Annotated in this window: 418 protein-coding genes, 2 tRNA genes and 6 pseudogenes (2 of these 426 cut by a window edge); 189 read left to right on the top strand and 237 right to left on the bottom strand. The window is 71.2% G+C overall.

The window, feature by feature from the left end; all coding sequences use genetic code 11:
* The 3 genes from MUY22_RS22075 to rsmD all read right to left on the bottom strand — a co-directional run.
* Window positions 1-341, bottom strand: the 5' portion of a protein-coding gene (locus MUY22_RS22075) for a ribonuclease domain-containing protein (RefSeq protein ID WP_247062152.1). 361 nt of this gene lie to the left of the window's left edge; the window shows 341 of its 702 coding nt (coding positions 1-341); it begins with the start codon at window positions 339-341; the stop codon falls past the left edge of the window.
* A 133-nt stretch (window positions 342-474) separates the two neighbouring features.
* Window positions 475-960, bottom strand: a complete 486-nt coding sequence (coaD, locus tag MUY22_RS22070) for a pantetheine-phosphate adenylyltransferase (protein ID WP_247062151.1) — start codon at window positions 958-960, stop codon at window positions 475-477.
* Window positions 961-1,002: 42 nt separating this feature from the next.
* Window positions 1,003-1,563, bottom strand: coding sequence for a 16S rRNA (guanine(966)-N(2))-methyltransferase RsmD (rsmD, locus tag MUY22_RS22065; RefSeq protein WP_247062150.1), 561 nt, complete (start codon window positions 1,561-1,563; stop codon window positions 1,003-1,005).
* 123 nt (window positions 1,564-1,686) lie between these two features.
* Here rsmD and MUY22_RS22060 point away from each other — a divergent pair, with 123 nt between their 5' ends.
* Window positions 1,687-3,804, top strand: coding sequence for an AAA family ATPase (locus tag MUY22_RS22060; protein WP_247062149.1), 2,118 nt, complete (start codon window positions 1,687-1,689; stop codon window positions 3,802-3,804).
* Window positions 3,805-4,392: 588 nt separating this feature from the next.
* Here MUY22_RS22060 and MUY22_RS22055 read toward each other — a convergent pair.
* The 3 genes from MUY22_RS22055 to MUY22_RS22045 all read right to left on the bottom strand — a co-directional run bounded on the left by MUY22_RS22055 (window position 4,393) and on the right by MUY22_RS22045 (window position 8,872).
* A complete protein-coding gene (locus MUY22_RS22055; protein ID WP_247064041.1) occupies window positions 4,393-8,127 on the bottom strand; it encodes a hypothetical protein in 3,735 nt (1,244 codons plus the stop codon).
* 93 nt (window positions 8,128-8,220) lie between these two features.
* Entirely contained in the window at window positions 8,221-8,661 is a 441-nt protein-coding gene (locus MUY22_RS22050; protein WP_247062148.1) for a Clp protease N-terminal domain-containing protein, read from the bottom strand.
* 7 nt (window positions 8,662-8,668) lie between these two features.
* On the bottom strand, window positions 8,669-8,872 hold the full coding sequence (locus tag MUY22_RS22045; protein WP_247062147.1) for a hypothetical protein: 204 nt from the start codon (window positions 8,870-8,872) through the stop codon (window positions 8,669-8,671).
* 57 nt (window positions 8,873-8,929) lie between these two features.
* On the opposite strand from MUY22_RS22045, the gene MUY22_RS22040 reads away from it, so the two are divergent.
* The 13 genes from MUY22_RS22040 (at window position 8,930) to MUY22_RS21980 (ending at window position 21,964) form a co-directional block, all read left to right on the top strand.
* Window positions 8,930-10,318, top strand: a complete 1,389-nt coding sequence (locus tag MUY22_RS22040) for an FAD-dependent monooxygenase (RefSeq protein WP_247062146.1) — start codon at window positions 8,930-8,932, stop codon at window positions 10,316-10,318.
* Window positions 10,319-10,344: 26 nt separating this feature from the next.
* Window positions 10,345-11,319, top strand: a complete 975-nt coding sequence (locus tag MUY22_RS22035; protein ID WP_247062145.1) for an LLM class flavin-dependent oxidoreductase — start codon at window positions 10,345-10,347, stop codon at window positions 11,317-11,319.
* Between the two features lie 479 nt (window positions 11,320-11,798).
* Window positions 11,799-12,593, top strand: a complete 795-nt coding sequence (locus tag MUY22_RS22030) for an ABC transporter permease (protein ID WP_247062143.1) — start codon at window positions 11,799-11,801, stop codon at window positions 12,591-12,593.
* Between the two features lie 2 nt (window positions 12,594-12,595).
* Window positions 12,596-13,453, top strand: coding sequence for an ABC transporter permease (locus tag MUY22_RS22025; protein ID WP_247062141.1), 858 nt, complete (start codon window positions 12,596-12,598; stop codon window positions 13,451-13,453).
* Complete coding sequence (locus tag MUY22_RS22020) at window positions 13,450-14,724, top strand: MCE family protein (RefSeq protein WP_247062140.1); 1,275 nt, start codon at window positions 13,450-13,452, stop codon at window positions 14,722-14,724. Before MUY22_RS22025 ends, MUY22_RS22020 begins: the two co-directional genes overlap by 4 nt.
* Window positions 14,721-15,725: an MCE family protein gene (locus MUY22_RS22015; protein ID WP_247062138.1), complete on the top strand. Its 1,005-nt coding sequence runs from the start codon at window positions 14,721-14,723 to the stop codon at window positions 15,723-15,725. The genes MUY22_RS22020 and MUY22_RS22015 overlap by 4 nt, the downstream gene beginning before the upstream one ends.
* Complete coding sequence (locus MUY22_RS22010) at window positions 15,722-16,714, top strand: MCE family protein (protein ID WP_247062136.1); 993 nt, start codon at window positions 15,722-15,724, stop codon at window positions 16,712-16,714. The genes MUY22_RS22015 and MUY22_RS22010 overlap by 4 nt, the downstream gene beginning before the upstream one ends.
* On the top strand, window positions 16,711-17,742 hold the full coding sequence (locus tag MUY22_RS22005; protein WP_247062134.1) for an MCE family protein: 1,032 nt from the start codon (window positions 16,711-16,713) through the stop codon (window positions 17,740-17,742). The genes MUY22_RS22010 and MUY22_RS22005 overlap by 4 nt, the downstream gene beginning before the upstream one ends.
* Window positions 17,739-18,818, top strand: a complete 1,080-nt coding sequence (locus tag MUY22_RS22000) for an MCE family protein (RefSeq protein WP_247062132.1) — start codon at window positions 17,739-17,741, stop codon at window positions 18,816-18,818. Before MUY22_RS22005 ends, MUY22_RS22000 begins: the two co-directional genes overlap by 4 nt.
* Window positions 18,818-20,026, top strand: coding sequence for an MCE family protein (locus MUY22_RS21995; RefSeq protein WP_247062129.1), 1,209 nt, complete (start codon window positions 18,818-18,820; stop codon window positions 20,024-20,026). Before MUY22_RS22000 ends, MUY22_RS21995 begins: the two co-directional genes overlap by 1 nt.
* A complete protein-coding gene (locus MUY22_RS21990) occupies window positions 20,014-20,514 on the top strand; it encodes a hypothetical protein (protein ID WP_247062127.1) in 501 nt (166 codons plus the stop codon). Before MUY22_RS21995 ends, MUY22_RS21990 begins: the two co-directional genes overlap by 13 nt.
* Complete coding sequence (locus MUY22_RS21985; protein WP_247062125.1) at window positions 20,514-21,239, top strand: hypothetical protein; 726 nt, start codon at window positions 20,514-20,516, stop codon at window positions 21,237-21,239. Before MUY22_RS21990 ends, MUY22_RS21985 begins: the two co-directional genes overlap by 1 nt.
* Before the next feature lie 80 nt (window positions 21,240-21,319).
* Window positions 21,320-21,964, top strand: a complete 645-nt coding sequence (locus tag MUY22_RS21980; protein ID WP_247062123.1) for a hypothetical protein — start codon at window positions 21,320-21,322, stop codon at window positions 21,962-21,964.
* Window positions 21,965-22,007: 43 nt separating this feature from the next.
* On the opposite strand, the gene MUY22_RS21975 is transcribed toward MUY22_RS21980, so the two are convergent.
* Window positions 22,008-22,880 (bottom strand): hypothetical protein, encoded by an 873-nt coding sequence (locus MUY22_RS21975; protein ID WP_247062116.1) that lies wholly within the window; start codon window positions 22,878-22,880, stop codon window positions 22,008-22,010.
* Window positions 22,881-23,319: 439 nt separating this feature from the next.
* On the opposite strand from MUY22_RS21975, the gene MUY22_RS21970 reads away from it, so the two are divergent.
* The 3 genes from MUY22_RS21970 to MUY22_RS21960 all read left to right on the top strand — a co-directional run bounded on the left by MUY22_RS21970 (window position 23,320) and on the right by MUY22_RS21960 (window position 26,045).
* The gene (locus MUY22_RS21970) at window positions 23,320-23,958 is read left to right on the top strand and encodes a DUF6801 domain-containing protein (RefSeq protein ID WP_247062115.1); all 639 of its coding nucleotides are present in this window, start codon (window positions 23,320-23,322) and stop codon (window positions 23,956-23,958) included.
* Between the two features lie 81 nt (window positions 23,959-24,039).
* A complete protein-coding gene (locus tag MUY22_RS21965; protein ID WP_247062113.1) occupies window positions 24,040-25,467 on the top strand; it encodes a DUF6801 domain-containing protein in 1,428 nt (475 codons plus the stop codon).
* A gap of 11 nt (window positions 25,468-25,478) precedes the next feature.
* The gene (locus MUY22_RS21960) at window positions 25,479-26,045 is read left to right on the top strand and encodes a hypothetical protein (protein ID WP_247062111.1); all 567 of its coding nucleotides are present in this window, start codon (window positions 25,479-25,481) and stop codon (window positions 26,043-26,045) included.
* 238 nt (window positions 26,046-26,283) lie between these two features.
* Here MUY22_RS21960 and MUY22_RS21955 read toward each other — a convergent pair whose 3' ends face one another.
* Window positions 26,284-27,561 (bottom strand): CdaR family transcriptional regulator, encoded by a 1,278-nt coding sequence (locus tag MUY22_RS21955; RefSeq protein WP_247062109.1) that lies wholly within the window; start codon window positions 27,559-27,561, stop codon window positions 26,284-26,286.
* Window positions 27,562-27,857: 296 nt separating this feature from the next.
* Between MUY22_RS21955 and MUY22_RS21950 the strand changes: the two genes are divergently transcribed.
* Window positions 27,858-28,556 (top strand): hypothetical protein, encoded by a 699-nt coding sequence (locus MUY22_RS21950; RefSeq protein WP_247062107.1) that lies wholly within the window; start codon window positions 27,858-27,860, stop codon window positions 28,554-28,556.
* Window positions 28,553-28,927, top strand: coding sequence for a GntR family transcriptional regulator (locus MUY22_RS21945; RefSeq protein WP_247062105.1), 375 nt, complete (start codon window positions 28,553-28,555; stop codon window positions 28,925-28,927). Before MUY22_RS21950 ends, MUY22_RS21945 begins: the two co-directional genes overlap by 4 nt.
* 48 nt (window positions 28,928-28,975) lie before the next feature.
* On the opposite strand, the gene MUY22_RS21940 is transcribed toward MUY22_RS21945, so the two are convergent.
* The 4 genes from MUY22_RS21940 to MUY22_RS21925 all read right to left on the bottom strand — a co-directional run bounded on the left by MUY22_RS21940 (window position 28,976) and on the right by MUY22_RS21925 (window position 36,591).
* Window positions 28,976-29,767, bottom strand: coding sequence for an arginase family protein (locus tag MUY22_RS21940; protein ID WP_247062103.1), 792 nt, complete (start codon window positions 29,765-29,767; stop codon window positions 28,976-28,978).
* Complete coding sequence (locus tag MUY22_RS21935; RefSeq protein WP_247062101.1) at window positions 29,764-33,141, bottom strand: pyruvate carboxylase; 3,378 nt, start codon at window positions 33,139-33,141, stop codon at window positions 29,764-29,766. Before MUY22_RS21935 ends, MUY22_RS21940 begins: the two co-directional genes overlap by 4 nt.
* A gap of 143 nt (window positions 33,142-33,284) precedes the next feature.
* Window positions 33,285-34,196 (bottom strand): S8 family peptidase, encoded by a 912-nt coding sequence (locus tag MUY22_RS21930; RefSeq protein ID WP_247062099.1) that lies wholly within the window; start codon window positions 34,194-34,196, stop codon window positions 33,285-33,287.
* 37 nt (window positions 34,197-34,233) lie between these two features.
* Entirely contained in the window at window positions 34,234-36,591 is a 2,358-nt protein-coding gene (locus tag MUY22_RS21925; protein ID WP_247062097.1) for a caspase family protein, read from the bottom strand.
* Between the two features lie 136 nt (window positions 36,592-36,727).
* On the opposite strand from MUY22_RS21925, the gene MUY22_RS21920 reads away from it, so the two are divergent.
* The gene (locus tag MUY22_RS21920) at window positions 36,728-37,339 is read left to right on the top strand and encodes a TetR/AcrR family transcriptional regulator (RefSeq protein WP_247062095.1); all 612 of its coding nucleotides are present in this window, start codon (window positions 36,728-36,730) and stop codon (window positions 37,337-37,339) included.
* Between the two features lie 30 nt (window positions 37,340-37,369).
* Here the strand turns inward: MUY22_RS21920 and recG are convergent, their stop codons facing one another.
* Window positions 37,370-39,523, bottom strand: a complete 2,154-nt coding sequence (gene recG / locus MUY22_RS21915) for an ATP-dependent DNA helicase RecG (RefSeq protein ID WP_247062093.1) — start codon at window positions 39,521-39,523, stop codon at window positions 37,370-37,372.
* 2 nt (window positions 39,524-39,525) lie between these two features.
* On the bottom strand, window positions 39,526-41,100 hold the full coding sequence (locus MUY22_RS21910) for a DAK2 domain-containing protein (RefSeq protein WP_247062091.1): 1,575 nt from the start codon (window positions 41,098-41,100) through the stop codon (window positions 39,526-39,528).
* Between the two features lie 134 nt (window positions 41,101-41,234).
* Between MUY22_RS21910 and rpmB the strand changes: the two genes are divergently transcribed.
* Window positions 41,235-41,426, top strand: a complete 192-nt coding sequence (gene rpmB / locus MUY22_RS21905) for a 50S ribosomal protein L28 (protein ID WP_247062089.1) — start codon at window positions 41,235-41,237, stop codon at window positions 41,424-41,426.
* A 149-nt stretch (window positions 41,427-41,575) separates the two neighbouring features.
* Here the strand turns inward: rpmB and MUY22_RS21900 are convergent, their stop codons facing one another.
* The 3 genes from MUY22_RS21900 to MUY22_RS21890 are packed head-to-tail and all read right to left on the bottom strand — an operon-like array spanning window position 41,576 to window position 43,642.
* Window positions 41,576-42,346, bottom strand: coding sequence for an alpha/beta fold hydrolase (locus MUY22_RS21900; protein WP_247062087.1), 771 nt, complete (start codon window positions 42,344-42,346; stop codon window positions 41,576-41,578).
* A 57-nt stretch (window positions 42,347-42,403) separates the two neighbouring features.
* The gene (locus MUY22_RS21895) at window positions 42,404-43,081 is read right to left on the bottom strand and encodes a uracil-DNA glycosylase (protein ID WP_247062086.1); all 678 of its coding nucleotides are present in this window, start codon (window positions 43,079-43,081) and stop codon (window positions 42,404-42,406) included.
* A 30-nt stretch (window positions 43,082-43,111) separates the two neighbouring features.
* Complete coding sequence (locus MUY22_RS21890) at window positions 43,112-43,642, bottom strand: gamma carbonic anhydrase family protein (protein WP_247062085.1); 531 nt, start codon at window positions 43,640-43,642, stop codon at window positions 43,112-43,114.
* A 92-nt stretch (window positions 43,643-43,734) separates the two neighbouring features.
* Here MUY22_RS21890 and MUY22_RS21885 point away from each other — a divergent pair, with 92 nt between their 5' ends.
* On the top strand, window positions 43,735-44,889 hold the full coding sequence (locus MUY22_RS21885) for a glycoside hydrolase family 27 protein (protein WP_247062084.1): 1,155 nt from the start codon (window positions 43,735-43,737) through the stop codon (window positions 44,887-44,889).
* Here the strand turns inward: MUY22_RS21885 and MUY22_RS21880 are convergent.
* Together MUY22_RS21880 and MUY22_RS21875 are read right to left on the bottom strand one after the other, a co-directional pair.
* Window positions 44,876-45,355 (bottom strand): GNAT family N-acetyltransferase, encoded by a 480-nt coding sequence (locus MUY22_RS21880; RefSeq protein ID WP_247062083.1) that lies wholly within the window; start codon window positions 45,353-45,355, stop codon window positions 44,876-44,878. The two genes, MUY22_RS21885 and MUY22_RS21880, sit on opposite strands and share 14 nt — an antisense overlap.
* A gap of 16 nt (window positions 45,356-45,371) precedes the next feature.
* The gene (locus MUY22_RS21875) at window positions 45,372-46,328 is read right to left on the bottom strand and encodes a thiamine-phosphate kinase (protein ID WP_247062082.1); all 957 of its coding nucleotides are present in this window, start codon (window positions 46,326-46,328) and stop codon (window positions 45,372-45,374) included.
* A 155-nt stretch (window positions 46,329-46,483) separates the two neighbouring features.
* Between MUY22_RS21875 and MUY22_RS21870 the strand changes: the two genes are divergently transcribed.
* Both MUY22_RS21870 and MUY22_RS21865 read left to right on the top strand, forming a co-directional pair.
* Window positions 46,484-46,717 carry an Lrp/AsnC family transcriptional regulator gene (locus MUY22_RS21870; protein WP_125306405.1) on the top strand — a complete coding sequence of 78 codons (234 nt, stop codon included), beginning with the start codon at window positions 46,484-46,486 and terminating at the stop codon, window positions 46,715-46,717.
* A gap of 19 nt (window positions 46,718-46,736) precedes the next feature.
* Window positions 46,737-47,273, top strand: a complete 537-nt coding sequence (locus MUY22_RS21865; protein ID WP_247062081.1) for a DUF3515 domain-containing protein — start codon at window positions 46,737-46,739, stop codon at window positions 47,271-47,273.
* A gap of 61 nt (window positions 47,274-47,334) precedes the next feature.
* On the opposite strand, the gene MUY22_RS21860 is transcribed toward MUY22_RS21865, so the two are convergent.
* On the bottom strand, window positions 47,335-48,429 hold the full coding sequence (locus MUY22_RS21860; protein WP_247062079.1) for a D-alanine--D-alanine ligase family protein: 1,095 nt from the start codon (window positions 48,427-48,429) through the stop codon (window positions 47,335-47,337).
* Between the two features lie 928 nt (window positions 48,430-49,357).
* A complete protein-coding gene (locus MUY22_RS21855; RefSeq protein ID WP_247062078.1) occupies window positions 49,358-50,728 on the bottom strand; it encodes a PLP-dependent aminotransferase family protein in 1,371 nt (456 codons plus the stop codon).
* Window positions 50,729-50,809: 81 nt separating this feature from the next.
* Here MUY22_RS21855 and MUY22_RS21850 point away from each other — a divergent pair, with 81 nt between their 5' ends.
* Both MUY22_RS21850 and MUY22_RS21845 read left to right on the top strand, forming a co-directional pair.
* Window positions 50,810-51,454: a pyridoxamine 5'-phosphate oxidase family protein gene (locus tag MUY22_RS21850; RefSeq protein ID WP_247062077.1), complete on the top strand. Its 645-nt coding sequence runs from the start codon at window positions 50,810-50,812 to the stop codon at window positions 51,452-51,454.
* A gap of 66 nt (window positions 51,455-51,520) precedes the next feature.
* Window positions 51,521-52,111 carry a dihydrofolate reductase family protein gene (locus MUY22_RS21845; protein ID WP_247062076.1) on the top strand — a complete coding sequence of 197 codons (591 nt, stop codon included), beginning with the start codon at window positions 51,521-51,523 and terminating at the stop codon, window positions 52,109-52,111.
* Here the strand turns inward: MUY22_RS21845 and MUY22_RS21840 are convergent.
* Entirely contained in the window at window positions 52,080-53,513 is a 1,434-nt protein-coding gene (locus MUY22_RS21840) for a cell wall metabolism sensor histidine kinase WalK (RefSeq protein ID WP_247062075.1), read from the bottom strand. The genes MUY22_RS21845 and MUY22_RS21840 overlap by 32 nt on opposite strands.
* Window positions 53,510-54,226, bottom strand: a complete 717-nt coding sequence (locus MUY22_RS21835) for a response regulator transcription factor (protein WP_247064039.1) — start codon at window positions 54,224-54,226, stop codon at window positions 53,510-53,512. Before MUY22_RS21835 ends, MUY22_RS21840 begins: the two co-directional genes overlap by 4 nt.
* A 148-nt stretch (window positions 54,227-54,374) precedes the next feature.
* On the opposite strand from MUY22_RS21835, the gene MUY22_RS21830 reads away from it, so the two are divergent.
* The 6 genes from MUY22_RS21830 to MUY22_RS21805 are packed head-to-tail and all read left to right on the top strand — an operon-like array spanning window position 54,375 to window position 59,199.
* A complete protein-coding gene (locus MUY22_RS21830; protein ID WP_247064037.1) occupies window positions 54,375-55,721 on the top strand; it encodes a ferric reductase-like transmembrane domain-containing protein in 1,347 nt (448 codons plus the stop codon).
* A 13-nt stretch (window positions 55,722-55,734) separates the two neighbouring features.
* On the top strand, window positions 55,735-56,247 hold the full coding sequence (locus MUY22_RS21825; protein WP_247062074.1) for an FMN-binding protein: 513 nt from the start codon (window positions 55,735-55,737) through the stop codon (window positions 56,245-56,247).
* Window positions 56,247-56,987 (top strand): FAD:protein FMN transferase, encoded by a 741-nt coding sequence (locus MUY22_RS21820; protein ID WP_247062073.1) that lies wholly within the window; start codon window positions 56,247-56,249, stop codon window positions 56,985-56,987. Before MUY22_RS21825 ends, MUY22_RS21820 begins: the two co-directional genes overlap by 1 nt.
* A gap of 42 nt (window positions 56,988-57,029) precedes the next feature.
* On the top strand, window positions 57,030-57,410 hold the full coding sequence (locus tag MUY22_RS21815) for a VOC family protein (protein WP_247062072.1): 381 nt from the start codon (window positions 57,030-57,032) through the stop codon (window positions 57,408-57,410).
* Window positions 57,407-58,225: a bifunctional 2-polyprenyl-6-hydroxyphenol methylase/3-demethylubiquinol 3-O-methyltransferase UbiG gene (locus MUY22_RS21810; protein ID WP_247062071.1), complete on the top strand. Its 819-nt coding sequence runs from the start codon at window positions 57,407-57,409 to the stop codon at window positions 58,223-58,225. The genes MUY22_RS21815 and MUY22_RS21810 overlap by 4 nt, the downstream gene beginning before the upstream one ends.
* A complete protein-coding gene (locus MUY22_RS21805) occupies window positions 58,222-59,199 on the top strand; it encodes an asparaginase (protein WP_247062069.1) in 978 nt (325 codons plus the stop codon). Before MUY22_RS21810 ends, MUY22_RS21805 begins: the two co-directional genes overlap by 4 nt.
* Before the next feature lie 131 nt (window positions 59,200-59,330).
* Here the strand turns inward: MUY22_RS21805 and MUY22_RS21800 are convergent, their stop codons facing one another.
* The 3 genes from MUY22_RS21800 to MUY22_RS21790 form a co-directional block, all read right to left on the bottom strand.
* Window positions 59,331-59,810 carry a cysteine dioxygenase family protein gene (locus tag MUY22_RS21800; RefSeq protein WP_247064035.1) on the bottom strand — a complete coding sequence of 160 codons (480 nt, stop codon included), beginning with the start codon at window positions 59,808-59,810 and terminating at the stop codon, window positions 59,331-59,333.
* A gap of 281 nt (window positions 59,811-60,091) precedes the next feature.
* Window positions 60,092-61,108, bottom strand: coding sequence for an NAD(P)H-dependent glycerol-3-phosphate dehydrogenase (locus MUY22_RS21795; RefSeq protein WP_247062067.1), 1,017 nt, complete (start codon window positions 61,106-61,108; stop codon window positions 60,092-60,094).
* Entirely contained in the window at window positions 61,108-61,812 is a 705-nt protein-coding gene (locus tag MUY22_RS21790; RefSeq protein WP_247062065.1) for a 1-acyl-sn-glycerol-3-phosphate acyltransferase, read from the bottom strand. The genes MUY22_RS21795 and MUY22_RS21790 overlap by 1 nt, the downstream gene beginning before the upstream one ends.
* 1,107 nt (window positions 61,813-62,919) lie before the next feature.
* Between MUY22_RS21790 and cofC the strand changes: the two genes are divergently transcribed.
* The 3 genes from cofC to MUY22_RS21775 are packed head-to-tail and all read left to right on the top strand — an operon-like array spanning window position 62,920 to window position 66,930.
* Window positions 62,920-63,552 (top strand): 2-phospho-L-lactate guanylyltransferase, encoded by a 633-nt coding sequence (gene cofC / locus MUY22_RS21785; RefSeq protein ID WP_247062063.1) that lies wholly within the window; start codon window positions 62,920-62,922, stop codon window positions 63,550-63,552.
* Between the two features lie 55 nt (window positions 63,553-63,607).
* The gene (locus tag MUY22_RS21780) at window positions 63,608-65,980 is read left to right on the top strand and encodes an RNA degradosome polyphosphate kinase (protein WP_247062061.1); all 2,373 of its coding nucleotides are present in this window, start codon (window positions 63,608-63,610) and stop codon (window positions 65,978-65,980) included.
* Window positions 65,977-66,930 (top strand): NUDIX hydrolase, encoded by a 954-nt coding sequence (locus tag MUY22_RS21775; RefSeq protein WP_247062059.1) that lies wholly within the window; start codon window positions 65,977-65,979, stop codon window positions 66,928-66,930. Before MUY22_RS21780 ends, MUY22_RS21775 begins: the two co-directional genes overlap by 4 nt.
* Window positions 66,931-67,141: 211 nt before the next feature.
* Here MUY22_RS21775 and MUY22_RS21770 read toward each other — a convergent pair whose 3' ends face one another.
* The 4 genes from MUY22_RS21770 to leuC form a co-directional block, all read right to left on the bottom strand.
* Window positions 67,142-69,880, bottom strand: coding sequence for a BTAD domain-containing putative transcriptional regulator (locus MUY22_RS21770; RefSeq protein WP_247062057.1), 2,739 nt, complete (start codon window positions 69,878-69,880; stop codon window positions 67,142-67,144).
* A 382-nt stretch (window positions 69,881-70,262) separates the two neighbouring features.
* Entirely contained in the window at window positions 70,263-70,988 is a 726-nt protein-coding gene (locus tag MUY22_RS21765) for an HU family DNA-binding protein (protein ID WP_247062056.1), read from the bottom strand.
* A gap of 250 nt (window positions 70,989-71,238) precedes the next feature.
* Complete coding sequence (leuD, locus tag MUY22_RS21760) at window positions 71,239-71,841, bottom strand: 3-isopropylmalate dehydratase small subunit (protein ID WP_247062055.1); 603 nt, start codon at window positions 71,839-71,841, stop codon at window positions 71,239-71,241.
* A 32-nt stretch (window positions 71,842-71,873) separates the two neighbouring features.
* Window positions 71,874-73,307, bottom strand: coding sequence for a 3-isopropylmalate dehydratase large subunit (leuC, locus tag MUY22_RS21755; RefSeq protein WP_247062054.1), 1,434 nt, complete (start codon window positions 73,305-73,307; stop codon window positions 71,874-71,876).
* Between the two features lie 146 nt (window positions 73,308-73,453).
* Between leuC and MUY22_RS21750 the strand changes: the two genes are divergently transcribed.
* Window positions 73,454-74,155 (top strand): IclR family transcriptional regulator, encoded by a 702-nt coding sequence (locus tag MUY22_RS21750; RefSeq protein WP_163046815.1) that lies wholly within the window; start codon window positions 73,454-73,456, stop codon window positions 74,153-74,155.
* Between the two features lie 91 nt (window positions 74,156-74,246).
* Here MUY22_RS21750 and MUY22_RS21745 read toward each other — a convergent pair whose 3' ends face one another.
* Window positions 74,247-74,561 (bottom strand): nuclear transport factor 2 family protein, encoded by a 315-nt coding sequence (locus MUY22_RS21745; RefSeq protein ID WP_247062053.1) that lies wholly within the window; start codon window positions 74,559-74,561, stop codon window positions 74,247-74,249.
* A 120-nt stretch (window positions 74,562-74,681) separates the two neighbouring features.
* Between MUY22_RS21745 and MUY22_RS21740 the strand changes: the two genes are divergently transcribed.
* Together MUY22_RS21740 and MUY22_RS21735 are read left to right on the top strand one after the other, a co-directional pair.
* Window positions 74,682-74,939, top strand: coding sequence for a hypothetical protein (locus MUY22_RS21740; protein WP_247062052.1), 258 nt, complete (start codon window positions 74,682-74,684; stop codon window positions 74,937-74,939).
* Window positions 74,940-75,000: 61 nt separating this feature from the next.
* Window positions 75,001-75,576, top strand: coding sequence for a hypothetical protein (locus MUY22_RS21735; RefSeq protein ID WP_247062051.1), 576 nt, complete (start codon window positions 75,001-75,003; stop codon window positions 75,574-75,576).
* 84 nt (window positions 75,577-75,660) lie between these two features.
* Here the strand turns inward: MUY22_RS21735 and MUY22_RS21730 are convergent, their stop codons facing one another.
* Window positions 75,661-77,712, bottom strand: coding sequence for a glycoside hydrolase family 3 C-terminal domain-containing protein (locus MUY22_RS21730; protein ID WP_247062050.1), 2,052 nt, complete (start codon window positions 77,710-77,712; stop codon window positions 75,661-75,663).
* A gap of 164 nt (window positions 77,713-77,876) precedes the next feature.
* Here MUY22_RS21730 and MUY22_RS21725 point away from each other — a divergent pair, with 164 nt between their 5' ends.
* Window positions 77,877-78,374, top strand: a complete 498-nt coding sequence (locus MUY22_RS21725) for a hypothetical protein (RefSeq protein WP_247062049.1) — start codon at window positions 77,877-77,879, stop codon at window positions 78,372-78,374.
* Between the two features lie 59 nt (window positions 78,375-78,433).
* Here the strand turns inward: MUY22_RS21725 and MUY22_RS21720 are convergent, their stop codons facing one another.
* The 4 genes from MUY22_RS21720 to MUY22_RS21705 are packed head-to-tail and all read right to left on the bottom strand — an operon-like array spanning window position 78,434 to window position 85,759.
* Window positions 78,434-79,414 carry a hypothetical protein gene (locus MUY22_RS21720; protein WP_247062047.1) on the bottom strand — a complete coding sequence of 327 codons (981 nt, stop codon included), beginning with the start codon at window positions 79,412-79,414 and terminating at the stop codon, window positions 78,434-78,436.
* Entirely contained in the window at window positions 79,411-82,812 is a 3,402-nt protein-coding gene (locus MUY22_RS21715) for an AAA family ATPase (RefSeq protein WP_247062046.1), read from the bottom strand. The genes MUY22_RS21720 and MUY22_RS21715 overlap by 4 nt, the downstream gene beginning before the upstream one ends.
* Before the next feature lies 1 nt (window position 82,813).
* Window positions 82,814-83,974 carry an exonuclease SbcCD subunit D gene (locus tag MUY22_RS21710; RefSeq protein ID WP_247062044.1) on the bottom strand — a complete coding sequence of 387 codons (1,161 nt, stop codon included), beginning with the start codon at window positions 83,972-83,974 and terminating at the stop codon, window positions 82,814-82,816.
* Window positions 83,975-84,013: 39 nt separating this feature from the next.
* Window positions 84,014-85,759 (bottom strand): ATP-binding protein, encoded by a 1,746-nt coding sequence (locus tag MUY22_RS21705; RefSeq protein ID WP_247062042.1) that lies wholly within the window; start codon window positions 85,757-85,759, stop codon window positions 84,014-84,016.
* A gap of 694 nt (window positions 85,760-86,453) precedes the next feature.
* On the opposite strand from MUY22_RS21705, the gene MUY22_RS21700 reads away from it, so the two are divergent.
* The 4 genes from MUY22_RS21700 to MUY22_RS21685 all read left to right on the top strand — a co-directional run bounded on the left by MUY22_RS21700 (window position 86,454) and on the right by MUY22_RS21685 (window position 93,634).
* A complete protein-coding gene (locus MUY22_RS21700; protein WP_247062040.1) occupies window positions 86,454-87,140 on the top strand; it encodes an HU family DNA-binding protein in 687 nt (228 codons plus the stop codon).
* A gap of 2,078 nt (window positions 87,141-89,218) precedes the next feature.
* The gene (locus MUY22_RS21695; protein ID WP_247062039.1) at window positions 89,219-89,407 is read left to right on the top strand and encodes a hypothetical protein; all 189 of its coding nucleotides are present in this window, start codon (window positions 89,219-89,221) and stop codon (window positions 89,405-89,407) included.
* 340 nt (window positions 89,408-89,747) lie between these two features.
* Window positions 89,748-90,788, top strand: coding sequence for a glycoside hydrolase family 43 protein (locus tag MUY22_RS21690; protein ID WP_247062037.1), 1,041 nt, complete (start codon window positions 89,748-89,750; stop codon window positions 90,786-90,788).
* A gap of 89 nt (window positions 90,789-90,877) precedes the next feature.
* The gene (locus MUY22_RS21685; protein WP_247062036.1) at window positions 90,878-93,634 is read left to right on the top strand and encodes a BTAD domain-containing putative transcriptional regulator; all 2,757 of its coding nucleotides are present in this window, start codon (window positions 90,878-90,880) and stop codon (window positions 93,632-93,634) included.
* Between the two features lie 46 nt (window positions 93,635-93,680).
* Here MUY22_RS21685 and MUY22_RS21680 read toward each other — a convergent pair whose 3' ends face one another.
* Together MUY22_RS21680 and MUY22_RS21675 are read right to left on the bottom strand one after the other, a co-directional pair.
* Window positions 93,681-94,163, bottom strand: a complete 483-nt coding sequence (locus MUY22_RS21680) for a hypothetical protein (protein WP_247062035.1) — start codon at window positions 94,161-94,163, stop codon at window positions 93,681-93,683.
* A 17-nt stretch (window positions 94,164-94,180) separates the two neighbouring features.
* A complete protein-coding gene (locus MUY22_RS21675) occupies window positions 94,181-94,555 on the bottom strand; it encodes a peptidase inhibitor family I36 protein (protein ID WP_247062034.1) in 375 nt (124 codons plus the stop codon).
* A 127-nt stretch (window positions 94,556-94,682) separates the two neighbouring features.
* Between MUY22_RS21675 and MUY22_RS21670 the strand changes: the two genes are divergently transcribed.
* The gene (locus MUY22_RS21670; protein ID WP_247062033.1) at window positions 94,683-96,047 is read left to right on the top strand and encodes a PLP-dependent aminotransferase family protein; all 1,365 of its coding nucleotides are present in this window, start codon (window positions 94,683-94,685) and stop codon (window positions 96,045-96,047) included.
* Here the strand turns inward: MUY22_RS21670 and MUY22_RS21665 are convergent.
* The 3 genes from MUY22_RS21665 to MUY22_RS21655 form a co-directional block, all read right to left on the bottom strand.
* The gene (locus tag MUY22_RS21665; RefSeq protein ID WP_247062032.1) at window positions 96,034-96,876 is read right to left on the bottom strand and encodes an NAD(P)-dependent oxidoreductase; all 843 of its coding nucleotides are present in this window, start codon (window positions 96,874-96,876) and stop codon (window positions 96,034-96,036) included. The two genes, MUY22_RS21670 and MUY22_RS21665, sit on opposite strands and share 14 nt — an antisense overlap.
* Window positions 96,873-97,256, bottom strand: coding sequence for a cupin domain-containing protein (locus MUY22_RS21660; protein ID WP_247062031.1), 384 nt, complete (start codon window positions 97,254-97,256; stop codon window positions 96,873-96,875). The genes MUY22_RS21665 and MUY22_RS21660 overlap by 4 nt, the downstream gene beginning before the upstream one ends.
* A gap of 69 nt (window positions 97,257-97,325) precedes the next feature.
* Window positions 97,326-98,279, bottom strand: coding sequence for a GlxA family transcriptional regulator (locus tag MUY22_RS21655; protein ID WP_247062030.1), 954 nt, complete (start codon window positions 98,277-98,279; stop codon window positions 97,326-97,328).
* A gap of 71 nt (window positions 98,280-98,350) precedes the next feature.
* Here MUY22_RS21655 and MUY22_RS21650 point away from each other — a divergent pair, with 71 nt between their 5' ends.
* A complete protein-coding gene (locus tag MUY22_RS21650) occupies window positions 98,351-99,070 on the top strand; it encodes an alpha/beta fold hydrolase (RefSeq protein WP_247062029.1) in 720 nt (239 codons plus the stop codon).
* On the opposite strand, the gene MUY22_RS21645 is transcribed toward MUY22_RS21650, so the two are convergent.
* Window positions 99,048-99,887 carry an oxidoreductase gene (locus tag MUY22_RS21645; RefSeq protein ID WP_247062028.1) on the bottom strand — a complete coding sequence of 280 codons (840 nt, stop codon included), beginning with the start codon at window positions 99,885-99,887 and terminating at the stop codon, window positions 99,048-99,050. The genes MUY22_RS21650 and MUY22_RS21645 overlap by 23 nt on opposite strands.
* 103 nt (window positions 99,888-99,990) lie before the next feature.
* Here MUY22_RS21645 and MUY22_RS21640 point away from each other — a divergent pair, with 103 nt between their 5' ends.
* Window positions 99,991-100,830: a helix-turn-helix transcriptional regulator gene (locus MUY22_RS21640; RefSeq protein WP_247062026.1), complete on the top strand. Its 840-nt coding sequence runs from the start codon at window positions 99,991-99,993 to the stop codon at window positions 100,828-100,830.
* On the opposite strand, the gene MUY22_RS21635 is transcribed toward MUY22_RS21640, so the two are convergent.
* The 4 genes from MUY22_RS21635 to MUY22_RS21620 form a co-directional block, all read right to left on the bottom strand.
* Entirely contained in the window at window positions 100,820-101,995 is a 1,176-nt protein-coding gene (locus MUY22_RS21635; protein WP_247062024.1) for a serine hydrolase, read from the bottom strand. The genes MUY22_RS21640 and MUY22_RS21635 overlap by 11 nt on opposite strands.
* Window positions 101,996-102,077: 82 nt before the next feature.
* The gene (locus MUY22_RS21630; RefSeq protein WP_247062023.1) at window positions 102,078-102,923 is read right to left on the bottom strand and encodes a polysaccharide deacetylase family protein; all 846 of its coding nucleotides are present in this window, start codon (window positions 102,921-102,923) and stop codon (window positions 102,078-102,080) included.
* Window positions 102,924-102,928: 5 nt separating this feature from the next.
* Window positions 102,929-103,543 carry an NAD(P)-dependent oxidoreductase gene (locus MUY22_RS21625; protein ID WP_247062021.1) on the bottom strand — a complete coding sequence of 205 codons (615 nt, stop codon included), beginning with the start codon at window positions 103,541-103,543 and terminating at the stop codon, window positions 102,929-102,931.
* An 11-nt stretch (window positions 103,544-103,554) separates the two neighbouring features.
* Window positions 103,555-104,364, bottom strand: a complete 810-nt coding sequence (locus tag MUY22_RS21620; protein ID WP_247062019.1) for an inositol monophosphatase family protein — start codon at window positions 104,362-104,364, stop codon at window positions 103,555-103,557.
* Between the two features lie 164 nt (window positions 104,365-104,528).
* On the opposite strand from MUY22_RS21620, the gene MUY22_RS21615 reads away from it, so the two are divergent.
* The 3 genes from MUY22_RS21615 to MUY22_RS21605 all read left to right on the top strand — a co-directional run bounded on the left by MUY22_RS21615 (window position 104,529) and on the right by MUY22_RS21605 (window position 107,888).
* Entirely contained in the window at window positions 104,529-104,942 is a 414-nt protein-coding gene (locus MUY22_RS21615) for a GtrA family protein (protein WP_247062018.1), read from the top strand.
* A 23-nt stretch (window positions 104,943-104,965) separates the two neighbouring features.
* Window positions 104,966-105,862, top strand: coding sequence for a LysR family transcriptional regulator (locus MUY22_RS21610; RefSeq protein WP_247062016.1), 897 nt, complete (start codon window positions 104,966-104,968; stop codon window positions 105,860-105,862).
* A gap of 370 nt (window positions 105,863-106,232) precedes the next feature.
* A complete protein-coding gene (locus tag MUY22_RS21605) occupies window positions 106,233-107,888 on the top strand; it encodes an alpha/beta hydrolase (protein WP_247062014.1) in 1,656 nt (551 codons plus the stop codon).
* Between the two features lie 43 nt (window positions 107,889-107,931).
* On the opposite strand, the gene MUY22_RS21600 is transcribed toward MUY22_RS21605, so the two are convergent.
* Window positions 107,932-108,672, bottom strand: a complete 741-nt coding sequence (locus MUY22_RS21600; protein WP_247062012.1) for an SDR family oxidoreductase — start codon at window positions 108,670-108,672, stop codon at window positions 107,932-107,934.
* A 98-nt stretch (window positions 108,673-108,770) separates the two neighbouring features.
* The gene (locus tag MUY22_RS21595) at window positions 108,771-109,526 is read right to left on the bottom strand and encodes an SDR family NAD(P)-dependent oxidoreductase (protein WP_247062010.1); all 756 of its coding nucleotides are present in this window, start codon (window positions 109,524-109,526) and stop codon (window positions 108,771-108,773) included.
* 91 nt (window positions 109,527-109,617) lie between these two features.
* Here MUY22_RS21595 and MUY22_RS21590 point away from each other — a divergent pair, with 91 nt between their 5' ends.
* Window positions 109,618-110,220, top strand: a complete 603-nt coding sequence (locus MUY22_RS21590; protein WP_247062008.1) for a TetR/AcrR family transcriptional regulator — start codon at window positions 109,618-109,620, stop codon at window positions 110,218-110,220.
* On the opposite strand, the gene MUY22_RS21585 is transcribed toward MUY22_RS21590, so the two are convergent.
* Both MUY22_RS21585 and MUY22_RS21580 read right to left on the bottom strand, forming a co-directional pair.
* Complete coding sequence (locus MUY22_RS21585) at window positions 110,217-111,017, bottom strand: helix-turn-helix domain-containing protein (protein ID WP_247062007.1); 801 nt, start codon at window positions 111,015-111,017, stop codon at window positions 110,217-110,219. The two genes, MUY22_RS21590 and MUY22_RS21585, sit on opposite strands and share 4 nt — an antisense overlap.
* Window positions 111,010-111,579: a carboxymuconolactone decarboxylase family protein gene (locus MUY22_RS21580; RefSeq protein WP_247062006.1), complete on the bottom strand. Its 570-nt coding sequence runs from the start codon at window positions 111,577-111,579 to the stop codon at window positions 111,010-111,012. Before MUY22_RS21580 ends, MUY22_RS21585 begins: the two co-directional genes overlap by 8 nt.
* Window positions 111,580-111,653: 74 nt before the next feature.
* Here MUY22_RS21580 and MUY22_RS21575 point away from each other — a divergent pair, with 74 nt between their 5' ends.
* Window positions 111,654-112,544, top strand: coding sequence for an alpha/beta fold hydrolase (locus MUY22_RS21575; RefSeq protein WP_247062005.1), 891 nt, complete (start codon window positions 111,654-111,656; stop codon window positions 112,542-112,544).
* Here the strand turns inward: MUY22_RS21575 and MUY22_RS21570 are convergent.
* A complete protein-coding gene (locus MUY22_RS21570) occupies window positions 112,541-113,167 on the bottom strand; it encodes a TetR/AcrR family transcriptional regulator (RefSeq protein WP_247062004.1) in 627 nt (208 codons plus the stop codon). The two genes, MUY22_RS21575 and MUY22_RS21570, sit on opposite strands and share 4 nt — an antisense overlap.
* A 126-nt stretch (window positions 113,168-113,293) precedes the next feature.
* Here MUY22_RS21570 and MUY22_RS21565 point away from each other — a divergent pair, with 126 nt between their 5' ends.
* The 5 genes from MUY22_RS21565 (at window position 113,294) to MUY22_RS21545 (ending at window position 118,265) form a co-directional block, all read left to right on the top strand.
* A complete protein-coding gene (locus tag MUY22_RS21565) occupies window positions 113,294-114,847 on the top strand; it encodes a long-chain fatty acid--CoA ligase (RefSeq protein ID WP_247062003.1) in 1,554 nt (517 codons plus the stop codon).
* Window positions 114,844-115,836: an LLM class flavin-dependent oxidoreductase gene (locus MUY22_RS21560; protein WP_247062002.1), complete on the top strand. Its 993-nt coding sequence runs from the start codon at window positions 114,844-114,846 to the stop codon at window positions 115,834-115,836. The genes MUY22_RS21565 and MUY22_RS21560 overlap by 4 nt, the downstream gene beginning before the upstream one ends.
* Before the next feature lie 12 nt (window positions 115,837-115,848).
* Entirely contained in the window at window positions 115,849-116,604 is a 756-nt protein-coding gene (locus MUY22_RS21555) for an SDR family NAD(P)-dependent oxidoreductase (RefSeq protein WP_247062000.1), read from the top strand.
* 675 nt (window positions 116,605-117,279) lie between these two features.
* Window positions 117,280-117,612, top strand: coding sequence for a MerR family transcriptional regulator (locus tag MUY22_RS21550; RefSeq protein WP_247061997.1), 333 nt, complete (start codon window positions 117,280-117,282; stop codon window positions 117,610-117,612).
* Window positions 117,613-117,776: 164 nt separating this feature from the next.
* Complete coding sequence (locus MUY22_RS21545; protein WP_247061995.1) at window positions 117,777-118,265, top strand: hypothetical protein; 489 nt, start codon at window positions 117,777-117,779, stop codon at window positions 118,263-118,265.
* Between the two features lie 273 nt (window positions 118,266-118,538).
* Here MUY22_RS21545 and MUY22_RS21540 read toward each other — a convergent pair whose 3' ends face one another.
* Both MUY22_RS21540 and MUY22_RS21535 read right to left on the bottom strand, forming a co-directional pair.
* Window positions 118,539-119,528 (bottom strand): amidohydrolase family protein, encoded by a 990-nt coding sequence (locus MUY22_RS21540; protein WP_247061993.1) that lies wholly within the window; start codon window positions 119,526-119,528, stop codon window positions 118,539-118,541.
* 10 nt (window positions 119,529-119,538) lie between these two features.
* Window positions 119,539-120,528: a PhnD/SsuA/transferrin family substrate-binding protein gene (locus MUY22_RS21535; RefSeq protein ID WP_247061991.1), complete on the bottom strand. Its 990-nt coding sequence runs from the start codon at window positions 120,526-120,528 to the stop codon at window positions 119,539-119,541.
* Window positions 120,529-120,643: 115 nt separating this feature from the next.
* Between MUY22_RS21535 and MUY22_RS21530 the strand changes: the two genes are divergently transcribed.
* Complete coding sequence (locus tag MUY22_RS21530) at window positions 120,644-121,285, top strand: TetR/AcrR family transcriptional regulator (protein WP_247061989.1); 642 nt, start codon at window positions 120,644-120,646, stop codon at window positions 121,283-121,285.
* Window positions 121,286-121,303: 18 nt separating this feature from the next.
* On the opposite strand, the gene MUY22_RS21525 is transcribed toward MUY22_RS21530, so the two are convergent.
* Window positions 121,304-121,795 (bottom strand): TetR/AcrR family transcriptional regulator, encoded by a 492-nt coding sequence (locus MUY22_RS21525; protein WP_247061987.1) that lies wholly within the window; start codon window positions 121,793-121,795, stop codon window positions 121,304-121,306.
* A 257-nt stretch (window positions 121,796-122,052) separates the two neighbouring features.
* Between MUY22_RS21525 and MUY22_RS21520 the strand changes: the two genes are divergently transcribed.
* The gene (locus tag MUY22_RS21520; protein ID WP_305879376.1) at window positions 122,053-123,369 is read left to right on the top strand and encodes a hypothetical protein; all 1,317 of its coding nucleotides are present in this window, start codon (window positions 122,053-122,055) and stop codon (window positions 123,367-123,369) included.
* 32 nt (window positions 123,370-123,401) lie between these two features.
* Complete coding sequence (locus MUY22_RS21515) at window positions 123,402-124,868, top strand: CHAP domain-containing protein (protein ID WP_247061986.1); 1,467 nt, start codon at window positions 123,402-123,404, stop codon at window positions 124,866-124,868.
* Between the two features lie 187 nt (window positions 124,869-125,055).
* On the opposite strand, the gene MUY22_RS21510 is transcribed toward MUY22_RS21515, so the two are convergent.
* Complete coding sequence (locus tag MUY22_RS21510) at window positions 125,056-127,968, bottom strand: helix-turn-helix transcriptional regulator (protein WP_247061984.1); 2,913 nt, start codon at window positions 127,966-127,968, stop codon at window positions 125,056-125,058.
* 488 nt (window positions 127,969-128,456) lie between these two features.
* On the opposite strand from MUY22_RS21510, the gene MUY22_RS21505 reads away from it, so the two are divergent.
* From MUY22_RS21505 to MUY22_RS21495, 3 genes are all read left to right on the top strand, one after another.
* On the top strand, window positions 128,457-128,666 hold the full coding sequence (locus MUY22_RS21505) for a hypothetical protein (protein ID WP_247061982.1): 210 nt from the start codon (window positions 128,457-128,459) through the stop codon (window positions 128,664-128,666).
* Between the two features lie 62 nt (window positions 128,667-128,728).
* Window positions 128,729-129,916, top strand: coding sequence for a hypothetical protein (locus tag MUY22_RS21500; protein WP_247061980.1), 1,188 nt, complete (start codon window positions 128,729-128,731; stop codon window positions 129,914-129,916).
* Between the two features lie 96 nt (window positions 129,917-130,012).
* Window positions 130,013-130,255, top strand: a complete 243-nt coding sequence (locus tag MUY22_RS21495) for a hypothetical protein (RefSeq protein ID WP_247061978.1) — start codon at window positions 130,013-130,015, stop codon at window positions 130,253-130,255.
* Between the two features lie 200 nt (window positions 130,256-130,455).
* Here MUY22_RS21495 and MUY22_RS21490 read toward each other — a convergent pair whose 3' ends face one another.
* The 4 genes from MUY22_RS21490 to MUY22_RS21475 form a co-directional block, all read right to left on the bottom strand.
* On the bottom strand, window positions 130,456-131,046 hold the full coding sequence (locus MUY22_RS21490; RefSeq protein ID WP_247061977.1) for a DivIVA domain-containing protein: 591 nt from the start codon (window positions 131,044-131,046) through the stop codon (window positions 130,456-130,458).
* 119 nt (window positions 131,047-131,165) lie between these two features.
* Entirely contained in the window at window positions 131,166-132,857 is a 1,692-nt protein-coding gene (locus tag MUY22_RS21485; RefSeq protein ID WP_247061976.1) for an alpha/beta hydrolase, read from the bottom strand.
* 176 nt (window positions 132,858-133,033) lie between these two features.
* Window positions 133,034-133,384 (bottom strand): hypothetical protein, encoded by a 351-nt coding sequence (locus MUY22_RS21480; protein WP_247061975.1) that lies wholly within the window; start codon window positions 133,382-133,384, stop codon window positions 133,034-133,036.
* A gap of 318 nt (window positions 133,385-133,702) precedes the next feature.
* Entirely contained in the window at window positions 133,703-134,080 is a 378-nt protein-coding gene (locus MUY22_RS21475) for a hypothetical protein (protein WP_247061974.1), read from the bottom strand.
* Between the two features lie 434 nt (window positions 134,081-134,514).
* Between MUY22_RS21475 and MUY22_RS21470 the strand changes: the two genes are divergently transcribed.
* From MUY22_RS21470 to MUY22_RS21430, 9 genes are read left to right on the top strand one after another with little or no spacing between them, the layout of a single operon-like run.
* Window positions 134,515-135,342 carry a hypothetical protein gene (locus tag MUY22_RS21470; protein ID WP_247061973.1) on the top strand — a complete coding sequence of 276 codons (828 nt, stop codon included), beginning with the start codon at window positions 134,515-134,517 and terminating at the stop codon, window positions 135,340-135,342.
* On the top strand, window positions 135,339-136,310 hold the full coding sequence (locus MUY22_RS21465) for a polysaccharide deacetylase family protein (protein WP_247061972.1): 972 nt from the start codon (window positions 135,339-135,341) through the stop codon (window positions 136,308-136,310). Before MUY22_RS21470 ends, MUY22_RS21465 begins: the two co-directional genes overlap by 4 nt.
* Window positions 136,307-137,554 carry an O-antigen ligase gene (locus MUY22_RS21460; protein WP_247061971.1) on the top strand — a complete coding sequence of 416 codons (1,248 nt, stop codon included), beginning with the start codon at window positions 136,307-136,309 and terminating at the stop codon, window positions 137,552-137,554. The genes MUY22_RS21465 and MUY22_RS21460 overlap by 4 nt, the downstream gene beginning before the upstream one ends.
* Window positions 137,529-138,599 carry a glycosyltransferase gene (locus tag MUY22_RS21455; protein ID WP_247061970.1) on the top strand — a complete coding sequence of 357 codons (1,071 nt, stop codon included), beginning with the start codon at window positions 137,529-137,531 and terminating at the stop codon, window positions 138,597-138,599. Before MUY22_RS21460 ends, MUY22_RS21455 begins: the two co-directional genes overlap by 26 nt.
* Complete coding sequence (locus MUY22_RS21450) at window positions 138,596-139,471, top strand: hypothetical protein (protein WP_247061969.1); 876 nt, start codon at window positions 138,596-138,598, stop codon at window positions 139,469-139,471. The genes MUY22_RS21455 and MUY22_RS21450 overlap by 4 nt, the downstream gene beginning before the upstream one ends.
* Window positions 139,472-139,521: 50 nt before the next feature.
* Complete coding sequence (locus tag MUY22_RS21445) at window positions 139,522-140,772, top strand: glycosyltransferase 87 family protein (RefSeq protein WP_247061968.1); 1,251 nt, start codon at window positions 139,522-139,524, stop codon at window positions 140,770-140,772.
* The gene (locus MUY22_RS21440) at window positions 140,769-142,205 is read left to right on the top strand and encodes an oligosaccharide flippase family protein (protein WP_247061967.1); all 1,437 of its coding nucleotides are present in this window, start codon (window positions 140,769-140,771) and stop codon (window positions 142,203-142,205) included. The genes MUY22_RS21445 and MUY22_RS21440 overlap by 4 nt, the downstream gene beginning before the upstream one ends.
* Window positions 142,202-143,311 carry a glycosyltransferase gene (locus MUY22_RS21435; RefSeq protein ID WP_247061966.1) on the top strand — a complete coding sequence of 370 codons (1,110 nt, stop codon included), beginning with the start codon at window positions 142,202-142,204 and terminating at the stop codon, window positions 143,309-143,311. The genes MUY22_RS21440 and MUY22_RS21435 overlap by 4 nt, the downstream gene beginning before the upstream one ends.
* Complete coding sequence (locus tag MUY22_RS21430) at window positions 143,308-144,423, top strand: glycosyltransferase family 4 protein (protein ID WP_247061965.1); 1,116 nt, start codon at window positions 143,308-143,310, stop codon at window positions 144,421-144,423. The genes MUY22_RS21435 and MUY22_RS21430 overlap by 4 nt, the downstream gene beginning before the upstream one ends.
* Here MUY22_RS21430 and MUY22_RS21425 read toward each other — a convergent pair.
* Together MUY22_RS21425 and MUY22_RS21420 are read right to left on the bottom strand one after the other, a co-directional pair.
* The gene (locus MUY22_RS21425) at window positions 144,410-145,726 is read right to left on the bottom strand and encodes a putative glycoside hydrolase family 15 protein (RefSeq protein ID WP_247061963.1); all 1,317 of its coding nucleotides are present in this window, start codon (window positions 145,724-145,726) and stop codon (window positions 144,410-144,412) included. The two genes, MUY22_RS21430 and MUY22_RS21425, sit on opposite strands and share 14 nt — an antisense overlap.
* A complete protein-coding gene (locus MUY22_RS21420; protein ID WP_247061962.1) occupies window positions 145,708-147,138 on the bottom strand; it encodes an exopolysaccharide biosynthesis polyprenyl glycosylphosphotransferase in 1,431 nt (476 codons plus the stop codon). The genes MUY22_RS21425 and MUY22_RS21420 overlap by 19 nt, the downstream gene beginning before the upstream one ends.
* 390 nt (window positions 147,139-147,528) lie before the next feature.
* Between MUY22_RS21420 and MUY22_RS21415 the strand changes: the two genes are divergently transcribed.
* Window positions 147,529-148,344, top strand: coding sequence for a glycosyltransferase (locus MUY22_RS21415; protein WP_247061961.1), 816 nt, complete (start codon window positions 147,529-147,531; stop codon window positions 148,342-148,344).
* Window positions 148,345-148,351: 7 nt separating this feature from the next.
* Entirely contained in the window at window positions 148,352-149,683 is a 1,332-nt protein-coding gene (locus MUY22_RS21410) for an NAD(P)/FAD-dependent oxidoreductase (RefSeq protein WP_247061960.1), read from the top strand.
* Here the strand turns inward: MUY22_RS21410 and wecB are convergent.
* Entirely contained in the window at window positions 149,638-150,792 is a 1,155-nt protein-coding gene (gene wecB, locus MUY22_RS21405; RefSeq protein ID WP_247061959.1) for a non-hydrolyzing UDP-N-acetylglucosamine 2-epimerase, read from the bottom strand. The two genes, MUY22_RS21410 and wecB, sit on opposite strands and share 46 nt — an antisense overlap.
* Before the next feature lie 162 nt (window positions 150,793-150,954).
* Here wecB and MUY22_RS21400 point away from each other — a divergent pair, with 162 nt between their 5' ends.
* The 5 genes from MUY22_RS21400 (at window position 150,955) to MUY22_RS21380 (ending at window position 155,388) form a co-directional block, all read left to right on the top strand.
* A complete protein-coding gene (locus MUY22_RS21400) occupies window positions 150,955-151,896 on the top strand; it encodes a lysyl oxidase family protein (RefSeq protein WP_247061958.1) in 942 nt (313 codons plus the stop codon).
* Between the two features lie 133 nt (window positions 151,897-152,029).
* On the top strand, window positions 152,030-152,245 hold the full coding sequence (locus MUY22_RS21395; protein ID WP_247061957.1) for a hypothetical protein: 216 nt from the start codon (window positions 152,030-152,032) through the stop codon (window positions 152,243-152,245).
* 254 nt (window positions 152,246-152,499) lie between these two features.
* The gene (locus MUY22_RS21390) at window positions 152,500-152,733 is read left to right on the top strand and encodes a phosphopantetheine-binding protein (protein WP_247061956.1); all 234 of its coding nucleotides are present in this window, start codon (window positions 152,500-152,502) and stop codon (window positions 152,731-152,733) included.
* Entirely contained in the window at window positions 152,730-153,977 is a 1,248-nt protein-coding gene (locus MUY22_RS21385) for a beta-ketoacyl synthase (RefSeq protein ID WP_247061955.1), read from the top strand. The genes MUY22_RS21390 and MUY22_RS21385 overlap by 4 nt, the downstream gene beginning before the upstream one ends.
* 37 nt (window positions 153,978-154,014) lie before the next feature.
* Complete coding sequence (locus tag MUY22_RS21380; protein WP_247061953.1) at window positions 154,015-155,388, top strand: alpha/beta fold hydrolase; 1,374 nt, start codon at window positions 154,015-154,017, stop codon at window positions 155,386-155,388.
* A gap of 24 nt (window positions 155,389-155,412) precedes the next feature.
* Here the strand turns inward: MUY22_RS21380 and MUY22_RS21375 are convergent, their stop codons facing one another.
* The 4 genes from MUY22_RS21375 to MUY22_RS21360 all read right to left on the bottom strand — a co-directional run bounded on the left by MUY22_RS21375 (window position 155,413) and on the right by MUY22_RS21360 (window position 159,138).
* A complete protein-coding gene (locus MUY22_RS21375; protein WP_247061951.1) occupies window positions 155,413-156,141 on the bottom strand; it encodes a GAF and ANTAR domain-containing protein in 729 nt (242 codons plus the stop codon).
* Window positions 156,142-156,546: 405 nt separating this feature from the next.
* Entirely contained in the window at window positions 156,547-157,170 is a 624-nt protein-coding gene (locus MUY22_RS21370; RefSeq protein ID WP_247061950.1) for an SGNH/GDSL hydrolase family protein, read from the bottom strand.
* Between the two features lie 243 nt (window positions 157,171-157,413).
* Entirely contained in the window at window positions 157,414-158,082 is a 669-nt protein-coding gene (locus MUY22_RS21365) for a hypothetical protein (RefSeq protein WP_247061949.1), read from the bottom strand.
* 114 nt (window positions 158,083-158,196) lie between these two features.
* Window positions 158,197-159,138, bottom strand: coding sequence for a glycoside hydrolase family 43 protein (locus MUY22_RS21360; RefSeq protein ID WP_247061948.1), 942 nt, complete (start codon window positions 159,136-159,138; stop codon window positions 158,197-158,199).
* 200 nt (window positions 159,139-159,338) lie between these two features.
* On the opposite strand from MUY22_RS21360, the gene MUY22_RS21355 reads away from it, so the two are divergent.
* The gene (locus MUY22_RS21355) at window positions 159,339-159,545 is read left to right on the top strand and encodes a hypothetical protein (protein ID WP_247061947.1); all 207 of its coding nucleotides are present in this window, start codon (window positions 159,339-159,341) and stop codon (window positions 159,543-159,545) included.
* A 387-nt stretch (window positions 159,546-159,932) separates the two neighbouring features.
* Here MUY22_RS21355 and MUY22_RS21350 read toward each other — a convergent pair whose 3' ends face one another.
* Both MUY22_RS21350 and MUY22_RS21345 read right to left on the bottom strand, forming a co-directional pair.
* Window positions 159,933-160,295: a hypothetical protein gene (locus tag MUY22_RS21350; protein WP_247061946.1), complete on the bottom strand. Its 363-nt coding sequence runs from the start codon at window positions 160,293-160,295 to the stop codon at window positions 159,933-159,935.
* Window positions 160,296-160,587: 292 nt separating this feature from the next.
* The gene (locus MUY22_RS21345) at window positions 160,588-160,929 is read right to left on the bottom strand and encodes a hypothetical protein (protein ID WP_247061945.1); all 342 of its coding nucleotides are present in this window, start codon (window positions 160,927-160,929) and stop codon (window positions 160,588-160,590) included.
* A 283-nt stretch (window positions 160,930-161,212) separates the two neighbouring features.
* On the opposite strand from MUY22_RS21345, the gene MUY22_RS21340 reads away from it, so the two are divergent.
* Window positions 161,213-161,566, top strand: a complete 354-nt coding sequence (locus MUY22_RS21340; RefSeq protein ID WP_247061944.1) for a WGxxGxxG family protein — start codon at window positions 161,213-161,215, stop codon at window positions 161,564-161,566.
* Between the two features lie 579 nt (window positions 161,567-162,145).
* Here MUY22_RS21340 and MUY22_RS21335 read toward each other — a convergent pair.
* A complete protein-coding gene (locus MUY22_RS21335; protein ID WP_247061943.1) occupies window positions 162,146-163,066 on the bottom strand; it encodes a hypothetical protein in 921 nt (306 codons plus the stop codon).
* Between the two features lie 250 nt (window positions 163,067-163,316).
* Between MUY22_RS21335 and MUY22_RS21330 the strand changes: the two genes are divergently transcribed.
* The 3 genes from MUY22_RS21330 (at window position 163,317) to MUY22_RS21320 (ending at window position 166,539) form a co-directional block, all read left to right on the top strand.
* Window positions 163,317-164,324, top strand: coding sequence for a polysaccharide deacetylase family protein (locus MUY22_RS21330; protein WP_247061941.1), 1,008 nt, complete (start codon window positions 163,317-163,319; stop codon window positions 164,322-164,324).
* Between the two features lie 127 nt (window positions 164,325-164,451).
* Window positions 164,452-165,264 carry a DUF3152 domain-containing protein gene (locus MUY22_RS21325; RefSeq protein ID WP_247061939.1) on the top strand — a complete coding sequence of 271 codons (813 nt, stop codon included), beginning with the start codon at window positions 164,452-164,454 and terminating at the stop codon, window positions 165,262-165,264.
* Between the two features lie 519 nt (window positions 165,265-165,783).
* A complete protein-coding gene (locus MUY22_RS21320) occupies window positions 165,784-166,539 on the top strand; it encodes a hypothetical protein (protein ID WP_247061937.1) in 756 nt (251 codons plus the stop codon).
* Window positions 166,540-166,604: 65 nt separating this feature from the next.
* On the opposite strand, the gene MUY22_RS21315 is transcribed toward MUY22_RS21320, so the two are convergent.
* Together MUY22_RS21315 and MUY22_RS21310 are read right to left on the bottom strand one after the other, a co-directional pair.
* On the bottom strand, window positions 166,605-166,955 hold the full coding sequence (locus MUY22_RS21315; RefSeq protein WP_247061935.1) for an STAS domain-containing protein: 351 nt from the start codon (window positions 166,953-166,955) through the stop codon (window positions 166,605-166,607).
* A 449-nt stretch (window positions 166,956-167,404) separates the two neighbouring features.
* Window positions 167,405-167,755, bottom strand: coding sequence for a hypothetical protein (locus MUY22_RS21310; RefSeq protein ID WP_247061933.1), 351 nt, complete (start codon window positions 167,753-167,755; stop codon window positions 167,405-167,407).
* A gap of 738 nt (window positions 167,756-168,493) precedes the next feature.
* On the opposite strand from MUY22_RS21310, the gene MUY22_RS21305 reads away from it, so the two are divergent.
* Window positions 168,494-168,967 (top strand): hypothetical protein, encoded by a 474-nt coding sequence (locus tag MUY22_RS21305; RefSeq protein ID WP_247061931.1) that lies wholly within the window; start codon window positions 168,494-168,496, stop codon window positions 168,965-168,967.
* A gap of 154 nt (window positions 168,968-169,121) precedes the next feature.
* The gene (locus tag MUY22_RS21300; RefSeq protein WP_247061929.1) at window positions 169,122-169,643 is read left to right on the top strand and encodes a hypothetical protein; all 522 of its coding nucleotides are present in this window, start codon (window positions 169,122-169,124) and stop codon (window positions 169,641-169,643) included.
* 417 nt (window positions 169,644-170,060) lie between these two features.
* On the opposite strand, the gene MUY22_RS49485 is transcribed toward MUY22_RS21300, so the two are convergent.
* The 7 genes from MUY22_RS49485 to gltX form a co-directional block, all read right to left on the bottom strand.
* Complete coding sequence (locus MUY22_RS49485; RefSeq protein ID WP_256475970.1) at window positions 170,061-170,189, bottom strand: hypothetical protein; 129 nt, start codon at window positions 170,187-170,189, stop codon at window positions 170,061-170,063.
* A gap of 286 nt (window positions 170,190-170,475) precedes the next feature.
* Complete coding sequence (locus tag MUY22_RS21295) at window positions 170,476-172,803, bottom strand: hypothetical protein (protein WP_247061928.1); 2,328 nt, start codon at window positions 172,801-172,803, stop codon at window positions 170,476-170,478.
* A gap of 74 nt (window positions 172,804-172,877) precedes the next feature.
* A complete protein-coding gene (locus tag MUY22_RS21290; RefSeq protein WP_247061927.1) occupies window positions 172,878-175,271 on the bottom strand; it encodes a hypothetical protein in 2,394 nt (797 codons plus the stop codon).
* 1,221 nt (window positions 175,272-176,492) lie between these two features.
* Window positions 176,493-176,568, bottom strand: a tRNA-Glu gene (locus MUY22_RS21285).
* 101 nt (window positions 176,569-176,669) lie between these two features.
* Window positions 176,670-176,741: transfer RNA gene (locus tag MUY22_RS21280), tRNA-Gln, on the bottom strand.
* Window positions 176,742-176,800: 59 nt separating this feature from the next.
* A complete protein-coding gene (locus MUY22_RS21275; protein ID WP_371827632.1) occupies window positions 176,801-177,625 on the bottom strand; it encodes an HAD family hydrolase in 825 nt (274 codons plus the stop codon).
* Between the two features lie 112 nt (window positions 177,626-177,737).
* A complete protein-coding gene (gltX, locus tag MUY22_RS21270; protein WP_247061926.1) occupies window positions 177,738-179,216 on the bottom strand; it encodes a glutamate--tRNA ligase in 1,479 nt (492 codons plus the stop codon).
* Window positions 179,217-179,321: 105 nt separating this feature from the next.
* Here gltX and MUY22_RS21265 point away from each other — a divergent pair, with 105 nt between their 5' ends.
* The gene (locus tag MUY22_RS21265; protein ID WP_247061925.1) at window positions 179,322-180,560 is read left to right on the top strand and encodes an FAD-dependent oxidoreductase; all 1,239 of its coding nucleotides are present in this window, start codon (window positions 179,322-179,324) and stop codon (window positions 180,558-180,560) included.
* 70 nt (window positions 180,561-180,630) lie between these two features.
* Here MUY22_RS21265 and MUY22_RS21260 read toward each other — a convergent pair whose 3' ends face one another.
* The 6 genes from MUY22_RS21260 to MUY22_RS21235 all read right to left on the bottom strand — a co-directional run bounded on the left by MUY22_RS21260 (window position 180,631) and on the right by MUY22_RS21235 (window position 191,311).
* Window positions 180,631-181,401, bottom strand: coding sequence for a fumarylacetoacetate hydrolase family protein (locus MUY22_RS21260; RefSeq protein WP_247061924.1), 771 nt, complete (start codon window positions 181,399-181,401; stop codon window positions 180,631-180,633).
* 5 nt (window positions 181,402-181,406) lie between these two features.
* Window positions 181,407-183,038, bottom strand: a complete 1,632-nt coding sequence (gene cimA / locus MUY22_RS21255; protein ID WP_247061923.1) for a citramalate synthase — start codon at window positions 183,036-183,038, stop codon at window positions 181,407-181,409.
* A 1,100-nt stretch (window positions 183,039-184,138) separates the two neighbouring features.
* A complete protein-coding gene (locus tag MUY22_RS21250) occupies window positions 184,139-185,176 on the bottom strand; it encodes a 3-isopropylmalate dehydrogenase (RefSeq protein ID WP_247061922.1) in 1,038 nt (345 codons plus the stop codon).
* 228 nt (window positions 185,177-185,404) lie between these two features.
* The gene (locus tag MUY22_RS21245; RefSeq protein ID WP_247061920.1) at window positions 185,405-188,767 is read right to left on the bottom strand and encodes a S8 family serine peptidase; all 3,363 of its coding nucleotides are present in this window, start codon (window positions 188,765-188,767) and stop codon (window positions 185,405-185,407) included.
* Window positions 188,768-189,014: 247 nt separating this feature from the next.
* A complete protein-coding gene (gene serA, locus MUY22_RS21240) occupies window positions 189,015-190,619 on the bottom strand; it encodes a phosphoglycerate dehydrogenase (protein ID WP_247061919.1) in 1,605 nt (534 codons plus the stop codon).
* Between the two features lie 128 nt (window positions 190,620-190,747).
* Window positions 190,748-191,311, bottom strand: coding sequence for a TetR/AcrR family transcriptional regulator (locus tag MUY22_RS21235; RefSeq protein WP_247061917.1), 564 nt, complete (start codon window positions 191,309-191,311; stop codon window positions 190,748-190,750).
* Window positions 191,312-191,397: 86 nt separating this feature from the next.
* On the opposite strand from MUY22_RS21235, the gene MUY22_RS21230 reads away from it, so the two are divergent.
* The 4 genes from MUY22_RS21230 to MUY22_RS21215 all read left to right on the top strand — a co-directional run bounded on the left by MUY22_RS21230 (window position 191,398) and on the right by MUY22_RS21215 (window position 195,784).
* A complete protein-coding gene (locus MUY22_RS21230) occupies window positions 191,398-192,297 on the top strand; it encodes a TIGR03620 family F420-dependent LLM class oxidoreductase (RefSeq protein WP_247061915.1) in 900 nt (299 codons plus the stop codon).
* On the top strand, window positions 192,294-193,121 hold the full coding sequence (locus tag MUY22_RS21225; protein ID WP_247061913.1) for a TIGR03620 family F420-dependent LLM class oxidoreductase: 828 nt from the start codon (window positions 192,294-192,296) through the stop codon (window positions 193,119-193,121). The genes MUY22_RS21230 and MUY22_RS21225 overlap by 4 nt, the downstream gene beginning before the upstream one ends.
* A gap of 385 nt (window positions 193,122-193,506) precedes the next feature.
* On the top strand, window positions 193,507-194,844 hold the full coding sequence (locus MUY22_RS21220) for an ankyrin repeat domain-containing protein (protein WP_247061911.1): 1,338 nt from the start codon (window positions 193,507-193,509) through the stop codon (window positions 194,842-194,844).
* 70 nt (window positions 194,845-194,914) lie between these two features.
* Window positions 194,915-195,784, top strand: a complete 870-nt coding sequence (locus MUY22_RS21215; RefSeq protein ID WP_247061909.1) for a nuclear transport factor 2 family protein — start codon at window positions 194,915-194,917, stop codon at window positions 195,782-195,784.
* Here the strand turns inward: MUY22_RS21215 and MUY22_RS21210 are convergent.
* The 4 genes from MUY22_RS21210 to MUY22_RS21195 form a co-directional block, all read right to left on the bottom strand.
* Window positions 195,781-196,047: a DUF397 domain-containing protein gene (locus MUY22_RS21210; RefSeq protein WP_247061908.1), complete on the bottom strand. Its 267-nt coding sequence runs from the start codon at window positions 196,045-196,047 to the stop codon at window positions 195,781-195,783. The two genes, MUY22_RS21215 and MUY22_RS21210, sit on opposite strands and share 4 nt — an antisense overlap.
* A gap of 119 nt (window positions 196,048-196,166) precedes the next feature.
* Entirely contained in the window at window positions 196,167-197,180 is a 1,014-nt protein-coding gene (gene ilvC / locus MUY22_RS21205) for a ketol-acid reductoisomerase (protein WP_247061907.1), read from the bottom strand.
* Window positions 197,181-197,213: 33 nt separating this feature from the next.
* On the bottom strand, window positions 197,214-197,720 hold the full coding sequence (gene ilvN, locus MUY22_RS21200; RefSeq protein ID WP_003080760.1) for an acetolactate synthase small subunit: 507 nt from the start codon (window positions 197,718-197,720) through the stop codon (window positions 197,214-197,216).
* Between the two features lies 1 nt (window position 197,721).
* The gene (locus tag MUY22_RS21195) at window positions 197,722-199,608 is read right to left on the bottom strand and encodes an acetolactate synthase large subunit (protein ID WP_371827631.1); all 1,887 of its coding nucleotides are present in this window, start codon (window positions 199,606-199,608) and stop codon (window positions 197,722-197,724) included.
* Window positions 199,609-199,944: 336 nt separating this feature from the next.
* Between MUY22_RS21195 and MUY22_RS21190 the strand changes: the two genes are divergently transcribed.
* Both MUY22_RS21190 and ilvD read left to right on the top strand, forming a co-directional pair.
* A complete protein-coding gene (locus MUY22_RS21190; RefSeq protein WP_247061906.1) occupies window positions 199,945-200,394 on the top strand; it encodes a PH domain-containing protein in 450 nt (149 codons plus the stop codon).
* 103 nt (window positions 200,395-200,497) lie between these two features.
* Window positions 200,498-202,342: a dihydroxy-acid dehydratase gene (ilvD, locus tag MUY22_RS21185; RefSeq protein ID WP_247061905.1), complete on the top strand. Its 1,845-nt coding sequence runs from the start codon at window positions 200,498-200,500 to the stop codon at window positions 202,340-202,342.
* Between the two features lie 166 nt (window positions 202,343-202,508).
* Here the strand turns inward: ilvD and MUY22_RS21180 are convergent, their stop codons facing one another.
* Window positions 202,509-203,087, bottom strand: coding sequence for a DoxX family protein (locus MUY22_RS21180; protein ID WP_247061904.1), 579 nt, complete (start codon window positions 203,085-203,087; stop codon window positions 202,509-202,511).
* A gap of 50 nt (window positions 203,088-203,137) precedes the next feature.
* The gene (locus tag MUY22_RS21175; protein ID WP_247061903.1) at window positions 203,138-204,046 is read right to left on the bottom strand and encodes a 2-hydroxyacid dehydrogenase; all 909 of its coding nucleotides are present in this window, start codon (window positions 204,044-204,046) and stop codon (window positions 203,138-203,140) included.
* Between the two features lie 65 nt (window positions 204,047-204,111).
* Between MUY22_RS21175 and MUY22_RS21170 the strand changes: the two genes are divergently transcribed.
* The gene (locus MUY22_RS21170) at window positions 204,112-205,320 is read left to right on the top strand and encodes a sorbosone dehydrogenase family protein (RefSeq protein ID WP_247061901.1); all 1,209 of its coding nucleotides are present in this window, start codon (window positions 204,112-204,114) and stop codon (window positions 205,318-205,320) included.
* Window positions 205,321-205,727: 407 nt separating this feature from the next.
* On the opposite strand, the gene MUY22_RS21165 is transcribed toward MUY22_RS21170, so the two are convergent.
* From MUY22_RS21165 to gatC, 8 genes are all read right to left on the bottom strand, one after another.
* On the bottom strand, window positions 205,728-206,867 hold the full coding sequence (locus MUY22_RS21165) for a Gfo/Idh/MocA family protein (protein ID WP_247061899.1): 1,140 nt from the start codon (window positions 206,865-206,867) through the stop codon (window positions 205,728-205,730).
* Between the two features lie 3 nt (window positions 206,868-206,870).
* Window positions 206,871-207,617 (bottom strand): cupin domain-containing protein, encoded by a 747-nt coding sequence (locus MUY22_RS21160; protein WP_247061897.1) that lies wholly within the window; start codon window positions 207,615-207,617, stop codon window positions 206,871-206,873.
* Window positions 207,618-207,626: 9 nt separating this feature from the next.
* A complete protein-coding gene (locus MUY22_RS21155; RefSeq protein ID WP_247061895.1) occupies window positions 207,627-208,544 on the bottom strand; it encodes a PmoA family protein in 918 nt (305 codons plus the stop codon).
* Window positions 208,541-209,650, bottom strand: coding sequence for a Gfo/Idh/MocA family protein (locus MUY22_RS21150; RefSeq protein WP_247061893.1), 1,110 nt, complete (start codon window positions 209,648-209,650; stop codon window positions 208,541-208,543). Before MUY22_RS21150 ends, MUY22_RS21155 begins: the two co-directional genes overlap by 4 nt.
* Before the next feature lie 489 nt (window positions 209,651-210,139).
* Entirely contained in the window at window positions 210,140-210,676 is a 537-nt protein-coding gene (locus MUY22_RS21145) for a hypothetical protein (RefSeq protein ID WP_247061891.1), read from the bottom strand.
* A gap of 8 nt (window positions 210,677-210,684) precedes the next feature.
* Window positions 210,685-212,190, bottom strand: a complete 1,506-nt coding sequence (gene gatB / locus MUY22_RS21140) for an Asp-tRNA(Asn)/Glu-tRNA(Gln) amidotransferase subunit GatB (protein ID WP_247061889.1) — start codon at window positions 212,188-212,190, stop codon at window positions 210,685-210,687.
* Window positions 212,187-213,704 carry an Asp-tRNA(Asn)/Glu-tRNA(Gln) amidotransferase subunit GatA gene (gatA, locus tag MUY22_RS21135; protein WP_247061887.1) on the bottom strand — a complete coding sequence of 506 codons (1,518 nt, stop codon included), beginning with the start codon at window positions 213,702-213,704 and terminating at the stop codon, window positions 212,187-212,189. Before gatA ends, gatB begins: the two co-directional genes overlap by 4 nt.
* Complete coding sequence (gene gatC / locus MUY22_RS21130; RefSeq protein ID WP_247061885.1) at window positions 213,701-214,000, bottom strand: Asp-tRNA(Asn)/Glu-tRNA(Gln) amidotransferase subunit GatC; 300 nt, start codon at window positions 213,998-214,000, stop codon at window positions 213,701-213,703. Before gatC ends, gatA begins: the two co-directional genes overlap by 4 nt.
* Before the next feature lie 236 nt (window positions 214,001-214,236).
* Here gatC and MUY22_RS21125 point away from each other — a divergent pair, with 236 nt between their 5' ends.
* Window positions 214,237-214,890, top strand: coding sequence for an amino acid-binding protein (locus MUY22_RS21125; RefSeq protein ID WP_247064029.1), 654 nt, complete (start codon window positions 214,237-214,239; stop codon window positions 214,888-214,890).
* A gap of 242 nt (window positions 214,891-215,132) precedes the next feature.
* Here MUY22_RS21125 and MUY22_RS21120 read toward each other — a convergent pair whose 3' ends face one another.
* From MUY22_RS21120 to MUY22_RS21105, 4 genes are all read right to left on the bottom strand, one after another.
* Window positions 215,133-215,627, bottom strand: a complete 495-nt coding sequence (locus MUY22_RS21120; protein ID WP_247061883.1) for a GNAT family N-acetyltransferase — start codon at window positions 215,625-215,627, stop codon at window positions 215,133-215,135.
* On the bottom strand, window positions 215,620-217,800 hold the full coding sequence (gene ligA / locus MUY22_RS21115) for an NAD-dependent DNA ligase LigA (protein WP_247061881.1): 2,181 nt from the start codon (window positions 217,798-217,800) through the stop codon (window positions 215,620-215,622). The genes MUY22_RS21120 and ligA overlap by 8 nt, the downstream gene beginning before the upstream one ends.
* An 11-nt stretch (window positions 217,801-217,811) precedes the next feature.
* Window positions 217,812-218,510: a hypothetical protein gene (locus MUY22_RS21110; protein WP_247061879.1), complete on the bottom strand. Its 699-nt coding sequence runs from the start codon at window positions 218,508-218,510 to the stop codon at window positions 217,812-217,814.
* Between the two features lie 84 nt (window positions 218,511-218,594).
* The gene (locus tag MUY22_RS21105) at window positions 218,595-219,632 is read right to left on the bottom strand and encodes a methionine synthase (protein WP_247061877.1); all 1,038 of its coding nucleotides are present in this window, start codon (window positions 219,630-219,632) and stop codon (window positions 218,595-218,597) included.
* 134 nt (window positions 219,633-219,766) lie between these two features.
* Here MUY22_RS21105 and MUY22_RS21100 point away from each other — a divergent pair, with 134 nt between their 5' ends.
* From MUY22_RS21100 to MUY22_RS21080, 5 genes are all read left to right on the top strand, one after another.
* Window positions 219,767-220,588 (top strand): phospholipid scramblase-related protein, encoded by an 822-nt coding sequence (locus MUY22_RS21100; protein WP_247061875.1) that lies wholly within the window; start codon window positions 219,767-219,769, stop codon window positions 220,586-220,588.
* Window positions 220,589-220,692: 104 nt separating this feature from the next.
* A complete protein-coding gene (locus MUY22_RS21095) occupies window positions 220,693-221,736 on the top strand; it encodes an MBL fold metallo-hydrolase (protein WP_247061873.1) in 1,044 nt (347 codons plus the stop codon).
* A 23-nt stretch (window positions 221,737-221,759) separates the two neighbouring features.
* Window positions 221,760-222,161 (top strand): GNAT family N-acetyltransferase, encoded by a 402-nt coding sequence (locus tag MUY22_RS21090; protein WP_247061871.1) that lies wholly within the window; start codon window positions 221,760-221,762, stop codon window positions 222,159-222,161.
* A gap of 10 nt (window positions 222,162-222,171) precedes the next feature.
* Entirely contained in the window at window positions 222,172-222,624 is a 453-nt protein-coding gene (locus MUY22_RS21085) for a GNAT family N-acetyltransferase (RefSeq protein ID WP_247061869.1), read from the top strand.
* 266 nt (window positions 222,625-222,890) lie between these two features.
* Complete coding sequence (locus MUY22_RS21080) at window positions 222,891-224,096, top strand: DUF222 domain-containing protein (RefSeq protein ID WP_247061867.1); 1,206 nt, start codon at window positions 222,891-222,893, stop codon at window positions 224,094-224,096.
* A 5-nt stretch (window positions 224,097-224,101) separates the two neighbouring features.
* Here MUY22_RS21080 and mnmA read toward each other — a convergent pair whose 3' ends face one another.
* From mnmA to MUY22_RS21060, 4 genes are all read right to left on the bottom strand, one after another.
* The gene (gene mnmA, locus MUY22_RS21075) at window positions 224,102-225,193 is read right to left on the bottom strand and encodes a tRNA 2-thiouridine(34) synthase MnmA (protein ID WP_247061865.1); all 1,092 of its coding nucleotides are present in this window, start codon (window positions 225,191-225,193) and stop codon (window positions 224,102-224,104) included.
* A gap of 4 nt (window positions 225,194-225,197) precedes the next feature.
* Complete coding sequence (locus tag MUY22_RS21070; protein ID WP_247061863.1) at window positions 225,198-226,394, bottom strand: cysteine desulfurase family protein; 1,197 nt, start codon at window positions 226,392-226,394, stop codon at window positions 225,198-225,200.
* A gap of 64 nt (window positions 226,395-226,458) precedes the next feature.
* Window positions 226,459-227,826 carry an MFS transporter gene (locus MUY22_RS21065; RefSeq protein WP_247061862.1) on the bottom strand — a complete coding sequence of 456 codons (1,368 nt, stop codon included), beginning with the start codon at window positions 227,824-227,826 and terminating at the stop codon, window positions 226,459-226,461.
* Between the two features lie 45 nt (window positions 227,827-227,871).
* Window positions 227,872-229,155, bottom strand: coding sequence for a response regulator transcription factor (locus tag MUY22_RS21060; protein WP_247061860.1), 1,284 nt, complete (start codon window positions 229,153-229,155; stop codon window positions 227,872-227,874).
* A gap of 157 nt (window positions 229,156-229,312) precedes the next feature.
* Between MUY22_RS21060 and MUY22_RS21055 the strand changes: the two genes are divergently transcribed.
* Window positions 229,313-230,215: an NADP-dependent oxidoreductase gene (locus MUY22_RS21055; RefSeq protein ID WP_247061858.1), complete on the top strand. Its 903-nt coding sequence runs from the start codon at window positions 229,313-229,315 to the stop codon at window positions 230,213-230,215.
* A 439-nt stretch (window positions 230,216-230,654) separates the two neighbouring features.
* Here the strand turns inward: MUY22_RS21055 and MUY22_RS21050 are convergent.
* From MUY22_RS21050 to MUY22_RS21035, 4 genes and pseudogenes are all read right to left on the bottom strand, one after another.
* A pseudogene (locus MUY22_RS21050) lies at window positions 230,655-231,536 on the bottom strand (lysophospholipid acyltransferase family protein); the annotation flags it as partial.
* On the bottom strand, window positions 231,533-232,315 hold the full coding sequence (locus tag MUY22_RS21045) for a GNAT family N-acetyltransferase (RefSeq protein WP_247061856.1): 783 nt from the start codon (window positions 232,313-232,315) through the stop codon (window positions 231,533-231,535). The pseudogene MUY22_RS21050 and the gene MUY22_RS21045, both read right to left, overlap by 4 nt.
* Window positions 232,316-232,473: 158 nt before the next feature.
* Entirely contained in the window at window positions 232,474-233,433 is a 960-nt protein-coding gene (locus MUY22_RS21040; protein ID WP_247061854.1) for an electron transfer flavoprotein subunit alpha/FixB family protein, read from the bottom strand.
* A gap of 26 nt (window positions 233,434-233,459) precedes the next feature.
* Window positions 233,460-234,245 carry an electron transfer flavoprotein subunit beta/FixA family protein gene (locus tag MUY22_RS21035; protein ID WP_247061852.1) on the bottom strand — a complete coding sequence of 262 codons (786 nt, stop codon included), beginning with the start codon at window positions 234,243-234,245 and terminating at the stop codon, window positions 233,460-233,462.
* Window positions 234,246-234,489: 244 nt separating this feature from the next.
* Here MUY22_RS21035 and MUY22_RS21030 point away from each other — a divergent pair, with 244 nt between their 5' ends.
* Window positions 234,490-235,335 carry a DegV family protein gene (locus MUY22_RS21030; RefSeq protein ID WP_247061850.1) on the top strand — a complete coding sequence of 282 codons (846 nt, stop codon included), beginning with the start codon at window positions 234,490-234,492 and terminating at the stop codon, window positions 235,333-235,335.
* Here MUY22_RS21030 and MUY22_RS21025 read toward each other — a convergent pair.
* Window positions 235,313-235,738, bottom strand: a complete 426-nt coding sequence (locus MUY22_RS21025; RefSeq protein WP_247061848.1) for a hypothetical protein — start codon at window positions 235,736-235,738, stop codon at window positions 235,313-235,315. The genes MUY22_RS21030 and MUY22_RS21025 overlap by 23 nt on opposite strands.
* A gap of 52 nt (window positions 235,739-235,790) precedes the next feature.
* On the opposite strand from MUY22_RS21025, the gene MUY22_RS21020 reads away from it, so the two are divergent.
* From MUY22_RS21020 to MUY22_RS21005, 4 genes are all read left to right on the top strand, one after another.
* Entirely contained in the window at window positions 235,791-236,564 is a 774-nt protein-coding gene (locus MUY22_RS21020; protein ID WP_247061846.1) for a class I SAM-dependent methyltransferase, read from the top strand.
* Entirely contained in the window at window positions 236,561-238,075 is a 1,515-nt protein-coding gene (locus tag MUY22_RS21015) for a glycoside hydrolase family 57 protein (RefSeq protein ID WP_247061844.1), read from the top strand. The genes MUY22_RS21020 and MUY22_RS21015 overlap by 4 nt, the downstream gene beginning before the upstream one ends.
* A gap of 14 nt (window positions 238,076-238,089) precedes the next feature.
* The gene (locus MUY22_RS21010; protein ID WP_247061842.1) at window positions 238,090-238,578 is read left to right on the top strand and encodes a glutathione peroxidase; all 489 of its coding nucleotides are present in this window, start codon (window positions 238,090-238,092) and stop codon (window positions 238,576-238,578) included.
* A gap of 215 nt (window positions 238,579-238,793) precedes the next feature.
* Window positions 238,794-239,024 (top strand): hypothetical protein, encoded by a 231-nt coding sequence (locus tag MUY22_RS21005; RefSeq protein ID WP_247061841.1) that lies wholly within the window; start codon window positions 238,794-238,796, stop codon window positions 239,022-239,024.
* Between the two features lie 46 nt (window positions 239,025-239,070).
* Here the strand turns inward: MUY22_RS21005 and MUY22_RS21000 are convergent, their stop codons facing one another.
* The gene (locus MUY22_RS21000; RefSeq protein ID WP_247061840.1) at window positions 239,071-240,300 is read right to left on the bottom strand and encodes a YbiU family protein; all 1,230 of its coding nucleotides are present in this window, start codon (window positions 240,298-240,300) and stop codon (window positions 239,071-239,073) included.
* Window positions 240,301-240,389: 89 nt separating this feature from the next.
* Between MUY22_RS21000 and MUY22_RS20995 the strand changes: the two genes are divergently transcribed.
* Window positions 240,390-241,508: an ROK family transcriptional regulator gene (locus tag MUY22_RS20995; protein ID WP_247061839.1), complete on the top strand. Its 1,119-nt coding sequence runs from the start codon at window positions 240,390-240,392 to the stop codon at window positions 241,506-241,508.
* A 512-nt stretch (window positions 241,509-242,020) separates the two neighbouring features.
* On the opposite strand, the gene MUY22_RS20990 is transcribed toward MUY22_RS20995, so the two are convergent.
* Complete coding sequence (locus tag MUY22_RS20990) at window positions 242,021-243,784, bottom strand: glycoside hydrolase family 2 protein (RefSeq protein WP_247061838.1); 1,764 nt, start codon at window positions 243,782-243,784, stop codon at window positions 242,021-242,023.
* 111 nt (window positions 243,785-243,895) lie between these two features.
* Between MUY22_RS20990 and MUY22_RS20985 the strand changes: the two genes are divergently transcribed.
* On the top strand, window positions 243,896-245,173 hold the full coding sequence (locus MUY22_RS20985) for a glycosyltransferase family 4 protein (protein WP_247061837.1): 1,278 nt from the start codon (window positions 243,896-243,898) through the stop codon (window positions 245,171-245,173).
* A gap of 12 nt (window positions 245,174-245,185) precedes the next feature.
* Here MUY22_RS20985 and MUY22_RS49480 read toward each other — a convergent pair whose 3' ends face one another.
* The 3 genes from MUY22_RS49480 to MUY22_RS20975 form a co-directional block, all read right to left on the bottom strand.
* The gene (locus MUY22_RS49480) at window positions 245,186-245,311 is read right to left on the bottom strand and encodes a hypothetical protein (protein ID WP_256475969.1); all 126 of its coding nucleotides are present in this window, start codon (window positions 245,309-245,311) and stop codon (window positions 245,186-245,188) included.
* 127 nt (window positions 245,312-245,438) lie between these two features.
* Window positions 245,439-246,218: a class I SAM-dependent methyltransferase gene (locus MUY22_RS20980; protein WP_247061835.1), complete on the bottom strand. Its 780-nt coding sequence runs from the start codon at window positions 246,216-246,218 to the stop codon at window positions 245,439-245,441.
* A 61-nt stretch (window positions 246,219-246,279) separates the two neighbouring features.
* Entirely contained in the window at window positions 246,280-246,738 is a 459-nt protein-coding gene (locus MUY22_RS20975; protein WP_247061834.1) for a nuclear transport factor 2 family protein, read from the bottom strand.
* A gap of 91 nt (window positions 246,739-246,829) precedes the next feature.
* Here MUY22_RS20975 and MUY22_RS20970 point away from each other — a divergent pair, with 91 nt between their 5' ends.
* Window positions 246,830-247,363, top strand: coding sequence for a TetR/AcrR family transcriptional regulator (locus MUY22_RS20970; protein ID WP_247061833.1), 534 nt, complete (start codon window positions 246,830-246,832; stop codon window positions 247,361-247,363).
* Window positions 247,364-247,477: 114 nt separating this feature from the next.
* On the opposite strand, the gene MUY22_RS20965 is transcribed toward MUY22_RS20970, so the two are convergent.
* The 4 genes and pseudogenes from MUY22_RS20965 to aceA all read right to left on the bottom strand — a co-directional run bounded on the left by MUY22_RS20965 (window position 247,478) and on the right by aceA (window position 251,201).
* Entirely contained in the window at window positions 247,478-247,672 is a 195-nt protein-coding gene (locus MUY22_RS20965; RefSeq protein WP_247061832.1) for a DUF899 family protein, read from the bottom strand.
* Between the two features lie 91 nt (window positions 247,673-247,763).
* Window positions 247,764-247,937: pseudogene (locus MUY22_RS49760) on the bottom strand (DUF899 family protein); the annotation flags it as partial.
* 249 nt (window positions 247,938-248,186) lie between these two features.
* On the bottom strand, window positions 248,187-249,833 hold the full coding sequence (aceB, locus tag MUY22_RS20960) for a malate synthase A (protein ID WP_247061831.1): 1,647 nt from the start codon (window positions 249,831-249,833) through the stop codon (window positions 248,187-248,189).
* 90 nt (window positions 249,834-249,923) lie between these two features.
* A complete protein-coding gene (gene aceA / locus MUY22_RS20955) occupies window positions 249,924-251,201 on the bottom strand; it encodes an isocitrate lyase (RefSeq protein ID WP_247061830.1) in 1,278 nt (425 codons plus the stop codon).
* 229 nt (window positions 251,202-251,430) lie between these two features.
* Between aceA and MUY22_RS20950 the strand changes: the two genes are divergently transcribed.
* From MUY22_RS20950 to MUY22_RS20940, 3 genes are read left to right on the top strand one after another with little or no spacing between them, the layout of a single operon-like run.
* Complete coding sequence (locus tag MUY22_RS20950) at window positions 251,431-252,855, top strand: short-chain fatty acyl-CoA regulator family protein (RefSeq protein WP_247061829.1); 1,425 nt, start codon at window positions 251,431-251,433, stop codon at window positions 252,853-252,855.
* Between the two features lie 43 nt (window positions 252,856-252,898).
* A complete protein-coding gene (gene ilvA / locus MUY22_RS20945; RefSeq protein WP_247061828.1) occupies window positions 252,899-254,155 on the top strand; it encodes a threonine ammonia-lyase IlvA in 1,257 nt (418 codons plus the stop codon).
* Window positions 254,156-254,176: 21 nt separating this feature from the next.
* Entirely contained in the window at window positions 254,177-254,746 is a 570-nt protein-coding gene (locus MUY22_RS20940) for an NADAR family protein (protein ID WP_247061826.1), read from the top strand.
* Between the two features lie 454 nt (window positions 254,747-255,200).
* Here MUY22_RS20940 and MUY22_RS20935 read toward each other — a convergent pair whose 3' ends face one another.
* Window positions 255,201-255,905, bottom strand: a complete 705-nt coding sequence (locus tag MUY22_RS20935; RefSeq protein ID WP_247061824.1) for a FadR/GntR family transcriptional regulator — start codon at window positions 255,903-255,905, stop codon at window positions 255,201-255,203.
* A gap of 76 nt (window positions 255,906-255,981) precedes the next feature.
* Between MUY22_RS20935 and MUY22_RS20930 the strand changes: the two genes are divergently transcribed.
* Together MUY22_RS20930 and MUY22_RS20925 are read left to right on the top strand one after the other, a co-directional pair.
* Entirely contained in the window at window positions 255,982-256,854 is an 873-nt protein-coding gene (locus tag MUY22_RS20930; RefSeq protein WP_247061823.1) for a carbon-nitrogen hydrolase family protein, read from the top strand.
* Window positions 256,851-258,176, top strand: coding sequence for an APC family permease (locus tag MUY22_RS20925; protein ID WP_247061822.1), 1,326 nt, complete (start codon window positions 256,851-256,853; stop codon window positions 258,174-258,176). The genes MUY22_RS20930 and MUY22_RS20925 overlap by 4 nt, the downstream gene beginning before the upstream one ends.
* On the opposite strand, the gene MUY22_RS20920 is transcribed toward MUY22_RS20925, so the two are convergent.
* Entirely contained in the window at window positions 258,177-258,554 is a 378-nt protein-coding gene (locus tag MUY22_RS20920; protein WP_247061821.1) for a DUF6234 family protein, read from the bottom strand.
* Window positions 258,555-258,597: 43 nt separating this feature from the next.
* Window positions 258,598-259,353: an acyltransferase gene (locus MUY22_RS20915; RefSeq protein WP_247061820.1), complete on the bottom strand. Its 756-nt coding sequence runs from the start codon at window positions 259,351-259,353 to the stop codon at window positions 258,598-258,600.
* A 52-nt stretch (window positions 259,354-259,405) separates the two neighbouring features.
* On the opposite strand from MUY22_RS20915, the gene MUY22_RS20910 reads away from it, so the two are divergent.
* Both MUY22_RS20910 and MUY22_RS20905 read left to right on the top strand, forming a co-directional pair.
* Window positions 259,406-260,368: a nucleoside hydrolase gene (locus MUY22_RS20910; RefSeq protein ID WP_247061819.1), complete on the top strand. Its 963-nt coding sequence runs from the start codon at window positions 259,406-259,408 to the stop codon at window positions 260,366-260,368.
* Window positions 260,369-260,379: 11 nt separating this feature from the next.
* Entirely contained in the window at window positions 260,380-261,513 is a 1,134-nt protein-coding gene (locus tag MUY22_RS20905; RefSeq protein WP_247064027.1) for a bifunctional lysozyme/C40 family peptidase, read from the top strand.
* 207 nt (window positions 261,514-261,720) lie between these two features.
* Here MUY22_RS20905 and MUY22_RS20900 read toward each other — a convergent pair whose 3' ends face one another.
* From MUY22_RS20900 to MUY22_RS20890, 3 genes are all read right to left on the bottom strand, one after another.
* On the bottom strand, window positions 261,721-262,944 hold the full coding sequence (locus tag MUY22_RS20900; protein WP_247061818.1) for a glycosyltransferase: 1,224 nt from the start codon (window positions 262,942-262,944) through the stop codon (window positions 261,721-261,723).
* Between the two features lie 139 nt (window positions 262,945-263,083).
* Window positions 263,084-263,905 carry a hydrolase gene (locus MUY22_RS20895; RefSeq protein WP_247061817.1) on the bottom strand — a complete coding sequence of 274 codons (822 nt, stop codon included), beginning with the start codon at window positions 263,903-263,905 and terminating at the stop codon, window positions 263,084-263,086.
* On the bottom strand, window positions 263,902-264,750 hold the full coding sequence (locus MUY22_RS20890; RefSeq protein WP_247061816.1) for an alpha/beta fold hydrolase: 849 nt from the start codon (window positions 264,748-264,750) through the stop codon (window positions 263,902-263,904). Before MUY22_RS20890 ends, MUY22_RS20895 begins: the two co-directional genes overlap by 4 nt.
* Window positions 264,751-264,848: 98 nt before the next feature.
* Between MUY22_RS20890 and MUY22_RS20885 the strand changes: the two genes are divergently transcribed.
* Genes MUY22_RS20885 through MUY22_RS20875 form a run of 3 tightly spaced genes read left to right on the top strand, consistent with a single transcriptional unit; the run spans window position 264,849 to window position 266,959 of the window.
* Complete coding sequence (locus MUY22_RS20885) at window positions 264,849-265,220, top strand: helix-turn-helix domain-containing protein (RefSeq protein ID WP_247061815.1); 372 nt, start codon at window positions 264,849-264,851, stop codon at window positions 265,218-265,220.
* 55 nt (window positions 265,221-265,275) lie between these two features.
* Window positions 265,276-266,415, top strand: a complete 1,140-nt coding sequence (locus MUY22_RS20880; protein WP_247061814.1) for a serine hydrolase — start codon at window positions 265,276-265,278, stop codon at window positions 266,413-266,415.
* A gap of 7 nt (window positions 266,416-266,422) precedes the next feature.
* On the top strand, window positions 266,423-266,959 hold the full coding sequence (locus tag MUY22_RS20875) for a hypothetical protein (protein WP_247061813.1): 537 nt from the start codon (window positions 266,423-266,425) through the stop codon (window positions 266,957-266,959).
* Between the two features lie 7 nt (window positions 266,960-266,966).
* Here MUY22_RS20875 and MUY22_RS20870 read toward each other — a convergent pair whose 3' ends face one another.
* Window positions 266,967-267,335, bottom strand: a complete 369-nt coding sequence (locus MUY22_RS20870) for a VOC family protein (protein ID WP_247061812.1) — start codon at window positions 267,333-267,335, stop codon at window positions 266,967-266,969.
* Window positions 267,336-267,421: 86 nt separating this feature from the next.
* Here MUY22_RS20870 and MUY22_RS20865 point away from each other — a divergent pair, with 86 nt between their 5' ends.
* Window positions 267,422-268,051, top strand: a complete 630-nt coding sequence (locus tag MUY22_RS20865; RefSeq protein WP_247061811.1) for a winged helix-turn-helix transcriptional regulator — start codon at window positions 267,422-267,424, stop codon at window positions 268,049-268,051.
* Between the two features lie 4 nt (window positions 268,052-268,055).
* Here the strand turns inward: MUY22_RS20865 and MUY22_RS20860 are convergent, their stop codons facing one another.
* Complete coding sequence (locus MUY22_RS20860) at window positions 268,056-268,907, bottom strand: SDR family oxidoreductase (RefSeq protein ID WP_247061810.1); 852 nt, start codon at window positions 268,905-268,907, stop codon at window positions 268,056-268,058.
* Window positions 268,908-268,984: 77 nt separating this feature from the next.
* On the opposite strand from MUY22_RS20860, the pseudogene MUY22_RS20855 reads away from it, so the two are divergent.
* Window positions 268,985-269,707, top strand: a pseudogene (locus MUY22_RS20855) (helix-turn-helix transcriptional regulator); the annotation flags it as partial.
* Window positions 269,708-269,718: 11 nt separating this feature from the next.
* Here the strand turns inward: MUY22_RS20855 and MUY22_RS20850 are convergent.
* Entirely contained in the window at window positions 269,719-270,900 is a 1,182-nt protein-coding gene (locus MUY22_RS20850; RefSeq protein WP_247061808.1) for an MFS transporter, read from the bottom strand.
* Between the two features lie 95 nt (window positions 270,901-270,995).
* Here MUY22_RS20850 and MUY22_RS20845 point away from each other — a divergent pair, with 95 nt between their 5' ends.
* The 3 genes from MUY22_RS20845 to MUY22_RS20835 all read left to right on the top strand — a co-directional run bounded on the left by MUY22_RS20845 (window position 270,996) and on the right by MUY22_RS20835 (window position 273,947).
* The gene (locus tag MUY22_RS20845) at window positions 270,996-271,817 is read left to right on the top strand and encodes a hypothetical protein (RefSeq protein ID WP_247061806.1); all 822 of its coding nucleotides are present in this window, start codon (window positions 270,996-270,998) and stop codon (window positions 271,815-271,817) included.
* 110 nt (window positions 271,818-271,927) lie between these two features.
* Window positions 271,928-272,503: a PadR family transcriptional regulator gene (locus MUY22_RS20840; protein WP_247061804.1), complete on the top strand. Its 576-nt coding sequence runs from the start codon at window positions 271,928-271,930 to the stop codon at window positions 272,501-272,503.
* 10 nt (window positions 272,504-272,513) lie between these two features.
* The gene (locus MUY22_RS20835) at window positions 272,514-273,947 is read left to right on the top strand and encodes an FAD-dependent monooxygenase (RefSeq protein ID WP_247061802.1); all 1,434 of its coding nucleotides are present in this window, start codon (window positions 272,514-272,516) and stop codon (window positions 273,945-273,947) included.
* A 69-nt stretch (window positions 273,948-274,016) separates the two neighbouring features.
* Here MUY22_RS20835 and MUY22_RS20830 read toward each other — a convergent pair whose 3' ends face one another.
* Window positions 274,017-274,535 carry a GNAT family N-acetyltransferase gene (locus tag MUY22_RS20830; RefSeq protein WP_247061800.1) on the bottom strand — a complete coding sequence of 173 codons (519 nt, stop codon included), beginning with the start codon at window positions 274,533-274,535 and terminating at the stop codon, window positions 274,017-274,019.
* Window positions 274,536-274,545: 10 nt separating this feature from the next.
* On the bottom strand, window positions 274,546-275,442 hold the full coding sequence (locus MUY22_RS20825) for a TetR/AcrR family transcriptional regulator C-terminal domain-containing protein (protein WP_247061798.1): 897 nt from the start codon (window positions 275,440-275,442) through the stop codon (window positions 274,546-274,548).
* A gap of 139 nt (window positions 275,443-275,581) precedes the next feature.
* Between MUY22_RS20825 and MUY22_RS20820 the strand changes: the two genes are divergently transcribed.
* Entirely contained in the window at window positions 275,582-276,286 is a 705-nt protein-coding gene (locus MUY22_RS20820; protein ID WP_247061796.1) for a DUF2306 domain-containing protein, read from the top strand.
* Window positions 276,287-276,434: 148 nt separating this feature from the next.
* Window positions 276,435-277,409 (top strand): chitinase, encoded by a 975-nt coding sequence (locus MUY22_RS20815; RefSeq protein ID WP_247061794.1) that lies wholly within the window; start codon window positions 276,435-276,437, stop codon window positions 277,407-277,409.
* A gap of 12 nt (window positions 277,410-277,421) precedes the next feature.
* Here MUY22_RS20815 and MUY22_RS20810 read toward each other — a convergent pair whose 3' ends face one another.
* The 7 genes from MUY22_RS20810 to MUY22_RS20780 form a co-directional block, all read right to left on the bottom strand.
* Window positions 277,422-278,252, bottom strand: coding sequence for a LysR family transcriptional regulator (locus MUY22_RS20810; RefSeq protein WP_256475999.1), 831 nt, complete (start codon window positions 278,250-278,252; stop codon window positions 277,422-277,424).
* A gap of 16 nt (window positions 278,253-278,268) precedes the next feature.
* Window positions 278,269-278,649 carry a DUF427 domain-containing protein gene (locus MUY22_RS20805; protein ID WP_247061792.1) on the bottom strand — a complete coding sequence of 127 codons (381 nt, stop codon included), beginning with the start codon at window positions 278,647-278,649 and terminating at the stop codon, window positions 278,269-278,271.
* Window positions 278,650-278,711: 62 nt separating this feature from the next.
* Window positions 278,712-279,476, bottom strand: coding sequence for an HAD family acid phosphatase (locus tag MUY22_RS20800; RefSeq protein ID WP_247061790.1), 765 nt, complete (start codon window positions 279,474-279,476; stop codon window positions 278,712-278,714).
* Between the two features lie 85 nt (window positions 279,477-279,561).
* Window positions 279,562-280,725 carry a class I SAM-dependent methyltransferase gene (locus MUY22_RS20795; RefSeq protein ID WP_247061788.1) on the bottom strand — a complete coding sequence of 388 codons (1,164 nt, stop codon included), beginning with the start codon at window positions 280,723-280,725 and terminating at the stop codon, window positions 279,562-279,564.
* A complete protein-coding gene (locus MUY22_RS20790; RefSeq protein WP_247061787.1) occupies window positions 280,726-281,691 on the bottom strand; it encodes a class I SAM-dependent methyltransferase in 966 nt (321 codons plus the stop codon).
* 4 nt (window positions 281,692-281,695) lie between these two features.
* On the bottom strand, window positions 281,696-282,475 hold the full coding sequence (locus tag MUY22_RS20785; protein WP_247061786.1) for an enoyl-CoA hydratase/isomerase family protein: 780 nt from the start codon (window positions 282,473-282,475) through the stop codon (window positions 281,696-281,698).
* A gap of 54 nt (window positions 282,476-282,529) precedes the next feature.
* Window positions 282,530-283,351 (bottom strand): ABC transporter ATP-binding protein, encoded by an 822-nt coding sequence (locus MUY22_RS20780; protein WP_247064023.1) that lies wholly within the window; start codon window positions 283,349-283,351, stop codon window positions 282,530-282,532.
* A 332-nt stretch (window positions 283,352-283,683) separates the two neighbouring features.
* On the opposite strand from MUY22_RS20780, the gene MUY22_RS20775 reads away from it, so the two are divergent.
* Complete coding sequence (locus tag MUY22_RS20775) at window positions 283,684-284,229, top strand: cysteine dioxygenase family protein (protein WP_247061785.1); 546 nt, start codon at window positions 283,684-283,686, stop codon at window positions 284,227-284,229.
* On the top strand, window positions 284,226-284,621 hold the full coding sequence (locus MUY22_RS20770; protein WP_247061784.1) for a rhodanese-like domain-containing protein: 396 nt from the start codon (window positions 284,226-284,228) through the stop codon (window positions 284,619-284,621). Before MUY22_RS20775 ends, MUY22_RS20770 begins: the two co-directional genes overlap by 4 nt.
* 4 nt (window positions 284,622-284,625) lie before the next feature.
* Here MUY22_RS20770 and MUY22_RS20765 read toward each other — a convergent pair whose 3' ends face one another.
* Complete coding sequence (locus tag MUY22_RS20765; RefSeq protein WP_247061783.1) at window positions 284,626-285,612, bottom strand: LLM class F420-dependent oxidoreductase; 987 nt, start codon at window positions 285,610-285,612, stop codon at window positions 284,626-284,628.
* Between the two features lie 170 nt (window positions 285,613-285,782).
* Window positions 285,783-288,311, bottom strand: a complete 2,529-nt coding sequence (gene glgP, locus MUY22_RS20760) for an alpha-glucan family phosphorylase (RefSeq protein ID WP_247061782.1) — start codon at window positions 288,309-288,311, stop codon at window positions 285,783-285,785.
* Between the two features lie 133 nt (window positions 288,312-288,444).
* On the opposite strand from glgP, the gene MUY22_RS20755 reads away from it, so the two are divergent.
* Window positions 288,445-289,878 carry a neutral zinc metallopeptidase gene (locus MUY22_RS20755; RefSeq protein ID WP_247061781.1) on the top strand — a complete coding sequence of 478 codons (1,434 nt, stop codon included), beginning with the start codon at window positions 288,445-288,447 and terminating at the stop codon, window positions 289,876-289,878.
* Between the two features lie 263 nt (window positions 289,879-290,141).
* Here MUY22_RS20755 and MUY22_RS20750 read toward each other — a convergent pair whose 3' ends face one another.
* Complete coding sequence (locus MUY22_RS20750) at window positions 290,142-291,113, bottom strand: tetratricopeptide repeat protein (RefSeq protein ID WP_247061779.1); 972 nt, start codon at window positions 291,111-291,113, stop codon at window positions 290,142-290,144.
* 91 nt (window positions 291,114-291,204) lie between these two features.
* On the opposite strand from MUY22_RS20750, the gene MUY22_RS20745 reads away from it, so the two are divergent.
* Window positions 291,205-291,612: a hypothetical protein gene (locus MUY22_RS20745; RefSeq protein ID WP_247061777.1), complete on the top strand. Its 408-nt coding sequence runs from the start codon at window positions 291,205-291,207 to the stop codon at window positions 291,610-291,612.
* Window positions 291,613-291,680: 68 nt separating this feature from the next.
* Here the strand turns inward: MUY22_RS20745 and MUY22_RS20740 are convergent.
* Window positions 291,681-291,860 (bottom strand): annotated as a pseudogene (locus tag MUY22_RS20740) (MTH1187 family thiamine-binding protein); the annotation flags it as partial.
* Between the two features lie 92 nt (window positions 291,861-291,952).
* On the bottom strand, window positions 291,953-292,210 hold the full coding sequence (locus tag MUY22_RS20735) for a hypothetical protein (protein WP_247061775.1): 258 nt from the start codon (window positions 292,208-292,210) through the stop codon (window positions 291,953-291,955).
* Window positions 292,211-292,287: 77 nt separating this feature from the next.
* On the opposite strand from MUY22_RS20735, the gene MUY22_RS20730 reads away from it, so the two are divergent.
* From MUY22_RS20730 to MUY22_RS20715, 4 genes are all read left to right on the top strand, one after another.
* Window positions 292,288-292,995, top strand: a complete 708-nt coding sequence (locus tag MUY22_RS20730; protein ID WP_247061774.1) for a helix-turn-helix domain-containing protein — start codon at window positions 292,288-292,290, stop codon at window positions 292,993-292,995.
* Window positions 292,996-293,177: 182 nt separating this feature from the next.
* The gene (locus MUY22_RS20725; protein ID WP_247061773.1) at window positions 293,178-293,450 is read left to right on the top strand and encodes a hypothetical protein; all 273 of its coding nucleotides are present in this window, start codon (window positions 293,178-293,180) and stop codon (window positions 293,448-293,450) included.
* A complete protein-coding gene (locus MUY22_RS20720; RefSeq protein ID WP_247061772.1) occupies window positions 293,447-294,031 on the top strand; it encodes a hypothetical protein in 585 nt (194 codons plus the stop codon). Before MUY22_RS20725 ends, MUY22_RS20720 begins: the two co-directional genes overlap by 4 nt.
* Window positions 294,028-294,177, top strand: coding sequence for a hypothetical protein (locus tag MUY22_RS20715; protein ID WP_247061771.1), 150 nt, complete (start codon window positions 294,028-294,030; stop codon window positions 294,175-294,177). The genes MUY22_RS20720 and MUY22_RS20715 overlap by 4 nt, the downstream gene beginning before the upstream one ends.
* Window positions 294,178-294,262: 85 nt before the next feature.
* On the opposite strand, the gene MUY22_RS20710 is transcribed toward MUY22_RS20715, so the two are convergent.
* The 27 genes from MUY22_RS20710 to MUY22_RS20580 all read right to left on the bottom strand — a co-directional run bounded on the left by MUY22_RS20710 (window position 294,263) and on the right by MUY22_RS20580 (window position 315,170).
* Window positions 294,263-294,742, bottom strand: a complete 480-nt coding sequence (locus tag MUY22_RS20710; RefSeq protein WP_247061770.1) for a hypothetical protein — start codon at window positions 294,740-294,742, stop codon at window positions 294,263-294,265.
* 8 nt (window positions 294,743-294,750) lie between these two features.
* Window positions 294,751-297,558: a hypothetical protein gene (locus MUY22_RS20705; RefSeq protein WP_247061769.1), complete on the bottom strand. Its 2,808-nt coding sequence runs from the start codon at window positions 297,556-297,558 to the stop codon at window positions 294,751-294,753.
* Window positions 297,558-299,411, bottom strand: a complete 1,854-nt coding sequence (locus tag MUY22_RS20700) for a hypothetical protein (RefSeq protein ID WP_247061767.1) — start codon at window positions 299,409-299,411, stop codon at window positions 297,558-297,560. Before MUY22_RS20700 ends, MUY22_RS20705 begins: the two co-directional genes overlap by 1 nt.
* A 121-nt stretch (window positions 299,412-299,532) precedes the next feature.
* On the bottom strand, window positions 299,533-299,976 hold the full coding sequence (locus MUY22_RS20695) for a hypothetical protein (protein ID WP_247061765.1): 444 nt from the start codon (window positions 299,974-299,976) through the stop codon (window positions 299,533-299,535).
* Window positions 299,977-299,980: 4 nt separating this feature from the next.
* Complete coding sequence (locus MUY22_RS20690) at window positions 299,981-300,391, bottom strand: hypothetical protein (protein ID WP_247061763.1); 411 nt, start codon at window positions 300,389-300,391, stop codon at window positions 299,981-299,983.
* Between the two features lie 3 nt (window positions 300,392-300,394).
* On the bottom strand, window positions 300,395-300,829 hold the full coding sequence (locus MUY22_RS20685) for a hypothetical protein (RefSeq protein WP_247061761.1): 435 nt from the start codon (window positions 300,827-300,829) through the stop codon (window positions 300,395-300,397).
* On the bottom strand, window positions 300,829-301,584 hold the full coding sequence (locus tag MUY22_RS20680) for a hypothetical protein (RefSeq protein WP_247061760.1): 756 nt from the start codon (window positions 301,582-301,584) through the stop codon (window positions 300,829-300,831). Before MUY22_RS20680 ends, MUY22_RS20685 begins: the two co-directional genes overlap by 1 nt.
* Window positions 301,581-302,021, bottom strand: coding sequence for a hypothetical protein (locus MUY22_RS20675; RefSeq protein WP_247061758.1), 441 nt, complete (start codon window positions 302,019-302,021; stop codon window positions 301,581-301,583). Before MUY22_RS20675 ends, MUY22_RS20680 begins: the two co-directional genes overlap by 4 nt.
* Window positions 302,018-302,383, bottom strand: a complete 366-nt coding sequence (locus tag MUY22_RS20670) for a hypothetical protein (RefSeq protein ID WP_247061756.1) — start codon at window positions 302,381-302,383, stop codon at window positions 302,018-302,020. Before MUY22_RS20670 ends, MUY22_RS20675 begins: the two co-directional genes overlap by 4 nt.
* Window positions 302,383-303,402 (bottom strand): hypothetical protein, encoded by a 1,020-nt coding sequence (locus MUY22_RS20665; protein WP_247061754.1) that lies wholly within the window; start codon window positions 303,400-303,402, stop codon window positions 302,383-302,385. The genes MUY22_RS20670 and MUY22_RS20665 overlap by 1 nt, the downstream gene beginning before the upstream one ends.
* A 95-nt stretch (window positions 303,403-303,497) precedes the next feature.
* On the bottom strand, window positions 303,498-303,677 hold the full coding sequence (locus MUY22_RS20660) for a hypothetical protein (protein ID WP_247061753.1): 180 nt from the start codon (window positions 303,675-303,677) through the stop codon (window positions 303,498-303,500).
* 4 nt (window positions 303,678-303,681) lie between these two features.
* The gene (locus MUY22_RS20655) at window positions 303,682-303,969 is read right to left on the bottom strand and encodes an SAP domain-containing protein (RefSeq protein ID WP_247061752.1); all 288 of its coding nucleotides are present in this window, start codon (window positions 303,967-303,969) and stop codon (window positions 303,682-303,684) included.
* On the bottom strand, window positions 303,969-304,409 hold the full coding sequence (locus MUY22_RS20650) for a hypothetical protein (RefSeq protein WP_247061751.1): 441 nt from the start codon (window positions 304,407-304,409) through the stop codon (window positions 303,969-303,971). Before MUY22_RS20650 ends, MUY22_RS20655 begins: the two co-directional genes overlap by 1 nt.
* Complete coding sequence (locus MUY22_RS20645; RefSeq protein ID WP_247061750.1) at window positions 304,406-304,834, bottom strand: hypothetical protein; 429 nt, start codon at window positions 304,832-304,834, stop codon at window positions 304,406-304,408. The genes MUY22_RS20650 and MUY22_RS20645 overlap by 4 nt, the downstream gene beginning before the upstream one ends.
* An 85-nt stretch (window positions 304,835-304,919) precedes the next feature.
* Window positions 304,920-306,275, bottom strand: a complete 1,356-nt coding sequence (locus tag MUY22_RS20640) for a phage major capsid protein (RefSeq protein WP_247061749.1) — start codon at window positions 306,273-306,275, stop codon at window positions 304,920-304,922.
* Entirely contained in the window at window positions 306,272-306,982 is a 711-nt protein-coding gene (locus MUY22_RS20635) for a head maturation protease, ClpP-related (protein WP_247061748.1), read from the bottom strand. The genes MUY22_RS20640 and MUY22_RS20635 overlap by 4 nt, the downstream gene beginning before the upstream one ends.
* The gene (locus MUY22_RS20630) at window positions 306,982-307,176 is read right to left on the bottom strand and encodes a hypothetical protein (protein ID WP_247061747.1); all 195 of its coding nucleotides are present in this window, start codon (window positions 307,174-307,176) and stop codon (window positions 306,982-306,984) included. The genes MUY22_RS20635 and MUY22_RS20630 overlap by 1 nt, the downstream gene beginning before the upstream one ends.
* Window positions 307,173-308,468, bottom strand: coding sequence for a phage portal protein (locus MUY22_RS20625; RefSeq protein WP_247061746.1), 1,296 nt, complete (start codon window positions 308,466-308,468; stop codon window positions 307,173-307,175). Before MUY22_RS20625 ends, MUY22_RS20630 begins: the two co-directional genes overlap by 4 nt.
* On the bottom strand, window positions 308,465-308,665 hold the full coding sequence (locus MUY22_RS20620; protein ID WP_247061744.1) for a hypothetical protein: 201 nt from the start codon (window positions 308,663-308,665) through the stop codon (window positions 308,465-308,467). Before MUY22_RS20620 ends, MUY22_RS20625 begins: the two co-directional genes overlap by 4 nt.
* 55 nt (window positions 308,666-308,720) lie before the next feature.
* Window positions 308,721-310,265, bottom strand: a complete 1,545-nt coding sequence (locus MUY22_RS20615) for a phage terminase large subunit (RefSeq protein ID WP_247061742.1) — start codon at window positions 310,263-310,265, stop codon at window positions 308,721-308,723.
* Window positions 310,262-310,681, bottom strand: a complete 420-nt coding sequence (locus tag MUY22_RS20610) for a hypothetical protein (RefSeq protein WP_247061740.1) — start codon at window positions 310,679-310,681, stop codon at window positions 310,262-310,264. Before MUY22_RS20610 ends, MUY22_RS20615 begins: the two co-directional genes overlap by 4 nt.
* Window positions 310,682-310,919: 238 nt before the next feature.
* The gene (locus MUY22_RS20605; protein ID WP_247061740.1) at window positions 310,920-311,339 is read right to left on the bottom strand and encodes a hypothetical protein; all 420 of its coding nucleotides are present in this window, start codon (window positions 311,337-311,339) and stop codon (window positions 310,920-310,922) included.
* Between the two features lie 508 nt (window positions 311,340-311,847).
* Window positions 311,848-313,911 (bottom strand): bifunctional DNA primase/polymerase, encoded by a 2,064-nt coding sequence (locus tag MUY22_RS20600; RefSeq protein WP_247061738.1) that lies wholly within the window; start codon window positions 313,909-313,911, stop codon window positions 311,848-311,850.
* Window positions 313,912-314,002: 91 nt separating this feature from the next.
* Window positions 314,003-314,239 carry a hypothetical protein gene (locus MUY22_RS20595; protein ID WP_247061736.1) on the bottom strand — a complete coding sequence of 79 codons (237 nt, stop codon included), beginning with the start codon at window positions 314,237-314,239 and terminating at the stop codon, window positions 314,003-314,005.
* Window positions 314,239-314,484, bottom strand: a complete 246-nt coding sequence (locus MUY22_RS20590; RefSeq protein WP_247061734.1) for a hypothetical protein — start codon at window positions 314,482-314,484, stop codon at window positions 314,239-314,241. The genes MUY22_RS20595 and MUY22_RS20590 overlap by 1 nt, the downstream gene beginning before the upstream one ends.
* Before the next feature lie 99 nt (window positions 314,485-314,583).
* Window positions 314,584-314,757: a hypothetical protein gene (locus tag MUY22_RS20585; protein ID WP_247061732.1), complete on the bottom strand. Its 174-nt coding sequence runs from the start codon at window positions 314,755-314,757 to the stop codon at window positions 314,584-314,586.
* Between the two features lie 98 nt (window positions 314,758-314,855).
* On the bottom strand, window positions 314,856-315,170 hold the full coding sequence (locus tag MUY22_RS20580; RefSeq protein ID WP_247061731.1) for a hypothetical protein: 315 nt from the start codon (window positions 315,168-315,170) through the stop codon (window positions 314,856-314,858).
* A gap of 175 nt (window positions 315,171-315,345) precedes the next feature.
* Between MUY22_RS20580 and MUY22_RS20575 the strand changes: the two genes are divergently transcribed.
* Window positions 315,346-316,827, top strand: coding sequence for a recombinase family protein (locus MUY22_RS20575; protein ID WP_247061730.1), 1,482 nt, complete (start codon window positions 315,346-315,348; stop codon window positions 316,825-316,827).
* 35 nt (window positions 316,828-316,862) lie between these two features.
* Here MUY22_RS20575 and MUY22_RS20570 read toward each other — a convergent pair.
* Window positions 316,863-316,997: pseudogene (locus tag MUY22_RS20570) on the bottom strand (MTH1187 family thiamine-binding protein); the annotation flags it as partial.
* Window positions 316,998-317,075: 78 nt separating this feature from the next.
* On the opposite strand from MUY22_RS20570, the gene MUY22_RS20565 reads away from it, so the two are divergent.
* The gene (locus MUY22_RS20565; protein ID WP_247061729.1) at window positions 317,076-317,576 is read left to right on the top strand and encodes a MarR family winged helix-turn-helix transcriptional regulator; all 501 of its coding nucleotides are present in this window, start codon (window positions 317,076-317,078) and stop codon (window positions 317,574-317,576) included.
* Between the two features lie 60 nt (window positions 317,577-317,636).
* Here the strand turns inward: MUY22_RS20565 and MUY22_RS20560 are convergent, their stop codons facing one another.
* From MUY22_RS20560 to MUY22_RS20550, 3 genes are all read right to left on the bottom strand, one after another.
* Window positions 317,637-318,002 carry a DUF3817 domain-containing protein gene (locus MUY22_RS20560; RefSeq protein ID WP_247061728.1) on the bottom strand — a complete coding sequence of 122 codons (366 nt, stop codon included), beginning with the start codon at window positions 318,000-318,002 and terminating at the stop codon, window positions 317,637-317,639.
* A gap of 227 nt (window positions 318,003-318,229) precedes the next feature.
* Window positions 318,230-320,617 carry a GH92 family glycosyl hydrolase gene (locus MUY22_RS20555; protein ID WP_247061727.1) on the bottom strand — a complete coding sequence of 796 codons (2,388 nt, stop codon included), beginning with the start codon at window positions 320,615-320,617 and terminating at the stop codon, window positions 318,230-318,232.
* Between the two features lie 88 nt (window positions 320,618-320,705).
* Window positions 320,706-323,990: a GH92 family glycosyl hydrolase gene (locus MUY22_RS20550; RefSeq protein ID WP_371827630.1), complete on the bottom strand. Its 3,285-nt coding sequence runs from the start codon at window positions 323,988-323,990 to the stop codon at window positions 320,706-320,708.
* A 305-nt stretch (window positions 323,991-324,295) separates the two neighbouring features.
* On the opposite strand from MUY22_RS20550, the gene MUY22_RS20545 reads away from it, so the two are divergent.
* From MUY22_RS20545 to MUY22_RS20490, 12 genes are all read left to right on the top strand, one after another.
* Window positions 324,296-325,279: a LacI family DNA-binding transcriptional regulator gene (locus MUY22_RS20545; RefSeq protein ID WP_247064021.1), complete on the top strand. Its 984-nt coding sequence runs from the start codon at window positions 324,296-324,298 to the stop codon at window positions 325,277-325,279.
* Entirely contained in the window at window positions 325,276-326,313 is a 1,038-nt protein-coding gene (locus MUY22_RS20540) for a class I mannose-6-phosphate isomerase (RefSeq protein ID WP_247061725.1), read from the top strand. The genes MUY22_RS20545 and MUY22_RS20540 overlap by 4 nt, the downstream gene beginning before the upstream one ends.
* Entirely contained in the window at window positions 326,310-327,074 is a 765-nt protein-coding gene (locus MUY22_RS20535) for an ATP-binding cassette domain-containing protein (protein WP_247061723.1), read from the top strand. The genes MUY22_RS20540 and MUY22_RS20535 overlap by 4 nt, the downstream gene beginning before the upstream one ends.
* A complete protein-coding gene (locus tag MUY22_RS20530; RefSeq protein ID WP_247061721.1) occupies window positions 327,071-328,114 on the top strand; it encodes an ABC transporter permease in 1,044 nt (347 codons plus the stop codon). Before MUY22_RS20535 ends, MUY22_RS20530 begins: the two co-directional genes overlap by 4 nt.
* Window positions 328,115-328,143: 29 nt before the next feature.
* The gene (locus tag MUY22_RS20525; RefSeq protein ID WP_247061719.1) at window positions 328,144-329,142 is read left to right on the top strand and encodes an ABC transporter substrate-binding protein; all 999 of its coding nucleotides are present in this window, start codon (window positions 328,144-328,146) and stop codon (window positions 329,140-329,142) included.
* Window positions 329,143-329,379: 237 nt separating this feature from the next.
* Window positions 329,380-330,030: a hypothetical protein gene (locus tag MUY22_RS20520; protein ID WP_247061717.1), complete on the top strand. Its 651-nt coding sequence runs from the start codon at window positions 329,380-329,382 to the stop codon at window positions 330,028-330,030.
* A gap of 58 nt (window positions 330,031-330,088) precedes the next feature.
* Window positions 330,089-331,144 carry a sensor histidine kinase gene (locus MUY22_RS20515; RefSeq protein ID WP_247061715.1) on the top strand — a complete coding sequence of 352 codons (1,056 nt, stop codon included), beginning with the start codon at window positions 330,089-330,091 and terminating at the stop codon, window positions 331,142-331,144.
* Window positions 331,141-331,896, top strand: coding sequence for a LytTR family DNA-binding domain-containing protein (locus MUY22_RS20510; protein ID WP_247061713.1), 756 nt, complete (start codon window positions 331,141-331,143; stop codon window positions 331,894-331,896). Before MUY22_RS20515 ends, MUY22_RS20510 begins: the two co-directional genes overlap by 4 nt.
* On the top strand, window positions 331,893-332,240 hold the full coding sequence (locus tag MUY22_RS20505) for a hypothetical protein (RefSeq protein ID WP_247061711.1): 348 nt from the start codon (window positions 331,893-331,895) through the stop codon (window positions 332,238-332,240). The genes MUY22_RS20510 and MUY22_RS20505 overlap by 4 nt, the downstream gene beginning before the upstream one ends.
* Window positions 332,240-333,964, top strand: coding sequence for a cation acetate symporter (locus tag MUY22_RS20500; protein ID WP_247061709.1), 1,725 nt, complete (start codon window positions 332,240-332,242; stop codon window positions 333,962-333,964). The genes MUY22_RS20505 and MUY22_RS20500 overlap by 1 nt, the downstream gene beginning before the upstream one ends.
* Before the next feature lie 69 nt (window positions 333,965-334,033).
* Window positions 334,034-334,396 (top strand): DUF485 domain-containing protein, encoded by a 363-nt coding sequence (locus MUY22_RS20495; protein ID WP_247061707.1) that lies wholly within the window; start codon window positions 334,034-334,036, stop codon window positions 334,394-334,396.
* Window positions 334,396-336,027: a cation acetate symporter gene (locus tag MUY22_RS20490; protein WP_247064019.1), complete on the top strand. Its 1,632-nt coding sequence runs from the start codon at window positions 334,396-334,398 to the stop codon at window positions 336,025-336,027. The genes MUY22_RS20495 and MUY22_RS20490 overlap by 1 nt, the downstream gene beginning before the upstream one ends.
* Before the next feature lie 73 nt (window positions 336,028-336,100).
* Here MUY22_RS20490 and MUY22_RS20485 read toward each other — a convergent pair whose 3' ends face one another.
* Both MUY22_RS20485 and MUY22_RS20480 read right to left on the bottom strand, forming a co-directional pair.
* Window positions 336,101-336,841, bottom strand: coding sequence for an isocitrate lyase/phosphoenolpyruvate mutase family protein (locus MUY22_RS20485; protein WP_247061706.1), 741 nt, complete (start codon window positions 336,839-336,841; stop codon window positions 336,101-336,103).
* The gene (locus MUY22_RS20480; protein ID WP_247061705.1) at window positions 336,838-337,299 is read right to left on the bottom strand and encodes a carboxymuconolactone decarboxylase family protein; all 462 of its coding nucleotides are present in this window, start codon (window positions 337,297-337,299) and stop codon (window positions 336,838-336,840) included. The genes MUY22_RS20485 and MUY22_RS20480 overlap by 4 nt, the downstream gene beginning before the upstream one ends.
* A 45-nt stretch (window positions 337,300-337,344) precedes the next feature.
* On the opposite strand from MUY22_RS20480, the gene MUY22_RS20475 reads away from it, so the two are divergent.
* A complete protein-coding gene (locus MUY22_RS20475; protein WP_247061704.1) occupies window positions 337,345-338,715 on the top strand; it encodes a PLP-dependent aminotransferase family protein in 1,371 nt (456 codons plus the stop codon).
* Between the two features lie 836 nt (window positions 338,716-339,551).
* On the opposite strand, the gene MUY22_RS20470 is transcribed toward MUY22_RS20475, so the two are convergent.
* On the bottom strand, window positions 339,552-340,280 hold the full coding sequence (locus MUY22_RS20470; protein ID WP_247061703.1) for a peptidylprolyl isomerase: 729 nt from the start codon (window positions 340,278-340,280) through the stop codon (window positions 339,552-339,554).
* Between MUY22_RS20470 and MUY22_RS20465 the strand changes: the two genes are divergently transcribed.
* Entirely contained in the window at window positions 340,261-341,028 is a 768-nt protein-coding gene (locus MUY22_RS20465; protein ID WP_247061702.1) for a hypothetical protein, read from the top strand. The two genes, MUY22_RS20470 and MUY22_RS20465, sit on opposite strands and share 20 nt — an antisense overlap.
* Window positions 341,029-341,084: 56 nt before the next feature.
* On the opposite strand, the gene meaB is transcribed toward MUY22_RS20465, so the two are convergent.
* Complete coding sequence (gene meaB / locus MUY22_RS20460) at window positions 341,085-342,050, bottom strand: methylmalonyl Co-A mutase-associated GTPase MeaB (protein WP_247061701.1); 966 nt, start codon at window positions 342,048-342,050, stop codon at window positions 341,085-341,087.
* Window positions 342,051-343,238: an acetyl-CoA C-acetyltransferase gene (locus MUY22_RS20455; protein WP_247061700.1), complete on the bottom strand. Its 1,188-nt coding sequence runs from the start codon at window positions 343,236-343,238 to the stop codon at window positions 342,051-342,053.
* A gap of 137 nt (window positions 343,239-343,375) precedes the next feature.
* Here MUY22_RS20455 and mce point away from each other — a divergent pair, with 137 nt between their 5' ends.
* Window positions 343,376-343,831 carry a methylmalonyl-CoA epimerase gene (mce, locus tag MUY22_RS20450; RefSeq protein ID WP_247061699.1) on the top strand — a complete coding sequence of 152 codons (456 nt, stop codon included), beginning with the start codon at window positions 343,376-343,378 and terminating at the stop codon, window positions 343,829-343,831.
* A gap of 423 nt (window positions 343,832-344,254) precedes the next feature.
* On the opposite strand, the gene MUY22_RS20445 is transcribed toward mce, so the two are convergent.
* Both MUY22_RS20445 and MUY22_RS20440 read right to left on the bottom strand, forming a co-directional pair.
* Window positions 344,255-344,872 (bottom strand): TetR/AcrR family transcriptional regulator, encoded by a 618-nt coding sequence (locus tag MUY22_RS20445; RefSeq protein ID WP_247061697.1) that lies wholly within the window; start codon window positions 344,870-344,872, stop codon window positions 344,255-344,257.
* Window positions 344,873-345,476: 604 nt separating this feature from the next.
* Window positions 345,477-345,727: pseudogene (locus MUY22_RS20440) on the bottom strand (SPW repeat protein).
* 309 nt (window positions 345,728-346,036) lie between these two features.
* Here MUY22_RS20440 and ccrA point away from each other — a divergent pair.
* The 4 genes from ccrA to MUY22_RS20420 all read left to right on the top strand — a co-directional run bounded on the left by ccrA (window position 346,037) and on the right by MUY22_RS20420 (window position 350,423).
* Window positions 346,037-347,377, top strand: coding sequence for a crotonyl-CoA carboxylase/reductase (ccrA, locus tag MUY22_RS20435; RefSeq protein ID WP_247061695.1), 1,341 nt, complete (start codon window positions 346,037-346,039; stop codon window positions 347,375-347,377).
* A 145-nt stretch (window positions 347,378-347,522) separates the two neighbouring features.
* A complete protein-coding gene (locus tag MUY22_RS20430) occupies window positions 347,523-348,746 on the top strand; it encodes a chromosome segregation protein (RefSeq protein ID WP_247061693.1) in 1,224 nt (407 codons plus the stop codon).
* A 92-nt stretch (window positions 348,747-348,838) separates the two neighbouring features.
* On the top strand, window positions 348,839-349,291 hold the full coding sequence (locus MUY22_RS20425; protein WP_247061691.1) for a universal stress protein: 453 nt from the start codon (window positions 348,839-348,841) through the stop codon (window positions 349,289-349,291).
* Between the two features lies 1 nt (window position 349,292).
* Window positions 349,293-350,423 carry an adenylate/guanylate cyclase domain-containing protein gene (locus MUY22_RS20420; protein WP_247061689.1) on the top strand — a complete coding sequence of 377 codons (1,131 nt, stop codon included), beginning with the start codon at window positions 349,293-349,295 and terminating at the stop codon, window positions 350,421-350,423.
* Window positions 350,424-350,571: 148 nt separating this feature from the next.
* Here the strand turns inward: MUY22_RS20420 and paaE are convergent, their stop codons facing one another.
* From paaE to paaZ, 6 genes are all read right to left on the bottom strand, one after another.
* Window positions 350,572-351,621 (bottom strand): 1,2-phenylacetyl-CoA epoxidase subunit PaaE, encoded by a 1,050-nt coding sequence (gene paaE, locus MUY22_RS20415; protein WP_247061687.1) that lies wholly within the window; start codon window positions 351,619-351,621, stop codon window positions 350,572-350,574.
* Window positions 351,622-352,110 (bottom strand): 1,2-phenylacetyl-CoA epoxidase subunit PaaD, encoded by a 489-nt coding sequence (gene paaD / locus MUY22_RS20410; RefSeq protein ID WP_247061684.1) that lies wholly within the window; start codon window positions 352,108-352,110, stop codon window positions 351,622-351,624.
* Window positions 352,104-352,961 carry a 1,2-phenylacetyl-CoA epoxidase subunit PaaC gene (gene paaC / locus MUY22_RS20405; RefSeq protein WP_247061682.1) on the bottom strand — a complete coding sequence of 286 codons (858 nt, stop codon included), beginning with the start codon at window positions 352,959-352,961 and terminating at the stop codon, window positions 352,104-352,106. Before paaC ends, paaD begins: the two co-directional genes overlap by 7 nt.
* Window positions 352,958-353,224 carry a 1,2-phenylacetyl-CoA epoxidase subunit PaaB gene (gene paaB / locus MUY22_RS20400; RefSeq protein WP_247064017.1) on the bottom strand — a complete coding sequence of 89 codons (267 nt, stop codon included), beginning with the start codon at window positions 353,222-353,224 and terminating at the stop codon, window positions 352,958-352,960. Before paaB ends, paaC begins: the two co-directional genes overlap by 4 nt.
* Window positions 353,225-353,310: 86 nt before the next feature.
* Window positions 353,311-354,240 carry a 1,2-phenylacetyl-CoA epoxidase subunit PaaA gene (gene paaA, locus MUY22_RS20395; protein ID WP_247061680.1) on the bottom strand — a complete coding sequence of 310 codons (930 nt, stop codon included), beginning with the start codon at window positions 354,238-354,240 and terminating at the stop codon, window positions 353,311-353,313.
* On the bottom strand, window positions 354,237-356,267 hold the full coding sequence (gene paaZ, locus MUY22_RS20390) for a phenylacetic acid degradation bifunctional protein PaaZ (protein ID WP_247061678.1): 2,031 nt from the start codon (window positions 356,265-356,267) through the stop codon (window positions 354,237-354,239). The genes paaA and paaZ overlap by 4 nt, the downstream gene beginning before the upstream one ends.
* Window positions 356,268-356,434: 167 nt before the next feature.
* Between paaZ and paaI the strand changes: the two genes are divergently transcribed.
* Genes paaI through MUY22_RS20375 form a run of 3 tightly spaced genes read left to right on the top strand, consistent with a single transcriptional unit; the run spans window position 356,435 to window position 358,712 of the window.
* A complete protein-coding gene (gene paaI, locus MUY22_RS20385) occupies window positions 356,435-356,851 on the top strand; it encodes a hydroxyphenylacetyl-CoA thioesterase PaaI (RefSeq protein ID WP_247061676.1) in 417 nt (138 codons plus the stop codon).
* Window positions 356,848-358,125, top strand: a complete 1,278-nt coding sequence (gene paaK, locus MUY22_RS20380) for a phenylacetate--CoA ligase PaaK (RefSeq protein WP_247061675.1) — start codon at window positions 356,848-356,850, stop codon at window positions 358,123-358,125. The genes paaI and paaK overlap by 4 nt, the downstream gene beginning before the upstream one ends.
* Entirely contained in the window at window positions 358,122-358,712 is a 591-nt protein-coding gene (locus tag MUY22_RS20375) for a TetR/AcrR family transcriptional regulator (RefSeq protein ID WP_247061674.1), read from the top strand. Before paaK ends, MUY22_RS20375 begins: the two co-directional genes overlap by 4 nt.
* Before the next feature lie 31 nt (window positions 358,713-358,743).
* Here the strand turns inward: MUY22_RS20375 and MUY22_RS20370 are convergent, their stop codons facing one another.
* Window positions 358,744-359,076 (bottom strand): hypothetical protein, encoded by a 333-nt coding sequence (locus MUY22_RS20370; RefSeq protein WP_247061673.1) that lies wholly within the window; start codon window positions 359,074-359,076, stop codon window positions 358,744-358,746.
* A gap of 185 nt (window positions 359,077-359,261) precedes the next feature.
* Here MUY22_RS20370 and MUY22_RS20365 point away from each other — a divergent pair, with 185 nt between their 5' ends.
* Window positions 359,262-359,930, top strand: a complete 669-nt coding sequence (locus MUY22_RS20365) for a TetR/AcrR family transcriptional regulator (protein ID WP_247061672.1) — start codon at window positions 359,262-359,264, stop codon at window positions 359,928-359,930.
* Here MUY22_RS20365 and MUY22_RS20360 read toward each other — a convergent pair.
* Window positions 359,851-360,906 carry an AraC family transcriptional regulator gene (locus MUY22_RS20360; RefSeq protein WP_247061671.1) on the bottom strand — a complete coding sequence of 352 codons (1,056 nt, stop codon included), beginning with the start codon at window positions 360,904-360,906 and terminating at the stop codon, window positions 359,851-359,853. The two genes, MUY22_RS20365 and MUY22_RS20360, sit on opposite strands and share 80 nt — an antisense overlap.
* A gap of 79 nt (window positions 360,907-360,985) precedes the next feature.
* Between MUY22_RS20360 and MUY22_RS20355 the strand changes: the two genes are divergently transcribed.
* From MUY22_RS20355 to MUY22_RS20345, 3 genes are all read left to right on the top strand, one after another.
* Complete coding sequence (locus tag MUY22_RS20355) at window positions 360,986-362,077, top strand: winged helix DNA-binding domain-containing protein (protein ID WP_247061669.1); 1,092 nt, start codon at window positions 360,986-360,988, stop codon at window positions 362,075-362,077.
* Window positions 362,078-362,159: 82 nt separating this feature from the next.
* Window positions 362,160-363,614 carry an NAD(P)/FAD-dependent oxidoreductase gene (locus MUY22_RS20350; RefSeq protein WP_247061667.1) on the top strand — a complete coding sequence of 485 codons (1,455 nt, stop codon included), beginning with the start codon at window positions 362,160-362,162 and terminating at the stop codon, window positions 363,612-363,614.
* The gene (locus MUY22_RS20345; RefSeq protein ID WP_247061665.1) at window positions 363,614-365,272 is read left to right on the top strand and encodes a GMC oxidoreductase; all 1,659 of its coding nucleotides are present in this window, start codon (window positions 363,614-363,616) and stop codon (window positions 365,270-365,272) included. The genes MUY22_RS20350 and MUY22_RS20345 overlap by 1 nt, the downstream gene beginning before the upstream one ends.
* A 94-nt stretch (window positions 365,273-365,366) precedes the next feature.
* Here MUY22_RS20345 and MUY22_RS20340 read toward each other — a convergent pair whose 3' ends face one another.
* Both MUY22_RS20340 and MUY22_RS20335 read right to left on the bottom strand, forming a co-directional pair.
* A complete protein-coding gene (locus MUY22_RS20340) occupies window positions 365,367-367,097 on the bottom strand; it encodes a BTAD domain-containing putative transcriptional regulator (RefSeq protein WP_247061663.1) in 1,731 nt (576 codons plus the stop codon).
* 186 nt (window positions 367,098-367,283) lie between these two features.
* Window positions 367,284-368,768 (bottom strand): chitinase, encoded by a 1,485-nt coding sequence (locus MUY22_RS20335; RefSeq protein WP_247061661.1) that lies wholly within the window; start codon window positions 368,766-368,768, stop codon window positions 367,284-367,286.
* Between the two features lie 151 nt (window positions 368,769-368,919).
* On the opposite strand from MUY22_RS20335, the gene MUY22_RS20330 reads away from it, so the two are divergent.
* Window positions 368,920-371,319, top strand: a complete 2,400-nt coding sequence (locus tag MUY22_RS20330; protein WP_247061659.1) for a Tex family protein — start codon at window positions 368,920-368,922, stop codon at window positions 371,317-371,319.
* Between the two features lie 88 nt (window positions 371,320-371,407).
* Here the strand turns inward: MUY22_RS20330 and MUY22_RS20325 are convergent, their stop codons facing one another.
* Complete coding sequence (locus tag MUY22_RS20325; RefSeq protein ID WP_247064531.1) at window positions 371,408-371,554, bottom strand: hypothetical protein; 147 nt, start codon at window positions 371,552-371,554, stop codon at window positions 371,408-371,410.
* On the opposite strand from MUY22_RS20325, the gene MUY22_RS20320 reads away from it, so the two are divergent.
* On the top strand, window positions 371,516-371,797 hold the full coding sequence (locus MUY22_RS20320) for a helix-turn-helix domain-containing protein (protein WP_247061658.1): 282 nt from the start codon (window positions 371,516-371,518) through the stop codon (window positions 371,795-371,797). The two genes, MUY22_RS20325 and MUY22_RS20320, sit on opposite strands and share 39 nt — an antisense overlap.
* On the opposite strand, the gene MUY22_RS20315 is transcribed toward MUY22_RS20320, so the two are convergent.
* The 4 genes from MUY22_RS20315 to MUY22_RS20300 are packed head-to-tail and all read right to left on the bottom strand — an operon-like array spanning window position 371,733 to window position 375,070.
* On the bottom strand, window positions 371,733-372,146 hold the full coding sequence (locus tag MUY22_RS20315; protein WP_247061657.1) for a hypothetical protein: 414 nt from the start codon (window positions 372,144-372,146) through the stop codon (window positions 371,733-371,735). The two genes, MUY22_RS20320 and MUY22_RS20315, sit on opposite strands and share 65 nt — an antisense overlap.
* A gap of 13 nt (window positions 372,147-372,159) precedes the next feature.
* Window positions 372,160-372,921: a 2-keto-4-pentenoate hydratase gene (locus MUY22_RS20310; protein WP_247061656.1), complete on the bottom strand. Its 762-nt coding sequence runs from the start codon at window positions 372,919-372,921 to the stop codon at window positions 372,160-372,162.
* A complete protein-coding gene (locus tag MUY22_RS20305; RefSeq protein ID WP_247061655.1) occupies window positions 372,918-373,367 on the bottom strand; it encodes a nitroreductase family deazaflavin-dependent oxidoreductase in 450 nt (149 codons plus the stop codon). The genes MUY22_RS20310 and MUY22_RS20305 overlap by 4 nt, the downstream gene beginning before the upstream one ends.
* Window positions 373,364-375,070: an acyl-CoA dehydrogenase gene (locus MUY22_RS20300; RefSeq protein ID WP_247061654.1), complete on the bottom strand. Its 1,707-nt coding sequence runs from the start codon at window positions 375,068-375,070 to the stop codon at window positions 373,364-373,366. Before MUY22_RS20300 ends, MUY22_RS20305 begins: the two co-directional genes overlap by 4 nt.
* Before the next feature lie 237 nt (window positions 375,071-375,307).
* Here MUY22_RS20300 and MUY22_RS20295 point away from each other — a divergent pair, with 237 nt between their 5' ends.
* Both MUY22_RS20295 and MUY22_RS20290 read left to right on the top strand, forming a co-directional pair.
* Window positions 375,308-376,906: a DEAD/DEAH box helicase gene (locus tag MUY22_RS20295; RefSeq protein WP_247061653.1), complete on the top strand. Its 1,599-nt coding sequence runs from the start codon at window positions 375,308-375,310 to the stop codon at window positions 376,904-376,906.
* A 737-nt stretch (window positions 376,907-377,643) separates the two neighbouring features.
* Window positions 377,644-378,015 carry a hypothetical protein gene (locus MUY22_RS20290; RefSeq protein WP_247061652.1) on the top strand — a complete coding sequence of 124 codons (372 nt, stop codon included), beginning with the start codon at window positions 377,644-377,646 and terminating at the stop codon, window positions 378,013-378,015.
* Here the strand turns inward: MUY22_RS20290 and MUY22_RS20285 are convergent.
* The 5 genes from MUY22_RS20285 to MUY22_RS20265 all read right to left on the bottom strand — a co-directional run bounded on the left by MUY22_RS20285 (window position 377,967) and on the right by MUY22_RS20265 (window position 382,028).
* Window positions 377,967-378,815 carry an SMP-30/gluconolactonase/LRE family protein gene (locus MUY22_RS20285; RefSeq protein ID WP_247061651.1) on the bottom strand — a complete coding sequence of 283 codons (849 nt, stop codon included), beginning with the start codon at window positions 378,813-378,815 and terminating at the stop codon, window positions 377,967-377,969. The two genes, MUY22_RS20290 and MUY22_RS20285, sit on opposite strands and share 49 nt — an antisense overlap.
* A complete protein-coding gene (locus tag MUY22_RS20280) occupies window positions 378,812-379,189 on the bottom strand; it encodes a DUF1761 domain-containing protein (protein ID WP_247061649.1) in 378 nt (125 codons plus the stop codon). The genes MUY22_RS20285 and MUY22_RS20280 overlap by 4 nt, the downstream gene beginning before the upstream one ends.
* Before the next feature lie 83 nt (window positions 379,190-379,272).
* Window positions 379,273-380,172 carry an ABC transporter permease gene (locus MUY22_RS20275; RefSeq protein WP_247061648.1) on the bottom strand — a complete coding sequence of 300 codons (900 nt, stop codon included), beginning with the start codon at window positions 380,170-380,172 and terminating at the stop codon, window positions 379,273-379,275.
* The gene (locus tag MUY22_RS20270; protein WP_247061646.1) at window positions 380,159-380,950 is read right to left on the bottom strand and encodes an ABC transporter ATP-binding protein; all 792 of its coding nucleotides are present in this window, start codon (window positions 380,948-380,950) and stop codon (window positions 380,159-380,161) included. Before MUY22_RS20270 ends, MUY22_RS20275 begins: the two co-directional genes overlap by 14 nt.
* Window positions 380,951-380,969: 19 nt before the next feature.
* On the bottom strand, window positions 380,970-382,028 hold the full coding sequence (locus MUY22_RS20265; protein WP_247064016.1) for an ABC transporter substrate-binding protein: 1,059 nt from the start codon (window positions 382,026-382,028) through the stop codon (window positions 380,970-380,972).
* 212 nt (window positions 382,029-382,240) lie between these two features.
* On the opposite strand from MUY22_RS20265, the gene MUY22_RS20260 reads away from it, so the two are divergent.
* Together MUY22_RS20260 and MUY22_RS20255 are read left to right on the top strand one after the other, a co-directional pair.
* The gene (locus tag MUY22_RS20260) at window positions 382,241-382,645 is read left to right on the top strand and encodes a hypothetical protein (RefSeq protein ID WP_247061645.1); all 405 of its coding nucleotides are present in this window, start codon (window positions 382,241-382,243) and stop codon (window positions 382,643-382,645) included.
* Entirely contained in the window at window positions 382,642-383,043 is a 402-nt protein-coding gene (locus tag MUY22_RS20255) for a hypothetical protein (RefSeq protein WP_247061644.1), read from the top strand. Before MUY22_RS20260 ends, MUY22_RS20255 begins: the two co-directional genes overlap by 4 nt.
* Window positions 383,044-383,099: 56 nt before the next feature.
* Here MUY22_RS20255 and MUY22_RS20250 read toward each other — a convergent pair whose 3' ends face one another.
* Genes MUY22_RS20250 through MUY22_RS20240 form a run of 3 tightly spaced genes read right to left on the bottom strand, consistent with a single transcriptional unit; the run spans window position 383,100 to window position 386,184 of the window.
* The gene (locus MUY22_RS20250) at window positions 383,100-384,095 is read right to left on the bottom strand and encodes an S-adenosylmethionine:tRNA ribosyltransferase-isomerase (RefSeq protein ID WP_247061643.1); all 996 of its coding nucleotides are present in this window, start codon (window positions 384,093-384,095) and stop codon (window positions 383,100-383,102) included.
* Entirely contained in the window at window positions 384,092-384,766 is a 675-nt protein-coding gene (locus MUY22_RS20245) for an SDR family NAD(P)-dependent oxidoreductase (RefSeq protein WP_247061641.1), read from the bottom strand. The genes MUY22_RS20250 and MUY22_RS20245 overlap by 4 nt, the downstream gene beginning before the upstream one ends.
* Before the next feature lie 44 nt (window positions 384,767-384,810).
* Window positions 384,811-386,184: a cytosine permease gene (locus tag MUY22_RS20240; protein ID WP_247061639.1), complete on the bottom strand. Its 1,374-nt coding sequence runs from the start codon at window positions 386,182-386,184 to the stop codon at window positions 384,811-384,813.
* A gap of 162 nt (window positions 386,185-386,346) precedes the next feature.
* Between MUY22_RS20240 and MUY22_RS20235 the strand changes: the two genes are divergently transcribed.
* Complete coding sequence (locus tag MUY22_RS20235) at window positions 386,347-387,879, top strand: sensor histidine kinase (protein ID WP_247064015.1); 1,533 nt, start codon at window positions 386,347-386,349, stop codon at window positions 387,877-387,879.
* Window positions 387,880-387,948: 69 nt separating this feature from the next.
* On the opposite strand, the gene MUY22_RS20230 is transcribed toward MUY22_RS20235, so the two are convergent.
* Both MUY22_RS20230 and MUY22_RS20225 read right to left on the bottom strand, forming a co-directional pair.
* Entirely contained in the window at window positions 387,949-389,913 is a 1,965-nt protein-coding gene (locus MUY22_RS20230; RefSeq protein WP_247061638.1) for a protease pro-enzyme activation domain-containing protein, read from the bottom strand.
* A 348-nt stretch (window positions 389,914-390,261) separates the two neighbouring features.
* Entirely contained in the window at window positions 390,262-391,410 is a 1,149-nt protein-coding gene (locus tag MUY22_RS20225; protein ID WP_247061637.1) for an ROK family transcriptional regulator, read from the bottom strand.
* 85 nt (window positions 391,411-391,495) lie between these two features.
* Here MUY22_RS20225 and MUY22_RS20220 point away from each other — a divergent pair, with 85 nt between their 5' ends.
* Window positions 391,496-392,767: a trehalase family glycosidase gene (locus MUY22_RS20220; RefSeq protein ID WP_247061636.1), complete on the top strand. Its 1,272-nt coding sequence runs from the start codon at window positions 391,496-391,498 to the stop codon at window positions 392,765-392,767.
* 331 nt (window positions 392,768-393,098) lie between these two features.
* On the opposite strand, the gene MUY22_RS20215 is transcribed toward MUY22_RS20220, so the two are convergent.
* From MUY22_RS20215 to MUY22_RS20205, 3 genes are read right to left on the bottom strand one after another with little or no spacing between them, the layout of a single operon-like run.
* The gene (locus tag MUY22_RS20215) at window positions 393,099-393,725 is read right to left on the bottom strand and encodes a TetR family transcriptional regulator (protein ID WP_247061635.1); all 627 of its coding nucleotides are present in this window, start codon (window positions 393,723-393,725) and stop codon (window positions 393,099-393,101) included.
* Between the two features lie 24 nt (window positions 393,726-393,749).
* The gene (locus tag MUY22_RS20210; RefSeq protein WP_247061634.1) at window positions 393,750-395,321 is read right to left on the bottom strand and encodes an alkaline phosphatase; all 1,572 of its coding nucleotides are present in this window, start codon (window positions 395,319-395,321) and stop codon (window positions 393,750-393,752) included.
* A 35-nt stretch (window positions 395,322-395,356) separates the two neighbouring features.
* Entirely contained in the window at window positions 395,357-395,959 is a 603-nt protein-coding gene (locus tag MUY22_RS20205) for a hypothetical protein (RefSeq protein ID WP_247061633.1), read from the bottom strand.
* 164 nt (window positions 395,960-396,123) lie between these two features.
* On the opposite strand from MUY22_RS20205, the gene MUY22_RS20200 reads away from it, so the two are divergent.
* From MUY22_RS20200 to MUY22_RS20190, 3 genes are all read left to right on the top strand, one after another.
* Window positions 396,124-399,057 (top strand): BTAD domain-containing putative transcriptional regulator, encoded by a 2,934-nt coding sequence (locus MUY22_RS20200; protein ID WP_247061632.1) that lies wholly within the window; start codon window positions 396,124-396,126, stop codon window positions 399,055-399,057.
* Between the two features lie 135 nt (window positions 399,058-399,192).
* Window positions 399,193-400,413, top strand: a complete 1,221-nt coding sequence (locus MUY22_RS20195; RefSeq protein ID WP_247061630.1) for a hypothetical protein — start codon at window positions 399,193-399,195, stop codon at window positions 400,411-400,413.
* Between the two features lie 241 nt (window positions 400,414-400,654).
* Complete coding sequence (locus tag MUY22_RS20190) at window positions 400,655-401,890, top strand: glycoside hydrolase family 88 protein (protein ID WP_247061628.1); 1,236 nt, start codon at window positions 400,655-400,657, stop codon at window positions 401,888-401,890.
* A 37-nt stretch (window positions 401,891-401,927) separates the two neighbouring features.
* Here MUY22_RS20190 and MUY22_RS20185 read toward each other — a convergent pair whose 3' ends face one another.
* Window positions 401,928-402,383 carry a DUF4396 domain-containing protein gene (locus tag MUY22_RS20185; RefSeq protein ID WP_247061626.1) on the bottom strand — a complete coding sequence of 152 codons (456 nt, stop codon included), beginning with the start codon at window positions 402,381-402,383 and terminating at the stop codon, window positions 401,928-401,930.
* Between the two features lie 294 nt (window positions 402,384-402,677).
* Between MUY22_RS20185 and MUY22_RS20180 the strand changes: the two genes are divergently transcribed.
* Window positions 402,678-403,694 carry an autoinducer 2 ABC transporter substrate-binding protein gene (locus tag MUY22_RS20180; RefSeq protein WP_247061625.1) on the top strand — a complete coding sequence of 339 codons (1,017 nt, stop codon included), beginning with the start codon at window positions 402,678-402,680 and terminating at the stop codon, window positions 403,692-403,694.
* 3 nt (window positions 403,695-403,697) lie between these two features.
* On the opposite strand, the gene MUY22_RS20175 is transcribed toward MUY22_RS20180, so the two are convergent.
* From MUY22_RS20175 to MUY22_RS20165, 3 genes are all read right to left on the bottom strand, one after another.
* Window positions 403,698-405,266, bottom strand: coding sequence for an esterase-like activity of phytase family protein (locus tag MUY22_RS20175; RefSeq protein WP_247061624.1), 1,569 nt, complete (start codon window positions 405,264-405,266; stop codon window positions 403,698-403,700).
* Between the two features lie 90 nt (window positions 405,267-405,356).
* The gene (locus MUY22_RS20170; protein WP_247061623.1) at window positions 405,357-406,721 is read right to left on the bottom strand and encodes a hypothetical protein; all 1,365 of its coding nucleotides are present in this window, start codon (window positions 406,719-406,721) and stop codon (window positions 405,357-405,359) included.
* On the bottom strand, window positions 406,718-407,482 hold the full coding sequence (locus tag MUY22_RS20165; RefSeq protein WP_247061622.1) for a DUF4239 domain-containing protein: 765 nt from the start codon (window positions 407,480-407,482) through the stop codon (window positions 406,718-406,720). The genes MUY22_RS20170 and MUY22_RS20165 overlap by 4 nt, the downstream gene beginning before the upstream one ends.
* A 483-nt stretch (window positions 407,483-407,965) precedes the next feature.
* On the opposite strand from MUY22_RS20165, the gene MUY22_RS20160 reads away from it, so the two are divergent.
* The 3 genes from MUY22_RS20160 (at window position 407,966) to MUY22_RS20150 (ending at window position 411,973) form a co-directional block, all read left to right on the top strand.
* Window positions 407,966-409,378: a family 2B encapsulin nanocompartment shell protein gene (locus MUY22_RS20160; RefSeq protein WP_247061621.1), complete on the top strand. Its 1,413-nt coding sequence runs from the start codon at window positions 407,966-407,968 to the stop codon at window positions 409,376-409,378.
* Window positions 409,379-409,556: 178 nt separating this feature from the next.
* Window positions 409,557-410,945, top strand: a complete 1,389-nt coding sequence (locus MUY22_RS20155) for a family 2B encapsulin nanocompartment shell protein (RefSeq protein ID WP_247061620.1) — start codon at window positions 409,557-409,559, stop codon at window positions 410,943-410,945.
* Window positions 410,945-411,973 carry a family 2 encapsulin nanocompartment cargo protein polyprenyl transferase gene (locus MUY22_RS20150; protein ID WP_247061619.1) on the top strand — a complete coding sequence of 343 codons (1,029 nt, stop codon included), beginning with the start codon at window positions 410,945-410,947 and terminating at the stop codon, window positions 411,971-411,973. Before MUY22_RS20155 ends, MUY22_RS20150 begins: the two co-directional genes overlap by 1 nt.
* A 108-nt stretch (window positions 411,974-412,081) precedes the next feature.
* Here the strand turns inward: MUY22_RS20150 and MUY22_RS20145 are convergent, their stop codons facing one another.
* Window positions 412,082-413,209 (bottom strand): CapA family protein, encoded by a 1,128-nt coding sequence (locus MUY22_RS20145; protein ID WP_247061617.1) that lies wholly within the window; start codon window positions 413,207-413,209, stop codon window positions 412,082-412,084.
* Between the two features lie 381 nt (window positions 413,210-413,590).
* On the opposite strand from MUY22_RS20145, the gene MUY22_RS20140 reads away from it, so the two are divergent.
* The 5 genes from MUY22_RS20140 (at window position 413,591) to MUY22_RS20120 (ending at window position 419,018) form a co-directional block, all read left to right on the top strand.
* The gene (locus tag MUY22_RS20140; RefSeq protein ID WP_371827629.1) at window positions 413,591-414,565 is read left to right on the top strand and encodes a substrate-binding domain-containing protein; all 975 of its coding nucleotides are present in this window, start codon (window positions 413,591-413,593) and stop codon (window positions 414,563-414,565) included.
* A gap of 69 nt (window positions 414,566-414,634) precedes the next feature.
* On the top strand, window positions 414,635-416,173 hold the full coding sequence (locus MUY22_RS20135) for a sugar ABC transporter ATP-binding protein (protein WP_247061613.1): 1,539 nt from the start codon (window positions 414,635-414,637) through the stop codon (window positions 416,171-416,173).
* Window positions 416,170-417,204, top strand: a complete 1,035-nt coding sequence (locus MUY22_RS20130; protein WP_247061612.1) for an ABC transporter permease — start codon at window positions 416,170-416,172, stop codon at window positions 417,202-417,204. Before MUY22_RS20135 ends, MUY22_RS20130 begins: the two co-directional genes overlap by 4 nt.
* Before the next feature lie 2 nt (window positions 417,205-417,206).
* Entirely contained in the window at window positions 417,207-417,863 is a 657-nt protein-coding gene (locus MUY22_RS20125) for a FadR/GntR family transcriptional regulator (protein WP_247061611.1), read from the top strand.
* A 72-nt stretch (window positions 417,864-417,935) separates the two neighbouring features.
* Window positions 417,936-419,018 carry a glycoside hydrolase family 88 protein gene (locus tag MUY22_RS20120; protein ID WP_247061610.1) on the top strand — a complete coding sequence of 361 codons (1,083 nt, stop codon included), beginning with the start codon at window positions 417,936-417,938 and terminating at the stop codon, window positions 419,016-419,018.
* 62 nt (window positions 419,019-419,080) lie between these two features.
* On the opposite strand, the gene MUY22_RS20115 is transcribed toward MUY22_RS20120, so the two are convergent.
* The 6 genes from MUY22_RS20115 to MUY22_RS20090 form a co-directional block, all read right to left on the bottom strand.
* Window positions 419,081-420,394 (bottom strand): DNA polymerase IV, encoded by a 1,314-nt coding sequence (locus tag MUY22_RS20115; protein ID WP_247061609.1) that lies wholly within the window; start codon window positions 420,392-420,394, stop codon window positions 419,081-419,083.
* 1 nt (window position 420,395) lies between these two features.
* Window positions 420,396-420,707, bottom strand: a complete 312-nt coding sequence (locus MUY22_RS20110) for a transcriptional regulator (protein WP_247061608.1) — start codon at window positions 420,705-420,707, stop codon at window positions 420,396-420,398.
* Window positions 420,704-421,330, bottom strand: a complete 627-nt coding sequence (locus MUY22_RS20105) for a hypothetical protein (protein ID WP_247061607.1) — start codon at window positions 421,328-421,330, stop codon at window positions 420,704-420,706. Before MUY22_RS20105 ends, MUY22_RS20110 begins: the two co-directional genes overlap by 4 nt.
* Before the next feature lie 51 nt (window positions 421,331-421,381).
* A complete protein-coding gene (locus tag MUY22_RS20100; RefSeq protein WP_247061606.1) occupies window positions 421,382-422,113 on the bottom strand; it encodes an ABC transporter permease in 732 nt (243 codons plus the stop codon).
* Complete coding sequence (locus MUY22_RS20095; RefSeq protein WP_247061605.1) at window positions 422,095-423,018, bottom strand: ABC transporter ATP-binding protein; 924 nt, start codon at window positions 423,016-423,018, stop codon at window positions 422,095-422,097. The genes MUY22_RS20100 and MUY22_RS20095 overlap by 19 nt, the downstream gene beginning before the upstream one ends.
* A 255-nt stretch (window positions 423,019-423,273) precedes the next feature.
* Window positions 423,274-424,848: an alpha/beta hydrolase gene (locus MUY22_RS20090; protein ID WP_247061603.1), complete on the bottom strand. Its 1,575-nt coding sequence runs from the start codon at window positions 424,846-424,848 to the stop codon at window positions 423,274-423,276.
* A gap of 272 nt (window positions 424,849-425,120) precedes the next feature.
* On the opposite strand from MUY22_RS20090, the gene MUY22_RS20085 reads away from it, so the two are divergent.
* A complete protein-coding gene (locus tag MUY22_RS20085) occupies window positions 425,121-426,293 on the top strand; it encodes a macrolide family glycosyltransferase (RefSeq protein WP_247061601.1) in 1,173 nt (390 codons plus the stop codon).
* 438 nt (window positions 426,294-426,731) lie between these two features.
* Here the strand turns inward: MUY22_RS20085 and MUY22_RS20080 are convergent, their stop codons facing one another.
* The 6 genes from MUY22_RS20080 to MUY22_RS20055 are packed head-to-tail and all read right to left on the bottom strand — an operon-like array spanning window position 426,732 to window position 432,563.
* On the bottom strand, window positions 426,732-427,811 hold the full coding sequence (locus MUY22_RS20080) for a caspase family protein (RefSeq protein WP_247061599.1): 1,080 nt from the start codon (window positions 427,809-427,811) through the stop codon (window positions 426,732-426,734).
* Window positions 427,812-427,815: 4 nt separating this feature from the next.
* The gene (locus MUY22_RS20075; RefSeq protein ID WP_247061597.1) at window positions 427,816-428,202 is read right to left on the bottom strand and encodes a hypothetical protein; all 387 of its coding nucleotides are present in this window, start codon (window positions 428,200-428,202) and stop codon (window positions 427,816-427,818) included.
* A gap of 52 nt (window positions 428,203-428,254) precedes the next feature.
* The gene (locus MUY22_RS20070) at window positions 428,255-429,973 is read right to left on the bottom strand and encodes an aminotransferase class V-fold PLP-dependent enzyme (RefSeq protein ID WP_247061596.1); all 1,719 of its coding nucleotides are present in this window, start codon (window positions 429,971-429,973) and stop codon (window positions 428,255-428,257) included.
* A complete protein-coding gene (locus MUY22_RS20065) occupies window positions 429,970-430,737 on the bottom strand; it encodes an amino acid ABC transporter ATP-binding protein (protein ID WP_305879375.1) in 768 nt (255 codons plus the stop codon). The genes MUY22_RS20070 and MUY22_RS20065 overlap by 4 nt, the downstream gene beginning before the upstream one ends.
* Complete coding sequence (locus MUY22_RS20060; protein ID WP_247061595.1) at window positions 430,730-431,623, bottom strand: amino acid ABC transporter permease; 894 nt, start codon at window positions 431,621-431,623, stop codon at window positions 430,730-430,732. The genes MUY22_RS20065 and MUY22_RS20060 overlap by 8 nt, the downstream gene beginning before the upstream one ends.
* Window positions 431,610-432,563 carry an ABC transporter substrate-binding protein gene (locus MUY22_RS20055; protein ID WP_247061594.1) on the bottom strand — a complete coding sequence of 318 codons (954 nt, stop codon included), beginning with the start codon at window positions 432,561-432,563 and terminating at the stop codon, window positions 431,610-431,612. Before MUY22_RS20055 ends, MUY22_RS20060 begins: the two co-directional genes overlap by 14 nt.
* A gap of 717 nt (window positions 432,564-433,280) precedes the next feature.
* Between MUY22_RS20055 and MUY22_RS20050 the strand changes: the two genes are divergently transcribed.
* Complete coding sequence (locus MUY22_RS20050) at window positions 433,281-434,264, top strand: Gfo/Idh/MocA family protein (protein WP_247061593.1); 984 nt, start codon at window positions 433,281-433,283, stop codon at window positions 434,262-434,264.
* Here MUY22_RS20050 and MUY22_RS20045 read toward each other — a convergent pair.
* Both MUY22_RS20045 and MUY22_RS20040 read right to left on the bottom strand, forming a co-directional pair.
* Window positions 434,225-434,806, bottom strand: a complete 582-nt coding sequence (locus tag MUY22_RS20045) for an NADAR family protein (RefSeq protein ID WP_247061592.1) — start codon at window positions 434,804-434,806, stop codon at window positions 434,225-434,227. The genes MUY22_RS20050 and MUY22_RS20045 overlap by 40 nt on opposite strands.
* 69 nt (window positions 434,807-434,875) lie before the next feature.
* Window positions 434,876-436,081 (bottom strand): glycosyl hydrolase family 8, encoded by a 1,206-nt coding sequence (locus MUY22_RS20040; protein ID WP_247061591.1) that lies wholly within the window; start codon window positions 436,079-436,081, stop codon window positions 434,876-434,878.
* A 157-nt stretch (window positions 436,082-436,238) separates the two neighbouring features.
* Between MUY22_RS20040 and MUY22_RS20035 the strand changes: the two genes are divergently transcribed.
* Entirely contained in the window at window positions 436,239-436,631 is a 393-nt protein-coding gene (locus MUY22_RS20035; protein WP_247061589.1) for a TIGR03618 family F420-dependent PPOX class oxidoreductase, read from the top strand.
* Here MUY22_RS20035 and MUY22_RS20030 read toward each other — a convergent pair.
* The 5 genes from MUY22_RS20030 to MUY22_RS20010 all read right to left on the bottom strand — a co-directional run bounded on the left by MUY22_RS20030 (window position 436,628) and on the right by MUY22_RS20010 (window position 442,905).
* Window positions 436,628-437,170 carry a TetR/AcrR family transcriptional regulator gene (locus MUY22_RS20030; RefSeq protein ID WP_247061587.1) on the bottom strand — a complete coding sequence of 181 codons (543 nt, stop codon included), beginning with the start codon at window positions 437,168-437,170 and terminating at the stop codon, window positions 436,628-436,630. The genes MUY22_RS20035 and MUY22_RS20030 overlap by 4 nt on opposite strands.
* Window positions 437,170-438,711, bottom strand: a complete 1,542-nt coding sequence (locus tag MUY22_RS20025; protein ID WP_247061585.1) for a long-chain-fatty-acid--CoA ligase — start codon at window positions 438,709-438,711, stop codon at window positions 437,170-437,172. Before MUY22_RS20025 ends, MUY22_RS20030 begins: the two co-directional genes overlap by 1 nt.
* A 125-nt stretch (window positions 438,712-438,836) precedes the next feature.
* Complete coding sequence (locus tag MUY22_RS20020; RefSeq protein ID WP_247061583.1) at window positions 438,837-440,039, bottom strand: GTPase; 1,203 nt, start codon at window positions 440,037-440,039, stop codon at window positions 438,837-438,839.
* Window positions 440,036-441,817: an isoniazid inducible protein IniA gene (locus tag MUY22_RS20015; protein WP_247061582.1), complete on the bottom strand. Its 1,782-nt coding sequence runs from the start codon at window positions 441,815-441,817 to the stop codon at window positions 440,036-440,038. The genes MUY22_RS20020 and MUY22_RS20015 overlap by 4 nt, the downstream gene beginning before the upstream one ends.
* A gap of 92 nt (window positions 441,818-441,909) precedes the next feature.
* Window positions 441,910-442,905 carry an IniB N-terminal domain-containing protein gene (locus tag MUY22_RS20010; protein ID WP_247061581.1) on the bottom strand — a complete coding sequence of 332 codons (996 nt, stop codon included), beginning with the start codon at window positions 442,903-442,905 and terminating at the stop codon, window positions 441,910-441,912.
* A gap of 300 nt (window positions 442,906-443,205) precedes the next feature.
* On the opposite strand from MUY22_RS20010, the gene MUY22_RS20005 reads away from it, so the two are divergent.
* Window positions 443,206-444,351 (top strand): molecular chaperone DnaK, encoded by a 1,146-nt coding sequence (locus tag MUY22_RS20005; protein ID WP_247061580.1) that lies wholly within the window; start codon window positions 443,206-443,208, stop codon window positions 444,349-444,351.
* A complete protein-coding gene (locus MUY22_RS20000; protein ID WP_247061579.1) occupies window positions 444,348-447,056 on the top strand; it encodes a helix-turn-helix transcriptional regulator in 2,709 nt (902 codons plus the stop codon). The genes MUY22_RS20005 and MUY22_RS20000 overlap by 4 nt, the downstream gene beginning before the upstream one ends.
* Window positions 447,057-447,079: 23 nt before the next feature.
* On the opposite strand, the gene MUY22_RS19995 is transcribed toward MUY22_RS20000, so the two are convergent.
* The 3 genes from MUY22_RS19995 to MUY22_RS19985 are packed head-to-tail and all read right to left on the bottom strand — an operon-like array spanning window position 447,080 to window position 449,034.
* A complete protein-coding gene (locus MUY22_RS19995) occupies window positions 447,080-447,823 on the bottom strand; it encodes a ferredoxin reductase (RefSeq protein WP_247061578.1) in 744 nt (247 codons plus the stop codon).
* On the bottom strand, window positions 447,793-448,392 hold the full coding sequence (locus MUY22_RS19990; RefSeq protein ID WP_247061577.1) for a sulfite oxidase-like oxidoreductase: 600 nt from the start codon (window positions 448,390-448,392) through the stop codon (window positions 447,793-447,795). The genes MUY22_RS19995 and MUY22_RS19990 overlap by 31 nt, the downstream gene beginning before the upstream one ends.
* 30 nt (window positions 448,393-448,422) lie before the next feature.
* Window positions 448,423-449,034, bottom strand: a complete 612-nt coding sequence (locus MUY22_RS19985) for a pentapeptide repeat-containing protein (protein WP_247061576.1) — start codon at window positions 449,032-449,034, stop codon at window positions 448,423-448,425.
* 44 nt (window positions 449,035-449,078) lie between these two features.
* On the opposite strand from MUY22_RS19985, the gene MUY22_RS19980 reads away from it, so the two are divergent.
* The 3 genes from MUY22_RS19980 to MUY22_RS19970 all read left to right on the top strand — a co-directional run bounded on the left by MUY22_RS19980 (window position 449,079) and on the right by MUY22_RS19970 (window position 451,835).
* Complete coding sequence (locus tag MUY22_RS19980; protein ID WP_247061575.1) at window positions 449,079-449,972, top strand: ornithine cyclodeaminase family protein; 894 nt, start codon at window positions 449,079-449,081, stop codon at window positions 449,970-449,972.
* A 495-nt stretch (window positions 449,973-450,467) separates the two neighbouring features.
* Window positions 450,468-450,722: a hypothetical protein gene (locus tag MUY22_RS19975; RefSeq protein WP_247061574.1), complete on the top strand. Its 255-nt coding sequence runs from the start codon at window positions 450,468-450,470 to the stop codon at window positions 450,720-450,722.
* 285 nt (window positions 450,723-451,007) lie between these two features.
* Window positions 451,008-451,835 carry a hypothetical protein gene (locus MUY22_RS19970; protein ID WP_247061573.1) on the top strand — a complete coding sequence of 276 codons (828 nt, stop codon included), beginning with the start codon at window positions 451,008-451,010 and terminating at the stop codon, window positions 451,833-451,835.
* A 105-nt stretch (window positions 451,836-451,940) separates the two neighbouring features.
* Here the strand turns inward: MUY22_RS19970 and MUY22_RS19965 are convergent, their stop codons facing one another.
* Window positions 451,941-452,038, bottom strand: partial view of a hypothetical protein gene (locus MUY22_RS19965; protein ID WP_247061572.1) — the 3' end only. The gene runs 469 nt beyond the window's last position; the window shows 98 of its 567 coding nt (coding positions 470-567); its start codon lies off the right edge, out of view; the stop codon is at window positions 451,941-451,943.

Raw genomic sequence — 452,038 nt, 5'->3', positions numbered from 1 at the left:
CGGCGCGTGCCGCGGTTGCTCGCGCCCGGGGTCGGCACCGTGTACTCGTGGTAGTAGCTCGTCGCGCAGGACGGCAGGATGCCCTCCCGGTTGTCGAACACGACGCCGTCGTTCTGCGGGTAGGGGAACGGCCCGCCCTTCTTGATGAGGTTGTAGGTCGTCGTGGCCTCGGCGGGCAGCGACGAGAGCGCCTTGTGCGTGAACCCGGCGAGGTTGCCGCACTGGTTCTGCGCCGCGACGGCGGGTGCGCTGGTGACCGCTTCGGCGGCGGTGACCCCGGTGAACAGCGTGGCCAGGAGCGCGAAGACAACCGCGACCAGGCGAGATCGGGAGTTGGTCATTTTCGGACCGTAACCCGATCGAGTGATCGTCAGAAGACGGGAATGTGAACTCCGCCGCTGCCGGCCCGAAGTCCCGACGTTCGTAGGGGGCCGATCGAGGGGAACCGGACGCGCGGGGCTCTCTTGTGGAGCGTCAGCGGCCGAGCGCGGGGAACTTCGCCGACAGCCGCTCGTAGACGATCTCGGGCACCAGGTGCTCGATGTCGCCGCCGAGGGCCGCGACCTCCTTGACCAGCGAGCTCGACACGAACCCGTACGCCGGGTTGTTCGCCATCAGCAGCGTCTCGACGCCGGTGAGCTCGCGGTTCATCTGCGCCATCTGCAGCTCGTAGTCGAAGTCGCTGACCGAGCGCAGGCCCTTGGCGATCGCCGCGATGTCGTTGTCGCGGCAGTAGTCGACCAGCAGGCCTTCCCACGAGTCGATCCGCACGTTCGGCAGCTTCGAGGTGATCTCGCGCAGCATCTCCAGGCGCTCTCCGAGTTCGAAGAGGCCCTTCTTGCTCTTGTTCACCCCCACCGCGACGACGACCTCGTCGAACAGCCTGCTCGCCCGCTCGATGATGTCGAGGTGCCCGTTGGTGGCCGGATCGTAGGAACCGGGACAGACCGCACGCCGCATGGCGCGGACGCTACCGTGCCCGCGCGCTCCACGCGGGGTGGTTCACACCACAGCCGCGAATTCCGCCCAATACACCGCGGTGTCGCCGTACTTCTTCGCGCGCGAGGGCTCGAAGCCGGCCGGCCAGTCCGGCTCGCCGTCACGCGCGGCGCGTTCGATCACGACCAGCGCGCTCTCGCCGAGCCAGCCGCCCTCGGCCAGCGCCGCGAGGACCTTGCCGAGGGCCGCGGCGTCCACGGCGTAGGGCGGGTCGGCGAGCACCAGGTCGTAGGCCCGCGGCGCCGGCGCGGCGACCACCGCCTCGACCTGGCCCGCGCGGACCGTGCCGCCCAGGCCCACCGTCGCGACGTTGCCGCGCAGGACGTCGACGGCGCGCCGGTCGGACTCGACGAACAGCGCGCCGGCGGCGCCGCGGGACAGCGCCTCCAGGCCGAGCGCGCCGGAGCCCGCGTAGAGGTCGAGCACGTGCGCGCCGTCCAGCTCGCCGGCCGTCCCGAGGGCGTTGAACAGGGCCTCCCGCACGCGTTCCGACGTCGGCCGGGTGCCCTTCGGGGGCACCTTCAGCCGCCGTCCGCCCGCCGTTCCGGCCACGATCCTGGTCACCCCCTGATTGTGCGGGGATGACACGGAGCACGGATGGCCGGGACATTGGTGAACCCGCCGGACGCAACGCGTAGAGTCGTTCTTCGCCCTCGGAGGCGATCCAGAGCTGTCAAGGAGCCATGCGTGTCGGAACCTCGGGTCAGACGGGCCGAGATCGCCATCGAACAAGCCCACGTCGATCACGTCTACACCCGTCTGGACGAACTGCGGACCCAGGCCGAGGCGATGCGCACCAAGGGCTACGAGCTCGGCCAGGGCGCGCAGCGCGAGGCGATCTTCGAGCAGGCGTCGATGCTGTTCGAGCGCGACATGATGGTGTACCACGCCAACCAGACGCTGCAGTCGCTCGACGCCGAGTACGAGGGCCTGGTCTTCGGCCGGCTCGACCTGCGCGAGGACGACGAACGCGTCTACGTCGGCCGGCTCGGCATCCGCGACGCGGAGTTCGACAACCTCGTCACGGACTGGCGCGCCCCGGCCGCGGCGGCGTTCTACCAGGCCACCGCCGAAGAGCCGATGGACGTCGTGCGCCGGCGGGTGATCCGCTGCTCCGGGCAGAACGTGCTGGACGTCGACGACGACGTGCTGATGGCCGACGCCGTGCCCGAGGACATGCAGATCGTCGGCGAGGGCGCGCTGATGGCCGCGCTGGGGCGCTCGCGCGGCGAGAAGATGCGCGACATCGTCGCGACCATCCAGAAGGAGCAGGACGAGGTCATCCGGGCGCCGTGGCGCGGCGTCACGGAGATCACCGGCGGGCCGGGCACCGGCAAGACCGCCGTCGCCCTGCACCGCGCCGCCTACCTGCTCTACCGCCACCGCCGTCAGCTCGGCGGGGCCGGCGTGCTCGTGATCGGGCCGTCCGGGGTGTTCACCAGCTACATCTCGCGCGTCCTCCCCTCGATGGGTGAGACGAACGTCGAGCTCCGCGCGCTCGGCGAGGTCCTCGACGGCCTGGAGGCGACGCGGCAGGACGCGGCGCCGCTGGCCGCGATCAAGGGCTCGCTGCGGATGCGGCGGGTGCTGCTGCGCGCGCTGCGCGACACACCGCCGGACGCGCCGGAGGAGATGCGGATCGTCTACCGCGGCGAGGTCCTCAAGCTGGACGCGCGCGAGCTGGAGAAGGTGCGCCGCAAGGCCCACACGCAGGGCGCGCCGCCCAACCGGTCGCGGATCCGGGCGGCGGAGATGCTGCTGGACGCGCTGGCGACGAAGGCCGAGGGGTACGCGAAGGCCGACGGCAAGCCGTTCGAGCGGGCCGACCTGGTCTCCGACCTCGGCGAGCGGATCGAGTTCCACCGCTTCCTGGTCGTGTGGTGGCCGGTGCTGTACCCGGCGCAGATCCTGAAGTGGCTGGGCGAGGAGAAGCGGCTGGCGGCGGCGGCGAAGGGCGTGCTGAACCGGCCGGAGATCTCGCTGCTGGCCGTGGACCTCGCGGACCGCTCGCGGGGCTGGTCGATCGCGGACGTCGCGCTGCTCGACGAGCTGCGGGTGCTGCTCGGGCCGCCGCCGAAGCGCAAGCGCCGTCAGGTGGTCGAGGGCGAGGTCGAGCGCGGCGGAGGCGGCACCACCCGGCCGGAGCACTACGACGAGTACTCGCACGTGGTCGTCGACGAGTCGCAGGACCTGTCGCCGATGCAGTGGCGGATGGTCGGGCGGCGCGGGAAGTACGCGAGCTGGACGGTCGTCGGCGACCCGGTGCAGAGCTCATGGCCGGACCCGGCGGAGGCGGCACAGGCCCGCGACCAGGCGTTCGGGGTCAAGACGACCCGGCGGCGGTTCACGCTGCGCACGAACTACCGGAACTCGGCCGAGATCTTCGACCTGGCGGCCAAGGTGGTGACCGGCCACGCGGAAGCGGGCGAGCTGCCGGTGGCGGTCCGCAAGACGGGCGTCGAACCGGACGTCCGCCCGGTCGAGCCGGCCGGCCTCGCGTCGGCGACCCAGGCCGCGGTGAAGGAGCTGCTCGGCGCGGTCGAGGGCACGGTCGGCGTGATCACGGCGATGGACCGCGTCCCGGAGGTCGCGGGCTGGCTGGCGGACCAGGCGGACGAGCGGCTGAAGGTCGTGGGCAGCCTGGATTCGAAGGGCCTGGAGTACGACGCGGTGGTCCTGGTCGAGCCGATCGACCTGGTCACGGAGTCGACGACCGGACGCCGGGTGCTGTACGTGGCGCTGACCCGCGCGACGCAGCAGCTGACCGTGCTGGCCTCGAACCCCGACTGGATCCCGGCGGGCTGAGCCGCTCGGTCTGGCGCTCCCGGGGAGCGGCGAGGTCTTGCCCGAGCGGACACGGCGAGGGCGGGAATGGCTCGCGTGGCCTGAAGCGGAACCCACGTGATCCGGGCCGGAACTCACGTGATCCGGGCCGGAACCCACGTGATCCGAGCCGGAACCCACGTGATCCGAGCCGGAACCCACGTGATCCGAGCCGGAACCCACGTGATCCGAGCCGGAACCCACGTGATCCGAGCCGGAACCCACGTGATCCGAGCCGGAACCCACGTGATCCGAGCCGGAACCCACGTGATCCGGGCCGGAACTCGCGTGATCACAGGCGGAACTCGCGTGATCCGGGGCGTGACTCGCTCCCACACGGGATCCCGGCGGGCTGAGCCGAGCCCGGGAAAGCTGAAGGGCTCCTTCGAGGGGCGGGAGGCAACTTCCCGTGCCCTTGAAGGAGCCCTTCAGACCCCCGGTGAGCGAAACGTTCGTGGGACGCGTCCGTCCGAGGGCATGTCTAGTCGATCCGGGTTGTTCGGTGTCCGCGATCGGCTACCGAACAACAACGCCGAACAACGTCGTTGCGCCGTTCAAGGGCAGCGCGGGTCAAGGACAGGGTGGCGCGTAGTCCAGGCCCGGCAGGCTCGCCGTCCACTCGTCCTGTGTGATGCGTGGGGCCGCGATCGCGCAGATCCGCTCGGCCGCGCGATCGGGATCCGTTTCCTGCACCCGGACCGTGCCGTCCGCGACGGCTCCGGCGAGCGTGTGACCGTCCGGGGCGTACCGCACGGCGTAGACGCGGTCGCGTTCCTCGGGCAGGACCGCGCGCGGCGCCGCCGTGCCGACGTCCCACAACCGGATCGTGCGGTCGTAGCCGCCGGAGGCGAGCGTGTGGCCGTCGCCGCTGAACGACACCGCCATGACGATGTCGGTGTGCCCGGTCAGCACCGCCGCCGGGCGCGCGGGGGCGACGTCCCACAGCCGGACCGTGCGGTCGGCGCTCGCCGTGGCGACGCGCTTGCCGTCGGGGCTGAAGGCGATCGAGAAGATCGTGTCCGTGTGCCCTTCGAGCTTCGCGAGCGGCTTCGGCGCGCGCGGCGCCGAGACGTCCCACAGCCGCGCCGTGTGGTCCCAGCCCGCGGTGGCCAGCGTCCGGCCGTCGGGGCTGAACGCGAGGGTGTGGACGTCGTCGGCGTGGCCTTCCAGCCGGGCGATCTCGACCGGGTGCGCGCGGTCGGCGAGGTCCCAGAGCCGCGCCGTGTGCCCTTCGCCCGCGGTGGCCAGGAGCCGGCCGTCCGGGCTGAACGCGACCGCGTCGATGTCGTCGCCCGGCCGCGAGAACACCACCGGCGGCCCGGGTTTCGCCGGGTCGGTGATGTCCCGCAACGTCATCGTGTGGTCCCAGCTGCCGGTGGCCAGCGTCCGGCCGTCGGGGCTGATCGCGACGCCGCAGACCGCGTCGCCGAAGCCGTCGATCGTGGCCAGCGGGCGCACCGTGCCCAGGTCGCGCAGCCGCACCGTCTTGTCGTAGCCGCCGGTGACGAGCAGGCCGCCGGGGCCGAAGTCCACGTCGCACGCCTTGTCCGTGTGCGCGGGGACGGCGGGCCCCGGCAGGTCCCAGAGCCGGGCGGTCTGGTCGTCGCTGGCCGTGGCCAGAGTTCTGCCGTCCCGGCTGAACACCGCCGAGCCGACGGCGCCGGTGTGCCCCGGCAGCGGCGCCGGCTCGCGCGGCCGCCGCGGGTCGGCGACGTCCCACAGCCGCGCCGTGCGGTCGAACCCGGTGGTCGCGAGGGTGCGCCCGTCGGGGGTGAACGCGACCGACCGCACGATCGCCTTGTGCGCGAGGAGCGCCGAAAGCTGCGCCGGCCGCGCCGGGTCCGTGACGTCCCACAGCCGCGCGCTCTGGTCGGCGCTCGCCGTCGCGAGCGTGTGACCGTCGGGGCTGAAGGCCACCGAGTGCACGACGTCGGTGTGCCCGGTCGCGACGCCGAGCGCGCGGCGGCCGGCGACGTCCCAGAGCCGCGCCGTCTCGTCCGCCGACGCCGAGGCGAGCAGCCGGCCGTCGGCGCTGAAGGCCAGGTTGTTGACGTACGACGTGTGCCCGGTCAGCTCCCCCACCTGCTTGCGGCTCGCCGTGTCGTACAGCCGGAGCGTGCCGTCGACGTCGCCGGTGGCCAGCAGCGGGCCGGCCGGGCTGAACGCGACCGCGTACGCCTTGCCCTCGTGGCGTTCCACGACGACGCCGGGCCCGGGCCGGTGCGGGTCGGTGACGTCCCAGACCCGGACGGTCCCGTCGAAGCCCGCGGTGGCGACGGTCCGGCCGTCGGCGGCGAAGGCGACGTTGTTGACGTTGCCGGTGTGTCCGCTCAGCCTGGCGAGCGGCGCCGGGTGGTGCGGGTCGCGGACGTCCCACAGCCGGGCCGTGCCGTCCCAGCTCGCGGTGGCCAGCACCTGCCCGTCCGGCCGCAGGGCGACGGTGTTGATCCGGCCGGTGTGCCCGGTGAGCCGCGTCGAATACGGCGTCGCGAACACGCCGAGGACGGCGCCGCGCGCGTCGGCGGCCGGGTCGAGGCGGTACGCGGCGAGCGCGAGCTGCGCGGCGAGCGCGGGGTTGGTGGCGCGCATGGCCAGCGCTTGGCCGGCGACCTTCTGCGCGAGCGCGCTGTTGCGCTGGCCGGTGGCGGTGGACTCGGCGCGCACCGCGTAGGCCGTCGCGCCGACGGCGAAGACCAGCAGCACGGCCAGGAGCGCGACCAGCTGACGCAACCGCCGCGTGCGACGGCGTTCCCGCTGCTGCTCGGCGTGCTCGACGGCGAGGCTGGCGTCGAGGAACCGCCGTTCCCGCTGGGACAGCACGGAGTCCTGGCGCGCGGCCCACTCCCGCGCGATCGCGAGCCGGGTGCCGCGGTAGAGCCAGCCGGGGTCGCGCTCGACCGACTCCCAGGCGTCGGTCGCCTCGGTGAGCTGCCGGTGCACGCGCAGGCCTTCGCGGTCTTCGGTGAGCCACTCGCGCAGCCGCGGCCAGCCGCGGATGAGGGCCTCGTGCGCGATGTCGATGCCGGTGTCGTCGAGGGTGACCAGCCGGGCCGCGGCCAGTTCGGCGAGGACGACGGCGGTGTCGTCGTCCTCGGTGTCGAGCTCGTCGCGGCTGAGCCGGCGCTTGGTGTCCTCGGTGCCCTCGCCGAGCGCGGTCATCCGGAGGAAGATCTGCCGCGCCAAGCGTTGCTGGCGCGCGGAGAGCGTGGCGAACGTGCCTTCGGACGTCTGCGCGACGGCCCGCTCGATGCCGCCGGTGGACTCGTAACCGGCCAGGGTGAGAGTCGTGCCGCGACGGCGTCGCCACGTTTCGAGCAGCGCGTGCGAGAGCAGTGGCAGCACGCCGGGCTGGCCGGTGGCGTCCGCGACCAGCCGCGAGACGAGCGCGTTCTCGACGCGGTAGCCGGCGTCGACGGCGGGGCGCGAGATCGCCTGCCGCAGCTCTTCGGTCGTCATCGGGCCGAGGAGGACCTGTGCGTCCTGCATGGCTTCGGCGAGGTCCGCGTGGCGCGCGCAGTGGGTGTAGAAGTCGGTGCGGATGCCGAGCACGACGCGGGTCCGGCTGCCGGGTTCGGTGGTCGCGGTGACCAGCGCGGCGAGGAACGCGGCGCGCTCGCCGGCGTCCTGGCAGAGCGTGAAGACCTCTTCGAACTGGTCGACGACCAGGACGACGTCTTCGTCTTCCTCGCGGACGAGCTGCCGGGCGGCGAGGCCGAGGTTGCGCGGGTGGGCGGTGAAGTCGTCGAGCAACGCGCCGGGTGCGACCCCGAGCGCGGCGGCGAACTCGACCGCGCACTCCTGCAGCGGCCGGGCGCCCGGGGTGAGCAGCACGAGGCGGCCGCGGACGGCGGGGAGGAGACCGGCGCGCAGCAGCGAGGACTTGCCCGAGCCGGACGCGCCGAGGACGGCGAGAAAACGCTGTCTCGAAAGGCGCGTCGTGAGCTTTTCGACCAGCCGTTCCCGGCCGAAGAACCGGCTCGCGTCGGCGGCGCCGAACGCGGCCAGGCCGACGTACGGCGGCGATTCCCCGGCTTCCGGCTCGGCCGGTGCATCGGCGCCGCTCCGGTCGTCCGCGACCTCGTGCCAGCGCTTTTCCCAGTCGCCGGGGGTGCCACCGCAGGCGCGGACGTAGGCCAGAGTCACGGCCAGGCTGGGGAGTTTCCGCCCGCCGGCGGCCTCGGAGAGCGTGCCGGCCGAGTAGTGCGCGCGCCGGCCGAGCTCGCGGTAGGTGGGATTCCCGGCGCTCTCGCGCAATCGCCGGAGATCGGCGGCGAAGTCGGTGAGCAGGTCGTCCCCGGGATCCAGCGGTCGCTCCGGACGCGGCACCCGTCCTCCTTTGCGGTTCCGGTGCGCCACACGGTATCCGGTCGGACATGACTCAGAGGGAAAAGGCGGATTTCACAATCGGCGCCGGACTTCCCGCTGGTCGACGCCGAGCGCGGCGAACAGGTCCGCGGCCGGATCCGGCGGGGTCACCGACAACAGCGCCCGCAGCAGCTCCACCGGATCCCGGCGCCGCGGCACGCCGCGGATCGCCTCGTTGACCACCGCCCGGGCGTTCGACGTCAGCGCTCCCGGCGTCAGCTTCGCGCGTCGCCGGGGGGCGGGTGCCGGGCGGAGGCCTTCGACGTCGATGCCCAGGGCCGTCAGGGCTTCGCGGTCCAGGCGGTCGAGGGCGGCGTGGGCCGCGGCCAGGTCGACGCCGAGGGCCTGCGCGCAGCCGGCGTTGTGGAGCAGGCCGAGCAGCAGGTGTTCGGTGCCGAGCCGGCGGTCGCCGCGGCGGCGGGACTCTTCGAGGGCCTCCGCGACGACCGAGGCGAACGGGCTCTTGGCGATCATCCGGCCCTCACTTCCCGTGCTTCGTGTGCACCGACTGCCGGGCCACGCCCAGGGCGTCGCCGATCTGCTCCCACGACCAGCCGCGGTCCCGGGCGTGCGCGACCGCCGCCGTCTCGACCTGCTCGGCCAGCCGGTGCAGCGCGCCGACGGCCCGCAGCGCGACCGCGGGGTCGGTTTCGGAAACCCGGCCCGAAAGCTCTTCCGCCTCCATGGCATGTCAGTCTAGCCTGACATCGGACGTCAGTTCAAACTGACAGAGGAGGCCATGATGGATGTCGCAGTGATCGGAGCGGGCCCGGTGGGCCTGATGCTGGCGGCGGAGCTGCGGCTCGGCGGGGTCGCGGCCTTGGTCCTCGACCGGCGGACCGTCCCGGACGAGCGGCCGCGCGCGAACGGCCTCGGCGGCCGGATCGTCGAGCAGCTCGACCATCGAGGGCTGTTCGAGAGATTCGCAGCCGAAGCGGCGTTCGCCGGGCCGTTCCCCGGGTTCCCATTCGGGCCGGTGCCGCTGGACTTCACGAAACTCGGCAGCCCGCCGCTGCGTGGGCTGATGCTGCAACAACCCCGGATGGAGGCGCTGCTCGCCGAACGCGCCACCGAACTCGGCGTCGAGATCCGGCGTGGGCACGAACTCGTGGACCTCCACACCGTTCGCGGCCCGGACGGCGAGTACCGGCTGGACGCGCAGTACGTCGTCGGCTGCGACGGCGCGCACAGCCGCGTCCGCGAGCTGGCCGGCATCGGGTTCCCCGGCACGACCGACGACGAGCTGCTGCGGTTCGGGCACTTCCGGACGGACCGGCCGTTCGACCTCTTCACCACGGCTCACGGCCTGCGCCGGGGCTGGAACCGCCGGCCGGGCGGGCGGGTGCTGGTGACGTCGCTGACGCCGGGCGTGGTGATCGCCGGCGTCCGGGAGGTGACGCCGGAACCGGCCGGCGAGCCGACGTTCGACGAGTTCCGCGAGAGCGTCCGGCGGGTACTCGGCGCCGACCTGCCGCTGGGCGAGCCGCTGTGGCTGTCGCGGACGGTCAGCTCGGCCCGGCTCGCCGAGCACTACCGGGCCGGCCGATTCCTGCTGGCCGGCGACGCCGCGCACCTCTTCCCGGCCGGCGGCTCGTCGCTGAACGTCGGGCTGCTGGACGCGGTCAACCTCGGCTGGAAGCTCGCCGCCGTCGTCCGCGGTGAGGCCGGTGACGGCCTGCTCGACAGCTACGGTTCCGAACGCCGTCCGGTGGCCGCGCGGACGTTGACCCAAACCCGCGTCCAGGCCCTGCTCGAACGGCTGACCGGCGAGGACGGCGACGCGCTGCGGACGCTCTTCGGCGAGCTGGCCGCGTTCGAGGAGCCGACGCGGCACCTCGCCGGGCTGCTGCGCGACGCCGACGACCTGCCGTACGTCCCCGATCTGGCGCTGACCGTCGACGGCGAGGCCACTCGGGTGGCGGAGATCATGCGGGCCGCCCGGACCGTACTATTCGACTTCGCGGACCGCGCCGACCTGCGGGAAGCCGCCGGATCGCGCGTGAAGATCGTCACAGCCACCTGCGCGGAGGCGATGTCGGACGCGCTTCTCGTGCGTCCGGACGGCGTCGTGGCGTGGAGCGGCGGTGATCCGGCGGCGTTGCGGGAAGTTATCGGGACACCGGGGCGTTGACCCCGGTTGTGAGCTCACTGCCTGATGTGCCGCTGTCCGTGCTCGATCTGTCCCCGGTGTCCGAGGGGATCAGCATCGGGGAGACGTTGCGCAACACCCTCGACCTCGCCCGCGCCACCGAGCGGCTGGGCTTCAACCGCTACTGGCTGGCCGAGCACCACAACATGCCCGGCATCGCCAGCTCGGCGACGGCGGTGCTGATCGGGCACGTCGCCGACGCGACCGAGCGCATCCGCGTCGGCTCCGGCGGGGTCATGCTGCCCAACCACGCGCCGCTGGTCGTCGCCGAGCAGTTCGGCACCCTGGAGGCGTTCCACCCGGGCCGCATCGACCTGGGCATCGGCCGCGCGCCGGGCACCGACCAGCGGACGGCGCTCGCGCTGCGCGGGCCGGGCGGGCTGTCGGCGGAGAACTTCCCGGAGCACCTGCAGGAGCTGATCGGCTACTTCACCCACTCGGAGGCCCGCGGGGTCAACGCCGCCGTCGCCGAGGGCAACCAGCCGCCGGTCTGGCTGCTGGGTTCGAGCGGCTTCAGCGCGCAGCTCGCCGGGCGGCTCGGGCTGCCGTTCTCCTTCGCGCACCACTTCGCCGCGGAGAACACGATCCCGGCGGTGCAGCTCTACCGCGACAACTTCCGGCCCGGTGCGCTCGACGAGCCGTACGTGATGCTCGGGACGTCCGTGGTCGCCGCCGAGACCGACGAGCGCGCCCAGTTCCTGGCCGGGCCGTCCGGCTTGACGTTCCTGAGCCTGCGCCGCGGCCGCCCGATCGCCATGCCGACGCCCGAGGAGGCGGCGGAGTACCCGTACACCGAGATGGACCGCGCGTTCCTCGCCGACCGCTTCGGCTCGAGCATCATCGGCTCGCCGGAGACGGTCCACAAGGGACTCCAGCAGCTCCTCGACGACACGGACGCCGACGAGCTGATGATCACGACGATGGTCCACGGCCACGCGGACCGCGTCCGGTCCTACGAGCTGGTCGCCGGCCTCAAGTCCTGACGGGCTTCCGGAACGCCGGCGCACGGCCGGCGTTCCGGACATCTCCGGCGAACAGGCGTACCGGAAGGGTCGCGTGGCTGGACGGGCGTCGTTCTTGCGCTTACCCTGCCGGGCAAACTTCCGGCAGGGTTGATGTGTCGTCCATTCGGGTAGACGTGCGTGCCGGGAATGGGCCGGACTGTGCAGGGGTGAACAGTGCGCGCGCCCGGAGCCGTGATTTCCTTTCCTCGGTTGACAACAAGATCCGGGCCGTTTGTCAGTAATCGACAAGAAATGCGCGGTTACCAGGCCGTGACCGCGTGATCATGCTCAAGTTCTTGTCTCCCAGCAGGGCCGTGGTTAGCGTACCGACCAGTAGGAAACGGCACGGTGACCCCCGAGACCGTGAATGGCCGACATGAGATAGCCCGTTCGGACCAGTTCATTTGCTCACCTCGGGTGTATTCGTCGTGCCCGCGAAACACTGGGGAGGCACTCGAATGGCCGAACGGACGACGACGACGTCGTTCCCCGGGGCCGCCGCACTGCGGCAGACCGGGCGGCTTTACGCGCTCGGCCTCGACGTCGTCCGGCTGACGTTCCGGCGTCCCTTCCAGACGCGCGAGCTGATCCAGCAGTTCTGGTTCATCGCGAGCGTCTCGATCCTGCCGACGGCCCTGGTGTCGATCCCGTTCGGCGCGGTCATCGCGCTGCACATCGGGTCCCTCACCACGCAGATCGGCGCACAGTCGTTCACCGGCGCGGCGAGCGTGCTGGCCATCATCCAGCAGGCCGCCCCGATCGTGACGGCGCTGCTCATCGCCGGCGCCGGCGGCAGCGCGATGTGCGCCGACCTGGGCTCGCGGACCATCCGCGAAGAGATCGACGCGATGGAGGTGCTCGGCGTCTCGCCGGTCCAGCGCCTGATCGTGCCGCGGGTGCTCGCCGCGATGGGCGTGGCGATCTTCCTCAACGGCATGGTGAGCGTGGTCGGCGTGCTCGGCGGCTACTTCTTCAACGTCGTCATGCAGCACGGCACCCCGGGCGCGTACCTGGCGAGCTTCTCCGCCCTCGCCCAGCTGCCCGACCTGTGGATCAGTGAGATCAAGGCGCTCATCTTCGGCTTCGTCGCCGGGGTCGTCGCCTCCTACCGCGGGCTCAACCCCAAGGGCGGGCCGAAGGGCGTCGGCGACGCGGTCAACCAGTCCGTGGTCATCACGTTCCTGCTGCTGTTCGTGCTGAACCTGGTGCTCACCACCGTCTACCTGCAACTCGTGCCGCCCAAGGGGAGCTGAACGTGACCACCACGGAAGTCCCCGCCACACGCGGCACGCGGGTGCGCGAAGCCGTCGACCGCCGGTTCGGGTTCCTCGACACCCTCGGCGACCAGATCCTGTTCTTCCTGCGCGCGATCGCCTGGATCCCGCGGGCGCTGCGCCGCTACCTGCGCGAAGTCGTCCGGCTGCTGGCCGAGGTCAGCTTCGGCAGCGGCGCGCTCGCCGTCATCGGCGGCACGATCGGCGTGATGATCGGGATGACCGTCGCCACCGGCACGGTCGTCGGGCTGCAGGGCTACTCCGCCCTCAACCAGGTCGGCACGTCGGCGTTCGCCGGGTTCGTCTCGGCCTACTTCAACACCCGCGAGATCGCGCCGCTCGTCTCCGGCCTCGCGCTGAGCGCCACCGTCGGCTGCGGGTTCACCGCGCAGCTCGGCGCGATGCGCATCTCCGAGGAGATCGACGCGCTCGAGGTCATGGGCATCCCGAGCGTCCCGTACCTGGTGACGACGCGCGTGATCGCCGGTTTCCTCGCCGTCATCCCGCTCTACGCGATCGGCCTGCTCTCGAGCTACCTCGCCTCGCGGCAGATCACCGTGTGGTTCTTCGGCCAGTCCGCGGGCACCTACGACCACTACTTCCTGCTGTTCCTGCCGCCCGGCGACGTGCTCTGGTCGTTCGGGAAGGTCCTGGTGTTCAGCGTCGTCGTGGTCCTGGCGCACTGTTACTACGGCTTCCGCGCGAGCGGCGGCCCGGCCGGCGTCGGCGTCGCCGTGGGCCGCGCGGTGCGCACCGCGATCGTCGCGATCAGCGTCCTCGACTTCTTCCTGTCCCTGGCCATCTGGGGCGCGACGACCACCGTGCAGGTGGCCGGATGAGACGCGATACCCGCCGGAAGGCCGGGGTCCGCACCGCCGGGGTGCTGTTCCTGGCCGTGATGGGCGTGCTGGTCACGCTGTCCATCAAGGTCTACGACAAGGACTTCGTCAGTACAGTGCCGGTGACGCTCAAGGCGAGCCGCATCGGCAACCAGCTCTCCCCCGGCGGCCAGGTCAAGGCCCGCGGCGTGCTGGTCGGCGAGATCCGCGACGTCAAGGCGACGCCGGAAGGCGCGGAGGTCGCGCTGGCCCTGGAGCCGGGCAAGGTCGACATGCTGCCCAAGGACGTCTCCGCGTTGCTGGTCCCGAAGACGCTGTTCGGCGAGCGGTACGTCCAGCTGTCCATCCCGGACGGCGACCAGGGCCCGCACCTGAGCGCGGGTGACGTCATCGCGCAGGACCGCTCGGCCAACGCGATCGAGCTGGAGCGGGTCTTCGACAACCTGCTGCCGCTGCTCAAGGCCGTCCAGCCGCAGAAGCTCGCGACGACGCTGACCGCGGTGTCGACGGCGCTGCAGGGCCGCGGCGAGCAGCTCGGGCAGACGATCGACACGGCCGCGAGCTACCTCAAGGAGTTCAACCCCAACCTGCCGCAGCTCACCTCGGACATCCGGGACCTGGCCACGGTTTCCCAGGTGTACGGCGACATCGCGCCCGATCTGCTCGACGCGCTCACCGCCTCCGCCGTCACGCTCAACACGGTCAAGGAGAAGCAGGCCGACCTGGCCGGGGTCTACCAGCAGGTGACGTCGTCGTCGCAGGAGATCACGACGTTCCTGCAGAACAACCACGACAACCTCATCTCCCTGGCCGCCGACAGCCGCGCGCCGCTGGAGATCGCCGCGAAGTACTCCCCCAGCTTCGCCTGCACCCTCGCTTCGCTGAACGCCCTGAGGGGATCCATGGACAAGGTGCTCGGCGCGGGCACGAACGAACCGGGCCTGCACGCCGAGGTCGCGGTGACCGCCGACAGCGGCAAGTACCTGCCCGGCAAGGACGACCCGCGCTTCACCGACGGCGGCGAGCCCCGCTGTTACCCCTCCGGCGTCGCCCCGACCGCCGGCACCGCCGCGGCCACCCCCGGTGCCACCGGCCACCCGCTGCTGCCCGGCGGTCAGGGTGACCTCGGCGTCGCGAACTCGCCGCAGGAACAGCAGCTGCTCGCCACGCTCGTCGCGCCGTCGATCGGCGTGCCGGACGCGCAGGTGCCCGGCTGGAGCAGCGTGCTCGTCGGCCCGCTCTACCGCGGCACGGAGGTGAAGCTCAAGTGAGGAACATCGCCTCCCCGCTGATCAAGAGCCTCGTCTTCATCGTCGTCACCGCGCTCGCCACAACGCTGCTGGCCATCTCCATCACGAACTCCGGCCTCGGCGGCTCGAAGCCGTACTCGGCGAAGTTCCTCGACGCCACCTCGCTCAACGTCGGCGACGACGTGCGCATCTCCGGCGTCCGGGTCGGTCAGGTCGAGTCACTCGACATCAGCGACCACAACCGGGCGCGGATCGGGTTCTCCCTCGACAGCGGCCGCCGGCTGCCCGCCGACGTCCACGCGGTCATCAAGTACCGCAACATGGTCGGGCAGCGCTATATCGCGCTGGAGCGCGGCACCACCGCGACGCGGGACCTGCTGCCCGAAGGCGGCGAGATCCCGCTGGACCGGACGACACCCGCGTTGGACCTCACCGACCTGTTCAACGGCTTCAAGCCGCTGTTCCAGGCCCTCTCGCCCAACGACGTCAACGAGCTCTCCGGCGAGATCGTCCAGGTGCTGCAGGGTGAAGGCGGCACCGTCGAGAGCCTGCTCGCCCACACCGGCTCGCTGACCACCACCCTCGCCGGGCGCGACCAGGTGATCGGCGAGGTGATCGGGAACCTCAACACGGTCCTGAAGACGGTCAACGGCAAGGGTGACGCGCTCGCGAACCTCGTCTCCACGCTGCGGCAGCTGGTGTCCGGGCTGGCCGGCGACCGCGCCGCGATCGGCGACGCCATCAGCGGCATCGGCGACCTCACCCAGTCGACCGCCGGGCTGTTCGAGCAGGCCCGCCCGCCGCTCAAGGCCAGCATCGCCGGCCTGCAGGGCGTCGCCGGGAACCTGGCCCAGAACCAGTCCGATGTGGACGCTTTCCTGACGAACCTGCCGGTCAAGTTCACCGAGATCGGCCGGGTCGCCTCCTACGGCTCGTGGATGAACTTCTTCCTCTGCCGCGCCACCCTGGAAACCACGCCCCAGCGCGGTGTCTACGTCCCGACGCCGAGGTGTGAGTCGTGAAGTCCTTCAAGGAGCGCAACCCGCTCGTCCTCGGTGTGCTCGGCAGCGTCGCGCTGGCCGCGCTGCTCACCGTCACGTTCAACTACGACAACCTGCCGATCGTCGGCGGCGGCACGACGTACGAGGCCGAGTTCTCCGAGGCGGCCGGCCTGCAGGCCGACGACGAGGTCCGGATCGCCGGCATCAAGGTCGGCGAGGTGCGCGACGTCGCGCTGGCCGACGACCACGTGCTCGTGTCGTTCCGGGTCAAGGACGCCTGGGTCGGCGACCGCACGTCCGTCCAGATCAAGATCAAGACGTTGCTGGGCCGCAAGTTCCTCGCGCTGGACCCGAGCGGCGACGCCGTGCAGAACCCGGACCAGGCGATCCCGCGCACCCGGACCGTCACGCCCTACGACGTCACCGATGCCTTCAACGGGCTCGCGAACACCGTCGGCTCGATCGACACCAAGCAGCTCGCGGACAGCTTCACGACGTTGTCGGACACCTTCCGCAACTCCCCCGAGCACGTCCGCAGCGCGCTCGACGGGCTGTCCCAGCTGTCGAAGACGGTGTCGAGCCGCGACAGCCAGATCTCCGAGCTGCTGGCCAACGCCCGGACGCTGACCACGACGCTGGCGAACTCGAACGACGACTTCGAGAAGCTGATCGACGACGGCAACCTGCTGCTCACCGAGCTGAACCGGCGCCGCGACGCGATCCACGACCTGCTCACCGGCTCGGCCCGGCTCGCCGACCAGCTCAGCGGGCTGGTGCAGGACAACACCGCGCAGCTCAAGCCCGCGCTGCAGGCGCTCAACCAGGTGACGGACCTGCTCAAGCGGCAGAACGACAACCTGACCAAGGGCCTGCAGCTGGCCGGGCCGTACTTCCGCGTCGTCACCAACACGACCGGCAACGGCCACTGGATCGACGCCTACCTCTGCGGCCTGCTGCCCGAGAACCACGACCCGTGCGTCCCGCCGAAGAACCCGGGAGGGACCAAGTGAGCGCGCTGACCACCACCAGGGCCGGGGTCCTGACCAGCCGGTTCATCGCCGCCGCCCTGCTGCTCGCGCTCGTCGTGACGGCCGCGTTGTGGTGGGTGTTCGCCGGCAGCGGCCAGCACCACGTCACGGCGTTCTTCTCCCGCGCGGTCGGCGTCTACCCCGGCTCCGACGTCCGCGTGCTCGGCGTCCGGATCGGCGAGGTCGACAAGGTCACCCCGCGCGGCGAGCAGGTGCAGGTCGACATGAGCGTCGACGGCTCGGTCGGCGTCGCCCAGGACACGACGGTCCTGGTGATCGCGCCCAGTGTCGTCGCCGACCGCTACGTCCAGTTCGCCAAGCCGGCCCGCGGCGGGCCGCGGCTGCCGGACGGCGCGTCGATCCCGGTGCAGCGCACGGCGACGCCGGTGGAGCTCGACCAGCTCTACGCCAGCCTCGACTCGCTCACCAAGGCCCTCGGCCCGAACGGCGCGAACTCCCAGGGCGCGCTGTCGGACCTGCTGAAGACCGGCGCGGCGAACCTGCAGGGCAACGGCCAGGCGTTCAACGACAGCGTCAAGAACTTCGCCCAGCTGGCCCGCACGCTGGCCGGCAACTCGGGCGACCTGTTCGGCACCGTCGACGAGCTCCAGCAGTTCACGACCATGCTCTCGACCAACGACCAGCAGGTCAGCAGCGTCAACCAGCAGCTCTCGCAGGTGTCGGGCACGCTGGCCGCCAACAGCGGCGAGCTGGCCCACGCCCTCGACGGCCTGGGCCGCGCGCTCGGCGACATCCAGGGGTTCATCCGCGACAACCGGGGCGCGCTCAAGGCCAACGTGGACAACCTGGTGACGACGACGCAGACGCTCGTCGAGCAGCGCGCCTCGCTGGCCGGCACGCTCGACGCCGTCCCGCTGGCCGTGACGAACGTGCTCAACGCGGTCGACCCGGACACCGGACGGCTGCTCGGCCGGGCGAACCTCGACTACTACCAGGAACTTCCGCTGCCGGTCACCGGCGACGTCTACACCAACGGGGGCGGACGATGAAGCGGGCCCTCGCCGCCGCGGCCGTCGGCTGCCTCCTGCTCACCGGCTGCTCGTCGGGTGAATTCAAGGGCGTCTACGACCTGCCGCTGCCCGGTGGCGCCGACGTCGGCGCCCACCCGTACGACGTGACCGTGCAGTTCGCCGACGTCCTCGACCTCGTGCCGCAGGCCGCGGTGAAGGTGGGCGACGTCCCGGTCGGGCGCGTCCGGGAGATCCGGCTCGGCACCGACGGCTGGACGGCCGAGACCGTGCTCGAGGTCAACGGCGACGTCGTGCTGCCCGCCAACGCCGTCGCGCGGCTGCGCCAGTCCAGCCTGCTGGGCGAGAAGTTCGTCGAGCTGGCGCCACCGGACGACACCACGGCCGCGCAGAGTGGCCCGCGGCTCGCGAACGGCGCCACGATCACCCTGGACCGCACCAACCGCAACCCCGAGTTCGAAGAGATCTTCGGCGCGTTGTCCCTGCTGCTCAACGGGGGCGGGATCGGGCAGCTGCAGACGATCAACCGCGAGCTGTCGAAGGTGATGGACGGCAACGAGGAGCAGATCCGCTCGTTCCTGGGCGGGGTCGACAGCCTGATGACCGACCTGGACGCGCACCGCTCCGACATCACCGAGGCGCTCGACGGCCTCAACCGCCTGTCGGCGACGCTGGCGAACCGGCACGAGCAGGTTTCCGGCGCGCTGACCGACCTGACGCCCGGCCTGCAGTCGCTGACCGAGCAGCGCACGCAGCTCGTCTCGATGCTGCAGTCGCTCGACCGGCTCTCGACGGTGGCCACCGACGTCGTCGACCGCAGCCGCGACGACCTGGTCGCCGACCTGCGCTCGCTCGCGCCGATCCTGCAGCAGCTGGCCAAGGCCGGGGACGACCTGCCGCAGTCGCTGCAGATGCTGCCGACGTTCCCGTTCCCCGACTCGGTGCTCCCCGCGGTGAAGGGCGACTACATCAACGTCTACACGTCGATGATCCCGGCGGCCGGCGTGCCGCTGCCGCCGCCCGGCCAGGGCGTCCCGCCCGGCCTGCCGACGCTCCCGCTGCCGAGCGGCGAAGCCCGCGTCTCCGGAGGCCGCTGATGCTGACGCGCAGAGTGCGGATCCAGGTGGTCCTGTTCGTCATCATCGCCCTGGCCACGACGGCGTTCGTGGGCGCGAACTACGCGGGTCTCGGCCGGTTGTTCGGCTCCGGCAGCTACACGGTCAAGCTGGAGCTGGCCGAAGGCGGCGGCCTGTTCACCAACGGCGAGGTGACCTACCGCGGCGTCGCCGTCGGCCGGGTCGGCGAGCTGCGGCTCACCACCACCGGCACCGAGGCCGACCTGCTCATCGACGACGGCGCCCCGCCGATCCCGGAGAACTCCCAGGCCGTGGTGGCGAACCGGTCCGCGGTCGGCGAGCAGTACGTCGACCTGCAGCCGCGCACGGCCGACCGGCCGTACCTGGCCCAGGGCTCGGTGATCCGGCGCGAGTCGACGACGCTGCCGCTGCCGGTGAACAACCTGCTGACGGACCTGGACTCCTTCACCGCGTCCGTGCCGACGCAGGACCTGCGCACGGTGGTGAACGAGCTCGACGACGCCCTGCGCGGCGCCGGCCCGGACCTGCAGACGCTGATGGACTCGGCGACGACGTTCACCCAGGAAGCGAGCACGCACCTGCCGCAGACGTCGAAGCTGATCGGCGACGGCGCGACCGTGCTGCGCACCCAGGTCGACTCCGCGGCCGAGTGGCGCTCGTTCAGCAGCAACGCCAAGGTGTTCGCCCAGCAGCTGGCGAACTCCGACGGCGACCTTCGGCGGCTGATCGCGACCGCGCCACCCGCGGCGTCGGAACTTTCGAGCCTCTTGAAGGAGAACGACCCGGGCCTGCCGATCCTGCTGGCCAACCTGCTGACGACGTCCCGGGTGTTCGCCACCCGCACCGACGCCGAGCAGCAGTTCCTGGTCAACACGCCCAAGGCCGTCGCGGCCGTCGGCTCGGCGCTGAACGACCGGGGCACCGCGCTGCGGATGGGGCTGGTGCTGAACTTCGACAACCCGCCGCCGTGCCGGCAGGGCTACGAGGACACCCCGCACCGGGCGAGCACCGACGTCTCGCCGCTGCCGTTCCGGACCGACGCGGCGTGCACGCTGCCCTACGGGAACGAGAGTTCGGTGCGCGGCACGCAGAACGCGCCGCACCCGGCCGTGCCGGCCCCGGCCGTGCCGGGCGGGCTGACCGGCCCGCTCGGGTTCGGCACCCAGGCGACGTCGACGAGCCTCGAGGAGATGCTGTGGCTGCGGTGAAGTACCTGCCCCTGGTGCTGGTGGCGGCGGCCGCGGTGTTCGCGGGCGCGTCGGGCTACGCGTGGTACTCGGCGTCGAACGACCCGGCCCTGACCTACGGCGCCGCCCGCGACGACGCCCTCTCCAGCGGCCGGACGCTGGTGACGGAGCTGAGCAGCCTGGACTACCACGACGTCGACGGCGGTCTCGGCCGCTGGCTGGCGGCGTCGACGGGCCCGCTGCACGACCAGCTGGCCCACACGGACGACACGACGAAGAAGACCCTCGCGGCGAACGCCACGGTGGCGACGGGCCGCGTCCTGGACGCGGCGTTGAGCGAGCTGGACGAGCACGCGGGCACAGCGAAGCTCCTGGCCTCGGTGGAGATCACGATGGCGAAGCAGGGAACGGCCCCGGCGGTCAAGCGCAACCGGTTCGCGGCGGCGCTGACGCGCACGCCGGACGGCTGGAAGCTGAGCGCGCTCGACCAGCTGCCGGTGGGTGCGTGATGAGCCGGACGGAAGAGATCACGGCGATCGAGGAAGCCGACGAGCGCGACCTCGTCGCCGAGCCCGAGCCCGACACCGCTACCGACGCTGTCGCCGTCGAGACCGAGACCGAGACCGAGACCGACGAGCCCGACGTCGTCCCCGAGGCAGCTGATGCGGACGAAGCGGACTCCACCGAAGCGGCACTTTCACGTGAAAGTGCCGCTTCGACCCGGCGGCCGGCCTGGCTGCGGCTGCCCGCGCTCCTGCTGGCCGCCGCTCTCCTGCTGACCGGGGCCGGCGTCTGGTTCACCCTCGAAGCGCGGTCCGCATCGGGGAACCCGGCCGCCGGCAACCTCGCCCTCACCGACGTCGGCGCCACCGCCGACGTCACCTCGGCCGTCACGCTCGCCATGAACCGGATCTTCTCCTATTCCTACGACAAGACCGACGTCACCGAGAAGGCCGCCGCGGCCGTGCTGCGCGGTGCCGCGAAGAATTCCTACGACAAGCTCTTCGCACAGGTTCGCGAGAAAGCGCCCCAGCAGAAACTCGTGCTCACTTCGCGTGTTTCGGCGATCGCCGTGCAGGATCTCCGGAATGGTCACGCGCGGTTACTCGTCTTTCTCGACCAATCAGCCGTACGGGCCGACAACAATGCGACCGACAGTGCCGCGGCCCAGCTTTCCGTGACCGCGGAACACACCGGCGACGGCTGGGTCGTCACCGAACTCGAACCGCGCTGAGTCCGTTCCACCGAATAGCGCACTTCACCGGTTCCGGAAGCGTCCGGAACCGGCCGGGAAAATCGCAAGGGAGAACAACTATGTCCGTGGCAACGCAGCTGAAGAGACTGGCTGTGCTCACGTCGGCGGCGGCCGTCGTGCTGACCGGGGTCGCCGTGACACCCGCGTCGGCCGACGTCATTCCCATCCCGGTGTCCTACAAGGTCACCGGCTCCACCACGGTCAAGAAGACCGGCAGCGCCTTGAAGCTCGGCCCGGGCAGCCTCAAGGGCAACCTGCTGATCGACGACCAGACCGGCTCGGTCGGCCTCAGCGCCGACCTGACCCTGCCGCCGGCGCAGGCCGACATCTCACTGCTGTCCGGGATCTTCCGGATCAAGGCGAAGGTGAAGGTCACGCCGCTCGGCCCGGCCACCGGCACGATCGCCGACGGCAACCTCGTCACCAAGGCCAAGGCCAGCATGGAGATCTACGACATCTGGGCCGGCCCGATCGTGCCGATCATCCCGCTGCCGACCGTGCCGGGCAGCTGCAAGACGAAGACCCCGCTCGACCTGACGCTGAGCGCGCAGGACATCGACATCACGGCGCCCGCGATCACCGTCAAGGGCACCTACACGATCCCCGAGTTCAACAACTGCTTCATCGCCGACATCGCGCTCGGCGCGCTGATTTCCGGGCCGGGCAACACGATTTCGCTCGACCTCGCCAACGACGCCACCTGATCCGGCCGCGGGTGGCGGGCTTCCGGGCCCGCCACCCGCTGGTTCAGCAGGCCGCGGTCGGGTCTTCCTTGAGCGCGAAGCTGTCGTTGTCCCCGGCGGACACGCCGAAAACCGGGCCGCACCAGATGAACGTCGACTCGCCGACGACGTTGGACCCCCAGCTCACCACCGTTCCGTCGGCTTTGTAGGCGACGTTGTGGTTGAACCCGGCGTCGACGCCCACGACGCCCGACTGGGCTTCCGGCGGCACCTCGGTCTGGTGCAGGCTGTCGCGGCCCCACGCGTAGACGCGGCCGCCCTTGAGCGCCAGGCTGTGGTTGAACCCGGCGGACACCGCCGTGACGCCGGACGTGAGCCCGGCCGGCACCGTCGTCTGGCCGTAGGTGTTGCTCCCCCAGGCCAGCACCCCGCCGTTCTTGATGGCCAGGTTGTGGTCGCCCCCGGCGGAAATCGCGGTGACGCCCGTCTGCGCGGCGGCCGGCACGTCGGTCCGCGTCCCCCAGCTCACCACCAGCCCGCCCTGCTTGAGGGCCAGGCTGTGCATGTTGGACGTCGAGATCGCGATGACGCCGCTGCTCACCGACGCGGGCAGGGTGGTCTGGCCGTACCAGTTGTTCCCCCAGGCCAGGACCTTGCCGCTCTTGAGGGCCAGTTCGTGCCCCCAGCCGGACGCGATCTGGCTGACCCCGGACGTCGCCGCCGCGGGGATCTGGTTGGCGCCCCAGTTGTTCGCGCCCCACGCGAGGACCGCGCCGCCCTTCAGCGCCAGCGCGGTCGTGCTGCCCGCCGACACCGCGGTGACCCCGGTCAGCGCGTCCGGCGGCGGGATCGTGACGTCGTAGTCCGGCTTGCCCCAGGCGAGCACGCCGCCCACGGTGGCCGCGTTCGCGGGCAGCGCGCACAGCGACGCCGCCATAACCGCGGACACCGTGAATACGGCTCCGCCGAGCGATAGCCGTCCACAACGGGAAGTACCGGGCACGGTAGCCTCATTTCTCCGGTTTCGTTATCCGGGATTGCCTCGGCAAGATCACAAATGGTAGACCGTTCGGCACAGCGGTTCGCCGCCGTGACCGCACTTTGTCACAATCCGCCAAATCCGCGACCGAGCCTACGCGGCGGGACACAAGAAATCGATACACCCGCACGGGCTCTCACCCACGCAAGGACGAAGTCTTGTTCCGTACTGAACTGGCGAGTAGCCTCGATTTCGGCAGATGGACCTCCACCTCGCACGCCGGTGAATCGCGTCCCGCCACCCGGGGCAATGGGGTCGGGTGAACGCGATGGGGGCACGGCGGCGAGAAATCGATCAGCCAAAGCCGAGACTGAACTGAATCAAAGGAGATGAAGCCATGTCCCGACTCAGCAGGCTGTCCGCCGGTATCGCCACCACCGCGACCGCCATCGGCGCCATCGCGGTGCTGACGGCCGGCGTCGCGTCGGCCGCGACGATCACCTACGCCGCCGGCGGCGCGGCGGGGCTCACCTACAACTGCACCTTCCCCGGTATCTCGCCGCAGCCGGTCGCGATCAAGGCGCAGCTCAACGCGCCCGACGTCGTCGTGCACGGCACCACCATCACCCCCACCGCCGTGGGTGGCACCGCCGCCATCAGCGCGACCGTGCACTCGCTGCTCACCGCGGTCGGTTACGACGGCATCCGCGGCACGGCGACCGTCCCGGTCACCGCGTCCTCGGGGACGCTGTCGTCCGGGTCGGCCAGCGGGCTGAACATCCCGCAGGTGATCTACCCGACCGGCGGGGGGATCACGGTGAACATCTCGCAGGTCGCGACGTCCAGCATCCCGAACTGGACCGCCCCGGCCGCCGCGGGTTCCGCCACCCTGTCGCTCACGAGCGGCCTGACGGCGAACCTGGAGTTCCACAAGAAGTCGACCAACACCTGGTCGCCGTGGACGATGAACTGCACCCTGAAGGTGACGAGCCCGGCGCAGAACCTCGCGTTCAGCCCGAGCATCACCGTCTCCTGACCGGACGTCCCGGTGCGGGCCCCCTCGACGGGTCCGCACCGGGACTTCCCGCCCCCGCTCGCGAACCACCCGAGGAACCCGATGCCCCGTCGAGTCCGGCCCCGCACCCTCACCGTTTCCGCGCTGGCGGCCGTCGGCCTGCTGTCGGCGGTGAACGGCGCGCTGACGGGAGTCGGCTCGGCCGCGCCCGCACCCGCGGTCCCGCCGGACACGAACGCGAAGACGTCGGTGACGGTGACCTGCCCCTTCGCCGATCCGCTCGGCGCGCGCAAGCTCACCGCCGAGACGGCGGCCACGCTGCCGGCGCAGGCGAAGACCGGGACGTCGGCGACGATCCGCGAGTTCGCCACGAAGCTCACCCTCCCCCGCGACGTCGCGCTCTCCTTCCTCCCGGCCGGGGCCACCGCCGGGTCGCTGCAGGGGAGCCTGAACGTCGACCTCGCCGTGCACCAGGGCGACCGCGCGGACAAGGTCCCGGTCCCCCTCACCGTGGCGGCCACCCCGCTGCCGGACACCGGGGACGTCACCCTGACCGCCGCCGGCGCCGTGCCGGAGATCGCGCTGAACACCGTCGGCGCCGTCACCTTCGACGTCACCGCGCCGACGCTCTCGCTGACGGCGGTGCCACCGGCCGGCACCGTGGCCACACAGCCGGCGGCGCTGATCGCGTGCACCCTCGATCCCGACCAGCAGACGACGCTGGGCAAGGTGCTGGTCCTCCCGCCGGTGAAGCCGGGGACAGCGGCGAAGAAGCCGGCCGCGGCCGCCGCCGAAGCCCCCGCTCCGGGCGATCCGCCGACCGAGGACGAGTTCGCGGTGCCGCTGAGCCTGGTCACGATCATGACGAGGTCGACGGTCAAGAAGCTCGGCGCGACCGTCACCGCCGACCCGTCGTTCCTGATCAACGGGCTGTTCATCCTCAACCTGAACGACGGCAGCTCGCGGGTGACCGGGTCGACCACCTTCAACCAGGCGACGACGTCGTTCCTCGGCTTCGGTTTCGTGCCGACGACCGCGACCGTGGAGTTCCTGCCGGTCGACTACCGCAACAGCAAGATCATCGAGGTCGCCGGGAACATCACGACCGACCCGGACACCGGGGCCACCTTCCTGAACACCACGCTGCAGGTGATGGCCCGGCTGAGCAACGCGAAGGTCAACGGCGTCCCGCTCGACCTCGGCCCCGACTGCGTGACGGCGGAGACGGTGACGCTCACCCTGAACGGCCCGTACGAGGCGTTCGGGGTCGGGCACATCCAGACGGACCCGGACAAGGGGTTCCGCCTCCCGGCGTTCACCGGCTGCGGCACCGGCGGGCAGGACCTGTCGCCGCTGCTCACCGGCATGAGCTCCGGCGACGGCAACCAGGCCTACGTGGACACCTACAACCTGGTGGTGTGCACGGATCCGGACAGCACCCAGTGCCCGCCCGGCTCCGACGGACCGCCGCCGGACGCGCTGAAGGCGGCCGCGAAGCACGCGGAGAAGGCCGTCAAGAAACCACACTGAGGGGGAAGCTCATGAGGGGGCTCGGAACGGCCGTCGTCGCGGCACTGCTCGTCGCCGGCGTGACGGCGGGAACCGCGAACGCGACCACGCTGGTGAAGACCGGCTCGCTGACCTACACCTGCCCGTTCCCGGGCATCACGCCCCAGCCGACGACGGTGGCCGCGGAACTGTCCGTCACCGATCCTCACCCAGGCCTGCCCTTCACGGTTTCGCCGTCCCTCCAGCAGACCTTCCCCGCCAGCGTGCGGACGCTGCTGAACGCGATCGGCTACGACGCCGTGCGCGGGTCGCTCAGCGCGGCGTTCTCCGTCACCAACGCGACACCGGCGGCCGGGGTGATCGCGGGCGGTTTCCCCGCTCAGCCGTTCACCACCGTCACCGTGACCGGCGCGCCGCAGACGTTCACCGCCGGCACGGCCGGTGCGGTCGGCTTCTCGCTGGGCGCGAGCGTGAGCGGGATCCTCGAGTTCCACAAGGCGTCCACCGGGGCGTGGACCCCCTGGACGTCGAACTGCACGCTCAAGGTCACCAGCCCGGCGCAGAACACGGCGTTCACGCCGAGCGTCCCGATCACCTGACCGGGAGGAAACCGGCACGTCCCCCGGGATCTCCGCGCCGACGCCGTCCGCGGTAGAGCATCATCACCTGACCGGAGCGACCCACTACCGCCAGTGTCGCGCGTCTGAGGTTCGTTGACGAGGTCCGGGCGATGCGCCCCAATGCTCCCGGAAACATCGCGACCCGGCTGGGAAGGTGAGCTTCAAGGGCGACCCTGGACTGGCCTCCTGGCCGTCAGGGGACTTGCGACGCGCGACGCTAGCTCGGCGTCCACTGTGGACGGATCGCGCCCGTGCGCGGGACCGGCAGCAGGTCGCTCACCGGGTAGCGCAGCGGCAGCGGGGCCGCGCCCGCGCGCAGTGCCAGCTCCATCTCGAACCGGGCTCCCGGGTCGCGCAGGCTGTCGCCGAAGGTCGCCTGGAGCTGGCGCATGCGGTAGCGGACCGTCTGGGGGTGGACGCCGAGGCGTTCCGCGATCTCCACGACGTTGCCCTGGCTGTCCAGCCAGGCCCGCAGCGTCTCCAGCAGCCGCTCCTGCTGCTTGCCCGTCATGTCCGCCAGCGGCGCGAACAGGCGGTGCCGCAACGTGCCGACCAGGCCCGTGTCGGAGTTGACCAGCAGCGTCGCCAGGTGCTCCTCGGCCCGCAGCACCGGGCGGGGCACCAGGACGCCGCGTTCGGTGAGCTGCAGCGCGTTCCGGGCCCAGCGCAGGGAGTCCGCGACCGAGGCCAGCGGCACGCACGGGCCGATCGAGAGGCGGCAGTCCGGGAGCGCCACCTGCAGCGTCGCCAGGCGGGCGCTGCCCAGCTGGCCGGGCACGACCAGCTTCGGGTCGGGGGTGTCGAGCTCGGCGAGGACGTCGGCGTCCAGGCCCGCGTGGCGGCGGGCCGGGGCGACGCCGTCGGCCGGGCAGACGGCCACCGGGGTCGCGTCGGTCGGGACCGTCCAGCCGATCAGCTGGGCCAGCTCGGCGATCGCCTTCGGGGACGCGGGCGGCGTCTCGAGGATCAGGTGCAGCAGCTTGCGGCGCCAGGTGTCGAGCGCGCCCGCCGTGCGCGCCTTCGCTTCCAGGTAGCCGTCGAGCGCGACGGAGGCGAGCTCGTCCATGAACGCCAGCATCGCGTCGGCCAGCTGGGACATCACCGCGGACGAGAGCCCGCTCCGCCGTCCGACGCGCATGATCCGCCGCCACGACACCCGCGCGCCGACCCGGTAGGCCGACTGCAGCGTGTCGAGGCTGCGGCCCTCGCGCATCTCGTTCTGGCCGAGGCGGTGGTGCACGTCGTGGGACTGTTCCTTCGACACCGTCGGGTCGGCGATCTGCGCGACGAACAGCGTGATCGCGTATTCGACGCCGGCGCGGATCGACTTGCCGTAGGGCCCGTCGAGCGGGCGGGCGTAGGCCGGGATGGTCGCGCGGATCTCGTCGACGATCTCGGCGGCGAGGCTGGCCAGCTCGGGCCGGAGGATGTCGGCGAGCTTGCGGGGCAGTGCCGCGGGTGGTGCCGGATGGTCGAATCCGCGCTCGACCGACATCGCAGCTCCTTTGCTCCGCCCCAGAGGCCCCGCTCCACGCGCGGCCGAGCACCCCGCGTCCGATGCGGGGTGACACCGGACACATCGAAAAACTAGCCCGGAACGTGTCACACCTTCGAAGGGAAACCGATTTCTTGTCATCTTCGTGACAAGTTCACGAGGACTCCATGCGCAACGCTGACAACTACCCCGCCGACTGCACCCGGATGTACGTACGAACGGACGAACTCCGCGCCCGTCGCGCACCCGGACACGGTCGCTTGTATCGTGTAGTTGATACAAGCGGGAGGTACGACATGGCGTGGGACAACATGCTCGCGGTCGGGCTCTTCATGGGCCTGGTCGGCCTGGTGATCCTGATCATCCTGTGGCCGAACGACAAGCGCGGGGCCCGCCTGCTCGTGCGCTGGGGGGTGCCGGACCCGGACGCCGCCGAGGTGGCCATCGCCGTCCGCTACCTCAAGCGGCGCCGGTTCTGGTACCCGTGGCTTTACCTGGGGCTCCCGCAGCTGTTCGGCAGCAATGACGGCAGCGCCGCGATCGTCGGCACCCTGCTGCTCGGCGGCCTGATCGCCGAGGTGCTCGCCCAGCGGCCCGCGCGCGGGCCGCAGCGGGAAGCCGTCCTCGTCCGGCGGACGCTGCGCGACGTCGTCCCCGTCTGGGCCCTGGTGCTCAGCGGGCTGGCGTCGGCGGGCGCGGTCGTCCACCTGATCCTGACCCGGCAGTGGCCGCTGCTGGCGGTCGCCGTGGGCACGACGGTGGCCTGCTGGGCGATCACCCTGCTGGCCGTGCGGCGCCCGCCGGCCGGGGAGCCGCGCGCCGACCTGGCGCTGCGCTGCCGCAGCGCCCGCGTCGCGATCGGGCTGGGCATCGGTACCTGCACGGCGATCGGCTGGACGCAGGGCAACCTCGGCTCGCTCCTGATCGTCGTGGTGGGCATCGCCGCGTTCCTGGCCGTCACCGCCCCGCTGAAGAGGCTCCCGGCTCTCGCGTGAAGATCGTCGTCGACACCGAGAACGGCCTGGCGCCCTGGCGGCAGGTGCACGACCAGATCATCCGCGCGGCCACGGCGGGCGCGCTCCCCGAGGGGACGCGCCTGCCGCCGATCCGCCAGCTGGCCCGTGACCTGGGCCTGGCGTCGGGCACGGTGGCCCGCGCGTACCGCGAGCTGGAGGCGGCGGGCTGGGTGGAGACGGCGCGGGCCCGCGGCACGGTCGTCACGATCCCTGCGGACCGCCCGGACCCCGCGGCCCTGCTCCTGGCCGCGGCCACCGACTACGCGACCCGGGCCCAGGACCTGGGCGCGAACCTCGACATCGCCCTCGACGCCGTCCGCAAGGCCTACCCCGGCGGCGAAGAGCCGTGAAGGCCTCCTTCCCGGCTCTTATGGCCGGGAAGGAGGCCTTCACGGCTTTCAGGGTCCGAGGAGGCGACCCAACGCGGCCAGAACCGGCTCGAGCACCTCGACCTCGCGCGCTGTCCCCACGCACTCGGTGACGCCCGCGCCGACGACGTCGTAAGCCGCCAAGGAGTCCAGGGCCGACACCAGCCGCGCGATCGTCCAGCCGTCCGGCTCGGGGTGGTTCAAGCCGCCGAACTCCGACGGGTCCAGCACATCCAGGTCCACGTGGACGTACAGCTTCTCCGCACCCGCCAACGCATCGACCGACGTGACCGCCAGCCCACGCGCAACCGCCGAACGCTCCTCCGGGTCGAACACCCGCGTCCCCAGCAGCACCGCGCGTCCCGGCTCCAGAGCCGGCGCCGCCGCGAACTCCGGGTCGCCCTCGCCGAGCAGCGACCGCAGCACCATCCCGTGGAACGCCCCCGACGGCGACGTCGCCGCCGTGTTCAGGTCCGCGTGCGCGTCGAACCACGCGACGCCCAGGCCCGGGCCGTACCGATACCGGGCGACGCCGATCGGGACCAGCTCGACGCCGCAGTCACCACCGATCGTCAGGACCGGGCCGCCCGGCGCTTCCAGCGCGGCCAGCTGCGCCGCGCGGTTGGGCCCGGTCAGCACGGCCCGCGACGCGATCCCACCGTCCACCGCGGACAGTTCCGGGGACTGCGGGACGTGGTGCACGGGCCGGCCGAGCACGTGCCCGGCCAGCTCCGCGAGGGCCACGCAGCCCCCGGGCAGGTCGCCCGCCCGAGGGCCCACCGCGCCCTGCCGCTGCGGTACGGCGTTGATCAGCGGGGTCACTCCAGGACGAGCAGGAGGTCGCCGCCCTCGACCTGCTGAACGGCGTTGATCGCACGGCGCGACACCTTGCCGCCCGCGGACGCCGTGATCGACGCCTCCATCTTCATCGCCTCGATCGTCGCGACCGTGGCGCCGGCCTCGACCGTGTCACCCTCGTTGACCTGCAGCGTGACCACGCCGGCGAACGGCGCCGCGACCTGCTTCGGGTTGCCCTTGTCCGCCTTCTCGGTCGCCGGGATGTCCGACGCGATCGAGGTGTCGCGGACCTGGATCGGGCGCAGCTGGCCGTTGAGCGTCGACATCACCGTGCGCAGGCCGCGCTCGTCGGCCTCGCCGATCGCCTCCAGCTCGATGAGCAGCCGCACGCCCGGCTCGAGGTCGACGGCGTACTCCTCCCCCGGGCGCAGGCCGTAGAAGAAGTCCTTGGTGGGCAGCACCGAGGTGTCGCCGTAGGCCTCGCGATGCGCCTCGAACTCCTTGGTGGGGCCGGGGAACAGCAGCCGGTTGAGCGTCCGGCGGGGGTTCTCCTCCAGGGCCTTGCGGTCCTCTTCGGACAGTTCCTGCACCGGCTTCGGGTCCGCGCGGCCTTCGAGGGCCTTGGTGCGGAACGGCTCCGGCCAGCCGCCCGGCGGGTCGCCGAGCTCGCCGCGCAGGAAGCCGATCACCGAGTCGGGGATGTCGAACTTGTTCGGCTCCGCCTCGAAGTCGGCCGGGGAGACGCCCGCGCCGACCAGGTGCAGCGCGAGGTCGCCGACGACCTTCGACGACGGCGTCACCTTCACCAGGTGCCCGAGGATCTTGTCGGCCGCCGCGTACATCGCCTCGATGTCCTCGAAGCGGTCGCCCAGGCCCAGCGCGATGGCCTGGGTGCGCAGGTTCGACAGCTGCCCGCCGGGGATCTCGTGGTGGTAGACGCGCCCGGTCGGCGAGGCCAGCCCGGCCTCGAACGGCGCGTAGATCTTGCGCACGCTCTCCCAGTACGGCTCCAGCTCGCCGATCGCGTCCAGGCTCAGCCCGGTGGTGCGGTCGGAGTGGTCGGTGGCCGCCACGATCGACGACAGCGACGGCTGCGACGTCGTGCCCGCCATCGACGACACCGCGCCGTCGACGGCGTCCGCGCCCGCGTTGATCGCCGCGAGGTAGGTGGCCAGCTGGCCGCCCGCGGTGTCGTGGGTGTGGATGTGCACCGGCAGGTCGAACTCCTTGCGCAGCGCGGTGACCAGCCGGGTCGCCGCGGGCGCGCGCAGCAGCCCGGCCATGTCCTTGATCGCCAGGACGTGCGCCCCGGCGCCGACGATCTGCTCGGCCAGCTTGAGGTAGTAGTCGAGCGTGTAGAGCTTCTCGCCCGGGTCCGACAGGTCCGAGGTGTAGCAGAGCGCCACCTCGGCGACGGCGGAGCCGGTCTCGCGCACGGCTTCGATGGCCGGGCGCATCTGCTCGACGTCGTTGAGCGCGTCGAAGATCCGGAAGATGTCGATGCCGGTCTTCGTGGCCTCCTGGACGAAGGCGTTGGTCACCTCGGTCGGGTACGGCGTGTACCCGACGGTGTTGCGCCCGCGCAGCAGCATCTGCAGGCAGATGTTGGGCACGGCCTCGCGCAGCGCGGCGAGCCGCTCCCACGGGTCCTCGGCGAGGAACCGCAGCGCGACGTCGTAGGTCGCGCCGCCCCAGCACTCCAGCGACAGCAGCTGCGGCACGGTGTTCGCGACGACCGGCGCCACCGCCAGCAGGTCCTTCGTGCGGACGCGGGTGGCGAGCAGCGACTGGTGCGCGTCGCGGAACGTCGTGTCGGTGACGCCGATGTGCGGCGACTTCCGCAGCCACTCCGCGAACCCGCCCGGACCCAGCTCGACGAGCTTCTGCTTCGAGCCGGCGGGCGGCTGCGCGTCCTTCGCGAGCTTCGGCAGCTTGAGCGTCGCGTCGGGCGTCTTCGGGCGCTCGCCGTGCGGCTTGTTGACCGTCTGGTCGGCGAGGTAGGTCAGCAGCCGCGTGCCGCGGTCGGCGGAGTGCCGCGCGGTGAGCAGGTGCGGCCGCTCCTCGATGAACGACGTCGTGACGCGCCCGGCGCGGAAGTCCGGGTCGTCGAGCACGGCCTGCAGGAACGGGATGTTCGTGGCCACGCCGCGGATCCGGAACTCGGCGACGGCGCGGCGCGCGCGGCCGACGGCGGTCTCGAAGTCGCGCCCGCGGCAGGTGAGCTTCACCAGGAGCGAGTCGAAGTGGGCGCTGATCTCGGTGCCGGAGAAGGCGGTGCCGCCGTCGAGCCGGATGCCGGAGCCGCCCGGCGAGCGGTAGGCGGAGATCATCCCGGTGTCCGGGCGGAAGCCGTTGGCCGGGTCTTCGGTGGTGATGCGGCACTGCAGCGCGGCGCCGCGCAGGTAGATCTTGTCCTGGCTCAGGCCCAGGTCGTCGAGGGTCTGGCCGGAGGCGATCCGCAGCTGCGACTGCACGAGGTCGACGTCGGTGACCTCTTCGGTGACCGTGTGCTCGACCTGGATGCGCGGGTTCATCTCGATGAAGACGTGGTTGCCCTGCTTGTCGAGCAGGAACTCGACGGTGCCGGCGTTGCGGTAGCCGATCTGCTTCGCGAACTTGACCGCGTCGGCGCAGATCCGGTCGCGCAGCTCGGGGTCGAGGTTCGGCGCCGGGGCCAGCTCGACGACCTTCTGGTGGCGCCGCTGCACCGAGCAGTCGCGCTCGTAGAGGTGGATGATGTTGCCCACGGCGTCGGCGAGGATCTGCACCTCGATGTGCCGCGGCTCCACGACGGCCTTCTCGAGGAACACCGTCGGGTCGCCGAAGGCGGACTCCGCCTCGCGCGCCGCGGCCTCGATGGACTCGCGCAGCTGGGCCGGCTCCAGGACGCGGCGCATGCCGCGCCCGCCACCACCAGCGACGGCCTTGACGAACACCGGGAAGCCCAGCTCGTCGGCCGCCGCGACCAGCGCGTCGATGTCGCTGGAGGGCTCGGACGAGCCGAGCACCGGGACGCCGGCCTCGCGCGCGGCCTTGACCGCGCGGGCCTTGTTGCCGGTGAGCTCGAGGATGTCGGCACTCGGGCCGACGAAGGTGATCCCCGCTTCCTCGCACGCGCGCGCGAGATCGGGGTTCTCCGACAGGAAGCCGTAACCCGGGTAGACGGCGTCGGCCCCGGCCTTCTTGGCCGCGGCGACGATCTCGTCGACCGAGAGGTAGGCGCGCACGGGGTGACCGGGCTCGCCGATCTCGTACGCCTCGTCGGCCTTCAGCCGGTGCAGCGAGTTGCGGTCTTCGTGGGGGAACACGGCAACCGTGCCGGCCCCCAGTTCGAAGCCGGCGCGGAACGCGCGGATCGCGATCTCACCGCGGTTGGCCACCAGCACCTTGCGGAACATGCCCGGTCCTTCCCGTTTGGATCGGTAGTCAGCGCACGTTACCCGGTTTTTCCCGCTGGGCGGGAGCTGCATACCAGGTGATGGACATCATGCGCGTGGAAAGATTGGCCGATCGGCGCTGGTGGCACCTCCCTGCCGGAGTCTCAGGGCGCCTGCGGCACGTAGAGCAGGCGGTTGGCCGTGCCCGCCGGGACGTCTTTCAGCGCGTCCGGCGTCGCGGCCTGCACCAGCGCCCGGTCCACCTGCGCGGGCGTCGAACCGGGGTGCTGGGCCAGGTAGATCGCCGCCGCGCCGGCCGCGAACGCCGCGGCCACCGACGTGCCCGACTCCGGGCCCGCGGTCGTGCCGCCCGCGATCGGGCTCGGGACGGCGACACCCGGCGCGTACAGGTCGACGTCCTGGCCGAAGTTGGACGCCTTGTCCGGGTGGTCCTGGTCGTCGACCGCCCCGACGGTCAGCGCCTCGGTCACCCGGCCCGGCGAGAAACCGCTCGCGTCCGCCGTCTCGCTGCCGGCCGGGACGGCGATCGGCAGCACCGTGGACAGCCGCTTCACGGCCGCGTCGAGCTGGTCGTTCGGGACGCCGCCGATGCCGAGGACGGCGACCGCGGGCTGCCGGGCGTTCTGCGCGACCCAGTCGAGCCCGGCGATGATCTGCTCGGTCGCGCCGCCGCCGTCCTTGTCGAGCACCCGCACCGGGACGATCTGCGCGCCCTTCGCGACGCCGTAGGCCTGGCCCGCGGCGATCCCGGCGAGCCGGGTGCCGTGGCCGTTCGTGTCGGTCGTGTCGGTGCCGCCGGCGAGGAAGTCCCGCCCCGGCGCGACGCGGCCCTGGAAGTCGGGGTGCTGCGCGTCGACGCCGCTGTCGATCACGTAGATCGTGACGCCCGCGGCGTCGTCGCCGTAGCGGTAGGCGTGGTCGAGCCCGGTGCGCTGGTCGATCCGGTCCAGCCCCCAGCTGGGCGGATCCTGCTGCACCCCACCGGCCGCGGCCGCCGGCGCCTGCCCGGCGAGCACGATGGCCACGGCCGCGAGAACACCCCGTCGTTTCCTCATGATCAGCGTGGTACCCGCGAGCCGGAGCAGCGACAACTCAGGGCTGTCGCCCGATCGGCTGATTCCGGCGCAGGCGGACGGCCAGGACGACGCTGTCGACCACCAGCAACGCGAGCCCCGCCACGGCAGCGGTCTGTCCCGCGTAGCTGAACGAGCTGTACTCCTCGACGGAGACGGACACCGGCGCCAGCACGCCGACCAGCCCGAGGGTCCCGGCGGCCAGGACGGCGCAGCCGGCCGCGGGCGGACGCAGGAAAGCCGCGAAGACCGGGAGCGCGACGACGAGCACCGCGCCGAGTACGAAGTAGGCCTGCGCCCGGCCGGCTTCGCTCTCGTCGTAGCTGATCAGCTCGCCGAGCTGGATGATCCAGCCGACCGCGACCGTCACCCCGAGCACGATCGCCACCCACGGCTCCCAGCCCCGGGCCCTGCCGAACCCGCCCCCGGCGTCGCGGCGCAGGGCCACCAGCGCGAACACCGCCGCGACCACGAGCGCGCCGTGTGCGAGCAGCTCGAAGACGTAACCGGCCCGCAGTTCGGTCGAGTCGCGTGCGGACAGGGTGACGAACTCGCCGAAGAAGCGCAGGAACCCGAACAGCCCGGCGAAGCCCACGCCGAGCAGGGCCGCGGGACCGATCAGGTGCCTGGTGCGCGGAGCGAGGGTGAGGATCCCGGCGACCAGCGCGCACCCCATCACGATGGCCGCGTAGTCCACCATGCCCGGCCGGTACTGGGCCAGGCTGTAGTCGTAGCGGTAGTCCAGGCTGAAGCCGGCGACCGCGAAGATCGCACCGCCGATGGCCAGGATCGCGGCGGCCCCGGCCACCGGATCCACGGTGCCGGGCGGGTTTCCGGCGGGCGTGGGCCGGTCCCGTGCCGCGGGTTCTTCGGGCCCGGCGACCGGCTCCGCTTCGGCCACCACCGGCTCCGGATCGGCGACGGTTTCCACCGCGACAGCGGGCTCGGCCACCACCTCCGGCCCGGGCTCGGCGCCCACCGCGGGCTCGGTCACCGGCCCGGGCGCTGCCCGGGGCCTCAGGTCGTCCACCAACGGCTCCGGCTCGGCCACCACGGGCTCCGGCTCGGCCACCACGCCGGCCACCGGCTCGGGCTCGGCCACCACTTCGGCCGCCACCCGTGACCCCGGCTCGGGCACCACCGCAGGCTCCGGGACCGTCTCGATCTCCACCGCGACGACCGTCTCGCCCGTGAGGCCGGTGACCACGACCTTCCCTCGTCGCACCCCCGATTCCCCGGCCGTCACCGACAGCTCCGCACCGCCGGCCGTCTCCACGATCCCGATCCACGCGTGCGACGCCTCGAACCGCACCTCCCGGGCCACCGGCGGCCCGGACGCCCGCACCGCCTCGATGACAACCGAACCCGGCGCCGCCGCAAGGCGCACCTCCGGCGGATCGACCCGGACCGCGGCCCGGCCGAGTGCCTCCTGCGCCGCCTCCGCGACGTGCTGGACGTCCGTCGACGACATCGCTTCGAGCGCCTCGAAGGCCCCCACCGCGACCTCGAGGTTCGCGCTCGTCAAGCGGCGGCGCAGTTCCGCCACCGCGCCCAGCCTGGTGAACGGGTTCTCCGCCGCGATCGCGGCGGCGAGGTCGGCCGGGACCGGGGACGGCTTGACGCGGCGGCGCCGGCTGCGGGCCAGGTACAGCTCGCCCTGCATCTCGATGTCGCGGCTCGGCGTCTGCTTCGGGTTGCGCTCGCGCACCCGGTCGAACAGGTACTCGTACAGCTCGCCCAGCGCGATCCAGCCGTCCTCGTCGCGGTCGGCCTCGCCCGTGCGCAGGCCCTCCACCAGCGCCGAGGTGAACACCGACGGCTGCGCGACCCCGCCCTCGGCCAGCCGGGCGCCCTCGAAGGCGTACTCGATGGAGTTCGACGCCGTGATCACCGCGCGGCCGCGGCCGCCCCGGAAGCTGTCCAGCACGTTCGCGTCCCCCGACGCGCGCACCGCGACGCCCTGGCCGAACGCGCCGCCGTAACAGCAGTCCAGCAGCAGCACGACACTGCGCGAACGGCTCTGCTTCAGGCACTGCTGGACGAAGTGCGCGGGCACCGCCGTCGAGCGGAGCCGGTCCGGGCGGGTGTTGCGGGCGGCGAAGAACAGCTGGCCCGAGTCGTCCTTCAAGCCGTGGCAGGAAAAGTGCAGCAGGAGAACGTCGTCGGGACGGCCCTCGGCGCAGAGGTCCTCGACCTCCGCCTGCACCACGTGCGCGGTTTCGTTGCGCACCACCCGGACTTCGAAGTCGCTGATCGCGCGGTCGGACAGCACACCGGCGAGGGCGTCCGCGTCCGCCGCGGGTGAGCCCAGCCGCTGCAACCCCGCGTTGTCGTACTCGCCGTTGGCCACGATCAGCGCGCGCCGCCGCCCCGCCATACCAGGCAGGAAACGCTCTCGGACCGGGCTACGGCAAGCAGCCGAACGGGCACACGTACCCCGCGGCAGTCCGGTGAATGGTTCCTGCCCTTTCGGGCGGGCATACTGGACGGCACTAACGCAACGGGAGTGGCACTTGGAGACCATCGGCACGCAGCGCCCGGGCGGCCGCACCGAGCGGACCCGCCGCGCCGCCCTCGACGCGACCCTGGAGCTGCTCGGCGAGCGCGGGTACGCGGAGCTGACGGTCGAGGCCGTGGCCGAACGCTCCGGCGTCCACAAGACGACGCTGTACCGCCGCTGGGAGTCCGCCGAAGGCCTGGTCGCGGCGGCGCTGCTGATGGGCACCGAGCAGGAGTGGGCCGCGCCGGACACCGGGTCCCTCGAAGGCGACCTGCGCGAGGTCAACCGGGAGCTGGTGCACTTCTTCACCGAGCCGGGCCTGCGCGAGCTGCCGATCGCGTCGATCTCGGCGGCGTTCCTCTCGACCCGCGCGGCGGACGCCCTGGAGGAGTTCTACGTCGACCGCCACGCGCGGTCGGCCCCGATCGTCGAGCGAGCCGTGGCCCGGGGCGAGGTTCCGGCCGGGACGGACGCCGTCGAGGTCGTGCGCGTCGCCTGCGGACCGGTCTTCTACCGCCTGTTCGTCTCCCGCGAAGGCGTCACGCCGCGGGACGCCGACGTCGCCGCGGCGGCAGCGGCGGCCGCCGCGAAAGCCGGGGTGTTCGTCACGGCAACGGACGGCTGATCGCGCGCGTGGCGGGCTGGACCACGGCGGTCACGACTTCTCCAGGTACTCCGCGCGTTCGACGTCGACGACGTCGGCGACCATCTGGGCCAGCCCGGGGAACTTCGAGATCGCCGGGTCCTTCTCGACGATCTCCTGCGCCCGCGCACGCGACTCCGCGATGACGTCCTCGTCCCGCAGCAGGGAAAGCAGCTTCAGCGTGGACCGCTTCCCGGACTGCGCGGCGCCGAGGATGTCACCCTCGCGGCGCAGCTCCAGATCGAGGCGGGACAGCTCGAACCCGTCCGTGGTCGACTCGACCGCCGCCAGCCGTTCGCGGGTCGTCGTGCCGTCGAGAGCCTCCGTGACCAGCAGGCACAGCCCCGGCACGCTGCCCCGGCCGACGCGGCCGCGCAGCTGGTGCAGCTGGCTGATCCCGAACCGGTCGGCGTCCATGATCACCATCGCCGTCGAGTTCGGCACGTTGACGCCGACCTCGATCACGGTGGTGGCCACGAGCACGTCCAGCTCCCCCGCGGCGAAGGCGCGCATCACGGCGTCCTTGTCGTCCGCGGGCATCCGGCCGTGCAGCACGGCGATGCGCAACCCCTTGAGCGGCCCCTCCACCAGCTGCGGCGCGATGTCGAGGACGGCGACCGGCGGCCGCTTGTCGCTCTTGTCCGACGGCGGCTCGTCGCCGATCCGCGGGCACACGATGTAGGCCTGGTGCCCCTTGGACACCTCTTCGGTGACGCGCTGCCAGACGCGGTCCATCCACGCCGGCTTCTCCGCCACCGGGACGACCGTCGTGCTGATCGGCGACCGGCCGACCGGCATCTCGCGCAGCGCGGAGATCTCCAGGTCGCCGTAGACGGTCATGGCGACCGTGCGCGGGATCGGCGTCGCGGTCATCACCAGCACGTGCGGGCTGGTGCCCTCGCTGCCGCGCGTGCGCAGGGCGTCGCGCTGCTCGACGCCGAAGCGGTGCTGCTCGTCGACGACGGCCAGGCCGAGGTCCGCGAACTGCACGGTCTCCTGGATGAGCGCGTGCGTGCCGACGATGATGCCCGCCTCGCCGCTCATGGCCTCCAGCAACGCTTTCTTGCGTTCCTTCGCGCCCATCGACCCGGTGAGCAGCGTGACGCGGGTGGCCTTCTCGGCCGCGCCCAGCTCGCCGGCCTGCGCGAGGTCGCCGAGCATCTCGCGCAGCGACCGCGCGTGCTGCGCGGCGAGCACCTCGGTCGGCGCCAGCAGCGCGGACTGCCGCCCGTTGTCGACCACCTGCAGCATCGCCCGCAGCGCCACGATCGTCTTGCCCGACCCGACCTCGCCCTGCAGCAGCCGGTTCATCGGGTGCTCGGTCGCCAGGTCGCCGGCGATCTCGTCGCCGATGCCGCGCTGGCCCGCGGTGAGGTCGAACGGGAGCCGCTTGTCGAAGGCGTCCATGATCCCGCCGTCGACGTGCGGGTTCGCCTTGGCCGGACGGGAGATCGCGGAATGCCGGCGCTGCGCGAAGATCAGCTGCACGGCCATCGCTTCGTCCCACTTGAGGCGCTTGCGCGACGCCTCCAGGTGCGCCCAGTTCTCCGGGCGGTGGATGCCGCGCAGCGCGTTTTCGAGGTCCCCCAGGTGCTGGAGCCGCAGCAGCTCCGGCGGCATCGGGTCCTCGTCGACGTCGAGGACGTCGAGCACCTGGCGCACGCACTTGGCGATCGACCACGTCGGCATGCCTTGCGCCGCCGGGTAAACGGGGATGATGGCGGCGAGGAAGTCGTCCATCGCCTCGGCTTCGCGGTCGGCCTCGAACAGCTCGTACTCGGGGTTGGTCAGCTGCAGGGTGTCGCGGAACGCCGAGACCTTGCCGGCGAACAGCCCGGACTTGCCCGGCACCAGGTCCTTCTCCCGCCAGGCCTGGTTGAAGAAGGCGCACGTGAGCCGGCGCTTCCCGTCGGTGATCACCATGTCGATGATGGTCCCGTTGCGGGCCTTCATCCGGCGCTTGCTCACCTTTTCGATGCGCGCCAGCACGGTCGCGTGCTCGCCCAGCTCGAGGCCGGCGATGTCGGTCAGCTCACCGCGCTCGGCGTAGCGGCGCGGGTAGTGGCGCAGCAGGTCGCTGACCGTCTCGATGTCCAGCGCCGTGGCGAGCGCCTTCGCCGTCTTGGCACCCAGCAGCAACGGCAGCTTGTCGCGCAGTCCGGCCATCGCTATTCGACTCCCATCAGCAGCACGGCGTCCGCCTGCCCACCCGCGTACCCGGCCAGCTCCACCTCGGGGTGCTCCAGCCGAAGCTGCTCCGCGAGCTCTTCGGCGACCCCCGGCGGCGCGGCCGCCCCGCTCAGCACCGTCACCAGTTCCCCGCCCAGCGCCAGCATCCGGTTCAGCACCTTCATCGCCGCCGCGACGAGGTTGGTCTCCGACGCCGGGGCGGCCTCGATGAGCACCACCTCGTCGTCGACCAGGCCGACCACGTCGCCGGACTGGGCCCGGCCCACCCAGGTTAGCGACTCCTCCTGCGCGATCCGCAGTTCGCCACGCCTGGTCGCGGCGGCCGCCTCGGCCATCGCGACGACGTCGTCGTTGGTGCGGCGCCCGGCGTCGTGCACGGCCAGCGCCGCGAGCACCTGCACCGGCGACGTGCAGGGGATGACCACGACGTCCCGGTCGGCGGCCATCGCGTGGCCCGCAGCGGTGTCGGCCGCCGCGGTCAGCGCGACCCCGCCCGGCAGCACCGTGACGTGCCGGCCGGCGGCCTCGTTGAGCAGGCCGATCATGTCCTCGACGCTCGGCGTGGTGCCTTCGGGCACTTCGAGGACCGGGATGCTCTCGGCGCGCAGCACTTCGGCCAGCCCGCCGCCGTGCACGACGGCGACGACCGTGCGGTCGATCCCGCCGCCGGGCTCGATCGGCGTCGGCGTGAGCAGCGGTTCGACGCGGATCCGGCGCGGCCGGCCCAGCGTCAGCCCGGCCTCGATGGCGGCGCCGATGTCGGCGCAGTGGACGTGCACGGCGTGGCTGCCCGAGCCGTCGCCGGCCACGGTGACGCTGTCGCCGAGGCCGCCCAGCTCCTTGCGCAGGGTCGGCAGGCTCGCCTCGTCGACGCCGTCCAGCAGGTACATGACCTCCCAGGCGTAGACCTCGTCCGCCACCACCGGCACCTCGAGCGCGTGGTCCTGCTCGACCGCGGTGCCGGTGAGCACCCCGACCAGCGCGTCGAGGACGGCGACGAGCCCGCGGGCCCCGGCGTCGACGACCCCGGCCTTGGCCAGCGCGGGCAGCTGGAGCGGCGTCTTCTCGAGCGCGTGCGCGGCTTCCTGCGCGGCGGTTCGCGCCACTTCGCCGAGCGGACGCGTATCGCCGCGGACGGCGAGGGCGACGGCGTGCAGGACGGTCAGGATGGTCCCGGCGACCGGCCGGCTCACGGCCCCGGTGGCGACCTCGTCGGCGTGCCCCAGCGCGGCGGCCAGCCACGGGCCGTCCAGCTCGCCTTCGGCCCGGTCGGCCAGCCCGCGCACGACCTGGGAGAGGATCACGCCGGAGTTGCCCTTGGCCGAGGCGACGGCCCCGCGCGCGAGGACCCTCAGCGCGTCGGCGGCGGTCTCCGGCGCGGCGGTCCTGAGTTCGGCGGCCGCGCCGGTCATCGTGAAGAGCATGTTGGAGCCGGTGTCGGAGTCCGCCACGGGGTAGACGTTGATCCCGTCGATGGCCGGCCGCAGGCTCGCCAGGCTGCGCACACAACCCGCAGCCCAGGCCGACACCGCCGCCGCGTCCAGCACCCGCACCCGTGACCTCCTCGCCGTTCCCGGGGCGAGCGTATCGACCCCGTGCGGAACCCGGCGGAGCCACTGGTTACTATGGTCGAGTTGCCCAGTGCGTCTGGGCTCATCTCTATGACCCAGATCCAAAGGAGTTCGACGTGGCTGCCGTGTGCGACGTCTGTGGCAAGGGACCCGGCTTCGGCAAGTCGGTCTCGCACTCCCACCGGCGTACCAACCGCCGGTGGAACCCGAACATCCAGACCGTCCACGCCAAGGTGGGTATTTCCCAGCGCAAGCGCCTGAACGTGTGCACCTCGTGCATCAAGGCGGGCAAGGTCGTCCGGGGCTGACGCGAGAATTTTCGAATGGCGGGTGCTCTCTGGAGCACCCGCCATTTTTTTGTGCCGCCGGCCCAGGTCAAAGCCGTGAAGGCCTCCTTCCCGGCTCTTATGGCCGGTAAGGAGGCCTTCACGGCTTTTGGCTTCCGGAGGTCGGCCCGCTACTTCAGGAAGTCGACCAGCAGGTCGCGCAGGGACTCCGGGTGCTGCAGCACTCCGTGGTCCTGGCCAGGGAGGGTCTCGTGACGGGCGCCGGGGACCGCCGACGCCGCGACGCGGGCTCCTGACTGCAGCTTCTCCGGGCTGGCGCCGCCGCCGATGACCAACGTCGGGGCCGTGATGCGGGCCAGGTGGTCCTTGCGCGGGTGGGCGCCCGGGCCGCAGATCTCCAGGTCGTACGGCAGCGTGTGCGCCAGCGACGTGAACCAGCCCCACACCGGGGCCCGCTTCATCCCTTCGATGACCTCCGGCGGGGTGCCCGCGACCTCCAGGAACGTCGCCGCCGCGCCGTCGCGGTCGCCCGCGGCGATCTGCGCGGCCACCTTCTCCGTGACGTCGGGGCGTGACTCCGCGTCGGTCGCGTACGGCGGCTCGTACGCCACCAGCTTCTCGATCGCCAGGCCCGCTCCGGCCGCCTCCAGGGCCAGCACCGCGCCCGACGAGTGGCCGAACACCGACGCCGTCCCGCCGGCCTCGGCGATCAGCGCCGCGATGTCCTCGATCTCCCGCTCGACGGCGTACGGGCCGGTGTCACCACTGTCGCCGCGACCACGACGGTCGTACACGATCGTCGTGAAGTCCGCGGCCAGGACCTCGGCCAGGCCGGCGACCGTGGTCCGGTCGTTGAACGCGCCGCCGACCAGGATCACGGGCGCGCCCGTGCCGCGCTGGTCGTAGGCGATGGTCGTGCCGTCGGCCGATGTGACGTTCATGAGCCCTCCCAAGGTTTCCCCCTGGTCGGAGCCGTCACTCCGATCCGGACACCGAACCTACGGGAGCTTCCACTCGACCGGCGCGGCGCCCTGCTGCTCCAGCAGCTCGTTGGCGCGGCTGAACGGGCGCGACCCGAAGAAGCCGTTGTGCGCCGACAGCGGGCTCGGGTGCGCCGACTCGATGCACGGCACCTCGCCCAGCATCGGGCGCAGGTTGCGGGCGTTGCGGCCCCAGAGGATCGCCACCATCGGCTCCGACCGGGCCGCGAGGGCCTTGATCGCCTGCTCGGTGACGTCTTCCCAGCCCTTGCCCTGGTGCGAGTTCGACTTGCCCGGCTGCACCGTCAGCGCCCTGTTCAGCAGCAGGACGCCCTGGTCGGCCCACGGCGTCAGGTCGCCGTTCGACGGCAGCGGGTGGCCGAGGTCCTCGGCGTACTCCTTGTAGATGTTGATGAGGCTCTTCGGGATCGGCCGGACGTCCGGCGCCACCGAGAAGCTCAGGCCGACGGCGTGCCCGGGCGTCGGGTACGGGTCCTGGCCGACGATCAGCACCCGGACGTCGTGGAACGGCTGCTGGAACGCCCGCAGCACGTGCTCACCCGCCGGCAGGTACGTGCGGCCCGCGGCGATCTCCGCGCGGAGGAACTCCCCCATCGCGGCGACCTGCGGCGCCACCGGTTCCAGGGCTTTCGCCCAGCCTGCCTCGACGATGTCCTGCAGCGCTCGTGCGGTCACGGGCGGCGAGCTTACCGGCCGTGGCCGCCGTCACTCGCGCGGGTCGAGCCGCCGCAGCTCGACGCGGAACCGCTGCGCCCGCTCGACGTACGAATCCACCACGAGGGCGATGCTCTCGGGCCCGAAGGACTTGTTCTCCCGCGTCTTCGCGGGCACGCCGAGCGCGATCTCGCCAGTCTTGACGTACGAGCCGTACGACAGCACCGCGCCCGCGCCGACCATGCCGCCGTCCTCGACCACCGTGCCGTTCAGCACCACCGAGCCGGACGCGATCAGGCAGCCGGTGCCGATCTTCGCGCCCTCGATGTGCACCGCGTGCCCCACCGCGGACGACGGACCGAGGATCGTCGGGTGCTGCTCGGTGCAGTGCAGGACGCAGCCGTCCTGGACGTTGGACCGCTCGCCGATCTCGATGTACCCGTGGTCGCCGCGCAGCACGGTCTGCGGCCACACCGACGCGTGGGCGGCGATCCGGACGTCGCCGATGACCGTCGCGTCCGGGTGGACGTAGGCATCGGGGTGGATCGTCGGTTCGAGCGAACCGAGCGCGTAAATGGGCATGCCGCCTCCGGGTGACCGCGGTTTCACGTGCTCTGCGATTGGATCACGTCATCGACCCGAGGCAGCACACCCGTCCGAGAAGCACGCTCCTCGTGCTCCTGCTCGTCGTGCTGACCTGGCTGTTGAGCGCGCCCGTCGCGTCGCCGGCGCCGGCGAACGGCCTGGCCACGACGCCGCCGATGGGCTGGAACAGCTGGAACCAGGTCCGCTGTTACGACCTCACCGAGGACGTCGTCAGGAAGGCCGTCGACGCGCTCGCGGACGACGGCCTGCGCGACGCCGGGTACCGCTACGTCGTCGTCGACGACTGCTGGCAGGCCCCCGCGCGCGCCGCCGACGGCTCCCTGCGGGCCGATCCGGCGCGGTTCCCGCACGGCATCGCCGACCTCGCCGACTACGTCCACTCGCGCGGCCTGCTGTTCGGGATCTACGCCGTGCCGGGCAGCCGGACCTGCGCGATGGCCAACGACGCCTACCCCGCGGCCGGCATCGGCTCGCTCGGCCACGAGCGGCAGGACGCCGAGACGTTCGGCCGCTGGGGCGTCGACTACCTCAAGTACGACTGGTGCAACGCCGACACCGTCGACGGCCTCGACCGGCGGGCGGCGTTCGAGAAGATGCGCGACGCGTTGGCCGCGCTCCCCCGCCCGATCGTCTACGCGATCTCCGAATACGGCGTCTCCAGCCCGTGGACCTGGGCGCGGCCGGTGGCGAACCTGTGGCGGACCACCTACGACCTGACCCCGACCTGGGACTCCGTGCTCGCGACGATCGACCAGCAGGCCGCCGTCGCCGTCCACAGCGGCTCGCCCGGCGGCTGGAACGACCCGGACATGCTGCAGGTCGGCAACGGCACGCTGACCGCCGACGAGGCCCGTGCGCACTTCAGCGTCTGGGCCGTGCTGAACGCGCCGCTGTTCGCCGGGACCGATCCGGCGAAGCTGGGCGACGACGACCTCGCGACGCTGGGCAACCCCGAGGCGATCGCCGTCGACCAGGACTTCGCGGGCGGCCAGGGCCGTCAGCTCGCGGCCGGGCCCGGCTACCAGGTGTGGGGCAAACCCCTGTCCGGCGGCGGGTTCGCGGTGGTGCTGCTCAACACCGGCACCACCACCGCGACCGTGTCCGCGACGGTCCCGGGCGCCTGGAACGTCCGGGATCTCTGGGCCCACCAGGACGTGGGAACCGCGATCTCCGCGTCCCTGCGCCCGCACGCCGCGGCCCTGCTGAAGCTCACGCCCCGCTGAGGTCCTTGGCGTAACACCGGCTGTCCGGCTCGTTCTTGTAGATCCCGAAGCCGGGGATCTCGACGTAGCCCGACGACGCGTAGAGCGCGATCGCCTCCGGCTGCTTGGTGCCGGTTTCCAGCACCGCGCGCTTGCGGCCGGACAACGCCGCCGTGCGCTCCAGCTCGAACAGGATCATCCGCGCGAACCCGCGGCCCCGCGCGGAGTCGGCGACGTACATCCGCTTGAACTCGGCGTCGCCGTCCCGGAAGCCGGGGGCGGGGCCGTCGTGCGCGCGCCACGCTCCACAAGCGACGGCTTCGTCACCCTGGTAGCCGATGAGGAACAGGCCCTGCGGCGGGTCGAACTGCGCGGGGTCCATCGGGGTGGCGTCTTCGTCGCCGTAGCGCTCGACGTAAACCTGTTGCACCGCGGCCATGAGCTTGGCCGCGTCGGGGTGGTCGTAGGGGACCGGAACGATTCTCACGTTCGCAGAGCCTAGATCAGCGCCAGTGCGTCCAGCCGCCTTCGCGTGTGGAAGGCTTGCCGTCCACGGTGATCCCCGAGTCCGGCATGGTCGCGACGCCGATGGTGCGCCAGCCCTCCGGCAGCTCGGTGAACGACGGGAACGTGGCCACCAGGGCGTGGTCCTCGCCGCCGGTGAGGACCCAGTCGAGCGGGTCCGCGCCCAGCGCGGCGCCGACTTCGGTGAGCCGGGCCGGGACGTCGAGGTCGGCGGTGCGGACGTCGATGCCGACGCCGGACGCCTCGGCGATGTGCCCGAGGTCGGCCAGGAGCCCGTCGGAGACGTCGATCATGGCCGTGGCCCCGGCGAGCGCGGCGCGTGGCCCGGCCTCGTACGGCGGCTCCGGGGCACGCTGGGCGTTGACGACGCCGACCGGGGACCGGAAGCCGCGGCCGAGCACGGCCAGCCCCGCGGCCGCCCAGCCGAGCTTCCCGCAGACCGCGACGACGTCGCCGGGGCGGGCCCCCGAGCGCGTCACCGGTTCGCGGTCGCCGAGGTCGCCGAGCGCGGTGACGCTGATCACGAGCTGGTCGGCGCGGACCATGTCACCGCCGGAGACGCCGACGCCGGCGCGTTCGGCCTCGGCCCACATGCCGTCGGCCAGCGCGGTGATCACCTCGCGCGGGGTGTCGGGCGGGCAGGCGATGCCGACGAGAACGGACGTCGGCGCGGCGCCCATGGCGGCGATGTCGGCCAGGTTGACCGCGACGGCCTTGCGCCCGACCTGCTCCGGGGCGGACCAGTCGAGCCGGAAGTGCACCCCCTGCACCAGGACGTCCGTGCTGGCGACCACGCGCCCGTCGGGGGCGGCGATCACGGCGGCGTCGTCGCCGGGGCCGAGCAGTGTGCCCGGGGGCTGGCGGCGTCCTTCCGTGACGGCTCGGATGAGCGCGAACTCCCCGGTCTCGGCGACCGTTGCGTCGTTCGGTGACACCGGTCACCTCTGCTTTCTCTACCGGGACAAAGATCGATCACCGATAGTCGGATGCCCTATGTTTTTGCGTGAGCTGGCGATACGTTGCTGGCTGAGAACGTTCCTGCTCCCAAGTTCCTACCCTGAGCCGATCGATCCCGACGAAAGGGCGCGCCGTGGTCCACGCATACATCCTCATCCAGACCGAGGTCGGCAAGGCGGCCGCGGTGGCGGCCGAGATCTCGAGCATCCCTGGTGTGACCAGCTCGGAGGATGTCACCGGCCCGTACGACGTCATCGTGCGCGCGGCCGCCGACAGCGTGGACCAGCTGGGCCAGCTCGTGGTCGCGAAGGTGCAGAACGTGGAAGGCATCACCCGGACGCTGACCTGCCCGGTCGTGCATCTCTGAGGAGTGGTGTAGTGGTCGGGTGCCCGACTCCGACACCGGCGCGCCACCCAGGGTGGTGCTCGTCACCGCGGCCGCGCTCGCCGTGGCCTTGGCGGTCGCCGTGGCCGTCTTCGCCCTGACTCACCGTTCTCCGGATCCCGCGGCCGGCCCGCTGCCGCTGGTCTCCGTGCCCGCCCCGGCGGCGGCGTCCCCGGCCTGCAAAACGCTGCTGGGCGCGGTGCCGACCGAACTGACGTCGAACGGGTCATCGCTGCCGCTGCGCACCCTGGCCGACCCGGCCCCGCCGGCGACGGTGGCGTGGGGCACGACCGACCCGCTGGTGCTCCGGTGCGGCCTGGACCGCCCGCCGGAGCTGACCCCGACGTCACAGCTGAGGCTGGTGAACGGCGTCCAGTGGCTGCAGGTCCCGGGCGAGGGCGCGTCGACGTGGTACGTGGTGGACCGCGAGGTCTACTCGGCCCTCACGGTGCCGGACAGCGCCGGAACGGGCCCGCTGCAGCAGATCTCGGACACGGTGGCCGCGAAGCTGCCCGCGCGCCCGCTGCGGTTCGGCTGAAAGCCGTGAAGGCCTCCTTCCCGGCTCTTATGGCCGGGAAGGAGGCCTTCACGGCTTTGGGCTAGCGGAGGCCGGTGCCGCGGGCGATCGCCGTCTCGATGAGGGTGGTCAGCAGGGTCGGGTAGTCGACGCCGGTGACCTCCCACATCTTCGGGTAGGCGGACTTCGTCGTGAAGCCGGGCATCGTGTTGACCTCGTTGATGCTCGGTTCGCCGTCGGCGCCCACGAAGAAGTCGACGCGGGCGAGGCCCTGGCAGTCCAGCGCGCGGAAGGCCTCGACGGCCATCGCGCGGAGCCTCTCGGTGACGGCGTCGTCGAGCTTGGCCGGGATGTCCAGCTCGGCGTCGTCACCCAGGTACTTGGTTTCGAAGTCGTACCAAGCGTTTTCGTCCTCGGACAGGACGCGGATCTCGGCCGGGAGCGACGCTTCGACGCGGCCGTCCGGGAACTCCAGGACACCGCACTCGACCTCACGGCCGACGACGGCCGCCTCGACGAGGACCTTCGGGTCGGTGGCACGGGCCAGCTCGATGGCGGCGTCCAGGTCGTCCCAGGACGTCACGCGGCTGATGCCGACGGAAGACCCGGCGCGCGACGGCTTCACGAACACCGGCAGTCCGAGCTTCGCACGGTCGTCGTCGTCCAAAGTGGACTGCCCCCGGCGGAGCGCGGCGAAGGTGCCGACTGGAAGTCCTTCGGCGGCCAGGAGCTTCTTCGCGGTCTCCTTGTCCATGGCGGCCGCGCTGGCGAGCACGCCAGGGCCGACGTACGGAATGCCGGCGAGCTCGAGCAGGCCCTGGATGGTGCCGTCCTCGCCGAAGGCGCCGTGCAGCACCGGGAAGACGACGTCCACCTGGGACAGCAGCTCGCTTTCCCGCCCCGGCTCGACGGCGACGAGCCCCTGGCTGGAGGGATCCCCGGCGAGCACGAGGTTCCTGCCGTCTTCGACGGACGGCAGCTCACGGCCGCGGATGGCGAGCTGAGCGGAGTCGCCGGTCCCGAGCACCCAGCGCCCTTCACGAGTGATGCCGACCGGGACGGCTTCGAACCGCTCCGGGTCGAGGTTCCCCAGGACACTGCCCGCGGACAGGCAGGAGATGGTGTGCTCGCTACTGCGCCCGCCGAACACGACCGCCACCCGGATCTTCTCGCTCATGGTGAGCCACCGTACCCGGTGACCTCGACGAACACCCCAGCCCCGTGCGACGGGCGAGAGGCTCCGAGCGCCGAACGCCGAACGCAACCCTCGCGGCCCAGGGACGTCGTTACCTACGAGGGGCCACTGTCAGCGCAGCAGCGAGACCGGTGTCGGCAGCAACACCGGCACCAACGCGGCAGCGCCGCGCCGAGCACTCCAGCGCAGCGGACTCGCCCTTTGCGGGCCGTACGCGGGTGTCGGCCGTCCATGAGTGTCAGCCTTACGCGAGTGCCGGCCATCCGTGAACAGCCCGACTGCCCGCCCAACCGTGGCCGTCCTGTGCATCCGCTCGGCTGGCCCATCCGCCCGATCCCTGGCCGGCCGTGCGGCCGCTCGGCTTCGCACACGTCCCTTGGCCGGTCCACACGTCCGCTCGGCTGGCTCGCCACTCCCCTGGCAGGCCCGTACGTCCGCTCGACTGGCCCGCCCGCCCGAACACAGCGACCGCCCTCCCAGGGGGTCCATCCCCGCTCCAGCGTATCCAGGCCGAACGACGAAATTTCGGGAAAGCCCCTCGCCAGACCCGGTTGTCCACATCACGGCCAGGCTGTGGACAACTATGGGGCCGCGCTCGACGACAGCCCGGCGCCCGGCCGCCATCACGGGTGCTCGGAAGGACGACCCGCGTGATCAAAGCCGGTACTCAGGTGCTTGAGAGCGGAGCCGCGTGACGGGAGGCGAGACTCGCGTGATCGGGAACGGAACTCGCGTGATCGGGAACGGAACTCGCGTGATCGGAGCCGGAACTCGGGTGCTTGAGAGCGGAGCCGCGTGACGGAAGGCGAGACTCGCGTGACGGGAAACGGAACTCGCGTGATCGAAGCCGGAACTCGCGAAAGGTGGGCCGGCGGCGGACTGCTGGCGAGCCGGCCGCCGGCACACCGTCTCAGCGCAGCAGCGAGACCAGCGTCGGCAGCGCCGACACCAGCGCCTCCCGCGTGCACCCCGCGTACCCGATCGCCACTCCGTGCGCCGTCGGGACTCCGGCGAAGTGCCGTGCCAGCCCGTCCAGCCGGATCCCCCGCCGCTCCGCCGTCGCGATCACCGACGCCTCCACCGAAGCCGACGGGAACGGGACCACCAGGTGCGCCCCGGCGTCGTCGCCGCGGAGGGGGATGCCCGCCGTTGCCAAGGCGCCCGCCAAGAGCGTCCGGCGTTCCGCCATCTCGCGGCGGATCTTGCGCAGGTGCCTTCCCAGGTCTCCGTTGCGCGCGAACTCGTACAGCACCCGCTGCCCCGCCGGCGACGGCCGCGTGCCCGTCAGGTCGCGGTACGCCAGCACCGCCGACGTGATCGCCTCCGGCGCCACCATCCAGCCCGCGCCCAGCGTCGGCGTCAGGATCTTCGACGTCGTCCCCAGGTGCGCCACCACGTCGGGCGCCAAGGAAGCCAGCATCGGCAGCGGCGCCACGTCGAAGCGCAGCTCGCCGTCGTAGTCGTCCTCGATCACCAACATCGAGGACGCTCGCGCCCGCTCGACCAGCGAAACCCGCCGCGCCGCGCTGAGCCGGCTGCCCATCGGGTACTGGTGCGCCGGCGAGCAGTACACCGCCCGCGCGTCCGCCGGGATCGCGTCCGGCCGCAGCCCTTCGAGATCCACCGGGACCCCGACGACCCGCATCCCCGCCCGGAGGAACGCCTGCACCGCGCGCTGGTAGCCGGGCTCTTCGACGGCGACGACGTCGCCGCGCTCCAGCACCGCCGAGGCCAGCTCGACGACCGCGGCGGTCGTCCCGCCGGTGGCCAGCACCGAACCCGCCGCCAGGCCGCGGTGGCGCAGCAGGTGCTCCGACACCGCCGCGCGGTACTCCGGCAGGCCCGCGCGGTGGGCGCGGATCAGCGGGTCCGGGTCGGCCGCGGCGCGCCACGCCCGGCGCCACGCCGCGCGGTCCAGCCCGGCCGCCCACGGCGTGCCCGGCCCGAGGTCCAGCAGGGACGGCGGCTCGGCGTCGGGAGCCGGGACAGCGGGCGCCGGGACCTCCGAAGCCGAAAACGACGGCGGCGTCGTCACGTACGTGCCCGAGCCGTGCCGCCCGGCGATCCAGCCCTCGGCGTGGAGCTGCTCGTACGCGGCCGACGTCACCGTCCGGCTGACGCCGAGCCGGCCGGCCAGCGCGCGGGTCGACGGCAGCCGGTCGCCGCCGCGCAGGTGCCCGGACGCCGCCGCCTCGCGCAGCGCGTCCGCGAGCTGGACGGCGAGCGGCGTGACGGACGCGCGGTCGAGGCTGACCGGGAGCGCGGTGTCGGCGTGGGTCACGGGGACCTCCTCAAGTGGACTTCCCAAGTGTACGAGAAGTGGACGTTTTCCGATGCCACTGCCGGGAGAGACGCTGGTCGCATGCTTTCCACCACGCCCCGCACCACGCTCGGCCGCAAGAAGAACCGGGCCGTCACCGACCGCGCCGTGCTGCACGCCGTGCTGGACGACGGCCTGATCTGCCACCTCGGCGTCGTCCGCGACGGCGTCCCGCTGGTCCTGCCCACCGGCTACGGCCGCGACGGCGACACGCTCTACCTGCACGGTTCCACCGGCGCGTCGAGCCTCCGGAAAGCCACCCAGGACCTCGACGTCTGCGTCACGGTGACGCTGCTCGACGGCATCGTCTACGCGCGGTCGGTGAACAACCACTCGATGAACTACCGCAGCGCCGTGATCCTCGGGAAGGCGCGGCTCGTCACCGACGCCGAGGCGAAGATGCACGGCCTCAAGGTGCTCACCGACCACCTCGCGCCCGGTTCGTGGGAGCACGCGCGCGAGGTCAACGCGAAGGAGTTCGCCGCGGTGTCGGTGCTCTCCCTCGACCTGGCCGAGGCGTCGGTGAAGATGCGCGCGGAAGGCCCGGACGACGAGCCGGACGACGTCGGCGCGGACACCGCGTGGGCCGGGGTCCTGCCGGTCCGGACGGTCTTCGGCGAGCCCGAGCCGTCCACCGACCTCTCCCCCGGCTGGGTGATTCCCCCGCACGTCACCGATCGGGAGTAGCCCGCTGTCGATCCGCGCGGTGGCCGTTCGTGTAGGCGGCGACAGACCGAAGCGGAAGGAAACCCCATGCGCGAACTCAGCGTCACCATGAACATCACCCTCGACGGCGTCGTCCAGGGCCTCGGCCGGCCCGACGAGGACACTCGCGGTGGCTTCACCCACGGCGGCTGGGGCGGCCGCTACCAGGACGAGGTCCTGGGCCAGGAGATGAGCCAGGGCATGGGCAAGCCCGGCGACATGCTGTTCGGCCGCCGCACCTGGGAAGACTTCATCGGAGCGTGGGCCGGGCAGACGGACGGCAACCCGTTCACCACGCACCTGAACGCCGCCACCAAGTACGTCGCTTCGACCACTTTGGACGACGCCGGCGCGTGGCAGAACTCGGTGCTGCTGCGGGGCGACGCGGCGAGCACCGTGGCCGAGCTGAAGGCCACACCCGGCAACGACCTGTCGGTCGTCGGCAGCGCCGCGCTCGTGCGCGCCCTGCACGCGGCCGGGCTCGTCGACCGCTACACGCTGCTGATCCACCCGCTGACGCTCGGCCGCGGCGCGCGCCTGTTCGACGACGCCGCGCCCTTCACCGAGTTCACGCTCACCCGCAGTGTCGCGACCACCAAGGGCGTGATCATCGCGTACTACGAGCGAGCGGCAGCCTGACCGTGAACGTCGTGCGGCCCGGGGCGGACTCGACCGAGACCGTGCCGCCGTGCGCCGTGACCAGGGACTGCACCACCGAGAGCCCGAGGCCGGTGCCGCCGCCCGAGCGGGTGCGGGAGTCGTCGACGCGGAAGAACCGGTCGAAGATCCGCTCCTGGTCGGCCGGCGCAATGGCGGCGGGCCCGGCGTCGGTGACCCGCGCGAGCGCCCCGGCGCCCTCGACCGCCACCGCGACGTGCACCGCGGTCCCCGGCGGCGTGTGCACGGCCGCGTTGGCCAGCAGGTTGTCGAGCACCTGCCGCAGCCGGACCGGGTCGGCGTCCACCAACGCCGGATCCAGGGAGGTCGTCACCGGGTGGTCGGGCCGGCCGGCGGCGAACGCGTCCGCCGCGTCGCCGGCCAGCTCGGCCAGGTCCGTCCGCTCGGGACGCAACGGCGTTTCGGCCGCCCGCGCGTCGAGGCGGGCCAGCAGCAGGAGGTCGTCGACGAGCACGGTCATCCGCGCCGTCTCCTCGCGGATCTTGCTCAGGTGCGCCTCGCGTTCCGCCGGCTCGTTCGCGGCCGCGTAGCGGAACAGGTCGGCGTAACCCCGGATCGACGTCAGCGGGGTGCGCAGCTCGTGGGACGCGTCGGCGACGAACCGGCGCAGCCGCTCGTTCGCCTCGGTCTTGGCCGCCAGTGACGTGTCGATGTGCGCCAGCATCACGTTGAACGCCGTCCGCAGCTCCTCCACCTCGACGCCGCCGCCGCTGCCCGACGCGCGCACCGGCAGGTCGGGGTTCGCGGTGAGGTCGTGGGCCGCGATGTCGTGCGCGGTGCCGGCCATGTCGGCCAGCGGGCGCAGGCCGCGGCGCAGCACCAGCCGGCCGACGACCACCAGCACCGCCAGCGCGAGCGCGAACGCGCCGACCTCGACCCAGACCAGCTGGCGGACGGTCCCGTTCAGGTCCCCCTGCGGCGCGGCGCTCAGCAGCACCGAATCGGTGTCGACCGGGCAGGCCCGCACCCGGTACGGGCCGTCGTCGTAGAGGTAGATGTCGCGGGTGACGTCGCCGCCGACGGCGTCGGCGGCGATCTTCGCCAGCTGCTTGCCGTCGCCGGGCAGCATCCCGCCCGGCTCGGGCGTCGCGACGCCGTCACGCACCGAGTACAGCGCCGAGTACCAGGAGTAGACCGACTGCGGCGAGCCGTGCGTCTCGCGCAGCGTCGGCACCTGGGTGTTCTGGCTCTTGGACAGCTGCTCGTCGAGGCGCCGGTCGAGGTAGCCGTGCATGATCCCGACGGTCGTGACGCCGACGGCGGCGAACACCACCAGGGCGAGCGCGCCGAGGCCGAGCGTGATGCGGGTGCCGAGCCGGGTGCGCCGCCAGGCCCCGTACCACCGGCGGAAGAAGCCCCTCACCGGTTGACCTGGCGCACGACGTACCCGACGCCGCGCACGGTGTGGATCAGCGGTTCGCCCGCGCCCGCGTCGATCTTGCGGCGCAGGTGCGAGATGACGAGTTCGACCACATTGGACCGGCCGCCGAAGTCGTACTCCCACACGTGGTCGAGGATCTGCGCCTTCGTCAGCACCGACGGCGAGCGGCGCATCAGGTAGCGCAGCAGCTCGTACTCGGTCGGCGTCAGCTCGGCCGGCGCCCCGTCGCCGCGGCGGACCTCGCGGGTGTCCTCGTCCAGCGTCAGGTCCCCGACGCGCAGCACGGCCCCACGCGCGGCGGCCGGGAGCGCGGCGCCGGTGCTGCGGCGCAGGACCGCCCGCAGCCGCGCCATCAGCTCCTCCACGGAAAACGGTTTCACCAGGTAGTCGTCACCCCCGCGGGTGAGCCCGGCGATCCGGTCCGCCGTCGCGTCCTTGGCCGTGAGGAACACCACGGGCACCGCGCTGCCGTTCGCGCGCAGCCGGTCGAGCACGGTGAAGCCGTCGAAGTCGGGCAGCATCAGGTCCAGCACCACGATGTCCGGCGCGAACGCCGCCGCCTCGCTCAGCGCGGCCTTGCCGGAGCCGGCCGTGACCGCCTGCCAGCCCTCGTACCGGGCGACGGTGGCGACGAGGTCGGCGATGTGCGGCTCGTCGTCGACGACGAGCAGGCGCACGGGTTCGGAGGGCTGCACCACCCCATCTTCTCCCGGCGCCCGAGCGGGCGGCGAGGCGGTGACGCGGGCCGACAGGAACCCGACAGCCGGCACCCAGACTCGCCACAGGCTCGGTGGCGAGGCTGGCCTTCGTGAACCGAACCGACGAGGGATCCGTGTGACCAGCATGACGCAGACCGCCGAGGCCACGCGCCCGGCGATCCGCCCCCGGATCGCCGCGAAATCCGGCCTCTTCCTCCTCCTGGGCGCCAACGTGGCCGCCGTGACCACCCTGTTCGCCCAGGCCGGGCTCTCCGACGACGTGCTGATCAGCATCGGCAGGCTCGCCGGGCTGTACGGCGCGCTCGCGATGGCGTTCCAGCTGCTGCTGGTGGCCCGGCTGCCCTGGCTGGACCGGCGCATCGGCATGGACCGGCTCACGACGTGGCACCGCTGGACCGGCTTCACGATCCTGTGGACGCTGCTCGCGCACCTGGTGTTCATCGTGTTCGGGTACGCCGAGGTCGAGCACCACGGCGTCGTCGACGAGCTGGTGGACATGGCGAACCAGCTGGAAGGCATCCTGCGCGCGCTGGTCGCGTTCGCGGTGATCCTCATCGTCGGGGCGGCGTCGGCGAAGTTCGCGCGCCGGCGGCTGGCCTACGAGACGTGGCACTTCATCCACCTCTACACCTACGCGGCGGTGTTCCTCGCGTTCACGCACCAGATCGCGCTCGGGACGTCGTTCGCCGGCTCGCCGATGGCGAAGAGCTACTGGTGGACGCTCTGGATCGGCGCCGGCGCCGCCGTGCTCGCCGGGCGCGTGCTGCTCCCGCTGTGGCGGAACCTGCGGCACCGGCTGCGCGTCACCGCCGTCGTTTCCGAGGCCCCGGACGTGGTTTCGGTCTACATGAGCGGCAAGCACCTCGACCGGATGCCGGTCCGCGCCGGCCAGTTCTTCCTGTGGCGGTTCCTCACCAAGGACCGCTGGTACCAGGCCAACCCCTTCTCGCTGTCCGCGGCGCCCGACGGCCGCACGCTGCGCCTGACCGCGAAGGCCCTCGGCGACGCCAGCGCGTCGCTGCGCAACCTCCGCATCGGGACGCGGGTGTTCGCCGAAGGCCCGTACGGCGCGTTCACGACGATCCACCAGCAGCGGCCCGACGCGCTGCTCGTGGCGGGCGGCGTCGGCATCACGCCGATCCGCGCGCTGCTGGAGGACATCCAAGGCCACGTCGTCGTGCTCTACCGGGTGCGCACGCAGGCCGACGCGGTCCTGCTGCCCGAGCTGAACCAGCTGGCCAAGACCCGCGGCGCGATGGTGAGCGTCCTCACCGGACCCGACCAGGCCGTCGGGCCGCGCGGCACGATGCTCGGCCCGGCGAACCTGCACATGATGGTGCCGGACGTGCACGAGCGGGACGTGTTCGTCTGCGGCCCGCCCGGGATGACGTCGGCCGTGCTGCGCAGCCTGCGGGAGCTGCGCGTGCCCAAGGCCCAGGTCCACGCCGAACGCTTCAGCCTCGCGGCCTAGGGGGGGACTCGTCATGAAGAGAACCATCTTCGTCGTCGCGCTGTCGATCGCGGGCTTCATCGCGGTCTGGCGGTTCGAACCCGGGCCGCCGGTACAGAACACCGCCGTCGCCCAAGCGCCGCCCTCCCTCGCCGTACCGTCCACATCGGTCCCCAAGCCGACCGCGGCGGCACCGTCCACTTCGGCCGGTGGCCCGACCGGCGGCACCTCGAACTCCCCCACCACCTCGGCGCCGCCGTCGTCCACTCCGGACAGTGCGAACGCGACGGTGACCACCCAGGGCACGCCGGAGTGGAGCACCTACGGGACCGTGCAGGTCCAGGTGACCTTCACCGGTTCCCGGATGGCCGCGATCACCCTGCTGCAGGCGCCGGACGGCGGGCGGGCGCTCACCGCGTTGCCGAAGCTGCAGGAAGAGGCGATCAAGGCGCAGAGCGCGAAGATCGACACGGTGACCGGCGCGACCGAGACGAGCGAGTCGTACAAGACGTCGCTGCAGGCCGCCATCGACGCTCGGGGCAACTGATGACGAACCGCGTGGACCAGGTGATGGGCCTGCCGATCTCCCTCGACCTGCGGGACGAAGGTGATTTCGCCGACGTCGTCGACGACGTCTTCGCGTGGTTCCGCGACGTCGACGCCCGGTTCAGCCCGTTCAAGCCGGACAGCGAGGTCAGCCGCTACGACCGCGGCGAGCTGCCGGCCGAGGACCTGAGCGACGACCTGATCGAGGTGCTGGAGCTCTGCGCGTACTACGAGCAGCTCTCCGGCGGCGCGTTCCGCGCGCGGCTGCCCGGGCGCGGCCTCGACCCGTGCGCGGTGGTGAAGGGCTGGGCGGTGCAGCGCGCCGCCGACATGCTCAAGGCCGAAGGCGCGACGACGTTCTGCCTCAACGCGGGCGGCGACGTCGTCACCGCCGGCGAGCCCGAACCCGGACGGCCGTGGCGGGTCGGCGTCCGCCACCCCGAGCAGCCCCTGGCCGTGTGCGCGGTGCTGGAGTCGCGCAACGGCGCCATCGCGACGTCGGCGGCCTACGAACGCGGCTCGCACATCCTCGACGGCCGCGACGGCACCCCGGCGACCGGCCTGATGAGTGTCACGGTGGTGGCCGGCGACCTGGTCACGGCGGACGCGCTGGCCACGGCGGCGTTCGCGATGGGCGCCGAGGGCATCACGTGGGCGGCGGACCGGCCGGGCTGCGAGATCCTCATCGTCGACGACAGCCGCCGGATGCACCGGACCGCGGGGCTCGCGGTGGCTTCGTAAATCGAGTCGCTCCGGCGTGGCCGCTCGGCCAGACTCGGGGGCATGCCTTCCGCCGTGCTGAACGTGTCCGTCGACTGCGCCGATCCGTACACCCTCTGCCAGTTCTGGAGCCAGGTCACCGGGAAACCGATCCCCGACGGCGACCACCCGGGTGACGACGAGGTCGGCATCGAGCTGTCCGACGGCACCGCCTTGCTGTTCCTGAAGGTGCCGGAACCGAAGACGGTCAAGAACCGCCTGCACCTGTGCCTGCAACCGGACGTCCCGCGTGACGAAGAGGTCGCGCGCCTGATCGGGCTGGGCGCCACGCTCGTCCACGACCGGCGCAACGAGGACGGCACCGGCTGGGCCGTGCTCGCCGACCCCGAGGGCAACGAGTTCTGCGTGCTGCGCAGCAAGGCCGAGCGCGCGGCGACGGCGTGACGGACTCCTTCGCTCTCAACAAGGCCAACTGGGACGACCGCGCGCCGCTGCACGCGTCCTCACCGGACTACAACTTCGCGGACTTCGCCGCGGATCCGGCGTACCTGAGCGCCGTCGTGCGGTTCGACCGGCCCCGGCTGGGCGACATCGCCGGGCTGCGCGCGGTGCACCTGCAGTGCCACCTCGGCACGGACACGGTGTCGCTGTCCCGCCTCGGCGCGCGGGTGTCCGGGCTCGACTTCTCGGGCGCGGCGCTGACCGAGGCGCGGCGGCTGGCCGAGGCGGCGGGCGCGGAGATCGACTACCACGAGGCCAACGTCTACGACGCCGTCTCGGTGTTCGGCGCGGAGAGCTTCGACCTGGTCTACACCGGAATCGGCGCCCTGTGCTGGCTGCCGTCGGTGGCGCGCTGGGCCGAAGTCGTCGCGGGCCTGCTGCGGCCGGGCGGGCGGCTGTTCATCCGCGAGGGCCACCCGATGCTGCAGACGCTCGACGAGACCGTCGAGCCGGCGGTGCCGCGGTACCCGTACTTCGAGCAGGCCGAGCCGCTGGTGTTCGACGAGCCGGGCACCTACGTCGAGGTCGACGGCGCACTGACCCACACGGTGACCCACGAGTGGAACCACTCGCTGGGCGAGATCGTCACCGCGCTGCTGGCCGCCGGGCTGACGCTGACCGGGCTCACCGAGCACGACAGCGTGCCGTGGAACGCCATCCCGGGCCAGATGGTGCACGACGAAGCCGTCGACGAGTGGCGGCTGAAGGACACGCCGCAACGGCTCGCGGCGAGCTACACGCTCCAGGCCGTCAAGTGACCGTGATCGCGGTCGCCACCCTGGGCGGCACCATCTCGATGGCCCCTTCCGGCGGTTCCGGGGGCGCGGTGCTGCGGTTCGGCGCCGCGGAGCTGCTCGCCGGTCTCGGCGACCTGCCGTTCGAGGTGCGCGCGGAGACCCTGGCGGGCATCGGCAGCGCGTCGCTGGACTTCGCGACGCTGCGGCGCTGCCGCGACTGGGGGCTGGCCCAGGAAGCCGACGGGTTCGTGGTCGTCCAGGGCACCGACACCCTCGAGGAGACGGCGTACTTCCTGGACCTGTGCTGGCCGTCGGAGACCCCGGTGGTCATCACCGGCGCGATGCGCAACGCGGGCCTGCTCAGCCCGGACGGCCCGGCGAACCTGCGGAACGCGCTGACCGTCGCGGCCGATCCCCGCGGCCGCGGGCGGGGCGCGATGGTGACGCTGAACGACGACGTTCACGCGGCGCGGTGGGTGCGGAAAGCGCATTCGAGCCACCTGGAAGCGTTTTCGTCGGCGCCGGCGGGCCCGCTCGGCATGGTCGTCGAGCAGGCGGTGCACTGGTTCCACCCGTCTGCGCCGCGGCTGCCTGTCCTCTCCGGCGACGACTTCACCGGGCTGGTGCCGGTGGTCGAGTCCGGTCTGGACGACCCGGGCGCGGTGCTGGAGCTGGTCGCGTCGGATCCGCGGGTGCGCGGGGTGGTGCTGGCCGCGGCGGGCGCCGGACACGTCTCGACGAGCACGGCCGACGTCGTCGAGCGGCTGGTTCCGCGGCTGCCGGTGGTGGTCGCGTCCCGGACGGGCGCCGGGCCGACGCTGCGCTCGACGTACGGCTTCCGCGGTTCGGAGTCGAGCCTGATCGCGATGGGCGCGACGATGGCGGGCTGGCTGGACGCCCGCAAGTCCCGGATCCTGCTGGCCACGCTGCTGGCGGCGGGCGCCGACCACCCCCGCGTCGAGCAGGAGTTCCGCTTGCGCGGCGACCTCGCCTGACCCTGGCCCCGAGCGCCCCAATGTGGCGTTGGTTGCGTTCAACGCACCCAATGTGGCGTTCGGTGCGTCTGACGCACCGAACGCCACATTGGGGCGCTGGCGACCGGACAACAGCGGGAGCCGGCGGGTGGTCAGTCGCGGATCGGGCCGCTCAGCGGGTCCAGGTGGTACGGGCGCATCGCGCGGCCCGCGTCGCGGTAGACGTGGACCGAGACCGCCGGGTCCGGGCCTTCGTTGCGGACCTCGTGCACGTACCCCGGGCCGAACACCCGCGACTGCCCCGCGGCGAGCGCGTGCAGCTCGGTGATCGCGCGGCCGTCCGGGGCGCGGCGGGCGACCGCCTCCGTCAGGTGGCCGCTGACCACGGTGAACGCGCCGCTGGCGATCGCGTGGTCGTGCAGGTCGGTGCGCTGGCCGGGCAGCCAGCTCATCAGCCACACCTCCTGCTGCTCGTCCTGGGAGACGAGCGTCGCGTAGCGCTCGTCGGGGTCGTAGCGCAGCAGGTGCTTCCAGCGGTCGCGATCGGCGGCGACCTCCAGCGCGACGCGCACGGGGTGACGCAGCGCGGGGTTCTCGGGACGCAGCAGGGTGTTGTCCGGGACGGCGAACATGAGGGTCCTCACGGGAGAAAAGGGGTGTCGAGCTGGGCCGGGGCGGGGTTCACCGACAACAGCGACACGCACACATGACGGCGCGGAGGTCGTGACGACCCCGCGACTCGATCATGGTTGGCGCGAACATGGCGCCTACGGTTCCAGCCGCCCGGAGGCCGGTCAAGCGGCTCCCAGCATCCGGGCGGTACGTGACCCGCTCGCCCGGTGCCGGAAAGCCGTGAAGGCCTCCTTCCCGGCCGTTAGCGCCGGTAAGGAGGCCTTCACGGCTTTGAGCTGGGTTACGACCACTCGTGCTTCTGGGAGCGGCCCAGCAGTTCCGCGCCGGCCTGGCGCGGGTCGACACCCTCGTGGCAGACGCGGTGCATCGCGTCCGTGATCGGCATGTCGACACCGAGGCTCCGCGCCAGCGCCCGGATCGACGAGCACGACATGACGCCTTCGGCGACCTGCCCACCGGCGGCGGCCTGGGCCTGCTCCAGCGTGTCGCCGCGGCCGAGGCGCTCCCCGAACGTCCGGTTGCGCGACAGCGGTGACGAGCACGTCGCGACCAGGTCGCCGACCCCGGCGAGCCCGGCGAACGTCAGCGGGTCGGCGCCGAGTTTCGCGCCGAGCCGGGCCATCTCGGCCAGGCCGCGGGTGATGAGCGTCGCCATCGTGTTGGTGCCGAGGCCGAGGCCCGCGGCCATCCCGGTGCTGAGCGCGATGACGTTCTTGCACGCTCCGCCCAGCTCGCAGCCGACGACGTCGGTGTTGGTGTAGGGCCGGAAGTAGGAGTTGGCGCTGGCGCGCTGGATCGCGACCGCGCGCTCGTGGTCGGCGCAGGCGAGCACCGACGCGGACGGCTGCCCCGCAGCGATCTCCTTGGCCAGGTTCGGCCCGGTGACGACGACGACCTCGCCGGCGTTCACCGCGACGATCTCGGCGATCACCTCGCTCATCCGCTTGAGCGTGCCGAGTTCGACGCCCTTGGCCAGGCTGACGAGGATCGTGCCGGCCGGCAGCAGCGGCCGCCACTCCGAGAGGTTGGCCCGCAGGCTCTGGCTGGGCACGGCCAGCACCACGGCCTCGGCGCCGTCGAGGGCCTCGGCCGGGTCGGCGGTCGCGGTGATGTTCGCCGGCAGCGCGACGTCCGGCAGGTACGCGGAGTTGGCGTGCCGCTCGCGGATGTCCGTGGCGACCTGCTCACGGCGCGCCCACATGGTGACGTCGCGCCCGGCGTCGCCGAGGACCTTCGCGAACGCGGTGCCCCACGAACCGGCCCCGAGCACGGTGACCCGCTGGACGTCGGCGCGCATCAGGCGGTATCCCCCGGCTTCGCCGGCGGCGGTTCCTCGTGCCGGATCTCGCCGAGCAGCCGGGTCACGTCGTCCATCATCACCTTCGTGACCTCGCGCAGTTTCGCCGCGCTGCGCGTGTTGCCGCCGCGGTAGGCGGACAGGTCGAGCGGGTCGCCGACCGAGTGGGTGATGGTCTTGCGCGGGAACGGCGTGAACTTCTTGGTGTAGCCGTTGAAGATCTGGCTGGTGCCCCAGCGCGCGATCGGGATCACGGGGACGTCGTTCTGCAGCGCGAGCCGGGCGGCGCCGGTGAAGGACTCCTTCGGCCAGCCGGCCGGGTCCTTGGTGATGGTGCCCTCGGGGTAGATGACGACGAGCTTCCCCGCCGCGAGCGCGTCGTGGGCGGCCTTGAGACTGTCGCCGGCGGCGGCCGAGCCCCGCGAGACGGGGATCTGCCCCGCGCCGACGAAGATCTTCCCGAAGATCGGCGTCCGGGTCAGCGACTCCTTGCCGAGGAAGCGGGGAACGCGCTTCTGGCGGTGCACGAACACGGCGTCGACGACGGGGTCGAGGTGCGAGATGTGGTTCATCACCAGCAGCGCGGGCCCCTGCCGGGGAATCTTCTCGGTCCCGGCGTACACCCGCCGCCCGATCCCGGTCACCGGGTAGAACAGTACGGCGGCGAGCCCCACCCAGAAGCCGCCCTTTTCACGCCGGGCCACAGTCTTCCTCCTCCACAGCTCAAGTCCACCCTTGATCCTGCCGCGCCGGTCTCAGAGCGCTCGAGGGAGGGTGGCCGACGGCCCCCGAGCCCAGGTGAAACGCGCCTACCAGCCCGAGCCGGCCGGGCCCAGCCGGCCGGCCGGGGTGGGCGGGTGGGCCTGGCCGGGCTCGGCCGACCGGGGTGGGCGGGTGGGCCTGGCCGGGCTCGGCCGGCCGGATGGGCTCGGCCCGGCCGGATGGGCTCGGCCCGGCCGGATGGGCTCGGCCGGCCGGATGGGCTCGGCCCGGCCGGATGGGCTCGGCCCGGCCGGATGGGCTCGGCCCGGCCGGATGGGCTCGGCCCGGCCGGATGGGCTCGGCCCGGCCGGATGGGCTCGGCCCGGCCGGATGGGCTCGGCAGGGTCGGCCGGGGTGGGCGGTGGGGTGCTTCCCGGAGCGGCCCCAGCTCCCGGAGCAGGCGGCGGTCTCGAAGCTGATCCACTCCTGGCGCGGCTGCGCGGGCTCGGGGTCGTGTGTGTTAGGAGGTTCTAACCCTCCTAACACACACGACCAGCCGCGGCAGACCCGGAACAGCAGGCCGGGTCGGGGCAGGCAGGTCGGCGGCGCCTGCAGTCTGCAGGTCAGATGCTGGGCCGGACGGCTCACCGGCGCAGAGGGTCACCCAGCCGAGTGGAGCGCCAGGGCGGTCCGGGGCGCGGCGGCTCGAGGCCTCACCGCGAGCCGTCGGGATGTTGCCGAAGACTCCTTCTCGTCGCCGCACTGTGAACAACTCGCTTCCGATGTTCCACCCGCGCGAACTCACCCGCCCTCGCGCGAATGCCGGAGAACTGCCGCCTTCCCACCGTCGACAGCAGACCTTCAGCGCGCCCCCGCCGCGGCCGAACGGCCCGCAGATCCCCAGCAACAGGCCCAAATCCGCCGCCATCCCCGGCCCCAGACAGAGCCCACCCTCCCTGGGGGCCACCCCGTCTCAAGCGTATCGACCGGCCCGGACGAAAGCCGCGCCGAACGCACCTCCGGCCCGGAGTTGTCCACATCACGGTGGACCTGTGGACAACCACCCCGCCCGCGCCCCGGCTGCCGGGGTTTCGGGTAAAGATGGACGGGTGGACGTGGACCTGGTCGTGCCGATGAAACACCCCCGCGACGGCAAGTCGCGGCTGCGTGGTGCCGTGGACACCGAGCGCCATCCCGGGCTGGTGCTGGCGCTCGCCGCCGACACGCTCGCCGCCGTGGTCGCCACCGCGAACGTGCGGCGGGTGCTGCTCGTCGCCGCCGATCCCGATGCCGTCGCCGAACTGCGGGACCTCGGGATCGAGATCATCGGCGAAGGAGGCGAAAGAGGCCTCAACCAAGCCTTCCGGCACGGGGCCGACCTGCTCCGGCTGGACGACCCTGGCAGCGTGGTCGGCGCCCTGCAAGCCGACCTCCCCGCGCTGCGGGCGGGCGATCTGTCGGCCGCGCTCGTCGAGGCCGCGGGGCGGCGGGCCTTCGTCGCCGATCGGCAGGGCACCGGCACCACACTGCTGCTGGCCGCCCCCGGAGCGCCGCTCGACCCGCGGTTCGGGCCCGGCTCCGCGCGGGCGCACGAGGCTTCCGGAGCCGTCCCGCTCCGGGGCGGGCTGCCGTCGCTGCGCAGTGACGTCGACACGCCCGAAGACCTCGCCCACGTACGGACCCTCGGTGTCGGGAAACACACCACCGCCCGGCTAGGGGAACCATGCGCCGCACCCGGCTGAGCTGTTCATCTGACCTTCACCACGCTCGGAGCAAATCCGCGTGGCTTAGTGAAGAATGGGTCCCGTGAGCACAGACGACGGCAGCACGCCCGCACCGCGGAGGCGACGGAACACGACGACCGGGTCCTCGGAAACGCCGAAGGAAGCGCCGAAGAAGACCACCGCGGCCAAGAAGGTCCCGTCGAAGTCCACCGCCCGCGACACCGCGGCCCGTGCCACCGCCGGCAAGGCCAGGGTGCGCAAGAGCACGCCCGCGGCGTCGACCCCGCGCCGCCGCAGCGCCGCGCACGGCAACGCGCGCGGGGCCGAGGAGTTCCGGGCCGTCCCGTCGGCGCCGCCCGCCGTCACCACCACCTCGCCGACCGCGGCCGAGACGCTGCCGGACGACCGGTACTTCAACCGCGAGCTGTCGTGGCAGGACTTCAACGCCCGGGTGCTCGCGCTGGCCGAGGACGAGTCGCAGCCGCTGCTCGAACGGACGAAGTTCCTCGCCATCTTCGCGTCCAATCTGGACGAGTTCTACATGGTCCGCGTCGCCGGCCTGAAGCGCCGCGACGAGACCGGCCTGCTGGTGCGCAGCGCGGACGGGCTCACCCCGCGCGAGCAGCTGGACTACATCTCCAAGCGCAACCAGGACCTGGTCGAACGACAGACCGGCGCGTTCGAGAAGCACCTGCGCCCGCGGCTGGCCGAGCACGACATCCGGATCGTCGGCTGGACCGACCTCACCGGCGCCGACCAGCTGCGCCTGTCCAGCTACTTCTCCGAGCAGATCTTCCCGGTGCTGACGCCGCTGGCCGTCGACCCGGCGCACCCGTTCCCCTACATCTCCGGCCTGTCGCTCAACCTCGCCGTCACGGTCCGCGACCCGGAGGGCGGCACCGAGCGGTTCGCCCGCGTGAAGGTGCCGAGCAACGTGCCGCGCCTGATGCGCGTCGAAAACGAGCGCACCAGCCGCACCGCCACCTTCCTGCCCCTCGAAGAGCTGATCGCGGCGCACCTCGGCGAGCTGTTCACCGGCATGGACGTCACCGAGCACCACGTCTTCCGCGTCACCCGCAACGCCGACTTCGAGGTCGACGAGGACCGCGACGAAGACCTGCTCCAGGCCCTCGAACGCGAGCTGGCGCAACGCCGGTTCGGCCCGCCGGTGCGCCTCGAGGTCGCGCTGGACATGAGCGAGCACATGCTCGAGCTGCTGCTGCGCGAGCTGGACGTCGACCCGGCGGACGTCGTCGAGGTCCCCGGCCTGCTCGACCTGACCTGCCTGCACCAGCTGTCCGGGGTGGACCGCAAGGAGCTCAAGGACCGGCCGTTCGTGCCGGCGACGCACCCGGCGTTCGGCGAGCGCGAGACGCCGAAAAGCGTCTTCGCGACGCTGCGCGAGGGTGACGTCCTGGTCCACCACCCGTACGACTCGTTCTCCACGAGCGTGCAGCGGTTCATCGAGCAGGCCGCGGCCGACTCGAAGGTCCTCGCGATCAAGCAGACGCTGTACCGGACCTCGGGCGACTCCCCGATCGTCGACGCCCTGATCGACGCCGCGGAGGCGGGCAAGCAGGTCGTCGCGCTGGTCGAGATCAAGGCCCGGTTCGACGAGCAGGCCAACATCACCTGGGCGCGGACGCTGGAGCGCGCGGGCGTGCACGTCGTGTACGGCCTGGTCGGGCTGAAGACGCACTGCAAGGTGTCGATGATCGTGCGCCAGGAGGGCTCGACCATCCGCCGCTACTGCCACATCGGCACCGGCAACTACAACCCGAAGACCGCGCGGCTCTACGAGGACATCGGCCTGTTCACCGCCGACCCCAGCATCGGCGCCGACGTCACCGACCTGTTCAACGTGCTCACCGGCTACTCCCGGCAGGACACCTACCGGACGATCCTGACGTCGCCGCACGGCATCCGCCGCGGCATCGTGCGCGCGATCGGCGAGGAGATCGAGCTGGCCAGGGCCGGGCAGCAGGCCGGCATCCGGATCAAGTGCAACTCGCTGGTCGACGAGCAGGTCATCGACGCGCTCTACCACGCGTCGCAGGCCGGGGTGCCGGTCGAGATCGTGGTGCGCGGGATCTGCACGCTGAAGCCCGGCGTCGAAGGGCTGTCCGAGAACATCCACGTCCGGTCGATCCTCGGCCGGTTCCTGGAGCACTCGCGGATCTTCAACTTCCGCGCCGGCGGCACGCACTGGATCGGCAGCGCGGACATGATGCACCGCAACCTGGACCGGCGGATCGAGGCGCTGGTGCGGGTCAAGGACCCGAAGCTGACGCGCCAGCTCGACGACATCTTCGACTCGGCGCTGGACCCGGCGACGCGCTGCTGGGTGCTCACCGCGAGCGGCGAGTGGTCGCCGTTCCCGGCCGACGGTTCGCGGGTGCGCGACCACCAGCTCGAGCTCGCCAAGCTGCACGGGGCCGCCGGATGACCGAAGAGGTACGGGCGGCCGGCGCGGTGCTGTGGCGCCTCGCCGGGAGGGTGACCGAGGTCGCCCTGGTCCACCGCCCGCGGTACGGCGACTGGTCGCTGCCGAAGGGAAAGCTCGACCCGGGCGAGACGACGGCCGAGGCCGCTGTGCGGGAGGTCCGGGAGGAAACCGGGTTCCGCGCGGTCCTGGGCCGGTACCTGGCCCGGACGTCCTACCCGGTGCCCGCGAAGCACGGGTCCGGCACGGTGCCGAAGACCGTCGACTACTTCAGCGCGGAAGCCGTCTCCGGCGCGTTCGAGGACAACGACGAGGTCGACGAGCTGCGCTGGCTGGCACCGACCGCCGCGGAGAAACTGCTGACGCGGCACGAGGACGTGCGCGTGCTGCGCGCGTTCTGCGAGCTGCCGGTCGGGCTGACGACGCTGCTGCTGGTGCGGCACGCGAAAGCCGGCAAGCGCGACGGCTGGAACGGCGACGACGACCTCCGCCCGTTGTCCGAAGCGGGACTGCGGCAGGCGGCGGGACTGCGCCGGGTGCTGGCGTTGTCCGCCCCGGACCGGGTGCTGTCGGCGCCGCGGCTGCGCTGCGTCCAGACGGTGCACGGGATCGCCGAGGACATCGGCGCCGAGGTGCGCCACGAACCGCTGCTGTCCGAAGAGGGCTACTGGCCGGACCCGGTGCTGGGTCTCGCGCGGCTGCTGGCGATCGCCGGTGACGGCGGCACGCCCGTGGTGGCCAGCCAGGGCGGCGTGATCCCGGACCTGGTGAGCGCGCTGGCCGACCGCGACGGCGTCGAGCTGAGCGCCGCGCGCGGCGGTGTGGTGCCGAGCAAGAAGGGCTCGTTCTGGGTCCTGTCGTTCCGCCCGCCGACGGCCGAAACCGGCCCGGTGCTGGTGGCGGCGGACTACCACCCGAGCGCGCTGCCCGCCCCGGCTCCCAGCCGGCACTGACCCGAGCGCCACCGGCCTCCCGAGTTTCGCCGGCCCCCGAGCGCCCCAATGTGGCGTTGGGTGCGCTGGACGCACCCAACGCCACATTGGGTGCGTCTGACGCACCCAACGCCACATTGGGGCGTATGGGGGCAGGCGAAGCCGTCGAAGACAGCGCCGTGACAGTGGATGTTGGTGTACTGGTTCCGGTCCCCCGCTGGGCCGCGCCGGGCTAGGGGTACGGCGCGTCCTTCGCCGGGGGCTCTTCTGGTGGCACCGTGGCCAGCAGTGCCTGGATCTCCGGGACGCGGGGATCTCCGAGGCGCTGGCTGGCGGCCAGCGCCTCGGCCCAGTGGCCGCCGGCCTCGCGCGGCCGGCCCGTGTAGAGCTTGAGCCGGCCCAAGGTGATCTGGACGTCGATGGTGCCGTAGTCGGCGTTGAGCTCCTTCAGCTCGGCGAGCGCGTCGAGCCCCGCCTTCTCCGCTTCGTCGTGCCTGCCGGCACCTTCGAGGGCTTCGGCGACGTTCCCGAGGGCCAGCGCCGCGTGGTAGCGGTCGCCGAGGTCGGCGAAGGCTTCGTGCGCGGCCTGGGCGGCTTCGGCCGCGTGGTCGTAGTCGTGCAGGCCGATGCGGCTCGCGCTGACGTTGAGCAGCGCGTGCGGGACGAAGGTGCGCTGGCCGCGGTCGCGCGCGAGGTCGACGGCCTTGAGGGCGTAGCGCTCGGCTTCCGCGTACTCCGCGCGGACGTAGTAGGCCCCGGACAGGTTGGACAGGATCGCGACGGTCAGCGCCGTCCCGTTGCCGGTCTCGGACGCCGTCCGCGCTTCTTCCAGCGCTTCGAGGGCCTTGTCGGGCTGGAGGGTGCGCAGGTAGGCCGAACCGAGGTTGTTGGCGCTGTACTGGAGTCCGGTGTTGTCGCCGGCGTCGCGGGTGGCCGCGACGGCGATGCCGGCCGTCGCGATCCAGTCGTCGCGGTCGTGGCGTTCGGCGAAGAACCCGCGCAGCAGCCAGGCGAGCTTCCACGCGTGGGCGACCCAGCCGTGCTGCGCGGCGACGCCGACGAGCGCGGTCAGCGCCGGGCGTTCGGCGGTGTACCAGGCGATCGTGTCCTCGTGCTGCGCGAACCGGACCGCCGGCAGCGGCACGGGTTCGAGCGTGATGTCGTCGGTGAGCAGGTCGGGCCGGACGAGCTTGTTGGCCTCCGCGACGCCGGCGAGGTACCAGTCGACCAGGCGCCGCAGCGCCGCCTCCCGTTCCGCCGCGGTCGTTTCCGTCTCGACGAGCTCGCCGGCGTAGACGCGCAGCAGGTCGTGGAACTGGTAGCGGTCGGTGCTGGGCTGGTTGAGCAGGTGCGCGGCGGCGAGCTGGTCGGCGAGCTCACGCGCTTCGCGCAGGCCGGCGCCGGCGAGCGCGGCGGCCGAGGAGAGGCTGAAGGCCAGGCCCGGGTGCAGGCCCAGCAGCCGGAAGAACCGGGCGGCGGCCGGGCGCAACGCCTTGTAGGACCAGGAGAACGCCGCGCGCAGGTCGGTGCCGGCGTCCTGCGGGTCGCGCAGGGTGTCGAGCCGCAGCTTCTGGTCGCGCAGCTCTTCGACGATCCCGGCCAGCGAAACGCCGGAGAAGCGTGACGCGCGTTCGCCCGCGAGAGCCAGCGCCAGCGGCAGCCGGCCGCAGAGCTGCACGAGCTCCGCGACGGCGCCGGGTTCGGCGGCGATGCGCTGCGGCCCGACGCTCCCGGCGAGCAGCGCTTCGGCGTCGCGGTCGTCGAAGGAGCGCAGGGCGATGCGGCGGGCGCCGTCGCGGGCGACCAGGCCGCGCAGCTGGTTGCGGCTGGTCACGACGACGAGGTTGCCGGTGCCGGGCAGCAGCGGGCGGACCTGGTCGGCGTCGCGGGCGTTGTCGAGCAGCATCAGCGTGCGGCTGCCCGCCAGCCGGCTGCGCAGCAGGCCGGAGCGTTCCTCCACTGTGGAAGGCCACGTCTCGGGCGGGACGCCGAGCGCGCGCAGGAAGCCGGCCAGCGCCGTCTCCGGCGTGACGGGGGTGCCCGCGGAGTGCCCGCGCAGGTCGAGGAACAGCTGGCCACCGGGGAAGCGGTCCCGGACGCGGTGGGACCAGTGCACGGCCAGCGACGTCTTGCCGACGCCGGCGGTGCCTTCGATGACGACGATGCCGGACGCGCCGCCGGGCGGGAGGCGGTCCAGCTCGGCGAGTTCGGGGCCGCGGCCGGTGAAGCCGGCGACGTCGAAGGGCAGCTGACGCGGGACTTCGGTGCGGGCGGCGGGTTCGGCGTCGGCGGCGAGCAGCTCGGCGTGCAGGCGGCGCAGGTCTTCGCCCGGTTCGACGCCGAGCTCGTCGGCCAGCAGCGCGCGGAGCCCGGCGTAGCGCGACAGCGCCTCGGCGCGGCGCCCGGACCGGGCGAGCACGCGCACCAGCCGTTCCCACAAGGATTCCCGCAGCGGGTGCTGCGAGACGAGGTCGGTGAGCTCGGCGATCAGCCGCGCGTCCGGGACGAGCCCGCCGTCGAGGTCGATCCGCTGCTCGACGGCGAACAGGTACCGCTCGGTCAGCAGCGGCCCCCATTCGGCCGCCAGCGCGGGTGATCCGACGCCTTCGAGCGGAGTGCCGCCCCAGGTGCCGAGGGCGGTGGTGAGCAGGGTGCGGCGGTGCGCGGGCTCGGTGGTGGCCGCGGCCTGGTCCAGGGTGCGCAGGAAGCGCAGGGCGTCCACCCGGGACGGGTCCACGACCAGCCGGTACCCCTCCGGCTCGGTGACGACGGTGTCCTCGCCGCACAGGCGGCGCAGGCGCATCACGTACGTCTGCAGGCTCCCCCGGATGTGCGCGGGCGGCGCTTCGCCCCAGACGCCGCGCGCGAGGGTGTCGATCGAGACCAGGCGGCCCGCGGCCAGCGCGAGCGTCGCGAGCAGCGCGCGCTGGCGGGAACTGGTGAGCAGGACCGCTGAACCGTCGACGAGCACCTGGAAGGAACCGAGAAGCCGGATGTCGATGGTGGTCGCCCCCAGGTTCGCCTTGCTCGGCTGCCGGCCCCGCCGGACGCGGGTTCCGAGAAACGCAGCGTGGCATCACTCGGCCGGGCGCTCAAGCGACTTGGCGGAATTGATCGGAACCGGTCCCGGCGACGCGAGAGTAGCCCGAGTGGCGGTGTGCGTGTTCCTTTCGGGAAAGGCGTCCTCGCCGTGAGTAACTCTTACGGCACACGCGAATACCGCTCATGTTTTCGCAGAGTGGGCTCGTGTACCGGAACGGGCGGGATTGCTTCTGGCGCACCGGGGTGCGAACCAGGCAGGGCCCCGCGCTCGGTCGCGCGGGGCCCTGCCTGGGAAACTCGGGTGCCGCGGGTCAGCTCTTCTTGGCCGCGGTCGACGTCCGCCTGGCCGGCGTCTTCGCCGCGGTCGTCTTCGCTGCCGTGGTGGTCTTCGCCGCCGTGGTCGTCTTGGCTGCTGTGGTGCGGGTGGCGGCCGGCTTGCGGGCGGTGGTGGTCTTCGCCGCCGTCGCCTTCGGGGCCGCCTTCGCCCTCGTGGTGGTCGTCTTCGCCGGTGCGGCCTTGGCGGCCGTCGCCTTGGCCGCGGCGGGCTTCGCCGCCGTGCGGGTCGTGGCCGGCTTCGCCGCGGTGGCGCGGGTCCGCGTGGCCGTCGCCCGGGCCGTGGCGGGCTTCGCCGCGGCCGCGCGGGGTGTGGTGGCCCGCGTGCTGGTGGCCTTCGCCGGCGCGGACGCCTTCGCCACGGACGCACGAGTCGTCGTGGACGCCGCCGTGGCGCGCCGGACCGGAGCGGCCTTGGCCAGCTTCTTCGCGCCGGAGATGACGTCCTTGAAGGTCGTCCCCGCCCGGAAGGCGGGCACGTTGGTCTTCTTGACCTTCACGGCCTGACCGGTGCGCGGGTTGCGCGCGGTGCGAGCGGCACGGGCGCGCTTCTCGAACACGCCGAAGCCGGTGATGTTCACCTTCTCGCCCTTGTTGACCGTCCGGATGATGATGTCGACCAGACCGTCAACGGCCTGCGAAGCCACCTTCTTGTCGCCCAGACGCTCCGACAGCGCCTCGATCAGCTGGGCTTTGTTGGCCATCCAGTCCTCCAAGAAGGAAGTACCCGTCCACGGCCACCTCGGCCGACTAGCGACACGGTATTACCAACGCAGCACAAATTCCAACGGCTCGCGGAAACCTTCCCTTGCCCCGGGACGGGTTCCGCCTCGCGGACGAGCCCCTTGACGGGGCGCCGGAGGGCCGTTGGAAGCAGTGTGACGGCGAGCCACGGAGGGCGGGATTCCCGTTGCAGGGCAAGGGATCCCGCCCCCGCGGCCGGCCGGGGCCGGGCTAGCCGGCGGCGATCGGCGTGGTCGTCGGCTTCCAGGACGGACGGGTCGTCTCGAAGCCGTCGATCTCACCGGCATGGCGCAACGTGAGAGCGATGTCGTCGAGTCCTTCGAGCAGCCGCCAGCGGACGTATTCGTCGATCTGGAACGGCGCGGTGAAGTCCTTGGCCCGCACGGTCTTGGTCTCGAGGTCCACCGTGACCTCGGTGCCGGGCTCGTTCTCGAGCAGTTTCCAGAGCAGTTCGACGTCGTGCTGCTCGCACTGGGCGGCCACCAGGCCGCCCTTGCCGGAGTTGCCGCGGAAGATGTCGGCGAACCGGGCGGAGATGACGGCCCGGAAGCCGTAGTCCATCAGCGCCCAGACGGCGTGTTCGCGGGAGGAACCGGTGCCGAAGTCCGGTCCGGCGACGAGCACGCTGCCGGCGTTGAACGGCTCCTGGTTGAGGATGAACTGCTCGTCGCCGCGCCAGGCGGCGAACAGGCCGTCCTCGAAGCCGGTCCGGGTGACCCGCTTGAGGTAGACCGCCGGGATGATCTGGTCGGTGTCCACGTTGGACCGGCGCAGCGGGACGCCGACGCCGGTGTGCTGGGTGAACGGTTCCATGGTGGGAGCTCCTCTCGGGAGATCGGCAGTGGTCAGCGGGTGGCGGTGACGAGGTCTTCCGGCGACGACAGCGTGCCGCGCACGGCCGTCGCGGCGGCGACCAGCGGCGAGACCAGGTGCGTCCGGCCGCCCTTGCCCTGCCGGCCCTCGAAGTTGCGGTTCGACGTCGACGCGCTGCGCTCGCCCGGCTTCAGCTGGTCCGGGTTCATGCCGAGGCACATCGAGCAGCCGGCCTGCCGCCACTCGGCGCCCGCGTCGGTGAAGACCGTGTCGAGGCCTTCCTCCTCGGCGGCCTTGCGCACCCGCATCGAGCCGGGGACGACCAGCATCCGGACCGAGTCCGCCACCTTGCGCCCGCGCAGCACCTCGGCCGCGGCCCGCAGGTCCTCGATCCGGCCGTTGGTGCAGGAGCCGAGGAAGACGGTGTCGACCGAGATCTCGCGCAGCGGCGTCCCGGGCTTCAAGTCCATGTAGGACAGCGCTTTTTCAGCGGCAATGCGGTCGTTCTCGTCCGGGATCTGCTCCGGGTCGGGCACCTCGGCACCCAGCGGGAGGCCCTGGCCGGGGTTGGTGCCCCAGGTCACGAACGGCGTCAGCGCGCTCGCGTCGAGGTGCACCTCCTCGTCGAACTCCGCGCCGTCGTCGGTGCGCAGCTGCCGCCAGTTTTCGACCGCCGCGTCCCAATCGGCGCCCTTCGGCGAGTGCGGGCGGCCCTTGAGGTACTCGAACGTCGTCTCGTCCGGGCCGATCATCCCGGCGCGGGCGCCGGCCTCGATCGACATGTTGCACACGGTCATCCGGGCTTCCATCGACAGGGCTTCGATGGCCTTGCCGCGGTATTCGAGGATGTAGCCCTGGCCCCCGCCGGTGCCGATCTTCGCGATCACCGCGAGGATGACGTCCTTGGCCGTGACGCCGGGGCGCAGCTCGCCGTCGACCGTGATCGCCATCGTCTTGAACGGCCGCAGCGGCAACGTCTGGGTGGCCATGACGTGCTCGACCTCGGACGTGCCGATGCCGAAGGCGATGGAGCCGAACGCGCCGTGCGTGGACGTGTGGCTGTCGCCGCAGACCACCGTCATGCCCGGCTGGGTCAGGCCGAGCTGCGGGCCGATGACGTGCACGATGCCCTGCTCGGCGTCACCCATCGGGTGCAGCCGGACACCGAACTCCTTGCAGTTGCGGCGAAGGGTGTCGACCTGCGTGCGCGAGACCGGATCGGCGATGGGGAGCTCGATGTCCACGGTGGGGACGTTGTGGTCCTCGGTCGCGATGGTGAGGTCGGGGCGGCGCAGCGGCCGCCCGGCCAGCCGGAGGCCGTCGAAGGCCTGCGGGCTGGTCACTTCGTGCAGCAGGTGGAGGTCGATGTAGAGCAGGTCCGGTTCGGCGCCTTCGCCTCGGCGCACGAGGTGGCTTTCCCACACCTTCTCCGCGAGTGTGCGGGCCTTGCCGGTCGGGCTGGTCATCTCCGGCTCCTTCCACGGTTCATTGTGGTGGTGGAACTCGGGCGCACACCTGCGGAACTGGTGCGAGCCGCGAAGGGAGGGCGCAGCTCGAGTTCGGGTTTCCCAGATGCTGGACTTCCCAAAGTGCGGGACGCTAGTATCGGGTCGTGGGACAGCATAGCGGTATCGGAGTACTGGACAAAGCAGTGGCCGTTCTGCAGGCGGTCGCCGACGACCCCTGCGGCCTGGCGGAACTGTGCACGCGGACCGGGTTACCGCGGGCGACCGCGCACCGGCTCGCGGTCGGTCTCGAGGTGCACCGCCTGCTGCGTCGCGGACCGGACGGACGCTGGCGCCCGGGCACGGCACTGGCCGAACTCGCGGGTGGTTCGACCGACCCGCTGCTCGACGCCGCCGGCGTGGTCCTGCCCAAACTGCGGGACGTCACCGGCGAAAGCGTGCAGCTGTACCGGCGTGACGGCGTCCAGCGCGTGTGCGTCGCGACGGCCGAACCGCCGTCGGGCCTGCGCGACACGGTCCCGATCGGCTCCCGGCTGCCGATGACGGCGGGCTCGGGCGCGAAGGTGCTGGCGGCGTGGGCGGATCCGCACACGCAGCGCACGATCCTGGCGGACGCGGTCTTCGGCGAGCGCACGCTGCTGGAAGTCCGCCGCCGCGGCTGGGCGCAGAGCGTCGCCGAGCGCGAGCCGGGAGTGGCGAGCATCTCGGCGCCGGTCCGCGACTCGGCCGGCACGGTGGTCGCGGCGGTCTCGGTGTCCGGCCCGATCGAGCGCATCGGCCGCAAGCCGGGCGCCCGCTGGGCCGCGGACCTCCTCGCGGCGGCCGACGCGCTCCAGGAGCGTCTCTGACGTCACTCCCGCCTCAGGAGTCACACCAACGCCGTGAGGGACACCTTCAGGGATTCAGCGTCCCTGAAGGTGCCCCTCACGGCGTTCGGGGTCAGGCCTGGCCGGTTTCGAAGCGGGCGACCTTGCCGTCGCGGACCGTGAAGCTCCAGCGGGTGCGCATCGCGCCCCACGTCGCGTTCGAGTAGCTCGCGACGAACGAACGGCCGTCGTCCTGCGCCTTCTCGACCGTCAGGTGGCCGTCGCTCGAGAAGATCTCCCGCTCGGTCCACTCGCCGAGGTCGCGCTCGGTGCCGTCGTCGGACATCGTCGCGTCCGGGGTCAGCGCGGCCTGGAACGCCGTGCGGTCGCCCGCGTTCAGCGCGTCCACGAAGGCACGCACCGCCGGGTCGCCGATCTGGTCCGTCATGGGTTCATCCCACCAGGCGCCGGCCCGGCGTGCACCTTTTCGGGGGAACCTGGCCGCGGTGGCGTATTCGGTGACCGCGGTCACGTCTCCTTCCCGACGGAACCATGGAGGGGGCACACCATGTCCACCACGCTGAACCGCCGGGCGCTCGCGATGCTGCGGGCCGTCGGGGCCGGGCGGGCCGAGCTGACCTGCAGCTGCGAACCCGACCTGCGCGTCGACGGCCTGCCGTGCTGCGACCAGGCGACCGCGCACGACCTGGCCCGCGCCGGGCTGATCCGGCCGGCGCTCGGCCCGGCCGTCGCCGTCGGGCAGTGGGCGCGCGCGGAGCTGACCGACGACGGCCTCCTCGCGCTCGGCGCGGCACTTGCCGCCTGAGGGGCAACCGTTCGCCCCCCTCGCGCGTGTACGCGGCAACGAAGCACCGCGAGGGGGAAACATGAGGATCGCCGCAGGCCTGCTGGGCGTGGGCCTGGCCCTGACCGCCTGTACCGGACCCGGGGCGGAACCGGCCGCCCCGACCGTGACGGTGACCTCGCCGTTCCCGGTGGCGCCGACCGCGGATCCGGCCGTCCTGAGCTGGGTGGACGGCTTCTGTTCCGCGATCAACGGCTACCGCGTGCGCACCAACGCCGAGACCGGGCCGCCCGGAGCCCCTCCGACGACGGTCGCCGAGGCGCAGAAGGCGCTCTCCGTCCAGTTGGGCGGGATCGCGAACCGGACCGGTGAGGTGGTGGACAAGCTGGCGGCGCTGCCGCCGGCCCCGGAGCCGCTGGCGGAGCAGGTCCGGACGGCGTTCGTCACGAAGTTCACGACGTCCCGGGACCGCGCGGCCTCGGCGAAGACCGAGCTGGACCGGGCGAAGCCGGGCGACCAGGCGTCCCAGGACCCGGCGGGCGACGCCCTCGACCTGGCCCAGAAGGACATCGACGGCGTCTACGACCCGGTGGCCCCGCTGGCGGAGTCACCGAAGCTGATAGCCGCCGCCGCGGCCGCACCCGGCTGCAAGGCCTGAGCCGCTGGGGTCGGCCCGAAGTCCGTGAATGCCACATTCACGGACACTTGGTCCCTCGATGTGGCATTCACGGACTTGCGCGGGTCAGCGGTGCAGGGACGCCTTCAGCGGCAGGGAGCGGGACGAGTCGCCCACCTGGATCGTGAAGCCGCCGTGGACCGGGCGCCACGCCTTGTCCCAGATCGAGAAGTCGCGGGTGTCCAGCTTGATCGTCACGCGCTGGGCCTGCCCCGGCGCCAGCTGCACCCGCTCGAAGCCCTTGAGCTGGCGGGGCGGTTCGCCCGCGGCGGCCGGGAAGCCCAGGTACAGCTGCGCGACCTCGGCGCCCGCGCGGTGGCCGGTGTTGCGGACCGTGAACGTCGCCGTCGCGCCGTCGCCCGTGTTGCGGACCGACAGGCCCGAGAAGGCGAACGTCGTGTACGACAGGCCGTAGCCGAACGGGAACAGCGGCGCCTTGCCCTGCGCGTCGAACCAGCGGTAGCCGACCTGCAGACCTTCCGAGTACGAAGCCACGCCGTCGACGCCGGGGAACTGCTCGGGTGTGTTCGCCGGGGTGTCGGCGTCCGCCGCCGGGAACGTGATCGGGAGCTTCGCCGACGGGTTGCTGTCACCGAAGAGCACACCCGCCACCGCCGCGCCGTCCTGCTGGCCCGGGTACCAGGCCTGCAGGATCGCGGGCACCGACGACGCCCACGGCATGAGCACCGGGCCGCCGCTCTTCACCACGACCACCGTGTGCGGGTTGGCCGCGGCGACCGCCGCGACGAGCGCGTCCTGGTTGCCGTCCAGCGCCAGGCTCGGGCGGTCCTTGCCCTCCAGTTCGTTGTCGCCGACCATCACGACCGCGACGTCGGACGCCCCGGCCAGGGCCGCCGCCCGCGCGGGGTCACTGCCGTCGTCGAGCGTCACCGCGGCGCCCGGAACCCGCTGCCGGAGGCCCGCCAAGGGGTCCACTGTGGACGTCGGGATGACGGCGGAGCTGCCGCCACCGCCGGTCTTCGCCTGGGTCGCGAACGGGCCGATCAGCGCGATCGACCGCACCGCGGCGGAGTCGAGCGGCAACTGCGCGTGTTCGTTGCGCAGCAGCACCATGCCGCGCTCGGCGAACTGCTTCGCGGCCGCGTCGTGCTCGGCGGCCGGCAACGGCGTGAGCACCGGCGGGTGGTCGAACTGGCCGAAGGCGAACATCGTCCGCAACCGCGGCAGCAGCAGCTGGTCGACGCGCTGCTCGGTGACCTGCCCGGCGAGCACCGCCTGCTTCAGCTTGTCGCCGTACCAGGTGCCGTCGATCATCTCGAGGTTCATGCCCGCGTTCGCCGAGCCGACCGTGCTGTGCGCGGCGCCCCAGTCGGACTGCACGAACCCCTTGAAGCCCCAGTCGTCGCGCAGCTTTCCCTGCAGCAGCGCGGGGTTCTCGCACGTGAAGACGCCGTTGATCTTCGGGTAGGCGCACATCACCGACCCGGCCCGGCCTTCGGTGACGGCCTGTTCGAAGTGCGGCAGGTAGATCTCGTTGAGCGTGCGCTCGTCGATGTGCTCGTCGATGCTCTGCCGCTGCGTCTCCTGGTTGTTCGCCGCGTAGTGCTTGACCTCGGCGATGGTGCCGTTCTCCTGGATGCCGCGGATGTCGGCGGCGGCCAGCGCCCCGGCGAGCACCGGGTCCTCCCCCATGCCCTCGAACGTCCGGCCGTTGCGCGGGACGCGCGCGATGTTGATGTCGGGCGCCTCGGACACGTTGTGCGCGAGCGCGCGGGTCTCACTGCCGATCAGCCGGCCGTAGCGGCGCGCGGCGTCGGTGTCGAACGTCGAGGCCAGCGCCATCGTGGCGGGCAGCGCGGTCGCCGGTTTCTGCGGTTTGTCGTCGGCCGGGCCCATGCCGGCCGGGCCGTTGGCGATCCGGAACCCGGGCACGCCGAGCCGCGGGATCGGCGGCACGAACCGCTGGTGCTCGGCGTCGGGCTGCAGGTGCAGCTGGGAGATCTTCTCGTCCAGGGTCATCGCCGCGACCAGTTCCGCGGCGCGGCGATCGGGCGACTGCCGGGCGTCGCGCCACGGCTGAGCGGCGGCCATCCCGGTGAGCGGGACCGTCAGCGAAAGCCCCAGCAACGAGGCAAGAACCATTCGGCCATAACGCATCGAGTCTCCCTCGCCACTGAACGGGACCAAGCCGGGGAGAAGGTAACGCATACGTGGCAACAAAACATAGACTCGATGGTCGTTCACGTACATGAACATTCCCGGTGCTCAACCGTTTTCGCGGCTCACGCGTGGAGGAGGCGAGGAACGAGGGAGGACGAGGGATGTTCAAGAAAACACTGATCGGCGTAATGGTGGCGGGCGCGGCGACGCTGACCCTGGCGGCCCCGGCGAGCGCCGCCGACGAGGTCTGGTGGGGCCTGACCGCGCAGGTGGAACCGGGCGGCCGGATCGACGCGACGGTCTACGCGGGCATGGGCCACGGCTGCACCCCGAAGGGACCGGTCACGTCGGCGGGCTTCGCCGCGCCGCTCGACTGGACCGAAGGCGGCAACTTCGGCAAGTACGGCGGGCACACCAAGGCGATCCAGCGGCCCGGCAAGTACACCGCGTCGTTCCCGTGCTCGGACGGCCGGAAGGCGACGGCGTCCTTCACCATCCTGGGCACCCCGCCGCCCACCACCACGACGTCCAAGCCGAAGCCGCCGACCACGAAGCCGAAGCCGCCGGCGACGTCGACGAAGCCCGCCAAGCCGGTGAAACCGCAGGTCGCGGTCAAGCCGGCCGGCGCACCGCAGACCGGGGACGGGTCGCTGAGCTGACCCTCCACAAAGGACCCCCGGGCCGGTCGCATCCCCAGTCGGCCGCCCCGGGGCCCGGCTCAGCGTGACGCGGCCAGCCGCAGCGCCCGGTAGACGAACTGCTGGTCGCCGAGCCGGTGCCGCAGGTCGCGCTCCAGCCCGGCGATCGGGTACAGGTTCTGCGGCGCCCGCGAGTCCTTGTACGGCACCGACGCGAAGCGCCCCAGCACCGACTGCGTGACGTTCGCCAGGTCCGTCACCTCTTCGCGCGCGAGGTGCGGGGCCGCCTCGACGCGCACCACCCCCGACCACGGCGGGCCGCCGTCCGAGGGCAGGCGCAGGTACCAGGAGTGCCGGACCCACGTCGTGCCCATCAGGAACACCGGCGTGCGCTGGTGCGGGGTGAGCTCGCCGACCATCGCGTTGAGCTCGCCCGGCAGGTAGGTCGTCTGGTGGCTCTTGATGAACCCGACGGCCCGGGGCAGGTGCGTGCGCCCGCTCAGCGGGCCGTCGACGACGAGCAGGTCGTGGGCGACGTGCCCGGCGATCGCCCGGCGCGCTTCCTCGGCCGTCGCCAGCTCGACGTCGGCCAGCTCGCTCTGCAACGCCGACGACAGCACCACGGCGAGGGGCTTGTCGTCCTTGGCCGTCGCGCGGAACGCCTCGTACCGCCCGGCCGTCGTCTCGATACCGGCGGCTTCCGGCGCGACGGTGAACAGCCCGCGCCGGACGTTGGCGGCGACGACGTGCGCCCGGCCCGCGCAGCAGCACACCACCCCGGCCGCGTAGGACGCGCAGATCCCGATGGACGCGGAGTTCGCGCCGTCCGGGTCGTCGATCCAGACGCGGGCGTCGATGCGGCGGACGCCGTCCACGAACAGCACCGCGTCCGGCGGCGACGGCACCGGCGACGGGTCGATCGGCGCCCACTCGGCGGCCGGGACCTCGACGTCGAGCTCGACCTCGGCCTGCGACCGGGCGAGCTCCTCGGCCTCCATCGAGCTGCCGTAACCCGGGTCCCAGGCGTCGATGTTGAAGCTCATCCCCGCCACCGCGGTCATGCGCCCTCCCTGGTGATGTGCGAGCCGCTGCCGTCGCGGGTGACCAGGAACCGGACCGGCACGCGCTCGGCCAGCGCCGGCACGTGCGTGATCACGCCGACCATCCGCGTGCCGGAGGCCGACAGGTTCTCCAAAGTGGACGCTACGACGTCGAGGGTCGCCTCGTCGAGCGTCCCGAAGCCCTCGTCGAGGAAGATCGACTCCAGCTTGGTCGCGCCGGCCACGGCCATGGCGCCCAGCTGGGACGACAGCGCGAGGGCGAGCGCCAGCGACGCCTGGAAGGTCTCCCCGCCCGACAGCGTCTTCACCGGGCGGCGGGCGTCGGCCTCGTTGTGGTCCACCACCAGGAAGTCGCCCTTGTCGTGGGTCAGCTCGAACTGCCCGCCGGACAGCTCCAGCAGCGACGCGGACGCCTCGGCGACCAGCGTGTCGAGCGCCCCGGCGATCAGCCAGCGCGGGAACTTGTCCGAGCGCAGGAGATCCGCGAGCAGCTTCGCGACCTGCGACTCCGACTCCGCGCCCGCGATGTCGCCGCGCAGGCCTTCGACGTGGGCCACCCGCCGCCGCAGCTCGGTGTGGTCGGCCTCGGCGCGGGCGCGCGCGGTGGCCAGCGCCACCGGCACCCGGTCGCGCACCGGCCCCGCCGGCAGGGTGATCCCGAGCGCGGTGACGTCGTCGGCGACCTGCTGTTCGGCCCCGCGCAACGCTTCCGCGGCGGAACCCTCGGCGGTCTCGGCGGCGGCCAGCCGCGCACGGCGTTCGGTCGCCTGCCCGGCCGCCCAGTCCGTCAGCGACGTCCAGGCGTCCAGGAGGCTTTCGCCGTCGATCGGCGGTGCGCCGAAGCCGACGAGGGGATCGCGCGCCCGGGACAGCTTCTGCCGCTCGGCCTCGACTTCCTTGCTCACGCGCGCCTGGCCGTCGATGGCCTGCTTCGCCGCGGCACGCGCGGTGCGCAGCTCCGCGTCGGCGGCACGCGCGGCTTCTTCGAGCGACGCGACCTGCGCCAGCCGCGCGGTGACGACGTCGGCGGACGGCGCTTCGGCGAGCGTCACGATCAGTTCGTCACGGCGGCGCGTGGTGGTGTCCAGCCGGGTGCGCGCCGACTGCTCGGCCAGGCCCGCGTCGTTCGCCTGCGTGCGGCGGGTTTCGGCGGTCCGCTCGGCCGACGCGAGGTCGTCCGCCGCGACGACGGCTTCCTTGCCCGCGGCTTCGGCGGCCGCTTCGAGCGCCCCCGACGCGGTGCGCCGTGCCTCGAGCGCCGACGCCGCCCACGCCGTGAGCCGCTGCCAGCCCGCCGCGACGTCGTCGGCGTCGATCCCCGGCGCACCCAGCTCCACCAGCGGATCCCGGGCCGCCCGCAGGGCTTCCCGGGCCGCCACGGCCGACTTCTCGACGACTTCGGCGTCGCGCTGGGCCGCCGTGCGCTCGGCGCGGGCCGCCGCCAGTTCGGCGTCGGCGGCGCGGGCGGCCTCGATGACGCGGGCGCGGGCGTCGAGCGTCGCGGACAGCCATTCCCCTCGCTCGCGCACGGCGGCGATGAGATCGGCGAAGTCCTGCTCGGAAGAACCGGCTTCGACCGGGCGCAGCAGCACAGCCGACTCCGGCGGGCCTTCGACGTCCGCGAGGGCCACGCGCAGCTCTTCCGCCTGCGCGGCCGCCGAAGCGGACTGGTCGGCGTCGCGGTCCACGGCCCGTTCCAGCTTGCGGACGGCGGTTTCGGCCGCCGCGCGCCGCTGCTCGGCCTGGTCCTGGCGCTCGCGGGCCTCGGCGAGGTGGGCGTGGCCGTCGTGCGCCGGCACGGCCGAGACTTCCTGCTCGCACACCGGGCACGGGTGCCCGACGGCGAGCCCGGCCCGCAGGACCAGCGCCTGCCCGGCGCGTTCGGCGTCGGTCACCGCGGTCCGAGCCGCGGTGAGTTCGGCGTCGGACGCGGTGAAAGCCGTCCGCGCCGCGTCGAGTTCCGTGCGGCGGGCCGCGTGCTCCGGCAGGGCTTTGCGCTGGGTCTCGGCCACCGTGTAGAGGGTGCGGGCGTCGGTCCGGGCCGCGGTGAGCGCGGCACCGTCCGGCTGGGCGGCCAGCGCGGCGCGCGCTTCGGCGTCGGCGGTCTCGGCCGCGGTCAGCCGGGATGCCGCCGCCGTCACGCGCTTCGCGACGCGCGCGGACTCCGCGGACAGGTCACCGAGATCCGCCGGCGGCCGCAGCCCGGCCAGCCGGTCCCGCTCGCCGCGGACGCGCGCGGCGTCGGCGGCGGCGTTCTCGGCGGCCCGCGCGGTGGTGTCGTGGGTCTTGCGGGCCGCGTCGACGATCGCCACCGCGCCGGCCACCGCCGTCGCTGCGGTGTCCTTCGCCTGCGACGCCGTCTTCGCGCCTTCGGCCAGGCCGGGGAGGGCCTCCTCGGCCGCGCCGAGTTCCGTGCGGGCGGCGCGGATCCGCTCCAGCTCGCCCCGGTCGGGCGCGGCGGCTAGCGCGGCGCGGGCCGCTTCGTCCGCCGTCTCGGCCGAGTCGAGGGTGCTCCGCGCGGCTGTGGCCGCCTCCGCCGCGGTCCGGCGCCGGGCTTCGAGATCTTCGACGCCGTCAGGGCGTTCCAGCGCGTCGAGGACCGCGAGGTCCCGGGTGAGCGTGGTGACGAGCTGCCGGGCTTCGTCGTGCGCGCGGGTCGCGTCGGTCAACCCCGGCAACGCCGTTTCGACCCGCGCGTCCAGTTCGGCCAGCGCGGTCATGCGCGCGGCCAGGGCCTCGACGGCTTCCTCGGTCGCGTCGGCGTAACTGCCGAGCTGCTCTTCCAGGACTTTCGCGCGCTGCGCCTGCTGCTCGGCGGTCACGTTGGCGCGGCGGCCGATCCGCTCGTAGACCTCCAGGCCCAGCAGCTTGATGAGGATCTTCTGCCGGTCGGCGGCCTTGGCGTGCAGGAACTCCGCGAAGTCGCCCTGCGGCAGCGCGACGCAGGTGCAGAAGTGCTTGAACGTCAACCCGAGCAGACGTTCGATCGCCGGCGTCACCTCGGAGTCCGCGGCGACGGCGTCGGCCTCGTCGTCCGGGCCGCCGAGCGCGGCGTTGTCGGCGAGCCGCTCCAGGCGGACGTTCTTCACGCTGACCGTGGGTTTCTTACCGCCGCTGCGGCGGACTTCGCGCACCACGTGGTAGCGCGTGCCGCCCGCGTCGAAGACCAGCCGCACGGTCGCGCGGTTCGCCGTCGGAGCCAGTGCTGGCGCCACGAGACCTTCGTGGTCCCAGCGGGCGACCGAACCGTAGAGGGCGAAGGTGAGCGCGTCGATGACCGTGCTCTTGCCGGCGCCGGTCGGCCCCACGAGCGCGAAGTAGTCCGTGTCCTCGAAGCTGACTTCGGTCTTCTCGCGGAACGACGCGAAGCCGGTCATCTCCAGCAGTACCGGTCGCATGTCACACCCCGCTCGTCTCGTCGTCGTGCAGCCGCGCGAAGAGCGCCTGCACCCTCTTGTCCGCCACCGTCCGCTCGTCGCAGTACGCCGCGAACAGCTCACCCGGTGACCGGTCCGCCACCGCGCGTTCGCCGCCCGACGCCGTGATCGGCGCCGCGAACTCCGGGTCGATGCGGATCTCCAGGGCGTTGGGCAGGGCTTCCTGGATCTCCTCCCGCAGCCCGGCCCGGGTCGCTTCCCGGACGTAGACACGCAGGTAGTCCTCGCCGAACTCCGCGGCCCGGCCGACGAGTTCCGCCACCGTGCCGTGGACGGTGCGCAGCTTCCGCCCCGACGTCAGCGGGATTTCGGTGATCTTCGCGGGCGTGCTCGGCGTCACCTCCACCGACAGCACGACGCTCGTGTTGTCCTGCTCGCCGAAATCGACGGGCATCGGCGCGCCGCTGTAGTGCACCGGGCAGGCCGCCGGCAGCGACTGGCGCCGGTGCAGGTGCCCGAGCGCGACGTAGTGCGGGTCGGCGCCGAACGCCGTCGCCGGCACGTGGTACTCGAAGATGGACTGGGCCGCGCGTTCGCCGCCGCCCATCGCCCCGCCCGTCACGGTCAGGTGCGCCATGACGAGGTTGACGGCGCCGTCGGTGAAGCCGGACTTGAGGTGCTCCAGGATGTCGCGCACGCGCTGGTCGTACTGGCCGACGTTGTCCGCCGGCGTCCCGGCGAGCAGCTCCGCGGCGCGCACCGCGTAGCGCTGGGAAAGGAAGGGCAGCACGGCGACGTTGACGCGCTCGCCCGTCGAACGCGCGTCGAACGACACGACACCGCCGTCGGCGACCGGGCGCGGGTCGCCGGACAGCTGGATGCCCGCGGCCCGCAGCAGCGGCCGGTACGCCTCGAACGTCGCGGCGTGGTCGTGGTTCCCGGCGATCGCCAGGACCTCGGCACCGGTTTCGCGCAGCGCCATCAGGGCCTGCACCACGAGTTCCTGCGCGGCGGCCGACGGCGCCGACGTCTCGTAGAGGTCACCCGCGATCAGGATCGCGTCGAAGGCCTCCTTCCGCGCGATCCGGACGATCTCGCCGAGCACGGCGCGCTGCTCGTCCAGGCGGTTGCGGCCCTTGAGCGTCTTGCCGACGTGCCAGTCGGAGGTGTGCAGGAACTTCACGCGGCGTCCTTCCGTTCTTCGCCTGTGGCCGGGGGGGGCTCAGAAAGGTGGTGGGTCGTCGCCGAACGGGTCGCTGCTGCCGCGCGTGGGCAGGCCCGCGAACGGATCGGCGTTCTTGGACACGGCCGTCGTGGTCGGGACCTGTCCCGCCTCGGAGAGCCGCGTGGCCCAGGCCGGGAACGGGAAGCCGACCGCGATCGGCACCGGGATCTCCGGCTGGCTCACGAACATCGTGCCGGGCGTCGCGAGCGTCGCGCGGACCCGCTGGCTGGCCGGGAGGAAGCCGTACTCGGGGCGCGAGGCCTCCGCGGCGTCGAGGCGGCCGACGATCCGGATCGAGCTGTTGCTGACGATCCGGCGTTCGACCTCGGACGCGGTCTGCTGCGCGCCGATCAGGATCACACCGAGGGAGCGGCCGCGCTCGGCGATGTCCAGCAGGACTTCCTTGATCGGGCTGCTGCCTTCGCGCGGCGCGTACTTGTTGAGCTCGTCCAGCATCGTGAACAGCAGCCCGCCCGCGCCGGCCGCTTCCTTGCGCGCGGTCTCCGCGGCGAGCGTGACGCCGACGACGAACCGCTGCGCGCGCTCGACGAGGTTGTGGATGTCCACCACGGTCACCTGCTGGTTCTCCGTGGAGAGCTTGCGCGCGGCGTGGTCGGTGAGGTCGCCGCGGATGAGGCCGTTGAGCGCGCGCTGGCTCGAGCGCAGGCGGCGGATGAACGCGTTGACCGTGCCCGCGCCGGTGACCGCACCCGCCCAGCTCGCGCGGGTTTCCTCGTCGGTGACGCGGTCGCAGATGACGTCGATCAGCTCGGCGTAGGTGCGGCACAGCACGCCGTCGACGTTGGCGGCGCCGTCCTTCCCGGCCGGCGTCGTGTCCAGCCGCAACCGGTTCGCGACCTGGTGGATGACCATCGTGTACTGGTTGCGCTCGTCCTCGGCGTCGGCGAACACGTAGGGCAGCAGGTCGGTCGCGCAGAACTCCGCGATGGTCCACCAGAAGGCGCCGACGCCGGTGGTCCGCCCGGTGACGTAAGGCTTCCCCGTGGTGTCCGACGGCGTCGGCGGCGCGTAGAACCCGACCGAGGCGAAGGGCTCCGCGGGCAGGCCCAGCTTGGCGTACTCCTCCTGCAGCTTGGCGTCGAGGTGGATGTTCGGGGTGTCGAGGAACAGCAGGTCCTCGCCCTTGACCGAGAACACCAGGGCCTTGGCGTTGTGGGCGTTGGACAGGGCGCCGCCGCGGAAGATCGAGTGCAGCAGGAACAACGCGAACGACGTCTTCGTGGCGACGCCGGACACCCCGCTGATGCTGACGTGCGCACCGCGCGTGCCGTCGAGGAAGTCCAGGTTGAGGAACACCGGTTCGCCGTCGCGGCCCAGGCCGACCGCCACCTGGCGGCTCATGTTGTCGAAGTACAGCGCCTGCGCGCGATCCTCCCCCACCGCACGGGAGACCACGGCGCCCGGCCGCGGCGGCACGTAGCACTCGGGCTCGACGCGGGTGGTCGCGATCTCGGCGATCTCCTGCACCTGCGCGGGCAGGACTCCGTCCGAGATCAGGAAGACGTCGCTGCCGAAGCTGGCGCCTTCGTGCCGCGCGCTCACCTGCGTCACGACGCCGTAGGACACGACTTCGCCGCGCCCCGGCAGCTCCCGCCGTGTCACGACCACGTCGTCGAGCTGCAGATAGGCTTCCGGATCGATGGCCACGCAGAACTGCAGCGGCGTCGAATCCTCGGTGCCCGCCACCCGTCCGACCACGGTGGTGAGAGTCTCCTGGTCCACGGTTCTCCCTGTCCGCCCGGCGCTTCCTCCGGCCGCAGACTAGCCCGCCGGAAGTCCGCGGCTCCGGCCAACACGGCGTTGCGGCCGCTCGGTACCGGAGACGTCACCGCCCGCCATGGCTGGGCCGAACGAGTGAGTTCACCCTTCGGGGAAGATCTTTTAGTCACCACAGGCATTTCGGGCGGCACCCGGCCGGGGTCCCGCACGCCGGAAAGGTCGTCCCGGCGGGGCCCGGCGTTACCGCCCGGCACCGCGCTTCCCCCGGGCCGCCGTCCGGACTTCCGCTGGCTCCAGGGTGAAGCGGCCTCGCCGCGGGGTCCGGCGGGCCGCGCGGGGGCCACCGGCGGGCCCGCGATCCCCGATCGCAGCGCGGGATCGGGGCCGGAGTGGCCTCAGCCACACGCCGGACGCGCCCGGCCCGGCGTGTCGGCGAAAAAGTCTTCCGGGACCCCACCGGTCCTATATGGACGACCACTGTGGACGGCACCGGAACCAGGTTTTGCCTGCTCAGGGCCATGGTCGGCTTCCCGGGACCGTTGCGGGCGGGATCGGGCAAGCCCCTCTCAGAGGGCGGAACCCGCCCCCGTACAAGGAAATATTTCGACCCCCAGTTGGATTTTGTGCGGTATTGGTAATACCGTGTGCAGTGTCGGCCGAGATGGGCCGTGTACAAGTTCCACTATGGAGGACTGGAATGACGAACAAGGCCCAGCTGATCGAGGCGCTGTCTGAGCGTTTGGGCGACAAGAAGGTGGCTTCGCAGGCCGTTGACGGTCTGGTCGACATCATCATCCGGACGGTCAACAAGGGCGAGAAGGTGAACATCACCGGCTTCGGCGTGTTCGAGAAGCGCGCCCGTGCGGCCCGCACCGCTCGCAACCCGCGTACCGGTGAAGCCGTTCGCGTGAAGAAGACCAACGTCCCCGCCTTCCGCGCCGGCACCACCTTCAAGGACGTCATCTCCGGCACGAAGAAGCTGCCGAAGGCGACCCCGGTCAAGCGTGCGACCGCCGCCACCACGACCACGCGTGCGGCTGTCGCCAAGGCGTCCGCCCCGGCGAAGGCCACCAGCACGCGGGCCACCACGCCCCGCGCGGCCGCGGCCAAGCCGGCCACCGCCCGCGCGACGGCCACCCGCACGCGCGCCACCACGGCGAAGCCGGCCGCCAAGGCCACCGCGACCAAGGCGGCGACCACCACCAAGGCCGCCCCGAAGACCGCGGCCGCCAAGGCCGCCCCGGCCAAGGCCACCGCCGCGAAGGCCACCACCACCCGGGCGAAGGCAGCGGCCAAGCCGGCCGCCACCAAGACCGCGGCGGCGAAGAAGCCCGCCGCAGCCAAGGCCCCGGCCAAGCGCACGTCGGCCGCCAAGAAGAAGTGAAGTAGCTTCTGACGCCGGAAGGGCCCCGCACCAGTGGTGCGGGGCCCTTCCGCATGTCCGGGGGTTGTTCGGGTCCTGCCCGGTGTCCGGCTGGGCCTGGGCCTCCGGCCGGGCTTGGGCATCGTTGCGGGTCTGGGTCTACGGCCGGGTCTGGGTCTACAGCCGGGTCTGGGCATCCGGCTGGGCCTGGGCATCGTGGCGAGGTCTCGGTCTCCGGCTGGGCTTGGGCGTCCAGCAGACTCTGGGTCTCCGGCTGGGTCTGGGCATCGTGGCGGGATCTGGGCATACGGCCGGGTCTGTCGTCCGGCAGACTCTGGGTCTACAGCCGGGTCTGGGCATCGTGGCGGGATCTGGGCATACGGCCGGGTCTGTCGTCCGGCAGGGTCGGGTCTCCGGCCGGTCCCGGCATTGTGGCCGGGCCCGGGCATCGCCGACGGGCCGGGCATCACGACCGAGCCTGGGCCTCACCGACGGCTGGGCATCGCGGACGGCCGGTTGGAACCGGGCCGCTGTCTGCATCTCGGCTGGGCTGCTACCCCGGAGTCGAGCTGCCGCCCGCAGGCGTTGACCTCGAAATCGAGCCGCCGCCCCGCCAAGGGGACCGCAGGCATTGACCAGCACCAACCAGGCGCCCGCAGCGCCGCGAGCCCTGACCAGCGCCATGTACGTGCGGCTTCACCGGTGAGAGCGCTGCCCGGTCCCGGTCAACGCCACGGCTCCGCCGCTGCGGCAGCAGCTCGGCGCCGCTCAGTCCCTTGCGGTTCTGCTACGGCGGCGGCCGCCAAGCCCAGCCGGTCCTCGCGGTTCTGCTACTACGGCGGCCGCCGAGCCCGGCAGGTCTTTGCGGCCCCACTGCCCCGGCGACTGCCCAAGCCCGGTCAGCTCCTCGCGGGTTTCACTACCGCGCCGACTACCCGAGCCCGTTGAGCGGACGCGGTGCCGCTGGCGCACCGGCCGATCGAGGCCGGTCGATGCTTGCGGTCCCGGAGGCGTGCGGCGACTGCTCAGGCCCGGTCAGTGCCTGGGATACCGCTGGTGGGGCCACCGATCGAGGTCGGTCAGCGCTTGCGGCTTCCCGCTGCGGCAGCAGCTCGATGCCGGTGAGTGCCGGCGGTCCTCCTGGTACAGCGACTGCTCGGTCCCGGTCAGTGGGCGCACCGGCCAATCGGCACCGGTCAGTGCGCGCGATTCCGCTGGTGCGGCAGCAGCTCAAGCCCCGGCCGGCCGGTGCACCGGCCGAACAGTCCCGGTCAGCGCGCACAGTTCCGCCGAAACGGCGGCCGCTCGGCGCCGTCGGTACGCTGCGATTCCGCTGACACAGGAGCCATCAGGGCCAGTCAGTACCTTCGACACCGCCGATGCGGCAGCTGCTCGAGCCCGGCCAGCGCGCGGCACCGCCGGTGCACCCCCAATCGGTCCCGGTTCAGCACGCGCGGTTCCGCCGATCCGGCGGCCGCTCGGCGCCGTCGGTACTTGCGATTCACTGGTACAGGGGCCAATCGGTGCTGGTCCGTGCGCGCGGTTCCGCCGGTGCGGCAGCGGCCCAAGCCCGGCCGGCGCGCGGCACCGCCGGTACACCGCCCAAACGGTCCCAGTCAGCACCCGCCGATCCAGCGGCCGCTCGGTGCCGGCAGTGCCCGCGATTCCGCGGCTGCGGCAGCAGCTCAAGCCCGGCCAATGCACAGCGCCGCCGGTACCGCGGCCACTCGCTCCCGGTCAGAGCCTGCGGCTCCACCGCCGCAACAGCGACCCCAGGCCCGTGAGCGCGCAAGATTCCGCTGGTGCAACAGCAGCCCAGGCCCGGTCAACGCGCACGGTTCCGCTGGTGCCGGGTCACGTCGATGAGGGCCGCTCCGGACACCGCCCACGTCTCGCGACCCAGGCGCCTTGCGTGGCGCTCCTGGATCGCCGTCAGATCTCGGCCTGGCCACTTGGCCTGGGGCTGACCAGCTTGGCTCTGCGGTCCGCCGCGTCCGGGCGGCGCTCGACGTAGCCCAAGGTCTCCAGCCGTCGATCAGCTTGCCGATCACCTGCTTGTGCCGGCCCGACAGGCGGGACAGCTCCGGCGCGCTCTCCAGGTGGGCCAGTACCGCGCCGTGGCGGGGGTGCAGGTCGGCGAAGCCTCGGGCGGCCGGCCTCGCGAAGAACTCACCCTGCGCCGCGAACAGCAGCCGCCCGGGCTGGACGCCTGGATCCGGGTCGGATTCGGCCCGCGGGACGTCGGCCGGGAGGTTCGCCGCTCGCACCACCGCGAACAGGGAGTGTAGTCGCGCTGCCAATTATTCCGCGGGCAGTGTGATGAGCGTATGGCCCGATCCGAATCCGGGTTCCCGGCCGGATTTGGAACGAGTCCGTTATTCGGCCGGTGCGAATGTCTCGCGAATGCCCGATGTCCGGGATGAAGCAGCTCCGAATTCTTCACCGTCACCGAGCTGACGATCCCGGCGATCGCGGCTTCGGCGTCCGGATCGCACGGGTTGGCGCCTGGCGGTCACTGGAACAGACCAATTTCGGCCCGGCTGAACCGAGCAAGATCTCCCGGCCCTACCGGCGGGTGCTAGCGGCGCGCGAGCATCGGAACCTCCGTGCTGACCCCGGGATGTGGCCATGAAACGGATCGCCGTCCTCTTGCTCCTGGCCGTCGCCTGCCTGGTTCCGACGTCGAGTGCCGACGCCGGGCAGACCGGGCTGCGGGCCGCCGATCCGAGCGTGCTGCGCGTCGGTTCCACCTACTTCGCCGCGCAGTCCACCGGGGGCGGGATCGCCGTGCGGCAGGGTTCCTCCCCCGACGCCGCGGCGAGTGCGCCCGCCCGGCAGGTCTGGTCCGACACCCGGGGCCGCGGCGAGGTGTGGGCGCCGGAGATCGTCGTCGACGGCGGGCGGTTCTACATCTACTTCTCGGCCGGGACCGGCACCGCGCACCGGATGTACGTCATCAGCTCCGCCGTCGCCGACAGCGGGTACACCGCCGAGACGCAGCTCGCGCTGCCCGACGGCAAGTGGGCCATCGACGGCACGCTGTTCACCTTCGGCGGGCAACGCTGGTTCGTCTGGTCGGGCTGGGCCGGCGACACGAACGTCGAGCAGAACCTCTACCTCGCCCGGATGAGCGGCCCGACGACGCCGACCGGCGCGCGGTACGTCATCTCGCAGCCGCGCGAGAGCTGGGAACGCGTGGTGGGCAACCCCTTCATCAACGAGGCGCCCACGGCGATCAAGGACCCCAACGGGCAGCTGCACATCGTCTACTCCACCAACGGCAGCTGGAGCGACCAATACTGCCTCGGCGAGGTCCGGCTGCGCGCCGGCGGCGACCCCACCTACGTCTGGGACTGGTACAAGTCGAACGGCTGCCTGTTCGGCTCCCACCGCGAGACGATGATGGCCGGCTGGGACCCGACCCTGCACGTCGACGGGCCGGGCAGCCACAGCTTCGTCCTGCTCAACGGCGACATCGCGACGAGCCCGCCCGCCGGGCCGAAGTTCCCGCTGATGTACCACGCCGTGGCCAAGGGCACGCCGTACTCGTGGGCGAACCGCTACTGGTACTCGGGCACGTTCTGCTGGTGGGGCTCGACGACCTACCGCCGGGCCAACGTCCCGGGCGCGACCACCGACACCGGCTGGAGCCTCAAGTTCTTCGAGTGACGTCCGGTATGCCGCGAATGCCGGGACCCGGGCGAACGGCGTAGGCGAATCCGGCCAACGGCCCAGGTCGTCGTGGGTACCGTGGGCCCGTGGGCACCCTCGGCATTCACCTGCTCGGTCCGCTGCTCGTGCGGGTCGACGGCGAAACCGTGCCCGTGCCCGGCGGCCGCCCCGCCGCGCTGCTGGCCGTCCTCGCGCTGGCCGGCGGCCGGCCGGTGACCACGGACGCGCTGGTGGAGCAGATCTGGGGCGACCGGCTCGGCGACACGCGCAACGCCGTCGCCGTCGGCGTCTCCCGGCTGCGCAAGGTGCTCGGCGCCGGCGCGGTGGTGGCCGAGGGCGGTGGCTACCGGCTGACCGTGCCCGCCGGGGACATCGACGTCAGCCGGTTCACCGAGCTGGTGGAAGCGCCGGACGGGCCGCCGCGCGCCCGGCTGGCCCGCGTCGAGGACGCGCTCGCGCTGTGGCGGGGCGAGCCGCTGGCCGGCGTCGGCATCGACCTGCCGATCGCCGTCGGGCACCTGCGCGAACTGCGGCTGCGGGCCCAGGAACTGGCCGCCGAGCTGCGGCTCGAGCTCGACGAACATCACCGCGTCGCCGCCGAGCTGCCGGCGCTGGTGGCCGCGTACCCACTGCGCGAGCGGTTCACCACGCTGCTGATGACCGCGCAGTACCGGTGCGGCCGCCAAAGTGAGGCGCTGCAAGCCTTCGAGCACCTGCGCAAGACGCTCGCCGACGAGCTGGGCGTCGACCCCGGACCCGGCGCGCGCCGGATGCACCAGCGGATCCTGGAGGCCGACCCCGAGCTCGACGCCGGTGGCGGCCGCGCGGTGCCCGCCCAGCTGCCGCCGCCACCCCCGCGGCTGGTCGGCCGGGCCGCGGAACTGGCCGCGCTGGACGAGCTGACGAGCGGTGAGCCGTCGATCGGGATCGTCACCGGCCCGGCCGGCGTCGGCAAGACCGCGCTGACCCTGGCCTGGGCGCACGCCGTGCGCGGCGACCTGCCCGGCGGCCAGCTCTACCTCGACCTCAACGGGTTCGGCCCCGGCGAACCGCTGTCGCCGGAAGACGCCGTCACCACGCTGCTGCAGGGGCTGGCCGTCACCGAGGCCGAAGCCGCCGGGACGCTCGAAGCGCATTCGGCCCGGTTGCGGACGGCGCTGGCGGGCCGGCGGCTGCTGCTCGTGCTCGACAACGCCCGCGACAGCGCGCAGGTCCTGCCACTGCTGCCCGGTTCCGGGTGCGTCACCGTCGTCACCAGCCGCGCCCGGCTGCCCGAGCTGAGCGGCCGGCACGCGGCCCGCCGGCTGGTGCTCGACGCGCTCGGCCCCGCCGACTCCGTCCGGCTCCTGGGCAGTGTCGCCGGGCACCACCGGATGGCCGCCGACCCGGCCGCCACCCGCCGGATCGCCGACCTGTGCGACCGGGTGCCGCTGGCCACGGTCATCCTCGCCGAGCGGATCGCGCGCAGCCCGGACGTGCCCGTCGCGGAGCTGGCCGCCGAACTGGCCGACGAGCAACGGCGGCTGGACGCCCTCGAAGTCGGCGGCGACCTCGCGGTGAGCATGCGCGTCGCCCTCGGCTGGTCCTACGGCGCGCTCCCGGAGGCCACGCGGGCGTTCCTGCGCGCGGTCGGGGCACATCCCGTCGCGGAGTTCGACCTGGCCGCCGCGGCCGCCGCGGCGGGCATCCCGTGCGCGCACGCGCGTCACGCCGTCGACGAGCTGACCGGCCTCCACCTGGCGCGGCGGGTCACCGGCAGCCGGGTCGCGCTGCACGACCTCGTCCGCGAATATGCCGGGGAACTGTTGCAGGGCAAGGAACGCACGGCCGCGCTCGCCCGGCTGCTCGCCTGGTACCAGCACACCGTCGCCGCGGCGTGCACGGCGCTCGACGTCCGGGCCCGGCCGAATCCCCTGCCGCCGGCCGGCGACGTGACGCCGTTGCGCTTCGGCACCCGCGCGGACGCCTTGCGCTGGTGCGAAACCGAAGGCCGCGCGGTGCTCGCGCTCGCCGGCACCGCCGCGCGCGCCGGGCTGCACGACGCCGTCGGCTCGCTCGCCGGGCTCTACTGGACCTACCTCGACCTGCGGGGCCGGCCGCACGAGGTCCGCGCCATCTGCCGGCTCGCGCTGGACGCCGCCCGCGCGCAGGGTGACGTCGTCGCCGAGGCCCTGCACCTGAACCGGCTCGGCATCGCGCACCTGCTGCTGGGCGAGTTCGCCGTCGCCGAGGAACACGGCCGCGCCGCGCTCGCCCTCGACCGCGCCCGGGAGGACCACGCGGCCGAAGCGGAAACCCTCGTCCACCTGGCCCGGATCCTGATCGGCGCCGACCGGCCGGCCGACGCGATCCCGCTGTGCCGCCAGGCCCTCGCCCGCCTCGCCCGGCCGGAGACCGGCTGGCGCGCGTGGAACAACCTCGCCACGGCCCAGCAGGACGCCGGTCACCCGGCCGACGCCCTGCAGTCGATCGAGCGGGCGCTGCACGCCGCCGACCTCCTCGCCGACACCGGCGACCGGCAGCAGACGCTGGACGCCGTCGGGATGCGCGCGTATTCGCGCGACACCCGCGGCCACATCCTGCTGCGGCTGCACCGCAACGCCGACGCCCTCGCGGACTTCCGCCACGCCCACCACACCGCCGTCGAACTCGGCGAGTGGCGCCTGGAAGCGGTAGCCCTGATCGGGGTGGGCCGGGCACTGCACATCCAGGGCCGCACCGACCACGCGCACCAGACGTGGGCGAAGGCCCTGGACGTCTACCTGGACGTGGAGGCCCACACGGCGGCGGCTTCCCTGCGCGAGACACTGGTGACGTGCTGCACCTCGGCGGCGGCCTCCTGACCTGACCGGCACCGGGCAGGTGCCGGCCAGGCCGTCGGTACCGGCGTCAGGGCCGGATGACCCAGGTGTTGCGCCCGAGGTCACCGCATCCCGCGTCCCCGATCGTGCTGCCGAACGAGAACTCGGAGTGCGAGCCCTTGATGCTGCGGTTGATGAGGTACGTCCACGACTTCCCGGCGGCCAGGTACGGAGCCGGCAGGTTGAAGTAGCCACCGTCGTCGATCTGCCTGAGGTAGTTCACGTTGTAGGGCTGCGCGGTCTTGTTGGCGATGGTGATCCGGCGCAGGTAGGACCCGCCGGCCACCCAGTGACCTTCGAAGGTGAAGTCGACCTCGCCGGCGTAGGGCGCGTCACAGTGCCAGGACGGGTAGATGTAGGCCTTGACCGCGTTGTACCCCTCGCTCGTCTTCGCGTACTGCGAGGCGTAGTAGTTGCGCTGCCCGTTGGCCGCGCCGGCCTGTCCCGTGCCGAGCAGCGCCAGGATCGCGGCCAGGACGACGGGAATCAGCATCTTCAGTTTCGTTTTCACACAAAGCTCCCCATGAGTCAGTTGCAGCCGTGGGCGTTCGGTGCCACGGAGCTCGCCCGGTTGTTTTCACCCGCGTCGAGGTTCGACTTGGCCCCCGAGAACACGTCGACGAGGTTGCCGGCGTAGCCGTAGCGATCGCAGAGCGCGAAGGTCCCGGCGCTGCGGTCCCACACGGACGAGACCGTGTTGTCGATGCCCTGCTGCCGCAGGTCGGGTGACCCGTGGTGGAAGTAGGCGATGGTGCCGCCGCCGTTGGCATCGGCGAAGACGCAGAAGTAGCCGCTGGGACAGCGCGCGTAGCCGGTCGCCGCTTCGGCCGGTGCGGCCGCGGTGACGAGTGGTACCGCGGCGGCGACCGTGAGCAAGACCAGCCGGCTGATTCGGTGCTGCATATACCTCCTTGATCGCTGGAACACCCACGATCACCGAGGAGGCTTTCCGAATCCTGTCACCGCGATTTCACGCGGTGACGACGCCGGGCGACAATGGTCTTCGACGGCGGGGAAGGGCGGTGCGGACGTGGGAAAGCGCGTGCTCGGCGTCGATCTGCACCTCGACGTCGGGACCGGGAGCCGGGCGCTCGAAGCAGCGCTGCGGGACGCCGTCTCCTCCGGGCGGCTGCCCGCCGGGACCAAGCTGCCCGGCTCGCGCAGTCTCGCCCAGGACCTCGGGGTCGCGCGGGGCACCGTCGTCGAGGCGTACGCGCAGCTCGTGGCCGAAGGGCGGCTCGTCAGCGCGACCGGCTCCGGCACCCGCGTCGCCGCTACCCGGCTGCCCGGGAAACCCGTGCCGGAGACGCCGTCGCGGGGCGGCTTCGACCTGCGTCCCGGGCGGCCGGATCTCAGCCTGTTCCCGCGCACTCTGTGGGCCGCGAGCGTCCGGCGGACGCTCGCCGCGGCGAGCCGCGAAAGCATGGACTACAGCGATCCCGCCGGGCTGAAGGGCCTGCGCGAAGCCGTCGCGACCTACCTCGCCCGCGCCCGGGGCGTGCACGTCGACGCCGGGGCCGTCGTGGTCACCAGTGGCTTCACGCACGGGCTGGCGGTGCTGGCCCGCGCCCTGCGCGACACCGGCGTCCGCACGATCGGCACCGAGGACCCCGGGCTCGCCCACCACCGGACCGTGATCCGCGCGGCCGGGCTGGCGACCACGCCCCTGACCGTCGACGCGGAAGGCGCCGCCCTCCCCGAAGACGCGGGCGCCGCCCTGCTGACGCCCGCCCACCAGCACCCGCGCGGCGTGGTGCTGAGCCCGGGCCGGCGGGCCGCGTTCCTCGGGTGGGCGCGCGAGCACGACGGGATCGTCGTCGAGGACGACTACGACGGCGAGTTCCGGTACGACCAGAACCCCGTCGGTGCTCTGCAGGCCCAGGCGCCGGACCACGTCGTCTTCGCCGGCAGCACCAGCAAAACGCTCGCGCCCGGGCTGCGGATCGGCTGGCTGGTCGTGCCCGAACGGCTGCGCATCCCCGTGCTCGACGCCGTCGCCGCTACCGGCGCCACGGTCGGCACGCCCGCCCAGCTGGCGATCGCCGACCTGCTCGACCGCGGCGACTACGACCGGCACGTCCGCCGCGCCCGCCAGGTCTACCGGAAACGGCGGACCGAGCTGGCCGCCCGCCTCGCCCCGTTGGACGGCATCCCCGCCGGGCTGCACGCGCTCCTGCCGCTCGCGTCCCGGCAGGAGGAGAAGCGTGTCATCGACGCCGGTCTCGCGGCGGGCCTGCGGCTGCAGGGGATCAACGCCGCCGGCTACTGGCATTCCGCCGAGCGCCCCGAGGCCGGGCTGATCATCGGGTACGCGACGCCGCCGCAGCACGCGTGGCGGCCGGCCTTGGACGCACTGGCCGAGCTGCTCGCCGACGCCGCGATCAAGCCCTGGTGAACCCGGCGCGCCAGGACGTCCCGGCTGCCCAGCCCAGCTGCCGCGCGCGGCCGTTGGCGGCCCCGCGGGCCCACCCGGCGCGTTCGCCGGCCACGCGCCGGGGTTCTGGCGCGCCGACGCCGGCGCAGAAGACGGGCACCCAGTCGTGGCCCGCCGCGGGCTCGTCGTCGCAGACGTTGACCGCGCCCGACGGCCAGTCCAGCGCCGCGACGGCGGCGGTCGCGGCGTCGTCGACGTGGACGAAACTGGAGACATCCCCGGTGGCGGGCAGGTTTCCGGCCTGAGCGAGCTGCGCCATCAGCGCACCGGGTTCGTACCAGGTGCCCGGGCCGTGCAGCGTGCCGTAGCGGAGCACGACCCATTCGGGCAGCTCGGCGACGGCGGCCTCCAGCGACGCGACGCCGTCGACCGTGCCACGCCGTTCGGGCGCGGCGCCGAGGTCGAGCGGCGTCTCCTCGGTCGCAAGACCGGTGCCGGGTTCGCAGGCCCACGAGATGCTCTGGGCGACGATCCGCCGGACGCCCGCCGCGAGCGCCGCGTCGACGAGGTTGCGCGTGCCGGCCGTGCGCACCTTCGCGTTGGCCACGCGATCCCCGGCGCCGAGGTCGGTGAGCTGGTGCAGCACGACGTCGGGCCGGGCATCGCGAACCAGGGAGGCGAGCCCGGCGGCGTCGTACACATCGCCGACCACGGCGGTCGCGCCCAGCGCTTCGACCCGGGCGGCGGAATGCCGCGTCAGGCCGACGACGTCGTGCCCCCGGGCGACCAGCGCGGGAACCACCCGGCGGCCGACGGCGCCGGACGCCCCGGCGAGGAAGATCCGCATCATCGCCCCCTGCCCGCCAGCTCTTCGGCGCTGACGAACGTCAGCATCTCCTGGCCGGGCGCGCAGATCATCACCACGACGAACCGGCTCCACCGGTCGGCGAGGTGGTTCGCCGCCTGGTAGTGGATCACGTCGCCGCCGGGTTCCCAGAACGCTTCACCCGCTTTGATGACGCGTTCGGGCTCACCTTCGAGTTCGAAGACCATCTCGCCTTCGAGCATGTACCCGAAGACGGGCCCGGAGTGCCGGTGCGGCGGCGTCCCCGCGTCCCCCGGCGGCAGCTCGATCGTGGCGGTCATCACGTGCGCACCGTCCGGAATGGACGGAGCCTGCGAGGCGAGCATCGTGAGCACGGAGCTGGTCCGCGGTGGTGCACCAGTCATGGCACCCACGCTAAGCCCGGTGATCACCCGACGGCTGGTCCACTTCCGGGTGCTCGGGTTGGACCGCTTTCAGCCCGCCTGACCGAACGCGAACAACCGCCGGTGCTCCCGTGGTGACACGTTCGTCGCGCGGCGGAATTGTGCTCGCAGGTTGGCCGCCGTGCCCAGGCCGACGGCCCGGGCGATCTCCTCGATCGGCCGGTCCGAGTTCTCCAGCAGCTCCTTCGCCCGCGCGATCCGCTGCTCGCGCAGCCACGACAGCGGCGGCAGGCCCGTCCGCTCGCGGAAGCGGCGGTGGAACGTGCGCTCCGACATGCGGGCCCGCTCGGCCATGTCCCGCACGGACAGGTTCTCCCCCAACGCTGTGAGCAGCCACTGCTGGGCCCGCGCGATGACGTCGTCGCCGGGTGGCACCACCTTCTTCTCGACGAACTGCTGCTGGCCGTCCGGCGATCGCGGGGCCATCACGATGCGGCGCGAGACGTGCCGCGCCGCCGTGGCGCCGAGGTCGCGGTGCAGGACGTGCAGGCACAGGTCGACGCCGGCCGTCACGCCGCCGGACGTGAGCACCGTGCCGGTCTCGGCGACGAGCAGCGACCCGTCCACCGTCACCGCCGGGAACCGGGCCGCCAGGTCGTCGCAGAGCGACCAGTGCGTCGTCACGGTCAGGCCGTCGAGGACACCGGCGGCCGCCAGCGCGAACGCGCCCGAGCAGATCGAGATCATCCGGGCGCCCCGCCGGTGCGCGGCGGCGACGGCCCGCACCACCGCCCCGGGCAGCTCGCGCTCGGCCGCACCCGCGTAACCGGGCACGATCACCGTGGCCGCCTTGCGCAGCAGGTCGAGGCCGCCGTCGGGGACCACGGACGTCCCGCCCGCGACCAGCACCGGGCGACCGTCGGCCGACGCGGTCACGACGTCGTAGGCCTCCGGTGCCTCCCGTGCGAAGACGTGCAACGGGATCGCGTAGTCCAGCGGGAGCACTTCGTCGAGCAGGACGACGACCATCCGGTGCCGGGTCATGGCAGGATCGTAGCGCTTGTCGGCAGTGCTGCCACTTCTCGGCGAGGACGCGAGCGCCCAGACTTTCCGCCATGACCACCAAGACCATCGTTCTCGTCCACGGCGCCCTGACCGACGCCTCGGTGTGGCGCCACGTCTCCGCGACCCTGCAGGCCGACGGCCACCAGGTGCTCGCACCGGCCCTGCCCCTGCGCTCCCTGGACGGCGACGTCGCCTACCTGCGCCGGTTCCTCGACACGCTGCCCGGCCCGCTGGTCGTCGCCGGCCACTCCTACGCCGGCTCCGTCGTCTCCGCGCCGGACGCGCTCACCCCGGCGGTGCGGGCCCTCGTGTTCGTCGCCGCGTTCCAGCAGGACGCCGGTGAGACGGCCGGTGAGCTGAACGGCAAGTTCCCCGGCAGCCTGCTCGGCCCCGACAACCTGCTCGTCCGCGACTACCCGGGTGGTCAGGAGGCCTACCTGCGGCCCGAGATGTTCGCCCCGGCCTACGCCGCCGACGTCGAGCCGGCCGAGGCGCGGGTGCTGGCCGCCGCCCAGCGTCCCTTCGACCCGACCGCGCTCTCGCAGACCTTCGACCGGACCGCCACCTGGCGGACGCTGCCGTCCTGGGCCGTGATCGCGACGGCGGACCGGTCGATCCCGACGGAAGCCCAGCGGTGGATGGCCGGACGCGCGGGCTCGACGATCACCGAGGTCGACGCGTCCCACGCGGTTCCGCTCTCACAGCCCGACGTGGTCGCGCGGGCGATCGTCGAGTCCACAAAGGACGTCACCGCTCCGTACTCCGGCTGAGGTCTTCCCACCGCGCGAAGTCACGTCGCAGGGAGTCGAGTTTGCCGCGCGCCACCTTCAGCGCGGCTGTGCCGAGGAGCAGCCGCAACGGCGGCTCGTCGGCCGCCAGCACGGTGACGATCGCCTCCGCGGCGCGCGCCGGGTCGCCGGGCTGGCTGCCGTACGTGGCCAAGGTCGCTTCACGGCGTTTGCCGGCCGTCTCGGCGTAGTCGTCGATGCGGATCGGGGACTGCTTCATCGACGGGCCGGACCAGTTCGTGCGGAACGCGCCGGGCTCCACGATGGTCACGCCGATGCCCAGCGGCGCCACCTCGGCGGCCAGGGACTCCGACAAGCCTTCCACGGCGAACTTGGTCGCGTGGTAGTAGCCCGTGCCCCCGAAACCGGCCAGGCCGCCGAGGGACGAGACGGTGACGACGTGGCCGGAGCGCCGGGCGCGCATGCCCGGGAGCACCGCCTTGGTCACGTCGGCGAGCCCGAAGACGTTGGTGTCGAACAGCGCGCGCACCTCGGCGTCGTCGCCTTCTTCGACGGCGGCGAGGTAGCCGTGACCGGCGTTGTTGACCAGGACGTCGATCCGGCCGAACTCCTCTTCGGCGCGCTTGACCGCAGCGGCGACTTGCGCGGGGTTCGTGACGTCGAGGGTGAGGGCGATCGCGCGATCGCCGTGGCGGCCGACGAGGTCCGCGACGGTCCGCGGGTCGCGGGCGGTGACCGCCGCTCGCCACCCGCGTTCGAGGACGTGGGTGGCGAGCGCGCGGCCGAGGCCGGTGGAGCAGCCGGTGATGAACCAGACCGGGGATTCGGTGAGTGTCATGGGAGCCACGCTCGCCCCGGCCGGCCCCGGCCACCAGCCGTCGGGTCTTCCTGGGACCGCTGGTACCAGGCACATCCGGTGCCGGCAGCGCACACTGGATCCCATGGCGAACGCGGACTTCGGGCAGGCGGTGCGGCGCTGGCGTGGCCGGGTCGCGCCGGACACCGCCGGGCTGCCCGCCGGCGGCCACCGGCGGGCGGCCGGCCTGCGGCGTGAGGAACTGACCCTGCTGGCCGGGATCTCCGCCGACTACGTCACGCGGCTCGAGCAGGGCCGCGCGTCGCACCCGTCCGCCCAGGTCGTCGAAACCCTGGCCCGGGCGCTGCGCCTGTCACAGCCCGAGCGGGAACACCTGTTCCACCTGGCCGGGCTCACGCCGCCCGGCCCCGACACCGTGCCCGCGTACCTCACCCCGAGCGTCCAGCGCCTGCTGGACCGGCTCACCGGGACGCCCGCCGCCGTCTACGACGCGGCCTGGACGCTCCTGGTCGCGAACCCGCCGTACGCGGCGCTGCTGGGTGACCCGTCCGGGTGGCGCGGGCACGAGCGCAACGCCGTGTGGCGCAACCTGATCGGCCCCGGCACCCGCGTCCGGCACACGCCGGAGTCGCAGCGCGCTGTGGAAGCCATACTGGTGGCCGACCTGCGGGCCGCCGCCGGCCGCTACCCCGCCGACCGCGGCCTGCGGCGGCTGGTCGCCGAGCTGCGCGCGCACAGCGACCGGTTCGGCGAGCTGTGGGACTCGGGCGCGGTCGGTCACCACGAGGCCGCGCGGAAGATCGTCGACCACCCGCACGCGGGACCGGTGACGCTGGACTGCGACACGCTCACCGTGGCCGGCAGCGACCAGCGCGTCATGCTCTACACGGCCGAGCCCGGCACCGAAGACGCCGAACGCCTCGCGCTGGTCACCGTGCTCGGCACGCAGGCCCTCACGGGCTAGCCTTCCCGTACATGGCACACACCGCGCCGGTGACCAGCGCCTGGTGCGCGGCCCCGAGATCCGGCTCGAGGAGCCCTTGCTGCTCGGTGACGAACACCTCGGCCGTGCGCGTTCCCGTGCGGTCGGAGAAGAGGTCGGACCGGTAGCCCGGAATGCCGCCCGTGTGGCCGAAAACCAGACCGCACGGCGTGTTCAGCTGCGCCAGCCCCAGCCCGTAACTCCCGGCCGGCGGATTCGCCGGGTCGACCGGGATCATCGTCGTCATCTCCCGCAACTGTGCCGCCGGCAGCAGCCGGCCGGAGAGCAACGCCGTGAGGAACCGGTCCCAGTCCCGCGCGGTCGACACGACCCCGCCCGCGGCGCCCGCCCAGTCCGGGTCGACCCCGGTGACGTCGGCATGCCCATCGTGTTCCGGGCCGGCGAACCGGATCCCGGCCGGCAGGTCCGGGATCAGCGCCTTCAGGTGCTCGGCGTCGGGTTCGTAGCCGTGCGCGAGGTCCCGGCGGTCCGGGGAGCCGTAGTACGTGTCCTTCAGGCCGAGCGGCTCGATGATCCGCTGCCGGAACAGCGCAGGCAGGGTCTTGCCGGTGGCCTTCTCCAGCACGAGCCCCAGCGCGACGTAGTTCGTGTTGCTGTAGGACCACTTTTCGCCCGGCGGGAACAACGCGGGGTGCCGGGTGCCCGCGGCCAGCAGCTGTTCCGCCGTCCACGGCCGCGACTGGAGACCGAACACCGACTGCAGGACCTCCTCGTCGTCGGTGTTGTCGAACAGTCCGCTGGTGTGCTGGAGCAGCATCTTCAGCGTGATCGCGCCGCCGTCCGGCACCAGGCCGGGCAGCCACTTCTCCACCGGCTCGGCCAGGCCGAGCCGCTTCTCGCCGACGAGCTGCAGCACCATGGTCGCGACCATGGTCTTGGTGTTCGACCCGACCCGCAGCTCGTCACCGGCCCTCAGCCGGTGGTCGGCCGTGGTCCACGGCGCTTGCCGGGCCAGCTCGACCGGTGGCCCGTGACCGGTGCCGACGCGGACCACGACGCCCGGCGCCCCCGCGTCCACCGTCCGCTGGACCAGCGCGGCCAGCCCGTCTCTCATACTCGGTGCCGCGTCGGCGACGACCGCGTTCCCGGCCGAAACCGCGGCGACCACCGCGGCGATCAAGAGCATTCGTTTCACCATCCCGCTTTTCTACCGAGACGCCCGCGCGCTCACGACCCCGCCGGCGAGAGTCCTCGTGGTGGGGTAGGCCCTACCGGTGCGCGGCGATCTCGTCGCTGGTCGTCACCCACACGCCGGGGTGGCCGACGATGTACGCCAGCGCCTGCTCGACGTACTTCACCCGGAACGCCTGCCCCGAGACGTACGGGTGCAGCGACAACGCCATCACCCGCCCGCCGGCCGCCGAGTCCGCGTAGAGCTGGTCGAACTGGTCCCGCACGACCTGGACGTAGTCGGGCCCCGTCATGCTCTTGACGTGGAACAGCTGGGTGTCGGCGAGCTCGAGGGTGTACGGCACGGACCGCAGACCGGGGACGTTCAGCGCGTACGGCTGGTCGTCGTTGGTCCAGTCGAGCAGGTAGTCGACGCCCAGTTCGGCGAGCAGCCGCGGGGTGGCGAACGTCTCGGTCAGCCCCGGTGAGAGCCACCCGCGCGGCCGCCGGCCGGTCGTTTTCTCGATGCTGTCGAGGATCCCGGTGAGGAACGCGCGTTCTTCGTCCTCGGCCATTCCGGTCTGCGGGATCGAGTTCGACTTCCCGTGGGCGAGCCAGGCCCAATCGCGGTCCCGGCCCGCTTCGACGATCCGCGGGTACCGCTCGCCCGCGTCGGAGTTCAGCAGCGCGCTGGCCCGGATCCCCTGCCGGTCGAGGACGTCGATCAGCCGCCAGATCCCGACGCGGGCGCCGTAGTCGCGCCACCCGTAGTTCATCGGGTCCGGCACCAGCTTCGCCGTCGCTTCGTTGAAACTGACCGACGGGCGGTCGACGGAGAAGTGCTCGATGTTGAGGCCCACGTAGAACGCCACGCGGGCGTCGCCGGGCCAGCGCACCGGGGCGCGGTCGACGATGGGGTCGTAGCCGAAGAGTTCGATGTCCACGGCGCTCACCGCTCCAGCGGGACGGCGATGCCGCCGCCGTAACGCCGCTGTTCGGCCTCGTCGAGCATCGCGGCCGCCACCGTGGCGCGGCTGACGCGCGCGGGGAAGAACCGCCGCGGCGCGGACTCCAGCGGCACCGTGCGCCGGGCCGGGCTGAGGTCGCCGTCGGACAGCGGCCCCGCGTGGAACACCGTGCCGCCGCCCCGGAGCACGATCGCGTCCGCTGTGGTGCGGTCGTCCAGCTCCTTGCGCATGAACGTCTTCAGCAGCCCGCGGGTGAACGCGCCGGCGTGCGGTGCCGAATCGCCGGTGCCGAACGCGGCGAGCCAGACGACGAAGTCGGGTCCGGCGTCGACGGCCGCGCGAGCACCCGCCGTCAGCACGCCGGGCGCGCCGGTGATGCCCAGTCCGGACAGGACGGTCCGGGCGCCCTTGAGCGCGCGGCCGATGGAGTCCGGGTCGAGGACGTCACCCGCGACGCGTTTCAGCCGGCCGGACGGCGGCAGCGTGATCCGGTCCGGGTCGCGGGCGACGGCGGTGACGGTGTGCCCGCGCGCCAGGCCCTGCCGCACGAGTTCGGTCCCGGTGGCGCCGGTGGCGCCGAGAATCGTGAGTTCCACGGCGGTTCCCTTCAGTTCACTGTGGACAGAGTGGCCAGCGCCGCGGCGTGGAGCGCGGGCGCGCTGGCGAGGATGTCGGCGCTGCCGGGCCGCCACGGCCGGCCGGCGAGGTCGGTCACGGTCCCGCCCGCCTCGGTGATGAACAACGCGCCGGCGGCGACGCCGGGCAGCGTGGGCCGGTACTGCCAGAAGAGGTCGGCGTGCCCGGCCGCGACGAGCAGCATCGGGAACGTCGAGGGCACGGTCGCGCGGACCAGCAGCGCGGCGCCGAGCATCGTCGTGATCGACTCGCCGATGCGCCGGTAGGTGTCGCTCTGGCCGGCCTCGGCCTGGCCGGTGGTGGCGATGGCGGCCCCGAGCTCGGCCTTGGCGGACACGCTCAGACGCCGGCCGTTCGCGAACGCGCCGCCGCCGCGGACCGCGCTGTGCACGACGTCGGGGACGGGCTGGTACACGGCGGCGAGCACCGGGACGCCGTCGCGGAGCAGGGTCGCGCTGACGCACCACTCCGGCAGCCCGTGCACGTGGTTGACGTTGCCCTCGACCGCGTCCACGGCCCACCACTCACCCGGCGGCAGCTCGGTGGTCTCCAGCTCGTCGGTCAGCCACTTCGCTTGCGGCCGGGCCGCGGCGAGCGCGCGCCGCAGCTCGTCGTTCGAGGTCCGCTCGTTCTCCCCGGCCGCGGCGAGCAGGCCGGCGCGATCGGCGGGACGAGCGTCCTCGGAGTAGCGCGCCAGCAGACGGCGACCGGCGTCCCGCACGGCGGCGATGGCGGCCTCGAGCACTGCGGCGTCCTCGATCGTGTTCTCTTCGACGGTCATGACGTTCCTGTTCTGCCAAGGGGAAGAAGCTGTTGTCTCCGACCGTAGGCAGAACCGCCGATGACTTCAAATGAATGCTTTGCACTCGTTGATTTACCCAGACGCAATCCACATCGCCGCGTCGAGAAGAAGACCGGGCGGCGCGGCCGACGCACCATCGGATCATGACCGAACCCACGCGCCGGCTCCTCGGGCAAGGAGCGCGGTTCGTCCTGGTCGGCTCGGCCGTCACGGCCGGGAACTTCGTCGTCTACTGGCTGCTGCGGACCACCCTCGCCCCGCTGCCCGCCAACCTGGTCGCCACCGCCGTGACCACCTTCGCCGGCACGGAGCTGCACCGGCGGTTCACCTTCCCCGGCGCGACGGCGGTGCCCGGCCGCAAGACCGTGCAGAACCTGGCGAGCTGGGCGTGGTCCAGCGGGGCCACCTCGGTGGGCCTGCTCGTGCTCCCGCTGCTCGTTCCCGAGCCGGGCCCGCTGCTGGAGGGGCTGGCCGTCGTGCTGATCGGCACCACCGGCGGGATCGGCCGGTTCGCGGCGCTGCGCTGGTGGGTCCTGCCGGTCCGCCGCCCGGCCTGAGCGGCCACAGTACGATCCGCGGCATGTACCTGGACCTGAACCTCCTGACGGCGCTGGACGCGCTGCTCGAGGAGGGCAGCGTCGCCGCGGCCGCCGACCGCCTGCACCTGTCGTCGCCCGCGATGAGCCGGACGCTCGGCCGGATCCGCAGGACGACCGGCGACCAGATCCTCGTCCGCACGGGCCGGACGATGACGCCGACGCCGTACGCGCTGGAGATCCGGGCGCAGGTCCGCGATCTGGTGCAGCAGGCCGAAAGCGTGCTCGCGCCCGACCGCGCGCTCGACCTCGCCGAGCTCGACCGGGTCTTCACGGTGATCTGCCACGACGCGATCACCACCGCGCTGGGCCCCCGGCTCATCGCCGCGGTCCACCGCGACGCGCCGAACGCCCGGCTGCGGCTGCTGGCGGAAGGCCGGGCGGACACCCAGGAACTGCGCCGGGGCCAGGTCGACCTGGAGCTCGGCAGCGCGGCGCCGGACTCCCCCGAGATCCGGTCGGAGCTGTTCTTCGAGGACCGCCTGGTGCTGGCCGTCGCGCCGGATCACCCCTTCGCCACGCGAAAACCGACCCTGCGCCGCTACGCCGAGGCGTTGCACCTGCGGATCACCCGGCGAGGCCGGCTCCACGACCCGATGGACGACGCCCTGGCCGAGCACGGTCTCGAACGCCGGGTCGTCGCGACGACCCCGACCACCACGTCGGCGCTGAGCGTCGTGCGGCTCGGCGAGTGCGTCGTGGCCGTGCCCGAACGCATGTGCGCGGGCATGATCGACGCGCTGGGCCTGGTGACCGTGCCGCTCCCGATGCCGGTGCCCCCGGCGCCGCTGGTGGGTTCCTGGCACCAGCGCTACGAGAACGACAAGGCGCACCGGTGGCTCCGGGACCGGGTCCGCGAAGCGTTGCGAGACCTCGGGTAGCCGGCACCGCGGCCGCCTCCACGGCTGCGGCAAGCCGTCGACCGCGGCCCGACGTGGACGTGCAGGCGGAAGACGGTCCGGGGCGCGGCCGCGCCCTTCGACGTGGTGAGTTCGCGGCAGGCCGTTCGGCCACCAGCTCGGCGGCGCGGCGCATCACCGCAGCGGTGACCGCGGGGCCGGTGCCGCCGCGGCGCAGAGCCCACCGGTGGCTCCGGGACCGGGTCCGCGAAGCGTTGCGGGACCTCGGGTAGCCGGCACCGTGGCCGCCGAAAGTACGATTCCACCCCGCACATCTGATACCCCGGGTTGATCCCCGCCCGGTGAAACCGTGCCACGGTCGCGTCCTCCACACCTTTCGGGAGGACTTCAGATGCCAGGTTTCCGAGCCGGACTGGTCGTGACGATCGCGGCCCTCGTGGCGGCCGCGACGCCCGCCGCGGCCGCCGACGACCCGCTCGCGCCCTACACCGGACAGCAGCTCACCTGGGGCGCGTGCGCGTTCACGCCCGCGGCCGACGCGAGACCGGCCGAGTGCGCGCTGGTCACCGTCCCGCGCGACTGGGCGAACCCCGCCGCGGGCGTTGACCTCCAGGTCTCGATCAGCCGCGTCGCGGCCACCGGGCAGCGGCTCGGCGCGCTCCTGGTCAACCCCGGCGGGCCGGGCGGGCAGGGCACTTCGCTCGCCGGCGCGCTGGCCGGTCTCGAACCGTCGGTGAACCAGCTCTACGACCTGATCGGCATGGACCCGCGCGGGACCGGCCGCGAAGGCAGCGACGACCACGGCTTCCAGTGCCAGGTCCCGACCGGGCGGCTGCCGGCCGGGCTCGACGCGCGGGACCGGTCGGCGCGGAGCGTCGCGCTGCACCAGCAGTCGCCGCGCGCCATCGCCGAGGCGTGCCAGAGCAACGCGCTCACGCCGTACGTCACGACGTGGCAGACCGCGCACGACATGGACCTGATCCGCACGCTGCTGGGCGACGAGAAGCTGAACTACCTCGGCTACTCCTACGGGACCTGGCTCGGCGCGAAGTACGCGTCGCTGTTCCCGGAGCACACCGGCAAGACCGTGCTCGACTCCAGCGTGAACTTCGAAGGCCGGCTCCAGGCCGACTTCGAGGCGTTCCCGGTGATCGACCAGCGCCAGTTCGACGACGTCTACCTGCCGTGGGTCGTGCGCCGCTACGGCGACCAGCTCGGCACGAGCGTCGCCGAGGTGAAGGCGGAGATCGAGCGGATCCGCGCCTTCTACAAGACCCAGGGCGTGGACGGCGACTCGTTCGACCGGATCTTCGTCGGCAACGGCAGCCAGTTCCAGTGGTACCTCGGCGTGCTGGTCCTGGTCCTCGGCGCGAACTCCCTGGAGCCCGGCGGCGCGGCTCCGGGTGACGAGCTGGATGCGGTGTCCCGCAGCGCTTTCGGCGTCCCGGCGGCGCAGCTGACGGTCGCGAAGGTCGCGGCCACCGTGCCCGACTACACCGCGGTCTCCGGCACCCGGTACGCCGTGGCCTGCGGTGACCAGCCGACGCGGTCCGCCGCCTGGTACCAGCGGCTCAGCGACCGGCAGGGCTCGCAGTACCCGTTGTACGGCTGGCTCTACGGCCTCAGCGAGCCGTGCGGGTTCTGGTCCGACGCGCCGCAGCACACGTTGCCGAACCTGCCGGCGCAAGTCGCGAAGAACGTGCTCGTCGTCCAGGGCGAGTTCGACCCGCAGACCGGGTACGAGCAGGCGAAGGCGGCCTCGCGCGCGGCCGGCGTCCCGCTGGTGTCGGTGGACGACTCGCCGTTCCACGGCCAGTACGCCCTGTCCGGCAACCCGTGCGTCGACGGGATGGTGAACACGTTCCTCACCAGGAACTCCCGGCCGGGCAGTGTCACCTGCCCCGGCGTGCCACTGCCGGACGAAGACGCCGTCCACCCGGTCACGGGTCCGCTGGGCGCCGCGCACAGCAGCCTCACCACGCGGCTCAGTGACGCGCATTCCGTGCTGCGCAACGAGGTTCAGCGCCAGGTCAGCGCGCTGAACTGACACCTCCCGGGACGGCTGCTTCGGGCGGGCAGCCGTCCCGGGCTCAGCCCTGGACGGTCGGGCGGAGGACGATCTCGCCGATTTCGACGTCGTGCGGCTGCTCGATAGCGAACGCGACCGCGCGGGCGACGGCCTCCGGCGCGATGGCGAACTCGTCGATGCCGCGCTGGATCTCCGCCCGCACCTCGAGGTTGTCGATCGATCCCGCGAGGTCGGTCCGGACGAACCCGGGCGACACCGCCGTGGTCCGCAGCACGCCGTCGGTCGACTCCTGCCGCAGGCCTTCCAGCAGCGTGCGGACGGCGTTCTTGGTGCCGGCGTAGACCGCCATCGTGGGCGTGATCTTCAGGCCGGACGTCGACACCGTCGTCACCAGGTGCCCGCGGCCCTGGCGCCGGAACACCGGCAGCGCCGCGGCGATCCCGTGCAGCACGCCGCGCAGGTTGACGTCGATCATCGCGGACCAGCCGTCGACGTCGAGGTCCGCCATCGGGCCGATCTTGCTGATGCCGGCGTTGCTCACGAGCACGTCGAGCCGGCCGAACTCCGCGACGGCCCGGGCGACGAGCCGGTCGAGGTCTTCCCGGACGGTGACGTCGGTGGTGCACACGATCGCGCGGCCACCCCGGGCGCGGATGTCCCCGGCGACCTGTTCGAGGCGGTCCGTCCGGCGCGCGCCCAGGACGACGGCCGCTCCGCGGTCGGCGAGGGTGCGCGCGATGGCCTCGCCGATGCCGCCGCTCGCTCCGGTGACCGCGACGACCTTGCCGTCGATTTCCGACATGAAGAGCCTCCTGGCGATTGATGTGGACAAGTGTCCGCTTGTTTCGACGCTAGCGGACACTTGTCCACTTGTCCACCGGGCTCAGCTGTTCACCGGGCTCAGCGGACGGCGAACCCGCCGTCGACGGTGAGGATGCTGCCGGTGACCCAGGTGCTGGCCGGCGAGACGAGGTAGAGCGCCGCGGCGGCGACGTCGGCCGGAAGGCCGATCCGGCCCGCCGGGTACGAGCGCCGGACGTAGTCGTCATAGTCCGCGCGCTGGTCGTCGCTCATCGGACCGAGGAAGCGCCGCTCGAACGCCGGGGTGCGGACCGACCCCGGCACGATGGCGTTGACCCGCACCCCGGCCGGCCCCAGCTCGCTGGCCAGCGCCTGGGTGAACGAGTTGAGCGCGCCGCGCGTCGCGGAGTACACCGACGCCGGGCGGCCGTCGACCATCTTCGTGCCCCAGTAGCTGGAGATGTTGACGACGTTCCCCCGCGCCGCGACGAGCCCGGGCAGCAGCCGCCGGACCAGCCGGAACGGCACGCCGAGGTTGACCCGCACCATCGCGTCGAAGTCGGCGTCGGTGGTGTCCTCGAGGGCTTTCAGGTGGGTGACCCCCGCGTTGTTGACGACGATGTCGACGGCGAGATCGGCGGGGAGCGCGGCCAGGGCGTCCGGCTCGGCGAGATCGACGGCGACCGTCCGCACGGACGCGCCGTGCAGCCGCGCCGCGACGGCGTCGAGCTTGCCGGGGTCGCGCGCCAGGAGGACGAGGTCCGCGCCTTCCCGCGCGAAGGCGTCGGCGATCCCGAGGCCGATCCCCTCGCTGCCGCCGGTGATCAGCGCAGTCTTGCCGGTCAAGCTGCCCATGAATGCCCTGCTTCCCAGACGGAGAGTCGTTCTCCGTTTCACCGTAGCACTAGACGGAGAGCGGTTCTCCGTCTAGTGCTAGGCTCGGGAAATGGCCAGGGAGATGCGATCCGACGCGCGCCGCAGCGCCGAGCTGGTGATCGCGGCCGCGCGGACGGCCATCGCCGACCACGGGCTGGCGGTGTCGACCAACGAGATCGTCAAGCGCGCCGGGGTCGGGCCCGCGACGTTCTACCGGCGCTTCCCGTCGCGCCACGCGCTGCTGGAGGCGGTGCTGCTGGAAGTCGTCGGCGAGCTGGTGGAGCAGGCCCGCGAAGCCGCGGAAGCCCCCGATCCGTGGACCGGCTTCGCCGAACTGGTGCGCGCGCTCGCGTCGGCACAGGCGGAGAACAGGGGCCTGTCGGACGCCTTGGCGGCCGAGCCCGGGGAGAGCGGCCCCGCGGTGGCCGAGGCGTTCGCCGTCCTGCGCGACCACGTCCGCGCGGTCACCGAGCGCGCCCGGGAAGCCGGCGCGCTCCGCCCCGACGTCGCCTGGCAGGACGTCCCGTTCCTGGCCGGCGCGGCCGCCGGGATGTCCCCGCACTGCCTGGGCCTCGACGCGGCGAAGAGCGGCCGCGACCGCGTCATCGCCATCACCCTCGACGGCTTGCGCGCCCCGGGCCGCGACCCCCTACCGGGCGCCCCACCGACCTAGGCTTGGGTGCGCAGCCGGTGCGCCTGCTCGCGGGTCTCGTCGTTCATCGGGAAGAAGCACTCGATGCGCAGTTCCTGCAGCGTCACGTCCTGCGGCGTGCCGAGCGTGGTCACCGTCGAGAAGTAGTCGAACCGCCGGTCCCCCAGCGCGTACCGGATCGGCACGATCGGCAGCACCGGCGTCGCCGCGTCCAGCGACCGCAGCGACTTCGGCACCCCGGGGTAGTCCAGCACCTCGTCGAGGATGCGCTGGGCCCGCTCGTCGGCGACGCCGCCGATCGCCTCCCGGCGCGCCCGCCGGACCAGGGCCTCGGCGACCTCCGGCCAGTTCGTCACGCGCTGCCGGACGCCGTCCGGGTGGAACATCCGGCGCAGCACGTTCGCCGGGCCGGGCGCGGCCTTCGGCTGCCCGTCCTGGAGAAGGGCGAAGAACCGGCGCGCGGCGGTGTTGGTGTGCCGGATGTCCCAGCTGCGGTCCATCACCAGCGCCGGGAACGGCTCCTGCTGCGCCAGGATCGTGTCGAGTGCGTCCCGGACGGCGGCCAGCGACGGCGCGTCCAGTTCGGACTCCGGGTACTCCGGCGCGAACCCGGCCTTGAGCAGCAGGGTGTTGCGTTCGCGCAGGGGTACGTCGAGCACCTCGGCGAGCTTGAGGACCATGGCACGGCTGGGGTTCGCGCGGCCGGTCTCCAGGAAGCACAGGTGGCGGATCGACACGGCGGCCTCGGCGGCGAGGGCCAGCTGGCTCAGCCGCCGGGCGCCGCGCCAGTGTTTCAGCAGTGGACCGACGTCAGACACGGCTCGAGTATCCCGCGGTCCACGCGTGCGGGCGCACCGCCGCCTCCAGCGCGGGCCGGGCGAGGTTCGCGGTGTAGTTCGTCATCGCCGAGATCGCCACCCCGGTGATCACCTCGAACACCTGCTCCCCGGTGAAGCCGGCCGCGGTGAACGCCGCGACGTCGGCGTCGTCGAGGTGCCCGCGCTTCTCGATGAACGCGCGGGTGAGCGCCGACAGCGCCGCCATCCGCGGGTCGGCGGGTCGCTCCCCGCGGCGCAGGGCCTCGACGACGTCCGGTTCGACGCCGTCCGCGAGCGACTCCAGCGTGTGGAACGCGACGGCCCACTCGCTGCCGTTCGCGACGGCGTTGGTCAGCAGCAGCACCTGCCGCTCGTCCGGGCCGAACGTGCCACCGCCGCGGAAGTGCCCGAACGCCGAGAAGAAGGTGTTCAGCAACGCCGGCGAGTTCGCCATCAGCCCGGCCGCGGCCGGGACGAACCCGAACGCTCCCTGCAGGACGGTCAACGGCTCCTTGGCGGCTTCGGGTGCGGTGTCGGCGGTGTGGATCGGGTAACTGGTCATGAACCGAGTCTGGGCCGGTCGCGACGTCGATCCAATTCCCTGGGAGGTAAACGTGCTCGTGCGACAATCGCCGGATGGGCTTCACGTCAGCAGGGCAGGTCGACACGCCGATCTTGAGCGTCGCGTACGAACACTCCGGACCCACTGATGCGGTGCCGGTGATCCTGCTGCACGGTTTCCCTTATGACGTAAGGGCTTTCGACGAGGTCGCACCGCTGCTGGCCCGCCGCAACGCCTGGGTCGTCGCCCCTTACCTGCGCGGCTTCGGCGCGACGTCGTTCCGCGACGACGCCACCCCGCGCTCGGGCCAGCAGGCGGCGCTCGGCACCGACCTGGTCGAGTTCATGGACGCGCTGGGCATCGACTCCGCGGTCCTCGCCGGCTACGACTGGGGCGGGCGCGCGGCGTGCATCACCGCCGCGGTGCACCCGGAGCGCGTCCGCGGCCTGGTCACCGTCGACGGCTACAACGTCCAGGATATCGCCGCCGCGCACGAACCCGGCAAGCCGGAATGGGAAGCCACGTACTGGTACCAGTACTACTTCCACTCCGAGCGCGGCCGCCGCGGGCTGGAACGCAACCGCGAAGAGCTGTGCGAGTTCCTGTGGCGCACCTGGTCGCCGGCGTGGTCCGGCGCCGCCGCGGCGTTCCCCGCGAGCGCGTCCAGCCTGCACAACCCGGACTTCGCCGACGTCGTGATCCACTCCTACCGGCACCGCTACGGCCTCGTCGACGGCGATCCCCGTTACCAGGACCTGGAAGACGTCCTCGCGGGGCAGCCGCCGATCACCGTGCCCACCGTGCTGCTGGAGACCGGCGCCGACGGCCTGCTCGGCCCGAGCGCGGCCGGCGACCGCGAGTACTTCACCGGCCCGTACGAACATCGGCTGCTGGCCGGGATCGGGCACAACGCGCCGCAGGAAGCGCCGGAGGCCTTCGCGGACGCCGTGGCGAGCCTGCTTTAGTCCTCAGTGGACAGAAGCCGCGGGAACAACGCGCGGACGCCGTTCCGGAGGTCGTCGAGCGCGCCTTCGGCGCTCATCAGGTAGCGCAGCAGGGCTTGCTGGAACAGGCCGTCGAACAGCGCGTAGGCCTCCGACGGCGAGCAGTTCGGCGGCGCGCCGGCGAGGTCGGCGTACGCGCTGACGTTGCGCCAGATCATCTCCTGCAGGCTGTCGTCGATCTCGGCGACGTCGTCGCGGAAGGCTTCCTCGAACATCGACTGCGAGCGCAGGTCGTACCAGAGCCGGTGCATCAGCGGCGCGTCGGCGAGCGCGGCGGCCAGCCCGTCCGCGCAGGCCGCGGCCAGCTCCCCGGGCGTGGCCACCTCGCCGACGCCGCCCTCGTAGCGCTGCACGCAGGCGGCCTTGTACCGCCGCACGCAGTAGGTGATCAGCTCGACCTTGTCGGCGAAGTAGTAGTGCAGCAGCCCGTGGGAGAACTTCGTGTGCTCGGCGATCGTGCGCAGGCTGGTGCGGGCGTACCCCAGGTCGGCGAGCGCCAGCAGCGCCGCGTCGGCGAGTTCCCGGCGGCGCTCTTCGAACTTGTCGACACGGGTCCGGCGCCTCACGGCGGCTGCGCTGGTCACGGGCCGAAGATACCATCGAGCGGTTCTCTGACCAATCGTCCAAGAAAATCTTGACATTCGTCCAAATGGCCGTCAAGGTCGTGACCAGCCGCCGGTGCCGCCGGCGGAGGTTTCGAAGGGACGACGATGTCTCTGTTCTTCTACCTGGAAAAGGGCGCTTCGCTCGACCCCGAGGCGCCTTGCCTGACCCTCGACGAAGTCTCGCTCTCCTACGGTGCGGTGATCACGCTCGCCGAGCGGGTCGCCCGGGCCCTGCGGCGCTCGGGCGTCGCGCCCGGGGACAAGGTCGGCATCCTCTCGGCCAACGACCCGACCGCGTTCGCCTGCGTCTTCGGCATCTCCCGGGCGGGCGCGGTCTGGTGCCCGATCAACCCGCGCAACGCGGCCGGCGAGAACGCGGAACTGCTGGACCTGTTCGACTGCACCACGGTGATCTTCCAGCCGGGCTTCGAGGAGCTCGTCGGCCAGATCGCCCCCAAGCTGCCGAAGCTGACCACGCTCGTCCGGCTCGGCGACGGCGACGACGTCGCCCCGGGCTTCGACGCCTGGCTCGACGCCGCCCGCGACGACCCGGCCGCCGCGGCCGCGCCGCCCGGCGACGTCGTCGCGCTGGTCGGCACCGGTGGCACGACGGGCCGCCCCAAGGGCGTCATGCTCACCGACCGCAACCTCGAGGTCATGTCGGCGATCACGCTGATGAGCTACCCCTTCGACGGGCGCCCGGTGTACCTCGCCCTGGCCCCGCTGACGCACGCGGCCGGCGTGCTGTGCTTCCCGATCCTGGCCCGCGGCGGCGAGGTCGTGATCATGGCGAAGCCCGACGTCGGCCGGTTCCTGGAGCTGATCGAGCGCCACCACGTCACCCACACGTTCCTGCCGCCGACGTTGATCTACATGGTGCTCGGCCACGAAGCGCTCGCCACCACGGATCTCTCGTCGCTGCAGTGCTTCTGGTACGGCGCCGCGCCGATGTCGACGTCCCGGCTGACCGAAGCGCTCGACCGCATCGGGCCGATGGCTCAGCTGTTCGGCCAGTCCGAGGCCCCGATGATGATCTCGACGATGGCGCCCGCCGAGCACCGCCGTCCGGACGGCACCGTCCACACGGGACGGCTGGCGTCGGCGGGCCGGCCGTCGCCGCTGGTCACGGTGGCGATCCTCGACGACGACGGCAATCCGGTCCCGCGGGGCGAACGCGGCGAGATCTGCGTGCGCGGCTCACTGGTGATGGCCGGCTACTACCGCAACCCGGAGGCCACGGCGGAGGCGTCCGCCCACGGCTGGCACCACACCGGCGACATCGGCTTCCTCGACGACGAGGGTTACCTCCACATCGTCGACCGCGCCAAGGACATGGTCATCACCGGCGGGTTCAACGTCTACTCCGCCGAGGTCGAGCAGGCCGTGATGGCCCACGACGCCGTCCGCGACTGCGCGGTGATCGGCCTGCCGGACGACAAGTGGGGCGAGCGCGTCACCGCCGTCGTCCAGCTCCAGCCCGGCGCCGACCTCGACGCCGGCGAGCTGATCGCGTTCGTCAAGGCCCGCATCGGCAGCGTCAAGGCGCCCAAGCAGGTCGAGATCTGGCCGGAGCTGCCGCGCTCGACCGTCGGCAAGGTCCTCAAGGCCGACATCCGCTCCACCTTCACCGAACGCAGCAAGGAGGCTGTCCGACCATGAAACTCGCGCTCTACCTGCCGAACTTCCGGGACAAAGTGACCGTGCGGGAACTCGAGGACCTCACCGCCCTCGCCGAGGACCTCGACTTCGACTCCGTCTGGACGCTCGACCGGATCATCGTGCCGGAGTCCTCGGACCGCGGGGAAATGCAGTACCCCTTCGGGATGCTGGACGAAATGGGCAAGCAGCTCCCGGTGAGCTCGCGGGGCGAGTTCCTGCAGGGCATGCCGCTGCTCCCCTGGCTCGCCGCGAAGACCTCGAAGGTCCGGATCGGCATGAGCATCATCGACACGCCGTACCGGTCCCCCGGCGTGCTCGCCGCGGAGCTGGCCACCATCGACCACCTCTCGGGCGGGCGGCTCAACGTCGCCGTCGGCTCCGGCTGGATGCCGGAGGAGTTCGCCGCCGCCAGCGCCGCGCACATCTTTCCCAAGCGGCACAAGCACGTCCGCGAAACCCTGGAGATCATGCAGGGCATCTGGACCAACGAGGTCTTCGAATACCACGGCGAGTTCGCCGACTTCGAGCCGGCCGGGTTCGGGGCGAAGCCGGTGCAGAAGCCGCACCCGCCGATCTTCTTCAGCGGCCTCAAGGACCCGAAGCGCTCGGCGAGCCGCATCGCCAAGTACAACCTGTCGGGCTGGATCGGGATCCAGGACTCGCCCGAGGACATCCAGCGGTGGCGCACGGAGATCCAGCGTGAGCTCGACGAGCTCGGCACCAAGCGGTCGGTCGACGACCTCGAGATCTCCAGCATGATCTGGTTCGTCATCACCGACGAGGACGTGGACCAGAGCCCGCTGGGCAAGGGCACCAACCTGCTCGTCGGGTCGGCGGCGCAGATCACCGACCGGCTCAAGCGCTACAACGAAGCCGGGCTGACGATGCCGTTCCTGTGGCCGCCGTTCCAGGACGTGCCGGTGGCGAAGACGCTCGACGACCTGAAGCGGCTCAAGGAAGAAATCCTGCCCAAGATCGACGCGATGTGAAAGGGAACGAGAATGTCCGAGCTTGAGGGAAAGCGCGTCTTCGTCACCGGGTCCGGCGCCGGGATCGGCAAGGCCATCGCGACGCTGTTCATCGAACGCGGCGCCAAGGTCGTGGTCAGCGACCTCAACGCCGACTCGGCCAAGCAGGCGGCCGAGGAGATCGGCGCGGCCGGCGTCGCCAACTGCGACGTCACCGACGAAGCCCAGGTCCAGGCGGCGATCCAGCAGGCGGTCGACCTCCTCGGCGGCCTCGACGTCCTGGTCAACAACGCCGGGATCGAGGTGTCGTCGCCGCTGCTGCAGCAGTCCACGGAGAGCTTCGACAAGATCTTCGCGGTCAACGTGCGCGGCACGTTCGTGGCGATGAAGGCGGCGACCCCGCACCTGGTGGAGTCCAAGGGCAACATCGTCAACATCTCGTCGATCGCGGGCATCGGCGGCAGCCCGCTGCTGGGCTCCTACTGCGCGACGAAGGCCGCGGTCATCCAGCTGACGCGCGTGGCGGCGGTCGAGATGCGCCCGGCGGGCATCCGCGTCAACGCGGTCTGCCCGGGCTTCGCGGACACGGCCATGGTGGAGCGCCTGGTCCCCGACTTCGAGGCGGCGACCCAGGTCCCCTTCGGCGACCTGGTCGCGGCGAAGCAGGGCCGCCTGGGCACCCCGCAGGACATCGCGGAAGTGGCCGCGTTCCTGGCCTCCGACCGGGCCACCTGGATCACCGGAAGCCATTACGTCCTGGACGGCGGCCTGTCGGCGTCCCTGGTCTGAGGCCCGGGGCGGGCCCGGCCGTCACCCGTTCGATTGACTCCAGAAAATCTGTGCCAGCCGGGGTAGACATTCCCGAGCGGGCGTGTGTAATGTTCTGCTCATACCGAGAGAGACAACGTCAAGCAGGCGCGGGAGAGAACGTAACTACCCGCGAGGTGAGACAAGACGGTCAGGCAGGACGGAGCCGATCAAGGAACAGGTTCCGGCTGGTGCCCGTGCGGGTGACGTGTTCCCGCGAAGATCAGCAGCAGTAGTCAGTGAGTAGTTGGTGCAGTTGCAGGACCGGTCAGGTGGCCGGAGCCGATCGGTGACGGGGCTCCGGGCAGTGACCAGCGGCGTCAGCGTGCTGGGACCGATCAGGGAAAGGGTCCCGGCAGTGGCGTTCGCGGCAAGTGGTGTTGCAGTACCCAGCAAGAAGAAATCCCAGGAGAGAAGGGAACGGAACCATCATTGGATCGCCCGCAGCGGCCGGGTAGTGCCGCGCGGGTGCCGCAGTCCCATCGAGTTCGGAGGTGGTGCTCGGTCACGAGTAAGCGATCCCCGCACAACCCGGCTTCACGCCGGACGCGGGTGCAGGAAGCCGTCGTTCGCGTCGGTTGACAATGGTGAAACCCAACCCTTGAGGACCCCGGGTGCCGCAGTGGCACCCGGGGTCCTTTGTGACGTGGAGGCAGAGTGATTCCTGACCAAGAAGGACCGGCCACGCCCAGCGGGGCCGACAAGTTCGACGACGAGCACTACCCCGCCTACACCATGGGCCGAGCCGCCGACATCCTGGGCGCCACCCAAGGTTTCCTGCGCAGCCTGGGTGAAGCGGGCTTGATCACCCCCCAACGCTCCACCGGCGGCCACCGCCGCTACTCCCGCCACCAGCTGAGACTGGCCGCCCGAGTCCGAGAGCTGGTCGACCAGGGCACCGCCGTGGACGCCGCGTGCCGCATCGTCACCCTCGAAGACCAGCTGCACGAGGCCCAGCGCCTCAACACCGAACTCCGCACCAACGACTGACCCGGCCGAGCAAAGCCCCAGCCTCGACTCGGCCGGGGCCTTCGGATTCGCGGGGACGCCTTCGGAGCCCGGTGCAATCCGATGTCACTCCCGGGCAAAGACGTCGGCGCAAGCGTTTCCGGGCCGCCGGGCAACCGCGGTGCCCTTCGTAGCGTACTGGAGGCATGACGTCGTCGAAGTCCTGGCTGCCCGAAGCGGCCCTGTTGTGGCTTCCCCTGGTCGTGCTGATCGGCGGGCTCGCGGTGGTGTGGACCGGCGTTTCCATGGCCGCGGACGTGAACCGGTCGGCGGGGCTCTTCCCGGGGCGGGTCGTCTCGGTCGGGGTCCGGCAGCCCCCGACCGCGGACGTCGAGTACACCGGACCCGACGGGGTGACGAGGTGGGAGACCTTCGAGAACCACCTAGGGCGGCGTGCTGTCGTTCTGGGCCGCCAGGTGCAGATCAGGGTGTGGCCGGCCGAACAGCGCGCGGAACTGGACGCCGGGGACAAGCACACCGGGCCGATCGTGGCCGGCAGCTTGCTGACTCTGCTCGGCGCGGGCGCCACCGTCCTGCTGTTCCTGTGGCATCACGGCGTGAAGATGGAGAGAACCCGGGCACGACTCGAAGAGTGGTGGTCGTTGTCGTTGTGGTGGCTGTCTCGCTGGCTGTGACGTCTCTTCCCGCTGCGCGCAGCGGCGTCGCGGCCATGGACATCAGGTTCCGGTGGCCGGAGAAGGTGACTGTCTGGCCCTGGGGCAAAGCCGGCGAACAGCCGGCCGAGCTCGGCTGGCACTGAAGACGGCCGATCACTGCCCTGCGGCGCTGGGCGGCCAAGCCGTGGCAGCTGGCCCGGGCCACCCACTGCCGGGACTGCCGGCGATAGCGCGCACCTCCGCCCGTCGTCCGGGACTCGTTCACCGAGCCTCACCGCAGCCAAAACCGGATCAACGCCGGATGGAGGCGCAGAGCCGGTCCCAGTTGCCCGAGGCGATCTTCAGCCGGTCCGCGTCGCTGAGCCCCGCCTCTGCCAGGAAGGCACGCGCCCCGCCCGGCGGTGGGGTGACGAAGGGGTAGTCCGTCGAGAACAGGATCCGATCGACGCCGGCCACCTCGGTCGCCCACCTCAGGTAGCGGCGGCTGAGGATGCCGCTCGGTGCCAGGAAGATGTTGGTGCGGAAGTAATCGGAGACCGGCCGTCGCAGCTCGGCCAGCTCGTTCAGCGAATCGATGCGGTCCAGGTAGAACAACACCATCTCGCCCCAGTGACCGACGATCACCTGCAGGTCGGGGAAGCGGTCGAACACCCCGCTCAGGATGAGGCGGAGGACCTGCACGCCGCTGTCGTAGTGCCACCCGATGCCGTGCGTGGCGAGAGCGGCGTCGACCCGTGGGCCGTAGCCGCTGTAGTAAGCACCGCGCACGGCGGCGGGCGGGGACTGCGGATGCAGGTGCAGCGGCGCCCTGAGCGCGGCCGCCGCCTCGTAGATCGGCCAGAACCCGGGCTCGTCCATGTTCCGGTCCCTGGTGCGCCCGAAGAGCATCGCGCCGTTGAGGCCCAGCTCGGTCACCGCGCGTTCCAGCTCGGCGGCCGCCGCAGCCGGACGCGGCGTGGCCAACGTCGCCAAGCCCTGGAAGCTGCCCGGACGGGCGCGGACCACCTCGGCGAGGGTGTCGTTGGTGGCGGTCTGCAACGCGACGGCGTCGGCCGGGGCCAGGTTCTGCACGCCCGGGGTGCTCAACGACAACACCTGGACGTCGAGTCCCGCCTTCGCCATCCCGGCGAGCCGCTCGTCGCCGAAGCCGGCCAGCCGGCGGGCGGAATCGCCCCGCGTGGACGGCGTCAGCGACAGATCCTGCCACTCGGGTTCCAGCGCGCACCACGCGTCGACGACGTCGCGGGTCACGAAATGTTCTTCCAGGCCAATGATTTTCACGAGCTTTCCTTCACGTGTCGAGGAGTTCGGGGGCGAAGATGTCCTCGGCCGTGAGCCGCCGCCGGGACAGCCCCTGCTCGTGGTGGTAGCGCAGGAAGGTGTCGACGGCCTCGCGGTTGGCGTCGAGGCCGTACGGCCACCAGTCCTCGCCCAGCAGCGCCCGGTTCTCCGCGAACAGCTCGCTGAACCAGGGGGTGATCACGGCCATGTGCTGCTTCGCGGCGTTGGCCCGGTACTGCTCCTGCACGATTTCCTTGGCCTGGCCGAACGCCTCGTAGATCGACGTGGCCAGGCCGGGCACCTCGGCCAGTTCCCGGCGGATCGCGACGACGTGCATCATCGGGAAGATGCCGGTGCGGCGGTAGTAGTCCCGTTCGACCGCTTCGTAGTCGACGAACAGCCGCCGGATCTTCTTCGTGGAGCCGTCGAGCAGGCTCCGCGGGACGTCGACCGAGAGCAGCGCGTCGATCTCGCCCGCTTCGAGCAGCGCGGCCAAGGTCTCCTCGTCGCCGGCGTGGCGGACGTCGACGCCGGCCGGGACGGGCTGCGGGATCCAGTCGAACGACGGGATCGGGTGGTCGGTGCCGCCGATCACCCAGTTCATCTTTTCGGGCGTCACGCCGTGTTCGTCGGCGAGGATGCCCTTCACCCAGACACCCGGGTCGGAGCCGTACAGCGCGAACTCGCCGATCGTCTTGCCCGCGAGGTCTTCCGGCCGCTCGATCCCGCTGTCGGCGTTCACGAACAGGGCCGAGTGCCGGAAGTTGCGGTTCGGGAAGATCGGCAGGGCCAGGAAGGGCGAGCCGGCCAGGTCGAACGAGCGCAGGAAGTAGGTCAGCCCGTACTCGGCGACGTCCAGGTCACCCTCGGCCATGCGCTGGAAGACGTCGGAGATCAGCGGCGACGTCTCCAGGGTGGCGTCGATCGCGACGCGCCCGTCGAACAGCGGCTCGGTGTGCTCGTACCGGTAGACGCCCATGGTGAGCTTCGGGTCGGTCATGACAAGTCCTCCTTCGCCTCGCGGGCCGCTTCCGTGAACGACCTTTCATTTTGATGATGCCGCGCGCCCCCTGCTATCGTCAAGGCGAATGGTCATTCGCGGAAGGAGGTGAGCCGTGCCCCGCATCACTGCCGAGCGCCGGGCGGCGAACCGGTCGCAGATCGTGGCGGCGGCCCGTCGCTGCTTCTCGCGCGACGGCTTCCACCAGACGTCGATGCCCGACATCGCCGCCGAAGCGGGCGTGTCGGTCGGCGCCCCGTACCGCTACTTCGCCGGCAAGGAGGAGATCATCCTCGAGATCGCCGGCGACGCCTTCCGGGTGATGTTCGATCCCGTCGAGCGGTTCGTCGACGCGGCCGGCGACGTGACGCTCGCCGACCTGGTCGCGGCGGCGATCGACCCGGTGAGCGGCGAGATCGCCGTCGACGAGACCGGCCAAGCCGTCCCGGTCGACGAGCTGCTGCGCTGCGCCGTCCAGGCGTGGGGCGAGCTGCTACGCCACGAAGGGTTGCGGCAGCAGGCCGAAGCGGGCTTCGAGGGCGTGCGCCGACGCATCGCGGACGCCCTCAGCAACGGCCAGCGAGCGGGCAGCGTCCCGGCCGACCTGGACCCCGACCGCGGAGCGCGCGTGGTCATGGCCGTGCTGCACGGATTCGTCCTGCAGTACACGGCATTCGGGCTCGACGACACCACCGGTTTCGTCCGCGACGTCCGCATCGCGCTCGGCGACACCGGACTGCTCCGCGAACGTCGCTGACCCACCGCTCCGGCGTGGTCAGAGTTTTGCGGTGAGGGAACGGAGTTCGGCGACCACGTCCTCGCCGGAGGGCGCGCGCTCGGGATCCGCCAGCCACTGCAGCATGAGGCCGGTCATCAGCGCGAGCGGTACCGAGCCGCCGAGTGCGCCCCGGCCCTTCTGCTGCCCGCGGGCGAGGTGTTCGCGGACTTCGGGAGACCTTTCGGCTTGCACGAGGGCCTCGACCTGGGCGACCCACAGCGCCCGATGGGTGGTGAAGGTGTCGATCAGGACCTGCCAGCCCTGCTCCGGGGTGTCGGCCGTGGCGCGGCCGGCGAGTTCGACGCCGAGCTCGTCCACCGCTTCCACCAGCGCCTGAGTGAGCAGGGCGTCCCGGGAACCGAAGTGGTAGCCGATGGCCGCGTGGTTGACCCCGGCGGCCGCGGCGATGTCCCGCACGGTGGTCCGCGCCCAGCCGCGTTCGACCAGGCACTGCTTGGCCCCGGCCAGCAAGTCCTCTCGGTTACCCATGGCCGGAGTGTACCCACCCTCTTAACCAAGCGATTTATCCACATGGATTGACCAGGTGGATAAATCTCGGCTATGGTCTCGACCACGGCCAAGCTCACCGCCGGCGAAGTCACGGGATCGCTTCTCCCGCAGACGAAACAGTGCCGCAACCAGGCCCACGGCCGACGAGCCGCAGTGACGCCATCGAGAAACCGAAATGAGGAACTCTGGTGAAGAATTCTGTTCGCAGGACACGAAGATGCGCGTGGTCCCGGCAAGTGGTGCTCGTGACCGCGGTCGCCGCGGCACTCACCGGTGGCGGCGTGGCCTCCGCGTCGACCGGCCCCCATCCCGTCGCGCCGAACACGGAAGGACAGGGGACGCCCGCCGCATCGCCGAGGGTCGCGGCCCCCGTCGGAGCGGATCTCTGCGCGCAGGTCGCGGTGAACGCCGGCTTCTCCGGCCACAACCTGCTCGTCGCCGTTTCCGTGGCCCTCGCCGAATCCGGCTGCAACCCCAGCGCCCAGGCCCACAACTCGAACGGTTCGACGGACTACGGGCTGTGGCAGATCAACAGCGTCCACGGCATCGCCGTGTCCTGCCTGCTCGACGCCCAGTGCAACGCCGGCGCCGCCTGGTCCATCTCCAACGGCGGCACGAACTGGGCCCCCTGGACCACCTACAACTCCGGCGCCTACCTGAGTCACGAAAGCGTGGCGCAGGCGGCGATCGACCGGCTCGGGTCGACGCCGCCCGCACACCGCACCGGCAAAGTGTTCGACAACGTCCTCGACGGCAACGGCACCTGGAGCGGCGCGGGCGTCTCCGACGGCGGCGGCAGCGTCTCGCAGATCGCGGTCGCCGCGCTGCCCAACGGCTCCATGCACCTGGAAACCCTCAGCGGTGGCCTGGTCTTCGACAACGTCCGCAACCCCGACGGCAGCTGGAGCGGGGCGGCCATCTCCGACGGCGGCGGCACCGTCCAGCAGATCGCCGTCGCCGGCCTGCCCAACGGGTCCATGCACCTGGAGACGTTGACCGGCGGCAAGGTCTTCGACCACATCCGCCGCGCCGACGGCAGCTGGGACGCCGTAACCCTCGCCGACGGCGGTGGCGCGGTCTCCCAGATCGCGATCGCCGCGTTGCCCGACGGCTCGATGCACCTCGAGACCCTCAACGGCGGCCGGGTCTTCGACAACGTCCTGCGGCCCGACGGCAGCTGGAGCGGCCCGGCCGTGTCCGACGGCGGCGGCACCGTCCAACAGATCGCCGTCGCCGGCCTGCCCGACGGCTCGATGCACCTCGAGACGCTGACCGGCGGCCGGGTGTTCGACAACGTCCGCCTGCCCAACGGGAACTGGACCGGCCCGGCCGTGTCCGACAACGGCGGCACGGTGCAGCAGATCGCGATCACCGGCATGGTCGACGGCTCCCTGCACCTGGAAACCCTGACCGGGGGCAAGGCTTTCGACCACATCCGCAACGCCGACGGCAGCTGGGCCGCGCCGAGCATCTCCGACGGCGGCGGCAAGGTCTTCTTCATCGCCGTCACCGGAATGCCCGATCGGTCCATGCACCTCGAAACGCTCGTCTGACCGAACCGCGTCACGACCACGAGGAGAATACGTTGTTCACCACCACAAAGGGCCGGGCGAGACGGTCGGCGCTGGTCGTGATCGCCTGTGTCGCGGTCGCGATGTCCGCCGGCGGACTGCCCGCGAACGCTTCCACCACAACGGCACCCGCAGTAGCCGCACCGCGGACCACGGCCGCGGTCACCCGGCAGGCGATCGCCGATCTCGCCCACTCCAAGGTGGGCCAGGGCTGCAGCGGGTTCGCCGACGCCGGCGGCAAGTCGGCCTGCGACGCCTTCTGGTGCGCGGTCTTCGCCGGCTGGATCTGGCGGGGCGCCGGCGTCAACCCGAGCCCGAACCTGTGGGTCGCCACCAGCGTCGGCGGCTGGGCCATGCAGAACGGCGTGTGGAAGCCGCGGGCGAACGGCACCATGGGCAACCCGGCCCCCGGCGACCTGGTCGTGTTCGGCGCGCCCAACGCGGGGCTCGGCGGGCACGTCGGCATCGTCTACTCGGTCAACGCGAACGGCACGATCACCACCGTCAACGGCGACTACGGCGGCAGCACCGCGGCGCTGAACAAAGTCGTCCAGGAGACGATCAACCCCATCACCGCGGTCTCCGGGGGCAACAGCTGGCCCATCTCGGGTTACGTCAGCCCGCCGGGCGTGTCCGGCGGCGGACCGACCACCGGCAAGGTGTTCGACAACGTCCTCGACAGCACCAGCACCTGGAGCGGCCCGGGTGTCGCCGACGGCAGCGGCCACGTCTCCCAGATGGCGGTCGCCACGCTGCCCAACGGGTCGATGCACCTGGAGACGCTCAGCGGCGGTGTCGTCTGGGACAACGAACGCCGGCCGGACGGCAGCTGGAGCGGCGCGGCCATCTCCGACAGCGGCGGCACCGTTCAGCAGATCGCCGTGGCCGGCATGCCCGACGGTTCGATGCACGTGGAGACGTTGACGGGCGGGAAGGTCTTCGACCACGTCCGCCTGGCCGACGGCAGCTGGACCGCCCTGACGGCGTCCGACACCGGCGGCACCGTTTCGCAGATCGCGGTCGCCGCGTTGCCCGACGGCTCGATGCACCTGGAGACGCTCAGCGGCGGCGTCGTCTGGGACAACGTGCTCCGGCCGGACGGCAGCTGGAGCGGCGCGGCCATCTCCGACGGCGGCGGCACCGTCCAGCAGATCGCCGTGGCCGGCCTCCCCGACGGGTCGATGCACCTGGAAACCCTGACCGGCGGCCGGGTCTTCGACAACGTCCGCCTGCCCAACGGAAACTGGACCGGCGCGGCCGTCTCCGACAACGGCGGCACGGTGCAGCAGATCGCGATCACCGGCATGATCGACGGCTCGATGCACCTGGAGACGTTGACGGGCGGCAAGGTCTTCGACCACATCCGCAACGCCGACGGCAGCTGGGCCGCCCCGACCATCTCCGACGGCGGCGGCAAGGTGCTGTCCATCGCGGTCACCGGAATGCCCGATCGGTCCATGCACCTGGAAACGCTCGCCTGACCCACCGAAAGGATCGGTCTTCACGGCTTGGGGCTCCTGACACCAGTGGTGTCAGGAGCCCCAAGCCGGGCACGTCCACTGTCCTGTTCGACGAGCACCGCACGAAGCGCGATATCGAGTTCGACAAGTGTCACAGCCTGGCCCGCTCCGCCGGCGGAGCGGCGTCAAAGGCGTCACTTCGCCAGTATCAGCGGACCGCTTCGGTCCGGAATCCGGCGGCGTAGGCGCAGAGCGCCGGTCGATCGAGGTTGGTCTTCGTCTTGAGGCTGGACACGTGCTTCTCCACCGTTTTCGGCGAGATGTGCAGCCGCCGGGCGATCTCCTGGTTGCCGAGGCGTTCCGACAGCAGCTGCAGTACGTCGAACTCCCGCGTCGTCACGCGTGCCCGCTGCAGCTGCGCCGGCAGGTGTTCGAAGCCGGACCGCCGCTGCACGACCGGCGCGCCGGTGGCCCTCAGCAACCCCCGGCAAGCGCGAGCCGCAACGTGGACACCGGCGTTGTGGAAGTACTCTTCCGCGGCGCGCAGCCAGCCGACCGGATCACCCCAGCCGTCGGCGATGGCAGCTTCGGCGACCAGACGGACGCCGAGGTGACGGGCCACGGGAAAGGGTTCGGACGCTCGAAGACCTGCTCCGAACGCTGCAGTGGCCGCCTCGCCGTCACCACGTCGCCCGAGCAGCACAGCCTCGGCGAAGAAGGTGAACTGCCGATTCCAGCGCAGGCAGCTGTCGGGGTGGCGAGCCTGCTCCCTCACCTCCTGCACGGTCGCCGTGCCGTCGAGGGCACGCACCAGCACCGAGATGCCCCGAGGACCGGCCAAGGGGAACGAACCGGGGAACCTGTCGAGGTAGCCGGCCGCGGCGGTCAGGTCGAGCAGGGCTCGGTCGCGGTCTTCCTCCAGCAGCGCGCAGAACGCCCGGGCGAGGCCGAGGACCAGCGACATCTCCGCCTGGCCGGCACCGCCGCACCGCAGGAAGTCGCCGATCGCGCGCTCCATCCCCGGCCGATCGCCCTGGTGGGCTGCGGAAACCGCGCGGATCGCGTGAAGGTAGCGCACCAGGTCCACGAGCTGGAACCGTGTCGCGGTGCGGACGTCGTCGCCGAGCAGTTCCGCGGTGCCGTCGAAGACGCCGCGCAGCACCCGGCTGTAGAACAGGAGGATCGCGTCGGCCATGAGGCCCACGGTGACGGCACCGGTTTGCCCGGCCTCCTCCCGCGCGAGCTCGAGGACGTGCACGTCGCCGGTGAAGACGACCCGGTGCCCGCCCAGCCGCAGAAGCACGTGCGCACGCCAGACCGGCAGCCGATGCTGCTCGGTGAGAGCGCGGGCGCGTTCGTAGAACGCCTCGGCACCGTCCAGGGACTCTTCTCGAGCGACGCAAGCGAGCGCGAGCAGAGCTTGGCACGCGATGACCGGCTCGTCGTGGCCTTCGGCGTACGAGAGGGCGCGCTGGGCCAGCCGGTGCGCCGTGCCGATGCGCTCGGTCCCGTCGAGTTCGATCAACAGGTTCGCGTGCACGGCGTCGATGGCGGCGTGGTGTGCTCCGCGAGGTGATCCGGCCGCCAGTTCGCGCGCCGCCGCAACCTCGCTCAAGGCGGTTTCGAACTGACCGCCCAGGTAGGCGGCCCAGGCGAGCCCGATGTGGAGGGCGACGGCGCGATCGGAGGTGCCCAGCTCGACGAACCGCGGCGAGAAGGAGGCGGCGCGATCGAACCGCCCGGCTTCACCCAGGGCGAGGACCAGCGCTTCCAGCACTTCACCACGCAGGTTCAGGTCGGGATCGCCGAGCAGCAGAGCGTCGGCCTTGGTGAGCAGATCCGCGGCGGTGTCCGCGCCGCCGCGGTCGAAGGCCTCCTGGCCCGCGCGGGCCAGGAGGCGTCCGGCCGCCGGCTCGTCCCCGGCGGCCAGGCGCAAGGAGGCGGCCAGCGGGCACCAGTCCCCGGGCAGGCCGGGATGCTCCCCCTCCACGGCGTCGGCGGCACGGGCGGCCAGCCGCGCAAGGGTCACCGGATCGTGCAGGGACCGCAGCGCGTCGACGGTGAGCGCATGCCGGAACGAGTACCAGCCGGGGAGCTCGCTTTCCGGTTCGATCAGCTGACCGGCGACCGCCGAGCGGACGAACGAGAGGGTGGTCCGCTCGTCGGCGTCCGCCGCCCGGCAGGCGACCGCCAGGGAGAACCGGAGACCGAGCACGGCCGCGTGCGAAAGGACGCTCCGAGCGGCTTCCTCCATCTGTCCGGCTCGCCTGGCGATCGCGGCGGTCAGCGCGGCCGGCACGGCCGGGAACACTTCGGCGATGCGCCAGCGTCCGCCGATCTCGGTGAGCACGTCGTCACGGATCATCTGGTAGAGCAGCTCTTCGACCGCGAGGGGATTGCCCGCGCTCAACCGGAAGAGGCAGTCGGCCACCTCGTCGGGCACCTGCGGCACCGCCGTGCCCAGACAGCCCGCGACCATCTCGTGCACATGGGCTCGATCGAGCCAGGCGAGTTCGAGGACGGTGCAGCGACCACGTTGGGCGGCGGCCGCGGCCATGCCGAGTGTCGCCGGCGCGTCACGGCGCGCCGTGGCCACCACGAGGAGCCGCGTTTCGGCCAGGGAGCCGATCAGGTAGTCGAGAACGAACAGCGTCTCGGTGTCGGCGTCGTGGAGGTCCTCGAGGAGGAGGACGCACCCCTGGTTCCGGCTGACGACGGTGAGCAGCCGCAAAGCCGCTTCAGCCACGGTCAAGGGTGAGACCTGGTAACCGCGATGGCTTTCCCGCCACCAATCCGGCACGAGGGCGCCGAGCGCGGGCAGGTAGGGGCCGAGCTCGGCGGTCATCACCTCGTCGGCCGAGCGGGCCAGCGAGAGCAGCGCCTCGGCCAGGAGACGGTAGGGAACCGGAGATCCCACCGAGCCTCGCCGACCGCGCAGTACCCGGGCACCTCCGGACGCCGCGGTCTCCGCCAGTTCCTCGGCCAGCCGGGTCTTGCCCATCCCGGCGTCGCCGAGCAGCAGCACGAGTTCGCCGGAGCCGCCTCGTGTCCGATCCCATGCTTCACGCAGGCGTCGAAGCTCCCGGTGCCTGCCGATCAGGTCCGGTGATCTCAGCAGCATGCCCGCTCCCGGGCCGCGGCCCGGCTCCGGACGCCGTTCAGCTGCCGTCCTCGCAGAGGCCACGAGCCGATGGCTGGCCATCGCAGTAAAGGCTCAGCGTGAAAACGTCCACCCGAGGCTTGCGCCCGGTCAAGGCGGCGTTCCGTTCGCCGGTCGTACTGACGGCGGGTAGCAGAACGTCACCGACGACGTCGTCCGCGGGCACAGTGTCAAACTCCACGATGAGACCCCTCCCCTGGGTACGCAACGTAGGTGCGGCACGACCTGGTCGTGCGGTAGCCATAGTGCCGGAGTCCTCCACGATTGGCCAGCTCCTGACACGTGTGGGCTACGCCGTTCGGGTCATCGGCCTTGGTCGCGGCCGCGGGAATCCGGGGGTGTTTCCCCTACCTTGCCGGCCCCCCGCCCCGTGAGGCTGATCAAGCCCCGGGAGGGCGAACGGAGGCTCGGACCGAGGCTCCGGAACCGACGGAAAGGAATCCGGTGCGATGAAGAACGTCTTGCTCAGGGCGTCTGTTCTCTCGTCGGCGGCAGCGACCCTGCTGCTGACCTTGCTCGGCGGCGCGAACGCGGCCGAGACCCACACGGCCACCTCCGCCACCACACCCGATCAGGTGGTGGCCGAGCTGGCCGGCTCCGACGCGACCGTGAGCGGTCTGCTCAAGTGCTGGAACCACCATTCCGGGACCAGTTGCTAGGTCCCGTCCGAACCACGGAACCGGCACTGGGGGGCCGGTTCCGTGCCGTCGAAAGGTGGAGCATGCACCGAGCGAACGATGTCCTGTGGCCCACGCGCGTCGCGCGCTCGGTGCTCCAAGCGCACGCCGAAGGTACTTTGATCGCGCAGTACGGCCTGGTCGAGCGCGCGTGGCCGGCGGCGCTGCCCGCTGTGCCCGCCACAAGGCTGGGCGTGCAGGCGAACTACCTCACCGACCTCGGCGTCCGAGGTATGGACGAGGCGGCGGTGTTCCTCGCCGAGCACCTGAAGCTGCAGGAGCTGCCCGAGGCCGGAGAACCGGTCGAGCGGCTCGTCGCCGCCGAGTGGGCGGCCCGCCACGCGACGGGTGAGCACTCGGACACGGACCTGTGCGCCGTGATCGACGCGCAGGTGTGCTTCGCGGGCGCGTGGGCCACGGCACGTGAGCTGGTGTCGGCCGTGCTCGAGTCGGGCGCTCCTCTTCGATCGCCGGGGGCGCTCCTGTACGCGGCCGTGGTCGCGGGTGGCGACGCGAACCCGCCGGTAGCCGATGAACTGTTCAAGCTGGCGGGGAAAGCCGCTCCGCGCGAGGCCGACGCTTTGCTCGTCGCCTTACGGCAAGCGGCATACACCCTGAAACGACGCGCTCGGCCGCAGGAGGCACTCACCCTGCTCGCCGAGCTCGTTCGGGACGCGGGAGACGCCGAGCGCCGCCGTGCGCTGTCGCCGGCGGACGCAGCGACCGTGCGCGCACTGGCGATGAACCTGGAGGCGTTGGCACTGCTGAAGAGCGGCCGCCACGACGACGCGTACAAGACGGTGCGCCACGCGCTGACGGCGATCCCGCGCGAGGGATGGGTCCTGATCGACCGGGACGCGGGGTTTCGCTACCGATGTCAGATCCGGACGAACGTCGCCCAGATGCAGTTCAAACGCGGCGACCCGGCGGCCGCGGTCCGCACCCTCGACGACAATCTGGCCGAAAATCGGGTCGACCACCCCGAATCGGTCGGGGAAACCCTGTCGATCGCCGCTTATTTCCACTACCGGGAGCAGGACTTCGCCCGCGCGCTGGAGCTGATCTCCGAGGCGTACCGCCTGATCAGGCTGGAAGGCGCGCCGGACCGCCTCCGCGGCTGCCGCAAGATCGCCGTTGCCGCGCTGCACTGCGGCGGGCGGGCAACGGAGGCCGAACAGGTTCTGCGGCGCGTGGAGCGGGATCCCCTCGGGTTCGACGAAGAAGTTCACTGAACCTCCACACGGTCCCGTGATCAGGAAGAGGCCGATCGGGTGTCTTTGACGAGGCGTGGGACGAAGGCGCTGGCCGGCGCGGCCCTGGCGGCGGAAATGCTCGTCGTCTCCGCCCCTGCCGCGTCCGCGACAGCCGGGGCGATCTGCGACGCGGCCTACTGCAGCACGAAAGCGGTTGCAGAGCTGTACCCGAGAGAGGTGACCGTCACGAAGCTGGTCGTGTCTCGGAAAAGCGCCGGCTTGAACACAGTGGAGCTGACCGCGGTCATGACGCCGATCGCCGTTTTGTGCCCGGTTGTGAAGACCTCGCAGAACCTGAACCGGCACACGGCCGACTAGCAGTCAGGTCGGCGCACGGCTGGTCGGGTGGCCGACGGCGCAGGGCACCGTCGCCAGGTTCGCCGGCGCCGCGTCACCCGCACCTTGTCCGCGCAGGCGCGGGCAGCGTGTTGTGGACGGCTTTCGGCGACGGGCAGTTCCCGATACGGCGCCCGAGCCACGGACGTCACGGCCCGGACTCCGACCTGCTACCCGATTCCTCAACCGGCCCGCGTCGAGCCGGCCGGCGCGGGCACGGGGTCCGCGGCACCGGTCTCAGCACGATGTTCCGCTTCGGCCTCGCCGCCGAATCGGTCGCGCAGCTCTTCGACGACGTCGGCGATCTGGCCGAGTTCGGCCAGCACCGCCTGGTGGGCCGTCCGGATGGTGGCGGCTTCCTGTTCCGCGCGGGAGATGACGCGTCGAGCCTCCTGCTGCGCGGCGCGCTCGGTCTCCACACGGGCGTTCTCCGCGTCGGCGGCCGTCTTCTCCGCGGCCGTCAGCAGCTTCTCGCTCTCCTTGCGGGCTTGCTCCTTGATCTCCTCGGCTTCGGACTTGGCGACCTCGAGGATCTTTTCGATCCGCTTCCCCAGGCCACGCTCCTGTTCCGACACCGCGGTCCGAGGTGCGGGGATCTGGGCCTTGGTCAGCCTGCGCTCCGCCACCCTCCGCGCCTTCTCGTGCCGTTCCACCCGCTTCTCCGCGACCCGCACGTATTCGTCCACCTGACGACGGTCGTACCCCCGCAGGACGATCGGGAACCGGACGTCGGACTCGGGTGCTGCCTCGGGCTCGGAAACCGTGCTCTCCATGTTTCGAGTGTCGGCAACAGCAAGGAAACCGGCAATCCGAAACCACACATCGATGCCACCAAGGGCACTTTCGGTGGAACCACCCGCGACCGCGGCGCCCTCGCACGAACGCCGGACGATCAGAACCCGCGGTTGAGCGAGCTGATGCTTTCCTGGAGCTGTTGCCGCGCGGTCGAACGCGCGGTACGCGGCGACGCCGTCTCGCTCGGCTGTCCGGCCGGGCCCGCCGCCGGAAAGACGGTGGTTTCCCCGGGCAACGGGACACCGGGGCAGATGGTGGCGGCGGGACGCACGCTTCCGAGGAAGTAGGCGTTCACCAAGTCGTCGACACAAGGGTTTCCGCTGACGGCGTACTGGCCGTGGAACGGCGAGTCCGCTACCGACACCAGGGGGACGCCGGCTGTCTTCGCGGCCGCCTCGGCCTGCTCGTAGCCGGTCTGGGGGTCGAACTCGCCCTGGACGACGAGCACCTTCTTCGCCGCCCGCGCGGGGAGCTTCGGCAACGGGTGCCGGGGCCGCTCGGACCAGTAGCCGCACGGTTCGCCCAGCCCGTAGGCCCAGCCGAACAGCGGGTACGCCGGGCCCTGCCGGTCGCTGAGGATCTTGTACCAGGTCGCTGCCGGCGTCGGCTGGTCGCCGCACGCGACGGCCAGCCGCGTACCGGGCACCTCGACGTCGTCGGGCTCCTGCTCCGCCACAGCGGCCACCACGTCCGCGGCGGTCAGCTCCGCGGCCGGGACACCGAAGACCGCGCGCGACACGCGATCGAGCTCGGTCTTCAACGCCGGCGGCGGTGGTGAGCTCGTGACGTCGAGTGCGGCCGCGCCCTTCGTGAGGACGAGCGCGCCGATCAGCCACTGCCGGGTGTTTCCGCTGCCGATGAAGATGTGGTCGAACACGTCCGGCGAGACGCCCCGGCCCTTGAAGTAGGTGCGTATCCGCTCCCACTTCTCCTTGATCTCGGTCGCGGTCCTCCCCAGCTGGTCCGGGAACCGGCGAGCGAGCCACGGCACGTAGACGCGGTCGAACTCGCGCTGGTCGATCGCCGGGAACGCTTCGAACGCGGCCTGGAGGCGCCCCTCGAAGTCGACGCTGGAGTCCAGGACGACCTTGCCCGCACGGGAGGGGAAGAGGGACGCGTACTTCGCGCCGAGCCAGGTGCCGTAGGAGTAGCCGAGGTAGTTCAGCCGCTCGTCGCCCAGCAGGGCCCGGATCAGGTCCATGTCGTGCGTGGTCTGCCAGGTGGTGAGGTACGGCGCCAGCGGGTCGTGCCGGCAGGCCTCGGCAACGGCGCGCGGCGCGCGCTGGTGCAGTGCGATGCTGCGGGCCGAGCGGTCCCGGGCGTCGAGATCGTCGTCCGGCGGCAACCGCTCGATCGGCACGTGGCAGACGAACCCCTCGTCGTCGCCGCCTTCCTGACCGGTCCCACGGGGGTCCATACCCACGAAGTCGTAGTGCTCACCGACGGAAGGTTCCAGGCCGGCGAGCGCACCGGCGAGCGGCGTGCCGCGGCCGCCCGGACCGCCGGGGTTCACGAGGATCGCCCCGAAACGCGTTCCGGTGGCCACGGTCCGGCTGATCGCCACCCGGAGGTCGGCTCCGGCGGCCGGGTCCGACCAGTCTCGCGGAACGGTGATCCGTGCGCATTGCGCCGGCTTCGCACTGGCCCCGGTGCGGAAAGCGCAGCTGTCCCAGATGACCTGCTGACGCTGGTAACGCACGAGCGGGCCGGCCGTGTCCGCGACGGCGGGCGCCGCGGTGGCCAAGAGAACCGCGGCGACCGCCGTCAGCCCTCCTCGGGACCTGCGCACCGGCGCTTCCTTCCTCGGACACCGGCCGGCGTGGCCCTTCGCCAAGCACCGGCCGGAACGTCCGCCCGAGGCACCCGGCGCGGCCGGACGTGCGCCGCGCCGGGTGCCTTTCGAACCGACGTCTTGCTATTCCCCGCTCACCGCGCGACACCCCGCGCGGCGAGCGAGGAGGTGGATCAGTTGCCCTGGGCGGTGCCACCGTCGGCGATGTCACCGGCAGCGCAGTTGAACGGCGTCTCGCCGGCGGCCTCGTTCTCGCCCGGCGACAGCACCGGCACGCCGATGCCCTGCGCGACGTCGCGGACCGGCACCTGGACGCCGAGGACGTTGACGTTGTTGTCGCAGAAACCGAGCGTGCCGTTGAGGTTGTGCGCGGCGTCGAGGTTCTGCACGTTGGCGAGACCGACCTGGTCGTGGGTGTCGATCGGGTGGCCGTCGACGGTGACGCCGGCCGCGGAAGCGGATCCGCCGAGGATGGCCATGCCGGCGGCGAGGGTGGTGGCGACGAATCCGAGCTGCTTGATCAAGAGAAGAACTCCTATAAGGGCCCGCCGGGAATCAGCGGGGGAATGAACACTTGCTCTTCGGGCGTAGCGGCAAGAGCTGCCGCCACGCACGTCTTCGGTACTGCGTGGTAACACCGGGTGGGACCGGCGACACGTCTCCAGTCGTGTGACCGGTCCCACCCGTGCCGGTATCGCGGAACATCGCGGTAAAACCCTGGGCGCGCAACAGGAGTGTGCAACTCGCTTCGTGCCCGGAGCCTTACCACGCTGACGCGGATCACCGGATTCCGTGCCCACAGCCGGCTTCCGCACACACAGCGGGCGACCGGGGCACGGAGACTAGTTGCCCTGGCTGGTGCCGCCGTCGACGACCGCACCGGCGGCGCAGTTGTACGGGGACGCGCCGGCGGCGGTGTTCCCGCCCGGCGACAGGATCGGCACACCGATGCCGTTGAGCGAGTCACGGATCGGGACCTGGACGCCGAGGACGTTCACGTCGTTGCCGCAGATGCCCGGGGTGACGTTGACGTTGTGGAGCACGTCGGTGTTGTTCAGGTTGACCAGCCCGACCTGACCACTGGAGTCGTAGCTGTGGTGGCCGTGGTGGCCGTGGTGGTGCCCGTGGTCCTCGTCCGGGGTGCCGGCGGCCGCGATCCCGCCGGTCAGGAACGCGCCGGCAGCCATGGCGGCCGCGATGAAACCGATCTTCTTCAGCATGAATACTCCTCGATTGGCGATTGCGGTGACGACAATGAAGGTGTGTTCGCCCCGAGAGCGAAACCTACTGATGCGATGGAAGCCGATCCAGCCAGTACCACCATCGTGTAAACGGCCCAGCTCGCTGACCGAGCTTTTGGGCCTCGAAAGGGTAAATGTCGACGTGCCCTTCCCGAAAGCCCGGGCATCCGCGCGGATCCGTTGCCCCGACGACGGATCCGCGGCACGAATCCGGGAGCCACGATAGGCACAGCCTGTGCCCGAAACGCGTCCACCACCGGCGAAGCACGCTTTGGTGGCAAGATCGGACGTCGAAACCGTTTCGCTACGTGACGAATCCGCCAACCCGGTCCTTCGAACGTGGTCCGCGGCCACGGCTCCTACGCTCTCCGTCTGGGAAACGCCACGACGTGGCGCAAAGGGAGTCGTTCGTAATGGATTACGGAATCCTCGTGGCATCCGCCGCGCTGTACGCGATGGGGATCGTCGCCCAGAGCGTGGCCGCGCGCCGGGCCGGGAACCAGCCCGGGGTCGGCATGAAACTGCTCGCCCGGTTGGTCACCGACCGGCTCTACCTGGTGGGATTCGCCGGTCAGGCGGGCGGGTTCGCGCTGGCTTTCTTCGCTCGGGCGTCCCTGCCGCTGTATCTGGTCCAGACCGCGTCCTCCTCGGCGATCGGCCTGGCCACCGTGTTCGGCGTCCTGGTCCTCGGGTGGCGGCTGCGGACCGCGGAGGTGGTGACCCTCGTCCTGCTGGCGTCCGGGCTCGTCGTGCTCGCCGGGTCGTCGGCGCCGTCGGTCGCCGACGACCTCGCACCGAGCGGGGTCCTGGTCCTGGCGTGTGTGCTGGCCGGTACCGGACTGGCGATGTTCCGGGCGGCCCGATCGGACTCCTTCCTGCTGCCCGCGGTCCTCTCCGGGGTGGCGTTCGCCGTCGTGGCGGTGGCGAGCCGATCGTTGGCCCACCTCGATCTCCTCGCGCTCCCGGCGAGCCCGCTGACCTGGCTGATGGTGCTCGCCGCGGTGCTCGGGCAGGCTTCGATGGCGGTAGCCCTGCAGCGCGGCCCGGCGGCCACGGTCGTGACGACGGCGGACGCCACGACCATCGTGCTGGCCTCCGTCACCGGCATCACCGCGCTGGGCGACCGCGTCGTCGACGGTGGCGGCCCGGCGGTCGTCCTGGGTCTGACCGTCGTGGTGGCCGGCGTGCTCGTGCTGGGCCATCGGAGCCGCGCGGTGACCGTCGCCGGGGAGGCCGGGTGACCGCCCGGCCGCTCGCGAGCGTGTCGGTGGATCTCGACAACCTCTGGGCGTACCTCAAGACCCATGGCGACTCCGCTTGGCGCGGCTACCCCAGTTTCCTGCCTTCCGCCGTACCCCGGCTGCTGGAGATCCTCGGCGAGCAGAGGTTGACCACGACGGTGTTCGCGGTGGGCGCCGACGTCGTGCGCGAAGACGGCGCCAAGGCGGTCAACGCGATCGCCGCGGCGGGTCACGAGGTCGCCAACCACTCTTTCGGCCACGAACCTTGGCTGCACCGGTATTCCCGGGACCGGCTCGAGGACGAGCTGAGCCGGACCGAGGTCGCGATCATCGCGGCCGGCGCGCCCCGGCCCGTCGGCTTCCGCGGCCCCGGTTACAGCCTCACGCGCGACCTCGTCGAACTGCTGGCGGAACGGGGTTACGTCTACGACGCCAGCACGCTGCCGACCTGGATCGGCCCGCTGGCCCGCGTCTACCACAACCGGACGGTTCCCGCGGGCGCCGCCGACGACGGGCGCGGTGACCTGTTCGGCGGTGTTTCCCGGGTGCTGGCGCCGGTGCACCCCTACCGCTGGCGAACGGTCGAAGGCAGTGCGCTGGTCGAGCTCCCGGTGACGACGATGCCGCTGCTGCGCACCCCGATCCACGGGTCCTACCTGCTCCAGCTGCACGAGCTGTCCCCGCGGCTGGCCCGCGGGTACTTCCGGGCGGCGCTGCGGCTGTGCCTCGCCCGCGGCGTCGCACCGTCGCTGCTGCTGCACCCCACCGACGTCCTCGGCGGCACCGACGCTCCCGGAATGGAGTTCTTCCCCGGCATGGCCGCGCCGGGCAGCCGGAAAGCCGCCTGGCTGGGCTGGGTCCTGGCCACGCTGCGAGAGCACTTCGACGTGGTCGGCACCGGTGACCACGTCAGCCGCACCGAAGTGCGGCGGGAACGTGCCGTCACGCGGCTGGGCGCCGGGAGGTGACCGCGTTCTCGGTCGTGCTGCCCGCCGGCCGCGGCACGCGTGGGGCGTCGCCGCTTCGGGTTCTCGCGTGCGCCACGGTCGCGCTGGCACCGGTCGAGGGCTATCTGGCGGCCGTGCACGCGCAGCTCGGCAAGGTCGCCCCCGCGCTGCTGGTCGTGACGTGGCTCGCGGTGCGAGCCCGGCAGCGGCGGCTCCTGCGGCCGACGCCGTTGTACGCGGTGCTCGCCGCGCTCGCGGTGGTGGTGGCGACGACCGCCGCGGCCCATTCGGCGGGTGCGTTCACCGTGGAATACACCGTGCGGTGGCTGCCGTTCCTGGTGGTCACGGCGGCGCTCGCGGACGTCGCGGGCCGCGAGGTACCGATCCGCGACGTGCTGCTGGCCATGGCCGCGGGGGCCACGGTCGCCGGTGCCGGCGCGCTGTACAGCTTGGTGGTCGAAGGACAGGCGCGCGCGAGCGGCCCGCAACCGGACCCGAACGACCTGGCCTACTTCCTCGTCGCGGCGGTCCCCCTGCTCGCCGTCGCCCGTCCCGGGCCGCGTCACCGGTTCTCCGGCGTCGCCCCGGCGATCGCGGGAGCCGTCCTGGTGGCGGGCGCGGTGGCGACGTTCTCCCGGGGCGGCGCCCTGGGGCTGGCCGCCGCGGTCGGCTGGCTGCTGGTGCGCCGGGTGCTGCCGTGGCGGCTGCTCGGTGCCGCGGCCGCGTCGCTGCTCGTGCTGGGCCTGGGTGCGCTGCTGCTCGCCAGGCCGCAGCTCGAACGGGCCGTTCAGGAGAAGACCTTCATCGCGGCGTCCAATGTGGACACACGCGAGCTGCGCTGGCAGGCCGCGGCCCGGATGGTGACCGCCCACCCGGTGCTGGGTGCCGGGCCGGGCGGGTTCCGCGCGGAGTACGCCGCCGAGTCGCACGACGCCGAGGTCGACGAGCAGACCCCGGTGGCGCACAACATGTACCTCGAGGTGGCCGCGGAGCTGGGCTTGCCGGGATTCGCCCTGTTCGCCGGGGTGCTCGGCGTCGCCGCGGTGGCGAGCGAACGGACGGTCCGGCTGGCCGGCCCGGCTGCTCCGGCCCGCGTGGAGGCCGTCGCGATCCAGGCGTCGCTGCTCGCCGTGCTGGTCACCTCGACGTTCCTGTCCGAGCAGTACTACCTGCCGTTGTGGTCGCTGGCGGCGCTCGCCGTCGCGGCCGAGACCCGGGTCCGGGGAGAGGGAGGTGCCGATGCGTGTCTTGCACGTGATCAGTGAAATGGGCGCCGGCGGAGCCGAAACGCTCGTCGCCGGCATGGTGGCGCGCGGCGAGGAGTACGGCTGGGTGTCCGCGGTCGCCAGCGCCGGCGGCTTCCGGGCCGACGCGCTGGCGGCAGGCGGCACGGCGACGTTCCCCGTTCCGCTCGCACACCGCAGCAAGGCCGGCGTGCTACGGGCGGCGTGGGCGGTGCGCCACGCGCTGTCGCGGTTCCGCCCGGACGTCGTGCTGGCCCACAACGTCGGTGCGAGCCTCGTCGCCCGGCTCGCGCTCGTCCCCGGGCGGCGGCGGCCGCTGCTGAGCGTCTTCCACGGCGTCGCCGACGACGAGTACCGCAGGGCCGCCCGGATCCTGCGGCACACGTCCGATCGCGTCGTGGCCGTCTCCCCCGCCGCCGCGGATCGGCTGGTCGCAGCGGGCTTGCGCGGGCCGCAGGTGATCCGCAACGCCGTGTTCACGCGGCCGCCGGTGTTCGGCCGGGCGTCGGTGCGCGCGTCGCTCGACGTCGGCGAAGGGACGCCCGTCGCGCTCTGCCTCGCTCGGCTGGAGCCGCAGAAGCGCCACGACGTGCTGCTGGACGCCTGGGCCGCGCTCGAGGGCGACCCGGTGCTGTGGCTGGCCGGCGACGGGAGCCTGCGCGCGGAACTCGAAGAGCGCGGCGAGCCGCTGGCCGGCCGCGTCCGGTTCCTCGGCACCCGCGCCGACGTGCCCGATCTGCTCGCGGCGGCCGACGTGACGGTGCTGACCAGCGATTGGGAGGGCCTCCCGCTGGCGGTGCTCGAGTCGATGGCGGCCGGCCGGCCGGTGGTGGCGACCGACGTCGGCGGTGTCCGCGAGGTGCTGGCCGGCGGAGGTGGGCTGGTGGTGCCACCCGGTGACCCGGCGGCAACGGCGCACGCGCTGGACACGCTGCTGTCCGACCGGTCCACCCGGGACTCCGCGGCCGCCGCGGGGCGGCGGGCCATCGAGCGCGACTACGACCCGCACACACTGATGAAGGCCTACGACGAGCTGCTCCGGACGACCTTGGAAGGTGCCCGGTGAGGCGCACGATCGGCTTGAGCGTCGCCGTCGCGCTGACGGTCGGCTTGCTGGTCCTGCTCGTGGGCCTGACGCGCGGCGAGGAGTACCAGGGCCGGGTGAGCCTGCTGGCCGAGCCCGCCGCCGGCCGGGTGGACGGCGCGGCCCCGCAGTACGGCGAGGTCGTCTCGCTCGCGCTGCCCGCGCTGGTGGAACTGGCCCGCAGCCCGTCGGTGCTGCAGGCGGCGGCCCCGGCGTCGGGCTACCCGCCCGAGGACCTCGGGGACCGGGTGTCCGTGGAGCTGGTGCCGGCCTCCGGGCTCGCCCGCCTGTCGGTGCGCGCGCCGTCGGCGCAGCAGGCGGGGGCGACGGCGACCGCGCTGGGCAAGGCGATGATCGACGCGAACCTGCTGGCACCGGTGGGACGGCTGCGCGTACTGGATCCCCGGCCCGACGTGGTCGCGGTGGCTCCGGACGCACCGCTGGTGACCGGGCTGGCGCTGGTCGCGGCCGTGGCCGCCGGGCTCGCCACGGCGGCCGTGCGCCGGTCGGCACCGGCGAGGCCGCGCGGTGGCACGGGCGCGCTGCGCCGCGCGCTGGCCGCGGCGGGGATCCACCGTCCCGTGGCGGTGGTGCACGGGCACGACCCGGCGGCCACCGACCGGCTGGCCCTCCTCGGCCACGCGGCCGGCCGGCCGCTCCGGGTGCTGCCGGTCGGTCCGGGGCTCGCCGAGGCGGCCGCCAAGCTGGCGGCCGCGCTCCCGGACGGCGGAAGTGGTGACGGCACGTCGGTCGTCGCGGTGGCGGCGACCGGACGGCACCGGTACGACGAGCTGACCGCGGCCGTCGGTGTGCTCCCGGCCGACGCCGTGCTCGTGGCGGTGGTGCTGGCATGAGTGCGGAACAGCACGCCACCCGCGGTTCAGGGATGACTCCGGGACAACGCGTGGCCTTGGTCGTCGCGGCGCTCGCCGGCTCGGTCGGAGCCTGGCACGCCCTCGCGCCGTCGTGGCGGGTTCCGCTGCCGACCGCGGCCGACCTGGCCGAGGAACGGTTGCAGGACTTCCGCGACGCGCTGTACTTCCCGATCCGGGAGTTCCTCGCCGGCGGCGATCCCTACGACCCGGCCGCGATGTTCGCGCACTGGCCGGTGCACCAGGACTTCAACCTCTACCAGCCGTACCACCTGCTGCTGCACCTGCCGTTCGTGCTGCCCGGCTACCGCGTCGGCGCGGTGGCGTTCGCGGTGTTCTCCCTGCTGCTGCTGATCGCGCTCGCAGCCTTGGCCGCGCACGCGGCACGGCGGTTCGTGCCCGTCCCGTTCGCCCTGGCCACGGTGGTGGTCGCGGCGCTGCTGGTGACCAGCCAGGTCGGGAAGGCGCAGCTCTACGTCGGCCAGGTCAACCCCCTGGTGGCGCTGGGCGCGGCGGGCGCGCTGCTGGCCCGGCGGGACCGCCCGGGGTGGGCCGCCGCGGCGCTCGCGCTCGCGTGGCTGAAACCGCAGTACGGCTTTCCGCTGGCGGTCCTGCTGTTCGCCCGCGGTTCCCGGCGGGTGGCGCTGGCCGGGACCGCGCTCGCGGCGGCCGCGAGCCTGCCGGTCGTGCTGCTGCTGGTGGTGCGCGGCGGCGGGATCGGCCCGTTCGCCGACGTCGTCGTCGCGAACCTCACGCACGCCAGGGCCACCGACTACGGCGCCGTGGACTCCCTGACGGCGCAACGCATCGACGTCGCCGCCGTGCTGTTCCGCGTCACCGGCTGGGTGCCCGCCGGCGTCGAGGTGGTGGTGCTGGCCGGTGTGCTCGTCGTGAGCGCGCTGCTCGTCCGGCGGCTCGACCGGGCCGCGGCGGCACCGGTGGCCGATCTGCTCACCTGCCTGGCGGTCGTGGTGTGCGTGGTGCACCAGCCCGGGGACGTGCTGATCGCCGTGCCCGCGACGGCGGCGGTCGCCGCGCTGTGGTGGCGGCACCGGTCCGAGCCCGGCTGGGGCACGGCCGGACTCGCGGTCCTCGCGCTGGCCGTGCCGTTCGCCCATCTGTACACAGTGGACTCGGCCGTGGTGACGGCGTTCGGGGCGCGGGCGGCGGTCACCCTCGACGGTGTCGCCGTGGTGGTCTCCTGGTGCCTGCTGGTGTTCGCCGCCGTCCGGCTGACCGGGGTGCGCGCCGCCCGGCCGGTCGCGGCCGGGAGCACCGGATGACCGGCGAGCTCGGCACGCGCGCGGTCCGCGGCTCCTTGTGGCTGGGTGTCGTCAACCTGGTGAGCAAGAGCAGCCAGATGCTGGTCACGCTGGTGCTCGCGGCCGTGCTGACGGAGGGACAGCTGGGGGTCGTGGCGCTGGCGGTGTCCCTGGTCAACCTCGGCCAGGTGGTGCAGTCGATCGGCGTCTACGACGTGCTCGGCCGCACCGGACGCGATCCGCGCCGGATGGCGGGCACCGTCCTCACGATGAGTGTGGGGGCCGGCCTGGTCCTGGCGCTCGCGCTCGTGGCCGCCGCGGGCCCGATCACCGCGGTGCTCGGCGTGCCGGACGCCGCCGGCCTGGTCCGCCTGGCCGCAGCCGGCCTGCCGTTCTCGGCCGCCGGCGGCGTCCAGATGGGACTGATGCACCGCGAGCTGGACTTCCGGCGGCGGATGCTGCCCGACGGCGGCAGCGCCGTCCTGGGCGCCGCGCTGACCGTCGGGCTCGCCGTCGCCGGCGCCGGGCCCGCCTCGCTGGTGCTCGGCCTGGTGGGCACGGCGGTGGCCCAGCCACTGCTCGGCGCACTGGCCGGCGGCGGGGTGCGGCCGTGCTGGGACACCGCGGCAGCCGGGGAAGCCCTGCGCTGGATCGCGGTCGTCGGACCCGCGGCCGTCGTGGGAGCGCTGCTGGTGAACCTCGACTACCTGGCGGCCGGGCACGTGCTGGGTCCGGCCGCGGTCGGCGTCTACTCGCTGGCCTACCGGCTCGCCTGGGTGCCGTACATCATGGTGGCGGTCGTGCTCGGCGCGGTGGCCTTCCCGGTCTTCACGCGGTTGCGGCGCGACGGCCGACCGCTGGCCTGGGCGGTCACCAGGTTCACCCGCGCGGTGCTCGTGATCACCGGTGGCCTCTACGTCGCGCTGGCCGTGCTCGCCGACCGCGTCGTCCTGCTGGGCGCGCGCTGGGCGGCCGCGGCCGGCCCGCTCGTGCTGCTGGCCGGCTACGGCGCGGGGATCTGCCTGCTGCAGGTCTGGTACCAGGCGGTGAAGGCGACCGGGCAGGTCCGGCGGTACCTGGCGCTCGAGAGCACCCACCTGGTCCTGCTCGTGGCCGGGCTGGTGCTGCTGACCCACGCGGGGATCGAGGCCGTCGCCGCCGTCCAGTTCGCGGCGGCGTGGCTGGTCGTGCCGCTCGCCTGGCGGGTGCTGGCCGGGCTCGGCGTGGCCCCGCCGCCGGCCGAGCTGGCGGGGGTGTTCGCGCGGGTGCTGGGCGCCTGCGCCGCCGGGGCGGTGCCCGCCCTGCTCCTGGACCACGCGGGGTTCTTTGGGCCCGCGGACTCGCTGCCGGGCGCCTTCGCCGAAGGCGCGGTACTCGCCGCCGCCTACACCGGCGTGACCGTGCTGCTCCAGCGCACCGCGCTGACCGAGCTGCGCCGGGGCGGGCTCCGGTGAAGGTCGTGCACGTCTCCCAGCCGGGCACCGCGGGAGTGGCGGTGGTCGTGCTGGAACTGGCCGTGGCGCAACGGGACCGGGGCTGGTCCGTCGCCGTGGTGTGCCCGCCGTCGAGCTGGCTCGCCGGACGCGCCCGGCAAGCCGGGATCGAAGTGCGCGGCTGGGCCGCGACCCGCTCCCCCGGCCCGCACGTGGCCGGGGAAACGCTGCGGTTGCGGCGGCTCCTCGCGGAACTGACGCCGGACGTGGTGCACCTGCACAGCTCCAAGGCCGGGCTGGCCGGACGGCTGGCGTTGCGCGGTGGCCGGCCGACGGTGTTCCAGCCGCACCTGTGGTCCTTCGAGACAGCGTGCGGACCGCTTCGCTGGGCCTCCGCCGCCTGGGAGCGGGTCGCGTCCCGGTGGACCCACCTCGTCGTGTGCGTCAGCGACGACGAGCTCGCGGCCGGTCGCGAGGCGGGCGTGACAGCGAACGCGGAAGTCGTCTGCAACGGCGTCGACACGGCCCGGTTCGCTCCGGGCGACCGGGTCGCGGCGCGGCGGCGCCTGGGCCTGCCCACGCGGGCGCCGATCGCCGTCTGCCTCGGCCGGCTGGCCGAGCTCAAGGGCCAGGACCAGCTGCTGTCCGCGTGGCCCGACGTCCTGCGCCGGTTCCCGGACGCCACCCTGGTGCTCGCCGGAGACGGGCCGATGGGCGCCGTGTGGCGGGAACGCCACCCGGTGGCCGCGCACGAATCGGTGCGGTGGTGGGGACACACCGACGACCCGGCGGCGTTCTACACGGCCGCGGACGTCGTGGTCCTCCCGTCGCGCGCCGAAGGCATGGCGCTGGTGCCGCTGGAGGCGATGGCGTGCGCGCGGCCCGTGGTCGCCTTCGACGTCGGCGGGATGCGGCAGAGCGTCGCCGACGCCGGTGCCGTCCTGCCGCCCGGTGACCTCGGCTCACTCGCCGAAGCGGTGGTCGCCCGGTTCGCGGACCCGGAGCTGGGCGCGCGCGAGGGCGAACGCGGCCGCCGCCGGGCGGAACTCTCCTTCGACCGGAACCGGATGACCGACCAGGTCGCCGCGCTCGTCGACGAACTCACGGCCTCGGAGCGGATCCCATGACACGCATCGCCTACGTGCTGACCCAGGACCGGGGCGGGCCGGTGGACGTCACCGTGCGGCTCGCGGCGACGCTGCTCGACGAGGGCGTCGACGTGCGCGTCTTCGGGCCGGTACCCGCACGCGGGGCCGAGCTGATCGACGGTCACCACGAGCACCTCCCGGTGCCGGACAAGGAGGACCTCGCGGCCGCGAACCGGGCGCGGTCGGCGATCCGGGACTGGCGGCCGGACGTGGTGCACGCGCAGGACCGGCGGGCGGGCCTCGTGGTCGCGGGGCTCCGCTTCGCCCGCGGCCCCCGGCCGGCGCTGCTCCAGACCTACCACGGCGTCCCGGACGACGTGGCGGAGCCGTGGTTCCGCGGCCGGTGCCGGGCTCCCGGGCCGTCCGCCTACACCCGGACGGTGCTCGCGGCGGACGCCGTGGTCGCGCGCGTCCTCGACCACACGGTCGTGCCCGCGGAAGCGATGGGCCGGTTCCTGCACCGGCGGCTCAAGGTGCCCGCGAACCGGCTGACGCGGATCGACAACTGCGTCGAGCTGGGTGCGGCGAGCCCGCCGGCCGGGCCGGTGCGGCACCTGATCTTCGTGGGCCTGCTGGTGGAGCGCAAGGGAATCCTCGACCTGCTCGCGGCGCTGGCGGTACCGGGCGTCCTGCCCGCCGGCGCCGAGCTGACCGTCGTGGGTGACGGCCCGCAGCGCGCCGAAGCGGAACGGGCCGCGCAGGCGGCCCCGCTGGCCGGGCGCGTCACGTTCCTCGGCTTCCGGCCGGACGTCCCCGCGCTGCTGGCCGCCGCGGACGCACTGGTGCTGCCGTCCACCATGGAGCAGCAACCCCTCGTCGTCGCCGAGGCGATGGCGGCCGGGAAACCCGTCGTGGCCACCGACACCGGTGGCGTGGCCGACATGCTGGACCCGGGATTCCTGGTACCGCCGGGAAACGTCGCCGCGATGGCGGACTGCCTGAGCGGGCTGTTCGCCGACCCGGCTCCGGCCCGGATCGGCGCCCTCCTCGCCGCGCGGGCCCGGCAGCGGTACGCCCCGGCGGTGTGCGCACGGCGGCACCTCGACCTGTACGCCTCGCTGATCGGTGCCCCGAACGCTACTTCGGCTTGACCATCACCAGCCCGTCGGCGGCCGCCAGCTCGATCGACGCGGGCGGCGGTGGCGAAGACGGCGGATCCGTGGACGGCGGCGAAGTCCGCGCCCGCGCCGGAGCGCCCGCGGCGACGAGGCCCGCCGGCGGGGTCACGGTCCGGGTGGCCGACGTCGGGTTCACCGCCACCCAGCCGTTGGTGAACGTCCGGGTCCAGACGCCGTCGGGCAGCCGGCCGGCGGCGTCGACCGCCTCACCCAGACCGCTGCCCTGCAGGTCCGACCACTCGGGATCGCGGTAGTCGTCCGTGGTGGCCGGGGTCCAGCAGGTCCGGGGGCCCGCCAGCAGCGCCGCGCTGGCGTACCCCGCGCGGTCCTGCTGCTCGCTCCTGGCCCTGGTGACGAGCAGCAGGAGCGACTCGCCGAGGGCGGCTTGGGCGCGCAGTTCCTGGAACTCGTTGCCGCGGAAGGTGAGCAGGCCGCCGTTCCCGCTGTCTTCGCGGAACCCGAAGTTCTCCTCCATCGCCCCGCCGAAGCGCGAGTGCGCCGTCCACCGGCCCGGCGTCAGGTGCGTCTCCGAGACGTTCGGCACGAACAGCTTCCCCGCCTTCCGGAACGCCTCGCCCACCAAGGCGAGGAAGGCGTCCAGGCCGTCGCGCAGCTTCCGGTCGGTCTGGGCCGCGGTCGTGGTGCCGATGAGGATCGCCCTCGAGTAGTGGCTGAGCGAGTTGAAGTCGTTGTCCGCGAGGACGCCGTCCCAGCCTTCCCCGGTCACTTCGGCGACCACCGCGGAGCTCCAGGCCTGCTGGTAGGCCGGGTCCCACACCGTCATCTGCCAGTGCTTCGGGTAGCCCTGCCACTCGATGCGGCCGTGGTTGGCGTCGGTCGCGAACCACTCGGGGTGGTTCTGCTCCGCCGCGACGTACCCGATGCCGCTGGGCAGGAACTGCGCGTCCTTACCCCCGTCGACCGCCCCGGGGTAGTTCCGGGTACTGGAAAGGTCCTTGTACGCGAGCACCTTGATCTGCGGGTTGAGCTCGTGGAGCCGCCGCATCGCCGCGCCCTGGTCGGCGTTGAGCACGACCACCTCGTACCGCCGGGCCGCCAGCGTCAGCTCCCGCGCCGTCGGCGGCTGGCCGATCCCGTACCACCACGCACACGGCGCCAGGGGTTTCGGCGGTGGCACGGACACCGCGTACGCCACCTCTTGTGGCGAATTCGTGGTGCACCCCGCGACGCTGCCCGCCGCCAGGACGAGGGCGGCGCCCCAGACGAGGAGGCGGGTGATCGCCGGGTGTTCGCGCGTCAGCGTGGCCTTCGGCACAGCAGTTCTCCCACCGTGAGGATGATGATCTTGACGTCCAGCCAGAGCGACCAGTTGGCGATGTAGTAGTTGTCGTAGCGCGCCCGGTCGGCGATCGAGGTGTCCCCGCGCAGTCCGTGGACCTGGGCGAGCCCGGTCAGCCCGGTCGGCACGCGGTGCCGGGCCCAGTAGAAGTCGTGGACGGCGGAGAACTCGTTGACGAACAGGGGACGTTCCGGCCTCGGCCCGACCAGCGCCATGTCTCCGCGCACGACGTTCCACAGCTGCGGCAGCTCGTCCAAAGAGGACCGTCGCAGGAAGCGGCCGACCGGTCCGACCCGGGCGTCCCCCACGACCGACCACCGGGTCTGCGCATCGTCGACGGTGGCCGGCCGGACGCTGCGGATCTTGTAGAGCAGGAACGTCCGGCCGGCCACGCCGACCCGCACCTGGCGGAAGATCACCGGAAAGCCGCTCTCCACCAGGACCGCCAGCGCGCACAGGGCGATGACCGGGGACAGCGCGGCGAGCGCCGCGGCGGCCAGCGTGGTCTCGACCGCGCGCTTGACCCACCAGGTGGGTCGTCGGGTCGGCGCCCCGGCCAGCCACACCAGGGGGTAGCTGCGGAGCCGGTCGGTCCCGGACCCGTCGGGCGCAAGCGCGAACAGGCGGGGCAGCGCCAGGGTGACGCACCCGAGCCGGTGCGCGGTGACGGCCGCGTCGACGATCGAGCCGTCGTGGTCACGGGAGTGGGCGAGCACGACCGTGCCCGCCCCGAGCCGGGAAATCGCCTCGGCCAGGTCGTCCTCGAACAGGTCCGCCGGAACGTCACCGGGTTCCGCGTCCGGGCCGGACGGGACGAAGCCGACCGGCAGGAGGCCGAACTCGGGGTGCTGCAGCATGGTGCGGACGAGATCACCGCCGGAAGCACCCGAGCCGACGACGATGGCCCGGTCGCAGCGCCGGAGCCGGCGACGGCCCCACCGGCCGAGCGCGAAGACCCACGGCCTCGTGCACTCGCTGAGCACGGCGAACACCAGGACCAGCCGCTGCGCGTCGGCCATCCCCGCAGCCGCGGGGCCCGCGACGAGCGTGACGCCGGTGACGAGCGCGAACGCGATTCCCGTGGCGGCGACCGATCGCGGGAGGTCCTGCAGCCACGAGAGCCACAGGCGACGCCGGTGGACGCGGCCGGCCGCCCGGGTGCCCCACAGCGCGGCGCCGGCCGCCACCGCCCCCGGCAGCCCCGCCCCTGCCAGGGCAATCGCGACCAGCCACGAGACGACGTCGACCGCGACCAGAAGCACCACAACGGCGTTGACCCGGGTCAGGAACGGCCGGCCCCGAGCCGGCCGCAGCGGCTGCTCACCCGGTCGGTGTCGCCGCGGGGCCGGCACCGGCCCGGGGAGCACGGAGGTTCTCGGTTCAGTCACGGGAGTCGGCCTCTTCGGGAAGGGTGGCGAGCGGAAACGTGGTCCGGCTGCCACCGCGGAGCGGGCCCGGCGGGGTGCCGATCTTGAATCCCGCCGGAACAGTTGTGGTACCAGCACCATTCTTCCGCTCTCGTCGTAACTCAGCCATTCAGGGCACATTCGGTTCCATCGGGTGCAGCTGACCCGGAAATATTTCGGAATCACTCGAACGAGGGCTGCTGTGAACCCCTTTCAGCGACTCAGGGGAACACCGCGTGATTCCGGTGACGTCCCCTCCTTTCGGGGGACAGCGGGCGGCACTAAAGAAAAGACCCAATCTAGCCGAATATGAGCTGACAGCCGAACCAAAGGCTACGGTCGCCGACCGCACCGAGCACCCGAAGGGGAACCGTGGCATTCGAAGAAGCCGGTCTGGCTACGAGAACAAAACCAGACCGGCCCACCGTCCGGACGAGCGGGCGGGCTCACGTCGTCCTGCCCGCGTTCAACGAAGAGGCGTCGCTGCCTTCCTTGCTCGGGCGGCTCGCCGAGGTGGCGCTCACCGAGCGGATCACCGTCTGGGTCGTCGACGACGGTTCCGCCGACCGCACCGCGTCCGTGGCCGAGGCGGGCTTCGGCGGGCTCGACGTACGGGTGGTGCGGCACCTGGTGAACCTCGGGCTGGGCCGTGCCGTGCTGTCCGGGCTCCGGGCGGCGCTCGAAGAGTCCGGTCCCGACGACATCGTCGTCGTGATGGACGCCGACGACACCCACGACCCCGGCCTGATCCGCCTGCTGCAGGCGGAGATCACCGCCGGTGCCGACGTCGCCATCTGCTCGCGGTTCGTCCCGGGCGGGGACGACCGGACCGCCCCGTTCGGCCGGCGGATGCTCTCCCGTGGCGCGGCGCAGCTGTTCCACCGCGCGCTCGACGTCGACGGCGTCCGCGACTTCACGAGCGGCTACCGCGCGTACCGCGCCTCGTTGCTGGCCAGGGCGTCGGCCCACTGGGGCGAACGGCTCATCGAGGAACAGGGCTTCGCCTGCATGGTGGAACTGCTGCTCAAGCTCCGGCACTGCCGCCCGGTGATCACGGAGGTCCCGCTGGCCCTGCGGTACGACCGCAAGCAGGGGCCGAGCAAGCTGAAGCTGCGGCGGACCCTGGTGCAGTACCTGAAGCTGCTCGCCCGCGACCGGCTCAGCCCGGCGCCCTACCGGAAGCTGTGACACGTCGGTGACTTCCTCGACCCTTCGACCGCACGTCGCGGTGATCGGCGGCGGCATCTGCGGCCTCGCCGCCGCCCACCGGCTCGCCCGCGACGGCATCCGGGTGACCCTGCTGGAGGCCGGTGACCAGCTCGGCGGCCTCGGCACGTTCTTCCCGCACGGGGACCAGTGGATCGAGCGGTTCTACCACTGCGTGATGCCCACCGACACGAGCCTCCTGCGGCTGCTGGACGAGCTGAACCTGAAGGACTCCGTGCGGTGGCGGAAAACGACGATGGGCATGATCGTCGACGGCCGGCGGCACCGGTTCAACTCGGCCCTCGACCTGCTGCGGTTCACCCCGCTCCGGCTCCGCGACCGGGTGCGCTTCGGCGTGGTCTCGGTACTGCTGCGCCGGCTGGGCCGGGGACGTGACCTCGACGAGCTCCGCACCGAGGACTGGCTGCGCGGGCTGTACGGGGACGACGTCTGGGAGCAGCTCTTCGCGCCGATGTTCGGCTCGAAGTTCGGTGCCTCCTTCGGCGACGTCCCCGCGCTGTACCTGTGGCAACGGCTCGGCCGGGAACGCAACGTCGCGACCCGCGGCTACCCGGCCGGCGGCTACAAGGCCGTCATCGACGCGTTGCGCGCGTCGATCGAGGGCGCGGGCGGGGTCGTCCGCACCCGCGCGCCGGTCCACCGGCTGAGCAGCACCGCCGAAGGCTGCTCCCTCACCGTCGCCGACGGCGAGGTGCTCGACGTCACGCAGGTCGTGTCGACCGTGCCGCTGCCGCTGCTGCGACGGCTCGCCGACGAGGAACTCGCGGCCCGCCTGCCGCGGACCGACCTGCCCTACCAGGGAGTGGTCACCGCCGCGTTCTTCCTCCGCCGTCCGCTGACCGGGCACTACTGGACACCGGTGCTGCACTCCGGTACGGAGTTCGACGGCGTCGTCGAAATGTCCGCGCTCGCCGGTCCCGAAGCCTACGGCGGCTCCCACCTCACCTACGTGATGCGGTACACCGGCCGGGAGTCACGGCTCTACCGCGAGGAAGACGCCGCGATCGCCACTCGGTGGACCGCGCAGCTGATGGGCCTGTACCCCGAGCTCCGCGCGGACGACATCGAGGACGTGCGGGTGTTCAAGGCACCGTTCGTCGAGCCGGTGTACCCCTTGGGCTACCTCGCGCGGCAACCCCCCGTCGCGGTGGACGGCACGAACCTGCTGCTGGCGACCACGGCACACGTCTACCCGGACGTGACGAGCTGGAACTCGAGCGTCACGCTCGCGAACCAGGTGACGGACGGTTTCGTTCAGCCCAGCGGGAACATCACCTCGAGGGCCTCGGCGATCCGGTGACAAGCCGCCCCGTCCCCGTACGGCGACGGGATGTGCCGCAGGCGGTCGCGGTGGGCCGCCACGTCGTCCAGCCACGCCGCGACCGCGGAACCGATCCGGGGGCCGGGGGGAACCAGCACACCGAACGTCCCCGCGATCTCGGGCCGCTCGGTGCTCCGCCGCACCACCACCACCGGCCGCTTGAGCACGCTCGCCTCCTCCTGGATGCCACCGGAGTCGGAGACGATCACCGCGGCTTCGGCGGCCAGCGCGAGGAACGCCGGGTAAGCCTGGGGTTCGAGCACGACCAGCGGTTCCAGGAGCCGGGTCAGCCCGAACCGGTCCACGCTCTTGGCCGTGCGCGGGTGCAGCGGGAACACCACGGGCAGCGGCAAAGCGGCGAGTTCGCGCAGGATCACCGCCAGCAGAACGGGATCGTCGACGTTCTCCGGACGGTGCACGGTGGCGAGGACGTAGGTGTCCCGCACGAGCCGGTGGCCGGCCAGGACGGCGGTCCGTTCCCGGGCGCGCGGAAGGGCCGTCCGCAGTGCTTCGACCACGGTGTTGCCGGTGACGGCGATCCGCTCGGCCGGAATGGTCTCGGCCAGGAGGTTGCGGCGGTTGAGCTCGGTCGGCGCACAACAGAGGTCCGCCAGGTGATCGATCAGGATCCGGTTGTGCTCCTCGGGCATCGCCCGGTCGTGACTGCGCAGTCCGGCCTCGACGTGGACCAGCGGGAGCCCGTGCGCGTTGGCCGCCAGCGCGCCGGCGAGCGCGGAGGTCGTGTCCCCCTGGACGAGCACCACCCGCCCCGGGTGGGCCGCCAGGATCTCGTCGACCGCGCTGACCGCCCGGCCGAGCTGCACCCCCCGGCTGGCGGCTCCGACGCCGAGCTCGTGGAACCGTTTCGTCGGCGGGAAATCCGCGCGGATCGGCGAGTACAGCGACCGGTCGTAGTGCTGTCCGGTGTAGACGACCGCGCACTCGTCGCCGAGGTGCCGGATCAGCGGGGCCAGCTTGATGAGCTCGGGGCGGGTGCCGCACACCAGCGTGACACCGCTGACCACGGCCGGCCGCGGCGGGCCGAGGGAACCCGGGAGAACTTCGCGGACGTCCGCGGTGGTCGACATGCTGGGGTCCCTTCGGCGGATGTTCGCACGCACGCTACTCACCGGACGTGAGCCATCGATGCCGGATCAGCCCATCGGGTAGACATTTTCTTCGTACGCAACGGAATATCGCCGTCCACTTGGGATAGCCTGCCGGAAACAGCCGACGGAACGGTCCAGCACTTGTTCAAGAAGTACGTGGCGCTGGCAGCGGTGGCGCTCCTGACCACCGTCACCGCGTCGGCGCCTCGCGCGGACGCGGCATCGAATCTGCTCCTCCCGGATCTCCGCCAGGCCCCGCCCGGGTGCGCCGGCGGGGATTCCGGCGATCCCGTGCACTGCCGTGCCTGGGACGTGTGCCCGGTGATCGATCCCGGCGCGCCCAACGGCCGGTGCGTCGGCGAGACCGCGGCGAAAGCCGTACGGCTGCGCTTCACCAGCTCGGAGGAGAACATCGGCGACGGGCCGTTGCTGCTCTACGGTCACCGGGACAGCGTGAAGCAGGACACCATGACCGTCCGCCAGGCGCTGCGCACCGCGGCGGACGGATGGATACCGCCGGACTACGCGTCCGCCCAGCGGGCCACCCGGGCCTTCACCTACTACGAACCGGCCATGGCGCACCAGCACTGGCACCTGATGAACTTCGAGCACTTCACGCTGGTGTCGAGCCAGGGCAAGGTCGTCGTCACCGACCGGAAGAACGGCTTCTGCCTCGGCGACCGGTTTCCGGTGGCGGACATCGACCGCCTGGCGCACGTGCCGGGCGACGCGGGCCCGGACGCGCAGCTCGCCGAACGGCTCCGGGCGAACACCTGCCGCCACCACGAGCCGACGGCCCTCGACGTGACCGAAGGCATCTCGGTCGGCGCCGGTGACGACTACAAGTACGACGTCGACTACCAGTGGCTGGACATCACCCACGTGCCGTCGGGGACGTACGAACTGGTGAACACCGTCAACGCGGACCGGACCCTGACCGAGAAGGACTACGGCAACAACTCCGCCGCCGTCTCCCTGTCCATCGACTGGCCGCGTGGGATGCCCGGGCCGGACCGGGGCATCCCGGAAGCACCGGTCGTCGAACTCCTCCGCAGCTGTCCCGGACAGGCGCATTGTCCTTGACGGACAGCGTCCTGATCACCGCGTCGAGCGAACCCGGAGCGGACGGGTAACACCGGGAAAACCGGAGCGATGACGAACGTGGACCACGACCCGGAGCGACGGGTCGGCCACGATCGAACCGGGAGAACATCGGGTGGAGACGCAGAGCCGAGGACCGATCGACGTGTCCGGGGTGGCCGGGTTCGACACCGGCACCGCCGACCCGGACGACCTGCGCCGCGTCGTCGTCGCCTCACCCGGCTACGGGCGGGTCAGCGCCGAGGAACAAGGCGCGCTGCTGGAGATCGTCCTGCGCGTCGGCACCACTCCACGCAGTGGTAAACGCGCTCCCGCGCGATGTGAGCAATAACAGAACCAGGTGATTCCTGACGGCGTTGATCGACAACGTCCACCCGATCGAGATACCGAGGAATCCGCGCCGAGCCTGTGACGTGGGCGTTCGACCAGCCTGTCCGATTCGGGTTCTCACTCCATCCGGCTAAGAAAGCCGAATTCCCGCAGGAGCCACGTATAAAGGGTGACTCGCGGGCATCTCCTGATGCGCCGCTTCGCGGCCACAGACAGGTGTGATCGCCCGAAGATCGAATGGGAGCCGGAACCACAGTGACCGCCACAGAAGAGATCGCCACCCTCCTCACCGAGAACTTCGGCATCGAGTCCGTCGACGTCCGGCCCGACGTCGCACTCCGGGAGCTGGGCATGGATTCCCTCGCCCTGGAAGAACTGCGCGTGCTGCTCGAGGAACACCTGCGCATCGACCTGGAGGACATCCGGTTGACCTCACGGGAGACCGTCGGGCAGCTCGCGACGGCCGTCGACGAGAAACTCGCGGCGTGACCGCGCGTTCCCGGAACCGGCTCACCGCGGCGGTGACGGGCCTGGGCCTCGTCACCGCGGCAGGCGTCGGCGTCGAGGCCGCCTGGCGCGGTGTGACCGGTCATGGTGCCGTCAAAGGCGTCCACCGTCAGGACGAGCTTTCCGGTCTGCCGTGCGATTTCATGTACACCGTCGACGACCTCGACACCAAGAGCCTCCTGGGTGTGCCGGCCATGCGGATGATGGACCGGTTCTCCCAGCTCGCGGTGATCGCCGCCCGGGAAGCGGTGGCGGACGCGGGGCTCGACACCTCGGTGTGGGAGACGGACCGGGTCGCGGTGGTCATCGGGTCGGCCCACGGCGGCCTTCCCTTCTACGACCGGCAAAGCACGGTGCTCGCGGAGAAGGGCGCCCGCCGGGTCTCGCCGAAGCTCGCGCCGATGACGACGGTGAACAGCGCCGCCAGCAGCGTCTGCATGGACCTCGGCGCCCGGGGCCCGAGCCTGAGCGTCTCCACCGCGTGCTCTTCCGGCACGGTCGCGATCGGCACCGCCCTGCAGCTGCTGCGGTCCGGCGCGTGCGACGTCGTCATCGCCGGTGGCGCCGAGTCCGTGTGCTCGCGGCTGCTGATCGCCAGCGCCTGCCAGATGCGCGCGGTGTCCACGCGCCGGGACGACCCTTCGGCGGCGTGCCGTCCGTTCGACGCCGACCGCGACGGTTTCGTCGTCGGCGAGGGCGCCGGTCTGCTCGTCCTGGAGCGGCCCGAGCACGCGGCCGCGCGGGGTGCCCGGATCCGGGCGGGAGTCGCGGGCTACGGCGCTTCCAGCGACGCCTACGCGGCGGTGGCGCCGGATCCCGACGGCAACGGGATCGAGCGAGCGCTGCGGACCGCGCTGGACGACGCGGACGTGGCTCCGGCCGACGTCGGCCACGTCAACGCCCACGGCACGTCCACCGTGATGAACGACCTCATCGAGGCCACCATGCTGCACCGGGTCCTCGGCGACCGGCCGCTGGTGACCTCGACCAAGGCCATGACCGGCCACGCGCTCGGCGCGGCGGGTGGCATCGAGACCGCGTTGACCGTCCTGGCCCTGGAGCACCAGCTGGTGCCGGCCACGGCGAACCTCCGGACCCGGGACATCCGGATCCCGATCGACGTGGTCGCCAAGGAAGCCCGGGTCGCCGGCTTCGGCTGCGCGGTCAAGACGTCGATGGGCTTCGGTGGCCACAACGCCGCCCTCGTCCTCACGAAGAGCTGCTGAGCCGGGCTCGACACCGTTTCGGAGCAGAAAGTTGAGCATGCACGAGGAAGTCGTCCGCGCGCTGGCCGTCGGCCGGACCCGGTTCAGCTACCGGATCCTCCGCCGGCCCAGCCCCCGGACCGAACCGGTGATCGTGATCGGCGGCGGGTTCCAGGGCAGCAACGGCTGGCCCCACATGGAGGACCGGATCACCCCGGTGGCCAGCCTGGTGACCGCCGATCTCCCCGGAATGGGAGAGTCGGATCCGTTGCCGCCCGGGGCCGGCACCGAGTTCATGGCCACCGCGATCGACCGGATCATCGACGACCTCGACGTTCCCCGGGTCAACCTGTTCGGCTATTCCTACGGTGCGGAGCTCGCCTTCGGCTGTGCTCGGCGCAACCCGCACCGGATCGCGCGGCTGGCCCTGGGCGGAGTGGTCTCGCACACCGGCGCGGCGCAGCGCGCATCGTTGCGTCAGGCCGCCGAGCACCTCGAGAACGGCGACGTCGAAGCCTTCGCCACGGTGGCCGCGCGGATGCAGCTGTGTCTCGACGAGGACCGCCACATCCCGCGACGTTCCCTCGTGTACCGGTACGTCAGGCGGTCGATGCTCCACGTCGCCGTCCAGGTGCCTCACGTGATGGACTCGCTGCGCCGCTCGCTGATCAGCGGCCCGGCGTTCGACGGCGGTCTGACCGGGGTACCGGCGCTGGTGTTCACCGGCGAGCACGACTCGATCACCGCCCCCGCGCTGCAGCGCGAGTTCGCGGCCACGATCGCGGGCAGCCGGTTCCTCACCATCAAGGATTCCGACCACTGGGTCGTCCTCGAGCGCGCGGCCGACGTCGCCGATCTGGCCACCCGCTTCTTCACCGACGAACCCTTGGGTTCCGCCCCGTACGTCGCCGCCTGGGATTCCCCGGCACCGGGCGGGAAAACGCTCGCCCTTTCGGCAGCCGGCCACCACGGCCCGAGATCATCGCTTCACCCGCAAATGGCGGGGTCGACCGAACAGCGGACGGCTCCGGTCGACGACCGGCTGCGGGTGATCGCCCTGGAGGTCGCCGACGACCTCCGGGAGCTGGCGACGGTGCGCACCTGGGCCGCCCGGGTGGTGCAGGACCTACCTGAGGACCAACGGCTCGACGTGCTCACGGTGGTCGGCGAACTGACGTCGAACGCCCTTCGGCACGGCGAACCACCGCGCCAGATCCGGCTGCTGCGCAAACCCGGCTGGCTGTGCGTCGAGGTCGACGACACCTGTCTCGACTCCGCCTGCCCGCGACCTCCGTCGACCACCGGCGGACACGGGCTCACGCTGGTCGCCGCGATCAGCGCGTCTTGGGGGCAACGGCAACGCGCCACCGGCAAGACCGTGTGGGCCGAGATCGAGCTTCCGCGCGCACACGAACCCGATCACGTCCACTGATCAGGATCGATCCGAAGGATCCGGTCAAGCCTGGTCGGCCTGCCGGGCGGCGACGGTGGCGGCGAGCGTGGCCAGTTTGACGTTGAGCCTCTGCGACGTGCGCCGCAGCAGATCGAAGGCTTCGTCCGCGCTCAGGCCGCGTTGCTGCATGAGGATGCCCTTGGCCTGCCCGATCACGTCACGACCGTCGAGCGCCCGCTGGAGATGGATGATCTGGAGCTCGCTCCACGCGGCCGCCTGGGTCCGCGCGACGGCGAGCGACGCGTGGGTCACCAGCAGCAGGGCCGTGTCCCGCGCGCCGGCTCCGAACCCTCCCGTCCGGCGGGTGTAGAGGTTCAGCGCGCCGGCCAGCCGGAGCGGCTGAGCGGCAAGCTGAAGCGAGGCGGCGAGCACCGCGGTCACTCCGCGGACCGCCGCCGCAGGGCCGAACCTGGGCCAAGCCTCGAGCATGTCGTCGCTGTGGGCGATGCCCGCGTCGAGCATCCGAGCGGCCTCCACACCCGGGCCCTCGTCGAGGCCGTACTGAACCCGGTCCAGCTCGGCGGCCAGGGGATCCGTGCCCACAGGGGTGTGGAACTGCCCATCCGGGCCGCGCAGTGTCACGCTGGCGGCATCGGCCGCGGGAACCAGCTCCACCGCGGCGGCCGTCACCTGCCCGAACACTTCCGTCACCGTCGCAGAGCCGAGCAAACCGCGAGTCAGCACCGCGAACCGCTCGGCAGGCGTTCCGATTTCGCCCTCCGCCGCGGCCATATCGGCTCTGCCTGCGTCAGGGTCCTTTCCAGGTCTGCCGGTCATCCATCTCCCCCACCTCCTGGTGCACTTTCCGGGCGATTACCCGTTCTCCACAATCGCAACCTGCGGGCGTCGCGCGACACCACTCGTGGCCGGCGCGGATAAGTTGCAAGCGGCAAACAGAATTTATCCTCGCGGAACCAGCGCGATGAACACAAAGCCGGATTTCGTGGATGTACGGGCGTACACAAAAGGGGAAGGACAGCGGGCGCCCAACCTCGGGGCGGCTCTCTGCTGAACCTCACACAGCTTACAGACGGACGGCGAGCGCCTACCCCAGGGTACCGGCAACCGCGTCTCTCGTTCGCGCGACAAGAATTCCGAATAGCTCAAAGAAGAATCGGTCGCACGCGCGGGCTCGCCTCAGGCCGCGGGGCCGGCCGCAACGGCAAGCACGTGCGGCGCGAGCGCGTCGGCGATCACGGCGTATCCGGCCGACGACGGGTGGAACCGGTCAGGCGAGAACAGGGCCGGATCACGGGCGAACCGCGCGGCGATCTCGGGACCCGCGGCGGCCACGGAACCGCCGGCACGGACGGCGGCTTCGGTCTGAGCCCGGGCGTAGTGCTCGCTCGCCGCGGAGACCAGCGCGCGATAGGCCACCGGCACGCGCGAGACGACGCCCAGATCGGGTGCCGGTACCACGAGGACCCGCGCGCCGGCCCGGACCAGCCGCGTCACCGCGTCGTGCAGCCGGCGGGCACCGACCGCGGGAGGCACGAACCCGGCGAGGTCGTTCGCGCCGATCACGATCAGCGCCAGGTCGGCTCCCCCGTCCAGCGCGGCGCTCACCTGGCGCTCGAGGTCCGTCGAGCGGGCACCGGGGGCGGCGACGTTCCGGAGGGCCACGAGGTGACCGGCGGCACGCAGGCGCCGGCCGAGACGGTGACCGAGGGTGTCTTCCTGGCGGTCGCTGCCGACGCCGGCGGCCAAGGAGTCACCGAGCATGCAGAACCGGAGGGTGGCGGACGAGCGTGGCGAAGTCATCTTCCTCTACAACGCAGGTTCACCGCCGTTGTTTCCCGAGGTCACCGGCCGGTGGGGGTGCGGGCGGCGGATTCGCATCGAACGGGCCCGCGTCCCTGCGAGTACGTGGGGGCCGAGCCGGCTGGGAGCGCCGGCCGCCGCCGGCCCACCTCACCTGACCTGTTTCGCCACCTGAGCCGCGGGCCGCCGCATCGACGGCCGAACACGACCATCCACGCCCTCGATCCGGCCGGAAGCACGCTTTCAGCGTCGGAGAACCTTCCTGGTGTGGTGGATGACCAGCCGCACCGCGGCGCGTGGGCCGAAGTGCCGTTCACGGTGCTGTGCCGCCGGTTCGGTGTCCCGGGGCGACTGCTCTTCCAGGGCTTCTTCCGTTCCCGTGACCGTTTCCTCCGGGCCGGGAACCGCCTCCTCCTCGGGAGGCGCCGCGGAATCGACACGGCTCTCGTAGGGTGAAGTCGTCTGCTGCCGCGGTACCACAGGCTCGGCGTCCTCCTGCTCGCGAGACGTCGTTTGCTTTCGGAGCGCAGCTGTCTTGACCGTGCCGTCTTCGTGAGTGGTCTGCCGTTCCGGTCGTGCGGGCGGCACCACGGGCTCCGGGTGATCCAGAACGATCTCCCCGGCGATGGTTCCCGCTTCGGGCGGTGCCGGCTCGGCCGGTCGCTGCACGACCGGAACCGTGCGCTCCGGTGCGCGACCGGCGGACGCGGTCAGCATCTGCGGCGTGATCACCGGTGTCATCAAGGGCGTGTGCGCGGCGTCGGCGTTCGGTGTCGCGGGTTCGCGCGCCACGGGGTACCGGGCGAGCGGATCCTCGCTTCCGCTTCGCGGCCGGCGGCGACGTCGGACCAGGACGAGCCCGAAGACGCCGAACAGTCCGAGCAGACCTGCCAATCCCCACAATGCCGTCATGGCGGTCCTCCCTTCCCTTGTCACCGCGGAGCCTTGGTCCACCGCGGAGTCCTTGCCCGACGGGATAGCCCGCCGGCGAGCGGTCAACCGGATCACCACCCGGGTGGGTGACGCTCAGCCCACCTGCGGAACGTCGCCGGGGAACGTGACCGGCAGCTCGTAGAGCCCCCGCGCGGTCCGGCCGCCGCCGAGCCAGCCGTGGAAGAAGATGTGGCCGTCCACGACGTCCGCGCCGCCTGGTGCGTCGGCCTTGCCGCCGAGGAGGCCGGTCGACAGGAACTGGCTGTCGGCCTTCACGAACGGGCCGGCCATCGTGGGCGCGGACGCGTATCCCGTGTGGTAGCCGGAACTCTGGAACGTGTCGGCGGAGTAGAAGAGCAGGTAGCGCGTCGCCGTCTTCACAACCGACGGTGCTTCGACGATCGCCTTCTCCGAAGTGAGGTCGGCCCGGAGGAGCTCGACGCGTGGTCCGGTGAGCGTCCGGCCGTCGGGTTGCAGCTTCTGCGACCAGATCGCCGCCGGCGCCCCGGGGGTCGTGCCGTCGCTCTTGTAGAGCAGGTAGCGGGTGCCGTCGGGGTCGACGAACGTCTGCGGATCGATGTCGCCGCTGTCGCCGGGAACGCAGATCACCGGCCCGTCGCCGGCCGGCGAGTACGGACCTTCGGGTTTCGCCGCGGTGGCGGCACCGATGCACATCTCGCCACCCGCGGTGACGGTCGTGGAGAAGTACAGCACGAACGTCCCATTCGTCAGCTGGGTGACATCCGGTGCCCAGACCCCGCCATCGGGCTTGGCCCACGATGGCATGGCCGCGAGCGCGTCACCGAGGACGCGCCAAGGCCCCTCCGGGGCGGGAGCGCCCGCAATGGGAACCTTCACCGCCCCGGCTCCGGTCGAGTACGCGAAGTAGCCCGAACCTACCTTCACCACGTCGGGATCGGGGAAGTCCTGGTTGATCAGCAGCCGGGGCGCACTGACAGCTGCCGCGGCGGGGCTCAGCGCGAAGGCGAAGACGATGGTGACGACGGGGAGGAGCAGGAAACTCCTGATACGCATACGCAATTCTTCAATCACGGCAACGCGTTCGGCAATGCGGCGGGGTCACTGTCACTGGGAAGCGTGGACTTCGCCGAGCGCCCGGATCGAGTGGATTCGACCGGGCGGCGCGGGGTAGCCGCCGACACGTGCGCTCCAGGAGCGGACGGGGTGCGCCCCGCGCGGGGAACCCGCTCGGCGAGGCCGAAGGAACGGCGTCGATGGAGACCGAAAGCCTGGGAAGTACGTTGGGGAGAAAGGGAAATCCCATCGCCCGGCGATCACCGTTCTTCGATGCCCCGGGCCGCTACTGCTTGGCGCTCGTCGCGGCGGCGGCGGTTCTCGTGGTGCGCGACATCGCCGTGCGCCGCCTCGACCGCACGCAAAAGCCGCCGCGCGGGGGGCAATCCGCACGGCGGCCGGTCTGAAAGCGTCAGTTGACGTTGTGCACCGCGTCGAGGTTCTGCACGTTGCCGAGGCCGATCTGGCCACTGTGGCCGACCAGGTGGCCGGCGACGGTGCTGCCGTGACAGAGGTGCCGAACGCCGAAGACCGGCCCGGCTTCGGTTCGCCGGGTCCGGGGATGTCGGTTATCGTGCGGTTACGCCGGGTGGGACCGGTGACACTTCTCCAGATGCGTGACCGGTCCCACCCGTGCCGGCGTCGCTTCGCGTCGCAGCGTGCCCGGGACACGGAACAGGAGTGTGCAGCTCGCTCCGTGTTCCGGGCACGCGATACGACATCGACACGAATCGCCGGAGACCGTGCCTCGGCCGGCTTCCGCACACACAGCGGGCGACCTCGGCACGGGAAACTCAGTTGTCCTGGCTCGTGCCGCCGTCGACCACGGCACCCGCGGCGCAGTTGTACGGGGACTCACCGGCGGCCTCGTTCTCGCCCGGCGACAGGATCGGCACGCCGATGCCGTTCAGCGAGTCGCGGATCGGGACCTGCACACCCAGCACGTTGACGTCGTTGCCGCACAGGCCCGGGGTGACGTTGACGTTGTGGAGCACGTCGGTGTTGTTCAGGTTCACCAAGCCGACCTGACCACTGTGGTCGTAGCCGCCGTGGTGGTGGCCGTGGTGGCCGTCCGGGGTGTCGGCGGCGGCGATGCCGCCGGCCAGAAACGCACCGGCGGCCATGGCGACCGTGACGAAGCCGATCTTCTTCAGCATGGAGTTGCTCCTCGAATGTTGACGATTGCGTCGGACAGGGCGGCATTGAAGGTGTGTTTTTCCGACCCCGTGTGTGAGGAAACGTACTGACACATCCCCACGGTTTCCAGTTACCCCCACCATCGTGTGGCTACCGCGAACCGCTGACCACGCAACCGTTGGCCCGTTCGGGTAATCCGACCTTTCTCGCACCGCGGACACTCCCCGATTTCAGGACGACACGACGGCGGGCACGACAAAGAGCCCCGTGCCGCCACCGCATTGGCGGCACAGGGCTTCTTCTGCCCGTTTACTACGTCGGCCAGGCCTCCGCTTCGGCGGTGAGTGCCGTGGCCACGTCGATTTCTCCCGATCGCACCCGCCACGCGAGCGAGCCCGGCCGCGGCTGCAGGAGCCGCCAGCCCGAGACGTCTTCGTCGGTGTAGCTGGGGTTCTCGTCGTCGCCGATGCCCAGCGCGGTGAAGTACTTGCGGGCCGGCCAAGTCTCGGGGACCCACGCGCGAGCCCAGCGGACGACGATCCGCGCCAGGTCGTTGTGGCGGTCCGCCGGGTGGATCAAACGGTCACCGGTGGTGCAGATCAGGCGTGGCGTGAAGGCCGCGCCGACGGGCGCGACAACGAGACGTTCGTTCATTCCTCCCCCAAAAGTCCACGACGTGGACGGTGTTCATTTCCGGTGACGGATGCGCGACCTGCGCAAAAGGGGAAGGCCGGCCGGTGGCGGACGCGCGCGCACAGCACGGCCCTTCCACGGCTCTTGATTGAACCGATCACATCCTACAAAGGGTCCTGAAACGGCGGAACCCGGGTCGTGCGAACGGATCCGCCACCCGTTCCCGTGACAGCGCGTGTGAACGCCGACGGCCCGGGTACGCACCGGGTAGCCCACAGTCCGCGACTCAGGAGGAGGAAAGAACGTGACGAGTTCTACCGCACGGAAACTGATCTGCGGGTGCGTGACGACCGCCGTCGTAGCGCTGGCGGGAGCGGCTCCGGCCGGGGCGACGCCGATGCCGGCGCAGTCCACGGTGTCGCACCAGGCCGATGACGATCCGAACGACGGCACTTCCCGTGGTGCCGCACAGGACGACGACGGCGACAGCGGTTCGTGGGGACTGCTGGGCCTCCTCGGGCTGCTCGGCCTGGCCGGACTGGTCCGGCGCGGCCCCAAGACCGGAGCCATGGCCGGGTACCCGGCCGCGAGCGCCGGCGAACCGCCCGTCAACGCGTACCCGCCCGCCGAGCCGCGGCGGAACCCGCCGGGAGCCTGATCGCGCTCGGCGCGCGCGAGGCAGGAACGCACCCGGCTCCCCTTTTCCATCGCGAAGAAACGTCCCGGCGCTACCCCGCGCCGGGACGTTTTCCTGTCGGTACCTTCCGGCCGGCGCCCGTCGCATCGGGGACCCGGCGCCGAGGAGGCCGATGGCCGCCCGGAAAGCTGGCTCTTTCGCCGCCGTTCAGATTAGTGGTGGATTCGACGCGCGAGAAGCGATTTCGCCGCACACCCTTCGTAAGAGTGTCTTTCCGGCGCGAGGCAAAGTCGCCTGGTTACCCACTTGCTCCACCGGCGAAACCTCACGGTCGCATGAACCTCTTCACGACGCGAGGCCCCAATTATTACACGTTCAGTAACGAGATGCCCACCGCGGCGGGCGACCAAGCGGTCCCGCCCACCCGCACGAGAGGCTATTGCTACACAAAGTGATCATCACTGGGATTATGTCCGGAACCGACTGAGCCGCCCGAGGTGCCGGTCCACCGAAATCTGGCGGGGCGGCTCCCGTTTCCGAGAAACCCGCGTTCGCGCAGCCGGGAAATCACGTGCGAATGCACGTGCTTTTCCCCTGCGGCTATTCGTAGACCACGTACGCCGGTGCCGGGTTCAAGGCCAGCACCTCGGCCGGCGTCATCAGATCGGCGCCGTGACGGGTGTCCTCGTCGAAGAACAGCTTGAAGCCGGGCAGTACGTGGCCGGGCTTGGTCGTCATGAGCGTCTTCCAGGTCGCTTTCTTGGCCGCGGCCGAACCGATGCCGTCGACCACCTTCACCGCCGAGACCCCGGGGTGCTGCAGCAGGAGCTCCTCGTCGCGCACGACCGACGCCGCCACCTGGTGGTACACCATCACCTTGGCGGGCAGCCCGTGCGTCCCCGCCAGGCCCCCGAGGTACCGGGCCACCTCGTCGAGCTCGGCCCCGGTGGTGCGCCCGAACTTCTTCCCGGGCACCACGCCCGGCTCCACGGCCCACTCGGGGTCGAGCGCGACGCCGACGTCGGGCTGGGTCAGCCAGTGTTCGTACGCCATGACCTCGGGCAGGAAGTCGGCACGACCCGGCTGGATGTCGAGCAGCAACAGGCCGTTCAGCGCCCGCGCGGCGTCGAGGTACCGCCGCACCGTGTCATCCGCGCAGCGGCTGCGGTAGGTACCGTCCGCGCCGGGTGAGCGGTGCACGGTCGTGGCGATGAGCTCGACGACCGGCGTCACCGGCCGCCCCGGCGGGAAGGTCTGGATCTGCCGGCGGAGCTCGCGGCTCGCGGCCGTGAGATCCCCGGTCATCCGGCCGAGCGCCTTCGCGCCCGGCGCACCGCAGAAGCCGACGAGCAGGCTCGTCTCGAGCGGGTTCGGCGGCGGCGCCGCGGGGGCCGCCGCTTGGGCCGGGGACGCGGTCACCGGCATCGCGAGCACGCGATCCCGCCGGGACGCGCCACAGGCGGTCGCCGCCAGTCCCGCGAGAGCGGCGGTGAGAACGAGCCGGCGATCGAGGTTGCGCATGCGTTCTCCTCCGTGGCCGCGGTGCGTGGCGGACGCCGAGCGCGAATTCGGGGCCATCGCAGGAAAGTACCCGCGGTGATCTTCGGCAAACCCCTTCTGCGACGATCACCGCATCGTGCCGGGGCCGGCCACCGGCTCGGTGTCCCGGCCAGCGGAAACGTGCTTTTCCGAGCTGAGGCAATGAAAGCCCCGCTCACCCGACCCGGTGGATCGGCACGCGTCCGGGCGGGCTCCGCCGCACACTTCGGGCATGCGTTCCCCTTTCCGGCTCGGCATCGGCTTCGTCGCCGTGCTCACCGCGGTGGCCTGCGGCGTTCCCGCGTCCACGGCTCCCCCGACGGAGACGGCACGGCCCGAACCGGCCGCACTGCCCGCACGCGTCACGGCCGCGTCCGCACGCCAGGCCGGGTCCGACGAGCTCGGCCGGATCCCGGTCCTGATGTACCACCGCATCGTCGACCGGCCGAAGTCGGTCTACGACCGCACGCCCGCCGACTTCACCGCCGAGCTCGAGCGGCTCGCGGCCGAGGACTACGTGCCCGTGACGACCGCCGACCTGCTGGCACGACGGCTCGACCTGCCGGCCGGCACCCATCCCGTGGTGCTGACCTTCGACGACGGCGACCCCAGCGCGTTCGCCCTCACCCCGCAAGGGCAACCCGCGGCCGGTACCGCCGTCCGGATCCTGCTGGACGTCGCGGCCGCGCACCCCCGGTTCCGGCCGGTCGCCAGCCTCTACGTCAACGAGAACCCCTTCGGCGGTTCCGACGACGGGCGCGCGCTGCGCTGGCTGGCCGAGCACCACTTCGAGATCGGCAACCACACGCGACGGCACACCAACTTGCGCAGTGCCCCCGAAGGCGCGGTGACCTCGGCGATCGCCGAGGAGGACGCGCTGATCCGGCAGTCCGTTCCCGGCTACCGGCCCACCACCCTGGCGTTGCCCTACGGTGCGCATCCCCGCCGGGAAGAGCTGGCGTTGCACGGACCGGGCTATTCCTACGATGGCGCGTTGCTCGTCGGGGCCGGGCCGGCACCGTCCCCGTGCTCCCGGGAGTTCGAGCCGGGGTCGATCCCGCGGATCCGCTCGCAGTCGACCGGCCCGGAAGCGCAGTACGGCTCGGCGCACTGGCTCGACGTGCTCGCTTCCCCGAAGGGGCGGCGGTACACCTCGGACGGCGACCCGGCGACGGTCTCGTACCCGCGATCCGAAGAAGCTCCCGCTCCGGCTTGTGCGAGTGCGGGCCTTGCGTACTGAACCCGCGCCCGTGCGGCGTGATGGCCACCGCGCCGACTGGCTGCCGCAGCCGCGGCCCCACCGGTTCCCGGCCTCCGTCGCTCCGGTTGCCGACGAGCCCCTCCCGGGCGAACGGCCACCGCTCGCGGTGCCTGCCGCCACGTGGTGGCAGCCGGGTGTGCTCGTACTGGCGCTCCTGCTGTCGGTGACCGTGCTCCTGATGCCGGCGGCGATCACGCCCCGCACGATCACGGGAACCGCGTCTCCGCGACCCGCTCCGAGATCGGCCGGTGCGCAGACCGCGGTCCGCGCACCGGAGCCGGCGGCACTGCCCGACGGCGAGCCGGTCACGTCGACGGGAGCCGGCTCGTGGCACGTCGTTCCCGGCGCGACCGGCGCCACGGCGGGAACCGGCAGGAGGCAGCTGACGTACACCGTCGAGGTCGAGGAGGGCGTTCACGCCCCCTCCTTCGCCGCGGACGTGGACGCGATCCTCGGGGACCCGCGGGGCTGGATCGGGCTCGGCGGGGTGTCGTTCCGGCGGGTCGACGTGCCGGACGGGCGGCCCGGCTTCCGGATCCTCCTCACCAGTCCCGGCACGAGCCGACGCCCTGACCTCTGCGGTTTCGCGATCCCGTACGACTCTTCCTGCCACCTGGCACGAGGACACCGGATCGTCGTCAACCTGGCCCGCTGGATCCGGGGCGCCCACTCTTTCGACGGCGACCTCGCGAGCTACCGGCGGTACGCGATCAACCACGAGGTGGGCCACGCCCTCGGCCGCGGACACGTCGGCTGCCCCGGGGCCGGCGCGCCGGCCCCGGTGATGATGCAGCAGACGTTCGGGCTGTCGAACACCTACCTGGCGGACCTCAACCGCACCGAACCGGGCGCGGCGGCGAAGGTCCGCCCGGACGGCGCCGTCTGCCGGCCGAACCCGTGGGTCACGCCGGCGCCGTGACGCCGGTCCGCACCCGCCGAGCCGCTGGGGGCCGGGTGCGCATGCGATGCCTTCGAGCAGAACGTGATCTGCGAGCTGCGTTCACGGCCGCGCCCTTTTCCCCAGACCGGCCGCGCCGCCTTGAATAGCCTGCGAACGTTCAAACAATGTTGCACTCCAAAGAGCAGATCCGAACCAAAACGACATCGGGCAACGTGCCGAAGACCGGCTGAGCCAGACCGCATTCCGATGGCGATCCCCCTACCGGCCGGCCACCCTGTCGAGTGCTCACCGGCGCTCCGGGACGCGTGATCCACTCCACCCAAGTACGCTGACCTGGCCGGATCTTCGTTCTGTCCTCCACTGGACTGGTCCACGGCACCAATCGGGTCATGACGCCGGAGAAAACGTGGCCGGACAGAGCGGACTGGGTAACGTCCGTAAAGCGGAAATTGTTCCGCGCCACCCCCGGCGCTCGATTCCTTTACGGCAACCGTCAGCGCCGACGTTTCGAAAGGACCATCAGAAATCATGTCTACCTTGCGACGACTGGCTGTCACCGGGGCCTTCGCGGTGCCGTTGTCCCTGTTCCTGGCCGGCACCTCGGGTGCGGACACCGCTGACGGCCCGTACCGGCCCGACACCGTCCAGTCGTCCACCACCTACGCCGGCATCGGCGGCGCGGGAACCACCCACGAGGAGATGCGCGCCGGCCACCACGGCTGGTGGTGGACGGAGCAGAGCGGCAGCATCGCGGGCCCCGGGGGCGCCGCGGTCCTGCACCACTCGGAGAGCGGCACGGGCCACCACCACGGCAGCTGGACGACCGACACGGAGTCCGACGGCTACCACGGCAACTCGGTGCACGACAACGACTACGACACCGACAATGACACCGTCGCGTCGCACTCCACGCGCCAGAACACGCGACACGTGGCACAGAACCACCGCCGGCACACGGCCACCCACGCCGAGAGCAGCCGTCCCGGTCGCCACCGCGACCATGATGCCGGCTACGTCGACAAGACCCTCACAGCGGACGTGAGCGGCGCCACCTCCAGCAAGGTCGCCAGCCACGCCGGCACCGACTACGCCACCTACGAGTCAGCCGATCTGGCCGCCGGCCCGGGCGGCGCGACCTCGCAGGGCGTGCAGGCCGTGGCCGTACCGGAATACGCCGGCTACAAGTCCTGGTACAACGCGGCCGACGCCACCGGGGCGGTGGTGCACGAGGTGTCCTCCGTCGCCGATTCCGGCGACGGCAACTGGACGGACCGCCACCGCGACGACAGCTGAACCTCCCCGTCGCTGAGCTGACCGAGAGCCGGGCCCGTGGACTGACCACGCGCCCGGCTCTCGTTTCAGTGCCCGAGGACGTCGCGTTCGATCACATCCGACCCGAACACCTGCGTGAGCCCCGTCATCTCGATGGCGCGTTGCACGATCCGCGAAGGCATCAGCACAAGCCTGACGCCCGCGGCGAAACAGTCGCGCTCGAGCGAGAGCAACGCGGCGAGCGCGGCCGATCCGCAGAAGGTGACCTTCGCGAGATCGACGACCACCGATTCCTTCCGGTGCCCCAGCGCACGGGCGAACTCGGCCTCGAGCGGCCGGACGCTCAGCGCGTCGATCTCACCGGCCACGCAGACCGTCACGACGTGCTCCGCGACGTGTGCGTAGGTGGAGAACACAAGAGGGGAAGGCACGCCCATGATCCACTCCTCGGCGCGAGCACGGTAGACGGCACAACCGGAACAGCCGGGAAGCGGAGAGCTGCCCCGGAAAATTGGAAGGGCCGTCGCGCGGGGGCACCGCGCGACGGCCCGTGAACGACCGGTGATTCACTTGTCCTGGACGGGCACGCCGTCCTGGACGTCACCGGCCGCACGATTGAACGACGTCTCTCCGGTGTCCGGTCAGGACACCGGAGCCGTGAGACTTGGTCGTGGTGCGTTCACTCCGGGTGGGACCGGCTTCCCCCTGCAGAGATCGCCGGTCCCACCCGTGTCGGTGCCGCTCCGCGTCGCAGCGTGCCCAGGACACGGAACAGGAGTGTGCAGCTCGCTCCGTGTTCCGGGCACGCGTCACGACCCGGACGCGACACCGTGTCCGTGCCTCGGCCGGCTTCCGCACACACAGCGGGCGACCTCGGCACGAAGTCTCAGTTGTCCTGGCTCGTGCCACCGTCGGCGATGGCCCCCGCGGCGCAGTTGTACGGCGACTCGCCACTGGCCTCGTTCTCGCCCGGCGACAGGATCGGGATGCCGATGCCGTTGAGCGAGTGGCGGATCGGGACCTGCACGCCGAGCACGTTGACGTCGTTGCCGCAGATGCCCGGGGTCACGTTGACGTTGTGGAGTACGTCGGTGTTGCCGAGGTTCAGCAAGCCGACCTGACTGCTGTGGTCGTAGTCCCCGTGGTGGCCGTCCGGGGTGTCGGCGGCCGCGATGCCGCCGCTCAGGAACGCGCCGGCCGCCAGGGCGGCGGTGACGAAACCGATCTTCTTCAGCATGGGATCTCCTAGGATTGGTGATCGTGTCGGACCGCGACGGCGTTGAAGGTGTGTTCTCCGCCCCGCGTGAGCAGAAAGTACTGAGCCGATCGCCGCGTTTCCACCGCGTTCCACCATCGTGTCTCGCCGCGATCCGCTGACCGCGTTTCTTGTAGCCTGAACGGGGTGATGCGGAGTTTCCGGTCTCACGATCGGAAACAGTTGCTTGTCTTCCGTCGAAATTGGGGTGCCCTCGGCACCTTCGCGTCAGGTCCCAGCACCGAGGGCGAGCCGATGGCCGGCCAGGAAGCCGTTCCACGACCCCGGATGACGTTACCGATCAGACAACCGGACAAGAAGCGTTTTCGATGCGCAACATTCTTACGAGACCCTTTCCGGCACGGAAGAAATCACTGGGTTACCCGTCGCAGCGAGCTTGAAACTCCTCCAACGGGTGCGCCCCGGCCACCTCGGTCGATCGACAACGATCACACCGAGCCGACGAATCATCTGCACTTTACCCGATCACGCGGGAAGGTGGACCACGAAAGCGTGAGACAGGCACGGAACGTCACAGACTTTGGAGATTGCGTATCAGCGCGTTCACACCGATCTCATGTTTGCCGCGGGAAATACGAGCCGCGTGTACACGGTGCGGAATCGGTGAACGCGCACACGGCGGAACACCGGCTCGCCATTCCACGTCAGGGAGATCACGATGAGCTGGTCGGCATCCGGCATTCCGAAGGAGTACGAAAAATGAGAAACAACGTGATTCGCGCGCTGACGGTGCTCGCCACCACGGTGTCCGTGGCGCTGGCCGGCGTCGGGACGGCCTCGGCGGGCGGCCCGGGTGGTAGTGGCTCCTCCAGCACCACCAGCGCGGCCTCGACCGTTCAGCAGTTGCGTGACCAGTTGTCCTCTCGTGCGGACAACGGCAACCTGCCGGGCGTGCGGTCCACGATCGGCGAGCTCGACCCGTTGCTGACCGATCTGACGCAGGGCAAGCGGTACACCGTTCAGACGTCGGCGCGGAACAGCGCCGCCACGGCGAAGCAGGAGAACACCGAGGCCCGCCAAGGGGTCGACAAGCTGGCCACCCAGCTGGAGCCCCGGCAGTCGCTCCCTCCCGTCGCGGGTTTGCTGAACGCGTTGCTGCAGCGGCTGCTGCTGAGCCTGTCGGTGCTGGTGAACGACCTCCTCGGTGGGCTTACCGTGCTCCCCATCGGCTGACGCCGAGGACGCCGGCCGGCCATGACCGTGAACCCGGACCGACCGGAGTTCGCGGTCATGGCCGGTTGCGTGACCACGAGACGGAACCTCGCTCGATGCGGTGAACGACCGCGCCGCTGTTCGCGGGTACCCAGACCAAAAGGAGGAGGCGGCGATGGCCGACAACGAGCTCACCGGTTTCCTGATCATCGGAGTGATCTTCGTGGTGGCGGACGGCCAGGTCCTCTACCGCGGCGGCCGGCGCTACCTGCGCGGCCCGGACGGCGGTGGCGGGTCCGGGTCGATGGCGTGGATGGTGGTGACGGTCTTCCACCTGGTCGCCTTCGGCCTGCTGGCCCTGCTCTCGGTGATCGGGCCCGGGTGGTCGGGCTCGACGGCCGCGCTCGTCGGCCGGATCGGCGTGTTCCTGCTGCTGCTGGCCGTGGCGCACGCGGCGACCCTCTCGGTGCTGGCCCGCCGGCGCCAGGACAACCTCGTCGAGACGCACTTCCACGCAAACGAGCGTGCCGCTGCCGACCCACTCGGCCAGCCGACGGCCGACGCCGAGACCCCGTCCCGGCGACGCACGCCGTCCGACGCGTCGTGGCAGCCGACGGTCACCCCGGTACCCGGCCAGGGCGGACCGCACCCGCACGTCAGCCCGGACCTCGGGGACAACGGCCCGTATCACGTCTGAGGTCCCAGACCTCGACCACCGGCACCGCACTCGGTCGAAACTCCCGCTTGAACCCGGATCGGGAAACTCCGGTCGACCGGTTCGAGTCACTCGGGGCTACGACAGTGAAGTCGGCTGAACCGAGCGCTTCCAGCCGGCCTTCCGCTCCGGCAAACGGGCACGACCGGGCCCCGGAGTTCGGTCGCCCGGTGGTACAACGCCGTCGCGCTCTTGACGCTGCCGGCCACCGAATCCCGCAGCACCGGTACCAGTTTCGCGGCCGGCGACGCGGCGGAGGCGATCAGCGACCGGCGCATGTTTCGCCGTAGCCGGTGAGGACGGTCAGCGTGGTGTCCGGGGCCTCGAGGATCTCGGCGGCGGTCCGGCCGGCCGTTGTCCAAGGCACGCAGGCACTGGGGCCGCCGTGATTCAGCCGGCTCAGGGCAGATCCTGGCCGGAATACTCGGCCGCGGCCTCGGCCTGCTGCTCGAAGGCACGCCGGCGATGTCGGGTGGTCGTCGTCCGGCTCAACCCGAGCAGCTGCCCGGCCTGCCGATCCGTGACCACGTCGTCTCGATCGATGGGCTCACCGGATAACGGATGGTCAGGATCGTGGCGGAAACCCCGTCGAGCCGTTGATCCTCGACCGCCCACGACAGCGAACTCCTCCGAGGACTCCATCTCGTCCGGCGGTCGATGCACCTCGCCGGCCGCGACCCCGTAACCGCTTTCACCAAGGTGGAGCACCCGTCGTGCAGCGCGCGGCCAAGACAGCAATGAGGTCCTTGGGGAAAGCGATGCTGCGAGCCCCGCCTCGCGGGCGTAGGCGTCCGGCTTCGAAGGGCCGACGCGGTCAGCTGTCCACCTCACCGGCCGGGCCTCGCGTCTCGTCGTGGTGCTGCTCGGCTGTCGGCCCCAACCGCCGCAGTCTCGACAGGATCGGCTCGACCATCGCGCCGCCGAGAGCGTCGGCATAAGCCCGGGCCGCTTCCCCGGTCCACAGTCCGCCGGCGCCGAGTTCGCGGGCCGCGGTGTCGCGATCCAAGAGCCGGGTGTCGAAGCGGATGGCGCCGACCACCGTGCCGAACGGGTCGCGCAGGGACGCCGACCGCAACGCCGGCGCGGTTTCGCACAGCACGCCGGGGACCATCGCGGACAGCAGCGGCGTGGTCCCGCCGTCGGCCGTGATGGCGAACGACAGGTCGGCGGGGTCGCCGCTCCCGGCCGCGTCGAGGTGGACGATCTGGTCGAAGTAGCGGTGGAAGGCGGTGTTGGCCCGGCCACGCCGGTCCCACAGGCAGGTCCCGTCGCTCGAATCGTGCCCCGTGGCGGTGACGTCGAGCCGGACCGCGGTGCCGGCGGGGACCGGGCTCACCGGCGTCAGGGCGGCGTCGAAGACCGTGACCGCGATGACTTCGTCGCCCGGCGACGAAGACGTGCGCCAGCCGAGCGTGACGACCGACGCCAGCCATTGCCCGGCCGAGGCCAACAGGCCGTCGAACAGGCCCGCCACCACCGACGCCGTTTCCGCCGGGGCGTCGCTGACTTCGTGGTAAAGGCGGTCGATGCGGTCGTGGACCGGGCCGGGCGGTGCGGGAGCCCCGAACGACGGCGTCGTCGTGAGCGCTTCGGTCAGCGCGTCGCGGAAGATACCGGCGCCGCTCTCGTGGACGCGGGCGGTGATCCACGCCGGCCAGCCCGCCTGCTCCGGCCCGCCGGAAGCCAGGAGACCCGCCATCACGGCCACCACCGTGGCCGCCGCCGGACCGGCCTCGTCCAGCACCGGGTATTCGGGCGCCACGAGGTGGAACCGGTCACCGTCACCAGCCCAGAACTCCTGCCGGGTTCCCGTTTCGGCGGCGAGCCGCACGTCGTAGAGGTAGGTCTCGTCCTCGATCCGGGTGACCTCCTCCACCCCGGTGACCGCCGTGGTGACCGGCGGTTTCGCCTCTCCCGCGCCGCGGGACAGCACCAGACTGCCCGGCTCGAGCGGGCCGATGCCGGTCTCGCCGAGGGTCGGCACGTCCCACGCCAGCGCGTCCGGCTGCACGGCGAGCACCTTCGGGACGTCGTCGCCGGGCGCCGCGTTCAGGAATGGGTGGGTACCGGCGAACACCGGGCCGCCGCCGGTCAGCCGGTACAGCGGGCGCTCGCCGCGCAGGGGTTGGGCGACGTAGGCCACGGTCGCGGTGCCGTCCCGGGTCAGCACGGTGTCGCCCCGCTTCACCAGCCGCAGCGGGACCGCGCGACCGGCGCCGTCGAGCACCTGGGTGCCACCGGTGAAGCACGAGCCGCCCGGCGGGCGCCGGTACCGGGCGCCGGGCCGGCCGTTGGCGGTGAACTCGTAGGAGTTCCCGTCGGGCATCCGGGCGGAACCTCCCGGCCCGGTGGTCGGGATCGACGTCGTCTCGGTGACCGGGCCCGCGCACTCGGTCCGGATGTCGGCGAGGTCGACGGTCGGCTTGTCGCGCAGTTGCTCGGAGTAGGAGCGCCAGCCCTGCCGGTCCACCGAGCCCGGGATCGGCAGCCCGGCCGCCAGCAGCTCGCCGATCAACGTGTCCATCTCGACGTCCGACGCGCCCAGCGCGAGGTACTTGGCGTACTGGTTGAACATCTCCCAGTCCGGGCTGGTCCACTGGCCGGCCTGGTACCACAGCTGGCGGCTGAGCACGTTGTCCAGCAGCGCATCGTGGAACTGCCGCCGGGCCGTGTCGCGATTCACCTGGCGCAGCAGGGCGATCAGGGGCTCGTAGGTGGCGGCGAGGACCTTCGCGTACACGCGCGACGACCGGGCCCGCAGGGTCCGGTTGTAGGAGGCGACCTCGTCGTCGATCTTCCCGGACAGCATCTGCCCGCGGATGTCGCTGCCCAGGTCCGTGATGGCCTGGCACAGCACGACCGCCGAGAAGTTGCTCCACCACTGCGCGCTCAGACCGGTGTCGTCGGTCATCGCCAGCAGCGGGTCCGGCTGCCAGTCGCGGAAGAACACGCTGCGGAACGACGGCCCGGTGCCGAAGACCTGCGATCGGTTGCCGGGCAGGGCACTCCGCAGCTTGTTGACGTAGAGCGCGTGCTGGCGCCGGCCGGCGCTGTAGTCCGGCATCAGGTTGACGACGGCTTCGATGACGGGGTCGGCGGTTCCGGCCAGCGCGAGGCGCGGCCGGGACAGTGCGATGAACATCGGGCTCCCTGCTCGTGACTGCGGATCCGGCGACGGGGGTCGAGCCGGCCCGAAGACCGGCTCGACCGGGCCGCTCACGCCGTGGCGTAACCCCGCTGCGCCATCGGGCCCCCCACGAACTGGGTGATCGGGTCCGGCGGGGGCTTCGGCGGGTCGATCTGGTTCCAGATGAACTGGGTCAGCACGACGAGCACGCCGATGACCGCGATGGCCAGGCCGACCGGCCCCGCCCACGCGAAGCTCATCAGCTCGAAGCCGATCAGGACGACCGTGGCCAGCGCGAAGAAGGCGTTCAACGACTCGAACACGATGTCGCGCTCGTCGCCGGACTTGATGGCCGCGTACAGCGTGAACGCCGCCAGCACGAGGCCGCAGATGGCCATGGCGGGACCGATGCGCCGGGCCATGAACTCCGCGGAGTTCTCCCCGAAGACGGCCACGAACGCCTTCCCGGCCTTGCCGACCGGGACGATCTTGCCGCCCTCCTGGAACCAGAGGGCGAGGTCACCGGCGAAGGCGCGGAACGCGCCACCCTGCCCGCCCGCCGCGAAGTTCTCCAGGAACCGGCCGACCCCCAGTGACATCAGCTTCTCGATGCCCTTCACGAGCATCCCCAGCGCGAGAATGCCCATGTTGAGCTCTTCGACGACGGTCTTGGGCGTCTGCGAGCCTTTGCCGTCCTGGGCGATCGAGTAGATGAGGTACCCCGCGGACGCGCCGTAGAACAGCATGCTCAGCAGCCCGCCGGCTTTTCCGGCCTTGGTCAGGTTGCTCCACGCCTGGTACTGCTTCGGCCCGAGCTGCTGCCCCACGGCGGCCGCCAAGGCGGGGTTCTGGGCGGCCTGCTGCAGGGTCTGCTTGAGCTTGTACGCGGTCAGCGCGGCGGCGATGGCGTCCACCAGCTGCAACCCCGTGTCGGCCGTGGTGATCAGGCTCTTCAGCAGTTCCTGGTTCTCCAGGGCCGCCTGCTGCTGCACCTGGTCCATGACGGCCGGGTCGACCTTGCCCGCGATGGCGTTTTCGATCAGGGCGAGCAGGAACGGCTTGAGGTCCTCCGACCACAGGGCCTTCGAGTAGTTCACCCCGAGCAGCGCGCTGTAGGCGACGGTCATGAACCGCTTGCCGTAGTCGCTGTCCGGCGCCAGGACCTGCAGCTTGACGTACCACTCGTACATCCGCGTCTTGACGTTGTCGAACTGCTTGCTGGCGATCTGGATCTGCCACGTGAGCAGGTTGGCGGTGTCGGTCAGCCAGGTGAAGTAGTCCGCGGCCCACTGCTGGGGATTGTCGTCCAGGTACGGCTTCATCAGCGCGACGCCGTCGCGGTAGCCCTGGATGTAGAGCGCGCTGCTCGCTTCCTGGTACAGCGGGCCCGCGGTCGTGCTCGTGCCCATGTCCCGCCAGACCGCGGTCATGGCGTCGGGCTTGATCCGGTTGAGCACGTCCTTGTACTGATCGCTGCTGCCGAGGTTGTCGTAGAGCATCTGGCCCGTTCCGAGCACCGCGTACTCGTGGAAGAACTGCTGGGAATCGGTGAACACCGCCTTCACCCCCGTGGGCAGGGTGTAGGCGTGGCCGTAGATGCCTTCGATCCACTGGGCGTCCAGCGCGTTGACGAGGCACTTGTTGAAGTAGCCGCCGCAGGTGGTCTGGGCGAAGTCGACCGTGATCTGGTTGCCCTTGCCGTCGGTGACGACCTGGATCGACGAGATGTTGTCCAGGTCCTGCAAGGACCTCGTGGCGGCGGGCGCAGCCACGGCGGCAAGCGCTTTCGCGCGGGCGGGCCTGGCGGCGCGGGCCGCGGCGAGGGCGGGCGCCGGCTTCGTGCCGCCACGCCACTCGTAGTCGTTGGTCTCGGCGTCGGTCAGAGTGCCGGTGAAGGAGTGGTTGCCCGAGGCGAGCACGATGGTGAAGGCGTCCTGCTGGAAGGGTGGTTCGAACTGCGGGACCATCTCCAGCGTGGTCTCGCCCTTGGCGCGGTCGACCTTGCTCACCCGGACGCGGTCGCTGACGTCCACCTCACCCAGCAGGTAAGTGATCTTCAGTTCGTTGCCGTCCCACGCGGAGCTGATGGAGAAGTCGTCCCACGGCTCGAAGGCCGGGGAAAGCGCTTCCTTCGGCTGCCGCTCGGTGCGGTAGACCTGCGTCAACGCGGTCCCGCGCACGGCCTGCGGCGCGCCACCGCCGGTGGCGATCGTCCCGACCAGCGCCGTGCCGCAGTCGGTCAGGTTGAGCCGGGCCTGGAACGTGGGGTCATCGGCCTTGCCCCGGATCAGCAGCGCGTGGTTGGGGCCGTGGTAGTCGACGGTGTGCACGTGTTCGTCACCGTGCATCACCATGTCCCGCAGCACGACGAGCCGGCCGCCGGGCACCCAGTCCGTGCCGTCGTACACCTCGATGTCGTAAACGTGGTCGTGCGCGGCGCGGGCGTCACCGAGTTCGAAGGGAACGGGTCGATTCAGGGGCATGGTTGAAACCGCCTTGTGGTCGCCGAAAGAAGCCAACGTGCGGAGTGCGGCAATCGAAATAGGCGAATATTTCCTGCTAGGGCAGGAAAGCGAGGATGAAGGCGACGCTCGGATTGTGTTGCCGCAGCCCTCACCGCCGTCCCCGAGAGGCATTTACCCTCTAACTTCGCCAGGGTGTATCTGCGCGTTATCCGGCATTCGAGTGAAGGGAGACCTATGCGGATGCTTCGGGTTCCTTTGCCTCGCGCTGCCGGCGGTGCGTGGCCCATTCAGACCAAGGCGTTCGTCGCGCCGCAAGCCGCGAACGCGGCGCCCTCAGACGGCTGCGGGGCCGCCGTCAACAGCGGACCACAGACGTGAGCCGAGGACGCACCGGCAAAGGGCGGTAGTTCAGCAACGGCAGTTGGAGGCGTTTCGGTAAGTCATCGTGGCGGTGATGACTCTCGCTCAGGGAACTCCCTCGCAGCCGCGGTCAGTCGCTCGATCGCGCGCTGACGGTGTCGGGTGATCGTCTGGTCGCCTCAGCCGGCCCACGAACCGCTGGTCGAGAAATGGCTGTTCGACGAGGTCGACAAGAACCGCGGATCACGTGACGGCGCCGGCCTCAACAGCCGCCCTCTCGCCAGACGCAGGTACTTCCCTGCGCGGTCGTGTCTTCCACGACTGCGAGCGGCGAATGATCGGCGACCAGAAGGGCAAGGGCGCCGTGTACTACCTCTGCTGGCCGGGCAAGAACAACCGCGGCGCGCCCGATCTTCACCCCGGATTGCCGAGTTCGATCCGCATCCGCGAGGACGAACTCCTCGAGGCCATCTGCCGTTTCTACGCCGACCGGCTCTTCGGACTCCAGCGACAGGCGATCCTGGAGGCGGACCTGGCCGAGGCCTCGAAGAAGACCACGGCGACCAAGATCAGCCACCTCAGTGAGACCGAGGAAGCCAAGCCGACGTCCTCAGTCGATCTGAGCCGGTTGGAAGCGCTCCCCTACCTCGCGGTGCACCTCGCCTCGGCTCCGCGATCGCTCCTCTACGAGCTCTTCGAAGCCACCCGGCTGAGTGTTCGGGTGCACGGACTCGGGAACGAGGTGACGATCACAGTTGGACCGCCTGGCGATCGACTTCCAGAAACGGCCCAAGCTGCGGAAAGGATCTCCGACGCCATGACGCCCACCACGCAAAAAGCCTCGTTGACCAGGGTCAACGAGGCTTGCGTAGTAGCTGTTGGTACCCCCGATGGGATTCGAACCCACGCTACCGGCGTGAGAGGCCGGCGTCCTAGGCCGCTAGACGACGGGGGCTTAGGAACTTCCCTGGTCTCCCAGGGGCTTTTCTGTTTTTCTTGCTGGAGAGAACTTACCAGAGGCGATTTCTCGCTCTGCAGGGGGGTCACTCTCCGCAGCTGGGGTACCAGGACTCGAACCTAGACTAACTGGACCAGAACCAGTCGTGCTGCCAATTACACCATACCCCAGTGAGGTACTCTGCCGACCTGAACTACCGGTCTGGCTCAGCACCGCACGAGAAGAAATACTAGAGCACGCCGTTCCGGACGGTGAACGCGGGGGTGTCACTGCGGCGCTGAGCGGGGACGCCGATCGTCGCGTACTCCGAAACCAGCAGCTCAGGCAGCTCGGCGAGGCCGGCTACCGTGTGGACGCCCTCGGGGGCGCGCTCGCCGATGCCGTCGCGGTCCAGCCAGACCGCGCCGAGGCCGGCGTCGCGGGCGCCGATCGCGTCCGTGTCGAGTTTGTCCCCGACGTGCACGGCCTGGGCGGGTGCGCAGCCCAGGCCGAGGCAGACCGTGTGGAACATCACCGGATCGGGTTTCGCCACGCCCAGCTCGCCGGCGATGGCGACGTGATCGAAGAACGGCGCGAGGCCGAGATCGGCGATTTTCTTGCGCTGGTGGACACCTGACGCGTTCGTCACGGCGGCCAGGACGAGACCGGCGGCGCGCAGCCACTCCAGGCACTCGAGGACGTCGTCGAACAGCTGCCACGACGTGTCGAGCAGCTCGCGGCGGCGGCGTTCGAACGACCGCACCTGCTCGTCGTCGGCGAGGATGCCGAGCTCCGCCAGGAAACAGTCCGTGCGGCGCTGGTGCATGGTCGCGTAGTCGATCTCCCCCGCGACGACGAGCGCGACGTGCTCTTCGGTGATCAGGTCCCACAACGGCCAGAGATCACCCCGGCCGGTGAGGATGTGGAGGCTGCGGCGGATCGCGGCGGTGCAGTCGATGAGGGTGTCGTCGATGTCCAGGCACACCAGCCGGAGCGCCGGCGGCGCCCAGGGCTCGGGCGCCGCCTCGGCGGGGGCGGTTCGCGACGGGGTCCGGGGTGCCAAAGCGAAATCCACCCAGTGAGGCTAGGGCAACGGCAGCGTTCGCGACGCTGCCAAAGAGGTGATTGCCGCTCGCCTGTTCCGGCGTGGTCGCTCTACTCCCAGTTGGCGAACCGTCTTCTTTCGGTTATCCGACCACTGCGCGGCGCAGGCGTCCCAATGAGACGTCGCGGCCGAGCAGCTCCATCGATTCGTAGAGCGGCGGGGAAACGGTCCGGCCGGTGATGGCGACCCGGACGGGCGCGAAAGCCTTGCGGGGCTTGAGACCCAGACCGTCCACAAGCGCGTCCTTCAGCGCCTGCTCGATGGCCGCGGTTTCCCACGACGGCAGCGCTTCGAGCGCCGACAGCGCGGCTTCGAGCACCGGCCGCGCGGGCTCGCCGAGGTTCTTCGCCGCCGCGTCCTCCTCCGGCGCGAAGGTCTCCTCGTCCGCGAACAGGAAGCGCACCATCGGAGACGCGTCCGCGAGAAGCGTCACGCGCTCCTGGACGAGCGGAGCGATCGCGTTCAGCCGCGCGACCTGCTCGTCGCTGGGCGAGTCCGGCAGGACGCCCGCCGCGACGAGATAAGGCGTCACCCGGCTCACGAACTCGGCCGCCGGCAAGGCCCGGACGTGCTGGCCGTTGATGGCTTCGGCCTTCTTGACGTCGAAGCGCGCCGGGTTGGCGCTGACCTTCGTGACGTCGAAGGCGGCGATCAGCTCCTCGGGGGAGAACACGTCGCGGTCGTCCGCGATGGACCAGCCGAGCAGGGCCAGGTAGTTCAGCAGCCCCTCGCGGATGAAACCGCGGTCGCGGAGGTTGAAGAGATTCGACGAAGGGTCGCGTTTGGACAGTTTCTTGTTGCCCTCGCCCATCACGTACGGCAAATGGCCGAACCGCGGCGTGAATTCCGCCACGCCGACGCGCTCCAGTGCCGAGTACAGCGCGATCTGCCGCGGGGTCGAAGGCAGCAGGTCCTCACCGCGCAGCACGTGCGTGATCTTCATCAGCGCGTCGTCGACCGGGTTGGTCAGCGTGTAGAGCGGGTCGCCGTTCGCGCGCACCAGCACCGGGTCCGGGATCGTGTTCGCCGGGAAGGTGATGTCGCCGCGGACCAGGTCGGTCCAGCCGAGGTCGACCTCCGGCATGCGCAGCCGCAGCACCGGCGCGCGGCCCTCGGCGCGGTAGGCGGCGCGCTGCTCGTCGGTGAGGTCGCGGTCGAAGTTGTCGTAACCCAGCTTCGGGTCCAGGCCGGCCGCCTTGCGCCGCTCCTCGACCTCTTCGTTGGTCGAGAACGCCTCGTACAGCTCCCCCGCCTCGAGGAGCTTCGCGGCGACGTCGGCGTAGGTCGCGCGCCGCTCGCTCTGGCGGTACGGCCCGTACTCGCCGCCCACCTCGGGGCCCTCGTCCCAGTCGAGGCCCATCCAGCGCAGCGCTTCGAGCAGCTGCTCGTAGGACTCCTGCGAGTCGCGCGCCGCGTCGGTGTCTTCGATCCGGAACACCAGGCTGCCCTGGTGGTGCCGGGCGAAGGCCCAGTTGAACAGCGCCGTGCGGATCATCCCGACGTGCGGGGCGCCGGTCGGCGAAGGACAGAAACGCGCGCGAACCACCGATGTCTCACTCATAGCCCGATCAGCGTATCCGTCGCCACATCGCTTGACGCACGGACCGGGGCGGGTGCATCCTCGCTTTATTCAACAGACGATGAAATAGACGGGGAGATGGTGGAGATGACCGAGCGCGCGGGGTGCGTCGTCGTGGGCGGCGGGCCGGCCGGGATGGTCACGGGACTGCTGCTGGCCCGGGCCGGCGTCGAGGTGACGGTGCTGGAGAAGCACGCCGACTTCCTGCGGGACTTCCGCGGCGACACGGTCCACCCGTCGACCCTGACCCTGCTCGACGAACTGGGGCTGGGCGAGAAGTTCGACGCGCTGCCGCACAGCGAGATGCGCTCGGCGGGGTTCCCGCAGGAGAACGGCGAGCTGATGAAGCTGGCCGACTTCACCCGGCTGAAGGTGGCGCACCCCTACGTCGCGATGGTGCCGCAGTGGGACTTCCTCGACCTGCTGGCCGAGAGCGCGCGCAAGGAGCCGACGTTCGTCCAGCGGATGGAGACCGAGTGCACCGGGCTGGTCCGCGAGCGGGGCCGCGTCGCCGGCGTCACCTACCGCACGGCGGCCGGCGAGACCGGGGAAATCCGCGCCGACCTGGTGATCGCCGCCGACGGCCGGTGGTCGCCGGCCCGCCGTGAGGCCGGTCTCGTGCCGCGCGAGTACGACTGCCCGTTCGACGTCTGGTGGTTCCGGCTCTCCCGCGGCACCGACGACGTCGACGGCATGCTCCTGCCGCAGATGCGGGACCGCCGCTTCGCCATCCCGCTCCCCCGGCCGGACTACTTCCAGATCGCCTACCTCGGCCCGAAGGGCGACGACCTGCGCGAGCAGGGCATCGAGGCGTTCCGGGAGAACGTCAGGCAGATCCTGCCCGGGTTCGCCGACCGGGTGCCCGAGCTGACGACGATGGACGACGTCAAGTTCCTCGACGTGCGGATGAACCTGCTGAAGAAGTGGCACGTCGACGGGCTGCTCTGCATCGGCGACGCGGCCCACGCGATGTCGCCGGTCGGCGGCGTCGGCATCAACCTGGCGGTGCAGGACGCGGTCGCGGCGGCGACGCTGCTGGCCGAGCCGCTGCGGCGCGGCCGGCCGCGCGAGGCCGACCTGGCGAAGGTGCGTGGCCGGCGGCTGCTGCCGACGCTGCTGGTGCAGGGGCTGCAGCGGCTGCTGCACGGGACCGTGGTCCGGCAGGTCATGGCGGGCAAGCGCAACGGTCCGCCGGCCGGGATGATCAAGCTGTTCGCCCGGTTCCCGCGGCTGTCGTACGTCCCGGCCCGGCTGCTGGGCCTCGGCCTGCGGCCGGAGCACGCCCCGGCCTACGCCCGCCGTCCGATGGAGCCGGTGCAGCGGTAGCGCGCCGGAAAGCCGTGAAGGCCCCCTTCCCGGCTTTTAGCGCCGGTAAGGAGGCCTTCACGGACTTCGGTCAGATGCTCTCGACCGGGTTGGTCAGGGTGCCGATGCCGTCGATGGTGATCGAGACGCTCTGGCCGCCCTCGATCGGGCCGACGCCCTCCGGGGTGCCGGTGAGGATGACGTCACCGGGCAGCAGCGTCATCACGCCGGAGATGAACTCGACCAGCTCGGGGATCTTGTGCACCAGGTCGGAGGTGCGGCCGTCCTGCTTCAGCTCGCCGTCGACCTCCGAGCGCAGCGCCAGGTCGGACGCGTCGAGGGACGTCTCGATCCACGGCCCGAGCGGGCAGAACGAGTCGTAGCCCTTGGCGCGGCCCCACTGGCCGTCGGACTTCTGCAGGTCGCGGGCGCTGACGTCGTTGGCCACGGTGTAGCCGAGGATGGCGCTCGCGGCGCGCGCGGCCGGCACGTTCTTCACCGGCTGGCCGATCACGATGGCCAGCTCGCCCTCGAAGTCGACGCGGCCGACGCCGGACGGGCGGCGGATGGCCGCGTTCGGGCCGATGACCGAGGTCGACGGCTTGATGAACAGCATCGGCGAGGTGGGTACCTCGTTGCCGAGCTCGGCCGCGTGCTTGGCGTAGTTGCGGCCGACGGCGATCACCTTGGACGGCAGGATCGGCGCGAGCAGCCGGACGTCGGCCAGCGGCCACCGCTTGCCGGTGAAGTTGGGCTGGCCGAACGGGTGCTCGGCGATCTCCAGGACCTGGGCGTCGTCACCGTCCCCTTCGACCGAAGCGAACGCGACACCACCGGGATGAGCAATACGGGCTAGGCGCACACCGATCAGTCTACGTCCGCCCCGCCCGTGCCCGGAGCCACGGTGGTGCTCTTGTGGACCAGCGCGTCGCACAGGGCCAGCCAGCTGGCCTCGACGATGTTCCCGTGCACCCCGACCGTGGTCCACTCGCGCTCGCCGTCGGTGCTCTCGACCAGCACGCGCGTCACGGCGTCGGTGCCGGGGTGGCCCTGCAGGATCCGGACCTTGTAGTCGGCCAGGTCCACACTGTCCAACCAGGACAGGTGCGGGCTCAGGGCCCTGCGCAGCGCGGCGTCGAGGGCGTGGACCGGGCCGATGCCCTCGGCGGTGGCGATGACGCGCTGGCCGCCGACGTGCACCTTGACCGTCGCCTCGGAGACGACCTCGGCGTCGGCGCGGTGGTCGAGCACCACGCGGTAGGACTCGAGCTCGAACGGCGCCTCGACCGGGACGTCGGCCTCCTCGCGCAGCAGGAGTCCGAGGGAGGCGTCGGCGGCTTCGAAGGACCAGCCCTCGGCTTCGAGGCGCTTGACCTTCCGGAGCGCGCTCGTCAGCGCTTCGGGCCGGCCGGCAAGGTCGACCCCGAGCTCACGTCCCTTGAGCTCGAGGCTGGCCCTGCCGGCCATCTCGGTGACCAGTACCCGCATGTCATTGCCGACGGAAGACGGATCGATGTGGTTGTACAACAACGGATCCACCTTGATCGCGCTCGCGTGCAGTCCCGCCTTGTGAGCGAAAGCCGACGCCCCTACGTAAGCCTGGTGGGAGTAGGGGGCGAGGTTGGCGATTTCGGCAAGGGCATGGGAGACCCGGGTGAGTTCGGCGGCGCCTCCGGTCGGGAGGACGTCCATGCCGAGCTTGGTCACCAGGTTTCCCGTCACGGCGAAGAGGTCGGCGTTGCCGGCCCGCTCCCCGTAACCGTTGGCGGTGCACTGGACGTGCGTCACGCCGGCCTGCACCGCGGCGACGGAGTTCGCCACGGCGCAGGAAGTGTCGTCCTGACAATGGATCCCGAGCCGGAACCCGGTCTTGTCCTTGACCTCCCGGACGGTTTCCGCGAGCCCCAGCGGCAGCTGCCCGCCGTTGGTGTCGCAGAGCACGAGGACGTCGGCGCCCGCGTTTCCCGCGGCGTCGAGGATCCTCAGCGAGGTTTCGGGGGAATGCGCGTAGCCGTCGAAGAAGTGTTCGGCGTCGAGGAAGACCCGCCGGCCTTCTTTCGTGAGGAACCCGACGGTGTCGCGCACCATGGCGCAGGCCTCGTCGACGTCGACCCGCAGAGCGCGTTCGATGTGCCGCAGATCGGATTTCGCGACGAGCGTGATGACCGGCGCTTCACTGTCGAGAAGGGCCTGGACCTGCGGATCGGCGTCGGCGGTGGTGCCGGCTTTGCGGGTCGAGCCGAACGCGACGAGCGCGGCGTGCTTGAGCTGCAGCTCGCCTTTCGCGGCCCGGGCGAAGAATTCCGTGTCCTTGGGCAGCGCGCCCGGCCAGCCGCCTTCGATGAACCCGACGCCCAGTTCGTCCAGCAGCCGCGCGACGGCCAGCTTGTCCTGGACGGAGTAGGAGATGCCCTCACGCTGCGCACCATCGCGCAGGGTCGTGTCGTAGAGGTGGAAGGCATCGCCGAGGGGGGTATCGGCGGGCTCCTTGCGGGTCACGGTCTGTCTCCTCGATGCGATGGCGGCGGTTTCGGGCGGATCTCGGGCGGTTCCGAGCAGTTTCAGGCAACAAAAAAACCTCCCGCAGGGGTGCGAGAGGTTGCGCGCCGGGAGCTCTTGTGGAGCTATCGTCCGGCGCGCTCGATGATAATGATCGCGAAGCTGGTCACAGCCGCATCATGCCACAGGCTTTCGACGGAAGTCCACAACCTGGGCCAAGCTCCCACCATCCGGGAACGCCGCGCGCAGACATCCCCCGCCACGCCCTAGGGGGCCGGCCCCGCATCCAGTTTACCGGCGCCCACGGACACAACCGCCCGGAAGACCTTTCCGCGGCCTGGTTGTCCACATCACGGCGGTGCTGTGGACAACCAGCGACCGGCCGGCGCCATGCCCGGCACGAGCACCGCACGAGCGGCCCGCTCGCGACCAAAACCGCGCCAACGGGCCACTCGCGCGGCCACACCGGCGTCACGAACGGGCCGGTCGCCGCGAGACCGGCACCAGCGGACCGTTCCCGGCACTACCTGCGCACGAGCGGCCCGTTCTCAACGACGCCTGCGCGCGGGCGACCCGTTCGCACCGCTGAGCACGGCACGAACGGTCCGTTCGCGACCGAACCCGCACCGACGGGCCACTCGCGCGGCCACACACAGCACGAACGGCCCACTCGCGCAACCAGCCGAGCACGAACGGCCCACTCGCGACAAAGCCGCACCAACGGGCCACTCGCGCTACCAGCCGAGCACGAGCGGCCCGTTCGTCACCAGACCCGCACCAACGGGCCACTCGCGCAACCAGCCGAGCACGAGCGGCCCGCTCGCGACAAAGCCGCACCAACAGACCACTCGCGCTACCTGCCGAGCACGAGCGGCCCGTTCGTCACCAGACCCGCACCAACGGCCCACACGCGGCACCAGCGCGCGAAAGCGCCCGTTCTCGAAGCCACCTACGCACGCACGGCCCATTCGCGACCAAACCCGCACCACCGGCCCACTCGCGACACCAGCGCGCGAAAGGACCGTCCGCCGCACAAGACACACGAAAGAGCCCCGCACCGAATCGCGGTGCGGGGCTCTCCGTCAAGCAGCAGGCAAGTCTCAGCCGGTGCGCACGTTCGACGACACCAGCGCCGCCAAGCGGTCACCGACCGCCGTCGTCGCACCCGGCGACGCCTGGTCCCGGGTCGCCAGATCGAACGCCACCGACGCCTCGATGCGGCGCGCGGCTTCCTTCTGGCCCAGGTGGTCCAGCAGCAGTGCCACCGACAGCACCGCGGCCGTCGGGTCGGCCAGGCCCTGGCCCGCGATGTCCGGGGCCGAACCGTGGACCGGCTCGAACATGCTCGGGTTGCGGCGGGTCATGTCCAGGTTGCCGCTCGCCGCGAGGCCGATTCCGCCCGTCACCGCGGCCGCGAGGTCCGTGATGATGTCGCCGAACAGGTTGTCCGTCACGATGACGTCGAACCGGGACGGGTCGGTCACCAGGTGGATCGTCGCCGCGTCCACGTGCGAGTAGGCGACCGTCACCTCCGGGTGCTCCAGCGAGACCTCTTCGACGATCCGCGACCACAGCGACCCGGCGAACGAGAGCACGTTGGTCTTGTGCACGAGCGTCAGGTGCTTGCGCGGCCGGGCCTCGGCGCGGTTGAACGCGTCCGCGACCACCCGCCGCACGCCGAACGCCGTGTTGATGCTGACCTCGGTCGCGATCTCGTGCTCGGTGTCCTTGCGGATCAGGCCACCGGTGCCCGCGTACGGGCCTTCGGTGCCTTCGCGCACGACGACCATGTCGACGTCGCCGGCGTCGGCCAGCGGTCCCCGGACACCGGGGTACAGCCGCGCCGGGCGCAGGTTGACGTGGTGGTCCATTTCGAACCGCAGACGCAGCAGCAGGCCGCGCTCCAGGATCCCGCTCGGCACCGTCGGATCGCCGACCGCGCCCAGCAGCATGGCGTCGTGCTGGCGAAGCTCGCCCAGCACCGACTCCGGGAGCAGCTCACCTGTCGCGTGCCATCGCGCGGCGCCGAGGTCGTAGTTCGTGATCTCCGCCGTAGGTGCCACTTCACCGAGCACCTTCAACGCCTCGGCGACCACCTCGGGCCCGATCCCGTCTCCTGGGATCACCGCGAGCCGCATCCACACACCTCCGTCGACCAGGCCACCGGACGCACCGATGGCCCACCGCAACAAAACGCCAGCAGCCGGAAGGTTACCGGCCGTAGACAAATGGCCGTAGCCGCACCACCCTTATGCCGCATCCTCCCGCAGGGTGAGACACCCGATTGGGTGAATAACAGTGGGGCGCCCCCGGCGGATACCCGCCGGAGACGCCCCTGAACCTGCACAGATCGATCTTCCGGCCCCCTAGTGGCGGCCCGCCCCGATCGGCTGACGGTCGTTCCCCGGCCGGGCACCCTGGGCCGCGTCCACCTTGACCACGTTCGCCCGGTTCCCCGCGGCGTTGTGGTGCTCGATGGCGAGCAGCCCGAGCGCGTTGTCGGCCGCGGCCGACGCCGCGTTCCGGGTGACGACCAGCGCCGTGCCCGGCTTGGCGACGTAGCCCAGCGCGGCGTCGCCGCCACCCTGGACCGCGTAGCCCGGCGCGAGCGCGTCGAACGACAGCGGCGTGCCGACGTAGTCGATCAGCCCGTTCGTCGTGCCCGGAGCGACGTAGTAGCCGCTGACGCCCACCGTGTAGGAGATGCGGTGGCTGTCGGCGGTCGCGTCGATGCCCAGCGCGGCCAGCGAAACCGGCAACGTGATCACGTTGGTGTCGAACACGTTGGTGTCGACGTCGCCGAGCTGGCCGTTGACGGCCTGGATGTCGACGGTCGGGAAGCCCGGGGTCAGCGCGACCGTGACCGCGATCAGGACGTCGGTCGCCGTCGCCTTGGTCACGTAGGTCTCGAAGTCCGGCGCACCGTCCCCGGTGGTGTCGATGTCGACGAACGGCGACGTGTTGCTGCCGATGTTCGCCCAGTCGCTCCAGGTGGACAGGCCGAACGCGAGGATCGCGTTCTCCGCCTCACCCTGCGCCTTCGCCAGCGGCGCGGTGGAAGCCGCGCCGATGTAGCGGAGGTCGCCGCCCTTCGCGGTCTTGTTCACCGTGCAGTCGGTGATCACGTCCGCGTCGCACTCGGCCAGCTGCGGGGACTCCGCCTGCAGCTCGAGCACGCTGATCAGCGAGCGGTAGCGCTGCGCACCCGTTCCCTGGTCCACACCGCGACCGCTCAGGTTCAGCACGGCCTGGGTGGCGTCCGGCGCGAACTTGACCGACGCCGGGGTCGAGATCGCCGAAACCGGCTTCGGCGCCGCGTAGACCGAGACCCGCAGCGGCACCTTGGCCCCGCTCTTCGGGGTGAAGGCGACGCGGCCGGAGGCGTCCGCGACGAACTGGCGGGCGAGCCCGGCCTGGACGGCTTGCATGGTCGGGTCCATGACCTTGCGCAGGGCCTTCGGGTCGGTGATCTTCAGCGTCACCTTGACCTTGGCGGTGCCGCGCGGCGAGAGCTTCACCGTCGGCGTGTCCACTGTGTACTCGACGCCCGGCAGCGCGTTGACCGCCTGGTAGGCCACCGAGTACTCGGCCGCCGTGACACCCTTGTTGACCAGCTTGATCGTCTTCGACAGCGTCACCGGGCCACCGGCTTCGACCGTGCCGAAGCTGACGCTGACCGCGCCCGGGTCGTCCTGGACGTAGGCGAGCACCTGGTTGTCCAGCGCCGCCTTGGCGTCGATCCGGCCGCTGCCGACGCGCTGCGGCGCGAAGGTGCGGCCGGCGCCGTCGGTGACGTCGTGGCCGGCGGTGTCGATCACCGAGGCCTTGACCTCCTCGACCGACCAGTCCGGGTGGGACTGGCGGACCAGCGCCGTGATGCCCGTGGTGTGCGGGGCCGCCATCGACGTGCCGGACAGCACGGTCCGGCCGTTGCCGCTGCCGCGGAACGCCGAGGTGATCGTGTCACCGGGGGCGGCCACGTCCGGCTTGAGCGCCGGGCCGCGGGTGCCGCGCGAGGTGAACGAGCTCGGGGTGTCGACGATCTTCTTGTCGTACGTCTGGATCGACGCGCGACCGGTGCCGTAGAGGCGCACCTGCAGCGTGCCCGCGGTCAGCGACGCGCGCAGCGGCGCGGTCGCGGAGCCGGTGAACTGGAACATCGGGATCGCCGCGTTGCCCGCGATGCCCGCGCTGAAGTGCTCCAAAGTGGACGACAGGAGCGCGCCCTTGGCCCCCGCGGCCTGGGCGTTGTTCGCCCGGACGGCCGAACCGCACGCGCGGGTCGAGTCGTTGTCGTCCCACTCCAGCCAGACGAACTTGCCGGCCGCCTTCGCCTTGTCCGCCGCGGAGTACGCCGCGCAGCCCGCGTTGTTCGCCGCGGACAGCGCGACGACCGGAGCGGTCAGGTTCAGCGTGTCGTAGCCGGCGTAGCTCTGGCTGTACTGGCCGGTCTTCTGGCCCTTGGCCGCGGTGGGCGCGGTGACCTCGGCGGCGTCGCGCAGGACGCCCGCGTCCCGCGTGCTGGCCACGGTGAGCGCCTCGGGCGTGTTGCCCGGCGAGCCGGCGATGTCGTTGATGTCGCCGCCGTTGCCCGCGGAGATCACCGGGAGGACGTTGTTCGCGGCGAGCTTGCGCACGAACAGCGAGTCCGGGTCGTCCGGCGCGCCGAAGTCGGAGCCCAGCGACAGGTTGACGATGTCGAGGTGGTCGGTGAAGTCGCCGTCGCCGTCCGGGTCGAGCGCCCAGTCGAGCGCCTGCGAGGTGACGTTCGTCGAGCCCGCGCAGCCGAACACCTTGATGGCGTAGAGGAGCGACTTCGGCGCCGTGCCCGGGCCGATCTGCATCGCGTCGACCTTCTTGGCGTCGAGCTTCTTGTAGTCGCCCTTGAAGGTCTTGCCGTCGGCGGTGACACCGAAGCCGCCGATGGTGCCGGCGACGTGCGTGCCGTGCTCACCGCAGGCCAGCGGGTTCGGGTCCGGCGCCGGGGTGGTCTTGCCGGGCGTCGCGGCGTCGTAGTCGTTGCCGACGAGGTCGGTGCCGCCGACGACCTTGGCGCTCGGGAACAGCGGGGTCGGCTTGGTGCTGTCGACGCTCTTGTAGGCCGCCGGCGTGCCGGGGCCGCCGAAGTCGGCGTGGGTGTAGTCGATGCCGTCGTCGATGACGCCGACGCGGACGCCGTCGCCGAACTTGCCGGTCTGCTGCCACGCGGCGAGCGTGTTGGTCAGCTGCTCGGCACTGGCGTTGGTCCGGGTCTTCGGCACGACCGTGCGCACCGAGACGACGTCGGCGCGCTTCGCGACGTCACGCAGCTTCGCGGCGTCGGCGGTGACGACGACGCCGGGGACGGCGTTGGCCGTCTGGGTGACGGTCTGGGGCTGGGCGCCGGCGGTGCGCAGCTGGCCGAGCACGGAGCTCACGGCGGCGGCGGTGTCGTCCTTGGCCGCGCGGGCCGCCCGCTTGGCGGACTCCTTGCCCTGGGGCTGCGCGGCGGTGAACGCGTCGACGGCGGGCTTCTTGGCCAGCTCGACGAACGCGGTGACGCGGCCCTGCGCGGCGGCCAGGCGCGGCTCGACCTTGCCCTGGAGCTTGGCGTCGTCGATCTTCGCCGGCGAGACGCTGTCGGCGAGCGGAGCGTCGGCCGCGCTCGCGACGGGCGCCCCGAGCGCGGCGGCCAGCACGACGGCGAAGGCCGCCGTCGTGGCGCGCGCGGGTAAGCGGGATCTGCTCATGAGTGGGCCCCTTACTCGAGGTCTGGACCCGAACCTGCCTGCCGCTCCTGGCACCCCCGACGGTGAAGCACGGCAACCGCGCCGTGCCCTCGACGACGCGTGGTTCAACCTCGCGGGGAGAACTTAATGCCCCAAAACACCTACTTAGGTAGGCAAAGAAGTCCGTTATGTGAATGTGATTGCGGTTCCGGACGTGCGAAGGCCCCCGCACCGAACGGGTGCGGGGGCCTTCGAAAAGCGCGGAACGTCAGCTGAAGTCGACGGCGCGGATCGTGTGCGCGCCCACCGCGGCGCCGATCGGCTCCAGCAGGTGCGCGTCGATGTGGCGGTCGACGCGCAGCAGCATCACGGCGTCGGAGCCGTCGGTGGTCTGGCTGATCTGCGCGGCCTCGATGTTGATGCCGGCTTCGCCGAGCAGCGTGCCGACGCGGCCCATCACGCCCGGGCGGTCCGGGTACTCGACCAGCAGCACGGTGCCCTCGGCGCGCAGGTCGAACCCGCGGCCGTTGACCTCGACGAGCTTCTCGGCCTCGTCCTTGCCGGTGACCGAGCCGGACACCGTCAGCGTCGCGCCGTCGGCGTGCACCGCGCGCAGGGTGACCAGGTTGCGGAACTTGGGGCTCTCCGACTCCGTGGTCAGCTGCACCTGGACGCCGAGCTTCTCGGCCAGCTGCGGCGCGTTGACGAACGTGACCTGGTCCTCGACCACGCCGGTGAACACCCCGCGCAGCGCGGCCAGCTGCAGCACGCCGGTGTCTTCGTTGGACAGCTCGCCCTTGACGACGACCTCGACCGACGTCGGCGCCTTCGGGTTGAGCGCGGTGAGCAGCGTGCCCAGCTTCTGCACCAGCGACAGGTACGGGCGCACGTGCTCGCCGACCGTGCCGCCGCCGGAGACGTTCACCGCGTCCGGCACGAAGTCGCCGCGCAGGGCCAGCAGCGTCGACCTCGCGACGTCGGTGCCCGCGCGGTCCTGCGCCTCGGCGGTGGAGGCGCCCAGGTGCGGGGTGACGACGACGTTCTCCAGCTCGAACAGCGGGCTGGACGTGGTCGGCTCGGTGACGAAGACGTCGACGCCGGCGCCGCCGACGTGGCCCGAGCGCAGCGCGTCGGCCAGGTCCTGCTCGACGATCAGCCCGCCGCGGGCGGCGTTCACGATGATGACGCCCGGCTTGGTCTTCTTCAGCGCGGCGGCGTCGATGAGGCCCTTGGTCTCCGGGGTCTTCGGCAGGTGGACGGAGATCGCGTCGGCGCGGGTCAGCAGCTCGTCGAGGGTGACGAGCTCGATGCCCAGCTGCGCGGCGCGCGCGGCCGAGACGTAGGGGTCGTACGCGATGAGCTTGGCGTCGAACGCGGCGAGGCGCTGCGCGAACAGCTGGCCGATCTTGCCGAGGCCGACCACGCCGACGATCTTGCCCTGCAGCTCGACACCGGAGAACGAGCTGCGCTTCCACTCGCCGCCGCGCAGGCTCTGGTCGGCGGCCGGGATGCGGCGCGCGACGGCCAGCAGCAGCGCCACGGCGTGCTCGGCGGCGGAGACGATGTTGGACGTCGGGGCGTTCACGACGAGGACACCGCGCTCGGTGGCGGCGGGCACCTCGACGTTGTCCAGGCCGACCCCGGCCCGGGCGACGACCTTGAGCTGGGTCGTGGCGGCGAAGACCTCGGCGTCGACCTTGGTCGCGGACCGGACCAGGAGCGCGTCGGCGCTCTTCACCGCCTCCAGCAGCGCGGATCGGTCCGTGCCGTCGACGTGCCGGACCTCCACCTCGTCACCGAACACACTCAGCACGGAGGGGGCGAGCTTCTCCGCGATGAGGACAACTGGACGTTGGAGACTGGGCTTGCTCACGATGCTGCTCCCACTATCTGGTCACTTCCAGGACGTTCATATGTGTCGACAGACGGTCTCAGCACGTCGTTGTGCGGCAGTCGAGCGGGAGTTTAACGCGCAGGAGCACGTCCTGGCTTCCCACGGTGTTAACTCGCTCGTAATCCCTCGAAAACAAGAGCCAGCAGGCGCTGCATGCCCGCGTCGCCGGGCAGGTGCGGCCCCGCCCAGGATGCCGCGTGCAGCAACAGAAGCAGTTCGTGCGTGGTGACGTCGGCGCGCAGCTCCCCCGCCGCCTTCGCGCGTTCCACCAGCTGGGACGCCGCGTCCCGCATGGCGTGACACGAAGCGTACAAGCGGGACGTCTCGTCGTTGAGCGCGTCGGCGGTCAGCTCGGCCAGGCCCCGGAAGGTGCCGGTGGTGTCGCCGAGCCCGAGCAGCCACGCCTGCAGTGCGTCGAGCGGCGCCGGGTCGGTGAGCAGCTCGCGCGCCCGCTCGGCCTGGCCGTCGAACCGGGCCCGCAGGAGGGTCTCGAGCAGGGCGTCGCGGGTCGGGAAGTGCCGGTAGAGCGTGCCGATGCCGACGCCGGCCCGGCGGGCGATGTCCTCCAGCGACGCCTCGACGCCGTGTTCGGCGAAGGCGCGCTGCGCCTCCTCCAGGAGGCGTTCGTAGTTGCGGCGGGCGTCCGCGCGCATCGGCTTGACTTCGGTCATCGCCCTTCCGAGCTTACCGGGTAGCCAATCGGAGGCCGCCTCCGTATATTAACCGGAGGCAGCCTCATATTACTGGAGGGACGAGGATGACCCTGATCGAAGAAACCCGGGCCCGGCTCGGCGCCATCGGCGCCTGGCTGCCGAGTGCCCCGCTGGCCCCGCCGCCGGACGTCGAGCGCGCGGCCACCCGCCGGCTCGCCGAGCTCGGCTACCGCTCGGTCTGGAGCGGCGAAGGCCCCGGCTCGCGCGAGGTGTTCGCCCACTTCGGCGACCTGCTCGCGTCGGTGCCGGACGTCGTGCTCGGCACCGGCATCGCCAACCTCTGGGCCCGGCCGGGGGTGACCGCCGAGAAGGGCGGCGCCACCCTGGCCCAGGCCCACCCCGGCCGGTTCGTGCTCGGTGTCGGCGTCGGGCACCGGTTCCAGGCCACGAAGGCCGGCGAGGCGTACCGGCCGATCGACCGGATGCGCGCCTACCTGTCCGAAATGGACGACATCGCCGCGGAAAACCCTTCCCCGGTGGCGTTTCCGCGGGTGCTGGCCGCCGTCGGGCCGAAGATGCTGGAGCTGTCCCGCGACCACGCCGACGGCGCGCACCCGTTCGCCCAGCCCGTCAGCCACACGCCGTACGCCCGGGAGATCCTCGGGCCGGACAAGCTGCTGATCCCGCAGCAGACGGTGCTGCTCGGCACCCGCGAGGACGCCCGCGAAAGCGTCCGGAAGCGGGTGGCGCTCTCGCGCGAGCACCACATCGAGGCCTACCTCGCGGGCTGGAAACGGCTCGGCTACACCGAAGCCGACATCGACGGCCCGAGCGACCGGTTCGTCGACGACCTCGTCCTGTGGGGTGACGCGGGAACCATCGCGAAACGTCTGGACGAGCTGCTCGACGCGGGCGCGGACCACGTGCTGCTGACGCCGTCCGCGGCCACGTTCGGCTCCACTGTGGACATCCTGGCCGAGCTGGCGCCGGCGGTGGTCCGGTGAGCGTCGGGATCTGGCGGTTCTTCGAGGACGCCCCGATCGGCGAGCTGCGGGAGACCGCCGCCGAAGTCGAGGAACTGGGCTTCGACACGCTCTGGTTCGGCGAGTACGCCGGGCGGGAGGCGTTCACCCAGGCCGCGCTGATCCTGGCGGCGACCTCCCGTCTCACCGTGGCCACCGGGATCGCCCGCTTCGACCGGCGGGCGCCGATCACGGCGGAGGCGGCGACGCGGGCACTGGGCGAGGCCTACCCGGGCCGCTTCACCGTCGGGCTCGGCGGCCACTTCCCCGGTGCGCGCCCGATTTCGGCGATGCGCGAGTACCTGGCCGGGATGGACGCGGCCGCGCTGCCGGGACTGCCGGCGCCGGCACCCCGCCCGCGCCGGCTGCTCGCGGCGCTCGGCCCGCGCGCCCTCGACCTGGCGGCCGAGCGGGCGGACGGCGCCCACCCGTACTTCGTCCCGCCGGAGCACACGGCGGTGGCGCGGGACCGGCTCGGCCCGGGCAAGTACCTGGCCGTCGAGCAGGCGGTGGTGCTGGACGCATCTCCCGAGGCGGCCCGCGACGCGGCCCGGGAGCACGTCGGCACGTACGTGAAGCTCGCCCCGCACCACCAGGCGAACCTCCGCCGGCTCGGCTTCACCGACGAGGACCTGGCCGACGGCGGCAGCGACCGCCTGGTCGAAGCCCTGGTCGCCTTCGGCGGCGAGCAGCGGGTGACCGACCGGATCCGGGCCCACCTCGACGCCGGCGCCGACCACGTCTGCGTCCAGGTCCTGGCCCGCACCAAGGACTCCTACCGCCACCTGTCCACACTCGTCCCCTGACCGACCCCGGATCTCGCGTGACCAGAGCCGTAACCCGCGTGACCAGAACCGGAACTCGCGTGACCAGAACCGGAACTCGCGTGACCAGAACCGGAACTCGCGTGACCAGAACCGGAACTCACGTGATCAGGGCCGTAACTCGCGAGTGCCGGGCTCAATCACGCGAGTTCCGGCTTCGATCACGCGAGTTCCGGGCTCGATCACGTGAGATCCGTCGTGGATCACGTGAGGCCCCTGACCGGGGTACGCTGGCGGGACGCGGTGAGGGCCGCGTCCCGTCCGCGGAAAGGGCCGAGCCCACCCCCGCAGCACCGCACCACCAGCTCCGCACCTTCTTTCCTGCCCGGTGCCGGCGGACCACGGGCGCCCGAGGAAAGGAGGCACCATGGGCACGTTGCCCGCCAAACCCAGCCTGGACCAGCTGCGCAAACGCGCGAAAGAACTCGCGCGCGCCGAAGCCGTGAAGCTGTCCGAAGCGCAGTTCCGGATCGCGCGCGAGCACGGTTTCCCGAGCTGGCCGAAGCTGCAGGCGTACGTCCGGCGCGTCACCGAGCACGGCGAAACCCTGCAGCACCCGTACCACCAGGACGTCCACTACTACGCCGGGCGCGCGCTCGGCCTGCTCGCGTCCGCCGAAGACGAGACGCCCGGCGCGCGCGAGCCGTTCGACCGCTGGAGCCAGCCGGTCACCCGCGACGGCGCCCGCGTGGTCGTCGCCCGCGAACACGGTTTCGTTTCCTGGAAAGCACTTCGCGAGCACGTCAAGTCGCTTGTGGACAGCGGGGAGCCGTTCGCCCGGGCGTACCGTGCGGTCGAGGCGCGGGATCCCGACGCGCTGGCGACCCTCCTCGACGGGTTCCCCGGGCTCGTCACCGCCCGCGGCACCAACGGCAACGACCTGCTCGGCATGGCCGGCGCGACCGGCGACGAGCGGCTCAGCCGGGTCCTGCTGGACCACGGCGCGGACCCGGCGCGCGGCAACGTCCACGGCTGGACACCGCTGCACCAGGCCACTTACAGCGACCAGGCGCGGCTCGTCGACCTCCTGCTCGACGCGGGCGCGCCGGTCGCCGTCTCCGCGCGCGGAGACGGCGGCACACCCCTGGTCGTCGCCTTGTTCTGGGGGCACCGCAAGGCGGCGGAAAAGCTGGCGGCCCGGGATCTCGCCCCCGGCAACCTGCGCGTCGCGGCCGGCCTCGGCGACGCGGCACTCCTGGACGAACTGCTGAAACCGGACGGCACCCTGGCCCCGGCCGCGGGTGAACACCGCGGCTTCTACCGCCCGCACAGCGGTTTCCCGGCTTGGCGCCCGGGCGACGACCCGGCGGAGGTCCGCGACGAGGCCCTGGCCTGGGCGGCCCGCAACGACCGCGCCGGCGCCCTGCGCACGCTCGTCGCGCGCGGCGCCCGCATCGACGCCGACGTCTACCGCGGCACGGCCCTGACCTGGGCGGCCGCGTCCGGCAAGCTCGCGGCGGTCCGGACGTTGCTGGACCTCGGCGCCGACGTGAACCACGCGGGCACGTTCGGCGGCCCGAACCACGGTGAAGGCGCCACCGCCCTGCACCTGGCGGCGCAGTCCGGGCACCTCGACGTGATCCGGGTGCTCGTCGAAGGCGGCGCCGACCTGGCCGCGCGGGACGCGCTGTTCGACAGCACGCCGGAGTCCTGGGCCGAGCACTGCGACCAGCCGGCCGCGAAGGAGCTGCTGGCTGCTCTGTAGACAACCGGAGTCTGTAGTCCGTATCGTCGAGACGGACTACAGACTCCGTTTTGTCTTCTGGGAGGACCTTGTGAACTCACCCCGCGACGTGTTCGCCGCGCTGTCCGACGGGATCGGCGAAGGACGGTTCGGCGAGCTTTCCGCGCTCTACGCCGAGGACACCGTCGTCGAGCACCCCCAAGCCGTGCCGCGGCCGACGCGCACCACCGGCCGCGCGGCCGTCCACGAGCGGTTCGCCGGCCCGCTCGCCGGGATGGTCCGGCTCAAGCCCAAGAACGTCGTCGTCCACGAGACCACGGACCCCGAGGTGATCGTCGCCGAGTACGACTACGACGCCGAGTCGGCCGAGACCGGCAAGACCGACGTCACGGCCAACATCCAGGTCCTGCGGATCCGCGACGGCCTCATCGCCGGATCCCGCGACTACCACGACTACCTGCGGCTCGCCGCGATCCGCGACGGCGTCGACCAGCTGCCGAAGGCCTACGAGCAAGCGCCGCCGCGGGAGCTCTCCCCGGTCACGCCGGAGAGCGCGGGCAGTGTGTTCGAGCGGCTCGTCCACGGCGTCGCGGGCGCGCGCTGGGACGAGCTGCCGGAGCTGTACGCCGAGGAAACCCACGTGACGCACCCGTTCCTGCCGGGCTCGGGCGTGGTCCGGACGCGCGACGAGCTGCGCGCGCACTTCGCAGCCGGGAAGGCGCTCAACCCCGGCTTTTCGGTCGCGGACCTGGTCACCTACCAGACCACGGACCCGGAGGTGCTGATCGGCGAGTTCGCCTACCAGGGCGAATACGGCGGCCGTCCGGTGCGGATCGCGAACATCTTCGTGATGCGGATCCGCGACGGCCTGATCGTCGAGTCCCGCGACTACGGCGACCACCTCGCCGTCGCCGGCGACACCGGGACGATCCCCGCGCTGGCCGCCCGCCTGGGTTCTTAGGCGCCGGGGAAGTCGAACTCGCCGTCGCGGACGCCCTTCACGAAGGCGTCCCACTCTGCGGGGGTGAAGACGAGGACCGTGCCGCCGGGGTCCGTCGACTTCCGCATCGCGACGTAGGTGACGCCGTCGGTGTGCGGGACGAACGCGTACTCGGCGACCTCGTCGAGCGCGGCGCCCTCGGGCTCGGCCCGGATCCACTCGGCCTCGGTGAAGTCCAGGTGGTGCCGGATGTGCGCCTTGTCGTCGGCCGGCTGCTCGCTCATGCCACCAGCGTAACCACCCGGGCACCGAGCGAAACCGCTCCCCTGTCCCGGAAAGCCGTGAAGGCCCCCTTACCGGAATCTTGCGCCGGTAAGGGGGCCTTCACGGACCTTCGCGAAACTCAGGCGGTCTCGGTGATCGGCCGGTCCACCCACGACATCAGGTCGCGCAGCTTCTTGCCGGTCGCCTCGATCGGGTGCTGGTTGCCCTGCTCCTCGAGCTTGGTGAAGTTCGGCCGGCCGGCCTCGTCCTCGGCGACCCATTCGCGGGCGAACGTGCCGTCCTGGATCTCGCCGAGGATCTTCTTCATCTCTTCCTTGACCGCCGGCGAGATGACGCGCGGGCCGCGGGTCAGGTCGCCGTACTCGGCGGTGTCGGAGATCGAGTAGCGCTGGCGCGCGATGCCGCCCTCGTACATCAGGTCGACGATCAGCTTCAGCTCGTGCAGCACCTCGAAGTAGGCGATCTCCGGGGCGTAACCGGCCTCGGTGAGCACCTCGAAACCGGTCTGCACCAGCGCGGACGCGCCACCGCAGAGCACGGCCTGCTCGCCGAAGAGGTCGGTCTCGGTCTCCTCGGTGAAGGTCGTCTTGATGACGCCGGCGCGGGCACCGCCGATGGCCGCGGCGTAGGACAGCGCGAGCGCCTGGGCGTTGCCGGAGGCGTCCTGCTCGACCGCGATGAGCGCCGGGACGCCCTTGCCGTCGACGAACTGGCGGCGCACGAGGTGGCCCGGGCCCTTCGGGGCGACCATGGCGACGTCCACGTTGGACGGCGGCTTGATCAGGTCGTAGCGGATGTTGAAGCCGTGCCCGAAGAAGATCGCGTCGCCGTCCTTGAGGTTCGGCGCGATGTCCTGCTCGTAGATGTGGCGCTGCTTCGTGTCCGGCGCCAGGATCATGATCAGGTCGGCTTCGGCCGACGCCTCGGCCGGGGTGAGCACGCGCAGGCCCTGCTCCTCGGCCTTCGCCCGCGACTTGGACCCCTCGGGCAGGCCGATGCGGACGTCGACGCCGGAGTCGCGCAGGCTCAGCGAGTGGGCGTGGCCCTGGCTGCCGTAGCCGATGACAGCGACCTTGCGCCCCTGGATGATCGAGAGGTCGGCGTCGTCGTCGTAGAAGATTTCCACTGCCATGGGGGTTACTGCTTCCTTTCGAGACTTACTTCTTTAACGCGGTGATGTGGCGGTGATGGAACGGGCGCCCCGCCCCACCGCGACCATGCCTGACTGCACCAGCTCGCGGATGCCATAGGGCTCCAGCATCCGCAGCAGGGCACCGATCTTGTCGGACGTCCCCGTGGCTTCGACGGTGAGCGCCTCCGGGGAGACGTCCACCACCTTCGCCCGGAAGAGCTGGACGGTTTCGAGGACCTGGCTGCGCACGGTGTTGTCGGCGCGAACCTTCACGAGCAGCAGTTCGCGCTGCACGGCGGTCGACTGCTCCAGCTCGACGATCTTGATCACGTTGACCAGCTTGTTGAGCTGTTTGGTCACCTGTTCGAGCGGTAGCTCTTCGACGGCGACCACGATCGTCATGCGGGACACCTCGGGGTTCTCCGTGGGCCCGACGGCGAGGGACTCGATGTTGAAACCGCGGCGGGAGAACAGGCCCGAGACGCGCGCGAGCACACCCGGCTTGTTCTCGACCAGGACACTCAGCGTGTGGACGCTCATCTCAGCGCTCACCTTCCCCAGCGGCTTCCGCGGCGGCTTCGGTCGTCTCCACCGAAACCTCGTCGTCGTCGAACAGCGGCCGGATGCCCCGGACCGCCATGATCTCGTCGTTGCCGGTGCCGGCCGCGACCATCGGCCACACCTGGGCATCCTTCCCCACGACGAAGTCGATCACGACGGGGCGGTCGTTGATCTCCATCGCGCGGCGGATGGTGGCGTCGACGTCTTCCTTCGTCTCGCAGCGCAGCCCGGCGCAGCCCAGCGCCTCGGCGAGCAGCACGAAGTCCGGGATGCGGTGCTTGTGCGTGCCGAGGTCGGTGTTGGAGTACCGCTCCGAGTAGAAGAGGTTCTGCCACTGCCGGACCATGCCCAGGTTGCCGTTGTTGATGACGGCGACCTTGATCGGCGCGCCTTCGATGGCGCAGGTGGCCAGCTCCTGGTTGGTCATCTGGAAGCAGCCGTCGCCGTCGATCGCCCACACCTGGGTGCCGGGGACGCCGAACTGCGCGCCCATCGCCGCGGGCACCGCGTACCCCATGGTGCCGAGGCCGCCGGAGTTGATCCAGGTGCGCGGGTTCTCGTACTTGACGAACTGCGCGGCCCACATCTGGTGCTGGCCGACACCGGCGGCGTACACCGCGTCCGGGCCGACGATCTGGCCGATCCGCTCGATGACGTACTGCGGCGACAGCGAACCGTCGTCCGGCCACTCGTAACCGGCCGGGTAGTTCTTGCGCCAGCCGTCGGCCTGGGTCCACCAGTCGGTGAGGTCGGGCTTGCCGCCGTGGTCGAACTCGGTCTGCACGGCCGTGATCAGCTCGCCGATGATCTCCTTGCAGTCGCCCACGATCGGGACGTCCGCCTTGCGGTTCTTGGAGATCTCGGCCGGGTCGATGTCGGCGTGCACGATGGCGGCGTCCGGCGCGAACGACGAGAGCTGCCCGGTGACGCGGTCGTCGAACCGGGCGCCGAGCGCGATCAGCAGGTCGGCGCGCTGCATCGCGGCGACGGCGGCGACCGTGCCGTGCATGCCCGGCATGCCGAGGTGCTGCGGGTGCGAGTCGGGGAACGCGCCGCGCGCCATCAGCGTGGTGACGACGGGGATGCCGGTCAGCTCGGCGAGCTGCTTCAGCTGCTCGTGCGCCTCCGCCTTGATCACGCCGCCGCCGACGTAGAGCACCGGGCGACGCGACTTCGCGACGAGCTTCGCGGCTTCGCGGACCTGCTTGCCGTGCGGGCGCAGCGTCGGGCGGTAACCCGGGAGGCGCAGCTCGGTCGGCCAGGAGAACGAGGTCATCTCCTGCAGCACGTCCTTGGGGATGTCCACCAGGACCGGGCCGGGTCGGCCCGTGGACGCCAGGTGGAACGCCTCGGCGATGGTCCGCGGGATGTCCGCGGGGTCCGTGACGAGGAAGTTGTGCTTGGTGATCGGCATGGTGATGCCGCAGATGTCGGCTTCCTGGAACGCGTCGGTGCCGATCAGCGCCCGGCTCTGCTGGCCGGTGATGGCCACGACCGGGACGGAGTCCATGTTCGCGTCGGCCAGCGGGGTGACCAGGTTCGTCGCGCCGGGGCCGGAGGTGGCCATGCAGACGCCGACCTTGCCCGTGGCCTGCGCGTAGCCGGTGGCCGCGTGGCCCGCGCCCTGCTCGTGGCGGACCAGGATGTGGCGGACCTTCGTGGAGTCCAGCAGCGGGTCGTAGGCGGGCAGGATGGTGCCGCCCGGAATCCCGAAGACCACCTCGGCGCCGACCGCCTCGAGCGAGCGCACGAGCGACTGCGCGCCGGTGACGCGCACCGGGGTTCCCGCCGGTGGCGCCGGCTTCGGACGTGCTCCTGGCGCGCCGGGCGCCGGGCCCGGCTTCGTCGGGTTTGTGGCACTGGTCATCGGTTCTGCCTCGTGGGTCTCGGTGTCACTCGTTCGGGTCGGTTTTTGTGCGGTGGGGCCAGGAATTGCTTCCCTCGGGCAACAAAAAACCCTCGCCGACCGTAAGGTCGCACGAGGGTCGCGCGTCGACGCAGCGGAAAGACTTCCCTAAGCGTCGACGCGCTTGGGAAGTACGAGGCCGGTCAGCGGTGTCACGACGCTGACGCTAGTCCGAAGGTCTCTCAGGTGTCAACTCTGCGGGACGGAGAGTCCGCATCGTGGACATCGGCGCGGCGCGTGTCACGTCCGCACCGACCCGGTTCCCCGTGCTCGCGCGGGGCGGTGCACCATTTCGGCGTGGCCGAAAAAGAGCAGGACACGGGCCGGAAGGCCGTCTTCCGCATCCCCCGCACGTCGTTCATGGCGATCGCGCTCCTGACGATCTGCGTGACGCCGATCGCCCTCGGGGAGATCCCGTACCTGCAGTGGCTCTACGTCTTCCCGATCGCGCTGGCGGTGTTCGTGATCCGCACCCGCACCGTCGCGACGCGCGAAGGCCTGGCGACGCGCACGATGTTCGGCCACCGCGACGTGCCGTGGTCGGCGTTGAAGGGGCTGGCGATCACCAAGCGATCCCGCGTCCAGGCCGTGCTGACGGACGGCACGAAGGTGCCGCTGCCGACCGTGCGGACCCGGCACCTGCCGGTGTTGTCGCTGGTGAGCGAGGGCCTCGTCGCCGACCCGAGCGGGCTGCTCGACAACGAAGACGTCAAGCCGGCCAAGCCCGAGACGTCGCCCAGCGAGTAACCCCCACGGCGGCGCGGCCCCGTGAAGGTCTAAATTGGTAGGACCAGTTTCTGCGGAGCGTCCCGAACCTCCGCCTGGCCCCCATTCGACCTGGGAGTTCGCCGTGCCGCCTCTCCGTTCCCGGACCACCACCCACGGCCGCAACGCGGCGGGCGCGCGCTCGCTCTGGCGCGCCACCGGCATGACCGACAGCGACTTCGGCAAGCCGATCGTGGCGATCGCCAACTCCTACACGCAGTTCGTGCCCGGCCACGTGCATCTCAAGGACCTCGGCGAGATCGTCGCCGGCGCGGTCAAGGAAGCCGGCGGCGTCGCGCGCGAGTTCCACACGATCGCCGTCGACGACGGCATCGCGATGGGCCACTCCGGCATGCTCTACTCGCTGCCCTCGCGCGAGATCATCGCCGACTCGGTCGAGTACATGGTCAACGCGCACCAGGCCGACGCCCTCGTCTGCATCTCCAACTGCGACAAGATCACCCCGGGCATGCTCAACGCCGCGATGCGGCTGAACATCCCGGTCGTGTTCGTCTCCGGCGGGCCGATGGAGGCCGGCAAGGCCGTGGTCGTGGGCGGCGTCGCGCAGGCCCCGACCGACCTGATCACCGCGATCGCCGCGTCGGCCAGCCCCGACGTCGACGAAGACGGTCTGGACATCGTCGAGCGTTCGGCCTGCCCGACCTGCGGTTCGTGCTCCGGCATGTTCACCGCGAACTCGATGAACTGCCTGACCGAGGCCCTGGGCCTGTCGCTGCCGGGCAACGGCTCGACGCTGGCCACGCACGCCGCGCGTCGCGCGCTGTTCGAGGAAGCCGGCCGGACGGTCGTCGAGCTCTGCAAGCGCTGGTACGAGCAGGACGACGACTCGGCCCTGCCGCGGACGATCGCGTCGAAGGCGGCGTTCGAGAACGCGATGGCCCTCGACATGGCGATGGGCGGCTCGACGAACACGGTGCTGCACATCCTCGCCGCCGCCCGCGAGGGCGAGGTCGACTTCACGATCGACGACATCGACGCGATCGGCCGTCGCGTGCCCTGTCTGTCCAAGGTGGCGCCGAACTCCGACTACCACATGGAAGACGTCCACCGCGCGGGCGGAATCCCGGCGATCCTGGGCGAGCTGTACCGCGGCGGCCTGCTCAACACCGACGTCCGCTCGGTGCACTCCCCCGACATCGAGTCCTGGCTTTCCGCCTGGGACATCCGCGCTTCGTCGCCCTCTGATGTTGCCCTGGAGTTGTTCCACGCGGCGCCGGGCGGAGTCCGCACGACCCAGGCGTTCTCGACTTCGAACCGCTGGTCGTCCTTGGACACGGACGCGGCGGGCGGCTGCATCCGCGACGTCGAGCACGCGTACACGAAGGACGGCGGCCTGGCCATCCTGCGCGGCAACCTCGCCGAGAACGGCGCGGTGATCAAGTCCGCGGGCATCGACGAAGAGCTGTGGCACTTCGAAGGCCCGGCGCGGGTGCTGGAGAGCCAGGAGGAGGCCGTGTCGGCGATCCTCAAGAAGGAGATCCAGCCGGGCGAGGTCCTGGTCATCCGCTACGAAGGCCCCGCGGGCGGTCCGGGCATGCAGGAAATGCTGCACCCGACGGCGTTCCTCAAGGGTTCGGGCCTGGGCAAGAAGTGCGCCCTGATCACGGACGGCAGGTTTTCGGGCGGCTCGTCGGGCATCTCGGTGGGCCACATCTCCCCGGAGGCGGCCGCGGGCGGCCTGATCGCGTTGGTCGAAAACGGCGACAAGATCGTCTTGGACGTCCACGAGCGTCGCCTGGAACTCCTGGTGGACGCGGAGATCCTGGCGGAGCGCCGGTCGAAGATGGAGACGGCGGAGAGGCCGTGGCAGCCAAAGGACCGCGAGCGCCCCATCACGGCGGCCCTGCGGGCCTACGCCCGCATGGCAACATCGGCCGACACGGGCGCGGTCCGCGACCCGAACAAGTAAGCCCCTGCTTCAGCCGTCGAAGGCCGTCCCTGCTTCCTGGGGGCGGCCTTCGCGCTTTCCCGGCCACGGTTTCCCCGGCGGACGGCCTTCGCGCGTTTCCCGGCCATAGTTCCCCTGGCGGGTCCACAGCCGGCCCTCCGAGTCAGAAGAAGTTGTCCACAGCCCGCTATCGGGTCAGCACGATGACCACGACCGAGGCCGCGGCGGCGAGCAGCAGGCTCACCAGTCCCAGCGGCAACGGCCGCCGACGCCAAGGTGTGTTCCGCTCCAGCGAAATCGGCCCGGCCCCGGTGAACAGCAGGCTCAACGCACCGAGACCGAGCACCAGCTCGAACTCGAAGCCCTGACCCTGCCCCTCGAAGAACCCGCCGTGGAACTTCGCGTAGACAGCGTTCGCCGCCACCCCCAGCAGCCCCGCCGCGGCCAGCGGCGTGAACAACCCGACGACCACGAGCGCTCCGCCCGCGAGCTCCGTGATGCCGGTGATCCACGACAGCAGCGTCGTCTGCTTGTGGTAGCCGAACGTCTCCAGCATCCGCGCGAACCCGCCGACGCCCGGCCCGCCGAACAGGCCGAACAGGTGCTGCAGGCCGTGCGCCCCCATGGTCACGCCGATCGCCAGCCGCAGGATCAGCAGGCCGAGCCCGAGCCCGCCCTGGCGGGGACCGTCGTCGGCCGGTCCGTCGTCCTCGACACCCGACAGGACGCTGGTGGGCTGCTGCGAGTAGTCGTCTGCACTGGTCACGCGCGAAGGGTAGGGGATCCGCGCGGGCCTGGCGAGGCAGCGCGCCGCGCTCAGTACTCCCCGTGCACCAGGTTGTCCGGCAGTTCACCCCCGGCGTAGCGCGCGATCTCGGCCGCGGCGACGGCGTACGACCGCCCGCGCACGCCGCGCACGGCGCCGCCGATGTGCGGAGTCAGCAGCAGCCCCGGCACGGTCCACAGCGGGTGCCCGGCCGGCGGTGGCTCCGGATCGGTGACGTCGAGGGCGGCCCGCAACCGGCCCGTGGTCAGCTCGGCGACCAAGGCGCCGGTGTCCACGACACTCCCGCGCGCGACGTTGACCAGCACCGCGCCGTCCCGCATCTCGGCGAGGAAGTCCGCGTCGACCATCCCGCGGGTGCGCGAGGTCAGCGGCACCATCAGCACGACGGCGTCGTGCAGGCCGAGCAGCCCGGGCAGCTCCTGCACGCCGTGCACGCCGTCCCGGGCGGTCAGCCCGACCATGGTGCAACGCGCGTCGAACGGCTCGAGCCGCCGCCGCAGGTGCTGCCCGAGGTCGCCGGCCCCGATCACGAGGACGCGCTTGCCCTGCAGCGTGTCGGCGGTCTGCCGCGCCCAGCGGCCCTCGCGGCGCGCGTCGGCGAAGACGTCGAGTTTGCGATAAATCGACAACAGCGCGGCGACGACCCACTCGGCGGTACTGCCGCCGTGCGCGCCGCGGCAGGTGGACAGCAGGACGCCGTCCGGCACGTTGCCGACCCAGTCCTCGGCGCCGGCGGACAGCAGCTGGATCAGCTTCAGGTTCGGCAGCACGCGCCACAGCTCGTCGCCGGCGCGGTGCTTGCCGGGGATGAGCACCTCCGCCTTCGCGGCCTCGGGTGGCACCGGCTCGCCCCACTGGTAGCGCACCGGGAGCACCCGCGGCACCTCGGCCAGCACGGACAGCCCTTCGTCGTCGGGCACCAGCACGGTCAACGTCATGATCGCCACGGTAATCGAGGAGTACTCACCCATGGTTCACGCACCGGCCCCTAGGCTGGGCGATCATGCGAACCCGGTACCGGTCGGCCCTGCTGGCGATCCTCGCCTGCGGCGCCCTGCTGCCCGCCGGTTGTGCGCGGTTCGACGACACCGCGGCGGGCCAGACGTTCAGCCCAGCGCCGGTCGCGAGCCCCGAATCACCCCCCGAGGTGCAGGGTCCGGGCTCGGACTCCGGTGGCGACGGCAAGCAGGCCCGCCCCGGTCAGCCGGCCACGACGATCCCGCCACCGCAGGGTTGCAAGGATTTCGACCAGACGGTGATCGCGACCTGCCTGGACACGGTGGCCGCGGTCGCCGGCCTGCCGGGCGACGGCTCCACGCCGAGCGCGCTCGCGGGCGAGCGCAAGAGCGGCCGCGTCCTGCTGGCCACGGCCGGCAAGGACGCCACGGAGTTCGCGAAGCTCGACGTCCAAGCGGCCGGCGACGGCGGCCTGACCGGCCTCGCGCTGTCGCCGTCGTACGTCGAGGACCAGCTCGTGTTCGCTTACGTGACGACGGCGACGGACAACCGCGTCGTCCGCTTCGCGAAGGGCCAGACGCCGAAGCCGGTGCTCACGGGCATCCCCAAGGGCGCGACCGGCAACCGCGGCTCGCTCGGCACGGACAACCGCGGCGCGCTCCTGGTCGCGACGGGCGACGCGGGCAACCCGAACGCGGCGGCCGACCCGGCGTCGCTGGCGGGCAAGGTGCTGCGGATCGACACGTCCGGCAAGGCCGCGGCGGGCAACCCGAAGGGCGCCATCGCGGTGGCGGCGGGCCTCCACGCCCCGGGCGGCCTCTGCGCCTCGGCCGACGGTGGCCGCGTCTGGGTCACCGACCGGCTGGCCGACAAGGACGCGCTGTACCGGGTGCAGACCGGCCAGCCGCTCACGACCCCGGCGTGGACGTGGCCGGACAAGCCGGGCGTGGCGGGGTGCGCGGATTTCGTCGACGCCAACGGCTCGGTCTCGGTGGGCACATCCCTGGCCGGAAACCTGCAGAACCTCCCGGTGACGGCGGAGGGCGCGGTCAGCGGCAAGCCGACGATCAGCCTCGACGGCAAGACGGGCAAACCCCCGGTCACGTACGGCCGCCTCGCGGGGATCAGCATGATCAACCCCCAGCTGGCGGTGGCGGGAACGGTCAACAAGGACGGCGGCACCCCAGTCTCGAGCGACGACCGAGTCGTCCTGATCACACCAGCCACCTCCGGCGGCGGCAACGGCAAGGACTGACGGCCCGCCCTTTGCTCAGCGCTGGTGCCGCCGTCGTAGTCGCGCCCGAGACAACGTCACCTGACCAGTCGCCCGGCAACCCGTCGGCTCCGGTTCAGCGGCGTCGTCGCTCAACCGACCACACCACCGGCACCGGCGCGCTCGCCAGCCGCCCAACGTCTGGTCAGGTTCAGCCGCGTCGTCGTCTGACCGACCACGTCACCACCTGCGCCGACCCGTCTCAGCCTGCCGTCGTCAGGTCCGGTTCAGCCCGGTCGTCACCTGACCGACCACGCCACCACCCGCGCCCGCTCGCGTCAGCCGACTGCCGTCAAGTCCAGCTCAGCCGCCTCGTCGCCCAACGGACCACCACCAGTAGCCGAGCAACTGTCGGCAGCTCGGCGACCACACAAGCCAGCGGCTCCCGTTCAGGTGAGCGGCTTCAGCTCGACCCGTCGTCCCTCCGCGGACGACGTCAGCCCCGCCTCCGCGAGCTGCAGGCCCCTGGCGGCCGAGAAGAAGTCGTAGCGGTGTTGCCGTCCGGCGACCACGTCGCGGACGAACTCCTCCCACTGCGCCTTGAACCCGTTGTCGAACTCCGCGTTGTCCGGTACCTCGGCCCACTGGTCCCGGAACGCCTCGGTCGCCGGCAGGTCCGGGTTCCACACCGGCTTCGGCGTGGCCGACCGGTGCTGCACGCGGCACCGCCTCAGCCCGGCCACCGCGCTGCCCTCGGTGCCGTCGACCTGGAACTCGACCAGCTCGTCGCGGAAGACGCGCACCGACCACGACGAGTTGATCTGCGCGATCGCCCCCGATTCCAGCTCGAAGATGCCGTACGCGGCGTCGTCCGCCGTCGCCGCGTACGCCTCGCCCTGCTCGTCCCAGCGACGCGGGATGTGCGTTGTCGCTTTCGCGGTCACGGCCGAAACCCGGCCGAACAGGTTCTCCAGCACGTAGTTCCAGTGGCAGAACATGTCGAGCACGATCCCGCCGCCCTCCTCCGCGCGGTAGTTCCAGCTCGGCCTCTGCGCATCCTGCCAGTCGCCCTCGAACACCCAGTAGCCGAATTCGCCGCGAACGGACAAGATGCGCCCGAAGAAGCCGCCATCCACCAGTCGCCGCAGCTTTCGCAGCCCGGGCAGGAACAGTTTGTCGTGCACGACGCCGTGACAGATCCCGGCGTCCCGAGCCAGACCCGCCAGCTCCAGCGCCCCAGCCAGGGTCTCGGCCAACGGCTTCTCGGCGTAGACGTGCTTGCCCGCGGCGATCGCCGCGCGCACCGCCGGCTCACGCGCCGACGTCAGCTGCGCGTCGAAGTAGATCTGCACGTCCTCCAGCGCGGTGTCGACGTCGGTGGTCCACGACGTCAGGCCGTGCCGGTCGGCGAGTTCCTTGACCTTGCCGGCGTTGCGCCCGGCGAGGATCGGCTCGAGCTGTGCGCGGGTGCCGTCCGGCAGCGCCACCCCGCCCTGTTCGCGGATCGCCAGCACCGACCGCAGCAGGTGCTGCCGGTACCCCATCCGGCCGGTGACCCCGTTGAGCAGCACTCCGATGGTCTGGTTCATCAACTACCGGCCTTCCACGTCGATTCGTTCGCCGCCGTACGGCGCGGTCACACCGGGGATGTCGTATTCGGCGCGCCGGCCGCACATGCCGTAGCCGTCGGGGTTCGACGGCGTCGCGACCCGCACCCCCGATTGCTCGAGGTGACTCCCGTCGCCATCAGCGAGCGCCTTGAGGTGCGCGCCGGTCAGTTCGGCGGCCTTGAGCGCCCCGGCTCGCCACTGCGGCACCCACTCCCCGACCTTCGGCGCGACGAGCGCGACGGCCGCCCGGTGGAACGCCCGCAGCGGCTCCGGGTCGCCGTCGAGCAGCGCCTCACGCAGCGGCAGGTAGCCGCGAATCGCCAGGTCACGGCGTCGTCGAGCGGCGTCGTCGGTCTTCGGCAACGCCGCGGCCTCGGCGTAGGCGGCGTGGTCGGCGAGCACCGCGGGCGGGAAAGTGAACACGGCGTCGCCGGCCTCGGGCAGGCCGCTGTTCTGCATGAGCACGGTGACGCGCAGGTCGCCGCCCTGCACCATCCGGTGCACGGTGCCCGGCGCGAACCACGCGATGACCCCGGCCGACAACGGCGTCTCGACGTAGCCGTCGACGCTCAGCGTCTGCACGGCGCCGCGCCCACCCGTGACGACGTACGCCTCGGTGCAGGCGAGGTGCAGGTGCGGGCTGCCACCGCAAACGCCGTCTTCGGCCGCCCAGTCGTAAGCCCGCAGGTGGGAGACGCCGATGCCACCCGGAAGGGGGAATTCGTCCACGCCTGCCTCTCAGAACCCGTGCGTGCCGAGGTAGCCGGTGATGCGGTCGCGATCCCAGGCACCATCGGCGACGACGATCCGGTAGCGATAGGCGAAGCTCTCCCCCGGGGGCAGGACGAATTCCTCGAAGAACGCCCACGAGATCGCCACGGTCGGCGTGTCCCGCGAACGGACGAACCAGTGCGACTCGTGGATCGCGCTGTCGTTCTCCGGGGCGTGCGCGAACACGAGCGTCGAATGCGCGTCGACGTCGTCGTGTTCGCCGACGAAGGCCAGCCAGGGCGCCTGCCTGCCCATCATCTCCTCGCCGCCCAGCTCGCCGGGCCCGAGGATGCGCCCCCCGCTGAACTCGCGCGGCCCACGCCAGTGCAGCCCGGTGTACCCGGCCATCTCGCGGCCGGCGGTGGTCGGGCTGCCGAACGCGAGTGGCGTGTCGCGGATGTTGGTCAGCTCGATCGCCCAGTCGATGGCCCAGGCGCCTTCGTCCGGCTCGACCGAGTGGACGACGATGTCGCGCCGCTCCCGAGCCCATTCCTCACCGCTGTTGGCGACCCAGGTGAGCTGCTCGGTGAAGGTCAGCCGGTCACCGCCGACGGTGAAATTGTCGAACTCGTCGTGCCGCATCGAACCGACACGATCGGGCAGGTCCTGGTACCAATCGCCCGGGACGTAGGTGTGGCCGCCCCAGAAGTTCTGGCCGGACAGGTGGCTCGATGTCATCTGCAGGCCCTTGTGCCAGCGGTGGTCGGCCGGGCGGTAACCGCTGACGCGCCGTCCGCCGAGGGTGCGCAGCGGATGGGTGTAGGGCTTGCGGGACTCGTAGGCCACCGGGTCGGGTTTGTACACATAGGACATCAACTGGACCCCGCCGGCTTCGACGGCGACGTGGTCACCGTGCCGGTGGGTGACGGTGATCGCCGCGCTCACATCCGCACTCCTTCCTGCTCCACGCCCTGACCGGCGCCGGCCATCGACCGGTAGAAGTCGTCACCCGGCCCGATCTCGCCCCGGCGCACCCCGCCACCGGTGAAGGCCGACTTGTAGAGCGCCGCGACGAGTTCCAGCACCCGCCGCCCATCCACCCCACTGCACGGCGGCCGCCGCCCGGCCCGGAACGCGGCCAGGACCGGCGCGAACGCGGCGGTGTGCGAGCTGGCGACGTCGTCAGGCGGGGCGGCCCAGCGCGTCGTCCGATCGGCGACCACGTGCGGTGCCGGGGTGTAGCGCCAGTCCTTGCCGCTGTAGCCGTAGAGGTGGGTGAGCTCGACAGTCGCGTTTTCGCAGTCGATCCGGATCCGGCTCACTTCGTCCGGCGACAGCACGCTGTTGACCACGGTCGCCAGCGCACCCGACTCGAACCGGACGAGCGCCGTGGAGACGTCCTCGGTCTCGACGTCGTGCACGAGCCGCGCGGTCATCGCCCGCACCTCGGCCCAGTCGCCGAGCAGGTGAAGCAGCAGATCCATCTGGTGGATCCCGTGGCCCATGGCCGGACCGCCACCCTCGCTCGCCCACCTCCCCCGCCACGGCACGGCGTAGTAGCCGGCGTCGCGGTACCAGGTCGTCTGGCAATGCGCGACGAGCGGACGGCCGAGTTCCCCGTCCGCGAGCAGCGTCCGGAAGTGCCCGGCTGCAGAGCCGAACCGGTGCTGGAAGACGAAAGCGGCGTAGGGCCCACCGTCCCGTTCGACGGAGGCGATCTCGTCGTACTCGGCGAGCGAGCGGCACGGCGGCTTCTCACACCAGGCCCAGGCGCCGCTCTCGAGAACCTTCTTGGCCTGCTCGACGTGCAGTCCGGGCGGAGTGCAGATCGAGACGAGGTCGGGTTCCTGCTCGGCCAACAGGGTGTCGAGGTCCAGATACGGGTTGGCGCTCACAGCCTCGGCGCAGAACGCGGCGGCACGCGCTTCGTCGACGTCCGCAACGGCCACCACCTCGACGTCATCACGATGGGCTTCGTACGCGGCCCAGTGACTTTTCGCGATCCCGCCGGCCCCGACGACGGCGACTCGTAAGCGCTTTCCGGTACGCAAGCTCGGACCTCCTCCCCTCCGCGTCGATGCCCGGCAACCGGCCTCCACGTCCCGACGTCCCCGGAGTGCGGCCTTCTCGACCGTCGCAGAAAGCGCTTTCTCACGCAACAGGCCGTCCCACTGTCAACGTTGTCAGCGCCTGGTGCGCAACCAGAACGGACGAGGACGCACCGACTCAGACTGGTCGGCCGCCGCACTGTGGGGCCCGGCAACAGCGTCACGAATCAGAGTTAGCGGGCAGACTTTGCCGCCACACACGGGTCCAGTAGGTCACCGAAACTGGCCACGACAGCCGACCTCAGGCGGATCAGCGAATGGTGTCGCCAGAGATCGACGGCGGGAGCGATCCGCGGACCTCGTCACCGCAAACCGACGTCAAGCGGATCCCAGTCCTTGCCACCGCAGGCCGCCATCAGAAAGAAGTGCAGGCTTCGCCACCGCACGCCGAGAGGGTCAGACGGTCCACAGACCCGTGCGCCCTCTTGCGGATCAGCGGCTCTTGCCCCGCAGGCTGCGTTTCCGCGGCTGCCGGCTTTCGGCGCGCATCGCCCGCACGTCCAGGAAAGCGACCACCCCGGACGCCAGCGCGGCGAACATCCCCAGGAACCGGCCGAAACCCGGGCCGATGGCGATGCCGGCCGCCTCGAAGATGCCCCGCTGGTCGGCGTCGAACTCCCAGTCGAGCGTGAGCCAGCCGATCGCCATCAGCAGCACCGACGCCGCGGCGACGACCAGCCACAGGTGCGGCAGGCCGCTGACCCGCACGTTCCGGACTCGTCCGAAAACGACCACGACTAGCCCGGCCAGCAGCAACGGCAGCGGCGGGCACCAGGCGAAGAAGCTCGAGTCCCACGCGTCGCGCACGACCTGGTCGTGCGGCAGCTGCGAGAGGATGTCCTCGATGTCCGGCTTGTTGGTGCTGAGCGTGGTCCACGGGAGGAACGCCGAACCCAGCGCGAGCAGCCCGGCCGCCAGGCCGAGCCACTCGCGCCAGGTGACGCTCTTGACGGAAAACGGCTGTGTCATGAAAGCGGTCAGGAACCGACGCGCTCGATGATCAGCTCGCGGACCCGCTTGGCGTCGGCCTGTCCCTTGGTCGCCTTCATGACCGCGCCGACGATCGCGCCCGCCGCGGCCACCTTGCCGCCGCGGATCTTCTCCGCGACGTCCGGCTGCGACGCCAGGGCCTCGTCGATCGCCGCGAGCAGCGCCGAGTCGTCCGAGACGACCTTCAGCCCGCGCTTCTCGACGACCTCGCGCGGCGAACCCTCGCCGGCGAGCACGCCCTGGACGACTTCCTTGGCCAGCTTGTTCGTCAGCTCGCCGGACGTCACCAGCCCGATGACCTCGGCCACCTGCGCCGGGCTGATGGCCAGGTCGGCCAGCTCCACCTCGCGGGCGTTGGCCTCCTGGGCGAGGGTGTTGACCCACCAGCCGCGCGCCTCGTCCGGCTTCGCGCCGGCTTCGACCGTGGCCGCCACGAGGTCCACGGCGCCGACGTTCAGCAGGTCACGCAGGGCTTCGTCGGAAAGCGACCACTCCTGCTGGATCCGCTTCCGACGCTCGGCCGGCATCTCCGGCAGCGTGCCGCGCAGTTCCTCGACCCATTCGCGCGAAGGCGCGATCGGAACCAGGTCGGGCTCCGGGAAGTACCGGTAGTCCTCGGCGGTCTCCTTGGTGCGGCCGGGCGACGTCGAGCCGTCGGCCTCCTGGAAGTGCCGCGTCTCCTGCTTGATCGTGCCGCCGTCGGCGAGGATCGCCGCCTGCCGCGTCATCTCGTAGCGCACCGCGCGCTCGACGCTGCGCAGCGAGTTGACGTTCTTCGTCTCGGTGCGGGTGCCGAACTCGGTCGCGTCCTTCGCCATGAGCGAGATGTTCGCGTCACAGCGCAGCGAGCCCTGGTCCATCCGGACGTCGGACACGTCGAGCGCGCGCAGCAGGTCACGCAGCGCGGACACGTACGCCCGAGCGACCTCGGGAGCCCGCTCGCCGGTGCCCTCGATCGTCTTGGTGACGATCTCGATCAGCGGCACGCCGGCACGGTTGTAGTCGAGCAGCGAGTGCTCGGCGCCGTGGATCCGGCCGGTGGCGCCACCGACGTGCAGCGACTTGCCGGTGTCCTCCTCCATGTGCGCGCGCTCGATCTCGACGCGCACGACCTCGCCGTCGTCGAGCGTGACGTCGAGGTAGCCGTTGAAGGCGATCGGCTCGTCGTACTGCGACGTCTGGAAGTTCTTCGGCATGTCCGGGTAGAAGTAGTTCTTCCGGGCGAACCGGCACCACTCGGCGATCTCGCAGTTCAGCGCGAGACCTATCCGGATCGCGCCTTCGACGGCCTTGCCGTTCACCACCGGCAGCGCGCCCGGCATGCCGAGGCAGGTCGGGCACACCTTCGTGTTCGGCTCGCCGCCGAACTCGTTGGCGCAGCCGCAGAACATCTTCGTGTTCGTGTTCAGCTCGACGTGCACTTCGAGCCCGAGCACCGGGTTGAAGCGTTCGATGACGTCGGCGTAGTCCATCAACTCGGCCACGGCAGTCACTTCGTTCCTCCCAGCTCCGGGACCTTGTGGACCAGCGAACCGCCGGCGGCGGCGTCGCGGGCGGCCTCGTAGGCGGCGCCGACCCGGTAGAGCCGGTCGTCGGCGAGCGCCGGGGCCATGATCTGCAGGCCGACGGGCAGGCCGTCCTCGTCGGACAGGCCGCTCGGCACGCTCATCGCGGCGTTGCCGGCCAGGTTCGACGGGATGGTGCACAGGTCGGCGAGGTACATCGCCATCGGGTCGTCGACGCGCTCACCGATCTTGAACGCCGTGGTCGGCGTGGTCGGCGAAACGAGGACGTCGACCTTCTCGAAGGCCGAGGCGAAGTCACGCGTGATCAGCGTGCGCACCTTCTGCGCCGAGCCGTAGTAAGCGTCGTAGTAGCCAGACGACAACGCGTACGTGCCCAGCATGATCCGCCGCTTGACCTCGGCACCGAAGCCCTTTTCACGCGTCAGCGACATGACCTCTTCGGCGCTGTGCGTGCCGTCGTCGGCGACGCGCAGGCCGTAGCGCATGGCGTCGAACCGGGCGAGGTTCGACGAGCACTCACTCGGCGCGATCAGGTAGTACGCCGGCAGCGCGTAGGTGAAGTTCGGGCAGGACACCTCGACGACCTCGGCGCCGAGCGCGCGCAGCTGCTCGACCGCGGCCTCGAAGGACCGCAGCACGCCCGGCTGGTAGCCGTCGCCGCCGAACTCCTTCACCACGCCGACGCGGACGCCGGACAGGTCGCCGTTCGCGCCCTGGCGGGCCGCGGCGACGACCGGCGGGACCGGCGCGTCGATGGACGTCGAGTCCATCGGGTCGTAGCCGGCGATGACCTCGTGCAGCAGCGCGGCGTCGAGCACCGTGCGGGCGCACGGCCCGGCCTGGTCGAGCGACGACGAGAAAGCGACGAGGCCGTAGCGCGACACGCCACCGTAGGTCGGCTTGACGCCGACAGTGCCGGTGACCGAGCCGGGCTGCCTGATCGAGCCACCGGTGTCGGTGCCGATCGCCAGCGCGGCTTCGAAGGCCGCGATCGACGCCGACGAACCACCACCGGAACCACCCGGGATGCGGGCGTGGTCCCACGGGTTGTGCGTCGGGCCGTACGCCGAGTTCTCGGTCGACGACCCCATGGCGAACTCGTCCATGTTGGTCTTGCCGAGGATGACGACGCCGGCTTCGCGCAGCTTGCGCGTCACCGTCGCGTCGTACGGCGGGATCCAGCCCTCGAGGGTCTTCGACCCGCACGTCGTCGGGATGCCTTCGGTGGTGAGGACGTCCTTCAGCGCGAGCGGCACGCCGGCCAGCGGCGACACGGGCGCCTGGCCGCCGGCGATGCCCTCGTCGACGGCCTTGGCCGCGGCCAGCGCGCCCTCGGTGTCGACGTGCAGGAACGCGTGGACGTGGTCGTCCACCTCGGCGATCCGGTCCAGGTGGGCCTGCGTGACCTCGACCGCGGACACCTCGCGCGTGTGGATCTTCTCCGCCAGTTCCGCGGCGGTCAGCTTGATCAGCTCGGTCACTGCTCTTCCCCCAGAATCCGCGGCACCCGGAACCGGCCCTCTTCGGCGGCCGGCGCACCGGCCAGGGCCTGCTGCTGGGTGAGCCCGGGACGGACGACGTCCTGCCGGAAGACGTTCGTCAGCGGCACGGCGTGCGAAGTGGGCGGCACGTCTTCGGCGGCGACCTCGCTCACCTTGGCCACCGAGTCCAGGATCTGGTCGAGCTGGCCGGCGAAGACGTCGATCTCGTCGTCGGTCACGGCCAGCCTGGCCAGCTTCGCGAGGTGCGCAACCTCGTCTCGGGAAATGTTGGGCACGCGGGTGACTCCCGGGTTGTGCTGTGCGGGTTGTCTCGGAAGCTGCAAGTCTATGGTGGCGGCGTGGGCGGACTCGACTGGGTTACGCCCGGCGCAAGCCGAGTGCCGTCCGGCGACACCGAAGTCCCGCCCGGCGGACAGTGGGTCCCGCGAGCCGGGTGGGTCTGTCACAATCGGCGACCGGCATCGAGCGTCCCACGGCAAGGCTGGGACGCCAGAGGTGAGAGGGGCGCGTGGTGTCGTTCCTGATCCGGGTCCTCCTTCCGGACAGCCCGGGGACCCTCGGCGCGGTCGCCACGGCCCTCGGCACGGTAGGCGCGGACATACTCAGCGTGGACGTCGTCGAACGCGGCACGGGCGTGGCCGTGGACGACTTGGTCGTCGAGCTCCCGTCGGGCCGCCTGCCCGACGCGCTGATCACGGCGGCGGAGAGTGTCGAAGGCGTCGAAGTTGACGCGGTCCGCCCGTACGCGGGCGTGCTCGACACCCACCGCGAGCTCGAGCTCGTCGAAGAGATAGCCGCGCGGCCGAAGACCGGTCTCGACATCCTGGCCGAGGGCGTGCCCCGCATCGTGCGCGCGGGCTGGGCGATGATCGTCGAGTACTCCGAGACCGGCGCCGTCCGGCTGGCGTCGTCGAGTGCCGCGCCGGAAACTCCCATCACGGACCTGCCCTGGCTGCCGCTCGAGCGCGCGACGGTGCTCGACAGCGAGGAGGCCTGGATCCCGGAGACGTGGAAGGAGCTGGGCACCGAGCTGGCCGCGACCCCACTGGGCAAGCCGGGCAAGGCGCTGCTGGTGGCCCGCCCCGGCGGACCGAACTTCCGCGCCGCCGAAGTCGCCCGGCTCGCTCACCTGGCGGGGATCGTCGCGGTCGTCCTCGACGGCTGACGCGAGGTAGACCGCGTCGCCCGAATCCGGCAACGCCATCCCGACCACCCGGCCGGGTGGTCGGGTGGTCGGGTGCGGCCGTCGACGGGCTGTTCGCCCGTTCGACCGGCTCTCGATGACGCTCCGGCTCAGATCGTCGCGGCGGTCGAGTCCGGAGCGGGCCACGCAATTGCCGAAAAGGGGCGACGTCTCTTCTCAAGACGTCGCCCCTTCGACAACAAACCCTCGTCGCCCTCGCCCGGTCAGACGTCGATCTGGTACGCGACCAGCGAGATGTGCGGGAACGGCCGCCAGTCGCGTTCGGGCAGCCGCGTGAACCCGAGGCGTTCGTAGAGCCGGTGCGCGCTGCGCATCCCGTCAAGACTGCTCAACACCACCCGGCGAAGCCCCAACGTCCGAGCGCGATCGAGCACGGCCCTTGTCAGCGCCTCCCCGACTCTACGGCCACGCGCCGACGGCGCCACCGCGAGCATCCGGAACTCCAGCTCACCCGGACGTGAAATCTCCGCGTACGCCGAACCCGGCCGCACGATCGTCACGCAGCCGAGCACGTCCCCCGCCTCGCCGACGGCGACGAGCACCTCGGCCAGCTCGACCCGGCGCGCGACGTCACGCAGCACCGCGTCGTACCCGACGTCTCCGGCCAGATGACCGTCGACGTCGTAGGCCTGGACCGTGACCTCGCCCGCCGCCGCGTACTCCTCCGGCCGCGGTGGCCGGATTTCGACATCACCCATCCGTCTCCCCGGACTCGTCTTCGGTGGTTTCGTCGCCGGCCGGCAGCGCCACCTCCCGCGCCGCCTCGGGCCCCTGCTCCAGCAGGACGCGGAAGCCGGCCTCGTCGAGCACCGGCACCTTCAGCTGGACCGCCTTGTCGTACTTCGAACCAGGCGAGTCCCCGACGACGACGAACGCCGTTTTCTTCGACACCGACCCGGCCGCCTTGCCACCGCGGGCCATGAGGACCTCCTTGGCCTCGTCACGGGAGAACCCGTCGAGCGAGCCCGTCACCACGATCGACAAGCCTTCGAGGTTGCGTGGGATCGACTCGTCGCGCTCCTCTTCCATCCGCACGCCGGAACGTCGCCACTTTTCGACGATCTCGCGGTGCCAGCCGACTTCGAACCACTCCTGGGTCGCGCGCGCGATGGTCGGGCCGACGCCGTCGACGTCCGCGAGCTCCTCCTCGGTGGCTTCTTCGATCCGCTCGACCGAGCCGAACTCGCGAGCCAGCGCCTGAGCGGCCGTCGGACCGACGTGCCGGATCGACAGCGCGACGAGCACCTTCCACAGCGGCCGGTCCTTCGCCGCGTCGAGATTCATGAGCAGCTTTCGCGCGTTCGCGGACAACTCGCCGGCCTTGGTGCGGAACAGCTCGACCTCGGACAGGCTGTCCTCGTCCAGGTCGAAGATGTCACCCTCGTCGGCGACCACCCGCGCGTCCAGCAGCGCGACCGCCGCCTCGTAACCGAGAACCTCGATGTCGAAACCACCGCGGCCGGCCAGGTGGAAGAGCCGCTCCCGCAGCTGCGCGGGGCAGAACCGGGTGTTCGGGCAGCGGATGTCCTTGTCGCCTTCCTTCTGGTAGGCGAGCTCGGTGCCGCATTCCGGGCAATGGGTGGGCATGACGAACTCGCGCTCGTCGCCCGTGCGCGCGTCCACCACCGGTCCGAGGACCTCGGGGATGACGTCGCCGGCCTTGCGGATGACGATCCGGTCGCCGATCAGCACCCCCTTGCGCTTGACCTCTTCCCCGTTGTGGAGGGTGGCGCGCGCGACCGTCGACCCCGCGACCGTGACCGGCTCGGTGACCGCGAACGGCGTCACCCGCCCGGTGCGGCCGACGCCGACCTGGATGTCCAGCAACGTGGTGATCGCCTCTTCGGGCGGGTACTTGTACGCGATCGCCCACCGCGGCGCGCGCGACGTCGTGCCCAGCCGCCGCTGCAGCGACACCTGGTCGACCTTGATGACGACGCCGTCGATCTCGTGCTCGGCGTCGTGGCGGTGCTCGCCCCAGTAGGCGATGTGCTCGGTGAGCTCCTCGGCCGCCGTCAGGACCTTGCTGTGCGGCGACACCGGCAAGCCCCACGCGGCCAGCGCGTCGTACGCCTCGGACTGGCGCTGCGGCTCGAACCCCTGGCGTTTGCCGAGCCCGTGGCAGATCAGCCGCAGCCGGCGTTCCTTCGTGATCTTGGGGTCTTTCTGCCGCAGCGACCCGGCCGCGGTGTTGCGCGGGTTCGCGTACGGCGGCTTGCCGGCTTCGACCATCTTCGCGTTCAGCTCGAGGAAGTCTTCGACGCGGAAGAAAACCTCGCCGCGGACCTCGACCAGAGCGGGCACCGGGAACTGGTCGGTGCCCGTGAGCGTCTCGGGCACCTGCTCGAGCGTGCGCATGTTCAGCGTCACGTCTTCGCCGGTGCGGCCGTCACCCCGGGTGAGCGCCCGGGTGAGGTGGCCGTTTTCGTACAACAGGTTGATCGCCAGGCCGTCGATCTTCAGCTCGGCGAGGAACTCGGTCCGGCCGACCTCCTTCTCGACGCGCTCGACCCAGGCCAGCAACTCGTCCCGGTCGAACACGTTGTCCAGGCTGAGCATGCGCTCGAGGTGGTCGTACGCGGTGAACTCGGTCGAGAACGTGCCCCCGACCCGCTGGGTCGGCGATTCGGGGGTGACCAGCGCGGGGTGTGCGTCTTCGATCGCCTGCAGCTCGCCGAGCAGCTCGTCGAACTGCCCGTCGGAGACGATCGGCGAGTCCAGGACGTAGTAGCGGAACTGGTGGTTGCGCAGTTCCTCCGCGAGCGCGCTGTGGCGCTCACGCACGTCGGCCGGGACGTCGGTGACGTCCTCGGCGGCCTCCGGGGCATCCACCGCCGCGATCTGGTCCTGGGGAAGGTCTGTGCTGCTCACGGGTGGTAACCCTAGTCGGCGGCACCGACATTTTCGGGCGTCCCGCCGCCGAGCCCGCGAACCAGTTCACGGAACTCCAAAAGGGTGATCGCGCCCACCGGCTCGGTCTCCGCGGTCTCGACACGCCGTAGTCGTTCGGCGGCCAGACGTTCACCCAATGTGGCGTCGAGGGGCAGGAACGTCATGGTCAGCCGCGCGGCCTCGTCGAGGTCCCGGAACCCGGGGTGGAAGACGGCGACGTCGACGACGTCCTCGTCCACCTGCGCGACGACCCGGACATCGGCCAGCGAGATCCGGTGCTCGCCGAGGTTGACGGTGACCTCGGTCGGATCGGGCACCGGCGGGACCGAGTCGTGGTACTCCCAGATGGCGTCGTCCGGCGGCGCGGCTGCCCGCCACGCGTCGGTGAACGGCCGCACTTCGGGGTCCTCCTGGCCGGTCACGACCAGGGCGTAGATCGACCGGCGACCACGTTCGAGCGAGAAGTGCAGCCGGGGGTGCAAGGCCTCGACCAGCTGGCAGAGCTCGTGTTCGACCCGGTGCGGCTCGCCCTCGCCGAGCGACGCGCTGACCATCGGGAGCAGGTCGTACCAGCCTTGCCAGAACGTCTCCGCGGCGACGGCCGGGTCCGCCGGCACGTGCTGCTCCGGCCACGCGGTGCGCGGGTCGGGCGGATCGGCGGCGGAGCTCTTGCGGCGGAACAAGCGCATGGCTATCGGTGGTCCTCGTTCGGTCGGCTTCCCCGCCACGCTACTTGGCGTGCCACGCCGATGTCGGCGAGTTGCCGGATTCCGTCACCAACGTTCCGGCGGCTCCACGAAGGCCTTGCCCAGCTCGCGGGACAACTCGAGAGCCCGGCGCATCCAGTCCGGCGTCGCGCCGGCAAGACCGCAGGCGGGGGTCGGCACGGCGCGTTCGGCCAGGACGCTTTCGTTGAACCCGAGCCGGCTCGCCAGCCGGAACGGCGCTTCACCGACGTCCTTCAGGCTCAGCGGAGCGGCGGGTTCGGTGGTCGGGATCGCGCCCATGAACAGCGTCGCCCCGCCGTCCCACACTTCGCCGATCTCGTCGAGGAACGCGGCGGACACGCCGTCGAGCACCCGGAGGTCGAACGCCAAGCCGTCCGCGCCGGCCTCACGCAGCAGACCGAGCGGCGGTTCCGCGGCGCAGCAGTGCACGATCACCGGCTGGCCGGTGATCGTGCGCGCGCCTTCGATGACGGTGGCGAGCAGGTCACGGGCCTCGGGTCCCGGCACCGCCGCGACGTTCCCGTAGCCGGACGGCGTCGACAGCCCGCCGGCCAGCACCATGGGCAGCGACGGCTCGTCGAACTGGACGACCACGGGAGCGCCGATCCTGGACCGGACCTCCGCGACGTGCTCCGCGAGGCCGTCGAGCAGGGACGACGTGAAGTCCCGCAGGGCACCGCGGTCCGTGAGCACGCGGTGGCCGCGGGGCAGTTCGATTCCGGCGCCGAGCGTCCACGGCCCGGCGAGCTGGACCTTGAAGGCAGGCGGCGTGACCCCGGCTTTCTCCTTGGCCTCTTGCAGCGCGTCCAGATCCCAGCGAAGCAGGTCGACGGCCCGCCGGTGTTCGTGCCCCGGCCGGGCAGTGACGCGGTAGCCGCTCGGCACGACCTCGACGGCCAGGTCGACCAGCAGCGCCGCCGTCCGCCCCAGCATGTCCGCCCCGACGCCGCGCGCCGGCAACTCCGGCAGGTGCGGGAAGTCCGGCAGCTCGCCGAACACGACCGCCGCTGCTTCCGCGGGGTCCGTGCCGGGCATCGAGCCGATCGCCGTCGCGGCACCGCTGGGCCAAGCTTGTTTGCTCACAACCCCGGATTCTGGTCGACCACCGGCCGCCGACACCGACCGGGCCACCGCACCGCACTCGACGGAGGCGGACATACGCCGCATTTCCCGTTACGTGGTCCGTGGGCGCGTCCGCGCGGATAGGCTGCCCGGTCATGACGAGTTCGCCACCGCAACCGGGCTGGTATCCCGACGCGCGGGACCCGCGGCTGCACCGCTGGTGGGACGGTCAGGCCTGGACCGCCAACACGCGTCCGGCCCACCAGGTCCCGCCGAGCGACTCCGAGCCGATCGAGCTGGACATCGAACGCGCCCACGACCCGTCGCGGATCCAGAACCAGGTCAGTCGCGCCACCCGCGGCCGCGGCGGCGCGCGCAACGGTGGTGGGACGTTGTTCACCGAGCCGGTCCTGGTGGTGAACCAGCGCGCCAAGCTGATCGAGATGGCCAACGAGTTCGGCGTCTTCGACCAGAACGGCACCCGGATCGGCGGAGTTGTCGAGGTCGGCCAGAGCACGCTGAAGAAGGCGATCCGGCTCCTGACCAACTACGACCAGTTCCTGACCCACAAGTTCGAGGTCCGCGACGCCAACCACAGCACGGTGCTGAAGGTGACGCGTCCGGCCAAGGTGTTCAAGTCCCGATTCCTCGTCACCCGGGCCGACGAGTCGCCGATCGGTGAGATCGTCCAGGAGAACGTGTTCGGGAAGATCCGCTTCGGCTTCGTCGTCGACGGCCGCTCGGTCGGCGGGATCTTCGCCGAGAACTGGCGCGCCTGGAACTTCTCCATCCGGGACCACACCGGCAACGAGGTTGCCCGGGTGACCAAGACGTGGGGCGGCTTCATCAAGGCCGCCTTCACCACGGCTGACAACTACGTGGTCGAGATCCCTCACCCATTGCCGGATCCGCTGGCCAGCATGGTGGTCGCTGCGGCCCTCACGATCGACACCGCTCTGAAGCAGGACACGGACTGACCTAGTGACCGGCGTCTCATCTCCTCCAGGTGGACAGCGGGCCCGACACAGCTCAGGGTGAAGAAAGGCCGGGACGCCGGAGTCTCGCCGGGACGGAGGTCACTGTGGAACCGTTGCCGGAAAGCAGCGACCGGAACTGGACCGAACCCGGGATCTACGAGGTGTCGGCGGGCGTCTACCGAATCCCGTTGCCGCTGCCCAACGACGGCCTGCGCGCGGTGAACGTCTACGCCGTCACAGACGGCAAGAAGCTGGTCCTGGTCGACTCCGGCTGGGCACTGGACGTGGCCCGTCAACAACTGACGGACGCACTCGGCGGGATCGGCGCCGAACTTGCCGACGTCAGCGAGTTCCTCGTGACCCACGTCCACCGCGACCACTACTCGCAGGCGGTCGTGCTGCGCCGTGAGTTCGGTTCGAAGATAGCGCTCGGCCAAGACGAAGAGCCGTCGCTGAAGGTTTCGGGCAACCCTGAGCGGTTGCCGATGGAAGCCCAGGTCGACCTCCTGTTCAAGGCGGGCGCCGGCGAGGTCGTCGAAGCGCTGGGGCGCGAGTTCGGCACGAACCGGCGCCACCGGGAAGCCGATCTGTGGGAAGCGCCCGACGAGTGGCTGACACCAGGACGCCGATCGATCATGCCGGGACGCGACTTCGACATCGTCGCCACTCCGGGACACACGAGCGGACACGTCGTCTTCGTCGACGACGCGGCCGACCTGTTGTTCTCCGGCGACCACGTGCTCCCGCACATCACCCCGTCCATCGGGTTCCAGCCGGTGCCGGCTGAATTGCCCTTGAACGACTTCATGGATTCGCTGCGCCTGGTGCGCTCCATGCCTGACCGTCGCATGCTTCCCGCCCATGGTCCGGTGTCGGAGAGCGTGCACACACGGGTCGACGAACTGCTGGAACACCACCGTGAACGCCTCGAGACCATGGGCGGGCAGATCGCGGCCGGCGCGAGCACCGCGTTCGAGGCTGCGAACCGCGTCGGCTGGACCCGCCGCAAGCGCAAGCTGTCCGAAATGGACTCATTCAACCGGATGCTCGCAGTCCTGGAAACCGCGGCACATCTCGACCTACTGGTTTCGCAAGGCAAACTGACCGCGCAGGTCGTCGACGGAGTCCTGCACTACTCGGTGACCTGAGAACTTCCTGCATACTGGGTGCAATGGATGTCATCAGACGTGCCAGGGCAACGGACATCGAGGCGCTCGAGCGCCTGTTCGGCGCACCGGGCGGACCGCTGGCAACCGCACTCCGCGACCTCACGAGCACCCCGCACGTCACGCTGGTCGTAGCTGAGGACGGCAACGGCGTCGTCGGCACCGCGCAACTGACGGTGATGCGAGGCCTGGCCTGGGACGGGGCATCGCGGGGCTTACTGGAAGGTATCCGCGCTGCCCGACGAGGCGTGACCAGCGCGCTGCTGAGCTGGGGCGTCGACGAAGCTCGCCGACGTGGGTGCACCCGGCTCCACCTGGACTCCGGCCTCGCTCGCGCCGACCTGCGAGAGTTCTACGCGCGTTTCGGATTCGAGCACAGTTATCAAGGGTTCACCCGCGCGCTGTGATACTGGCGCCGTGACCGACTACACCATCCGCAAAGCACGGCGTGATGACGTCGAAGCGATAGTGCACATGCTGGCGGACGACCAGCTCGGCGCGACCCGTGACGACCCCGCCGATCCAGCCCCGTACCTGCAAGCGTTCGATGCTATCGACGCGGACCCGAACCAGCTCCTTGCCGTGGTCGTGGCCGACGACGAGACTGTGGGAACCCTGCAGTTGACCATCATTCCTGGTCTGGCGAGGCGTGGTGCACTACGCGGTCAAATCGAGGCAGTTCGGGTCCGGGCTGATCATCGGGGTTCCGGCCTCGGCGCCGACCTCCTTCGATGGGCGATCGACGAGTCACGGCGGCGCGGGTGCGCCCTTGTGCAACTCACGTCGGACACCTCCAGAACGCAGGCGCACCGGTTCTACGAGCGCCTCGGTTTCGAGCCGAGCCACACAGGATTCAAGCTGAAGATCTGAACGAGCGGCCGACTCGACCATCCACATAGGACAATTCACGGTCATCACTCCCCCTAGATCTGGCGCTGCATAGGGCCATACACACCGACCATTCCTGAACCAGTCTCGGCGAGTCAAGCCACGGAGGGCACGAACGGACCGTTCGTGCCCTCCACCGCAATTTCGCCGAAAACTGCCGTACGGTCGCGCTCATGTCATCTTCGCGACCACTCCGCAAACTCGACTCCGCGACCAATTCCCGGAACGCTCACGACAACCTTCCCTTCATGCTGCAGACTGTCCGCGCAAGCCCGGATACGTTGCAGCGCATGCAAGACGACCAGGTCGTCGAGTTGATACGCGAAACCGATGCCGAGATCTCCAAGCTCCAGGCACTTCAACTGAGAGCGATCGCGGACCTCAGCGTGCGCCGGAGACGGGCACCCAGCACAGCTTCGGAAGTGGCCTTGGCCCTGTCCATAACGGAACACCGCGCCGGTGCCATTGTTTCCGCGGCCAACGCGCTTATCGCCCGGCTTCCGCGCATGCTCAACCTCATGGACGACGGCAGGCTGGACCTCTATCGCGCCATGAAGGTCACGGACGCCACCGCCTGGGTTTCCGGTGACTACGTGCGCATCGTCGACGAAGCGCTCGAAGATCGGGTTCCCGGACGGAACGCCACCCAGGTCCGTCGGGCGGCCGCGTATGCCGCCGCAAAGGCCGACCCGGCAGGTGCCGCGAGCCGGACCGAGCAGAAGCTCCTCGAACGACGGTTCAGCCTGCACCACCAAGACACCGCCGTGACCCACCTGTCGATCAATAACGCTCCGACCGAGAAGGCGACCGCTGTCTATACCCGCATCGACCAGGCTGCTCGCGCCCTGAAGACGCCCGAAGAAGCGCGAACACTGGACCAGCTCCGAGCCGACGTCGCGCTGGATCTGCTCCTGAGCGGCACGGGTGGGCCGAGCGCACGAACCGAAGTGTTCTTGCACGTCGACCTGGCCACCTACCTGAGCCTGAACGATCTCCCGGTGACCTTGGCCGGCCGTGGTCCGATCGCACCCGCGGTCGCCCGCAGCATCATCAGCGGGCCCGACACGACGTTGCGTCGAGTCCTCACCGACCCGCGCACCGGCCAGGTGGTCGAGCTCTCGCCGAAGCGCTATCCGCTCGACTCGGCACACGACGAGTTCATCCGCGTCCGCGACCAGGAGTGCCGACAGCCTGGATGCACGCGGCCCGCCCAGAGTTGCGGGATCGAGCCGACTCGAGCGTCAGGCGGGACCGAGGCGGTCGTGCACCAGCCGGTCACCTTCTGCTCCCGCCACCGCAAGTTGAAGAACCAGCCTGGGTGGGCTTACGAGGTCACTCCTGACGGGACCGTGAACGTTGCGACGCCGACCGGCGGAGTTCGCTCGACAACACCACCATCAATGCATCCGATCCGGCGACGAGCGAACCGGTCCTCGAAGAAATCTCGGAAATGACGAGGTCAGCGCGTGCTCGCGATCTTCGCGCTGCCCAGGACGATATCGCCGCCGTCAGAATCCGGTCGGTAAAGCACGACGACCTGCCCCGGAGCGACCCCACGCAATGGTTCGCGTAGCTGCACGGTCATGGTGTCCGAGTCCACCTCGGCAACCGCATCGACGATTCCACCGTGAGCCCGAACCTGGACCACGCACTCAGTCGGCTCCGTCAGCGGACGGCCACTGGGCCAGATTGCCCGATCGGCGTCGATCACGTTGATCCCGAGGCCGGCCACGGAGCCGACCTTGACGGAGCCGGACACCGGCTCCAGGGACAGGACGTAGCGAGGACGCCCGTCCGGTGCCGGGACTTCGATACCGAGTCCCTTGCGCTGCCCGACAGTGAATCCGTGCACACCGGTGTGCTGGCCGAGCACTGCACCGGTTTCCGCGTCGACGAGTTCGCCCGGACGCTGCCCCAGCCGGTTCTCCAGGAACTTCTTGGTGTCGCCGTCAGGGATGAAGCAGATGTCGTGGCTGTCCGGCTTGTTCGCGACGGACAACCCCCGCTGCTCGGCCTCTGCTCGTACTTCGGTCTTCCAGGAGTCGCCGAGCGGGAACATCGCGTGGCTGAGCTGCTCCGAGGTAAGGGAGGCGAGCACGTAGGACTGGTCCTTGCCACTGTCCGCACTACGGCGCAGCTCGGGCACACCATCAACTACGGACAGACGCGCGTAGTGGCCGGTCGCGACCGCGTCGAAGCCAAGTGCCATCGCCTTTTCGAGGAGAGCTTCGAACTTGATCTTCTCGTTGCAGGTGACACAGGGATTCGGTGTACGGCCGGCGGCATACTCGCCGACGAATGTCTCCACGACTTCTTCGGTGAACCGCTCGGCGAAATCCCAGATGTAGAAAGGGATACCGAGAATGTCAGCAGCTCGCCGGGCATCGTGCGAATCCTCGATCGTGCAGCACCCGCGCGAACCAGTGCGCAGAGTGCCAGGTTTCGCCGATAGCGCCAGGTGCACGCCGACGACATCGTGCCCGGCATCAACCGCGCGCGCCGCGGCGACTGCCGAATCCACTCCTCCGCTCATCGCGGCCAAAACCCGCATTGCCTTACACCTCTTGCTTCTGGGTCTGCTTGCGCATTCCGGCGAGTCCGGCCTGCCTCGCGCGTGTGACGACACCACCGATCTCGGCTGCAACCGCCTCGACATCAGCGGCGGTGGACGTGTGACCGAGAGAGAATCTGAGCGAGCCACGAGCGGCCGCTGGGTCCGCGCCCATTGCGAGGAGTACGTGACTCGGCTGGGCCACGCCCGCAGTGCACGCCGATCCTGTCGAGCACTCGATGCCCTTGGCGTCAAGCAGCATCAGCAGGCTGTCGCCGGCGCATCCGGGGAACGTGAAATGGACGTGGCTGGGGAGCCGCTCGCACTCTCCACCATTGAGAACGGCGTCGGGCACCTCGCGTCGAATCGCTCCGATGAGCTCGTCGCGCAGTTCCTCGACGCGCTTAGCGTATTCGGTCCGAGTGGAGATGCTGGCCTGGACAGCGGCCGCGAATCCGACGATGGCCGGGACGTCCAGGGTGCCGGAGCGGACGCTGCGCTCTTGGCCGCCACCGTGCAACAGAGGTACGCAGGTCACGTCGCGGCCGAGAAGGAGAGCTCCCACGCCGAACGGTCCGCCGAGCTTGTGGCCGGTCAACGTGAGCGCAGCTGCGCCACTGGCGGCGAAGTCGACTGGGACCGCGCCGACGGCCTGGACCGCGTCCGTGTGCAGCGGGATGTCGAACTCGGCACAGACGGCGGCCAACTCGGCGATCGGGTTGATCGTGCCGACCTCGTTGTTGGCCCACATCACCGTCACCAGCGCGACGCTTTCAGGATCTGAGGCGATAGCGGCACGCAGAACCTCGGGCGACACCCGGCCCTGGCTGTCCACGTCCAGCAAGGTGATCTCGGCATCGCAGCGGGCTTCGAGCCACTCGACTGTGTCGAGCACCGCGTGGTGTTCGGCAGCGCCGCACAAGATGCGGCGACGCTGCTTCTGCTCGTCGTGACGAGCCCAGTAGATGCCCTTCAGCGCGAGGTTGTCGCTCTCAGTGCCACCGCCGGTGAAGATCACTTCGGAGGGGCGGGCGCCCAAGGCGTCGGCGATGGTCTCTCGGGCTTCCTCGACCATCCGGCGGGCTCGGCGGCCCGAGGAATGCAGCGCTGAGGCGTTGCCCACGGTGGACAGCGCCTCGGTCATCGCCGCTATGGCTTCGGGCAACATCGGAGTGGTCGCCGCGTGGTCGAGATAGGTCATCGCCTCTTCAGGGTAGTCCGCTCCAGCGCGTGACGAAGCGCACCCTGACCCTCGAAGTGGCCTGTCACACCTTCGACGGCCAACGTCCGGTCAGCCGCACGCCCAAGAGGGCGAGCGCTATCAAGGCGACTGTGAGCAGGGCCATCGCCGGCGACGGGTCGAGAACGGAGCCCATAGCACCGAGCAAGACGCCGCCCAGACCGATGAGCAGTGCCGATCCGACCCAGTCTGCGAGCTGCATCGCCGAGGTGTTGAACCCGCGTTCACCTTCAGGCGAGTAGCGGAGCAGGAGGACCGAGATCGCAGGCATCGCTATCCCCATTCCCGCGCCGCCGACCGCGCAGGCCACGAACGCCGTCCAGCCGGGGCACCAGGGCTGCGAGACCAGGCCGAAGCAGACCAGGCCGGCCGCCACGAGCCAGAATCCGGTGCGCAGGGAAGCTTCCCTCGACCAGTTGAGGTAGCGGCCCTGGGCGGCAGATGCCGCGGACCAGCCCAGTGCCGTGATCGTCAAGGGCAGGCCGGCTAGGGCCGGGCTGTATCCGTGGACCGCGCTCATCGTCAGGGGTAGGTACGCCTCCATTCCGGCGTACGCGCCTGCGATCAGTGCTCGGGAAGCGACGACTGTGGGGAGACCTCGGCGAGAGGTCAGCGTCCCCACCGGGAGCAGTTTGCGGAGGGCGTAGCCGAGGGCCACCAGCCCGGCGGTGCCGTAGCCGAGTGCGAGGAGTGACTGGTGCTGTGCGGCCCAGGTCAGTGCGGCGATGCCTAGGGCGGCGATGACCGCTTGGAACACGCCTGCGCGGGGGCCGCCGGTGGCGGGGACGTGCGCGGGCAGGCGGCGGACGACCACCAGCAACATGGCCACGCCCACGATCACTAGCGGGACCAAGCCGAGGAAGACCCAGCGCCAGCCGACGCTGGCTGTCAGGACGCCGGCTACCGACGGGCCGATGACCGCCGGTAAGACCCAGGCGGCGGCGTTCGCGGCGTAGATCACCGGGCGTTCGTGGTCGGTGAACGTCAACGCGATCAGGAGCGAGACCGAGACCAGGAGCAGTCCCGAGCCGAAGCCCTGCAAGGCGCGGCCGAGCAGGAGAGTCGGCATGCCCGTTGCCGTTCCTGCGACGAGCAGGCCGGCTGCGAACAGTGCCGGGCCGGCGAGCAGGGCCGGTGCTGGGCCGCGGCGGTCGCCGATGCGGCCCGACAGGACTGTGGCGACGACGCTGGAGATCAGGAAGATCGTGAACGGCCACGAGTACAGCGACAGGCCGTGCAGGTCGGCGACCAGGGTCGGCATCGCCGTCGCGACGCCCATGTTCTCGAAGGCGACCAAGGTGACCACGAGCAGCAGCGCGATCGTCGTCAGCCGGTGTTCGGCGCTCCAGAGCACACTGCGGCGGACGGGCACGGGGTCGATGGTCGAGGTCATGATCAGCAGCGTGCAACCTCCAGCGCGCTGGAGGTCAAGCCGGTTTCAGGCGGTGTGGCGCGTCGCCGGCTCCAGGCGCAGGTCGCGTGCCAGGGCGGCGGCCTCGCCGCGGGAGCTCACGTCCAGCTTGTCGAGGATGTTGCGGACGTGGAACTTCACCGTGTGCTCGCTGAGCTGCAGCTGCTCGGCGATCTGCCGGTTGCGCAGGCCCTGGGAGATTCCCGACAAGACCTCGATCTCGCGGGGGTTGAGCCGGTCGAGCGGACGCAGTTCGGGCGGTTCGGCGACGCCGAGGGGCAGGACGGCGGTGACCGTCGTCCCCCAGCCCGGGACGGCGTCGACCTCCCAGTGGCCGCCCAGGGTGGTGAGCCGTTCCGTCAGGCCGCCCGCCGGGACAGCCGCGGCGACGTCGGGGCTGTCGTCGCGGACCGTGATGCGGACGACCGAGCCGTCCAGGCGCCAGGACGCCCGCAGGCGCGTGGTCGCCGGGCGGTCCAGGGCGGTGAGCACCAGTCCGCGGGTCAACGTCCGGGCCGTGTGGGCGATGTCCTGCGCGAGCGAGCCCTCGCCGACCGGGCTGACCAGGTCGACTTCGACGTCCGTGTGCCGCACCAGGTCGGCCAGCTGGTTCTTGAGCACGGCGAACGCCGCGCCCGCCGGTTCCGCGGACAGGGCCTGGTCGCGGTCGACGACACCCTTGAGCTCGAGCAGGGCGTCAGCGGCGAGGTCGACTGCCGTCCGGCGGGCGGCGGCGTCAGGGAGACGGCTGGACCTGAGGACCGCCAGGAGGGTCGACAGGGCCGTCGCGTGGGTCTGGCCGAGGTCGGTGATCGCCTGGGCCCGCGCGGTGGCCGCGGCGAGGTTGCTGGCCAGGACCTCCGGGCCCGGGTCGGTCGCGCGCTGGCCGGCGTCCGTGCTGAGGATGTGCCACAGCCGGGCGGCCAGCTCCAGCTCGGCGGCCGGCGGCTCCGGCGACGAGGGCACCACGGCGAGCACCGCGCCCTTTCCGACCGGTGGCGACGACGCGAGCAGGACGAGACGGCGTTCGACGCCGCCCAGAACGCCGTCGACGACCAGGGCCGTGCCCGGCTCGCTGCGGTCGACCAGCCGCTGCAGCTCGACGCTCGTCACCGCCTGGGCGATCGCCGGATCGCCGACGACCTTGAGCGGGCTGCGCGGGCAGTCCCCCGTCTGCATCGCCGCGGCGCGGTGCGGGACCAGCTTCCCCAGCTCGATCGAGAACTGGGTGAGCAACTGGGGGCGCGGCGCCGACAACAGCCGTTCGACGACGTCGAGCACGTGTCGCGGATCCGACCAGGAAGCGTCCATGGGTCCAACGTAGGCGTGCTGGCGCGTCGGCGGCCTGCTCGTCCGGCTAGTGAACACTGCTCGTCCGAGCGGTTCGGCGCGTCCGCCGGGCGAGTTGACTCGGTGGCGAGGACATTCGAGCATCGAAGGTCCCGAATCGAGGAGTGCAGACGACACCATGCGAGCTATCACCTTCGCCGAGTACGGCGGGCCGGACGTCCTGAAGCTGTCCGAAGTTCCGGTGCCGGAGCCCGGGCCCGGGCAGGTGCGGCTGGCCGTGCGGGCCGCCGGGATCAACCCGATCGACTGGAAGATCCGCGGCGGTGGAATGGCGCAGAACTTCCCGATCGCCTTCCCGCACACCCCCGGGCTCGAGGTCGCCGGGGTCGTCGACGCCGTCGGTGAGGGCGCCGGTCTCTCCGTGGGCGAAGAGGTCTTCGGCTGGTCCGAGACCGGCGCCTATGCCGAATACGCCCTGGGGAAAACGCTTGCGCCGAAGCCCGCGGGACTCTCGTGGGCGGACGCCGCGGCGCTGCCCGTCGCCGGTGAGACGTCCCTTCGCGTCCTGAACCTGCTCGAGATCCGCGAAGGCGAAACGCTGCTCATCCACGGCGCCAGCGGCACGGTGGGCCGGTTCGCGGCGCAGGTCGCCGTCGCGAGGGGGCTGACCGTCATCGGCACAGGTAGTAGCCGGAGCCTCGACGACCTGAAGTCCCTCGGCGTCATCCCGGTCCTCTACGGCGACGGCTGGCCGGAGCGGGTCCGCGAGGCCGCGCCGGGCTCGGTCGACGCCGTTTTCGACACGTCCGGGCACGGTGTCCTGCCGGGCTCGGTCGAGCTGCGGGGCTCGCAGGACCGGATCATCACGATCGCCGACGCCGCGGCGTTCGAGCTGGGGCTGACGTTCTCCAGCGGCGGTGAGCAGTCGCGTGAGGTCCTGGAGGGGATCGCCGGCTGGGTGACCGACCGCGGGGTGACCATCGCGCACGGCAAGAGCTACCCGCTCGCCGACGCGGCCGCCGCCCAGACGGAGAGCGAAGGCGGACACCCCGGCGGGAAGCTGACGCTCACCATCGGCTGAACGCGGACCGGCCTGTCGCCGGAGATCGGCAACACACGGAGCAGGCCCGCCGCCGGCCTTCGGCAATGCGCGGAACAGGCCTGTTGACGGCAATCGGCGACACGCGGAACGGGCCTGCCGCCGGCAGTCGGCGACAGGCTCGTTCGCGAACCGACCAGGGCCTGTCGCCCGCGACAGGCTCGGATCACTTCGCGGGAGGCGAAGCCAGGGAAGGCAAGGCCTGGGCGGCCACGACCTGGGTCGGCGCGGTCTGGATGGCCCCGGCCCGGGAAGGCATCACGTCAGACGGTGCGGTCACAACCCGGGGAGCCACCGACTCGGGCGGCGTCGCCACAACCCGGCGAGCCACCAGCTCGGACGGCGCGGCCACAACCCCGCAAGCCACCGACTCGGGCGGCGTGGTCGCGACCTGGAACATCGTCGCTTCGGACACCGAGACCTCTGCCGTGACGGCCAGGGCTGGCACGACCTGCGGGCGCGGTGTCCGCCGGCGCTGCTGAGCCGGGATCTGCACCGTTCCCAGTGCGGAATGGACTGCCGCCTCGGCCAGGGCGGCCAGCTCGCGGCGGGTTTCCGCGCGGCCCGGTGCGATCTCCGGGCAGATGTGGACCTCGAGCACCAGGCCCCGCAGTGCCGCGACCCGGCGCAGGGACGCGATCAGCGACTCCGGGCCGATGAACGCGGGGTGGCTGGTCTCGCGGCCGTCGGCCAGGCGGTAGCGCAGGGCGATCGGGCGGACCGGGACGCCGCCGTCGATGGCTGCCTGGAACGTCGCGGTCGTGAAACGACCGGATGCCAGGCCGCACCACGTTGTGCCTTCAGGGGTGACGCTCACCAGCGAGCCCGAGCGCAGCGCGTCGGCCAGTTCGGACATCGTGGCGGGCAGCGTCTTCAGCCGCTCGCGGTCGAGGAAGATGCTGCCGCCTCGGCGGACGAGTCCGCCGAGGACCGGCCAGCCCGCGATCTCCTTCTTGGCCAGCGCGCGCATCGGCCGCAGCGCGTTGATCGCGACGATGTCCAGCCAGGAGATGTGGTTGTTGACCACCAACGCGCCACGGCCGGCGGGCGCGGTGCGGAAGTCGTCGCCGCCCCGGATGTCGAGGCGGACACCGAAAGCGCGCAGCACGCCCCGGAAGATCAGGCGGACCAGGCGCTCGCGACCGCGGGTGACCAGGAGCAGCGGCGACGCCAGCATCGCCGCGAAGACGACCACGATCGCTGACGCGAACCGCAGCACCAGGCGCGGGAGGCCGACCACCGGGTCGCCCTCGGTGAGACAGCCGTCGCCGCACGGCGACGTCGGCATCCAGGCGTGGCTCATGCCTGGTTCCCGAGGAAGAACTTCAGGTAGCGCTCGTCGACGTTCTGCAGGTCGAGCAGGACGAAGAAGTCCGCGACGCCGAAGTCCACGTCGAGCGCCGGCGGACCGCAGACCTTGGCGCCGAGCCGGATGTAGCCCTTGATCAGCGGCGGGAGCGTGGACCGCGCCGGGCGTTCGATCGCGGACGTGTCCCAAGGGATCAACGGCGAGACGCGCGTCGCCTCGTCCGAGTAGTGCTTGGCGCGCAGGACGTCCCAGACGCCCGCGGCGAACGAACCACCGTCCACCAGCGGGACGGACGCGCAGCCGGCGAGGTAGCGGTGGCCGGAGAGCAGCATGTAGCGGGCGATCCCGGCCCAGACCAGGCTGACGACGGCGCCGCTGCGGTGGTCGGGGTGCACGCACGAACGGCCGGTTTCGACCAGGGAGGGCCGCAGGGCGTCGAGCGCGGTCAGGTCGAACTCGCTGTCGGCGTAGAGCTTCCCGGCCTGGACGACGCGGTCCGGCGGCAGCATCCGGTAGCAGCCGACGATGTCGCCCGTGTTGTCGTCTCTGACGACGAGGTGGTCGCAGAACTCGTCGAACTCGTCGACGTCGAGGCCGGGACGCGGGGAATGCAGCCGCGCGCCCATCTCTTCGGCGAAAACCTGGTGACGCAGGCGCTGCGCCGCGACGACTTCGTCGTTCGCGCGGGCGACGAGGAGGGAGTACCGAGGGGCGTCCGCCGGAAGCGCGGAACCCGCCTGATCAGTGCTGACGAGGAGCTGTGACGTCGTCATGGTCAAGGTGTACCCGGGCGCAGGAATCCGCGGAGAGTGCCATCCGATGACCGATTAGTGCACGTTCAGTTAATTGCGGGTTCTCAGGCTTCTCTCAGGTCCTGGAGACGCGCGAAGGGCCTTCCGGGCGTACCCGGAAGGCCCTTCGGGACAGCAGATCAGCCCTTGCGCTTCGCGACCGCTTCGGTCAGCTGCGGCGCCACATTGAACAGGTCGCCGACGATGCCGAAGTCGGCGATCTCGAAGATCGGCGCCTCCGGGTCCTTGTTGACGGCGATGATCGTCTTCGACGTCTGCATGCCGGCGCGGTGCTGGATCGCGCCGGAGATGCCGAGCGCGATGTACAGCTGCGGCGACACCGTCTTGCCGGTCTGGCCCACCTGGAACTGCGCCGGGTAGTAGCCGGAGTCGACGGCGGCCCGGGAGGCGCCGACGGCCGCGCCGAGCGAGTCGGCCAGCTTCTCGACGACGTCGAACTTCTCCGCCGAACCGACACCACGACCACCGGAGACCACGATCGAGGCCTCGGTCAGTTCCGGACGGTCACCGCCGGTCACCGGCTCGACGCCGGTGATCTTGGTGGCCTTCGCCGCGTCGGTTGCGGGGATCTCGACGGTCTCTTCGGCCGCCGCGCCTTCGGCGGGCTCGGCCTCGACGGCACCCGGGCGGATGGAGACGACCGGGACGCCCTTCGACGACTTGGACTTCACCGAGAACGCGCCGCCGAAGATCGACTGGTCGATCACGCCGTCGCCGTTGACGCCGACGGCGTCGTAGATCAGGCCGGAGCCGAGCCGGACGGCCAGACGCGCGGCCACCTCCTTGCCCTCACCGCTGGCGGTGACGAGCACTGCGGCCGGGGAGGCCTGCTGAGCGAGCGCGGCGAGCACGTCCACCTTGGGCGTGACCAGGTAGTTCGCGGCGTCGTCACCTTCGGCGACATAGACCTTGGCGGCGCCGTGCGCGGCCAGCGACTCCTTGGCCTTGGCCGCGGTGCCGGTCGCGCCGACGACGACGGCCGACGGCTCACCGAGCGCGCGGGCCGCGGTCAGCAGCTCCAGCGTGACCTTCTTGACCTCACCGTCGACGTGGTCGACGAGGACGAGTACTTCAGCCATTGTTCTACTTCCTCCTCGAACCGTTGTCAGATGAGCTTCTGGCCGACCAGGTACTCGGCGACCTTGTTACCGCCGTCACCCTCGTCCTCGGTCTTCTCGCCGGCGGTGCGCGGCGGCTTCGGCGAGGCCTCGGTCACGGTGGACCAGGCGTTGGCCAGGCCGACCTCGCCCGCGTCGACACCCAGGTCGGCGATGGTGAAGGTCTCGACCGGCTTCTTCTTGGCGGCCATGATGCCCTTGAAGGACGGGTAGCGCGGCTCGTTGATCTTCTCGCCGACGCTGACCACCGCGGGCAGGGTCGCCTCGAGGCGGGTGAGGCCGTCCTCGGTCTCGCGGACGGCCTTGATGGTGGTGCCCTCGACGGTGACCTCACGCGCGTAGGTGACCTGCGGCAGGCCGAGCAGCTCGGCGAGGATCGCCGGGACGGCGCCGCCGCGGCCGTCGGAGGACTCGTTGCCGGCGATGATCAGGTCGTAGTTCTCGACCTTGGCGATCGCGGCGGCGATGACCTTCGCGGTGGCGATGGCGTCGGAGCCGTGAAGGGCCTCGTCGGAGACGTGGATGGCCTTGTCGGCGCCCATGGACAGCGCCTTGCGGATCGCGTCGGTCGCGCGGTCGGGGCCCACCGAGAGCACGGTGACCTCGCCCTCGCCGGCTTCCTTGATCTTCAGGGCTTCTTCGACGGCCTTCTCGTTGATCTCGTCGAGAACGGCGTCGGCGGATTCGCGGTCAAGGGTGTGGTCGGCCCCGCTGAGCTTTCGCTCCGAGTAGGTGTCCGGTACCTGCTTGACCAGGACGACGATGTTGGTCATGGGTCTTCTTCGACCTCCCGGTTGTGGCCCGCGGGCGCGCCACGGGTCAGTGCTCTACTGGCCGGTAGATTAGGGCCATTCCGCCGCCAGGACCCGCCGAGGTGACGCCATTCACCTGGATGCGCAAACTAGTGGGACCATCGTCCCGGTAGTCGACCGGTTACCCCACCTGAACCGCCGTTCGTCCGATCGGACCAACTACGGCCTACTCCCAGTAGGCCGTTAGGGGTTAACCTCCGGCACCATGCCAGCGCGCATCGCCGTCATCACCGACTCCAGTTCGTGCCTTCCCGACCTCGTCGCCGCCCGCTGGGCCATCGGCGTCGTGCAGATCCAGCTCAACATGGGAAGCCACTTCGACGACGAAAACCGCTTCGACCGCGGCAAGGTCATCGACACCATGAGAGCCGGCCAGATGATCACCACCGCGCCCCCGGACCCGGGGGCGTTCTTCTGGACCTATCAGGAAGCCGCGGCTTCCGGCGCCGCCGCGATTGTCAGCGTCCACCTCTCCGGCCGGATGTCCGACACCGTCCGCGCGGCCCGGGAGGCCGCCCAGCAGGTCCGCATCCCGGTGCACGTCCTCGACAGCCGCACCACCGGGATGAGCCTCGGCTTCGCCGCGATCGCCGCGGCCCGGGCGGCCGCCAACGGCGGGGACGCCGCCCGCGTCATCGAAGCCGCCGAACGCCGGTGCTTCACGAGCACCGAGTTCATCTACGTCGACACGCTCGAATACCTCCGCCGCGGCGGGCGGATCGGCGCCGCGCAGGCGACGCTCGGCACCGCGTTCTCCATCAAGCCGCTGCTCACGGTCAAGGGCGGCGAAGTCGCGCCGCTCGCCCGCGTCCCCGGCACACGGCGGGCGCTGGCCAAGATGGTCGAACTCGCCGTGCGGAAGTCCGGTGGCTTCCGCGTCGACATCGCCGTGACGCGGTTCGGCGCCAGCGACCACGAGCTCGAGATCGGCCGGCAGATCGAGCGCCGCGTGTCCGGGATGGCCGAGAGCATGGTCGTCGAGGCGAGCACGGTCATCGGCGCGCACCTCGGCCCGGGCGCGCTCGGCATCACCGTGTCGCCGGTGGACTGACCCGGCGCCCGGGGATCAGCAGCAGCACGATCGGCACCACCGCACCCAGACCGGTCGTCGCGATGATGAGAACCTGATCAACTTGATCAAAATGCGACACGTGGCCGAGGTGGTAGAGGAAGTGCGGCAAGCCGAACAGCACCATCGCGACGGCGGCCAGCCGCGCCACGGCTGTGGTGCCGATCACGGCGGCCCCGATCAGCAGGGCCGCGAGCGCCAGGTTGAGGCCGCCGAAGTCGCGCAGGAGGTGCTCGTTGAAGGGCCCGTCCATCGAGACCCAGCCGGTGCGGAAGCCGGGAAAGTCCTGGTAGAAGCCACTCGGGGTGACCAGTGGCCAGATTCCGGTCACGGCTTCGACGACGCCGGAGAACACGAGGAGTACGCGGGTGATGGTCCGTTGCATGACCACGGAACGAGACGGCCGTGCCGGACGTGACACCGCTAGGGTCGCGGAGGTGACCACCCCAGCCACCCGGGCCGAGGCGCTGCACCTGACCGGCGAACGGACCGTGCCCGGCATCGCCGTCGAGAACTACTGGTTCAGACGCCACGAGGCCGCGTACCTCGCGCTGCTCCCCCACTGCGTGGACGCGACGGTGCTCGAAGCCGGCTGCGGCGAGGGCTACGGCGCCGGTCTTCTCGCGACCACGGCCCGCCGGGTGCTCGCGCTGGACTACGACGTGCCGACCACCGAGCACGTCGCCCGCCGCTACCCCGAGGTCGCCGTCGCACGGGCGAACCTCGCGTACCTGCCGCTGCGGGACGCCTCGGTGGACGTCGTGGCCAACTTCCAGGTCATCGAGCACCTCTGGGACCAGGGCGGCTTCCTCGCGGAGTGCCGAAGGGTGTTGTCACCAGGAGGAAAACTGCTGGTCACGACGCCGAACCGGCTGACCTTCACCCCGGACAGCGACACGCCGCTGAATCCGTACCACACCCGTGAGCTGGCGCCGGCCGAGCTGGCCGGGCTGCTGGCCGACGCCGGTTTCGACGTCGTGACACTGCACGGCCTGCACCACGGCGAGGCCGTCCGCGCACTCGACGAGCGGTACGGCGGTTCGATCATCGACGCGCAGCTCGACGTCGTCATGGGCGAGCTGCCCGGGCAGGCCGTCTGGCCGGCGGCGCTGCTCGCCGACGTCGCCGCGATCGAGGCCACGGGGTTCGACATCCACGGCGACGACCTCGACGCGAGCCTGGACCTGATCGCCGTGGCGGTGCGCCGATGACGGACGACTACGAGGGCACGTTCTGCCTCGTCCTGCACAGCCACCTGCCGTGGCTCCCGCACCACGGGACCTGGCCGGTCGGCGAGGAATGGCTGTACCAGGCGTGGGCGCACTCGTACCTGCCGATGGTCGACCTGCTCGAACGCTTCGCCGCCGAAGGCCGCCGTGACGTGCTGACGCTCGGCATGACGCCGGTGCTCGCCGCGCAGCTCGACGACCCGTACAGCATCCGCGCCTGCCACGACTGGCTCGGCCACTGGCAGCTGCGCGCCCAGCACGCGTCGACGCTCTGGCGCGATGACCCGATCCTGCGTGAGCTCGCGGCGGCCGAGCACCGGACCGCCGTCCGCGCGGCCGAAGAACTCGGGACGCGCTGGCGGCACGGCTTCTCCCCGATCCTGCGGTCGCTGGTCGACAACTCGACCATCGAGGTGCTCGGCGGGCCGCTGGCCCACCCGTTCCAGCCGCTGCTGGAACCTCGGGTGCGGGAGTTCGCACTGAACGCGGGGCTCGCCGACACGGCGTTGCGGATCGGCTCACGGCCCGAAGGGATCTGGGCGCCGGAGTGCGGCTACGCGCCTGGTCTGGAAAACGACTACGCGGCCGCGGGCGTGCGGCGGTTCATGGTCGACGGGCCGTCGCTGCGCGGCGAGACCTGGGCGGCGCGACCGGTCGGCGACAGCGACGTCCTCGCCTTCGGGCGCGACCTCGAAGTCACCTACCGCGTCTGGTCGCCGAAGGCCGGCTACCCCGGGCACGCCGCGTACCGCGACTTCCACACCTGGGCGCACGAGGTCGGGCTCAAGGCGTCGCGCGTCACCGGCAAGACCGTCGAGCCGGCCGACAAAGCGCCGTACGACCCGGCGCTCGCCGCGGACGTCCTGGGCCTGCACGTCAAGGACTTCGTCGACACCGTCGTGACGCGGCTGCGGTCGCTGAAGGCGCAACAGGGGCGTGAGTCGCTCGTGGTCGCCGCGTACGACACGGAACTGTTCGGGCACTGGTGGCACGAAGGACCGGCCTGGCTGGAGGGCGTGCTGCGCGCGCTGCCCGAGGCCGGGGTGCGGGTCACGACGCTCAAGGGCGCGCTCGAAGCCGGGCACGTCGGCCCGCCGATCGACCTGCCCGCGTCGTCGTGGGGGTCGGGCAAGGACTGGCGCGTCTGGGACGGCGAGCAGGTCAAGGACATGGTCGAGGCCAACACGGCGTTGCAGGAACGGCTGCTGGACCTCGTGGCCGGTTTGGACACCACGGCCCGGGACACCGTCGCCGACCAGGCCGTCGCCGAGGCGATGCTGGCGCTGGAGAGCGACTGGGCGTTCATGGTCACCAAGGACTCCGCCGCCGACTACGCGCGGCGCCGGGCCGCCGTGCACACCGAACGCTTCGACGCGCTGGCCGGGGCGGTGCGCCGCGGCGACCGCGCTCGGGGCGAGGAGCTGGCCGCGGCCTACCGCGCCGACGACGGACCGTTCGGGCACCTCGACGCCCGGGCTTTGAAGCACAAGTGAAAGGGACTCATCGGATGGGGATCCACGAAATTCCGGTCAAGACGCTCGACGGGCAGGACAGCTCGCTGGGTTCGCTGGCCGGCAAGGCGCTGCTGGTGGTCAACGTCGCGTCGAAGTGCGGCCTGACCCCGCAGTACTCCGGCCTGGAGCGGCTGCAGGAGCGCTTCGGCGCCCAGGGCTTCTCCGTGGTCGGTTTTCCGTGCAACCAGTTCGCCGGGCAGGAGCCGGGCAGCGCGGACGAGATCCAGACGTTCTGTTCGACGACCTACGGCGTCACCTTCCCGCTGTTCGAGAAGATCGACGTCAACGGCGACGACCGGCACCCGCTGTACTCGGAACTGACGAAGACCGAGGACGCCGAGGGCGCGTCCGGCGACGTCCAGTGGAACTTCGAGAAGTTCCTCGTCGGCGCCGACGGCGAGGTCCTGGCGCGGTTCCGGCCGCGCACCGAGCCCGAGGACGAGGCGGTCGTCAAGGCCATCGAGGCGGCCCTGCCCGCGTGACGGCGGCCCGGGGCGTGCTCCCCCGGCGTCACCGGAATTCACCGGATCGACGGGTTTCAGCGGCCGTTCGGGTATCACGGAAACACGTCGGAAAACGGCTTCCGTGAGCCGGACGGTCGAACCGCGGGTGATCAGCCTGCCGTTTTCCCCTTCCCGCATCGAATACTTTTGATGACGCCATTCCGGCGTCGTCGTGTGCGAGAAGGGATCACCCGATGAGCACCTCCAGACGCCGGGCAGCACTGGCAGCATTCCCCGTGGCACTCGGGCTGCTGCTGGCCGGGCCCGCGGTGGGCACCGCCTCGGCCGCGCCGATCGCGGCACAGCCGGACGCGGCCGGCCAGGCTCGCGACTGCCTGCTGTGCGTCGGCCACCACCATCATCATCACCACCACGGGCACATCAACATCCTGGGTCTGCACCTGGGACTCTGGTTGCACCTGTAGATCCCGGCTCGCCGTGCCGGGGCGGTGGCCTCCCGCCCCGGCACGTTCACAAGCCGAGCTGAGCGCGTCCGACGTCGTCGAGGTCGCCGACGGTGGCGCGGCCGGTCCAGTTCACCTCGTAGTCTTCCGGCGCGAAATCGCCCGGGCTCGCGCCGACCAGAAACGCGCGGCCGCACTTTTCGGCGTACGCGGCATTCTTCGCGCAATGCGGGCTCGCCGGGATGTACATGACGTTTCCCCAGCGGTCCGGATTGGTGCCGTCGGCGACGGCGTGGATGACGTCGCCGTGCCACCAGACCGTGTCACCCGGTTCGACGGCGGGGATCGAGGTCAGCGCGGGCAGCAGGTCGTCGTGGTGCTTGTCGCCGACGGGCAGGGCCTGGCCGTTGACCGCGCCGCAGAGGTCGTCGTCGGGGATGTCGTCCTGGAGCGCGCGGAGCAGGACGTACGCGATCGCCGACGGGATCGGCACGACTTGCAGGACGCCGTCGCCCGGGCGCATTTCCGACAACGCCGTCCAGCCCTGGAAGGTGCGGAAGGCCGAGCACATGACCGTGGACGGGAATTCGTCCACTTCGGTGCGGTAGGCGCCGTCCCACGGGTCGTACTCCGGCCAGTTCCCGGCGAAGACGTGGCGGAACACCTGCTGGTAGGCGGGCAGCAGCCAGCGTTCGACCGAGCCGGAGTCGGTGTGAGCCGACAGCCCGAGCGACGCCGAGCCGGGCGCGCGGCGGCGGATGCGGTCGGGGTAGGCGGTGTCGCGATCGGGGTCGAACCAGACGCGGCCTTCGGACTCGTGCCGCCAGAAGGAGTTGAGGAACCGCCGGACGGCGACCATACGCTCGTGCTGGCGGGCCTGGATCTGCGGCTTCGACCAGTAGACGGGGTAGATCTGCGGCTGGCCGGACGCGAGCCCGGCGAAGACGTCGTCGGCCGGGCCTTGGTAGGTCCCCGCGAAGTCGTTGCCGGCGAGGTACGCAGCGAGCTCGGCGTCCCAGCCTTCGGCCGTTTCGCGCGCGAAGGTGCCCTTGACGACGGCGCAGCCTCGCCGCCGGACGGCGTCCACGGTCCGCTGCGGCACGGTCCCGTCGGCGATGTCGCGAAACCGGACGACAGGGAAAGCGTCCTGGTCGGCGGCGACGGCGTCGACCTCCCGCCGCATCCACTCCCGGACTTCGGCGAACGCGCCGGCGACGTCGCCGACCCGGGCGCGCAGCTCCTGTTTGGTCCGCGAGATTGCCTCGGACATGTTCGCCGGCAGCTCGGTGGTGGTCATCGGTGTCCTCCGCGATCTTTTGGTTAGGACTCCTTACTAGAATGCTCTCGCTACGGTAACCCCGTCCGTTCCCGGCCACAAGAGGTGCGATGTCCGACCCCGACCGGCCACTCCCGCGCCTGGCGATGCTGCGGGCCATGACCGACCGCGCGGTGCTCGACCACGTCTTCGTCCACAACCGGACCACGCGCGCCGAGCTGGCCGCGACCACCGGGATCTCGAAGCCGACGATCTCCGAGTCCGTCCGGCGGCTCGAGACGGCGGGCGCGCTGCGGGCCACCGGCACCGACCAGACCGGTCGCCGCGGGCGGATCGCGACGTTCTACGAACTGGCCGCGGACGCCGGCCGGGTCGTCGCCGCGGAGGTCAACCAGCAGGGCATCCGGATCGTGACCACCGACCTGACCGGCGAGGTCCTGGCCGCCGACCAGCACGCGCCGGATGGTCGCCCGATGACCACGGCGGTCCGCGCCGCCCTCGCCGCCGCGAGCGACGGTGGGCCGGGACCGGTCCGCGCGACGGCGGTCTCGGTGGCCAACCCGGTCGACCCGGTGACGCACGAGGTCGTCGCGCTGCCCGGGTCGCCGTTTCCCGAGGGCACGATCCGGGCCGGCGAAGTCGGCCGGGACGTCCTGCTCGACAACGACGTCAATTTCTCGGCACTCGCCGAACGCCGGGAGGGTGCGGCGCGGGACGCGAAGAGCTTCGCCTACGTCTACGTCGGGGCCGGGCTCGGTGTCAGCCTGTACGTCGGCGACCAGCTGGTCCGCGGCGCGCACGGCCTGGCGGGCGAGATCGGTTACCTGGACAGCTCGGGAACGACGCTCGCCGAGGCACTGGCCGGCCAGGGTTTCGGCAGGTCGGACGCGCCTTCGCTGGACGTCGACGCGATTCTGACCACGCTCTCGCGGGCGGCCTCCGGCGACGGCGCAGCCGTTGAGCGGCTACGGCTGCTCGGCGCGACGCTCGGCCGGGCCGTGGCCGCGATCTGCACCATCGTCGACCCGGACGTCGTCCTGCTGGGCGGCCCGGCCGGCAGCCGCCCAGGCCTGGTCGCCGAAATCCGCCGAGCGGTCACGGCGGCCGCGCCGGGGCCGGTCCGGGTGGAGGCGGGCACGGTCACGGACTCGGCGGCCCTGCGGGGTGCGCTGTTGTCCGCACTCGACCACGGCCGCGACGCCCTGCTCGCGGCGGTCGCCAAAAGCTAGCCACGGCCGCGCGGCTCTCGGCTCTCGGCTCTCGGCTCTCGGCTCTCGGCTCTCGGCTCTCGGCTCTCGGCTCTCGGCTCTCGGCTCTCGGCTCTCGGCTCTCGGCTCTCGGCTCTCGGCTCTCGGCTCTCGGCTCTCGAAGAGAAGACAACAGCCTGACGACGAGACGGCCTCCGGACATTGCCAATCGGGCGACAGCTTGGCGGCGACACCACCTCCGGGTGGTGACCGAAGTCAGACCACAGCCCAGCCGCGACACAGCCGCCGAATGTTGGCTGGAGTCAGACCACAACCCAGCCGCAGCACAGCCGCCGGACGTTGACCAACGTCAGACCATAACCCGGCGGCCGCACAGCCTCCAGGCGTTGGCCGGAGTCAGACCAATGCGCGGCCGCGACACAGCGCCTGAGCGTTGCCGAAGTCAGACGACTGCCTGGCGAGGGCACACCACCCGGGCGTTCGAAACGCCGACGACAGCCTCGGCGGAGACGCCGCGTCTGGCGGTGCCGACATCAGTCGGAGCCTGCGTCGATCACCGCGCGGACGCACTTCGCTACTACCGCCGGGTCGACCTTTGTCACCTGGCGGTCGTACGTCAGCAGGCCGTTGACCTCGTTCTCGACGTCGGTCGTCTGGGTGTAGATCGCGCCGGACAGGCCTCGCTCCGCTATCACTCGCTCCAAGCGGGCGCTCACCTCCGCGTAGCGCTCGGTGAGCCGCTCCGGTGTCGGCGTCATCTCGTACGCGTTCGGTGGGCCGGGCCAGCGATGACCGTCGAGGACCAGGCCTAGGCCGCCGCACTCGCCGTCGACTATCGCGCGGTTGTCCTGGATCGATGGCTCGCCCGGGCCGACGTACGTGTGGTCGTCGTAGACGTCGCCCGCGCCGGTGTCGGGGCGGGAGAAGCAGCAGTTGACGCCGCTGTTCGCGATCACCAAACGGGTCGGGTCGAGCGTTTTGACCAGTTCCGCGACACGGGCCGTGTCGTACTCGCCCCAGCCCTCGTTGAACGGGACCCAGCCGACGATCGACGGGACCGCTTGCAGCTGAGTGATCATTTTGATCAGTTCTGCTTCGAACCGGTCCCGGGCCTGCGGGACGGGGTCCGGCGCGGGTCCCGGCGGGCCGTCGAACGACACCGTCAGCGACGGCATGTCCTGCCAGACGACCAGGCCTAGCCGGTCGGCCCAGAAGTACCAGCGGGCCGGCTCCACCTTGACGTGTTTGCGGACGAAGTTGAAGCCCAGCTCCTTCGTCTTTTCGAGGTCGAAGCGCAACGCGTCGTCGGTCGGCGCGGTCGAGATGCCGTCGGGCCAGTAGCCCTGGTCGAGCGGGCCGTGGAGGAAGGTGATCCGGCCGTTGAGCGCGATCCGCGGACGGCCGTCGGCGTCGGGGATCAGGCCGATCGTCCGGAGGCCCGTGTAGCCGCCGACCTCGTCCAGGATCGCGCCGTGGCGGTCCAGCAGCCGGACTTCCAGGGTGTAGAGGTGTGGGTCGTCGGGCGTCCAGAGGCGTGGTTCGGCAACGTCCACGCGGACCGGCGTCCCGGCTTCGCCCGAACCGCGCGCCACCTCGCCGTCGGTGGTCGAAAGCACGACCACCACCGTGGAGCCACCTGTGACCTGCGGGAACACTGTGACGCCGGTGAGGTCCGGGGTCAGGTCCAGCCGTTCGACGCGAGCGGCGGGCACCGGCTCGAGCCAGACCGTCTGCCAGATGCCCGACGATGCCGTGTAGCAGATTCCGCCGGGGGCGTTGCGCTGCTTGCCGACCGGGAAGGGCTCGATGTCGGTGCGGTCCTCGGCGCGGACGGTCAGCTCCTGCGGGCCCGTCGGCCGCAGGACGTCGGTGATGTCCGCGCTGAACGCCGTGTAGCCGCCCTCGTGCGTCGCGACGAGCTGGTTGTTGACCCAGACCTGGGCCTTCTGATCGACGGCGCCGAAGTGCAGCAGGACGCGGTCGCCGCGCCAGCCGTCCGGGATCTCGACGAGGTGGCGGTACCAGAGGACTTCGTCGCGCCGGCCGATTCCGGACAATGCCGACTCCGGCGGGAACGGGACCAGGATCCGCTCGGCGTAGCCCGACGGCCGAGGTTCGTCCGTGTCCGCCGGCCAGCCCGCGTACTCCCAGACGCCGTTGAGGTTCAGCCAGCGAGACCGGGTCAGCTGGGGCCGCGGGTACTCGGGCAGCGCGTTGTCCGGGCCGACCTCACCGGACCACGGGGTCGTCAGGACGGGGTCGAGGCGGCGCCAGCCGGTGTCTTCGGGGGAAGTCATCCCGGCCGATGATGGCAGAGCCGCGGTCACGGGGCCTGTGATCGACGTCATGCGCGAAGGGGTCCGGTGGACCGCCGCCGGGCTCTTGCGACTCGCGAGTAACCTCTGCCCATGCGTGTGCTGATGCTGTCCTGGGAGTACCCGCCAGTGGCCATCGGCGGCCTGGCCAGGCACGTGCACGCGCTCGCCTGTCACCTGGCCGGACAGGGTCACGAGGTCGTCGTCCTGTGCCGGCACGCCGCCGGGACCGACGCCGGGACGCATCCGCGCAGCGACCGCGTCGTCGAGGGCGTGCGGATCATCCGGGTCGCCGAGGACCCGATGCACGTGACCTTCGAACGCGACCTCGTCGCCTGGACCCTCGCCATGGGGCACGCCATGGTCCGCGCCGCGCAGGACCTGCTGCGGAGCTGGCAGCCGGACGTCGTCCACGCGCACGACTGGCTGGTCGCGCACCCGGCCATCGCGATCGCCGAGGCCGCGCGGGTGCCGCTGGTCGGCACGGTCCACGCCACCGAGGCCGGCCGGCACTCCGGCTGGCTGTCACACCCGCTGAACCAGCAAGTTCACTCGGTCGAGTGGTGGCTGGCCAACCGCGCCGACGCCGTGATCACCTGCTCGCAGGCCATGCGCCGCGAGGTCGCGCACCTCTTCGAGATCGAGGCCGGCGACGTCACGGTGATCCACAACGGCATCGAGGAACGCGGCTGGCAGGTGCCGGCCGACGAGATCGCCCACGCCCGCGAGGTCTACAGCCCGGCCGGCGCGCCGCTGTTGCTCTACTTCGGCCGGCTCGAATGGGAGAAGGGCGTCCAGGACCTGCTGGCCGCGCTCCCCCGCATCCGGCGGCGCCACCCCGGCACGCGCGTGGTCGTGGCCGGGAAAGGGCGACACTTCGACGAGCTCGTCGAGCAGTCGCGGAAGCTGCGGGTGCGGCGCGCGGTCGACTTCGTCGGGCACCTGTCCGACCGGGACCTGCGCGCGGCGCTGGCCGCGGCCGACGCCGTGGTCCTGCCCAGCCGGTACGAGCCGTTCGGGATCGTCGCCCTGGAAGCCGCGGCCGCGAAGGCGCCGCTGGTGGCGTCGACCGCCGGCGGGCTCGGTGAGGTCGTCGTCCACGGCGAGACCGGGCTGGCGTTCAGTCCCGGCGACGTCGGCGCGCTGGCCGACGCCGTGACGACGGTGCTGAACGACGCCGACGCGGCGGCGCGGCGGGCCCGGGCCGCGCAGGCCCGGCTGGCCGCCGACTTCGACTGGGGGCGGATCGCCGAGGCGACCGTCGCGGTCTACCGGCGGACGAAGGCAGGCGAGCCGGTGGAGCTGCCCCGGCCGAAGATCGCCACCGGCAACGCGTTCGAACCGGTCGCGGCCGGGATCCCGGAACTGTAGGTAGCGGCCGCGTCAGAAGTGGCGGACCTGGACGCGGTCCGTGTGGGCCGCGGGCACGGCCGTGGCCGCGGCGGCGACGGACGCGCAGGCGAAAAGGGCGACGAGCGCGACAAGGACAGCGCTCAACTTGCTGGTCATCGGGACTCCTCGGGGAGCAGTGGCGCGACAGGCACCACGCAGCGAGCATCCGCGCCCCCTCCCGGCGAAACAATAGGGAGAACACCACGGGCGGCTACGCATTCGCCTTCCGTGACCGGTTCGCCCGTCAGTGGACGCCGGTCAGGATCCGGACCTGGACGCGTTCGACCACGGGGCCGTGGGGCTCGACCGCGCGTCGGACGCGGTCGGCGAACCCGGGCCGGGACGCCGGGGGCGGGAGCTGTTCCGGGCTCATCGCCGAAAACACGCCACCGACGATCTCCTCGACGGTGAGCGTGGCCGAGTAGTCGACAACCCGCAGGTCGACGGCGTATCCGGCGGTCGAGAGGGCGTCGCGGTAGCGCTCCTGGCTCGCCGTGTCCGTGCCGCACGTCCGGTGCAGCGGGACGCCGAGCTGGTCGGACAGGACCTGTCGCAACGCGGCCGACCACGCGGCGTCCTGGAGCCACAGCGGCTCGCCGTTGGTCACCACCACGACACCGCCGCCGGCGCGCAGGAGCGGGCGCGCCGCCACGAACAGCCGCTCGTGGTCCATCCAATGCAACGCCTGCGCCACCGTCACCGCGCCCAGCCGGCCGGGCCCGAGGACCGCCGTCAGGGCGCCGAGGTCGGTGTCCGCGCCGAGCAGCCAGCTGACGTTCGGCTCGGCCGTCGCCCGGCGGGCCTCGGCCAGCATGTCCGGTTCCGGGTCCATCCCCAGCACGGCGCCGGTGCGCGGGGCCAAGGCGCGGGTGAGCTGGCCGGTGCCGCAGCCGAGGTCGAGCACAACGTCGTTGCGCGTGAGACCACACGCGCTGACCAGGGCGTCCGCGACCTCGGGCGGGTAGCCTCGGCGGAACCGCTGGTAGTACTCGCTCACTTCGCCGCCGAACGCCGGTGCCGTCATGACCCCGAGGATGCCGCCGGAACCGGCCGGGCGGATGTGGTTCCGCTGCGGGCGGAAGCGGCTAGAAGACCGGCAGCAGGACGCCGTGCTCGGACTCCGGGCGCGGGCCGAAGATGCGGCGGTCGGTCTCGGCGATCGGGACGTCGTTGATGCTCGCCTCGCGGCGGCGCATCAGGCCTTCGTCGCTGAACTCCCACAGCTCGTTGCCGTAGCTGCGGAACCACTCGCCGGCCGCGGTGCGGGACTCGTACTGGAAGCGGACGCCGATGCGGTTGCCACGAAAGCCCCACAGCTCCTTGCGCAGCGCGTAGTCCAGCTCGCGTTCCCACTTCGCCGTCAGGAACTCGACGATCCGCGCGCGGCCGACGACGTGCTGGTCGCGATTGCGCCACACCGAATCCTCGGTGTAGGCCAGCGAGACCCGCTCGGGGTCGCGGGTGTTCCAGGCGTCCTCGGCGGCCTGGACCTTCTGGCGGGCGGTGTCTTCGTCGAACGGCGGGAACGGCGGGCGCGGGGTCATGGACGGCTCCTTCCGAAACCCGGAGAACGGCCGTTCTCCGGATTGCCGCTAGAGTAGAGAACGCTCATTCTCCGCACCAGAGGCAGGTGACATGGATCCCACGGAGGCGACCGGCCGGTTGCTGGAGGCCGCCGAGGAGCTCTTCTACGCCCACGGCGTGCAGGCGGTCGGGATGGACGCCGTCCGCGCACGCTCCGGCGTCTCGCTCAAACGGCTCTACCAGTGCTTCCCGGCCAAGAACGACCTGGTCGAGGCCTACCTCCTGCGACGCGACGAACGCTGGCGGCGGTCGTTGCGCGAATTCGTCCACGCCCGCGGCGACGACCCGCTCGCCGTGTTCGACTGGCTGCACGACTGGTTCCGCGAGCCCGGATTCCGCGGCTGCGCGTTCGTCAACTCCTTCGGCGAGTTCGGCGAACCGGCGCCCGGGATCGCCGCCGCGATCCGCAAGCACAAGGACGAGCTGCGTGCCTACCTGCGTGGTCTCGTCGCCGACCACACCACCGCCGACCAGCTGTTCTCGCTCGTGGAGGGCGCGACCGTGCTCGCCGCGATCACCGGTGACCCGGGCGAGGCGAGCACGGCCGGTGCGGCCGCGAAGGTCCTCCTGGCCGCTCACGGGTAGGGCGTCAGCCGGGCGGCGAGCTTCGGGCGACGACGCCCGACGACGGCGGGAACACGCTGCGGCAGACCGGGCGCGCGCGGTGAATTGACGTCGTAAACGGCACGACCGGACCGTTCACTCGTGGCAGTAGCTGAGCTGCTCGTCCCCATCCGCGCCACGCCCGTACGGGGTGAGGTCGAACAGGTTCCACACCGGCTCGATCGTCCCGACGTGGCGCGGGTCCTGGCCCGGTTCGGCCGGCTCGTACAGCAGCTCCGAACCCCAGAAGTGCCGGATCCCGTCGTCGTCGCGGCGGAAGACGTTGAGCATCGGGCGCGGACTGCCGTCGGCGGCTTCGCCGTGGTGGTCGCGGCGTCAGCTGCGCGCTTTCCCCCGACGCCGGACCGGGCCGGTCGTCGTCGGGGTCGCGCGGGAACATGTCGTGATAGACGACCAGGGTGTCGTAGCCAGGCGAGAACAGGTCCGACAACCGCACTTCGCCGTTGTCGCCCTGGAGGACATAGTCCTCGGGCACCAGACCGCGGCGTGGCAGGTCGCGGCGTTGGACAGCCACCGCCTCCAGTTCGCGCCGCAGCGCGGCTTCCCGTCGAGCAGGCGATCACGCGCGGCGCGGTACCCGGGCGCGACTCGCCCGGGAAGCTCAGGCTCATGTCCGGGAAACGTACGCACGAAACTGGTCCGACGGCGGGGAGCCACCGCCGTCGGACCAGTTCCGGACCACACCATCCCGAGAAGGGTGTGGTGCCGGCCGTCCCTCGTCAGGTAGGGACGGCCGGAGCTCGAAGCACTCTCGACCGCCGAGAGCGCATCAAGCACTGCCCTGCTACCGGGCGTCCGTGAGGTACCGCGCGTAGGCACCGGTGGTGAGGAAGCTCGGCAGTTTCTCGCCGAGCGCGGTCTCGGTGAAGATCTGGTACGCGTCGCCGAGGCGGTGGCCGTCGCCGAGTTCCGCGCGCACCGACGCCAGCTCGTCGTCCAGGAACTCGACCGCCAGCTCGCGGGTCAGCGCGGTGCCGTCCTCGAGCTTCGTGCCGTTGCGGATCCACTGCCAGACCTGGCAACGCGCGATCTCCGCGGTGGCCGCGTCCTCCATCAGGTTGTGGATCGCCGCCGCGCCGGTGCCGCGCAGCCACGCGTCGACGTAGCGCAGCGCGACGTTGATGTTCGCGCGGACACCCGCTTCGGTGACCTCGCCGCCGGCGCTCGCGACGTCGAGCAGGTCTTCGGCGGTGACGTCGACGTCCTCGCGGAGCTTGCCGAGCTGGTTCGGCCAGCCGCCGAGCACACCGTCGAACACCTCGCGGCAGACCGGGACCAGGCCGGGGTGCGCGACCCAGGAGCCGTCGAAACCGTCGCCGGCCTCGCGTTCCTTGTCGGCGCGGACCTTCTCCAGCGCGGTCGCGGTGACCTCGGGGTCCTTGCTCGGGATGAACGCGGCCATGCCGCCGATGGCGTGCGCGCCGCGCTTGTGGCAGGTCCGCACCAGCAGCTCGGTGTAGGCCCGCATGAACGGCACGGTCATGGTGACCTGCGCGCGGTCCGGCAGCACGAAGTCGGCGCCGTGCGCGGCGAAGTTCTTGATCATGCTGAAGATGTAGTCCCAGCGCCCGGCGTTCAGGCCCGCCGCGTGCTCGCGCAGTTCGTAGAGGATCTCGTCCATCTCGAACGCGGCGGTGATCGTCTCGATCAGCACCGTGGCGCGGATCGTGCCGCGCGGGATGCCGAGCTCGCGCTGCGCCAGCAGGAAGACGTCGTTCCACAGCCGCGCTTCGTGGTGGTTCTCGAGCTTCGGCAGGTAGAAGTACGGGCCGACGCCGCGGGCCACCAGCTGGCGGGCGTTGTGGAAGAAGAACAGGCCGAAGTCGACCAGGCTCGCCGACACCGGACGGCCGTCGATGCGGATGTGCTTCTCCACCAGGTGCCAGCCGCGGGGGCGGGCGACGATCGTCGCCGGGTCGTCCCCGATCGTGTAGCGCTTGCCCGCCGACGTGCTCTTTCCCGCGGAGGCGGCGTTGGACACAGCCTCGGTGGTGAAGTCGATGTTGCGGCGGATAGCGTCGAAGAGGTTGAGCTGGCCGTCGATCACGTTGTGCCACGTCGGCGACGTCGCGTCCTCGAAGTCCGCCAGCCAGACCTTCGCGCCGGAGTTCAGCGCGTTGACCGTCATCTTGCGGTCGGTCGGGCCGGTGATCTCGACGCGGCGGTCTTCCAGGCCCGGTGCGGTCGGCGCCACGTTCCACGACTCGTCGTCGCGGATCCGGCGGGTCTCGGGCAGGAAGCCGAGCGGCTTCTCCCCCGACTGCAGCTCCTCGCGGCGCACGCGGCGGGCGTCGAGCAGCTCGCGCCGGCGGCCGGCGAACGTGTTGTCGAGCTTGGCCAGGAAGTCGAGTGCCGCCGGGGTGAGGATCTCGGCGAACCGGCCCTCGACCGGACCGGTGACCTCGATGCGGTAGTTCAGTCGATCAACCATGGGGTGCCTCCGCGAGCAGAGCTGTGCAGGGAAGGGAAGTGGGGTCGCGGGCCGGCGACGCAGGGGGTCGCCGCCGGCCCGCGAAGAGCGTCAGAACTGGGCTTCCTCCGTGGAACCCTTCAGCGCCGTGGTGGAGCTGGTCGGGTTCAACGCGGTCGCGACCTGGTCGAAGAAACCGGTGCCGACCTCGCGCTGGTGCTTCGTGGCGGTGTAACCACGGGCCTCCGACGCGAACTCGCGCTCCTGCAGGTCGACGTAGGCGGTCATGCCCTCGCGGGCGTAACCGTGCGCCAGGTCGAACATCGAGTAGTTCAGGGCGTGGAAGCCGGCCAGCGTAATGAACTGGAACTTGTAGCCCATGTGGCCGAGCTCGCGCTGGAACTTCGCGATCGTGGCGTCGTCCAGGTGCTTCTTCCAGTTGAACGACGGCGAGCAGTTGTAGGCCAGCATCTGGTCCGGGAACTTCGCCTTGATCGCCTCGGCGTACTTGCGCGCCACCTCGAGGTCCGGCTTCGAGGTCTCCATCCAGAGCAGGTCGGCGTACTGGGCGTAGGCCAGGCCGCGCTCGATGCAGGGGTCGATGCCGTTGGTGACCTCGTAGAAGCCCTCGGCGGTGCGGCCGCCGGTGAGGAACTGCTGGTCACGCTCGTCGACGTCGCTGGTCAGCAGCGTCGCGGCCTGCGCGTCGGTGCGGGCGACCACGAGGGTCGGCACGTCGAGGACGTCGGCCGCGAGACGCGCGGCGTTCAGCGTGCGCTCGTGCTGCTTGGTCGGGATCAGCACCTTGCCGCCGAGGTGGCCGCACTTCTTCTCGGACGCGAGCTGGTCTTCCCAGTGCACACCCGCGGCGCCGGCGGCGATCATGCCCTTCATCAGCTCGAACGCGTTGAGCGGGCCACCGAAGCCCGCTTCCGCGTCGGCGACGATCGGGGCGTACCAGTCGATGTCGGTGTTGCCTTCCGCCCAGTTGATCTGGTCGGCGCGGCCCAGCGCGTTGTTGATCCGGCGGACCACGGCCGGCACGGAGTTGGCCGGGTAGAGGCTCTGGTCGGGGTAGGTCTGGCCGGCCAGGTTGGCGTCGGCGGCGACCTGCCAGCCGGACAGGTAGATCGCCTGCAGGCCGGCGCGGACTTGCTGGACGGCCTGGTTGCCGGTGAGCGCGCCCAGCGCGTGGATGTAGTCCTCGGTGTGCAGGAGGTCCCACAGCTTCTCCGCACCGCGGCGGGCGAGGGTGTGCTCTTCGACGACGCTGCCGCGCAGCTTGACGACGTCCTCGGCCGAGTAGGAGCGCTGCACGCCCGCCCAGCGGGGGTCGTTCGCCCACTTCGCGGTCAGCTCCGCGGCCGCCTGCTTGGCCTGTTCGGTCATCGGACTCTCCCGGTGTTGCGAAGTTTGCGATTGCTCGCCTTGCTTGGCCTGAACACTGCACGCCAGGGGAAATCCGATCCAGTCGTCCAATTTGCCAATTTGTGCGAAGGATACGTACGCTCCTTGCAAAGGTTGCGAATCGCTGGTTCGCAACGGCCACGAAAATCCGCGTTCTTGACCGTTCACGTAACCGTTCAGGACCGGAAACCTTCCGGAAAGGCGGGCTCGGATGGAGAAGACTTTCGCCGGAGCGCGGCTGCGGCACCTCCGCGAAAGCCGGGCGATGAGCCAGGCCGACCTCGCCCGTGTGCTGGAGATCTCACCGAGCTACCTCAACCAGATCGAGCACAACTCGCGCCCGCTGACCGTGCCCGTCCTGATGCGGATCACGCAGGCGTTCGGCGTGGACACCGAGTTCTTCGCCAACAACGACACGTCCCGGCTGGTGGCCGACGTCAAGGAGGCGCTGCTCGACGAGTCGCTCGGCGTCGACGTCACGACGAGCGAGCTCAACGAGCTGGCGACGAACCTGCCGGCGATCGCGCAAGCCCTGGTCAAGCTGCACCGCAGCTACCGCAACGCCGTCGAGAACACCGCCGCGCTGACCACCGAAAACGGCCTGGGCCTGCACGGCAGCGCGGCGTCGGCGCTGCCGCACGAAGAGGTGCGCGACTTCTTCTACGAGCGCGAGAACTACGTCGCCGAGCTGGACGAACGCGCCGAGAAGATGGCGGCCGACATCCCGCTGCAGCGTGGCCAGGTGCTCAGCGCGTTGAAGGACTGCCTTTCCCAGCGCTACGGCGTCGAAGTGACCAGCGACGGCATCGACGAAGCCGCGGGTCAGCAGCACCGCTACGAGCCGCTCAGCCGGACGTTGCGCCTCGCGCCGAGCTTGCGCGTCGGGCAGCAGGCGTTCCGGATGGCTTCGCAGATCGCCCTGCTCGAGTACGACGACCTGATCACCGAGCTGGCCGACTCGTGGGCGTTTTCCGGCCCCGCCGCGCGCTCCCTGGCCCGCGTCGGCCTGGCGAACTACTTCGCGGGGGCGCTGATTCTCCCGTATGGACCGTTCCTGGCCGCGGCCGAGCGGTTCCGCTACGACATCGAGCGGCTGTGCGACCACTACGGCGTCGGCTTCGAGACCGTCTGCCACCGGCTGTCCACCCTGCAGCGGCCCAAGCACCGCGCGGTGCCGTTCTCCTTCGTGCGCGTCGACCGGGCCGGGAACATGTCGAAGCGGCAGTCCGCGGCCGGTTTCCACTTCTCCCGCGTCGGCGGTGCCTGTCCACTGTGGAACATCTACGAGGCGTTCACCCAGCCGGGCAAGATCCTCACCCAGATCGCGACGCTGCCCGACGGCAAGAGCTACTTCTGGATCGCGCGGACGATTTCGCGCAACATCGGCGGCTACGGCAGCCCGGGAAAGACGTTCACGGTCGGCCTGGGCTGCGAACTGCGGCACGCGGGACGGCTGATCTATTCGACGGGCCTGGACCTGGACGAACCCGCGGCCGCCACCCCGATCGGCATGGGCTGCAAAGTCTGCGAACGCCCGGCCTGCTCGCAGCGCGCGTTCCCGACGATCGGCAAGCAGCTCACGGTCGACGAGAACACCAGTACGTTCGTCCCGTACCCGGCCGTGCCGAAGGGGTAGGGCACCCGGTCGGGTTTCGCGCGCGAGTCGTACATTCAACCAGGTGCACGACATCGACACGGTGACCGCGGCGACCATCGAGAACGCCGCCGCGCGGCTGGCCGGGGTGGTGACCCGCACGCCGCTGGAGCCGAGCGCGCGGCTGTCGTCCCGGGTGGACGCCCAGGTCTGGGTGAAGCGCGAGGACCTGCAGACCGTCCGGTCGTACAAGATCCGCGGCGCCTACAACTTCATCGTCCAGCTGGACGACGTCACGCGCGCGCTCGGCGTCGTCTGCGCCAGCGCCGGCAACCACGCCCAAGGCGTCGCGTACGCGTGCCGCCGGCTCGGCGCGAACGGGCGCGTGTACGTCCCGGGGACCACGCCGCGGCAGAAGCGCGAACGCATCGCGACGCTCGGCGGCGCGCACATCGAGGTCATCGTCGTCGGCGAAACGTACGAAGACGCCTTCGCGGCCGCCACCGAGGACGCCGAGCGCACCGGCGCGACGCTGGTGCCGGCGTTCGACGACGTCCGGACCGTCGCCGGCCAGGGCACGGTGGCGCTGGAGGTGATCGAGCAGCTCGGCTTCGTGCCCGACGTCGTGGTCGTCCCGGTCGGCGGCGGCGGGCTGCTCGCCGGCGTCGGCAGCTTCCTGCGGGAACGGCACCCCGGCGTCCGGGTCGTCGGCGTCGAACCGGCGGGCGCGGCCTGCATGGCCGCGGCGCTCGACGCCGGGCACCCGGTGCGGCTGCCCGAGCTCGACACGTTCGTCGACGGCGCCGCGGTGCGCGTCGCCGGCAGCGTCACCTACCCGCTGATCCGCGAGAGCGGCGCCGAGCTGACGTCGGTCGCCGAGGGCGCGATCTGCACCGAGATGCTGGCGATGTACCAGTCGGACGGCATCATCGCCGAGCCGGCGGGCGCGCTCGCCGCGGCCTCGCTCGGTTCGGTCGTCGACGTCGAGCCCGGCCAGACGGTCGTGGTCGTGGTCTCCGGCGGCAACAACGACGTCAGCCGCTACAGCGAGATCCTCGAGCGCTCACTGATGCACGAACAGCTGAAGCACTACTTCCTGGTCGGGTTCCCGCAGGAGCCGGGCGCGCTGCGGCGGTTCCTGGAGCAGGTCCTCGGGCCCGAGGACGACATCACCCGCTTCGAGTACGTCAAGCGCACCAACCGCGAGCTGGGGCCGGCGCTGGTCGGCATCGAGATCCCGCGCTCGGCCGACCTGCCCGGACTGCTGGCCCGGATGGACGCGAGCCCGCTGCAGGTGGAGCGGATCGAGCCGGGTAGCCCCCTCTTCCACTTCCTGCTGTGAGCGCTGTGGTCCACTAGACGGATGGTTGTGAAGGTCGACGGAGTCCGCAGTATCGAAGCGTTGCGCGAAAAGGTCCACGAGGGTGCGGAGCCCGAGTACCTGCTGTTCTACGGCCACGCGCCGTCCAAGACGGGGCGCGCGACGGCGAGCTGCCTGAGCCAGTGGTGGGTGGACCCGTTCGAGGCCGGCGGCGTGCGGTACCCGTCCGCCGAGCACTACATGATGGCGGGCAAGGCCGAGCTGTTCGGCGACCACGAGAAGGCCGAGCTGATCCGCCAGGCGCCCGACCCGAAGACGGCGAAGGTGCTCGGCCGCGAGGTCGCCGGGTACGACAACGAGACGTGGGAGCGGCACCGCTACGACATCGTCGTCGACGGCAACCTGGCCAAGTTCGGCGCGCACCGCGACCTGCGCCGCTTCCTCCTCGGCACCGGCGAGGCCGTGCTCGTCGAGGCGTCGAAGAAGGACCTCGTGTGGGGCAGCGGGCTCGCCCGCGAGGAGAAGAACTCGGACAAGCCGGACTACTGGCGCGGGCTGAACCTGCTCGGCTTCGCGCTGATGGAGGTCCGCGAGCAGCTGCGCAACCGCTGACCTGCTGTTGGGGCGCCGGGTCGGCGCACATGCGCCTCGGCTTCGAGGGTCGGCTTCGCGGGTCGTGCTGCGGGGGTGGTCGGCCGATGACCACCGCCGAACGGCCAGGGGTTTCGAGGATGGGCTCGCGGGCTTCTGGCGTTGGCCGACGACGGACCACGGTCGCGGCGGTCGAGGTGCGGGCGATTCACGACCACAGCTAAGTCTCTGCCGCGGCTGGTTTCCGGCCACGGCTAGTTCTGGCCGTCTGGCCCACACGCCCCTGGTCGATCCGCGACGACGGCGGCCTTCAGATGCGGTCGGTTTGCGTCCATGCTGGCCGCTCGGCTGTCGCCGGATCCGGACCACGCTCCGGGCCGGGGTCGGTCCGGACCGGTCCCGGCGCCGGTCGATCCGTGACCACCCACGCCCCGGAGCCGTGGTCACAGGCTCGACCACGGGGTGAATCCGCAGGTCAGGCCAGGCCGACGAACATCGTCCGGTGCAGGTCTCCCACGTGGTCGCGGGTTATCCGGGTCGCCGCGTCCCGGTTGCCCGAGGACAGGGCCTTCACCAGCTTCGCGTGCTCGTGGTTCGACTCGCGCAGCTTCTGCAACGGGTACGGCAGGTAGAACCGGTACAACTCCGTGAGCACCGCCTCGTACTGGCGGACCGCTGCCGGAGGGCCCGGTGCGGCGACCGTCAGGTGAAACTCGGCGTCCAGTTCGTGGAACTCCGCCCAGCCCGTCGCCGTGTCCATCCGGGCGACCAACGCCCGGAGGCGCTCGATGTCCGGGCGGCGTCTGGCCACCAGCTGGACCAAACCGCACTCCAGGACCAGGCGGTGGTCGATCAGCTCGCGGACCTCCGCGGCCGACTCGCGGTAGGCGCCGACCTCGCGGACTCGCTCCGCCGGTGGGTGCTCGGCGACCAGGGTGCCGCCGCCGCGGCCTCGGCGTCGCTCGATCAGGCCGTCTTCGGCCAGGCACTCCAGCGCCCGGCGCACGGTGATCTCGGCGACGCCCAGAGCCTGGGCGATGTCGCCGTTCGGCGGCAAGCGCTCCCCCGGTTTCAGCAGGCCCAGCTCGATGGCGAGGGCGATCCGGGCGCGGACCGTGTCCAGCGCCGACAGCCGCCGGATGCCGGTCAGGGCGGGGGCGTCCAGGTCTGCCGTGGCCATGAACCCGACGGTACCGCACAAATTGCTCATCTTGAGCACTCTTGTTTAAGTGTTCAAGGTGGACTATTTTCCGTCCATGCCGCGACCACTCCCGATCGCTCTGGTGCAAGCGCCGCCCCGGCCCGGCTCGGCCGGGTTCGCGGGCGAGGTCGAAGCCGTCCTGGGCCGGTTTCCGGACACGCGCCTGGCCGCCTTCCCCGAGCTGCACCTCTGCGGCGTCGAGGGTGCGGGCGACGAACGCACCGCGCAGCTGCGGGCCGCCGCCGAACCGCTGCACGGACCCCGGACGAAGGAGCTGGCGGAACTGGCCGGCGACCTGGGAATCTGGCTCGCTCCGGGCACCGTTTGCGAAGAAGGCGACCACGGCGAGCTGTTCAACACCGCCCTGGTCTTCTCGCCGCAGGGCGAGCTGGCCGGCTGGTACCGGAAGGTCTTCCCGTGGCGGCCGCACGAGCCGTACGACCCCGGCACGGAGTTCGTCGTCGCCGATCTGGCCGACGCCGGGCGCGTGGGCTTCTCGATCTGCTACGACGCGTGGTTCCCCGAAGTGACCCGCCACCTCGCCTGGATGGGCGCCGAGGTGGTGCTCAACCCCGTCCAGACCACGACCCCCGACCGCGCGCAGGAACTGGTCCTGGCGCGGGCGAACGCGATCGTCAACCAGGTGTTCGTCGCCAGCGTGAACACGGCCGGGCCGCTCGGCATGGGCGACAGCCTGCTCGTCGGGCCGGAGGGTGACGTCCTCGGCGCGCTGCCCGCACCCGGCGAAGGCGTCCTCGCGCACACGATCGACCTCGACGAGGTGGCGCGCGTCCGACGGGACGGCACCGCGGGCACCAACCGGATGTGGGAGCAGTTCACCCCGGCCGACGCGCCGCTGCCCCTGCCGCTCTACCAGGGCCGGATCGACCCGGACCGCTGGCGTCCACGAGAAGGAGACGACCGATGACCTCCACGGCCGCGGCCCCGGCCGCCCTGCAGCGCCGGCTCGGCCTGCCAGGCGTCGTCCTGTTCGGGCTCGCCTACATGGCGCCGCTGATCGTGCTCGGCACGTTCGGCATCGTCGCGACGACGACCGAGGGCACCGTGCCCTCGGCGTACCTGCTCGCCCTGGTCGCGATGCTGTTCACCGCGGCCAGCTACGGGAAGATGGCCGCCACCCACCCCGTCGCCGGCTCGGCCTACACCTACGTCCGGAAAGCGGTCGACGCGCGCGCCGGGTTCCTCGTCGGCTGGGCGGTGCTGCTCGACTACTTCTTCCTGCCGATGGTGATCTGGCTGATCGGCGGCGCCTACCTCTCCGCCGAGTTCCCCAGCGTGCCCAAGTGGATCTGGTTGATCACTTTTATCCTGCTGACGACGATCCTCAACGTGCTCGGCATCAAGATCGCCGAGAAGGCGAACTTCGTGCTGATGGCGTTCCAGATCCTGGTGATCGGCTTCTTCGTCGTGCTTTCGATCAAGCAGGTGCTGCACGTCGGGGACGCGCTGGCGAGCTCGCAGCCGTTCTTCCACCCGGGTGCCACGCTGGGCACGATCTCCGGTGGCGCCGCGCTCGCGACGTACTCCTTCCTGGGCTTCGACGCGGTGACGACGTTGACCGAGGAGACGATCGAGCCGCGCAAGACGATCCCCCGCGCCATCCTGCTCACCGCGCTGATCGGCGGCGGCATCTTCATCGTGCTGGCCTACTTCACCCAGCTCGCCCACCCGGGCAGCGCGTTCACCGACGAGTCGTCCGCCGCGTTCGAGATCGCGACGACGATCGGCGGCAACCTCTTCGCGTCGTTCTTCCTCGCCGGCCTGGTCGTCGCGCAGTTCGCGTCCGGGATCGCCGCGCAGGCGAGCGCGTCGCGGCTGATGTACGCGATGGGCCGCGACGGCGTGCTGCCGCGCGTGTTCGGCAAGCTCCAGCCGAAGTTCGCGACGCCGGTGTTCGGCATCGTCCTGACCGGGATCGTCGGGCTGGTCGCGCTGGCCCTGGACGTCAGCACGTCGACGTCGTTCATCAACTTCGGCGCGTTCACGGCGTTCACGTTCGTCAACGTCAGCGTGATCGCGACCTGGCTGCGCGACCGGTCCGGGAAACGGGTGCTGACCTGGGTGGTCTTCCCGGTGATCGGCGCCGTGGTCGATCTGTGGCTGCTGGTCAACCTGGACGGCATCGCGCTGATCTTCGGCTTGGTCTGGCTGGCGATCGGCATCGTCGTCCTGGCGGCGATCACCCGCGGCTTCCGCCGGCCGCCGCCGGAGATGACCTTCGAGGAGTAGTCAGCCGCCCGGGCATTCGGTGCCGCCGCCGCTGCGCTCGACGCAGTGGCGCGGCCCCGGCGGCGCGGGCGGGGCGTGGCGGACGTGCTCGGCCCAGTTCATCCCGGCGACCGCGACGGCCACGAGGAGGCAGCTCCCGAAGAACCACGTCCACCCTCGGCGGCGCCCGAGAGCCGCCACGACGACGCCGATCAGCGGCAGCCCGGCGCCGAGCCAGGCCGCCCAGGTCAGGTAGCCGTCGCCCTCGTGCGTGCTCGTGCCGAACACCGGGAAGCTCGCCACGAACCCCTGCAAGACCAGGAACGGGACGACGAGCAGCAGCCCCACGGCACACAGCGCCAGCACGACCGAGGACCAGAGCGTACGGACTTCCCCCACCCGGTCAGTATGGCCGGATCGACGACGGCAGACCTGAGTGGTTCTACTGCTCGCCGAGGGTTTTCTGCAGGGCCTTGTTCGCCTTGCGGGCCATGTCGGCGACCGCTTCGCGGCGTGCGGTGTCGGCGGCGTAGTCGTCTTCGCGGTTGCGCACGACGCGGGCCGGCATGCCGACCGCGATCGAGTAGTCCGGGATGTCGCCGCGGACGACCGCGTGGGCGCCGAGCACACACCCGCGGCCGATGCGGGTGCCCTTCAGGACGCTGACCTTGGTGCCGAGCCAGGTGTCCGGGCCGATGCGGACCGGCGTCTTCACGATGCCCTGGTCCTTGATCGGCACGTGGATGTCCGAAATGACGTGGTCGAAGTCACAGATGTACACCCAGTCGGCGACCAGGGTGGCCGCGCCGAGCTCGATGTCGAGGTAGCAGTTGATGACGTTCTGGCGGCCGAACACGGACTTGTCGCCGATCCGCAGCGAACCCTCGTGGCAGCGGATGGCGTTGCCGTCGCCGATGTGGACCCAGCGGCCGATCTCCAGCCGGCCGTAGCCGGGGCGGCAGTGGATCTCGACGTCCTTCCCGAGGAACAGCATCCCGCGCAGGATGATGTGCGGGTTGGCGAGCCGGAACTTGAGCAGCCGGTAGTACCGGACCAGGTACCAGGGTGTGTACGCGTGGTTGCGCAGGACCCAGCGCAGCGAGTCGGCGGTCAGGAACTTCGCCTGCCGCGGGTCGCGGCGGGCCTGCCGCCAGGCCCGCACCCGCGAAAGAGCGGGCGCACCCCACATCGACGTCATGCCGGTGACCGTAACCTGTGTGCGGGACGGGTTCACAGGCAAGGGGAGCTGGATGGGCACGAAGCTGATCATCGACACCGACCCGGGCGTCGACGACGCGCTGGCGATCGCGCTGGCCGCGGTCTCGCCGGACGTCGACCTCCTGGGCGTGACGACCGTGTTCGGCAACGTGCCCCTGGACAAGACCACGGCGAACGCGCGCCGGCTGCTGGAGCTGTTCGGCCGCACCGACGTGCCGGTCGCGGCCGGCGCCGCCCGCCCGCTGGTGTACTCGAAGCCGCGTGACGCGAAAGAGGTCCACGGCGGCGACGGCCTGTCCGGCCACGCGGACACCCTGCCCGAGGCGACCCGGCCGCTCGACGAGCGGGACGCCGTCAGTCTCATCCTCGCGCTGCTCGAGGCGGCCGACGAGCCGGTGACCATCGCGCCGATCGGGCCGTTGACGAACATCGCCGCGCTGCTGGCCGCCCACCCGGGCGCGCGGGAGAAGATCGCGCGGCTGGTGGTCATGGGCGGTGGGGTCACTTTCGGCAACAGCACCGCGGCGGCCGAGTTCAACATCTGGAGCGACCCCGAGGCGGCCCGGCGGGTGCTGGTCGAGGACGACGTCCCGGTGGTGCTGGTGCCGCTGGACCTCACGCACCGGTGCGCCGTCGACGCCGAGTGGCTGGCGAAGCTCGCCGCGTCCGGGCCGATCGGCGCGACGCTGGAGGGGCTCACCTCGACCTACCGCCGGCACTACACGCGGATCTTCGGCGAGGACCGGATGGTCATGCACGACGCCGTCGCGGTCGCCGAGGCGATCTCGCCCGGGATCCTGCACACCGAGACCCACCGCGTCGACGTCGACTGCGGGCTGGGCCCGGCGCGCGGCCAGACCCTGGTCGACCGGCGACGGCTCGGCGAAGAGGATCCGCAGTTCTCCCCCGGCCGGCTGATCGAGGTCGCGATGGACACCGACCTCGACGGCCTGCGCGGTTTCGTGCTGGACCGGCTGACCGGAGCCGCGCGGTGAGCGAAGAGCCCGTGGTCGTCCCGGAGAACACACCGCCGCCGCGCCGACGCCGCGCCGGGATCGTGGTGGCCGCGGTCGTCGTGATCGCGGCCGCGCTCGTGGTCGCGATCCAGTTCGCGCCGAAGCAGGAGACGGCCGAGAACGCCGCCGCGACGGCCGCGCCGATGCCGTCGGTGGTCCCGACGGTGGTCCCGAAAGCGACCACGCCGCCGCCGACGCAGCCGAAGCTGCCGCAGGCGAGCGAGTTCGACGAGTGGGCGTCGAAGACCAGCCAGTGGCTCGACATCCCGCTGCGCGCGATGACCGGCTACGCGCAGGCCACGGTGACGCTGACCAAGGAGATCCCGGGCTGCCACCTGTCGTGGGTGACGCTGGCGGCGGTCGGGAAGGTCACCTCCGACCACGGCCGCGCGCAGGGCGGGCAGCTGGGTGCCGCCGGCGTGCTGAGCAAGCCGCTCGGCACGGTCGAGGTGCGCGACTTCTACAACAAGGTCGTCTCGACGGCGAACGCCGCCGGGCCGATGCAGCTGTCCCCGGCGATCTGGGGGAAGTACAAGACGAGCGCGTCGGGCGGCACCCCGGACGTGCAGAACATCGACGACGCGGCGCTGTCCACCGGCCGCGCGCTGTGCGCCGACGGCCACGACCTCTCCCAGGGGCAGACCTGGTGGGACTCGGTGAGCGCGCTGCAGTCGGCGCCGCTGTTCCTGCACCGGACGCTCGCGACGGTCAACGTCTACGGCACGGTCGGCCAGGGCTCGGCGGCGCCGAACGCGGCGGTGCTGAGCGCGGTCAACTTCGCCATCGACAAGATCGGCCTCCCCTACATCTGGGGAGGCAACGGCACCGGCGGCGGCGACCCGGGCTTCGACTGCTCGGGCCTGACGACGGCGGCGTACGCGAGCGCAGGCGTCAAGCTGATGCGCACGGCGGACACGCAGTACCGCAGCGTGGCGCACGTGACCGAGCCGCAGCTGGGCGACCTGATCTTCTACGGCGAGCCGACGACGAAGATCCACCACGTCGGTCTCTACATCGGCAACCAGCAGATGATCGACGCGCCGCAGACCGGGCAGGCCGTGCAGGTCCACACGTACCGCAAGGACGGCGACGACTACGCGGGAGCGGGCCGCCCGACCGCCTGAGCCGTGATGCGCGGGCCGGGCGACTCACCATCGCCGAACGAACCGCGCCGCGCGCCGCCGAATGCGATACGCGGCGCGGCTCACGTGCTGGAGTGGACGCCGACCGTCGTTCGCCGAACCGCGCCGGGCGCCGTCGGATGCGTGGGCCTGAGCCGAACGAACCGCGCCGCGCGTCGCTGGGTGTGACGCGCGGCGCGGCTCATGCGGCTACTGACGCCCCTGGCTCGCGACGTCGAGGAGCATCTTCGCGGCCACCGTCGCCCCGTCGTCGCGGATCGTGCCCGCCACCGCCTGGGCCTGGGTCCGCATCTCGGGTGTCAGGGCCGTGGTGAACGCGGCCGACAGTGACTCGGCCGTCGGGGTCGGGCCCTCGTGCGCTACTCCGATGCCCAGCCCGGCCACCCGCTCCGCCCAGTACGGCTGGTCCGCGATCCGGGGTACCACCACCTGGGGCGCGCCCGCCCGGGCGGCCGTGGTCGTGGTGCCCGCGCCGCCGTGGTGGACGACCGCGGCCACCCTGCGGAACAGCGCCTGCTGGTTGACCTCGCCGATGACGAAGCAGTCCTCGGCGTCGTCGATCGCGGTCAGGCCGGCCCAGCCGCGGCCCAGGACCACCCGGCGGCCCTGTGCGCGGGCCGCTTCGGTCGCTTCGCGGGCGATGCCCTCCGGGGCGTACGCGGCCATGCTGCCGAAGCCCACGTACACCGGCGGTTCGCCGGCGTCCAGGAATGCCTCCAGGTCCGCCGGCAGCGGCCGGTCGTCGGGCAGGATCCACGCGCCCGACTGCACGAGGTCGAGGTTCGTCATGCCCTCGGACGGGCACAGCGCCGGGTCCGCCGCCAGCCACGGCCGGTCGGTGAACACGTGGTCGCGGACGTTGTCCACCGGCGGCAGGCCGATCGCCGCCCGCCGGCTGTTCAGCTCCGGGCCGTACAGCGCGTTCACCCGCTCGGCGTCCTGCGCCCACCGCACCTCGAGGTCGGTCTCCTCCTCGGGCGACGGCGTGCCCGGCCGCATCCCCGGCGCGAACTGCCGCGACGGCAGCCCGAAGATGTGGAAACACGCGTACACGTACGGAATTCCCCGCTTTTCGGCCACGTCCCGGGCGCCGGCCGGCAACAGGCCGGTCGCCAGCAGCACGTCACATTCCCCGGCCACCGCGCCGAGCGTTTCGAACCGCGCGGCGACCAGCGCGGGAGCGAGCTTGAACGCGTCCGCCCCGGTCGGCGGTTCCGGGTTGGCGACCACCGAACGCACCGTCGGTCCGAGCGGCACCAACGGGACCCCGGCCCGGTCCAGCAGCGCCACGAAATCGTCGTCCGGCGGCGCCGCGACCAGCGCCTCCGCCCCCAGTTCCCGCAACGCCACCGCGAGCCCGACCAGCGGTTCGACGTCCCCGCGCGATCCCCACGTCGTCAGCAAAACACGCACTGCAGAATCCCCATTTCCCCTGTTCACGATCTACGGCGGGCCATTCTGCGGCATCACCCCGGCCTTGCCGCAAGCCCCGGGGTCGGCTATAAATTGAAGGGGGCGAGGAAATACTTCTTTTCGGGTACGCGATTTCCGTTCAGCCGAGATGGTCGTTCGCGCCGCTCACCCAGTCGATGTAGCGCTCCGCAGACCGGCACACCGCGCCCTTCGCGTCGCCGAGCACCGTCCCGCCCAGCAGGCCGTACAGCCGATCGAACTCGTACGGCTCGAGCCGGTTGACGATCCGCCGCACCAGCCCCGCGGAGAGCGGGATCTTGTTCGGGTAGCTGCGCATGAACGTCACCCACCCCGCGTCCACGACGGGCACGATCGTGTCGCCGGTCAGCAGCACGCCGCCGGTGTCGTTGCCGACGTGGGCCACGGCGGCGCCGGGGAAGTGGCCGCCCGCCTCGACGAGCGTCACGCCGGGCAGGACCCGCTCGGTGCCCGACCACTCCCGCAGCACCGGGTCCTCGCGCCGCACCCACCGCCGGTCGGCGGCGTGCACCAGCACCGGGACGCGCCCGAGGCGGTGGCTCCAGCTGACCTGCGAGCCGTACATGTGCGGGTGGCTCGCCACGATCACCGCGGCCCCGCCCAGCTCCTCGATCTTCGCGACCAGCGCCGGGTCGAGGTGGTTGGGCGGGTCCCACAGCAGGTTGCCTTCGGATGTCTGCGCCAGGTGCGTCCACTGGCCGATGCCGAACGGCGGTTCGCGGTTGAACCGGTGCAGGCCCGGTTCCAGTTCGTGGTGCACGACTTCGCGGCTGTCGGCCGCGAGTTTCTCCAGCGTGGTCCACACCTGACCGGAAGCGGGCACCCATTGCCGTTCGTCCGCGCAGATCGCGCACGCGCCGGCCGGGGGTTGTTCGGTGTCGGGGTGCTCGACCCCGCAGGTTCCGCAGATCCAGATCGTCATGGCGCCAGTCTTGAAGCTCCAGCAAGGTCGAGGTCAAGGAAAGAAGCCAGCAGGGGCACCAGGACGTCCGGGCGGTCCAGCGGGACGATGTGCCCGCAGTCCTCGACGAGGTGCGCCGTGAGGTCGTCGGCGATCGGCCGCAACTGGTTCGCGAGGGTGTCGCCGACCGGATGGGCACCGATCGCCAGCGTCGGCACTGTGAGACGACCGGCTTCCGCGATTTGCGCGGCACTCGTGGGCATGGCGCGGTAGTGCTCGAACGCGCACCGCAGGGATTCGCGCCCGGTGTACGCGGCGACGAAGTGCTCGCGGATTTCCGGTGCTACCCCACGGCCGCGCGTACCGGCGTCGAGGAACCAGCCGATGTAGTCCGCTTCGTGGCCGGCCAGGACCGTCTCGGCGAGGCCGGGCACGGCGTGGAAGCCGAACCACCACGGCGGGCCACCGGCGAGGAAGGCTTCGGCGCCGGGCAGCCGGCCCAGCAGCGACTCCATCAGGACGAGCCGCCGGACGCGCTCGGGGCGTCGCCGCGCGAGCAGGAACGCCGGCGGGGAGCCCGCGTCGATGCCGACGACCGCAGCCGTCGGCTCGCCCAGCGCGTCGAGGAGGGCTTCGGCGTCCAGGGCGAGGTTTCCGGCGTCGTAACCGCCGTCGGCGCGCGTGGTCGCGCCGAGTCCACGCAGGTCCGGCGCGAGGACGCGGTGGTCGCGAGCCAGGTGCGGGATGACCGCCGACCAGAGCCGCCAGGTGTGCGGGAAGCCGTGCAGCAGCAGGACCGCGGGCCCTTCCCCGGCGTCGGCGACGTTGATCTCGATGCCGTTCGCTTCGACCCGATACTCGCGCACGCTGTCTCCTCGGCAGTTACCATTGGTTACCACCAAACGGTAGGTAACAGCATCCGAAGCGCCAAGAAGGCACTTTCACGACAGGTGGTGAGCTCCAGGTGACCTCCTCCGGCCGAGGCGACCTCTTCGACCCGAAGTGCCCGACGCGCCGGCTGCTGGACCGGATCGGCACGAAGTGGACGTCGATGGCGGTCAAGGTGCTGGCCGAGGCCGAGCCGGGTGAAGTGCGGTTCGCCGAGCTGCAACGGCGGATGCCGGGCGTCTCGCAGAAGATGCTGTCGGTGACCCTGCAGAGCCTGACGCGCGACGGCCTGGTCGCGCGCCGAGTGGAGGCAACCGTCCCGCCGAAGGTGCACTACCGGCTGACGGACCTCGGCCGGTCGCTCGAAGTGCCGCTCGCCGCGCTGCGGGACTGGGCGGAGGAGAACATGGTGGCCGTCGACCGGGCGCGGGACCTCGACCCGGGATAACGCACGACATTCACCCTTGCCCCTGACATCGATGTCAGGTTTTACCGTAGCTCGCATGACCGACATCCACGGAACGCACGACGCCCGCTTCGACGACGTCCGCGCCGCGCTCGAGAAGAACGTCGGCTCCGGTGACGAGCTGGGCGCGTCCCTCGTCGTCGACCTCGACGGCGACGTCGTCGTCGACCTCTGGGGCGGCTTCCGCGACCAGGCGCGCACGCTGACCTGGGACGAGCACACCATCACCAACGTGTGGTCGACGACGAAGACCGTGACCAGCCTGGCCGCGCTGATGCTCGTCGACCGCGGCGACCTCGACGTCCACGCACCGGTCGCGCGGTACTGGCCGGAGTTCGCGGCCAACGGCAAGGAGGACGTCGAGGTCCGGCACCTGCTGTCGCACACCTCCGGCGTCTCGGGCCTGGAGCAGCCCGCGGCGGTCGAGGACCTCTACGACCTGGAGACGTCGACCGCCCGGATGGCCGCACAGGCGCCGTGGTGGACGCCCGGGACGGCTTCGGGCTACCACGCGGCGAACTTCGGGCACCTGGTCGGCGAGGTCGTCCGGCGGGTGAGCGGGAAGCCGCTGAAGGCGTTCGTCGCCGAGGAGATCGCCGGGCCGCTGGGTGCCGACTTCCGGATCGGGGCCGCCGAGGCGGACTGGGGCCGGATCGCGGACGTCGTCCCGCCGCCGCCCGCGGAGTTCGACCTCGTCGCGCTGGGCCCGGACAGCGTGATCGTCAAGACGCTGACCGGGCCGGTCATCGACGCGAACGTCGCGAACACGCCGGCGTGGCGCCGCGCGGAACTGGGCGCGGTGAACGGGCACGGCAACGCGCGGTCGGTCGCGCGGATGCTGTCGGCGCTGGCCCGCGGCGGCACGGTCGACGGCGTCCGCCTGCTCGGCCCGGACACGATCGACGTGATCTTCGAGGAGCAGGCCAACGGCGTCGACCTCGGGCTCGGCGTCCCGTTGCGCTGGGGCATCGGTTACGGGCTGCCGCTGCGGGAGGCGGTGCCGTGGATCCCGGACGGCCGCATCTGCTTCTGGGGCGGCTGGGGCGGTTCGATGATCATCATGGACCTCGACCGGCGGCTGACGATCTCGTACATGATGAACCGGATGGGCCCGGGCATCATCGGTTCCGACCGCAGCGGCACGTACGTCCAGGCGGTTTACGACGCCCTGGGATGATCCCGGCATGGACTCCGGGACGACCACGCAGCTGATCACCGTGGGCGCGACGCTCGGCGGGGTGGTGCTGACCCTGCTGACCACGACGTTCGTGGAGGGTCGCAAGCTGAAGGCGACCCAGCGGACCGAAGCGCTGAAGCGCGCGGCGGACCGCGCCACCTGGCTGCGTGACGAGCGCGTCAAGGCGTACGCCGGCCTCTCGACGGCGAGCGAGGAGGCGTTCCAGCTGATCCGGGCGGAGTTCCCGGGGCTGCTGAAGGACCGGGACGTGATCGAGGACAGGTGGCGCGAACGCCGCGGCGAGCTTCGCAAGGCCTACAACCAGGTGGAACTGTTCGGGACCGACGAACCACGCCGGCGCGGCAAGGAACTGTGGAAGGCCGCCCGCGGTGGCGTGAACGCCGTCCTCGCCGAACTGGACGCCGGGGAACCGTTGGTGCGCAAGGAAAGTCTCGACCGGGTGCTGACCGGGATCAGCGAAGCGGGCGAACGGTTCCTCGAGGCGTGCCGCGCCGACGTCCAGGGCACGGCCGAGGAGCACTGAGCCTTCGTCAGGCTGGGCCGGCGAGGCCGATCAGGTTGCCTTCCGGGTCGGTGAAGTGGGCGACCACCAGGTCGCGGCCCGGCGCGCGGTCCGGGCCCATGCGGCGCGTGCCGCCCAGGCGTTCGGCCTGCGCCAGCGCCGCCGCGACGTCCGGGACGCCCACGTAGAACACGGTCTGCCGCGCGAAGGACGCGCCGCCGCCGACGCCGCCCGGGATGCCGTCCGTATCCACGAAGCCGTAGTCGCCCGGCTCCGACACCTGGTCCGACACCGGGCCCGACGTGTCGAACTCCCAGCCGAACAGCTCGCCGTAGTACCCGCGCAGCCGGGCCGGGTCGGTGCCGATGATCTCGAAGTGCACGACCGGAGAGGCCATGACCGGTTCCTTCCGTTCGACGTCAGGAGCCTCACCGTAGGCCACGGTAGTTGTTAAAAACAACCTCGGGGTTGTAAATTGACATCATGCCGACCAGTCGCAGCTACGGAGACGCGTGCGCCACCGCCCGCGCGCTCGACGTCGTCGGGGAGCGGTGGGCGCTGCTCGTCGTGCGTGAGCTGCTCCTGGGGCCGCAACGGTTTTCCGACGTCCGCCGCGCGCTGCCGGGCGCCAGTTCCAACCTGGTCACCGACCGGCTCCGCGAGCTTGAAGGCCGGGGCGTCGTGACCCGCCGGACGCTGCCGCCGCCCGCCGGTTCGACCGTCTACGAGCTGACCGCGTGGGGCCGGGAGCTGGAGCCGATCGTGCTCGCGCTGGGCGCGTGGGCCGCGCAAGTCCCGCTCCCCCCGGATGCGACGCTCGGCGCGACGTCGGTGCTGCTGTTCCTCCGCGGCTCCGCGCGTCCGCGCGGGAAGGCCTGCTACCGCGTCGAACTGGACAGTCGCGTGTGGACGGTCCGCACCGAACCCGGGCGGCTGACCGTCGAGCCGGGTGAACCGGCCGGTCCGGACGCCGTCGTCCGGACCGACCCGCGCACCCTCAACGCGCTGCTCGAAAAGCCCGGTGGCCTCGACGCCGCGCTCGCCGACGGCCGCGTCACGATCGAGGGTGACCGGAAAGCCGTCCGCCGGCTGCTGCGCGAGCACGAAGCCTGAGCGGTCAGCCGAAATCGGCGGCGTGGTCCGCGGCCCATTCGGCGAAGCCACGCGCCGGGCGGCCGGTCACCGCCTGGACCGTCTCCGTCGTCGGCTGGGGCCGGTCGACCAGCGCCGCCAGCCGCCGGATCCGCGCTTCGACGACGTCCGCCGAGCCGACCGCGCCCAGCCCCCGGGCTTCGAACGCTGCCGTCAGCTCACGGCGGTAGTCGTCGAGGTCCTGGACTTCGACGCGCACCGGACGGCCGGCGGCGAGCCCGATCAGCTCGGCCTGGCGCCGCACGGTCAGCGACTCGGGCCCGGTCAGCGTGTACCCGGCGCCGAGGTGCCCGGACGCCGTCAGCGCGCACGCGGCGACGGCGGCGATGTCCGCCTCGTGGATCAGCGCCGAGTGCGAGCCGGGGAACGGGTCGCGCACCAGGCCGGCCGTCCGGATCGGCTCGGTCCACAGCAGCCGGTTGGCCGCGAACCCGCCCGGACGCAGGAACGTCCACGGGACTCCCGCGTCGCGCACCGCCTGCTCGGCCTCGCCGTGGGCGCGGGTGATGGCGTCGTCCGACGCCGGGTCGGCGCCCGCCGCGGACAGCAGGACCACCTGCGCCAGGCCGCCCGCGCGGGAGAGGAACCCGCCGAGCCCGGCCGTCCCGGCGTAGAGGAACACCTTCGTGACGCCGTTCAACGCCGCGTCCCAGCTCTCGGGCCGGGCCAGGTCCGCCGCGACCACCTCGACGCTGTCGGGCAACCGGGCGCGGCTCGGGTCGCGGCCGGCCGCGCGGACGTCCTGCCCCGCGTCGAGCAGCTGTCCCACCAGCGCGCGGGCGACGTTCCCGCGGGCTCCGGTCACCAGAATCGTCATGCGTCCAGGCTCGTCCCGATCCGGGCGACCGGGGTAGGCCCGCCGGTACCACCCCGGGCCGGGGTGATGATGGCACGGTGGACAGCGTGGAACTGAGCGGTTTCCTGCGCAGCCGCCGGGCGCGGCTGCAGCCGGGCGACGTCGGGCTCGTGCCCGGCCCGCGACGCCAGACGCCGGGGTTGCGGCGCACGGAAGTCGCGCTGCTGGCCGGGATCTCCGTCGACTACTACGTGCGGCTCGAGCAGGGCCGCGGGCCGCGGCCCTCGGAGCAGGTCCTCGCCGCGCTCGGGCGGGCGCTGCGGCTGACCGGCGACGAGCACGCCTACCTGCGGCGGCTGGCCCACCCGGCGCCGGTGATCCCGCCGCGCGCGGTGCCCGCCAACGTCCTGCGGCTGCTCGACCGCCTCGACGACGTGCCCGCGATGGTGATCGACGCCGGGTTCGACATGGTCGCCTGGAACCGGATGCTCGTCGCGCTGATCGGCGACCCGGCCGGCTGGCCGCCGCGGCGTCGCAACCGGCTGCGCCGGCTGTTCGACACCGGCGACACGATCACCGGCAACCGGCTGGACCTGGCCCGGCTGTGCGTCGCGGACCTGCGCGCGGGCGGCCGGTACCCGGCCGATCCGGCGGTCCGGTCACTCGTGGACGAGCTGCGGACAACGAGCCCGGAGTTCGCCCGGCTGTGGGCCGAGCGGGAGGTCGCGGTGCAGCGGACGCTGACCAAGCGGACCGTCCACCCGGTGGCCGGCGCACTGGAACTCGACTGCGAGATCCTCGCGGTCCCGGGCCACGAGCACCGGCTGCTCGTCTACACCGCGGCGCCGGGCACTCCGTCGGCCGAAGGGCTGCGGCGGCTGGCTTCCCGCAGCGACGGCGCCAGCGCGAAGATCCCGAGCGTCACCACGACCGCCGACGACAACGCCCAGTGCAGCCCGACCCGCGTCGCCAGCGCGCCGACCAGGACCGGCTCGACCAGGAACCCCAGGTAACCGCAGGCGGCGACGGCGGCCACCGCCTGCCCCGGCTTGTCCGCCTGCTTGCGGCTCGCCACGCTCCACGCGATCGGCACGATCCCGGCCACACCGAGCCCGACCACCGCGAATCCCAGGATCACCGCCACCGGCCACGGCGCGAGCAGGACCACGGCGAACCCCAGCACCGCGACCACCGTCGCCGCGCGCGCGAACCGCACCGCGCCCGTCCGGGCCACGACCCGGTCGGCGACGAGGCGGATCGCGATCATCGTCGTCGAGAAGGCGAAGTAGCCCAGAGACGCCAGTGCGGGCGTCGCGCCGGTGACGTCGGCGAGGTACACCGCGCTCCAGCTGTTGACCGCTCCCTCGGCGACGAACCCGCAGAACGCGATCACGCCGAGCGGCACCAGCGCACGGCTCGGCCACGCGAACGCCGCCTCGCCCTGGCCGCGGTCGGCGCCGGCGAGGAACCGCGTGCGGGCGGCCCACAGGGCGAGCGCGAGCAGCACCGCGCCGGCGATCGGGAAGTGCACCGCCACCGGGACGTGCGTGGCCTCCATCAGCGCGTCGACGCCGGAGCCCGCGAGGCCGCCGATGTTCCAGAAGGCGTGGAAGCCGGCGAAGATCGGGCGGCCGTAACCGTCCTCGACGCGCGCCGCGTGCGCGTTCATCGCGACGTCGAGCAGGCTGTTGCCGACGCCGAGCACCACCAGCGCGACGACGAACACGGGCGCGGACCAGGCGAAGGCGACCAGCGGCAGGCCGGCGCACAGCACGACGGCGCCGAGCGCGACGGCCGCGCGGCTGCCGATCCGGGCGAGGAGCGCCCCGGCGCCGAGCAGCGCCAGCACCGACCCGGCGGCCAGCCCGAACAAGCCCGTCGCCAGCTGCCCGGTGCTCAGCCCCAGCTGCGCCTGCACCGCCGGCACCCGCGCCAGCCAGGTCGCGAACGCCGCGCCGCAGACCGCGAACACGACCGAAACCCCCAGCCGGGCGCGCTTCAGCTCCCCCGTCATGCGGCCACCTTAGCTGTCCTCGCAATCTCGGAAACTTGGCTCAAAAACGGTTAAAGTGCGGTGTTCGCTCCGCATTTACGGCTTCTGGAGGTCGGATGCTGTTCCGTGTACTCGCCCTGACGACCGTGCTGCTCGCCGGCACGACGACCGCCGCCGGGGCGTCGACCCGGACGCTCACCGTCGAAGGCGCGGTCACGACTCCGGCGTCCTACACCGCTTCGCAGCTGAAGGCCCTGGGCGAAACGACGTATCCGCGGGTCACCGGCGTCGACCTGACCAAGGTGGTCGCTGCCGCGACGCCGGTTCTGCCGCCGGGGAAGAACACCGCGCTGCGGGTGACGGTGACCGTCACCGGCGCCGCGCACCGCTCGGTCACCTTCGCGCTGGCCGAGCTGGACCCGGCGTTCGGCAACCACCCCGCCGTCCTCACCACCGGCCGCGAGACCGACCTGGTCGTGCCCGGCGACCGGGACCGCAGCCGCCGCGTCGACGACGTCCGGTCGGTGCGGATCGCCGTGTCTAACGCCGTGGCGGCCGAACGGGCGGTGCGGATCACGACCGCGCACCGGTCCGTCACGCTGCCGCCGTCGCTGCTGAAGCTGCTGCCGTCCCGGACCGTGACGGCGACGTTCGCTTCGGGCGCCGGCCAGCAGACGCACACCGAGACCGGGCCGTCGCTGCGGCTGGTCCTGCTGGTCGCGGGCGTGCTGCCGCGGCCGGACACGGCCGTGGTCGCGGTCGGCGACGACGGGTACGGCGCCGCGGTCACGCTCGCCGAGGAGGCCACGGGCGGCCGTCCGCTGCTGCTGTCCACCGCGGAGGACGGCGCCGCGCTCGCGCTGCCGCGGCTCGTCCCGCTCAGCGACGTCAAGGGCGGCCGCTACGTCTCCGGGGTGACGGCGCTCGACGTGCGCTGACGTCAGAGGTGGTGCACCGGCCTGCGCCGCCTTCAGGTGTCCTTGACGTGCTGCCTGACTTGACCGCACCCGTATAGTCGGAACCGACTAATAGGGAGCGACTGAAGACCATGGCAGCCCGCAAGATCCGCAACACCCTGGCGCTCGCCCTGCTGGGCCTGCTGCTGGAACGCCCGATGCACCCGTACGAAATGGCGTCCACGCTGCGCGAACGGCACAAGGACTCCAGCTTCAAGATCAACCCGGGGTCGCTCTACGACACCGTGGAGTCCCTGGCCAAGCACCGCTGGATCGAGCCGGTCGAGACGGTCCGGGAGGGCAACCGGCCGGAGCGGACCGTCTACACGCACACCGAGCTAGGCCGGCAGGAGTTCGTCGCCTGGCTGGACGAGCTCGTGCGCGTGCCCGTCGACGAGTACCCGAAGTTCGTCGCGGCGGTCAGCTACCTCGGCGCGCTCGGGCCCGAGCGCGCCGCCGACGCGCTGGAAGAACGCGCCCGCCACCTCGCCGCCCGCGTCGAAGGCGCGGAGACGGCCTTGGCGGACACGGTCGGCCAGGGCGCGCCGCGGTTGTTCATGATCGAGGTCGAGTACGTCCGGCACGCGTGGCAGGCGGAGCTCGACTGGGCGCGCCGCACGGCCGCCGAAATCCGCAGTGGCTCCCTGCCCTGGCCCGAAACCTTCTGAGGGGAAGACCGTGCCCGATCTCGAAACCGACGTCCTCGTCGCCGGCGCCGGACCCGCCGGCCTGCTGCTCGCCGCGGAGCTCGCGCTGGCCGGCGTGCGCGTCACCGTCGTCGAACGACACCCGGAAAAGCCGCCGTACTGCCGCGGCTTCAACCTGAACTCGCGGTCGCTGGACCTGCTGGCGCGGCGCGGGCTGGCCGAAGGCCTGGTCGCCGAGGGACACCAGGTGCCGCACGCGCCGGCGACCGGCATGCCCGAGCCGCTGCTGCTCGACGGCGCCACCACCGACCACCCGTTCTCCCTCGGCATCCCGCAGACCCGCGTCGAGGAGGTCCTGGAAGCCCGCGCGCTCGACCTCGGCGCGGAACTGTTGCGCGGCCACGAACTGCGGAGCTTCACGCAGGACGCGGCCGGCGTCACCGTGGAGATCCACAATGGACTGACCGTCCGGGCGCGGTACCTCGCCGGCTGCGACGGCGGCCGCAGCACCGTGCGCAAGCGGGCCGGGATCGGCTTCCCCGGCGTCGACGCGCGGTGGTTCGCGCTGCTCGGCGACGTCGAATGCGAACTGCCGTACGGGGTTTCGGCCGGCCCGGACGGCCGGACACTGTTCGTCATCCCGCGGCCCGGGTACGTCCGGATCATCGTCCGGGAGGACGACCCGCCCGCGGACAAGGACACCCCCGTCACGCTCGACCGGCTCCAGTCCCGAGTGGACGACGTGCTCGGCCGGCACGTCGAGCTGCGTGGACCGCGCTGGCTGACGAGGTTCGGCGACGCGGCCCGGCTGGCCGAGCGCTACCGCGAAGGCCGGGTCCTGCTGGCCGGCGACGCCGCGCACATCCACCCGCCGGCCGGCGCGATCGGCGTCAACGTCGCGCTCGACGACGCGTTCAACCTGGGCTGGAAGCTCGCCGCGACGGTGCGCGGGACCGCGCCCGAGGGCCTGCTCGACACCTACCACGCCGAGCGGCACGCGGCGGGTGAACACATCCTGGCCAACACCCGCGCGCAGGTCGCGCTCTCGGAGGCCGCGGCGGCGGAACCGCTGGCCGACCTGATGCGCCGCGTCGCCACGCACCCCGCGGGCAAGCTCGCGCTGGCCGAGATCATTACCGGCCTCGACGCCCGCTACGAGCCGCCCGGGCACCCGTGGCTCGGCCGTCTCGCCCCGGACCTCCCCCTGCGGGGCGACGTGAGCCACCTCGCCGCGCTGCTGCACCCCGGCCGTCCGGTGCTCCTCGACCTGACGCCCGAGCACGCCTTCGCCGCGTGGGCCCCGGGAATCGACGTGGTGGCCGCACAGTCCACTTCGGACGTCGGCGCGCTGCTGCTGCGCCCGGACGGCCACGTCGCCTGGCTGACGACCGGCTCGGACGACACCGGCCTGGCCGAAGCGATCCACCGCTGGGTCGGCGACATCCCGGTCCCGGCGACCGCTTGACCAATGCGCCCCAATGTGGCGTTGGGTGCGTTGGACGCACCCAACGCCACATTGGGGCGTTCGGGGCCCTCAGCGCGGGCGGTTCAGCACCGCCCGCTGCTGCCGGCGCCCGGCGACCGGGAACGTGCTGTGCGGCGCGAACCCGAGCTTCGCCACCACCCGCGCCGACGCCGCGTTCGCCGGTTCGTAGATCGCCAGCGGCCGGTCGGCGAAGCCGGCCGCGAAGACGTGGTCGCGCACGGCCGTCGTCGCTTCGGTCGCGTAACCGCGGCCCCAGCACGGCCGCGCGATCCACCAGCCCATCTCCACTGCGGGATGCCCGAGGCCGGACTCGACGTTGTCGCGGGACACCAGCGCGACCACGCCGTCGAACGAGCCGGGCACCGCCGACACGGCGAACCAGCCGAAGCCGTGCTCGGCCCAGTGCGCGAGCGTCGCGCGGTGCTTGGCGAGCGTGTACTCGCGGGTCCACGGCTCGCCGGTACCGACGTACCGGACCGTCTCGGGCACCTGGGCCAGCCCGAACAGGTCGTCGAAGAAGTCCTCGGACCAGGGGTGCAGCGTGAGCCGTTCCGTGGTGATGCGCACCGCGCCGAGTCTAGGACTCCTTGAGCAGCACGGCGATCCCGTCGAGCTGCACTCGCAGGCCGAACTCGAACGCCTCGTCGAGGTCGACGTCGGCCAGCCCGGTGATCGTGTCCGCGAGCGCCGGGAACCGGCCCGACTCGAGGTGCCCGGCCAGCGCCGCCATCTCGGCTTCTAGCCGCTGGGAACCGGTGATGCCGGTGTCCTGCTCGGTTTCGACCTCGATGGCGTGGCTCACCGCGAGGCCGCCGACCCAGCCGTTGACCGTCATGATCACCTGCAGCTTCGTCCGCCGGTGCAGCCCGGTGCCGGCCAGCGCCCGCAGCATCCAGTCGACCAGCCGCAGCCCGCTCGGCACCACCGGCGGCCGCACCAGCGAGTTCAGCATCACCGGCGCGAGCCACGGGTGCCGCCGGTAGGCCCGCCACTGCGTCCGCGCGGCCAGCTCCAGCCGCGGCCGCCATCGCGCCGGGCCCGGCTCGGGCAGCTCCTCGGCGCCGAGGGCGGTGTCGGCCATCAGCCGGACCAGCTCGTCCTTGTCCGGGACGTGCCGGTACAGCGCCATCGGGCCGACGCCGAGCTCGGCCGCGAGCCGGCGCATCGACAGCGCCCCGCGGCCCTCGGCGTCCGCCAGCGCGATGGCGGCCCGGACGAGCCGCGCCCGGCCCAGCGGCGGCTTCTGCGGCGTCCGGTCACTCACCACGGTGCCGCTGCCCGGCACCGCCCGCACCCAGCCCTGCTCGCCCAGCACGGTCAGTGCCTTCGCCGCGGTCGCCATCGCCACGCCCCACTCGCGCACCAGCGACCGGGTCGACGGCACCCGTTCGCCGGGCCGCAGCTCACCGGCGGTGATCCGGCGCCGCAGGTCCGCCGCGATCCGCAGGTACGGCGCCTGCTCGGCCACGAACACCCCTCGATCCGTACTAGAACACTTCACCCGGTCACCTAGAACACTTCCAGGGTACTCACCCATTCTCGGCAGCAAGGATTGCCGGATCTTCACGCTGGTCCATACGGTGCCGATACAGCGTAAGAGACAGGGGGACGGCATGACCACGACAGAGAAACCGGCGAGCCCGAGCGGGACCCGGCGCGCCACGCCGTGGTGGCGCCGGCCGTGGGTGTTCCCGCTGGGCCTGATCGTCACGGTGTTCCTGGTGTACTCGCTCCCGCCCTACCTCGGGCTGGACCCGGCGGAGTCGCGGATCCCGGCCCCGGGCAGCGTCGGCTGGTACTACCCCGTGCTGGTCACGCACATCGGCTTCGCGACCGTCGCGATGGTGACCTGCTCGCTGCAGATCTGGCCGTGGCTGCGGCAGAAGCACCCGGTCGTGCACCGCCGCACCGGCCGCGTGTACGTCTTCGCGGGCGCCATCCCGGCGTCGATCGCCGGGCTCGCCATCGCGGTCGCCGCGCCGTTCGGGCCGGTCGGCGCGGTGTCGAACGTGCTGCTCGCGACGCTCTGGTTCGGCTGCACCGTGCAGGGCTACCGGATGGCGCGGGCCCGGCGCTTCGGCGACCACCGCCGCTGGATGATCCGCAGCTTCGTGCTGTGCATGTCGATCATCAGCAACCGGATCTGGGCGATCGTCTGGTCTGTCGTGCTCCCCGGGCAGCTGGACACGACGTTCGGCGGCAGCGAACTGGCGCTGGGCCAGGCGATCGCCGGGCTCACGACGTGGACCGGCTGGGTGATCCCGTTCCTGATCGCCCAGTGGTGGCTGGACCGGGGACGCCGGCGCGCGACGGCGTGAGACCGGGCGGAACCGGTCGTGGGGGCCGGTTCCGCCCGTCACCCGCCGTCATGCCCCCGAACGGCGTATGGTCCGGACCACATTAATGGTCTATACCAATTAGGTCCGGAATTCCCGCCGCCGCGCTGCTTGTCGTGGAGGTCCCCCCATGCGTCTCCCCCGTCTCCGTCCCCTCCTGGCCGCCTTGGGCGGCCTGGCCGTCCTGGCCACCGGGTTCGCGGCACCCGCCGGCGCCGCGGCCGGCTCGCCGATCCCGGTCGGCCCCTACGTCGACATGGGCGCGTGGCCGACGCCCAGCCTCTCGGCGATGTCGGCCGCGAGCGGCGTCAAGGGCTTCACCCTCGCCTTCGTCAACTCCTACGGCTGCAAGGCCAGCTGGTTCGGCGCGTACGACCCGCGCACGGCCTGGCAGAAGGACGAGATCACCAAGATCCGCAACGCCGGCGGCGACGTCAAGATCTCCTTCGGCGGCGCGTCCGGCATCGAGCTGGCCCAGGCGTGCACCACGTCCGCCCAGGTCGCGGCCGAGTACGACGCGGTCGTCAAGGCGTACGGCCTGAAGTACGTCGACATCGACGTCGAGGGCGCGGCCGTCGCGGACCCGGCGTCGATCACGCGCCGCTCGCAGGCCCTGAAGACGTTGCAGACCAACAACCCGGGCTTGAAGATCTCGCTGACCTTGCCGGTGCTGCCCAACGGCCTCGACGCGAACGGGCTCAACGTCGTCAAGGCCGCCAAGGACGCCGGCGTGAACCTGGACCTGGTCAACATCATGGCCATGGACTACTACCAGGGCGCGGGCGACCAGGGCGCGAAGGCGATCTCCGCGGCGAAGGCCACGCAGGCGCAGCTGAAGTCGCTGTACGGCCTGAGCGACGCGGCGGCGTGGAAGAAGGTCGGCGTCACCCCGATGATCGGCGTCAACGACTCGCAGAACGAGATCTTCCTCCAGAAGGACGCCAAGGCGCTGGTCGCCTTCGCCAAGACCGTCCACCTGGGCATGCTGTCGTTCTGGGAAGCCGGCCGCGACGCGAACGCGTGCACCGGGGCGCTGTACAAGTGCACGAACGTGCCGCAGGCGAAGTACGAGTTCGCGAAGATCTTCGCGGGCTACACGGGCTGAGTCACCGCTGGGTCACCACCGGGCGGCGTCCGCGAGCAGTGCGTCCCGCACCGCCGCGGGCCCCGCCCGGCACGGTTCGGTCCTGGTCACCACGAACAGCGTGTTGATCGGGGGTTCCGCCGGGTCCAGCAGGGCGATCAGCGCACCCGAGGCCAGTTCCGCCGCGCACAGGTACCGCGGCAGCACGCTGACGCCGAAGCCGGCGAGCACGCACGTCAGCACGCCCCGCAGGTCCGGGACCACCACCGCGGGCCCGGGCGGCGGCCGGACGCCCAGCACCGAGCGCCAGTAGCGGCGGATGATCGGCAGGTCCTCGGCATAGGCCACCAACGGCGCGGTCCGCGGGTCGCCGGTGAAGCCGCGTGGGCCGACCAGGACGAACTCCTCGTCCGTCAACGGCGTCGCGGCGAAACCGCGGCCGCGGGGGCGGATCGTCGAGACGACCAGGTCGAACCGGCGCTGCGTCAGCCCGGCCAGCAGGTCGTCGGCCAGGCCGAAGCTCACCCGCAGCTTCAGACCGTCGGCAACCAGGTCCACGAGTGCGGGCAGGACGCGGGCCGTCGTCAGCTCGGCCGGTCCGGCCAGGTGGACCGGCACCGCGAAACGATCGGCGGGGCCCAGGGCGACGTCGGTCAGCGCGTCGACGTGCGGGGCGATGCGGGCCGCGAGTTCGTCGGCCGCCGACGTCGGCGTGACGCCTCGCGCGCGGCGGACGAACAGCTGCCGGCCCAGCTCCGCCTCCAGGGCCCTGACCTGCACGGTCACCGTCGGTTGGGACAAGCCCAGTGACGGTGCCGCGCCGGTCAGCGAGCCCGCGCGGTGGACCGCGAGGAACGTCCGCAGCAGGTCGAGGTCCAGCTCAGTCCTCGATCAGCTCGATCGAGTCCACGACGTTCGGGTAGAACGCGACGTGGTCCTTGATCGACGCGACCGCGTCGTACGGCTTCTCGTACGTCCAGATCGCGTTCTCCGCCTGCACGTCACCGGCGTTCAGGCTGTAGTAGCTGCTGTCGCCCTTGTACGGGCAGTACGTCTCGTGGTCGGTCCGCTCCAGCAGGCTGAAGTCGACGTCCGCCCGCGGGATGTACTGCGCCGCCGGGTAGTTCGACTCCTGCAGTGTCAGCGCGTTGCGGCTGTCGGCCACCACGCGCCCGCCCGCCTTGACCACCACGCGGGCCTTGGTCGGCTCGACGGTGATCGGGTGGTCCGGGCCCGGGACCAGCACCTTCTTCTCCGGCATGTCAGCTCCTCGACGAAGTCGTGTACTGGGAGCAGCACCCGGGACCCGGCGGTTATTCCGGGTCAGGGCAGGTAGTACATCGGGTTCGGCAGCTTGATCGGCCGCAGCGCGTGGCCGCCTTCGAGGTCGCTGAACTGGTCGCCGACGTTCAGCACGATCTTCGCGCCGGTCGCCTCGATGTGCGCCCGCGTGCCCGACTTGTACTGCACCGTGTTGCAGGTCAGGCCGCACGGGAGGTAGTCCGGCGCGGTCACCTTCGGCTTGAAGAACGCGCCGGCCGGGGCCGGGTAGCCCTCGTTGGCGAGGTTCTTGAGCGACTGCGGGCCCTGCAGCTCGTTGCGGCCGGTCAGGAAGAACACCTTCACGCCGTGCTGGGCGGCCCAGTTGGTCAGCTCCAGCACCGGCTTGTTCACCTCGAACGTGCCGTTGTCGATGGCCTGCTGCTGCTTGACCGGGTCGAAGCCGAAGTCGTTGTCGGCCTCCCAGCCGTAGGTGACCTCGGAGGTGTCGTCGACGTCCAGCACGATCGCCGGGTTCTTCACCCGGCCCAGCTGCTGCTGCAGGTAGCGCTTCGCGTCGGAGACGACGTTCTTGGTGTCCTTCACGAACTTGCTCGTGTCGGAGTAGTGGTGCTTGCCCGCGGCGTCGAGGTAGTCGCCGTAGTAGGCCTTGACGTCGTTCTTGACCTGGCCGATGTTGGCCGGTTCCTTGGCGCGGGCGGCGGTGGCGTCGTCCGAGCCGGCCAGCGCGGTGGCCCCCGAAGCGACGGTGGCACCGATCGCCGCGGCGGCGGCGAGCTTGACGAGACCTGACCATTTTCCGGACACGGCGACCCTCCAGTGAAGACTTGGCGACTCGGGGAACCTACGTCACGTTCACCCGGAGTTCCACCCTTCGTTGGTTCCTGTTCACCTAGACCCGCTCGGCGCGGCACACGAACGCCACCGGCGCGCGGCCGATCCGCGTCAAAACCACCGAGGCTTCCGCCGAGCCGCGTGGTTTCAGCCTGCGGCGCAACGCGTCCGGGTCGACGTCGAGGCCGCGGGTCAGGATCTCCAGCCGGCCGACGTCGTGTCGCTTGAGGACGGACTTCAGGGACTTTTCGCTGTACGGGCCCTGCTCCAGGACGCGGAACGCGCGCACGCCCGGCGGCGGTGTGTCACCGGTCAGGTACGCGATGCGTTCGTCCAGCTGCCACAGCCCGTGCCGCGCCGCGTAGTGCCGGACCAGCCCGGCCCGCACGACCGCGCCGTCCGGGTCGACGATCCACTCCCCCGGCTCACGCGTGGGCAGCTCGTCCGGTTCGGCGTCGGTGACCGTCCACTGTGTCCCGTCCGAGCGCAGGACGCTCGCCCGCCGGGTGACGCCGGTGCCCAGGCCACGCCACAGGCAGGACTCGCGCACCTGGCCGTCGAGGGACACCAGCTCGACCTCGTCCGCCCACGGCGCGATCGCGAAGTCCAAGCCCGGCGCGCACTTCACCGACAGCGGACGCCCCGGGTAGGCGTCGACCAGGCCGTCGAGCGGCGGGGTGAAGTCCGCGGGTTTCCAGGCCCGCCGCCCGGCCGCGTCACGCCGGGCCGGATCGGCGACGACCACGGTGTCCCGGCTGACCGCCTTCAGCGCGTCGGCCCGCACGAGCCCGAACGAGACGCCCGCGGCGACGCCGTTGTGCCGGGCCATCGCCAGCCGCACCGGGTCCACATCGGACCCGAGCGCACGCTTCGCCACCCGGGCGATCTCGACCAGGTCCGCGCCGACCGAGCACGTGACGTCGTGGACGTCCAAGCCCGTGAGCCGGGACGCCCGGTGCCGCGCGACGAGGGACGCGCTCGCCTGCTGGAGCGCGTCCGCGGTGAACAGCCAGTCCACACCGGACAGCTTGCCGACGGCTTTCCGGCGCAGCACGGCGGTTTCCAGCACCGCGGCCGCGTGCTCCTCGCCGACCAGGCGGCGCACCGCGGCGACGTCGGCGATGCGGTCGGTCAGCGGCCGCGTGGAAGCCTCGGCGAGCGCCGCCTCACCCGCACCGGAGCGCAGGTAGGCGACGTCGTCGAGGCTGAACGCGTAAGGCACTTAGGACGGCCGCTTGGTCCCGGTGATCATCACGTTGTAGAACAGCTCGCGCGGCAGCACCTTCGACAGCAGCTTCTTGTCCACCGCGGACAGCCGCAGCCACAGCTTGTAGGCGAACAGCCGCCAGCGGACGGTCAGCTTCTCCTGCGGCACCGCGGCTTCGAACGTCCGGATCGGCCAGCCGGCGAGCGCCGCGGCGAACTCCTCGGTGACCGCGCGGACGTCCTGGGCGCCGGCGCCGCGGGCCCACGACTCCAGCTCCGACGGGTCGAAGGTGTGGATGTCGACGACGGCTTCCAGCGCGGCGGCGCGCGAGGACTCGTCGAGCTCCTCCTGCGGCCGGCGCCAGCCGCTCAACGCGGGCAGCTTCGTCACGTTGGTCGTCAGGAACCAGGTGAGCTGGCCGAGCTTGCGGGCGTAGGTGTCGCCGATCTTGGTCGGCTCGCCGGCGAACACGAACCGCCCGCCCGGCTTGAGCACGCGCAGCACCTCGCGGAACGCCGCCTGCACGTCCGGGATGTGGTGCAGCACCGCGTGCCCGACCACCAGGTCGAACGTGTTGTCCTCGTACGGGATCCGCTCGGCGTCGGCGACCCGGCCGTCGACGTCGAGGCCGAGGCTCTCGGCGTTGCGCAGCGCGACCTGGACCATGCCGGGCGAAAGGTCGGTGACCGAGCCCTTCTTGGCGACGCCGCCCTGCATCAGGTTCAGCAGGAAGAAGCCCGTGCCGCTGCCCAGCTCCATCGCGTGCTGGTACGGCTGGCCGTCATCACCCGCGACGGCGTTGAACACGTCCGTCGCGTACGAGATGCAGCGCTCGTCGTAGGAGATGGACCACTTCTCGTCGTAGGTGCCGGCTTCCCAGTCGTGGTACAGCACGTTCGCGAGCTTGGGGTCGGCCCAGGCGGCCTGGACCTCTTCCGCGGTGGCGTGCGGGTGCGGTGCCGGGTCGTTCACGTCGGTCAAGGCGTCATTTCCCTTCGAAAGTGGCCTTGCCGGGGCCGTTCTCGATGAACGACTTCATGCCGTTCTGCTGGTCTTCGGTCGCCCAGAGCGCGGCGAACAGGTGCGACTCGAGCTTGAGCCCGTTCGCCAGGTCGGTGTCGAGACCGCCGTCGATGGCCGCCTTCGCCGCGCGCAGGGCCACGGCCGGGCCGTTCGCGAACTGGGACGCCCACTTGTGCGCGGCCGCGTAGACGTCGTCCGGTGCGACGACCTCGTCGACGATCCCCAGCCGCAGCGCCTCTTCGGCCTTGACGAACCGTCCGGTGTAGACGATGTCCTTGGTCTTGCTCGGCCCGATCAGCCGGGCCAGGCGCTGGGTGCCGCCCGCGCCGGGGATGACGCCGAGCTGGATCTCCGGCTGGCCGACCTTGACGTTGTCGCCGGCGACGCGGCGGTCCGCGGTCAGCGCCAGTTCGAGGCCGCCGCCGAGGGCGTAGCCGGTGATGGCGGCGACGACCGGCTTCGGGATGTTCGCGATCGCGGCGAGCGTCCCGGTGAGGGTGGCGCCGAACTTCGCGATCTGCGGGTAGGTGCGGGTGGCCATCTCCTTGATGTCCGCGCCGCCGGCGAAGGTCTTCTCACCGCCGTAGAGGATCACGGCGCGCACGTCGTCGCGCTCGGAGACCTCCTTGGCCAGCTCCGCGAGCTCGGCGGTGACCTGGGCGTTCAGGGCGTTGACCGGGGGCCGGTCGAGCCGGATCGTCCCGACGCCGTCCTTGACCTCCAGCGATACGAACTCTCCCACGCCCATCCTCCTCGTTGACGAAGTGCCAGCAGGTTACTGCCCGGTAAGCACAGCCTAGCGACGGCGGGCGAAGAAGCGATCCCCGGAGCGTTCGAGCACCAGGTCCTGGTCGAACGTCTTCGAGAGGTTTTCGCTGGTGATGACGTCGTCGACGAGGCCGGACACGACCGCGTGCCCGTCGCGGAGGAGCAACGCGTGGGTGAACCCCGGCGGGATCTCCTCCACGTGGTGGGTGACGAGCACCATGGCCGGCGCGTCCGGGTCGAGGGCCAGCGCGGACAGCCGCGCGACGAGGTCCTCGCGGCCGCCGAGGTCGAGGCCGGCGGCCGGCTCGTCGAGCAGCAGCATCTCCGGGTCGGTCATCAGGGACCGGGCGATCAGGGCCCGCTTGCGCTCGCCTTCGGACAGCGTGCCGAAGGTGCGGTCGGCCAGCTGCCCGATGCCCAGCGCGCCCAGCAGCTCGGTCGCGCGGGCGGTGTCGAGGGTGTCGTACTCCTCACGCCACCGGCCCACCACGGCGTACCCGGCGCTCACCACGACGTCCTTCACCAGTTCGTCGCCCGGGACGCGCTGGGCGATCGCGGCGGAGGTGAACCCGATGCGGGGGCGCAGCTCGAAGATGTTCACCTTGCCGATGCGCTCGCCGAGCAGGTCGAGCTCGCCGGTGCTCGGGTGCAGCTCGGCCGCGGCGAGGCGCAGCAGGGTGGTCTTGCCCGCGCCGTTCGGGCCGAGCACCACCCAGCGCTCGTCGAGTTCCACGGACCAGTCGAGGCCGGCGAGGAGGTCGTTTGTCCCGCGGCGGACGCCGACACCGGCCATCCGGACCACGAGGTCGTCAAGTTCGCTGGGCTGGATCGGCTCGCTCACGAAGCCCATTCTGTCTGCCGTCGCGCGCGCGTGCGCACCCGCCCGGGTGAGACGGCCGATCGGCAGGTCGGGGACGTCCACGAAGTGGAACTCCGCACTCCGGAAGTGCCTGGCGCGGCGCGGCTGTGGCAGGATCACGGACATGTCAGCCGACGCGCCCGTGACCCCGGTGACCCGGGGCTCGTTCTGGCGCCGTCGCACGATCGACCTGCTCCTCGTCGCCTCGGCCGGGTGTACCCCGGCACGGCTCCGCTGACCCCGCGCGTCCTTTTCCCGACGTGCGGCCGGCGCCGTGCACGCCCCCGCGTCCCGATCACCTTTCGCGTCCGAGGAGCCCCGCGTTGACCACTTCCATCACCCGTCCCGCCGTCGAGATCCACCCGCAGCTGACCGACCCGCTGCTGCCCGAGCTGCTGCACCCGTCGCGGCTGCTGTGGACCCCGCGTGAGCTGGCGGACCTGACCGCCACCGTGACCACCGAGCTGACCGCGAACGTCAAGGCCGTCCTGCGGTTCGACGAGGACCGCCGCTGGTGGGCCCGGCTGGCGCTGACCGACGGCGTCGAGCTGTGGCTGCTGTCGTGGCTGCCCGGCCAGCACACGAAGCCGCACGACCACGGCGGCGCGTCCGGCTCGTTCACCGTGCTGCAGGGCGAGCTGAACGAGGAGTACCGCTACCCCGGCGGCCCGATCCGGAGCCGCACGCACACCGCGGGCGACGGCATCGGCTTCGGCGCCGGGCGCGCCCACCAGGTCACCGGCATCGGCGACCGGCCCGCGGCCAGCGTCCACGCGTACTCACCGCCGCTGGTGGCGACCCGCGAGTACACGACGCTCGCGGACGTTCCGGCCGAAATCCCGCCGCTGCCCGCTGTCGTCCGCCGATGAGCGCCGTCGACACCCTCCTGGCCGCCGCCCGGTCCGGCCTGGACCGGGCGACCCCGGCCCGGGCCCACGAGCTGCAGGAGGCGGGCGCGCTGCTCGTCGACATCCGGCCGCTCGCCAACCGCGAGGCCGAGGGCGAGATCCCCGGCGCGGTGATCGTCGAGCGGATCCACCTGGAGTGGCGGCTGGCGCCGGACAGCGACTGGCGGCTGCCCTCGGTGACGCCGGACTCGACGGTGATCGTGCTGTGCAACGAGGGCTACTCGTCGAGCCTCGCGGCGGCCGACCTGCAACGGCTGGGCCTGCCGCGCGCGACGGACCTCGAAGGCGGCTTCCGGGCCTGGGCGTCCGCCGGCCTGCCCGTGCAGACCGGCGGAAGCCCGGCGGTTCCCTAGTCTTTCAGCTCAGCGCGGGCGCGACCTGTGCGGCGAACAGGTCGATGCCGGCGCGGTCGTACGCGGCTTCCGGGAAGTTGAAGATCGCGTAGGACATGCCGAGCTCGCCCATCGCGGCGAGCTTTTCGGTGACCTGCTCGGGAGTACCGGTGGTCGGGCTGTTCACGAAGTTGGCGAACCACCGCTCGGCCGCGTCCGCCGGGGTGTACTTGTGCAGGTGGGACTTCAGCCAGGCCAGCTTGTCCTGGACGTCCTTTTCGGTCTCCCCGATCACGACGTTGTGGTTGACCGAGCGGACGATCGCGTCGAAGTCGGTACCGACGTCCTTGCAGTGCTGCGCGAGGATCTCCGACTTCCGGGTGAACGTCTCGGCGTCGCCGCCGAAGTTCGTGTACTTCGCGTACTTCGCCGCGATCTTCAGCGTCTTCTTCTCACCACCGCCGGCGATCCACAGCGGGATCCCGCCCTCCTGCGGCGGCAACGGACGCAGGATCGCGCCGTCGGTCTGGTAGTGCTTGCCGTCCAGTGTGGACGTCCCGGTGGTCCAGAGGTCCCGCATGATCTGGACGCCCTCATCGAGCTGCCCGAGCCGCTCGCCGGCGCCCGGGAAGCCGTAGCCGTAGGCCCGCCACTCGTGCTCGTACCAGCCGGCCCCGATCCCCATCTCGACGCGCCCGCCGGCGATGGTGTCCGCGGTCGCGGCGACCTTCGCCAGGTAGGCGGGGTTGCGGTAACCCATGCAGGTGCACATCTGCCCGAGCCGGATGGTGTCGGTCGCGGCGGCGAAGGCCGAGATCAGCGACCACGCCTCGTGCGTGGCCTCCTCCGTGGGTACCGGCACGGTGTGGAAGTGGTCGTAGACCCAGATCGATTCGAAGGGCCCGGCCTCCGCGTGCTTCGCGAGGCCGAGCATGGTCTTCCAGTGGTCCGCGGGCTCGATGCCGGCGAGGTCGATCCGCCAGCCCTGCGGGATGAAGAGTCCGAAGCGCATACCCCCAACTTAACGCGACCGACGCCGGGACGCGGTGTGGTTTTCCGGCTGCGCAGCTGGAGCAACTCCAGGTCAGGCCCGGCTTTCACCCGGCGCGGGCGAGCCGAGGAAAGCCGTGAAGGACTCCTTACCGGCTCTTACGGCCGGGAAGGGGGCCTTCACGGCTTTGCTCAGGCCAGGATGACCCGGGCCAGCTCCGCCGGTGTCGCCAGCAGGCCGTGCTTCGGCAGCACTCGGACCGTGTAGCCGATCGCTCCCGGCTGGGGGAGCTTCAGGCGGGCCGCGAAGGCGCCGATGCCGTCGCCCTCCATCGGGACCGTGACCGGGTCGCGCAGCTCGTCGTCGTCGGCCACCCGGCCGACCACCGCCTGGATGTCCACTTCGGACGGTTGCAGGCCGGCCAGGTCGATGCGCGCGCGGATCGTCACCTCGGTGCCCACCACCAGCGGCTCGGTCGCCTCGACCTGCAGCTCCGAGTCGAAGATCTTGACCCGCGGCCACGACACCTCGATCTTGGTGCGGTAGTCCGCCAGCGACAGCGCGCCGCGGTAGCCGTCGCCGGTGGCCGCCGCGACCGTGCGGGACGCCGGGAGGTACCCGTGGTCGACGTACTCGCGGACCATCCGGGACGCCTGCACCCGCGGGCCGAGCGTCTCCAGCGTGTGCCACACCATCGACAGCCAGCCGGTGGGCACGCCGTCGGGCGACCGGTCGTAGAACAGCGGTGAGATCTGCTGGCCGAGCAGGTCGTAGAGGGCCGCGGCCTCGAGGTCGTCGCGGCGCAGCGGGTCGGCGACGCCGTCCGCGGTCGGGATCGCCCAGCCGTTGCTGCCGTCGTAGCTCTCGTCCCACCAGCCGTCGCGGATGGACAGGTTGAGCCCGCCGTTGAGCGCCGACTTCATCCCCGACGTCCCGCACGCCTCCAGCGGCCGCACCGGGTTGTTCAGCCAGACGTCGCAGCCGCGGTAGAGGTAGCGCGCCATCGACATGCCGTAGTCCGGCAGGAAGACGATCCGGTGCCGGACGTCCGCGCCGTCGACAAACCGGACGATCTGCTGGATCAGCTGCTTGCCGTTCTCGTCGGCCGGGTGCGACTTCCCCGCGACGACGACCTGGATCGGCCGGCGCTCGTCGAGCAGCAGCGTGCGCAGCCGGTCCGGGTCGCGCAGCATCAGCGTGAGCCGCTTGTACGTCGGGACGCGGCGGGCGAAGCCGACGGTCAGCACGTCCGGGTCGAACACCGAGTCCACCCAGCCCAGCTCCAGCGGGGACGCGCCGCGCTGCAGCCACGCCGCCCGCACCCGGCGTCGCACCTCGAACACCAGCTTCTCGCGCAGCTCGCGCCGCAACGCCCACAGCTGGGCGTCCGAGACGCCTTCGCGCAGCGGCTTGTCGCCGGAGTCGAGGCCCCACTCGCGGCCGAGGAGCGTGCTCAGCTCGCGCGCCACCCACGTCGGGCCGTGGACGCCGTTGGTCACCGACGAGATCGGCACCTCGTCGTGGTCGAACCCGGGCCACAGCCGGGAGAACATCTTGCGGGTGACGCGGCCGTGCAGCTGCGAGACGCCGTTCGCGCGCTGCGCCAGCCGCAGGCCCATGTGCGCCATGTTGAACAGCCCGGGGTTGTCCTCGGCGCCGAGCGCGAGCACGCGCCGCGGGTCGATGTCGGGCACCAGCCGCCCGTCGGCGAAGTAGCGCTGCACCAGGTCCACCGGGAAGCGGTCGATGCCCGCGCTGACCGGCGTGTGCGTGGTGAACAGCGTCCCGGCGCGGACCGCGGGCATGGCCTCGTCGAACGCGAGGCCGTCGGCCTGCACGATCTCGCGGGCCCGCTCCAGCCCGAGGAACCCGGCGTGGCCTTCGTTGGTGTGGAACACCATCGGCTGCGGGTGGCCGGTGATCTCGCAGTACTTGCGGACGGCGCGGAAGCCGCCGATGCCGGCCAGGATCTCCTGCCGCAGCCGGTGGTCGGCGTCGCCGCCGTAGAGCCGGTCGGTGACGCCGCGCAGGTCGTCGTCGTTGGCCTCGGTGTCGGTGTCGAGCAGCAGCAGCGGCACCCGGCCGACGCGGGCCTGCCAGATCTGCGCGCACAGCTCGCGCCCGCCCGGCATCGCGACGCCGATCAGCACCGGCCGCCCGCCCACCGTCAGCAGCTCGAGCGGGAACGCGTTCGGGTCGATGACCGGGTAGTGCTCGACCTGCCAGCCGTCGAGCGACAGCGACTGCCGGAAGTAGCCGTTGCGGTAGAGCAGCCCGACGCCGACCATCGGCACGCCCAGGTCGGACGCGGCCTTGAGGTGGTCGCCGGCGAGCACGCCGAGGCCGCCGGAGTAGTTCGGCAGGGCTTCGGTGACGCCGAACTCCATCGAGAAGTAGGCGACCGCGGGCGGCAGGCCGGCGTCGTCACGCTGCTGGTACCAGCGCGGCTCGGACAGGTAGTTCTCCAGGTCAGCGGCGGCGACGCGGGCGCGGGAGAGGAAATCTTCGTCGACGGCGAGCTCGTCGAGGCGGGCCGGCGGCAGCGCGGTGAGCATGCGCAGCGGGTCGCGGACGGCGTCGAACAGCTCGGCGTCCATCGACGCGAACAGGTCGCGCGTCGGCGGGTGCCACGTCCAGCGCAGGTTGGTGGCCAGCGCGCCGAGGCCGGAAAGGGACTCCGGGAGGCTGGCGCGAACGGTGAACCGGCGGACTGCACGCATGGACAGCGACGATATCGGGCCGCCCCGCGCGCTGCTCGGGGAGTACTTCGGGGATTACGCGCACACGCCCCGTAAGCCCTGGGTATGGTCCTGCCCGTCGGGTACGGGCAGGCTGGGAGTGGAGCGAGTGAAGATGACCTCAGGGGGAGGACGGCGCGCGCTGGTCGCGTTGCTCGCGATCGCGGCGGTCGCCGTGAGCGGGTGCAACAGCAAGAGCGGCTCAGGGAGCGGGCCGGTCCAGGACACCGGCGCGGGCTCGGTCTCCGGGCTGCCGGTGACGCACTTCGAGAGCGGTCTCAAGTCCGGCGCGCCGACCCCGAGCCTCGACGTCCGCAACGCCGACGGCGGCGAGGACGACAAGCTCGCCACCGCCGCGATCGACGACGTCCAGACGTACTGGGGCGAGATGCTCCCGTCGGACTTCGGCGTCCAGTTCGAACCGGTGAAGTCGCTGCTGTCCTACGACGCGAACACCGACACCGAGGAAACCGGCTGCGGCAGCGTCAAGAAGCTCGTGAACGCGTTCTACTGCCCGACCGACGACTCGGTGGCGTGGGACCGCGGCGTGCTGCTGCCGATGCTGCGCAAGCGGTTCGGCCCGATGTCGGTCGTCGTCGTGCTCGCGCACGAGTTCGGCCACGCCGTCCAGTACCGCCTCGGCGACAAGGCCGGGATCACCAAGAGCACCCCGACCGTGGTGAAGGAGCAGCAGGCCGACTGCTTCGCCGGCGGTTACTTCCGCTGGGTCGCCGAGGACAAGAGCAAGTACTACCAGGTGTCGACGTCCGAAGGCCTGAACCAGGTGATGGCGTCGATGTTCCTGATCCGCGACCAGGCGGGCACCAGCGCCGCCGACCGCGGCGCGCACGGCACCGCGTTCGACCGCACGTTCGCGTTCCAGGCCGGGTTCGAGAAGGGCCCGAAGGAGTGCGCGGCGATGAACACGGAGAACGTGAAGGCCCGGCTCACCGAGCGCCCGTTCGACAAGGGCGACACCGGCAAGGGCGACGCGAAGTTCAACGACCAGGCCGTCGAGCTGCTGAAGAAGAGCCTCGACGAGGCCTTCAAGGGCGCCGGCGTCGCGGCGCCGGAGATCAACGACGGCGGCAGCTGCACCACGACGGCCCCGGCGTCCTACTGCCCGGACGACAACTCCGTGAGCATCGACCTGGCGAAGCTGGCCGAGCTGGCCCAGCCGATCGACCGCGAGGCCGAGATGAAGGGCGAGGACCCGGGCGGCATGGGTGACTTCGCGGCGTTCTCCGAGGTCGCGTCCCGGTACGCGCTGGGCATCCAGAAGGGCGTGGGCGCGTCGATCGACAACCCGAACGCGGGCCTGCGCACGTCGTGCCTGGTGGGAGCGTGGGCGGCGTTCACGAACCGCCCGGGCGACCTGCGCCTGTCGGCCGGTGACCTCGACGAGGCGATCGCGGACCTGCTGCAGCCGGAGAGCCTGGTCTCGGCGGACGTCAACGGCAAGCGCCCGGACAGCGGTTTCGACCGGGTCGAGTCGCTGCGTCGCGGGTACCTCGAAGGCTCGTCGGTCTGCTCGAAGCAGTACGGCTGAGCTTCACCGGTTCGAAAGGCCCCCACCGCGAGGTGGGGCCTTTCGCGTCCGGAGGGTCTGTTTCAGCACGAACGGGCCACTCGCGCACCGATACGAACGGCCCACTCGTGCGTCCCTCTCCGCGACGGCCGGCTCGCGCCCGGCCACCCACACGCGAAAGGCCCCCACCTCGCAGTGGGGGCCTTTCGCGTACTCAAGCCGAATGCCGTGAGGGGCACCCTCAGGGACGTAAGAGCCATGAGGGTGCCCTTCAGGACATCGGCTCAGAAGAGGGCGCTCGCCAGGTCGCGGCGGGCCTTCATGACCCGGTCGTCGGCCGGGTCGAAGAGGTCGAACAGCGCGACCAGGTGCTCGCGCGCCTTGTTGCGGTCGTCGCCCGCGGTGCGGCGGACCACGTCGATCAGGCGCTTGAAGCTCGCCTCGACGTCGTTCTCCGCGATGTCCAGGTCGGCCGCCGCGAGCTGGGCGTCCAGGTCCGCCGGGTCCGCGTCGGCCTTTGTCCGGGCGTCCGGGTCCGCGGCCTCCGCTCGCGCCGTGAACTTGACCTGGGCCAGCGCGTTCTTCGCCAGCTCGTTGGCCGGTTCGACGTCGAGGATGCGCTCGTAGGCGGCCTGCGCGGCGGCGAAGTCGCCCCGCTCGAAGGCCTCCTCCGCCTCGGTGAAGCGCGGGTCCTCCGGCTCCTCGACCGGGCCGCCGCCGTTGGCCTCCGCCTCGCGGATCGCCGGCAGCTTGTCGCGCAGGGCGTCGAGCAGCGCGTTGATCCACTTGCGGATCTCGGGCTCGGGCAGCGCGCCGGAGAACGCGTCGACCGGCTGGCCGCCGCCGATGGCGACGATCGTCGGGATCGACTGCGCGCCGAACAGCTGCGCGATCCGCGGGTTGGCGTCGACGTCGACCTTCGCGACGATCCAGGCGCCGCCGGACTCGCCGGCCAGCCGCTCCAGCACCGGGGACAGCTGCTTGCACGGGCCGCACCACTCGGCCCACAGGTCGACGATCACCAGCTGGTGCAGGGACCGCTCCACGACCTCGGTCTGGAACGTCGCCTCGGTGACATCGATCACGGCCCCGGACGACGGGGGTGCGTCACCCTCCGGGCCGGGGCCGCTCGCGGGCGGGGCCGGCGGCCGGCGCGCCGTTTCGGCACGGGCCTTGAGCGCGGACAGGTCGACCGCGCCGGACAGGGCGGCGGACAGGGCCGCTGACTTCGCTGCAGATCCGCGTGGTTGTGTCACGGTTCCATCCTGGCACGCGCGCCGGAGTGTTTCACCGGGTGCCCGGCACGTCCGCTTGGCAGGACGGCGTGGCTGGGGCAGGCTCGGCCGCGTGCACATCCGGCGGGACGTCAAAGTGGGGCTTTCGATCGCCGCCGCCGTCCTCTGGATCGGCGCGGTGACGCTGCTGATCGTGCACGAACCGGACCCGGGCGCGGCCACCCCCGCCGAGCTGCGCGACCGCCTGGCCACCGCGCTCGCCGCCCACGATGCGGACGCCCTCGCCGGCCTGCTCGACTACCCCGGCTCCGGCGCGGGCGACTTCGCCAAGGACTACGCCGAGGTGCTGGCCGGCAACGGCGTCCACAGCGTCACGGTCCGCCTGGCCCCGGACGAGCGGGCCCCGACCCGCGCCACGGTCGACGGCGTCCTCGCCGACGGCCGCCCGTTCAGCTACCCGCTGACGGTGACCACCGACGACGGCCGCTGGACGGTCGCCTTCACCCCGCCGCTGCCCTGACCCCGAGCGCCCCAATGTGGCGTTGGGTGCGTTGGACGCACCCAACGCCACATTGGGGCGCATGGGGCTCAGCCGTCGCGGAGGTGGGCTTCGATCCGGTCCACCTTGGCCTCGAGCTGATCGGCGAAGCCGGGGCGGATGTCGGCCTTCAGGACGAGCCCGACGCGGGCCGAGCCCTCCCCCGCGGCCTCGACCGCGCGCTTGACGACGTCCATCACCTCGTCCCACTCGCCCTCGACGTTGGTGAACGCAAGCAAAGGGAACGGTCACGCGTCCTCGGCGACGACGACGCCGTCTTCATCTTCCACGACTTCCGTTCCGTCGTCGCGGATCCACCAGCTCACGCTGGCCTCTGCTTGATCGGGATCGACGCGATGCCGCGCTCACGCCTGTAGATGACCTCGCAGCGCGGGCATTGATGCGGAACGCCGCGTTCTCGGCGTTTCGCCAGTACGTCGAACACGGCCACCCCCTGGATGCCGCACAGCATCAGCAACGGCTCGCCGGGTTCCGGGATGCCGCGCAGCCGCGTCCGGTGCCACAGTCCGTCGATCACCGGGTGGATCGCCTCGGGATCGATGTGGATCACGGCGGACATGAGCTCTCCCTGGTGGTACGGCATGCCTGTAGTCTCGACATCACAGGCGGTCAGATGAACAGAGAGGGTGTTCGCTGGTGTTCGCAACGACCGAGGGCGAGTATGAAAACGGCGCCAGGCTGCGGGCAGCACGCGAGTACGTGAAGCTCAGCCTCGCCGACATGGCCGCCGCCACGAACTACTCCAAGACGTATTTGAGCCAAATCGAGACAGGCGTGCGACCGCTCCATCTGGACGTGGTGAGCGCGTACGAGCGGGTGTTAGGAGTCGGCATGCGACGCAAGGACATCACGCACCCGAAGCTCCGGAAGATCGAAGACGAGCAGCACCTCGCACGGATCAAGACGGCCGTCGAATCCGGCGACCCGGACATCTTCGCCGAGGGTCCGACGTCCAGCACGATCGACGCCGCGGTTGCGCCGATCGTGAACCCGGCCGGCGTCGAGCACTTCCGCACGTGGGCCGTCGATGGGAAGACGTCCACGCTGCGCGCCAACGCCGTGTCGATCGTCGGGTTTCTGCCGGGTCGTGAGAACGCCGATCTGGTCGCCCACGTACTGGACACCGACGAGCGCGTCCGGAGGTTGTGCCTCGCCTCCGAGGTGTCGCGGTTGATGCAGTATGACTGGACGACGTCCAAGCAGGTCGCGGCCGACCCGACCACCGCGCCGGACCCGCAGAAGCTCGCGGCCAAGCTCGCCAAGGAGGCCGTGTCCAAGGACTCCGAGGCGCGCTGGTGCGCCGGTTGGCTGCTCCAGCGCCTCGCGCCCGCGCTGGCCGGCTAGGGCGCACCCAACGCGGCATCCAGGCCCCGTCGATCCCTCGGCGGGGCCGCTTGCCGCGTCGTACACGTGACAGACCGTCATCGTTCCGTTACACACGGTGGTGTACATATGTCCTCACTTTCGGTTATCTGGTCACGCAGCGTCACCACGACGCAGCGCGACCACCGACCAGAGGAACAGACATGATCATGAACACCGAGCTCCGCACCGCGTTGATCGACGCGATCCGCGACGAGCGCGACAGCAGCGGCGATCGAACCCACTGGACGCGCATCATGACCGCGCTGATGGACACGACCCACATCCCGGACGGGCACGTCCTCGCGCCGACGACGGACATGGCGGAGGTCGACGGCGACGTCGACATCACCGAGGACCGCGACGGCTGCATCGAGCAGGTCATCGAGTTCTTCGGTCTCGCCCACCTCGCGGTTGCGAAGGAGTCGAACCGATGACCGCTCCCACCGAGCAGACGACCGAGACCGCCGTCGTCGTCAGCACGCCGAAGAAGCCACGTACCACCCGCTCCGCCGTCGCGACGACGAAGGCGACCAAGCGGCCGGGAGCGACGGAGACCGCTGTTGCCGTGAAGAAGGAGCAGCCCACCGCCGCACCGACGACGAAGCGCGAGGTCGCCGACGAGAAGACGCGCAAGTCGGTCGCGATCCGGCTGATGCGTGTGAAGGAGACCGGCTGGACCCGTCCGATGCTCGCCGAGCTGGCGTTCGGCAGCGCGGACGCGCACTACCCGGTGTGGCGGTTCCAAGAGGTGACGCGCGGCGGGTACGTCGAGCACGTCGACGCGATCGAGACGGCGTTGACGAACATCGAGACCGGTCTGGCGAAGCTGCCGGAGCGCGCGCCGCGGACGACGCCCGCGGGTCCGTCGAAGGCGGAACTGACGGCGCAGCTCGCACGGTTGACGCGCAACATCGAGTCGGTGCGGTCGCTCGCGGACACGATCTTCCAGAAGAAGGCGACCGCGGCGGAGAAGAAGCTGGCCCAGAGCGTGCTCAACCTGCTGGACGTGGAGTGACCGCGCGCTGGCGCGACCGGATCAACCCGAACAACAAGCCGGACATCCGCGCACCGCGCTGGATACTGTGGATGCTGGTCGCCGCGATGCTGATCGCGCTCGGCTACGCGGCGTGGCTCAGCTTCGGCGGCTGCGCCTGCCGCTGAACACGTAGATGCCCGGTGCACCGACCTTCCCCGTCGGCGCACCGGGCATCTTCGACTCTAGAACGTGTGTTCGAGAGGGTCAAGTTCAGGGTCCGGCGTAGTAGATCGTGCAGCCGGTGACCAGCTCGGCGCCGGACTCGTGGATCGCGTTGGTGGCGGAGCCCGCGTACCCGTACATCCGAATGGTCCCGCCCGCCGCGATGCGCTTGGTCACCGCGCACGACGTGTTGATACCGGACGCCGCGCTCGGTGTGCTGCTCTTGGCCCAGATATCTGAACTGCCCGTGCCCGCGATGAAGCAGTAGCGGTCCGCCGTGGTGGCGCTATACCGAATCGCAAGGCTGGTGACGTAGATCCCGCCGCGCGTCACGGTGAACACTCCGCTGGAGTGGCTGATGCCGGAGATGGTCGCTGGGTTAGTGCCGACGTACGGCGTCCAGTTGTTGATGAGGGTGGGCGTCGACAGCGCGAGGTTCGCGAGGATCGTCCACTCACCCTGTTCCGCGCCAAAGGTGATGTTGTTCAGGTCGGAGGCGCGCAGCTTCTGACCGGCAAAGAAAGCCATCTCTCCTCCTAGAAGCCAAGCACCGGTAGGTGCCAGACGGATACGTCGTCGCCGGTCGTTCGCGACGTAGGTAGCGCGTCGACGGTGAACGTCTGCGGATTCGTCGAACCGCTGCACGCGGTCGCGCGCACCTGGATGCCGCCGACGTTCAGGTAGAGCGGGAAGTCGTCGGCGGTGGTCGTCCACAGTGGACCGGACGGCGTCTTGACCTTGAGCGTCGTCACGCCGGCCACGGACGTACCGGTCACCGAGGAGCTGTCGGTATCGATTCGGCACAGCCACGTGTTGGTGTCGCCGGTCGTGCCTGCCGCCTCCGCGACGGCGTACGGGCCACCGGGGGTGCAGGCCAGTGTCAGCGTGTGCGCCTTGCCTGCCAACACTTCCGCATATCCGACGGCGAGCAGGTCGAGATCCGCACCGAGGACGAGAGCGTTCGGATTGTCGGCCACGACGCGGTCGTCGATGTCGACGGCCAGCATGTCGAGATAGAGCTGCGTCGAGTCGCGCGCGGCGCGCGCGAGGTTCAGCTCCATCGACGGGTAGCGCGGGTCATCGGCGGTGCCGACGTGGAGCAACCAGTACGCGCGGTCGGCGAGCTGTGTGTCCGACCAGAGGTTGAGCGTAACGCTCGTGTCGTAACGGCTGGCCACGGCGATCGAGTCGTCATCGGTGACCCGGACCGCCGAGCCGTCCTTGCGCTTCACCTCAACGTCGTTGAGCAGCGCCTGATCGTCCTTCGGGATCTTGAACGGTGGCGCGAGCTGGCCGGACGCGATATCGACGGTCAACACTGCGTCCTGGTTCCAACGCGACCGGCCGTAGCGGTAGACGAAGCCCTCAATGTCGCGGTCCTCGTAGAGCGTGGCGAGGTCCGCGGCCACCGACTCATCGATGATGGACAGCGCGGTGGCGACGGGCTGCGTGCCGACGTCCGTCCAGTCGGTCTCGATGTTCGGCCGCCGGATGAAGGTGAACGGAACCTCGTTCTCCGCGCACATTCGCTCGATGCGTTGGAACGTGGCTTCGGTGAAGATCTCGAAGGTCGGCGTGTCGGGGAACGAGTAGCCATTCAGTGGGGTCAGGAAGGTGAGCACGCCGTTGCTGAGGATGTCGTTGCGCAGCGCGATGTGCCCGAGTGAGCAGGCGGTGACCTGCGCGTACGGCGTGGCGTAGACGCCGCGCACGGTCCCGATGGTGCGTCCGGTGCAGGTGCCAGGACTGCCTCCCGCGCTGAGCTGTCCGACCTGAAGGCCGTCCGCGCGATAGTCGATGTCGGCGCCGTCCTGCGTCAGCTCCACCGAGAACATCCCCGATGTGCCGTTCAGCCCGGTGATCAGCGAGGACGATGTGTGCACGGCGGCGCGCCCCTGGTCATAGAAGACCAAGTAGAGGCGGCCGCTCGACGCCGTGCCATAGACGATGTCAACGAACCCGGCGGTGCCGGATAGCTGGATCTGCGCCAGTGTCGCGGCGTCCACCTCGCCGGCCTGTGGCACCGTCATGCAGAACAGCAGCTGGGCCTCGCCGGTCGCACTCGCGCCGACCACGCGCGGGCCGAACCAGCGGGAGACGTTCGGCTTCGCGATCGGCAGCGAACCCGGGAAGCTGGAGTCCGTTGCGAACTGCGGCGTGCCGGACGCGACGATCATCGCGTCCGGTGCGTCGGTCAATCCGGATGCGAACTGCGTAGAACCCGCCGCGTCTTCGCACGGAAAATACTGGAGATGCGGTGACGATCCGGTGAGCGAGAACAGAGTGGTGGTAAAGGAAGACTGCGCGTGCTTGAGCGGCGAATCCACCGGCGACGAACCCTGACCCAGACGTCGGCGCGGTCCGCCGCACTCGACGTAGGTGTTGATCTCCTTGCCGGTGACGTCGGTCTGGATCTCCAGAGTCGTGATTGAACCGGCGTAACGGTTGCTGCGTACCTCCCAGTCGTCGACGGTGACGGAGAACGGCACGTTGGTGTTACTTGCGTTGACGTTGACTCGAAATCCTGCGCTTCCCTTGGCGCGGTCGAGAAGCTCATCAAACGCGTAGCTGTCCTCGGTCAGCCAGTCGGCGGGCTCGGCGGACGCCGCTAGCCACACCCGCGTGCGGATCGTCTGGCCGGCCAGCTGGGCGCGCATCCGGATCGCCTGGCCGGTGAAGGCGAAGCTAGACACCGTCGTGGCGGACGTGATGGTGTCGCCGGTGCCGATGTGCGTCACGTCGAGCGTCATCACCTCGGCGGCCGAGATGTTCAGGCGAGCGACGAAGTAGTCCGTATCGGACACCCAGCCCAAGATCACGGCGGCGCTCACGCCCGCGCCGGTGACGTTCGAGAACGGGAAGGTGAACGTCACGGCGACGTCGTGGCTCGCGTAGAGCTGGCTGCCCTGGTAGGCGTACGCGGTGTTGTTGGCCGTCGCGAACGAGATGGTGGCGGCCGAGCCCGCGGTGGCGTAGCGGCTCGCCGTGGTCGAGAGCGACCACACGCCGCCGCGGTCGGCCGTGCCGAGTCCGTTCGACGTGGTGCGGGTAAAGGTGTCCTCGGCCACGCGGCACGCGACGCGAACCGGCGTACCGCGCACCAGCTTCTTGTAGTACGTCGAGAGCGGGTTGTCCGGTGAGTATGCACCGTCACTGTTCTTGATCGTGAACGTGCAGGACGACGGTGACGCCGGTGAGAAGCCGGTCGTCGAACTGGACTTGCCTCGCTGGATGCGCACGCCGTCGTCGAGCTTGATCCGGCCGGCCGACACGAGGTCGTTCCACGTGCCGTTCATGTACAGCTCAACGGCGATATCTTCGGGCGCGTAGGGGAAGTCGACCATCAGTTCGCCCCCAACACCGTCTGAACGTTGCCGCCCTCAATGCGGATGCGGTTCTTGAACCAGTCCATGAGCCGCTGGTCGCCGCCGGACAGGTCGATGACGATCCGCACCTCTGGCGCTGAGTCACTCGCTCCCGCGCGAGATCCGCCGCCGCGGCTGCTGGTACCGGCGGGGTTGACGAACGAGCCGACAGGGAGCTTCACCAGCTCCGGTCCCTGCTCCCCCACCCACGTCATGCCACCGCGTCCGCCACCGGTCGCGGCGTGGCCGATCGGACCGCCGTGCGCGTTGTGTCCGACGAAGCCGAATCCGGCCGGCGAGCTGGACGGCGCGTTGCCGATGATCTGGTTGATGTACGTCATGTAGAAGCGCTTGTACGTGTTGTCCGGCACGGCATCGAGATCACGCCGCACCTGCGCGATCACGTTGCTCGCGTGGTTCTCCATGAACAGGGACGCGTCGTAGTTGCCGGTGTATGCGTTGGCCGCGTTATGTGCCTCGTTCACCCGGTCGCGGATCGACGACGCCTGCTGCGCCGTCACCACGCCGGACTGCACCCAATGGTCCAGCGCGGCAGAGAAGTCCGAGTACGACAGCTGGCCGTTGAGCGCCGCGGCTTCCGCGCCGGCCACCGCCTGCGCAAGCCCTACGGACGCGTCCTTCGCCTGACCGCTGTTGACGCCGTACTGCTTGACCGCGTCGTTGTAGGCGGTCTGCGCGGTGTTGACCTGAGTCAAGGCGTTGAGCAGTCCGAAGACCGGGTCGGTGGCGGCTTGCAGCTGCGTCAAGTAGTCCGACAGCGCCGCGGCATTCCGCTGCTGGGCCTGCGCACTGCCGTCAGCCGCGTTCGCTGACTGCTGCATGGCGTTCGTGAATCCAGGCAGCTGGTCCCTGAGCTGCTTGACCTGCTGAAAGTTGAGACCCATGCTCGTGGTCAGCTTCTCGAACGCGGCGCCAGCCTCTGACGGTGACCGCTGCGCAAGCTGAGTGAGTGACTGGTCCAGTGCAGAGATCTTGTCCTTGGCCTCGGACATGGACACGCCGACCAGGTCGCTGCCGGGAATCAGGTCGTAGACGCCCTCGATGAACTTCGCGATGCCGCCGCCGTTAACCATCTCCAGCGACGTTTTCAAGTCGTCGAGGTTGCCGCCGAACACACGTGCGGCCTCGCCGCTGGCCTTGCCGGTCTGCGCGAAGCTGTTGAGCGCGAAGCTCAGCGCGTTGACGTTGGCCGCCTTGTCGGCGAACGCCGCGTCCAGCGCGAGCCCGATACCGGCGATGATGGCAGCACCGGCGCCGACACCGGCGATCGACTTACCGAGCCCCTTCATTCGACCGCCGAGATCCGTGGTCGGATCGCGCACGTCGGAGATGACCTGCTTGACCTTGGTCATCGCAGGCACGAGCAGGTTGTAGCCAGCCGAACCGAGGTCACCGATACCGGCGCCGAGGGTGAACAGCCGGTCGCCGGTGCTCAGGCTCTGATCGCTCAGACCCTTCAAGGTGTCCTGAACACCGGTGACCGTGTCGCGAAAGCCCATCGCTCGCGTGTCGACCTCGTCAGACGCCTCGCCGAGCTTGTGCAGACGGTCGGCGCCCTCCTCCGAGCGCTTCCCCATCTCGCCCGTGGCATCGCCAGCGCCCTTCACCGATTCCTTGAGCCGGTTGAATCCTCCGCCGGCCTCGGTCGCACCGAATCCGCCGCGCTCGATGCTGGAGTTGATCGACGTCATCGACTTGGTCCACGCCTGCTCGCTGTCACGTGCGGCGTCGGTGGCGTCGCCGGAGACCTGGCGGAAGATCTTCGTGGCCTCGTTCTTACCCTGCACCACGATCTCAACGGTGTTGCTCACGTTTCACTCCTTCCCAGGTCTTCTAGCTCCAGCAACCGAAGCAGCGACGCGTCGGCCGCGCGGATCTCTTCAGGCAGCTTCCCGAACCGTTGGCACAGACCGAGAATGAACTTGGCCTCCGCTAGCTCGCTCGGGATCCCGACAACGGTTCCATCGGAATCTGTAGCTCCTCCGACGGCTTTCCATCGGAGGACGGCGCTTTTGTGTCGTCGTCCACCTTGATCAGCATCGCCATGATCCATGCGCGGACCAGCGTCCAGAAGAAGTCCGGGTCCTGTCCGCGGATCGCGGCCACCGACACCGGGATCGGGTTATCCCTGTCGTCTTCGAGGTTCCACGAGACGACGGCGTCGGCGAGTCCCTCCCACATCTCCTGCATCCGCGCGTCGATCTCAGCCTTGGGAATGTCGCCAGCGCGGACCTTTGCCTCCCACTCACGCAACTCGTAGTCGTTGAACGTGAAGGTGTCGTCGATGGTCATCCGGCGCATGACGACCTCGAATCCGTCGTAGTCCGGATCCGTGAACTTCAGCGTCAGCGTCTTGCGCTTCGCCTTGAATCCCACCGGATCACGCCCACGTCGGCAGCGCGCCGTTCGCCAGCACGCCGGTGGTCTTCCACGTGAACTCGCCGCCGGACGCGCGGGTCAGCGCGTAGTCGGTGAAGACACACTCGTTCGCCAGCGTCTTCGACGCGATGCCGAGCGACACGGTGCGCTGGACGTCGGACGAGCTGACGGTGGAGAACACGTCGTGCGACTTGTCGGCATCCGGGTCGAACGTGCCACTGAGGTTGATCTGGAAGTCCGACAGCAGGAGCAACCGCTCCATCGCCGACTTGTCCACACCGGTCACGTCCTGGACGGCGCGCGGCGTGCTGAAGTCGAACTCGTGCACGTCGGTGCGGATGTCCTTGGCCACACCGCTGGAGTTGTCGACCGAGAGGGTCGTCCAGCCGAGGCCACTCTGCTTGCCAGCCATGATCTATCCCTTCTCGATCGCGTCGGCGATCTTTTGCTGGTGGGTCGCGAAGTCGTCGACCCAGTCCTCACCGTTGGCGTGGACGCGGTTGCCCTCGTTGGTCCAGCCACGGGTGTCGCCGCCGCGGACAACGAACAGCTCCGGCCGGCCAAGCGGCACCTCGTGCGCGGTGAAGCACTGCTGCCCCGGCGCGAACTCGAAGATCGTCAGACCAGCGGAGTTCCGGTGCTCACCGAACCGCCGGCCGGACAGGGTGCGGATGTACTGCGCCTGCCGCTGGCCGAGGTCGGTCGTCTCATCGATCGCCGACGCCCAACCGAACTCTTGCGCCTCACAGTCGACCTCGTCGCACGTGGCCTTACGCCAGTGCGTCGCACGCGGCGCGATGATCGAGTACGTCTTCTTGGCGTGCGCAGGAAGTAGTGGTTTGAGGATCATCAGAACACCACCGATGTCTGGTTGCGTGCGACGACCACGACGAAGCTCGCGCTGCTGAACGTCCCGGATGTCACGACCCGTAGGTAGCGCTTGACCGACTGGCCGCGCGCTGTCTGGATGCGCTGACTGGCTGGTGCGGACGTCACCGAGGTAAACGCACCGCCGGTGACGTCGGCGAAGCCGGAGCCCGCGGAGTCGGACTCTTGGAGCTTGATGACGACATTGGTGCCGGTCAATGCGGTCACCTCGAGGTACGCCTGCAAACCGAACGCCGACGTGCCGGTGACCGCGGTCGTACCGAAGTCGACGCCTGTTCCGGTGGCTGCGGCGGAGTCAGTCCGCACGCCGGCGGTGACCTGCTTGCACCACTCCAGTCCGTAGCCGTTCGCCTGCACCTCGACCTTGAACGTGAGCGAACCGTCCGCGCCTCGCGACGGGTCGTACCCGATCTGCTTGCCGACCATCGCCGCCGCGACGTTGCCAAGCGTGGCCCCGTGGCCGTAAATCAGCTCGACGTCGCTCGTCGGCAGCGCTGACAGCACCGGATGGGCCTGGCCCGGGTCCACGTTGAAGAACGCTGTGAACTGCATGTTGCCGTCGCGCGTGCCATATATCCGCTCCATGGCGGACTTGTTGATGCCGGTGACGTCCAGCACGCCGCGCGGACTGGCGATGCTGTCCAGTGCGCCGATGTCGCCGGACAGGTCGTAGCCGCCGACGTAGAGCCGGTCACCGAGGCCGGATTCCTTGCTCATGCTGCCTGCTCCCACACGTCGTTCACGGTCACCGGCAGGGTGATCGTCATGATCCGGTAGATGCTGCTGTCCTGATTGAGGTAGCCCGCGTCCGCACGCGCGCCGGTGTTCAGCTCGACGTTGCGCGCGTTGCCGCCCAGCTCGAAGTCACCGCTGTACGCGGTCATGAGCTGGTCGACACCGTCCAAGATCCGCGGGTCGATCTCGTCCTGTGGTTCCGTGATCATGTCCACGCGGAGACGCACGCTGAACGTGATCGTGATCGAGGTGGACGCCAGACCGGATCGTGCCGGGACAACGTTCTCCGACCAGATCTCGCAGAAGAGTCCCTTGCCCGGCGCGGACTTGTACTCGTGCGTGTTGACCTTCTCGAAGACGCCGAGCGTCAGCGCGTGCGAGACCAGTTCGTTGAGCAGTTCGTTGATCCCGATGCTCACTGGATCCTCCCCACGTACCGCGCCAGCACGGTCTTCGCGATCTGGCCGGCCTTCCGGTCGAGCTGCTGCGTGACCTTGCGGAAGGTGGCGTAGCCCTTGAAGCGCGAGCGCGCGTTGTGGCTGCCGGTGCCTTCCAGCCACGGGCCGTACACCGAGCGCTGGTCGTCGACGCGGACGAGACCGGCCTGCGTGGCGACGCGCAGCTTGGATACATACCGGCCGGTCGGATGCCGCAGCACGTGACCGAGCTGCGAGCGGAGATCTTGCTCGGCGATCACGCCGACCTGGTGCTCGATCTCGCGCATGGCGTCGTCGAGGATCCGGCCGGGGTCGCCGTTGAAGAGAGGCCCTGAGAGACGCATCAGACCACCCCCAACCGGATACGTCCGAGGTCGTCCTCCACGCGCGCCCACAGTGAACTCAGGGCCACTCCGGACGCGCCACGGGCGTTGTCGCCGCTGCCGACGACGCGGGCGTAGCCGGACCGCTCCTGAAGGATCGTGTCCAGCGCCTGCGCACGCGCCAGTGACCGAACCTGCGCGGGCGGGTTGAAGCGATAGACCGGTGCGGAGATCGAGTGGGTGGCCGCTGTCGTCCCCAGCGCGCCGCGCGTCACCGTCAGCAGCGTGCCGCGGTAGATCGTCGCGCCGACATCGTGGCCGGCCAACGTCGATCCGTTCCACGCGCGGGTCACGATGAGCGAGTTGCCGGTGATCTCGTCAACGCGCAGCTGCTCCGCGTCGATCATCACCGTCTCACCGCGGCTGAACACGGTGCCGTCGGTGACCTTTACGACCTGGTCGTTCTTCATCACGGTGAGCGCGTCGGTCTGAACGGTCTGCGTCGACGCGGTCCACGAGCGTTCGGTGACGAGCATCCGTTCCGACTCGACGCGAAGGATCGAGCCGACGCCGACGGACCACGGGTCGGTGACCGTGATCGCGGTGTTGATCGTCGATCCGACCGCGCTGGCCAGGACGCCAACCACGGACTCGTCGAGGGCGCATCCAGCGAACACGCCGGTGATCGCCACGTCGTGCTGATGACTGTCGCTCTGTCCGAACGTGGCGGGACCGTCGAGCAGCAGCTCCAGACGGTCGAACGGCGGACCCTGATTGACCGGCTCCAGGTTGTACTGGTCCAGCGTGATCTCAACGGTTCCGGACGTGACACGGGTGGCCGAGATCAGCTCATCCTCTTCGAGCCAGAGACGGTAGCTGGTGCCGTTCTGCGGAGACGGCCAGTCGAAGTAGCGGGTCCCGGTCCACGGGTAGAACACGCGGTGGGTGCAGCGCTCGATCTCGCGGGACGCGGCGTCGATGGCCTCGTCAACCTGCCATTCGGCGCGCGCCGTCTCGTTGACGTCCAGCGCCAGCTTCACGCTCTCGCGTGTGCAATAAAAGACGCCCATTACCTGTGCCCTTGCTTTCTTGGCCGTCCGCCCGAAGGCGGAGGGTGTGAGCTATATGAAGTTGTTCAGTGCCAGGACGGATCCATCTCCGGCCGCCAGCCGTCGGACGGGCAGAACAGCCCGCCGTCCGGCCGGACCTTCAACGGCTCGCCGTCGTGCGGGCAGGCGCGAGGCGGCTGGCTGACGTAGTCGTCGTGGTCCTGACGGGCCCGTCGGATCACCTCAACCAGCTGCTCCCACGCCATCGCCCTACTCGTCCTTCGCGTCGTCGGCTTCGAGCCGCGCGAGCAGCTCCGGCTTCGTGCCGCTCTTCGGCAGCTCGCGCCGCTCCAGTTCCGCGGAGAGGTCCGCGGCGGTCCAGTCGCTGTAGTCGACCGGTTCGGCCGGCGAGTCGGTCTCCTCGGAGGACTCAGCGGCGTCGTCGGCCGGCCGGTTCCAGTCGGAGTTCTGGAAGAACTTGCCGTCCAGACTCGGGTCGTCCTGCGGCTGGACCTCGTACTCGTTGCTCGGGCCACCAGCCCGCGTGATCTTCGGCATCAGGCAGCCACCAGCGTCGCGCCGTCGTCGACGGGAACCCAGGTCACGTACCACTTGATGACGCCGTCGGTACCCGCCGAGACGGACTCGATCTGACCGGTGTCCATCACGACCGGCGCCACGAGCAGTGCCGCGCCGATAGCGAGGGACGCGCCCTTCTTGGCCACGAGGATCTCGCCGACGGCGGTGTCGGTCGTGCCGATATCCGTCGCCGTGCAGAGATCCGAGTTGGAACCGGCCGTCGGGTTGTGCTGCAGCTTGTACGAGTTCGCCACGGTGATCGCGGTCGTCACGCGACCGACGATCGACGTGACCGACACGAGCCCACCGGCGATGGTGAACAGCGGGATCGTGGTTGCGGCCAGCGTGCCGGTCGACTTCGCGACGACGTTGCCGAGGATGCCCTGTGCGAACGCCTTGTTCGGGTTCAGCTGGCTCATACGATCACGCTCGGCAGGTTGGAGGGCTTCCGCATGCTGTGCAGGTCACGCAGGATCGCCGTGACCAGACCGGAACCGGTGGACGTCAGCTTGACGAAGCCGTAGCCGTCGCTCAGTTCCGGCGCCTCAACCTCAACGACCGCACCGTTTTCGGCGGTCGCAGCCGCGGTGACCATCGTCGACGCCGCGTTCTGCGTGTGCAGCGTCCAGACGCCGCCGACGCCGTTCGAGGTCCAGTACCGCTCGATGGTGGCCAGCACCTGCGCGGTGCCGCCACCGGCCGTCTTGGCCTCGGTGAGGGTGTACGTGTCGCCCGCCGCGCCCGCGAGGTAGCAGAGGAACGAGACGCCACCGGCGTCACGCAGGTTCACGTACACGCCGTCGGCGATCGCCACGGCGTTGAACACTCGTCCGAGTGCTTCCATGTTTCACTTCTCTCCGGCAGGGGTGTGAATGCCTGCCTGGTCAAGGCGGGCCAGGGGTTCTAATGCCTGACCCGCCTGATACCAGCTACGGCCGGGTGGCGAGCTGGACGAACGGCGACAGCGTCGCGCTGTTGTTGTGCGGGGTGATCGGGCTCTCCAGCCACGGACGACCGTCGTTCCGCTGGATCATGCGGTAGGTGGTCTTGTCCGAGGTGAACTTGACGTGCTCGCTGGAGTCCACCGTCATCTGCTGACGGTCGCCGATGAGGTACATGCCGAAGTCCACGAAGGACAGGTCGCCCTGGGTGCCCAACGCGGCCGGCGCCTTCTCGTCCATGATCACCGGCCGGCCGAGCAGCGTCAGCACCGGCGCGTCCTGACCGTTGGTCAACCAGACCGCGGAACCGCCGGTGCCGACCGCCAGCGCCATGGTGGCCAGCTCGACGAAGACGTCCGGCGACGCGACCCACACCGCACGAGCGATGCTGGAAGGCAGCATCCGGCAGTACATCCGGAGGATGTTCTCCCACACGATCGACGCGGTAGCTTGGCCGGCCTCCGCCGCGACGCTGATGATCGCCTGGTTGCCCGAGTTCAGCGCACCGAGCGGGGCGCCGACGCCGTTGGCGGACAGGAAGTCGAGATCCTCATACCAGGCGAGGGCCTCCGGGAAGATCTCGTTGATGAAGACGCCGAACGCGCCCCAGTCACGCACCAGCTCGTTGGTGACGTGCGCGAGCGCGGTCTGCTTGGTCGCCTCCAGCTTGATGCTGCCGAAAGTCGCGGCCGACTCGGCCAGCTCGGCGCCCTCTTCGGTGCGGTAGACCACGACACCGCCGAAGACACTGGAGACGCGGGACGTCTCGTCGATCTTCGGGAACCGCAAGGTGGCCGACGCCATCGGAATGACGCGGGCTCGCGGCCGCACGACCGACGTGGTGAGCGACATGCGCAGCAGCTCGGAGCGGAACTCCTCCGGCACCAGGAATCCGCCCTCGGACGGGACCTTCTCCTGGTAGGCGCGGATCTGCTCCAGCTTGCCGACGGTCTCAGCGCTGTTGTGCGCCTTGTTCCACACGGCCTGGAGGTACGCGGTCACGTCCGGGAAGAGACCGTCCAGCGGCGCACCGACGGCCTTCTTGTTGTGCAGCTTGGCGTATCGCACGACCGGATCGCCGGTCGCGGAGAAGTCGAGCTTCACGCCCTTCTTGCTCTGGTCGTTCTTCTCCATGAACTCGGCCATGACGAGCTGGACCTGCTCGCGCACCTGCGCGCCGATCTCCGGGTCCTTCTTCGCGACGTTGCCCGCGTAGTTCCGGATCAGGTCCTGGAACGGCTTGCTGTCACCGTTCTGCATCGCGGCGAAGATCTCGCCGGTCTTCTTCGGGTCCGCGAGCAGCTCCTCCAGCTCGGACGGACTCGTCGGGATTGCCACGGTCACGAGACCGCCTCCTTAACTAGCTGGCGGAACTGGTCCGCGTCGAACACGAACGCGGGAGGCTCGTGCTTGTTGATGACCACCGGCGTACGCGCGGTGGGAGCCTTGGACTCGGTCAGCGAGTCGGCGAGCTTGGCGGTCACGGCTTCGTCGGCCGTGTACCAGGTCTCGGCCTGCATGGTGGTGCGCCAGTCATCACTGGAGCCGCCCGCGCGGCCGGCGTAGATGTCGGCGATGTTGGTGCTGGTCTTGTCCAGGAGATCGGCCATCTGCCGCACGTCCGCGGCGTTGCCGGCCACGACCGCCATCGCGTCGTGGATCATCCACATGGAACCCGGCGCGGTCGCGACCGTGTCGCCAGCCATCGCGACGACGGTCGCCGCAGAGGCGCACAGACCGTCGACGACGACGTTCACCGTCGCGTCCAGGTTGTGGAGACTGGCGTGCATGGCCAGCGCATCGAACACGTCGCCGCCCGGCGAGGAGATCCGAACGGTCACGCTGTCGGCGTCGATCGCCTGGAGGTCGCGCACGAAGTCCGCGGCCATGACGCCCCAGCCGCCGATCTCGTCGTAGACGAAGACCTCGGCGGTGTTGTTGGCGAGGTTGCGAATCTCGTACCAGCCGGGCTTCTTCCCGGCCGTAGCCGTGGCGAAGTTCCGCGGCGTCAGCTTCTGGTGTTCCCGGCGGAGGTACGGCGGAACGGCCATCACGGCGCCTCCGGTTCCGGGTCGTCGAAGTGGGGTTGCGTCCACTCGACGCACTCGTCTCGCGTGCCGTCGGCCTGATACGGCGAGCGCTGCGCGTCGCGACAGCGGAAGCACTCGACGTGGTACTCGTCCGGGTCGTCGCCGCCGGGGTCGTTCCACGGCGTTGTGATCGCGGTCCACTCGGGCCAGTTCATGCTCCCGCTCCAATCGCGAGAAGGTTGGTGATCCGCTCGGCGAGCGCTTGGACCGGGTCCGGCGCTGGGAGCGCTGCGGCATCGCGCATCGGCATGACCGGCAGGCCGCACGCCAACGCGGCGGCATCCGGCTCCACGCCCGCATCGATCAGGGTTTTGAACGAACCGGCCTGCGCCGTCAGCGTGGCGTTCTCCAGCTCGGCGTCCTGCGGGATCGGGTTGCAGTAGTTGAAGTACACGCCCTGGCCGGTCGCGCCGAAGCGCGGCAGGAACTGCGTGTTGAGCATCGACTTCCAGCGCTCCAGCCGGCCGACGACCAGACGGCGCGCGAACGTGTAGTCCGCGGCGAGCGCGTTGGCGCGGTTGACGTCGTCGCTCTGCCCGAGCATGTGCTTGTGGATCCGGTACGCCTCGCGGACGTTGTCACGCGACGCCGCCTGCAGCTCGGTGAACTGCATGTCCTTCTGCGAGAAGGAGTTCGAGACCCACTTGCCCTTCTCGATGATCGCCACGCTGTGCGCCTTCGAGACACCCTTGTGTTGCTCACCCCAGCGCTTCAGGACCCTGTCGAAGTCCGGCTCGGACAGGTTGTGTTCGTACTCGATGATCCCGCCCGGCTCGGCCGAGTTGAGGAAGAAGTTGCGGTTCCACTCGGCGGAGTACCGGATGCCGTCCAGGTCGGCCATCAGCGACTGGACCGGACCCATGCCGCGGAACGGATCGCGCGGGTTCGGCAGCTTAAGCCGCAGCACCTCGTTGATGGAGAGCGGAACCTGCTCGCCGTCGGGACTCGCGAACCAGTAGCCCGAGATGAACGACTCCGGGTCCGGCACCACGTTCATTCGGTCCGGACGCACCGGCCAGATCTCGCGCGGCATCGTCATACCGGGGTCGTAGAAGTCCATGACGCCCCAGCCCTCGCCGACCAGGTCCACGTGCTGCTGGACGGTCTCGACGAACTCCTGCCGCCCCATGAACGGGTTGGGCTGGTTCCAGACCTTGAGCGCCAGGTGATCCGTGACCTCGCGCGGCTCCTCCTGTGCGACGCGACCGCGGCCGTCGTGGGTGCGGTACATGCCCCAGTCGACGGCGGCGGTGGCCTCGGCGAGAAGCGAGACGATCGAGAACATCGTGGAGACGCCCTCCATCACGGAGAGCTGCGCCTCGCGGTTGCCGCGGGTCAGAGCGCCGGTGAACGCGTCGGTTAACGCGTTGCCGCGCCGGGAGGGTGAGAGAGGGACCGGGGTGCGGGCTGAGACGAGGTCGGCCAGTCCGCCGAGGACGGACCTCACGGCCGGTCCTCGGACAGGAACTGGAACAGCAGCAGCGACACGCCGACGGCGACCATGCCCCACGTCAGCGAGTTGATCCAAACCGCGGCGTCGATGACGCCGATGCCCGACACGCCGAGGATGCCGCGCCGCGCGCCGACGACGGCGTCGTGCAGGCGCTTCCCCGCCCAGCGGGCGCGATCAGCCAACCGGCGCATTGAGGCCACCTAGGAATTAACTCGGAAATTCGAGAGAGAATTAAAACAATGGCATCTATTGCAGCCTGCGAACGTTCAGCGTCCCACCGATATCGCGGTCAGCGACAATATAGCGCATCGCATCGCACCCGTGATCGTCTTCTTTTCTTGGGCTTTCCTTGAGCGCCTTTCCGGAGCGCTGGTCCCAGACGTATCCCGGGATTTCGTCCAATGTGGACAGCGGTCGCTTGCCCTCTTGGAGCAGCGGGTCAGGCTCGTGCAGCGCGTTCCGGTACACGTACAGCCGTGGCCGGCCGTCGTCGGCGACGCGGAACCGCGAGGCAACGGCCTGGATGCCGTCCGAGACGGCCTTGTGCGCGGGCTTGGTGTCCATGCCGAGGTGCCGCTCCAGCGTCGCGCGGTCCTCGGCGTCGTGGTCGCAGATGATCGCGTCCGGCTGCGGCTCGGTCCACTCCCGCTTGCCCGTAAGCAGCGCGGCCAGGGGATCGTCCTCGGTGTCCTTGGCGCCGCGGACGCGCCGGGTGACGATGCGAAGGATGTCGCGGGCGTGGTCCTCCACCAGCCGCTGCGTCCGGTACAGCTCGCGGTACAGGTACAGGCGGCCGTCCTCGTCCTCCGCCCAGCACTGGAGCACGAACGGGTTGGTGAACCCGAAGTCGACGGACCAGAAGCGCCGCCAATGAGGCTTGAGTGGCCAGTCGGCGCGGTTGATCACGTTGACGAACGGGTTGTACGTGTCCTGGTAGATGCCGCCCTCCGCGGCGACCCACTTCCCGTAGCGCAATCGTTGCTTCCGCACGCCGGTCAGGGCGTCCAGCTTGGCGATGTACGAGCCGCCGCGCTCGGTGAGGGTTCCGGCGTCGTCGAACAGCGTCGGGTTGTCCTCGTGGCGGGAGTCGAGCATCACGGTCGTGCCGCCGTCGGCGCGCTGCTTGAGCCAGTGCGTCGGCCGGTCCGGGTTGCAGTCCGCCAGGAGCTGCTGGAACGAGATGCGGTTGTTCCGGAGCCGCGTGGTCAGCGCCTCCCAGTCCTCGATGTCGAGCTCGGTCGCCTCCTGCACGTAGATCACGTCGTACTCGGTGGACATGATCTTCGTGGGCTTGTCCATGCCGCCGATGACGACGGACGAGCCGTTGTGGAACTTGTACTGCGCGGGCTCCTGGCGTGAGCCGCCGTAGTACACGCAGAGGCCGGCCGCGATCACCTCGGCGGCGACGTCCTTCTTCCACGTGGCGAGCGCACTGGAGGCCAGGGAGACGGCCGTCTTCCGGATGATCAGGCCCTTGAAGCCCGAGTTCTTAAGGGCGAGGGCGAGCAGCTTCTCCAGGCAGGCACGGGACTTGCCGGTTCCAGCGGGGCCGGAGACCAGCACCTCACCGGCGCGCTCGTGGAACAGCGCGCGGGCGGTGCCGCGCGGCTTGTACCGGTGCCGGAGGACACGTTCGGCGGACGGATTAGCTTTGACTTCGGAATTTGGCTGGAAGTCGGTGGGCTCCGTGGTCGGAAAGCCGCAAGTGACCCGCAACTCTTCGTAACTTTCACGTGCTCCATTGTTGGAGCCATTGTTCGTGCCATTGTCGATGACATTGTTTGTGGTCACGACAATGCATCCATATCTACACCTTCAATGACGAGGTGTACGCCCGTGGTCTGGACCATTGTCGGCGCGTCGAGACCCAGCAGCTTGCGACGCGAGGCGCTCAGCTTCTCAAGCCGGTCGATCGCCTGCAGTGCGATGGCGTCGTCGATCACCTTCTCGCCGTCGATCGCGAGCCACTCCCCCTCGCGGTAGATGTAGTGCCGACGTTCGAGGATCTCGTTTACCTTGAGGATTAAGGAGTCGAGACGGGCCAGCTCCATCTCGCGATACGAGTCGGCCGCGTCCTGCCGCGCCTCACGCGACTCGGTGAGCGCGCGCTGGATGTCCACGCCCGCCTGAATGTCCGGTCGCTGCCCGCCGTACTCCAGCTCGGTGCCGATCTCGGCGAGCGACCAGCCCTTCACCCGCAATGACAACGCACGAGCACGTCTATTTGCCACAATAATGCTCTGCGCATTTACTTTATCATTCATTGTGTTGCCTCATTCACACAATTAAACTGCACAGTGCATTACACGGTTGGCGAAATCGTACGTCGATGCACACTCGTTGACACTTAGAGCTAGCCGCAAGTGACCCGCAACTCTTCGTAACTTTCACGTGCTCCATTGTTGGAGCCATTGTTCGTGCCATTGTCGATGACATTGTTTGTGGTCACGACAATGCATCCATATCTACACCTTCAATGACGAGGTGTACGCCCGTGGTCTGGACCATTGTCGGCGCGTCGAGACCCAGCAGCTTGCGACGCGAGGCGCTCAGCTTCTCAAGCCGGTCGATCGCCTGCAGTGCGATGGCGTCGTCGATCACCTTCTCGCCGTCGATCGCGAGCCACTCCCCCTCGCGGTAGATGTAGTGCCGACGTTCGAGGATCTCGTTTACCTTGAGGATTAAGGAGTCGAGACGGGCCAGCTCCATCTCGCGATACGAGTCGGCCGCGTCCTGCCGCGCCTCACGCGACTCGGTGAGCGCGCGCTGGATGTCCACGCCCGCCTGAATGTCCGGTCGCTGCCCGCCGTACTCCAGCTCGGTGCCGATCTCGGCGAGCGACCAGCCCTTCACCCGCAATGACAACGCACGAGCACGTCTATTTGCCACAATAATGCTCTGCGCATTTACTTTATCATTCATTGTGTTGCCTCATTCACACAATTAAACTGCACAGTGCATTACACGGTTGGCGAAATCGTACGTCGATGCACACTCGTTGACACTTAGAGCTTCTATTTTCTTGTGCCGGGTGTCGTCCCCGCCCTCATCTTCACCGCCTGTTGCCACCACTACTCAGCCATACGATGAAGACGATCGTCCCCACAACCGCCGCCGCTACAACCAGTCCGACGACGACCACGGCGACGAGATGAGCCGGCTGAAGTCCGTTCAGCATGTCGTTCCCTTTCTCTCTATCAATTCAATTGACCTTGTCCGCTTGTCCGGCTACCGCCCCCCTATAGGGAGGGGGGCGGTATAACAAGCCGGCGTCGGACAAGCCCGGACAAGCCCGGACAAGCGGCCTGACCAGGTGTTTCTTTCTTCACGGACAAGGTCGGACAAGGTCGGACAAGCGACGGTCATTTGATCTTCAGGACAAGCTCCCGGACAAGCCTGCGGCGAGGTAGTGCCACGTCGCCGTCTTGCTTTTACCGCGCTGCTCACCGGCGATCTTGCCCTCGTCGTACAGCTCGGTCAGCTTGTGCCGCACCGTCACGAGCTTGACGTCGATGCCCTCGTCAGCCAGCGTCTTACACACCTCGCGCGCCGTGATGCCACCTTGGCTCACCTGCGAGACGATCCTCAGCACGTGATCCTTGGCCGGTATCTCAACTGCCGCGTGCGCCGCGGCCAACTCGGCGACCGGCGTCCGCCACAGCGAGGTCCGGACCGTGCCCTCACCGGGCACCGAGCCGTCGAAGACGGCGAACCCGGCGACGTCGTCCACCGACGCCGCGAGCCGACCCGGGTTGTCCTTCTTGACCACCAGGCGGGACATCCACTTCACGCCGTCGCGGCCGGCCGATCCCTCGCGATCCAGCTTGTACACGGCACCCTGGACCGCCTGGAGCTTGCGCCGGTTGTTCGACGGCCGGTCCTGGCTGGCGTTGCCGACGTGGTCCAGGGAGATGACCGTGGCGCCCCGCTCGGTGAACGGCTCGATCAGGTGCTTGACCATGAGGTCGACGCCGCGCGAGCTGCTGTTCGGGTCGACGTCGAACGTGCCGATCGCCGGGTTGACCGAGTCCAGCGTCATCAGCGCAGGCTCGAAGTCCATCTCTCCGATCTCCGACACGTTCACCTGCATGTGGAGGAACTCCGCCACCTGCTCCGGCGTCGCGCCGGCCGCGTACAGCCGCCAGACCACCGCGGCCGGTGAGTTGTTGTCGTACTCCAGGTGAACGACGTGCTGGCCGCTCATGATGAACCGGGCTTGCGTCTCCGCCAGAAGCAGCGACTTGCCGACGCTGTAGTCACCGAAGACGGCGTTGTACCGGCCTGCGTAGAACAGCGACACCGCGGCGTCGTCGGCGAACTCGAGGACCGACGGCGGGGCGGGCGGCTCGACGCCCGCGGCCACGATCTCGGCGACGTCGATCCAGCCGTCCGCGGCCGTGCTCGCCTTGTACTGCCGAAACAGCTCGTCCACCCGGTCACGGACGATCCGCTTCTCCAGGTCCGGACGCAGCGCCTCCTCGACCTCCATCGTGTCCAGCCACTCACGAGCGGCGAGCGGGATCCGACGCCCCTGGCCGAACCCCCACTCCTTGGCCCGCTTCTGACAGAAGTCCACGACGTAGTCCTCGGACCACGGATCCGCGGGATCGAGTGTCGGGTACGTCTGCGCCACCGACAACGCCTCGAAGATGATGCGCTCCAGCTCGTCGCCGCGCTCCAGCATCGCGCCGACGCCGCGTAGCAGATGCTCGCGCTGACCACCGCCGATCAGGGTCTTGCCTTCGGCGGCCCACTCACCCCAGTGGAAGCGGTCCGCCGGGTCACCTGTCCGGTCCGGCGTCTCACGCGTCCGGTGCGTCGACGCGACCAGTTCCGCCGGGGCGATCGCGTCGGTGCCGTCGTCGATGACCCAGCGGTACGAGTCGCCGCTCCGGTGGTTCGACGGCTCGACCAGGACGTAGCCGCCCACGCCCTTGATGTCGAATCCCGGAATCGGCCGGCCATCGCGGTACAGCTTGCCGTTGTGAATCGGCTCACCGGTCGGCTGGCGGAGCACGATGTGCAGGCCGCCGCCGCCGGTCAGCTGACGTCGCGCCTGCGGCAGCGTGCAGCCGACGATGCGCGCCAGCTCGACGTCGTCGAGTTCATCCGGCAGCGGGGCGCCGTTGCGTGGGTCGAGGTCCACAACGAAGTGGTTGTCGAGCACCCACGCCCAGTTCGACGTGGGCCACTGACGGTGCCACTCGACGAGCTGTGCGGCGTCCGCGACCGCGGTGGCCGGCCACTCCTTGAGCCGCGGATGCTTGCCGATGTCACCGACCTTGTACCTCGGCCCGGTGTGTGGATCACCGCAGGCGCACGAGCCGTCCGGTCGAACCTCGAAGATCGGAACGAGGCGCATTCCGCGTGCCGCATATCCTCGCAAAAGCTGTTCCCGCTCGGCTGCGTACAGACCGGTGGTTGCGGTAGAATTCATCCTGAACCTTTCACCAGGGGTTCACCTCAAGGAATCGACAGATGCCGCCGCATGCAACGGCGGCATCTGCCATTTCCGGGCGTAGATCAGATTACGCCGGAAGCGTGAATCCCGGCGGCACGCGAAACAGATACACGGCGCGCTCATCACCTTGCCGCCGCAGGAAAAACGTCATTCGTGGCACGTCGACTTCCGGCCCGTTTGCCATCAGCTCCATCATGACCACGTCCGGAATCAAGATGACATCTTCGTGAGTCACGCACTCATTGCGCTCCAGCGCTTCGGTCGCCAGCCGTTCGAACTCGTCCATGTCAAGCTCGCCGGCCATCACGCCACCCTCCGCAGCGGCCCGCCACATACCGGCCGCGCCATCGTCCCGTTGTCGACCAGCCGCTGAAGCGGCAGGTAGCCGCACTGGTCATACTCGCCGTGACGCCAGAAGCGCCGACAGCCACGGCACCACCACGGGTCGTAGCAGGGAGAGAAGTCCTCGGGCTGCCAGAGCGTTGCGTGCCCGCAGTCCGGGCAGCACAGGCCGGAGTCGGTTCGGCCAGCCTTCCGCTCGATGATCATCGAACGTTCACCTCTCCCTGGTCACCATGCGGCGCATGATCTCCGCGAACCGCTCCAGCTGCTCGATCAGCTCGCGCAGCCGCGTCTCAACGTCGGTGTTCACGGCGTCTCGCCGGCTTCCAGCTCGTTGAGGTAGATCTCCACGGCGTTCGCCTGACGGCGCAGCAGCTCGACGTGAGCGCGCTCCACCTTGATGAAGTCGGGGATGTTCCCGGACGTGAGCGTCCGGTAGTTCCGCGCCTTGGTCGCGCCGCCGACGCGACCGGCTCGCACCTTTGCGGGGTCCTTTTCCATACTGATCTTCTCCTCTCAATAGGAGGATGCCCGGCGCACCAAGCAAAGTGATCTCAGCGCGCCGGGCATCCTTTGTGTCAGTTCCCTGACGTCTCGGTCGCCAGCACCTTCATCGCCGGGCAGTGGCAGTTCGTGTGATCGGTGAAGATCTCGCGGACACGCTCCCACGGATCCGTGCCGTGTTCGAAGCGATCGAAGCCGAGCTCGACCGTCACCGCCGCTCCCTCGATCTCGTCACCGTTCAGCGACGGGAACAGCTCGGTCTCGAACCGGTAAACGAAGTATCCCTCACGCCAGAGCTCCGGGATGACGTGCTGCGCGAACGTGTCCGCGGTCGCCGTCGGGCTCTCGTCGTTCTCGATCACGACGTAGATCTCAGGGTTCTTTTCCACGTGCATTTCTCCATTTCCAGGCAGCACAAATACAAAAAGAGCCGACCGCGCGCTTTCGCACACATTGGTCGACTCTTCCTCTGGTCTTCGTATATATTCGGTTGTAGCAGTTTTGCTAGAACGAATCTAGCGCACCGCATCGACAACGTCCACAGCGAGTCTACACGGAGAAAGCATGCCCAAGAGAGCGATCTTGTACCGGCGCGAGTCGGTGGCCGGCGAGGAGAAGGTCAGCCTCGAAGTCCAGGAGCGGCAGGGACGTCAGTACTGCGAGCGCAAGGGCTACCAGGTCGTCGGCGTCGAGTCCGACTCCGGCATGTCCGGCTTCAGCGTCGAGTACGTCGACCGGCCGGGCGTCGTCCGGACGATCGAGCGGGTCGAGCGCGGCGAGGCCGACGTCGTGGTGCCGATGTGGGTCAGCCGATTGTCACGTGACGAGCTGGACCAGGCGGTGATCTGGCGCCGCATCGAGCGAGCGGGCGGTAAGGTCGACTCGGTCACTGAAGGCGATGACCCGTTCACCCAAGGCATCCACAAGCTGGTGGCGGTCGAGTTCTCACGCGAGAAGTCACGCACGTGGAAGGCGATCAAGGAGCGACGGAACGCGCTCGGCCTGCTGCACGGCGGGCAGACGCCCTGGGGTTACGAGCCTTCGGACGTGCGCGACACGCCGCCGACGCCGCACGAGACGAACGGCCCGGTGATGCTCGACTGCTACCAGCGGTACGTCCGCGGCGCCGGCCACCGGTCACTCGTGGACGACCTGAACGAGCGCGGGTTCCGAACCACGCGCGGCAAGCTGTTCAGCTTGGCCAGCTTCACCCGGCTGATGGACTCGGGCTTCGCTGCCGGGTTCATCACCGTCGGCGACCGGTTGGTCAAGGGCGCGCACGTCGCGATCGTCTCAGACACCCTGTGGCGCGAGTACCGGCGCGAGCGGGAGCGTCGCAGCAAGGTCCACCCGAAGGCGCGTCAGCCGCACCACTGGCCGCTCGGAGGCGGGCTCACAACGTGCGCGACGTGCGGCACGAACCTGTCGCTCAACCGGTACGAGGAGCCGAGCTACGCCCGCTGCTCGAAGCGACTCCACAAGGGCAAGTCCGTGTGCGCGGGCGTCGAGATCCGGCGGGCGATGATCGACACGGCGGTCGGGCTGTGGCTCGGCTCACGGATCACCGAGCTGGCCGCGGTCGCCGCCGACGCGCGCGACGTCGACGAGCGACGCGCGGCCATCGGCCAGCGGCTCGCTGAGCTGCACGAGGACGAGCAGCGCATCGTGGCCGGCCGGAGCGCCGCCGCGCGACTGGTCGCGTCCGGCGACATGACAGAGGACGACTTCATCACCGCGAAGCGTGACGCTGATCACAAGCTGGAATCGATCGTGGACGCGATCGCGACGGCTCACGCCGAGCTGAACGCGCTCGAACCGACCTTGGACGTGTACGACCAGCTGTCGCGTGACGCCGCGGAGACGCCCGAGGAGTGGCACGTCCGCCTGCGCAAGGTCATCCGCGTGGTCCGGGTCAGCCGCGATTCGGTCACCGTCGTCCCTTGGCACGGCGAGCCGCACGTCGTGGACCGGCGGGACCTGCAGCCGGTCGAGCTGGGCGGGCGACGCCGCGGCGCGAACGGCAAGTTCCTGCCGAAGACCGCGTAACCGCAGGTCAGACCGAACGTTCCTTAGCTTGCGTTCACGTTGGTGAACATGGCGTTGGTCGAGTTGGGCAGCCCGGACTCGCGGACCACCTTCACCGCGCGGGCGACGGCCTCGCTGACTCCGCCGTCCGGTTCCCCGCCGGACGGGCTGACACTGAACGCGACGATCATGCTCGGAAGTCCCTTCTTCGGTGCTCTTTCCGCCGGTCGGGCGACACGCGCCGGTACCCGCTGGTAACTTCGCGTGTCATGAACCGTCCGCTGCCGTTCGACCCGATCGCCCGCGCGGCACAGCTTTGGGAGGCCCGGATCGGGCCCTCCGGCACCATGGCCGCGGTCACCGGCGTGATGCGGGTCCAGCAGATCATCCAGTCCGCGGTGGACGGTGCGCTCAAGCCGCACGGCCTGACCTTCGCCCGGTACGAAGCGCTGGTGCTGCTCACCTTCGCCCGCAGCGCCAGCCTGCCGATGCGGGTGATGGGCGAGCGGCTCCAGCTGCACCCCACCAGTGTCACCAACATAGTCGACCGGCTGGAGCGCGACGGGCTCGTGAAGCGCGTCGCGCACCCGACCGACCGCCGCACGACGCTGGTGGAGATCACCGCCGAGGGCCGCAAGCGCCGCGAGACCGCGACCGCGGCGGTCACCGAGATCGACTTCGGGCTCAACGGGCTGACCGAGCGCCAGACCGAGCAGCTCACCGACCTGCTGACGAAGGTCCGCCGCGCCACCGGGGACTTCACCGAGTAGCCGCCCGCACACAAGAAAAGGCCCGCGTCCGAAGACGCGGGCCTTTCTCACGTACTGGGATCAAGCGGCGACGGGCTCGCGCACCTGGAACAGGCCGACACCGCCATGGGTCAGCCGCTGCGGGCCGTCGAGCTTGCCGTTGCGCAGCGCCCACTTCTCGAACAGCCAGGTGAACAGCGGCGGGATGCTCGCGAGCAGCGCGAGGACCAGGGTCTTGGGGCGCCAGCCGAGCGGCTTCGCCACGGACAGGGAGACGACCACGTACAGGACGAAGATCACGCCGTGCACCATGCCGATGACGGGCACGCCGCCCTCACCGGAGGAGTGCACGACGTACTTGAGGAACATCCCGACAAGCAGCGCGGCCCAGGAAAGGGCTTCGGCGACTGCGGCCACGCGGAACACTAGAGCGGCCTTGCTGGACACTGCTTCCTCCTGTGGGGTCTCACCACTTTGGTCCTGACACACGAAAAACGCCCGACACACCGTCCAAGGCGGACTGCCCCGGACGTCAACGGCGTTGTCGGACGTGCTGGTACCCAGTGTGAGGCGTGACGGCGCTCACCGGAACACCGGGGCCCGTGACCCTGCTCACGAACGTGGCCCGGACCCCTGTCCATTGTGGTCCGGACCACGTTCGCGAGCGGTGCTATCTAGTCAGAACACGGGGAAATCGGTGCTGACGACGGCGAAGTCCCCCACGTCGCCTTCGCGGCGTCGGTGGTCAGGCCGAAGTCCAGCGTCGTGCCGCTCCTCAGCTGCTCGAGACTGACGTACACCTTGTCGGACCGCTTCGAGCCGACCTTGAGGCCCGAAACGTACTGCAGCTTCGAGCCGTCCGCGCCGGGCGCCTTGATCGTGACGTCGCGGCCGTTCTGCAGGTGCAGCACGGACCGCTCGAACCGCGGCGCGTTGAGCACGAAGTTCCCAGTCCCTGGGACGGCGGGGTAGAGCCCGAGCGCGCTGAAGACGTACCAAGCCGACATGGTGCCGAGGTCGTCGTTGCCGGTGACGCCGTTGGGCGCGTTCGTGAACAGCGTGTGCGCGGCCCGCACGACCCCGGACGTCTTCGCCGGCTGCCCGGTGAGCGCGTACATCCACGGCGAGTGCAGGTCGGGCTCGTTGTTCGGGTTGTAGCGGAACTGGTCGTAGTAGTCGTACGGCCCGACGACCCAGTTCTCGCGGACGGCCGCCGCCGGGTCCTTCACCAGCTCGTCGTAGGCGAAGAAGTCGTCCAGCCGCTTCCCGGTGGCCGCCGGGCCGCCCATCCGCTGGACCAGGCCGGGGACGTCCTGCTGGACCAGCCACTGGTACTGCCAGGCCGTGCCCTCGTGGAAGCCGTCCTGGCTCTGCGGGCTGTACGGCCCGGTGGCGGGGGTGAACCAGTCGCCGCCCGCGACCTTCGGCCGGAAGAAGCCGGTGAAGCCGCGGTCGGTCTGCGACGCGTCCCAGAGCGTCCGGTAGGTCCGGGCCTGCTCCGACAGCGCCGCGGCGTCGGACTTCTTCCCGAGCGCCGCCGCCATGACCGACAGCGAGCAGTCGCCGAGCGCGTACTCGAGGGTGGCCGACGCGCCGTGGTTCGGGTCGGTGTCCTGCCCCTTCTTCGGGAAGTCCGGGTCGTACTGGACGAACCCGTCCTGCTGGTAGCTCGCGTTGCCCGAGCGGCCCTGGAACGGCGACGACGCGGGCGGGATCTGCGTCGAGTTCTGCAGCAACGCCTGGTAGGCGCGCATCTCGTTGCCCGACAGCGCGCCGAACCGCCAAAGGTCCACCAGGAACGGCGTGACCGGGTCACCGGTCATCGTGTTGGTCTCCTGGCTGGCGTACGCCCACCGCGGCAGCCAGCCGCCCTGGTCGTGGATGGCCAGGATGCTCTTGGCGATATCGCGAGCGCGGTCCGGCCGCAGCAGGGCCAGGAGCTGGTTCTGCGTGCGGTAGGTGTCCCACAGCGAGAAGAAGTCGTAGTACGTCCAGCCGACCGCGCGGTGGACCTTCTTGTCGAAGCCGTAGTAGCGGCCGTCCGCGTCGTTCGCGGTCAGCGGCTGCAGGAGCGTGTGGTAGAGCGAGGTGTAGAACACCGTCCGGTCGTCGGGCGTGCCGCCCTTGATGTCCACACTGGACAGTTCCCGCCGCCAGGTGCGCTGGGCATCGGCCTTCGCCGCGTCGAACGACCGGATGTGCTCGGCCGCCAGGTTGACCCGCGCGCCCTGCGCGTCCACCTGGGAGATCGCGGTGGTCGCGGTGACCTGGCTGCCGCCGCCGAAGGTCAGCCACGCGCCGCGCAGGCCCGCGCCGCCGCTCGATTCGCGCGAGCCGGGCGTGCCGCCGGTCGGCGACCACGTGCCCGAGGCCTTGAACGGCTTGTCGAACTTCGTCGTGAAGTACGTCGTGTAGGACTTGCCGCCGCAGAACGCCTGCGACTCCACGGTGCCTTCGACGGTCCGGTCGTCCACGACCCGGACGCTGCTGCCGGTCACCGGCTCCTTGTCGTTGGCCTGCCCGACGTTGACGAAGACGTTGGCGTCACCCGGTTTCGCGAAGGTGTACCGCTCGACGCCGGCGCGGGTCGCCGCCGTCGTCTCGACGTCGACGCCGCCGTAGCCGGTCAGGTGGACCTTGTAGTAGCCGGGCTTGCCGACCTCGCCGTCGTGGGTAAACGGCGCCGCGTACTTCGTCTGGTCGAAGGTCGCGGCCTTCGTCGTGTCGAACGCCTTGCCCGGCCCGATCTCGCCGGTCGTGGGCAGCGTCGAGACGAGGCCGCCCTGCTCCCAGCAGCCCGCGCCGGACAAGAAGAAGTGGCCGAAGCCGCGGATCGCGGTGTCGGTGTAGCGGTAGCCGGCGTAGTGCGAGGTGATGGGGCTGACCTGCGTCATCCCGAACGGCGCCGACGCGCCGGGGAACGTGTTGCCCTCGTCCTGCGTGCCGATGAACGTGTTGACGGCGTCGAGGGCGTCCCCACCAGCGGCCGAAGCGACGGCGGGACTCACCCCCGTCGCCACGACGGCGAGCGTCAACGCGCCCGCCAGGACCTTGCTCCTCATCGAGCTTCCTCCCTGAAACGACGAAAGCCGTGAAGGCCTCCTTCCCGGCCATAAGAGCCGGTAAGGAGGCCTTCACGGACCACAACTGCTAACCGACGGCGATGGCGAAGACGTGCAGCACGCCGCCGCTGACGTTCGACGGCAGCGTCACGCTGGCCACCGTCTTGCCCGCGTCGAGGGTGATCGGCGCGGTGCCGAAGATCATCGTGCGGATCTGCTGCGGGTCAGTGCCCGAAGCGTTGCGGTACGGCGTGGACAGCACGATCCGGTTGCCGAACGACGGCTGGGCGCCGCCGCCCCCGAGCGTCCAGTCGGACGTCCCGATCGTGGCGGTCGACTTGCTGCCGTCGGTGTAGGTGATGGTCAGCGTGCCCTGCGCGTTGCCGTTCGAGCCGGCGCCGAGGAGCGCAAGCCGCGTACCCGTGCCGGTGACGTTGACCGTCTGGCCGTTCGCGACCGCGTTGTCGGGGTCGCCGACCGGGAACGACGGCCAGGTGAACTTGATGCCGTCACTGGTCACCGTGCCACCCGGGGTGGCGCCGGCCGCGGCCAGCGCGTTCGCCGAGTAGCTCCAGCCGCCGCCGTCGAAGTTGGCCGCCGACGAGTCGGAGTCCGGCGAGATGCCCGCGTTGTCGACCGTGGCCAGCCAGCTGTTCGGCTGGGCGACCAGCACCGTCAGCACCGCTTGTGTCGAAGCCACCCCCGGCGCCGAGAACGTCACCGGGATGCGACGCGCACCGTCGGCCAGCCCCGCGGGCACCGAAACCGTCAGGTCGGCGTGCGCCTTGCCGCCCGCCGGGACGGCGATGCTGCCCGTCGCCGGCGTCAGCGTGATCCCGTCGACGCTGCCCGCGGTGTAGGTCCAGGTCCGGGCCGTGCCGGAGAGGTCCTGGACACCCACCGACGCCTTCGACGTCGAGCCCGCCGGCGTCACCGCGCGCGACGGGTCCACAAAGGACAGGCTCGGCTTCTCCTGCTCGCGGAACGACGGCGGCGCGTCGGCCGCGGCGCTGCCCCACGAGGTGGCCGTGGCGGAGCGGGTGTAGTCGAGCGTGCCGCCACTGGAGATGAGCGCCTCCGGCAGCCACGCCTTCGACGACGCGCCGCCGTTGACCTTCAGGCTGCCCACGTAGTCGCCGGTGCCCGGCGCGTTGATCGTGATCTTCTTGCCCGCGCCGGTGGTGAGCACGGCGTGCTCGAAGCGCGGGGTGACGAGCAGCGTCTCGGCGCGGCCCGGGATCTCCGGGTAGATGCCGAGCGCGGACCAGACGTACCAGGCCGACATCTGGCCGAGGTCGTCGTTGCCGATCAGGCCCTCGGGGCGCGGGTTGTACAGCTCGTCCATCGAGCGGTGCACGATCGCCTGGGTCTTGGCCGGGGCGCCGGTGTAGGAGTAGACGTACGGCGCGTTGGAGTTCGGCTCGTTGCCCATGAAGGCGTACGGCTCCTGCGTGCCCGCGTTCAGCTTCGTGAAGAAGGTGTCCAACCGGGACTGCGTCGCCGCCGGACCGCCGAACGCCGTCACGACGCCGCCGAGGTCGTAGGGCACCATCCACTCGTACTGCGCGCCGTTGCCCTCGACCCAGCCCTGCGAGCTGGCGGGGTCGTAGGTGCCGGCGAACGAGCCGTCCGCGTTGCGCGGCTGCAGGTGACCGGTGCCCGGGTTGTAGAGGTTCTGCCAGTTCTGCGCGCGCTTCATGAACGTCGTGTACGTCGCGCTGTCCCCGAGCCGCTTGGCGAACTCGGCGATGGAGAAGTCGGCGCTGGTGTACTCGAGCGTGTCCGCGCCGGCGCCCGGCACGTAACCGAGCTTCTGGTAGTCGTCGAGCCCCGGCCGCTCGGTGTAGCCCTGCGTCGGCTGGGTGGCGCCCTTGATCATGAGCAGCAACGCCTTCTGGGCGTCGAAGTCACGGGCGCCGAAGGCGTACGCGCTGGACACGATGATGTGGTACGGGTCGCCGTTCATCACGCCGGTGTAGTCGTTGGCCACCGTCCAGCGGTCCCACGACCCGCCCTGCTCGGCGTAGGCCATCATCGACCGGACGATGTCCGAGGTCTCCTTCGGGTCGATCGTCGCCAGGAGGGGGGCCTCCGAGCGGTAGATGTCCCAGCCGGAGAAGTTCGTGTACATCGCGTGGCCCTTGTCGGCCTGGTGGATCCGCCCGTCGAAGCCCGGGTACTGGCCGTCGACGTCGGAGAAGACGTTCGGCTGGATCAGCGAGTGGTACAGCGAGGTGTAGAACGTCGTCAGGTCGGCGTCGGAGCCACCGGTGACGGCGATCTTGCCGAGCTGGTCGTTCCACGCCTTGCGCGCGGACGCGGCCACGGTGTCGAACGACTTCTTGGTGTTCTCGGCCTTGAGGTTGGCCTTCGCGCCGTCGACGGACACAAAGGACAGTCCGACCTGGACGTTCACCTGCGCGCCGTTGAGGTTCGCGAAGGTGACGTACCCGCCGCTACCCGGGCCGGACACGGTGGTGTCCTGCTGCTTGGCCTTGGCCGGACGCGCGATGGACGCGTTGATGCCGTTGGGCTGCGCGACCTTCGCCTTGGCGCCACCGGTTTCGGCGGACTTGCCGGGCGTCACGGCGCCGTTCTTCCAGGTGCCGATCGACTCGAACGGCGTGTCGAACTTGGCCGAGAAGTAGACGCGGTAGCTGTTCTGCGCGCCGCAGAACCGGCCGCTCGTGGCCCAGCCGCTGATCGTGTCCTTGCCGAGGGTGATCGACGCGTCGTCGGTGCCGTTGACCGAGCCGGAGGTGTTGACCAGCAGCGTCGAGGACGCGCCGGCCGGGTAGGTCAGCCGCGCCGAGCCGGTGCGCTGGGTCGCGCTCAGCTCGACCTTCGCGCCGCTGTCGAGGGTGACGTCGTAGGCGCCCGCCGTCGCGTGTTCGTTGGCGTGCGAGAACTTCGACGTGTAGTGCGCGGGGTCGGTCGCCGGGGACGTCGAGACCTCGCCGACGAACGGGATGAACGGGATGTCCTGGTAGGTCGAGCAGCCGGCGCCCGACAGGTGCGTCAGGCTGAAGCCGTTGAGCGCGTTGTCGTCGTAGAAGTACCCGCCGGGCTGGGACTTCACCGTGTCCGGGCTCCACTGGACCATGCCGAACGGTGCCACCGCGCCCGGGAACGTGTTGCCGGCACCGCCCCCGGTGCCGTGGTCCTCACCGCCGGGCCGGGTGCCGACGAACGGGTTGACCCACTTCGCGAAGTCGGTCGCGGGGGCCGCCGCGGCGGGAACGGCGGGAGCCATCGCCGCGGTCACCGCCAAGGCCAACAACACCACACCGGCGAAGCCGGTTCGGGGGGTCCGGGGGGTCGTCCCCCCGCGAGTGTCACATTCGGCTCTCCAGCGCGCTCGCGCCATCGCCATCGCCTCTCCACCACATCAGCGCGACCAGAGGGTGAATGACAACCTTGTCGCGCGCTCGGTCGAACCGGGCCACCTTGGGCAGCGGCTCACGAGACAGTCAAGGGTGCTGTCAACACCTGTCCACTTCCGGACAAGCTGATCAGCCGTCTGACCTACAACTTCCGTAGTCGAATCGGCACAATCCGCGCCCAGGGCGTTGACAAGCACCGGGACCTTGGCGTTCAATCCCGTGCACTATGACAACGTTGTCTCCACCCGGCCGGGACCGGGACGGCAGCACGCGCACCGCGAGCCGCCGGGCCACGATGAGCGATGTGGCCAGGCTGGCGGGCGTGTCCATCAAGACCGTCTCGCGCGTGGTCAACGACGAACCGGCGGTGCACCCGGACACCGCCGAGCGGGTCATGGCGGCCATCGAGCAGCTGGGTTTCCGGCGCAACCTCGGCGCGCGCAACCTGCGCCGCGGGTCGACCACCGGGACCATCGGGCTGATCGTCGAGGACGTCGGCAACCCCTTCTACTCCGAGCTGAACCGCGCGGTGGAACGCATCGCGACGTCGTTCGGCCGGCAGGTGCTCACCGGCTCGTCCGAGGAGAACTCCGACCGCGAGCGCGAGCTCGTGCTGGAGTTCTGCGCGCGGCGGGTGGACGGCATCCTCGTCGTCCCGGCCGGCCTGCAGCACGGGTACCTGGTGCCGGAGATGCGCGCGGGCACGCCCGTGGTGTTCATCGACCGCCCGGCGGGCGACATCGTCGCCGACACCGTGCTCGTCGACAACCTCGGCGGCACCATCGAAGCCGTCACGCACCTGGCGAAACACGGCCACCGGCGGATCGCGTTCCTCGGCGACAGCCCGGACATCTTCACCGCGGCCGAGCGCCTGCGCGGGTTCCGCGAGGGCTGCGTGCGCAACGGCATCTCCTACGACGAGTCGCTGGTCTCGATGCGCACGCCGACCCAGGAGGGCGTCGGCGACGCCGTCAAGCGGCTGCTGCACGGGCCCGACGCCGCCACCGCGGTGATCGCGGGCAACAACCGGGTCGCCGTCCACCTGCTGCGGGCCCTGGCCCACGCCGAGTACCGCCCGGCGATGGTCGGCTTCGACGACTTCGAGCTGGCGGACCTGCTCGACCCGCCCGTCACCGTGATCGCGCACGACGTCAGCGCACTGGGCCACGCCGCGGCCGAGCTGCTCTTCGCCCGTGTCCAAGGAGATCAGTCCCCGCCGAGAAAGGTCGTCCTGCCCGTGCATCTCGTCGCCCGTGGTTCCGGTGAGGTCGCCCCGTGACCCTCGAACCGATCCGGCTTCCGGCCAACCAGCCGCCGCAGTTCTACCGCGGGGGCGACGCCATCGCGGCGTTGCGCGGCGCCTCGCCCGACAAGAAGTTCGGCCCGGAGGACTGGGTCGCCTCGGTCAGCACCATGTTCGGCCAGGAGACCAACGGCCTGACCCGGCTCCCGAGCGGCGCCTGGCTGCGCGACGCCGTCGAGGCCGACGCCCCGGCGTGGCTCGGCGCCAAGCACGTCGAGGTGCTCGGGACGTCGACCGGGCTGCTGGTCAAGCTGCTCGACGCGGGCCAGCGGCTGCCGGTGCACTTCCACCCGTCCGACGCGTTCGCGAAGCAGCACTTCGACTCGCACTTCGGCAAGACCGAGGCGTGGATCGTGGTCGGCACCTACGGCGACGACCCGCGCGTCTACCCCGGTTTCAAGGAGACGCTCACCAAGGACACCGTGTCCGAGTGGACGCGGGAGCAGGACGTGCCGTCGATGCTGGGGGCGTTGAACAGCGTCCCGGTGACCGCGGGCGACACCGTCTACATCCCGTCCGGCCTGCCGCACGCGATCGGCGAGGGCGTGTTCGTCGTCGAACTGCAGCAGCCGACGGACTTCTCGCTGACCATCGAGTGGCGTGACTTCCTCGCTTCGCCGGAGAAGGGCCACCTCGGCCTCGGCTTCGACACCGCGATCCAGGCGCTGGACACGTCCGGCTGGGACGCCGAGCGCCTCGAGACCATCATCAAGCGGACCGCGGGCGACACCGCGGCCACGGTGGATCTGCTGGCCGCCGGATCGGAGCGGTTCTTCCAAGCCGAGCAGCTTCGCACGACCGAACTGACAACGTTGTCACTCGATCCGTCGTTCGCGGTGCTGGTCGTCCTCGACGGCGCAGGCACGCTGCGCACCGAGCACGGCGGCGAGCACGCGCTGGCGAAGGGCGACACCTACGTGGTCCCGTTCGACGCGGGCCAGACCGAGCTGGCCGGCACCGCGACGGTGATCCGCTGCCGCCCGCCGGCCCTCGAAGGGCGGACCGGATGAGCGAAATCCTGCTGGACGCGGTCGACCTGACCAAGCACTACGGGTCGGTCGAGGCGCTGCGCGGGGCGTCGTTCCAGGCCCGCGCGGGTGAGGTGACGGCGCTGATCGGCGACAACGGCGCCGGCAAGTCCACCCTGGTCAAGTGCCTCTCCGGCGCGGAGCAGCCGACGTCGGGGAAGATCCTCCTGGACGGCGCGGAGGCGCACTTCGACTCCCCCACGACGGCCCGGCGCCTCGGCATCGAGACCGTCTACCAGGACCTGGCCGTCGCTCCCGAGCTGGATCCGGCCGCGAACCTGTTCCTGGGCCGGGAAATCCACCGCAAGGGCATCCTGGGCAAGCTGGGCATGCTGGACAAGGCCGAGATGCGCCGCCGGGCGATCGAGGAGTTCCAGCGGCTCGGCGTGACGCTGCAGAGCACCGACGTCCCGATCGGCTCGCTGTCCGGCGGGCAGCGCCAGAGCGTCGCCGTGGCGCGCTCGGTCGTCTGGGCGTCCAAGGTCGTGTTCATGGACGAGCCGACGGCCGCGCTGGGCGTCGTGCAGCGCGAGCGCGTGCTCGACGTCATCAAGAAGGTGCGCGACAAGGGCATCGCCGTCGTGCTGATCAGCCACAACATGCCCGAGGTGCTGTCGGTCGCCGACCGCGTCGAGGTGCTCCGGCTCGGCAAGCGCGTGGCCCGGTTCGCCGGCGCCGGCACCAAGCTGGAAGACCTCGTCGCCGCGATGACCGGCGCCCTCGTGCAGGAGGAGGCGGCGTGAGCGCCCCGGCCCCGGAAATCCAGTCCACTGTGGAGGAAGGCTTCGGCAAGCGCCCCTTGGGGAAGCGCCTCGTCGGTGCCAACACGTTCTGGATCGCGCTGGTGCTGGTGGCGCTGATCATCGTGTTCAGCGTGCTCGCGCCGGACGCGTTCCCGACGGTGTACAACTTCCAGCTGCTGCTCATCGAGACGGCCGTGCTGCTGGTGCTCTCGGTCGGCATGACGTTCGTGATCATCACCTCGGGCATCGACCTGTCGGTGGGCTCGGTGCTCATCTTCGCGGGCATGGTCGGCGGCAAGACGATGGAAGCCATGTCCGGCGGTGACGCCGGCGGCGCGGGCTGGGGCGTGATCGTCGTCGGGCTGGTCGTCGCCATCCTGGCCGGGACGGTGTGGGGCCTGGTCAACGGCTTCCTCATCGCGGTCGCGGGCATCCCGCCGCTGATCGTCACCCTCGGCACGATGGGCGCGGCGCTCGGCGCGTCCCTGCTCATCAACAACGGCAGCGACGTGCGCACGGTCCCGGTGGTGCTCAACAAGCAGCTCGGCTACGGCACGTCGTTCGGCGTCGTGCCGAACCTGGTGCTGATCGCCGTGGTGATCACGCTGATCGGCGCGTGGCTGCTGCACACCACGAAGTTCGGCCGCTACACCTTCGCGATCGGCTCGAACGCCGAAGGCGCGCGGCGCGCGGGCATCGGCGTCACCGCCCACCTGATGAAGGTCTACACGCTGACCGGCGTCCTGGCCGGGCTCGCCGGGTTCCTGTCCCTGGCCTACTACAACTCGACCACCATCACCGGGCACACCAGCGACAACCTCAACGCCATCGCGGCGACGGTGATGGGCGGGACGAGCCTCTTCGGCGGCGTCGGCTCGGTGCTCGGCACCGTGATCGGCGTGTTCATCCCGGCGGTCCTGAAGAAGGGCTTCAACATCACCGGCGTCCCGGACTTCTGGCAGATGATCGCGGTCGGCGCGGTGCTGATCGCGGCCGTCTGGTTCGACCAGCGACGACGTCGTCAACGCAACTCCCGCTGAGTTCCCCCGAGTACAAAGAGGTGCTTCCGATGAACTTGACCAAGACGCTCGTCGCGGCCGGGGCGCTGGCGTCCGCCGCCGCGCTGCTCACCGCGTGCGGTTCCGGCACGGTGGGCGACACCGGCGGGGGCAGCAGCCAGGCCAACTCGGCCAACGCCAAGAAGCTGGCACTGATCCCGGGCGTGCAGGCCGAGCCGTTCTACATCTCACTGCAGTGCGGCGCGCAGGCCGAGGCCAAGAAGCTCGGCTACGAGCTGACCACGCAGGCGCCCCAGAAGTTCGACGCGCCACTGCAGACCCAGCTCGTCAACGCGCTCGGCGCGAACCCGCCGGCCGCGCTGCTCATCGCGCCGACCGACGACACGGCGATGCTCGCGCCGATCCAGCAGGTCAAGGCGCGCGGCACGAAGATCGTCGAAGTCGACACCTCGCTCAAGGACACGAGTGTCGCGGAGTCGTCCGTCTCGTCGGACAACGCCGCGGGCGGCAAGCTCGCCGCGCAGACCATGGTCAAGCTGGCCGCCGGCAAGAGCGGTTCGGTGCTGGTGCTCGACACGATCGCCGGGACGTCGACGACGGCCGCCCGCGTCAAGGGCTTCGAAGACGAACTGAAGAACACGCCGGCCCTGAAGTCCATCGGCGTCCAGTTCACCCAGAACGAGCCCGACCAGGCCGCGTCCAAGGTGACCGCGGCGCTGGCCGCCAACCCGGACCTGATCGGCGTCTTCGCGACCAACCTCAACACCGGTGAAGGCGCGGCGACCGGCCTCCGCAACTCCGGCAAGGTCGGCGCGGTCAACCTGATCGGCTTCGACGCCAGCCCGTCCGAGGTCGAGGGCCTCAAGAGCGGCCAGTACCAGGCCCTGATCGCCCAGGACCCGGCGTCGATCGGCACCCAGGGGGTCGACCAGGCCGTCGCGGCGCTCGAGGGCAAGCCGGTGACGCGGAACCTGACCGCGCAGCTGCACTCGATCACCAAGGACGACATGGACGCCAACTCTCAGTACTTCTACAAGCAGAGCTGCTGATCCCTTCCGGTCCGTCAGAGGCCCCGTGAGAGGTGTGCGCACCACTCACAGGGCCTCTGAGCTGGGCTTTCCCTCCCTGCCGGTCACCGTCGTGGGGGAACCGTTCACCGCATGACCCATTCCCCCGGACGGCCGACTTCCGTCACACTGGCTGCACATGCATCAGCACATGCATGTGTCGCCGGGAGGGGTGCGATGAACTACGAACGGCCGGCTGTGCACCGGACAATCTTCGCGGTGGACGTGGAGGGGTACGGCGACCCGCGCCGGACCACGCCGCACCGCTTGGCCCTGCGCGAGGGCCTCTACCGGGCGCTGCGCCGGGCCTTCGACGACGCCGGTGTCCCGTGGGCGGGCTGCCGGACCGAGGACTGCGGCGACGGCGTCTTCGTCCTGGCCCCGCCGGAGATCCCCAAGGGGCCGTTCGTCGAGTACCTGCCCAACGCGCTCGCCGTGGCGCTGCACCGCCACAACCGGACCCACCACGCCGAGGCGCGGATCAGGCTCCGGATGGCGCTGCACGCGGGCGAGGTCGCCTACGACGACAACGGCGTTACGGCGCCGGCGATCAACCACTCGTTCCGGCTACTGGAGGCGCCTCCCCTGAAGAAGGCCCTCCGGACGTCGCGCGGGGTGCTCGCGCTGATCACGTCGGCCTGGTTCTACGAGGAGGTCGTCCGGCACAGCGACGACCTCGACCCGACGACGTTCCGGCCGGTGCGGGTGGCGGTGAAGGAGACCCGCACGACGGGCTGGATCTCGCTGCCGGACCGGCCCTTCCCGAGCCGCCTGGCCGAGGTGCCGGCCCCCGCGAGCGGCGAATACAGCACGTGGCGGCGCTTCCGGCGGCACGCCAAGGTGCTCGCCGACCAGGACGAGAGCCTCTAGCCCGCGGACGGCACCGTAGGATCTACTGCCCTGGACACCGTCGCCGAGGGGAGGCCCGATGACCGTGCTGCGCCTGGGGGCGGCGTCGCGCGCCGACCCGCTGCCGGTGCTCGCCGCGGCCCGCCGGATCACCGACGACCTGCGCGACGGCCTCTCCGGCACCCGCGCCCGCCGCGCCGCGCACGGGCTGCGGCGGCTGTTCGGCTTCCCCGGCGTCGGCCTCACCGACCTGTCCGGCGTGCTGCTCTGGTCGGGCCGTCCCGGGCCGGACGACGTCGTCGCGACGGTGCTGGACGGCGTCCTGCACAGCGAGGAACCGGGCTCCGCCGACGACGTCCTGGTGCTGCCGCTGCACGCCCACGACGAGCTGGCCGGGGCGCTGCTGGTCGTCGGCGACGTCCGGGACTCCGTCGCCGGCCAAGCCGCGGACCTGGTCATCCGGGCGCTGGAACGCGGCCGGCTCGAAGCGTCCGCGGAACAGGCCGCCCAGGCCGAACTGCGCGCGCTGCGGGCCGAGATGTCGCCGCACTTCGTGTACAACGCGCTGACCGTCATCGCGTCGCTGGTGCGCTCGGACCCCGACCGCGCGCGGGACCTGATGCTCGACTTCGCCGACTACACGCGCTACAGCCTGGCCCGGCACGGCGAGTACACCGTCGTCGCCGAGGAGTTCCGCGCGATCGAGACGTACCTGGCGCTGCAGCGGGCGGTGCTGGGCGAACGGCTGCGCGTCCAGGTGCGGGTCGCGCCGGAGATCCTCGCCGTCGCCGTCCCGTACCTCGTGCTGGAACCGTTGGTGGAGAACGCGATCCGGCACGGCATCGAGCCGCGCCCGGAGGCCGGGCTGGTCCAGGTGCACGGGCAGGCGGAAGGGAACGACTGCGTGATCTTCGTCGAGGACGACGGGGTCGGCATGGATCCGAAGCGGGCCGCGGACCTGCTCGCCGGGCGCGTCGGCGAGGACGATGCGGCCGGTCTTGGACTGGCCAATGTGGACAGACGCCTGCGGGACGTCTACGGCGCCTGGTACGGCCTCACCGTGGAAACCGAGGTCGGGGCGGGCACCCGGGTGATCGTCCGGGTGCCGCTGTTCCAGCCGGGGGTGCTGCCGTGACGGGCCTGCGCGTGCTCGCCGTCGACGACCTGCCGCCCGCGTTGGACGAACTCTGCCGGATGCTGCGCGAAGCGCCCGAAGTCGGCGAAGTCGTCGGCGCGAGTGACGCGCTGAAGGCGTTGAAGCTACTTCAGGCCGACCGGTTCGACGCGGTGTTCCTCGACATCTCGATGCCCGGTCTCGACGGGCTCGAACTGGCGTCGCTGCTGGCGAAGCTGAGCGAGCCGCCGGTGATCGTGTTCGTCACGGCGCACGACGGCCACGCCGTCACCGCGTACGGCATCGGCGCGGTCGACTACCTGCTCAAGCCGGTCCGCGCCGAACGCCTCGCCGCCGCGCTGGCGAAGGTCGGCCGGATGGCGACGCCGTCCTCGCGCTCGACGCCGGACGCGATGGCCGCGCTGCCGGTCGAGTCCGGCGGCCGCACCCGCTACGTCCGCCGTGATGACGTCCTGTTCGTCGAGGCGCACGGCGACTACGTCCGGCTGCACACGCGCGGCGGCGTGCACCTGGTGCGGATGCCGATCTCGCGGCTCGAGGAGTACTGGGAGGGCACCGGGTTCAGCCGGGTGCACCGCGGGTTCCTGCTCGCCGTCGGCGCGGTGCTGGAGCTGCGCAGCGACAGCGCGGGCGGGCTGCTCGCGCACACCGAGGCGGGCGACGTCCCGGTCAGCCGGCGCCACGCCCGCGACCTGCGGGACAGGCTGCTCGAAGCCGCCCAGCGCGGCCGGCTCGGGCCGGGCGCGCGATGAGCAGGATCCGGCGGGTCGCCGTCACCAGCCCGCAGACGCGCCTCGCCCACGCCCGCCGTCGCTCACGCGGCCGCTGGCGGGTCCCGCGCCTGCCACCGGCGGAGACCCAGCGCGCCACGGCGCTGTACCGCGCGCAACGCCGGCACGGCCTGCCCGCGCTGGTGCTGATGTTCGCGCTGCTGCTGGGCCTGCCGGGCGTGTTCGCGATCTTCCCCGGCCTCGACTCGGTGCGGTTGCTGGGGATCCCGCTGTCCTGGCTGATGATCGCGGTCCTGCCGTACCCGTCGATGGCGCTGCTGGCGCGCTGGCAGTTGCGCCGCGCCGAGCGCATCGAGGACGAGTAGTGGGCGTCGCGCTCGCCGTCGCGCCGGTCGTGCTCATGACGCTGCTGATCGGCGTCCGCGGGGTCGCCGCGATGCGCACGACGTCGGACTTCCTGGTGGCGTCCCGGCGGATCTCGCCGCTGGTCAACTCGGCCGCGGTGTCGGGTGAGTACCTGTCGGCGGCGTCGTTCCTCGGCGTCGCGGGGCTCGTCGTCAAGGACGGCATCGGCGCGCTCTGGTACCCGGTCGGCTTCACCGCCGGCTACATCGCGATGCTCGTGCTGGTCGCCGCGCCGATGCGGCGCTCGGGCGCGCTGACCGTGCCCGACTTCGCCGAAGCCCGGCTCAACTCCCCCGCCCTGCGCCGTCTCGCCGCGGTCGTGGTGCTGGTGATCGGCACGATCTACGTCGTCCCGCAGTTCCGCACCGCGGGTCTCGTGCTGACGGCGGTCGGCGGCACGCCGTACTGGGTCGGCGTCGTGCTGGCCGGCGCCGCGGTCAGCGTCACGCTCGCACTGGGCGGGATGCGCGCGGCGACGTACGTGCAGGCGTTCCAGTTCGTCCTCAAGCTGCTGCTGTTCCTGATCCCGGCGATCTGGCTGGTGCTGCAGGCGGGCGCGGTGAACCGGGCCGACGCGCTGAACCCCGTCGAGTTCACCCACTTCACCCGCGAGACGCCGGTGAAGTTCGAAGTCGACGTCACCATGGTGATCCGTGAACCGACCGCCGTCGAGCGCAACGGCCTCGCGGAAACCTTGCCGCCAGGCGAGTTCACCGCGCACAGCCAGGACGTCGTCGTGTTCGGCGAAGGCACGGCGGTGCCCGCGGTCCGCGGCGGCGCGCCGCTGGGTGGTCCGGACTGGCGGCGCCCGCTGCTCGACCTCGGCGACCAGGGCTACCCGCTGCTGGGCACGTGGTCCGTGCTCATCGCGACCATGCTCGGCACGATGGGCCTGCCGCACGTGCTCATGCGCTTCCACACCAGCCCGGACGGCCGCGCCGCGCGCCGCACCGCCGCGATCACCGTGGCCCTGCTGGGGATCTTCTACCTCTTCCCCGGCATCTACGGCGTCCTCGGCCGCGTCCTGGTCCCCGGGCTCTACCTCTCCGGCGCGACCGACACCGTCGTCGTCGCGCTGCCGTACCAAGTGGACAGTGGCTGGGCCGGCGGGTTCTTCACGGCGTTGCTGACCGCGGGCGCGTTCGCCGCGTTCCTGGCGACGTCGCTCGGGCTGCTGCTGGTGATGTCCGGGGCGCTCGCCCACGACCTGGTGCCGGGCGGGCTGCGCCGGCTGCGGTTCGCCGTGTTCGGCGTCGCCGGCGTGATGGTGCTGCTGGCCCTGCGCTCGGCCGAGCTGGACGCCGGGGTGCTCGTCACGTGGGGCTTCACCGTCGCCGCGTCGACGTTCTGCCCGCTGCTCGTGCTCGGCATCTGGTGGCCGCGGCTGACGGCGGCGGGCGGCATCGCCGGGGTGCTGACCGGGCTGCTCGCGTCGTCCGGCTCGATCCTGTTCGCCCTCGCCGGCCCGCAGCTGCACGGCTGGGTGGCGATCCTGGTCCAGCAACCGGCACCCTGGTCGGTACCGCTGGCGTTCGGCGTAATGGCGTTGGTCTCCCTGCGCGGCCGGCCCCCGCTTTGGGCGACGTCGGCGATGCTCCGCCTCCACCTGGACGAACCCCGTTCGGCCAGGCCGCGCGACCGTTCGTCAACCGTTCGTCGTCTCGCGAGGCTGTTGAGCCGCTGATTCTTCACGCGGCCCTTACTCCTCCCTACGGTGACGCGGACCACATTCCGCAACGCCGCGAGGAGAACCATGAGCACGACGGAACCCGGCGGACCCCCGGACACGGCCGACGCCATCTGGGAACGCGCGCACGAAAGCACCGAGTTCCGGGAGCTGCGCAGCCGCCTGCGCCGGTTCGTCTTCCCGATGGCGGCGTTGTTCCTGCTCTGGTACCTGCTCTACGTCCTGCTCGCCGACTACGCGCACGGCTTCATGAGCACGAAGGTCTTCGGCAACGTCAACATCGGCCTGATCTTCGGTCTCCTGCAGTTCGTCTCGACGTTCGTGATCACCGGGCTCTACGTCCGCTACGCGAACCGCCGTCTCGACCCGATCGCGCAGAAGATCCGCGAGGACATCGAAGCCGACAGCACGAAGGGGGAGCAGGCGTGATCACCACCATCGCCGCGGGAGTCGAAGGCAGCAACCCGCTCCTCAACATCAGCATCTTCGGTGTGTTCGTGATCATCACGCTGGTGATCGTGTTCCGGGCCAGCCGCAACAGCAAGACGGCGTCGGACTACTACGCCGCCGGCCGCGCGTTCACCGGCCCGCAGAACGGCATCGCGATCTCGGGCGACTACCTGTCCGCGGCGTCGTTCCTCGGCATCGCGGGCGCGATCGCCATCTACGGCTACGACGGCTTCCTCTACTCCATCGGCTTCCTCGTGGCCTGGCTGGTCGCGCTGCTGCTGGTGGCGGAACTGCTGCGCAACACCGGCAAGTTCACGATGGGCGACGTCCTGGCGTTCCGGATGAAGCAGCGGCCGGTCCGGGCGGCGGCGGCGACGTCGACGCTGGTCGTGTCGTTCTTCTACCTGCTGGCCCAGATGGCCGGCGCGGGCGGCCTGGTCGCGCTGCTGCTGGGCATCGAGGGCAAGACCGGCCAGTCGCTGGTCATCGTCATCGTCGGCGTGATCATGATCGCCTACGTGCTCATCGGCGGCATGAAGGGCACCACCTGGGTGCAGATCATCAAGGCCGCGCTGCTGATCGTCGGCGCGCTCGTGATGACGCTGTGGGTGCTCGGGAAGTACGGCTTCAACTTCTCCTCGCTGCTGCAGGGCGCGGTCGACAAGGCGGGCAAGACGGGTGAAGCGCTGCTCGGCCCGGGCAAGCAGTACGGCGCCACCGGAACGTCCAAACTGGACTTCTTCTCCCTCGGCATCGCGCTGGTGCTGGGCACCGCGGGCCTGCCGCACGTGCTGATGCGCTTCTACACCGTGCCGACCGCCCGCGACGCGCGTCGCTCGGTGGTCTGGGCGATCGTGCTGATCGGCGTGTTCTACCTGTTCACACTGGTGCTGGGCTACGGCGCGGGTGCGCTGGTCGGCCCGGACAAGATCAAGGCCGCCCCCGGCGGCGCGAACTCGGCCGCACCGCTGCTCGCGCTCGAACTGGGCGGGCCGGTCCTGCTGGGCCTGATCGCGGCGGTCGCGTTCGCCACGATCCTCGCGGTGGTGGCGGGCCTGACGATCACGGCGTCGGCCTCCTTTGCGCACGACGTCTACGCCAGCGTCATCAAGAAGGGCAAGGCGACGCCGGGTTCGGAGGTGCGCGTCGCCCGGATCACCGCGCTGGTGATCGGCGCGGTCGCGATCCTCGGCGGCATCCTGGCCAACGGGCAGAACGTGGCGTTCCTGGTCGCGCTGGCGTTCGCGGTGGCGGCGTCGGCGAACCTGCCGACGATCCTCTACTCGCTGTTCTGGAAGAAGTTCAACACCCAGGGCGCGCTGTGGTCGATCTACGGCGGCCTGGCCATCACGATCATCCTGATCGTGTTCTCCCCCGCCGTCTCCGGGAAGCCGGTGGACGCCAAGACGGGCAAGAGCGCGTCGATGATCCAGGGCGTCGACTTCCACTGGTTCCCGCTCGACAACCCGGGCCTCGTCTCGATCCCGATCGCGTTCTTCCTCGGCTGGCTGGGCACAGTCCTGTCGAAGGAGCACAACGCGAAGAAGTACGCCGAGATGGAGGTCCGCTCCCTCACCGGCGCGGGCGCCGAGAAGGCCGTCTCCCACTAGCGGCCGCCCGACACCGAAGGCCGCCGCGAGGGTGTTCCCGATCCCCTCGCGGCGGCCTTCGGCCATTCCCCGGTCAGTACGGCAGGGTGCCCCCGGCGACCTCGGCCAGCGTGTCGGCCAGGAACTTCCGGGTGCGGCCCCACAGGCCGCCGCCCAGCGAAATCCGTGCCACGCCCAGCTCGGCCAGGCCGGCGATCCCCGGGCTGCCCGGCCACGCGGGCGCGTTGACCGCGCCGCCGACGCCTCGCACGAACTCCGCGAGCACGTCCGGCGTCTGCAGGTGGATCGGGTAGACGCAGTCGGCGCCGGCCGCGAAGTAGGCTTTCGCCCGGGCGACGTTGCCGGCCAGCACGTCACGGGGGTCGCTCGCGCCGCGGAAGGCGTCGACGCGGGCGTTGATCACCAGGGCGTCACCGGCCGCTTCGCGCAGGGCGGCGATCCGGTCGGCCTGCACGGCGACCGGCCGGACCTGCCCGGTGGCGCTGTCGGTGTCCTCGAAGTTGAGGCCGACGGCGCCGATGTCCAGGAGCCGGCCGGCCAGTTCGGCGCCGGACAGGCCGTAGCCGGACTCGGCGTCCACCGTGACGGGCACGCCGACGGCCTTCACGATCCGCGCGGCGGCCGCGAACATCTCGTCGACCGGGGCCTGCTCCCCGTCCGGGAACCCGAGAGCGGCCGCGACGGCGACCGAGCTGGTCGCGATCACGGGGAATCCCGCGGCCTCGACGGCCTTCGCGGTGTCGGCGTCCCAGGCGTTCGGCAGGACGAGCGGCGTGCCCGGGACGTGCAGGGCCTTGAGCGCGGCGGCGCTCACGCGTCGCGCTTCGGCAGCGGCGTGTGGCTGGTGACGGCCATCCGGTTCCAGCTGTTGATCGCGATGACCTCCCACGCGATGGCGCGGTACTGGTCTTCGGTGAACACCTTCGCCGCGGCTTCGTAGACGTCGTCGGGGACGCTCTGGGTCGCGGCCAGCTTCGTCATCGCCTCGGTGAGGGCGAGGGCGGCCTGCTCCTGCTCGGTGAACAGGGTCGTCTCGCGCCAGCCGTCGAGCACGAACAGCCGCCGCGGCGACTCACCCGCCTCGAGCGCGTCACGGCTGTGCATGTCGAGGCAGAACGCGCAGCCGTTGAGCTGCGAGGCGCGCATCTTCACCAGTTCCAGCAGCTTGTGGTCGACCCCCGCGTTCGCGGCGGCCTTCTCCACCTCGGCCTGCACGTTCGCCATCGCCTTGTAGATCCCGGGCGCGTGCCCGAGTCCGATTCGCTTCGTCATGGTTTCACGCTAGCCCGAACTGGCCCACGAGTATGGTCCAGTCGCATGGCAGATTCGTGGACCAGTTCCGGCCTCGACGTCCACCTCGGCTGGCAGCCGGAAACCGGCCGCACCGGCCTGGCCGCGGCGATCCGGGCAGCGATCCGCGAGGGCCGCTGGCAGCCAGGCGCAACTGTGCCGTCGACCCGGGCGCTGGCCCAGGACCTGGGCATCGCCCGCGGCACGGTCACCCGCGTCTACGCCGACCTCGCCGCCGAGGGCTACCTGCACACGGCCCAGGGCGCCCCGACCCGCGTCGCGACGGCGGGCGCGCTCCCCCAGTCCGCGCCCCGGCCGGCGCCCCGCGACCCGGCCCCGCGCTGGGACCTGCGGCCGGGCCGCCCGGACCTGACGGCGTTCCCCCGCCAGGCCTGGATCACCGCGACCCGCCGAGCCCTGCTGCGCACCCCGGCGGCGGCGTTCGGCTACGAGTCGGAACTGGGCGCCCCGGAGCTGCGCGACACGCTCGCCGCGTACCTGGCCCGTAGCCGCGGGGTGGTCGCGGACCCGGCCCGGATCGTCGTGTGCCACGGCTATTCCCACGCGATCGCCGTCCTGGCCCGGGCCCTCGCGGATCTCGGCATCACCGAGATGGCCTTCGAAAACCCGTCCCTGCGCATGTACCGGGACATCGCGGCAGCGCAAGGCCAGCGAATCGTCGGCATCGACGTCGACGAACACGGCATCGACGTGTCCGCAGTGGACAGTCCCGCGGTGGTCGTCACGGCAGCACACCAGTACCCCACCGGCGTGACATTGGCCCCCCACCGCCGCACCCAGCTGACCCGCTCGGGCGCCCTGATCCTGGAAGACGACTACGACGGCGAGTTCCGCTTCGACCACCAGCAGGTCGGTGCCCTGCAGGCCCTGGCACCGGAACGGGTCGTCTACGCAGGCACAGCAAGCAAAACCCTGGCCCCCGCACTCCGCCTGGCCTGGCTGGTCCTGCCACGTTCCCTGGTAGAGCCAGTCCACGCGGCCCTATCGGACAGCGGCTCCCGCCCGGCCATCCTGAACCAGCTGGCCCTGGCGGAGCTGATCGACTCGGGCGCCTACGACCAGCACATCCGCCGCAGCCGAGCGGAGTACCGAGCCCGCCGCACCCACCTCCTGGCGGCCCTACCGGACTCAGTACGCCCCCACGGCATAGCGGCAGGCCTCCACCTCCTGCTGATGCTCCCTTCCGACGGCCCCACAGAAACAGAAGCCATGGCAGCCTGCCGCCGCCGAGCAATCGGCATAGAAGGCCTGGGCACCTACTGGATGACCCCAAACCGCCCAGGGGGCCTGATAGTCGGCTACGCAGCACCCCCCAAACACGCCTTCAAAGGAGCAATCCAAACCCTCGTAGAAGCCCTATGGGAAATCAACACCTAACCCCACCCACCAGCCACCCCAGCCTCCCACCACACCCCCGCGCCTCACCTCCCAGCCACGGACCAGCCCCTCCAGACACGCGACCCGACCCTCTGGGCACCCGACCCGACCCTCCAAGCACGCGAACCGACCCTCTGGGCACGCAAGCCGATTCCCCAAGCACGCGAGTCGATCCTCCAATCACGCGTGATGCCTCTCCAATCACACGAGATGCCCGTTCAATCACATGAGATGCCTCGCTGATCACGCGAATCCCGCCGCCAATCACGCGAGTCCCGCCTCTGATCACACGAGTTCCGGCCCCAATCGCACGAGCCCCGGCCCAGCCATCCCCGGCTCCGGCCCGGCCACCCCGGTCCCGGCCTCAACGACACGAGTTCCGGCCCCAACCACGCCAGTCACGGGCCCAATCACACGACTTCCGGGCCCAACCACGCCAACACCGCTCAGCCACCCGAGCTTCTAGCCCTAGCCAGCCGAATCTCGAACCCAACCACACCAGTTGCGGACCCGATCACGCCAAACCGCCTAAGCCGCGCGAGTTTCAGGCCCCAACCGCGTGAGTTCCGGCTTCAGTCACGCGAGTTCCGGGCTCAATCACGCGAGTTCCGGATCCAACCGCGCGGGTTACGAACCCAATCACGCCAGACCCGAGTCAGCCACCGGGTTCTGGACCCCAGTCACCCGAATCCCGGCCCCAATCACGCCAGTCCCGCTTCCAATCACGTGAGTTCCGGCCCCAACCACGCCAGGCCAACCGCGCCAGCCTCACCCTCAATCACGCAAGCCCGCACCGAGCCCGCGGGCCACCCCGTCGAGGCGGCCCGCGGTACCCGTCAGAACCAGCAGTCGGGCCGCACGCGCAGCAGTTCCGTCTTCAGCACCGGCGTCCCGTCGACCGGCGCCGGGTCGTCCGCGGTCGGCTGAATACCGCCGGCGGCGACCTTGTCCAGCGTCCGCAAGCCCGCGGCGCCGACCGTGCCGAACACCGTGTAATCCGGCCGCAGCGCGGAATCGCCGTACACGACGAAGAACTGCGAGCCGTTCGTCGCCGGGCCCGCGTTGGCCATCGCCAGCAACCCCCGCGCGTAAACCCGGCGCGCACCGGTCGGGTCGGTCGGGGCCGGCGGCAGGTCCACCGGCAGCTCGTCCTTGTACTTGTAACCCGGCCCGCCCTCGCCGGTCGCGGTCGGGTCGCCGCACTGCAGGACCTTCAGCGTCGGGTACGACGTCAGCCGGTGGCACACCGTGCGGTCGTAGAACCGGTGCTGCGCCAGGTGCAGGAAGCTCTGCACCGTGCACGGCGCCTTCGCGCGGTCGAGCCGCAGCGGGAGCGCGCCCTGGCTGGTCGGGACCGCGACGTCGACCTTGCCGCGGTCCGGGGTGTGCCGCGGGTCGGGTGGCAGCGGCACCGGCCGGGACGCCGGCTCGTCCGGCGTCTCGGTGTACTGGCAGGGGCCGTGTGTTCTCTTCGGCGGTGGCGCGGTGTCGTCCGCGACGGCGACGCCGCTCCCGGCCGCGAACAACGCGCCGACCGCCAGCGCGGTGACCAGTGCTTTCTTCATCCTGCACGCCCTCCCAGTGATCGCCCGGTTCCGGAGCGTCCCGCAGTCTAGGGCCCGGCACCGACAAGAAGAACCGGCAAAAGTCGCCCATGTCATCCACTCGGGTGAACCGCGGCGCCGAACCCCGGAAATTGTCGGACCCCCGGAGCACGATCTCGATCACGCGGCAAAGCGCCGCCCGGCGAAGGGGGAAGTCATGACGGTCCACGTGGTCAACCGGCGAAGAACCACCGTGGCGGCAAGCCATCCCGGCGCGCTGATCGCGGACGTGACGTCGCGCGGACCGGAGCCGTGGGTGCGGTTCAGCCCGTTCTACCCGCACGGCGGGATCCCGGTTCCGTACTCACCGGGCGTCGAGAGCGCGTCGGTCGAAGGGATCTGGCAGGCGCTGAAAGTCTTCCGCGGCACCGGAATCGACGTCGGAAAGCTGGGCGTGACGTCGATGAAGGGCCTTAAGCGCACGGTCCGCAAACACGGCGAGGTGGTGGGTCACCGCACCGGCATCGAAGGCTCGGAGCTGCTGGCGTACGAACAGGCCCGGAGGCAGATCTACCTGCCGTCCTACCGCTGGGTCCTGGAGAACAGGCTGGCCGACCTGATCGGCGAACTTCGCGACGCGAGCACGGAGCGGGACATCGTGCTGCTGGACTACACGACGAACGGCGAGGTCGAGAACCTGTCGAAACCGTTGTCCCACGCGGCATTGCTGAGATCGCACCTGACCGGGGAGTGGCCGTGGGCGCTCTGATCCTCCGGCTCATCAGCCGCGTAGTGCGCCGCTTGCGTCCGACCACGGAACTCGCACTAGGTTCGCAGGTCCGCGATCAGCGCGTCCGCAGCGGCAAAGGGGTCCAGCTCCCGGGCGACGACCCGTTCGGCCACACCGGCCAGCCGGCCGCCACCACGCAGGTCGGTCAGCTCGGCCCGCAACCGCCGGAGCGCGATGGCCTCCACCTCGTCGCGGGCCCGCGCCACCCGGCGGCGGCCCAGCTCGTCGTTCGCGACCAGCCAGTCGTGGTGCTCGGCCAGCGCCCGGACGACGTCGTCGACGCCCTCGCCCTTGGCCGCGACCGTCCGGACGATCGGCTGGCGCCAGCTCGGCCCGCGGATCTCCCGGCGCGCCAGCGAGATCATCTGCTTGAGGTCGTGCACCGTGGCCTCCGCGCCGTCGCGGTCGGCCTTGTTGACGACGAAGACGTCGGCGATCTCCAGCACCCCGGCCTTGGCGGCCTGGATCCCGTCGCCCATGCCCGGCGCGAGCAGCACCACGGTGGTGTCGGCGAGCTTCACGACGTCCACTTCGGACTGTCCGACCCCGACGGTCTCGATCAGCACCACGTCGAAACCGGCGGCGTCGAGCACGCGCACGGCCTGCGGGGTGGCCCACGAGAGCCCGCCGAGGTGCCCGCGGGTGGCCATCGAGCGGATGAACACGCCGGGATCGGTGGCGTGCTCGGTCATCCGGATCCGGTCGCCGAGCAGCGCCCCACCGGAAAACGGCGAAGACGGGTCGATCGCGAGCACGCCGACCCGCTTACCCTCCGCGCGCAACGCCGTCAGCAAGGCCGACGTCGAAGTCGACTTGCCGACGCCGGGTGGGCCGGTGAGCCCGACGATCCGGGCTCGCCCGGTGTGCGGCGTCAGCGCTCGCGCGATCTCCGCGACACGCGGGTGGGCGTCCTCGACGAGCGAAAGCAGCCGCGCGACGGCACGGGGCTGCCCGTCCCGCGCGCGGCCGACCAGATCGTCGAGGTCGAGTGCGCCGGCCACTTACGCGGACGGCACCCGCAGCAGCAGGGCGTCACCCTGGCCACCGCCACCGCACAGCGCGGCGGCACCGAGGCCACCACCGCGGCGGCGCAGCTCGTGGATCAGGTGCACGGCCAGCCGCGCCCCGGACGCCCCGATCGGGTGGCCGAGCGCGATGGCACCACCGTTGACGTTGACCTTCTCCGGGTCGATGCCGAGCTTGTCGGTCGACACCAGGCCGACGGCGGCGAACGCCTCGTTGATCTCGATCAGGTCGAGCGCGTCGGCGGTGAGCTTCTCCTTCGCCAGCGCGGCGAGGATGGCGTTCGACGGCTGCTCGTGCAGGCTCGCGTCCGGACCGGCGACGACCCCGTGCGCACCGATTTCGGCGATCGCCGTGAGGCCCAGCTCCTCGGCCTTGGCCTTGCTGGCCACGACCACCGCGGCGGCGCCGTCGGAGATTTGCGAGGCCGAGCCCGCAGTGATGGTGCCGTCGGCGGCGAAGGCGGGGCGCAGCTTCGCGAGGCCTTCGGCGGTGGTGTCGGCGCGGACGCCTTCGTCGGTGTCGAAGACGACCGGGTCACCCTTGCGCTGCGGGATGGAGACCGGCGCGATCTCGTCGGCGAAGTAGCCGTTCTTGATGGCTTCGGCGGCGCGCTGGTGGGAGCGCGCCGAGAACGCGTCCTGCTGCTCGCGGGTGACGCCGTAGCGGGAGTTGTACTTCTCCGTCGAGGCGCCCATGGCGACTTGGTCGAAGGCGCAGAAGAGACCGTCGTAGGCCATGTGGTCGACGAGGGTGGTGTCGCCGTACTTGAAGCCGGAGCGGGACTTGGGCAGCAGGTGCGGCGCCTGGGTCATCGACTCCTGGCCACCGGCGACGACGATGTCGAACTCGCCGGCGCGGATCAGCTGGTCGGCGAGCGCAATGGCGTCGAGGCCGGAGAGGCAGACTTTGTTGATCGTCAGCGCGGGCACGCTCATCGGGATGCCCGCGGCGACCGCGGCCTGGCGGGCCGGGATCTGGCCGGCGCCGGCGGTCAGCACCTGGCCCATGATCGTGTACTGCACCGCGTCCGAGGCGACCCCGGCGCGTTCGAGGGCCGCTTTGATCGCGACCCCGCCCAGCTGCGCCCCCGTGAGGTCCTTGAGGGACCCCAGCAGGCGCCCGATCGGTGTACGGGCGGCACCCAGGATCACGGAACCGGACACGGCGTCCTCCAAGCTTCGGCGCATGGGCAGTTCGCTCGACCATACCCGGGGGGTGGGCTTCTTGATGGAGCCAGTGTGAGGCGGGGCACGCGACGATTCCGGCTCGACGCCGTGCCGCGGCCGCCTATCCTGCCTCCATGAATGACGCCCTGCGGCCGTTCGTGACGGCCATCGACCACGTCGGCATCGCGGTCCCGGACCTGGACGCGGCCATCGAGTTCCACCGCGCGCACTTCGGCCTCGAAGTGGCGCACGAGGAGGTGAACGAGGAGCAGGGAGTGCGTGAGGCGATGCTGCGCGCGCCCGGCACCGCGGGCACAGAGACGCAGATCCAGCTGCTGGCCCCGCTGCGCGACGACTCGGCGATCGGCAAGTTCCTGGCGAAGAGCGGGCCGGGATTGCAGCAGCTGGCGTACCGCGTGTCCGATGTGGACGCAGCGGCGGCGGCCTTGCGCGATCAGGGCCTGCGCCTGCTGTACGCGGAGGCGAAGCGCGGCACGTCCAACAGCCGGGTGAACTTCGTCCACCCGAAGGACGCGGGCGGCGTCCTCGTGGAGCTGGTGGAGCCGGCCAAGGACGGCTCCGCACACTAGCGCCGACGCGGAACCCCGCCCGGCACAACAGTCCGGCGCGAAACCGCGCGCACGACACGACGGGGGCGGGGCGGGGCGGGGCGGGGCGGGGCGGGGCGGGGCGGGGCGGGGCGGGGCGGGGAAAGCCTGACTCACATCGCCGGCCGCGCGCCACCGGGCAGCCAGCCGGTGCAGCACGCGGAGCCTGCGGTTCGATCGGCGCCGCAAGGCGCCGGCCGGCCGGCGCCCACTGGGCCCCACGCGCCAAGCCCGCTGATTCCGGCGGCCCACTCCGCCCGGTTGTGTCGTGCGCTCGGTCTCGCGCCGGACTTGGTGTGCCGCGCGGCCCACTCCGGGCGCCCTGCTTGTCCGAGCGGTACGCCTCGAGTGCGTTCTGGGGCCAGCGCAGGTCGGGCGGCGCAGGTCGGGCCCGTCTCGACTCCGCTAGGCAGGCGCGACCTCGGCGGGCGCAGCCTCGGCGGACGTGGCGCCGGGCGATGCGGCCTTGGCGGCGAGCGACTCCGCGATGAAGGTGAGCTCGCCGTCGAACTCGGCGGGGAGGTCGTCCTCGGAGTGACGGGCCGTCGCGTGCCGGTGGCTGACCGCGCGGGCGAGGAGGCCCGACGCGCGGTCGACGTCGGCGTTCGACAAGTGCCCGCCGGTGGCCGCCAGGATCACCGAACGGACCTGGCGCACCAGGACCTGGAAGCGCGCGTGGAGGGCCTCGCGGACTACGTGGTGGGTGTCGGCCTCGCGCCACAGCAGGTGCGAGAGCCCGAGTGAGCGGCTGAAGCGGTGGTCCAGCTCACGGACGAGCCGGCGCAGGCTGCCCGCGAGGTCGCCGGGGACGACGACCGCGGCCGGTTCGATGCGCTCGTCGGGCAGCCGCTCGACGAGCGCGGTGAGCAGGTCGGCCTTGTGCCGGAAGTAGTAGTGCACCAGGCCCTTCGGCACGCCGGCCCGCTCCGCGATGCGGGAGGTCGGGGTGGCGTCGAAGCCGGACTCGGCGAAGAGCGCCTCGGCGGCGCAGAGGATGCGCTCTTTCGTCGAATCCTCGGTCATTCCGGTGCCTCCTGGTCGTTCGGTGCCGGTCGTTCGGGGCCGACCCCGCAAGGTGAGCGGTCTGCGCCGGGCGCCCTGTGCGGGACGGCCGGCGCAGACCGCTCAGTGTCGACGACTCAGTGCGACCGCTCAACTGCCAGTCGGTCAGCGTCGGCCCCTCGGGCACCGGCCACTCACTGCCGGCCGCTGAGTGCCGACGGCTCAAGCTCCGACTGTTCACCTGCCAGCCGCCGGTACTGGCCGATCAGGGCCGACCACTCACGTGTCAGCACTCAAGCGCTAGCCACTCACCTGTCTCGACCGGTCAAGCACCGGCCGCTCAGGCACCGGTTACTCGCGCGTCGACCGCTGGGTGCCAACCAATCACGTGCCGACCGCCGGGTGCCAGCCGCTCAAGCGCCAGTCAGTCAAGCGCCAGTCAGTCAAGCGCCAGTCAGTCAAGCGCCAGTCAGTCAAGCGCCCGCCGCCCAAGCACCGGCCACTCACCCGCCGGCCGCCAAGTACCGACGGCCCCCCACGCCGACTGCTCACCTGTCGGCCGCGGGGTACCAGCCGCTCAGGCACCGGCTACGGCCGCTGGGCGCCGACCGCTGGTGCCAGCTGGTCAGTGTTGGCTCGCTGTGCGGTGCGCCGCGGTCGCGACCGCGGCGCGCCGGCGATGACCGTCAGCACTCCGGCGATCCAGGACGTCCAGGACGCGCCGTCCAACCCGGTATAGCCCAGTACCCACGGTGCGATGAAGAACAGCACGCCGAGGGCTGTCTGGATGCCTTCGCCGTAGACCGCGCCGGGCACCGCTAGCGAGGCCAGGCCGTCCAGGGCGATCAGCGATCCCGAGACGAGCATCGTCCACATCGCGGTCGTGTCCGTGCTCAGCCAAAGGGGTGAAAGAGCGGCTACGGCCCCGATGACGACCTCGGCCCAGTCGTGGGGCCGGGTCTGTGCGCGCGTGGAGACTTCACTCGTTCGTGCTCACCTCCGTCGGTGATCCTGCTGGTCGGGTGGGGTGTTCCCTGCTTTGATCAGGTGCTTTGACTGGCCAGCCGGTCAAGACTGCTCCGTCACAGTTCGAGGTGAATTCGTGCTGCTCGTCTCGTACAGTTGTGGACGCGAGTTACCGGCGAGTAATTTCTGCCGCCAACGCCGTTGACCCCGGAGGAATCAATGACGCAGCTCGGCGAGATCCAGCAGGCCATCCTGAACGGCGAGTCGGCCGCGGTCGGCTCGTTGCCCGTGCCGGAGAGCTATCGAGGGGTGACCGTCCACGCGGACGAGGTCGACATGTTCGACGGCCTCGAGAGCCGGGACAAGGATCCGCGCAAGTCGCTGCACGTCGATGACGTGCCCGTCCCGGAGCTCGGCCCCGGTGAGGCGCTGGTCGCGGTGATGGCGAGTGCGATCAACTACAACACCGTGTGGACGTCGATCTTCGAGCCGATCCCGACGTTCAAGTTCCTGAAGAAGTACGGGAAGCTCTCGCCGCTGGCGAAGCGGCATGACCTGCCCTATCACGTGGTCGGGTCGGACCTGTCCGGTGTCGTGCTGCGGACCGGGGTGGGTGTGCATACCTGGAAGCCGGGCGACGAGGTGGTCGCGCACTGCCTGAACGTGGAGCTGGAGAGCCCGGACGGGCACAACGACACGATGCTCGACACCGAGCAGCGGATCTGGGGTTTCGAGACGAACTTCGGTGGTCTGGCCGAGGTGGCGTTGGTCAAGTCGAACCAGCTGATGCCGAAGCCGGATCACCTCACCTGGGAGGAAGCCGCCTCCCCCGGGCTGGTCAACTCCACCGCCTACCGGCAGCTGGTCTCGCGCAACGGCGCGGACATGAAACAGGGTGACGTCGTCCTGATCTGGGGCGCCTCGGGTGGGCTCGGCTCCTACGCGACGCAGTACGCGCTGAACGGCGGCGCCATCCCGGTGTGTGTGGTGTCCAGCCCCGAGAAGGCCGCGATCTGCCGGAAGCTCGGCGCGGAGCTGATCATCGACCGCAGCGCCGAGGCCTACAAGTTCTGGAAGAGCGACACCGAGCAGGACCCGAAGGAGTGGCAGCGTTTCGGGGCGAAGATCCGGGAGCTGACCGGTGGTGAGGACCCGGACATCGTGTTCGAGCACCCGGGCCGGGAGACGTTCGGCGCGTCGGTCTACGCGGCGCGCAAGGGCGGGACGATCGTGACGTGCGCGTCGACCTCGGGATACATGCACCAGTACGACAACCGGTACCTGTGGATGAACTTGAAGCGGATCGTCGGCTCCCATTTCGCGAACTACCGTGAGTCGTGGGAGGCGAACCGGCTGATCGCGAAGGGTCTGATCCACCCGACGTTGTCGAAGACGTATGCGTTGGAGGAGACGGGGCAGGCCGCGCTGGACGTGCACCGCAACGCGCACCAGGGCAAGGTCGGCGTGCTCGCGCTCGCGCCGCAGGAAGGCCTCGGCGTCCGCAACGAGGAGAAGCGCGCGAAGCACCTCGAAGGGATCAACGCGTTTCGCGGGGCCTGAGCGGGAAAGGGGCCGGATCGCGGCGTCGGGATCCGCCTGGATCCGGCCCGATCCGGCAAGATCCTTTCGCCGCATCGGGCGGTACTTTCGGCGCAGGCCCCGGGTGCTCACCCTTCCGTGACCCGGCTGCGACTACGGTAGGCGCATGAGCCTTGGCGATGAACGGGAGCTTGTGCCGCTGGGAGCCGGCTTCGACGTGGCGAAGCGCGGGTACAGCCGAGCACAGGTCGACGAGCACCTCGAACGGCTGGACGCCGACCTGAAGATGCTCACCGCGGATCGGGACGCCGCCATCGCGCAGGCCGGCGACCTGGCCCGGCAGCTGGAGATCGCGCGCGGCGAGATCGCGGACCTGCGCGGGCAGGTCGACCGGCTGGCCCAGCCGCCCACCAGCGTCGAAGGCCTCTCGGAGCGGCTGCAGCGGATGCTGCGCCTGGCCCAGGACGAGTCCGCGGACACGCGGGCCCGCGCCGAAGCGGAGGCCGGCCACATCCGGGCCAAGGCCGAGACGGACGCGAGCGCCATGCGCGCCCGCTACGAGCAGCTGCTCACCGAGCTCGACCTGCGCCGCAAGGAGATGGAGGCGGAGCACCGCAAGGTGCTCGAGGACGCCCGCGCGCAGGCCACGGAGATCACCGGCAAGGCCGAGGCCGAGCGCACGAAGCTCGACACCGAGTCGTCGGACCGGCGCACGAAGGTCGAAGAGGACTTCGAGATCGCGATGGCTGCGCGCCGCAGCGAGGCGATGCGGGTGCTGGCCGAGCAGGAAGCGGCAAGCAAGGCCGAGGCCGCGCGCCGCGTCCACGAGGCGACGCAGGACGCCGCCGACATCCGCACGAAGATCCTCGACGAGGAGAAGACCGCGAAGGCCGAGATCGACCGCCGTCAGCGGGAGTCGGTCGCGGACGCGAACAAGCGCCGTCAGGACTCGCTCAACGAGGCCAACGCCCGCCTCGCCGAAGCCGCGGACGAGGCCCGGCGCCGCGTCTCGACGGCGACCGACGAGTCGAACCGGCGGATCACCCAGGCGAATGAACGCGTCGACTCGCTGCGCAAGGTCCGCGGCGGGCTGGCCGAGCAGGTGCGCGCGGCGCGGGCGGTGCTCGCCGAGGCGCACACCGTCCTCGGCGACGACGTCAAGGTGCCCGCGGAGGTCACGGCCGATCTGAAGGCGGCGGACCTGAAACCGGACCAGCCGGCGGCGGAATCAGACACCGGGAAAACCAAGCCGGTGAACGACGTCGAGGAGACCATCCGGATCCGGGCCTCGGACGTTCCGAAGCCGAAGCCGGCGGCGAAGCCCACCCCCAAGCCCACGCCGAAGCCCAGTCCGCGGCCAAGCGGAGCGCAGAAAGCGACTGGCGAGTAACCTTCGACCCGACACGAGCTCGGACGAGCCCGCGCGGTCGACGCCGACCGTCATCGTCCCTGCTCACGCGGGATCACGTGGAGGTTTTGCGCATGGGTGCGGCATATCGGACCGTGGTGGTGGGCACGGACGGCTCGGAGTCTTCGTTCGCGGCGGTGGACCGCGCGGCGGCGGTGGCCGGCGACGCGGGGGCGACGCTCGTCATCACGTGCGCGTTCTACCCGGCCAGCAAGACCGACGTCGACAAGGCCCAGGACGTCCTGGGTGACGAGGCTTACCAGGTCGTCGGCTCGGCGCCGGCCGAGGACACCCTGCAGTCCGCGCGCGACCGGGCGGTCCGCGCCGGCGCGGAGAAGATCGACACGGTCGCGGTGAAGGGCGACCCGGTCGAGTCGCTGCGCAAGGTCGTCCACGAGCGCGAGGCGGACCTGCTGGTCGTCGGCAACCGCGGGCTGAACACGATCGCGGGCCGGATCCTGGGCTCGGTGCCGTCGGAGGTGGCGCGCAAGTCCGGTGTGGACGTGCTGATCGTCCACACGACCTGACGTGACCGATTCGGGCGAAGGGCTTCAGCAGCGGCTCGAGCGGATCCTGCTCGGCGGCCGGCGGAAGTACACCCGGCTCGAAGTGGCCGAAAAGGCCGGCGTGCCCGACGATCGGTCGCGCCGGCTTTGGCGTGCGCTGGGCTTCGCGACCGTCCCCGACGACGAGGTGGTCTTCACCGACGCCGACGTCGAGGCCATGCGGACGGCGGATCAGCTGGTGCGGTCGGGCCTGATCGACCCGAGCATCGAGGTGGCGGTGACGCGCGCGCTCGGCCAGCACCTGTCGCGGCTGGCCGAGTGGCAGGTCGACATGCTGTTCGAGCTGATCAAAGAGCAGCCCGAGCTGGGCCGCAGCGAGCGCCAGGTGGCCCGGCTCGTCGACCGGCTGCTGCCGGAGCTCGAGCAGGTGCAGAACTTCGTCTGGCGCCGGCACCTGGCGGCGTACGCCGGCCGGGCGTTCGCCGCGCCGGACGAGAACCTCGAGACGCGCACCCAGGTGGTCGGGTTCGTCGACATGGTCGGCTACACGCGCCTGACGCGCCAGATCGACGAGGACGAGCTGAGCCGCGTGCTCGACGTGTTCGAGCTGCTGGCGACGGAGACGATCGCCGAGCACCACGGCCGCGTGGTGAAGATGATCGGCGACGAGGTCCTGTTCGTCGCCGACTCGGCGGTGGCCGCGGCGGAGATCGCGCTGGCGTTGTCCGAGCGCACCTCGGCGGACGAGAGCATCCCGGCGGTCCGCGCGGGCATGGCGTCCGGCCGCGTCTTGAACCGCTTCGGCGACGTCTACGGCTCGGTCGTCAACCTGGCGGCCCGCCTGACGTCGGTGGCCCGCCCGGGCACGATCCTGATCGACCGCGAGCTGGCGACCGAGCTGGCGGAGGAACCGGCGTACGAGCTGCGCCAGCGCCGCCCGGTGACGGTCCGCGGCTACAACCGCCTCCGCCCCTCGGCGCTGCGCCGCGCGCCGAAGGTCCCGACGGGCGCCTTCGCAAGCTCACAACAGCTGGCGGCGGAGATGCTGGGCCTCACGGAGCCGACGCCCGCGAAAGACGAGACCGCGCTTGTCGGCGAGGACACCGCCGAGACGCCCCGCGCACGCCGCCGTCGCCGCCGACGCATGCTCTGACACACCTCAGCACCAGCCGAAACTCCCCCACCGCTCCCAGGGGGGCGTCCCCAGGTCCAGTCTAGTGGCGACCACCGTCCGGAACCGGGGAAACGGGTCTGAAGGGCCGAGTTGTCCACAAGTGAGCGTGCCTGTGGACAACACGGCCTCAGGCGTCGTAATCCACCGTGACTGTCTCCGAGACCGGGTATGACTGGCACGTCAGGACGAAACCCGCCGCTACCTCGGCCTCTTCCAGGGCGAAGTTGCGGCGCAGGTCCACCTTGCCCTCCGTGACTCGCGCTCGGCAGGTGCCGCACACGCCGCCCTTGCAGGCGAACGGCAGGTCCGGGCGGTAGCGCTGGGCGCCGTCCAGGACCGAGGACGTCCTGGGCAGCGTCATCGTCGAAGCGCGGCTGTCCAGGACCACCCGGACTTCCGAGGATTCTCCGGCGACCTCGGGGTCCAGGTGCGCGACCGGCTCCGGCGGGGTGTCGACGTAGAACAGTTCCTGGTGGATTCGTGCGCGCGGCACGTCAAGCGACGTCAGCAGCTCCTGCGCGCCCGTCACCATCTCGAACGGGCCGCACAGCCACCAGTGGTCCACTTCGGACACCGGGACCAGCGAGGAGAACAGCTGCCGCAGCTTGGGGACGTCCAGGCGGCCGGTGAACAGCTCGGCCTCGCGGGGCTCGCGGGACAGGACGTGGATCAGCTCCAAGCGGGACGGTGCGCGGTCCTTCAGGTCCGCCAGCTCGTCCGCGAACATCACCGTGTCCGTGCGGCGGTTGCCGTACAGCACCGTCACCGTCGCGTCCGGGGTGGCCAGCAGCGACGACACGATCGACAGCACCGGCGTGATGCCCGAGCCCGCCGCGATCAGGACGTGGTGGCCGCCCTGCGTCAGGTCCGGCGTGAACGAACCCGTGGGCGGCGCGACCTCGATCGTGTCGCCCGCGCGGACGTCGTTCAGCAGCCACGAGGAGAACAAGCCGCCCGGGACCAGGCGGACGCCGACTCGCGGCGCGGTGCCCGCCGCCGCGCAGATCGAGTACGAACGGCGCTCGTCGCGGCCGTCCACCGAGCGGCGCAGCGTCAGCGACTGGCCCGGTTTGAAGTCGAAGTCCGAAGCCAGCGAAGGGGGCACGTCGAACGTCACGGCGACGGCGTCGTCGCACAGGCGCGCGATGCCCGCGACCTTCAAGGGGTGAAACGCCACCTAGATCTCCTTGACGTGCTCGAAGGGCTCCTGGCACGACCGGCAGCGCCGCAGCGCCTTGCACGCCGTCGCGCCGAAGCGGGACTGCTCCTCCGTGTCCGCGGACCCGCACAGCGGGCACGGCACCGACGACACCGGTGCCGACAGCGTCAGCGGGATCGGGCCCGACCGCCGCGGCGCCGCGCCCGGCGGCGCGATCCCCGCTTCGGCCAGCTTGCGACGGCCTTCCGACGTGATCCAGTCCGACGTCCACGACGGCGCCAGCTGCGTCCGGATCTCGACGTCCGCGTAGCCCGCGCCGAGCAGCGCGTGCTCCAGGTCGTCGCGCATGGTGTCCATCGCCGGGCAGCCGGTGTACGTCGGCGTGATCGCGACGACGACCCGACCGTCCACTTCGGACACCGAACGCAGCACGCCCAGATCGGCCAGGGTCAGCATCGGCAGCTCGGGGTCGGTGACGGTCGCGGCGACCAGAGACGCGGTCACCATTTCGCGTCCGGCATCGCCCGGGCCACGCTCTGCAGCTCCGCCAGCAGGAGTCCCAGCTGCTCGGTGTGGACGCCGTCGCGGCCCGTCCGGCCCGAGACGCCGGCGATGTCGCCGGACGAAGGCCGACTCAGGGTCGCCGCCGAAAGCACCTGGTCCAGCACAACATCGAACTCCGGGCGCAGCGAAGCCGCGTCCACCAGCTCCAGCGGGTGCGTCCGGAACAGCTCGCCGATGTACGGCCACACCGCGTCGAGCCCCTCCTGCATCCGCTCGTGCGACAGCGGCGTGCCGTCGCCGAGGCGGACCAGCCACTGCGCCGCGTAGTCGCGGTGGTAAGCGACTTCCTTGACGCCCTTGTCCGCGATCGCCGCGAGCACGGGGTCCACCGACGACACCAGACGCTGCAGCAAAGCCAGCCGCCACGTCGAGAACACGAACAGCCGCGCGATCAGGTGCCCGAAGTGGCCGCCGCCCAGCTCCGCGAGCCGGACGTTGCGGAACTCGCGCTCGACGCGGTCGAACGCGAACGAGTCCTCCGAGCGCGCGGAGCCGTCGGCCTTGCCGGCGCGCGCCAGCAGCAGCCGCGCCTGGCCGAGCAGGTCGAGACCGATGTTCGCGATCGCGACCTCGTCCTCCAGCTCGGGTGCGTTCGTGCACCACTCCTGCAGCCGGTGCGAGAAGATCAGCGCGTCGTCGCCGAGCATCAGGCAATAGGCCGCCAGCGCGGCACCGTCCACACCGGACGGCACCGAAGTGTCCACACCGGACAGCGGGTCCTCGAAGCCGGTGCCGAACGCCCAGCGGGCGTCGTTCTCCTCGGTCAGCGACTCGTAGACGTTGTCGAAGCTCATATGTGCGGCACCTCCTCGGGGATGTCGTAGAACGTCGGGTGCCGGTAGACCTTGTCGCCGCTCGGCGCGAAGAACGGGTCCTTCTCGTCCGGCGACGACGCCGTGATGTCGGAGGCGCGCACGACCCAGATCGACACGCCTTCGTTGCGCCGGGTGTACAGGTCACGCGCGTGGTGCAGCGCCATCTCGTCGTCGGCCGCGTGCAGCGAGCCGACGTGCACGTGGTTCAGCCCGCGCTTGCCCCGGACGAACACCTCGTACAACGGCCAGTCGTGCTTGACCGGCCCGGGCGCGGCGGGAACGCCCTCGAGCGGGACGGCGCCGTGGCCGCCTTCGGCAGTCAGGTCGCTCACTTGCGCTCCTCTTTCTTCGCCGCGTGCGCCACGGCGGCCTCGCGAACCCACGCGCCGTCGTCGTGCGCGCGACGCCGGTGGGCGACGCGCGACGCGTTGCACGGGCCGTTGCCCTTCAACACGTTCTTGAACTCGTCCCAGTCCACAGCGCCGAAGTCGTAGTGCTCGCGTTCCGAGTTCCACTTCAACGAGGCGTCCGGGAACGTGACGCCGAGCGCGGCCGCCTGCGGCACCGACATGTCGACGAAACGCTGCCGCAGCTCGTCGTTGGTGTGGCGCTTGACCTTCCACGCCATCGACTGCGCGGTGTTCGGCGAGTCGGCGTCCGGCGGGCCGAACATCATCAGCGACGGCCACCACCAGCGGTTCACGGCCTCCTGGACCATGTCCCGCTGCTGCTGGGTGCCCTTCATCATCGTCATCAGCAGCTCGTAGCCCTGCCGCTGGTGGAACGACTCCTCCTTGCAGATGCGGATCATCGCCCGCGCGTACGGCCCGTACGAGCTGCGGCACAGCGGCACCTGGTTGCAGATCGCCGCGCCGTCGACCAGCCAGCCGATCACGCCGACGTCGGCGAAGGTCAGCGTCGGGTAGTTGAAGATCGACGAGTACTTCTGCTTGCCGGTGATCAGCTTGTCGGTCAGGTCCGCGCGGTCGGCGCCCAGGGTCGCCGCGGCCGAGTACAGGTAGAGCCCGTGGCCGGCCTCGTCCTGCACCTTGGCGAGCAGGATCGCCTTGCGCCGCAACGACGGCGCGCGCGTGATCCAGTTGCCCTCGGGCTGCATGCCGATGATCTCGGAGTGCGCGTGCTGCGCGATCTGCCGGATCATCGTCTTGCGGTAGCCGTCGGGCACCCAGTCGCGCGGCTCGATGCGCTGGTCACGCTCGATGACGGCCTCGAACTGCTCTTCCAAGACGGCGGTCACGGCTGCTCCTTCGACACGAGGGTCAGAACGTCGTACTTCGCGACGGAATCGCCGTCCTGGTTGGTCACGTCGGCGTCCCAGCGGACCTCGCCGTACTCCTGGTCGATGCGCGGCGTGATCTGCTTGGCGGTGAGCGTCACGGTCAGCGCGTCGTCCACCTTCACCGGCGTGAGGAACCGCAGGTTCTCCAGGCCGTAGTTGGCCAGGACCGGGCCGGGCTCGGGCGAGACGAACAGGCCCGCCGCGAACGAGACGACCAGGTAGCCGTGCGCGACGATCCCGCCGAACAGCGGGTTCGCGGCCGCGGCCGCGGGATCGGTGTGCGCGTAGAACGTGTCGCCGGTGAACTCGGCGAAGTGGTCGACGTCGGACTGCAGGACCGTGCGCGGCCCGGCGACGACGGAGTCGCCGATGCGCAGCTCGGCCAGGGACTTGCGGAACGGGTGGACGTCGCTCTCGGTGCGCGGCGCGCCGGCGACCCAGCGGCCGGTCACCGCGGTGAGCACCGCCGGCGAGCCCTGCACGGCCGTGCGCTGCATGTGGTGCAGCACGCCGCGGATCCCGCCCATCTCCTCGCCGCCGCCCGCGCGGCCGGGGCCGCCGTGCACCAGCTGCGGCATCGGCGAGCCGTGGCCGGTCGACTCCTTGGCGTCGTCGGCGTCCAGGACCAGCAGCCGGCCGTGGTAGGCCGCCGCGCCCAGGACGACCTCGCGGACGAACTCCGTGTCGGCGCTGACGATCGAGCCCGCCAGGCTGCCGCCGCCGCGCGCCGCCAGCTCGATGACCTGCTCGGTGGAGGTGTAGGGCAGCAGCGTCGAGACCGGGCCGAACGCCTCGACCTCGTGCGGCTCGGACCGCTCCGGGTCGGCCTTCAGCAGCACCGGGGAGAGGAACGCGCCGCGCTCGGCATCGGCGTCGACGACGTCGACCTTCTCCGGGTCACCGAACACGACGCTGCCCGCGTCGAGCAGCGCCTTCAGTGAGCGCCGGACCTCTTCGCGCTGCTCCAGGCTGGCCAGCGCGCCCATCCGGACGCCTTCGGCCGTCGGGTTGCCGACGGTCACCTTCGCGAGCCGCGCCGACGCCGCCGCGGCGACGTCGTCGAGCAGCTCGGCCGGGACGAACGCGCGGCGGATGGCCGTGCACTTCTGGCCGGCCTTGACCGTCATCTCCGAGGTCAGCTGCTTGACGTAGAGGTCGAACTCCGTGGTCCCGGGCCGCGCGTCCGGGCCGAGGATCGAGCAGTTCAGCGAGTCGGCCTCGGCGTTGAAGCGGACGGCGTTGCGGATGATCGCCGGGTGCGCGCGCAGCTTCTGCGCGGTGGACGCCGAGCCGGTGAACGACACCAGGTCCTGCGCGGTCACGTGGTCGAGCAGGTCGCCGACGCTGCCGGCGACGAACTGCAGCGAGCCCTCGGGCAGGATGCCCGACTCGACGATCAGCTCGACGAGCCGCGCGGTCAGGTAGGCCGTCTGGCTCGCGGGCTTGACCAGGCTCGGGACGCCGGCCAGGAACGCCGGGGCGAACTTCTCCAGCGGACCCCAGACGGGGAAGTTGAACGCGTTGATCTGGACGGCGACACCCCGCAGCGGGGTGGCGATGTGCTGGGCGACGAAGGTGCCGCCCTTGCTCAGCGGCTCGACGCCGCCCTCGACGTAGACGGTGGCGTTCGGCAGCTCGCGCTTGCCCTTGGAGGCGTAGCTGAACAGGACGCCGATGCCGCCGTCGATGTCGAACTTGGAGTCACCCAGCGTGGAGCCGGTCTTCGCGGAGAGTGCGTACAGCTCCTCGCGGTGCTCGCGCAGGTGCGACGCCAGCGCCTTGAGCAGCGCCGACCGCTGGTGGAACGTCAGCTCGCGCAGCGCCGGGCCACCGACCCGCCGGCCGTATTCGAGCGCGCCCGCGAAGTCGACGCCCGCCGAGGAGACCCGGGCGACCTCCTCGCCGGTCGTGGCGTCGTGCAGCGGAACACCGTCTTCCGCCGCCGTGTGCCACTCGCCCGAGACGTAGCTGCGCAGCAAACCCATCGAGTCCGACCTCTCCACCGAATTACCTACCGGACGTTCAGTAATTCCATCGTAGCCGCTGGCCGCCGAGATCGGAAGGCCCCGGCGCTTGACACCGGCCCGGACCTCTGCCTTTACTGAGGCGCACCACCGGATGACCGTCCATTCGGTCAGTCAACGGAGGGTGCATGACCAACGCCGCGCACACCATGTTCGCCGCCGACGAGGCGTCCCGCGCGCTGGGCATCGACCTCGTCGAGGCGGGCGACGGGCGCGCGGTCGCGACCATGACGATCACCGCGTCGATGGTCAACGGGCACGACATCGCGCACGGCGGGTACGTCTTCCTGCTCGCCGACACCGCCTTCGCCTGCGCCTGCAACACCCACGGCCCGGTCACCGTCGCCGCGGGCGCGGAGATCTCCTTCGTCGCCGCCGGCCGCCTCGGCGACCACCTCGTCGCGACGGCCACCGAGCGCACCCGCTACGGCCGCAACGGCATCTACGACGTCACCGTGCACCGGGAGACCCCCGCGGGACCGGAAACCGTCGCCGAATTCCGCGGCCGCAGCCGCGTCATCTCCGGGAAACGGGAAGAAGCATGATCGAGGCGAACCTCTCCGCCGACGAGCTGGCCGCGCTGCAGCTCGAGCGTCTGCAGTGGACACTCCGGCACGCCTACGCGAACGTGCCCGCGTACACGAAGAAGTTCGACGACGCCGGCGTGCACCCGGACGACTGCGAAGAACTCGCCGACCTGGCGAAGTTCCCGTTCACCACCAAGCAGGACCTGCGCGAGAACTACCCGTTCGGGATGTTCGCCGTGCCGCAGGACCAGGTGCGGCGCATCCACGCCTCCAGCGGCACGACCGGCAAGGCCACCGTCGTCGGCTACACCGAACAGGACATCGACACCTGGGCCACGGTGATGGCCCGGTCGATCCACGCGGCGGGCGGGCGGGCGGGCCACAAGCTGCACAACGCGTACGGCTACGGCCTGTTCACCGGCGGTCTCGGCGCGCACTACGGCGCGGAAAAGCTGGGCTGCACGGTGATCCCGGCGTCCGGCGGCATGACGGCGCGGCAGGTACAGCTGATCACCGACTTCCGGCCCGAGATCATCATGGTGACGCCGTCGTACATGCTGACGCTGCTCGACGAGTTCGAGCGCCAGGGCGTCGACCCGCGGGAAAGTTCCCTGCAGGTCGGGATCTTCGGCGCCGAGCCGTGGACCGAGCAGATGCGCACGGAGATCGAAGAGCGGTTCGCGATCGACGCCGTCGACATCTACGGGCTGTCCGAGGTGATGGGCCCCGGCGTCGCGCAGGAGTGCGTCGAGACGAAGGACGGCCTGCACATCTGGGAGGACCACTTTTTCCCCGAGGTGATCGACCCCTTCGACGAGCACGTGCTGGGCGGCGGCGAGACCGGCGAGCTGGTGTTCACGTCGCTGACCAAGCAGGCCCTGCCGATCATCCGCTACCGCACGCGCGACCTGACCGCGCTGAACCCGGGCACCGCGCGGCCGGCGTTCCGGCGGATGGACAAGGTCACCGGCCGCACCGACGACCTGATCATCCTGCGCGGCGTCAACGTCTTCCCCACCCAGATCGAGGAGATCGTGCTGCGGACGGCTTCCCTCAGCCCGCACTTCCAGCTCGTCCGGTCCACGCGCGGGCGGCTCGACCACCTGACCGTGCTGGTCGAGGCCCGGCACGACGCCGTCGCCGAGGACCGGGTGCGCGCCGCCGCCGAGCTGGTGACCGGCGTGAAGGACGGCGTCGGCGTGACGGTGTCGGTGGACGTCGTCGACCCGGACACCCTGGAGCGCTCGATGGGCAAGATGCGGCGCATCGTGGACCAGCGGGAGAAGCCGTGACGGCGCCCCGGCGCGGACGTCCCGGCTACGACCTCGAATCGCTGCTGCAGGTGGCGGTGAAGCTGTTCAACGAGCGCGGTTACGACGGCACGAGCATGGAGGACCTCTCCCGCAAGCTCGGCATCACGAAGTCGGCCATTTACCACCACGTCCCCAGCAAGGAAGAGCTGCTGCGGCTGTCGGTCGACCGGGCCCTGGACGGGTTGTTCGCCGTCGCCGAGGAGACGGCCCGGCTCGACGGGCGGGCCGTCGACCGGCTGGAGCACCTGGTGCGCGGCAGCGTGCTGGTGCTGGCCGACCGGCTGCCGTTCGTCACGCTGCTGCTGCGCGTCCGCGGCAACACGAAGGTGGAACGCGCCGCGCTGGCTCGCCGGCGCGAATTCGACCTCCTGGTGACGGACCTGGTGAAGCAGGCCGAAGCCGAGGGCGACATCCGCCCGGACGTCGACCCGGCGGTGATCGCGCGGCTGATCTTCGGCATGGTCAACTCGCTGATCGAGTGGTACCGGCCCCGCCGCGGCTCGGCGGCGGAAGTGGCCGACGCGGTGTGCAAGGTGGCGTTCGAAGGCCTGCGCACGCCCTCGTGAGTGGTAATGCGGGTCAGAACCGCATTACCACTCACGAGGGCCGCGGCAGGTCATCGCCGGAAGCTTCCTGGGGCGGTCGCCCCGCTTGCCAGAGAAGGGCTTCGCGCAGCTGCTCGATCAGTTCTTCGTCGTCCGATTCGGAAGGGTCGACGCCGAGCGGGATCCAGCGTTCGGCCACTTTCGACCCCTGGTCGAAGCTCGTGATCACGATTCCGGAGTACGACAGGGACTCGTCGTCCGCGCAGTCGCCGTCCGGGACCGGCTCGTCGGGTACGAAGGCGTCGTCGAAGCTGACGTGACGATGCTGCAGGCGGACGCTCACCCAGCGTCCCGCCGGCCGGATCGGCGCGTCGTCTTCGATCATCTGTTCCTCCCCCCGGTCACAAGGACCCCCTGCCGTCTCGTCGTGTCCGGGCGCCGGGAAGTTACCGGCGGGTTGTTCCGGTTCCGTAACGGCAGCGGCTTCGGTTGCCCGCCAAGGGAGCCACTCTCTTGACGAGAAGTCAATTACTTGTTGACAGCGTGCCGCTCCCCGGCGAGGCTGAGCGGATGACCAGCGGAACGCGGCCCCGCCGGCGGCTCGAGCCCGCCGAGCGGCGCGCCGAGATCCTCGCGGCCGCGCGGCACCTGTTCGGCGCGGGCAGCTACGCGTCGGTGTCCACTTCGGACATCGCCGCCGCGGCCGGGGTGGCGCGCCCGCTGATCAACCACTACTTCGGCGGGAAGCGCGAGCTGTACCTGGAAGTGGTGCGGCAGCTGATGATCGTGCCGGCGCCGGTCACCGAGGCGCTGCCGGACACCACGATGGAGCAGCGGCTGGCGATCGGCGTCGAGCGCTGGATCGACGTCGTGGACCGCAACCGGGACGCCTGGCTGACCGTGATCGGGCCGGAATCGGCGGGCCGCGACCCCGAGATCGAGCGGATCATGCTGGAGGCGGACGAGATCGCCGCCGACCGCGTGCTCGAAGCCGCGCTGATGACGGACGTGACCGAAGGGCGCGAAGAGCTGCGGGCGATGATCCGGTCGTTCGGCGGGATGCTGCGGGCGGCGTCGCGCGAGTGGCTCATCCGCGGCACGCTGGACCGGACGGCGCTGCGTACGTTCCTCACCGATTCGATCCTCAACCTGCTGAAAATCACCTACCCGGCAGTGCTTGCCGAGCAGCGCGGAAACGACGGGCGAAAGCGGCGGGCGTCATCCCGGTCCAGCGCTTGAACGCGTAGATGAAGCTCGACGCCTCGGCGTACCCGAGCCGGTACGCGACGTCCTCGACGGACAGCACGCCGGTGTCGAGCAGCTCCTCGGCCAGCGCCTGGCGGACTTCGTCGACCAGCGCGCGGTAGCTGGTGCCGGCCTCGGCCAGGCGCCGCCGCAGCGTGCGCGTGCTGAGCGTGAGCTGACGGGCGATCTCGTCCATCCCGGCGTCGACGCCGCCGAGCCGCACCAGGCGTTCGCGCACCTGCTGGGAGATCCCGGACCGCTGCCGCCGGCGGGCGACGAGGGCCTCGCACTGCGCGGCGCAGAGCGCGACGGTCTGCTCGTTGGCCTGCGGCAGCGGCAGCGCGAGGAACGCCGGGTCGAGGGTCGCGCGGCAGGCGTCGGCGCCGAACCGGGGCTCGACGCCGAACGCCGCCCGGTAGGCGTCCACTGTGGACGCTTCGTGGCGGAAACTCAGGTCGTCCAGCGCGATCTCGGGCAGCAGGTCACGCATCACGGCGAAGATCGCGGACAGGTCACGCAGCACGAGGAACCGGGCGACGTCGGCGGGCACGCGGCTGCTGTCGAGCTCGATGGCGATGCGGTCGCCGTCGGCCACGACGTTCGGGATGCAGAACGCGAAGCTGAGGTCGAAGTAGCGCAGCGCCAGCAGCATCGCGTCCCGCAGCGTGGGGCTGCTGATGCAGGCGAACCCGAAGATGCCGAAGGTGGTGACGCGGTAGCGGCGCCCGAGCTCGAGGGCCGTCGCGTCCGAACCGTCCACCGCGGCCAGCGCGCGGACGACGGCCAGCTCCTGGCGCGCGTCGACCTGCGCCGCCGGGTCGGCGAGCAGGTCCGCGGACAACGACGTCGCCGCGAGGAGCCGGCCGGCGGCCAGGCCGCGGTCGGCGGCGAAGCGGGTCATCAGCTCGATGCTCGCGGTGCCGCGCGGGAAGTCCCAGTCCCCGACGGCGGGGGCGGCGAACTCGGCCATGGCCGGAAGTATGGATCACGCCCGGCGAGGGAGCGAATCGAGGACCGGAACTGTCCGGGGTGATCGTTAGGCTGACGCTGTGACGACGTTGAGCCGGCGGGCGCTGAACCGCGCGACACTGGAGCGCCAGCTGCTGCTGCGCCGCGCGAAGCTGTCCGCCTTCGACGCGGTGGCGCACCTGGCCGGGCTGCAGGCGCAGGCGCCGTTCCCGCCGTACTACGCGCTGTGGGCGCGCCTGCACGGCTTCCGGCCGGCGGACCTGGCGGAGCTGCTGGAGAGCCGCCGGGTGGTCCGGATCGCGCTGATGCGCGGCACGGTCCACCTCGTGACCGCGGCGGACGCGCTGGCGTGGCGGCCGGCGGTGCAGGTGCTCTACGACCGCGACCTCAAGCAGAACACCCTGCACGCGCAGGCGCTGACCGGGCTGGACCACGACGTCGTCGCCGCGGCCGCGCGGGAGCTGCTGCTCGACGCGCCGCTGTCGAGCACCGCGCTGGGCGCCGAGCTGGCGCGGCGGTGGCCGGACGTCCCGACGGCGTCCCTCACCCACCTGGCCCGCGGCCGGCTGCCGCTGGTGCAGGTGCCGCCGCGGGCGATCTGGGGCAAGGCCGGCCAGACGACGTACGCGTGCCTGGACGAGTGGGTCGGCGCGCCGCTGCCGCTGCCGTCGCCCGCCGCGCTGATCGAGCGGTACCTGCGCGCGTTCGGCCCGGCGACGGTGGCGGACGTCCAGACGTGGGCCGGCATCACCCGGCTGGGCGAGGTCGCGGCGGAGATGGACCTGCGCCGCTACCGCGACCCGGACGGCCGCGAGCTGCTGGACCTGCCGGAGCTGTCCGTGCCGGACGAGGACGTCCCGGCGCCGCCGCGGCTGCTGGGGCCGTTCGACCAGACGATCCTGTCGTACGCCGACCGCACCCGGGTGATCAGCGACGAGCACCGCAAGCGCGTCATCACGCAGAACGGCCTGGTCAAGGGGACGCTCATGACGGGTGGGTACGTGCGCGGGTTCTGGGAACTCCGGAAGGAGCGCAAGGCGGCGGTGGTGGAGCTGACGCCGTTCGAGAAGCTGCCGAAGCGGGACCTCGAGGCCCTGGAGAGCGCGGCGGCGCGACTGCTGAGCTGGGCGGAGCCGGGCGCGGCGACCCACGACATCCGAGTGCTGGCCTGAACGGCGCCGTGGCCGGAAATCTCGATCGCGTGACCGCTCGTGTCCTGTTGTCACAGGCTCCGGGTGGGTAGCTTTCTTCAGCATGACTGGTTCGGCGAAGGGGCCGTCGGTGCTGATCGCAGGCACCGGGTTCGGCGGCATCGGCACGGCGATCGAGCTCAAGCGCGCCGGGTTCACGGACTTCACGATCCTGGAGAGCGCGGCCGGGCCGGGGGGCGTCTGGCGGGACAACACCTACCCGGGCGCCGCCTGCGACATCCCCTCGCCGCTGTACTCCTACTCGTTCGAGCCGAACCCGCGCTGGCCGAAGCGGTTCTCGCACCAGCCGGACATCCTGGCCTACCTGCGGGGCGTCATCACGAAGTACGGCCTCGAGCCGCACATCCGGTACGGCGCCGAGGTCACCGAGGCCGTGTTCGGCGACGGCGTCTGGCGCGTCGCGACCAAGAGCGGCGAGACCTACACGGCCGACGTCTTCGTGCCGGCCGTGGGGCAGCTGTCGCGGCCGGTCCTGCCCACCATCCCCGGGCGGGACCGGTTCGCGGGAGCCGCCTTCCACTCGGCGCGCTGGGACCACGACGTCGACCTGCGCGGGAAGCGCGTCGCCGTCATCGGGACCGGGGCCAGCGCCGTCCAGTTCGTCCCCGAGGTGCGCAAGCACGCCGAACGGGTGACCGTCTTCCAGCGGACGCCGCCGTACGTCATGGCGAAGTCCGACCCGACCTACCGCGGCTGGCAGCACTGGCTGTTCGAGCACCTGCCGCCGGCGCAGCTGCTCGGCCGGCTGCGGATCTTCCTGCTCGCCGAGTACGCGACCTACGCGATGACGCGCCATCCCGTGCTGGCGAAGATGTTCGAGCTGCGGACCGCGCAGCTGCGCCGCCGGCACATCGAGGACCCGGAGCTGCGCGCGAAGCTGAAGCCGAGCTACCCGCTGGGCTGCAAGCGGATCCTCTTCACCAACGACTACCTGCCCGCGCTCGCGCAGCCGAACGTCGACGTCGAGACGGCGCGGATCAGCGAGATCACCGAGAAGGGCGTCCGGACCGAGGACGGCGTCGAGCACGAGGCGGACGTCATCGTCTACGGCACCGGGTTCGCCGCGACCGACTTCCTCGGCAAGATCGAAGTGCGCGGTCTCGGCGGCCGGACGCTCGAGGACGCGTGGTCCGGCGGCGCCCGGGCCTACCTCGGGATCACCGTGCCCGGCTTCCCCAACCTGTTCTGCGTCTACGGGCCGAACACCAACCTCGGCGCCGGGTCCATCATCTACATGCTCGAACGCCAGGCTCGGTACATCCGTCAGGCCGTGGAACGGTTGGCCCGTCCTGAGGTGTCCACACTGGACGTGCTGCCGGAGGTCGAACAGCGGTACGACGACGAGGTGCAGGCGAGGCTGGGCCGGAGCGTGTGGAGCGCGTGCACGAGCTGGTACCGCCAGGCCGACGGCCGGGTGACGACCAACTGGCCGGGCCTGGTCACCGAGTACGACCGCCGGACCAAGCGGTTCGACGTCGCCGACTACCGGGTGGCGTGATGGACTACGACGTCCTGGTGATCGGGTCGGGGTTCGGCGGCAGCGTCACGGCGTTGCGGCTGACCGAGAAGGGCTACCGCGTCGGCGTGCTGGAGACCGGCCGCCGGTTCGCCGACGACGAGTTCGCGAAGACGTCGTGGCGGCTGCGGAAGTACCTGTGGGCGCCGAAGCTCGGCTGTTTCGGCATCCAGCGGCTGACGCTGCTGAAGAACACCTTCGTGATGAGCGGCTCGGGCGTCGGCGGCGGTTCGCTGGTGTACGCGAACACGCTGTACGAGCCGCCGGACGAGTTCTACGCCGACCCGCAGTGGGCGCACATCACGGACTGGAAGGACGAGCTGGCGCCGTACTACGACCAGGCGAAGCGGATGCTCGGCGTGGTCGAGAACCCGGCGACGACGGCCGCGGACCGGGTGCTGCGCTCGGTGGCCGAGGACATGGGCATCGGCCACACCTACCGGCGCACCCCCGTCGGCGTCTACTTCGGACAGTCAGGAGCAGACCCGTACTTCGGCGGCGCGGGCCCGGTCCGGCAGAAGTGCACGCTGTGCGGCGAGTGCATGACGGGCTGCCGCGTCGGCGCGAAGAACACGACCGTGAAGAACTACCTGTACCTGGCCGAAAAGGCGGGCGCGGTGGTGCACCCGCTGACCACGGCGGTTTCCGTCCGGCCGATCGAGGGCGGCTACGCGGTGGACACTGTGCGCACCGGACGTCGGGCTCGCCGGACGTTCACCGCGTCGCAGGTGGTGTTCTCGGCGGCGTCCCTGGGTACCCAACGGCTGCTGCACCGCTTGCGGGACAACGGGACGCTGCCTCTTTTGTCGCCGCGTCTCGGCTTGCTGGCGCGGACGAACTCCGAGGCCGTGCTGGCCGCGCGGTCGCTGCGGGACGACACGGACTACACGCGCGGCGTCGCGATCACGTCGTCGATCCACCCGGACGCGGTGACGCACGTGGAGCCGGTGCGGTACGGGCGCGGCAGCAACTTCATGGGCCTGATGACGACGGTGCTGGTGGACGCTCAGGCCGGGCGCCGGCGCTGGGTGCTGGGGGCGCGCGAGCTGTGGCGGCAGCGGCGGAACGTCGTCAAGCTGCACAACCCGCGGCGCTGGTCGGAGCGGATGATCGGGCTGCTGGTGATGCAGACGCTCGACAACTCCGTGACGACGTACACGAAGCGCGGCCTGTTCGGCCGCCGCATGACGACGAAGCAGGGCGCGGGCTCGCCGAGCCCTTCGTGGATCCCTGCGGGCCACGAGGTGACGCGCCGGGTAGCGGAGAAGATCGGCGGCCTCCCCCAGGGCGCGTGGACGGACCTGGCGAACATCCCGATCACCGGCCACTTCATCGGCGGCTGCGCTATCGGGGACTCGCCGGCCACCGGAGTGGTCGACCCGTACCAGCGGTTGTACGGCTACCCGGGCCTGCACGTCGTCGACGGCTCGGCGATCACGGCGAACCTGGGCGTGAACCCGTCGCTGACGATCACGGCCCAGGCGGAGCGAGCAATGGCCTTCTGGCCGAACGCCGGCGAGGCTGACCTGCGCCCTTCGCTGGGCGCGGAGTACCAGCGGGTGGCGGCGGTGGCGCCGCGGAAGCCGGTGGTGCCGAGCGACGCACCGGGCGCACTGCGGTTGCCGATTGTGCCGCGGTGAGCCGCGCGTTCGCCGTGCTGCGAGTGGCAATTTCCCGCCCGGAGGGGGCGGTTCAGCAGCGCGCGTGGATGTGCGGCTCCCCGATGTCGCCAGTTTATCCGGGGTCACCGACAGTTTCGGCCGTCAGCTCGGTCGTCACCGCGACGTACGCGCGGATCGCTTCGTTCTCCTCCGCCGCGCGCCAGACCGGGACCGCGATCATCGGCGGGATGCCCGTCACCGGGACCACCTTCAGGCCCGGGAACGGGTAGCGCTCCAGTAGCGACAGCACCGTGATGTGCAGGCCGATGCCCCGCGCCACCAGGGAAAGCATGTCCTCGGCGCCGATGCGGGTGCGGCCGATCAGCTGGGGGACGTCGTCCTCCGTGCGGGGGATCGGGCGGCCCGATGGCGTTCGCGGTGGTGCCCACTGGTCGCGGGCCACCGGGTTCAGCGTCTTGCTCGGGTCCAGCAGGCGGTAGTCCGCGATGTCCTCCAGGGTCACCGACTCCCGCGTCGCCAGCGGGTGGTCCTCGCGCATCAGGAGACCTCGCGGCAGGGACAGCAGCGGCGGGCCCGTGCGCAGGTTCGGCAGGTCGAACGACCGCGTGTCGCCGCCCGGGGACCAGTGCAGGACCAGGTCCAGGTCGCCCTCGGCGAGCAGGTCGTGCTCGGTCCAGCGGGCGCCGATGCGGGTCGGGGTCAGGCTCACCCGGCACGCCGGGTGGCGGCGCTCGAACTCCTGCGTCAGCCGCGTCACCAGGTCGCCGCCGAGGCTCGCGACGTAGCCGACGCGCAGCCGGCCGCTGATCCGCCGGCCGGACACGCGGGTCTCGGTGAAGATCGCCGCCAGCTCCGCCACGCCCGCGCGGGCGCCCGTGCGCAGCCGCTCCCCCAGCTCCGTCAGCCGGACGCCGGTGTCGTCGTGCACCACCAGCGGGCCGCCGATCTCGGCCGCCAGCTCGCCGATCTCCTTCTCCAGCGCGTCCGCCGTGCTGCGCACGCGCCAAGCCGCGGACTCGAAGTCGCCTTCGCGCGCCACGATCAGCAACGTCGCGACGGCGCGGATCGCGGCCAGCTCGATCAGCGACCCCGTCCGCACCTCCTCGCGCGCGGCCGGCGGCGGTTCGAGCCCCGGGTCGCCCGCCAGGATCCGCCGGTGCAGCCCGCGCAGCACCGGCCCCGGGTCGGCGCCCAGGTACTCGGCCAGGCGACGGCGGACGCCCTCGAAGTGCGCGAGCGCGTCGGCCTGCCGCCCGCTGCGGTAGTAGGCGAGGACCAGCTGCCCCGCGAGCCGCTCGTCGAACGGGTGCTCGGCGGCCAGCCGCGGCAGCGTCGCCAGCAGCGCCGCGTGCCGCCCGAGCCGCAGCGAGACGTCGTGGCGGTCCAGCCGGGCCGCGAACCGCTCGGCTTCCAGGCCTTCGCGGACGCCGGTCAGCCACGGCGAGTCCAGCCCGGCGAACGGCTCGCCGCGCCACAGCGCCAGCGCTTCGTCGAACAGCGTGGCCGCGGCGACGTCGTCGGACGCCGCTCGCGCGCGCGTCACCTTGTCCCGGAACCGGTGCAGGTCGACCGACGCCGGATCGACGCGCAGCACGTAGCCGTGCGGGGTCCGCTCGATCGCGCACCCGGCGGCGCGCAGCCGCGAAAGGTAGCTCCGGAGCGTCGCCGTCGCGCGGTGCGGCGGGTTGCCGCCCCAGACTCGGGTGACGAGCTGGTCCGGCGTCACCGGCCGGTTCGGGTCCGCCAGCAGCGCCGCGAGCACGTAGCGCTGGCGCGTGTGCCCGACGTCGAGGGCGGTCCCCTCGGATTCGGCTTCGAGAGTGCCGAGGACGCCGAACCGCATCACCGAACTCCTCCCTAGACCTGCTCCGACCTGCGGATTCCACGTTTCCGCAACGATCACACACGGACCGTCCTGCAGTCTAGGTGGCGCGGGCGCGCGGCCGGGGGGTCTGCGCGCGCCGGCTGGGGGTGCCGTGAAGGGGCCCTTCCGGACGAGCGTCCGGAAGGGCCCCTTTATGACTGTGCGTCACGGCAGGCCGGCGAGCCCAGCGGACACGGTGTTCGCGAACGCGTACCCGGCGGTCGCGTCCCAGTTGATCGACCACGTCATCGCGCCGCGGATCGCCGGGTAGGTCGCCGACGGCTTGAACGAGCCGCACGACGTGCCCTTGGCCAGGCAGTTCAGCGCCGAAACCGTGTTCGCCGGCGCCTGGTAACCGCCCCCGGCCGCCTGCGACGACGCCGGCAGCCCGAGCCCGACCTGGTCGGCCCGCAGGCCGCCCTGCAGCTGGATGCAGGCCAGCGCGGTCAGGAAGTCGACCGTGCCCTGGGCGTAGACGCTGCCGTTGCAGCCGAGCATGGTGCCCGAGTTGTAGTACTGCATGTTGACGATCGTCAGGATGTCCTTGATGTTCAGCGCGAGCTGGAAGTAGCCGCCGCCGGTGGACTGCATGTCGATCGTCTGCGGCGCCATCGTGATGACCTTGCCGCCGCCGTTGTAGATGCTGCGCAGCGCCTGGCCCATGTAGGTGGCGTTGACGCCGTTCTCCAGGTCGATGTCGACGCCGTTGAAGCCGTAGTTCGTGATCAGCGACTTGATGCTGTTCGCGAAGTTGGTCGCCGAGTTCGAGTCGCCGACGCTGATCGTGCCGTTCTGGCCGCCGACGGAGATGATCACCTTCTGGCCGCGCGTCTGGACCGTCTTGATGTCGGCCTTGAACTGCGCGTCGGTGTAGCCGCCGAGCTGCGACGACAGGCCCGAATCGAGCGTGAAGCTCACCGCGCCCGGCGTGCCGGTGGCGTCCGCGAAGGACACCGCGATGATGTTGTACTTCGTCGGGACGTCGGCCAGCTTCAGCGCCTTCGCGCCGTTGTAGAAGTTCTGCCAGTAGCCGGTGAGGACGTGCTTGGGCAGGTCACCCTGGGTCGGCGGCGGCGTGGTCGTTGTCGGCGGGGTGGTCGTGGTCGGCGGCGTCGTCGGGGTGGTGGGGGTCGTCGGCGTGGTCGGCGTCGTCGGCGGCGGGGTGCCCGGGCCGTCGAGGCTGACGTCGTCGGCGAAGTAGGTCGGCTGGCCGTACCAGCCGTGCAGGTAGACCGTCAGCGAGGTGCTGGCGCCGGTCGTGAAGCTCAGCGAGAGCTGCGAGTAGCCGCTGGTGCCGGGCGTCCACGTGCTGGTGGTCGCGGATCCGGAAACACCCAGGTAGACGTAGCTGCCCTGCACCCAGGCGGACAGCTTGTAGGCGGTGTTCGCGGCGACGGTGAGCGTCTGCGAGCACTGCGCGTTATCCGACGACGTCGGCGTCGCGCTCAGGGCGCGGCTGCCGCTGTGGACCGGGGTGCTCACCGCGGTCGGGACCGCGGTGCAGGTCCACCCCGCGGTGCCGGATTCGAAGCCGGGGTTGGCGAGGATGTTGGCCGCCGAGGCGTTGCCGGCGAGCACGAACGTCACGCCGAGACACAGCGCGACCGCGGAAAGTAACGACAACAGGGCTAGACGGGCTTTGGGGACCACGGGGCGACCTCCACTGGTCGTGAGGCAGGTCACCACAAAATGGACTAGACCAATCTCATTGTCAAGGAGCCCCATCCGAAAGTCGGGGTGGTCGGAACGGCAGAATGTACGGGATCGGATCCACCCGAGGGCGAAGCAGGAGCGTGTTGCAGTGAGCGTGTCGGTCGAGCAGAGGATCGCCGAAGAACTGGGCGTGCGCGAAGGACAGGTCAAGGCCACCGTCGAGCTGCTCGACGGCGGTTCGACCGTCCCGTTCATCGCGCGGTACCGCAAGGAAGTCACCGGCATGCTCGACGACGCGCAGCTGCGCACGCTCGAAGAGCGGCTGCGCTACCTGCGGGAACTCGACGAGCGCCGGCTCGCCGTGCTCGATTCGATCCGCAGCCAGGGCAAGCTGGACGAGGCCCTCGAGGCTTCGATCCTCGCCGCGGACACGAAGTCGCGGCTCGAGGACATCTACCTCCCGTTCAAGCCGAAGCGCCGCACGAAGGCGATGATCGCGCGCGAAGCGGGCCTCGAGCCGCTGGCCGACGGCCTGCTCAACGACCCCACCACGGACCCGCACGCCGCGGCCGCGGTGTTCGTCGACGCGGACAAGGGCGTCGCGGACGCGCAGGCCGCCCTCGACGGCGCCCGCTCGATCCTCGTCGAGCGCTTCGCCGAGGACGCCGACCTCATCGGCGACCTGCGCGAGAAGATGTGGGGCCAGGGCCACCTCGTGGCCAAGGTCCGCGGCGGCAAGGAGGAGGACGGCGCCAAGTTCTCCGACTACTTCGACTTCTCCGAGCCCTACACCAAGCTCCCCTCGCACCGGATCCTCGCGATGCTGCGCGGCGAGAAGGAAGAGGTCCTCGACCTCACGATGCTGCCGGCCGAGCCGACCGACGAGCCGCAGGTCGGCCCGACCGACTACGAGACCCGCATCGCCGCGAAGTTCGGCGTCACCAACGAGGGCCGCCCCGGCGACAAGTGGCTGAACGACACCGTGCGCTGGGCGTGGCGCACCAAGATCCTGCTGCACCTGGGCATCGACCTGCGGATGCGGCTGCGCCAGGCGGCCGAGGACGACGCCGTGCGCGTGTTCGCGTCCAACCTGCGTGACCTGCTGCTCGCCGCCCCGGCCGGCACCCGCGCCACGATGGGCCTCGACCCGGGCTTCCGCACCGGCGTCAAGGTGGCCGTCGTGGACGCGACCGGCAAGGTCGTCGACACCCACGTCATCTACCCGCACCAGCCGGCCAACAAGTGGGACCAGTCGATCGCCGAGCTGGCCGCGCTGTGCGCGCGGCACCAGGTCGACCTGGTCTCGATCGGCAACGGCACGGCGTCGCGCGAGACGGACAAGCTCACCCAGGAGCTGATCAAGAAGCACCCGGAGCTGAAGCTGACCAAGGCGATCGTGTCCGAGGCCGGCGCGTCGGTGTACTCGGCGTCGGCGTTCGCGTCGGCGGAACTGCCGACCATGGACGTCTCGCTGCGCGGCGCGGTCTCGATCGCGCGGCGGCTGCAGGACCCGCTGGCCGAGCTGGTGAAGATCGACCCGAAGTCGATCGGCGTCGGCCAGTACCAGCACGACCTGTCCGAGGTCTCGCTGTCCCGCTCGCTCGACGCGGTGGTCGAGGACTGCGTGAACGCGGTCGGCGTCGACGTCAACACGGCGTCCGCGCCGCTGCTGACCCGCGTCTCGGGCATCACGACCGGGCTGGCGGAGAACATCGTCTCCCACCGCGACTCGAACGGCCCGTTCCGCTCCCGGACGGCGCTGAAGGAGGTCGCGCGGCTCGGCCCCAAGGCGTTCGAGCAGTGCGCGGGCTTCCTGCGCATCCCGGATGGCGACGACCCGCTCGACTCGTCGTCGGTCCACCCGGAGGCGTACCCGGTGGTCCGCCGGATCCTGACCACGACGGGCACGGACCTGCGCGCGCTGATCGGCAACACGCGGACGTTGTCGTCGCTCCGCCCGGCCGACTTCGTGGACGAGACGTTCGGCCTCCCGACGGTGACGGACATCCTGGCGGAGCTGGACAAGCCGGGCCGCGACCCCCGCCCGGCGTTCAAGACGGCGACGTTCGCCGAAGGCGTCGACAAGATCGGCGACCTGAAGCCGGGCATGCGCCTGGAGGGCGTCGTCACGAACGTGGCGGCGTTCGGCGCGTTCATCGACGTGGGCGTGCACCAGGACGGCTTGGCGCACGTTTCGGCGCTGTCGAAGAACTTCGTGAAGGACCCGCGCGAGGTCGTGAAGCCGGGCGACATCGTGAAGGTGAAGGTCCTCGAGGTCGACGTGCCGCGTAAGCGGATCTCGCTCACGCTGCGGCTGGACGACGAGCCTGGCGCTCCGTCCGGTAACCGCGGCGGCGGTGGCGGCGGCGATCGTGACCGGGGTCAGCAGGGCGGCGGCGGTGGCGGCGGTCAGCGCCGCGGCGGTTCCGGTGGCGGCGGCGGTCAGCGCGGCGGCAGTGGTGGTGGCGGCCGGGGTGGCAACTCCGGCTCCTCGAACAGCAGCGGCTCGATGGCGGACGCGCTCCGCCGGGCCGGGTTCGGCAAGTAGGACTCAGACGAAGGCCGCCTCCGGAACCCTCCGGAGGCGGCCTTCACCGCAATCAGCTCGGGGCGATACCGAACGCAGCCGGCCACCTCTACGCGGCGCCGCGAGCCGGCTCGGCGACGCCGGGCTCAGCCTGCTGGCCGGCACGCTCACCGAGCACGTCAGCGTCGACGAGATCCCCGACGCGCTGCGTGCCCGCGTGCTCGACCACATCCAGCGCCACCTCGACGACCCGCACACCGTCACCGACCACATCCGCCGGCTGCGCCTGGACGCCGTCCGCCGCGACCTGCGGGATCCGTTGCCGGCCAACAGAAGCGTCGGGGCGATCGCGGCGCGGTGGTGCTTCGTCGACGCCGCGCGCTTCAGCCGGGTGTTCCGCGCCGAGTTCGGGGAGAGCCCGTCGGCGTTCCGGCTCACTTCAACGCGACCAGGCCCACCACGAACAGCCCCGCCGGGACCACGGCCGCCGACAGGCTGATCAGCCACGTGCCGCCGCGCCAGCCGGCCGGCGACGCGTCGAGCACCATGCCGCGCACGAGCGCCGCCTCGACGACCGCCGTCAGCAGGAAACCGAGGCCCACGCTGAAGATCGACGCCGCGCCGACGAAGAACAGGCCCGACGTCGACGCCGCGGCGAGCGGGGCCGCGACCTCCCAGCGCACCAGGCCCGCGGTCGCCGCGAGCAGGGCCAGCAGTAGCACGAACGCGACCAGGAACCCGACCCGCGCGCTGGTGTGGTGCTGGCCGCGGGTGAACAGCCAGAACCCCGCGTCGAGCGCCGCCACGACCAAGGCGAGCACCACGAAACCGGCACGGAAAGTCAGCACGTGATCACTCTAGTCAGACGAAGCGGGCCTCGACGTGGCCCAGCGCGCCGAAGTCGGCGAGCACGTGGCCGCCCGCGTGGATCGGGCACGGCGGGGTCGCCGTGCCGGTCGTCACGACGTCGCCCGGGCGGAGGCGGTGGCCCGTGCGGGCCAGTTCCGTCGCGAGCCAGTGCAGCGCCAGGCGCGGGTCACCCAGGACGAGGCCGCCGTGGCCGCGGGCGAACTCCGCGCCGTCGGCGTGCAGGACCACCGCGTGGCCCGGCAGGTCGAGGTCGCGCCAGCCCGGCACCGCCCGCCCTTCGACGAACCGGCCCGCGCACGCGACGTCCGCCAGCAGCTGCGGGCCGCCCGCGTGCCGGTGGTCGGTGTAGCGGCTGTCCGGCATCTCGAGCGCCAAGAACATCGTGTCGACCGCGTCGAGCACCGCACCGAGCGACGGCGCCGGGCCCGGATCGGCCTTCATCCGGAAGGCGAACTCCGGCTCGGCGACGCCCATCGTCATCGTGTCGGCCGGCACCGGCGGGCCTTCGAGCTGGTGGAACCGCTCGAACAACGCGCCCGGCAGCGGCCCGGGGACACCGAGGTGCTGCTGGGCGTACGCCGTGGTCGCGGCGATCTTCCAGCCGCTCACCGGGCCGGCCAGCGCGGCCAGCGCGGTCTGGGCCGCCATGCCCTCGACGGCGTCACTCGGGCGGACGTCGGCCGGCAGCCCGTCCAGGCGGTCGCCGGTGCGCCACGCGTCCCAGAGCAGCTCCGCCGCCCGCTCGTGCTTCACGCCCGTGATCTTGCCAACCGGAACACCGGGTGTCGATCGGCTTCCGCCGCGAACGCCTCGACGGGACCGCTGCCCTTGGCGTCGAAGTACGGCGCGGTGACCGGGATCTGCCGCACGTAGGCCTGCAGCACCGGCGCCGCGGTGGCGGCGTCGGCCTCCTCGACCTCCCACGTCTCGGTCTTGCGGCCGCGGCTCAGCCGGGCGACGGCGTCGGCCCGCAGGTTGTGCACCCAGGCGACGGCGCCGTAGGGCGCGACGAGCCACCGGTCGCCGCCGGCCTCGACGACGTTCACCGGTGTCGTGCGTTCGAGACCGCTCTTGCGGCCCTTCGTCGTCAGCAGCACGCCGCCCTTGCCCGCGGCCGGGACGCCGCGCGCGAGCAGCGGCTTCACCAGCGCGTTGACGGTCTTCCGCAGCGTTCCCAGCCGGTACTCCCTGGCCATCATGGGTGCATAGCGTAGGCCCCGGAGAGGTCGCGGACGAGCGCCCAGACGGCGTCGAACCGCTCGGCGTCGACGACCGGCTTGCGCAGCGCCGCCAGCGCGATGGCCTGCTGGGCCTCGGTGGAGCTGGGCTTCCCGTTCAGGTCCACCGCGGCGAGGCTGAAGTCCTGCACCAGCACCGCGAAGATCTGGTCGACGACCTGTTCGCCGAGCCCGGTGATGCCGGCCTGCTCCAGGATCAGCTGGCCGTAGACGACGAGGGTGAACAGCTCGGTGAGCGCGAGGCCGAAGTCGAGGTCGGCCTGCTGGGCCTCGTCCGGCGTCGCCTCGGTGAGCAGCTTCACCAGCGCGCCGGCCTGCTCGGTGAACAGCGCGACGTTCGGGATGTGCGACGCCTGCGCGTACGCGGCCTGCCAGTCGTGGAAGCGGACCTTCGACAGCCCGCGCGCCGGGCCCTGGCGGAAGAGGAACTCGTCGTCCGCGGCGTCGGTGCGGGTCGGCACCGGGGCGTACTCCTGCGGCGAGAACAGGTACGCGGGCATGAACTTCGCGATCAGCGCGAGGTTCACCGCGACCGTGCCTTCGAGCTTCGGCAGGCCGTCGATGTCGTTCTTGGCCATCGCGAGGTAGGTGCCGGCCTCGAAACCCTTGGCCGCCACGACGTCGGCGACCAGGCCGATCACCTTCTGCGCCTCGGTGGTCACCTTCATCTTGGTGATCGGGTTGTAGAGCAGGTAGCGGCGGTCCTCGGCGTTCGCGCTGCGGAAGTAGTCCACGGCGCGGTCGGAGAACAGCTTCATCGCCGTCAGCCGCGCGTAGGCCTCGACGAACTCGCGGCGCACGTGCGGGAAGTTCGTCACGGGCTTGCCGTAGAGGACGCGGTTGTGCGCGTGGGTGATGGCCTCGTACAGCGAGTGCGTCGCCATGCCGATGCCGCCGAAGCAGAGGTTGAACTTGCCGATGTTGACCGTGTTCAGCGCGGCGCTGAAGGCCTCGGCGCCGACGTGCAGGAGGTCCTCGGCGTGCACCGGGTAGTCCTCGAGCCGGAACTCGGCGACGTACATCTGCGACGGCACGACGTTCTTGACCACGTGGTAGTTCGGGTGCTCGGCGTCGGCGTAGAAGAAGACGTACTGGTCCGGGCCCTCGACGCCGTCGATCCGGCCGAAGACGGCGACCGTGCGGGCGACGTTGCCGTTGCCGATGTAGTACTTCGAGCCGGTGGCGCGGTAGCCGTCGCCGTCCTTGGTGAGCACCAGGTCCGAGGAGTAGATGTCGGCGCCGTGGTCCTTTTCGGACAGTCCGAACGCGCCGACGCCGCCGGCGTCCAGCGCGTCCGCCGCGCGCTTGCGGGCGACGTCGTTGCCGCTCTGCCACACCGGTCCCAGGCCGAGGATCGTGACCTGCCAGGGATACCAGTAATTCAGCCCGTAGAACCCCAGGATTTCCGACAGCGCGGCGACGCGGCTGGTGTCCCAGCGCTTGTCCAGGTTGCCGTCGGCGTTCGCGGCGGGCGTCAGGAAGGTCGAGAACAGGCCCTCCTTGCCGGCGAACTCGAGGAAGTCCGCGTAGAAGGTGCGCGCGTGGTAATCCTCGGCCAGCTTCGCCTTGCCGCGCTGCTCGAACCAGTCGATGGTGGCCCGGAGCAACCGGCGCGTTTCGGCGTCGAAGTGCGCCGGGTCGTACTCGTGCGGGTTCAGCAGCATGGGGTGAGCCTCCTCGATTACCGACCGGTAACTTAGCAAGGCGATCCTGGTGCGGGCAATCTCACTAGGAGTACGTCACTCGCGTTGGGTACACTGATCTTGCGGGCCGCTCAGTTCTGCCTCGGCCCGCTGCTGTTGTCGACTACCACGCGCCGCGGCCGTTGACCGGTCTGCGCCGGGCAGGACAACCCTTCTCAGGTTATGGAGACCAGGGCGCAGCCGCGCCCGCATGCACTTATGAGCACATTCGCTGAACTCGGCCTGCCCACCACGCTCGTGGACGCGCTGGCCGCTCAGGGCGTCACCGAGCCCTTCCCGATCCAGGCGGCGACCCTGCCGCACACCCTCGCCGGGCGTGACGTGCTCGGCCGCGGCCGGACCGGCTCCGGCAAGACCTACGGCTTCGTGCTGCCCGTGCTGGCCCGCCTCTCGGCGGGGCCGACGCGGCGCAAGCCCGGCCGTCCGCGCGCGCTGATCCTGGCGCCGACCCGTGAGCTCGCGACGCAGATCGAGGCGTCCATCCTGCCGCTGGCCAAGCCGTTGGGCCTGCGCACGACCACCATCTTCGGCGGCGTCTCGGCCAACCCGCAGATCACCAAGCTGCGCGACGGCGTCGACATCGTCGTCGCCTGCCCCGGCCGGCTCGCCGACCACATGCGCTCCGGGCACGTGAAGCTCGACGCCATCGAGATCACCGTGCTCGACGAGGCCGACCACATGGCCGACCTGGGCTTCCTGCCCGAGGTGCGGCGGATCATGGACGCGACGCCGTCCCGCGGCCAGCGGATGCTGTTCTCCGCGACCCTGGACAACGGCGTCGACGTGCTGGTCAAGCGCTTCATGAGCAACCCGATCACGCACAGCGTCGACTCGGCGCAGTCGCCGGTCTCGACGATGGAGCACCACGTCCTGCACCTCGAGGAGACCCACCGGCTGCCGGTGCTGGTCGACCTCACCGCGGCGCCGGGCCGCACGCTCGTGTTCACCCGGACGAAGAGCCGCGCGAAGGCGCTGACCCGCAAGCTGGTGGCGTCGGGTGTCCCGGCCGTCGAGCTGCACGGCAACCTCGGCCAGAACGCGCGCACGCGCAACCTCGAGGCGTTCTCCTCGGGCGCGGCCAAGACGCTGGTCGCGACGGACATCGCGGCCCGCGGCATCCACGTCGACGACGTCCGGCTGGTCATCCACGCCGACCCGCCGGTCGAGCACAAGGCGTACCTGCACCGCTCGGGCCGCACCGCGCGCGCCGGCGCATCCGGCACGGTCGTCACGCTGATGACCGACGAGCAGGTCCGCGACGTCCGCGACCTCACCCGCAAGGCCGGCATCAAGCCGACCACCACCCAGCTCGGCCCGGGCCACCCGCTGCTGGCGGAGCTGGCCCCGGGCGAACGGTCGTTCACGGCGGCGCCGAAGCGACCCCCGGTGGACAACCGCCCGAAGAAGGTCACGGCTTCGGGCGCGGCCCGCCCGGCCCGCGTGCGCGACGGCGAAGAGCGCCCGGCCCGCGGCGGACGCCACGGTGGCGCGGGCGCGCCGAAGGAGAACCGCGGCGGCCAGCGGGCCCGGGCGAACTCCCAGTCCCGCCGCGACGACCAGCCGCGGTCGGACCGCCGCACGCAGTCATCGGAGCCGGGCCGCGGCTCGGGTTCGGGCCGCAGGTCGGGCGCCCCGGCGGCGGCCGGAGCTTCGGGCTCCACCGACCGCCGCGGTTCCGGCGGCGGCGGTCGCCGTGGCGGCGCTCCTGCCGCCGGGGCGGGCGCCGGCGGCGGCCGGTCTGGTGGCGCGGCGGCGTTCTCCTCGGGCACCCGCGCGGGCGCCCGCCGAGGCCGCTGACCTTCGTACGTAGCTGACATCGACCCCCGGGCTTCGGCCCGGGGGTCGTTGTCGTTTGCACGGCCGGCGCTGGCGGATGGCCGAGGACGGGCATTTGACTACGGATCAGAAGGACCCGCTCGTGGCGAGACACCGACCCACGGCCGCATTCGCCCCTTGGGCTCCGGCCCGGGTCGAGTTGTCTGCACGGGCCGGCGGATGGCCGACGCCGAGCATCTGACGACCAGAAGGACCCGCTCCGGCCCGCAGCCGCATTCGGGCCCTGGGCTCCGGCCGGGGGGCGAGTTGTCTGCACGGGCCGGCGCCGGCGGATGGCCGACGCCAAGCACCTGACTACGACCAGAAGGGCCCCGCTCGTGGCGAGACACCGGCCCGCGGCCGCAGTCGCCCCTTGGGCTCCGGCCCGGGAGTCGAGTCGTCTGCACGGTGACGGAGCCCGGCGCCGGGCATCTGACTACGGATCAGAAGGACCCCTCAGGCACACCCCGCTCGCGTGACGCACCGGCCCGCAGCCGCATTCGACCACCGCGGGCAGCCCAGCGACCGCGCCACCGGCTGTTCAGGCCCACCCTCGCGATGGCAGCCCCCACCCATCCCTGGGGGGCGGCCCCTGTCCAGTCTATCGGCTCTGACCTGCGAAAACCGTCGCTCGCGAAATCTGTGGACAACCCGACCCGATGTGGACAACTCCGCGGCGATCACCGGGGTCCGGCCGCGGCCGTGGCATGCTCACGGCCATGGAGGACACGGAACTGGTGCAGACCGGGATCGGCCTGCTCGCGTCGGTCTACCGACTTCGGCGGAACCTGCGCGACGGCAACGACGAGTCCGGCTCGAGCGGGTACCCCGAGCTGCTCGAAGGGGCGTTCGACTTCACCATGACCGCGGACATGAACGTCCCGGAGGAGCACGTCGCCGATGTCCAGCACATCGTCAACCAGGCCGTCGACCAGCTGGCGCACCGTCAGGAGGCCGTCATGCGCGGGCTGCTGATGGGGTTCGTCAAGGTTGTCGAGGCCTACGAGGAAGAGCAGCCTGAGCCGGACGTCCTCGAAGTTCTTCAGCAGCTCTCGCTCGAGGTGGCGACGGCGCCGCCGGAGGAGGACTGATCGACCGGGTGGGTCAGGATCCGGCCCGTCCGGGGGCCGCCGACGCCGTCCAGGCCGTGCCACTCCTGGGCCACCAGGTACAGCGTGTCCTCGCTCAGCGCGCACGCGAAGCACCCGCGGTCCAGCTCCACCCGCTCCAGCACTTCGCCGCCTTCGCGCACCCGCGTGCACGACTTGCCCGGGACGTCCGCCACCCAGATCGCGCCCGACGCGTCCAGGGCGATGCCGTCCGGGACGCCGTCACCGAGGTCGGCCCACACCCGGCGCTCGCTCAACACGGCGTCCGGTGACACGGTGAACGCCGTCAGGCGGTTCGCGTACGACTCCGCCACCACCAGCGTCGAGCCGTCCGGGGTCAGGGCCATGCCGTTGCCGAACGCGATGTCGTCCGCGACCTGGCGAGCCACACCGGCCGGCGAGACGTGCCAGACGCCGCCAGGGCGGTACGGCTCCCCCGCCATCAGGTCGAAGCCGCCGCCGTTGACGTAGCAACCACCGTCCGAAGCCACGACGATCTCGTTGAAGCCCGTCGAGCCCAGGTCGGCGTGGGTGGACAAGGAGCCGTCCCGGGACAACCGCAGCAACCGGCCCTGCGACGACGAGACGATCAGCGGGTCGCCGTCCAGAAAGCCGAAGCACATCGGCATCGTCGGGAAGTCCGCGCGGAACACCACTTCGCGCTCGCCCGCCGGCGTGACCGCGACGATCTCGTGCGCCAGCCAGTCGGCGAACCACAGCCGGCCGTCGTGCCAGCGCGGGGACTCGCCGAACGCGATCCCGTCGGTCAGCACCCCGGTCATCGCCACACCCCCAGCACCAGCGCCACGACCACGATCTTCACGAGCCAGTCGCCCGCGTGCAAAGCGGCCAGCCGCACCGGCACGTTCTCGTGCAGCACCGACCCGGCCAGGATCAGCACCGGGAAGCCCACCCAGAGCACCAGCGCCAGGCCGAGCGCACCCGCGACGCCGTCGACGCCGACCGCGGCGCTCAGCCCGGCGAACACCGTGACCAGCGCCAGGGTCCGGACGAACTCCGCCGCAATCTTCCACGGCACGGGCCGCTCGGCGGCCGACTCACTCAGGCCGGCCCAGACCGTCCCGAACGCCGTGTACCAGGCGGAACTCACCACGAACCCCGCCACCGAGGCCACCAGCACAGCCACGACACCCATCGCCATCTCCTTCGCGTAGTACCTGCTTGCGAAGGGGACGTCGACGCCGTCAGCGGCACTTCGACACGCCGCGCGGAAAAGTTTTAGAGCGACGACGTGAGCCCGCGGGACCGCAGCACCGAGCGCTCCAGCGGGCGGAACACGATCAGCTCGATCCCGACGCCGACCAGCAGGATCAGGAAGATCGCCGCGATCACCGTCTCGATGCTGTTGAGCGAGGAGCCCTGGTTCAGGTACGCGCCGAGGCCGACGCCCAGCTGCGGGGACAGCGCGATCAGCTCGGCCGCCATCAGCGAGCGCCACGAGAACGCCCAGCCCTGCTTGAGCCCGGCGAGGAAGCCCGGCAACGCCGCGGGCAGCAGGATGTGCCGGGCCGACGACAGCCGGCCCGCGCCCATCACCTGGCCGACGCGCGGCAGGATCGGCGGGATCTGGTCGATGCCCGAGACCAGGCCGTTCGCGATCGAGGGCACCGAACCGAGCAGCACGACGAAGTAGATCGCGCCGTCGTTGATGCCGAACCACAGGATCGCGGCCGGCACCCACGCCACCGACGGCAGGCTCTGCAGCCCGGTCAGCAACGGCCCGATCGCGGCCCGCACCACGCGGACCTTCGCGACGAGCAGCCCGAGCGGCGTGCCGAGGACAACCCCGGCGACGAAACCGAGCGCGGCGCGGTGCACCGACGTCCAGACGAATCCGAACACCTCGCCGGTGACGACGTGGCTCCAGAACTCGTCCCAGACGGCGATCGGCGCGGGCAGCTGCGTCTCCGGCCAGAACGCCGCGGCCCACAGCAGCTGCCAGACGACGACCAGCACGACGAGCGCCAGCACCGGGGGCAGGAAACCCCAGGCGAAGCGCCGCCAGAAGCTCGGCCGGCGGTCGCCCACCGGGGTGTCGAGCGAGTCCAGTCCGGCGCCGACGGCGTCGAGGTCCTCGACGTCGGCGGCATCCCTGGTGGGCCGGTCAAGCTGCGGCATGGGTGCTGATCACCTCTCGCAGGTGCCCGGTGATCTCTTCGGTCAGCTCCTCGGCGTCGGCCAGCGGCACGTCCACCCACTCGCGCACGACCCGCCCGGGCCGCGACGACAGGAGCACCACGCGCTGCCCGAGCCGGACCGCCTCGCGCACGTCGTGGGTCACGAACAGCACCGACGTGCCGGTGCTGCGGTAGACGCGCAGCAGCTCGCCCTGCAGGACGTCGCGGGTGATGGCGTCGAGCGCGGCGAACGGCTCGTCCATCAGCAGCAGCGCCTGCTCCGGGTCGCCGCCGACGCGCAGGGTCGCGGCCAGCGCGCGGGCCAGCGCGACGCGCTGGCGCATCCCGCCGGACAGCTCGTGCGGCCGCTTCGCCCCGGCGTCGGTCAGCCGGACGAGGTCCAGCAGCTCGGCGGCCTTCTCCCGGCGCTCGGCCCGGCCGAAGCCGGCGAGGCGCAGCGGCAGCTCGACGTTGCGCGCGGCGGTCAGCCACGGCATCAGCGCGGCCTCCTGGAACATCACCGCCGGCCGGGACGTCGTGAGCGTGATCTCCCCCGCCGACGGCGCGTCCAGGCCCGCGACCAGGTTCAGCAGCGTGCTCTTGCCGCAGCCGGACGCGCCGAGCAGGCAGACGAACTCGCCCGGCGCGACCGTCAGGTCGACGCCGTCCAGCGCGACCACCGCGCGCCCGCCCGTGCCGAACGTCTTGCGCACACCGTCCAGCCGCACCGCGGCCGTGCCGGTGTGCCCGGTCCGGCCACTCGGGAGGGTCGTGGTCATCGCAGGCCGCCTCTCCGGATCACTTGACGAGCTCGGGCGCGTTCACGGCGGGCTGGTTCTGGGTCTTGAGGACGTCGTTGAGCGGGCCGAAGTCGGCGAAGCCCTTCAGCGCGACGACGCTCTTCACGACGCCCGCGGTCACCGAGTCCTGCGCGAGCTGCGGGAACTCGGCGGGGATCGGGTCGGAGGTCAGCTCGATGTTCGAGAACGCGCGGTCGATGACCGCCGGGCTCAGGCTGCTGCCGGCCAGCTCCTTGAGCGCGCCGTTGACGACGGTCTTCGCGTCCGCCGGGTTGGCCTTCGCCCAGTCGATCGCGGCCAGCTGGCCCTTCAGCACAGCGCGGACGGTATCCGGGTGCTCCTGCAGGAACTGGCTGCGCACGATGACGACGGTGGTCGGGAACCGGCCGCCGGGCCACAGGTCCTTCTCGTCGACCAGGACCTTCGCGCCGGCGTCGAGGACCAGCCGCGACGACCACGGCTCGGGCAGCCAGCCGCCGTCGACCTCGCCCTTCTTGAAGGCGTCGAGCGTCTTCGAGTTGTCCAGGTTGGTGATCTTGACCTGGCCGGTCAGGCTCTTGCCGGCGAGGAACTTCTTGAGCGCGACGTCCTGGGTGTTGGCCAGCTGCGGGGTGGCGATGTTCTTGCCCTTGAGCGCGTCGACGCTGGCGATGTCCGGCTTGACGACCAGCTGCGCGCCGCCCGAGACCGCGCCGGAGATCAGCTGGATGGTGCCCTTGGACTTGGTGAACGCGTTGATCGCCGGGCCGGAGCCGATGTAGGCGATGTCGAGGGAGTTGCCCAGCAGCGCGTTGACCTCGTCGGGGCCCGCGTTGAACGTCTGGGTGGTGAGCTTGGTCGAGCCCAGCTCCTGCTTGAAGAAGTCCTTCTTGACGCCGATCAGCGCCGGGGCGTGCGTGACGTTCGGGAAGAACCCGAGCCGGACCTCGGTGGCGGCGCCCGCGTTGGCGGCGGGGGCGGTGTTCTCCGCGGCGCGGGAGCAGCCGGCGAGCACGCCCACGACGGTCAGGGCGGCGAACGCCGAGGCCAGGAAGCGGGTTCTGTGGTGGGAGCGCACGTCAGCGTCGCCTTTCACGGGGTCGATGTCGGGGGCGAGGTTCGCACGGTCACCCACTGGGGCGCATAGCCATCCGCATCCCGGGAAAACGAGTGAGATTCCTTGACATCGACGATTCAGGCGCCTAAGTGCAACCGCCTGGGCCAGTCGCGCGTGGTTCTCCCGACGACTTCCGAGGGGGAGCTGTGGAACCTGACGCGCGAAACCGGCTGATGATCCAGCTGGTGCTGTTGATGTGGGCGGGTGTCGGGCTGGGGCCGATCGGCGCCGACTGGCTGGAGACGACGGGCCTGGGCGAGTGGCCGGCCGTGGGGGCGGTCGCCGCGGCCCCGCTGCTGGGTCTGCTGGCCGGCCTGGCGGTCTGGGCGCTCTCCGGGAGGCCGCGCCCACGAGCCGCGTTCCTGCCGGACTGGGCGGCCGTGCCGTCCCTGGTCATCGGCATGACGGGCCTGGTCACCGGCACGGCGTCGCGGGGTCACCTGTTCGTGTTGATCGCCCAGACGGGCTTGGCGTTGATCGTTCTGCTGGTCGTCGCCATCGAATTGCGGGCCGCGGGCAACCGGACGCGTCATCCGAACGTGGTACAGGTGACCACGGACTTGGGAGGGATGACATGACGAGCACCGCACACCGTGCCGGCCAGGGGGCCACCATCCGCGTGGCGCTGGTCGTTCTCTTCGTCGGGCTGGGCCAGGCGTCGTTCGAATGGCTCCGGTCGCTGGGGATGGACGCCGTGACGAGCATGGTCGTCTGGGCGATCCCGGTCGCCACCGCGGCGGCCGTTTCGCTCGTGCTGTGGCTGGCGTCGGACCGCGCGTTCGCGCTGCGGACCTGGCTGCCGGTCAGCCTGTGCATTCCGGTCTACCTGGGCGGCCTCTTCGGCCTGGCGACCGGCACGGCGAGCCTGGTGGCCTCGATCGTCAGCGGCGTCGGCCTGGGGATCACGGTCGTCGCCGTGGCCGGCCTGTACCGGGCCCGCCGTCAGGACGACGCCCGCGAACCGGCGCGCCAGTAGTCCGTGAATGCCACATTGAGGGACACTATGTCCCTCAATGTGGCATTCACGGACTTTCAGCGACGCAGGAGCAGGGAGACGTCGCCGAACTCGTGCCACAGGTAGCGGCGCTCCACCGCCGCGTCGTAGGCGCGCTGGACCAGCTCCGGGCCGGCCACCGCCTCCAGGAGCAGCAGGTGGGACGCGTCCGGCGCGTGCAGGCCCGTGACGATGCCGTCGACGACCCGGGCCGGGCGGTCCGGGCCCAGCACCAGGTCCGTCCAGCCCTCGGCCGGACCGTCGAAGGCCGATTCCAGGGCGCGGGCCGCCGTTGTGCCCACCGCGATCACGCGGCCGTCGCGGGCGCGGACCCACGAAACCAGCGCGGCGGTCGTCGCGGGGACCCGGAAGCGCTCGGCCTGGGGCGGCTCGCCCGTCTCCAGCGACGACACCCCCGTGTGCAGCAGCAGCGGCGCGACCAGCACGCCGTCGGTCACCAGGCGGGTGACCAGCGCGTCCGTGAACGGCCGGGCCGCCGACGGCATCTCCGCGCTGCCCGGCTCGCGGGCGAACACCGTCTGGTAGTCGCTCAGCGGCCACGCGCGCGGGACGTAGCCGTAGCGGATCGGGCGGCCGCTCGCGGCCAGCAACCCGGGCACCGGCACCGACGCGGCCGCCCGCCACAGCCGGGCCTGACCCGGGACGTGCTCGGCGAGCAGCGTCAGCGACGCGCCGCCGGGCAGGTCCAGGCGCTCTCCCGGCCGGCCGTCGAGCAGCGGGCCGCCGGGGGCGCGCAGCTCGACCACCCACGCGCCGTCGGCCAGCTCGGTCGAGAAGTGGACGACGACCGCGTGCCCGCCGCGACGGGCGTCGATCGCCGCGGGCAGCGTCCCGGACGTGTTGACGACCAGCAGGTCGCCCGGCCGCAGGTGATCACCCAGCGCGCTGAACACCGTGTGGTGCACCGCGGACGGGCTCGCGACCAGCAGGCGGACCTCGTCGCGGGCCACCCCGCGGGCTTCCGGGGGCGCCGACGCCGACAGTTCGCCGGGCAGGTCGAACCGGACGCTCATGCGGGCACCAGCAGGTCGGCGGCGCGGTAGCGGCCGCTGGCCGGACGCTCGTCGAGCAGCCGCAGGAACGCCGGGACCACCGTCTCCGGCAGCGGCCGGTCGGAGATGTCCTCGCCGGGGAAGGCGAGCTGGTGCGTCGCGGTGCGCAGGTCGCCGGGGTCGACCGCGTAGACGGCCAGATCCGGGTGCTCCGCGCCGAGCACGGCGGTGAGCTGGTCGAGCGCGGCCTTCGCGGAGCCGTAACCGCCCCAGCCTTCGTAGGCTTCGACGGCGGCGTCCGAGCTGACGTCGACGATCGTGCCGCCGGCCTTCGTCAGGGCGGCCAGCAGCAGCTGGGTCAGCGCGAGCGGCGCGAAGACGTTCACGCGGTAGACGTTTTCCAGCTCCGCCAAGGGATAGCGGCCCAGCGGCGGCAGCGGGCTGACGCCGAGCGTGCCGGCGTTGTTGACGAGCAGGTCGAGCCCGGAGCCGACGCTGGCGGCGAGCGCGGCGCGGTGGTCCGGGTCGGCGACGTCGCCGGGGACGGGCGTGAGGCCCGCTTCCCGAGCCGCGGCGGTCAGCGCGGCCGCGTCCCGGCCGTCGCCGACGACCGTCCACTTGCGACTCACCAGGGCCGCGGCGAGGGCCTTCCCCAGCCCCGCCGAGGCGCCGGTGATCAGTGCGACTGGCATGGTTCCTCCTTGCAGGGGTACCACACCATCGTTGAACCTCTACATTAGTCGAGGTCAACCGGACGGCGGCCGCGCAGCAGGAAATACGCTGCCAGCGAAACGACGAGCCCGACGTAGTAGGCGAGGTCGGCGCCGTGCAGGGCCGCGGCGACCGGGCCGGTGTAGAGCGACGTGTTCATGAACGGCACCGCCGCGCCGAAACCCACGACGAACGCCACGACGGCGGCCCAGGGACGCGTGGTCGTCGCCGCCCGGACGTCCACGGATCGGCCGCCGCGGGTGCGCCGCAGCCAGTCCGGGAGCACGACGCCGAGGAACGGCGGGATCCAGTAGCTGACGAACAGCAGCACGTTCTGGAACTTCGCCGCCAGCTCGCCGCTGTGCATCCAGAGGATCAGCGCGAACGCGAGCACCGTGACGAGAACCGCCGACACCGGGCGCCGCAGCCGGACGCCGACGGTCTGCAGCGCCAGGGATCCGCTGTAGTCGTTCATCGCGTTGGACGACACGGCCGCGAGCGCGATCACCGCGAGGGCCAGCGAACCGAGGAAACCGCCGCCGAGCAACGTCGCGACGCCGGTCGCCGTCTGGTCGCCCAGCGACGAACCGAGCGCGAGCCCGAGGCCTTCGCCGATCGCGTACGACGCCGTCAGACCGAGGAGCGTGAACCAGAAGACGCCGCGCGACGACGTGTCCGCGGGCAGGTAGCGGCTGAAGTCCGAGGCGTACGGCGCCCAGGAGATCGCCAGCGACAGCGCGATCGTCGAGAACAGCACGACGGCGCCGGTGTGGTCGCCGCCGGTGGCCGTGTCGGCCGTCGCGATCGGGTGTCCGGAAAGGACCTTCACGGCGAGCGCGGCGAACGCGAGCACCAGCAGGACGCTCATCACGGCCTGCACGCGGTGGATCAGCGCGTAGCCGAAGACGCCGAGCGCGCACTGCAGCACCAGCACGATCAGCACCGCGGCCCAGAACGGCAGCCCGGTCAGCTCGGCCAGCGCCTCACCGCCGAACAGGCCGACCAGCGCGTCCCAGGCGATGGAACCGAGCCACTGCACCAGGCCGGGCAGCACGACGCCGCCGCCGAACGGCAGCCGCGCGAGCGGGAGCTGGCCGGTGCCGGTGCGCGGACCCCAGGTGGACAGGTAGGCCACCGGCAGCGACCCGAGGACCGTGCCGGCGAGCATCGCGACCAGGCCCGTCCAGAAGCCGAGGCCGAGCGACGCGGCGAGGGTGCCGGTGAAGACCGCCGTCATGGTCAGGTTCGGCGCGAACCACACGCTGAACAACCGCCACGGCCGCCCGAACCGGTTGCTCTCCGGCACCGGCGTGATGCCGTGGGTTTCGATCGCCAGGTCCGAGCCCCCGGCGGGCATCCGCCCGCCGAAGACCTCGGCGTCGAGACCGCGTCCGCTCATGTCCTGCCTCCACTCGGGTGATCGAGGCAACCCTAGGGCGCGGGTGCCCGGGTGACGGCCGCGAGTGCGCGCCGCCACACCGCGCCCGGACGGCCGCGTGGTGTAACGCGGCGGGCCGAACGGGCGAATCAGCGGTTAGCCGTCCGGGGAGGGGTTCGCGTGGTGCAGCACCCCCGGACCGTCGTGCTGACCGGGCTGCTCGCCGCCGGCTTCGGCCTCGGCGTCACCGCGCTGACGCTCAAGGTCGCCGACGGCAGCCACTCCGCGCTCGACACCGCGCTCAGCACCACCACCGGCTTCCTGTTCCTGCTCGCCGGCGCGGTCGCACACGTGCGGCGGCCGGCCAACGCGATCGGCGTGCTCATCGCGCTCGTCGGCGTCGCGTTGTTCCTCGAAGACCTGCAGTTCACCGCGAACCCGGTGCTGTACACGCTCGCCGTGCCGCTGCGGGCCGCGTCCAGCCCGGTGATCGCGCACCTGGTGCTCGCCTTCCCGCACGGCGGGCTCCGGTCGCGGTGGGAACGGCTGCTCGTGGCCGCGTCCTACCTGGTCGTGCTCGGTCTGGGCGCGCTCGGGCTGCTGTTCAGCGACGACCCGCGCGACCTGCTGGCGATCTCCGCCGACCACGACGGGCACGGCCTCGCCGACCGCGTCCTGGGCCTCGCGGCCGCGGTGATCAGCGCCGGTGTCCTCGTGGTGCTGCTGTACCGGTGGCTGACCGGCCGGCTGCCCCAGCGGCGGCTGCTGTCGCCGGTGATCGCGATCGCCCTCGCCGGCGCCGCGACGTCGGCGGCGGGCACCGCGCTGGGTGACGCCAGCCCGCTGTCGGAGCCGCTGCTCGGGATCTACCGGATCGCGTTCTGCCTGTGGCCGCTGGCGTTCCTGGCCGGCGTGCTGCGCGCCCGCGTCGGCAACGCCGAGATGATCCGGCTGCTGCTGGAGCGCGACGGCACCGGGCTGGCGGCGCTGGTGCAGGACGACGAGGTGTGGAAGGACAGCCGCTCGATCGACGCGCTCAACGCGGCGGCCGGGCTGGTGCTGGACAACCAGCGGCTCACCGCCGAGCTCGAACAGCGGCTGGCCGAGGTGCGCGCGTCGCGGGCCCGGCTCGTCGCGGCCGGCGACGAGGAGCGCCGCCGGCTGGAACGCGACCTCCACGACGGCGCGCAGCAGCGGCTGGTCAGCGTCGTCCTGCTGCTGCGGATGGCCAACCGCCGCGCGGAGCTGCCGCCGGCGGTCGGCGAGCTGCTGACGAGCACGGTCGACGAGCTGCAGACGGCGATCACCGAGCTGCGCGAGCTGGCCCGCGGCATCCGCCCGGCGATCCTCACCGAGGCGGGCCTGGTCGCGGCGGTGCGGTCGCTGGCGGACCGCGTCCCGATGGAGGTGGCGCTCTCGGTGGGCACGGTTCACCGCCTCGACGCCGCGGTGGAGGCGACGGCCTACTACGTCACGTCGGAAGCGCTGACGAACACGTTGAAGCACGCGCACACCGGCCACGCGGACGTCCGCATCGCGGTGACCGGCGCGCAGCTGCGGGTCGAGGTGACGGACCGGGGCGTGGGCGGCGCGGACCCCGCCGGCGGCTCGGGACTGGCCGGGCTGAGCGACCGCGTCCAGGCCCTGGGTGGCGAGCTGTGCGTGGAGACTTCCGAGGCGGGCACGACGATCCGCGCGGTCATCCCCCTGGCCTGAAAGCCGTGAAGGCCTCCTTACCGGCCACAAGAGCCGGTAAGGAGGCCTTCACGGACCTCGATGGAGCGACTAGACGAGGAGCAGGAACAGCAGCCCGCTGGGCGAGCCGAGGCCGGTCACGTCGTCGTAGCCCTTGGTGGTGTGGATCGTCAGACCCTGGTAGTCGAACGTCCGCACCGAGCGGAGCAGACCGTCCGACGCGTCGACCGAGTTCGCGTAGTCGACCCGGGCCACCGCGGCGTCCACGTGCTGCACGTCGCTGATCGCCTTGGTGCGGGAGGTCAGCTTGTAGATCACGGGGTTGATGAAACCGTGGTGGAAGTGGTCGAAGCTGTCGGCCACCGCCATGATGCCGGCGAACACCGGCGACGCGAGGCTCGTGCCGCCGATCCGGTACTGGTCGTAGTGCGCACCCTCCGGGAAGGTCTGCGTCTGGCCGACCAGGAAGCCGGTGTTCGGGTCACCGATCGCGGAGATGTCCGGAACCACGCGGCCCTTGTTGCCGGCCGTCTGGTTCTTCGTGGACAGCGAGTCCGGCACGACACCCTTCTGGTAGAAGGGCTGCGGGAACAGGCGGCTCGTGCCACCACCGGAACCGGAGGTGTAGGCGAACGGCCCGAAGGTGCCGTTGGTGATCGTGGACTTGCTGGTCTCCCAGCCGGTCTCGAACAGCCGCTGGCCGTTCTTGCCGACCGCCAGCGACGTGCCGCCGACCGCGGTGATCCACGGCGCGGAGGCGGAGAAGTCCGGCGACGGCGTGCCGAGGCGCGCCACCTCGTCACCGTTGTCGCCCGAGGAGAAGTAGACGCCGATGCCCTCGAGGACCGCCTGCAGCGAGATCTGGTTGAAGACCTTGACCTCGTCGGCCGGGATGTCCTCGCCGGTGTCGCCGTAGGAGTTCGACACGATGTCGGCCTTGTGGCCGGCGATCACGTAGTTCAGCGCCTCGTCGAGCGCGTTGTCCTCGCAGGACTCGCCGCCGACGTAGAGGATGTTCGCGCCCGGGGCGAGCCCGTGGGCGGCCTCGACGTCGAGGGTCTCCTCGCCGTACCAGCCCGCCGCGTCACACTGGTCCGGCGGCTCGAGAACCGGGTTCGCCGGGAAGACGTGCTGCGAGAACTGGCTCTGCTTCAGCGGGTGCTGCGGGTCGTTCTTCTTCGCGTACGTGCTCGCGTCGGCGTAGATCGTCGGCGAAGCGAAGGCGTCCACGATGGCGATCGTGGTGCCGTGGCCGTCCGCGCCGAACTTCGCGGCCTGGTCGACACCGTAGGCCGAGCGGAGCTGGGCCGGGGTGTAACCGCAGGGCGCGTAGGTCAGCTGCTTGCCGTTGTAGGCGGGGTCGGTGGTGTCGACCTTCTCGCCGTAGTAGGAGCTGCACGGCGGCGCGTTGCGGAAGCCGGGGCCGGGCGCGACGTCCGACGGCTGGACCGACTTGGTCGCCTTGCCGGAGTCGATGCCGTCCGTGTGGTCCGGCTTGAACAGGTTGGTCGCCTGGTCCACACCGACGACGCCGAGCACGTCGCTCGCCAGGTTCGCGGGCACCGAAAGGTTCTTGTCGGCGGCGCGGAGGGTCTGGCCCTTGACGCTGTACTTGCCCAGCTTGACGCCGAACGCGTTCTGCGTCTGGCCGGCGGTGCCGGTGGCCTCGACGTAGGCGCGGTTCGACGGGATGTCACCGATGCTGAAGCCGCTGCCGGTCAGCCACGCCTTGACGGCGTTGACCGTCGCGTCGCTGGCGGCGAAGCGGTCCCGCACCTGGTCGGTGCTCAGGAACTGGCGGTAGGTCTTGCTGTCCGGGTCGGACACGGCCTGGGCCAGCGCCTCGGCTCCGGCGTTGTCGCGCTGGTTCAGGTAGACGCGGAAGCTCAGCTTCGCCGCGGGCGCCGTGTCGGCGACCTTCGCCTGCGCGTTCGCCCACAACGGGTGCGACTGCGGAATGTCCTGACGCCCCTGTGCCGACGCCGCTGCCGGCATGGCCGCGGTGAGACCACCCACCACCGCGAGCGAAAGGAGCAGGGTGGAGCTTCTTCGCACAGAAATCTCCCTCTTCTGAATCGGCCCGGGTAACGGACCTAGAACACCGGACGAGACTAGATCGGGGTTCCGGCCGCGGGGAAGTACTTGCGGAACCGTTATCTGGTCGCGAATTCACCGGATCCGGAGCGCGGGACGGAAATCCGATTTGTCGTCCGAAATACGCGAGGATTGCTCCGCGATGCGCGGTAAGTCCGATTCGTGGCCGTATTACGGACCACGCGATCGGAGTACCCGCCACCTACGAAAGTCGGTTGCTCCGTCCACTCCGGACAGTCCCGCGATGACGGCACTTAAGCCGTCAGCCACCGGCTCGGCCGGGGATCCGGGTCCGGCCGCGGCCCGGCGTCAGGCCGGCGCCGCCAGCCGGCGGTCCACTTCCACCGGGGAAAAGACCGACTCCACCACCATCGCCACCGCGCCGTCCACCGCGAGCCCGGTGCCGCCGATCTCCACCCGCAGGCTCTGCGTCGCCCGCGGCAGCGCGCGCCGGTACAGCACCTCGCGGACGCCGGCCACGAAATGCGGCTCGGCCAGGTCGCCCGCGATCACCAGGACGCCCGGGTTGACCACCGACACCAGCGTCGCGAGCACCTCGCCCACCTGGCGGCCCGCGAACCCGGCCAGCCGGACCGCCGCCGGTTCGCCGGCCAGGATGCGGTCGCGCACGCCCGAGCCCGACGTCGTCGGCAGGCCCTGCTCGGTCAGGCGCGCGGCCAGCGCGCCGCCGCTGGCGACCGCCGCGAGGCAGCCCTGGGAGCCGCACATGCAGCGGGCGTCGGAGAACGCCGGCAGCCGGATGTGCCCGATGTCGCCGGCGCCGCCGTCGACCCCGCGGTAGACGTCGCCGCCGATGACCAGGCCGGCACCGATGCCGGTGGACACCTTGACGACCACCAGCGCGGGCGACTCCGGATGACGCGCGCGGTGCTCACCGAGGGCCATCAGGTTCGCGTCGTTGTCGACCAGCACCGGAGCGCGGAACCGCTCCCCCAGGTACTCGTCGATCGGGTAGCGGTCCCAGCCCGGCATGATCGGCGGCTGCGTGACCCGTGCCTGCCCCGGCTCGACCGGCCCCGGCACGGAGATCCCCACGCCGCAGACCGCCAGGTCGACGTCGGCGAGCAGCTCCTCGAACCACTCCGCGATCCGGCCGAGCACGGGTTCCGGGCCGTCGGCGACGCGCACCGGGCCCTCGCGGCCGCCCAGCCGGCGTCCGGACAGGTCGGTCAGCGCGACTTCGGCGTGCATCGTGTCGACGCTCGCGGCGAGGACGACGGCGTGCCGGTCGTCGAACCGCAGCTGCCGCGCGGGGCGGCCGCCGGTGGAGTCTTCCTGGCCGCCCTCGGCCAGCAGGCCCGCCGACTGGAGCAGGTCGAGCCGCGCGGTGAGCGTCGAGCGGGACAGCCCGCTGCGCGTGAGCAGGGCCTTGCGCGTGGTCGCCTGACCGGTCCGGACCAGTCTCAGCAGCTCACCGGCGCTGGTCGGCGTGGTCATCCGGGCCCCCTTCGCTGTGGGTCACATCATCCCAGGGCCTACTTTTGTCCATTGACAAGACATAAGTAGGAGATAGATTGGACACATGGACGTAACATGGGGGTCCGCTGAGGCCGTGCTGGCCGAGAACTGGATCGGCGCGTCCACCGTGCCCTCGCGCGGGCTCTACCCGCACCAGTGGAGCTGGGACTCCGCCTTCATCGCCTTCGGCCTGCGCCACCTGGCCCCGGAGCGCGCCCGGCGCGAGCTGGTGACGCTGTTCTCCGCGCAGTGGCGCGACGGCCGCGTCCCGCACATCCTCTTCAACCCGGACACCCCGCCCGAGGCGTACTTCCCCGGGCCCGCTTTCTGGCGCGCCGGGCGGACGTCCGGGCTGATCCAGCCGCCGGTGCACGCGCGCGCCGTGCTGGCCGTGCACCGCGCCGACCCGGCGGGCTCCGGCGCCGAGACGTTCCTCGCCACGCTCTACCCGAAGCTCAAGGCCTGGCACGGTTACCTGCGGACCTACCGCGACGCGGGCGGGCGCGGGCTCGCCTCGATCGTGCACCCGTGGGAATCGGGGATGGACAACAGCCCGGCGTGGGACGGCCCGCTCTCCCGCGTGACACCCGCCGACCCGGCCGGGTTCGTCCGCCGCGACCTGGAGCACGGCCACGCCGCCGACCGCCCGAGCGACGAGGACTACGGCCGCTACGTCCGGCTCGCCTCGGCCTACCGCGACAGCGGCTACCTCGACGCGCGCTGGGCCGACGTCGACGGCGGCTTCACCGTCGAGGACCCGGGCCTCAACGCGCTGCTGGCCGACGCGGAACTCGCGCTGGCCGAGATCGCCGAGGTGCTCGGCCTGCCCGCGGCCGCCGCCACGCACCGCGACAGCGCGACCCGCGTCGCCAAGGCGCTGCAGGAAACGTTGTGGGACAGCGCGTCCGGCTTCTTCTTCGCCCGCGACGTCCGCACCGGCGAGCGCACCCGCGAGTACACCTGCGCCGGGCTGCTGCCGCTCGTGCTGCCGGACCTCGCCGTCGCGCCCGCCCTGCTGGCCACCGCCACCGGCCCGCGCTTCCGGCTCGGCCAGGTGCACGGCGTCCCGAGCTACGACCTGACCGCCGACGATTTCGACCCGGGTCGTTACTGGCGCGGCCCGTCGTGGTTCAACGTCGGCTGGCTGGTCCGCCAGGGGTTGCTGCACCACGGCGAGCACGCGCTGGCCTCGTGGCTGCGCGACGACCTCGTCGAAACGGCCACGCGCACGGGTTTCGCGGAGTACGCGGACCCGTTCACCGGCGCGGGCCACGGCACCCGCTCGTTCGGCTGGACCGCGGCGCTCACCGTGGACCTGGTGTCCACCACCGGCTGACGGCCGGCCCAGCCGCGTCGGGGGCGGGTGGGCCGGCCGCCGCTTCGGGTTGCGGTGTGCCGGGCCGACGACGCCATCACCCAGGCCGACGTGCTGCGGTGAGGGCCGGAAAGCGTTTTCCCACGGCTGACCGGGGGACCCGCACCACCCCCAGCCGGGTGCGGGTCCCCCGTTGTGCGATGGTGCGGTGCTCCGGTTTTCGTGGCGGCGAACCGGTCCTGGCACCGAAGACCTCTGCCGGCTTCGGTGTCCTATCAGGATTTTCGCAGTCTACCTTCGCGGAGCCCGCGGCGAACGTGCATTTTTCATGGTCCACACCGTGAATCCCGCATCAGCCGAAACCTACGCCGGACGACAGCAGGCCGAACGCCCGATCGGCGGCGGCGACCGCGTCCGGATGGCGCTGCTCCGCCGGAATTCCCGCCGCGACGGCGTCCATGTTCGCCGTCGACAGCAGCCGGCGGACCGCCGCGATCTGGGCCGCGGCCAGTTCGGCGTCCAGTGCGGGCACGCCTGCCTCGGTCAACGCGGCCGTCAGTGCCGCCTCCCCCGCGGAGACGAACTCCGCCAGCCGCGCCACCAGCGCCGGGGTGCCGGTGACCAGCCGGAACACCGCGACGACCTCGGGGGCGTCGCACAGGCCGGTCACCGGCTCGCGCTCGGCGAGGCCGCGCAGGAACGCCTCCCGCAGCGCCGCCAGCGGCCCCTGGCCCGGGCGGCGGGCGCGGACGACGTCCGCCGCGTCCGTCTCGTGGTCGGCGAACCGGTGCAGCACCAGGTCCTCCTTGCTCGGGAAGTAGGCGAAGAGGGTCCGTTTGGACACCTCGGCCACCCGCGCCACCTCGGCGACCCCGACGGCGTCGAACCCGCGCTCCAGGAAGAGCGTGATCGCCGCCGTCGAGATCGCCGCCCGCGTGCGGAGCTTCTTGCGCTCCCGCAGGCCCAGTTCATCGGTCACGTCACTCAGCGTAGCGCCCGGGTGTCAGACCTTCTGCAGGCCAGGCGTCCCTGCTTGCACTACGTAGCTGGCGTCGTTCTTGATGACCACCTTCGCCGGGTCGTAGACGCTGGTGTCGGACGTCGTCATGAAGTCCGCCCGCGTCTGCGACGGCGTGGCCGTGACGCGGACGTAGCCGCGCTCGCCCTTGCAGTACTTGACGTGCGGGTTGTTCGCCAGCCAGGCCGCGCTCGGCGGGGTCGCGGTGTCGCTGTTGCTCGTCACCGACGTCGTGACGAGCTCCGAGCCGATGAGCGGGTCGCTGTGGTCGAAGTAGTCCAGGCGCAGGTCGGCGGCCCAGTGCCGGTGGACGTCGCCGGTCAGCACGATCGGGTTGGCCACCTTCCGGTCGACCCAGCCCTTCGCGATCCGGTCGCGTGAGGCCTCGTAGCCCTGCCACGAGTCGGGGCTCTCGCAGGTGGCCTTGTTGCCGTCGCCGTCCCGCGTGGCGAAGAAGACCTGCTGGCCGAGGAAGTCCCACGTCGCCGGGTGCGACTCGAACTGCTTGAGCAGCCACGCCTCCTCCGTGGCCCCCAGGATGCTGCGCGAGGTGCTGCGCATGTCGGCGCAGGCCGGGCCCGCCGAGCCGGACGGGTCGGCGACCTGGGCGTTGCGGAACTGGCGGGTGTCGAGCATGTGGAACCGGGCGAGGTTGCCCCAGAGCAGCTGGCGGTACAGCTGGATCGACGAGCCGTTCGGCTTCGCGGTCGAGCGGATCGGGGTGTGCTCGTAGAACGCCTGGAACCCGGCGGCCTTGCGGGCGGCGGGCGCGGGTGAGGTGGTGCCGTTCCAGTTGTTCATCACCTCGTGGTCGTCGAAGACGACGATCCACGGCGCGGTGGCGTGCGCGGCCTGCAGGTCGGCGTCGGTCTTGTGCTGCCCGTGGCGGGCGCGGTAGATCGCGAGCGTGGTCGCGTCGTCGGCGACGGCGAGGCTGCGCGGGTTGCGTTCCGCCGCGGCGCGGCCCGACTTCTTCTCGTAGATGTAGTCGCCGAGGAACAGCACCAGGTCCGGGTCGTCGGCCACGACGCCCTTGTACGCGTGGTAGTAGCCCTCCTCCCAGTGCTGGCAGGAGGTGAAGCAGTACTTGAGCTGGTTGACGGCGGCGCCCGCGGCGGGCGCGGTGCGCGTGCGGCCGACCGGTGAGATGTAGCCGGAAGTCTTGAAGCGGTAGAAGTATTCACGCGCGGGCTGCAGCCCGACGGGTTCGATGTGGACACTGTGGGCGGACGCGCGGACCGCGCTCGCCGAGCCGCTCTGCACGATCGAGCTGAACGCCGCGTCGTTCGCGATCTCCCAGTCGACCGCGTACGTCGCGTCGGGCATGCCGCCGAAGCCGTCCGCGTTCAGCGGCGCGGGCGCGAGTCTCGTCCACAGCACCACGCTGTCGGGAAGCGGATCGCCGGAGGCGACACCGAGCTGGAACGGATCGTGGATGGCAGGGGCGGCCGCCGTGGTGCGGGCGTTCGCCCAGGACGGCAGGGCCGCCGAAGCCGCCGTGGCGGTGACCGCGGCGAGGCCACCGAGCAGCACCTTGCGCCGGTTGACCTGACTCATGTCGGGAAGTCCTTTCGGGGAGGGGGAGGACGCGGTCAGGCGGCGAAGTCGGTGATGCCGTCGCTGCAGGACTTCAGGTCCGGCTTGCCGGTGGTGTAGTTGGCGACGCAGACCTTGTAGAAGACCCAGCCGCCCTTCGCGACGGTGACGGCCTTGTCGACCTTCGTGCCCTCGCCGCCGGAGTTCCAGACGTAGAACGGGCCGGCGCCGCCCTTGAGCCAGTAGGTGACGACGGCGGAGTAACCGTCGGCATCGGTGTCGTAGACCAGGAAGTGCGAGTCGGACGAGCGGTACTGGCCCTCGCCGACGCAGGCGTCGGCGCACTGGCCGCTGCCCGTGCCGACACCGCAGTCGGGCGCGACCCGCGTGTCGGAGCCCGTGTTGACGTAGGTGTCCGAGACGTAGCCGCCGAGCGCGGGCACGTAGTCCCACAACGTGCTCGTGCCGAAGGTGCCGGTCACGGACGTGCCGGTGGTCTGGCAGTCGATGCTCACCGACGCGCCGTTCGCGACGGTCTTGACGGCCGTGGCGCTCGTGGTGGGCGCCCGGCGGACGTTCAGCGGGTCGCCCGCGGTCTTGATGGTGCCGGTCGCCGCGGCGGACGCCTCGAGCGCGCCGCCCACCGAGAGCGTGCCCACCGCCGTGAGAATGATCCCTAAGCCGGCGATACGCCGGAGGTTCGAACGCTTCATGGCGGGAGCGTGACGCACTCCGGTACACGTCCCATACAAAGCGCCGGACCTGCGCGCAGACACTCCGAATGGATCTATCGGGCCCGGTGGCCGGGAAATAGCATCCGGGCATGGGGGAACTCATCGGGCAGGTTGAGGCCACCTCGCTGACCATCCGCGTCCTCGGGCCGCTGGAGGTCACCGCCGCCGGGCGGGTGATCGCCCTCGGCGGCCCGAAGCCCCGGCTGCTGCTGGCCGCCCTGGCGCTGCAGCCGAACGTCGTCGTGTCCACCGAGGTGCTGGTGGAGGTGCTGTGGCCGGATTCGGCCCCGCGCTCGGCCGCGGCGAACATCCGGACCTACGTCCATTCGCTGCGAAGGCGGTTCGCCGAGATCGACCCCGGCCTCGGCGAGCGGATCAGCAGCCGGGCCTCCGGCTACCTGCTGACGACGTCGCCCGGCGAACTGGACCACCTCGCGTTCACCGCGGCGGCGGGCGACGCGCGGGAAGCGCTCGACCGCGGTGACGCCGAAAGCGCTCTCACGGTGCTCGACCGCGCCGAAGGCCTGTGGCGCGGCGAAGTCCTCGAAGGGCTCCCCCACGACCACAGCTGGGGCGCGACCGTCGCCCGGCTCGCCGAGCTGCGGCTTTCGGTGCAGGAACAGCGGCTGCGCGCGCGGATCGACCTGGGCCGCGGCGGCGAGGCCGTCGCCGAGCTGCGCGGCCTGGTCACCGAACACCCGCTGCGGGAAGAACTCTGGGCGCAGCTGATCGTCGCGTTGCGCGCCGCGGGCCGGACCACCGACGCGATCGACGCGTTCGACGCGGCCCGGCGGGTGCTGCGCGAGGAGCTCGGTGCCGAACCGGGCGCCCGGCTGCGGGAGCTGCGCGCGACGCTGGTGGTGTCCGAAAGCGTGCCTGCCACGCGCCCCGCCGACCTCGCCCCGATCTGCCAGCTGCCGCTCGACCTGCCGGACTTCACCGGCCGCGACGACGTCATCCGCGAAGTCGTCGCGCTGATGAAGGAGCGGGCCGAGCGCAACGCACCCGCGGTGATCGTGCTGTCGGGCGCGCCCGGCGTCGGGAAGTCCGCGGTCGCCGTCCGCGTCGCGCACGCCGTCCGCGACGACTTCCCCGACGGGCAGCTGCACGTCGACCTGGCCGGCACGTCGTCGTCGCCGCGCGCGCCGATGGGGGTGCTCGCGGAACTGCTGCACGCGCTGGGCATCCCGGACGCCGGCCTGCCGCGCGAGCCGGCCGAACGGGCCGCATTGCTGCGGTCGCGGCTGGCCGGACGGCGGATGTGCGTCGTGCTCGACGACGCCGGCAGCGCCGCGCAGGTGCGGCCGCTGCTGCCCGGCGCCGGCGCGTGCGCGGTGCTGGTGACCAGCCGGCTGCGGCTGCCCGGGCTCGCCGGGGCGAAGCCGGTGGACGTCGACCTGCTGCCCGAGGCCGACGGCGCGCGGCTGCTGGAGGGCATCGTCGGCGCCGAGCGCGTGGCCGCGGAGCCGGAGAGCGCCGCGGCGATCCTGCGCCAGTGCGGGCACCTGCCGCTGGCGATCCGGGTGGCCGGCGCGAAGCTCACCCATCGGCCCGGCTGGACGCTGCGGCTGCTGGCCGACCGGCTGCGCGACGAGCACCGGCGCCTCGACGAGCTGCGCGTCGGCGACCTCGCCGTCCGCGCGAGCGTGACGCTCTCCTACGACCTGCTGCCGCTGTCGGCGGCGACGGCGTTCCGCGGGCTCGGGCTGCTCGGGCCGGTGCAGTTCCCGGCGTGGGCGGTCGCCGCGGTACTGGGCCGCCGCGAGGCCGACGACGTGCTCGACGTGCTCGTCGACGGCCACCTCGTCGAGCTGGTCGGCTCCGACACCGCCGGGCAGCCGCGTTACCGGCTGCACGACCTGCTGCGCGTGTACGCCGTGGAGCTGGCGGAGCAGAGTGATCCCGCGAAGACGCGAGCGGGGCTGCGGCGGGTGCTGGAGGGCTACCTCGCGCTCGCGCTCGAAGCCGCGCGGCTCATGCCGATCCACTTCTTCGGCCGGTACCGCGACGACGAGCTGCCCCGGCCGCAGCTGCCCGCCGACGTGCTGCCGCCCGAGACCGCGGCGTGGTTCGCGGCCGAGCGGCCCACCAGCGTCGCGGCGGTCTCGCTGGCCGCCGGACACGGGTTCGACGACCTGGCCTGGCAGCTCGCGTCCGCGTTGACGCCGTACTTCGACCTGCGCGGCCACCAGGACGACTGGCACAGCACGCACACCATCGCGCTCGCCTCGGCCCGGCGCACCGGCTCGCTGCGCGCCGAGGCGATCGTGCAGCGCAACGTCGGTCAGTACCTGCTCTACCAGGACGAATACGCCCGGTCGCGGGTGGCGTTCGAGGAGTCGAAGGCGCTGTTCGAGCGGGTCGGCGATGCCCAGGGCGTCGGCATCGCGCTGACCGGGCTGGCCACCATCCTGCGCATCGAGGGCGAAGGCGACCGCGCGCTCGACCACTGTCACGAGGCCCTGAAGGTGTTCGCCGAGGCGGACGACCGGCACGGCGAGGCCGTCGCCCGGATCAGCGCGGGCGCGGTCTGGATGGCACGCGGCTGCTACGCGGCGGCGAAGCGCTGGTTCACCGACGCGCTGGAGCTGTCGGCCGCGATCGGCGACCGGCACCGCGAGGCCCACGCGTTCAAGCGGCTCGGCCTGCTCCACCAGCACCAGGGCAACCTGGCCGCGGCCCGCGAGCACGTCGACCGGGCGATCGCGATCTTCACCGACCTCGGCGACGACCACTGCGTCGGCTACGCGAACCAGAACCTCGGCGAGCTGTGCCTGCACAGCGGCGATTTCGCGCACGCCCAGCTGCTGCTGGTGAACTCGCTGTCGGTGCACCGCCGCAACGGCGACCGGCGCTCGGAGGCGGAGGTGTCGCAGCTGCTCGGCGAGCTGCACCAGGCCCTGGCGCAGCCGGACCGGTCCCGGGAGTACTCGGAGCGCGCGCTGGCGCTGTGGCACGAGCTGTCGACGCGGCCGCAGGACCCGGCGCCGCCCGCCGAACCCCCGCACACCGTCTCCGCCTGACCGCTCGCCGTGAGGGGCACCTTCAGGGCTTTCCGCGCCGGCCGATTCGCCTGCGAGTGACTTTGTACGGATCATGTATGGGCCCCCGCCAGGCTTTGCCACGTTCGAGTGAACGAGGGCGAAGGGAGACCGGGGATGATCCGGATCAGGAAGACCGGCCGCGTGACCGCGGCGGTACTGGCCGCGGGAGCGGTGACGGCGCTGGCCGGAGCCCCCGCCCAGGCGGCGACCGCGGCGGCGAACGGCTGGACCGCCGATCTGTCCACTGTGGACGGCGACGACGTCAACGTCACCGGCGCGGGCGGAACGCTCACGCTGGCCGACCCGGCCTGGCACAGAACCGCGCGCGTCTTCGCGGGCAGCGAAGGCAGCCTGCTCCTGCCGGAGCACGCGCTGAGCGGCCCGGCCGACCGCGTCAGCGCGGCGGTCGGCGCCGACGTCCCGGCCGGCACGAGCGTCGAGGTCGACGTCCGCGGCCGCACCGGCGTGAACGACTGGACGGAGTGGACGCCCGCGGGCGCGGCGCTGGGGGCGAGCGTCGGTTCCGTGCAGGTGCGGATCAGCCTGCACAGCACCACCGACGGCGTCCGCCCGGCCGTCCGGAGCGTCGCGCTCAGCGCGGACTCCGTCCCGCGGGTCGACGCGCTGGCCGCGACGACGCCGTTGACCTACAGGGTCTACGGCACCCGCGAGGGTCTCGTCGGCGGCACCACGGCCAACGGGCACAAGATCGTCAGCCACGACCACTTCGTCTCGTTCCCGTCGACAAAGTCCGTTTCTCCCAAGGGAACCGGCAACTACACCGCGCGCGTCTGCCGCACCGACGGCAGCAAGTGCGAGTACGCGCCGGTGTGGGAGGTCGGCCCGTGGAACATCCACGACGACTACTGGAACCCGGCGTCGGTCCGCGCGGAGTTCAAGGACCTGCCGCAGGGCAAGCCCGAAGCGCAGGCCGCCTACCTCGACGGCTACAACGGCAAGAAGGACGACTCGGGCCGCACGGTCCTGAACCCGGCGGGCATCGACCTCGCCGACGGCGTGTTCTGGGACGGCCTCGGCATGTCCGACAACGGCTACGTGAACGTGACGTACCTGTGGACCGGCTCCGGCCCGACGGGTGTGGTCGGCACCGCGGGCGACCCGCTGAACGTCCGGGCGAGCGCCAGCACGTCGGCGGCGGTCAAGGGCCTCGCGGCGAACTACGCCAAGGTGACGATCGAGTGCTACACCACGGGCGACACGGTCACCGGCAAGTTCGGCACGAGCAACATCTGGGACCGCATCGGCGCCGGCCACTACGTGTCGGACACGTACCTGCAGACCGGCTCCGACAGCCCGGTCGCCCCGCACTGCTGAGCGGCCCGCGGCTCGAGTGAGCCTCGATCGTCGCGTGGTTGACTGCCCTCACCCCCGCGACAACAGCGAAGGCCCGGCATCCCCCGCCGGGCCTTCGCCCATTTCGCGCAGTGCGTATTCCGCTCTCCGGGACATCAATTCACAACCGTGAACGACTATCCGCCGGGTGTACAAGCACATGTCCGTTGTGTAAAACTTCCGGCACCTGGAGCATTTCCCCACACGGAATGGCGGGCACCTTGTGAGCGTTACCCGGAGAACCCTGCTGACCACCGCGGCCGGTGCCGCGGTGGCGGTGAGCGCCAGCACCTCCACCACCGCGTCGGCGAGTCCCCCTGCCGCCGTCGACCAGGCAACCGTCACCCGGACGCTCCGCCAAGCGGCCGACTACGCGGTGGCCAAGCTCCGCGCCGTGGCCCCCGGGGTCACCGCGTTTCCGACCGGCACGAAGTTCGAGAAATGGGCTTATTCGCAAAATGGCGACTGGGTCGGCGGATTCTGGCCCGGTCAGTTGTGGCTGGCGTACCTGCACAGCGGCGACGAACAATTCAAGACGCTCGCGCTGGCGTCCGCGGACAAACTCGCGCCGCGGCAGTTCGACACCGGAACGCACGATCTCGGCTTCCTCTTCTACCCGTCCTGGGTCACCGCGTGGCGGCTCACCGGCGACGAGAAGTGGCGGGCCGGCGCGGTGCAGGCCGCGGCGTCGCTGATCAAGCGCTTCAACCCGGCCGGGAAGTTCATCCGCGCCTGGGGCGCGCTGACCGACCCGAAGGACGCGGGCCGCGTCATCATGGACACGATGATGAACCTCGACCTGCTGGCTTTCGCGAGCAAGCAGACCGGGGATCCGCAGTACCTCGACGTCGCGATCGCGCACGCGAAGACCGCGCAGCGCAACTTCGTCCGCCCGGACGGCTCGACGCCGCACGTGTTCGACTTCGACCCCGTCACCGGGGCGCCGATCGGGCAGAACACCGTGCAGGGCTACAGCCCGACGTCGTGCTGGTCACGCGGGCAGGCGTGGGGGATCTACGGGTTCACCACGATCTACCGGCGCACCGGCGACAAGGAGTTCCTGACGACGGCCCGGCGCCTGGCGGACTACGCGCTGTCGCGGCTCACGCCCGACAACGTGCCGGTGTGGGACTACCTCGCCCCGCAGGCGCCGAACGACATCAAGGACGCCTCCGCCGGCGTGGTCATGGCGTGCGGGCTGCTCGACCTGGCCGAGCAGACGCACCGCCCGCAGTACCGGGACAGCGCGCTGCGGATCCTCGACGCGACGTCGAAGACGTGCCTGACGACGAAGTCGACGCGGGCCGAGGCGACGGTCGCGCGCTGCACCCGCAACCGCCCGGCCGAGGACGGCATCGAGATCTCGCTGCCGTACGCCGACTACTACCTGCTCGAAGGCATCCTGCGGGTGCTCGACCGCGCCGAGGTGGACCGCGCCGTCGACCTGTCGAGCCTGTAGGACCCCGACCGGGGAGGCCGCCACCTCCCCGAGGCCGTCAGTGCTGGTGGTGGGCGTGCACCTTCGCGTGCCCGAGCCCGCGGCCGATCATCCACTTGTTCACCGGCACCGTCACCACGAAAGCGATCGCCAGCGAGAGCACCAGCGACAGCCAGAACAGCCAACTGGCCAGGCCCGCGTCCATCGCTCCCGGGATCGCCACGACCACCGTGTTGTCGATGACCTCCATGACCGCGATCGACACCGTGTCCGCGGCCAGCGCGACCTTGAACGCCGCCGCCAGGTCCAGGCCCGACTTGAGCACGCCGCGCATCGTCAGGCCGTAGCCGAAGACGAAGGCCAGCACGATCGACAGGACCACCGTCGCCGCGTTGTGCAGGCCGAACGCCGTGCCCAGCACCATGCCGAGCACCTCACCGATGGCGCAGCCGGTCAGGCAGTGCAGAGTCGCCTGAACCGCCGTCGCCCACGAAGCCCCGTGCTGTTCGCTCATGCCCGCGACTATACCCCCACGGGGTATCGACGTGCTTGTCTCGCCGGCCACACCGATGGCGAGCACGCACAGCGACGTCCGGCTCGCCACCCTGCTACCCAGAGTGCCATCCAGTGTCGCTCACCGTAGCGAACACCGCCGACCAGGCGTTCTCCCGCCGGAAAGCCGCCAGGTAGAACTCACTTTCGTAACCCTTTGCGCACATCCCGTTGACCACAGTTACCCGGGGCCCTACGTTCGCCGTGGGTCTCCACCGCGCGCAGACCGTCCGTGAGCAGTGAGGAATGGGTGGGGATGCGAGGGCCGACGAGGACGTCCCGGCTGATCGCGACGCTGCTGTTGAGCGTGGCGTTCGCGCTCGGCGGCTGCTCGGAACAGCTCGGCAGCACGCCGCCACCGGCACCGACGCGGATCGTGTTCGTGCCCAAGATCGCCAAGATCCCGTACTTCGAGGCGATGAACAGCGGCGGCGTGGAGGCCGCGAAGCAGCTGGGTGCCGAGTGGACGATGACCGCCCCGGCGTCGGTCGACCCGGCCGCGCAGGTGACGATCCTGCGCACGCTGATCGCGCGGAAGGTCGACGTCATCGTCGTCGCGCCGAACGACCCCGCCGCGCTCGCGCCGGTGATCGCCGAAGCCCGGGCGAAGGGCATCCACGTGCTCACCTCGGACACCGACGCGCCGGGCACGCAGCGCGAGGTGTTCGTCAACCAGTCCAGCGCCGAGGGCATCGGCATGGCGGTCACCGACGCGCTGATGGCGAAGACCGGCGGCGCCGGCAAGTACGCGATCGTCTCGTGCGGCCCGGCCGCGGCGAACCTCAACAGCTGGATCTCGGTCCAGAAGGAGTACACGGCCGCGCACTACCCCAAGGCCCAGATCGTCGAGACCGTCTACGCCGGGGAGGACGAGGACGCCGCGACGGCGCTGGCCAAGCAGCTGATGACCCGCTACCCCGACCTGACCGGCCTGGTCGGCGAGTGCACTACGTCCGCGCCGGGCGTCGCGAAAGCCGTGAAGGAACAGCAGAAGATCGGCCAGGTGTTCACCGTCGGCGTCGGCACGCCACAGTCGATCAAGCCGTACCTGCTCGACGGCTCGTGCTCGCAGTCGGTGCTGTGGAACGTCGAGTCGCTGGGCTGGCTGACCGCGTGGACGGCGAAGCAGGTCGCCGACGGCAAGCCGCTGAGCCCGGTCAACAAGGTGAGCCTGGAGTTGCCGGCGGTGAAGTACGACGCCCCGTCGAAGACCGTTCTGCTGGGCGATCCGCTGCTCATCACCGCCGACAACGTCGACCAGTTCAAGTACTGATCTCTACCGGACGTCGATGGTGACCGTCGCCGTGCTGGTGACCGCCGGGAGCCGGGTCGTGTCGACCGCGAGGTACTCGCCGTCGTCCTGACGGCCGTCCGGCAGCGTCTTCGCGTGCAGCGCGTACGGCGGCGCCGCGTTCGTCACGCCGTCGATGCCGAAGTCGTTGTCGTTGCCGATGACCAGCGTCCGGCCGCCGTCGGTGGTGGCGACGCCCTCGACCTTGTCGTGCCCGAAGAAGCCGCCGGCCGGGTCGAGGCCGGTCACCAGCGCGCCGAGGTCCAGCGAGAGCTTCTTGCTCACCGGCGTGATCCCGGCCGCGGCGAGGTCCCTGATCGCGTCGGCGGTGGTGTCCTTGCCGACGTAGGCGTCGATGCTCTTGCCGCCGACCAGCACGCCACCCTTGACGGCGTCGTAGCCCGCCGCCCGCGGTCCGACGTCGGTGGCGCCGGTGAGGTCGATCTCGAAGAGCTTCTTGTACGCGCCCGGTTCGAGCTTGCCGTCCCGTTCGTCCACCAGGAAGCGGGTCGCCGACAACGCCGTGATCTCGCTGACCGCGGTGCCCGTCGTGTCCGGGTCGTCGAGCAGGTAGAGGTACTCGTGCGTGGCGCGGGTGCGCAGGTCGACGGTGACGATCCGCAGCGTGGTGACGTTGCCCGGCTTCTTCGTCAGGTCCGGCTGCTGCAGCGCGGACTGCATGACGCCGACGAGCGTCCGGCCGTCGGGGGTCAGCGCGAGGCCTTCCATGCCCTTGTTCGGCACCCGGTACTTCAGCTCGGCCGGCAGCGAGCCGTCGAACGGCGAGAGCCGCTCGAGCGCCCGGCCGTCGCGGCCGAAGTGCGTGATGAACGGGCCGTACTCGTCGGACACCCAGAACGTGCCGTCCTTCTGCGCGACGAGGCCTTCGGAGTCGTAGCCGTTCGCCGACTTCGGCAGGACGTTCCCGTTCAGGTCGACGATCTTCTCGCCGGTGTCGGCCTGGGGACTGACCTGGCCGTTGTACGGTGTGCCGTTCGCGGCGCGCAGCGGGATCGTCTTCTCCAGCACGGCTTTCCCGTCGCGGAGCCGGAACTTCCCGATGGCCGGGGTGAACGCGGGCAGCGGCTCGATCTTGCCGCTGTCGGGCGCGTCGACGTTCGGGCCGCGGTCGGTGAGGCCGTAGAACTCGTCGCGCTCCCCCGGGACGGGGGTCAGCGCGGAGCCGTACGCACCGCCCTTGAGCTGGACGCCGCCGATCGTGGCGAGCGGCTTCACCGCGGTCGGGTAGAGCTTCACCGCGTCGGAAACGGTGTAGGTGAAGGAATCACGGCCGTGGAAGCCGGGCGCCGGGGTGTAGTGGAACGCGCCGTCGGCGCCGATCGTGACGCTGCCGTGCGCGGCCGCGGTGTGCCGGACGACGGCGGTGGCGCCGCGGTCGTTGCCGAGCACGTCGTCGTGCAGGGCCTGCCCCGCGCGGACGCGGTAGTGGTCGTCCTTCGCCCGCGGCCCGTGCTCGTGCGCCGAGGCCGGCCCCGCGGCGGCCAGCGGCAGCGCCAGAACCGTGGCCACCAGGGCGATTCGTACCCGCTTCATCGGTTTCTCCTCCTCCGGCGCGTGACTGCGCCGGAGGAGGAGTCTGAGTGGCCGAAGTGGACAACGCCCGTCTTCGAGGAGGCCGTGGCGTTAACGGTGCCGGCGGGCCGCGGCGACCGCTCCGGCGCCCAGGACCAGGATCAGCGTCGTGAGGCCCCAGCGGCGCTTCTCCTTCGTCCGCACAGCGGTGTCCTGCGCCACGGGTTCGGCCTTCTTCGTCGGGACGGCGTGCGGTTTCTTCGTCGGCGGTGCCGGGGTCGGCGGCGCCGTCGTGGGCTCTTCCCGCGGTGACGCGGCCGGTGGCGGTGGCGGCGCGACCGGTTCCTCCACCGGTGGCGGCTGCGACGGCGGAGGCTGCTCCGGCGGGGGCTTCGGCTTCGGTTTCGGTGCGGGGGTCGGCGGCGGCGGGTTCGGCGGCGGGTTCGGCGGCGGGTTCGGCGGCGGCGAGTTGGGCGGTGGGCTGTTGGGCGGCGGCGAGTTCGGCGGGGGCGTGTTCGGGGGCGGGGTGTTGGGCGGCGGCTCGGTGGGCGGCGGCGTGTTCGGCGGCGGCTCGGTCGGCGGCGGCGGGGGCACCGCCGCCTCGGCGTAGCAGCCGGCCGCGTCGCCGCTGGCCAGCACCGGGCCGGTCGAGATCTCGACCGCCGGGCCCGAGCCGTCGCGGGGCAGGCGGTACGTCACGCTCCGGCGGCCCTCGTGGTTGGCCGTCGCGTAGATCGCGCCCGGGCCGAGGACGACCGAGCCGTACGCGCCGCCGCTGGGCAGCCGCAGGCCCGGCAGCACCGCGACCTTGCCGGACGACGGGTCGACCGTCACCACCGAACTGTCGCCGCGCGACGACGTCGAGACGCCGTACAGCAGCCCGTCCGCCGGGTCGTAGGCGAAGTCGTCGACGCCGTTCGCCAGCGACACCGGCCGCAGCGACGTCCGGCGCACGACGCGCACGTAGTCGGCGCTCGCCGGGTCGACGTCCACTGTGTACAGATCGCTGTTCTGCCGGACGTACCAGCGGTTCCCGGCCACGACCCCGGCGGTGGCGCCGGTGACCTGGCTCCACACCGGGTGCGGCGTGCCCGCCTTGCCGACCACGCCGAGGTCGGTGACCGCGCCGGTCCGGCTGATGCGCACGGCGTGCGCGCCGTCGTGGTAGCGGCCGGCGCGGGTGCCGTCGGCGACGCCGTACACCACGTCCTGCGCGGGCGCGTAGCCCATCGCGTTGATCCAGTACCCGACCTCGGTCAGGCGTTTCGTGAGGCCGTCGGGCAGCGACAACAGCCGCAACGTCGTCGGCGCGCCGCTGCGTTCGTTCTCGGCCTGCAGGATCGTGCAGCCGTTCGGGGCCGGGGCTGCCGGGCGCTTCGGCGACGAAGGAGCGAGCCACCCCGTCGCCGCGAGCAGTGCCGAAACCACCGCGGCGACGCCGAGCATCGCCGCCCAGCGGGCCCTCCCGCCGGTCAAGCCAGCCTTTCCAGCGCCGACTTGAACGCGTCCGGCGGGATGCTCGCGCCGCCGCTGAACGGGTTCTGCAGCTGGTAGATCGCGAACAACAGCAACGTGATCGTGCCGGCCAGCGTGGAGACGATGATGATGTGCGCGGCGAGCCGGGTGCCGCCGAAGAGGTTGGGCAGCAGGATCGCCGTGATGATGCTGCCGAGGACGAGCGCGAACCAGACGACCGCGCCGACCCCACCACCGCCGGCGTTGTTCAGCCGCTGGGTGCGGGACTGGTACACCGACCAGAGCTGGTTGCTGGCCTCGGTCTTGCGGTCGATCTGCCAGTCGCCGTCGACGTTCGCGGCCGCGACGGCCTGGCGCATCTGGTCCAGCTGCGTCCAGCCGGTGGCCGGGATCGCGCCGCCGTCGGCCAGGCGCGGCCACTCCTGCTGCTCGACCGTCTGCGAGTAGGCGGTGGCGAGCTGGCGCACGCGGTCCGCGGTGTCGGGCGGGAGCGCGTCGGCGGCCCAGGTGGCCGCCACGAGGCTGTCGGCCTCGGTCTGCGCGTCCTGGGTCGCGCTGCCCACCGAGTCGTAGAGCGAGATGAGCACGAACGCCATCAGCACCGCGTGCAGCCCGCCGACGATGGTGAACACCTGGCCGGCCGCGTCGTTGTTGTCGGCCCGCCCCTCGTCCCAGCCGAACCGCCGGACCAGGTACCCGATCACGGCGCCGACGAGCGCCGCGCCGACCACCCACAGACTGCCGGCCAGGAAGATGTTCATCCGAGTCCTTTCACCCGCCGAACGCGGGACGCGCCGCCCGGTGAATTCCGCAACCGGGACCCGCTCAAGTTAGTCATCCATTTCCGGGCGGACAACGTGACATTGTGGGAATCATCCGAGTGGCCGCACCCGCGGTCCGATTATCGCCGGTTCGGCCCAGCCGACCGGCACCGGGGTCCATTCCGCCACCGCGTGGCGCTACTCCGAATTCCCCTTACGAGCAGGGAACTTTCCCGACCGAGTGATGCGCGGGCACCCGCCGTCACCAGCTGTGCCCGGCACCCGCCGACGAGTGTCCGGAATGGCCGGAACACGGCCCGGCGAATATCCCGGTGACCCGATCGTGTCATTGTGCGGCTCCGCCCGGTTGATATGTTGATTTCGCGGCGCCGGCAACCGCGCATTATCGAAAATCGCAGGTCACAACTCCGCGCGCCGCAGGGCGGGCGCGCACCGACTCCGAACGAATGGGTGGTTCTCGCTGTGACTGTCACCGACCCGGTGGACTCCGCGACCGCGGAACAGGCACCTCTGAGCCTCGGCCGGGCCGCGGCCCGGACCCTGGCGACGACGACGAAGTCCGTCCCGCAGATGCAGGGCATCTCGTCGCGGTGGCTGCTGAAGCTGCTGCCGTGGGTCGAGGTCTCCGGCGGCGCCTACCGCGTCAACCGCCGGCTGAGCTACGCCGTGGGCGACGGGCGGGTCACGTTCACCACGACCGGCGCCGAGGTCCGCGTGATCCCGCCGGAGCTCGGCGAGCTCGCGCCGCTGCGCGGGTACGACGACGAAGAGGTCCTCAACGAGCTGGCGAGCCGCTTCGGCCAGCACGAGTACGAGCCGGGTGACGCGCTCGTCGAGTTCGGCAGCCAGGCCGACCACGTCTTCCTCATCGCGCACGGCAAGATCACCAAGGTCGGCACCGGCGCCTACGGCGACCAGACGGTGCTCGGCACGATGGCCGACGGCGACTACTTCGGCGAAGGCTCGCTGATCAGCAGCGACGGGATCTGGGAGTTCACGGCGAAGGCCGTCACCCGGTGCACCGTGCTGAGCCTGCCGCGCCAGGCATTCCAGGACGTGCGGGACCGGTCGGAGACCCTGCAGGCCCACCTGGACGCCTTCGTCGCCGGTGGCGCGTCGGCCCGCAACGACCACGGTGAAGCGGAGATCACGCTCTCCGCCGGCCACGACGGCGAACCGGCGCTGCCCGGCACGTTCGTCGACTACGACAGCTCGCCGCGCGAGTACGAGCTGAGCGTCGCCCAGACCGTGCTGCGGGTGCACTCCCGCGTCGCGGACCTCTACAACCAGCCGATGAACCAGATCGAGCAGCAGCTGCGGCTCACAGTGGAGGCGTTGCGGGAGCGCCAGGAACACGAGCTGATCAACAACACCGACTTCGGGCTGCTGCACAACGCCGACTTCGCCCAGCGCGTCCCGACCCGCACCGGCCCGCCGACGCCGGACGACCTCGACGACCTGCTTTCGCTGGTGTGGAAGGACCCCGGGTTCTTCCTGGCCCACCCGAAGACGATCGCCGCGTTCGGCCGCGAGTGCAGCAAGGCCGGGATCTACCCGGACGCCGTCGACATGGGCGGGCACCAGGTGCCGGCGTGGCGCGGGATCCCGATCCTGCCGTGCAACAAGATCCCCGTCACCGAGACCCGGACCAGCTCGATCCTGCTGATGCGCACCGGCGAGCAGTCCCAGGGCGTCGTCGGGCTGCACCAGACCGGGCTGCCCGACGAGTACCAGCCGGGCCTGAACGTCCGGTTCATGGGCGTCTCGGAGCAGGCGATCATCTCCTACCTGGTCAGCGCCTACTACTCCGCCGCGGTGCTCGTGCCGGACGCGCTCGCCGTCCTGGAGAGCGCCGAGATCGGCCGGGAGGGCTGATGCCCGAACCCGCCACGCCACCCCGGAAGCCGGACGCGGAGCCCCCGCGTCCGGGCTCCGGCCTCCCCCCGTCGGCCTTCGGGCCGACGGGCCTGGGCACGGCCGCCGCCCGGATCGTGCCGAAGCCCGCGGGCGCCCGTCCTCCTGAAGCCCCAGAACCCGATCGGCGCGTGAAACCTTGACAGTCACCGAAGAACCGGCGCCGCCGCAGCTGTCGCTCGGCACCCAGGCGGCCCGCACGCTCAGCACCACCACCAAGTCGCTCCCGCAGATGCGCGGCATCACCCCGCGGTGGCTGCTCTCGCAGCTGCCCTGGGTCGAGGTCCCGGCGGGCAGCTACCGCGTCAACCGGCGGCTGACCTACACGATCGGCGACGGCAAGCTCAGCTTCTTCAACACCGGCGCCCGCGTCCAGGTGGTGCCCGCGGAACTGACCGAGCTCGAGCTGCTGCACGGGTTCGGCGACGAGCAGGCGCTGTCGGCGCTGGCCGACGCCTTCGAGCAACGCGAGTACGAGCCGGGCGCGACGATCACCACCGCCGGCGACCCGCTCGACACGCTGGTGCTGATCGCGCACGGCAAGGTGACCCAGCACGGCCGCGGCGAGTACGGCGACGAGACGCTGCTGGGCACCGCCTCCGACGGCGACCACTTCGGCGCCGACCTGCTCGCCCGCGACGACGCGACGTGGAAGTTCACCGCCCGCGCCAAGACCCGGGTGATCGCGCTGATCCTCCCGGTGGCGGCGTACGCCCGGCTCAACGGCCGCTCCGAGTCGCTGCGCGCGCACGTCGCCGAGATGGCCGGGCGGGAGCGCAAACCCCAGAACGCCCGGGGCGAGGCGAGCATCGACCTGTCCGCCGGCCACGACGGCGAGCCGATCCTCGCCGGCACCTACGTCGACTACGACCCGTCGCCGCGGGAGTACGACCTCGCCGTCGCGCAGACGATCCTGCGCGTCAGCAACCGCGTCACCGACCTCTACAACCAGCCGATGAACCAGCTGGATCAGCAGCTGCGGCTCACCGTGGAGGCGTTGCGGGAACGGCAGGAGCACGAGCTGGTCAACAGCACCGAGTTCGGGCTGCTGCACAGCGCGGACCTCAAGCAGCGGATCACCACCCGCAGCGGCCCGCCCACGCCGGACGACATGGACGAGCTGCTCACCCGCCGCCGCAAGACCCGGTTCTTCCTGGCGCACCCGCGCGCGATCGCGGCACTCGGGCGCGAGTGCACCGCACGCGGGCTCTACCCGGCGACGACGGTCCTCGACGGCCGGCGCGTGAGCGCGTGGCGCGGCGTGCCGATCCTGCCGAGCGACAAGATCCCGGTCACCGACGCGGGCACGACGTCGATCATCGCGATGCGCACGGGCGAGGACGACGCCGGCGTGATCGGGCTGCGGCCGGCGGCGCTGCCCGACGAGTACCAGCCGGGCCTCAACGTGCGGTTCCTGGGCATCAACGAGCGCGCGGTGACGTCGTACCTGGTCAGCGCCTACCACTCGGCGGCCGTGCTGGTGCCGGACGCGCTCGGCGTGCTCGGCGACGTCGAGGTCGGGCGCTGATGACGACCTTGGACACGCGCACCGCGGCCCGGCCGCTCTCCGACGTCCTGACCTGGAGCAAGAGCCTGGTCGACGCGGCGACGCGGACGGCGGCCGAGCGGCTGCCGGAGTCGATGCGGCGGATCGCGGGTTACCACTTCGGCTGGTGGGACGCGAACGGCGAGCCGACGCGGGGTGACGGCGGCAAAGCCCTGCGCCCGGCGTTGGTGCTGCTGTGCGCGGAGGCGGTGGGCGGGGACGCGGCGGACGCCGTCCCCGCCGCCGTCGCGGTCGAGCTCGTGCACAACTTCTCGCTGCTGCACGACGACGTCATGGACGGCGACACGACCCGGCGGCACCGGGCCACGGCGTGGACGGTGTTCGGCACCGGCCCGGCGGTGCTCGCCGGGGACGCGTTGCTGTCGCTGGCGTTCGAGCTGCTCGCGCCGAGCGGCGTCGCGAGCACCCGGCTGCTGTCGGCCGGGGTGCTCGACCTGCTCGACGGCCAGGCCGCGGACCTCGGCTTCGAGCAACGCGACGACGTCACCCCGGGCGAGTGCGTCCGGATGGCGGAGGGCAAGACGGCGGCGCTGCTGGGCGCGGCGTGCACGCTCGGGGCGCTGGCGGGGCAGGGGAAGCCCGGGGACGCCGAGCGGCTGGGCGCGTTCGGCCGCTCGATCGGGCTGGCGTTCCAGCACATCGACGACCTGCTCGGCATCTGGGGCGACCCCGACGTCACCGGCAAGCCGGTGTACTCGGACCTGCAGAACCGCAAGAAGTCGCTGCCGGTCGTGACGGCCCTGTGTTCCGGCACGGCGGCGGGCGCCGAGCTGGCCGAGCTCTACTCGGGAACGGACCCGCTCGACGAAGCTTCGCTGGCCCGCGCGGCCACGCTCGTCGACGAAGCCGGCGGCCGCCAATGGAGCCAGGCCCAGGCCGAGGCGCTGCTGGCCAAGGGCCTCCGCGACCTGGCCGCGGTGAACCCGAACCCGCGCGCCGGCGCCGAACTCGCCACCCTGGCCCGCCTGATCACCACCCGCACCCACTGAAACCCGTCACTCGCGTGACCAGACCCGTGATTCGCGTGATTGAAGCCGGAACTCGCGAGTTCCGGCTTCAATCACGCCAGTTCCGTCTCCGATCACGTGAGTGACGGGTTACCTGCCGGGGCGGGTGAGGCCGTCTTTGTCGGCTCCCAGGGACAGGATGTTCTTGTCCGTGTCGGACAGGGCCTTCGTGACCTGCGTTGACGCCGGGGATGTCGACAAGTCGAGAAGGCGGATGGGCGCGTCCAGCTTGATGAGGGTCGGGACGTACTCGGCCTTGTCGACCTTCCAGCGGTCGCCGTCGCGGACGAAGCGGAACCGGGCCGCCGCGCCCTCCTCGGTGTCCCCGCGCGGGTCGGAGTGGCGGGCGACGCTGTTGCCGAGGCCGTAGGCCACCCACTTGTCCCCCACCTTCTCGAACGGCTGCACCACGTGCGCGTGGTGGCCGACGATCAGGTCGATGTCGGCCGACCCCAGCAGCTTCTTGGCCTGGCTGCGCTGCTCGGCCGTCGGGTCGTGCTGGTACTCGACGCCCCAGTGCAGGCTCGCGATCACGACCTGCGCGCCCGCCTCGCGCGCCTTCTTCGCCGCCGCCAGGACGTCGTCGACGTCGATCTGGTTGGCCAGCCACGGCTTCCCGGCCGGCACCTTGATCCCGTTGAAGCCGAAGGCGTACGACACCTGCGCGACCTTGACGCCGTGGACGTCCAGGATCAGCGGCGTCGCCGCCTCCCTCGCCGACCGGGCCGAGCCGGTGTGCTTGAGGCCGTTCGCGTCGAGCGCGTCCAGGGTCCGCTCGACGCCGCCGGCGCCCTGGTCGATCGTGTGGTTGGACGCCGTCGAGCAGGTGTCGTACCCGGTGTCCTTGATCGCGGCCGCGATCTCCGGCGGCGCGCTGAACGACGGGTACCCGCTGTAGGGCCCGCCTTCGGGCGCCAGCGGCGTCTCGAGGTGGCAGATCCCGAGGTCGGCGCCGGAGATCAGCGGCTTGATCCCGGCCAGCAGCGGCCGGTAGTCGAACTTGCCGTGCCCGTCGGCCTCGGCCTGGTCCGACAGCGCCGGGTGGATCAGGACGTCGCCGGTCGCGACGACGCTGAAGGAGCCATCAGGCGCCGCCGATGACTGGCCCGAAGACGACTCCGGGAACGGTGTCGGCGCCGGGCCCTGCTGCGGCGGGCTGCTGCAGGCGGCCAGCAGGACGGCGGTCCCGGCGAGCACGGCGACGCGGTAGCTCGTCATCGATCCCCCTTGTGACGTGGTCCGGTCATCCTCCCAGCCGGGCGAATCCGACATCTCGGGGGCGACGTCCTCCGTCAACCAGCGCAACAGTCGACAACACCGATCACAACACTCACACCGGACAGCCACCGGACAACGCGCAGGTCGGGCGGTAATTAATACGATTAATGGCCAGGTCCGCGCAACACCACGATCACACAGAGTAGATCTCGCTCCGCTAACTGCCAGGCCGGAGCGTCTTGACGTCACCCGAACGAGTGTCTTGTAATACGAGTCACACGGCGTTCACGCGCCCGCAACACTCACCCCCGGCCCCCATGGGAGCACTCGATGTCCACATACCCGCACAGGTCACGGACCTGGGGCGTTGTTGGTTGTTGTTTGATTTCTGGCGTCATGTTGGCCGCCTGCTCCTCCGGCAAGACCGAAGCACCGGCGTCGCAGCAGGCGCCCGCCAACGGCAAGATCACGCTGTACTACCTGCAGAAACAGGGCGACCAGCAGTACTTCGTCGAGCAGGCGCAGGGGGCGCAGGAGAAGGCGAAGGAGCTCGGTGTCGAGCTCAAGGTCGTCAACCTCGGCCAGGACGCCAACAAGGCGATCACCGAACTCGACGCCGCGGTCGCGCAGGGCGCCAACGGCGTCGCCATCGTCGTCCCCGACCAGGCCATCGGCCCGCAGGTGATCGACAAGGCGAAGAGCGCGGGCATCCCGATCATCGCCTCGGACGACGTCATCAAGGACGGCTCCGGCGCGAAGGCCCCGTTCGTCGGCTTCAACGGCAGCCAGATGGGCGACTCGGTCGGCACCGAGGCCGGGAAGCTGTACAAGGCCGCCGGCTGGACCGCCGCCGACACCAAGATCATCAGCGCCTACAAGCAGGACCTCAGCGTCTGCACCGACCGCGTCAACGCCGCCAAGTCCGCGTTCGCGAAGGCCGGCGACCCGAGCATCCCGGTGATCGACGTCGGCACGGACAACTCGCCGGTCGACGCGCAGAACCGCGCCGGCGCGGTGATCGGCTCGAACCCGGGCGTCAAGCACTGGGTCGTCTGGGGCTGCAACGACGAGAACGAGACCGGTGTCGTGACGGCGCTGGCCAACTCGGGCGTGCAGGCGAACAACATCATCGGCGTCGGGCTCGGCGCGTACCTCACCTGCAAGGACTGGGCGGCCGGCAAGGACACCGGCAACAAGTCCGCGCTCTACATCTCCGGCGCCGAGGTCGGCCGCTCGGCGATCCAGGTGCTGGTGGACAAGGTGAAGAACGGCAAGGAGCTGCCCGCCGAGACGATCGCGAAGACCACGATCGTCAACAAGGACAACTACAAGCAGGCCGGCGTCAACTGCACCTGACCGAACTCCCGTGCCCGTCACTTTCCCGTGAAAGTGACGGGCACGGGTTCCACCGCTCGAAGGGCGATCATGTCCAGCTCTGCTCCCGCGCTCGCCGTCGAGGGCATCGGCAAGCGTTTCTCCGGGGTCACCGCCCTCGACGACGTCTCGCTGGAGTTCCGCTCCGGCGAGGTGCTCGCGCTGATGGGCGAGAACGGCGCCGGCAAGTCGACGCTCCTGCGTGTGCTCTCCGGCGACCAGGGCCCCGACGACGGCCGGCTGCTGCTCGACGGCACCGAGGTCACCTTCGACACCCCGCGCGCCGCGATGGCCGCCGGGGTGCGCGTGATCTACCAGGAACCCGAGATCATCCCGCACGTTTCGGTGGCGGAGAACGTCTTCGTCGGCGAACTCCCCGCCAAGGCGCGGGTCTTCAACCGCCGCACGCTGCTGAAGGCGACGCAGGACGCGCTCGCCGAGTACGGCTTCGAAGGCGTCCTCAACCCGGCGACGCTCGGCGTCGCGCTCTCGGCCGCCCAGCGGCAGATCGTCGAGATCCTGCGCGTGCTCACCGCGGACACCCCGCCGAAGGTGATCGCCTTCGACGAGCCGACGTCGTCGCTGTCCGAACACGAGGTGGACGCGCTGTTCCGGCTGATCGGGCGGCTGCGCGACAACGGCGTCGCCGTCGTCTACGTCTCGCACCGGCTGAAGGAGATCTTCCGGCTCGCCGACCGCGTCGCGGTGCTGCGCGACGGGAAGCTCGTCGGCGTCCAGCAGGCCGCGGAGACCGACGAGGCCAGCCTGGTCCGGATGATGATCGGCCGCGACCTGTCCGCGCTCGAACGCCGTGTCACGCAGGACACCGGCGAAGTCGTGCTGAAGCTCGACGACGTGACCACCGACGACGTCACCGGCATCTCGCTGCAGGTCCGCGCGGGCGAGGTCGTCTGCCTGGCCGGGCTGGTCGGCGCGGGCCGCTCCGAGCTGGCCCGCGCGATCGTCGCCGACCTGCCGATCCGCTCGGGGACCATCGAGCTCGCCGGGAAACGGCTGCGCGCCCGCAACCCCGGCGACGCCGTCAAAGCGGGCATCGGCTTCGCGCCCGAAGAACGCAAGACGGACGCGCTGCTGATGCAGCGGTCCGTGCGCGACAACATCTCCATCTCCGTGCTCGACCGCCTTCGCCGCTTCCGCGTGGTGAAGCGGGCGAAGGAACGCGCGCTCGTCGAGGAGTACATCCGCGAGCTGCGCGTGCGGACGCCGTCGATGGAGCAGGAAGTCCGCAAACTGTCCGGCGGCAACCAGCAGAAGGCCGTCCTGGCGCGGTGGCTCGCGCGGCGGCCGAAGCTGCTGATCCTCGACGAGCCGACCCGCGGCGTCGACGTCGGCGCCAAGGCCGAGATCTACCGGATCATCGACGGCCTCGCCGCGGAGGGCATCGCGTTGCTGGTCATCTCGTCCGACCTGCCCGAGGTGCTGACGCTGGCCGACCGCATCCTCGTGATGCGCGCCGGGCGGCTGGCCGGCGAGATCGCCAGTGCCGACGCGACCGAGGAAGCCGTGCTGACCCTCGCCATCCCCGAAACCGAACCCGCAGTAGAAGAGCAGCAGGAGATCGGCGCATGAGCACCCCCACTCAGGAGAAAGCCATGTCCTCGGAGCCGGCCGCGCCGCAGCAGCCTTCGGTGGTCCGCCGGGTGCTGACCGGCATCGGCGTCCAGAACTCGAGCCTGATCATCACGCTCGTCGCGCTGATCGTGCTGCTGAGCATCCTGAACGACAACTTCCTACGCACCAACAACCTGCTGCTGATCGGCAGCGCGATCACCATCATGGGGCTGCTCGCCCTGGTGCAGACGCTGGTGATCATCCTGGGCGCGCTGGACATCTCGGTCGGCTCGATGGCGGGGCTCGCCTCGGTCGTCTCGGCGATGGTGTTCACCTCGTCCGGCAACGCCGAGGTCGGCATCCTCGCCGCGGTCGGCGTCGGCATCGTCTGCGGCCTGGTCAACGGCATGATCATCATCTTCGGCCGGGTCAACCCGGTGGTCGCGACGCTGGCCATGCTGGCCACCTACAAGGGCATCGCGCAGGTCATCTCCGACGGCAAGTCGCAGGGCTACACCGGCGGCGACGACCTGTTCATCTTCCTGGCCAAGGGCGCCATCCTCGGCCTGCCGTCGCTGGTGTGGGTGTTCCTGATCGTCGCGGCCGCGCTGCACTTCCTGCTGAAGTACACCGACATCGGCCGCAACGTCTACGCGATCGGCGGCAACGACACCGCCGCGCGGCTGGCCGGCATCAACATCAACCGGTACATCATCGGCGTCTACGCGCTGGCCGGCGTGGTCGCGGCGGTCGCGGGTGTCCTGATCACCGCGCGCACCGGCTCGGGCCAGCCGGTGTCCGGGTCCGAGGGCCTGGAGCTGCAGGCCGTCACCGGCGCCGCGCTCGGCGGCACGATGCTCAAGGGCGGGCGCGGGTCGATCATCTCCACCGTGCTCGCGGTGATCATCCTGGGCGTGCTCGACAACGGCATGTCCGGGCTCGGCATCAACCCGTTCTGGCAGAACGTCGCGCACGGCGCCCTGCTGGTGATCGCCGTCGTGCTGCAGCAGCTGCGCAGCGGAGAGCGCCGCGTCGGCCTGCCCGAATAGCGGTGAACCTCCACGCCCGGATAGTGGACGAACTGGGCAGGCTCATCGTCGAAGGCGTCCTCGGGGACGGGCAGCCGCTCGTCCCCGAGGAGCTCGGACGCCGCTTCTCCGCCTCCCGGACGGTGGTCCGCGAAGCGCTGCGTGTGCTGGAGTCGAAGGGCATGGTGACCGCGCGGCCGCGCGTCGGCACGTGGACACTGCCACCGGAGGCGTGGGACGCGATCGATCCCGACGTCATCGCGTGGCGCGTCAACGGGCCCGACGGCCGCAAGCACCTGCACGAGCTGCTGGAGCTGCGGCTGACCATCGAGCCACAGGCGGCCCGGCTGGCCGCGCGCCACCGGCGTCCAGGCGAGCTCTCGGCGATGGCCGCGGCCTACGCACTGATGGTGGACGCGGTGGAACGCCAGGACACCGCGGCCTTCCACGACGCCGACTCGGAGTTCCACGCGGCCTTGATCCGCGCTTCCGGCAACGCGCTCATCGCGCAGCTGCAGGTGCCCGTCGTCGCGGCACTGCGGGCGCACGGCGAGCCGCTCGAACTCGTCGCGCACTCCCGCGTGCTCACGCTGGTGCTGGCGAAGAACGCCGACGGGGCCGAATCAGCGTCGCGCCGGTTGCTGGAAACCGTTGCGCCGTACCACTCAGCGGCACCTTGACACGTCCACCGGGAAGCCTGAACACTCGCTGCGACCCACCCGCCGCCATGACGTGCTGAGGAGGACGCTCCCATGCGTTTCCCGGGAATTCGTGGTTTCGGCGTGCTCGCGGCCGCCCTGGTGACGGGCGGGCTGTTCTCCGCTCCGGCGGCGGTGGCGGCCCCCGCCGAGTGCCCGATCACCGACCAGATGGTGTCCGCGGGCAACTACTGGGTCGCCAACGGCACGAACCTCGACGCGATCGACTGGCAGAACGCGACGTTCCACGTCGGCAACCTCGCCCTGGTCCGGACCACCGGCCAGTCCAACCACAAGACGCTCCCCTGGGCCGAGGCCGCGAACTACCAGCTGCCGCAGGACCCGAACCGGCCGTTCTTCCCGGACGACCAGGCGGCCGGCGAGGCCTACCTGGACCTCTACACGTACTTCCACCCGGAGATCTCGCTCGACTCGATCCGCACCCGGATTCGCGACGAGGTCGCCAGCGTGAACGCGGGTCACAAGGACTACTGGAACTACGTCGACGCGCTGAACATGGCGATGCCGTCGTTCGCGCGGATGAGCGTCATCGACCAGGATCCGTCCTATGTGGACGCGATGGACAAGCTGTTCAAGTCGTCGGAGCACAAGCTGTTCAACGAGTTCACCGGCCTGTGGTACCGCGACGCGCGGTTCACCGGCTCGGGCGTGTTCTGGTCGCGCGGCAACGGCTGGGCCCTGGCGGCGCTGACGAAGGTGCTGCAGGCCCTGCCCGCCACCGACCCGCACCGCGCGGAATACCTGCGGGTGTACAAGAAGATGGCGTTTTCGCTGTCCCTGCTGCAGCGGCGTGACGGCTTCTGGAACTCGGACCTGCTGAACCCGTTCGACCACGGCGGCCCGGAGAGCAGCGGCACGGCGTTCTTCGCGTACGGCATCGGCTGGGGCGTCAACGCGGGCATCCTCCCCGCCGCGAAGTACCGCCCGGTCGTCGACAAGGCGTGGACGGCGCTGTCGACGAAGGCGTTGCAGCCCAACGGCCTGGTGGGTTACGTCCAGGGCGTCGGCGACCGCCCGGCCACCGCTGGACTGAACGACACCGCCGCGTACGGCGTAGGCGCGTTCCTGCTGGCCGGCCAAGAGGTCGCCAAACTCCAGGGCTGCTCGGCCGAGTAGCTCAAAGGCCGTGAAGGCCTCCTTACCGGCTCTTATGGCCGGGAAGGAGGCCTTCACGGCTTTCACCGCAGGCAGTCGCCGGGTTCGCCGCGGCGCAGGGCGGGATCGTCCTGGAGGAACGTTTTCGCGCGGCCGGGGCCGCTCGTGCGGTGCTCGAAGCGGACCGTGACGCGGCCGTGGCCGGCCCCCTGGACCCAGCCCGTGCCGTGCTCGTCGTGGACCACGTCGTCGCCTTGGCGCCAGGTCGACGGCGGTGGCGCGGGAGTGGCCGGGGCCGCGGGGGTGACCACCGTCGACGACGGAGTTTCCGGGACGGCCAGGGTGAACAGCGCGTCCTGGTGCGGCACCGAAAGACCGCTGTACGCGACGCCCGCCAGCCGGATGCCGCCGAACTCCGCGGGGTCCAGCAGGAGCCGTTCCGCCGTCGCGGCCAGCTCCGCCAGGTCGTCCGTCGGCGCGGAGATCGTCTCGGAGCGGGTCACCGTGTGCATGTCGGTGTGCCGCAGCTTGATCACCACCGTGCGGGCCACGCGCTCGGCCTTGACCAGCCGCTGGTGCGCGCCCACCGCGATCCGCCGCACCTGCTCGCGCAGCGTCGCCAGGTCCTTGATGTCGATGTCGAACGTCGTCTCGGCGCTGACCTGCTTGGTCTCGCCGCGGTCGGCGACCGGGCGGTCGTCGAAGCCGGTGGCCAGCAGGCGCAGATCGCGCCCGACCACGCCGCCCAGCGTGCCGACGGCGTCCTTTTCGGACAGTGCCGCCAGCTGCCCCAGCGTCTGGACGCCGATGAACCGCAGCTTGCCCTCGGCGACCGGCCCGATCCCCCACAGCGCGCGCACCGGCAGCGGCGCCAGGAACTCGCGTTCGGTGCCCTGCGGCACGACCAGCAGCCCGTCCGGCTTGGCCTCGTCGGACGCGATCTTCGCGATCTGCTTCCCGTTGCCCGCGCCGATCGACGCCACCAGGCCCGTCTCCTCACGGATTCGCGCCCGCAGCGACGCGCAGAACTCCGTCACCGCTTCGAGCGAGGCACCCACGAGCGAAGGCGGCTCGGCGAACGCCTCGTCCAGGGAGATCTTCTCCAGCACCGGCGCCACCGACGTGACGACGGCGAAGACCTCCTGGCTGAGCCGCTCGTACACGCGGAACCGCGGCGGCACGATCACGCCGTTGGCCGGCAGCAGCCGCCGCGCCTGCGCCATCGGCATGGCCGAGTGGATGCCGAACGCGCGGGACTCGTAGCTCGCGCCCGCGACGACGCCGCGTGGCCCGGCGCCGCCGACGAGGACGGGACGCCCGGCCAGCGTCGGCCGGGTGAGCTGCTCGGCCGAGGCGTAGAAGGCGTCCAGGTCGAGGTGGATCACCCAGCGGGCCACGTCAGTCCCCGCCGGTCGCGTCCAGCAGCTGGTGCAGGGCCTTCGTGTAGCTCTCGAACGCGGCCCGCCCGGCCGAGGTCAGCCGGACCAGCGTGACGGGCGTGCGGTGTTCGTAGGCCTTCGTGATCTCGACGTACTCGGCGTCCTCGAGCTTGCGCAGGTGCGTCGAGAGGTTACCGGCCGTCATGTCGAGCAGCTGCTGCAGCCGCGGGAAGGTGATCTGGTCGCTCGAGTGCAGCCCGGCCAGCGCGACCGTGACCCGCAGCCGCGCCTGGGCGTGGATGACGGGGTCGAGCTGCGGCAGGTCGCTCATCGGCGACCGGACTTCTCACGCACGAAGTACACGATCGCGCCCAGCAGGAACCCACCGCCACCGCAGACGGTGAGCACGAGGAAGTTCGCCGGGTAGCCGACGAGGACGCTCAACGCGGCCGAGACGAGCATCCACGCGCCGAGGCCGTACATCATCCGGTCCTGCCAGATCGTGCCGCCCGCCATGTACATGACGCCCGTCAGCAGCAGCCACGTCCCGGTCCACATCAGGGAGATCTGGTCGGGGGTCAGCGTGCCGAAGCTCGTGATCCGGATGTCGACCACCGTCAGCCCGATCGACCCGAGGCACCAGCTCCAGCCGTACATCGCCCCGGTGATGCGGGACGGTCCCCGCAGCCCGCGCCCGGCGCGCGCGGTGACGTAGATCGTGTAGCCGACGGCGCCGAAGAACAGCACCGGGACGACGATGCCGCCGATCCAGACGGGCACGGCGTCACCGGATTGGGTGGCGTAGTAGGTGAAGCCCCAGCCGATCAGCCAGGCGAGGGCCCACGCCGCCAGGATGCGCGCCGGGCCCCCGCCCAGTTCCCGGCGCATCCGCCGGTTCTGCTGGGCGATCAGGTTCAGCGACTCTTCCGCCGACAACGGTTCGTCGTCCACCATGATCACCCTCCCGCGCAGACCCCTCAGTACTGCACGGAAGTTAACACGCATTCACAGCCGCGCCGTGTCCAGCCGGAACCGGCGCACCACCACGAGGGCCGGGACGATCAGCCAGCCCGCCAGCACCAGCGCCGCCAGGCCCATCCCGCCCGCGTGGGCGAGCGGTTCCAGCCCGACCCGGCCGAGCCAGAACGTCGGGAAGAAGTGGGCGAGCGTGGCCATCCAGTCCGGGAGGACGTAGAGCGGGATCCACAGGCCGCCGAGCATGCCCAGCGGCATCATCAGCGCGCCGGTGACCGCGCCGACCGTGTCACCCTTGCCGAACAGGCCGATGGCCAGGCCGAGCACGGCGAACGGGAGCGTGCCGAGCCACAGCGACACCAGGACCAGGCCCCACTGCGCGGCGCTCATCTGCACCCCCATCGCCAGGCCCGCGGCGAACACCACCACGAGCACCGGCAGGGCGACGGCCATGGCCGAGATGACCTTGACGACCAGGTAGCCGGGGCCGCGCATCGGCGTCAGGCGCAGCTGCCGCTGCCAGCCGTCGGTGCGTTCCTGCGCCACTCTCGTGCCGGTGAACAGGGCGCCGCCGCTCGCGCCGTACGCGGCGAGGTTGATCATCGTCTGGACGTCCGCCGGGAGGCCGTTCGGCGCGATCAGCTTGCCGAAGATCGAGCCGAACAGCAGGAACATGGCCACCGGCATGCCGATGGTGAAGATGGTGAACTGCGGGCTGCGGACGATCCGCTTGATCTCCAGGCTCAGGTACGTCGTGTACACGCGACGGCTCCTTCGGTCTCGTCGGCGGTGAGGGCGAGGAACGCCTCTTCCAGGCCGAGCGCGGTGATTTCGATGTCGGCGGCGAGCGGGTGCGCGGCGAGCAGGCCGCGGATCGCGGCGTCGGAGTCGGCGCAGGCCAGCTCGGCGCGGCCGGCGCGGATCTGCACGCTCGTGACGCCCGGGAGCGCGGCCAGGTCGCTCTCGCCGGCGCCGGGCACGACGGCCTTCAGCACGCGCCCGGACACCGCGGCCCGGACCTCGGCGACCGGACCGTCGGCGACGACCTTGCCGTGGCGCATCAGCACGACGCGGTCGGCGTAGTCCTCGGCCTCGGCCAGGTAGTGCGTCGCGAACACCACGGTGCGGCCGGTGTCGGCGAACCCGCGGATGGACGCCCAGAAGGACCGCCGCCCGTCGACGTCCATCGCGGCGGTGGGCTCGTCGAGCACGAGCAGCTGCGGGTCGCCCGCCAGGGCGAGCGCGAACCGCACGCGCTGCCGCTCGCCGCCGGAAAGCTTGCCGCAGCGGCGTTTCACGAGGTTCTGGAGGCCGGCCCGGGCGATCACCTCGGCCGCCGGCAGCGGCTTGGCGTGCGTCGAGACGACCAGCGCGACGATCTCGCCGACGGTGACGTCCGGCAGCAGCGCGCCGTTCTGCATCATCGCGCCGACCAGCCCCCGGTCGACGGCCTCGCGCGGGCTCCCGCCCCCGACGACGACCTCCCCCGCGTCCGGCTTGGTCAGCCCCAGCAGCATGTCGACGGTGGTCGACTTGCCGGCGCCGTTCGGCCCGAGCAGCGCGACGACCTCCCCGCGCGCCACCTCGACCGACACATCGGCGACGGCCGTGACCGCCCCGAACCGCTTGGTCAGGCCGTGGAGCGCGAACGCCGGTCCGGTGTCCATGGGTCCCCCTTCGTGAACTTTGAATCGCAAAGTCGCTGCGGACTTTGTAACACAAAGTCCGCGCAGATTCAAAGCCCCCGGTACGGGAGAGTCCCGAACGCCCCAATGTGGCGTTGGGTGCGTTGGACGCACCGAACGCCACATTGGGTGCGTCAGATGCACCCAACGCCACATTGGGGCGCTTGAGGTGACCACAGACAAAAGCGGGGTGCCGGGCCCTGGGCCCGACACCCCGCTTTCAGCGGTTACCGCAGGTCAGCCGGTGAACCGACCCGAAACCAGACCCTGCGTGTCGGCCTTGGCCGAAGCAGCCGGAGCCGGTGCCGGGGGCGTCGGCTGGGGCAGCGGGGCGCACTCGACGTCGGCCGTGCGGCCCGGCTTGCGGGCCGGGAGCGCGCCCGTCGCCAGGTAGTCGGCGATCTTGTTGTCGACGCACGCGTTGCCGCGCGGGGTGATCGCGTGGCTCGTGCCGCCCGGCTCGGCGATCAGCGACGCGCCCGGGAAGCGGCTGCGGACCTCGAGGCTGCCCGGGAACGGCGTCGCCGCGTCCAGCGTCTCGTCGATCATCAGCACGCTCTGCACGCCGTGGCCGTCGACCTTCGTCGGCGTGCCCGGCTTCACCGGCCAGTTCAAGCACGGCGCGTTGTACCAGGCGTTCTGCCAGGTGAAGTACGGCGCCTTGGCGAACGTCTTCCAGTTGTCGGCCTTCCACTGGTTCCAGCTCGTCGGCCACTGGACGTCCGAGCACTGGACGGCGAGGTAGACCGCGTAGCCGTTGTCGTCGCCGAGGCCGCCGAACGCCTCGAACAGCGACTTCATCGTCGCCACGTCACCGTTGTTGACGAACTTCGACAGCGCGTCGCCGAGCAGCGTCCAGCGCAGCTGGTAGTAGGACGCCTGCTGGATGACGTCGATCAGCTCGTCCGAGCCGATGACCCCGCCCGCGGGGTGCAGCGCCAGCTTCAGCAGCTGCTCGTTCACGACGCGCTGCACCGCCGGCTGCGTCTTGCCCAGGTGGTAGACGTCGTCGTGCTGGGCGAGCCAGCCGAACCAGATCCGGATGTTGACGTCGAACGCGACGTCCTGGTTCAGGTTGTCGCCGTACCAGACGCCACGCGGGTCGACGGTCGAGTCGAGGATCATCCGGCGCACGTTCTGCGGGAACAGCGTGCCGTAGACCTGGCCGAGGTAGGTGCCGTAGGAGTAGCCGTAGAAGTTCAGCTGCCGCTGGCCCAGTGCCTTCCGGATGGAGTCCATGTCCTTGACCGTGTCGGTCGTCTTCATGTTCTGCAGCAGCGCGCGCGAGTTGTTCTTGGCGCACGCGTCGGCGTAGCCCTTGGCCTTGGCCAGCCAGGTCCGCTCGAGCTGCGGCGTCACCGGCACGTACTCCGGCCGGTCGTAGGTCATGTAGTCCGGGTCGCACGACAGCGCGGGCTTGCTCGCGCCGACCCCGCGCGGGTCGAAACCGATCCAGTCGTAGGCGTCGCCCGCGTGGTTCGGCACCTTCGGGCCGCGGGTGGCCAGCAGCAGGCCGGAGCCGCCGGGGCCGCCCGGGTTGGTCAGCATGACGCCCTGGTACTGGGCGTCCGCGACCTTGTGCTTGACGCGGCTGACGGCGAGCTGGACCTGCTCGCCGTTCGGCTTCGAGTAGTCGAGCGGGACCGCCAGGTACCCGCATTCGGCGCCGGCGGTGACCAGCGTCGGGTCGGTACACGGCCCCCAGGCGATCGACGCGGCGGCCGGCGCGGGCGCGGCGGTCGCGGCCGGCGCGGCCACGAGCGCGGACGCCAGCGCGGCGGCGGCCACCGCGGCGATTACAGCACGTCTCACTGTTTTCTCCCTTTTCAGCTCCGACGAAAGCGGGTGAACCCTAGACCCGCCTCCGGCCCGCAGGTACCGCGGACGGTTGCCCGTCGGCGAATGCCCTACGAAAGGAGGAAATCGGGTGGCGCGCCGAATCGGACATCCCGTACGGTGCCGGTCATGATCTACTTCATCCGCCTCCGCCGCGTCTGAGACGGCGTGACCGCAGGACCGCCCGCGTACCGGGCCGGTCCCCCCATCTGCGCGCCGTCTGCCCTTCTTGCTCTTGAAGGAGACTCATGCTGCGCAAGCACATCGTCATGGTCGGCTGTTCCGCGCCGAGCCACGTCTACCCGTCGCTCGGCGTCATCCGCGAGCTGGTGCGGCGCGGGCACCGCGTGTCCTACGTCGTCGGCGCGCCGCTGGCCGGGCTGGTGGCGCCGACCGGCGCGTCCGTGGTCGAGCACCCGACGATCTTCCCGCTCGGCGAGGCCGCCGTCTGGCCGGACGACCCGGCCGACGCGATGCGCGTCTTCCTCGACGAGGCGATCGCGATCCACCCGCGGTTGACGTCGGTGTTCGACGAAGACCGGCCCGACCTGCTGCTGTACGACATCGGCGGCCTGGGCGCGCCGGTGCTCGGGCGGCGGTACGGCGTCCCGGCCGTGCAGCTGTCGCCGACGCTGGTGGCCTGGGACGGCTACGACGACGACATGGCCGAGGTGCTGGCCCCGATCAAGGCGTCACCGTCCGGTGTGGACTACGCCGCGACGTACACCGCGTGGCTGCGGGCGAGCGGGATCTCCGCGGACGCCTGGGACTGGATCGGGCACCCGCCGCAGGTCCTGTCGCTCATCCCGCGGGCGATGCAGCCGCACGCGGATCGCGTCGGGGACCACGTCCGGTTCGTCGGGCCGTGCCTGGACCCGTCCCGGCCTGCGGACCGGTCGTGGAAACCACCGGTTTCGGGACGTCGTGTGCTGCTGGTGTCGTTCGGCACGGCGTTCAACGACCAGCTCGACGTCTACCGGGCGTGCGTCGAGGCGTTCGCATCGGAATGGCACGTCGTGATGTCGATCGGCAAGCACGTCTCGCCGGACGCCTTGGGGCCGCTGCCACCCTCGGTGGAGGTGTTCGAGAGCGTGCCGCAGCTGGCCGTGCTGGAGGCGGCGTCGGCGTTCATCACGCACGCCGGCATGGGCGGCGCGACGGAGTCGCTGTGGTTCGGCGTCCCGACCGTCGCGATCCCGCAGGCCGCGGACCAGTTCGGCAACGCGGCCCAGCTGGAGGCCCTGGGTGTAGGCAAGCACCTGCCGGCTTCCTCGGTGACCGCGGAGTCGTTGCGGAAGGCGGTCGACGAGGTGTCGTCGTCACCTTCCGTCGCTTCCCGGCTCGCGGAGCTGAAGGCGGAGATCCGCGGCCACGGCGGAGTAGCCGCGGCGGCGGACGCGGTGGAGTCCTACTTGGACTGACGGCGGAGATTGGCGACGCCGAGTCCGAGGAAGACCACGAAGATCATGGCGAGCAGAAGGATCAGCGCACCGCCGACACCGCCGAAGCCGAGCGCCATGATCAGGACGAGGACGAGACAGGCGGTGCCCAGGTAGAACCGCGCGTCGCGGGCCGGGCCGCGACGACCGGGGATGGCGGGATCCGGCGGGATCGTGCCTCCGGCGGACGGTCCCGCCGGTTTCGACCGAGGTGCTCGCGGTACCGGGGTCGGCGGCTTCGGAGCCGGAGTCGTCCGTGCCGGAGTCGTCGTCGCCGGCGGTTTCGGAGCCGGAGTCGTCCTTGCCGGAGTTGTCGGCTTCGGCGCCGATGGTGCCGTCTGCGGCACCATCGGTGCCGGCTTCGGGGCCGGTGGTGCGATCCCGGGCGCGGCTCCGGCTTCCGGCTCCGCTTCGGCCACTTCAGCAGCCGACGGCTGCTGAAGTGCCGAGGTCGCCGCGACCTGGGCCACCTCGTCGACCGAGCCGGCCGGAACACCCGGCGAAACCGCCGCCTCGACCGGTGGCGGCGGCGTGACCTCCGTGACCCGCGTCGCCTCCTCCGCCGCTCGCGCCCACGTCCGGGCCGTCGCCGAGACCATCCGGCTGTCGTCGTCCACCAGACGGCGGATCTCCTTCTCCGTGCGGGCCTTCACCACGCTGTTGCCCACCCGGTTGAGCCGCACCAGACCCCTCCAGCGCCGTCAGGCGGTCCGCCGCGATCGGGCTCGCCAGGCCGTGCCTCAGGTACTCCGGCAACGTCCAGTGCGGGTTGCGCGCCAGCACGATGCGACCCTCCACATCGGACTGGTGCTTCGGCCGCTGCCGGGGCATCTCCGCCACCACGTGCTCGTGGACGTAGCTGTACAGCTCGTCGACCGTGACGTCGCCATCGCCGTCGAGGTCCGCGCTGCCGTCGCGCAAGCCCGCCACCAGGTGCCGGGTGAAGACCGAACGGGCCGCCGAGCCCACCACCGAATCGCCCTCGAACGAGTACTGCGTCGCGTCCGACGCCGTCAGCACCGCGCGGCCGCGGCCCTGGAACCGCTCCAGCGTGTGCACGTCCGTGCCCGCCTTCGCGAGCTTCCCCGACGGGAACGCGCCGCTGTAACAACAGTCGAGCACCAGCACCTTCTGCCGCGACGCGCAGCCCGCCATCGCGCGGTCGACCTGCTCCGCCGCCAGCGCGGTGAACATCAGGCTGTCGCGGCGGGTGTTGGCCATCGCCAAGTAGAGACTGCCGTCGTCGTCCTTCACGCCGTGGCCGGTGAAGTACAGCAGGGTCAGCTCGTCACGGCGGCGGCCGCGGTAGAACTCGCCGATGGCCTCGCCGACGACGTGGTGCGGCTGGTCGACCAGCGTCGTGACCTCGAAGCCGGCGATCTCCGGGTCGCTGAGCACCTCCGCCAGCGCGCGGGCGTCGCCGCCGGGTGCGGTCAGCCGCCGCAGCGCCGGGTCGGTGTACGTCTCGGTCGCGATCAGCAGCGCGTGCCGGGCGGCCACGGCTCTAGCCGTGCCGTCGGACGAAGGCGTCGATCAGCTGCTGCCGCTCGGCCGCGGTGGCGCGTTCCAGTTCGACGGTGTCGCCGTCGACGGTCACCGTGATCTTGTGCTTGCCCGCCTGCCGCCCCAGCCACTCGCGCAGCGTCTCGACCAGCCCGGGGAACACCCCGCCGGCCGCGCTGAAGGCCACCACGAGCGAGCCGATCGTCACCGGGTCGGCGGCCTTCGCCCCGGGCGGCGGTTCCCCGGCCGGGACGGCGGCGAGCACGTCGAGGTCCAGCTCGGCCAGCTCGGCGCGCAACCGCCGGGCCAGCCGGTCCAGCTCCTCGGCGTCGGCCTCGTCGTCCGCCTCCAGCCGCAGCAGCGCCCGCCGCGTGTCCGGTTCGGTCATCGCCACATCGTCCGCCCCGCCGGGAGCGCGGACAAGGTCCGATCGGGCAGGCTCAGGCGCGGATTTCGTTGAGGTAGTTGTAGATCGTGTAGCGCGTCACGTCCAACCGCCCCGCGAGGTGGTCGACCGCGTCCTTGATCAAGAAGTACCCGGCCTCGTCGAGTTCACGCACCACACCGGCTTTGTGACGCTTCTTCATCAGGTCCACCGGGATCCCGGCCTTGCCGATCGCCCGGTCGACCAGAAACCGTTGCAGGCTATCGACATCCGGTGGGAAAGTCTCCGGCTCGCCGTTGCCGCCCGCCGAAGCGGCCGCGTCGACGCTGTTGACGCACAGGCAGCCGACCGCGACACCGTCGGCGTCACGCAGGAAGAGCGTCGACGACCGGATCGCGCGGCCGTCCGGGCCGTGGGTGCGGTAGTTCGTCAGGTCCTGCGTCGTGCCGCGGCGGACCAGGCCGAGCAGCAGGTCGGTCATCGGGCCGCCCACGTTGCGGCCGGTCAGGTCACCCGCGATCGCGACGATCGAGTCCGGCAGCCGGCTCAGGTCGTGCAGCAGCACCTCGTTGCCCGGGCCGAGCATCGCCGCCAGCCCCGGGATCGCCGGCACCAGCGCGGTCAGCACCTCGTGCGTCGTCGCGCCCGCGGCCGGGATGGCCAACGGTTCCCGGGGCTTGGTCAGCGTCTCCAACGCCTCGCGGAGCAGGTCCGCGGCGGCCGCCGGCGTGGACGCGTGCGGCGACAACCGGACGTGCTCGGGCCGCACGGTCGCGGCGATCCCGGCGTTGGCCAGCGCGGCGCCGACCTGCTCGGCCGGGTGACCCGGCAGCGTGAACGCCAGGATCCCGGCCCGCCGTTCGGTCGCCGAGACGACCTCGGCGCCGCAGGAGGCCAGCACCTCCTCGAAGGACCCGATCCGCTCGGCGATGCGGGCGGCGATGGCGCCGACACCGGCGTCTTCGACCAGCTCCAGGGCCTCGGCGAACGCGCCGGACGTGATCGGGCTGAGGTTGGAGATCGACCAGGCCTGGGCGGTGGTGTCCGGCGGGTGGATCTCGTCGTCGAACAGGCCGGGGTCACGCGCGCCGGTCCAGCCCGACAGCACCGGGTCCAGCCGGTCGAGCGCCCGGTCCGACAGCACCGCGAAGCCGGTGCCCCAGCCCGCGCGCAGCCACTTCTGGCCGCCGACGACCAGGACGTCCGCGACCTCCCACGGCGCCTCGATGACGCCGAAGCCCTGGATGCCGTCGACGACCAGCAGCCGGTCGCCGACGACGTCGCGCAGCGCGGCGAGGTCGGCGCGGAAGCCGGTGCGGAAGTCGACGGCGCTGACGCTGACGGTGGTGATCTCCGGCGTCAACGCCTCCGCGATCCGCTCGGGCGTCACGTAACCGCCGGTCAGGCGCCTCAGCTTGAGCCGTCCAGCCTGCTCGGCGCGGGCCCACGGGTAGGTGTTGGCCGGGAACTCCGCGGCCGACACCAGGACCTCGCCACTGCTGTGGAACGCGGCCTGGAACAGCCCGAGGCTCGTGTTCGGCAGCAGGACCGTGTGGTCGGTGTCCGAGCCGGACAGCCGCGCGGCGGCGGCCTTGGCCCGGATCTCCTGCCGCATCAGCTCGTCCACAGTGGACGGACCGGCGGTGGTGGCCTGGTCGAGCAGCGCGGCCGTCGTGTCGAGCACCGCGTGGGACGGCGGGCCGAACCGGGCGAAGTCGAGGTAGCCGGCGGGCTCGTCGAACTGGAGCAGGTACCGGGGCGAAATCCGCGTCACGCGAGGATCCTCGCCAGGAACTGCCGGGTGCGTTCGTGCTTCGGCGCGCTCAGTACCTGATCAGGCGGCCCGGTCTCGACGACGGCGCCGTCGGCCAGGAACACCACCTCGTCGGCGGCCTCCGCGGCGAAGCTCATCTCGTGCGTCACGACGACCATCGTCATCCCCTCCCCCGCCAACGTACTCATCACTTCGAGCACCTCGCCGACCAGCTCCGGGTCCAGCGCCGACGTCGGCTCGTCGAACAGCATCAGCTTCGGTTTCATCGCCAGCGACCGCGCGATCGCGACGCGCTGCTGCTGCCCGCCGGACAGCTGCGCCGGGTAGGCGTCACCGCGGTGCGCGAGGCCGACGCGGTCGAGCAGCTCCAGGCCCTGCTTGCGCGCGTCGTCCGCCTTGAGACCCAGTACCCGGATCGGGCCTTCGACGACGTTCTCCAGCGTCGTCCGGTGCGCGAACAGGTTGAACCGCTGGAACACCATGCCGATGTCGCGGCGCTGGCGGGCGACGTCGCGTTCGCGCAGCTCGTACAGCTTGCCGCCGCGTTGCCGGTAGCCGATCGGCTCGCCGTCGACCCAGATCTGGCCGGCGTCGATCGTCTCCAGGTGGTTGATGCAGCGCAGGAAGGTGCTCTTCCCAGCACCGGACGGCCCGAGCAGGCAGACGACCTGTCCCTTGTGGACCTCCAGGTCGATGCCGCCGAGGACTTCGGTGTGGCCGTAGGACTTCTTGACGCCGACGGCGCGCAGCAGTGGCTCAGACACGGGCACTCCTCACCAGCGGCACGCCGCGCAACGCCTTGCCCGCGCGGGAAAGCGGCCCGCGATCGGCCTGCCCGAACGCGCGTTCCAGGTAGTGCTGGCCGACCCCGGCGACGGTCACCACGACCATGTACCAGACGGCCGCGGCCAGCAGCGTCTCCATGACCAGCAGGTTGTTCGACGAGATGTTGTTGGCCGCGTGGATCAGCTCGGTCACGCCGATCACCGACGCCATCGACGTCCCCTTGAGCATGTTGATGAAGTCGTTGCCGGTCGGCGGGATGATCACGCGCATCGCCTGCGGCAGCACGACCCGGCGCAGCGTCGCGGCCGGCGTCATACCGATCGACTTCGCCGCTTCCGTCTGTCCGCTGTCGACGCTGTTCAGCCCGGCCCGCACGATCTCGGCCATGTACGCGCTCTCGTTGAGCGCCAGGCCGAGGAACGCCGCGGTGAACGCGCTGATCAGCACGTTCGTCTGCGCGTCGACCAGGAACGGGATGTGGATGACCGGGAAGACGAGCGCCAGGTTGTACCAGAGCAGGATCTGCAGCAGCACCGGCAGGCCGCGGAAGATCCAGATGTAGCCGGCGGCGAACCACCGGGCGACGGGGTTGGCGCTGCGGCGCAGCAGGGCGATGACGATGCCCAGCACGATCGCGACGGCCTGCGACAGCACGGCGAGGACGACGGTGTTGAGCAGCCCGGTCGCCATCACCTTGAAGAAGACGAAGTCCGGGACCTGGCTCCACTCGATCTGCGCGTTGCCCAGTGCGACGCCCAGCAGCACGAGCAGCGCCAGGATCACGACGGCGGCGACCCACCGGCCCCAGTGCCGGAGCCGGACGATCGGCAGCGGTCCAGTGCCGGCCGGTTCAGGAGCCGCCATTGATCGCGACCTCCTTGATCGCCCCCTGGTCGACCCCCCAGGCCTGCAGGATCTTGCCGTAGGTGCCATCGGCGACGAGCGCCTGCAGCGCCTTCTGCACGGAGTCGGTCAGCGGCTTGTTCTGCTTGTTGACGCCGATGCCGTAGGGCCCGCCTTCGATCGGCTCGCCGGGGACGACCTCGAAGAACTTGCCGTCGCCCGCCGTCTTCGAGATGTAGACGGCGCTGGGCAGGTCGTTGAGGATCGCCGCGACGCGGCCGGTGCGCAGCTGGTTCTGGTTCTGGTTGTCACTGTCGGTCGCCGTGACGTTGACGGCGGGCTTCCCGGCCGACGTGCACTTGGTGCTCTGCGTCGCGGCGAACTTCTGGTGACTGGTCCCCTGCACGACGGCGACGTTCTTGCCGCACAAGGCGTCCGGCCCGGTGATGCCGTCCGGGTTGCCCTTGCGGGTCATGATCGTGATGCCGGAGGTGAAGTAGTCGACGAAGTCGATCTGGGCCTGGCGGGCTTTGGTGTCGTTCATCCCGGCCATGGTGAGGTCGATGCGGCCGGACTGGAGGCTGGTGATGAGCGAGCCGAAGGCCATGTCCTGGTGCGTCACGGTCACGCCGAGCTTCGCGGCGATCGCCTTGGCAAGATCAACCTCGTACCCGATCGGCGTCTTGCCGTCAGCGGCGTAGAAGTTGTTGGGCGCGGACTGCAGGTTCGAGGCGAGGTGCAGCACCCCGGCCTGCTTGACGTTCGCCGGGAGAGCGGCGTTGAGCTGGGCATCCTTCTGCACACCTTGGACGATCGCGGCGGTATCGGGAATGCCGCCGGACGCGAGCGCCCCGGGAGCCTGCGACGTCCCACCGGCACCGTCGGGCCCACCACCACAGGCGGTCACCAGGACGGCCAGGCTCGCGAGCAACACCGCCTGGACTGCACGGGAACGGGACATAGCGGACCTCCACTGTTCGGCTGGCGGGAACGGTACAACTCGTTGTTGAAGAGGTCAACTGCTTGTTGAAATCTGGCTTGGTCGGCCACTGGCTGTCACACAGGGTCCGTTCGCGGCCGGTGGGGCGCACGAACGGCCCGCTGGTGACGGCCGCGGGGGCGCGAACGGCCCGTCGCCAACGGCCGGCAGCGCACGAACGGCCCGTCGGCGACCACCGCACGATGCGAACGGCCCACTGGCGACAACAAGTCGCGCACGAACGGCCCGTTGCTGACCATCGTGGGGTGCGAACGGCCCGCTGGCGACCATCACCCAGGCGCGAGCGGGCTCCTGTCGACAGTCGGCAAAGCACGAACGGCCCGCTCGCGACCACCACCGAAGCGCCAACGGGCCGTTCGTGCCCAGCGAAGGTGCGCGGAGCGCACGAACGGGGCCGTTCGCTCGCCTGAACCAGCGAGCGGCAGCCGGCACGAATGGCCCGTTCGCGACCGAAACAGCACGAACGGGCCGTTCGCGCAGCCGACAGGCGACCAAACGCGCGACCGGGCGAGCGGGCAAGCGGGCAAGCACGCGACCAGACGAGCGACCGAGCGACCAAGCGCGCGAGTGGCGACCCGGGCGAGCGGGCGAGCGGCGAGCGGGCAAGCGCGCAAGCGGCCGACCCGGGTGACCAGGCGACCGGGCGATCCCAAACCCGCCGGTGCTAGCTTCGCCGCCATGAGCCTGCGGATCGGCATCCTGGGTGCGGCCCGGATCGCACCCACCGCCCTGATCAAGCCCGCCGCCCACCACTCCGACGTCGAGGTCGTGGCCGTCGCCGCGCGGTCGGCCGATCGGGCGCAAGCGTTTGCGGCCAAGCACGGCATCCCCCGGACGCACTCGTCCTACGAAGCCCTGCTCGAAGACCCCGGCGTCGATGCCGTCTACAACCCGCTGCCCAACGGGCTCCACGGCCGGTGGACGAAGGCGGCGATAGCAGCCGGGAAGCACGTCCTCTGCGAGAAGCCCTTCACCGCCAACGCCGCCGAGGCCCGCGAGATCGCCGGCCTGGCCGCGGCGTCCGACCGCGTCGTCATGGAAGCCTTCCACTACCGCTACCACCCCCTCACCCTGCGGGTCGAGGAGATCGTGGCGTCCGGCGAACTGGGTGAGCTCCAGCGCGTCGAGACCGCGTTGTGCTTCCCGCTGCCCAAGTTCTCCGACATCCGCTACGACTACGACCTCGCGGGCGGCGCGACGATGGACGCGGGCTGCTACGCCGTCCACATGGCCCGCATCTTCGGCGGTGAGACCCCGGAAGTCGTTTCGGCGCAGGCGAAATTGCGCGACCCGCGGATCGACCGCGCGATGACGGCCGAGCTGCGTTACCCGTCGGGTCACACCGGGCGGGTCACCTGCTCGATGTGGTCGTCTTCGGTCCTCAAGATCAGTGCGAAGGTGACCGGCTCGAAAGGGTCGCTGAGCGTGCTCAACCCCGCGTCCCCGCAGGTGTACCACCGCCTCACGGTCCGGGCCGGCGGCGCCCGCCGCGTGGAGCGGTTCCCGCGGCGGGCGTCGTACGCCTACCAGCTGGACGCCTTCGCGGCGGCGGTGCTGGAGGGCGCGCCGGTGAAGACGTCGGCGGAGGACGCGGTGCGGACGATGACCGTGATCGACGCGATCTACCGCGCGGCCGGGCTCCCCGTGCGCGAACCGAGCTGAGCCCGGACATCGGCGAGGGCGAAGCCGAGCAGGTTCAGCCCCCGCCAGCCGCGGGGGTTCCCGGTCCGCGGGTCGTCGGCGGCCAGGCCGATCCCCCAGACCCGGTCGACGGGGCTCGCTTCGACCACCACACGATCGCCGGTGCCGGTCAGGTAGCGGCCGAGATCGGGGTGCTGGGCGAACTTCGCGACGTTGCCGTCGACGACGATCTCGCGGCGGCAGGCGACCCACGTCGCCTCGTCGAAACGTCGCACGCGACGGCCGAAGTCCTTCGCCTGCTTGGGGTGCACCGCGGCCAGGACCTGCGCGGCCACCTCGTCGTCGCCGAAGAGTTTTGCTTTGCGCCACATCATGTGGTGCTCGGCCGTGGCGAACCGGACGTCGTCGACCACGAACGGCGACGGCCACCACTGGCTGAGGCACCCCGAGCCGACGCCGCCCCCGCGCGGCGGCTGGTTGCCCCAGAAGCAGACGTACTTGAACCGCTTCCCCGCGTCCAGCGCACGGGTCAGCTCCTCGACACTGCGCGGGTGACCGGTCATGGCTCCAGTTTCACGTACGAACCGGCCGCCCCGCACCCGAAATATCGAGGTGCGGGACGGCCGGTGCGACTAAGCGGCCACGTAGTTACCGGTCAGGATGAGCAGCACCTGGACCGTGATGCCCGTTCCGTAGTAGTCCGTCGAGTCCGGGGCGAACGCCGCGATCGACGTCCACAGCTTGTCCAGCCACGCCTGGCTGCCCGGGTCCGTCATCGCCGCCACCGCGAACGGCGCCGTGAAGCACGGGTGCTGGCCGCTCTCGGTCTTCGTGCCCGACAGCGAGTAGCCGCTCTGGATCTTCGACGGGTCGCCGCCCGTCGCGGACTTGATCCACGTGTTCATCTTGCGGACCTGCGCGGCCGCCGCGCTGCCGGACGCCGAGATCGCGTCCGCGCCGAGACGCCACGGGTCGCGGCAGGCGTTCCAGCTGTACTTGCCGTCGTTCTCGCCCTCGAGGAAGTCCGCCGGCGCCGGCTTCGGCGTCGAGTTCGTGTTCACCACGAAGTCCGGCAGCAGCCCGGTGTTCGGCGCGTACTGCGACTGCAGCTGGCTCACCGCGGTCTCCGACCGGGTGCGCACGGAGTCCCAGAAGCTGTCGCCGGTGGCCTTCGCGAACGCCCGCAGGTGCCCGGGCATCCAGTCCGACGAGCGCGAGCTGTTCTTGTACTCCGCGTCGTTGCCCCAGTCACCCAGCAGCGTGAACTTGGTGCTGTTGTTGACCTCGCTCTTCTTGATCGCGTTGATGATCCGGACGGCCTCGGCCTTGTAGTCGACCGACCCCGTGCTGCCCCACTTCGTGTCCGCGATCAGCAGGCCGTACGCGATTTCGAGGTCGCCGTCGGTGGCCGAGTCGCTGCCGTTGACGCTCTTGCAGTTCGCGTCCTGCTCGGCCGCGTGCAGGTCCTTGTTGTTGACCGACGGGTGGGCCTTGACGAACTTCACGATCCCGTCGACGATCGCGCGGGCCTGCGGGTCCTTGTCGGCCATCATCGCCGAGATCGTGACGCCGTAACCCTCGCCCTCGGCCACGAACGAGTGGTCGGCGTCCTTCGACAGCACGGCGTAGGTGCCGCTGCCGCACTTGATCGTCAGGAAGTTCTTCTTCCAGAAGTCGTAGTACTTCTGGAGCACCTGGTCCTGCGTGGCCTGCGAGACCGACGGCCGCAGGGTTCCCGGCACGTAGGGGGTGCCGGCCGCGGACGCGGTCGTCGGCACGCTCAGCAGCCCGGCGGCCAGCGCGGCCGTGGCCACCACCGCCCGGACGATCTTCTTCATCGCTCCTCCGTAAAGGACATCGAATGGCTGCGGCGACGGCGGGTCCGAGCGTGACAGAAGGTTCAAGACCTGGTCAAGACCGTTAGGAAACTTTCCTTACAATTACCGTGAGTGGTTTCACGGCCCCATGCTTGCCCGGACGGGCTAGCGTGGGGGCATGGAGATCGACCGCGGCGCGGACTTCCGCGCCTTCTGGACCGAACGACGCCTGGCGTCCCTGACGACCGTCCGCCCGGACGGCACCCCGCACGTCGTCGCGGTCGGCGTGACCGTCGACTTCGAAGCCGGCCTCGCCCGCGTGATCACGTTCGACACGTCCGTCAAGGCGCGGCTGATCCGGGCCGCGGGCGCCGACGGGATACCGGTCGCCGTCTGCCAGCTCGACGGCCCGAAGTGGTCCACATTGGAGGGACGAGCGGTGCTGCGCGACGACCCGGAGTCGGTGCGGGACGCGGAAAACCGCTACGCCGCGCGCTATCGGCAACCGAAGCCGAACCCGCGGCGGGTGGTCCTAGAAATCACCGTGAACCGGATCCTCGGCAACGCCTAACCCGCGCGCGCGTGCACCAGCCGCGTGTACTCGGCCAGCAGCGCCGCCAGCTCGCTGTGCTCCCCCGCCGACGCGAGCTGCTGGTGGCCCACCAGCATCGCCATGCCCAGCGACGTCAGCGTCCGGGCCAGCTCGCGGTCGCCGACGATGCCCGTGACCGCCTTGCCGACCGTCCGGACGCGGGCCTCGTCGACGCGTTTCTGCGCCGCGCGCACGCTCTCGTCGTTCATCCCCCACGCCCGGATGGCCGCCTCGGCCTCGTGGTGCAGGCCGAGCGTGAGGTCCATCAGCGCGGCGAAGTCCGCCGACGGGCCGCCGGTGCCGAAGTCCCGTTCGCGCAGGATCAGCACCTGCCGGTTCTCCCAGTGGTCCAGGAGCTGCTGCACGAACCCCGGCCAGCCGCCGAAGTGGTGGTAGAACGACCCGCTCGTGACGCCGAGGTCGCGGCAGAGCCGGCCGACGTTCAGCTCGGTGAACCCGTGCTCCGCCAGCGCTTTCAGCGCGGCCTCGAAGTAGGCCCGCCGCGTGACCGGCGGCATCAGACGTTCCGGCTCCGGTCCCGCCAGTACGGCTCGCGCAGTGAGCGCTTCAGGATCTTGCCGGTCGCGTTGCGCGGCAAGGCTTCCACGACGTCGACGCTGCGCGGGCACTTGTAGTGGGCCAGGTGCTCGCGGCAGAACTCCATGAGCTTCTCGGCGTCGAGCTGCTCGCCGGCGACGATGGCCTTGACCTGCTCGCCCCACCGGTCGTCCGGGACACCGATCACGGCCACCTCGGCGACGCCGGGGAACTCCGCGACCACCCGCTCGACCTCGGGCGAGTAGACGTTCTCGCCGCCGGTGATGATCATGTCCTTGACGCGGTCTTCGAGGAACAGGAACCCGCCGTCGTCGAGACGGCCGACGTCACCGGTGCGCACCCAGCCGTCCACGATGGTCTCCGCGGTCGCCTCGGGTTTGCCGAGGTAGCCCGCCATCCGCTGGTCGGTGCGGATCCAGACCTCGCCGGCGGCGGCGTCTTCGAGCGTGACGGGGTCGACGATCCGGATGTCCACTCCGGACAGTGCGGTGCCCGCGGAGGCCAGCCGGTCCGGGCGGGAGTCGTCGCGGTGCGCCTCCGGGTCGAGCGCCGTGACCGCGCCGGACAGCTCGGTCATGCCGTAGACCTGGGCGAACCTGACATCCGGCCAGGCGGCCAACGCCTTGCGCAGCAACGGAAGCGGCATCGGCGAAGCGCCGTAGCAGAGGTAGCGCAGCTTCGAGAACGCCTGCATCGCCTGGTCGCCGGCTTGCGCGATGCCGGCGACGACGGCGGGCACCAGGAAAGCGTGCGTGATCCCGGCCGCCAGTGCGGCGAACAGCGAGGCCGCGTCCGGCTCGCGCGTCAGGTAGGACGGTTCGCCGTACAGGAAGCCGGAAACCGCGTAGCAGCTGCCGCCGACGTGGAACAGCGGCATCGCGACGAGGTTGACGTCGCCCGGCCCGATCGGGAACGCGGTGCCCGCGGCGAGGCCGTGCGAGAGGATGCTGCGGTGGGTCAGCACGGCGCCCTTGGGGAAGCCGGTGGTGCCGCTGGTGTACATGACCAGGACGCCGTCGTGCTCGTCGAGTTCCCGCGGCGCAGCAGGTTCCGCCGACAGGAGCGGCTCGTACTGGTCGTCGTCCCCGCCGACGACGACCACGCGCTCGACGGCGGGCAACCGGTCCCGGATCGCTTCGACGGCGGACAGCAGCTCGGCGCCCACGAAGACCACCTTGGCCCCGGCGTCGGCCAGGACGTAGGCGAGTTCGTCGCCGGAGAGCCGCCAGTTGACCACGGCGTTCGCGGCACCGATCCCGGCCGCCGCGAAGGTCGTCTCCAGGCAGGCGGGGTGGTTCTTGTCGACGAAGGCGACGCGATCGCCCCGGCCGATCCCGGCCGCCGCCAGCGCACCCGACAGCCGCCGGACGCGCTCGTCGAGCTCCGCCCAGGTCCACGCGCGGTCGCCGTAGATCAGCGCGGTGTCCGTGGCGCGTTCCCGCGCCCAGTGCGCGAGAAGCTCGCCGAACAGCCGGACCCGGGGGCGGTGGTCATCGGGCATGGCGGGTTTCCCTTCGGGCCGACGCTGGACCGTAGACCGCTCTATGGTGCGTCGCGCCCGGGCGCGCGTCAAGGCCGGACAGGGATCGCCGGGTCAGGTGACCGGTCGGTGTTTTCCTTGCCGCGTCAGCCGAACAGGGCCAGCAGCCCCTCGGTCGACCGGACCACGACGTGCGCCGCGGTGCGTTCCGCGTGGGGGCGGTCCGGGCGCTCGGCCTCGTGGCGCCAGCGGCGCAGCGCGTCCAGGCTCGAGTCGTAGATTTCGCCCGGGTCCGCGTCCGGTTCCAGGCCGAGGCGGTCGGCCGGGGCGGTGCCCTGGGCTCCCAGCAACCGCACCGCTTCCTCGGCCGGCTCGCCCGACAACGCCGTGCGGCCGCCGCGGATGTCGGCGATCAGGCGCAGCTCGCGGAAGTCGTGGGCGGCCGCCGCGAAGCGCTCCACTCGCGACACCAGGCGGTCGCCGCCCGCGCGGGGTTGCGCCGCCAGCAACGCTTCCAGGCGGATCACCGCCGTGCGGGCCTTCAGCGCTTCGGCCCGTGCGACGAAACAGCCGGCCAGGGTGTCGCGCAGTTCGCCGAGACCGCTGCGGCGGACCAGTTCCGCCGAGAGCTTGACGCGGTCGTCGCAGCCGGTGCGGATCAGCGTCAGCGCCAGCCGGACGCCGAACATGCCGAACCGCACGATCAGCGACCGGCGCGTCTCCACCGGGATCGGGCCGGGGAACGCCGGGTCGGTGAACGAGTCCACCGAGAGCACGTGCCGTTCCAGCTCCTCGCGCGGCACCGCGGCGAACGCGGCCAGGAGGTCGAACTCGTCGTCACGCAGGGAACGACCGCCGTAGGCCAGCTGCCCGGCGACGGCGATCACGCCCAGGAACCCGGTGCACAGCGGGTCTTCGCGCCACGCCCGCCGCGCGAGCTGCTTCGCCGTGAGCAGCGCGTCGATCCGGCCCGCGCCGACCTCGTCGGCCCGCGAGAGCACCAGCACCGAGTTGACCGCGCTCTGCCGCGCGAACGCCGAGCCGCCCGGCGGGTGCGCCGCGGCGAGCTCGTCCGGCTCGAGGTGGCGCACCAAGCGGACCGTCGCGTCGGGGAAGTCGTCGGCCGGGCCCGGGTCGTCGAGCAGCACGAGGTCGCGCAGCGCCCGCGTCGGCCACTCCCCCAGCGCGGCGGACAGGGTCGTCTTCCCGGACGACGGCGCCCCGGCGAACGCGACGCGCAGCGGTTGCTCCAGCCGGTGCTGGCAGTCGAGCAGCAACGCCGACGCGCGCGGGTCGTCGCGGTAGAGCCCGGCCGCGGCGGCCAGCAGGTCGCGGACGTCCTGGGTCACGCCGAAAGCTCCCGCCGCGTCGTCCGGCCGGCGATCGTGCCGAGCTCGCCCGCGCGTTGGTGCAGGCCGGCGAGCCGGTCGATCTCGCGGCGGATGTGCACCGTCCGCCGCTCGCGCTCGGCTGTGCCGGCCAGGATCGTCTCGCGCTCGTGCGTCAGCTCGTCCGCGAGCTCTTCGGCCAGGCCGGTGAAGTGGTCGCGCAGGCGTCGCTGCACCACGCGGATCGCGTCGCGGCATTCCTTGCCGAAGCGCAGGAAGACGTCGTCGACGTGCCGTTGCGCGGCCTGCTTGGCGACGGCCTGGCGGCGCTGCAGCCGCATCCCGCCCTCGTCCTTGATCGTCTTCGCGGCGAACGCCGCGCCGGCCCCGAGGGAGACCGGGTTGATCAGCGGCAGCCCGGCGAGGCTGGTCACCAGGCCGAACATCAGCACGCCACCGTACGACCCGCGCAGGCCGGTGAAGGCCTGCTGGCCGACCTTGAACTTGTCGATCTTCGGGCGGCGGACGTCGTCGAGGGCGTCGATGCCCGGGCCGTCGAGCCGCAGGTCGGGCAGCGCGCCCTCGTACTGGGCGCCGAAGCAGGCCGCGGTCGCCTGCGCGATCCACTCGGCCCGGTCGGCGAGCCACGTGTAGTTGGTGTCGACGGCTTCGGCGAGCGCGCCGTCCAGCCACGGCGCGAACTCGTCCCACACCTTCGCCGGGTCGCCGTCGTCGAAGGTCTGGTCGATGGTGTTGACGATCTTGCGGGTCCGCTCGCGCAGGTCGTACTCGGCGTCGGACAGCAGGTCGGTGATCTCGTCGGAGAGCAGGTTCTGCCAGCGGGTGTTCTGCCGGCGCAGGTCGTCGGCCCGGCGTTGTGCCCGCTGCAGCAGGGCGGCCTGGCCCAGCCCGGCGTCCTGCCCTGCGGCGTCCGCGCGGTCGCGCAGGGATTCGACGAGTTCCGCGGCGGCGGCGCGCACACCCACGGCGGCGAGCAGCGCGCGGGACTGCTCCGGCGGCCGCGCGGCCTGCTCGGCGATCCAGGACAGCAGCTCGGGGAAACCCGAGCGGGCGTTGAGGTCGGCGTCGCCCGCCTTCGCAGCGGCCTGGCGCACGACGGCGGACACCGGCAGCACCGGCGCGTCGATCCCCGCTTCGGCGAGCATCGCGCGGTCGCGCTCGGCGACGGCGCGCCAGCCCGGGGAGGCGTCGATCTTGGTCAGCGCGAGCACGACGTGCGGGCACCACGTGCGCACGTGCCGGGCCAGCGCGAGCTCGGCGGGGCTCAGCGGCGCGGTCGCGTCGGAGACGAGGATCACCGCGTCCGCTTCGGCGAGCAGGTCGAGCGCGGCGGCGGTGCGCGGCGAGCGCGGGTCACCGACCGGCGGGGTGTCGACCAGGATGAGCCCGGCCGAGAGGAGTTCGCGGGGCACACCGACCTCGACGCGGCTGAGCGTGCCGGCGGGCCGGGCACCGAGCTCACCGGTGAGCCGTTCGACCGCGACGGGGATGCGTTCGAGGGACCGGCCGACCAGGGTGGCGGCGGGTTCGTCGGCGTACCCGATCTCGGTCGGCACGGCGGGGGTGGCGGCGTCGCCGACCGCGCACACCGGCGCGTTCAGGACGGCGTTGAGCAGGTAGCCCTTGCCCTGTTTGGGAAAGCCGAGGACACCCAGCCGGATCTGCTCGGCGGGGGCGTCACGGCGTCTGCGCAGGAGCTCGGCGAGATCGGCGCGGCCGTGGGTGCGGCACGCGTCCAAGGTCTCGTTGAGCACTTCGAGCCAAGCTGGGGCGGTCACGACGAAGGAGTCTCCCCCGTACGAGTGAAGGACGCGAGCCGGGTGCCCGTTCCGCGGTCGCACCCTGACCGCGGAACGGGCACCGGAGGGGATCAGTGACCCAGGTGGATGTCGTTGTGACCGAGGTCGCCGACGTGGATGTTGCCCAGCGCGTTGTGGCTGAGGTTGTCGGTGACGCCCGACACCACGTCGTGCACCGCGTCGACGCCGTTGTTGCTCGCGATGTCGCCGACCGCGTTGTGGTCGACGCCGCCGACGGCACCGGTCACCGTGGTGACGGTGTTGTGGGTGATGTCGCCCAGGCTGTTCTGCACCGCGCTGGTCAGGTCGCCGCCGACGTGCTTGACGTCGAGGTCGCCCACGTTCTTCAGCGTGCCGGTGAAGTCGCCGATGTGGTTGGTGACCTCGCCGACGGGGCTCACGGCGCCGGTGACGGCACCGGCCAGGTCGCCGCCGTGGACCGGGGCCGCGACGGTGCCCGTGACGCCGGTGACGACCTGCTCGACCTGGCCGACGCCGTTGTGGCCGTCGACGGCGCCGGTGACGGCACTGCCCAGGCCGAGCGAACCGGCGTCGATGCCGTGAGCGAGGTCGCCGCCCAGGCCGAGGGAGTTGGTGACACTGCCCGCGAGGGCCGTCACGTTCGCGGCGTTGGTGACGTCGGTCACGCTCGACAGCTGCTGGCCGCCGAAGACCGCGCTGGTCGGCAGGCCGAGGTCGCCGACGACGGGCAGCTCGCCGACGCCGCCGACACCGAGGTCGCCGACACCCGGCAGCACCGAGGTGGCCGGCAGGCCGAGGCCCGCGGTCAGGGCGGTGAGCTGGTCGATCGCGCCCTGGATGCCCGTGGTGTCGGTGCCCAGCGAGGTCAGGTCGCCGACCACCGGGAGACCGCCGACGGCGGGGAGGCTGTCGACCGGGACGTAGTCGAGCACCAGCGGGATGACCTCGTGCACGTCGGCGGCACTGACGTCGCCGAGGCCGGCGAGGGCGAGCGCCTGCTGCGGGTCCGTCCCGAAGGCCGCGAGGGCGGTCGGGTCGTTGAGCAGGTTGAGGGCGAAATCGTGCAACGTCTGCACGGAGTCCATGGAGGTTCTCCTGATCCGGTGGTTCGGGGGACGGCATCGGCCGCTGGGCCCGGTGTCCATGGCCAAGTTAGGGAGCCGGTCCCCCCACGCACATCGGGGATCACTCCGAGTCGCATCCGGCTCAGCCGATAGGGGATCGATATGTCATCGTTAGGGAGTTAGGGGCTCATCCGAGATGCTCGCAGTTGGGTTAAATCCCCCCAGACCCTTGCCTGACTAACCCGTTTGGGTGAGGATGCCCCGAGCCCTAGGGGGGTGTGCCACCCCCGATCGGCCCCGCGAGGTGAGGAGGAAGCGCCGTTGTCCTACGTCCTCGGGATCGATGTGGCCCAGGGGCGGACCCACGCCGCGATCAGCCACCGCCACGGCCCCGGCTGGGGTGCCCCCGAACCCCTGTGGCTGGGTGAACGGTCCCCGGCCGCGGCGTCCGCGCTGTTCCTGGACGACGAGGGGTACCTGCTCACCGGCGACGCGGCGGCGCAGGCGGGCACCCGGGTCCCGTCCCGGCTGCTCACCGGCTTCCACCGGCGCATCGGCGACGACGTGCCGATGGTCGTCGAAGGCGAGTCCTTCCCACCGGAGACGCTGACCACCGTGCTCGTCGAAGGCATCGCCGAGCACGCCGAGAACCAGTTCGGCGGGCCCCCGCAGCACCTGGTGATGACGCACCCCGGCGACTGGGGCGGCTACCGGCGTGACGTGCTGCGCCGCGCGCTGGCCGACGCCGGGTTCACCGCGGTCACGCTGGTCCCCGGCTCGATCGCGGCGCTCGGCGCGCACCTGCCCGTCCCGGGCCCGGGGGTGACCGGCGCCGGGGTCTGCGAGTTCGGCGCCGACGGCGTGAACGTCACGCTGGCCACCCCGAGCGGCGTGAACGGCTGGCAGATCGGGGCGAGCGCCGAAGGCGTGTCCCCGGCGGCCGCGCTGAGCACGCTGTTCGCGCTCGCCGGCTCCGCGTCGACGTCCCCGCGGGGCCTCGCCGGCGTGGTCTTCTGCGGCGACGTCCCGCCGCACGCGCTGCCCGCCCGGCCGCCGTGCCCGATGTTCGCGGGACCGGTCCCGCCGGCCACCACCGCGCTCGGCGCGGCCGCCCTCGCCGGGCTGCGCGCCGAGGGCCGGGGCACCGCCCAGGAACCCCCCGCCGTCGAGACCACCCTGCTCCCCAAGATGGACACGCTCGGTGAGCTCGGCGAGCGGCCACCCCGCCCGCCGGTCGAGATCACGCCGTTCGAGCTCCCCGAACGCACCGGCCCGATGGACCTGTTCCGGCGACGGCGTCCCCTCGCCGCCGCGGTCCTCGTGCTCGCCGCGGCCGTCTCGGCCGTCCTGATCACCATCACCGCCCGCGAAGCCACCGCCGGCCCCGACCAGCCCCCGGCTCCCAGCCAATCCACCCCGAGCCACTGCGCCGCTTCCGGCGCCCCCTCCGGTGAAGGTCACTGTTGAACACTCTGCTCACGCAGGCCGCCTCGCTCCACCCCGTCCCCGTGCACCCGGCGGCCCGGCAGCTGCTGCGCCAGGTCGCCGCCGACCCGGCCGCGCCGCTGCGGATCGCCGTCGTCGCCCCCGGCGGCTACGGCAAGAGCGTGCTGCTCGCCGCGCTCGCCCGCGCCTACCGGGACGCCGGCGCCGACGCGCTGCTCGTCGACGACGCCGACCGGATCGACGCCGACCAGCTCGAAGAGCTGCTGGCGGGCGCCGACGGCCCGATCGTCGTCGCGCACCGCCCGGCCGCGGTCGCGGCCGGCTGGACGTTGCTGCAGCTCGCCCCGTTCGGCGTCGACGATGTCGCGCGGCTGGTCGAGGCGCTGACGGGCACCCCGGCCGAGCCGGCCGCGGCGGCCGAGCTGCACCGGGTGAGCGGTGGCGTGCCCCGGCTGGCCGAGCGCGCGCTGCTCGGGCGGCTGGAGGAGTTCCGCCCCGAGCTCGACGAGCTCGACGACGACGTCCTGCGCTACCTGATCGCGGCGGAAGCCGGCGCGGGCCGCAACCTCGACCTGCTGTGCGTGCTGCTGGACCGCACGCCGGACCAGCTGCCGGGCATCGTCGACGGCGCCCGCGCGACGGGCCTGCTCGCCCCGGACGACACGCTGCTGCCGCTGGCCTCGGCCGCCGTCCGCGACTTCGGCCCGCCGGCGCGCCGGCTGACCACGGTGCAGCGGCTCGTCGAGCTGCAGCTGGCGAACGGCCTCCCGGTGCTCGACCTGGCGCGTTCGCTGCTGGGCACGGGCAGCACGGGCACGTCGGCAGCGGCCGCCTTCGCCGCGGCGGCCTCCGAAGCCCTGCCGACGGACGCCCGCCTGGCGACCAGGCTCTTCGAAGCCGCGGCCGAAGCGGGCGACCGTTCGGCGTCGGTCACCGCGGGCTGGGCCCGCGCGGCGGCGCTGTCGGGCGACCTGGACACGGCATTGCGCCTCGGCGACGGCATGCTCGGTGCTCAGGACGCCGAAACCCGCGCGGCGGGCGCGGAGATCGCGGCCACCGTGCTGGCCCACCGAGGCGAACTGGCCCGCGGCGCGGAGCTGTACCAATGGGCCGCCCTCGGCGGCCAGACGCCGGGCCAGCACGCGGCCGACCCGTACTCGGCGGGCCCCGGCCCCGGCTCCCCGGCGGGGTGGGGCGACCCGCGGCACTCGACGGGCCACGGCGCCGGCCCGGACTCCTCGGCAAGCTACGGAGTCGACCCCCGCCACTCGGCCGCTCACGGCGCGGACTCGGCGGGTCGCCGCGCCGATCCGCGTTACCCGGCCGTTCACAGCGCCGGCTCCGACTTCTCGGCAAGCCACGCAGACCCGCGCTACCCGGCAGGTCGCGGCGCCGAGCCGTACTACTCGGCGGCCCGCGGCGGCCCGCGCCTCTCGGCGGGGCGAGGCGGCACCGATGCCTTCGCGGTGATGGCCCTGGTCGGCACCGGCGACCTCGAAAGCGCCCGCCGGCTGCTCGACTCCCCTGCCCCCGGCGTCGCGCCGACCTTGTTCGCCGGTGCGGCTACCCGGATGGCTCGCGGTATCGCCGACTCGGTGTCCGGCTGTGCGACCGAGACCTTGTCCACCCTGCTCGGCGCGGCGGCGATGCTGGAACCGGCGCTGGGCGGCACCTTGCTGCCCGACAGCCCCGCGGCGCTGGCCGCGCTCGCCGCGTTGCACACCGGTGAGCTGGCCCTGGCGGAATCCGTGCTGACGCGCGCCCTGGACGGCCGGATCGGCGGTGACCTCCTCGCGGTCCGCCACCGCCTGCTGCTGGGCTGGGTGGCGATGACCGCGGGCGACCTCGCGACGGCGGCGGGACACCGCGACGCCGTCGCCGGCCGGCCGCTGGAAGCCCGTGACGAGATGTTCTTCACGACGTTGGAGCTCGGGCTGGCCCGGCGCTCCAGCGACCTGGTCGGGCTGCAGCGGTCGTGGGACCGCGCGTACCAGGCGTCGATGCGCCAGCAGACGGACCTGTTCACGCTGCTGCCGCTGGGCGAGCTGGTGATCGCGGCGGCCCGCACCGGCGCCCACGCGAAGCTCGCCGGCCAGCTCGAACGCGCGCACACCCTGCTGGCCCGCCTCGGCGAACCTCCACTGTGGACGGTTTCGCTGGTCTGGCACGAACTCCACGCGGCGATCACGCTGGAGGACGCGGAAGCGGCGAAGGCGCACCTGGCGACGTTGACGTCCCACGCCCACTGCGGCCGCCACCCGAGCGCCCTGGCCACGGCGGCCCGCGGCTGGCTCGCGGTGCTGAGCGGCACGTTCGCCCCGGACGAGATCTCGGCGGCCGCGGCGGAGCTGCACGATCTCGGGCTGCGCTGGGACGCGTCGCGCCTGGCCGGCCAGGCGGCGATCCGCACGTCCGACCGCAAGGCGATGGTCCAGCTGCTGGAGGCGGCCCGTCAGTTCCAGGGCACGGGCGTCCGCCGCGAGGCGGGTGCGGCGGAACCGGCGTCCTCGGGCACCGGGCTCGCGGCGTTGAGCGAGCGCGAACTCGAAGTCGCGCGGCTGGTGGTCGAAGGCCTGACGTACAAGCAGGCGGGCAGCAAGCTGTTCATCTCGAGCAAGACGGTGGAGCACCACATGGCCCGGATCCGCGGGAAGCTGGGCGCGTCGGACCGCCGGGAGCTGCTGGCGACGTTGCGCGAGCTGCTGTCCCGCCCCGACGCCCCCTAGGCTCCGGCATTCACGCGGGGCGGTCAGTCGCGGCTGGGACCGAAGCGTTCGGTGCGGATGCGGTGCGGGTCGTGGCCCAGCGCGACCAGGATGTCCGCGACCGTCTCGACGAAGCCCGTGGGGCCGCAGACGAAGGACGTCGCGCCGAACTCGGCGGGCCAGCCCGCGGTGTTGAGCGTCGCGACGTCGATGCGGCGCGGGATCCCCTCGCGGCCGTCGGGCAGTTCGCGCGTGTAGACGTACGTGACGTCCAGGCCCGCGACCGGCTTGCGCAGTTCGTCGGCGTAGTACAGCTCGGCCGGGGTGCGCAGCGAATAGATCAGCTTGAACGGCGTGCGGACGCCCGCCGCGCGCTGGGCGCGGACCATGGCCATCAACGGGACGATGCCGGAGCCACCGGCCACCAGCAGGACCGGTTCGGGGTCGGCAGGCCGCCAGACGAACCAGCCGCCCACCGGGCCGCGGATCTCGACCGTGTCGCCGATCGCGTACGGACCGGTGAGGTGTTCGGACACCTCCCCATCGGGGACGCGCTGCACCGTCAGTTCGATCCGGTCGCCGTCGGCGGGGGCGGCGAGTGAGTAGCTGCGCTGCGCGCGGTAGCCGTCGGCGGCGGTCAGCCGGACGTCGACGTGCTGGCCCGCGAGGTGCCCCGGCCAGCCCGGCAGGTCGAAGACGAGCGTGCGGGCCGTGGGGGTCTCGTCGCGGAACGCGGCCAGGCGGGCGACCCGCCAGGCTAGTCGCCCTGATACCGCTGTTCGCGCCATGGATCCCCGTAGTCGTGGTAGCCGACGTTCTCCCAGAAACCCGGTTCGTCGCGGGTCTTGAGCTCCAGCCCGCGCACCCACTTCGCGGACTTCCAGAAGTACAGGTGCGGCACGAGCAGCCGCGCCGGGCCGCCGTGCTCCGGGGTCAGCGGCTGGCCGCCGTACTCGTGGACGATCCAGGCCTGGCCGTCGAGCAGGTCGGCCAGCGGCAGGTTCGTGGTGTAGCCGCCGTAGGAGTGCACCAGCACGTAGTCGGCCGCGGTGTCGAGCCCGCCGACCAGCGTGTCCACCGGGACGCCCCGCCACCGGGTGTCCAGTTTGGACCACTGGGTGACGCAGTGGATGTCCACAGTGAACTTCTCGCTGGGCAGGGCCGTCAGCTCGGCCCAGTTCCAGGCGTGTTTCTCGCCGGTCTCGGTGGTGACCGTGAACTCCCACGCCTCGGTGCGCACGCGCGGGGTCGGGCCCGCCGACAGCACCGGGAAGTCCTCGGCCAGGTACTGCCCGGGTGGCAGGCGCGGGTTGCCGCTGCGGGCACGGCCCCGGAACCCCGGTGTCACGACGCCCATCCGGCCCTCCCTCTCCTGCTGCCGACGAGTCTAAGCCCGCACCTGAAGCCCGAGCGACGTGACAAGCACCGCAGCCTGTTCGGGTGAAACGATCGCCGCGTGCAGCTCGGCGTTCAGCGGGTCGAGCGCCGAGAGGTCGCTGCCCCGCAGGTCGGCGCGCGGCAGCTTGACGGCGTGCAGCGTCGCCCCGGACAGGTCGACGTCGGCGAACACCGCGTCGCCGCAGTTCGCCCCGGTGAGGTCGGCCTCCCGCATCCGCACGCCGTGGAAGGCGACCGACCGCAGGTCGGCGCCCACCAGCCCGGCGAACGACCAGTCGCCGCCGGTCACCCGCAGCGGCCGCAGCTCGCACTCGGTGAACGTCGTTCCGACGAGCTTGCACCCGGTGAACTCGGCGTCGAAGAAGTTGCACCGCTTGAAGGCGCACCCGGTGAAGGCCGAGTCGGTGTGCCGCGACGAATTGAAGCGCACGTTGCCGAACACGCAATCGGTGAACGTCGAGTTCCGGAGGACCGCCTCGGAGAGGTCGACCTCGTGGAACTCGCACCGCACGTAATGCCGCCCGACGAGCTCTTCGCCGTACCAGTCGTCACGGGAGAAGCGCTGGTCCTCGACGGGTGGATCTTGCGTGGCATCGGACACTCGGCCAGGCTAGCGGCCACCGACCACGAGGGGGGTGCCGAAGCATGCTGGACGCCGACGACGTCCGAGCCGCCGTGCCGATGCAAGCGGCGGTCGACGCGGTGCGGGAGGCGTTCCTCGACCTCGCCGCGGGCCACTTCGAGGTGCCGCAACGCCTGTCCTTCGACGGCGGCACGACACTCGTCATGAGTGCCTGCCACACCCCCACCGGCCGGACGGCGGTGAAGACGCTCAGCCTCGTCGCCGGCCGCGACCCGATGATCCTCGGGACCCTGGTGTGGAACACCACCGAGGGACAGCTGGTCGCCGACGCGATCGCGGTGACGACGTTGCGCACCGGCGCGGTGTCCGGCGTCGCCACTGACCTGCTGGCCCCGCCCGAGGCGAGCCGCCTGGCCGTCATCGGCACCGGCGCCCAGGCCGCGGACCAGGTCCGCGCGGTGGCTGCGGTCCGCCCGCTCCGGCAGGTGACGGTCTTCGGACGTTCGCCGGCACGGGCCGCGGAGTTCGCCGACCGGTTGCGGGGCGAGTACCCCGGCGTGCGCGTGGCACCGAGCGTCGAGGACGCGGTGTCCAACGCGGAGATCGTTTGTTGTGCTACTTCGTCCGCCACTCCTCTCTTCGACGTCGACGCCTTGCCAGAGCGCGTCCACGTCAACGCGATCGGGTCGTACCTGCCGTCGATGCGGGAACTGCCCGCCGAGCTGCTCGCGACGGCTGATTGTGTTGTGGTGGACCAGGTCGACGCCGTCCTGGAGGAGGCCGGCGAGGTGATCCACGCGGTGGACAGCGGGTTGGTTTCGCGGGATTCGCTGGTGGAGCTGGGGAACGCGCTTCGGGAACCTCCGGTGGTCGGCGGGCGGACTGTGTTCAAGTCCGTCGGGTTGGCGGTGCAGGACTGGGCCATCGCGCGGCTGCTCGGTGAAGCGGGTCGATGAGCGCCGCCGCGCGGATGGATCTCTCGGGGCATGAGCAGGCGGTCGCGCGGGTGTGAACGACGACTGCCTCGTTGACCAGCGTTCAAGTCCCAGCACCAGGCGGATCGATCGTGCTCCGTTCTTCGAGGGCGATGTCAGGACTAGACCACTTCGCGGCCGCTCGGCGAAGGGGGTCGTCGAGCGCACGAAGGTGACGAGCCGCGTGAGCGAGGATGGGGCCTTTCGGGGTATCGGTGGGCGTTCGCGGGGAACTGGCGGTGGATGGGTGTCTTGAGTCGCCGGTCAGGATCGCTGGCCCGTGGCGGAGGGAGTGACTCGGCGATGGGGGGCGCTAAAGGCGGATTCTGGCTCACTGAGCGTGCCAGTGAGCCAGCAGAGAGCAATAACAGCGGCCAAACGGCGCAATCTGGGGCTTGAAGCGTTTGACAGGTCACCCAATCCGGGAATTTCGGCGGCATGTCTCCTTGGCGAACCACCACTCGACGGAACACGGCCGTGCGGGTCATCACGGCGATCGGCGCGATCTTCGCGGGGATCGAAGTTCTTTACATGATCATGGTGCTCGCCGGCGCGAATGCCGGTAACTCCTTCTTCGTCTTCATCAAGTCGTTGGCCGTTCCTCTCGCGTTGTTCTGGCCGGGCCTGTTCCCGGTGAGCAACCCGAGCCTGGCCGTGATCCTCGACTTCGGTCTGGCCGCCGTGTTCTGGCTGGTCGTCACGGGCATCATCGCCCGCTTCGCCGGTCGGTGACGGGCGCTCGCCGCCCGCGCCTTCCACTGGACTGCCGCCTGCCGTCGCCGACCCCTCCGGTGACGGCAGGTGGCTCACCACACTGACAGCGCTCACCGCACTGACAACGAAACGCGCACGACTGCCTGGCGCATGTGACGAAGCAGGCGCCAGGCACGGCCCGAAACCGTTCGGGCTGGTCACGAAGGCCCTTGTCGACACGCAATCGACGGCAGGCACGCTCTCACCCCTTCGGGCGGCCACCCGCCATCCCCGCCGACCGCGTTCTTCGGCGACACTGGACGGATGACTGACGGCAGATGGTTCGACGGCTGGGCACCTTGGCCTGAGCTGGCCGGGCTGGCCGCGGTCGGACGTTCACTGCTTCCGAACGTCCCGGTCACGCCGGCCGCCGTCGTGCGGAGTGTCACCGAGCAGCTCGTCGGGCGCCGGTTGACCACCAAGGTCGACGGCCGCGAAGTGGGCCTCACCCTCACCGAACTCCACTACCCGGCCGACAGCCTGCGCCTGGCCACCGGACGCGTCGGCGACGTGCGCATCGTCGCCGAGGACGTCGACTGGCCCGAGCCCGCGGACGAGACCGGCCAGCAGCGCAGCATCCTCCTCAAGCGGGTCACCGTGCTCGCCGAGGACGTCCGCCTCCGCTCGCTGCCCACGCCGGCCGCCATTCCCGCGCGAGTCGAGCTGCGGATCGCCGTGGCCGCGGACGTGCTGCGCGAACGGGTGGCGGCAGTCCGCCCCGGGATCGTCGCCGCGCCCGCCGAAAGCGGGCTGCTCCAGATCCACTGGGCCAAGCGGCCACAGTGGGGCCACCTGACCCTGGAGGCCCAGGTGGCGGACGACGCTGTGGTGCTCGTGCCGCGGATCCTCCACATCGGACGCCGGCAGCTGAAACCACCGGCACGCTTCCGCCCCATCGTGCTTCCCCTGCCGGAACTCCCGCCCGGGATAAAGCTGACGAAGGTGGAGCCACGGCAGGACGAACTCGTGCTCCACACCGTGGCGGAGGAATGGCCGGAACGGCTTTCCCGCATTCCGCTGACCGACCTGCTGAGCTGGCTGACCACCGCGGCCATGACCCTGACTCTGCCGAAACTCGGTACGCGCTCATAACTCTCCTTCATCGACGTGGGCCCTACGTCAATGAAGCTACTCGAACGCCCGTTCGAACACATCACTCACACGGGTACAACCGGGAAACCCTTGCACAGCAAGGAATCAGGCGTCCCGGTCGCGCAGATACCGCGTGTGGTCCGCCTGCCGGTCGACGTCCGCCGCATAGAACCGCTCGGCGATCCGATGCGCCTCCGCTTCGA

It is taken from the genome of Amycolatopsis sp. WQ 127309, assembly GCF_023023025.1.
In the GTDB taxonomy this organism is placed as follows: Bacteria; Actinomycetota; Actinomycetes; order Mycobacteriales; family Pseudonocardiaceae; genus Amycolatopsis.
This window is presented reverse-complemented; position numbering and strand designations above follow the sequence as displayed.

What these genes read in the sequence shown, in the direction of transcription:
- MUY22_RS20045 (WP_247061592.1), bottom strand. Translation starts at nt 434,806, where the DNA reads ATGACCGGTCACCCGCGCAGTGTCGAGGAGCTGACCCGTGCGCTGGAC.
- MUY22_RS21800 (WP_247064035.1), bottom strand. Translation starts at nt 59,810, where the DNA reads ATGTTCGCCGTCCCGGACAACACCCTGCTGCGTCCCGAGAACCCCGCG.
- paaZ (WP_247061678.1), bottom strand. Translation starts at nt 356,267, where the DNA reads ATGGGTTTGCTGCGCAGCTACGTCTCGGGCGAGTGGCACACGGCGGCG.
- MUY22_RS21355 (WP_247061947.1), top strand. Translation starts at nt 159,339, where the DNA reads ATGGAGACCGAAAGCCTGGGAAGTACGTTGGGGAGAAAGGGAAATCCC.
- MUY22_RS21060 (WP_247061860.1), bottom strand. Translation starts at nt 229,155, where the DNA reads ATGGACGCTTCCTGGTCGGATCCGCGACACGTGCTCGACGTCGTCGAA.
- MUY22_RS21350 (WP_247061946.1), bottom strand. Translation starts at nt 160,295, where the DNA reads ATGCTGAAGAAGATCGGCTTCGTCACGGTCGCCATGGCCGCCGGTGCG.
- MUY22_RS20660 (WP_247061753.1), bottom strand. Translation starts at nt 303,677, where the DNA reads ATGGCGTGGGAGCAGCTGGTTGAGGTGATCCGACGGGCCCGTCAGGAC.
- MUY22_RS21195 (WP_371827631.1), bottom strand. Translation starts at nt 199,608, where the DNA reads ATGACCAGTGCCACAAACCCGACGAAGCCGGGCCCGGCGCCCGGCGCG.
- MUY22_RS20770 (WP_247061784.1), top strand. Translation starts at nt 284,226, where the DNA reads ATGAGCGCCGTCGACACCCTCCTGGCCGCCGCCCGGTCCGGCCTGGAC.
- MUY22_RS20765 (WP_247061783.1), bottom strand. Translation starts at nt 285,612, where the DNA reads ATGCGCTTCGGACTCTTCATCCCGCAGGGCTGGCGGATCGACCTCGCC.
- MUY22_RS21145 (WP_247061891.1), bottom strand. Translation starts at nt 210,676, where the DNA reads ATGACACAGCCGTTTTCCGTCAAGAGCGTCACCTGGCGCGAGTGGCTC.
- MUY22_RS21980 (WP_247062123.1), top strand. Translation starts at nt 21,320, where the DNA reads ATGTCCGTGGCAACGCAGCTGAAGAGACTGGCTGTGCTCACGTCGGCG.
- MUY22_RS20270 (WP_247061646.1), bottom strand. Translation starts at nt 380,950, where the DNA reads ATGACCACGACCCTCCCGAGTGGCCGGACCGGGCACACCGGCACGGCC.
- MUY22_RS21605 (WP_247062014.1), top strand. Translation starts at nt 106,233, where the DNA reads ATGCCAGGTTTCCGAGCCGGACTGGTCGTGACGATCGCGGCCCTCGTG.
- MUY22_RS20475 (WP_247061704.1), top strand. Translation starts at nt 337,345, where the DNA reads ATGGCAGATTCGTGGACCAGTTCCGGCCTCGACGTCCACCTCGGCTGG.
- MUY22_RS19970 (WP_247061573.1), top strand. Translation starts at nt 451,008, where the DNA reads ATGACTGACGGCAGATGGTTCGACGGCTGGGCACCTTGGCCTGAGCTG.
- MUY22_RS21380 (WP_247061953.1), top strand. Translation starts at nt 154,015, where the DNA reads ATGCACGAGGAAGTCGTCCGCGCGCTGGCCGTCGGCCGGACCCGGTTC.
- MUY22_RS20865 (WP_247061811.1), top strand. Translation starts at nt 267,422, where the DNA reads ATGCCGACCAGTCGCAGCTACGGAGACGCGTGCGCCACCGCCCGCGCG.
- MUY22_RS20850 (WP_247061808.1), bottom strand. Translation starts at nt 270,900, where the DNA reads ATGACGGGGGAGCTGAAGCGCGCCCGGCTGGGGGTTTCGGTCGTGTTC.
- MUY22_RS21660 (WP_247062031.1), bottom strand. Translation starts at nt 97,256, where the DNA reads ATGACTGGTGCACCACCGCGGACCAGCTCCGTGCTCACGATGCTCGCC.
- MUY22_RS20285 (WP_247061651.1), bottom strand. Translation starts at nt 378,815, where the DNA reads ATGACCGGGGTGCTGACCGACGGGATCGCGTTCGGCGAGTCCCCGCGC.
- MUY22_RS21575 (WP_247062005.1), top strand. Translation starts at nt 111,654, where the DNA reads ATGGGCTTCACGTCAGCAGGGCAGGTCGACACGCCGATCTTGAGCGTC.
- MUY22_RS20495 (WP_247061707.1), top strand. Translation starts at nt 334,034, where the DNA reads ATGAGCACGACGGAACCCGGCGGACCCCCGGACACGGCCGACGCCATC.
- MUY22_RS21330 (WP_247061941.1), top strand. Translation starts at nt 163,317, where the DNA reads ATGCGTTCCCCTTTCCGGCTCGGCATCGGCTTCGTCGCCGTGCTCACC.
- MUY22_RS20010 (WP_247061581.1), bottom strand. Translation starts at nt 442,905, where the DNA reads ATGGACTCCGTGCAGACGTTGCACGATTTCGCCCTCAACCTGCTCAAC.
- MUY22_RS21820 (WP_247062073.1), top strand. Translation starts at nt 56,247, where the DNA reads ATGACGAACCGCGTGGACCAGGTGATGGGCCTGCCGATCTCCCTCGAC.
- leuC (WP_247062054.1), bottom strand. Translation starts at nt 73,307, where the DNA reads ATGACCAGCCCGACCGGCAAGGCCCGCACACTCGCGGAGAAGGTGTGG.
- MUY22_RS20915 (WP_247061820.1), bottom strand. Translation starts at nt 259,353, where the DNA reads ATGACGTCGATGTGGGGTGCGCCCGCTCTTTCGCGGGTGCGGGCCTGG.
- MUY22_RS21005 (WP_247061841.1), top strand. Translation starts at nt 238,794, where the DNA reads ATGAGCACCTCCAGACGCCGGGCAGCACTGGCAGCATTCCCCGTGGCA.
- MUY22_RS20895 (WP_247061817.1), bottom strand. Translation starts at nt 263,905, where the DNA reads ATGACGATCTGGATCTGCGGAACCTGCGGGGTCGAGCACCCCGACACC.
- MUY22_RS21505 (WP_247061982.1), top strand. Translation starts at nt 128,457, where the DNA reads ATGAAGAACGTCTTGCTCAGGGCGTCTGTTCTCTCGTCGGCGGCAGCG.
- MUY22_RS20425 (WP_247061691.1), top strand. Translation starts at nt 348,839, where the DNA reads ATGGGTGCGGCATATCGGACCGTGGTGGTGGGCACGGACGGCTCGGAG.
- MUY22_RS20650 (WP_247061751.1), bottom strand. Translation starts at nt 304,409, where the DNA reads ATGAGCCAGCTGAACCCGAACAAGGCGTTCGCACAGGGCATCCTCGGC.
- MUY22_RS21290 (WP_247061927.1), bottom strand. Translation starts at nt 175,271, where the DNA reads ATGCCCCTGAATCGACCCGTTCCCTTCGAACTCGGTGACGCCCGCGCC.
- leuD (WP_247062055.1), bottom strand. Translation starts at nt 71,841, where the DNA reads ATGGAACCGTTCACCCAGCACACCGGCGTCGGCGTCCCGCTGCGCCGG.
- MUY22_RS21375 (WP_247061951.1), bottom strand. Translation starts at nt 156,141, where the DNA reads ATGGCCGCGGCGGAGGGCGAAATCGGAACGCCTGCCGAGCGGTTCGCG.
- MUY22_RS21365 (WP_247061949.1), bottom strand. Translation starts at nt 158,082, where the DNA reads ATGACGGCATTGTGGGGATTGGCAGGTCTGCTCGGACTGTTCGGCGTC.
- MUY22_RS20370 (WP_247061673.1), bottom strand. Translation starts at nt 359,076, where the DNA reads ATGATCGAAGACGACGCGCCGATCCGGCCGGCGGGACGCTGGGTGAGC.
- MUY22_RS21845 (WP_247062076.1), top strand. Translation starts at nt 51,521, where the DNA reads ATGCGCGAACTCAGCGTCACCATGAACATCACCCTCGACGGCGTCGTC.
- MUY22_RS20105 (WP_247061607.1), bottom strand. Translation starts at nt 421,330, where the DNA reads ATGGTGGACGACGAACCGTTGTCGGCGGAAGAGTCGCTGAACCTGATC.
- MUY22_RS21080 (WP_247061867.1), top strand. Translation starts at nt 222,891, where the DNA reads ATGCTGCAGACTGTCCGCGCAAGCCCGGATACGTTGCAGCGCATGCAA.
- MUY22_RS20200 (WP_247061632.1), top strand. Translation starts at nt 396,124, where the DNA reads ATGGGGGAACTCATCGGGCAGGTTGAGGCCACCTCGCTGACCATCCGC.
- MUY22_RS20565 (WP_247061729.1), top strand. Translation starts at nt 317,076, where the DNA reads ATGAACCGTCCGCTGCCGTTCGACCCGATCGCCCGCGCGGCACAGCTT.
- MUY22_RS20040 (WP_247061591.1), bottom strand. Translation starts at nt 436,081, where the DNA reads ATGAAGAAGATCGTCCGGGCGGTGGTGGCCACGGCCGCGCTGGCCGCC.
- MUY22_RS20145 (WP_247061617.1), bottom strand. Translation starts at nt 413,209, where the DNA reads ATGACGAGCTACCGCGTCGCCGTGCTCGCCGGGACCGCCGTCCTGCTG.
- MUY22_RS20340 (WP_247061663.1), bottom strand. Translation starts at nt 367,097, where the DNA reads ATGCGGTTCGGCGTCCTCGGCACTCTCGAAGCCGAATCCGAGGGGACC.
- MUY22_RS20165 (WP_247061622.1), bottom strand. Translation starts at nt 407,482, where the DNA reads ATGAACATCTTCCTGGCCGGCAGTCTGTGGGTGGTCGGCGCGGCGCTC.
- MUY22_RS21815 (WP_247062072.1), top strand. Translation starts at nt 57,030, where the DNA reads ATGCCTTCCGCCGTGCTGAACGTGTCCGTCGACTGCGCCGATCCGTAC.
- MUY22_RS21595 (WP_247062010.1), bottom strand. Translation starts at nt 109,526, where the DNA reads ATGGGCAGCTTGACCGGCAAGACTGCGCTGATCACCGGCGGCAGCGAG.
- MUY22_RS20220 (WP_247061636.1), top strand. Translation starts at nt 391,496, where the DNA reads ATGGACGTAACATGGGGGTCCGCTGAGGCCGTGCTGGCCGAGAACTGG.
- MUY22_RS20555 (WP_247061727.1), bottom strand. Translation starts at nt 320,617, where the DNA reads ATGAGGAGCAAGGTCCTGGCGGGCGCGTTGACGCTCGCCGTCGTGGCG.
- MUY22_RS21040 (WP_247061854.1), bottom strand. Translation starts at nt 233,433, where the DNA reads ATGGCTGAAGTACTCGTCCTCGTCGACCACGTCGACGGTGAGGTCAAG.
- MUY22_RS21700 (WP_247062040.1), top strand. Translation starts at nt 86,454, where the DNA reads ATGACGAACAAGGCCCAGCTGATCGAGGCGCTGTCTGAGCGTTTGGGC.
- MUY22_RS21000 (WP_247061840.1), bottom strand. Translation starts at nt 240,300, where the DNA reads ATGACCACCACCGAGCTGCCGGCGAACATGTCCGAGGCAATCTCGCGG.
- MUY22_RS21455 (WP_247061970.1), top strand. Translation starts at nt 137,529, where the DNA reads ATGCGTGTCTTGCACGTGATCAGTGAAATGGGCGCCGGCGGAGCCGAA.
- MUY22_RS20055 (WP_247061594.1), bottom strand. Translation starts at nt 432,563, where the DNA reads ATGTCCCGTTCCCGTGCAGTCCAGGCGGTGTTGCTCGCGAGCCTGGCC.
- mce (WP_247061699.1), top strand. Translation starts at nt 343,376, where the DNA reads ATGAATGACGCCCTGCGGCCGTTCGTGACGGCCATCGACCACGTCGGC.
- MUY22_RS20365 (WP_247061672.1), top strand. Translation starts at nt 359,262, where the DNA reads ATGACCAGCGGAACGCGGCCCCGCCGGCGGCTCGAGCCCGCCGAGCGG.
- MUY22_RS22030 (WP_247062143.1), top strand. Translation starts at nt 11,799, where the DNA reads ATGGCCGAACGGACGACGACGACGTCGTTCCCCGGGGCCGCCGCACTG.
- MUY22_RS20910 (WP_247061819.1), top strand. Translation starts at nt 259,406, where the DNA reads ATGGGCACGAAGCTGATCATCGACACCGACCCGGGCGTCGACGACGCG.
- MUY22_RS20150 (WP_247061619.1), top strand. Translation starts at nt 410,945, where the DNA reads ATGACGACCTTGGACACGCGCACCGCGGCCCGGCCGCTCTCCGACGTC.
- wecB (WP_247061959.1), bottom strand. Translation starts at nt 150,792, where the DNA reads ATGTCGACCACCGCGGACGTCCGCGAAGTTCTCCCGGGTTCCCTCGGC.
- MUY22_RS21120 (WP_247061883.1), bottom strand. Translation starts at nt 215,627, where the DNA reads ATGGGTGATGTCGAAATCCGGCCACCGCGGCCGGAGGAGTACGCGGCG.
- MUY22_RS21025 (WP_247061848.1), bottom strand. Translation starts at nt 235,738, where the DNA reads ATGCAACGGACCATCACCCGCGTACTCCTCGTGTTCTCCGGCGTCGTC.
- MUY22_RS21780 (WP_247062061.1), top strand. Translation starts at nt 63,608, where the DNA reads ATGGGTCCCGTGAGCACAGACGACGGCAGCACGCCCGCACCGCGGAGG.
- MUY22_RS21935 (WP_247062101.1), bottom strand. Translation starts at nt 33,141, where the DNA reads ATGTTCCGCAAGGTGCTGGTGGCCAACCGCGGTGAGATCGCGATCCGC.
- MUY22_RS21065 (WP_247061862.1), bottom strand. Translation starts at nt 227,826, where the DNA reads ATGACCTCGACCATCGACCCCGTGCCCGTCCGCCGCAGTGTGCTCTGG.
- MUY22_RS20300 (WP_247061654.1), bottom strand. Translation starts at nt 375,070, where the DNA reads ATGCTGCTGAACCCGCACGAGTACGACCCGGCGCACTTCGACGCCGAA.
- paaI (WP_247061676.1), top strand. Translation starts at nt 356,435, where the DNA reads ATGACCAACGCCGCGCACACCATGTTCGCCGCCGACGAGGCGTCCCGC.
- MUY22_RS21210 (WP_247061908.1), bottom strand. Translation starts at nt 196,047, where the DNA reads ATGAGCGAGCAGCCGGCCGACGACAAGGCGCACATCCGGCACCACCTG.
- MUY22_RS20965 (WP_247061832.1), bottom strand. Translation starts at nt 247,672, where the DNA reads ATGCTCAACGTCTTCCGCCGCGACGACGACGGGATCCGGCACTTCTGG.
- MUY22_RS21620 (WP_247062019.1), bottom strand. Translation starts at nt 104,364, where the DNA reads ATGACCGTCGAAGAGAACACGATCGAGGACGCCGCAGTGCTCGAGGCC.
- MUY22_RS21860 (WP_247062079.1), bottom strand. Translation starts at nt 48,429, where the DNA reads ATGAGCGAGAAGATCCGGGTGGCGGTCGTGTTCGGCGGGCGCAGTAGC.
- MUY22_RS21245 (WP_247061920.1), bottom strand. Translation starts at nt 188,767, where the DNA reads ATGAGCAGATCCCGCTTACCCGCGCGCGCCACGACGGCGGCCTTCGCC.
- MUY22_RS21220 (WP_247061911.1), top strand. Translation starts at nt 193,507, where the DNA reads ATGGGCACGTTGCCCGCCAAACCCAGCCTGGACCAGCTGCGCAAACGC.
- MUY22_RS20595 (WP_247061736.1), bottom strand. Translation starts at nt 314,239, where the DNA reads ATGGCCGGCGAGCTTGACATGGACGAGTTCGAACGGCTGGCGACCGAA.
- MUY22_RS20445 (WP_247061697.1), bottom strand. Translation starts at nt 344,872, where the DNA reads ATGACCGAGGATTCGACGAAAGAGCGCATCCTCTGCGCCGCCGAGGCG.
- MUY22_RS21975 (WP_247062116.1), bottom strand. Translation starts at nt 22,880, where the DNA reads ATGGCGGCGTCGCTGTGCGCGCTGCCCGCGAACGCGGCCACCGTGGGC.
- MUY22_RS20130 (WP_247061612.1), top strand. Translation starts at nt 416,170, where the DNA reads ATGAGCACCCCCACTCAGGAGAAAGCCATGTCCTCGGAGCCGGCCGCG.
- MUY22_RS21965 (WP_247062113.1), top strand. Translation starts at nt 24,040, where the DNA reads ATGCCCCGTCGAGTCCGGCCCCGCACCCTCACCGTTTCCGCGCTGGCG.
- MUY22_RS20735 (WP_247061775.1), bottom strand. Translation starts at nt 292,210, where the DNA reads ATGTCCGCCGTGATCCACATCGATCCCGAGGCGATCCACCCGGTGATC.
- MUY22_RS19980 (WP_247061575.1), top strand. Translation starts at nt 449,079, where the DNA reads ATGCTGGACGCCGACGACGTCCGAGCCGCCGTGCCGATGCAAGCGGCG.
- MUY22_RS22045 (WP_247062147.1), bottom strand. Translation starts at nt 8,872, where the DNA reads ATGGAGGCGGAAGAGCTTTCGGGCCGGGTTTCCGAAACCGACCCCGCG.
- MUY22_RS49480 (WP_256475969.1), bottom strand. Translation starts at nt 245,311, where the DNA reads ATGACCAGCAAGTTGAGCGCTGTCCTTGTCGCGCTCGTCGCCCTTTTC.
- MUY22_RS21305 (WP_247061931.1), top strand. Translation starts at nt 168,494, where the DNA reads ATGAGAAACAACGTGATTCGCGCGCTGACGGTGCTCGCCACCACGGTG.
- MUY22_RS21535 (WP_247061991.1), bottom strand. Translation starts at nt 120,528, where the DNA reads ATGACCGACCCGAAGCTCACCATGGGCGTCTACCGGTACGAGCACACC.
- MUY22_RS20290 (WP_247061652.1), top strand. Translation starts at nt 377,644, where the DNA reads ATGGAGGACACGGAACTGGTGCAGACCGGGATCGGCCTGCTCGCGTCG.
- MUY22_RS21165 (WP_247061899.1), bottom strand. Translation starts at nt 206,867, where the DNA reads ATGAACCAGACCATCGGAGTGCTGCTCAACGGGGTCACCGGCCGGATG.
- MUY22_RS21035 (WP_247061852.1), bottom strand. Translation starts at nt 234,245, where the DNA reads ATGACCAACATCGTCGTCCTGGTCAAGCAGGTACCGGACACCTACTCG.
- MUY22_RS21890 (WP_247062085.1), bottom strand. Translation starts at nt 43,642, where the DNA reads ATGCCCATTTACGCGCTCGGTTCGCTCGAACCGACGATCCACCCCGAT.
- MUY22_RS21725 (WP_247062049.1), top strand. Translation starts at nt 77,877, where the DNA reads ATGTTCAAGAAAACACTGATCGGCGTAATGGTGGCGGGCGCGGCGACG.
- MUY22_RS20685 (WP_247061761.1), bottom strand. Translation starts at nt 300,829, where the DNA reads ATGATCCTCAAACCACTACTTCCTGCGCACGCCAAGAAGACGTACTCG.
- MUY22_RS20590 (WP_247061734.1), bottom strand. Translation starts at nt 314,484, where the DNA reads ATGATCATCGAGCGGAAGGCTGGCCGAACCGACTCCGGCCTGTGCTGC.
- MUY22_RS21030 (WP_247061850.1), top strand. Translation starts at nt 234,490, where the DNA reads ATGCCAGCGCGCATCGCCGTCATCACCGACTCCAGTTCGTGCCTTCCC.
- paaC (WP_247061682.1), bottom strand. Translation starts at nt 352,961, where the DNA reads ATGAGCTTCGACAACGTCTACGAGTCGCTGACCGAGGAGAACGACGCC.
- mnmA (WP_247061865.1), bottom strand. Translation starts at nt 225,193, where the DNA reads ATGCGGGTTTTGGCCGCGATGAGCGGAGGAGTGGATTCGGCAGTCGCC.
- MUY22_RS20035 (WP_247061589.1), top strand. Translation starts at nt 436,239, where the DNA reads ATGGAGATCGACCGCGGCGCGGACTTCCGCGCCTTCTGGACCGAACGA.
- MUY22_RS21045 (WP_247061856.1), bottom strand. Translation starts at nt 232,315, where the DNA reads ATGACGACGTCACAGCTCCTCGTCAGCACTGATCAGGCGGGTTCCGCG.
- MUY22_RS21825 (WP_247062074.1), top strand. Translation starts at nt 55,735, where the DNA reads ATGAAGAGAACCATCTTCGTCGTCGCGCTGTCGATCGCGGGCTTCATC.
- MUY22_RS21645 (WP_247062028.1), bottom strand. Translation starts at nt 99,887, where the DNA reads ATGACACTCACCGAATCCCCGGTCTGGTTCATCACCGGCTGCTCCACC.
- MUY22_RS20875 (WP_247061813.1), top strand. Translation starts at nt 266,423, where the DNA reads ATGGACTCCGGGACGACCACGCAGCTGATCACCGTGGGCGCGACGCTC.
- MUY22_RS20985 (WP_247061837.1), top strand. Translation starts at nt 243,896, where the DNA reads ATGCGTGTGCTGATGCTGTCCTGGGAGTACCCGCCAGTGGCCATCGGC.
- MUY22_RS20295 (WP_247061653.1), top strand. Translation starts at nt 375,308, where the DNA reads ATGAGCACATTCGCTGAACTCGGCCTGCCCACCACGCTCGTGGACGCG.
- MUY22_RS20305 (WP_247061655.1), bottom strand. Translation starts at nt 373,367, where the DNA reads ATGATGGCCAGGGAGTACCGGCTGGGAACGCTGCGGAAGACCGTCAAC.
- MUY22_RS20550 (WP_371827630.1), bottom strand. Translation starts at nt 323,990, where the DNA reads ATGGCGATGGCGCGAGCGCGCTGGAGAGCCGAATGTGACACTCGCGGG.
- MUY22_RS20630 (WP_247061747.1), bottom strand. Translation starts at nt 307,176, where the DNA reads ATGAACTGGCCCGAGTGGACCGCGATCACAACGCCGTGGAACGACCCC.
- MUY22_RS20620 (WP_247061744.1), bottom strand. Translation starts at nt 308,665, where the DNA reads ATGCGCCGGTTGGCTGATCGCGCCCGCTGGGCGGGGAAGCGCCTGCAC.
- MUY22_RS20705 (WP_247061769.1), bottom strand. Translation starts at nt 297,558, where the DNA reads ATGGTCGACTTCCCCTACGCGCCCGAAGATATCGCCGTTGAGCTGTAC.
- MUY22_RS21430 (WP_247061965.1), top strand. Translation starts at nt 143,308, where the DNA reads ATGACACGCATCGCCTACGTGCTGACCCAGGACCGGGGCGGGCCGGTG.
- MUY22_RS20175 (WP_247061624.1), bottom strand. Translation starts at nt 405,266, where the DNA reads ATGAAGCGGGTACGAATCGCCCTGGTGGCCACGGTTCTGGCGCTGCCG.
- coaD (WP_247062151.1), bottom strand. Translation starts at nt 960, where the DNA reads ATGCGGCGTGCGGTCTGTCCCGGTTCCTACGATCCGGCCACCAACGGG.
- MUY22_RS21300 (WP_247061929.1), top strand. Translation starts at nt 169,122, where the DNA reads ATGGCCGACAACGAGCTCACCGGTTTCCTGATCATCGGAGTGATCTTC.
- MUY22_RS21715 (WP_247062046.1), bottom strand. Translation starts at nt 82,812, where the DNA reads ATGCGACCGGTACTGCTGGAGATGACCGGCTTCGCGTCGTTCCGCGAG.
- paaK (WP_247061675.1), top strand. Translation starts at nt 356,848, where the DNA reads ATGATCGAGGCGAACCTCTCCGCCGACGAGCTGGCCGCGCTGCAGCTC.
- MUY22_RS21545 (WP_247061995.1), top strand. Translation starts at nt 117,777, where the DNA reads ATGACGTCGTCGAAGTCCTGGCTGCCCGAAGCGGCCCTGTTGTGGCTT.
- MUY22_RS21360 (WP_247061948.1), bottom strand. Translation starts at nt 159,138, where the DNA reads ATGCGTATCAGGAGTTTCCTGCTCCTCCCCGTCGTCACCATCGTCTTC.
- MUY22_RS20880 (WP_247061814.1), top strand. Translation starts at nt 265,276, where the DNA reads ATGACCGACATCCACGGAACGCACGACGCCCGCTTCGACGACGTCCGC.
- MUY22_RS21850 (WP_247062077.1), top strand. Translation starts at nt 50,810, where the DNA reads ATGCTTTCCACCACGCCCCGCACCACGCTCGGCCGCAAGAAGAACCGG.
- MUY22_RS21315 (WP_247061935.1), bottom strand. Translation starts at nt 166,955, where the DNA reads ATGGGCGTGCCTTCCCCTCTTGTGTTCTCCACCTACGCACACGTCGCG.
- MUY22_RS20470 (WP_247061703.1), bottom strand. Translation starts at nt 340,280, where the DNA reads ATGAAGAAAGCACTGGTCACCGCGCTGGCGGTCGGCGCGTTGTTCGCG.
- MUY22_RS21345 (WP_247061945.1), bottom strand. Translation starts at nt 160,929, where the DNA reads ATGAACGAACGTCTCGTTGTCGCGCCCGTCGGCGCGGCCTTCACGCCA.
- ilvN (WP_003080760.1), bottom strand. Translation starts at nt 197,720, where the DNA reads ATGAGCGTCCACACGCTGAGTGTCCTGGTCGAGAACAAGCCGGGTGTG.
- MUY22_RS20990 (WP_247061838.1), bottom strand. Translation starts at nt 243,784, where the DNA reads ATGACTTCCCCCGAAGACACCGGCTGGCGCCGCCTCGACCCCGTCCTG.
- MUY22_RS19995 (WP_247061578.1), bottom strand. Translation starts at nt 447,823, where the DNA reads ATGGCGCGAACAGCGGTATCAGGGCGACTAGCCTGGCGGGTCGCCCGC.
- MUY22_RS19990 (WP_247061577.1), bottom strand. Translation starts at nt 448,392, where the DNA reads ATGGGCGTCGTGACACCGGGGTTCCGGGGCCGTGCCCGCAGCGGCAAC.
- MUY22_RS21335 (WP_247061943.1), bottom strand. Translation starts at nt 163,066, where the DNA reads ATGCGCAACCTCGATCGCCGGCTCGTTCTCACCGCCGCTCTCGCGGGA.
- MUY22_RS20755 (WP_247061781.1), top strand. Translation starts at nt 288,445, where the DNA reads ATGACCTCAGGGGGAGGACGGCGCGCGCTGGTCGCGTTGCTCGCGATC.
- MUY22_RS21970 (WP_247062115.1), top strand. Translation starts at nt 23,320, where the DNA reads ATGTCCCGACTCAGCAGGCTGTCCGCCGGTATCGCCACCACCGCGACC.
- MUY22_RS21930 (WP_247062099.1), bottom strand. Translation starts at nt 34,196, where the DNA reads ATGAGGAAACGACGGGGTGTTCTCGCGGCCGTGGCCATCGTGCTCGCC.
- MUY22_RS20240 (WP_247061639.1), bottom strand. Translation starts at nt 386,184, where the DNA reads ATGAGCGGACGCGGTCTCGACGCCGAGGTCTTCGGCGGGCGGATGCCC.
- MUY22_RS21265 (WP_247061925.1), top strand. Translation starts at nt 179,322, where the DNA reads ATGACCGAGCGCGCGGGGTGCGTCGTCGTGGGCGGCGGGCCGGCCGGG.
- aceB (WP_247061831.1), bottom strand. Translation starts at nt 249,833, where the DNA reads ATGGTTGATCGACTGAACTACCGCATCGAGGTCACCGGTCCGGTCGAG.
- MUY22_RS20645 (WP_247061750.1), bottom strand. Translation starts at nt 304,834, where the DNA reads ATGGAAGCACTCGGACGAGTGTTCAACGCCGTGGCGATCGCCGACGGC.
- MUY22_RS21600 (WP_247062012.1), bottom strand. Translation starts at nt 108,672, where the DNA reads ATGTCGGAAATCGACGGCAAGGTCGTCGCGGTCACCGGAGCGAGCGGC.
- MUY22_RS21765 (WP_247062056.1), bottom strand. Translation starts at nt 70,988, where the DNA reads ATGGCCAACAAAGCCCAGCTGATCGAGGCGCTGTCGGAGCGTCTGGGC.
- MUY22_RS20525 (WP_247061719.1), top strand. Translation starts at nt 328,144, where the DNA reads ATGAACTTGACCAAGACGCTCGTCGCGGCCGGGGCGCTGGCGTCCGCC.
- MUY22_RS22040 (WP_247062146.1), top strand. Translation starts at nt 8,930, where the DNA reads ATGGATGTCGCAGTGATCGGAGCGGGCCCGGTGGGCCTGATGCTGGCG.
- ccrA (WP_247061695.1), top strand. Translation starts at nt 346,037, where the DNA reads ATGACGCAGCTCGGCGAGATCCAGCAGGCCATCCTGAACGGCGAGTCG.
- MUY22_RS21925 (WP_247062097.1), bottom strand. Translation starts at nt 36,591, where the DNA reads ATGGCGGGGCGGCGGCGCGCGCTGATCGTGGCCAACGGCGAGTACGAC.
- MUY22_RS21635 (WP_247062024.1), bottom strand. Translation starts at nt 101,995, where the DNA reads ATGCTCTTGATCGCCGCGGTGGTCGCCGCGGTTTCGGCCGGGAACGCG.
- MUY22_RS20870 (WP_247061812.1), bottom strand. Translation starts at nt 267,335, where the DNA reads ATGGCCTCTCCGGTCGTGCACTTCGAGATCATCGGCACCGACCCGGCC.
- MUY22_RS21740 (WP_247062052.1), top strand. Translation starts at nt 74,682, where the DNA reads ATGTCCACCACGCTGAACCGCCGGGCGCTCGCGATGCTGCGGGCCGTC.
- MUY22_RS21950 (WP_247062107.1), top strand. Translation starts at nt 27,858, where the DNA reads ATGGCGTGGGACAACATGCTCGCGGTCGGGCTCTTCATGGGCCTGGTC.
- MUY22_RS21175 (WP_247061903.1), bottom strand. Translation starts at nt 204,046, where the DNA reads ATGACGTTGACCGTGCTGGTGCCCGACGACGAAGGGCTGTCCGTGCTG.
- MUY22_RS20060 (WP_247061595.1), bottom strand. Translation starts at nt 431,623, where the DNA reads ATGGCGGCTCCTGAACCGGCCGGCACTGGACCGCTGCCGATCGTCCGG.
- MUY22_RS22020 (WP_247062140.1), top strand. Translation starts at nt 13,450, where the DNA reads ATGAGACGCGATACCCGCCGGAAGGCCGGGGTCCGCACCGCCGGGGTG.
- MUY22_RS21235 (WP_247061917.1), bottom strand. Translation starts at nt 191,311, where the DNA reads ATGACCGAAGTCAAGCCGATGCGCGCGGACGCCCGCCGCAACTACGAA.
- MUY22_RS21640 (WP_247062026.1), top strand. Translation starts at nt 99,991, where the DNA reads ATGGCGAACGCGGACTTCGGGCAGGCGGTGCGGCGCTGGCGTGGCCGG.
- MUY22_RS20245 (WP_247061641.1), bottom strand. Translation starts at nt 384,766, where the DNA reads ATGCCAGTCGCACTGATCACCGGCGCCTCGGCGGGGCTGGGGAAGGCC.
- MUY22_RS21230 (WP_247061915.1), top strand. Translation starts at nt 191,398, where the DNA reads ATGACCCTGATCGAAGAAACCCGGGCCCGGCTCGGCGCCATCGGCGCC.
- MUY22_RS21720 (WP_247062047.1), bottom strand. Translation starts at nt 79,414, where the DNA reads ATGACCGCGGTGGCGGGGATGAGCTTCAACATCGACGCCTGGGACCCG.
- MUY22_RS21470 (WP_247061973.1), top strand. Translation starts at nt 134,515, where the DNA reads ATGGATTACGGAATCCTCGTGGCATCCGCCGCGCTGTACGCGATGGGG.
- MUY22_RS20075 (WP_247061597.1), bottom strand. Translation starts at nt 428,202, where the DNA reads ATGACCGAACCGGACACGCGGCGGGCGCTGCTGCGGCTGGAGGCGGAC.
- MUY22_RS21610 (WP_247062016.1), top strand. Translation starts at nt 104,966, where the DNA reads ATGTACCTGGACCTGAACCTCCTGACGGCGCTGGACGCGCTGCTCGAG.
- MUY22_RS21735 (WP_247062051.1), top strand. Translation starts at nt 75,001, where the DNA reads ATGAGGATCGCCGCAGGCCTGCTGGGCGTGGGCCTGGCCCTGACCGCC.
- MUY22_RS22000 (WP_247062132.1), top strand. Translation starts at nt 17,739, where the DNA reads ATGAAGCGGGCCCTCGCCGCCGCGGCCGTCGGCTGCCTCCTGCTCACC.
- MUY22_RS21015 (WP_247061844.1), top strand. Translation starts at nt 236,561, where the DNA reads ATGACGGACGACTACGAGGGCACGTTCTGCCTCGTCCTGCACAGCCAC.
- MUY22_RS21310 (WP_247061933.1), bottom strand. Translation starts at nt 167,755, where the DNA reads ATGCTGAAGAAGATCGGTTTCGTCACCGCCGCCCTGGCGGCCGGCGCG.
- MUY22_RS20025 (WP_247061585.1), bottom strand. Translation starts at nt 438,711, where the DNA reads ATGCCCGATGACCACCGCCCCCGGGTCCGGCTGTTCGGCGAGCTTCTC.
- MUY22_RS20815 (WP_247061794.1), top strand. Translation starts at nt 276,435, where the DNA reads ATGCGTCTCCCCCGTCTCCGTCCCCTCCTGGCCGCCTTGGGCGGCCTG.
- MUY22_RS20515 (WP_247061715.1), top strand. Translation starts at nt 330,089, where the DNA reads ATGACCGTGCTGCGCCTGGGGGCGGCGTCGCGCGCCGACCCGCTGCCG.
- MUY22_RS21110 (WP_247061879.1), bottom strand. Translation starts at nt 218,510, where the DNA reads ATGCGCTTGTTCCGCCGCAAGAGCTCCGCCGCCGATCCGCCCGACCCG.
- MUY22_RS21590 (WP_247062008.1), top strand. Translation starts at nt 109,618, where the DNA reads ATGGCCAGGGAGATGCGATCCGACGCGCGCCGCAGCGCCGAGCTGGTG.
- MUY22_RS21495 (WP_247061978.1), top strand. Translation starts at nt 130,013, where the DNA reads ATGCTCGTCGTCTCCGCCCCTGCCGCGTCCGCGACAGCCGGGGCGATC.
- MUY22_RS20480 (WP_247061705.1), bottom strand. Translation starts at nt 337,299, where the DNA reads ATGACGAAGCGAATCGGACTCGGGCACGCGCCCGGGATCTACAAGGCG.
- MUY22_RS20680 (WP_247061760.1), bottom strand. Translation starts at nt 301,584, where the DNA reads ATGAGCAAGGAATCCGGCCTCGGTGACCGGCTCTACGTCGGCGGCTAC.
- MUY22_RS21500 (WP_247061980.1), top strand. Translation starts at nt 128,729, where the DNA reads ATGCACCGAGCGAACGATGTCCTGTGGCCCACGCGCGTCGCGCGCTCG.
- MUY22_RS20975 (WP_247061834.1), bottom strand. Translation starts at nt 246,738, where the DNA reads ATGACCCCGCGCCCGCCGTTCCCGCCGTTCGACGAAGACACCGCCCGC.
- MUY22_RS20050 (WP_247061593.1), top strand. Translation starts at nt 433,281, where the DNA reads ATGAGCCTGCGGATCGGCATCCTGGGTGCGGCCCGGATCGCACCCACC.
- MUY22_RS21170 (WP_247061901.1), top strand. Translation starts at nt 204,112, where the DNA reads ATGCGAACCCGGTACCGGTCGGCCCTGCTGGCGATCCTCGCCTGCGGC.
- MUY22_RS21090 (WP_247061871.1), top strand. Translation starts at nt 221,760, where the DNA reads ATGGATGTCATCAGACGTGCCAGGGCAACGGACATCGAGGCGCTCGAG.
- MUY22_RS20255 (WP_247061644.1), top strand. Translation starts at nt 382,642, where the DNA reads ATGACGAGCACCGCACACCGTGCCGGCCAGGGGGCCACCATCCGCGTG.
- paaD (WP_247061684.1), bottom strand. Translation starts at nt 352,110, where the DNA reads ATGGTGACCGCGTCTCTGGTCGCCGCGACCGTCACCGACCCCGAGCTG.
- MUY22_RS20940 (WP_247061826.1), top strand. Translation starts at nt 254,177, where the DNA reads ATGGTTGTGAAGGTCGACGGAGTCCGCAGTATCGAAGCGTTGCGCGAA.
- MUY22_RS20725 (WP_247061773.1), top strand. Translation starts at nt 293,178, where the DNA reads ATGATCATGAACACCGAGCTCCGCACCGCGTTGATCGACGCGATCCGC.
- MUY22_RS20350 (WP_247061667.1), top strand. Translation starts at nt 362,160, where the DNA reads ATGACTGGTTCGGCGAAGGGGCCGTCGGTGCTGATCGCAGGCACCGGG.
- MUY22_RS20600 (WP_247061738.1), bottom strand. Translation starts at nt 313,911, where the DNA reads ATGAATTCTACCGCAACCACCGGTCTGTACGCAGCCGAGCGGGAACAG.
- MUY22_RS21615 (WP_247062018.1), top strand. Translation starts at nt 104,529, where the DNA reads ATGACCGAACCCACGCGCCGGCTCCTCGGGCAAGGAGCGCGGTTCGTC.
- MUY22_RS21675 (WP_247062034.1), bottom strand. Translation starts at nt 94,555, where the DNA reads ATGCAGCACCGAATCAGCCGGCTGGTCTTGCTCACGGTCGCCGCCGCG.
- MUY22_RS21565 (WP_247062003.1), top strand. Translation starts at nt 113,294, where the DNA reads ATGTCTCTGTTCTTCTACCTGGAAAAGGGCGCTTCGCTCGACCCCGAG.
- MUY22_RS20670 (WP_247061756.1), bottom strand. Translation starts at nt 302,383, where the DNA reads ATGCGTCTCTCAGGGCCTCTCTTCAACGGCGACCCCGGCCGGATCCTC.
- MUY22_RS20185 (WP_247061626.1), bottom strand. Translation starts at nt 402,383, where the DNA reads ATGAGCGAACAGCACGGGGCTTCGTGGGCGACGGCGGTTCAGGCGACT.
- MUY22_RS20360 (WP_247061671.1), bottom strand. Translation starts at nt 360,906, where the DNA reads ATGGCCGAGTTCGCCGCCCCCGCCGTCGGGGACTGGGACTTCCCGCGC.
- MUY22_RS20180 (WP_247061625.1), top strand. Translation starts at nt 402,678, where the DNA reads ATGCGAGGGCCGACGAGGACGTCCCGGCTGATCGCGACGCTGCTGTTG.
- MUY22_RS21775 (WP_247062059.1), top strand. Translation starts at nt 65,977, where the DNA reads ATGACCGAAGAGGTACGGGCGGCCGGCGCGGTGCTGTGGCGCCTCGCC.
- MUY22_RS21730 (WP_247062050.1), bottom strand. Translation starts at nt 77,712, where the DNA reads ATGCGTTATGGCCGAATGGTTCTTGCCTCGTTGCTGGGGCTTTCGCTG.
- MUY22_RS21745 (WP_247062053.1), bottom strand. Translation starts at nt 74,561, where the DNA reads ATGACGGACCAGATCGGCGACCCGGCGGTGCGTGCCTTCGTGGACGCG.
- MUY22_RS20690 (WP_247061763.1), bottom strand. Translation starts at nt 300,391, where the DNA reads ATGGCTGGCAAGCAGAGTGGCCTCGGCTGGACGACCCTCTCGGTCGAC.
- recG (WP_247062093.1), bottom strand. Translation starts at nt 39,523, where the DNA reads ATGGCCGGACTGCGCGACAAGCTGCCGTTGCTGCTGGGTGCCAAGACG.
- MUY22_RS21900 (WP_247062087.1), bottom strand. Translation starts at nt 42,346, where the DNA reads ATGAACGTCACATCGGCCGACGGCACGACCATCGCCTACGACCAGCGC.
- MUY22_RS20935 (WP_247061824.1), bottom strand. Translation starts at nt 255,905, where the DNA reads ATGGCCACGGCAGACCTGGACGCCCCCGCCCTGACCGGCATCCGGCGG.
- MUY22_RS21370 (WP_247061950.1), bottom strand. Translation starts at nt 157,170, where the DNA reads ATGACTTCGCCACGCTCGTCCGCCACCCTCCGGTTCTGCATGCTCGGT.
- MUY22_RS20135 (WP_247061613.1), top strand. Translation starts at nt 414,635, where the DNA reads ATGTCCAGCTCTGCTCCCGCGCTCGCCGTCGAGGGCATCGGCAAGCGT.
- MUY22_RS20860 (WP_247061810.1), bottom strand. Translation starts at nt 268,907, where the DNA reads ATGACGATTCTGGTGACCGGAGCCCGCGGGAACGTCGCCCGCGCGCTG.
- MUY22_RS21650 (WP_247062029.1), top strand. Translation starts at nt 98,351, where the DNA reads ATGACCACCAAGACCATCGTTCTCGTCCACGGCGCCCTGACCGACGCC.
- MUY22_RS20635 (WP_247061748.1), bottom strand. Translation starts at nt 306,982, where the DNA reads ATGGCCGTTCCGCCGTACCTCCGCCGGGAACACCAGAAGCTGACGCCG.
- MUY22_RS20710 (WP_247061770.1), bottom strand. Translation starts at nt 294,742, where the DNA reads ATGGCTTTCTTTGCCGGTCAGAAGCTGCGCGCCTCCGACCTGAACAAC.
- MUY22_RS21525 (WP_247061987.1), bottom strand. Translation starts at nt 121,795, where the DNA reads ATGGGTAACCGAGAGGACTTGCTGGCCGGGGCCAAGCAGTGCCTGGTC.
- MUY22_RS20095 (WP_247061605.1), bottom strand. Translation starts at nt 423,018, where the DNA reads ATGGACACCGGACCGGCGTTCGCGCTCCACGGCCTGACCAAGCGGTTC.
- MUY22_RS20195 (WP_247061630.1), top strand. Translation starts at nt 399,193, where the DNA reads ATGATCCGGATCAGGAAGACCGGCCGCGTGACCGCGGCGGTACTGGCC.
- gltX (WP_247061926.1), bottom strand. Translation starts at nt 179,216, where the DNA reads ATGAGTGAGACATCGGTGGTTCGCGCGCGTTTCTGTCCTTCGCCGACC.
- MUY22_RS20840 (WP_247061804.1), top strand. Translation starts at nt 271,928, where the DNA reads ATGGCAGCCCGCAAGATCCGCAACACCCTGGCGCTCGCCCTGCTGGGC.
- MUY22_RS20930 (WP_247061823.1), top strand. Translation starts at nt 255,982, where the DNA reads ATGCCGCGACCACTCCCGATCGCTCTGGTGCAAGCGCCGCCCCGGCCC.
- MUY22_RS21795 (WP_247062067.1), bottom strand. Translation starts at nt 61,108, where the DNA reads ATGCGCGCCGACGTCCAGCGGGTCACCGTGCTCGGGGCCGGTTCGTGG.
- MUY22_RS21250 (WP_247061922.1), bottom strand. Translation starts at nt 185,176, where the DNA reads ATGCGGCTCGCGGTGATCCCAGGAGACGGGATCGGGCCCGAGGTGGTC.
- MUY22_RS21510 (WP_247061984.1), bottom strand. Translation starts at nt 127,968, where the DNA reads ATGCTGCTGAGATCACCGGACCTGATCGGCAGGCACCGGGAGCTTCGA.
- MUY22_RS21475 (WP_247061974.1), bottom strand. Translation starts at nt 134,080, where the DNA reads ATGCTGAAGAAGATCGGTTTCATCGCGGCCGCCATGGCTGCCGGCGCG.
- MUY22_RS20345 (WP_247061665.1), top strand. Translation starts at nt 363,614, where the DNA reads ATGGACTACGACGTCCTGGTGATCGGGTCGGGGTTCGGCGGCAGCGTC.
- MUY22_RS21690 (WP_247062037.1), top strand. Translation starts at nt 89,748, where the DNA reads ATGAAACGGATCGCCGTCCTCTTGCTCCTGGCCGTCGCCTGCCTGGTT.
- MUY22_RS21580 (WP_247062006.1), bottom strand. Translation starts at nt 111,579, where the DNA reads ATGACCAGTTACCCGATCCACACCGCCGACACCGCACCCGAAGCCGCC.
- MUY22_RS21295 (WP_247061928.1), bottom strand. Translation starts at nt 172,803, where the DNA reads ATGTTCATCGCACTGTCCCGGCCGCGCCTCGCGCTGGCCGGAACCGCC.
- aceA (WP_247061830.1), bottom strand. Translation starts at nt 251,201, where the DNA reads ATGACCGAACAGGCCAAGCAGGCGGCCGCGGAGCTGACCGCGAAGTGG.
- MUY22_RS21955 (WP_247062109.1), bottom strand. Translation starts at nt 27,561, where the DNA reads ATGTCGGTCGAGCGCGGATTCGACCATCCGGCACCACCCGCGGCACTG.
- MUY22_RS20655 (WP_247061752.1), bottom strand. Translation starts at nt 303,969, where the DNA reads ATGCCGAAGATCACGCGGGCTGGTGGCCCGAGCAACGAGTACGAGGTC.
- ilvC (WP_247061907.1), bottom strand. Translation starts at nt 197,180, where the DNA reads ATGGCAGTGGAAATCTTCTACGACGACGACGCCGACCTCTCGATCATC.
- MUY22_RS21960 (WP_247062111.1), top strand. Translation starts at nt 25,479, where the DNA reads ATGAGGGGGCTCGGAACGGCCGTCGTCGCGGCACTGCTCGTCGCCGGC.
- MUY22_RS21985 (WP_247062125.1), top strand. Translation starts at nt 20,514, where the DNA reads ATGAGCCGGACGGAAGAGATCACGGCGATCGAGGAAGCCGACGAGCGC.
- MUY22_RS20720 (WP_247061772.1), top strand. Translation starts at nt 293,447, where the DNA reads ATGACCGCTCCCACCGAGCAGACGACCGAGACCGCCGTCGTCGTCAGC.
- MUY22_RS20110 (WP_247061608.1), bottom strand. Translation starts at nt 420,707, where the DNA reads ATGAGCGACCTGCCGCAGCTCGACCCCGTCATCCACGCCCAGGCGCGG.
- MUY22_RS21070 (WP_247061863.1), bottom strand. Translation starts at nt 226,394, where the DNA reads ATGACCTATCTCGACCACGCGGCGACCACTCCGATGTTGCCCGAAGCC.
- MUY22_RS22050 (WP_247062148.1), bottom strand. Translation starts at nt 8,661, where the DNA reads ATGATCGCCAAGAGCCCGTTCGCCTCGGTCGTCGCGGAGGCCCTCGAA.
- MUY22_RS20505 (WP_247061711.1), top strand. Translation starts at nt 331,893, where the DNA reads ATGAGCAGGATCCGGCGGGTCGCCGTCACCAGCCCGCAGACGCGCCTC.
- MUY22_RS20780 (WP_247064023.1), bottom strand. Translation starts at nt 283,351, where the DNA reads ATGGGCTTCGTGAGCGAGCCGATCCAGCCCAGCGAACTTGACGACCTC.
- MUY22_RS20980 (WP_247061835.1), bottom strand. Translation starts at nt 246,218, where the DNA reads ATGACGGCACCGGCGTTCGGCGGCGAAGTGAGCGAGTACTACCAGCGG.
- MUY22_RS21055 (WP_247061858.1), top strand. Translation starts at nt 229,313, where the DNA reads ATGCGAGCTATCACCTTCGCCGAGTACGGCGGGCCGGACGTCCTGAAG.
- MUY22_RS20575 (WP_247061730.1), top strand. Translation starts at nt 315,346, where the DNA reads ATGCCCAAGAGAGCGATCTTGTACCGGCGCGAGTCGGTGGCCGGCGAG.
- MUY22_RS20545 (WP_247064021.1), top strand. Translation starts at nt 324,296, where the DNA reads ATGAGCGATGTGGCCAGGCTGGCGGGCGTGTCCATCAAGACCGTCTCG.
- MUY22_RS20210 (WP_247061634.1), bottom strand. Translation starts at nt 395,321, where the DNA reads ATGAGTCAGGTCAACCGGCGCAAGGTGCTGCTCGGTGGCCTCGCCGCG.
- MUY22_RS21665 (WP_247062032.1), bottom strand. Translation starts at nt 96,876, where the DNA reads ATGATGCGGATCTTCCTCGCCGGGGCGTCCGGCGCCGTCGGCCGCCGG.
- MUY22_RS21010 (WP_247061842.1), top strand. Translation starts at nt 238,090, where the DNA reads ATGGGGATCCACGAAATTCCGGTCAAGACGCTCGACGGGCAGGACAGC.
- MUY22_RS20260 (WP_247061645.1), top strand. Translation starts at nt 382,241, where the DNA reads ATGATCCAGCTGGTGCTGTTGATGTGGGCGGGTGTCGGGCTGGGGCCG.
- MUY22_RS21100 (WP_247061875.1), top strand. Translation starts at nt 219,767, where the DNA reads ATGACGAGTTCGCCACCGCAACCGGGCTGGTATCCCGACGCGCGGGAC.
- MUY22_RS21560 (WP_247062002.1), top strand. Translation starts at nt 114,844, where the DNA reads ATGAAACTCGCGCTCTACCTGCCGAACTTCCGGGACAAAGTGACCGTG.
- MUY22_RS20120 (WP_247061610.1), top strand. Translation starts at nt 417,936, where the DNA reads ATGCGTTTCCCGGGAATTCGTGGTTTCGGCGTGCTCGCGGCCGCCCTG.
- glgP (WP_247061782.1), bottom strand. Translation starts at nt 288,311, where the DNA reads ATGCGTGCAGTCCGCCGGTTCACCGTTCGCGCCAGCCTCCCGGAGTCC.
- MUY22_RS20995 (WP_247061839.1), top strand. Translation starts at nt 240,390, where the DNA reads ATGTCCGACCCCGACCGGCCACTCCCGCGCCTGGCGATGCTGCGGGCC.
- MUY22_RS20225 (WP_247061637.1), bottom strand. Translation starts at nt 391,410, where the DNA reads ATGACCACGCCGACCAGCGCCGGTGAGCTGCTGAGACTGGTCCGGACC.
- MUY22_RS20805 (WP_247061792.1), bottom strand. Translation starts at nt 278,649, where the DNA reads ATGCCGGAGAAGAAGGTGCTGGTCCCGGGCCCGGACCACCCGATCACC.
- MUY22_RS21995 (WP_247062129.1), top strand. Translation starts at nt 18,818, where the DNA reads ATGCTGACGCGCAGAGTGCGGATCCAGGTGGTCCTGTTCGTCATCATC.
- MUY22_RS20430 (WP_247061693.1), top strand. Translation starts at nt 347,523, where the DNA reads ATGAGCCTTGGCGATGAACGGGAGCTTGTGCCGCTGGGAGCCGGCTTC.
- MUY22_RS20950 (WP_247061829.1), top strand. Translation starts at nt 251,431, where the DNA reads ATGGAGAAGACTTTCGCCGGAGCGCGGCTGCGGCACCTCCGCGAAAGC.
- MUY22_RS20845 (WP_247061806.1), top strand. Translation starts at nt 270,996, where the DNA reads ATGCTGTTCCGTGTACTCGCCCTGACGACCGTGCTGCTCGCCGGCACG.
- MUY22_RS20535 (WP_247061723.1), top strand. Translation starts at nt 326,310, where the DNA reads ATGAGCGAAATCCTGCTGGACGCGGTCGACCTGACCAAGCACTACGGG.
- MUY22_RS21440 (WP_247061967.1), top strand. Translation starts at nt 140,769, where the DNA reads ATGACCGGCGAGCTCGGCACGCGCGCGGTCCGCGGCTCCTTGTGGCTG.
- MUY22_RS20280 (WP_247061649.1), bottom strand. Translation starts at nt 379,189, where the DNA reads ATGGGTGTCGTGGCTGTGCTGGTGGCCTCGGTGGCGGGGTTCGTGGTG.
- MUY22_RS21830 (WP_247064037.1), top strand. Translation starts at nt 54,375, where the DNA reads ATGACGCAGACCGCCGAGGCCACGCGCCCGGCGATCCGCCCCCGGATC.
- MUY22_RS20250 (WP_247061643.1), bottom strand. Translation starts at nt 384,095, where the DNA reads ATGAGCGTCCGGTTCGACCTGCCCGGCGAACTGTCGGCGTCGGCGCCC.
- MUY22_RS20820 (WP_247061796.1), top strand. Translation starts at nt 275,582, where the DNA reads ATGACCACGACAGAGAAACCGGCGAGCCCGAGCGGGACCCGGCGCGCC.
- MUY22_RS20925 (WP_247061822.1), top strand. Translation starts at nt 256,851, where the DNA reads ATGACCTCCACGGCCGCGGCCCCGGCCGCCCTGCAGCGCCGGCTCGGC.
- MUY22_RS20085 (WP_247061601.1), top strand. Translation starts at nt 425,121, where the DNA reads ATGCTGCGCAAGCACATCGTCATGGTCGGCTGTTCCGCGCCGAGCCAC.
- MUY22_RS20970 (WP_247061833.1), top strand. Translation starts at nt 246,830, where the DNA reads ATGGATCCCACGGAGGCGACCGGCCGGTTGCTGGAGGCCGCCGAGGAG.
- MUY22_RS20030 (WP_247061587.1), bottom strand. Translation starts at nt 437,170, where the DNA reads ATGCCGCCGGTCACGCGGCGGGCCTACTTCGAGGCCGCGCTGAAAGCG.
- MUY22_RS20275 (WP_247061648.1), bottom strand. Translation starts at nt 380,172, where the DNA reads ATGCCGCAGCTTGACCGGCCCACCAGGGATGCCGCCGACGTCGAGGAC.
- MUY22_RS21655 (WP_247062030.1), bottom strand. Translation starts at nt 98,279, where the DNA reads ATGACCCGGCACCGGATGGTCGTCGTCCTGCTCGACGAAGTGCTCCCG.
- MUY22_RS21555 (WP_247062000.1), top strand. Translation starts at nt 115,849, where the DNA reads ATGTCCGAGCTTGAGGGAAAGCGCGTCTTCGTCACCGGGTCCGGCGCC.
- MUY22_RS21490 (WP_247061977.1), bottom strand. Translation starts at nt 131,046, where the DNA reads ATGGAGAGCACGGTTTCCGAGCCCGAGGCAGCACCCGAGTCCGACGTC.